At 70.8% G+C, this 395,671-nt stretch carries 335 protein-coding genes, 5 tRNA genes, 7 pseudogenes and 2 riboswitches; of the genes and pseudogenes, 224 read left to right on the top strand and 123 right to left on the bottom strand.

Features of this window, described 5'->3' with window-relative positions; all coding sequences use genetic code 11:
- Together AQI94_RS40330 and AQI94_RS40325 are read right to left on the bottom strand one after the other, a co-directional pair.
- Nucleotides 1–637, bottom strand: a 637-nt coding sequence (locus AQI94_RS40330; protein ID WP_159050652.1) for a maltotransferase domain-containing protein, incomplete at its 3' end; no start/stop codon positions are given.
- 216 nt (nt 638–853) lie between these two features.
- On the bottom strand, nt 854–2,056 hold the full coding sequence (locus AQI94_RS40325) for a S8 family peptidase (protein WP_031059122.1): 1,203 nt from the start codon (nt 2,054–2,056) through the stop codon (nt 854–856).
- A gap of 331 nt (nt 2,057–2,387) precedes the next feature.
- Here AQI94_RS40325 and AQI94_RS40320 point away from each other — a divergent pair, with 331 nt between their 5' ends.
- Entirely contained in the window at nt 2,388–5,006 is a 2,619-nt protein-coding gene (locus AQI94_RS40320) for a glycosyltransferase family 1 protein (RefSeq protein WP_031059120.1), read from the top strand.
- 31 nt (nt 5,007–5,037) lie between these two features.
- Here AQI94_RS40320 and AQI94_RS40315 read toward each other — a convergent pair whose 3' ends face one another.
- The 7 genes from AQI94_RS40315 to AQI94_RS40285 all read right to left on the bottom strand — a co-directional run bounded on the left by AQI94_RS40315 (nt 5,038) and on the right by AQI94_RS40285 (nt 17,011).
- Nucleotides 5,038–5,547, bottom strand: a complete 510-nt coding sequence (locus AQI94_RS40315) for a DUF1990 domain-containing protein (protein WP_031059119.1) — start codon at nt 5,545–5,547, stop codon at nt 5,038–5,040.
- A 71-nt stretch (nt 5,548–5,618) separates the two neighbouring features.
- Complete coding sequence (locus AQI94_RS40310; RefSeq protein WP_031059116.1) at nt 5,619–7,286, bottom strand: M4 family metallopeptidase; 1,668 nt, start codon at nt 7,284–7,286, stop codon at nt 5,619–5,621.
- 283 nt (nt 7,287–7,569) lie between these two features.
- A complete protein-coding gene (locus AQI94_RS40305) occupies nt 7,570–9,615 on the bottom strand; it encodes a M4 family metallopeptidase (protein WP_031059114.1) in 2,046 nt (681 codons plus the stop codon).
- A gap of 254 nt (nt 9,616–9,869) precedes the next feature.
- On the bottom strand, nt 9,870–11,624 hold the full coding sequence (locus tag AQI94_RS40300) for an ABC transporter ATP-binding protein (protein ID WP_031059111.1): 1,755 nt from the start codon (nt 11,622–11,624) through the stop codon (nt 9,870–9,872).
- Nucleotides 11,621–13,339, bottom strand: coding sequence for an ABC transporter transmembrane domain-containing protein (locus AQI94_RS40295; protein WP_062230299.1), 1,719 nt, complete (start codon nt 13,337–13,339; stop codon nt 11,621–11,623). The genes AQI94_RS40300 and AQI94_RS40295 overlap by 4 nt, the downstream gene beginning before the upstream one ends.
- Before the next feature lie 28 nt (nt 13,340–13,367).
- Nucleotides 13,368–15,230: an ABC transporter ATP-binding protein gene (locus AQI94_RS40290; protein WP_031059104.1), complete on the bottom strand. Its 1,863-nt coding sequence runs from the start codon at nt 15,228–15,230 to the stop codon at nt 13,368–13,370.
- A complete protein-coding gene (locus AQI94_RS40285) occupies nt 15,227–17,011 on the bottom strand; it encodes an ABC transporter ATP-binding protein (protein ID WP_031059100.1) in 1,785 nt (594 codons plus the stop codon). The genes AQI94_RS40290 and AQI94_RS40285 overlap by 4 nt, the downstream gene beginning before the upstream one ends.
- Nucleotides 17,012–17,216: 205 nt before the next feature.
- Here AQI94_RS40285 and AQI94_RS40280 point away from each other — a divergent pair, with 205 nt between their 5' ends.
- From AQI94_RS40280 to AQI94_RS40265, 4 genes are read left to right on the top strand one after another with little or no spacing between them, the layout of a single operon-like run.
- A complete protein-coding gene (locus tag AQI94_RS40280) occupies nt 17,217–18,122 on the top strand; it encodes an ABC transporter ATP-binding protein (RefSeq protein WP_031059098.1) in 906 nt (301 codons plus the stop codon).
- A complete protein-coding gene (locus AQI94_RS40275) occupies nt 18,119–18,853 on the top strand; it encodes an ABC transporter permease (RefSeq protein WP_031059095.1) in 735 nt (244 codons plus the stop codon). Before AQI94_RS40280 ends, AQI94_RS40275 begins: the two co-directional genes overlap by 4 nt.
- Before the next feature lie 26 nt (nt 18,854–18,879).
- Entirely contained in the window at nt 18,880–20,124 is a 1,245-nt protein-coding gene (locus tag AQI94_RS40270; RefSeq protein WP_031059093.1) for a sensor histidine kinase, read from the top strand.
- Nucleotides 20,114–20,752, top strand: coding sequence for a response regulator (locus AQI94_RS40265; protein WP_031059090.1), 639 nt, complete (start codon nt 20,114–20,116; stop codon nt 20,750–20,752). The genes AQI94_RS40270 and AQI94_RS40265 overlap by 11 nt, the downstream gene beginning before the upstream one ends.
- Before the next feature lie 26 nt (nt 20,753–20,778).
- Here AQI94_RS40265 and AQI94_RS40260 read toward each other — a convergent pair whose 3' ends face one another.
- Together AQI94_RS40260 and glgX are read right to left on the bottom strand one after the other, a co-directional pair.
- The gene (locus AQI94_RS40260) at nt 20,779–22,191 is read right to left on the bottom strand and encodes a sulfatase family protein (RefSeq protein ID WP_031059089.1); all 1,413 of its coding nucleotides are present in this window, start codon (nt 22,189–22,191) and stop codon (nt 20,779–20,781) included.
- Between the two features lie 75 nt (nt 22,192–22,266).
- Entirely contained in the window at nt 22,267–24,504 is a 2,238-nt protein-coding gene (glgX, locus tag AQI94_RS40255; protein WP_031059087.1) for a glycogen debranching protein GlgX, read from the bottom strand.
- Nucleotides 24,505–24,766: 262 nt separating this feature from the next.
- Here glgX and AQI94_RS40250 point away from each other — a divergent pair, with 262 nt between their 5' ends.
- The 6 genes from AQI94_RS40250 to AQI94_RS40225 all read left to right on the top strand — a co-directional run bounded on the left by AQI94_RS40250 (nt 24,767) and on the right by AQI94_RS40225 (nt 31,020).
- A complete protein-coding gene (locus tag AQI94_RS40250) occupies nt 24,767–25,999 on the top strand; it encodes a L,D-transpeptidase (protein ID WP_031059084.1) in 1,233 nt (410 codons plus the stop codon).
- Nucleotides 26,000–26,161: 162 nt separating this feature from the next.
- A complete protein-coding gene (locus AQI94_RS40245; protein WP_199814402.1) occupies nt 26,162–27,400 on the top strand; it encodes a L,D-transpeptidase in 1,239 nt (412 codons plus the stop codon).
- A gap of 77 nt (nt 27,401–27,477) precedes the next feature.
- Nucleotides 27,478–28,245, top strand: coding sequence for an enoyl-CoA hydratase/isomerase family protein (locus tag AQI94_RS40240; protein ID WP_031059079.1), 768 nt, complete (start codon nt 27,478–27,480; stop codon nt 28,243–28,245).
- A gap of 262 nt (nt 28,246–28,507) precedes the next feature.
- Nucleotides 28,508–29,011, top strand: coding sequence for an ATP-binding protein (locus AQI94_RS40235; RefSeq protein WP_031059076.1), 504 nt, complete (start codon nt 28,508–28,510; stop codon nt 29,009–29,011).
- Nucleotides 29,012–29,053: 42 nt separating this feature from the next.
- Nucleotides 29,054–29,803, top strand: coding sequence for a polysaccharide deacetylase family protein (locus AQI94_RS40230; RefSeq protein WP_031059074.1), 750 nt, complete (start codon nt 29,054–29,056; stop codon nt 29,801–29,803).
- Nucleotides 29,803–31,020: a YVTN family beta-propeller repeat protein gene (locus AQI94_RS40225; RefSeq protein WP_031059072.1), complete on the top strand. Its 1,218-nt coding sequence runs from the start codon at nt 29,803–29,805 to the stop codon at nt 31,018–31,020. Before AQI94_RS40230 ends, AQI94_RS40225 begins: the two co-directional genes overlap by 1 nt.
- Here AQI94_RS40225 and AQI94_RS40220 read toward each other — a convergent pair.
- A complete protein-coding gene (locus AQI94_RS40220) occupies nt 30,991–31,671 on the bottom strand; it encodes a GNAT family N-acetyltransferase (protein ID WP_037945299.1) in 681 nt (226 codons plus the stop codon). The two genes, AQI94_RS40225 and AQI94_RS40220, sit on opposite strands and share 30 nt — an antisense overlap.
- 174 nt (nt 31,672–31,845) lie before the next feature.
- On the opposite strand from AQI94_RS40220, the gene AQI94_RS40215 reads away from it, so the two are divergent.
- The gene (locus AQI94_RS40215; protein WP_020121116.1) at nt 31,846–32,064 is read left to right on the top strand and encodes an EF-hand domain-containing protein; all 219 of its coding nucleotides are present in this window, start codon (nt 31,846–31,848) and stop codon (nt 32,062–32,064) included.
- Nucleotides 32,065–32,105: 41 nt separating this feature from the next.
- Here the strand turns inward: AQI94_RS40215 and AQI94_RS40210 are convergent, their stop codons facing one another.
- The 11 genes from AQI94_RS40210 to AQI94_RS40160 form a co-directional block, all read right to left on the bottom strand.
- Nucleotides 32,106–32,714, bottom strand: a complete 609-nt coding sequence (locus AQI94_RS40210; protein WP_051832939.1) for an ABC transporter ATP-binding protein — start codon at nt 32,712–32,714, stop codon at nt 32,106–32,108.
- A gap of 25 nt (nt 32,715–32,739) precedes the next feature.
- On the bottom strand, nt 32,740–33,297 hold the full coding sequence (locus tag AQI94_RS40205; RefSeq protein WP_031059065.1) for a glycoside hydrolase family 25 protein: 558 nt from the start codon (nt 33,295–33,297) through the stop codon (nt 32,740–32,742).
- A 264-nt stretch (nt 33,298–33,561) separates the two neighbouring features.
- Nucleotides 33,562–34,680, bottom strand: a complete 1,119-nt coding sequence (gene paaE, locus AQI94_RS40200) for a 1,2-phenylacetyl-CoA epoxidase subunit PaaE (RefSeq protein ID WP_199814401.1) — start codon at nt 34,678–34,680, stop codon at nt 33,562–33,564.
- On the bottom strand, nt 34,680–35,186 hold the full coding sequence (gene paaD, locus AQI94_RS40195; protein WP_107119445.1) for a 1,2-phenylacetyl-CoA epoxidase subunit PaaD: 507 nt from the start codon (nt 35,184–35,186) through the stop codon (nt 34,680–34,682). The genes paaE and paaD overlap by 1 nt, the downstream gene beginning before the upstream one ends.
- An 11-nt stretch (nt 35,187–35,197) precedes the next feature.
- Nucleotides 35,198–36,031, bottom strand: a complete 834-nt coding sequence (gene paaC / locus AQI94_RS40190) for a 1,2-phenylacetyl-CoA epoxidase subunit PaaC (protein WP_031052837.1) — start codon at nt 36,029–36,031, stop codon at nt 35,198–35,200.
- 10 nt (nt 36,032–36,041) lie between these two features.
- Nucleotides 36,042–36,344, bottom strand: coding sequence for a 1,2-phenylacetyl-CoA epoxidase subunit PaaB (gene paaB / locus AQI94_RS40185; protein WP_031052834.1), 303 nt, complete (start codon nt 36,342–36,344; stop codon nt 36,042–36,044).
- Entirely contained in the window at nt 36,341–37,339 is a 999-nt protein-coding gene (paaA, locus tag AQI94_RS40180; RefSeq protein WP_031052831.1) for a 1,2-phenylacetyl-CoA epoxidase subunit PaaA, read from the bottom strand. Before paaA ends, paaB begins: the two co-directional genes overlap by 4 nt.
- A 178-nt stretch (nt 37,340–37,517) precedes the next feature.
- Nucleotides 37,518–38,372: a 3-hydroxyacyl-CoA dehydrogenase family protein gene (locus AQI94_RS40175; protein WP_031052827.1), complete on the bottom strand. Its 855-nt coding sequence runs from the start codon at nt 38,370–38,372 to the stop codon at nt 37,518–37,520.
- Nucleotides 38,369–39,121: an enoyl-CoA hydratase/isomerase family protein gene (locus tag AQI94_RS40170; RefSeq protein ID WP_062230295.1), complete on the bottom strand. Its 753-nt coding sequence runs from the start codon at nt 39,119–39,121 to the stop codon at nt 38,369–38,371. The genes AQI94_RS40175 and AQI94_RS40170 overlap by 4 nt, the downstream gene beginning before the upstream one ends.
- On the bottom strand, nt 39,118–40,299 hold the full coding sequence (locus tag AQI94_RS40165) for a thiolase family protein (RefSeq protein WP_031054038.1): 1,182 nt from the start codon (nt 40,297–40,299) through the stop codon (nt 39,118–39,120). The genes AQI94_RS40170 and AQI94_RS40165 overlap by 4 nt, the downstream gene beginning before the upstream one ends.
- Nucleotides 40,292–40,816 (bottom strand): aldehyde dehydrogenase family protein, encoded by a 525-nt coding sequence (locus AQI94_RS40160; RefSeq protein WP_062230293.1) that lies wholly within the window; start codon nt 40,814–40,816, stop codon nt 40,292–40,294. Before AQI94_RS40160 ends, AQI94_RS40165 begins: the two co-directional genes overlap by 8 nt.
- 95 nt (nt 40,817–40,911) lie before the next feature.
- On the opposite strand from AQI94_RS40160, the gene paaI reads away from it, so the two are divergent.
- From paaI to AQI94_RS40145, 3 genes are read left to right on the top strand one after another with little or no spacing between them, the layout of a single operon-like run.
- Complete coding sequence (gene paaI / locus AQI94_RS40155) at nt 40,912–41,340, top strand: hydroxyphenylacetyl-CoA thioesterase PaaI (RefSeq protein ID WP_037945264.1); 429 nt, start codon at nt 40,912–40,914, stop codon at nt 41,338–41,340.
- Nucleotides 41,340–42,686, top strand: a complete 1,347-nt coding sequence (paaK, locus tag AQI94_RS40150) for a phenylacetate--CoA ligase PaaK (RefSeq protein WP_031058821.1) — start codon at nt 41,340–41,342, stop codon at nt 42,684–42,686. The genes paaI and paaK overlap by 1 nt, the downstream gene beginning before the upstream one ends.
- Before the next feature lie 40 nt (nt 42,687–42,726).
- Complete coding sequence (locus AQI94_RS40145; RefSeq protein ID WP_404817950.1) at nt 42,727–43,347, top strand: TetR/AcrR family transcriptional regulator; 621 nt, start codon at nt 42,727–42,729, stop codon at nt 43,345–43,347.
- A 42-nt stretch (nt 43,348–43,389) separates the two neighbouring features.
- On the opposite strand, the gene AQI94_RS40140 is transcribed toward AQI94_RS40145, so the two are convergent.
- Complete coding sequence (locus AQI94_RS40140) at nt 43,390–44,037, bottom strand: hypothetical protein (protein WP_158806457.1); 648 nt, start codon at nt 44,035–44,037, stop codon at nt 43,390–43,392.
- A 337-nt stretch (nt 44,038–44,374) separates the two neighbouring features.
- Between AQI94_RS40140 and hisC the strand changes: the two genes are divergently transcribed.
- A complete protein-coding gene (gene hisC / locus AQI94_RS40135) occupies nt 44,375–45,421 on the top strand; it encodes a histidinol-phosphate transaminase (RefSeq protein WP_031058811.1) in 1,047 nt (348 codons plus the stop codon).
- 4 nt (nt 45,422–45,425) lie between these two features.
- Nucleotides 45,426–47,105, top strand: a complete 1,680-nt coding sequence (locus AQI94_RS40130; RefSeq protein WP_031058808.1) for an aldehyde dehydrogenase family protein — start codon at nt 45,426–45,428, stop codon at nt 47,103–47,105.
- Between the two features lie 25 nt (nt 47,106–47,130).
- Here AQI94_RS40130 and AQI94_RS40125 read toward each other — a convergent pair whose 3' ends face one another.
- The gene (locus tag AQI94_RS40125; protein WP_031058803.1) at nt 47,131–47,631 is read right to left on the bottom strand and encodes an Lrp/AsnC family transcriptional regulator; all 501 of its coding nucleotides are present in this window, start codon (nt 47,629–47,631) and stop codon (nt 47,131–47,133) included.
- A 233-nt stretch (nt 47,632–47,864) separates the two neighbouring features.
- Here AQI94_RS40125 and AQI94_RS40120 point away from each other — a divergent pair, with 233 nt between their 5' ends.
- Entirely contained in the window at nt 47,865–49,316 is a 1,452-nt protein-coding gene (locus tag AQI94_RS40120; protein ID WP_037945261.1) for an MFS transporter, read from the top strand.
- A 129-nt stretch (nt 49,317–49,445) separates the two neighbouring features.
- The gene (locus tag AQI94_RS40115; RefSeq protein WP_051832923.1) at nt 49,446–50,306 is read left to right on the top strand and encodes a helix-turn-helix transcriptional regulator; all 861 of its coding nucleotides are present in this window, start codon (nt 49,446–49,448) and stop codon (nt 50,304–50,306) included.
- A 63-nt stretch (nt 50,307–50,369) separates the two neighbouring features.
- Here AQI94_RS40115 and AQI94_RS40110 read toward each other — a convergent pair whose 3' ends face one another.
- The 10 genes from AQI94_RS40110 to AQI94_RS40065 are packed head-to-tail and all read right to left on the bottom strand — an operon-like array spanning nt 50,370 to nt 58,395.
- Complete coding sequence (locus AQI94_RS40110) at nt 50,370–51,317, bottom strand: 3-oxoacyl-ACP synthase III family protein (protein ID WP_031058797.1); 948 nt, start codon at nt 51,315–51,317, stop codon at nt 50,370–50,372.
- 22 nt (nt 51,318–51,339) lie between these two features.
- Nucleotides 51,340–52,320: an aldo/keto reductase gene (locus AQI94_RS40105; protein ID WP_031058795.1), complete on the bottom strand. Its 981-nt coding sequence runs from the start codon at nt 52,318–52,320 to the stop codon at nt 51,340–51,342.
- Between the two features lie 34 nt (nt 52,321–52,354).
- Entirely contained in the window at nt 52,355–52,915 is a 561-nt protein-coding gene (locus AQI94_RS40100; protein WP_031058792.1) for a carboxymuconolactone decarboxylase family protein, read from the bottom strand.
- A 35-nt stretch (nt 52,916–52,950) separates the two neighbouring features.
- Nucleotides 52,951–54,516: an FAD-dependent monooxygenase gene (locus AQI94_RS40095; protein ID WP_051832921.1), complete on the bottom strand. Its 1,566-nt coding sequence runs from the start codon at nt 54,514–54,516 to the stop codon at nt 52,951–52,953.
- A 15-nt stretch (nt 54,517–54,531) separates the two neighbouring features.
- The gene (locus AQI94_RS40090; RefSeq protein ID WP_051832919.1) at nt 54,532–54,825 is read right to left on the bottom strand and encodes a putative quinol monooxygenase; all 294 of its coding nucleotides are present in this window, start codon (nt 54,823–54,825) and stop codon (nt 54,532–54,534) included.
- Nucleotides 54,822–55,553 carry a histidine phosphatase family protein gene (locus AQI94_RS40085; protein WP_051832915.1) on the bottom strand — a complete coding sequence of 244 codons (732 nt, stop codon included), beginning with the start codon at nt 55,551–55,553 and terminating at the stop codon, nt 54,822–54,824. The genes AQI94_RS40090 and AQI94_RS40085 overlap by 4 nt, the downstream gene beginning before the upstream one ends.
- A 22-nt stretch (nt 55,554–55,575) precedes the next feature.
- Nucleotides 55,576–55,839, bottom strand: a complete 264-nt coding sequence (locus AQI94_RS40080) for an acyl carrier protein (protein ID WP_051832913.1) — start codon at nt 55,837–55,839, stop codon at nt 55,576–55,578.
- A 53-nt stretch (nt 55,840–55,892) separates the two neighbouring features.
- A complete protein-coding gene (locus AQI94_RS40075) occupies nt 55,893–56,894 on the bottom strand; it encodes a beta-ketoacyl-ACP synthase III (RefSeq protein ID WP_031058779.1) in 1,002 nt (333 codons plus the stop codon).
- Nucleotides 56,891–57,901: an AvrD family protein gene (locus AQI94_RS40070; RefSeq protein ID WP_031058777.1), complete on the bottom strand. Its 1,011-nt coding sequence runs from the start codon at nt 57,899–57,901 to the stop codon at nt 56,891–56,893. The genes AQI94_RS40075 and AQI94_RS40070 overlap by 4 nt, the downstream gene beginning before the upstream one ends.
- Nucleotides 57,898–58,395: a hotdog fold thioesterase gene (locus AQI94_RS40065; RefSeq protein ID WP_031058774.1), complete on the bottom strand. Its 498-nt coding sequence runs from the start codon at nt 58,393–58,395 to the stop codon at nt 57,898–57,900. Before AQI94_RS40065 ends, AQI94_RS40070 begins: the two co-directional genes overlap by 4 nt.
- A gap of 194 nt (nt 58,396–58,589) precedes the next feature.
- Here AQI94_RS40065 and AQI94_RS40060 point away from each other — a divergent pair, with 194 nt between their 5' ends.
- Nucleotides 58,590–59,567: an aldo/keto reductase gene (locus AQI94_RS40060; RefSeq protein WP_031058772.1), complete on the top strand. Its 978-nt coding sequence runs from the start codon at nt 58,590–58,592 to the stop codon at nt 59,565–59,567.
- 36 nt (nt 59,568–59,603) lie between these two features.
- On the opposite strand, the gene AQI94_RS40055 is transcribed toward AQI94_RS40060, so the two are convergent.
- A complete protein-coding gene (locus AQI94_RS40055; protein WP_051832911.1) occupies nt 59,604–60,272 on the bottom strand; it encodes a helix-turn-helix transcriptional regulator in 669 nt (222 codons plus the stop codon).
- Between the two features lie 248 nt (nt 60,273–60,520).
- A complete protein-coding gene (locus tag AQI94_RS40050; RefSeq protein ID WP_063760214.1) occupies nt 60,521–61,321 on the bottom strand; it encodes a helix-turn-helix domain-containing protein in 801 nt (266 codons plus the stop codon).
- A 165-nt stretch (nt 61,322–61,486) separates the two neighbouring features.
- Between AQI94_RS40050 and AQI94_RS40045 the strand changes: the two genes are divergently transcribed.
- Nucleotides 61,487–62,806: a beta-ketoacyl-[acyl-carrier-protein] synthase family protein gene (locus tag AQI94_RS40045; RefSeq protein WP_078902957.1), complete on the top strand. Its 1,320-nt coding sequence runs from the start codon at nt 61,487–61,489 to the stop codon at nt 62,804–62,806.
- A 76-nt stretch (nt 62,807–62,882) separates the two neighbouring features.
- Here AQI94_RS40045 and AQI94_RS40040 read toward each other — a convergent pair whose 3' ends face one another.
- From AQI94_RS40040 to gcvT, 4 genes are all read right to left on the bottom strand, one after another.
- On the bottom strand, nt 62,883–64,250 hold the full coding sequence (locus AQI94_RS40040; protein ID WP_031058761.1) for an L-serine ammonia-lyase: 1,368 nt from the start codon (nt 64,248–64,250) through the stop codon (nt 62,883–62,885).
- Nucleotides 64,251–64,306: 56 nt separating this feature from the next.
- Nucleotides 64,307–65,569 carry a serine hydroxymethyltransferase gene (gene glyA, locus AQI94_RS40035; protein ID WP_062230291.1) on the bottom strand — a complete coding sequence of 421 codons (1,263 nt, stop codon included), beginning with the start codon at nt 65,567–65,569 and terminating at the stop codon, nt 64,307–64,309.
- 14 nt (nt 65,570–65,583) lie between these two features.
- Nucleotides 65,584–65,961, bottom strand: a complete 378-nt coding sequence (gene gcvH / locus AQI94_RS40030) for a glycine cleavage system protein GcvH (protein WP_031058756.1) — start codon at nt 65,959–65,961, stop codon at nt 65,584–65,586.
- 98 nt (nt 65,962–66,059) lie between these two features.
- Nucleotides 66,060–67,178 (bottom strand): glycine cleavage system aminomethyltransferase GcvT, encoded by a 1,119-nt coding sequence (gcvT, locus tag AQI94_RS40025; RefSeq protein ID WP_031058755.1) that lies wholly within the window; start codon nt 67,176–67,178, stop codon nt 66,060–66,062.
- A 57-nt stretch (nt 67,179–67,235) separates the two neighbouring features.
- Nucleotides 67,236–67,339: riboswitch (glycine riboswitch) on the bottom strand.
- Nucleotides 67,340–67,436: riboswitch (glycine riboswitch) on the bottom strand.
- A 181-nt stretch (nt 67,437–67,617) separates the two neighbouring features.
- Between gcvT and AQI94_RS40020 the strand changes: the two genes are divergently transcribed.
- From AQI94_RS40020 to AQI94_RS39975, 10 genes are all read left to right on the top strand, one after another.
- The gene (locus AQI94_RS40020) at nt 67,618–68,286 is read left to right on the top strand and encodes an AAA family ATPase (protein WP_062230289.1); all 669 of its coding nucleotides are present in this window, start codon (nt 67,618–67,620) and stop codon (nt 68,284–68,286) included.
- Nucleotides 68,287–68,353: 67 nt separating this feature from the next.
- On the top strand, nt 68,354–69,145 hold the full coding sequence (locus AQI94_RS40015; RefSeq protein WP_031048021.1) for an enhanced serine sensitivity protein SseB: 792 nt from the start codon (nt 68,354–68,356) through the stop codon (nt 69,143–69,145).
- Nucleotides 69,146–69,284: 139 nt separating this feature from the next.
- Nucleotides 69,285–70,079 carry an enhanced serine sensitivity protein SseB C-terminal domain-containing protein gene (locus AQI94_RS40010; RefSeq protein WP_031048024.1) on the top strand — a complete coding sequence of 265 codons (795 nt, stop codon included), beginning with the start codon at nt 69,285–69,287 and terminating at the stop codon, nt 70,077–70,079.
- Between the two features lie 335 nt (nt 70,080–70,414).
- Nucleotides 70,415–71,413 carry an ABC transporter permease gene (locus tag AQI94_RS40005; RefSeq protein WP_031048027.1) on the top strand — a complete coding sequence of 333 codons (999 nt, stop codon included), beginning with the start codon at nt 70,415–70,417 and terminating at the stop codon, nt 71,411–71,413.
- A 60-nt stretch (nt 71,414–71,473) separates the two neighbouring features.
- A complete protein-coding gene (locus AQI94_RS40000; RefSeq protein WP_031048029.1) occupies nt 71,474–73,222 on the top strand; it encodes an ABC transporter substrate-binding protein in 1,749 nt (582 codons plus the stop codon).
- Between the two features lie 69 nt (nt 73,223–73,291).
- Complete coding sequence (locus AQI94_RS39995) at nt 73,292–74,299, top strand: ABC transporter permease (protein WP_031048032.1); 1,008 nt, start codon at nt 73,292–73,294, stop codon at nt 74,297–74,299.
- Nucleotides 74,296–75,387, top strand: coding sequence for an ABC transporter ATP-binding protein (locus AQI94_RS39990; RefSeq protein WP_031048036.1), 1,092 nt, complete (start codon nt 74,296–74,298; stop codon nt 75,385–75,387). The genes AQI94_RS39995 and AQI94_RS39990 overlap by 4 nt, the downstream gene beginning before the upstream one ends.
- Entirely contained in the window at nt 75,384–76,739 is a 1,356-nt protein-coding gene (locus AQI94_RS39985; RefSeq protein ID WP_037942804.1) for an ABC transporter ATP-binding protein, read from the top strand. The genes AQI94_RS39990 and AQI94_RS39985 overlap by 4 nt, the downstream gene beginning before the upstream one ends.
- Before the next feature lie 98 nt (nt 76,740–76,837).
- Nucleotides 76,838–78,229 (top strand): M1 family metallopeptidase, encoded by a 1,392-nt coding sequence (locus tag AQI94_RS39980; RefSeq protein ID WP_031048041.1) that lies wholly within the window; start codon nt 76,838–76,840, stop codon nt 78,227–78,229.
- A gap of 23 nt (nt 78,230–78,252) precedes the next feature.
- The gene (locus AQI94_RS39975) at nt 78,253–78,909 is read left to right on the top strand and encodes a trimeric intracellular cation channel family protein (RefSeq protein ID WP_031048044.1); all 657 of its coding nucleotides are present in this window, start codon (nt 78,253–78,255) and stop codon (nt 78,907–78,909) included.
- On the opposite strand, the gene AQI94_RS39970 is transcribed toward AQI94_RS39975, so the two are convergent.
- Nucleotides 78,818–80,038 (bottom strand): alpha/beta hydrolase, encoded by a 1,221-nt coding sequence (locus AQI94_RS39970; protein WP_031048047.1) that lies wholly within the window; start codon nt 80,036–80,038, stop codon nt 78,818–78,820. The two genes, AQI94_RS39975 and AQI94_RS39970, sit on opposite strands and share 92 nt — an antisense overlap.
- Before the next feature lie 133 nt (nt 80,039–80,171).
- Here AQI94_RS39970 and AQI94_RS39965 point away from each other — a divergent pair, with 133 nt between their 5' ends.
- From AQI94_RS39965 to AQI94_RS39955, 3 genes and pseudogenes are all read left to right on the top strand, one after another.
- The gene (locus AQI94_RS39965) at nt 80,172–81,023 is read left to right on the top strand and encodes a thioesterase family protein (protein WP_031048050.1); all 852 of its coding nucleotides are present in this window, start codon (nt 80,172–80,174) and stop codon (nt 81,021–81,023) included.
- A gap of 50 nt (nt 81,024–81,073) precedes the next feature.
- A pseudogene (locus AQI94_RS39960) lies at nt 81,074–82,009 on the top strand (helix-turn-helix transcriptional regulator).
- Nucleotides 82,010–82,123: 114 nt separating this feature from the next.
- A complete protein-coding gene (locus AQI94_RS39955) occupies nt 82,124–82,501 on the top strand; it encodes a hypothetical protein (protein WP_062230287.1) in 378 nt (125 codons plus the stop codon).
- A gap of 85 nt (nt 82,502–82,586) precedes the next feature.
- Here AQI94_RS39955 and AQI94_RS39950 read toward each other — a convergent pair whose 3' ends face one another.
- Nucleotides 82,587–83,213, bottom strand: a complete 627-nt coding sequence (locus AQI94_RS39950; RefSeq protein ID WP_031052277.1) for a TetR family transcriptional regulator — start codon at nt 83,211–83,213, stop codon at nt 82,587–82,589.
- A gap of 133 nt (nt 83,214–83,346) precedes the next feature.
- Here AQI94_RS39950 and AQI94_RS45240 point away from each other — a divergent pair, with 133 nt between their 5' ends.
- The 3 genes from AQI94_RS45240 (at nt 83,347) to AQI94_RS39940 (ending at nt 85,049) form a co-directional block, all read left to right on the top strand.
- Nucleotides 83,347–83,511, top strand: a complete 165-nt coding sequence (locus AQI94_RS45240) for a hypothetical protein (protein WP_031052279.1) — start codon at nt 83,347–83,349, stop codon at nt 83,509–83,511.
- A gap of 35 nt (nt 83,512–83,546) precedes the next feature.
- The gene (locus tag AQI94_RS39945) at nt 83,547–83,813 is read left to right on the top strand and encodes a hypothetical protein (RefSeq protein WP_031052281.1); all 267 of its coding nucleotides are present in this window, start codon (nt 83,547–83,549) and stop codon (nt 83,811–83,813) included.
- A 66-nt stretch (nt 83,814–83,879) separates the two neighbouring features.
- Nucleotides 83,880–85,049, top strand: coding sequence for a cysteine desulfurase family protein (locus AQI94_RS39940; protein ID WP_031052284.1), 1,170 nt, complete (start codon nt 83,880–83,882; stop codon nt 85,047–85,049).
- Between the two features lie 64 nt (nt 85,050–85,113).
- Here AQI94_RS39940 and AQI94_RS39935 read toward each other — a convergent pair whose 3' ends face one another.
- Nucleotides 85,114–86,661, bottom strand: coding sequence for a multicopper oxidase family protein (locus tag AQI94_RS39935; RefSeq protein ID WP_031052286.1), 1,548 nt, complete (start codon nt 86,659–86,661; stop codon nt 85,114–85,116).
- A 180-nt stretch (nt 86,662–86,841) separates the two neighbouring features.
- Entirely contained in the window at nt 86,842–87,507 is a 666-nt protein-coding gene (locus AQI94_RS39930) for an N-acetylmuramoyl-L-alanine amidase (protein ID WP_062230285.1), read from the bottom strand.
- A gap of 60 nt (nt 87,508–87,567) precedes the next feature.
- On the opposite strand from AQI94_RS39930, the gene mnmA reads away from it, so the two are divergent.
- Complete coding sequence (gene mnmA / locus AQI94_RS39925; protein WP_031054231.1) at nt 87,568–88,692, top strand: tRNA 2-thiouridine(34) synthase MnmA; 1,125 nt, start codon at nt 87,568–87,570, stop codon at nt 88,690–88,692.
- A gap of 138 nt (nt 88,693–88,830) precedes the next feature.
- Here the strand turns inward: mnmA and AQI94_RS39920 are convergent, their stop codons facing one another.
- Entirely contained in the window at nt 88,831–89,613 is a 783-nt protein-coding gene (locus AQI94_RS39920; protein WP_031061915.1) for an alpha/beta fold hydrolase, read from the bottom strand.
- 37 nt (nt 89,614–89,650) lie between these two features.
- Complete coding sequence (locus AQI94_RS39915) at nt 89,651–89,974, bottom strand: DUF427 domain-containing protein (RefSeq protein WP_031061911.1); 324 nt, start codon at nt 89,972–89,974, stop codon at nt 89,651–89,653.
- A gap of 50 nt (nt 89,975–90,024) precedes the next feature.
- On the opposite strand from AQI94_RS39915, the gene AQI94_RS39910 reads away from it, so the two are divergent.
- The 9 genes from AQI94_RS39910 to gatB all read left to right on the top strand — a co-directional run bounded on the left by AQI94_RS39910 (nt 90,025) and on the right by gatB (nt 100,927).
- Nucleotides 90,025–90,564: an LOG family protein gene (locus AQI94_RS39910; RefSeq protein WP_031061909.1), complete on the top strand. Its 540-nt coding sequence runs from the start codon at nt 90,025–90,027 to the stop codon at nt 90,562–90,564.
- Between the two features lie 23 nt (nt 90,565–90,587).
- Nucleotides 90,588–91,277, top strand: a complete 690-nt coding sequence (locus AQI94_RS39905) for an SDR family oxidoreductase (protein WP_031061906.1) — start codon at nt 90,588–90,590, stop codon at nt 91,275–91,277.
- A gap of 179 nt (nt 91,278–91,456) precedes the next feature.
- On the top strand, nt 91,457–92,458 hold the full coding sequence (locus AQI94_RS39900) for a methionine synthase (RefSeq protein WP_031061902.1): 1,002 nt from the start codon (nt 91,457–91,459) through the stop codon (nt 92,456–92,458).
- Between the two features lie 15 nt (nt 92,459–92,473).
- Nucleotides 92,474–94,666 carry an NAD-dependent DNA ligase LigA gene (gene ligA / locus AQI94_RS39895; RefSeq protein ID WP_031061901.1) on the top strand — a complete coding sequence of 731 codons (2,193 nt, stop codon included), beginning with the start codon at nt 92,474–92,476 and terminating at the stop codon, nt 94,664–94,666.
- 272 nt (nt 94,667–94,938) lie between these two features.
- Nucleotides 94,939–97,167, top strand: a complete 2,229-nt coding sequence (locus tag AQI94_RS39890; protein WP_062230283.1) for a putative bifunctional diguanylate cyclase/phosphodiesterase — start codon at nt 94,939–94,941, stop codon at nt 97,165–97,167.
- Nucleotides 97,168–97,356: 189 nt separating this feature from the next.
- On the top strand, nt 97,357–97,653 hold the full coding sequence (gene gatC, locus AQI94_RS39885) for an Asp-tRNA(Asn)/Glu-tRNA(Gln) amidotransferase subunit GatC (protein WP_007384860.1): 297 nt from the start codon (nt 97,357–97,359) through the stop codon (nt 97,651–97,653).
- A 5-nt stretch (nt 97,654–97,658) separates the two neighbouring features.
- Complete coding sequence (gene gatA / locus AQI94_RS39880; protein ID WP_031051294.1) at nt 97,659–99,161, top strand: Asp-tRNA(Asn)/Glu-tRNA(Gln) amidotransferase subunit GatA; 1,503 nt, start codon at nt 97,659–97,661, stop codon at nt 99,159–99,161.
- Nucleotides 99,158–99,397 (top strand): hypothetical protein, encoded by a 240-nt coding sequence (locus AQI94_RS39875; protein ID WP_031051298.1) that lies wholly within the window; start codon nt 99,158–99,160, stop codon nt 99,395–99,397. Before gatA ends, AQI94_RS39875 begins: the two co-directional genes overlap by 4 nt.
- Nucleotides 99,398–99,412: 15 nt before the next feature.
- Nucleotides 99,413–100,927 carry an Asp-tRNA(Asn)/Glu-tRNA(Gln) amidotransferase subunit GatB gene (gene gatB / locus AQI94_RS39870; protein ID WP_031051301.1) on the top strand — a complete coding sequence of 505 codons (1,515 nt, stop codon included), beginning with the start codon at nt 99,413–99,415 and terminating at the stop codon, nt 100,925–100,927.
- Nucleotides 100,928–100,982: 55 nt separating this feature from the next.
- Here the strand turns inward: gatB and AQI94_RS39865 are convergent, their stop codons facing one another.
- Entirely contained in the window at nt 100,983–101,798 is an 816-nt protein-coding gene (locus tag AQI94_RS39865; protein ID WP_031051303.1) for an SAM-dependent methyltransferase, read from the bottom strand.
- A gap of 140 nt (nt 101,799–101,938) precedes the next feature.
- On the opposite strand from AQI94_RS39865, the gene AQI94_RS39860 reads away from it, so the two are divergent.
- From AQI94_RS39860 to AQI94_RS39835, 7 genes and pseudogenes are all read left to right on the top strand, one after another.
- Nucleotides 101,939–102,244, top strand: a complete 306-nt coding sequence (locus AQI94_RS39860) for a hypothetical protein (RefSeq protein ID WP_062230281.1) — start codon at nt 101,939–101,941, stop codon at nt 102,242–102,244.
- A 194-nt stretch (nt 102,245–102,438) separates the two neighbouring features.
- Nucleotides 102,439–104,667, top strand: coding sequence for an MMPL family transporter (locus AQI94_RS39855; RefSeq protein WP_031051335.1), 2,229 nt, complete (start codon nt 102,439–102,441; stop codon nt 104,665–104,667).
- A gap of 44 nt (nt 104,668–104,711) precedes the next feature.
- Nucleotides 104,712–104,876, top strand: a pseudogene (locus AQI94_RS46150) (GNAT family N-acetyltransferase); the annotation flags it as partial.
- A 35-nt stretch (nt 104,877–104,911) separates the two neighbouring features.
- On the top strand, nt 104,912–105,508 hold the full coding sequence (locus AQI94_RS39850) for a hypothetical protein (protein ID WP_031051333.1): 597 nt from the start codon (nt 104,912–104,914) through the stop codon (nt 105,506–105,508).
- 196 nt (nt 105,509–105,704) lie between these two features.
- A complete protein-coding gene (locus AQI94_RS39845) occupies nt 105,705–105,923 on the top strand; it encodes a hypothetical protein (protein WP_031051331.1) in 219 nt (72 codons plus the stop codon).
- Between the two features lie 137 nt (nt 105,924–106,060).
- On the top strand, nt 106,061–109,120 hold the full coding sequence (locus tag AQI94_RS39840) for a helix-turn-helix transcriptional regulator (protein ID WP_062230279.1): 3,060 nt from the start codon (nt 106,061–106,063) through the stop codon (nt 109,118–109,120).
- A gap of 35 nt (nt 109,121–109,155) precedes the next feature.
- A complete protein-coding gene (locus AQI94_RS39835) occupies nt 109,156–109,386 on the top strand; it encodes a DUF6191 domain-containing protein (protein ID WP_031047093.1) in 231 nt (76 codons plus the stop codon).
- Here AQI94_RS39835 and AQI94_RS39830 read toward each other — a convergent pair.
- On the bottom strand, nt 109,379–110,560 hold the full coding sequence (locus AQI94_RS39830) for a PQQ-dependent sugar dehydrogenase (protein WP_031047095.1): 1,182 nt from the start codon (nt 110,558–110,560) through the stop codon (nt 109,379–109,381). The two genes, AQI94_RS39835 and AQI94_RS39830, sit on opposite strands and share 8 nt — an antisense overlap.
- A gap of 141 nt (nt 110,561–110,701) precedes the next feature.
- Nucleotides 110,702–111,700 carry an aldo/keto reductase gene (locus AQI94_RS39825; protein ID WP_031047097.1) on the bottom strand — a complete coding sequence of 333 codons (999 nt, stop codon included), beginning with the start codon at nt 111,698–111,700 and terminating at the stop codon, nt 110,702–110,704.
- A 74-nt stretch (nt 111,701–111,774) separates the two neighbouring features.
- On the opposite strand from AQI94_RS39825, the gene AQI94_RS39820 reads away from it, so the two are divergent.
- From AQI94_RS39820 to serA, 6 genes are all read left to right on the top strand, one after another.
- Nucleotides 111,775–112,737 carry a 2-hydroxyacid dehydrogenase gene (locus AQI94_RS39820; RefSeq protein ID WP_199814334.1) on the top strand — a complete coding sequence of 321 codons (963 nt, stop codon included), beginning with the start codon at nt 111,775–111,777 and terminating at the stop codon, nt 112,735–112,737.
- A gap of 430 nt (nt 112,738–113,167) precedes the next feature.
- On the top strand, nt 113,168–116,161 hold the full coding sequence (locus AQI94_RS39815; RefSeq protein ID WP_031047103.1) for a putative bifunctional diguanylate cyclase/phosphodiesterase: 2,994 nt from the start codon (nt 113,168–113,170) through the stop codon (nt 116,159–116,161).
- A 207-nt stretch (nt 116,162–116,368) separates the two neighbouring features.
- Nucleotides 116,369–118,213 carry an acetolactate synthase large subunit gene (locus AQI94_RS39810; RefSeq protein ID WP_031047106.1) on the top strand — a complete coding sequence of 615 codons (1,845 nt, stop codon included), beginning with the start codon at nt 116,369–116,371 and terminating at the stop codon, nt 118,211–118,213.
- A 21-nt stretch (nt 118,214–118,234) separates the two neighbouring features.
- Nucleotides 118,235–118,762: an acetolactate synthase small subunit gene (gene ilvN, locus AQI94_RS39805; protein ID WP_031047109.1), complete on the top strand. Its 528-nt coding sequence runs from the start codon at nt 118,235–118,237 to the stop codon at nt 118,760–118,762.
- 111 nt (nt 118,763–118,873) lie between these two features.
- Nucleotides 118,874–119,872 carry a ketol-acid reductoisomerase gene (ilvC, locus tag AQI94_RS39800; protein WP_031047112.1) on the top strand — a complete coding sequence of 333 codons (999 nt, stop codon included), beginning with the start codon at nt 118,874–118,876 and terminating at the stop codon, nt 119,870–119,872.
- A 234-nt stretch (nt 119,873–120,106) separates the two neighbouring features.
- Nucleotides 120,107–121,696, top strand: a complete 1,590-nt coding sequence (gene serA / locus AQI94_RS39795; protein ID WP_007384881.1) for a phosphoglycerate dehydrogenase — start codon at nt 120,107–120,109, stop codon at nt 121,694–121,696.
- 63 nt (nt 121,697–121,759) lie between these two features.
- On the opposite strand, the gene AQI94_RS39790 is transcribed toward serA, so the two are convergent.
- Nucleotides 121,760–123,277: an MFS transporter gene (locus AQI94_RS39790; RefSeq protein ID WP_031047117.1), complete on the bottom strand. Its 1,518-nt coding sequence runs from the start codon at nt 123,275–123,277 to the stop codon at nt 121,760–121,762.
- Nucleotides 123,278–123,353: 76 nt separating this feature from the next.
- Here AQI94_RS39790 and AQI94_RS39785 point away from each other — a divergent pair, with 76 nt between their 5' ends.
- Nucleotides 123,354–123,926 carry a TetR/AcrR family transcriptional regulator gene (locus AQI94_RS39785; protein WP_031047119.1) on the top strand — a complete coding sequence of 191 codons (573 nt, stop codon included), beginning with the start codon at nt 123,354–123,356 and terminating at the stop codon, nt 123,924–123,926.
- 213 nt (nt 123,927–124,139) lie between these two features.
- Here AQI94_RS39785 and AQI94_RS46485 read toward each other — a convergent pair.
- Both AQI94_RS46485 and AQI94_RS39780 read right to left on the bottom strand, forming a co-directional pair.
- Nucleotides 124,140–124,286, bottom strand: a pseudogene (locus tag AQI94_RS46485) (ATP-binding cassette domain-containing protein); the annotation flags it as partial.
- A gap of 336 nt (nt 124,287–124,622) precedes the next feature.
- Nucleotides 124,623–125,828, bottom strand: a complete 1,206-nt coding sequence (locus AQI94_RS39780; protein WP_062230277.1) for a PucR family transcriptional regulator — start codon at nt 125,826–125,828, stop codon at nt 124,623–124,625.
- A gap of 145 nt (nt 125,829–125,973) precedes the next feature.
- On the opposite strand from AQI94_RS39780, the gene AQI94_RS39775 reads away from it, so the two are divergent.
- From AQI94_RS39775 to AQI94_RS46355, 3 genes are all read left to right on the top strand, one after another.
- Nucleotides 125,974–126,900, top strand: a complete 927-nt coding sequence (locus AQI94_RS39775) for a proline dehydrogenase family protein (RefSeq protein ID WP_031050172.1) — start codon at nt 125,974–125,976, stop codon at nt 126,898–126,900.
- A 39-nt stretch (nt 126,901–126,939) separates the two neighbouring features.
- On the top strand, nt 126,940–128,571 hold the full coding sequence (pruA, locus tag AQI94_RS39770; RefSeq protein ID WP_031050175.1) for an L-glutamate gamma-semialdehyde dehydrogenase: 1,632 nt from the start codon (nt 126,940–126,942) through the stop codon (nt 128,569–128,571).
- 338 nt (nt 128,572–128,909) lie between these two features.
- Nucleotides 128,910–129,041, top strand: coding sequence for a hypothetical protein (locus AQI94_RS46355; protein WP_020121043.1), 132 nt, complete (start codon nt 128,910–128,912; stop codon nt 129,039–129,041).
- Nucleotides 129,042–129,093: 52 nt separating this feature from the next.
- Here the strand turns inward: AQI94_RS46355 and AQI94_RS39765 are convergent, their stop codons facing one another.
- Nucleotides 129,094–130,656, bottom strand: a complete 1,563-nt coding sequence (locus AQI94_RS39765; protein WP_031050178.1) for a purple acid phosphatase family protein — start codon at nt 130,654–130,656, stop codon at nt 129,094–129,096.
- Between the two features lie 141 nt (nt 130,657–130,797).
- Here AQI94_RS39765 and AQI94_RS39760 point away from each other — a divergent pair, with 141 nt between their 5' ends.
- From AQI94_RS39760 to cimA, 9 genes are all read left to right on the top strand, one after another.
- On the top strand, nt 130,798–131,841 hold the full coding sequence (locus tag AQI94_RS39760; RefSeq protein ID WP_031050182.1) for a 3-isopropylmalate dehydrogenase: 1,044 nt from the start codon (nt 130,798–130,800) through the stop codon (nt 131,839–131,841).
- A gap of 255 nt (nt 131,842–132,096) precedes the next feature.
- The gene (locus AQI94_RS39755) at nt 132,097–133,185 is read left to right on the top strand and encodes a branched-chain amino acid aminotransferase (RefSeq protein WP_031050185.1); all 1,089 of its coding nucleotides are present in this window, start codon (nt 132,097–132,099) and stop codon (nt 133,183–133,185) included.
- A gap of 165 nt (nt 133,186–133,350) precedes the next feature.
- Entirely contained in the window at nt 133,351–134,076 is a 726-nt protein-coding gene (gene ureA, locus AQI94_RS39750) for an urease subunit gamma (protein WP_062230275.1), read from the top strand.
- Nucleotides 134,073–135,782 carry an urease subunit alpha gene (locus AQI94_RS39745; RefSeq protein WP_031043888.1) on the top strand — a complete coding sequence of 570 codons (1,710 nt, stop codon included), beginning with the start codon at nt 134,073–134,075 and terminating at the stop codon, nt 135,780–135,782. The genes ureA and AQI94_RS39745 overlap by 4 nt, the downstream gene beginning before the upstream one ends.
- A 17-nt stretch (nt 135,783–135,799) precedes the next feature.
- A complete protein-coding gene (locus AQI94_RS39740; protein ID WP_031043889.1) occupies nt 135,800–136,816 on the top strand; it encodes an agmatine deiminase family protein in 1,017 nt (338 codons plus the stop codon).
- 15 nt (nt 136,817–136,831) lie between these two features.
- On the top strand, nt 136,832–137,431 hold the full coding sequence (locus AQI94_RS39735; protein WP_031043891.1) for a TetR/AcrR family transcriptional regulator: 600 nt from the start codon (nt 136,832–136,834) through the stop codon (nt 137,429–137,431).
- Between the two features lie 260 nt (nt 137,432–137,691).
- Nucleotides 137,692–139,743: a PD40 domain-containing protein gene (locus AQI94_RS39730; RefSeq protein ID WP_031043893.1), complete on the top strand. Its 2,052-nt coding sequence runs from the start codon at nt 137,692–137,694 to the stop codon at nt 139,741–139,743.
- Between the two features lie 34 nt (nt 139,744–139,777).
- On the top strand, nt 139,778–140,992 hold the full coding sequence (locus AQI94_RS39725) for a TolB-like translocation protein (protein WP_031043903.1): 1,215 nt from the start codon (nt 139,778–139,780) through the stop codon (nt 140,990–140,992).
- A gap of 309 nt (nt 140,993–141,301) precedes the next feature.
- Nucleotides 141,302–142,906: a citramalate synthase gene (gene cimA, locus AQI94_RS39720; protein WP_031043907.1), complete on the top strand. Its 1,605-nt coding sequence runs from the start codon at nt 141,302–141,304 to the stop codon at nt 142,904–142,906.
- Here the strand turns inward: cimA and AQI94_RS39715 are convergent.
- The 3 genes and pseudogenes from AQI94_RS39715 to AQI94_RS39705 all read right to left on the bottom strand — a co-directional run bounded on the left by AQI94_RS39715 (nt 142,867) and on the right by AQI94_RS39705 (nt 146,565).
- On the bottom strand, nt 142,867–145,722 hold the full coding sequence (locus AQI94_RS39715; protein ID WP_051832109.1) for a hypothetical protein: 2,856 nt from the start codon (nt 145,720–145,722) through the stop codon (nt 142,867–142,869). The two genes, cimA and AQI94_RS39715, sit on opposite strands and share 40 nt — an antisense overlap.
- 8 nt (nt 145,723–145,730) lie before the next feature.
- Nucleotides 145,731–145,919, bottom strand: a complete 189-nt coding sequence (locus AQI94_RS39710) for a DUF397 domain-containing protein (RefSeq protein WP_031043911.1) — start codon at nt 145,917–145,919, stop codon at nt 145,731–145,733.
- A pseudogene (locus AQI94_RS39705) lies at nt 145,916–146,565 on the bottom strand (helix-turn-helix domain-containing protein). The gene AQI94_RS39710 and the pseudogene AQI94_RS39705 overlap by 4 nt, the downstream one beginning before the upstream one ends.
- A 58-nt stretch (nt 146,566–146,623) precedes the next feature.
- On the opposite strand from AQI94_RS39705, the pseudogene AQI94_RS43690 reads away from it, so the two are divergent.
- Nucleotides 146,624–146,995, top strand: a pseudogene (locus tag AQI94_RS43690) (ATP-binding protein); the annotation flags it as partial.
- A gap of 72 nt (nt 146,996–147,067) precedes the next feature.
- On the opposite strand, the gene AQI94_RS39700 reads toward AQI94_RS43690, so the two are convergent.
- The gene (locus AQI94_RS39700; RefSeq protein ID WP_225890403.1) at nt 147,068–147,553 is read right to left on the bottom strand and encodes a hypothetical protein; all 486 of its coding nucleotides are present in this window, start codon (nt 147,551–147,553) and stop codon (nt 147,068–147,070) included.
- 200 nt (nt 147,554–147,753) lie between these two features.
- Between AQI94_RS39700 and AQI94_RS39695 the strand changes: the two genes are divergently transcribed.
- On the top strand, nt 147,754–150,765 hold the full coding sequence (locus tag AQI94_RS39695; protein ID WP_031043916.1) for a glycoside hydrolase family 3 protein: 3,012 nt from the start codon (nt 147,754–147,756) through the stop codon (nt 150,763–150,765).
- Between the two features lie 50 nt (nt 150,766–150,815).
- Nucleotides 150,816–152,201, top strand: coding sequence for a hypothetical protein (locus AQI94_RS39690; protein ID WP_031043919.1), 1,386 nt, complete (start codon nt 150,816–150,818; stop codon nt 152,199–152,201).
- A 92-nt stretch (nt 152,202–152,293) separates the two neighbouring features.
- Here the strand turns inward: AQI94_RS39690 and AQI94_RS39685 are convergent, their stop codons facing one another.
- The 3 genes and pseudogenes from AQI94_RS39685 to AQI94_RS39675 all read right to left on the bottom strand — a co-directional run bounded on the left by AQI94_RS39685 (nt 152,294) and on the right by AQI94_RS39675 (nt 155,807).
- Nucleotides 152,294–153,076: a serine protease gene (locus tag AQI94_RS39685; RefSeq protein WP_031043922.1), complete on the bottom strand. Its 783-nt coding sequence runs from the start codon at nt 153,074–153,076 to the stop codon at nt 152,294–152,296.
- A 145-nt stretch (nt 153,077–153,221) separates the two neighbouring features.
- A pseudogene (locus AQI94_RS39680) lies at nt 153,222–154,321 on the bottom strand (Cmx/CmrA family chloramphenicol efflux MFS transporter).
- 160 nt (nt 154,322–154,481) lie between these two features.
- Nucleotides 154,482–155,807 carry a glycosyltransferase 87 family protein gene (locus AQI94_RS39675; protein WP_062230273.1) on the bottom strand — a complete coding sequence of 442 codons (1,326 nt, stop codon included), beginning with the start codon at nt 155,805–155,807 and terminating at the stop codon, nt 154,482–154,484.
- Nucleotides 155,808–156,059: 252 nt separating this feature from the next.
- Here AQI94_RS39675 and AQI94_RS39670 point away from each other — a divergent pair, with 252 nt between their 5' ends.
- The gene (locus AQI94_RS39670; RefSeq protein ID WP_062230271.1) at nt 156,060–159,809 is read left to right on the top strand and encodes an nSTAND1 domain-containing NTPase; all 3,750 of its coding nucleotides are present in this window, start codon (nt 156,060–156,062) and stop codon (nt 159,807–159,809) included.
- Between the two features lie 15 nt (nt 159,810–159,824).
- Here the strand turns inward: AQI94_RS39670 and AQI94_RS39665 are convergent, their stop codons facing one another.
- Nucleotides 159,825–160,379 (bottom strand): YceI family protein, encoded by a 555-nt coding sequence (locus tag AQI94_RS39665; protein ID WP_031061288.1) that lies wholly within the window; start codon nt 160,377–160,379, stop codon nt 159,825–159,827.
- 134 nt (nt 160,380–160,513) lie between these two features.
- Here AQI94_RS39665 and AQI94_RS39660 point away from each other — a divergent pair, with 134 nt between their 5' ends.
- The 3 genes from AQI94_RS39660 (at nt 160,514) to AQI94_RS39650 (ending at nt 164,837) form a co-directional block, all read left to right on the top strand.
- Nucleotides 160,514–162,841 (top strand): polysaccharide lyase 8 family protein, encoded by a 2,328-nt coding sequence (locus AQI94_RS39660; protein WP_031061286.1) that lies wholly within the window; start codon nt 160,514–160,516, stop codon nt 162,839–162,841.
- A gap of 151 nt (nt 162,842–162,992) precedes the next feature.
- Nucleotides 162,993–164,588 carry an acyl-CoA carboxylase subunit beta gene (locus AQI94_RS39655; RefSeq protein ID WP_037945387.1) on the top strand — a complete coding sequence of 532 codons (1,596 nt, stop codon included), beginning with the start codon at nt 162,993–162,995 and terminating at the stop codon, nt 164,586–164,588.
- A gap of 57 nt (nt 164,589–164,645) precedes the next feature.
- Nucleotides 164,646–164,837, top strand: a complete 192-nt coding sequence (locus AQI94_RS39650) for an acyl-CoA carboxylase subunit epsilon (RefSeq protein WP_020121024.1) — start codon at nt 164,646–164,648, stop codon at nt 164,835–164,837.
- A 150-nt stretch (nt 164,838–164,987) separates the two neighbouring features.
- On the opposite strand, the gene AQI94_RS39645 is transcribed toward AQI94_RS39650, so the two are convergent.
- The 8 genes from AQI94_RS39645 to AQI94_RS39610 all read right to left on the bottom strand — a co-directional run bounded on the left by AQI94_RS39645 (nt 164,988) and on the right by AQI94_RS39610 (nt 175,643).
- Nucleotides 164,988–165,569, bottom strand: coding sequence for a GTP-binding protein (locus AQI94_RS39645; RefSeq protein ID WP_009314218.1), 582 nt, complete (start codon nt 165,567–165,569; stop codon nt 164,988–164,990).
- The gene (locus tag AQI94_RS39640) at nt 165,550–166,131 is read right to left on the bottom strand and encodes a DUF742 domain-containing protein (protein WP_031061276.1); all 582 of its coding nucleotides are present in this window, start codon (nt 166,129–166,131) and stop codon (nt 165,550–165,552) included. The genes AQI94_RS39645 and AQI94_RS39640 overlap by 20 nt, the downstream gene beginning before the upstream one ends.
- Before the next feature lie 100 nt (nt 166,132–166,231).
- A complete protein-coding gene (locus tag AQI94_RS39635; protein WP_007384910.1) occupies nt 166,232–166,645 on the bottom strand; it encodes a roadblock/LC7 domain-containing protein in 414 nt (137 codons plus the stop codon).
- A gap of 10 nt (nt 166,646–166,655) precedes the next feature.
- On the bottom strand, nt 166,656–169,943 hold the full coding sequence (locus AQI94_RS39630) for a sensor histidine kinase (protein WP_031061274.1): 3,288 nt from the start codon (nt 169,941–169,943) through the stop codon (nt 166,656–166,658).
- Nucleotides 169,944–170,344: 401 nt separating this feature from the next.
- Complete coding sequence (locus AQI94_RS39625) at nt 170,345–170,920, bottom strand: GTP-binding protein (RefSeq protein WP_007384912.1); 576 nt, start codon at nt 170,918–170,920, stop codon at nt 170,345–170,347.
- The gene (locus AQI94_RS39620; RefSeq protein ID WP_031054058.1) at nt 170,901–171,299 is read right to left on the bottom strand and encodes a DUF742 domain-containing protein; all 399 of its coding nucleotides are present in this window, start codon (nt 171,297–171,299) and stop codon (nt 170,901–170,903) included. Before AQI94_RS39620 ends, AQI94_RS39625 begins: the two co-directional genes overlap by 20 nt.
- Nucleotides 171,300–171,410: 111 nt before the next feature.
- Nucleotides 171,411–171,824, bottom strand: coding sequence for a roadblock/LC7 domain-containing protein (locus tag AQI94_RS39615; RefSeq protein ID WP_003993189.1), 414 nt, complete (start codon nt 171,822–171,824; stop codon nt 171,411–171,413).
- A gap of 9 nt (nt 171,825–171,833) precedes the next feature.
- The gene (locus AQI94_RS39610; protein WP_062230269.1) at nt 171,834–175,643 is read right to left on the bottom strand and encodes a sensor histidine kinase; all 3,810 of its coding nucleotides are present in this window, start codon (nt 175,641–175,643) and stop codon (nt 171,834–171,836) included.
- Between the two features lie 565 nt (nt 175,644–176,208).
- On the opposite strand from AQI94_RS39610, the gene AQI94_RS39605 reads away from it, so the two are divergent.
- From AQI94_RS39605 to AQI94_RS39555, 10 genes are all read left to right on the top strand, one after another.
- Nucleotides 176,209–176,388, top strand: coding sequence for a hypothetical protein (locus tag AQI94_RS39605; RefSeq protein ID WP_031060903.1), 180 nt, complete (start codon nt 176,209–176,211; stop codon nt 176,386–176,388).
- A 1,901-nt stretch (nt 176,389–178,289) separates the two neighbouring features.
- Entirely contained in the window at nt 178,290–179,075 is a 786-nt protein-coding gene (locus AQI94_RS39595; RefSeq protein WP_031060908.1) for a fumarylacetoacetate hydrolase family protein, read from the top strand.
- Complete coding sequence (gene gltX / locus AQI94_RS39590; protein ID WP_078903006.1) at nt 179,059–180,543, top strand: glutamate--tRNA ligase; 1,485 nt, start codon at nt 179,059–179,061, stop codon at nt 180,541–180,543. The genes AQI94_RS39595 and gltX overlap by 17 nt, the downstream gene beginning before the upstream one ends.
- A gap of 115 nt (nt 180,544–180,658) precedes the next feature.
- Entirely contained in the window at nt 180,659–181,321 is a 663-nt protein-coding gene (locus AQI94_RS39585) for a DUF4241 domain-containing protein (RefSeq protein WP_031060913.1), read from the top strand.
- Between the two features lie 50 nt (nt 181,322–181,371).
- Nucleotides 181,372–182,106 (top strand): HAD family hydrolase, encoded by a 735-nt coding sequence (locus AQI94_RS39580; RefSeq protein WP_031060916.1) that lies wholly within the window; start codon nt 181,372–181,374, stop codon nt 182,104–182,106.
- A 91-nt stretch (nt 182,107–182,197) separates the two neighbouring features.
- Nucleotides 182,198–182,269, top strand: a tRNA-Gln gene (locus AQI94_RS39575).
- Nucleotides 182,270–182,309: 40 nt separating this feature from the next.
- Nucleotides 182,310–182,382 (top strand) — tRNA-Glu (locus AQI94_RS39570).
- 62 nt (nt 182,383–182,444) lie between these two features.
- Nucleotides 182,445–182,517: transfer RNA gene (locus tag AQI94_RS39565), tRNA-Glu, on the top strand.
- Between the two features lie 20 nt (nt 182,518–182,537).
- Nucleotides 182,538–182,609: transfer RNA gene (locus AQI94_RS39560), tRNA-Gln, on the top strand.
- Between the two features lie 46 nt (nt 182,610–182,655).
- Nucleotides 182,656–182,728 (top strand) — tRNA-Glu (locus tag AQI94_RS39555).
- Between the two features lie 51 nt (nt 182,729–182,779).
- Here AQI94_RS39555 and AQI94_RS39550 read toward each other — a convergent pair.
- Entirely contained in the window at nt 182,780–183,424 is a 645-nt protein-coding gene (locus AQI94_RS39550; protein WP_031060919.1) for a MerR family transcriptional regulator, read from the bottom strand.
- Between the two features lie 80 nt (nt 183,425–183,504).
- Here AQI94_RS39550 and AQI94_RS39545 point away from each other — a divergent pair, with 80 nt between their 5' ends.
- Entirely contained in the window at nt 183,505–184,011 is a 507-nt protein-coding gene (locus tag AQI94_RS39545; protein ID WP_031060922.1) for a DUF4188 domain-containing protein, read from the top strand.
- Nucleotides 184,012–184,196: 185 nt separating this feature from the next.
- Here AQI94_RS39545 and ndgR read toward each other — a convergent pair whose 3' ends face one another.
- Complete coding sequence (gene ndgR, locus AQI94_RS39540; protein WP_007384919.1) at nt 184,197–184,913, bottom strand: IclR family transcriptional regulator NdgR; 717 nt, start codon at nt 184,911–184,913, stop codon at nt 184,197–184,199.
- 191 nt (nt 184,914–185,104) lie between these two features.
- Between ndgR and leuC the strand changes: the two genes are divergently transcribed.
- From leuC to AQI94_RS39520, 4 genes are all read left to right on the top strand, one after another.
- On the top strand, nt 185,105–186,529 hold the full coding sequence (gene leuC, locus AQI94_RS39535; RefSeq protein ID WP_031060926.1) for a 3-isopropylmalate dehydratase large subunit: 1,425 nt from the start codon (nt 185,105–185,107) through the stop codon (nt 186,527–186,529).
- Nucleotides 186,530–186,534: 5 nt separating this feature from the next.
- Nucleotides 186,535–187,128, top strand: a complete 594-nt coding sequence (gene leuD / locus AQI94_RS39530; RefSeq protein ID WP_031060928.1) for a 3-isopropylmalate dehydratase small subunit — start codon at nt 186,535–186,537, stop codon at nt 187,126–187,128.
- 277 nt (nt 187,129–187,405) lie between these two features.
- A complete protein-coding gene (locus AQI94_RS39525; protein WP_007384922.1) occupies nt 187,406–187,636 on the top strand; it encodes an SCO5555 family protein in 231 nt (76 codons plus the stop codon).
- 137 nt (nt 187,637–187,773) lie between these two features.
- Entirely contained in the window at nt 187,774–188,421 is a 648-nt protein-coding gene (locus AQI94_RS39520) for an HU family DNA-binding protein (RefSeq protein WP_031060931.1), read from the top strand.
- 71 nt (nt 188,422–188,492) lie between these two features.
- Here the strand turns inward: AQI94_RS39520 and AQI94_RS39515 are convergent, their stop codons facing one another.
- Both AQI94_RS39515 and cofC read right to left on the bottom strand, forming a co-directional pair.
- A complete protein-coding gene (locus AQI94_RS39515) occupies nt 188,493–188,684 on the bottom strand; it encodes a hypothetical protein (protein ID WP_031060934.1) in 192 nt (63 codons plus the stop codon).
- 9 nt (nt 188,685–188,693) lie between these two features.
- Nucleotides 188,694–189,332 (bottom strand): 2-phospho-L-lactate guanylyltransferase, encoded by a 639-nt coding sequence (cofC, locus tag AQI94_RS39510; RefSeq protein ID WP_031060937.1) that lies wholly within the window; start codon nt 189,330–189,332, stop codon nt 188,694–188,696.
- A 155-nt stretch (nt 189,333–189,487) separates the two neighbouring features.
- Here cofC and AQI94_RS39505 point away from each other — a divergent pair, with 155 nt between their 5' ends.
- The 3 genes from AQI94_RS39505 to AQI94_RS39495 all read left to right on the top strand — a co-directional run bounded on the left by AQI94_RS39505 (nt 189,488) and on the right by AQI94_RS39495 (nt 192,499).
- Nucleotides 189,488–190,252, top strand: coding sequence for a lysophospholipid acyltransferase family protein (locus AQI94_RS39505; protein ID WP_031060939.1), 765 nt, complete (start codon nt 189,488–189,490; stop codon nt 190,250–190,252).
- Nucleotides 190,249–191,259 (top strand): NAD(P)H-dependent glycerol-3-phosphate dehydrogenase, encoded by a 1,011-nt coding sequence (locus tag AQI94_RS39500; protein WP_031060941.1) that lies wholly within the window; start codon nt 190,249–190,251, stop codon nt 191,257–191,259. Before AQI94_RS39505 ends, AQI94_RS39500 begins: the two co-directional genes overlap by 4 nt.
- 82 nt (nt 191,260–191,341) lie before the next feature.
- Nucleotides 191,342–192,499 (top strand): D-alanine--D-alanine ligase family protein, encoded by a 1,158-nt coding sequence (locus tag AQI94_RS39495; RefSeq protein WP_031060946.1) that lies wholly within the window; start codon nt 191,342–191,344, stop codon nt 192,497–192,499.
- A gap of 79 nt (nt 192,500–192,578) precedes the next feature.
- On the opposite strand, the gene AQI94_RS39490 is transcribed toward AQI94_RS39495, so the two are convergent.
- Nucleotides 192,579–193,061, bottom strand: a complete 483-nt coding sequence (locus AQI94_RS39490) for a DUF3515 domain-containing protein (protein WP_031060951.1) — start codon at nt 193,059–193,061, stop codon at nt 192,579–192,581.
- 20 nt (nt 193,062–193,081) lie between these two features.
- Nucleotides 193,082–193,315: an Lrp/AsnC family transcriptional regulator gene (locus tag AQI94_RS39485; RefSeq protein WP_020121007.1), complete on the bottom strand. Its 234-nt coding sequence runs from the start codon at nt 193,313–193,315 to the stop codon at nt 193,082–193,084.
- 206 nt (nt 193,316–193,521) lie between these two features.
- On the opposite strand from AQI94_RS39485, the gene AQI94_RS39480 reads away from it, so the two are divergent.
- Both AQI94_RS39480 and thiD read left to right on the top strand, forming a co-directional pair.
- Entirely contained in the window at nt 193,522–194,490 is a 969-nt protein-coding gene (locus AQI94_RS39480; protein ID WP_062230265.1) for a thiamine-phosphate kinase, read from the top strand.
- Nucleotides 194,487–195,284 (top strand): bifunctional hydroxymethylpyrimidine kinase/phosphomethylpyrimidine kinase, encoded by a 798-nt coding sequence (gene thiD / locus AQI94_RS39475; protein WP_031053653.1) that lies wholly within the window; start codon nt 194,487–194,489, stop codon nt 195,282–195,284. Before AQI94_RS39480 ends, thiD begins: the two co-directional genes overlap by 4 nt.
- Before the next feature lie 87 nt (nt 195,285–195,371).
- Here thiD and rpmB read toward each other — a convergent pair whose 3' ends face one another.
- Nucleotides 195,372–195,557, bottom strand: coding sequence for a 50S ribosomal protein L28 (gene rpmB, locus AQI94_RS39470; RefSeq protein ID WP_003993230.1), 186 nt, complete (start codon nt 195,555–195,557; stop codon nt 195,372–195,374).
- 256 nt (nt 195,558–195,813) lie between these two features.
- Here rpmB and AQI94_RS39465 point away from each other — a divergent pair, with 256 nt between their 5' ends.
- Nucleotides 195,814–197,529 carry a DAK2 domain-containing protein gene (locus AQI94_RS39465; RefSeq protein WP_062230263.1) on the top strand — a complete coding sequence of 572 codons (1,716 nt, stop codon included), beginning with the start codon at nt 195,814–195,816 and terminating at the stop codon, nt 197,527–197,529.
- Nucleotides 197,530–197,549: 20 nt separating this feature from the next.
- On the opposite strand, the gene AQI94_RS39460 is transcribed toward AQI94_RS39465, so the two are convergent.
- Both AQI94_RS39460 and AQI94_RS39455 read right to left on the bottom strand, forming a co-directional pair.
- The gene (locus AQI94_RS39460) at nt 197,550–200,477 is read right to left on the bottom strand and encodes a hypothetical protein (RefSeq protein ID WP_062230262.1); all 2,928 of its coding nucleotides are present in this window, start codon (nt 200,475–200,477) and stop codon (nt 197,550–197,552) included.
- Nucleotides 200,477–202,309 carry an HSP90 family protein gene (locus AQI94_RS39455; RefSeq protein ID WP_031041197.1) on the bottom strand — a complete coding sequence of 611 codons (1,833 nt, stop codon included), beginning with the start codon at nt 202,307–202,309 and terminating at the stop codon, nt 200,477–200,479. The genes AQI94_RS39460 and AQI94_RS39455 overlap by 1 nt, the downstream gene beginning before the upstream one ends.
- Nucleotides 202,310–202,474: 165 nt before the next feature.
- Here AQI94_RS39455 and recG point away from each other — a divergent pair, with 165 nt between their 5' ends.
- From recG to mutM, 8 genes are all read left to right on the top strand, one after another.
- Nucleotides 202,475–204,691, top strand: a complete 2,217-nt coding sequence (gene recG / locus AQI94_RS39450; RefSeq protein WP_031041200.1) for an ATP-dependent DNA helicase RecG — start codon at nt 202,475–202,477, stop codon at nt 204,689–204,691.
- A 39-nt stretch (nt 204,692–204,730) separates the two neighbouring features.
- A complete protein-coding gene (rsmD, locus tag AQI94_RS39445; protein ID WP_031041203.1) occupies nt 204,731–205,318 on the top strand; it encodes a 16S rRNA (guanine(966)-N(2))-methyltransferase RsmD in 588 nt (195 codons plus the stop codon).
- A 26-nt stretch (nt 205,319–205,344) separates the two neighbouring features.
- The gene (coaD, locus tag AQI94_RS39440) at nt 205,345–205,824 is read left to right on the top strand and encodes a pantetheine-phosphate adenylyltransferase (RefSeq protein WP_007384940.1); all 480 of its coding nucleotides are present in this window, start codon (nt 205,345–205,347) and stop codon (nt 205,822–205,824) included.
- 57 nt (nt 205,825–205,881) lie between these two features.
- Entirely contained in the window at nt 205,882–206,949 is a 1,068-nt protein-coding gene (locus AQI94_RS39435; RefSeq protein ID WP_031041206.1) for an ATP synthase F0 subunit B, read from the top strand.
- Nucleotides 206,950–207,081: 132 nt separating this feature from the next.
- Nucleotides 207,082–207,735, top strand: a complete 654-nt coding sequence (locus AQI94_RS39430) for a YceD family protein (RefSeq protein WP_031041209.1) — start codon at nt 207,082–207,084, stop codon at nt 207,733–207,735.
- 2 nt (nt 207,736–207,737) lie between these two features.
- Nucleotides 207,738–207,911 carry a 50S ribosomal protein L32 gene (gene rpmF / locus AQI94_RS39425; RefSeq protein WP_006139588.1) on the top strand — a complete coding sequence of 58 codons (174 nt, stop codon included), beginning with the start codon at nt 207,738–207,740 and terminating at the stop codon, nt 207,909–207,911.
- Between the two features lie 19 nt (nt 207,912–207,930).
- Nucleotides 207,931–208,740, top strand: coding sequence for a ribonuclease III (gene rnc, locus AQI94_RS39420; RefSeq protein WP_031041213.1), 810 nt, complete (start codon nt 207,931–207,933; stop codon nt 208,738–208,740).
- A 106-nt stretch (nt 208,741–208,846) separates the two neighbouring features.
- A complete protein-coding gene (gene mutM, locus AQI94_RS39415; protein ID WP_031041217.1) occupies nt 208,847–209,707 on the top strand; it encodes a bifunctional DNA-formamidopyrimidine glycosylase/DNA-(apurinic or apyrimidinic site) lyase in 861 nt (286 codons plus the stop codon).
- Here the strand turns inward: mutM and AQI94_RS39410 are convergent.
- Both AQI94_RS39410 and AQI94_RS39405 read right to left on the bottom strand, forming a co-directional pair.
- A complete protein-coding gene (locus AQI94_RS39410; protein ID WP_031041219.1) occupies nt 209,680–210,081 on the bottom strand; it encodes a winged helix-turn-helix transcriptional regulator in 402 nt (133 codons plus the stop codon). The two genes, mutM and AQI94_RS39410, sit on opposite strands and share 28 nt — an antisense overlap.
- A gap of 82 nt (nt 210,082–210,163) precedes the next feature.
- A complete protein-coding gene (locus tag AQI94_RS39405; protein WP_031041222.1) occupies nt 210,164–211,246 on the bottom strand; it encodes a CAP domain-containing protein in 1,083 nt (360 codons plus the stop codon).
- 172 nt (nt 211,247–211,418) lie between these two features.
- Here AQI94_RS39405 and AQI94_RS39400 point away from each other — a divergent pair, with 172 nt between their 5' ends.
- From AQI94_RS39400 to AQI94_RS39385, 4 genes are all read left to right on the top strand, one after another.
- Nucleotides 211,419–211,700, top strand: coding sequence for an acylphosphatase (locus AQI94_RS39400; RefSeq protein WP_031041224.1), 282 nt, complete (start codon nt 211,419–211,421; stop codon nt 211,698–211,700).
- A 380-nt stretch (nt 211,701–212,080) separates the two neighbouring features.
- Nucleotides 212,081–212,284, top strand: a complete 204-nt coding sequence (locus AQI94_RS39395; protein WP_031041227.1) for a hypothetical protein — start codon at nt 212,081–212,083, stop codon at nt 212,282–212,284.
- A gap of 239 nt (nt 212,285–212,523) precedes the next feature.
- Nucleotides 212,524–216,111, top strand: coding sequence for a chromosome segregation protein SMC (gene smc, locus AQI94_RS39390; protein WP_031041230.1), 3,588 nt, complete (start codon nt 212,524–212,526; stop codon nt 216,109–216,111).
- Nucleotides 216,112–216,294: 183 nt separating this feature from the next.
- Nucleotides 216,295–217,713, top strand: coding sequence for a sugar porter family MFS transporter (locus AQI94_RS39385; RefSeq protein WP_031041234.1), 1,419 nt, complete (start codon nt 216,295–216,297; stop codon nt 217,711–217,713).
- Nucleotides 217,714–217,921: 208 nt separating this feature from the next.
- Here AQI94_RS39385 and AQI94_RS39380 read toward each other — a convergent pair whose 3' ends face one another.
- Both AQI94_RS39380 and AQI94_RS39375 read right to left on the bottom strand, forming a co-directional pair.
- Entirely contained in the window at nt 217,922–218,893 is a 972-nt protein-coding gene (locus AQI94_RS39380) for an LLM class flavin-dependent oxidoreductase (protein WP_031041237.1), read from the bottom strand.
- A 694-nt stretch (nt 218,894–219,587) separates the two neighbouring features.
- A pseudogene (locus AQI94_RS39375) lies at nt 219,588–221,003 on the bottom strand (cytosine permease); the annotation flags it as partial.
- Nucleotides 221,004–221,113: 110 nt separating this feature from the next.
- Between AQI94_RS39375 and ftsY the strand changes: the two are divergent.
- Complete coding sequence (gene ftsY, locus AQI94_RS39370; protein WP_031041242.1) at nt 221,114–222,307, top strand: signal recognition particle-docking protein FtsY; 1,194 nt, start codon at nt 221,114–221,116, stop codon at nt 222,305–222,307.
- A gap of 112 nt (nt 222,308–222,419) precedes the next feature.
- Here the strand turns inward: ftsY and AQI94_RS39365 are convergent, their stop codons facing one another.
- Nucleotides 222,420–223,076, bottom strand: a complete 657-nt coding sequence (locus AQI94_RS39365) for a bifunctional DNA primase/polymerase (RefSeq protein WP_031041245.1) — start codon at nt 223,074–223,076, stop codon at nt 222,420–222,422.
- 433 nt (nt 223,077–223,509) lie between these two features.
- Here AQI94_RS39365 and nsdA point away from each other — a divergent pair, with 433 nt between their 5' ends.
- The 5 genes from nsdA to ffh all read left to right on the top strand — a co-directional run bounded on the left by nsdA (nt 223,510) and on the right by ffh (nt 231,101).
- Nucleotides 223,510–225,015 carry a transcriptional repressor NsdA gene (gene nsdA / locus AQI94_RS39360; protein ID WP_031041248.1) on the top strand — a complete coding sequence of 502 codons (1,506 nt, stop codon included), beginning with the start codon at nt 223,510–223,512 and terminating at the stop codon, nt 225,013–225,015.
- Nucleotides 225,016–225,328: 313 nt separating this feature from the next.
- The gene (locus AQI94_RS39355; RefSeq protein ID WP_031041250.1) at nt 225,329–226,663 is read left to right on the top strand and encodes an ammonium transporter; all 1,335 of its coding nucleotides are present in this window, start codon (nt 225,329–225,331) and stop codon (nt 226,661–226,663) included.
- Nucleotides 226,660–226,998 (top strand): P-II family nitrogen regulator, encoded by a 339-nt coding sequence (locus tag AQI94_RS39350; protein WP_009190863.1) that lies wholly within the window; start codon nt 226,660–226,662, stop codon nt 226,996–226,998. Before AQI94_RS39355 ends, AQI94_RS39350 begins: the two co-directional genes overlap by 4 nt.
- Before the next feature lie 26 nt (nt 226,999–227,024).
- Complete coding sequence (locus tag AQI94_RS39345; RefSeq protein WP_062230260.1) at nt 227,025–229,472, top strand: [protein-PII] uridylyltransferase; 2,448 nt, start codon at nt 227,025–227,027, stop codon at nt 229,470–229,472.
- Nucleotides 229,473–229,556: 84 nt separating this feature from the next.
- Nucleotides 229,557–231,101 carry a signal recognition particle protein gene (gene ffh, locus AQI94_RS39340; RefSeq protein ID WP_031045072.1) on the top strand — a complete coding sequence of 515 codons (1,545 nt, stop codon included), beginning with the start codon at nt 229,557–229,559 and terminating at the stop codon, nt 231,099–231,101.
- Between the two features lie 102 nt (nt 231,102–231,203).
- On the opposite strand, the gene AQI94_RS39335 is transcribed toward ffh, so the two are convergent.
- Nucleotides 231,204–232,061: an SAM-dependent methyltransferase gene (locus AQI94_RS39335; RefSeq protein WP_078902726.1), complete on the bottom strand. Its 858-nt coding sequence runs from the start codon at nt 232,059–232,061 to the stop codon at nt 231,204–231,206.
- 200 nt (nt 232,062–232,261) lie between these two features.
- Between AQI94_RS39335 and proS the strand changes: the two genes are divergently transcribed.
- From proS to AQI94_RS39245, 18 genes are all read left to right on the top strand, one after another.
- Nucleotides 232,262–233,677 (top strand): proline--tRNA ligase, encoded by a 1,416-nt coding sequence (gene proS / locus AQI94_RS39330; RefSeq protein ID WP_031045079.1) that lies wholly within the window; start codon nt 232,262–232,264, stop codon nt 233,675–233,677.
- A gap of 261 nt (nt 233,678–233,938) precedes the next feature.
- Nucleotides 233,939–234,541 carry a hypothetical protein gene (locus AQI94_RS39325; protein ID WP_007384963.1) on the top strand — a complete coding sequence of 201 codons (603 nt, stop codon included), beginning with the start codon at nt 233,939–233,941 and terminating at the stop codon, nt 234,539–234,541.
- 251 nt (nt 234,542–234,792) lie between these two features.
- Nucleotides 234,793–235,221, top strand: a complete 429-nt coding sequence (rpsP, locus tag AQI94_RS39320) for a 30S ribosomal protein S16 (protein ID WP_031045081.1) — start codon at nt 234,793–234,795, stop codon at nt 235,219–235,221.
- A gap of 2 nt (nt 235,222–235,223) precedes the next feature.
- Nucleotides 235,224–235,463: an RNA-binding protein gene (locus AQI94_RS39315; protein WP_003973401.1), complete on the top strand. Its 240-nt coding sequence runs from the start codon at nt 235,224–235,226 to the stop codon at nt 235,461–235,463.
- Between the two features lie 101 nt (nt 235,464–235,564).
- Nucleotides 235,565–236,107, top strand: coding sequence for a ribosome maturation factor RimM (gene rimM, locus AQI94_RS39310; RefSeq protein ID WP_031045085.1), 543 nt, complete (start codon nt 235,565–235,567; stop codon nt 236,105–236,107).
- 3 nt (nt 236,108–236,110) lie between these two features.
- Nucleotides 236,111–236,944, top strand: coding sequence for a tRNA (guanosine(37)-N1)-methyltransferase TrmD (trmD, locus tag AQI94_RS39305; protein ID WP_031045087.1), 834 nt, complete (start codon nt 236,111–236,113; stop codon nt 236,942–236,944).
- Nucleotides 236,945–237,075: 131 nt separating this feature from the next.
- Nucleotides 237,076–237,426, top strand: coding sequence for a 50S ribosomal protein L19 (gene rplS / locus AQI94_RS39300; protein ID WP_007384968.1), 351 nt, complete (start codon nt 237,076–237,078; stop codon nt 237,424–237,426).
- A 45-nt stretch (nt 237,427–237,471) separates the two neighbouring features.
- Nucleotides 237,472–238,167, top strand: coding sequence for a signal peptidase I (gene lepB / locus AQI94_RS39295; RefSeq protein ID WP_031045091.1), 696 nt, complete (start codon nt 237,472–237,474; stop codon nt 238,165–238,167).
- Entirely contained in the window at nt 238,160–239,254 is a 1,095-nt protein-coding gene (lepB, locus tag AQI94_RS39290) for a signal peptidase I (protein ID WP_031045093.1), read from the top strand. The genes lepB (AQI94_RS39295) and lepB (AQI94_RS39290) overlap by 8 nt, the downstream gene beginning before the upstream one ends.
- Nucleotides 239,142–240,113 (top strand): signal peptidase I, encoded by a 972-nt coding sequence (gene lepB / locus AQI94_RS39285; RefSeq protein WP_078902727.1) that lies wholly within the window; start codon nt 239,142–239,144, stop codon nt 240,111–240,113. The genes lepB (AQI94_RS39290) and lepB (AQI94_RS39285) overlap by 113 nt, the downstream gene beginning before the upstream one ends.
- 124 nt (nt 240,114–240,237) lie before the next feature.
- Nucleotides 240,238–241,011, top strand: a complete 774-nt coding sequence (gene lepB / locus AQI94_RS39280) for a signal peptidase I (RefSeq protein WP_031045098.1) — start codon at nt 240,238–240,240, stop codon at nt 241,009–241,011.
- Nucleotides 241,001–241,519, top strand: a complete 519-nt coding sequence (locus AQI94_RS39275) for an NUDIX hydrolase (RefSeq protein ID WP_031045102.1) — start codon at nt 241,001–241,003, stop codon at nt 241,517–241,519. The genes lepB (AQI94_RS39280) and AQI94_RS39275 overlap by 11 nt, the downstream gene beginning before the upstream one ends.
- A 56-nt stretch (nt 241,520–241,575) precedes the next feature.
- Entirely contained in the window at nt 241,576–241,884 is a 309-nt protein-coding gene (locus tag AQI94_RS39270) for a DUF2469 domain-containing protein (RefSeq protein WP_005311352.1), read from the top strand.
- A gap of 127 nt (nt 241,885–242,011) precedes the next feature.
- Entirely contained in the window at nt 242,012–242,374 is a 363-nt protein-coding gene (locus tag AQI94_RS39265) for a YraN family protein (RefSeq protein ID WP_031045106.1), read from the top strand.
- A 1-nt stretch (nt 242,375) separates the two neighbouring features.
- Nucleotides 242,376–244,001, top strand: a complete 1,626-nt coding sequence (locus AQI94_RS39260) for a YifB family Mg chelatase-like AAA ATPase (protein ID WP_031045108.1) — start codon at nt 242,376–242,378, stop codon at nt 243,999–244,001.
- On the top strand, nt 243,998–245,155 hold the full coding sequence (gene dprA, locus AQI94_RS39255) for a DNA-processing protein DprA (RefSeq protein WP_031045111.1): 1,158 nt from the start codon (nt 243,998–244,000) through the stop codon (nt 245,153–245,155). The genes AQI94_RS39260 and dprA overlap by 4 nt, the downstream gene beginning before the upstream one ends.
- Nucleotides 245,156–245,398: 243 nt before the next feature.
- Nucleotides 245,399–246,241: an RNA polymerase sigma factor WhiG gene (gene whiG / locus AQI94_RS39250; protein WP_031045114.1), complete on the top strand. Its 843-nt coding sequence runs from the start codon at nt 245,399–245,401 to the stop codon at nt 246,239–246,241.
- Nucleotides 246,242–246,346: 105 nt separating this feature from the next.
- Complete coding sequence (locus tag AQI94_RS39245; protein WP_031045117.1) at nt 246,347–246,913, top strand: TetR/AcrR family transcriptional regulator; 567 nt, start codon at nt 246,347–246,349, stop codon at nt 246,911–246,913.
- Nucleotides 246,914–247,054: 141 nt separating this feature from the next.
- Here the strand turns inward: AQI94_RS39245 and AQI94_RS39240 are convergent, their stop codons facing one another.
- Nucleotides 247,055–247,636, bottom strand: coding sequence for a M23 family metallopeptidase (locus AQI94_RS39240; protein ID WP_062230303.1), 582 nt, complete (start codon nt 247,634–247,636; stop codon nt 247,055–247,057).
- Nucleotides 247,637–247,908: 272 nt separating this feature from the next.
- On the opposite strand from AQI94_RS39240, the gene rpsB reads away from it, so the two are divergent.
- The 13 genes from rpsB (at nt 247,909) to AQI94_RS39175 (ending at nt 259,870) form a co-directional block, all read left to right on the top strand.
- The gene (gene rpsB, locus AQI94_RS39235; protein WP_031046964.1) at nt 247,909–248,844 is read left to right on the top strand and encodes a 30S ribosomal protein S2; all 936 of its coding nucleotides are present in this window, start codon (nt 247,909–247,911) and stop codon (nt 248,842–248,844) included.
- Between the two features lie 158 nt (nt 248,845–249,002).
- Entirely contained in the window at nt 249,003–249,839 is an 837-nt protein-coding gene (gene tsf, locus AQI94_RS39230; RefSeq protein ID WP_020138769.1) for a translation elongation factor Ts, read from the top strand.
- 188 nt (nt 249,840–250,027) lie between these two features.
- The gene (pyrH, locus tag AQI94_RS39225; protein ID WP_020120963.1) at nt 250,028–250,786 is read left to right on the top strand and encodes a UMP kinase; all 759 of its coding nucleotides are present in this window, start codon (nt 250,028–250,030) and stop codon (nt 250,784–250,786) included.
- A gap of 148 nt (nt 250,787–250,934) precedes the next feature.
- A complete protein-coding gene (gene frr / locus AQI94_RS39220; RefSeq protein WP_020120962.1) occupies nt 250,935–251,492 on the top strand; it encodes a ribosome recycling factor in 558 nt (185 codons plus the stop codon).
- A complete protein-coding gene (locus tag AQI94_RS39215) occupies nt 251,492–252,646 on the top strand; it encodes a phosphatidate cytidylyltransferase (RefSeq protein WP_031046967.1) in 1,155 nt (384 codons plus the stop codon). The genes frr and AQI94_RS39215 overlap by 1 nt, the downstream gene beginning before the upstream one ends.
- A 204-nt stretch (nt 252,647–252,850) precedes the next feature.
- Nucleotides 252,851–253,180, top strand: a complete 330-nt coding sequence (locus AQI94_RS39210) for a WXG100 family type VII secretion target (RefSeq protein WP_225890402.1) — start codon at nt 252,851–252,853, stop codon at nt 253,178–253,180.
- A complete protein-coding gene (locus AQI94_RS39205) occupies nt 253,177–254,301 on the top strand; it encodes a WXG100 family type VII secretion target (RefSeq protein ID WP_031046974.1) in 1,125 nt (374 codons plus the stop codon). The genes AQI94_RS39210 and AQI94_RS39205 overlap by 4 nt, the downstream gene beginning before the upstream one ends.
- On the top strand, nt 254,298–254,546 hold the full coding sequence (locus tag AQI94_RS39200; RefSeq protein WP_031046977.1) for a hypothetical protein: 249 nt from the start codon (nt 254,298–254,300) through the stop codon (nt 254,544–254,546). The genes AQI94_RS39205 and AQI94_RS39200 overlap by 4 nt, the downstream gene beginning before the upstream one ends.
- 19 nt (nt 254,547–254,565) lie before the next feature.
- Nucleotides 254,566–254,814 carry a hypothetical protein gene (locus AQI94_RS39195; protein ID WP_031046978.1) on the top strand — a complete coding sequence of 83 codons (249 nt, stop codon included), beginning with the start codon at nt 254,566–254,568 and terminating at the stop codon, nt 254,812–254,814.
- A 37-nt stretch (nt 254,815–254,851) separates the two neighbouring features.
- Nucleotides 254,852–255,958 carry a 23S rRNA (adenine(2503)-C(2))-methyltransferase RlmN gene (rlmN, locus tag AQI94_RS39190; protein ID WP_031046981.1) on the top strand — a complete coding sequence of 369 codons (1,107 nt, stop codon included), beginning with the start codon at nt 254,852–254,854 and terminating at the stop codon, nt 255,956–255,958.
- Nucleotides 255,959–256,085: 127 nt separating this feature from the next.
- Nucleotides 256,086–257,198, top strand: coding sequence for a thiamine ABC transporter substrate-binding protein (locus tag AQI94_RS39185; protein WP_031046984.1), 1,113 nt, complete (start codon nt 256,086–256,088; stop codon nt 257,196–257,198).
- Complete coding sequence (locus tag AQI94_RS39180) at nt 257,174–258,844, top strand: ABC transporter permease (RefSeq protein WP_078902760.1); 1,671 nt, start codon at nt 257,174–257,176, stop codon at nt 258,842–258,844. Before AQI94_RS39185 ends, AQI94_RS39180 begins: the two co-directional genes overlap by 25 nt.
- The gene (locus AQI94_RS39175) at nt 258,845–259,870 is read left to right on the top strand and encodes an ABC transporter ATP-binding protein (protein WP_031046990.1); all 1,026 of its coding nucleotides are present in this window, start codon (nt 258,845–258,847) and stop codon (nt 259,868–259,870) included.
- A gap of 89 nt (nt 259,871–259,959) precedes the next feature.
- On the opposite strand, the gene AQI94_RS39170 is transcribed toward AQI94_RS39175, so the two are convergent.
- From AQI94_RS39170 to AQI94_RS39140, 7 genes are all read right to left on the bottom strand, one after another.
- On the bottom strand, nt 259,960–260,658 hold the full coding sequence (locus AQI94_RS39170; protein WP_051832277.1) for an LAETG motif-containing sortase-dependent surface protein: 699 nt from the start codon (nt 260,656–260,658) through the stop codon (nt 259,960–259,962).
- A 141-nt stretch (nt 260,659–260,799) separates the two neighbouring features.
- Nucleotides 260,800–261,921 carry an LOG family protein gene (locus AQI94_RS39165; RefSeq protein ID WP_031046994.1) on the bottom strand — a complete coding sequence of 374 codons (1,122 nt, stop codon included), beginning with the start codon at nt 261,919–261,921 and terminating at the stop codon, nt 260,800–260,802.
- 36 nt (nt 261,922–261,957) lie between these two features.
- Complete coding sequence (locus tag AQI94_RS39160; RefSeq protein WP_031046996.1) at nt 261,958–262,377, bottom strand: VOC family protein; 420 nt, start codon at nt 262,375–262,377, stop codon at nt 261,958–261,960.
- 86 nt (nt 262,378–262,463) lie between these two features.
- Complete coding sequence (locus AQI94_RS39155) at nt 262,464–263,852, bottom strand: hypothetical protein (RefSeq protein WP_062230258.1); 1,389 nt, start codon at nt 263,850–263,852, stop codon at nt 262,464–262,466.
- A complete protein-coding gene (locus tag AQI94_RS39150) occupies nt 263,834–264,574 on the bottom strand; it encodes an ABC transporter ATP-binding protein (protein ID WP_031049432.1) in 741 nt (246 codons plus the stop codon). The genes AQI94_RS39155 and AQI94_RS39150 overlap by 19 nt, the downstream gene beginning before the upstream one ends.
- A gap of 190 nt (nt 264,575–264,764) precedes the next feature.
- Nucleotides 264,765–266,129 carry an aspartate aminotransferase family protein gene (locus AQI94_RS39145; protein ID WP_031049430.1) on the bottom strand — a complete coding sequence of 455 codons (1,365 nt, stop codon included), beginning with the start codon at nt 266,127–266,129 and terminating at the stop codon, nt 264,765–264,767.
- Nucleotides 266,130–266,148: 19 nt separating this feature from the next.
- A complete protein-coding gene (locus tag AQI94_RS39140) occupies nt 266,149–266,703 on the bottom strand; it encodes an Lrp/AsnC family transcriptional regulator (protein ID WP_031049427.1) in 555 nt (184 codons plus the stop codon).
- Between the two features lie 170 nt (nt 266,704–266,873).
- Between AQI94_RS39140 and AQI94_RS39135 the strand changes: the two genes are divergently transcribed.
- From AQI94_RS39135 to AQI94_RS39120, 4 genes are all read left to right on the top strand, one after another.
- Nucleotides 266,874–268,313 carry a gamma-aminobutyraldehyde dehydrogenase gene (locus AQI94_RS39135; RefSeq protein WP_031049425.1) on the top strand — a complete coding sequence of 480 codons (1,440 nt, stop codon included), beginning with the start codon at nt 266,874–266,876 and terminating at the stop codon, nt 268,311–268,313.
- Between the two features lie 235 nt (nt 268,314–268,548).
- The gene (locus tag AQI94_RS39130) at nt 268,549–269,742 is read left to right on the top strand and encodes a polyamine ABC transporter substrate-binding protein (RefSeq protein ID WP_031049423.1); all 1,194 of its coding nucleotides are present in this window, start codon (nt 268,549–268,551) and stop codon (nt 269,740–269,742) included.
- Nucleotides 269,743–270,055: 313 nt separating this feature from the next.
- Nucleotides 270,056–270,481 carry an SRPBCC family protein gene (locus AQI94_RS39125; RefSeq protein ID WP_031049421.1) on the top strand — a complete coding sequence of 142 codons (426 nt, stop codon included), beginning with the start codon at nt 270,056–270,058 and terminating at the stop codon, nt 270,479–270,481.
- 60 nt (nt 270,482–270,541) lie between these two features.
- Nucleotides 270,542–271,057 (top strand): hypothetical protein, encoded by a 516-nt coding sequence (locus AQI94_RS39120; RefSeq protein WP_031049419.1) that lies wholly within the window; start codon nt 270,542–270,544, stop codon nt 271,055–271,057.
- Here the strand turns inward: AQI94_RS39120 and AQI94_RS39115 are convergent.
- On the bottom strand, nt 271,050–272,189 hold the full coding sequence (locus tag AQI94_RS39115; protein ID WP_031049418.1) for a serine hydrolase domain-containing protein: 1,140 nt from the start codon (nt 272,187–272,189) through the stop codon (nt 271,050–271,052). The genes AQI94_RS39120 and AQI94_RS39115 overlap by 8 nt on opposite strands.
- Nucleotides 272,190–272,389: 200 nt before the next feature.
- Here AQI94_RS39115 and AQI94_RS39110 point away from each other — a divergent pair, with 200 nt between their 5' ends.
- Nucleotides 272,390–274,090, top strand: a complete 1,701-nt coding sequence (locus AQI94_RS39110) for an RNA polymerase sigma factor (RefSeq protein ID WP_062230255.1) — start codon at nt 272,390–272,392, stop codon at nt 274,088–274,090.
- A 66-nt stretch (nt 274,091–274,156) separates the two neighbouring features.
- Here AQI94_RS39110 and AQI94_RS39105 read toward each other — a convergent pair whose 3' ends face one another.
- Nucleotides 274,157–274,852 (bottom strand): glycerophosphodiester phosphodiesterase, encoded by a 696-nt coding sequence (locus AQI94_RS39105; protein ID WP_031053489.1) that lies wholly within the window; start codon nt 274,850–274,852, stop codon nt 274,157–274,159.
- A gap of 55 nt (nt 274,853–274,907) precedes the next feature.
- Nucleotides 274,908–275,951, bottom strand: a complete 1,044-nt coding sequence (locus AQI94_RS39100; RefSeq protein ID WP_031053490.1) for an adenosine deaminase — start codon at nt 275,949–275,951, stop codon at nt 274,908–274,910.
- A 476-nt stretch (nt 275,952–276,427) separates the two neighbouring features.
- On the opposite strand from AQI94_RS39100, the gene AQI94_RS39095 reads away from it, so the two are divergent.
- Nucleotides 276,428–277,096, top strand: coding sequence for a DUF4190 domain-containing protein (locus AQI94_RS39095; protein ID WP_031047648.1), 669 nt, complete (start codon nt 276,428–276,430; stop codon nt 277,094–277,096).
- Between the two features lie 50 nt (nt 277,097–277,146).
- Here AQI94_RS39095 and AQI94_RS39090 read toward each other — a convergent pair whose 3' ends face one another.
- Nucleotides 277,147–277,716, bottom strand: coding sequence for an NADAR family protein (locus AQI94_RS39090; RefSeq protein WP_031047645.1), 570 nt, complete (start codon nt 277,714–277,716; stop codon nt 277,147–277,149).
- Nucleotides 277,717–277,927: 211 nt separating this feature from the next.
- Between AQI94_RS39090 and AQI94_RS39085 the strand changes: the two genes are divergently transcribed.
- The 7 genes from AQI94_RS39085 to AQI94_RS39055 all read left to right on the top strand — a co-directional run bounded on the left by AQI94_RS39085 (nt 277,928) and on the right by AQI94_RS39055 (nt 285,691).
- Nucleotides 277,928–279,463: a gamma-aminobutyraldehyde dehydrogenase gene (locus AQI94_RS39085; RefSeq protein ID WP_031047642.1), complete on the top strand. Its 1,536-nt coding sequence runs from the start codon at nt 277,928–277,930 to the stop codon at nt 279,461–279,463.
- A gap of 56 nt (nt 279,464–279,519) precedes the next feature.
- Nucleotides 279,520–280,767, top strand: coding sequence for an ABC transporter substrate-binding protein (locus AQI94_RS39080; RefSeq protein ID WP_031047639.1), 1,248 nt, complete (start codon nt 279,520–279,522; stop codon nt 280,765–280,767).
- Nucleotides 280,764–281,930, top strand: coding sequence for an ABC transporter ATP-binding protein (locus tag AQI94_RS39075; RefSeq protein ID WP_031047636.1), 1,167 nt, complete (start codon nt 280,764–280,766; stop codon nt 281,928–281,930). The genes AQI94_RS39080 and AQI94_RS39075 overlap by 4 nt, the downstream gene beginning before the upstream one ends.
- Complete coding sequence (locus tag AQI94_RS39070) at nt 281,930–282,859, top strand: ABC transporter permease (RefSeq protein ID WP_031047631.1); 930 nt, start codon at nt 281,930–281,932, stop codon at nt 282,857–282,859. Before AQI94_RS39075 ends, AQI94_RS39070 begins: the two co-directional genes overlap by 1 nt.
- Nucleotides 282,860–283,660: an ABC transporter permease gene (locus AQI94_RS39065; RefSeq protein WP_031047629.1), complete on the top strand. Its 801-nt coding sequence runs from the start codon at nt 282,860–282,862 to the stop codon at nt 283,658–283,660. It abuts the gene before it with no gap.
- Between the two features lie 36 nt (nt 283,661–283,696).
- Nucleotides 283,697–285,115, top strand: a complete 1,419-nt coding sequence (locus AQI94_RS39060; RefSeq protein ID WP_031047627.1) for an NAD(P)/FAD-dependent oxidoreductase — start codon at nt 283,697–283,699, stop codon at nt 285,113–285,115.
- 120 nt (nt 285,116–285,235) lie between these two features.
- Nucleotides 285,236–285,691, top strand: a complete 456-nt coding sequence (locus AQI94_RS39055; RefSeq protein WP_031047624.1) for a hypothetical protein — start codon at nt 285,236–285,238, stop codon at nt 285,689–285,691.
- Nucleotides 285,692–285,824: 133 nt separating this feature from the next.
- Here the strand turns inward: AQI94_RS39055 and AQI94_RS39050 are convergent, their stop codons facing one another.
- Together AQI94_RS39050 and gabT are read right to left on the bottom strand one after the other, a co-directional pair.
- Nucleotides 285,825–286,421, bottom strand: a complete 597-nt coding sequence (locus tag AQI94_RS39050) for a phosphatase PAP2 family protein (protein ID WP_062230301.1) — start codon at nt 286,419–286,421, stop codon at nt 285,825–285,827.
- 419 nt (nt 286,422–286,840) lie between these two features.
- Nucleotides 286,841–288,175 carry a 4-aminobutyrate--2-oxoglutarate transaminase gene (gene gabT, locus AQI94_RS39045; RefSeq protein ID WP_031047618.1) on the bottom strand — a complete coding sequence of 445 codons (1,335 nt, stop codon included), beginning with the start codon at nt 288,173–288,175 and terminating at the stop codon, nt 286,841–286,843.
- Nucleotides 288,176–288,425: 250 nt separating this feature from the next.
- Here gabT and AQI94_RS39040 point away from each other — a divergent pair, with 250 nt between their 5' ends.
- The 3 genes from AQI94_RS39040 (at nt 288,426) to AQI94_RS39030 (ending at nt 293,863) form a co-directional block, all read left to right on the top strand.
- A complete protein-coding gene (locus AQI94_RS39040) occupies nt 288,426–290,552 on the top strand; it encodes a hypothetical protein (protein WP_031047616.1) in 2,127 nt (708 codons plus the stop codon).
- A 117-nt stretch (nt 290,553–290,669) separates the two neighbouring features.
- On the top strand, nt 290,670–292,328 hold the full coding sequence (locus AQI94_RS39035) for a PucR family transcriptional regulator (protein ID WP_062230253.1): 1,659 nt from the start codon (nt 290,670–290,672) through the stop codon (nt 292,326–292,328).
- A gap of 89 nt (nt 292,329–292,417) precedes the next feature.
- Entirely contained in the window at nt 292,418–293,863 is a 1,446-nt protein-coding gene (locus AQI94_RS39030; RefSeq protein ID WP_031039059.1) for an aldehyde dehydrogenase family protein, read from the top strand.
- An 88-nt stretch (nt 293,864–293,951) separates the two neighbouring features.
- Here AQI94_RS39030 and AQI94_RS39025 read toward each other — a convergent pair whose 3' ends face one another.
- Nucleotides 293,952–296,807 (bottom strand): glycoside hydrolase family 3 C-terminal domain-containing protein, encoded by a 2,856-nt coding sequence (locus AQI94_RS39025; protein WP_031039062.1) that lies wholly within the window; start codon nt 296,805–296,807, stop codon nt 293,952–293,954.
- Nucleotides 296,808–297,133: 326 nt separating this feature from the next.
- On the opposite strand from AQI94_RS39025, the gene AQI94_RS39020 reads away from it, so the two are divergent.
- From AQI94_RS39020 to AQI94_RS38985, 8 genes are all read left to right on the top strand, one after another.
- On the top strand, nt 297,134–298,813 hold the full coding sequence (locus AQI94_RS39020) for an extracellular solute-binding protein (RefSeq protein ID WP_031039065.1): 1,680 nt from the start codon (nt 297,134–297,136) through the stop codon (nt 298,811–298,813).
- Complete coding sequence (locus AQI94_RS39015; RefSeq protein WP_031039068.1) at nt 298,813–299,874, top strand: ABC transporter permease; 1,062 nt, start codon at nt 298,813–298,815, stop codon at nt 299,872–299,874. Before AQI94_RS39020 ends, AQI94_RS39015 begins: the two co-directional genes overlap by 1 nt.
- Nucleotides 299,871–300,797, top strand: a complete 927-nt coding sequence (locus AQI94_RS39010) for a carbohydrate ABC transporter permease (RefSeq protein WP_031039072.1) — start codon at nt 299,871–299,873, stop codon at nt 300,795–300,797. Before AQI94_RS39015 ends, AQI94_RS39010 begins: the two co-directional genes overlap by 4 nt.
- A 124-nt stretch (nt 300,798–300,921) precedes the next feature.
- On the top strand, nt 300,922–303,132 hold the full coding sequence (locus AQI94_RS39005) for a WD40/YVTN/BNR-like repeat-containing protein (RefSeq protein ID WP_031039074.1): 2,211 nt from the start codon (nt 300,922–300,924) through the stop codon (nt 303,130–303,132).
- Entirely contained in the window at nt 303,129–305,123 is a 1,995-nt protein-coding gene (locus AQI94_RS39000; protein ID WP_031039076.1) for a beta-galactosidase, read from the top strand. The genes AQI94_RS39005 and AQI94_RS39000 overlap by 4 nt, the downstream gene beginning before the upstream one ends.
- On the top strand, nt 305,120–307,339 hold the full coding sequence (locus AQI94_RS38995; RefSeq protein WP_031039079.1) for a glycosyl hydrolase family 95 catalytic domain-containing protein: 2,220 nt from the start codon (nt 305,120–305,122) through the stop codon (nt 307,337–307,339). Before AQI94_RS39000 ends, AQI94_RS38995 begins: the two co-directional genes overlap by 4 nt.
- A 36-nt stretch (nt 307,340–307,375) precedes the next feature.
- Nucleotides 307,376–308,089 (top strand): glycoside hydrolase family 12 protein, encoded by a 714-nt coding sequence (locus AQI94_RS38990; RefSeq protein WP_031039083.1) that lies wholly within the window; start codon nt 307,376–307,378, stop codon nt 308,087–308,089.
- A 35-nt stretch (nt 308,090–308,124) separates the two neighbouring features.
- Nucleotides 308,125–308,739, top strand: coding sequence for a chorismate mutase (locus AQI94_RS38985; RefSeq protein ID WP_031039084.1), 615 nt, complete (start codon nt 308,125–308,127; stop codon nt 308,737–308,739).
- Nucleotides 308,740–308,814: 75 nt separating this feature from the next.
- Here the strand turns inward: AQI94_RS38985 and AQI94_RS38980 are convergent, their stop codons facing one another.
- Both AQI94_RS38980 and AQI94_RS38975 read right to left on the bottom strand, forming a co-directional pair.
- Nucleotides 308,815–310,863 carry a glycoside hydrolase family 31 protein gene (locus tag AQI94_RS38980; RefSeq protein ID WP_031039087.1) on the bottom strand — a complete coding sequence of 683 codons (2,049 nt, stop codon included), beginning with the start codon at nt 310,861–310,863 and terminating at the stop codon, nt 308,815–308,817.
- Between the two features lie 90 nt (nt 310,864–310,953).
- Nucleotides 310,954–311,967: a LacI family DNA-binding transcriptional regulator gene (locus AQI94_RS38975; protein WP_031039088.1), complete on the bottom strand. Its 1,014-nt coding sequence runs from the start codon at nt 311,965–311,967 to the stop codon at nt 310,954–310,956.
- Between the two features lie 1,191 nt (nt 311,968–313,158).
- On the opposite strand from AQI94_RS38975, the gene AQI94_RS38970 reads away from it, so the two are divergent.
- The 8 genes from AQI94_RS38970 (at nt 313,159) to AQI94_RS38935 (ending at nt 324,575) form a co-directional block, all read left to right on the top strand.
- On the top strand, nt 313,159–315,090 hold the full coding sequence (locus tag AQI94_RS38970; protein ID WP_031039091.1) for an acyl-CoA dehydrogenase family protein: 1,932 nt from the start codon (nt 313,159–313,161) through the stop codon (nt 315,088–315,090).
- Nucleotides 315,091–315,165: 75 nt separating this feature from the next.
- The gene (dxr, locus tag AQI94_RS38965) at nt 315,166–316,422 is read left to right on the top strand and encodes a 1-deoxy-D-xylulose-5-phosphate reductoisomerase (protein ID WP_031039094.1); all 1,257 of its coding nucleotides are present in this window, start codon (nt 315,166–315,168) and stop codon (nt 316,420–316,422) included.
- 8 nt (nt 316,423–316,430) lie between these two features.
- A complete protein-coding gene (locus tag AQI94_RS38960; RefSeq protein WP_107064212.1) occupies nt 316,431–317,723 on the top strand; it encodes a M50 family metallopeptidase in 1,293 nt (430 codons plus the stop codon).
- A 182-nt stretch (nt 317,724–317,905) separates the two neighbouring features.
- Nucleotides 317,906–319,858: a recombinase family protein gene (locus tag AQI94_RS38955; RefSeq protein WP_158806167.1), complete on the top strand. Its 1,953-nt coding sequence runs from the start codon at nt 317,906–317,908 to the stop codon at nt 319,856–319,858.
- Nucleotides 319,859–320,028: 170 nt separating this feature from the next.
- Nucleotides 320,029–321,186 carry a flavodoxin-dependent (E)-4-hydroxy-3-methylbut-2-enyl-diphosphate synthase gene (gene ispG / locus AQI94_RS38950; protein ID WP_031039102.1) on the top strand — a complete coding sequence of 386 codons (1,158 nt, stop codon included), beginning with the start codon at nt 320,029–320,031 and terminating at the stop codon, nt 321,184–321,186.
- A gap of 207 nt (nt 321,187–321,393) precedes the next feature.
- Nucleotides 321,394–322,242, top strand: a complete 849-nt coding sequence (locus tag AQI94_RS38945) for a GNAT family N-acetyltransferase (protein WP_031039105.1) — start codon at nt 321,394–321,396, stop codon at nt 322,240–322,242.
- Between the two features lie 25 nt (nt 322,243–322,267).
- Nucleotides 322,268–322,798, top strand: a complete 531-nt coding sequence (locus AQI94_RS38940) for a GNAT family N-acetyltransferase (protein WP_031039108.1) — start codon at nt 322,268–322,270, stop codon at nt 322,796–322,798.
- A gap of 73 nt (nt 322,799–322,871) precedes the next feature.
- Nucleotides 322,872–324,575: a proline--tRNA ligase gene (locus tag AQI94_RS38935; protein WP_031039111.1), complete on the top strand. Its 1,704-nt coding sequence runs from the start codon at nt 322,872–322,874 to the stop codon at nt 324,573–324,575.
- A 42-nt stretch (nt 324,576–324,617) separates the two neighbouring features.
- Here AQI94_RS38935 and AQI94_RS38930 read toward each other — a convergent pair whose 3' ends face one another.
- Genes AQI94_RS38930 through AQI94_RS38920 form a run of 3 tightly spaced genes read right to left on the bottom strand, consistent with a single transcriptional unit; the run spans nt 324,618 to nt 326,552 of the window.
- Complete coding sequence (locus AQI94_RS38930) at nt 324,618–325,508, bottom strand: aminoglycoside phosphotransferase family protein (protein WP_031039114.1); 891 nt, start codon at nt 325,506–325,508, stop codon at nt 324,618–324,620.
- 28 nt (nt 325,509–325,536) lie between these two features.
- Nucleotides 325,537–326,016 (bottom strand): ferritin-like domain-containing protein, encoded by a 480-nt coding sequence (locus AQI94_RS38925; protein WP_062230252.1) that lies wholly within the window; start codon nt 326,014–326,016, stop codon nt 325,537–325,539.
- On the bottom strand, nt 326,013–326,552 hold the full coding sequence (locus tag AQI94_RS38920; RefSeq protein WP_062230250.1) for a hypothetical protein: 540 nt from the start codon (nt 326,550–326,552) through the stop codon (nt 326,013–326,015). The genes AQI94_RS38925 and AQI94_RS38920 overlap by 4 nt, the downstream gene beginning before the upstream one ends.
- Before the next feature lie 176 nt (nt 326,553–326,728).
- Here AQI94_RS38920 and rimP point away from each other — a divergent pair, with 176 nt between their 5' ends.
- From rimP to AQI94_RS38870, 9 genes are all read left to right on the top strand, one after another.
- Nucleotides 326,729–327,229: a ribosome maturation factor RimP gene (gene rimP, locus AQI94_RS38915; RefSeq protein WP_031053431.1), complete on the top strand. Its 501-nt coding sequence runs from the start codon at nt 326,729–326,731 to the stop codon at nt 327,227–327,229.
- A gap of 2 nt (nt 327,230–327,231) precedes the next feature.
- Nucleotides 327,232–328,218 (top strand): transcription termination factor NusA, encoded by a 987-nt coding sequence (nusA, locus tag AQI94_RS38910; RefSeq protein ID WP_031053429.1) that lies wholly within the window; start codon nt 327,232–327,234, stop codon nt 328,216–328,218.
- 116 nt (nt 328,219–328,334) lie between these two features.
- Nucleotides 328,335–328,616: a YlxR family protein gene (locus AQI94_RS38905; protein WP_078902860.1), complete on the top strand. Its 282-nt coding sequence runs from the start codon at nt 328,335–328,337 to the stop codon at nt 328,614–328,616.
- A 163-nt stretch (nt 328,617–328,779) separates the two neighbouring features.
- Nucleotides 328,780–331,941, top strand: a complete 3,162-nt coding sequence (infB, locus tag AQI94_RS43680; RefSeq protein ID WP_079062581.1) for a translation initiation factor IF-2 — start codon at nt 328,780–328,782, stop codon at nt 331,939–331,941.
- Between the two features lie 134 nt (nt 331,942–332,075).
- The gene (locus tag AQI94_RS38890) at nt 332,076–332,369 is read left to right on the top strand and encodes a DUF503 domain-containing protein (protein ID WP_031052658.1); all 294 of its coding nucleotides are present in this window, start codon (nt 332,076–332,078) and stop codon (nt 332,367–332,369) included.
- Between the two features lie 32 nt (nt 332,370–332,401).
- Complete coding sequence (gene rbfA / locus AQI94_RS38885) at nt 332,402–332,854, top strand: 30S ribosome-binding factor RbfA (RefSeq protein ID WP_007385054.1); 453 nt, start codon at nt 332,402–332,404, stop codon at nt 332,852–332,854.
- A complete protein-coding gene (gene truB, locus AQI94_RS38880; protein ID WP_031052661.1) occupies nt 332,851–333,756 on the top strand; it encodes a tRNA pseudouridine(55) synthase TruB in 906 nt (301 codons plus the stop codon). Before rbfA ends, truB begins: the two co-directional genes overlap by 4 nt.
- Nucleotides 333,757–334,278: 522 nt before the next feature.
- Nucleotides 334,279–337,626 carry a trypsin-like peptidase domain-containing protein gene (locus AQI94_RS38875; protein ID WP_062230246.1) on the top strand — a complete coding sequence of 1,116 codons (3,348 nt, stop codon included), beginning with the start codon at nt 334,279–334,281 and terminating at the stop codon, nt 337,624–337,626.
- A 159-nt stretch (nt 337,627–337,785) separates the two neighbouring features.
- Complete coding sequence (locus AQI94_RS38870) at nt 337,786–338,736, top strand: bifunctional riboflavin kinase/FAD synthetase (protein WP_031053955.1); 951 nt, start codon at nt 337,786–337,788, stop codon at nt 338,734–338,736.
- Between the two features lie 56 nt (nt 338,737–338,792).
- On the opposite strand, the gene AQI94_RS38865 is transcribed toward AQI94_RS38870, so the two are convergent.
- The 4 genes from AQI94_RS38865 to eccE all read right to left on the bottom strand — a co-directional run bounded on the left by AQI94_RS38865 (nt 338,793) and on the right by eccE (nt 344,822).
- A complete protein-coding gene (locus tag AQI94_RS38865) occupies nt 338,793–341,870 on the bottom strand; it encodes an SCO5717 family growth-regulating ATPase (protein ID WP_062230243.1) in 3,078 nt (1,025 codons plus the stop codon).
- Between the two features lie 329 nt (nt 341,871–342,199).
- On the bottom strand, nt 342,200–342,526 hold the full coding sequence (locus tag AQI94_RS38860; RefSeq protein WP_031049996.1) for a DUF397 domain-containing protein: 327 nt from the start codon (nt 342,524–342,526) through the stop codon (nt 342,200–342,202).
- Between the two features lie 137 nt (nt 342,527–342,663).
- Nucleotides 342,664–343,491: a hypothetical protein gene (locus AQI94_RS38855; protein WP_031049994.1), complete on the bottom strand. Its 828-nt coding sequence runs from the start codon at nt 343,489–343,491 to the stop codon at nt 342,664–342,666.
- The gene (eccE, locus tag AQI94_RS38850) at nt 343,491–344,822 is read right to left on the bottom strand and encodes a type VII secretion protein EccE (protein ID WP_031049990.1); all 1,332 of its coding nucleotides are present in this window, start codon (nt 344,820–344,822) and stop codon (nt 343,491–343,493) included. The genes AQI94_RS38855 and eccE overlap by 1 nt, the downstream gene beginning before the upstream one ends.
- A 195-nt stretch (nt 344,823–345,017) precedes the next feature.
- Here eccE and eccB point away from each other — a divergent pair, with 195 nt between their 5' ends.
- From eccB to AQI94_RS38795, 12 genes are all read left to right on the top strand, one after another.
- Complete coding sequence (gene eccB, locus AQI94_RS38845; protein ID WP_031049988.1) at nt 345,018–346,586, top strand: type VII secretion protein EccB; 1,569 nt, start codon at nt 345,018–345,020, stop codon at nt 346,584–346,586.
- A 369-nt stretch (nt 346,587–346,955) separates the two neighbouring features.
- Nucleotides 346,956–347,276, top strand: a complete 321-nt coding sequence (locus tag AQI94_RS38840; protein WP_031049986.1) for a WXG100 family type VII secretion target — start codon at nt 346,956–346,958, stop codon at nt 347,274–347,276.
- Between the two features lie 67 nt (nt 347,277–347,343).
- Nucleotides 347,344–347,637, top strand: coding sequence for a WXG100 family type VII secretion target (locus AQI94_RS38835; protein WP_007385065.1), 294 nt, complete (start codon nt 347,344–347,346; stop codon nt 347,635–347,637).
- 187 nt (nt 347,638–347,824) lie between these two features.
- Nucleotides 347,825–349,069, top strand: coding sequence for a type VII secretion-associated serine protease mycosin (gene mycP, locus AQI94_RS38830; RefSeq protein ID WP_078902822.1), 1,245 nt, complete (start codon nt 347,825–347,827; stop codon nt 349,067–349,069).
- Between the two features lie 2 nt (nt 349,070–349,071).
- Entirely contained in the window at nt 349,072–349,395 is a 324-nt protein-coding gene (locus AQI94_RS38825) for a hypothetical protein (RefSeq protein WP_031049980.1), read from the top strand.
- A gap of 52 nt (nt 349,396–349,447) precedes the next feature.
- Nucleotides 349,448–350,854, top strand: a complete 1,407-nt coding sequence (locus AQI94_RS38820; RefSeq protein WP_062230241.1) for a PPE domain-containing protein — start codon at nt 349,448–349,450, stop codon at nt 350,852–350,854.
- 84 nt (nt 350,855–350,938) lie between these two features.
- Complete coding sequence (locus AQI94_RS43675) at nt 350,939–352,249, top strand: S8 family serine peptidase (RefSeq protein ID WP_078902609.1); 1,311 nt, start codon at nt 350,939–350,941, stop codon at nt 352,247–352,249.
- 290 nt (nt 352,250–352,539) lie between these two features.
- The gene (locus AQI94_RS38815; RefSeq protein ID WP_031038126.1) at nt 352,540–353,298 is read left to right on the top strand and encodes a hypothetical protein; all 759 of its coding nucleotides are present in this window, start codon (nt 352,540–352,542) and stop codon (nt 353,296–353,298) included.
- Nucleotides 353,295–354,380 (top strand): S8 family serine peptidase, encoded by a 1,086-nt coding sequence (locus tag AQI94_RS38810; protein ID WP_051831916.1) that lies wholly within the window; start codon nt 353,295–353,297, stop codon nt 354,378–354,380. Before AQI94_RS38815 ends, AQI94_RS38810 begins: the two co-directional genes overlap by 4 nt.
- A 661-nt stretch (nt 354,381–355,041) precedes the next feature.
- On the top strand, nt 355,042–355,371 hold the full coding sequence (locus AQI94_RS38805) for a hypothetical protein (RefSeq protein WP_225890400.1): 330 nt from the start codon (nt 355,042–355,044) through the stop codon (nt 355,369–355,371).
- A gap of 86 nt (nt 355,372–355,457) precedes the next feature.
- Complete coding sequence (locus tag AQI94_RS38800) at nt 355,458–357,653, top strand: DUF6571 family protein (RefSeq protein ID WP_031038117.1); 2,196 nt, start codon at nt 355,458–355,460, stop codon at nt 357,651–357,653.
- Nucleotides 357,650–358,363, top strand: coding sequence for a hypothetical protein (locus tag AQI94_RS38795; RefSeq protein WP_225890399.1), 714 nt, complete (start codon nt 357,650–357,652; stop codon nt 358,361–358,363). The genes AQI94_RS38800 and AQI94_RS38795 overlap by 4 nt, the downstream gene beginning before the upstream one ends.
- A 195-nt stretch (nt 358,364–358,558) precedes the next feature.
- On the opposite strand, the gene AQI94_RS38790 is transcribed toward AQI94_RS38795, so the two are convergent.
- The 5 genes from AQI94_RS38790 to AQI94_RS38770 form a co-directional block, all read right to left on the bottom strand.
- On the bottom strand, nt 358,559–359,122 hold the full coding sequence (locus AQI94_RS38790; protein ID WP_051831915.1) for a type VII secretion system-associated protein: 564 nt from the start codon (nt 359,120–359,122) through the stop codon (nt 358,559–358,561).
- A complete protein-coding gene (locus AQI94_RS38785) occupies nt 359,119–359,529 on the bottom strand; it encodes a hypothetical protein (protein ID WP_051831914.1) in 411 nt (136 codons plus the stop codon). Before AQI94_RS38785 ends, AQI94_RS38790 begins: the two co-directional genes overlap by 4 nt.
- Entirely contained in the window at nt 359,526–361,010 is a 1,485-nt protein-coding gene (locus AQI94_RS38780; RefSeq protein WP_051831913.1) for a WXG100 family type VII secretion target, read from the bottom strand. The genes AQI94_RS38785 and AQI94_RS38780 overlap by 4 nt, the downstream gene beginning before the upstream one ends.
- Nucleotides 361,007–361,378 carry a hypothetical protein gene (locus AQI94_RS38775; protein WP_158806158.1) on the bottom strand — a complete coding sequence of 124 codons (372 nt, stop codon included), beginning with the start codon at nt 361,376–361,378 and terminating at the stop codon, nt 361,007–361,009. The genes AQI94_RS38780 and AQI94_RS38775 overlap by 4 nt, the downstream gene beginning before the upstream one ends.
- 105 nt (nt 361,379–361,483) lie before the next feature.
- On the bottom strand, nt 361,484–361,879 hold the full coding sequence (locus AQI94_RS38770; protein ID WP_051831912.1) for an SseB family protein: 396 nt from the start codon (nt 361,877–361,879) through the stop codon (nt 361,484–361,486).
- A 180-nt stretch (nt 361,880–362,059) separates the two neighbouring features.
- Here AQI94_RS38770 and AQI94_RS38765 point away from each other — a divergent pair, with 180 nt between their 5' ends.
- The 6 genes from AQI94_RS38765 to AQI94_RS38740 all read left to right on the top strand — a co-directional run bounded on the left by AQI94_RS38765 (nt 362,060) and on the right by AQI94_RS38740 (nt 367,145).
- Nucleotides 362,060–362,389: a hypothetical protein gene (locus tag AQI94_RS38765; protein WP_031038092.1), complete on the top strand. Its 330-nt coding sequence runs from the start codon at nt 362,060–362,062 to the stop codon at nt 362,387–362,389.
- Nucleotides 362,386–363,516, top strand: coding sequence for a WXG100 family type VII secretion target (locus AQI94_RS38760; protein ID WP_031038089.1), 1,131 nt, complete (start codon nt 362,386–362,388; stop codon nt 363,514–363,516). Before AQI94_RS38765 ends, AQI94_RS38760 begins: the two co-directional genes overlap by 4 nt.
- Before the next feature lie 71 nt (nt 363,517–363,587).
- Nucleotides 363,588–364,958, top strand: a complete 1,371-nt coding sequence (locus AQI94_RS38755) for a hypothetical protein (RefSeq protein ID WP_225890398.1) — start codon at nt 363,588–363,590, stop codon at nt 364,956–364,958.
- A gap of 173 nt (nt 364,959–365,131) precedes the next feature.
- Nucleotides 365,132–365,521, top strand: coding sequence for a type VII secretion target (locus AQI94_RS44875; RefSeq protein ID WP_031038082.1), 390 nt, complete (start codon nt 365,132–365,134; stop codon nt 365,519–365,521).
- A 2-nt stretch (nt 365,522–365,523) separates the two neighbouring features.
- Nucleotides 365,524–366,783 (top strand): amidase domain-containing protein, encoded by a 1,260-nt coding sequence (locus AQI94_RS38745; protein ID WP_031038079.1) that lies wholly within the window; start codon nt 365,524–365,526, stop codon nt 366,781–366,783.
- Nucleotides 366,783–367,145 (top strand): hypothetical protein, encoded by a 363-nt coding sequence (locus tag AQI94_RS38740; RefSeq protein ID WP_031038076.1) that lies wholly within the window; start codon nt 366,783–366,785, stop codon nt 367,143–367,145. Before AQI94_RS38745 ends, AQI94_RS38740 begins: the two co-directional genes overlap by 1 nt.
- A 341-nt stretch (nt 367,146–367,486) precedes the next feature.
- Here the strand turns inward: AQI94_RS38740 and AQI94_RS38735 are convergent, their stop codons facing one another.
- The 5 genes from AQI94_RS38735 to AQI94_RS44870 are packed head-to-tail and all read right to left on the bottom strand — an operon-like array spanning nt 367,487 to nt 372,929.
- Nucleotides 367,487–369,286, bottom strand: coding sequence for a WD40 repeat domain-containing protein (locus AQI94_RS38735; protein WP_031038073.1), 1,800 nt, complete (start codon nt 369,284–369,286; stop codon nt 367,487–367,489).
- A gap of 17 nt (nt 369,287–369,303) precedes the next feature.
- Nucleotides 369,304–370,125 (bottom strand): nucleic acid/nucleotide deaminase domain-containing protein, encoded by an 822-nt coding sequence (locus tag AQI94_RS38730; RefSeq protein ID WP_031038070.1) that lies wholly within the window; start codon nt 370,123–370,125, stop codon nt 369,304–369,306.
- A gap of 5 nt (nt 370,126–370,130) precedes the next feature.
- Nucleotides 370,131–370,559 carry an SUKH-4 family immunity protein gene (locus AQI94_RS38725; RefSeq protein WP_063760147.1) on the bottom strand — a complete coding sequence of 143 codons (429 nt, stop codon included), beginning with the start codon at nt 370,557–370,559 and terminating at the stop codon, nt 370,131–370,133.
- Between the two features lie 12 nt (nt 370,560–370,571).
- Nucleotides 370,572–371,204: an SUKH-4 family immunity protein gene (locus tag AQI94_RS38720; RefSeq protein ID WP_031038066.1), complete on the bottom strand. Its 633-nt coding sequence runs from the start codon at nt 371,202–371,204 to the stop codon at nt 370,572–370,574.
- A gap of 9 nt (nt 371,205–371,213) precedes the next feature.
- A complete protein-coding gene (locus tag AQI94_RS44870; protein ID WP_063760146.1) occupies nt 371,214–372,929 on the bottom strand; it encodes a WXG100-like domain-containing protein in 1,716 nt (571 codons plus the stop codon).
- A 206-nt stretch (nt 372,930–373,135) separates the two neighbouring features.
- Here AQI94_RS44870 and AQI94_RS38710 point away from each other — a divergent pair, with 206 nt between their 5' ends.
- The 6 genes from AQI94_RS38710 to AQI94_RS38685 all read left to right on the top strand — a co-directional run bounded on the left by AQI94_RS38710 (nt 373,136) and on the right by AQI94_RS38685 (nt 378,454).
- Nucleotides 373,136–373,852, top strand: a complete 717-nt coding sequence (locus AQI94_RS38710) for a DinB family protein (RefSeq protein WP_031038060.1) — start codon at nt 373,136–373,138, stop codon at nt 373,850–373,852.
- Between the two features lie 155 nt (nt 373,853–374,007).
- Nucleotides 374,008–374,745 (top strand): hypothetical protein, encoded by a 738-nt coding sequence (locus AQI94_RS38705; RefSeq protein ID WP_031038058.1) that lies wholly within the window; start codon nt 374,008–374,010, stop codon nt 374,743–374,745.
- Nucleotides 374,746–374,855: 110 nt separating this feature from the next.
- Entirely contained in the window at nt 374,856–375,143 is a 288-nt protein-coding gene (locus AQI94_RS38700; protein ID WP_031038056.1) for a hypothetical protein, read from the top strand.
- Between the two features lie 53 nt (nt 375,144–375,196).
- A complete protein-coding gene (locus AQI94_RS38695; RefSeq protein ID WP_031038053.1) occupies nt 375,197–376,447 on the top strand; it encodes a putative T7SS-secreted protein in 1,251 nt (416 codons plus the stop codon).
- A 5-nt stretch (nt 376,448–376,452) separates the two neighbouring features.
- The gene (locus tag AQI94_RS38690; RefSeq protein WP_031038051.1) at nt 376,453–377,568 is read left to right on the top strand and encodes a hypothetical protein; all 1,116 of its coding nucleotides are present in this window, start codon (nt 376,453–376,455) and stop codon (nt 377,566–377,568) included.
- Nucleotides 377,569–377,584: 16 nt separating this feature from the next.
- Complete coding sequence (locus AQI94_RS38685; RefSeq protein ID WP_031038047.1) at nt 377,585–378,454, top strand: hypothetical protein; 870 nt, start codon at nt 377,585–377,587, stop codon at nt 378,452–378,454.
- Between the two features lie 75 nt (nt 378,455–378,529).
- On the opposite strand, the gene AQI94_RS38680 is transcribed toward AQI94_RS38685, so the two are convergent.
- Nucleotides 378,530–379,132, bottom strand: a complete 603-nt coding sequence (locus AQI94_RS38680) for a hypothetical protein (protein ID WP_031038044.1) — start codon at nt 379,130–379,132, stop codon at nt 378,530–378,532.
- A 92-nt stretch (nt 379,133–379,224) separates the two neighbouring features.
- Nucleotides 379,225–383,163: a type VII secretion protein EccC gene (locus AQI94_RS38675; RefSeq protein ID WP_031038040.1), complete on the bottom strand. Its 3,939-nt coding sequence runs from the start codon at nt 383,161–383,163 to the stop codon at nt 379,225–379,227.
- Nucleotides 383,164–383,423: 260 nt separating this feature from the next.
- On the opposite strand from AQI94_RS38675, the gene eccD reads away from it, so the two are divergent.
- The 6 genes from eccD to AQI94_RS38645 all read left to right on the top strand — a co-directional run bounded on the left by eccD (nt 383,424) and on the right by AQI94_RS38645 (nt 390,606).
- Nucleotides 383,424–384,887, top strand: coding sequence for a type VII secretion integral membrane protein EccD (gene eccD, locus AQI94_RS38670; protein ID WP_031038036.1), 1,464 nt, complete (start codon nt 383,424–383,426; stop codon nt 384,885–384,887).
- 257 nt (nt 384,888–385,144) lie between these two features.
- Nucleotides 385,145–385,432, top strand: coding sequence for a 30S ribosomal protein S15 (gene rpsO, locus AQI94_RS38665; protein WP_020138875.1), 288 nt, complete (start codon nt 385,145–385,147; stop codon nt 385,430–385,432).
- A 324-nt stretch (nt 385,433–385,756) separates the two neighbouring features.
- On the top strand, nt 385,757–387,979 hold the full coding sequence (locus AQI94_RS38660) for a polyribonucleotide nucleotidyltransferase (protein WP_031038031.1): 2,223 nt from the start codon (nt 385,757–385,759) through the stop codon (nt 387,977–387,979).
- Nucleotides 387,976–389,355: a M16 family metallopeptidase gene (locus AQI94_RS38655; protein ID WP_031038028.1), complete on the top strand. Its 1,380-nt coding sequence runs from the start codon at nt 387,976–387,978 to the stop codon at nt 389,353–389,355. The genes AQI94_RS38660 and AQI94_RS38655 overlap by 4 nt, the downstream gene beginning before the upstream one ends.
- Before the next feature lie 43 nt (nt 389,356–389,398).
- The gene (dapB, locus tag AQI94_RS38650; protein ID WP_062230237.1) at nt 389,399–390,151 is read left to right on the top strand and encodes a 4-hydroxy-tetrahydrodipicolinate reductase; all 753 of its coding nucleotides are present in this window, start codon (nt 389,399–389,401) and stop codon (nt 390,149–390,151) included.
- Nucleotides 390,151–390,606, top strand: a complete 456-nt coding sequence (locus tag AQI94_RS38645) for a tetratricopeptide repeat protein (RefSeq protein ID WP_031051870.1) — start codon at nt 390,151–390,153, stop codon at nt 390,604–390,606. Before dapB ends, AQI94_RS38645 begins: the two co-directional genes overlap by 1 nt.
- Nucleotides 390,607–390,707: 101 nt before the next feature.
- On the opposite strand, the gene AQI94_RS38640 is transcribed toward AQI94_RS38645, so the two are convergent.
- Complete coding sequence (locus AQI94_RS38640) at nt 390,708–391,262, bottom strand: hypothetical protein (protein WP_031051868.1); 555 nt, start codon at nt 391,260–391,262, stop codon at nt 390,708–390,710.
- A 121-nt stretch (nt 391,263–391,383) separates the two neighbouring features.
- Nucleotides 391,384–391,623: a hypothetical protein gene (locus AQI94_RS38635; protein ID WP_031051866.1), complete on the bottom strand. Its 240-nt coding sequence runs from the start codon at nt 391,621–391,623 to the stop codon at nt 391,384–391,386.
- A 178-nt stretch (nt 391,624–391,801) separates the two neighbouring features.
- On the opposite strand from AQI94_RS38635, the gene thyX reads away from it, so the two are divergent.
- The 3 genes from thyX (at nt 391,802) to AQI94_RS38620 (ending at nt 395,493) form a co-directional block, all read left to right on the top strand.
- Nucleotides 391,802–392,542, top strand: coding sequence for an FAD-dependent thymidylate synthase (thyX, locus tag AQI94_RS38630; RefSeq protein WP_031051864.1), 741 nt, complete (start codon nt 391,802–391,804; stop codon nt 392,540–392,542).
- Between the two features lie 212 nt (nt 392,543–392,754).
- Nucleotides 392,755–393,654, top strand: a complete 900-nt coding sequence (dapA, locus tag AQI94_RS38625) for a 4-hydroxy-tetrahydrodipicolinate synthase (protein ID WP_031051857.1) — start codon at nt 392,755–392,757, stop codon at nt 393,652–393,654.
- 153 nt (nt 393,655–393,807) lie between these two features.
- Nucleotides 393,808–395,493, top strand: a complete 1,686-nt coding sequence (locus AQI94_RS38620) for a ribonuclease J (RefSeq protein ID WP_031051855.1) — start codon at nt 393,808–393,810, stop codon at nt 395,491–395,493.
- Nucleotides 395,494–395,671 lie beyond the last annotated feature (178 nt).

The following is a 395,671-nucleotide window of genomic DNA, read 5'->3' as shown; positions in this document are numbered from 1 at the left end:
ACCGCGCGAGCACGGCGTCCACCTCCGGCGTCAGCGCGGCGGCGAGGCGGGCGGCGGCCGGCCGGGTCTCGTCCCGGAGGGCGCGGACCGCCGCGAGGATCACGCCGTTGCGCCCGTCGTCGGGCACTCCGGCCGCGGCCCGTTCGTGGAGCCGGGCGCCCTCCTCCAGGACCATCTCGGTGTCCATGCCGGCCGGGATCTTGATCTGGGCGTGGTGCCGCCAGGTGCTGACGGGGTCGCTCCAGGCCTCGACGGTGTAGGTCCACAGGCCTGGCGGTCCGGCGGTGACGGTGGCGCCCCAGCGGTCGGTGCCGGGGGCCAGCTCGCGCAGGGGTGTCCAGGGTCCGGCGCGGCCTTCCGGATCCTTCAGTACGACATTGGCGGCGACCGCGTCATGACCCTCACGGAACACGGTGGCCGAGATCTCGAACGTCTCACCGGTGACCGCCTTGGCGGGCCGGCGTCCGCACTGGACGACCGGGCGGACGTCGAGGACGGGTATGCGCCCGATGGCCGGAGCCGGGACCGCTGGGGTGGAGGGTCGCTCCTGGGGCGGTGGGCCGGGATCGACGGGGCGCTGGGTGGATGCGTCGGTGCTGGACGTCAGGGGTGCTGACGGTTGGTGCGTGGCGGGCATGACCGCTCCTGTCCGCGTCAACTTCGGGTGGGCGGATGGATGTGGGGAGGTGGTCCTGCGGGGCGTACCGGTGAACCTACCTGAGCCGTGTACCGGAGGAGCCTTCCCACCCTCTCCGGGTGGGCAATCCGGCACTTTGCTAACTACTCATGCGTATGTCTTTACACAAAACCGGCCCCGTTCTGGCCGAACGGGGCCGCTTTGCGGACACTTCCCCTAGGAACCGGGCACCTGGAGAAGCCTGTCCGGCGAACCGGCCCCGCGGCCGGACACCTTCCCGGAGGCCGCAGATTTCACCAGCGCTTTGCCGACCTGTGCCGGAGTGGCCCTCGGATGGTCGGCCAGGTACAGCGCGGCGGCGCCGGCCGCGTGCGGGGACGCCATCGAGGTGCCCGAGTAGGTCGCCCTGGCGGTGTCACCGGCGATGCCCGCCGAGGTGATCGAGACCCCTGGCGCGAAGAGGTCGAGGGCGGGGCCGTGGTTGGAGAAGCCCGCCCGCCTGTCCTTCGGGTCGGTCGCGCCGACCGTGATCGCCTGGCGCACGTCGGCGGGCGAATAGAGCCCGGCCGACGCCCCGTCGTTGCCCGCGGCGACCGTGTAGGTCACCCCGGACGCGATGGAGCCGCGTACGGCGGCGTCCAGCTGGGCGCTGTGGTAGCCGCCCAGGCTGAGATTGGCGACCGCCGGCTTCCGCGCGTGCTTCGTCACCCAGTCGATCCCGGCGATGACCTGGGCGGTCGTGCCGGATCCGGTGTTGTCGAGAACTCGTACGGCGACCACCTCGGCCTTTTTGGCGACGCCGTACCCGGTGCCGACGGCGGTGGCCGCCACATGGGTGCCGTGGCCGTTTCCGTCGCCCGCCGAGCCGTCGCCCCCGACGAAGTCCCAGCCGTAGGACGCCCGGCCCCCGAAGTCCTTGTGGGAGATCCGGATGCCGGTGTCGATCACGTAGACCGTCGCCCCGGCGCCCGCGGACCGTGGCCAGGTGTAGGACCTGTCCAGTGACGGCTTCGGCTGGTCGAGGCGGTCCAGGCCCCAGGACGGCGGGTTGTTCTGGGTGCCCTGCAGACTCACCCGGGTGTCCTGGACGACCGAGGCGACCCGTGGGTCCGCCGCGAGCCTCCGGGCCTGTCTCTCGTCGGCCCGGACGGCGTAGCCGTTGAGGACCGTGTCGTAGGTATGGCTGATTCTCGCCCCGTACTTCTCGGCGAGACCCTTTCCGGTCGCCGAGGGCGCCTCCGTTCCCCCCTTGAGCGTCACCAGGTAACTCCCGCTGACGGAACCGGGCTCTCCGGCGCCGGGTATCCGCCCCTCCGGTGCGGCGTGCGCGGGCAGGGTGATGGCCGAAAGTGCGGCTGCGCAGCTCGCCGCGGTCAGGCCCCCCACCCAGCGCAGACGCCGTTCTCGCGTCCGTGCCATGACTTGAGTTCCCCTCCTCAGCTCGGCGTACGCGGCCGCGGTCCGCCGGATGCGCCCGGCGTCGGCCGCTACGCCATGGGGAAGCCTCTCGTGCGGTGTGAAGTACCACAAGGACGCCTGTGGGGGTGTAATCGGCCATATCCGCTATCGGGTGACGCGCGGAGGTTGCGGTGATTTCCGGACTGTTCGATGCGGAACGGCTTGGGGGCGACACGGCCTTCTGCCGTGAACTGCGCCGTGGTGACGAGACCCCCCGCACGGATACGGTCGAGGCTGAAGACGGGACGCACACCGCCGTGTGTCCCACTCCGCTCGCGCGCCGAGGTGGAATGTGAAGGCGATCCGTCGATTCACCGTCCGACCCGTACTCCCCGATGCCCTGCGGCCCCTGAGTGATCTGGCGCGCAATCTGCGCTGGTCCTGGCACGCGGAGACCCGTGATCTCTTCCAGTCCGTCGACCCGGAGCACTGGGCCGCGTCGGGCGGTGATCCCGTACGGCTGCTCGGCAGCGTGCGACCCGCCCGGCTGGCCGAACTCGCCGAGGACCGCCACTTCCTGCGGCGGCTCACCGCGGTGGCCGACGATCTCCACGACTACGTCACCGGGGAGCGCTGGTACCAGGCCCATCCCGGTGAACTCCCGGCCGCCGTCGCCTACTTCTCACCCGAGTTCGGCGTCACCGCCGCCCTGCCGCAGTACTCCGGCGGACTGGGGATCCTGGCCGGCGACCATCTGAAGGCGGCCAGTGACCTGGGCGTACCGCTGATCGGTGTGGGCCTGCTGTACCGCCACGGCTACTTCCGCCAGTCCCTGTCCCGGGACGGCTGGCAGCAGGAGCACTATCCGGTCCTGGACCCCAACGAGCTGCCGGTGGCGCTGCTGAGGGAGGCCGACGGCACCCCGGCACAGGTGTCGCTGGCCCTGCCCGGCGGCAAGCAGCTGCACGCCCGGATCTGGCTCGCCCAGGTCGGCCGGGTGCCCCTGCTGATGCTGGACTCCGACGTCGAGGAGAACGACCTCGGCGAACGCGGGGTGACCGACCGGCTCTACGGCGGCGGCAGCGAACACCGGCTGCTCCAGGAGATGCTGCTGGGCATAGGGGGTGTCCGGGCCGTACGGACGTACTGCCGGCTGACCGGCCACGCCGACCCCGAGGTCTTCCACACCAACGAGGGGCACGCCGGGTTCCTCGGCCTGGAGCGGATCGCGGAACTCTGCGACCAGGGGCTCGACTTCGACGCCGGTCTGGAGGCGGTCCGGGCTGGGACCGTGTTCACCACGCACACCCCCGTCCCGGCCGGCATCGACCGCTTCGACCGGGAACTGGTCGCCCGGCACTTCGGCGCCGAGGCCGAGCTTCCGCGCATGGACGTGGGCCGCATCCTCGCCCTCGGCATGGAGACCTACCCGGGCGGCGAACCCAACCTCTTCAACATGGCCGTGATGGGCCTGCGCCTGGCCCAGCGGGCCAACGGGGTCTCGCTGCTGCACGGGCAGGTCAGCCGGGAGATGTTCTCCGGACTGTGGCCGGGATTCGACCCGGAGGAGGTGCCGATCACCTCCGTGACCAACGGGGTGCACGCCCCGACCTGGGTCGCGCCCGAGGTGTTCCGGCTCGGCGCCCGGCAGATCGGCGCCCAGCGCACCGAGGACGCGCTGACCGTCGGCGGCTCGGACCGCTGGGACGCCGTGGGGGACATCCCCGACCAGGACATCTGGGAACTGCGCCGTTCGCTGCGGGAGCAGCTGGTGACGGAGGTGCGTGAGCGGCTGCGGGCGTCCTGGCGTCAACGCGGCGCCGGGACCGCCGAGTTGGGCTGGATCGACGGCGTGCTTGACCCCGATGTGCTGACGATCGGATTCGCGCGCCGCGTCCCGTCGTACAAGCGGCTCACTCTCATGCTGCGGGACCGCGACCGTCTGATGGACTTGCTGCTGCACCCCGAGCACCCGATCCAGATCGTGGTGGCGGGCAAGGCGCACCCGGCGGACGACGGCGGGAAGCGGCTGGTCCAGGAGCTGGTCCGGTTCGCCGACGACCCGCGGGTCCGCCACCGGATCGTGTTCCTGCCCGACTACGGCATGGCGATGGCGCAGAAGCTCTACCCGGGCTGCGACATCTGGCTCAACAACCCGCTGCGGCCGCTGGAGGCCTGCGGGACGAGCGGGATGAAGGCGGCGCTGAACGGCTGCCTGAACCTCTCCGTCCTCGACGGCTGGTGGGACGAGTGGTTCCAGCCCGACTTCGGCTGGTCGATCCCGACGGCCGACGGCGTGGGGACCGATCCCGACCGGCGCGACGACATAGAGGCCGACGCCCTCTACGAACTGCTCGAACAGCGGGTGACCCCCCGCTTCTACGAGCGCGGCCAGGGCGGCCTGCCCGATCGCTGGATCGAGATGGTCCGCCAGACGCTCACCCTGCTGGGCCCGAAGGTCCTGGCGGGCCGCATGGTCCGCGAGTACGTCGAGCGGCTCTACGCCCCCGCGGCGCACGCCCACCGCGCGATGGTCCCGGACGCGGCGCGCGAACTGGCGGAGTGGAAGGCCAGGCTGCGGGCGCAGTGGCACGACGTGACGGTCGACCACGTGGAGACCACGGTCGCGACGACCACGGCCGAACTCGGCACCACCCTCGGACTCCGGGTCCGCGTCGGCCTCGGCACGCTCGGCCCCGACGACGTGGAGGTCCAGGCGGTCTCCGGCCGGGTGGACGAGGAGGACCGCATCGCGGACGCGTCGACGGTCCCGCTGAAGCCGGTGGGCGGCCCGGACACGGAGGGCCGGTGGGTCTACGAAGGCCCCCTGTCCCTGGACCGCACGGGCCCCTTCGGTTACACGGTCCGCATCCTGCCCGCGCATCGGCTGCTGGCGTCGGGCGCGGAGCTGGGGATGGTGGCGGTGCCCTCGCAGGACGCGGTGGAGGGGGCGGGCTTGCTGATGCGCTGAGCGGAGGGGGGCGCGGGCCGGGCCGCCTGCCTCAGCCCGCGTCCTCTCCGCCGCACAGTCTGCGCAGTACGGCCCCGCACCGCCGGGCGTAGGCGTGCTGGAGTCCGCGGGTCGCCGGGCCGCCCGCCCGGGAGTACCACTTCGCGGCCCTGCTGAACGCCGACACCGTCAGCCACACCGTGCCGTCGCCCGTGCGGTCGACGACGAAGGACTCCTCGCCGCATTCGGGGTGGCCGCTCAGGGTGCCGTAGGCCCAGCCCGCGCGGCGGTGTTCCTCGACCGTCCACACCACCCGGCAGGGGGCCTTGATGACGCCGGCGAGGGTGACCGTCACGTCCACGTCGGGGGCCGCGCGGTCCGCGGTGGTGTCCATGCCCACACCGAGGGCGCGGTGCATCTCCCAGGTCAGGACCGCCTCGGAGGCCTTCTCGAAGACGTCGTGGCCCTCGCCTATGCGGGTGCGGACATGCAGGGGGTGGAAGCCGGGCGGGCAGAAGCCGCTCCGCCGGGTCGCGCCGACGTCGTCGTACGTGAAGGACATGGGACCCAAGAGTAGGGCGGCACCCGGACCTGCCTTCGGTCCGGGTGCCGCCCGTCGGGCCTCTCGGGGTACTAGCTCACGTTGACCGCGGACCAGGCCGCCGCCACCGCCTTGTACTCGGTGCTGGTGGAGCCGTACAGGGCGGACGCCGCGGAGAGCGTGCCGGTGCGCGCCGACTTGTAGTTGGTCGTCGACGTGAAGTACGTCGTCAGCGCCTTGTACCAGATCTGCAGCGCCTTGGCGCGGCCGATGCCGGTGACTGTGGAGCCGTTGGACGTGGGCGAGTTGTAGGACACGCCGTTGATCGTCTTCGCGCCGCTGCCCTCGGACAGCAGGTAGAAGAAGTGGTTCGCGACGCCGGACGAGTAGTGCACGTCCTTGTTGCCGACGGTGGAGGACCAGGAGTCCGCCGAGCCGCCGTCCTTGCTGGGCTTGTCCATGTAGCGCAGCGGGGTGCCGTCGCCGTTGATGTCGATCTCCTCGCCGATGAGGTAGTCACCGACGTCGTTGGAGTTGTTGGCGTAGAACTCGACACCCGTGCCGAAGATGTCCGAGGTCGCCTCGTTGAGGCCGCCGGACTCGCCCGAGTAGTTCAGGCCCGCCGTGTTCGAGGTGACGCCGTGGCTCATCTCGTGGCCGGCCACGTCCAGCGAGGTGAGCGGGTTGACGTTGCCCTCGCCGTCGCCGTACGTCATGCAGAAGCAGCTGTCGTCCCAGAACGCGTTGACGTACGCGTTGCCGTAGTGGACGCGGCTGTAGGCGCCGACACCGTTGTTCTTGATGCCGCTGCGGCCGAAGGTGGACTTGTAGAAGTCCCAGGTCTCCTGGGCGCCGTAGGTGGCGTCCACGGCCGCGGTCTGGTCGGTGGTGGAGCTGGAGGCCGCGCCGGTGCCCCACACGTTGTCGGCGTCCGTGAACAGGGTGCCCGCGGAGGAGCTGGTCCCGTGGGACTTGTTGTACGTCTTGTGGCTGCCGCGGGTGGCGTCGGTGAGGTTGTACGTCGAGCCGGACAGCGTGGTCTCCAGGCTGACCGTGCCCGAGTACAGGCTCTTGCCGGTGCCGGTGGCGTTCTCGATGCCCTGGTACTCGTAGAGCTTCTTGCCGGTGGCGGCGTCGGTGATGACGTGCAGCTGGTTCGGGGTGCCGTCGTCCTGGAAGCCGCCGACGATCGTCTCGTAGGCGAGGACGGGAGTGCCCGAGCCGGCCCAGACGACCTTGCGCGCGCCGTCGGCCGCGGTCTTGTCCGAGCCCGCGGCCTTGGCCGCGCTCAGCGCCTGCGTCTCGGCCTTGGCGGCCGTGACCTTCGGCGTCAGGGAGGCGACCTTGATGGTGGCCTTGGTCGCTCTGGAGACGCCCTCGGTCGCGCCGGACTTCGACTCGTGGACGACCAGGTCGCCGCCGAGGACGGGCAGACCTTCGTAGGTGCGCTCGTAGCGGGTGTGGACCGTGCCGTCGGCGTCCTTCACGACGTCCTTGACGACCAGCTTCTCCTTGGCGCCGAGGCCTATCTTCTGGGCCGTGGTCGACGCGTCGGCCTGCTGCTCCTTGATGAGGGAGGTGCGGGCGGCCGTGGTCAGCTGGACCGGGGCGCCCGCGAGGGTGGCCTTTGCGGTGCCTTCGGCCGGGGTCACGGCGGCGGCACTGCCGGTGGTCAGACCGGTGGTGAGCAGGGCCCCGGCCGCGACGGCGGTGGCGATGGCCAGGGTGGTGCGCTTGTGACGCGCGTAGAGGGGGGTCACACAAGCTCCTTCGTGGGGGAGCCCGGAGGGCGTGGGGTTGCCTTCCGGGGTGGTTGTGAAGTTGTGCGGCGGTTGTGAGGAAGCGTGGCATCAAGGCGCGTACATGTCATGACCCCCAAGTGATGTTGGCTGAAAGTCGACGGCTGGATGAACATTGCAGGCATGTAAAACGAGTTGACCTGGGTAAAGCGCCAACAGGTCGTCGGTCATGGGACGGCAAAAAGAGGGCGCCGCCCCGGGGAGTTGAACCACCGGGGCGGCGCCCTGTCCGTGCGGGAGCGACCTACGGGAAGGTCAGCTTCCAGCTGTTGATGTAGCCGGTGTCCTGGGCCGCGTTGTCCTGGACCCGCAACTGCCAGGTCCCGTTGGCGACCTCGGACGAGGCGTTCACGGTGTACGTGGTGTTGAGGTTGTCGGTGCTGCCACCGGTGCCGTACGCCTTCAGCGTGTACGCCGTGCCGTCGGGGGCGATCAGCTGCACCCGGAGGTCACCGATGTAGGTGTGCACGATGTCGACCGAGACCGCGAGGTTCGAGGGCGCGTTGCCGGTACGCCCTGTCACGGTGATCGGCGAGTTGACCGCCGCCCCGTTGTCCGGAATCGATACGTCGGTGGTGGACTCGAACGAGGTGCCGCCACCGCCACCGCCGGGACGCGAGCCGACCGCCACGCCCGCCCAGGCGTTCGCCACGGCCGTGTACTCGGCGCTCGTCGTGCCGTACAACTCACCGGCCGCCGCGAGGGTGCCGGTGCGGGCGGCCGCGTAGTTCGTCGTCGAGGTGAACTTCGTGGTCAGCGCGCGGAACCAGATCTTCTCCGCCTTGTCCCGGCCGATGCCGGTGACCGGAAGGCCGTCCGACGTCGAGGAGTTGTAGGTGACACCGTTGATGGTCTTGGTGCCGCTGCCCTCCGACAGGAGGTAGAAGAAGTGGTTCGCCGGGCCGGACGAGTAGTGGACGTCCACCGATCCGATCCCGGAGTACCAACTGTCCTTGGACGCGCCGTCCTTGCTCGGCTTGTCCATGTAACGCAGCGGCGTGCCGTCGCCGTTGATGTTGATCTCCTCGCCGATGAGGTAGTCACCGACGTCGTTGGAGTTGTTCGCGTAGAACTCGACGGCCGTGCCGAAGATGTCGGAGGTCGCCTCGTTCAGACCGCCGGACTCGCCCGAGTAGTTGAGTCCCGCGGTGTTGGACGTGACGCCGTGGGTCATCTCGTGACCGGCCACGTCGATCGACGTCAGCGGGTGGGTGTTGCCCGAGCCGTCGCCGTACGTCATGCAGAAGCAGCTGTCGTCCCAGAACGCGTTGACGTACGCGTTGCCGTAGTGCACCCGGGAGTACGCCCCGACCCCGTCACCGCGGATACCCGAACGCCCCTGCACGTTCTTGTAGTAGTCCCAGGTGAGCGCGGCACCGTAGTGGGCGTCCGCGCCGGCCGTCTCGGTGTTGGAGGCGCTGCCGTTGCCCCAGACGTCGTCGGGCCCCGAGAAGAGGGTGCCGGTGCCGGAGGTGCCGCGGTTGAGGTTGTACGTCTTGTGGCCGCCGCGCGCCGAGTCGGTCAGGTTGTACGTCGACCCGGACTGCGTGGTGCCGAGGGTGACCGTGCCGCTGTACATGGTGTTGCCGGTGCCGGTCTCGATGCCCTGGTACTCGTAGAGCTTCGCGCCGGTCGCCGCGTCCGTGACGACGTGCAGCTCGTTCGGTGTGCCGTCCTCCTGGAGGCCGCCGACGACCGTCTCGTACGCCAGGGTCGGCGTGCCGTTGCCGGCCCAGATCACCTTGCGCGGGGCGCGGTCGGTGGCGGCCTTGTCGGCGCCGGCGGCCTGCGCGGCCTTCAGCGCCTGCGCGGACGCCTTGGCCGCGGTCACCTTCGGCGTCACGGAGGCGACCTTGATGGTCTTGTTCGTCGCCTTGACGACGCCCTCGGTCGCACCGGCCTTCGTGGTCTCCACCACGAGGTCGCCGCCGAGGACGGGCAGGCCGTCGTAGGTGCGCTCGTAGCGGGTGTGCAGCGTGCCGTTGCCGTCCTTGACGACGTCACGGACGACCAGCTTCTCCTTGGCGCCGAGGCCGAGGTCCTTGGCGGTGTCCGCCTTGGTGGCGTTCGCCTCGCGGATCAGCGCGGCGCGCTGGGCGGGGGTGAGCTTGAGGGACTCGGCGCCCGGGAGCACCTTGCCCGCGGCCGACGGCGCCTTCGCCGGGGCTGCGGTGGCGGCGCCCGACTGGACGGCCGCGGCGATCAGGGCGGAGACACCGACCAGGGCCACGGCGGCGGCCTTGCGGTGCAGGGTGTGGGGGGCGCGTCTGTGGGAGGAACTGTCTCTCAACACTGACTCCTTCTGCGCGGCCGCGGATCGCGCGGCCAGGGGAGACCGGACGGTGGGTCGACCGTCCGGGCGGTACGCGGAACGAGGTGCAGGCGGCCGAGGATCGGATCACAGCGAGAGATCTGTGAGGTTGCTGTGAGGCGGCCGTGGGAAGAGTGGCACCGGAAAGCCCGTACTGTCAGGAGCGCGTCAGAAACTTGGCCGGAAACAGTTCGTTGTCCGGTAGTTCATGTTCGATATACGGTCCTGTGCGGTCAGTTGCCGCCCGGACCCCCGTGCCACGACCCCCACAGCGCCGCGTACGCCCCGTCCGCCGCCACCAGCTCCTCGTGCGTGCCCAGCTCGGTCAGCAGGCCGTTCTCCATCACCGCCACCCGGTCCGCGTCGTGCGCGGTGTGCAGCCGGTGCGCGATCGCGATGACCGTGCGCCCTTCGAGCACGGCGGCCAGGGCGCGCTCGGTGTGCCGCGCGGTCGTGGGATCGAGGAGCGCGGTCGCCTCGTCGAGGATCAGGGTGTGCGGATCCGCCAGCACCACCCGGGCCAGCGCGAGTTGCTGCGCCTGTGAGCCGTCCGTGCGGCAACCGTCCTCGCCGAGCCCGGTGTCGAGCCCCTCGGGCAGCTCCCGCACCCACCCGTCCGCTCCCACGGCGGCCAGTGCGGCCCACAACTCCTCGTCCCCGGCGCCCGGTTCGGCGATGAGGAGGTTGTCGCGGACCGTGCCCAGGAAGACATGGTGCTCCTGGGTGACCAGGACGACCTGGCGGCGCAGCTGCTCGGGGTCCAGGCCCACGACCGGGACCCCGCCCACGGTCACCGATCCGCAGGTCGGTGCGTCGACGCCCGCGAGCAGCCTGCTCAGGGTGGTCTTCCCGGCGCCGGACGGGCCGACCACCGCGAGCCGTTCGCCGGGGCGCACGGTCAGGTCGACGCCGTGCAGGACCTCGATCCCGCGGCCGTAGGAGTAGCGCACGTCGGTGACGTCGATACGGTCGCCGTCCGGTGTGGGCGAGTCCCCGGAATCGGCTCGCGGTGCCCCGGCGAGGCCCTCCACCCGCGCGAACGAGGCGCCGCTCGACTGGAGTTGCTCGACCCGTACGAGAATCTGGTCGAGCGGGTTGACCAGCTGCTGCAGATACAGGGCGGCCGCCACCACCGCGCCCAGGCTCAGCACGCCGCGCGCGTGCAGCATCCCGCCGATCAGGAGCACGCCCGCCACGGGCAGGATGTACGCCACCTCCACCACGGGGAAGAACACGCTGCGCAGGTAGAGGGTGTGGAGCCGGGTGCGGCGAGCCGTGTCGAGGGCCTCCCGGCTCGCCCTGACCCGGCGCTCCTCAAGCCGCAGCGCCTCGACGGTGCGGGCGCCGGACGCGGTGGCCGCCAGGATCTCGGCGACGTCGGAGGTGGCCGCGCCCTCGGCCAGATAGCCGTCCCGCGCCCTGCGCAGATACCAGCGCAGGACGAACCAGATGGGCAGCAGTCCGAACACGCCGACCGCGCCGAGCAGCGGGTCCAGGACGAACACCGCGGCGAGCAGGAACAGGAACTGCACGCAGTTGATGAGCAGTTCGGGGCCCGCGTCGCGGAGCGTGGTGCCGACGGTGGCGACATCGGCGGTACCGCGGGCCGTGAGGTCGCCGGTGCCCGCGCGTTCCACGACGGAGGCGGGCAGGGCCAGCGCGCGCTCCACGAACTCCTCGCGGACGCGCGCCAGGGTGCGTTCGCCGAAGCGGTGGCCGACATAGCGGGCCCAGCGGGCGAGGAGGAGCTGGGTGCTCGCGCACACCACGAGGACGGCCGCGAGCCGGTCCACCGCGGAGACGCCCTCGCCGGCGCGCACGTCGTCGATGATCCGGCCCAGCAGCCAGGGGCCGGCGAGGCCGGTCAGGGCGGCGGCCGCGTTCAGGGCGAGGACGGCGGTGAAGGCGCGGCCGTCCTCGCGGATCAGCCGTACGGCGGCCCGCCGGACGGTGACCTGGTCGGCGACGGGGAGGTGGCCCTTGCTCACTTCATGACCTCCGCGTCTCTTGCGACCAGGGCGCGGTATCCGGGTTCTGTGGTGAGGAGTTGCTGGTGGGTGCCGGATGCCGCGAGTTTGCCGTCGACCAGGTAGAGGACCGTGTCGGCATGGTCCAGGACGAGGGGGGAGGTGGTGGTGACGGCGGTGGTACGGCCGTCCCGGGCCTCGCGCAGCCGTTCGGTCACCAGGGCTTCCGTGTGCGCGTCCAGGGCGGAGGTGGGTTCCACGGCGAGGAGGATCTCCGGGTCGGCGAGGAGGGCCCTGACCAGACGGATGCGTTGGCGCTGGCCGCCGGAGAGGTTGCGGGCCTGGGCGTCCATTGCCGAGTCCAGGCCGTCGGGGAGCCCTTGGACGATGTCGTCTGCCACAGCTGCGTGTATCGCGGCTGCGGCTGAGTGGGGGCTGGTCGCGCAGTTCCCCGCGCCCCTGAAGGGCGCGATCACCTCACGCAGAGTTCCCGCGAACAGGTCTGCCTCGTGGTCCGCCAGCAGGATGTGCTGTCTGATCCGGGGCAACCTGATCTCGTCCAGCGGTACTCCGCCCCAAGTCGCCCGGGACGGGGTGTAGCGGGCCACGCGGTCCAGGACCGCCGCCGAGTCCGCCGGGTGCGCCGAGGCCAGGGCGGTCAGACGGCCCGGGAGGATGCTCACGCCCGACTCCGGGTCGTGCAGGGTCGACGGTTCCGCCGGAGCGTCCCGCGTGCCCGTGTCCTCCAGTGGCTCCAGGCGCAGGAACCGCACGACCCTCCTCGCCGCCACCACGCCCCGGCTCAGCTGGTACCCGCACTCCACCCAGAACGCCACCGGCCCCACCAGGACCGCGACATAGCCGTACACCGCCACCAACTCGCCCACGGTGATGTCCCCCTCGGCGGCCAGGCGGGCCGCGAGCCAGGTGACGACGGCGAGGAACAGGGTGGGCAGGCCGACGCCGAGGGCCTGCACCCAGCTGGTGACCGCGCCCACCCGGTAGCCCTGGGACCGCAGGCGCTGGGAGTCGCGGTGGAAGGCGTCGGCGATCAGGGACTTGCCGCCGAGGCCGTTGAGGACGCGCAGCCCGCCCGCGAGGTCGGCGATACGGGAGGTGAGGACGCCCTGGCGGTTGCGGTACTCCGTCTCGGTGCCCTGCAGTCGGGACAGGAACGGCCCCACCAGGACGACGATCGCCGGGATGCCGAGGAGGACCACGGCCGCGAGGACCGGGGAGACCGAGACCAGCAGGGCGGCGACCGTCAGATAGGCGACGCAGGCACCGACACCCGGGCCGACGACGGTCAGGGACTGGGCGATCGTCTGCACGTCGCCCACACCGATCGTGACGACCTCCCCGGCCCCGGTCCGGCGCGAGAGCGCGGCGCCGAGACGGACCGCCTGCGCGACGACCACCTTGACCGTGCGGAAGTTGGCGTCCATCCGCACCCGGGTCATCGTGCGGTGCCGCATGATGCTCAGCCAGGCGTTGAACGACCCGACCGCGAACAGCGCGAAGCTCCAGCCGGCCAGCGCCGCCCAGTCGCCCGGCTCAAGGCCTTCGTCGATCGCCTTCGCCATCAGGTACGGCGTCGCCGCCAGCAGCACCATCCAGGAACTGCCCAGCAGCGCCCCGGCCACGGACCTTCCCGGCTGACAGCGCACCAGCCACCACAGATACCGCCAGCCGCCCCGGACGTCGGGCGTGCCGGGATCCTCGTACGCGTCGATCACACATCCCCCTGGTCGCCCCTGCGGCGGCTCACGCCAGACTGTCCCGCCACGCCCGGTGCAGATCGGCGAACCGGCCGGTGCCCGCGACGAGTTCGGCCGGTGTGCCGTCCTCGACGATCCTGCCGTGCTCCATGACCAGGACCCGGTCGGCGATCTCCACGGTCGACAGCCGGTGCGCGATCACCACGGCCGTACGGCCCCTCAGGACCGTCGCCATCGCGCGCTGCACGGCCCGCTCGCCCGGTACGTCGAGCGAGCTGGTCGCCTCGTCCAGGATCAGCACCGCCGGATCGGCGAGCAACGCCCGTGCGAACGCGACGAGTTGGCGCTGACCCGCCGAGATGCGGCCGCCCCGCTTGCGGACGTCCGTGTCGTACCCGTCGGGCAGCGCGCTGATGAAGTCGTGCGCCCCGATCGCCTTCGCGGCCCGCTCGATCTCCTCGCGGCCGGCGTCCGGGCGGCCGATCGCGATGTTCTCGGCGACCGTGCCGGAGAACAGGAACGCCTCCTGCGTCACCATGACCACCCCGCGCCGCAGTTCGGGCATCGCCAGCTCGCGCAGGTCGACGCCGTCGAGCAGGATCCGCCCCCCGGAGGGGTCGTAGAAGCGGGCGAGCAGCTTGGCCAGGGTCGACTTCCCGGCGCCGGTCGAGCCGACCACGGCGACCGTCTGACCCGCGGGCAGGGTGAGGTCGAAACGGGGGAGCACCTCGCCGCCGGTGCGGTAGCCGAACGAGACACCCTCGAAGACGACCTCACGGCCAGGACGGTCCGAGGACCCGAGCGCCGGGAGCTGCCGCGGAACCGACGGCTCCGGCACGGTCGGGGTCTGGGCGAGCAGGCCCGCGATCTTCTCCAGGGAGGCGGCCGCCGACTGGTAGGAGTTCAGGAACATCCCGAGCCGGTCGATCGGGTCGTACAGCCGCCGCAGATACAGCACCGCCGCGGCCAGCACACCCAGCTCCAGCGAGTCCTGCGCCACCCGGTAGGCACCCCACAGCACGATCCCTGCGACCGCCGCGTTGGCCACCAGCCGGGAGCCGACGACATAGCGGGCCATCTCCAGCAGCGCGTCGCCGTTGACCCGCTCGTGCCGCTTGTTCAGGACGGCGAAGTCGGCGTCGTTGGCGGCCTCGCGGCGGAACGCGCGCACCGGCCGGATGCCGTTCATCGTCTCCACGAACTTCACGATCACGGCCGCGATCGCGGTCGACCGCTTCTGGTACACCCGGCCCGCGCGCTGCCGGTAGACCCGCACGAGCAGGTAGAGCGGCACGAAGGACGCCACCGCGACCGCGCCCAGGCCGAGGTCCAGCCAGAGCAGCAGGGCGGAGATGTAGAGGAAGGACAGGATGACGGTGACGAGTTCCTGAAGACCCTCGCTGAGCAGTTCGCGCAGCGACTCCACGTCCGTCGTCGAACGGGAGATCAGCCGGCCCGAGGTGTAGCGCTCGTGGAAGTCGATGCTCAGCGCCTGCGCGTGCCGGAAGATCCGGCCGCGCAGGTCGAGCAGCACGTCCTGGTTGACGCGCGCGGAGGCCAGGATGAACGCGTACTGGAGCCCGCCGGAGGCCAGCGCGCACAGCAGATAGCCGGCGCCCACCGCGATCAGCGGGCCGTTGTCGTGGTCCCGGAACGCGGGCACGGCCCGGTCGATCGCGTACGCCACCAGCAGCGGACCCGCCTGCACGGCCGCCTGCTGGAGCAGCAGCAGAAGGGTCGTCACGGTCACCCGCGCCCTCATGGGCGCGAGCAGTGAGCGCAGCAGGAGGGCGGTGGCGCCCGGGGGAGTGGGCAGGCGGTCGTGGTCGAAGGCGTCGTCGGTGTCCTTCGGCCCGGGCCGGCCGGGCTCCTGGTCCGCGGTGGGCGCGGACGTCGTGGGGGCCGTCATCGGGTGTCCTCCCCTTCTCCGGAATCCCCGGACCCGGACATCAGATGGGCGTACTCGGCGTTGGTGCGCAGGAGTTCGTGATGGGTGCCCACGGCCGTGATGCGGCCGCCCGACAGCAGGGCGACCCGGTCGGCGAGCTGCACGGTGGAGGGGCGGTGGGCGACGATCAGGGCGGTGGTGTCGGCCAGGACGTCCCGCAGGGCCGCCTCCACCGCCGCCTCGGTGTGGACGTCCAGGGCGGACAGCGGGTCGTCCAGGACGAGGAAGCGCGGGGTGCCGACGACGGCCCGCGCGAGGGCGAGGCGTTGGCGCTGGCCGCCGGAGAGGCTGAGGCCCTGCTCGCCGACCTGGGTGTCGGTGCCCTGGGGCAGCGCGTGCACGAAGTCGGCCTGGGCCACGGACAGGGCACGGTCCAGTTCTCGCTCGTCGGCGCCCATCAGGACGTTGTCGCCGACGCTGACGGAGAAGAGGGTGGGGTCCTCGAAGGCGACGGCCACTCTGGAGCGCAGCTCCTGTCTGGGCATGGCGGTGATGTCCTCGCCGTCCAGGGTGATGCGGCCGGAGGTGAGCTCGTGGAGGCGGGGCACGAGCGCGGTGAGGGTGGTCTTGCCGCTGCCCGTCGCGCCGACCAGGGCCATGGACTCGCCGGGGCGGATGTGGAGGTCGATCAGGTCGAGGACGGGCGGCGAGTCCTCGGGGGCGTCCGGGTAGCGGAAACGGACGTCGTGGAACCGGAGGCCGTCCGCCGGCCGGTGCGGGCCTGCCGCGCGACTTGAGCAGGTCTCCTGTTCCGGTACTTCGTCCATCGCCTCGAAATAGCGCTCCGTCGCCGTGGCCGCCTCCTGGCTCATCGCCAGCAGGAAGCCGATCGAGTCGACCGGCCACCGCAGTGCCAGCGCGGTGGAGAGGAACGCCACCAAGGTCCCCGCCGACAGCTCCCCGTCCGCCACCTGCACGCAGCCCAGCACCAGCGCCGCCCCGATCGCCACCTCGGGCAGCGTCACGATGACGCCCCAGATCGTGGCCAGGAGGCCCGCCTTGCGCAGTTCCGTGCCGCGCAGGGTGCCGGACAGCTCCCGGAACGCCCGCGCCTGCGACCGGTGCCGCCCGAACCCCTTGATGATGCGGATGCCGAGCACGCTCTCCTCGACGACCGTCGTGAGGTCGCCGACCTGGTCCTGGGCGAGGCGGGCCACACCGGCGTACCGCTTCTCGAAGATCACGCAGGTGACGACGACGGGGATGGCGGGGCCGAGGATCACCAGGCCGAGAGCCCAGTCCTGGAGCAGCATGATGATCACGCCGACGAGGATCGTCACGCTGTTGACCAGCAGGAAGGTCAGCGGGAAGGCGAGGAACATGCGCAGCAGCATGAGGTCCGTGGTGGCCCGGGACAGCAACTGGCCCGAGGCCCAGCGGTCGTGGAAGGCCACCGGGAGCCGCTGGAGGTGCCGGTACAGGCCCGCCCGCATCTCGGCCTCGACATGGGAGAGCGGCCGGGCGACCAGCCACCGCCGCAGCCCGAACAGCAGTGCCTCCGCGAACCCGAGCAGCAGCAGGTACAGCGCCCCGAGCCATACGCCCGCCGTGTCCCCGTCGGCGACCGGGCCGTCCACCATCCACTTCAGGACGAGCGGGATCACCAGCCCGGTACAGGAGGCGAGGACCGCCACGAACGCGGCCGTGAACAGCCGCGCGCGGGCCGGCCGGACATACGGCCACAGCCGCAGCAGGGTCTTCACGGCCGATCGGTCCTTGGTGGTTGCACGTGTCGTGGACATCAGCTGCGAGCCTACGGATCGGCACTGACAACGCCCACCGAGTTTTGGCCGGACCCGAATCGGCCGCTGGACCTACGACCTGCGTGTTCGAGGGGCCGTACAGGGTGAGCCGTGGGGTCGTACCGCCGTATCCACCGATCGGTTGATGCCGGGTCGAGCGCGACGGGCGATGCGGCGGCGGGGCCCGGACCGGGACGCTGAGGCCATGTCCGTCATCGAAGTCAGCGAACTGCGCAAGTCCTACGGCGGCCGGGCCGTCGTCGACGGTGTCTCCTTCGCCGTCGAGGAGGGCGAGATCTTCGGAATCCTCGGCCCGAACGGCGCCGGCAAGACGACCACCGTCGAGTGCGTCGAGGGTCTGCGGGTCCCGGACGCGGGCCGGGTCCGGGTCACCGGCCTCGACCCCGTCGCCGACCACGCGCGCGTGGCCCGGGTCCTGGGCGCCCAGCTCCAGGAGAGCGAACTCCAGGCCAAGCTCACCGTCCGCGAGGCCCTGGAGCTCTACTCGACGTTCTACGAACGGCCCCTCGACTGGCGGCCGCTCGCCGAGCGCCTCGGCCTCGCCCAGAGGCTCACCACCCGGTTCGGCAAGCTCTCCGGTGGCCAGAAACAGCGCCTGTTCATCGCGCTCGCCCTCGTCGGCAACCCCCGCGTGGTCGTCCTGGACGAGCTCACCACCGGGCTCGACCCGCGCGCCCGCCGCGACACCTGGGAGCTCATCGAGGACGTCCGCGCGAACGGCGTCACCGTCCTGCTCGTCACCCACTTCATGGAGGAGGCGCAGCGGCTCTGCGACCGGATCGCCGTGATCGACAAGGGCCGGGTCGCCGCCCTGGACACCCCGGCCGGGCTGATCCAGCGCACGGCCGGCGCCACCGTCATCAGCTTCACGCCGTCCGCCCCGCTCGACGCGCACGAGCTGAACGCGCTGCCGGCCCTCGCCTCGATCGACGACCGGGACGGCCGCCTCACCCTCTCCGGCACCGACGAGACCGTGAACGCCGTGATCACCCTGCTCGCCCGCCGGCGCGTCACCGCCCACCAGCTCCGTGTGGTCGACGCCACCCTCGACGACGCGTTCCTCGACCTGACCCAGGAGGCCACGGCATGAACACCGCCGTACTGCGGACCGAGGTCCGGCTCTTCCGCCGCGAACCCGGCGCCCTGTTCTGGATCCTGCTGTTCCCGACCCTGCTCCTGGTGATCCTCGGCTCCATCCCGTCCTTCCGGAACCACGACGCCGACCTCGGCGGCCTCAGGACCATCGACGTCTACGTCCCCGTGGCCGTGCTGCTCGGCCTGATCGTCGGCGGCCTCCAGTCCATGCCGCAGACCCTCACCGGCTACCGCGAGCGCGGCATCCTGCGCCGCATGTCCACCACCCCGGTCCGCCCCGCCGCCCTGCTCACCGCGCAGATGACCGTCTACGGCGGCGCCGCCCTGGCCTCCGCGCTGCTCGCCCTCCTCGTCGGCCGGTTCGCCTTCGCCGTACGGCTGCCCGAGCAGCTCCCGGGATACCTGCTGGCCCTGGTCCTGGCCGTGTTGGCCGCCCTCGCGCTGGGCGCGGTGGTCTCCGCGCTGTCCCGGACCACGAAGATCGCCGGCGCGATCGGGTCCGCCGTGTTCTTCCCGGCGATGTTCTGCGCGGGCGTGTGGGCGCCGGTGCAGACCATGCCGGACGTGCTCGCCCGGATCGTCGGGTACACCCCGTTCGGCGCGGCCGCGGAGGCACTGAACCGGGCCGCGGCCGGCGACTGGCCGGGCTGGAACCACCTGGGCGTGCTCGTCGCCTGGACGGTGCTGCTCACGGCCGCCGCGTCGCGCTGGTTCCGCTGGGAGTAGGGGAACAGGCCGTGCAGACTGAGGACATGACCGTGGCGGACACACAGATCGAGCGGCGCCTGGAACAGCTGCACCTCTGGGGGCCGTACGCGCTGCTCGGCGTCAGCGCCGTCCTCACGTTCGTCTCCGCGGACCTGATGGACGGCCCCGCCGAGTGGTACACCGCCGGGTCCCTGGTCGCCGCCGCGGTCGTCCTCCAGACGTGGTGGCACGGCACCCGGTACCGCCGCGCCGACCGCGGCCGCAGCCCCTCCCGGGCCGGGACGGCGTACTACGCCGTCCGCTGGGCGATCGCCTTCGTCCTCACCTGGATCAACCCGTTCTTCGCGTTCTACGCCGCCACCGGCTACATGGACGCCGACGAGCTGATCCCCGGCATGTGGCGGCGGCTCGGACTGTTCGCGAGCGCGGTCATCGTGGCGGGCGCGCAGGTCGGCGGGCTGCCGGTGACCAGCACCGCCCAGTGGCTCGGGTTCGCCGGGCTCCTGTTCGTCAACTTCGGCCTCCAGGCGTTCGTCGCCCACATCACCGAGCAGGAGGAACAGCGCTCCCGGGAGCGCGCCTCGACCATCGAGGCCCTCCAGCAGGCGCTCGACGAGAACGCCGCCCTTCACGCCCAACTCCTCGTCCAGGCACGGGAGGCGGGCGTCGCCGACGAGCGCCGGCGGCTCGCCGCAGAGATCCACGACACCATCGCGCAGGGCCTGACCGGGATCATCGCCCAGCTCCAGGTCGTCGCGAACACGCCCGACGAGGGCCAGGCCCGCGAGCACGTCCACCGGGCCATGGACCTCGCCCGCCACAGCCTGGGCGAGGCCCGCCGCTCGGTGCACAACCTCGCCCCGGTCGCCCTGGACGGGGCCGGACTTCCCGAAGCGCTGAAGCAGACGGTCGCCGAATGGGGCGAACGCACCGGGGTGCGCGCCGAGTTCACGCTCACCGGCACCGCCGAGCAGCTCCACGACGAGGTCTCCGCGACCTTGCTCAGGATCGCCCAGGAGGCCCTGTCCAACGCCGCCCGGCACGCGCACGCCACCCGCCTCGGCGTCACCCTGAGCTTCCTGACCGACGAGGTGATCCTCGACATCCGCGACGACGGACGCGGCTTCGACCCGCTCGCCCTCCCTGCCCGCACCCGCGCCGGCGGCTTCGGCCTCGACGGCATGCGGGCCCGCGCCGAACGCATCGCGGGCTCCCTCACCGTGGAGACCGAACCGGGCCGCGGCACCGCGCTGTCGGCTCGCGTACCGTTGGTCCGCCATGACCAGTGACATCTCGGTGCTGATCGTCGACGACCATCCCGTCGTACGGGACGGGCTGCGCGGCATGTTCGAGTCCGCGCCCGGCTTCACCGTCCTCGGCGAGGCGTCCAACGGCGTCGAGGCCGTCGAGCGGGCCGCCGCGCTCGACCCCGACGTGATCCTGATGGACCTGCGGATGCCGGGCGGGGGCGGGGTGGACGCCATCCGTGAGCTGACCCGCGTCGAGGCCCGCGCCAAGGTCCTCGTCCTGACGACGTACGACACCGACTCCGACACGCTGCCCGCCATCGAGGCGGGGGCCACCGGCTACCTCCTCAAGGACGCCCCGCGCGACGAGCTGTGCACGGCGGTCAGGGCGGCCGCCGAGGGCCGGACCGTCCTGTCCCCGGCGGTGGCGTCCCGCCTGGTCTCCGCCGTCCGCTCGCCCAGGGCGCCGGCGAACGAGCCCCTCTCCGCCCGCGAGCGCGAGGTCCTCGCCCTGGTCGCCCAAGGCACGTCCAACCGCGAGATCGCCCGCGAGCTGTTCATCAGCGAGGCGACCGTGAAGACCCATCTCACCCATCTGTACGCCAAGTTGGGCGTCAACGACCGCGCGGCGGCGGTCGCGACGGCGTACCGGCGGGGGATCCTCGGCTAGTCCCTGCTGGTCCCGGCTGGTCCCGGTTACTTCGGGTAGGGCAGCAGGGTCGCGTCGACCTTCTCCCACGCGGACCTCAGCTCGGCCAGCAACTCCGGCCGGTCCGGGGCCAGATCGGCCTGCTCGCGCAGGTCGGCGCCGAGGTCGTAGAGGTGGTCCTTGCCCGCGGAGTCCTGGTAGTACTTCCAGTTCCCGCGCCGCAGGGCCCGGTTGGCCCGCACCCGCCAGAACAGGTCCCGCTCCGGGAGGTTCTCGCCCCGCAGCAGGTACCCGGCCAGGCTCGTCCCGTCCAGCGGGTACGCCGGGTCCGGGCGGGCCCCCGCGACCTCCAGGAAGGTCGCCGTCCAGTCGGGGGAGAAGTTCGGCTCGTGGCTGACCTGGCCGCCGTCGAGGCGGTGCGGCCAGCGCACGATCGTCGGCACCCGGATGCCGCCCTCCTGGAGGACGAACTTCTCGCCGCTGAGCGGCCACAGGTACGACCAGCGCTCGCCGCCGTTGTCGCTGGCGAAGTACACCAGCGTGTGCTCCTCCTGCCCCGAGCGGCGCAGCGCGGTGAGCACCTCGCCGACGGCCGCGTCGAGACTCTCCACCATCTGCGTGTACTTGGCGACCGAGCCGCCGTCGTAGTGGTTGAGCGCGGCCGACACCTCCGCCTGGCTCTTCGCGGCGCGGATCTTCGCGGCGATCTCCGCGCCGGTCTCCTCGTCGCCCTCCGCGAGCCAGGGCCAGTGCGGGGTCGTGAAGTTGAGGTTCAGCAGCCAGGGCGCGGTGTGGTCGCGGCTCACGTACTCCACGGCCCGCTCGGTGAGGACCTCCGTGTAGTAGCGCAGGTCCTGGTGGGTGGCGTCGCCCTCGTAGAGGTCGTGCTCGCCGAGCTGGCCGAGCTTGGAGAAGTACTCCAGCACTCCGCCCCGGTTGCCGAAGAACTCGTCCCAGCCGGACTTGGTGGGGCTGTAGTCGGGAAGCCAGCCGCAGTGCCACTTGCCGATGAGGGCGGTCGAGTAGCCCGCCTTCTTCAGCAGGGAGGCGAGGGTGGGGTGGTTCGGGTCGAGGCCCTGCGTCCGGTTCGCGATCGGCTCGGCGAGCCCGCCCGGGGTACGCCCCGGATACCGGCCGGTGTAGAGGCTGAACCGGGTCGGCGAGCAGGTCGAGGACCCCGAGTACGCGTCGGTGAACCGCACGCCCTGCCGGGCCAGCCGGTCCAGGTTCGGGGTCCTGATGTGCGGGGCGCCGTACGACGACAGGTCGGCCCAGCCGAGGTCGTCGCCGAGGATGACCAGGAGGTTGGGGCGTCTGCCGGAGGAGCCCCCGGTCCGGGCCCGGAAGGGACGTTCGGCGGGAGCTTGAGCGGCCTCGGCGGTGGTCGTCGTACCGGCGACGGCGGTCACGGCACCGCCGCCGACGAGACCACCGAAGGCACGGCGGGAGATCTCGGGCATGCGAGCGAGTCTGGTCAGCGGATCGATGCCATGGCCAGCGATCACATGCGCTGTTCACGGACCTGCAACAACCCCTCAGCCGGCCACCCGCAGCAGCAGCACCGCGCGCGCCGGAACCGTGATCGACGCCCCCGCCCGGTGCACCACCCGCGGCGCCTCCCCCTGCTCCTCCCTCGACGTGTCGACGACCACCTCGTACCGCTCCGCCCACGGCGGCCCCGGCAGCAGGAAGGCCGCCGGCCGGTCCCCGGCGTGCAGGACCGCGAGGAAGCTGTCGTCGACGATCGGCGCGCCGCGCTCGTCCCGGCCGGGGATGTCCCGCCCCGACAGATACATGCCGAGCGAGGAGGCCGGCGCGTACCAGTCCCGTTCGGTCATCTCCGTGCCGCGGGCCGTGAACCAGGCCAGGTCCCGCAGCCCGTCCGCCGAGTGCGCCCGCCCCGAGAAGAACGCCCGGCGCCTGAGCACCGGGTGTCGGTGACGCAGGTCGATCAGCCGGGCGGTGAGGTCGAACAGGGCCTTCCAGCCGGGGTCCTCCAGCAGCCCCCAGTCCACCCAGCTGATCTCGTTGTCCTGGCAGTAGGCGTTGTTGTTGCCGCGCTGGGTGCGGCCCAGTTCGTCGCCCGCGACCAGCATCGGCACCCCCGTCGACAGCAGCAGCGTGGTGAGCAGGTTCCGCAACTGCCGCCGCCTGAGCGCCCGGACGCGCTCGTCGTCCGTCTCCCCCTCCGCCCCGCAGTTCCACGCCCGGTTGTCGTCCGTGCCGTCCCGGTTGCCCTCGCCGTTGGCCTCGTTGTGCTTCCGCTCGTACGACACCAGGTCGCGCAGGGTGAAACCGTCGTGCGCGGTGATGAAGTTGACCGAGGCGTACGGGCGCCGTCCGCCCCACGCGTACAGGTCGCTGGAGCCGGAGAGGCGGTAGCCGAGGTCCCGCACGTCCGGGAGCGCACCCCGCCAGAAGTCGCGGACGGCGTTGCGATAGCGGTCGTTCCACTCCGTCCACAGGGGTGGGAAGGCGCCCACCTGGTAGCCCCCGGAGCCCACGTCCCACGGCTCGGCGATCAGCTTCACCCGCCGGAGCACCGGGTCCTGGGCGATGACCGCGAGAAACGGGGACAGCATGTCGACGTCGTGCATGGAACGGGCCAGCGCGGCGGCCAGGTCGAAGCGGAAGCCGTCCACGCCCATCTCGGTCACCCAGTAGCGCAGGGAGTCGGTGATGAGCCGCAGGACGTGCGGCTGGACCACGTGCAGGGTGTTGCCGCAGCCGGTGTAGTCCGCGTACCGGCGAGCGTCCGACTGGAGGCGGTAGTAGCCCCGGTTGTCGATGCCCTTCAGCGACAGCGTCGGGCCCAGCTCGCCCGCCTCCGCCGTGTGGTTGTAGACCACGTCGAGGATGACCTCGATCCCGGCGGCGTGCAGCGCGCGCACCATGCGCTTGAACTCGCCGACCTGCTGGCCCGTCGTACCGGAGGCGGCGTAGGCCGCGTGCGGCGCGAAGTAGCCGATGGAGTTGTAGCCCCAGTAGTTCTTGAGACCGCGCCGCAGCAGATGGTCCTCGTGCGCGAACTGGTGCACGGGCAGCAGCTCCACGGCCGTGACACCCAGTTTCACGAGGTGCTCGATCGCGGCGGGGTGCGCCAGCCCGGCGTACGTCCCGCGCAGCTCCTCGGGGATGCCGGGGTGCAGCGCGGTGAACCCCCGCACATGGACCTCGTAGATCACCGAGTCCGCCCACGGTGTCTTCGGCCTGCGGTCCTCCGCCCAGTCGTCGTCGTCATGGACGACCACGCCCTTGGGGACGTGCGGCGCCGAGTCGCGGTCGTCCCGTACGGTGTCCGCGACCTGCTGCTGGGGCCAGTCGCGGACATGGCCGTACACCTCGGGCGGCAGGCTGAAGTCGCCGTCGACCGCGCGGGCGTACGGGTCCAGGAGCAGCTTCGCCGGGTTCCAGCGGCCGCCGGTCCACGGGTCCCAGCGGCCGTGCACCCGGAAGCCGTAGCGCTGGCCGGGCATGACGCCGGGCACGAAGCCGTGCCAGATCTCGTGCGTGAGCTCGGTGAGCCGGGCCCGGGTCTCCCTGCCGCCCGCGTCGAACAGACACAGCTCGACCGCTTCGGCACCGCCCGCCCACAGGGCGAAGTTGGTCCCCGCCACCCCGTCCGGGCCGACCCGGAACCGGGCACCCAGCGGCGTCGGCGCACCGGGCCACACCGGCACGGCCGGTACCGCCCGCCGCTCGCCGTTCACCAGCGCGGCGGGGCGCTCCTCGGCGGCTTCCGTCACCGCCTCCTGCTCGGCTGCGCTGGACACCGGTCGGCCTCCCACGGCTCGTGGAACGAGGTGGAAAAGAGCGCACGGCGTCCCGGCTGCGGCACCCTCTCACGTCGTTCTCCCCACTGTTCTGCCCAGCGCTTGCCTCGCATTCACGTCTCCTTGTGTGATGCGCGGTACGGGGAGGGTGGTGGGTCCGCCGCACCTCGATACCGCCCCGCGCCCCCGCGGGGGCGCGTCCCCGCGGCCGCAGGGCCCAAAGGTCACGTTTCTCCCGGGCGGGCAGCGTCGTTGGGTGGGCGTGAGGCATCGACATGGGCGCGCTCGGCGCGTGGGGGCCGCATTGGCCGCCGTAGTGACATGGGCAGGACTGCTGGCCGGAGCCGCCGGCTGCACGGCGGACGGAGGTGGCGGGATCGGGGGCGTCGGCGGGTTCGGGAAGCCTCCCGCGCCCGAGGACGTCATCCGGATCGCCCCCGACGACGGCACCAAGGGCGTGCCGCCCGAGGACAGACTCCGGGTCCGGGTGCCCGGCGGGCGCCTGGAGTCGGTCACCGTCGTCAAGTCCCAGGACGCGCAGGATTTCCCGGTGCCCGGACACATCTCCGACGACGGCCTGCGCTGGGAACCCGACGAGGCACAGCTGGCGCTGGCCGCCAAGTACACGGTCGACGCGGTCGCGCTCGACGCCCACGGCCGCCGCTCGGCCCGGCACACCACCTTCACCACCTACGTCCCCGAGAAACGCTTCATCGGGTACGTCAGCCCCGAGAACCGTTCCACCGTCGGCACCGGAATGATCGTCTCCCTGGAGTTCAACCGGGAGATCGACAACCGCGCCGCCGTCGAACGCGCCGTGCACGTCACCGCGCAGCCGCCCGTCGAGATCCGCCCGCACTGGTTCGGCAAGGGCCGCCTCGACTTCCGCCCCGAGCACTACTGGACGCCGGGCACGCGCGTGACGGTCGCGCTCCGGCTCCGCGACGTGGAGGGCGCGTCCGGCGTCTACGGCCTGCAGTACCGGACCTTCTCCTTCACCGTCGGCCGCAGCCAGGTCTCCCTCGTCGACGCGGCCGCGCACACCATGCAGGTCAGACGGGACGGCGCGCTGCTCGCCACCGTGCCGATCACCGCCGGCGCCCCGAAGACGACCACCTACAACGGCAAGATGGTCGTCACCGAGATGCTCGAAGTGACCCGTATGAACAGCCGCACGGTCGGCTTCGGCGGCGAGTACGACATCCCGGACGTCCCGCACGCCCTGCGGCTGACCGACTCCGGCACCTTCCTGCACGGCAACTACTGGTCGCCCACCGCCCCCGGCAGGGTCAATGTCAGCCACGGCTGTGTGGGCCTCAGGGACGTGAAGGGCGGCAGCTCGGACACGCCCGCGGGCTGGTTCTTCGACCGCAGCCTCGTCGGGGACGTCGTCGAGGTCGTCCACAGCAATGACAAAAAGGTCGCTCCCGACAATGGACTCGGGGGATGGAATATGGGCTGGAAGGAGTGGAAGGCGGGCAGCGCGGTGAAGTAACCCGACAGAGGGGCGGCTTGGCCCAGCTTTCCGCCGAAGTTGGGACGGAATGGTGACCTTGGACTTACACGATGCTCAAAAGTCTGCGGTTAATATTCGCCAACGCGTACGGAGAAAGCGCGGGGGAGCGGGCCTGACCTGGCCCTTCGAGGGGAGAAAGACTTGAACGTGCGACCGATATCGGGGGCGTCGGTTGACGCGAGGGGGCGCGGCGCCAGGGGACTGCTGGCGTTGATACTCGGTGTTCTGCTGCTGGCCGTCACCGCGTGCGGCGGAGGAGATTCCGGTTCCGGTGACGCCAAGGCGGAGAAGGGCGACTCGTCCGCCACCGAGACCAAGCAGTCCGAGGCGGTCGTCGCCATCAGCCCCAAGAACGGGGCCAAGTCCGTGGACACCAGCGGCGCCCTCAAGGTCGGTGCGACCAAGGGCAAGCTGACCGAGGTCCAGGTCAAGGACGCCAAGGGCACCGCGATAGCCGGGAAGATAGCCGCGGACGGCGCCTCCTGGACGCCGTCCACCCACCTCGCCTCCGGCACCGCCTACACCGTGCACGCGGTCGCGAAGGACGCCGAGGGCCGCACGGCCGCCGAGGACTCCAGCTTCACCACCCTGACCCCGAAGAACACCTTCATCGGCACGTTCACGCCCGAGGACGGCTCGACGGTCGGCGTCGGAATGCCGTTCTCCATCCGCTTCACCCGGGGCATCACCAGCCCCGCGGATGTCGAGAAGGCCATCACGATCAAGACCACGCCGGCCGTCGACGTCGAGGGCCACTGGTTCGGCAACGACCGCCTGGACTTCCGTCCCGAGCAGTACTGGAAGGAAGGCACCAAGGTCACCGTCGACCTCAACCTGAACGGGGTCGAGGGCCGCGACGGCGTCTACGGCAAGCAGAACAAGACCGTCTCCTTCACCATCGGCCGCAACCAGGTCTCCGTCGTGGACGCCAAGAAGCACACGATGAAGATCACCCAGGACGGCAGGACCGTCAAGACCCTGAAGGTCACCACCGGCAAGCCCGGTTACGACACCTGGAACGGCCAGATGGTCATCAGCGAGAAGCTCGCGGTGACCCGGATGAACGGCGAAACGGTCGGCTACGGCGGCGAGTACGACATCAAGGACGTCCCGCACGCCGCCCGCCTCACCGACTCCGGCACCTTCATCCACGGCAACTACTGGGGCGGCGACGCCTTCGGCAACTACAACGCCAGCCACGGCTGCGTGGGCCTGCGTGACGTCAAGGGCGGCTACGACAGCGGGGTGCCGGCCGCCTGGTTCTTCAACCACTCGATGATCGGCGACGTGGTCGTGGTCAAGCACTCCGACGACGCGACGGTCGCCCCGGAGAACGGCCTCAACGGCTGGAACATGTCCTGGGAGAAGTGGAAGGCGTAAGTACGGACGACGGCCAGGGCCCCGGTGTGAGGTACGGCACCGGGGCCCTGGCCGTTAGTCGCCGTTAACCTGCTGGCATGACCGTGAATCTCGAAGTCGCCGAAGGTGTCGGCACCATCCGTCTCGACCGCCCGCCCATGAACGCGCTGGACGTGGCCACCCAGGACCGGCTGAAGGAACTCGCCGAGGAGGCGACCCGGCGCGAGGACGTGCGCGCCGTGATCGTGTACGGCGGGGAGAAGGTGTTCGCGGCCGGCGCGGACATCAAGGAGATGCAGGCCATGGACCACACCGCGATGGTCCTGCGCGCCCGCGCCCTCCAGGACTCGTTCACGGCCGTGGCCCGCATCCCCAAGCCGGTCGTCGCGGCCGTCACCGGCTACGCCCTGGGCGGCGGCTGCGAGCTCGCGCTGTGCGCGGACTTCCGGATCGCCGCGGACAACGCCAAGCTGGGGCAGCCCGAGATCCTGCTCGGTCTGATCCCCGGCGCGGGCGGCACCCAGCGCCTCGCCCGGCTGGTCGGCCCGTCCAGGGCGAAGGACCTGATCTTCACGGGGCGCATGGTCAAGGCCGACGAGGCGCTGACGCTCGGCCTCGTGGACCGGGTCGTGCCCGCCGACGAGGTGTACGCCGAGGCGCACGCGTGGGCGGCGAAGCTCGCGCAGGGCCCGGCGATCGCACTGCGCGCGGCGAAGGAGTCGATCGACACCGGGCTGGAGACCGACATCGAGACCGGCCTCGCGGTGGAACGGAACTGGTTCGCAGGCCTGTTCGCCACGGAGGACCGCGAGCGGGGGATGAAGAGCTTCGTCGAGGAGGGCCCCGGCAAGGCGAAATTCCTCTGAACCCCTTGCAATTGACACGATGTCTGATCCGGGTCCCTCGATGGGGCGCATTATGGGAGCCTTAACGCAACCTTAAGTCTGCCTTGTCGAGGGAGTCCGTCGATTGCCTCCCAGTGAGCCTCCGCCGCAGGTCGGAAGGGCTGCTGACGCCACCGAAGTGCCTGCGGCATATGCCGATCGACCCCATCGGAACGATGTATTCCGGGGGGCGTATTCGTCGGGAACGGCCCCGGGGAACGCCGTGGGCGGCCATGATGGGGGCATGGCGGGGCTGGAGGGTTTCGAACAGCCGCGGGGAGACGGCCGTCTGACGGCGGCGCGCTGGTCTCCGGCGGTCGAGGACGAGCACGCACTGAAGGCGCTCGAACTGTTCGGAAACCCCACGGAGGCCGAGGTCCCGCTGCCGTCCCGGCCGGAGTCCGCGGCCACCGCCCGGCGCCTGACCCAGGTGATCGTGCTCCGGCACTGGGGGCTCTCCCCGAAGATGACCGAGGACGCGGTGTTACTCGTGTCCGAGCTGGTCGGCAACGCGGTGCGGCACACGGGGGCGCGGGTGTTCGGCCTGCGGATGCGGCGTCGGCGGGGGTGGATCCGGATAGAGGTCCGTGACCCCTCCCGCGGACTGCCCTGTCTGATGCCGGTGCAGGAGACGGATGTCAGCGGGCGGGGACTGTTCCTGGTGGACAAGCTGTCCGACCGATGGGGCGTCGACCTGCTCCCTCGCGGCAAGACGACGTGGTTCGAGATGCGGGTGGCCGACAGGTAGCCGGTGGGTCGGTCAGCGGCAATCTCCGACACAACGCCTTAAATGGGGCGGGTGACCGCTACCGAACGTCGAGCCGTGCTTCTCGCCGGCGCCGGGCTGGCGTTGGCCGCCGGGTGCGCGAACAGGAATGCCGTCGCCCATCCCGGCCACTCCTCCGGCAGTGCCCCGGCCCGGCCCGCCCTGTCCGGAAACCTGCCCGCCCAGCTCACCCACGGTCCCCGGGACCGCCCCCGGGTCGCCCTCACCTTCCACGGCGGCGGCGATCCCGGCACCGCCCGCGCCGTCCTCGCCGAGGCCGAGAAGCACGGGGCGCGCCTCACCGTGCTGGCCGTGGGGACCTGGCTCGACGCACACCCCGACCTCGCTCGCCGGATCCGCGACGGCGGCCACGACCTCGGCAACCACACCCTTCGCCACCTCGACATCAACGCGATGTCCGAGGCCGAGGCCAGAGCGGAGATCGCCGGGTGCGCGGAGCGCCTGGAGCGGCTCACCGGGTCGGTGGGCTCCTGGTTCCGCCCCTCCCGTTCGCCCACCGCCTCACCCCTCGTCACCCGGCTGGCCCAGGAGGCCGGCTACCCCCATGTCCTCTCCTACGACGTCGACTCCCTCGACTTCACCTCGCCCGGCGCCGCCGCCGTCGCCCGCAAGGTCCTCGCCGAGATCCGCGAAGGATCCGTGGTGAGCCTGCACTTCGGGTACGACGACACGGTCGCCGCCCTCCCCGTCGTACTGGAAGAACTCGACCGGCGCGGCCTGGCCGCGGTGACCACCACGGAGCTGTTCAGCTGATGTCTCCCACCCCACTGCAGCGCACCCTCGTGAAGAGCACCCTGATCGCGGGCGCCGCGTTCGTCGCCCTCGCCGCCTGCGGCTCCGGGGCCAAGGACGGGGCGGACCAGGCCCGTGGCACCAGGGCGGCCGTCCCGGCCCCGGTGAAACCGGCGAGACCGGTGAGGCCGGTGACGAACCCGGTCCACGGGCTGCCCGGGATGCCCCCCGTCCTGGACCCGCGGGACGTCTACGCGGCCGACCGGCCGAACAAGCTGTCACCGGTGGTCAAGGACTTCCCGCCGCGGGTCTACGTGCCCAACACCGAGTCCGACACCGTCTCCGTGATCGACCCGAAGTCGTACGAGATCATCGACACGATCCGGGTCGGGCGGCAGCCCCAGCACGTCGTGCCCTCCTGGGACATGAAGACCCTCTGGGTCAACAACGACCGCGGGAACACCCTGACGCCGATCGACCCGGAAACCGGCGAGGCGGGCAAGCCCGTCGAGGTGCACGACCCGTACAACCTCTACTTCACGCCGAACGGCAGGTACGCCGTCGTGATGGCCTCCCTCGACCGGGAACTCGTCTTCCGCGACCCGCACACCATGGAGCGGAGGAAGACGGTCCCGGTCAGCTGCTACGGCGTCAACCACGCCGACTTCTCCCTGGACGGGAGGTACTTCATCGTGTCCTGCGAGTTCAGCGGAGAGCTGCTGAAGGTCGACACCGAGAAGATGAAGGTGATCGGGCAGCAGAAGCTCCCCTTCGACGGGGCCATGCCGCAGGACGTCAAGGTCTCGCCGGACGGGAAGCGGTTCTACGTCGCGGACATGATGGCCGACGGGATGTGGGTCCTGGACGGCGACACCTTCGGCAAGCCGACGCTGCTGCCCACCGGCAAGGGCACCCACGGCCTCTACATCAGCCGCGACTCCCGCGAGATGTACGTGTCCAACCGGGGCGAAGGGACCGTCTCCGTCTTCGACTTCGCCGAGAACAGGGTCACGAAGAAGTGGCGCCTGCCGGACGGCGGCAGCCCGGACATGGGCGGCGTCTCCGCCGACGGCAAGGTCCTGTGGCTGTCCGGCCGCTACAACTCCGAGGTCTACGCCATCGACACCCGCACCGGTGCCCAGCTCGCCCGCGTCAAGGTCGGCAGCGGACCGCACGGGCTCGCCGTGTACCCCCAGCCGGGGCGGTACTCACTCGGCCACACCGGCATCTTCCGCTGAGCCGTCGACGCCCCCTGGGGCCGGTGCCAGCAGCACCGCCTCCGCGCCCACCGGACGGTAACCGGCCGCCTGGAACGCCCGCACGCTGCGGGCGTTCCCCGGGGAGACCTGGGCCCACAGGGGCTCCGTGACCAGATGCCTGGCCGCGGTCACCAGCGCCCGCCCCAGGCCCCGGTGCCGTACGTCCTCGTCCACCTCGACCGAGACCTCCAGGCGGCCGCCGACGCCCCGCCCCGTCACCAGCACCCCGCCCTCCGCGGCCCAGGCCCGGACACCGTCCCGTCGCCTGCGGGCGTACACGATGCGGGGATGGTGCGCGTCCTCGATCTCCCGCAGCGCGAGCGGCGGCCCGCCCGGGAGCGGGTCGCCGACCAGCATCGCGTCGACGGTCTCGGACCTGCGCCCGGTCCGGTCCAGGAGGGCGGTCAGGAACCTGGGGTTCAGGGTCGCGGCCAGCGCGTCGCAGTCCAGGCCGCGCAGGGTGGTGTGGACCCACTCCGGGTCCTCGTCGGTGAACACGACCGAGTGCGCCGTGAAGGACAGCACCCCCGCGTCCCGGTGACAGGCCTGCGGTACGACCGTCGTGCCGCCGTCCGCGGGCGGGAACACCCCGCGGGCCGCCGCGTCGAGAATGTCCCGCAAGGTCTCCATCACACCGCTCCCCGAGTCCGTGCCCATGGCCGGGTCCACACTCCCAGACATGATCGGGCACGGCACCGCCGTTTCCCCGGGTGGGCGCCGCACGGCAGGCCGGACCGGGCCGCTAATCTGACGTGCGGCAGAAAGCCAGCAGGACACGACAAAGGCAAGAAAAGGGGCGGACCGGTGGCGCACATCGACATCGAGGAAGCACGCAAGCAGTTCGAGCGGATCGATGCGGACGGTGACGGCACCATCACCGCCGCCGAGTTCAAGTCCGCCCTGGCCCAGGGCGGCGACTGGAACGTGACCGAGTCGGTCGCCGAGGCGATCATCAAGAGCCGCGACCTGAACGGCGACAAGCTCCTGTCGTTCGACGAGTTCTGGGCCTTCCTGAACAAGTAGAGCCGACGGTGAAGGGGGCGCCCCGACGGGCGCCCCCTTCGTCATGCCCGGCCCCGGATCCGTACCGTCCAGCGGCCGTCGTGGCGCTCCAGGACCAGCGGCAGGTCGAAGCACTTGCCGACCTGGTCGCCGGTGAGCACGCGCGGCGCCGGGCCCTGCGCGAGGACCCGGCCCTCGCGCAGCAGCATCGCGTGGCTTGTGCCGTCGAGCAGCAGCCGCGGCGCGGGCATCAGCGCGCGGGCGATGAGCGTACGGCCGCGCTGCCCCTGCGAGAGGGTCGGCCAGCGGGCGTCGGCCAGGTCCCCGAGGCCGAGAATGCCGATGAGCCGGAAGGCCCTGTCCCGCTGTTCCTGGGTCGGCCGCCAACGGGGCAGCGGGGCAACGGAGTTGGTGAGCCCGGTCAGCACCACGTCCCGGACCCGCAGGGGCGCGGTGAGCGGATGCCGCGGGTCGACGTGCCCGACCTGGGCGCGCAGCTCCCGCAGATCGACCCGGCCGAGCCGGCGGCCAAGCACCTCGACCGTGCCGCGGGTGGGGTGCACCAGGGCGCCCAGCAGGCGGAGCAGCGTGGACTTGCCCGCGCCGTTGGCGCCCAGCAGCGCCCAGTGCTCGCCCGCCCGGCGGGCATTCTGCGGGGGGAGCTGGAGGATCCGTTCGCGAGCTGACCCTCCCGTGTCAGGCGTCGGTCGCCCACTCGCGCAGGGCCGCCTTGCTCGCGAAGTCGGCGACGTTCTTGTCCACCGGGTCGTCGGTGTACTGGTGGAAGCGCCACTTCGCCTTGATGCGGGGCTTGCCGGCCGTGACGTAGTCGGCGATCCAGAGCCCGTCGCCGGCGTACGACGTGGTGTCGACGTTCAGCCAGTAGTGCCGGTTGGTGTAGAGGACGACCCGGTTGTTCGGGCGCAGTTGTCTCACCTTGCGGATGAAGGAGTCCTTCTCCGCGTTGCTCGCGTGGGTGCCGTCGCCGGTGGTCTCCCAGTCGACCGCGAGGATGTCGCCGCCCTTCTCGGGGGCGTGTTTGACGAAGTACTCGGCCTGCGCGGTGAGGTTGCCGGGCCACAGGAAGTGGTAGAAGCCGACGACCAGCCCGGCGTCACGGGCATGCTTGGTCTGGGCGGAGAGTTTCGGGTTGGTGTAGGAGCGGCCCTCCGTCGCCTTGATGAAGACGAAGGAGAGGCCCTCCGTGCTGAAGGTGGAGGACTGGTAGGCGCTGACATCGATGCCGCGGAGCATGTGGGGGCTCCCCTGAAGTGTGGGTGGGGGGACGGGAATTGATGATGCCCCACATGTCCGGCGCGGGAACCTCGGCGCCCTGCCGGCACCGCCCGCCGCTTCGCCGACCGGTGCGGGGGCGAAGGCGCGCGCACGGTCCGCCGCCAGCGGTGACGGCCGTACCGCGGCCTTCGTGTCCGCGGGGGCGGTGCGGTGATTGAGGGGGACACGCCGTAGGTGTCCCGCACGCTGCGGATGCGGTGGTTTGTCGCGCCGGGCTCCCGCTCAGCTGTCGTAGTCGACGGTCAGCGTCTCGGAGACCGGGAAGGTCTGGCAGGTCAGTACGTAGCCGGCGTCGACCTCGGCGGGTTCGAGGGCGTAGTTGCGGCGCATGTCGGCCTCGCCGTCGCGGACCAGCGCGCGGCAGGTGCCGCACACGCCGCCCTTGCAGGCGAACGGCAGGTCCGGGCGGACGCGTGCTGCCGAGTCGAGGAGCGTGGTGTCCCGGGGGAGGGCGGACGTGGTGGAGCGGCCGTCGAGGACGACGGTGACCTCGCTGACCGGACCGTCGGCCCGCGCCTCGATGTGACGCACCGGGCGGATCGGCTCGTCGTCGGCGTAGAACAGCTCCTGGTGGATCCGGTCGACGGGCACGCCCAGCCCGGCCAGCACCTTCTGGGCGTCGCGGACCATGCCGTGCGGGCCGCACAGCCACCAGTGGTCCGCGCCGGGCACGTCGACGAGGCCGTCGACGAGCGCGCCGAGCCGCTCGCCGTCCAGCCGGCCGGTGAGCAGTTCGGCCTCGCGCGGCTCGCGGGACAGGACGTGCGCGAGCTGGAAGCGGGTGGGGAACAGGTCCTTCAGATCGGCGAGTTCGTCGGCGAACATCACGGAGTCGGTGCGCCGGTTGCCGTAGAAGAGGGTGACCCGGGAGCGGTCGTCGGCGGCGAGGACCGACTCGGCGATGGAGATCATCGGTGTGATGCCCGACCCGGCGGCGATCAGGACGTGGTGGCCGGGCGTGGTGACGTCGGGGGTGAAGGCGCCGGTGGGGGCCATCACCTCGACGGTGTCGCCGGGCCGGACCTCGTGCACGAGCCAGGAGGAGAACAGGCCGCCGGGCACCTCGCGCACGCCGATGCGCGGGTTCGTGCCGACGGGGGAGCAGATCGAGTACGAGCGCCGCTCGTCCCGTCCGTCGACCTCGCGGCGCAGGGTGAGCGACTGCCCGGGCGCGAAGGAGAACTCCCCGGCCAGGTCGTCGGGGATCGCGAAACCGACGGCGACCGCGTCCGCGCACAGCCGCTGCACCGAGGCGACGCGCAGGGGGTGGAAGGCGGGGCGCCGACGCGCGCGCGGCGCTCCCGCGGGGGCACCGCCGGCCGGGGCCATCAGGTCTTCCATCAGATCTCCTTGACGTACTCGAACGGCTCTCGGCAGGCCCGGCAGCGCCACAGGGCCTTGCAGGAGGTGGCGGCGAAGCGGGAGGTCTCCTCGGTGTCCGCCGAGCCGCAGCGCGGGCAGGCCACCGTGCGCCGGGTGGCGGCCAGGACCAGGGGCACCGGGCCGGGCGCGGGCCGGGGCGCCGGGCCGGGGGGCGCGATGCCGTGCTCGGCGAGCTTGCGGCGGCCCGCCGCGGTGATCCAGTCCGTCGTCCACGGCGGATCCAGCACCGTGCGGATCTCCACCCGCTCGAACCCGGCCGCCCGCAGCCGCCCGGCGACGTCGGCGCGCATCTCCGCCATCGCCGGACAGCCCGAGTAGGTCGGGGTGAGGCTCGCGACAACCCTTCCGTCCCCCGTGATCTCGACGCCGCGCAGGACGCCGAGGTCGGCCAGGGTCAGCATGGGCAGTTCGGGGTCCGGCACCTGCTCGGCGACGTGCCGGGCGCGCAGGACATCCGTCGGCATGGTCGGCACGGTCACCACACAGCCCCCGGGTGCGCGCGGGCCACGCCCTGCAACTCGGCCAGCAGTGGGGCGAGATGCTCGGTGTGCCCGCCCTCGCGACCCGCCCCCGGCGTCGGCCGCCAGGCCGGCATCGGCAGCCCCGCCGCCTCCGTGACCTGCGCCAGGACGGCGACGACCTCGTCCCGTACGTCGTACGCCGTGAACAACTCGCCCAGGTACGGCCCGACCTGGTGCAGGGCCGCCCGCATGCGCCGGTGCGACTCCGGCGTGCCGTCCCCGAGCCGTACGGCCCAGTCGGCGGCGTACTGCCGGTGGTAGGTCAGTTCCTTGACGCCCTTGGCGGCGACGGCGGACAGCACCGGGTCCGGGGAGGCCGCGAGCCTCTCGAAGTGGGCGAGCCGCCAGCTGGACAGCACCAGCAGCCGCACGATGGAGAACGCGAAGTCGCCGCCCGGGAGTTCGGCCAGGCGGACGTTGCGGAAGTCGTCCGCGTCGCGGAGGTAGGCGTACGCGTCCTCGCCGCGGCCGGAGCCGTCGACCTGGCCGCAGCGCGCGTACAGCAGCCGGGCCTGGCCGAGCAGGTCGAGGCCGATGTTGGCGAGCGCCACCTCCTCCTCCAGCTCCGGGGCGCGGGTGGTCCACTCGGCCAGGCGCTGGGCCGAGACCAGGGCGTCGTCGCCGAGCGCCAGGCAGGTCGCGGCGAGCTCGGTGGCGTCCACGCCCGCGGGCACGGCGGTGTCGACCCCGTGCAGCGGGTCCTCGAACCCGGTGCCGAACGCCCAGCGCGCGTCGCCGCCCTCGTCGTGCCCCTCGGCCAGGGACAGGTAGACGTGATCGTCACTCATGTCCTGCTCCTCAGATGTGGGGGACGTCGTCGGGGATGTCGTAGAACGTCGGGTGGCGGTAGACCTTGTCGGCGCTCGGGGCGAAGAAGGGGTCCTTCTCGTCGCGGGTGGAGGCGGCGATGTGCTCCGAACGCACCACCCAGATGCTCACGCCCTCGTTGCGCCGCGTGTACAGGTCGCGGGCGTGGGTGAGCGCCATCCGGTCGTCGGCGGCGTGCAGCGAGCCCACGTGCACGTGGTTCAGCCCGCGCTTGCCGCGCACGAACACCTCGTACAGCGGCCAGTTGCCCTTCGTGCCCTCGGTGTCGCTCATGCCGCCGAACCTTCCTCGCGCCGCTTGTCCTGTTTGGCCGCGTGCGCGGCCGCCGCCTCCCGCACCCAGGCGCCCTCCTCGTGGGCGGTCCTGCGCCGCTCCATCCGCTGGGCGTTGCAGGGGCCGTCGCCGGAGATCACCCGCTTGAGCTCGGACCAGTCGGGGGTGCCGAAGTCGTGGTGACCGCGCTCCTCGTTCCAGCGCAGCTCCGGGTCGGGCAGGGTCACGCCGAGCTTCTCGGCCTGCGGGACGGTCATGTCGACGAAGCGCTGGCGCAGTTCGTCGTTGGTGTGCCGCTTGATCTTCCAGGCCATCGACTGGGCGGAGTTCGGGGAGTCGTCGTCGGGCGGGCCGAACATCATCAGGGACGGCCACCACCAGCGGTCCACCGCGTCCTGGACCATGGCCCGCTGCTCGTCGGTGCCGCGCATCATCGTCAGCAGCAGTTCGTAGCCCTGTCGCTGGTGGAACGACTCCTCCTTGCAGACCCGCACCATGGCGCGGGCGTACGGCCCGTACGAACTGCGGCACAGCGGCACCTGGTTGCAGATCGCCGCGCCGTCCACGAACCAGCCGATCACGCCGACGTCCGCGAAGGTCGGCGTCGGGTAGTTGAAGATCGACGAGTACTTCTGGCGCCCCTCGATGAGCCGCTCGGTGAGGTCGGCGCGGTCGGCGCCCAGGGTCTCGGCCGCCGAGTACAGGTACAGCCCGTGCCCCGCCTCGTCCTGGACCTTCGCGAACAGGATGGCCTTGCGGCGCAGCGACGGCGCGCGGGTGATCCACTCGCCCTCGGGCTGCATGCCGATGATCTCCGAGTGCGCGTGCTGCGCGATCTGCCGGATCAGCGTCCTGCGGTATCCCTCGGGCATCCAGTCGCGCGGCTCGATCCGCTGGTTGTGCGCGATCGTGTCGTCGAAGTGCCGCTGGAGCTCCGGCTCGGCGCGGTCCGCGGGCGGTGCCGAGGACGACGTACCGGACTGTGGTGAGGTCATCGAATCCCACTTCCCAACCGACCGTTCGTTCGGCCCATGGTATGACGAACCGAGTCCCTTGGGGAAGTGCCGCCCCATGATCGGTCTCCCGTGGCGGCGGCAGAGCCCTGCGGTCGCGCTCACAGGCGTCCTGGCCGCCGTGCCCGCGTCACGGCCGTCCCGGCTGCCGTGCCCGCGCTCACGGCCACGGATAGAACCCCTGCCCCGTCTTGCGCCCCAGCTCGCCGCGGGCGACCTTGGCCCGCAGCAGGGCCGGCGGTGCGAAGCGCTCCCCGAGGGTGGCGTGCAGGTGTTCGGCGATGGCCAGGCGCACGTCGAGCCCGACCAGGTCCGTCAGGCGCAGCGGGCCCATCGGGTGCCGGTAGCCGAGGCGCATGGCGTCGTCGATGGCCGCCGGCTCGGCGACCCCCTCCTCGACCATGCGGATCGCCTCCAGGCCCAGGGCCAGGCCGAGGCGGCTGCTGGCGAACCCGGGGGAGTCCTTGACGACCACGTCCGTCTTCCCGAGGGCCTGCGTCCAGCCCAGGGCGGCCCGCACGACCTCGTCGCGGGTGTCCGGCGCGACCACCACCTCGACCAGCTCGGACGCGGGCACGGGGTTGAAGAAGTGCATCCCGAGGAAACGGCCGGGTTCGGTGAGGGCGCAGGCGAGCTCGGTCACCGACAGCGAGCTGGTATTGGTGGCGAGCACGGTCGCCGGTCCCACGGCCCGCTCGGCGGCGGCGAGCAGCCGGGCCTTGAGCGCGGCGTCCTCGGGGACGGCCTCCACGACGAGACCGGCGTCCGCGGGCAGCCGCTCCACCGCGGTCACGGTGGTGACGCGGTCGAGCACCCGCTCGGCGGGTTCGTCGAGAACGCCCCGTTCGGCCGCCCGCCGCAGACCGGTGGCGACCCGGTCCCGTGCCGCGGCCGCGGCCTGCTCGTCGCCCTCCACGAGCGTCACGGACGAACCGGCCGTCGCGAAGGACTGCGCGATACCGGCGCCCATACGGCCACCGCCGATCACTCCGACCAGAGCGGGTGTCGAGGTCATGCGCGGTTCCTCTCCAGGAAGCGGGTCATGCGTTCCTTCTTGTCCTCGCCCTCGAACAGCACGGCCTGCGCCAGGTCGTCGGCGACCGGGTGCGCTCCCGGCGAGTCGACGACGAGCTTGGTCAGGCGCAGCGCGGTGGGGGAGAGCCGCGCCATGCGGTCGAGCAGGGCATGCGCCTCGGCCAGCAGTTCGTCCGCCGGTACGACGTCGATGACCAGCCCGGCCGCCAGCGCCGCCCGCGCGTCGAGGTTCCGGCCGGCGAGCAGCACCTGCTTGGCGACCGACTCGCCGACCAGCTGGGGCAGCCGCCAGCAGGCACCGGCGGCGGCGAGGATGCCGAGCCCCGGCTCCGGATTGCCGAACACGGCGTCCGGTCCGGCGATGCGCAGGTCGCAGGCGTACGACAGTTCCGCGCCGCCGCCCAGGGCCCAGCCGTCGACCGCGGCCAGCGTCGGCATCGGCAGCCGCCGCACCCGCTCGAACAGGCGGCTGTTGATGCCCTGGAGCGCCTCCTCGCGGCCCCGGCGGCGCAGTTCCGCGATGTCGGCCCCGCCGGCGAAGACGCCGCCGTGCCCGGTGAGCAGCAGCAGCCTGGGTTCGCGCTCCAGCAGCGCGCACACCTCGTGCAGTTCGGCGATCATGCCGCCGCTGATGGCGTTGCGCGCCTCGGGGCGGTGCAGGGTGACGACCACCCGGTCCTCGCGCTCCTCGACCAGCAGCGTCTCGTACGTACCGAGGCCGCCGCTCATACCCGCTCCACCAGCATCGCCACGCCCTGCCCGACGCCGACACACAGGGTCGCGAGGCCGCGGCGGGCGTCCTCGCGCTCCAGACGGCCGAGCAGGGTGAGCAGGATGCGGGCGCCGGAGCAGCCCAGGGGGTGTCCGAGGGCGATGCCGCCGCCGTCGGCGTTGACCCGTTCCTCGTCGAGCTTCAGCCGCCGCACGACCGCCAGGGCCTGGGCGGCGAAGGCCTCGTTCAGCTCCACCGCGCCCAGGTCGCCGGTCTGCCAGCCGGCCCGGCCCAGCGCCTTTTCCGTGGCCGGCACGGGCCCGAGCCCCATCAGGCGCGGCTCGACCCCCGCCGAGGCGGTGGTGACGACCCGCGCCCGGGGCGTGAGGCCGTACCGCTCGACCGCCTCGCCGCTCGCGACGACCAGGGCCGCGGCGCCGTCGGAGAGCGGCGAGGAGTTGCCCGCGGTGACGATTCCGCCGGCCCGGAAGGAGGTGCGCAGCCGGGCCAGTTTCTCCGGGGAGGTGTCCGGACGCGGTCCCTCGTCATGGGTCACCTCGCCGTCCTTCACCGGCACCGGCACGATCTCGCGGTCGAAGCGGCCCGCCTGCCGGGCGGCCACCGCCCGCCGGTGGCTGCGCAGGGCGAAGGCGTCGGCCTCGGCACGGGTGATCCCGTCGAGGGCGGCCACCTCCTCGGCGGTCTCGCCCATGGACAGGGTCCGGTCGGCGGTGAAGCGCGGGTTGGTGAAGCGCCAGCCGAGCGCCGAGTCGTGGACCTCGCCCGGCTTGGCCCAGGGCGTGCCGGGCTTGGCCATCACCCAGGGGGCGCGGGTCATGGACTCCACACCGCCCGCGACGACCAGGTCGGCCTCGCCTGCCCGGATCGCCTGGGCGGCCGAGGCCACCGCGGTCAGGCCCGAGGCGCACAGCCGGTTGACGGTGTAGCCGGGCACGGTGTCCGGCAGCCCGGCCAGCAGGACGGCCATCCGGGCCACGTCCCGGTTGTCCTCGCCGGCCTGGTTGGCCGCGCCGAGGATCACCTCGTCCACGGCCTCACCCGGTATCCCCGAGCGGCGGACGGCCTCGCCGACCACCAGGGCGGCCAGGTCGTCGGGGCGTACGGACGCCAGCGCGCCGCCGTATCGGCCCTGCGGGGTACGGGCCCCGTCGATCAGGTAGATCTCGTCAGACATGTGCGGGCTCCTCGGAGGTGACCGGCCGGCGGGACCGAAGCGTGGTGCGGCGGCCGGGGACGAAGGCGGGGGCGGACGCGGTGGCGCCGGCCGCGGGGTCGGCGGCGCTGCCGTGGACGTCGCTGAACGTGGCGGAGCGGTTGACGGACCCGCCACGGGTGCGGTTCTCCGACGCGTGCCCGCCGGCCGCCGGGGAGGCGCGCGGGCCGTACTCGGTGGAGTCGGTGCCGATGGCGCGGGAGACGGGCCCGAACCACTCCTGGGTGCGGGTCTCCCGGTCGGTCTCCGCGTCCGGCCGGGCCGTCGAAGGCGTCCGGACGGCCGCCTCGGGTCGCCCGGGATCCTCGACGGACGCCGACTCGACGGACGCCGACGCCCGTGCCGTACGGCCCGGGGCCGAGGCCCGCTCCCGTCGTCCGCACCCCCCGGCGCCGACGATCGCCCCGCGCTGGGGGCCGGTTTCTCCGGACGTCAGCGCACGCTGCCGGACCAGGCGCTCAGGGATCGCGTCGGGCATGGGGCCACCTCTTGACAGGCAGTGGTGATGCTGGATTACTAGGCCGTGCCGCACGCTAACCGAATGTTCGGTCGGTTCACAAGGTGGTGGAAACAGTGACACAGGCCACTGGCGCGACGCCGGGCCCCGCGGAGGCGATGTTCGCCGCGGACCAGGCGTCCAAGGGCCTCGGGATCGAGTTGCTGGAGCACGGCGAGGGGACCGCCGAGCTCCGGATGACCGTGACGCCGGAGATGGTCAACGGCCACGGGATCGCCCACGGCGGGTATGTCTTCCTCCTCGCCGACACCGCCTTCGCCTGTGCCTGCAACAGTCATGGCCCCATGACCGTCGCCGCCGCGGCCGACATCGACTTCGTCGCACCCGCCCGCGCGGGCGACGTCCTGGTCGCCACCGCGTGCGAGCGCACCAGGTTCGGCCGCAGCGGCATCTACGACGTGAGCGTCCGGCGTGGCGAGGAGGTGATCGCGGAGTTCCGCGGTCGCAGCCGCAGTGTCCGGAGTACGAGGACGAAGGAGCCCTGATGAGCAGCGAACCGATGGCCCCGGCGGTGGCGGGAGCACGCCGGGGTGCGCCGCTTCCCCAGGAACTGCTGGACGACGGCGAGCGGATGACCCGCGAGCAGCTCAGGGAGCTCCAGCTCGACCGGCTGCGGGCGACCTTGCGGCATGCGTACGAGCATGTCGAGCTGTACCGGAGGAAGTTCGACGAGGCCGGGCTCAAGCCCGACGACTGCCGTGCGCCGGAGGACCTGTCCCGGTTCCCCTTCACCACGAAGGCCGATCTGCGCGACACGTATCCCTTCGGCATGTTCGCCGTGCCCATGGACCAGGTCCGCCGCGTCCACGCCTCCAGCGGCACCACCGGCCGCCCCACCGTGGTCGGCTACACCGAGAACGACCTGTCGATGTGGGCCGACGTGGTCGCCCGCTCGATCCGGGCCGCGGGCGGCCGCCCCGGCCACAAGGTGCACATCTCCTACGGCTACGGCCTGTTCACCGGCGGCCTGGGCGCCCACTACGGCGCCGAGCGGGCCGGCTGCACCGTGATCCCCGCCTCGGGCGGCATGACCGCCCGCCAGGTGCAGATCATCCAGGACTTCCGGCCCGAGATCATCATGGTCACCCCCTCGTACATGCTGACGCTCCTCGACGAGTTCGAGCGCCAGGGCGTCGACCCGCGCTCCACCTCCCTGAAGGTCGGCATCTTCGGCGCCGAACCGTGGACCGAGGAGATGCGCCGCGAGATCGAGGAGCGCCTGGACATCCACGCCGTCGACATATACGGCCTGTCCGAGGTCATCGGTCCCGGCGTGGCACAGGAATGCGTGGAGACCAAGGACGGTCTCCACGTGTGGGAGGACCACTTCTACCCCGAGGTCGTCGACCCGATCACGGGCGAGGCGCTGCCGGACGGCGAGGAGGGCGAGCTGGTCTTCACCTCCCTCACCAAGGAGGCGCTGCCGATCATCCGTTACCGCACCCGCGACCTGACCCGGCTGCTGCCCGGCACCGCCCGGCCCGCCTTCCGCCGCATCGAGAAGATCACCGGCCGCTGCGACGACATGATCATCCTGCGTGGGGTGAACGTCTTCCCCAGCCAGATCGAGGAGATCGTGCTGCGTGTCCCCGGTGTGGCCCCGCACTTCCAGGTCCAGCTGACCCGGAGCGGACGGATGGACCACATGACCGTCCGGGTCGAGGCCCGCCCGGGTGCCGGCCCCGACCAGCGCGAAGCAGCGGCCAAGGCCATCGCGAAGGGCGTCAAGGACGGCGTCGGCGTCAGTGTCGAGGTCGCCGTCGTCGACCCGGAGACCCTGGAGCGGTCGCTCGGCAAGCTCCGCCGGGTCAAGGACCTGCGGCAGGAGTGACACCGGCCCTCCCGTCAGCGCCGCTTGTCACAATGGCCTCGTGACCAGAACACCTGTGCAGAACCCCGTCGGCCGCCGCGACCGTCCCGCCTACGACCGTGCCTCCCTGCTTGAGGTCGCGGTCGTGGTCTTCAACGAGCGCGGCTACGACGGCACCGGCATGGAAGAGCTGGCCAGACGCCTCGGCCTGAGCAAGTCGAGCATCTACCACCACGTGTCCGGCAAGGAGGAACTCCTCGGCCTCGCCGTCGGGCGCGCCCTGGACGCCCTCTTCGCCGTACTGGACGAGGTTCCGGACCCCGCGGCCACGGCGACCGAGAGGCTGGCGCACGTGGTGCACGGCAGCGTCGAGGTGCTGGCCGCCGAGCTGCCGTACGTCACCCTGCTGCTGCGGGTCCGCGGCAACAGCGCGGTCGAACAGCAGGCGCTGGACCGGCGCCGCGAGTTCGACCACCGGGTCGCCGAGCTGGTGTCCCGCGCGGCGGCCGAGGGCGGCGTACGCGACGACATCGACCCGCACCTGATCAGCCGGCTGCTGTTCGGCACGGTCAACTCCCTCATCGAGTGGTACCGGACCGACGGCGGACTCCCCGTCGCCACCCTGGCCGACGCCCTCACCGCGGTCCTCTTCGACGGTCTGCGCGCCGGGCCCGGGAGCTGACACGGCACGGCCGTGCGGCCGGCACCCCTCCCGGGGCGGCGCTCACGGGTGGTCGAGGCCCCACGGGTTGGCCGTGGCGGGAGGGGCGGACGGAGTGGGCGTGGGCCGCCCGGCCGTGCGGCACGGTCGCGGGTGCGCCGGCGGGAGCAGTCGGTAGGCGCCGATCCGGTCGGTCCTGAACCTCACCCGCGCGGTGCCGGACCCGAGGCGGCCGGTGTCCTCGGGCAGTTCGCCCCAGGTCAGGGGCGCGCCCGTGTACGCCGCCATGAGGACGCCGGTGCAGCCGTCGCGTTCCCCCGCGGCGAGCCCCGCGGGGAAGCCGACGGTCCGGTCCTCGCTTCCCAGGGTGGCCAGCCGGACGCGCAGCGCGGACGTCATGTCCGTCCCCGCCGCCGTGGCGGTGAGCCTCCAGAACTGCACCTGCACGGCGATCGGTTCGCACAGCGGCCCGCCGTCGGCCAGGGAGCGCGGGCGGATCACGACGGCCGCGTCGGCGTCCCCGGGGAACGACACCGCGGGGCGCAGCCACCGCGCCCGCTGCGCGGGCGACCAGGTGTCGTCCGCGCGGCAGCCACCGGCGTGCGCGCTGCCGGTGAGTCCCGCGCAGCCCGCGGTCAGCAGGGCGGCGGCCACCGACACCGCCACCGTCAGCGGCATCGACGACCGGCGGGCGCGATCGGTCCTGGACATGGTCTCCCTCGGTCGGAGCGGGCGGGACGCGAAGAACCCCGCGACATGGGGAGCAGTCTTGGCGGGCCGTTCCGGTCGCCCGGGCACCGAAAGGGGGTATGTGGCCGACTTGTGATCAGCGGGCGCTGTCCAGGTCCGGGGGCACTCCGGCCGTCCGTCTCGTGGGAGCGGTCCTGAGGGGCCTGGCTTCGGACTACTTGCTGGTAGAGGCGGGGTGAACCGGCTGTCTGTCGCCCGATTTCCCATATGGTTGAACGTTTGTCATCCGTTGTCCACGCTTCTCCTGTCAAGTGCCCGGAGGCACGGCTTCGGGTCCCGCTGAAGAAGCGAGTCGAGCATGGTGCGTGTCCGTTCGTCCCTGGCGCAGCTGCCCGCCTATGTGCCGGGCCGCAAACTGCCCGGCACGGCAGCCCTGGCCGGCAACGAGTCCCCGTACGGGATGCTGCCCGGCGTGGTGGCGAGGCTCGCGGAGCTGGCCGGTGGGGTGTCGCGGTATCCCGACATGAGCGCCGCCTGCCTGGTGGACGCCCTGGCCCGGCATCACGGCGTCGAACCGGAGCGGATCGCGGTGGGCGCCGGTTCCTCGGAGGTCTGCGGACAGCTGCTGCACTCGGTCGTGCACCCGGGTGACGAGGTCGTCTTCGGCTGGCGGTCCTTCGAGGCGTATCCGATCCTCACGGCGGTGGCGGGCGGCACGGCGGTGCGGGTCCCGCTGCGCGAGCACGGACTGGACCTCGACGCCATGGCGGCGGCGGTCACCGGCCGGACCCGGCTGGTCTTCGTCTGCAACCCCAACAACCCCACCTCCACCGCGGTCGGGGAACGGGCCCTGCGCGACTTCGCGGACCGGGTGCCGGACGACGTACTGATCGTCGTGGACGAGGCATACCGGGAGTACGCCGATCCGGCGCGGGTCCCCGACGCGCTCGGCCTGCTCGGCGACCGGCCGAACGTGGTGGTGCTGCGGACCTTCTCCAAGGCGTACGGCCTGGCGGGCCTCCGGGTCGGCTACTGCGTGGCGCCGGCGGAGATCGCCGCCACCGTACGCAAGACACAGGTGCCGTTCAGCGTCAGCGCACTCGCCCAGGAGGCCGCCGTGCTCGCGCTCGGCGAGGGTGCGGAGGTCGCCCGCCGTGCCGCCCTCACGGTCGCCGAGCGGGGGCGGGTGACCGAGCGGCTGCGGGCGCTCGGCCTCGAAGTGCCCGCCTCCCAGGCCAACTTCGTCTGGCTGCCGCTCGCCGGCGACAGCGCGGAATTCACCCGGCACTGCCTCGACGGCAACGTGGTCGTCCGCCCCTTCGCCGGCCAAGGCGTCCGGGTGACGATCGGCCTGCCCGAGGAGAACGACACGTTCCTCGCGCTCGCCGCGTCCTGGAGAGGCTGAGGCCGTGCGCCCCGGCCCCTACGAGCGCCACCGCGAACTGCTCCACCACGCGGTGCAGGCCGTCGCCGCCGGTGAACGCTGTGCGCCCTTCACGGAGACCACCTGGCGCGGCGCCGCGGACGCCGGCATGCGGTCGACCCGGACGGCGGCGAAGGTCTTCGGTTCCCTGCTGGGCCGCGCCTTCGACCTCGACCAGCCCGGTGAGCTCGGCCGGGTGGCCACCGAGACCTCCCCGTACGGCACGGCCATGGCCATCGGCTACCCGCGCTGCGACCCCGCGGTCCTGTTGGCGGCGGCGGGGCGGGCGACTGCCGGGTGGCGGGTCGCCGGGCTCCACCACCGCACGGGGCTGGTGCTGGAGATGCTCCGACGGCTGAACACCCGCAGCCACGAGCTGGCCCTGGCCGTGCACCACACCACCGGTCAGCCGCTTCCGGTGGCGTTCCGGGCCGCCGGACCACGCGCCCAGGACCGCGCTCTGGAGGCGGTCGCCCAGGCCTTCGCCGAGTCGGAGCGCGTCCCGGCCGGCCTGCGCCGGGAGGAGACCCGCCGCCGTGGGCAGCCGCTGCCGGTGTGCGGCACCAGCACCCTGGTGCCGCGGGGAGTGTCGCTGCTCATCGGCTGTCCCGACTACCCCCTGTGGAACGGGTATCCGGGCCTGTTCACCAGCCTGGTGACCGGGAACCCCGTGGTCGTGGCGCCGCATCCACGCTCGGTGCTGCCCCTGGCGATCACCGTGCGCATCGCCCGCGAGGTGCTGGCGGAGGCCGGCCAGGACCCCGACGTCGTGACCCTGGCGGTCGCGGAACCCGGGGAGCGCCTGCACCAACGGCTGGCCACGGACCCCGCGGTGCGGATCGTCGACTTCACCGGGTCCGGGCGCTTCGCCGACTGGCTGCGGCAACACGCCTGCCAGGCCGCCGTGTTCGCGACCCGGACCGGTCTGAACACCGTCATCGTGGACTCCACCGACGACTACCGGGGACTGCTCGGCGGGCTCGCGCTCGCCCTGTGCCGGTGCAGCGGCACGGCCCGGACCACGCCGCAGAACATCCTCGTACCGGCGTCGGGCTTCGACACGGACGAGGGCCCCAAGAGCCTCCGGGAGTTCGGCGCCGACCTCGCCGAGGCCGTGGACCGGCTGCTCGCCCATCCGGCGCGGGTGGCACGGCTGGTGGGCGCGCTCCCGGGCGACGAGGTGCGGGCGGCGCTGGAGGAGGCCGGGCGGTACGGCTCGGTGGTGCACGCCTCACAGCCGCTGAGCCTTCCGGGCCGTCCCGTCGTCGATGTGCGCAGCCCGCTCGTCGTCCGGCTCGGGGCGCGGCACGAACGCGTCTACACCCGGGAGTGGCCGGGGCCGGTCGCGTTCCTGGTGGGCACCGAGTCGACCGCGCACAGCCTCGACCTGTTCCGCCGTACCGTCGGCCGCCACGGCGCGCTGTTCGCCGCGGTGCACTCCACCGATCCCCTGGTGCTGGCGGCCGTCGAGACGGCCGCCCTCGACGCCGGGGTCCATCTGGTCGAGAACGTCGCCGACGATCTCCCCGCCGACCCGTCCTCGGCCATCGCCGACCTCCCCGGCACGGGCGCCCACTTCGTCACCGGGCGGTTCCGGGTGCTGCGGTCCCGGCACGCGTCCGCGCCCGCGGCCCGGGAGTCCGCCGATGCGCTGCTCGACGTCTGACCGGGGTGGCCGGCGCGGTTCCGGGTCAGGTGGTCCAGTCGGCGCCGGGGCCGCGCACCTCGTCGAAGACCAGCCAGGTCCGGCTGGAGCGCACTCCGGCGATCGCCTGGACGCGCTCCAGCACCACGTGGCGCAGCGCCTCGTTGTCCGGTGTCCGCACCAGCACCAGCACGTCGAAGTCGCCCCCGACCAGGGCGACATGCTCGACGTACGGGATGTCGCGCAGCTCGCGCGAGATGTCCCGCCAGGCGTTCTGCTCGATGGTCACCGTGATGTACGCGCTCGTGCCGAGGCCCGCCCGCTTCGGGTTCAGGCGGGCGGTGAAGCCGCTGATGACGTCCTCGGCGACCAGCCGGCCGATCCGCGTGTAGGCGTTGGCACGCGAGATGTGCACCTGCTCGGCCAGGGCACGGACCGACACCCGGCCGTCCTTGAGGAGCAGGCCCACGATCTGCCGGTCGACGTCGTCGAGCGAGGCGGCCGTACGTCCGGACGCGGGGCCCGGCGGCGAGTCCTTCTCAGCCATAGTGCGCTCCCATGCCAGCCGGTTCGGCAGTTCATCGCCGGTTCGGCGGAAGTATTGAACACATATTCCGCGGCCAAGGCCATTCTCCTGTCAAGTGTCCAGGACGGGTGAGCGGCCTCGCGTGCCCCGGCGGGCGCCGCGGCGCGAGGGTGGCACTGCCAGTGACAGTCTCCGCAGGAGTGCCGTCAAGAGGGATCTGGCTGGGTGGCGGCGGGCGGCCGAGGCTGGGACGCATGACTACCGCTGATACCGCCACGACCACCGCGGCCGCGCCGCCGACCCGTGTCCGCATGACAGGCCGCCAGGTCGCCGCCCTGGTGGTGCTGCTGGCGTCGCAGTTCATGATGGCCGCCGACTTCTCGGTGCTGAACGTCGCGCTGCCCGAGGTCGGCACGTCCCTGGGGTTCTCGACGGGGAGCCTGCAGTGGATCACCACGACCTTCGCGCTGTGCGCCGCCGGGTGCACCCTGGTCTTCGGACGGGTCGGTGACTACCTGGGGCGTCGGCGCATCTTCACCGCCGGGATGGTCGTTCTGACCCTCTCCTCGCTGGTCGGCGGCCTCGCCGACTCCCCCGCCATGCTGCTGGTCGCCCGTACGTTGCAGGGCCTGGCCACAGCCGCCGTCACACCCGCCGCGCTCGCCCTGCTGACCACCGCCTTCACCGAACCCGGCCTGCGCACCCGGGCGCTAGGCCTGAACAGCGTGATGATGAGCTCCGGCTTCAGTGTCGGCGCGATCCTGGGCGGTGTCCTCACGGACGTGTTCTCCTGGCGCTGGGCCTTCTTCATCAACATCCCCGTGGCCATCGCCGCGATCGTCGTGGTGCCGATCGTCGTCGACGAGAGCCGCGCGGAGCAGCGCAGCCGCATCGACCTGCCCGGCGCGCTCCTGATCACCCTGGGCCTGTTCGCCGGGATCTACGGTGTCACCCGCGTCGGCGAGGAGGGCCTCGACCCGGTTGCGGGCGGCTCGCTGATCGCAGCCGCGGTTCTGCTCGGCGTCTTCTGGGCGGTGGAGGGCCGCACCACCGACGCCCTGGTCCCGGTGAAGATCCTCAAGAAGCCCGACATCGCCTTCGGCAACCTGGCCGCCCTGTTCATCTTCGGCGGCGAGACCGCGCTGATCTTCTTCACCGGCCTCTACGTCCAGAACGTGCTCGGCCTGTCGTCCATGGTCGCCGGCCTGGTGCTGCTCGGCATCGGTGTGGGCCAGATCGTCGCCGGCACCGTCGGTCCGCGCATCCTCCAGAAGGTCTCGCCGCGCACGATGCTCGGCGTCTCCCTGCTCCTGCAGGGCGCGTTCATGCTGCCGGCGCTGTGGGCCACCTCGGACTCGTACTGGTTGGTCCCGCTGATCGCCACCCAGTTCGTGAACGCCTTCTTCTCCATGCTGGCCGCCCTGTGCTTCATGGTCATCGCCACCTCGTCCGTCGACTCCGACGCGCAGGGCATGGCCACCGGCATGGCCACCCAGAGCCAGCAGGTCGGCATCGCCATCGGCATCCCGCTGGTGAGCGCGGTCTTCGCCGCCGTCATCGGCCAGGGCACCGTCACCGCCGCCGAGGAGCTCACCGGCATCCACGTGGCGATCGGCGTGGCCGGCTTCTCCCAGGTCGCCGTCGGCCTTCTCCTGTGGCTGGTGCTGCGCGGGAAGTCCCGGCAGGCGGCATCCGTCACCGCGTGAATCCCCCGGCGCGGTGGCCCGCACGGCCGGGTGGGCGGAGCAGTGACCGCCCGCCCGGCCGTCGTGGCCTCGGTCACCGCGAGCCGGGGCGATATTGCCGATGCGGTACGGCACTTCATAATGAGAAGGGTGGAACAGATCGTGAACACCGACCTCGGCAGCTACCTGCGGCAGATGCGTGAGCGCGTCCGGCCGGAGCAGCGTGGGCTGCGCACCAGCGGCTCGCGGCGCGTTCCCGGACTGCGCCGGGAGGAGGTGGCCGCGCTAGCGGGAGTGAGCCAGACCTACTACACCCGGCTGGAACAGGCACAGACCGCGCACGCCTCCCCGCAGGTCCTGCTCTCCATCGCCCGCGCGCTGGATCTGAGCCTCGACGAACAGGACTACCTGCTCAAGATCGGGTCCGCGGTGCAGAACCCCCAGCTGCAGACGCCTCAAGACGATCAGCTGAGCCCCAGTACCAAGATGCTGATGGCGTCCCTGGGCAACGTGGCGGCGGCCGTGCTGAACTACCGGTGCGACATCCTCGCCTGGAACTCGCTGTACCACCGGCTGTTCGCGCCGCATCTCGACTTCGACGTCACCGATGACGCCGAACTGCGCCCCAACATCATCAAGATGAACTTCCTCGACGAGGACGTGCAGAGCCTGTACGCGGACTGGGCCACGGAGTCCGAGTCGAACGTGACCTATCTGCGGTTCATTTCCGGAAACCACCGCCACGACCCACGACTGGCCGAGCTCATCGGTGAACTGACCATTCAGAGCGAGGAGTTCGCCGCACTGTGGTGCCGGCAGCGGGTGGCCAACTGCATCGAGGGCACCAAGCTCTTCAGCCATCCGGTCGTCGGCGAGCTGGAGTTGATGTACCAGTCCGCCGACCTCCAGGACGGCAACATCCTGAAGTTCTACCACGCGGAACCCGACTCACCGCACGAGGCGGCGCTGCAGCTCCTGACGGTGGATCTGAACTCCGTTCACCATCGCTGAACACGGCAAGCCGAAGGCCCCCGGTACGTGAGCACCGGGGGCCTTCGGCTTGCCGTACGCCGCTCACGTCCGGCGGATCGCCGTCACACCCCAGGTGAAACCCGATCCCGCGGTCGCCACGACCACCAGGTCGCCGGAGGCGATCCGGCCCTCCCGCTCCAGCTCCTCCAGGGCGAGGAACGGGTCCGCACCGCCGAGGTGGCCGTCGCGGTCGTACTGGAAGACACTGCGAGAGGCGTCCACCCCCAGCGCGGCGAGGTACTTGCGATGGGTGTCCTGGTTGCCATGCGTGACCAGGAAGTACGACACGTCGGCCACCCCCCGCCCGAGGCCGGCGAGGACCTTGTGGGTCAGGGCCGTGAAGTTGTCGAGGAACGCCTTGCCGAGCCCGTCGAGCTTCACGCCCCGCTCGACCTTGACCCTGTCCTCCTTGATCTCGCCGTAGTACGAGTCCACCCATTGCGGGTCGGTGTGGTGAGCGGCGCCCAGCACCTCGTACTCGGCGTCGGCCGAGATCAGGACGGCGGCGGCGCCGTCCGCGAAGTTGAACAGCTCGATGTAGCCGGTGCCGTACTCGACGAGCTGGCTGAGCCGGTCCGAGATGATCACCAGCGCGTGCTTGTGGGTGCCCGCGCGCACCTGGTCGTCCGCCAGTTTCACGGCGACCATGCCCGCGTTGCAGAAGTTGGACACCTCGAAGCAGTGCGCGTCCGCGATCCCCAGCTCCTGGGCGATCTTCGCGGCGGGCGACCAGAAGGGCGTGCCCCATTCGCTGGAGCCCGCGTACAGCACGAGTCCGATCTCATCGAGCGGTACCGGGTTGCGGGCCAGGAGCCTTGCCGCGGCGTCCCGGCCGAGCCCCCAGGAGGTCTCGCCCTCGGCCAGCACCGAGAACTTCCCGGACGGAAGGATCTGGCCGAGCTTCTCGACGGTGTACCCCGACTCCCGGCTGACGTCGTCGACGCTCAGCTTCCCGCTCGGCATCGCCAGGGCGTAGTCGGCTATTCCCATGGTTCCTCCACCTGCCTGTCGGTCAGACGTATTCCACGACGGCGTGCGGCACATAGGGCGCCTCAAGCCGGGCGAGTTCGGTGTCGTCGAGCCTCACGTCGAGGGACGCCACGGCGTCCTCGAGGTGGTGCGGCCGGGTCGCGCCGACGACGGGCGCGGTGACCCCCTGCTGATGCAGGAGCCAGGCGAGAGCCACCTGGGCCATGGGGATGCCGCGTTCGGCGGCGATCTCTGCGACCACGCGGACGACCGCGCGGTCCGCACGCTCGGTGGGGCCGTAGAAGCGGTCCTGGATCGGGTCGCCCCCGGTGCGGGGCGACTCGGCGTCCCAGTCGCGCGTGAGCTTTCCGCGGGCCAGCGGGCTCCACGGCGTGACGCCGACGCCCTCCGCGAGGCAGTACGGCAGCATCTCGCGCTCTTCCTCGCGGTTGACGAGGTTGTAGTGGTTCTGCATGCTCACGAACCGCGTCCAGCCGTGGACATCGGCGATGTACTGCGCCTTCACGAACTGCCAGGTGTGCATGGAGGAGGCGCCGATGTAGCGGACCTTGCCCGCGCGCACCACGTCGTGCAGCGCCTCCATGGTCTCCTCGACCGGGGTCTCGGGGTCCCAGCGATGGATGATGTAGAGGTCGATGTAGTCGGTGTCCAACCGCCTCAGGCTCGCGTCGAGTTCGCGCATGATCGCCGAGCGGGACAGCCCGCCCGAGAGCGGGTCGTCCCTGAGCCTCTCGTAGACCTTGGTGGCGATGACGACGTCTTCGCGCCGGGTCAGCTTGCGCACCGCGCGGCCCAGGAACTCCTCGCTGGTGCCCAGCGAGTAGATGTTCGCGGTGTCGAAGAAGTTGATGCCCAGTTCGAGTGCCTGGGCGAGAAACGGGAGGCTCTCCTCCTCGGGCAGCGACCAGGGATGGGTGCCGAGTCGGGGCTCGCCGTAACTCATGCATCCCAGTGCCAGTCGCGACACCTTCAGGCCGGACGAGCCCAGCCGGACGTACTGCAACGTTCTTCCTCTCGGATCGGGCGGGCGGCCGGGATCAGCTCCTGACCTCGTCCTGTACCTCGGTGAGCCGGCCCCAGGAGGCGATGCCCTCGTCGAGCGGGATGTCCAGGCTGGCCAGGTACATGGCGGTCATGGCGCTGTGCCCGGCGAGATGCGTGATCTCGGCGATCTCGTTCTGCGAGTAGTGCTCGCGCAGCGCGAAGAAGGCATCCTCGCTCGCCCTGTGGTCGACCATGCAGTCGGTGACGTAGCGGACCAGGGCGGCGCGGGCGGGCGGCAGCTGCTCGTAGAGGCCTTCCTCGATCGCCTTGATCTCGATGTCCTCCAGACCGGCCTTCTTCGCGAGCGGGTAGTGCAGCAGGCGCTCGAACTCGCTGTCACGCAGCCTGGCCACCCGCAGCACGACCACCTCGCGGTCCAGCAGGCTCAGCAGGCCGACCGTGAAGGTGCCGCCGAGCGCGAGGTGGGCGGCCGCGGAGTTCTTGGTGAGCAGCAGCGCGCGGGTCAGGTTGGACTGGAACTTCTCGTACACCGCGAGCTGGTCGGGCGTCATGTCGGCGACTTCGGTGAGGGTGACGCGGGGGGTGGTGCTCATGGCGGGCTCCTTCGGGTTGTGCCGGGGACAGGGCGTCAGGCCGGCTGAACGGCGAGCTGCGGGGTGGTGGTGTGGGGCAGTGCGTGCCGGGCGAGTGCCTGGCCGACCAGGTGGACGGCGGAGGTGGGAGCGCGGTCGTCCAGCGGGACGATCACGTCGAGGTGGCCGTCGGGGCGGACCAGCAGGGCATGGGCCTCGCGCGGAAGCTTGCCCAGCAGCGGGCCGGGTGGGCGGCCGCCCAGGTCGCAGACGGACACGGCGGTCAGCTGCTCCCGCAGTCTGTCGACGAGCCCGGTCCAGCGCTCGTACCGGTACTGGAGGCCGGGCCACAGCAGCACGGTGTAGCGGTCCACGGCGAGGACGGGCGCTGCCGGCGACTCACGCCAGCCGAGGGGCAGACGTTCCCCCGTCACCAGGGAGCGCCGTTTCGGCCGGGGGCCGTAGTGGGTGTCCAGCTGGGCCAGCTTGGGCGCGAGCACTCTTTCGAGAGTCTGCGTGGTGGTGCCCAACCGGTAGACGGCATCCCGGGCGAGGGTCCGGTGCCGGGCCGAGTACAGGCCGATCCGGGCCAGGCGGGTGGAGAGTCCGGCGACCGCGCCGACGGCCGGCCTGCGCTCGGTGTCGTAGCTGTCCAGCAGGTCTGCGCGGTAGTCGCCACGCACCACACCGGCCAGTTTCCAGCCGAGGTTGACGGCGTCCTGGATACCGGTGTTCAGCCCCTGCGCGCCCGACGGGCTCATCGCGTGCGCCGAGTCGCCGGCCAGGAAGACCCGGCCGCTGCCGTACGTGCCCGCCGAGCGGACGTGAGCCGTGAAGACGCCGCTGAACTTCATCTCGCCGAGCCTGCGCGCCCCGGGGACGCGCTCGGCGAGCAGCCTCTCGAAGAAGGCGCGGTCCGGTGTGTCGCCCGTGTAGTGGTCGGGCACACTGGCGCCGACCCGGAAGATCCCGTCGCCGAGCGGCGCCAGCACCATGTTCCCGGTCCGGGTCAGGTAGTACGCCGCTTCGCTGCTGGTGGTCTCGCCCAGGATCTCGGCGTCGGTGATGGCGAGCCGGGTGCGCAGGGTCCGGCCGGTGAACCGGAAGCCGAACGCCTCACGGACGGCGCTGTGGTAACCGTCGGCCCCGACCACGTAGTCGTACGTACGGGTCTGCGCCCGGCCGTCGGCGAGCTGGACGCGGCACTGGACCCCGTCAGGGTCCTGGGTGCCGTCGACGAAGCTGGTGTCGTACTCGATGGTGCCGCCCAGCGCGGTGAGGTGCTCCTCGAGGATCGCCTCGGTGCGCCACTGCGGGATGGTGATGGCGAAGGGATAACCGACGCCTCGCAGCCGGTCGAACCGGATCAGGCCGATCAGCTTCTTCTGTGAGTAGTAGTTCATCTGGTCGAAGTAGTGGCCACCGTCGACCAGTTTCCGTCCCACGCCCACCCGGTCCAGGAGTTCCAGGACGCGGGGCCAGAGGATCGTGGCGCGAGAGTGCGGGCTCTGCCTGCGGAGCTTGGAGATGACGTCGGCCCGAACACCGTGCGCCAGCAGTTCGCAGGCCAGGACCATCCCGACGGGACCGGCGCCGACCACGAGAACGCGCGGCTGCTGCATGTCGCTCACCATGGATCAGGCGGCGAGGGGGCGCAGGCGGTGGACGTACGGAGGCCGCACATAGGCGCCCTCGACCTTCGCGAGGAAGTCCGCGACATACGGCTCCTTCATGTGCAGGTCGATAGCAGCCTGGTCGGCCCACTCCTCGACCAGCACGATCAGGTTCTCGTGCTCCTCGGACCGCCAGGCGTCGAAGCGCAACGCGCCCTCCTCCTGCCGGGTCGCGGCGCACAGTTCCTCGAAGGCGCCCGCGGTGTCCGCCAGACGGTCCGGTACGACGTCGAAAAGTACGGTGATCTCGATGCTCATGTACGGGTCACTTCCTTGGAGTTGAGCTCGTCGAGGACGAGGGAGTCGAGGTCGACGAAGGACGGAGGCACAGGGGGAGCGGGCGCTTCCTCGCACTCGTGCGGAGCCACGTTCCACCGGCGCAGGGCGGCACGCGGACGGCCGGCGGGTGACCACCCGACATCCACGCAGACGGCTGCACCGGTGCCGACCAGGACCTCGGGCGTTGCGCCGGCGCCGGCCAGGGCACGCGTCAGCAGGTTCAGCACACCGCCGTGGGTGACGGCCAGGACCGCGGGCAGCGTCCGGCCGGCCTTGTCCGCCTCTGCCTCTGTCTCTGCCTCCGCGATGGTGCGCAGGGCGGCGGCCGAGCGGGAGAGCACGGCCCTGCCGGTCTCGCCGCCGGGTGGGGCGTAGTCGGGGTCGGTGAGCAGCCGCCGCATGGTCCCCGGGTGCTGCCGGGCGAACTCGGCGCGGCCCTGGCCGTCGAGTGTGCCCAGGTCGCGCTCGCGCAGTCCGTCGAGGCGCCGATGAGGGACGCCGAGCCGGCCCGCGGCGTACGCGGCGGTCTGGGCGGCACGCGCCAGACAAGAGGAGTAGACCGCCGACCAGCCGTCCGGACTCAACGACCGGGCGATCACCTGCGCCTGCCGTACCCCCGTGTCGTTCAGCGGGATGTCGGCCTGCCCCTGGAATCGGTCGGTGGCGTTGCGGTCGGTCTCTCCGTGGCGGAGCAGGACGATGCGCATGAAGGGAGCCGCTGCCGGCCGCTCAGGCGGCAGCCGACCCGGTGGCCGCCGGGGCACCGAGGCCCTCGACGACCTGGGCGGCCTCGTCGATGGTCTGCTGCGAGTGCAGCACACCCTCCTCGATGGAGACACCGAGCCGCTTCTCCAGGATCAGCGACATCTCCAGCAGGGCCAGGGAGTCCACCGCGAGGTCGTCGAAGACGGTGCCCCGGGACACCTCCTCCGCGGGTATCTCGAACTTGCCGGTGAGTATCTCGATGATCATCGTCGTGACGGAACCGGTCATGGGTCACCTCAAATGGTCTTGGGGAAAAGGGGGGTGGTGATGTCTGGTGGGTCTCAGCCGACTGGCAGGTCGGGCCAGGTCAGGGTGGCCGAGCCCCAGGTGGCGCCGCCTCCGAAGGCAGTCAGGAGCACCCGGTCGCCCGCTCTCAGCAGTCCGTCCGCCATGGCGTCGGCGAGGGCGAGAGGGATGGAGGCGGCGGAGGTGTTGCCGACGCGGTCGATATTGAGCACCGCGCGCTCCGGCGGCAGGCCGAGCTGCTCGGCGACGGCGTGCAGGATGCGTGTGTTGGCCTGGTGGCCGACCAGCCGGTCGACATCGGCGACGTCCCAGCCGGTACGGGTCAGCACCGTGCGCGAGGACTCGGCCATGCGGCGCACCGCGGCGAAGAAGACGGACTTGCCGTCCATGCGGAAGTACCGGTCCTCCTCGCGCGGCACCCCGCCTCGGGACCGCTCCTCGGCACCGCCGCCGCGGACCGTGATCAGGTCGGCCATCGCACCGTCGCTGCCCAGATGGACCTCCTGTACCGCGCCGGGCTCGTCGTGTTCGCCGGCCCGCAGCAGCACCGCGCCCGCCCCGTCGCCGAAGATGACGGAGGTGGTGCGGTCGGAGGGATCCAGCAGGGTGCTGAAGGACTCCGCGCCGATCACCAGGACCCGCTCGGCGAATCCCGAGGTCACGGCGGCCGCGCCGGCCTGAAGGGCGTACACGAAACCGGAGCACACCGCCGCCACGTCGTAGGCCGGTACATCCGTCAGCCCGATGCGGGTGGCGACGGTCGGCGCGGTGGCCGGGCAGGGGCGGTCCGGGGTGGTGGTGGCGACGATCACCAGGTCGGCGCCGTCCTCACCGGCGTTCTTCAGAGCCCGCCGACCGGCCTCGGCGGCAAGGTCACTGGTGGTGGTGCCGGGCTCGACGACATGGCGCTGTGCGATGCCGGTCCGGCTGCGGATCCAGGTGTCGGAGGTGTCGAGGCGCTGGGCGAGTTCGTCGTTCGTCACCACGCGCGGGGGCACGTAGCCACCCACCCCGGCGATCACTGCCGTTGGGGTCACGACGTCGGGTGTCCTTCCGGAAGCTGATGGGCCACCGCGGACCGCACCTGGATACCGGCGAGTTCGGCCACGACGTCGAGCGTGCGCCAGGTGCCGTCTCTCATCCGCAGCAGTCCGGGATCGGCCAGCCGGGTGCGCACCGGCACGCCCTCGGCCGGGCGGTCCGGGCGGGAGGCGGTCAGTGTGGTCTGCCGCATCCACAGGGTGTTGCTGTCCTGGCGGCGCATGTCGTCGAGGTCGTAGAGCATGATCTGGGCGAGCTGCAGGGCCGTCACGAACGCGTCGATCACCGATACCGACGGCTGGTACGCGCCCTCGATGCCCGCACTGGGCACCGCCGCCCCGTCCTCGTGGTCGAGGGTGAGCGTGGCGTCGGCGCACAACTCCCGGTGGTCAACCTCCACATCACGGACGTACTGGCGGCGCGCGGTGAAGCCGACGCCGAAGTAGCGGTCCGCCGCGGGACCGAGGAGCGCGTCCAGTCCGGACCATGTGCGTTCCTCCTTCGTGGGCCGCGCGGGGGAGTGTTCCACCTCGCACCGCACCCGCATGGTGCCGACCGCGCAGTCGACGACGGAGACCACGCGCGCCGGGTGCCCGGCCACCGGGTCGGTGCGGCGCAGCATCGCCTCGGCCGACAGACCGGTGAGCTCCTCCTGCGGGCTGGACCCGGCCGTCAACCGCACCTTGCGCAACCACGCGTCGCGCAGGTCCGCGCCCGGGCCGCTCAGGCACGCCTCGGCCAGCTGGGCGGCCACGACGATCCCGTCGACGGTGCTGAAGTGCGGGCGCAGATCCGTGCCGGCCGCCTTCTTCGACCAGTCGGCCGGGTAGCGGACGCCGACCACGGAGCGTGCCCGTACGGCGCCGTCCTCGCTGCGGGCGAGGTGCACCTCGCCGATGTCGTAGGCGACCCGGCGGAAGCCGCGGCCGAAGAAGCGCTGCTCGGCCGGCCCCAGCTGGTCGTCCACGGACGACAGCACGGTCCGTGCTGAGATCGGGGTCATCGGTGCTCCGTTCGTATGGATCGTTCCGTTGCCGTCGTCATCGGCGCGGATGGCCTGCGTGGACCCGGCCTGCGACGGCCGCCGGCGCGGCGCACGGCGCAGGTGAGCCGTGCGGTGCAGACGCGGTTCCCGGAGCCGTCGGTGACGACGATCTCGTAGGAGGCCGTCGCCGTTCGCTCGTCGAGCGGCCTGCAGACGCCGGTGAGAGTCCCGGAGGACACCCAGCGGTGGTGCGTACAGGACAGGTCGACGCCCACCGCGTTCCCGCCGGGGCCCGCGTGGAGGAAAGCGGCGACCGAACCCAGCGTCTCGGCGAACGCGGCGTTCGCGCCGCCGTGCAGAATTCCCAAGGGCTGACGATTTCCGGCGACGGGCATCGTGCCCACCACAAGTCCCGGTTCGCAGATGGTGATTTCCATTCCCATGCGGCGGGTGAGTTGTTCGTTTTCGCAGGCGCCGTCGACATTCATCGGTCCGAGCATCATGTTCGGCATTTACGGTCTCCGTCTTTTTCGTGGCCCACACCGGCGGGCCAATTCGAGTCAAGCACGGTGCGGCGGCGGTCGACAGGTGCATGTCCTCTTGCTGCCATGGCGAGCTTCAATTCACCCGACCAGCGTGAGTTCTCGTAGAGTTGAGGCCGGACCGGATACTTGCTGGAGACGTAACAACGAGGGAGCGGGTCGTAGTGCAGCGTGTTTCGCTCGGCGGGCTCGATGTGTCACGCATCGGCCTGGGCGCCATGACGATGTCCGACTACTACACGGGGGCGGGCAGTGACGAGGAGGAGGCCGTCCGCACCGTTCGGCGAGCGCTGGACCTCGGCGTGAATTTCCTCGACACCGCCGAGATCTACGGCCCGTTCGTCAACGAGGAACTCGTCGGCCGTGCCGTCGCCGGGCGCCGCGACGACGTGGTGATCGCCACGAAGTTCGGTCTCGTCTCGCACGCCGGCGCGGGGCCCAACATGCTCGACAGCTCACCGGCCAACGTGCGCACGGCGGTCGAGGGTTCGCTCCGGCGGTTGGGCACGGACCACATCGACCTCTGCTACCAGCACCGCGTCGACCCGGACACGCCGATCGAGGACACCGTCGGTGCGCTGGCCGAGCTCGTGCGGGAGGGCAAGATCCGGCACATCGGCCTCTCCGAGGCCGGCGTGGACACCGTCCGGCGGGCCCACGCCGTCCATCCCGTGACCGCGGTGCAGACGGAGTACTCGCTGTGGTCGCGACAGCCGGCCGAGTCGCTCCTGCCCCTCTTCCGTGAACTCGGCATCGGTCTCGTCGCCTACTCGCCGCTCGGCCGGGGATTCCTCACCGGGGCGATCCGTTCACCGCGGGAACTCGCCGCGGACGACTTCCGGCTGACCACACCCCGGTTCGCCGAAGCCAACTTCGAACGGAATCTGAGGATCGTCAACGAGGTGGCGGCCGTCGCGGCCGACGCCGGCGCCACGCCCGCCCAGGTCGCTCTCGCCTGGCTGCTCGCCCAGGGCCACGACGTCGTCCCCATCCCCGGTACCAAGCGCGTGACCCGCGTCGAAGAGAATGCCGCCGCCGACGCGGTCGTCCTCACCGTCGACCAACTCGCCCGCCTCGACGCGCTCACACCGCCGAGCGGTGAGCGGTACGCAGAAGGAGACCTGGCCCGGACGGGGCTGTAGCCGGCGGGCCCGCCAGGGCCCGCTCGCAACCCGGTCTCAGATCCACTGCCGACGAGCCGCTTCCACACCCGCCTGGAAGCGGCTCCGCGCTCCCATCCTGGTCATCACGCCTGCGACGGTCCGGCGGATCGTGCGGACCGACAGGCCGGTGCGCCGCGAGATGCCTTCGTCGGTCAGTCCTTCGGCGAGGAGCACCAGGGCCTCCCGCTCCCGCTCGTCGAGTCCGTCGCTCCCGGGACCCGCCGGGCCGGCCGGCCCGGCGGAACGCGCCCACACCTGGTCGAAGAGCTCCTGGTAGGCGCCCACCACGGTCCGCCCGCGCACCAGCGTCGCGCAGGCGTCCTCAAGGCCTGGGTCCGAGGGGACGATGGCGAAGTCCCGGTCGGCGACGGCCATCCACACCGGCAGGTGCGGCACGGCCCGCATCCAGGCCCCCGACGCGGCGATTCGCCGGGTGTCGTCGGCGTAGGCGGGATCACGGCTGACGTCCTCCAGGTGCAGGACGCGCACCTGCGCCCCACGCCGCACCAGTTCCGCGCTCAACAGAGCCGCCTGCTCGCGCACCCGCCGCTCGTACGGTCGTCTGGGGAGCGCGAGCCGCAACTCCCGCACCGAATGGTGGCGCAGTGTGTCCAGCAGCCCTACGAGAGCTTCGGAGTCGGGCAGCGGTTGCGTGGCCGGCCGAGCGGTGTCCGGTCCCGGCATCAATCGACTTACCAAGTCAACTCTCCGTACCGAAAAGAAATGCGGATTTAGCGCGGGCGCCTCTCGCACGTAACACAGGTAAATCTCCCCCGTCTGTCAGGGGTTGCCGATGAAGGCCCCTGCGGCCGACCGCTCGCCCTGACTCGCTGACTGAGATTGCAGGGGCCGTCGAAGAGCTGTCAAGCGGTAAAAATTTGCCGGTTCGAACCAACGCTTTCGTGTGTAGAGTGCAGTTGGGCGGCGCCGAGCTATACCGGAATCAGTGCGACGAAGCGGGCGCCCGGGTAGTAAGCGGGGAGGAGGACCTGAGAGGTGACCACCAGCTCGGTCTGCGAAACATGCGGGAGTGTCAGGCGGAATTTACCGCCCTGCCGGAATGCGATGATGCGTGGCCCGGCGTCCCACAATTCCCGGCAGGCGGGATCGAGCAGTGCGCTGGTCAGTAAACCCTTGAGCGTCGGATCGTCCGGGCGCCGGACGAGAGTGAACCGCAACTGGGCCAGATACAGGGAGGCCTGCTGCCTCCAGTCAATGATCTGTTCGCGTGAGTCGGGGGTTTCCAGCACCCAGCGCATGAGATTGGCCCGCGGCTCGCGGACCCAGGGAAACCAGTTCGCCATGAGCGTGTTGTAGGCCAGAATATTCCACGCGTGGTCGATGAGATAGACAGGAAAGGCCGTCTGCGCGTCCACGAAGTCTTTGAGCCGGGCGACCCTGCCATCCTCTCCCTTCGATTGGTCCTCGTCCGTCACATCGGCCAACCGGTACCAGTACAGAGCCGTACGTTCATCCGGTCCGAGGTCCAGGGCGTCGGCGAGACCCATGAGGGTATCCAGGGTGAGCGGGACCTGAGCCCCGCTCTCCAGCGCGCGGTACCAGCGTTCGCTGACGCCCATGCGATGCGCGACTTCCTTTTGCGGCAACGGCTTTGCGCGCCCGAGTTTGGCGCCCGCCTCGGCGCGCCATGCCCGCAAAAGAGCGGGTAGGTCTGCGAATTCAAGCTGGAAATCTGCAAAATCAGCTATGTCCGGTTCATTGGAATCGGCCATGACTGCCCCCGTTCGTGCCGTTTATCTCGAAGTTCAACCCTAGTCGGAGGCGTCGTCGGCTCCAAAGCGGTGAGCACGCCAGAAGTTTCACCCGTCGACCTGGCATCCAACCATGCAGAAGGGAAAGCGTTTGCCATGGGATGCAAAGACAGCACATGCACGGAGATGACGCAGAGCCGGGGGCGCAGCAGGGCGGCCGTGGGCGGACGGGGTCAACTCCGTTCCACCGCCCGGCGCGTAGTGGTCACCGGACTCGGCGCGGTGACCCCGCTGGGGCTGGGTGGCGACGCTCTCTGGACGGGCTTACTCGTCGGCCGCAGCGGCATCAGGTCGTTGGACGCCCCGGAGTTCGCCGAGCATCCGGTCCGCATCGCGGGGACGGTTCCCGTCGACCCCACCGAGGTGCTGCCCAAAACACAGGCCCGGCGCATGAACCGGGCCGCCCAGTTCGCGGTGCTCGCGGCTCGCGAAGCCTGGCAGGACGCCGGGTTCGCCGCGGGCGGTACCCGGGACAGCTGCCTGGACCCGGAGCGGGTCGGCATCAGTCTGGGCACCATCATCGGCGGTGCCTCCGTCCTCGTCGCCGGCGACCGGCGGCTGCGGGACCGGGGCGTGCGGGGGGTCGCGCCGCTCACCGCCCCCATGACGGTCCCCTCCCAGGCGGCTTCCCAGGTCTCACTCGACCTGCACGTCACCGGAGAGGCCCGCACGGTCGTCAGTGCCTGTGCGTCCGGCACCGAGGCCATCGGACAGGCCGTCGACCGCATTCGGTACGGCCATCTCGACCTCGTGCTCGCCGGCGGAGCGGAGGCCGCCGTGACGCCCGAGGTCATGGCCGCGTTCAGCGCGATGCGTGCCCTGTCGGCACGCAACGACACCCCGGAGGCCGCCTCCCGCCCGTTCGCCAAGGACCGGTCGGGCTTCGTGAACGGTGAGGGCGCGGGCGTCCTGCTGCTGGAGTCGGAAGAGCACGCGCTGGCCCGTGGCGCCCGGATCTACTGCGAGGCCGCGGGGTGGGGGCTGTCGGCCGACGCCCATCACCTGGCTGCCCCGGATCCGACCGGCAACGGTGTCGCGAGCGCCCTGCGGCGTGCCGTCGCCGACGCGGGCGCGAACCTCGCCGACGTGGTGCACATCAACGCACACGCCACCGCGACCGTGGACGGTGACCTGGCGGAGGCGGCCGCGCTGAGCACCGTCTTCGGCGCAACGGACGGCGCCGTCCCTGTTCCGGTCACGGCGCTCAAGGGGAGTCTGGGGCACCTCCAGGGAGCGGCGGGGGGTGTGGAGGCCGTGGCCACGGCCCTCACCCTCCATCACGGTGTCATCCCGCCGACCATCGGCTGCGACGACCTGGACGACGCCGTCCCGCTCGACCTGGTCAGGAACATCGCCCGGCCCTTGCCCGGGCACGGCGACCTCGCGCTGAGCAACTCGTTCGGTTTCGGTGGCCACAACGCGGTCCTGGCGCTGCGCCGGCGCTGACCGTGTCCGCGTCGGCCGCCGGCCGTGTTCTCGGCGGTCGACGCGGCACTCTTTTGACGCGAACGCGAGTGCTGTCTCAGCACTCGATGATGTTCACCGCCAGCCCGCCCCGGGCCGTCTCCTTGTACTTCACGCTCATGTCCGCCCCGGTGTCCTTCATCGTCTTGATGACCTTGTCCAGGGACACCTTGTGCGAGCCGTCCCCGCGCAGCGCCATCTTCGCCGCCGTGACCGCCTTGACCGCGGCCATGCCGTTGCGCTCGATGCAGGGGATCTGGACCAGTCCGCCGACCGGGTCGCAGGTCAGGCCCAGGTTGTGCTCCATGCCGATCTCGGCGGCGTTCTCCACCTGCTCGGGGGAGCCGCCGAGGACCTCGGCGAGGGCGCCCGCGGCCATCGAGCAGGCCGAGCCGACCTCGCCCTGGCAGCCGACCTCGGCGCCGGAGATGGAGGCGTTCTCCTTGAAGAGCATGCCGATGGCGCCGGCGGCCAGCATGAACCGGACGACGCCCTCGTCATCGGCGCCGGGCACGAAGTTCATGTAGTAGTGGAGCACCGCGGGGATGATGCCCGCGGCCCCGTTGGTCGGGGCGGTCACCACCCGGCCGCCCGCCGCGTTCTCCTCGTTCACCGCCATCGCGTAGAGCGTGATCCACTCCATGGAGTGCGCCAACGGATCGCCCTCGGCGCGCAGTTGACGGGCGGTCACGGCCGCGCGCCGACGCACGCGCAGGCCGCCCGGCAGGATGCCCTCGCGCGTCATGCCACGCTGCACGCAGGCCCGCATGACCTCCCAGATCTCCAGCAGCCCGGCCCGGATCTCGTCCTCGGTGCGCCAGGCCCGCTCGTTCTCCAGCATCAGCGAGGAGATCGACAGCCCTGTCTCCTTCGCCAGGCGCAGCAGCTCGTCGCCGGTGCGGAAGGGGTACTTCAGCACCGTGTCGTCCAGCTTGATCCGGTCCGCGCCCACCGCGTCCTCGTCGACGACGAAACCGCCGCCCACCGAGTAGTACGTCTTCGACATGAGCTCGGCGCCCGAGGCGTCGTACGCCCATACCGTCATGCCGTTCGCGTGGTACGGAAGCGCCTTGCGGCGGTGCAGCACCAGGTCGTCGTCGAAGGAGAAGGGGATCTCCCGCTCGCCGAGCAGGTTCAGGACCCCCGCGGCCTTGATCTCCGCCACCCGGTCGTCCGCGTTCTCCACGTCCACCGTGCGCGGGGACGCCCCCTCCAGGCCGAGCAGCACCGCCTTCGGGGTGCCGTGGCCGTGGCCGGTCGCGCCCAGGGAGCCGTAGAGCTCGCAGCGGACGGAGGCCACCGCCGGCAGCAACTCCTCGTTGCGCAGGCGGCGGGCGAACATGCGGGCCGCACGCATCGGGCCGACCGTGTGGGAGCTCGACGGGCCGATGCCGATCGAGAACAGGTCGAAGACCGAGATGGCCACGGGAACTCCTTCACGAAAGGCGGGGGCACACGCCGTCGGGTGCCCCCGCCGCGGAACTACTTGTTCAGACCGGCGTACAGCGGGTGCTTGTCGGCGAGGGCCTTGACCCGGGCCTTCAGGGACTCCACGTCGTACGACGGCTTCAGTGCCGAAGCGATCACGTCCGCGACCTCGGCGAAGTCCTCGGCCGTGAAGCCGCGGGTCGCCAGGGCGGGCGTGCCGATCCGCAGCCCCGACGTCACCATCGGCGGGCGCGGGTCGTTCGGGACGGCGTTGCGGTTGACCGTGATGCCGACCTCGTGGAGACGGTCCTCGGCCTGCCTGCCGTCCAGCTCGGACTCGCGCAGGTCGACGAGGATGAGGTGCACGTCGGTGCCGCCGGAGAGCACGTTGACCCCGGCCTCCCGGGCGTCGTCGGCCGTCAGGCGCTCGGCGAGGATGCGCGCACCGTCCACCGTACGCCGCTGGCGCTCCTTGAACTCCTCGGAGGCGGCGACCTTGAAGGACACCGCCTTCGCCGCGATCACATGCTCCAGGGGACCGCCCTGGAAGCCCGGGAAGACGGAGGAGTTCAGCTTCTTCGCGAACTCCTGCTTGGCGAGGATGATCCCGCCGCGCGGTCCGCCCAGCGTCTTGTGGGTGGTGGAGGTGACCACGTCCGCGTGCTCGACGGGGTTCGGGTGCAGCCCCGCGGCCACGAGACCGGCGAAGTGCGCCATGTCGACCCACAGGTACGCCTCGACCTCGTCGGCGATCCGGCGGAACTCCGCGAAGTCCAGCTGCCGCGGGTACGCCGACCACCCGGCGATGATCACCTTCGGCCGGTGTTCGCGCGCGAGCTTCTCCAGCTCGGCCATGTCGACGAGACCCGACTCGTCCACGTGATAGGCGACGACATTGAACTGCTTGCCGGAGAAGTTCAGCCGCATCCCGTGGGTCAGGTGACCGCCGTGGGCGAGGTCCAGGCCGAGGATGGTGTCGCCGGGCTGGGCCAGCGCGAACAGGGCGGCCTGGTTCGCGGAGGCGCCGGAGTGGGGCTGCACGTTGGCGTACTCGGCGCCGAACAGGTCCTTGACCCGGTCGATCGCGATCTGCTCGGCCACGTCGACGTGCTCGCAGCCGCCGTAGTAGCGGCGGCCCGGGTAGCCCTCGGCGTACTTGTTGGTCAGGACCGAGCCCTGGGCCTCCATGACCGCGAGCGGAGCGAAGTTCTCCGAGGCGATCATCTCGAGGGTGGACTGCTGACGGTCCAGCTCGGCGTCGACCGCGGCGGCGATCTCCGGGTCGAGCTCGTGCAGGGGCGTGTTCAGTGCGGACATCAGGTGCGGACTCCTCAGCCGGCGGAAAAGGCGGTGTACTCGTCGGCGGAGAGCAGGTCGGCCGGCTCCTCCGAGACGCGTACCTTGAACAGCCAGCCACCCTCGAAGGGGGCGGAGTTCACCAGCGCCGGGTCGCTGACGACGTCCTCGTTGACCTCGGTGACCTCACCGGAGACGGGGGAGTACAGGTCGGACACCGACTTGGTCGACTCCAGCTCGCCGCAGGTCTCGCCCGCGGTCACGGTGTCACCGACCTCGGGGAGCTGGACGAAGACGACATCGCCGAGCGCGTTGGCCGCGTGCTCCGTGATGCCGACCGTCGAGACGCCGTCCTCGGCGCCCGACAGCCACTCGTGCTCCTTGCTGTAGCGCAGCTGCTGGGGGTTGCTCATGGCCTGAATTCTCCTGTACGCGGGGGAGTGCTGGTGAATGGGGGACTGCGGAAGGCGTGCGTGAGCAGCGACTCCGTGCTCAGCATCACCTACGGCGACTACTTCTGGCGCTTGTAGAACGGCAGCGCCACGACCTCGTACGGCTCGTGGCTGCCCCGGATGTCCACCGCGACACCCGCCGTGCCCGGCGCCGCGTGCGCGGCGTCGACGTACGCCATGGCGATCGGCTTGCCCAGCGTGGGGGAGGGGGCGCCGGAGGTGACCTCGCCGATCACCTCGCCGCCCGCGACGACCGCGTAGCCGGCGCGCGGGACGCGACGCCCCTCGGCGATCAGACCGACGAGGACGCGCGGCGGTGCCTGGTGCGCGTTGTCCGCGGCCTCCCGCAGGGCCGCGCGGCCCACGAAGTCGCCCTCCTTCTCGAACTTCACCACCCGGCCGAGGCCCGCGTCGAAGGGGGTGAGGGAGGTCGACAGCTCGTGCCCGTACAGCGGCATGCCCGCCTCCAGGCGCAGCGTGTCCCGGCAGGACAGCCCGCACGGGACGAGCCCGACGCCCTCGCCCGCCTTGGTCAGCGCCTGCCACAGCTCGACGGCGTGCTCCGGCCGCACGAACAGCTCGAAGCCGTCCTCGCCGGTGTACCCGGTGCGCGCGATCAGCGCCGGCACCCCGGCGACTGTGCCCGGCAGACCGGCGTAGTACTTCAGGCCGTCGAGGTCGGCGTCGGTCACGGACGCGAGGATCCCGGGGGACTCCGGCCCCTGTACGGCGATCAGGGCGTAGGCGTCCCGGTCGTCGCGCACCTCGGCGTCGAAGCCGGCCGCGCGCTCGGTCAGCGCGTCCAGGACGACCTGTGCGTTGGAGGCGTTGGCGACCACCATGTACTCGGTCTCGCCGAGCCGGTAGACGATCAGGTCGTCCAGGATGCCGCCGTCGGCGCGGCAGATCATGGTGTAGCGGGCGCGGCCGACGCCGACGGAGGCGATGTTGCCGACCAGGGCGAAGTTCAGCAGCTGCGCGGCCTGTGGTCCGGTCACGGTGATCTCGCCCATGTGGGAGAGGTCGAAGAGGCCGGCTTTCGTGCGTACCGCGGTGTGCTCGTCGCGCTCCGAGCCGTACCGCAGGGGCATGTCCCAGCCGGCGAAGTCGGTCATCGTCGCACCGAGCGAGCGGTGCAGGGCGTCGAGTGCGGTGAGACGGGGTTCAGAACTGCTCATCGGACGGTCGTCTCCAAGGGTCCCAGGACATGACATGGGTGTGACGGGCGAGGTGATTCCTCCCCATCTGTCATCGGAACCTGAGAGGTTCGCCATGAAGAACATGGCTTGCACCGTGGGTGGGGCCGCCTTCGGGTGGGCGGCCCGCTTTTCAGATGTGCCTCGCCCGCGCGGTAACGGGGCCTGAGAGATTCAAGGGAGGGACTTGCTCCTTCGGCGCCCGGGTACACGTACCCGGGACTCTCCCGCGCGGATTCAAGCGGCCGGTATGCAGTTGGCGCGGACATCATTGCATGCCTCGGACGCCGGGGGCAGGGCCGCATCCGCTCCTGCCTCTGTAACTGCCTTGTGGCGGTACGCGTACAGAAACGCGAGAGATCGTCCATTACCTTCTCTTTACGCTCGGTGGGGAGGGGAACCCCGATCCCGGAGGAGGACGATGACGGTGAACAGGACCACGGCGTACGCGACGACCACCGGTCTCGCGCTGCCCGAGCAGCCCGCGGCCCCGGCCGCCGAGGCCTGGGGCGCGCGTCCGGTCGTCCGTGACCTGCGCGACCGCGCCGGCCACGGCCCGCACGCCCTGCTCTTCGGCCCCGGAGACCTCGTCGTCATCACCGGCCTGCCCGGCAGCGGCAAGTCCACGCTGATGAGGCGCGCGGTCAACGGCATCCGGATCGACTCCCAGGACACCCGTGACCGCTGGGACGGCCGGCTGTCCCGGTTACTGCCGTACGCCGTCTACCGCCCCCTGGTCCGGCTCGCGCACTACGCCGGACTGCGCCGCGCCCTGCGCTCCGGCGAGGGAGTCGTGGTGCACGACTGCGGGACGCAGGCCTGGGTGCGGGGCTGGCTGGCCCGCGAGGCCCGGCGCCGGGGCGGCACCCTGCACCTGCTGCTGCTCGACGTCGCGGCGGACACCGCGCTGGAGGGCCAGCGCGAGCGCGGCCGGGGCGTCTCGCGGTACGCCTTCCTGCGCCACCGGCAGGCGGCCGCCCGGCTGATCCGCTCCGTGGAGCGCGGCGATCTGCCCCAGGGCTGCGGGTCGGCGGTGCTGATCGACCGGGACGCGGCGGCCGTGCTGCGGCGGATCGGGTTCACGGGCTGAGTCGTACACCGTCCGCACCCGCTAGCCTTTCAGCCACATCAGTGGTTCACAGCAGGCGGTCAGACAGATGGACTTCCCAGCGGATCTTCCCGCGGACTTCCCGGCGCACTCGGCACACACCCATCCGCACGGCGGATGGCCCGGCAACGAGCTGGAGGAGGTGCTCTCGGCCTCCCTCGGCATGCCCTCGGCGGGCGGCCGGATCATCGAGGTGCTCGGCCGCAGCTTCGTCTGGATCCCGCTGCCGAACGGCGGCGGCCCGCACAGCGGCCCCCTCGACCTGCCCACCCTGGAGATCGGGGGCCAGGCGTTCGTCCCGGTCTTCAGCTCCGAGGAGCAGTTCCGCCAGGTCGTCGGCAGCCATCTGTCGTACACCATCGCCCCGGCGGTCGAGTTCGCCCGCGGTCTGCCCCCGCACGTGGGCATCGCGGTGAACCCGGACGGTGTGGTCGGCGTCCCGCTGCCGCCCGCCGCCGTCGCCGACCTGTGCCGGGTGGGCCGCACCCCGCTGGACGGGCCCAACACCGGCGGCCGGGTCAAGCTGTACGAGCCGGACTGGCAGGACGACCCGGTCGACTTCCTGGCGGCCGCGTCCGCCGAGTTCGCGGCCACCGGCGTGGTCCGCACGGCCCGCCGCTGCCTGGCCGCCATCGAAACCGCCGACCCGGTCATGTTCGTGGGCGTGGAACTCTCCCAGTGGGAGGGCGACCTGCGCACCCTGCCGATGGACGCCCTCGGCCGGGCCCTGGGGCAGACCCCGGTGCGGTGGCCGGTCAACCTGGTCCTGCTGGACGTGGCGGACGACCCGGTGGGCCACTGGATGCGGGGACAGGTACGCCCCTTCTACACGCGGGGCTAGCCCAACCTGCCCAGGGGCGCGGGGAACTGCGCCACGAGCCACAGGCGACCCGCACTCGCCGACGACGCACAGGTCCCGAGCTCGTGGGCGCTTAAGCTGGTTTCATACTCGGGGAACTTTCAAGAAGGGGCGATACGACGTGAGCGCCAGCGGCACCGCGACCGGCACGGTCGAGCACATGCTGCGCCAGGTGACCCCCGGGCGCTACGACGCCTACGAGGCGCTGCTGCGCGCTCTCGCGACCCCGAACAACGGCCAGATCTGGATGCTCCTGTGGCACGGCCAGTCCGGCTCCCCGGACGCCCAGTACGGAAACATGGAGGTCGGCGGCTACGGCTACGCCCCCTGTGTGACCTCGGCCCAGGAGCTGAGCGCCAGCGGCTGGAACCGCTCGTACGAAGTGGTCGACGGCCTCGACGTGGCCCGCACGCTGTATCCCGACCACTACGGCCTCTGGCTCAACCCGCACGCCCCCGGCGGCGGGGTCGGCATCCCCTGGCTCGACCTGCGCCGCATCGCGACCGGCCTGGAGCGCCAGCCCGCGGGACCGCTCAGGCTGTCGGAACCCGGCATCGAGATCCCCCAGTTCTACGCCCTGCTCGTGCAGAACGCGCACCGCACCCCGGCGGTCCGCTCGCTGCGCCGCGCCTGGGTGCAGCCGGCGCTCGGGGCGCCGTATCTCGCCATCGGCCTGGACGTGTACGACACCAGTCCCTCGGCGGTGGACTCGGTGCGCGCGATGATGCAGCAGTCCATCGGCGCCGTGCCGGACGGGCTGCCGGTGTCGACCGTGGCGATGTCCGACGAGTACGACCCGGTCGCGCTGTGGATGCGCGCCGGCGCCCGTCCTTTCTACGACCGTGAGGCCCACGGATCCCCCGCCCAGGCACCGGCGGCCGGGTACGGCTACCCGCCGGCCCGTGGCGGTTACTGAGAGCGATGGCAACCCGTTCGCCTCGTTTACGTAACAGCCACATTTCTTCGCGCGTAGATAGCGGTGGATCATCGCGAACATGCCCTATTGTGCCGTTCTGTCCCAACTGGCATACGTCCGAGGGGCGTTACCCGCTGTTCGGATAACGGAATCCCTCGTACTGCATCACGGTTACGCATACTTTCGTCGCCAGACCTGGCGGGTGATCGCAGCCAAGCTGAAGACTCCCCAGGCAGACGCAGGATCAGTAGTCCCTGCGAGCTGAGCAAGTCGACAAAGCCGTAATCCACGGCAGGTGTAGGCCGGTCACCACCGGCGAGAGGGGTCGGGTCACTGTGACCGCACCGATCGAGACCACCGGGGCGCAGGCCGAGGCGCAGCCGGAGGCTGTCCTCGTCGGCGTCGACAAGGGGCAGATCGAGGGCCGTTCCCTGGGGCAGATCGCCTGGTCCCGGTTCAAGAAGGACAAGGTGGCGGTCGCCGGCGGCGTGATCGTCATCCTGCTGATCCTGCTCGCGGTGCTCTCCCGGCCCATCCAGGCCATGTTCGGTCTGGACCCGAACGCCCTGCACCAGGATCTGATCGACCCCAACACCTCGCTGCCCAAGGGCGACTTCGGCGGCATGAGCTGGTCGCACCCGCTCGGTGTGGAGCCGAAGTTCGGCCGCGACATCGCCACCCGCATCCTCGAGGGCTCCTGGGTCTCGCTGGTCGTCGCCTTCGGCGCGACGATCCTGTCCAACACCATCGGTGCCGTGCTCGGCGTGGTCGCCGGCTACTACGGCGGACGGGTCGACACGATCATCAGCCGGCTGATGGACACCTTCCTGGCGTTCCCGCTCCTGCTGTTCGCCATCGCCATCTCGGCCACGCTGCAGGGCGGCGCCTTCGGCCTGGAGGGTCTGCCGCTGCACATCAGCGTGCTGATCTTCGTCATCGGCTTCTTCAACTGGCCCTACCTGGGCCGCATCGTGCGCGGTCAGACGCTGGCCCTGCGCGAGCGGGAGTTCGTCGACGCCTCGCGCGGGATGGGGGCCAAGGGCCCGTACATCCTCTTCCGGGAGCTGCTGCCGAACCTCGTCGGCCCGATCATCGTCTACTCGACGCTGCTCATTCCGACCAACATCCTCTTCGAGGCGTCGCTGAGCTTCCTCGGCGTCGGCATCCAGCCTCCCCAGGCCTCCTGGGGCGGCATGCTCAACCAGGCCGTCGACTTCTACCAGGTCGACCCGCAGTTCATGATCGTGCCTGGTCTGGCCATCTTCGTGACCGTCCTGGCGTTCAACCTGCTCGGCGACGGTCTCCGAGACGCTCTCGACCCGCGCAGCCGCTGACCCGCGACCCGCGGTGAGAGTCCACAAGATTTCCGACAATTGAAGGGGAAGCAGACCATCATGCGAAGGTCAGCGCTGGCCGCAGTGGCGGCCATCGGCAGTGCGAGCCTGTTGCTCTCGGCTTGCAGCAAGGCCGATGACAACGGTGGAGACGGGAACAAGTCGGCTGGGGCCAACGCAGCGACCAAGGGCGTCGTCAATGCCTCCACCCAGAAGGGTGGGACGGTCACGTACGAGTACTCCGACGTCCCGGACTCCTTCGATCCCGGCAACACGTACTACGCCTACATGTACAACCTCAGCCGGCTGTACGCCCGCCCGCTGATGACCTTCAAGCCCGGTCCGGGCGAGGAGGGCAACACGCTGGTCCCGGACCTCGCCGAGAAGGCGGGCGAGCCGAGCGACGGCGGCAAGACGTGGACGTACAAGATCCGCTCCGGTCTGAAGTACCAGGACGGCACCGCGATCACCTCGAAGGACGTCAAGTACGCCGTCGAGCGCTCCAACTTCGCGCGTGACGTGCTCTCCCTCGGCCCGAACTACTTCCAGCAGTTCATGGAGGGCGGTAAGGCGTACAAGGGTCCCTACAAGGACAAGAGCCCCGAGGGCCTGAAGTCCATCGAGACGCCGGACGACACCACGATCGTCTTCAAGCTCAACCGTCCGTTCCAGGAGTTCGACTACCTGGTCGCGACGCCGCAGACGGCTCCGGTGCCGCAGGCCAAGGACACCGGCATCGACTACGTCAAGAGCATCGTGTCCTCGGGCTCGTACAAGTTCCAGAGCTACGACGAGGGCAAGCAGGCCGTCCTCGTCAAGAACGAGAACTGGGACCCGAAGACCGACCCGCTGCGCAAGCAGTACCCGGACAAGATCGTCGTCAAGCTGAAGGTCAACGCCGAGACGATCGACCAGGACGTCCAGGCCGGCGACGCGATCGACCTCGGTGGTACCGGTGTCCAGGCCGCGACCCAGGCGAAGGTCGTCAACGACGCCAGCCTGAAGGCCAACACGGACAACACCTACGGTGGCCGTCTGGTCTACATGGCGATCAACAACCAGGTCGCGCCGTTCGACAAGGTCGAGTGCCGCAAGGCCGTCGAGTACGCCGTCGACAAGGTCTCGGTGCAGACCGCCGAGGGCGGCCCGATCCGCGGTGACGTCGCCACCACGGTCCTGCCCCCGGACATCAAGGGCTACGCGAAGGCCGACGTCTACGCGACCACCGGCAACAAGGGTGACGTCGCCAAGGCCAAGGAGCAGCTGAAGGCCTGCGGCAAGACGACGATCAACACCAACCTCTCGGCGCGCAGCGACCGCCCGCAGGAGATCGACGCGGCCACCGCGATCATCGCCTCGCTGAAGAAGGTCGGCATCAACGCCAGCCTGAAGCAGTACCCGTCGGGCAAGTACTTCACCGACTACGCGGGTGTGCCGACGTTCGACAAGAAGCAGAACATCGGCCTGCACATGATGCAGTGGGGTGCCGACTGGAACTCCGGTTACGGCTTCCTGCAGCAGATCCTGCACGGTGACGCGATCGGCGCGTCCGGCAACACCAACCTCTCGTATCTGAACGACAAGCAGATCAACGAGATGCTGGAGAAGGCCATCGCCACCGAGGACGACGCCACCCGCAACGGCCTGTACGCGGAGATCGACAAGCGCGCCATGGACCTGGCGGCTCTCGTCCCGCTGACCTACTTCAAGGTCCTGCTGTACCGTCCGGCGGGCTACACCAACCTGGTGTCCACGGCGGCCTTCAGCGGTCAGTACGACTACCTCAACATCGGCACGACCAAGAAGTAGCCCCGGAAGGCAGGTGAAGGCATTGGTGCCCGTGGGCCTCGCGGCCCGCGGGCACCAGCGCCGGTCCCCGTGATCTCGTACATCCTCCGTCGGACGTTCGCGGCAGTGATCCTGCTGCTGGTCGTCACCGCGGTCACCTTCGCGATCTTCTTCCTGCTGCCGCGGATGGCCGGCCAGACCGCCGACCAGCTCGCGCAGCAGTACATCGGAAAGAGTCCGACGAAGGCCGACATCGCCGCGGTCAAGCAGAACCTCGGTCTGGACGAGCCCCTGTATGCCCAGTACTGGCACTTCATCAAGGGGATCGTGTCCGGCGCCACCTACAACCTGGGCCCCACGACGGCGCACTGTGACGCGCCGTGCTTCGGCTACTCCTTCAAGAACCACGTGGCGGTCTGGCCGCAGCTCACCTCGCGTCTGCCGGTGACCGTGTCGCTGGCCGCCGGTGCCGCCGTGATGTGGCTGGTCTCCGGTGTCGTGATCGGTGTGATCTCGGCCCTCAAGCCCCGCAGCTTCTTCGACCGCACCTTCATGGGCGTCGCGCTCGCCGGTGTCTCGCTGCCCATGTTCTTCACGGGCAACCTGGCGCTGCTGCTCTTCACCTACCAGTGGCCGATCTTCGGACGGACCTATGTGCCGTTCACCGAGAACCCGGCCCAGTGGGCCAACACGCTCTTCCCGGCCTGGTGTTCGCTCGCGCTGCTGTACTCCGCCATCTACGCGCGGCTGACCCGCTCGGGCATGCTGGAGACGATGAACGAGGACTTCATCCGCACGGCCCGCGCCAAGGGCCTGCGGGAGCGCAACGTCGTGGCCCGGCACGGGCTGCGGGCCGCGCTGACCCCGATCATCACCGTCTTCGGCATGGACCTGGGCCTGCTGCTCGGCGGCGCCGTGATCACCGAGACGGTGTTCTCGCTGCCCGGCATCGGCCAGTACGCGGTGCAGGGCATCACCGACAACGACCTGCCCCCGATCCTCGGCGTCACCCTGCTCGCCGCTTTCTTCGTCGTGATCGCAAATCTCCTGGTGGACCTGTTGTACGCCGCCGCCGACCCGCGGGTGAGGCTCTCGTGACCGAACTCTCCAAGACCGGTGCCGCCCTGGGCGAGCCGGCTCCGGGGAACGCCCCCGACGCCTTCCTCGCGGTCCGCGACCTCAAGGTGCACTTCCCGACCGACGACGGCCTGGTCAAGTCCGTGGACGGGCTCAGCTTCCAGGTGGAGAAGGGCAAGACGCTCTGCATAGTCGGCGAGTCGGGCTCCGGCAAGTCCGTCACCTCGCTGGCGATCATGGGCCTGCACCGGCTCGGGGCACAGGGCAAGCACGTGCAGATGTCCGGCGAGATCTGGCTGGACGGCAAGGAGCTGGTCTCCGCCGACCCGGACGAGGTGCGCCGGCTGCGCGGCCGCGAGATGGCGATGATCTTCCAGGACCCGCTGTCCGCGATGCACCCGTACTACACGATCGGCAACCAGATCGTGGAGGCACACCGGGTCCACAACGACGTCAGCAAGAAGGTCGCCCGCAAGCGGGCGATCGAGATGCTCGACCGGGTCGGCATCCCCGAGCCGGACAAGCGCGTGGACGGCTACCCGCACGAGTTCTCCGGCGGTATGCGCCAGCGCGCGATGATCGCCATGGCGCTCGTCAACAACCCCGAGCTGCTGATCGCGGACGAGCCGACGACCGCCCTCGACGTCACCGTCCAGGCGCAGATCCTCGACCTGATCCGGGACCTGCAGAAGGAGTTCGGCTCCGCGGTCGTCCTCATCACCCACGACCTGGGTGTGGTCGCCGAGATCGCCGACGACGTGCTGGTGATGTACGGCGGCCGGTGCGTGGAGCGGGGCAGCGTAGACGACGTCTTCGAGCGGCCGCAGCACCCGTACACCTGGGGCCTGCTCGGTTCGATGCCGCGCATCGACCGGGAGACCTCCGAGCGGCTCATCCCCGTCAAGGGTCAGCCGCCGAGCCTCATCAACGTCCCCTCGGGCTGCGCCTTCCACCCCCGCTGCCCGTACGCGGACATCCCCAAGGGCGATGTCACCCGTACCGTGCGCCCGGAGCTCCAGCAGGTCGGCGGCGGGCACTTCTCCGCGTGCCACCTCTCGCCGGAGGACCGCACGCGGATCTGGACCGAAGAGATTGCGCCGAAGCTGTGAGTGAGACGAAGAAGACGGACGCGGACGTGACGGCCGCCCCCGACGAGCGCGAGATACTGCTCAGGGTCGAGGGCCTCCAGAAGCACTTCCCGATCCGCAAGGGCGTCCTCCAGCGCCAGGTCGGCGCGGTCAAGGCGGTCGACGGCATCGACTTCGAGGTGCGCAAGGGCGAGACCCTCGGTGTGGTCGGCGAGTCGGGCTGCGGCAAGTCGACCATGGGCCGGGTCATCACCCGCCTCCAGGAGCCGACCGGCGGTTCGATCCATTTCGAGGGCCAGGACATCACGCGGCTGAACGCGGCCGGGATGCGTCCGCTGCGGCGGGACATCCAGATGATCTTCCAGGACCCGTACGGCTCCCTGAACCCCCGGCACACCATCGGCGGCATCGTCTCGGCGCCGTTCCGGCTCCAGGGAGTGGAGCCGGAGGGCGGGGTGAAGAAGGAGGTCCAGCGCCTGCTGGAGCTGGTGGGCCTCAGCCCCGAGCACTACAACCGCTACCCGCACGAGTTCTCCGGCGGTCAGCGCCAGCGCATCGGCATCGCGCGGGCCCTGGCCCTGAAGCCGAAGCTGGTGGTGGCGGACGAGCCGGTCTCGGCCCTCGACGTGTCGATCCAGGCGCAGGTCGTGAACCTGATGGACGACCTCCAGGAGGAGCTCGGCCTCACGTACGTGATCATCGCGCACGACCTGTCCGTCGTGCGGCACGTCTCGGACCGTATCGCGGTGATGTACCTCGGCAAGATCGTCGAACTCGCCGACCGCACCTCGCTGTACGAGGCGCCGATGCACCCGTACACCAAGGCCCTGATGTCGGCGGTGCCGGTGCCGGACCCCAAGCGCCGGGGTGCCAAGTCCGAGCGCATCCTGCTGCGCGGCGACGTCCCGTCCCCGATCTCCCCGCCCTCCGGCTGCCGCTTCCACACGCGGTGCTGGAAGGCGACGGAGATCTGCAGGACGACGGAGCCGCAGCTGGTCGAGCTGCGTCCCGGCCAGCGCGTGGCCTGCCACCACCCGGAGAACTTCGCGGACCAGGCCCCGCAGGACACCGTGCTCCTGTCGGTCGCCAGGGAGGCGGCCGAGCTGGTCGCCGAGGAGGTGCTCGCCGAGTCGGCGGCCACGTCGGCGGCGGTCGCGGCCGTGGCGGCGGGGACCGCAGGGGACACCGACGCCGAGGCTGCCGGGGAAGCGGCGGACACGGCGACGCAGCCGGAGGCGGAGGTCGCGGCGGACGTCGAGGCCACGGCCGCGAAGACGGGCCCCGGCGCCAGGACCGCCCCCGCGGCGCCCTTGCGGACCGGCGAGGCGACCACGGAAGCGGAAGCCGACCGTCAGGACCCAACCGACAAGTAGCGCATGACGAGTTGGCAAAGTCATGTACATGCCCGAACGGGAGAGTGAACAGTCGTCCGTGTCCGACTTATCGGCACACGCTCGAAAGGGACGACACCATGGCACTCTCCCGTTCGGCACGTTTAGGAGCCGTCGCGACCGCGGCGGCTTCCTTCTTTGTCATCGCGGCGGCCCCGGGCCCGAAACCCGGCGCCCCCGGCATCGGCGACTCCTACTTCCCGAACCTCGGCAACGGCGGCTTCGACGCCCGGCACTACGCCCTCGACGTGGCGTACGCCCCGGACACCGACCGCCTGGACGGCCGTACGACACTCACGGCCCGCGCCACCGGGAACCTCTCGTCCTTCGACCTGGATCTCCAGAAGCTGGAGGTCACCGCGGTCGAGGTGAACGGCAGACCCGCCCGATTCACCAGGGACGGCGACGAGATACGCATCACTCCGCGCCAATCCCTGCGCAAGGGGCAGGAGTTCACGGTCGCCGTCACCTACGGCGGGATCCCCGTACCCCTCAACGGCCCCATCGTCTTCGGCTCCGACTACGGCTGGATGAAGACCCCCGACGGCGTCTTCGTCGCCTGTGAACCCAACGCCGCCTCCACCTGGTTCCCGTCCAGCGACCACCCCGCCGACAAGGCCACGTACGACATCCGCATCAAGACCCCCAAGGGCCTGACCGCGGTCTCCAACGGCCGGCTCGTGTCGACGTACGACAAGGGCGCCTCGACGTACACCCACTGGCGCGAGAAGAAGCCGATGGCGACCTACCTCGCGACCGCCACCATCGGGAAGTTCGACGTCCGCACCGGCAGGACCCCCGGCGGCATCCCCATCTACACGGCCATCGACCCGGTGCTGGCGAACAGCAACAGCGTCGACGTGTACGGCGTCACCGCCGAGGCCACCGACTACTGGTCGCAGGTCTTCGGGCCGTACCCCTTCGAGGAGACCGGCGCGATCGTCGACGACATGCCGCAGGCCGGGTTCTCGCTGGAGGTGCAGACCAAGCCGGCCTACTCGGCGGTGCGCAGCGAGACGACGATCGTGCACGAGCTGGCCCACCAGTGGTTCGGGGACAGCGTCTCGGTCGCGCACTGGAAGGACATCTGGCTCAACGAGGGCTTCGCCACCTACGCCCAGTGGCTGTGGGCCGAGCACAAGGGCACCCGCAGCGCCCACGACTCCTTCGTCGCCGCCTACGACGCCCGCCCGGCCGACAGCGCCTTCTGGCAGATCACCGTCGGCGACCCGCAGCGCGACACGATGTTCGCGTCCGCGGTCTACCAGCGCGGCGCGATGACCCTGCAGAAGCTGCGCGAACGCATCGGCGACCAGGCGTTCTTCCGGCTGCTGCCGGCCTGGACGGCACTGCACCGCTACGGCAACGCCGGTACCGCCGACTTCGTCCGCCTCGCGGAGAAGGTCAGCGGGCAGCAGCTGGACGACCTGTTCCGCACCTGGCTCTTCACGACGGGCAAACCCGCCCTGTAGGAGCCGCTGCGCAAGAATGCGGTGTGCTCCAGCAACTGTTCAGTCCCTCCGTCCAGCACACGCTCGACCTCGTCGGCATCTTCGTGTTCGCCATCTCCGGCGCGCTGCTGGCCGTCCGCAAGAACTTCGACGTCTTCGGCATCGCCGTGCTCGCCGAGGTCACCGCGCTGGGCGGAGGGCTGTTCCGGGACCTGATCATCGGCGCGGTGCCGCCCGCCGCCTTCACGGATCTCGGCTACTTCCTCACCCCGCTGCTCGCCGCCCTCCTGGTCTTCTTCCTGCATCCGCACGTGGAGCGCATCCAGGTCGGCGTGAACGTCTTCGACGCGGCGGGCCTCGGCCTGTTCTGCGTCGCCGGGACGACCAAGGCGTACGAGTACGGGCTCGGCCTCACCCAGTCCGCCACCCTCGGCCTCGCCACCGCGGTCGGCGGCGGTGTGCTCAGGGACGTGCTCGCCAACGAGGTGCCCTCCCTGCTGAGATGGGACCGCGACCTGTACGCGGTCCCGGCGATCGTCGGCGCCACCATGGTCGTCCTGTGCATCCGCTACGACGTCCTCAGTTCGTTCACCAGCGGGCTGGCGGCCCTCACCGCCTTCGTACTGCGCCTGCTCGCGATGCGGTTCCACTGGCGAGCTCCGCGGGCCTGGAACCGCCGGTCGACCGTGCGTGAGGAGTAGCGCCCGCCCGGCCGTGCAGCAGCCCCATCTCCTCGGTCAGCCAGCGGAAGGCCGGTACCACCTGCGGCAGCCACAGCTTCATGTTGTGGCCGCCCGCGCTCTTCGGGATGTAGACGACGTGCACGGTCGTCGGTGCCTTCGCGATCTGTGCGAGGCCCGTGGCCGCCTCGTAGCCGTCGCCCGGCTGACCGGACTGGTAGAGCGCGATCGCGGGCGGGGTGCGGGCCTCGCGCAGCAGCACGTACGGATTGTTGGCGCGGCGCAGGGCGGGGGTCTCGGCGGCCAGTGAGTTGCGTTCGCCGATCGGGTCGTTGTAGCCGGACATGCTCACCGCGGCCCGGTAGCGGTCGGGGTGGGCGACGGCGAGCTTCGTCGCGCAGTGCCCGCCCGCCGAGTACCCGGCCGCGGCCCAGCCCGCCGGCCCGGACCGGGCGCGGAAGTTGTCCGTGACCATCTTCGGCACGTCGACGCTGAGCCAGGTGTCGGCGTTGACGGTGCCCGTGATGTTGGCGCAGCCGGTGTCCACCCCCGCCAGCAGGTTCATGCGCGGGGCGACCAGGATGAACGGCGCCACCCGGCCCGTCCGCATCAGCGGCTCCAGCTGCCTCACCGCGTGCAGCGACCCGAACCAGGCCTTCGCCGAGCCCGGATAGCCCGACAGCAGCTCCACCACGGGGAACGTGTGGTGCCGGTAGGCGGGTGCGCCGTACTGCGGCGGCAGCCAGACGTAGACCTCGGCGTTCACCCCCGAGACCCGGCCCTTGAGCTGGGTCACCCGCACGCCTTTCATGCCGGGGCCGGAGGCATCGGTGAAGTGCTGCTTCACCTTGGGCAAGCGTTTCAGCGAGATGCCGCCGGTGCCGTCGGCGCCCAGGTTGGCGGCCTGCTGGACGTGGTTGCCGGTGCCGAGCAGGTCGGCCCAGTTGTCGTACAGACTGTTCTGGTTGTTGACCAGCACGAAGACGAGGGCGACGGCCGTGCCCTGGGCGAACAGCACCATCAGTACGCGGGCGGCGGCGCGTGCGATCCGGGGCCCCCGCAGCCGCGACCACAGGGCCAGCGGCAGCACGACGGCGAGGACGGACAGCACGATCAGCGTGTAGAGGAACGCGGTCCCGGTGAGGCTCATGTCCCGGTAGAGGGCGAAGTCCGGGCAACGGTTTACGGACGAGTACGGACACTTACCGAGAAATTGTGCGGCTCTCACTCGGCCCCTGGAGGAAAAGCTACCGCTTAGTAGTTTGTTGTTGTACCGTTCAGGCATGCCAGAAGCAGCCTCCGCCACGCGTGCGACGATCGGCGACAGCGAGTTCGACCGGGACACCGCGGTCACCCGCCGCGCCCCCGGCGTCTACGACATCGACCTCTCCGCGGGCTGGACGATCATCAGCGCCGTCAACGGCGGCTACCTCCTGGCCGTCCTGGGCCGCGCCCTCGCGGACGCCCTGCCGCACGCCGACCCGTTCACGATCTCCGCGCACTACCTGACCGCGTCCCAGCCCGGACCCGCGGTGATCCGCACGGACGTGGTGCGCACCGGCCGCACCCTCTCCACCGGCCAGGCCTCGCTCCTCCAGTACGACGAGCAGGGCAGGGAGGTCGAGCGCATCCGTGTCCTCGCCTCCTACGGCGACCTCGACTCCCTCCCCGACGACGTCCGCACGTCGGCCGAGCCGCCCGTCCTCCCGCCGATGGACCAGTGCTTCGGCCCCGAGGACGGGCCCACCCCCGTCGACGGCAGCTCCGCCATCACCGACCGGCTGATGCTCAAGCTGGACCCCTCGACGCTCGGCTGGGCCCTCGGTGCCCCGTCCGGCAAGGGCGAGATGCGGTCCTGGTTCGGACTCGCCGACGGCCGCGACGCCGACCCCTTGTCCCTGCTCCTCGCGGTGGACGCGCTCCCGCCCACGGCCTTCGAGATCGGCCTCAAGGGCTGGGTGCCCACGGTCGAGCTGACCGTGCACGTGCGGTGCCGTCCGGCCCCGGGCCCCCTCCGCGTCTCCATCACCACCCGCAACCTCGCCGGCGGCTTCCTGGAGGAGGACGCCGAGGTCTGGGACGCCGCGGACAGGCTGGTGGCACAGTCGCGTCAGCTCGCCAGGGTCAGGCTGTAGTCCGCGCGCGACCCGTGGTTCCACGGCGATCGGTCAGGGATCCTTGACCCGTGAAGTCCGATCGCCTCCTGTCGATCCTCCTGCTCCTCCAGAGCCGTGGCCGCACCTCCGCCCCCGAACTCGCCGAGCGGCTGGAGGTCTGCGTCCGCACGATCTACCGGGACATCGAAGCCCTCTCCGCCTCAGGCGTCCCGGTCCACGACGAGCGCGGGCGGCACGGCGGCAACTCCTCGCCGGCTTCCGCACGGACGTCACCGGCCTGACCGCCGACGAGTCCCGCGCCCTGTTCATCCTGGCCGCCGGGGGCGCCCATACGGCCCTCGGTCCGGACTCCGCCCTCGGCTCGGCGCTGCGCAAGGTGATGGCCGCGCTGCCCGCCCCGCACCGCCCGGCCGCCGAGGCCACCCCCCGCCGCACCCTGGTCGACGCCATCCGCTGGAAGGGTGGACCGCAGCGGTCCGTGGACCTGGCGGGCGTTCGGGACGCCGTCTCGCCTGCCGCCGGCCGCCGGCTGCGGCCGCGGTACCGGCACGGCGGGCAGCGCCGGACCCGGACGTACACCATGGACCCGTACGGTCTCGTCGCCAAGGCGGGTGTCTGGTACGTGGTCGCCGACCGGCGGGGCGGGCCGCGGCTGTTCCGGGCCGACCGGGTGCAGTCGGCTGCCGTGCTGGGCGACCTCGTCAGGCGTCGGCACGGTGTCGAACTCCCGCAGGTCTGGGAGGTGTTGCGGCGCCAGGTCGAGGAGCGCCCGGGCGGCATCGAGGTCGGAGGGCGACGCGGAGAGCGCGTGGGTGGCGGCCCGGCTCCGCCTCGGTGTGGTCGGCGCGGCCCGTCAACTCCTGCCGTTCTCCGGCCGCGTGGAGGTTCTCTCGCCGCCCGAGGTGCGTGCGGAGGTGGCTTGCGCGGCCGCTTCTGTCACGGGCCTGTACCAGCGGGTGGGTGAGCGGTCCGGGCGGAACCCCAGCTCGCGAGGGTTGCTTTAGCCGTGCTTTGCCTGCCGCACAGGCGGGGGACAGGCCGGCCCCAACAAAAGCTCAGGGGCTGTTGCGAGAGTTCCCGGCCTCAGGACTTCCTCATCCTCCCCGGAGCTGTCTCTCATGAAGCGTGTGCGTCTCCTCCCCGCCGTGGCCCTGCTGGCGCTCTCGCCCCTCGCCCTGGCGGCCTGCGGCTCGGGCGACTCGTCGTCGACCTCGAACAGCGGCACCTCGGGCGGCCAGAACTGCCAGGCCCCCACCGGCAACGCGTCCGGCATGCCCAGCGGTGCCCCCTCGGGTGCTCCCACCGGCAACGCGAGCACCCGGCCGTCGGGCGCGCCCAGCGGCAACCCCTCCGGCATGCCGAGCGGGATGCCGAGCGGTGGCCCCGGCGGACAGGGCGGCCCCGGCGGCGGCATGGGCGGCTGCGGCGGCCCCGGCGGTGGCGCGGGCGGCGCGGCCCCGAGCGGTGCGCCGAGCGCGGCGGCGACGAAGAGCTGACCCGGCGCGGGACGCCGTACGACAGGGGCGGCACCCCCGGTGAACGGGGGTGCCGCCCCCGGCCGTTGCCTCGCCTCGGCCCGATCTAGTCCAGCCAGTGCTCGCGGCCGATGCTGATCAGTCGCATCTGACGCTCCGCCACCTGGCAGACCCGGTCCCGTTCCTCCGCGGGCGCGTCCAGGGCCTCCAGGAACAGGGAGGCCGTGATCAGCATCTGGTCGACGTAGAGATTGGCCAGCATCAGCAGGTCGTCCTCGCTCCACCCCACGGACACCCGGTCCTTGGCCAGCTCGTCCTTCACCTCCTGCCCGAACCGGGCCAGTTGGTCCCGGATGGCCTCCCGGACCGGCTGGACACCGCCATGTCGTTCTCGGGCGATAAAACGGACGTGTGCGGGGTACGCGTCCACATGGCCGGCGATCAACTCGATGGCGCGCTTGATGCGTTGGCCGTGGTCGTCGGCCGTGGACACCGTGGTCCGGATCATCGGGTGCAGGCTGCCCAACGCCTCCTCGACGAGGGCCGTGCCGAGATCCGCGATGGAGCGGAAGTGCCGGTAGAAGGCCGTCGGCGCGACACCGACGGCACGCGTGACCTCGCGCAGACCCAGGCTGCTCAGGCTCTGCTCCTCCAGCAGCCCCAGGGCCGCGTCCAGGAGCGCCTGCCGGGTCTTCTGCTTCTGTGCCTGCCGGAGGCCGAGGGTGTGACTCATGTCATCCAGTTAACAACTGTTCTCTGTAATTGGAAAGCCGTGGAGCACGATAGACTCTGGAGTCAGTGAACAACTGTAACTACAACTGTTCACCCAAACGTAACGACAGCCGAACCGGAGGGGGATCCGTCCCATGCTGTTCCTCGTCGCCGCACTCATGCTCCTCGGCGTCGTCCTGGGCACCGTCGCCCACGCGCCGCTCACCTTCACCGCCGTCGCCGCCGCCGTGATCGCCGCCTGGCTGGGCGTCTTCGCGCTCCGCGAGCGCCACGCCCGCCGCCGCACCTCGGCCCACTGACCCCCGCCCCGTCGTCCCCAGGAGCACTGATCACCATGCAGCTCACCGCGCAGGCCACCCAGCAGACCGGCGCCCGCGACGCCGACGGCATGGCCGTGGCCTCCTTCATCCTCGGCCTCGTCGGCCTTCTCGTCCTCAACGTGTTCCTCGGCCCGGTCGCCATCGTCCTGGCGTCGGTCGCCCTGTGGCGCGGCACCGCCCGCCGCGGCCGCGCCTACCTGGGCCTCGGCCTCGGAGTGGCCGACCTCCTGGTCCTGGTGGCCTTCATGCAGCTGGACAGCACGCCGTCCTGGAACTTCTGAGACCGCCGGCGGCGGCCGGTCCTGGCCTGAGGGTGCTCACCCGCGACCCGTAGAATCGGCGTCACCATGGCATACCTCGACCACGCCGCGACCACCCCGATGCTTCCCGAGGCGGTCGAGGCACTTACCGCGCACCTCGGCGCCACCGGCAACGCCTCTTCCCTCCACGCATCCGGCCGCAGAGCCCGTCGCACGGTCGAGGAATCCCGCGAGACCCTCGCGGAGGCGCTCGGCGCCCGCCCCAGTGAGATCGTCCTCACCTCCGGCGGCACGGAGGCCGACAACCTCGCCGTGAAGGGCCTGTACTGGTCCCGGCGCGACGCGGACCCCGCAAGGACGCGGGTCCTCGCCAGCCCGGTCGAACACCACGCCGTCCTCGACGCCGTCGACTGGCTCGGCGAGCACGAGGGCGCCACCGTCGAGTACCTCCCCGTCGACCAGCACGGCCGCGTCCACCCCGACGCCCTGCGCGAGGCCATCGCCCGCAACCCCGACGACGTCGCCCTGGCCACCGTCATGTGGGCCAACAACGAGATCGGCACCGTCCTGCCGGTCCGCGAACTCGCCGAGGCCGCCGCCGAGTTCGGCGTACCGCTGCACGCCGACGCGGTCCAGGCCTTCGGCCAGGTCCCCGTCGACTTCGCCGCCTCCGGCCTCGCCGCGATGACGGTGTCGGGCCACAAGATCGGCGGCCCGTACGGCATCGGCGCGCTCGTCCTCGGCAGGGAGTGGACGCCCGTCCCCGTCCTGCACGGCGGCGGCCAGGAGCGCCACGTCCGCTCCGGCACCCTCGACGTCCCCGCCATCGCCGCCTTCGCGGTGGCCGGCCGCCTCGCCGCCGAACAGCGCGAGTGGTTCGCCGCGGAGATCGGCGCCCTGCGCGACGCCCTGGTCGAGGCGGTCCGTACGGCGGTCCCGGACGCGATCCTCGGCGGCGACCCGGCACCGGGAGGACGGCTTCCGGCCAACGCCCACTTCACGTTCCCCGGCTGCGAGGGCGACTCCCTGCTCCTGCTGCTGGACGCGCAGGGCATCGAGTGCTCCACCGGTTCCGCCTGCACCGCGGGCGTCGCCCAGCCCAGCCACGTCCTGCTGGCCACCGGTACCGACCCGGACCTGGCCCGCGGCACCCTGCGCTTCTCCCTCGGCCACACCTCCACCGAGGCGGACGTCGAGGCGGTCGCGAAGGCCATCGGCCCGGTCGTGGAACGCGCCCGCGCGGCCGGGCTGACGTAGGACGCGCCCCAGGCCAGTGGCTGCCGCCGACGCCGGCGCTGCCGGCGGCAGCCGTTCTCCGCTCTCAGCTCTCCGTGACCATGAGGGAGGCCATCATCCCCTCGTCCTCGTGCTGCAGCAGATGGCAGTGGAGCATGTACATGTAGGTGTCGTCGGCGAAGTCGGTGAACTCCATCGCGATCACGATCTCGCCGCCGCCGACGACCTCGTACGTGTCGTACCAGCCGAGGCCGACCCCCGTGGGCTCCTCGCCGTTGACGGAGATGAGCTGGTACGGCACGTCGTGCAGATGGAACGAGTGCTCCAGCTGACTGGCGTTGGTGATGGTCCAGATCTCCTTCGCGCCCAGCGTGGTGCTGATCATCGTCATGCCGGCCATGGTGAGTCCGGCGGAGCCGTTGATCTTCATGGTCGCGCCGGTGTTGCTGAGGGTGATGGTGCGCGCCGTGAAGTCGGAGGTGTCGTACCGCTCGATGGTGTTGAGGGTGCTCGGCAGGTCGTCCGGGGTGTCGGTGCCGCCGGCCGTGACGGTGAGGAAGTCGTAGGTGCCGGAGCCGCCGCGGATCCAGCCGGTCGTGATGACCGCCTGGAGGGTGACGTCCTCGGTGACGTCCATGACGAACTCGGCGCGCGCTCCGGCCACCAGGCGGATGGTGGTCACTTCGGCCGCCTCCGCCAGATAGCCCTGGTCGGTGGCGATCTGGGTCAGTGTGCCCCCGTCGCTGCGCTGGAGGGTGATGATGTCGGAGGGGGAGGCGTTGAGCGCCCGGAAGCGGTTGCGGGTCTTGGTGGCGGCGAAGGCGAGGGTGGTGTCGTCGACGTTCTCGCCGTTGACCAGCACCGGGAAGCTGAGGCCGGAGCTGAGGTAGCCGCTCTGGTCGTACTTGATGTCACCGGCGCTGTCCACGGCCAGGCACTGGAAGATCAGCGGGATGTCGTCCACGCCGTAGTCGCCGGGCAGCGCGGCGGAGGTGTCGGAGTCGTCCTCCACGATGATCATCCCGGCCAGGCCGTGGGTGGCCTGCTCGGCCGTGGTGCCCAGGGCGTGCGGGTGGTACCAGAGGGTCTTCGCCTCGTCGAGGACGGTGAAGGTGGGGGACCAGGTCGTCCCGGCGGCGAAGGCGCTCTGCGGTCCGCCGTCCATCTCGGCCGGGACGTGGGCGCCGTGGAAGTGGACGGTGGTGTCCTCGTCGAGGCCGTTGGTGATGTTCAGCAGCACGGTGTCGCCGTTGGTCCACTTCAGAGTGGGGCCGAGGAACGACTGGTTGTACCCCGCGGTGGTGCTGGTGACGCCGCTGAGCACCTCGGCGGTGCCGGTCTGGGCCGCCAGCGTGAAGGTGGTCGTGCCGTCGGAGGTGGTGCCCTCCAGCAGGTCCGGGATGGTGAGGGTGCCGTCCGTCGCGGCGGCCGCCTTGCTGCGGGTGCCCTCGGTCAGCAGGGAGAAGGCGGCCCCCGCCGCTCCCACGGCCCCGAGGCCCACCCCCGCCATCCCGCCGAGGAACTTCCTGCGGTGCAGCCCCTTGCGGCCCCCGCTCTCCTTGGTGTGCTCGCCCTTGGTCTTCCGGCCGTCTCGCGCGTGCGCGCCTCTGTCCGGCCCTGTGGTGTGTGTCATGGCCAGGGAGCCTCGGGCCACGGTCTGTGGGAGAACTGAGGTGAAGTTGGGTGCGAGCCCGCAACGCTGTGAAGCCGGAGCCCCGTCAACTCTCTTGAAGAAAAGCCAAGTCGACGGCCCGCAGGTCATGATCGGGGCGCGGGACATGTCGGGCGCGCGAGCGTGGCCGGAAGTTCATACCTACGCGGAGGCACTCCGCGCCCGCCGCACCAGCCCCATGTATCGGTCCCAGTCCCAGTGTTCGCCCGGGTCGGTGTGGTCCGTCCCCGGCACCTCGACATGGCCGATGATGTGCTCGCGGTCGACGGGGACGGCGTACCGCGCGCATATCCGGGCCGTGAGCCGCGCCGAGGCCGCGTACATCGCGTCCGTGAAGTCCTCGGGCCGGTCGACGAAGCCCTCGTGCTCGATGCCCACACTGCGTTCGTTGTAGGCGCGGTTGCCCGCGTGGTACGCCACGTCCAGCTCGCGGATCATCTGCGTGATGTGCCCGTCCCTGCGCACGATGTAGTGCGCCGCCGCCCCGTGTCCCGGGTCCTGGAACACCTTCACCGCGCTGGCGAAACTGCCCTGGGTGACATGGATGACCACCATGTCTATGCCGTAGTCGTCGGGCCGGTCCGCGCGCCGCCAGTTCGCGTCGGAGGCCGCCACCCACTGCGCGCCGCGGAAGTCGACCGCGCCCTCGACCCGGGGCTTCTCCACTCCCGGCGCCCGCCACCACAGCCGCGCCAGCTCGTCGCGGGCCAGCACCGCCGTGCCCACGGCGGCCGCCGTCCCGCCGATGAGCAGCGCCCGCCGGCCGATGCGGCGGTCGGTGTCCCCGGAACCCTCTGTCGCCCCCATGTGGTCGTCAACGGATACCCGGGCGCCCCGGTTCCCGCGTCCCCGTACTCTTGAAGGGTTATGACTGACACCACGCAGCGCCCTCTTCGCGTTCTCGCCGCCATGTCCGGAGGAGTGGACTCCGCCGTCGCCGCCGCCCGTGCCGCCGAGGCCGGCCATGACGTGACCGGCGTCCACCTCGCCCTCTCCGCGAACCCTCAATCGTTCCGCACGGGCGCGCGTGGCTGTTGCACCATCGAGGACTCGCGCGACGCCCGCCGCGCCGCCGACGTCATCGGCATCCCGTTCTACGTCTGGGACCTCGCAGACCGCTTCCGCGAGGACGTCGTCGAGGACTTCGTCGCCGAGTACGAGGCCGGCCGCACCCCCAACCCCTGCCTGCGCTGCAACGAGAAGATCAAGTTCGCCGCGCTGCTCGACAAGGCGCTCGCGCTGGGCTTCGACGCGGTGTGCACGGGCCACTACGCGAAGGTCCTGGTGGGCGAGGACGGCTCCCGCGAGCTGCACCGCGCCTCCGACATGGCGAAGGACCAGTCCTACGTCCTCGGCGTCCTGGACGAGAAGCAGCTGGCGCACGCCCTGTTCCCGCTCGGCGACACCGTCACCACCAAGGACGAGATCCGCGCCGAGGCCGAGCGCCGGGGCCTGGCGGTCGCCAAGAAGCCCGACTCGCACGACATCTGCTTCATCGCCGACGGCGACACCCAGGGCTTCCTCGCCCATCGGCTGGGGAAGGCGGAGGGCGACATCGTCGACGAGTCGGGCGCGAAGGTCGGCACCCACGAGGGCGCGTACGGCTTCACGATCGGCCAGCGCAAGGGGCTGCGCATCGGCACCCCGGCCGCCGACGGCAAGCCGCGCTATGTCCTCGACATCTCGCCGGTGAACAACACGGTGACGGTGGGCCCGGCCGCGGCCCTGGACGTGACCGCCCTGAGCGCGATCAAGCCCCGGTGGTGCGGTACCGCTCCGGTCGGCCCCGGTACCTACACCGCTCAGCTCCGCGCCCACGGCGGCGAGACCGAGGTCACCGCCGAACTCGTCGACGGCGCCCTGGAGGTCAGCTTCACGGAGCCGGTCCGCGGGGTGGCCCCGGGCCAGGCGATCGTGCTGTACGACGACACGCGGGTGGTGGGCTCGGCGACGATCGCGTCCACGGTGCGCGTACGGGCGGGCGTGGCCTGACGGCCCGGGCGCCGGGCGCGGGGGCGTCGAGCGCGGGGGTGGTGCCGCACGCGAGGCACGCCGACGTGGGCGGGACGCGCGCGTCGAACGCTCCGTGCCCGCGCGCCCAAGCCCCGCCCGCGACTCGTCGCCGGCCCGTCAGTCCGTGAAGAACTCCGCGAGGACCGGGGCCACGGCGGCCGGGTCGACCATGTGGGTCTGGCCCTCCAGGACGCGGTACGAGCCCTTCGGGGCCGCCTCCGCGACCGCCCTGGTGCCCTCGCGCATCCACTCGGGGCTCGCGCCGCCCGCGACGGCCAGCACCGGGACCGTGATCGAGGCCAGCCGGTCCCGGGGGACCAGACCGCCGGCCATGACCGCGTTGTCGTAGGCGAGGGTCGGGGCGACCGCCTCCATGCCGGGCCACATGGGGGACTGGCGGGCGCCCTGGATCATCTCCTCGCCCATGCCGGTGAGCCGCAGGAACAGCTCCACCGCGTCCCCGCGGCGCCCCTCGGCGAGCGCCGCGTCCAGGTTTCGGGTGTACGCGGCGTTCCCCTCGGCGCCGCCGTCGAGGAAGTCGGCGAACGGCGTCTCGTACACGGCGACCCGCCGGACCGGCAGCCCGCTCGCCGCGGCCTCCAGGACCAGCGCACCGCCGGACGAGATGCCGCACAGGCTCGCCTCGCCGCCCGCCGTCTCGATGAGCGCGGCGAGGTCCTCGACCTCACGGGCCACCGCGTAGGGGGCCGTGTCGCCGCTCGCGCCGCGCCCCCGGCGGTCGTAGACGAGGACGTCGAACCGCTCGGACAGCGGCACGGCCAGGGGCGCGACCGTGCCGCCCGTGGACATCGCGCCGCTGACGAGGATGACCGCCGGCCCCTGTCCGGTGCGTTCGTACGCGATCGGAGTGCCGTCGCGGGAGAGAGTCTTCTTGTCCATGCCTGTGGAGACTGCCGTACGGCGGCGGAGTCATCGGTCAGGACACGTCGACCTCGTAGAAACAGAGGTGGTCCTTGATCTCGGCGACGGCGGGCTTCGGCTCGGGATAGGACCACACCAGGTCGGGCGCGTCCGGCAGCGACCAGTAGGACGCGGTGCCCTTGAACGGGCAGTAGGTGTGGGTGTCGGAGGGGGTCAGCAGGTCGAGTCGTACGTCCTCGGCGGGGAGGTAGTAGCGCGCGGGACAGCCCGTCTCGCGCAGTACGAGGGCTCGTTCGCTCTCCGCGAGGACCTGGTCGCCGTGCACCACGCGCACGTGCTGGTCGACTTGCTCGATGGTGATCGTGTGTCCTTCGGCCATACCGGAAAAGCACGCGCGGGCCCCGGGTTCTTCCCGCGTACGGTGATCTCATGCGAATCTGCGTCTTCCTCTCCGCCGCCGACCTCGACGACCGCTACACGCGCCCCGCGCGGGAGTTCGCGAAGCTGCTGGGCAAGGGCGGGCACACCCTTGTGTGGGGCGGCTCGGACGTGGGCCTGATGAAGGTCGTCGCGGACGGGGTGCAGGAGGCGGGCGGCCGGCTCGTCGGGGTCTCGGTCCAGTTTCTGGCCGCCAAGGTCCGTCCCGGCGTGGACGAGATGGTGATCACGAAGGACCTCGCCGAGCGCAAGAGGCTGCTCCTGGAGAAGGCCGACGCCGTGGTGATCATGGTGGGCGGCACGGGCACCCTCGACGAGGCGACCGAGATCCTGGAGCTGAAGAAGCACGGGCACACCGAGAAGCCGGTCGTGCTGCTGAACACGGCGGGCTTCTACGACGGGCTGAAGGAGCAGTTCCGGCGCATGGAGGACGAGGGCTTCCTGCCGCGCCCGCTCACCGACCTGGTGTTCTTCGCGGAGGAGCCGGTGGGGGCGCTGGCGTACCTGGAGGAGTCGCTCGGTAAGGGCTGACCCCGTGATGCGAGCATGGCGGCATGGCTACACATGTGATCACCGGAGCGGGCTCAGGCATCGGCGCGGCGGTGGCCCGGCGGCTGCACGCGCGCGGGGACGAACTCGTGCTGCACGCGCGTGACGCTGGCCGCGCGAAGGAACTGGCGGCACAGTTCCCAGGGGCGCGGACCCTGGTCGGGGACCTGGCCGACCCCGACAAGCTGAGCTGGGCCTTCTCGCACCAGACGCTGCCGGACCGGGTGGACTCCCTGCTGCACATCGCCGGCGTGGTCGACCTCGGCCCGGTCGCCGAGCTGACCCCCAAGTCCTGGCGTCACCAGCTGAACGTCAACCTGATCGCCCCGGCCGAGCTGACCCGCCACTTCCTGCCCCAACTCCGGCTGGCCCGGGGCCATGTGGTGTTCGTGAACTCCGGCGCGGGTCTGAACGCGCACGCCGACTGGTCCGCCTACGCCGCCTCCAAGCACGGCCTGAAGGCCCTCGCGGACTCGCTGCGCCACGAGGAGCACACGAACGGCGTCCGCGTCACCTCGGTCTACCCCGGTCGCACCGCGAGTCCCATGCAGGCCAAGGTCCATCAGCAGGAGGGCAAGGAGTACGACCCCGCGCGGTGGATCGACCCGGAGTCGGTGGCAACGACGATCCTCACGGCGATCGATCTGCCGAGGGACGCGGAGATCAACGACCTGACGGTGCGTCCCGGGCGCTGAGGACTTTCCTTCTACCCTGCTCCTCAAACGCCGGAGGGGCTGAAATCAGCCCGTCCGGCGTTTGAGGACGAGGCCCGTTCAGGGCCGATGGGGGTCTGGGGGCGCAGCCCCCAGGGATGGGACGGGCAGGGGCGGCGGGGGCGAGAACGCCCTCGCCGCGACCTACGTAGGCTTCGCACGTGACCGCAGACATCCGCTTCGCCCCCGCCACCGGCATCGGCTCCCTCCCCGGCGGCGACGCCCGTGAGGCCGCCAGGACCGCCACCGGCTCCTTCGAGGACTTCCCGTTCCTGCCCGAACTGCCCGCCCGCGGCCCCGGCGCCGACATGATCGGCCGTACCGCGGGCATGCTCGTCGAGCTGTACGCGCGCGTGGAGCCCAGCGGGTGGCGGATCGGGGACCGGCCCGGCCGGGACACCAAGCGGGCCCGGTCCTGGCTGGGGGAGGACCTCGACGCCCTGGAGGAGTTCACCCAGGGGTACGAGGGGCAGCTCAAGGTGCAGGCCGTCGGGCCCTGGACGCTCGCCGCCGCGCTGGAGCTGAGGAACGGCGAGGTGGCCCTCTCGGACCCCGGCGCCTGCCGGGACCTCGCCGCCTCGCTCGCGGAGGGGCTGCGGCTGCACCTGGAGGACGTCCGGGCCCGGGTGCCCGGCGCGCAGATCGTGCTCCAGCTCGACGAGCCCTCCCTCATCGCCGTGCTGCGCGGACACGTGAGGTCGGCCAGCGGATACCGGACCCACCGGGCCGTGGACCGGCAGGTCGTGGAGGCCGGCCTGCGCGATGTCGTCGGGGTTCACGCGGACGGGCCCGTCGTGGTCCACTCGTGCGCACCGGACGTCCCCTTCGCCCTGCTGCGGAGGGCGGGTGCGGCGGCGGTCTCCTTCGACCTCTCGCTCCTCACCGAGCGTGACGACGACGCGATCGGTGAGGCGGTGGAAGGGGGCACGAGGCTCTTCGCCGGTGTCGTGCCGGGCACGGACACCGCATTGTCAGACCCTGCCGGTAGCGTCATGGGTGTCAGGACGCTGTGGCGCAGGCTGGGGCTGCATCCGGGACTTCTCGCGGAGGCGGTCACGGTCACTCCGTCGTGCGGACTCGCGGGGGCCTCCCCGGAGTACGCGCGCAAGGCTCTCGCCCACTGCGCCCAGGCGGCGAGATCCCTCGCGGACAACCCAGAGTAACGGGAGGACAACACGGTGGCCGGCGACAAGCAAGCGGAGACGACGGTGCCCGCGGAGGCACGGGAGAAGCACGCGCAGCTCGCTGAGCAGATCGAGGAGCACCGCTTCCGGTACTACGTGAACGACGCGCCGGTCGTCAGCGACGCCGACTTCGACAAGCTCCTGCGCTCCCTCGAAGCCCTGGAGGAGGAGTACCCCGAGCTGCGCACCCCCGACTCGCCGACCCAGAAGGTCGCGGGCGCGTACGAGACCGAGTTCACGTCCGTCCAGCACCGCTCCCGGATGCTCTCCCTGGACAACGCGTTCAGCGACGAGGAGCTGGCGGCCTGGGCGGAGCGGGTGGCCAAGGACGTCGGCACCACCGACTACCACCTGCTGTGCGAGCTCAAGGTGGACGGGCTCGCCGTCAACCTCACCTACGAGCACGGCCGCCTCACCCGCGCGGCCACCCGCGGCGACGGCCGCACCGGCGAGGACATCACGCCCAACGTCCGCACCATCGCCGAGATCCCGGACCGTCTCACCGGCGACAAGGTCCCCGACCTCGTGGAGGTCCGCGGCGAGGTCTACTTCCCGATGGAGAAGTTCGAGGAGCTCAACGCCCGTCTGGTCGAGGCCGGCGACAAGCCCTTCGCCAACCCGCGCAACGCGGCGGCCGGTTCACTGCGCCAGAAGGACCCGCGCGTCACCGCCACCCGCCCCCTCCACATGGTCGTGCACGGCATCGGCGCCCTGGAGGGCTTCACCGGCATGACCCGCCTCTCCCAGGGCTACGACCTCCTCAAGTCCTGGGGCCTGCCCACCGCGAAGCACAACAAGGTGGTCGACGGTCTCGACGGTGTGCGGGAGTTCATCGCCTACTTCGGCGAGAACCGCCACTCCGTGGAGCACGAGATCGACGGGGCCGTCGTCAAGCTCGACGAGATCCCGCTCCAGGGCCGTCTCGGCTCGACCTCCCGCGCCCCGCGCTGGGCGATCGCGTACAAGTACGCGCCCGAGGAGGTCAACACCAAGCTCATCAACATCCGGGTGGGCGTGGGCCGTACGGGCCGGGTCACGCCGTACGCCCAGGTCGAGCCGGTGACGGTGGCCGGCTCCGAGGTCGAGTTCGCCACCCTGCACAACCAGGACGTCGTCAAGCTCAAGGGCGTCCTCATCGGCGACACCGTGGTGCTGCGCAAGGCCGGTGACGTGATCCCCGAGATCCTCGGCCCGGTCGTCGACCTGCGCGACGGCAGCGAGCGCGAGTTCGTGATGCCGGCCGAGTGCCCCGAGTGCGGCACCGCGCTGCGGCCCATGAAGGAGGGCGACGTCGACCTGCGCTGCCCCAACGCCCGCACCTGCCCCGCCCAGTTGCGCGAACGCCTGTTCTATCTCGCGGGCCGCAAGTCGCTGGACATCGAGCACTTCGGTTACGTCGCCGCGGCAGCGCTCACCAAGCCGCTGGAGCCCTCGGATCCGCCGCTGACCGACGAGGGCGACCTGTTCGACCTCACCATCGAGCAGCTGCTGCCCATCAAGGCGTACGTCCTCGACCAGGACAGCGGGCTGCCCAAGCGCGACCCGAAGACCGGCGAGGAGAAGGTCGCCACGGTCTTCGCCAACCAGCAGGGCGAGCCGAAGAAGAACGCCGTCGCCATGCTGGAGAACATCGCCGCCGCCAAGGAGCGTCCGCTCGCCCGCGTCCTGACCGGTCTGTCGATCCGCCATGTCGGCCCGGTCGCCGCCGAGGCGCTGGCGCGCAACTTCCGCTCGATCGACCGCATCGAGCAGGCGAGCGAGGAGGAGCTGGCGAACACCGACGGTGTCGGCCCGATCATCGCCAGATCCCTCAAGGAGTGGTTCGCGGAGGACTGGCACCAGGAGATCCTGCGCAAGTGGAAGGCCGCGGGCGTGCGCACGGAGGAGGAGGGCTCGGGGGAGGACGAGGGCCCGCGTCCCCTCGAAGGGCTCACCGTCGTGGTCACCGGCACCCTGGAGCGCTTCACCCGGGACGGGGCCAAAGAGGCGCTGCAATCCAGGGGGGCGAAAGTGACCGGGTCGGTTTCGAAGAAGACGTCTTTCGTCGTCGTGGGTGACAATCCGGGCTCCAAGTACGACAAAGCGATGCAACTCAAGGTCCCTGTCCTGAACGAGGACGGCTTCGACGTCCTGTTGGAGCAGGGCCCCGAGGCGGCCACCGATGTGGCGCTTCCCACGGAGGAGTAGCGCGGAGCGGCGGTTGAAGGCCACCCGATCGGCGCATACCAGATGCATACGGGTGGCCGGGGCGCATTCGGGCAACCGTCGACGACCGCTGCCCGTGGAAGCCTTCTGCGGCCTACTGTTGAGATGTGCGCCTGCCGTGCCCAGCTGCGGTCGGGGCATCCCCCTGCTCCTGATGAGCCGGGGGAAGGGTTTTCCAACGCGGCGCCGTCGAGGGTTTTGTCGGGCGAACGAGCCGCGTGGCGTGGGCACCGCCGGCTGTGAGAGGGACGGGAATGGAACCGACCGAGAGCGCCGCCCCGGACTCACGGCTGCGCCGGCTCACCGGCGCCCTGCGGGCGAGCCGGTGGGCCGGGCGGCCTTCGGAGCATCCGGGCGCGGAGGGCCGGGCCGCCGGACAGTACACCGCGGCCGCGAGCGCCGCCCAGCTCACCGCCGAGCGCGCCCCCGGTGTGCCGGACCCCGACACCGACCGGCACCTGTCCTGGCCCGCACTGCCCACGTCGGTCGTCGCGGCGGCCGGCTTCGTGCTGGGCGCGGGCTTCTACCGGGCGTTCACCGGCGGTCACGCGCTCTTCCCGTCCGGCACCGTCGGCTGGTCGCTGGCCGTGCTGACCGGAGTCATCGTCGGCCACCTGGTCGCCCTCGGCAGGGCCCGCTGGTGGGGCGGCACCGGCTCGGGCGCCGCCCTGACCCTCGCCGTCCTGCTGCTGTACGGCTGGGTGTCCGCCGGCCTGGTCAGCCTCACCGTGGTGCTGCTGGTCGGCATAGCCAGGCGCCACCGCTGGCGGCAGGGCATCCTGCACGGCGCGGTGGACATCCTCGGCATAGCCGCCGGCGCCCTGGTCCTCGCCGCGTTCGGCCAGTCGCCGTCCGTCGAGACCCCCTGGAACCCCGACACCTGGACCTTCTACACCGGACCCGAGGTGGTCCTGGTCGCCGTGGCCTATCTCGCGGTCACCCGGGCCCTGGGCTGGTATCTGCACTCCTCCGGCCACGCGGGTCTGCCCACCGTGGCCCGCACCGCCCTGGTCAGACAGGGACTGGTCGCGGTCGCGCTGCTCGGCATCGCCCCGCTGGTCTGTGTGGTCGCCGCCGCCAAGCCGGTGCTGCTGCCGCTGTTCTCGATCCCCCTCATCGCCCTCGACTCCACCCTGTGGATGGCCCGGGCCCGCGCCGAGGAGCAGCTGCGCGACCCGCTGACCGGACTGCCCAACCGACAGTGGCTCCTGGAGCGCATCTGGAGCGCCCTGGACGACGCCGAGCGCATCGACGCCCGGTCCGCGCTGATGCTCATCGACCTCGACCGTTTCCGCTCGGTCAACGACACCCTGGGCCATCTCGCCGGTGACCGGCTGCTCCTCCAGATCGCCGACCGGCTGCGGATCGCGCTGCCGCGCGGGGCGGAGGCGGCGCGGCTCGGCGGCGACGAGTTCGCCGTCTTACTGCCGGTCGCCGACTCCACGACCTCCGCGACCCGGGTCGCCCGCAACCTGGTCGCCGCCCTCAGCTCCCCGCTCGACCTCGACGGGCTCACCCTCGTCCTGGAGGCCAGCGCCGGGGTCGCCGTCTTCCCCGACCACGCCGTGGACGCCGAGGGGCTGCTGCGGCGGGCGGACGTGGCGATGTACCAGGCCAAGCGGGACCGTACCGGCGTAGAGGTCTACGAGTCCAAGCGGGACTCCAACACCCCCGACCGGCTCGGCCTCCTCGGCGATCTGCGCCGGGCCCTGGACGCGCACGAGGTGCAGCTGCACTACCAGCCCAAGGTGCGCTTCGACGGACAGGTCGCCGGTCTGGAGGCCCTGGTGCGCTGGGTGCACCCGGAGCGCGGGCGGGTACCACCGGACGAGTTCATCGCGATCGCCGAGTCGTCCGGGCTGATGCCCCACCTGACCGAGTACGTCCTCGACACGGCCCTCGCCCAGGTCGCCGAGTGGCGGGCGCAGGGTCTGTACGTCCCGGTGGCGGTCAATGTCTCCCCGCGTGACGTGCACACCCCGGGCTTCGCCGGCTCGGTGGCCGCGCGCCTCGCCCGGCACGGCGTCCCCGCGGGCGCCCTCCAGCTGGAGATCACCGAACACGTCCTCCTCGAAGACCCCTCACGGGCCGCGGACACCCTCGCCGCCCTGACCGGGCACGGCGTGAAGATGTCCCTGGACGACTTCGGCACCGGCTACTCCTCCCTGGTCCACCTGCGCCGCCTGCCCGTCAGCGAACTGAAGATCGACCGTTCCTTCGTGGCCAAGCTGGCCGTCGACACCGAGGACGCGGAGATCGTCCGCTGCACCGTCGACCTCGCCCACTCGCTGGGCCTGCTGGTGGTGGCGGAGGGCGTGGAGGACGACGAGACCTGGGAGCGACTGCGCGACATGGGCTGCGACGCCGTACAGGGCTGGCTGGTGGCGGCGGCGATGCCCCCGGAGGAGACGACGGCGTGGCTGCTGGCGCGGGGGTCGCGGGGCTGGCAGCGACCGAGGGCAGCGCTGCCTGCGGCGGAGTGAACATTCCGGCCGACCTGTGCGGCTTTTGTCTTCAGGGGCGCGGGGAACTGCGCGACAAGCCACGACGTACCCGCGGCCGCTCCACGACGGACTCGGGCACCCCCCTTGCGAATCCGTTTAACAGCCAGAGGTCACCGCGCCATAGGATTGGGCCCCGAACCACACACACTCACCCCAGAGGATCGCTGCATGCCTGGCATCACGCGCGAGGAGGTCGCCCACCTCGCACGGCTGGCGCGTCTGGAGCTGAAGCCCGAAGAGCTAGAGCACTTCGCGGGACAGCTGGACGACATCATCGGCGCGGTCGCACGCGTCAGTGAGGTCGCCGATCAAGACGTACCGCCGACGTCGCACCCGCTCCCGCTGACGAACGTCATGCGGGCGGACGAGGTCCGTCCGTCGCTCACCCCCGAGCAGGCGCTCTCCGGCGCCCCGGCCCAGGAGCAGCAGCGTTTCAAGGTGCCGCAGATCCTGGGGGAGGACTAACCGCCATGACGGACAACGTCACCATCATCAAGCTGACCGCCGCCGAGACCGCCGCGAAGATCGCTTCCGGTGAGCTCACGGCCGTGCAGGTCACCGAGGCCCACCTGGCCCGGATCGAGGCCGTCGACGAGAAGGTGCACGCCTTCCTGCACGTCGACCGCGAGGGCGCGCTCGCGCAGGCCCGCGCCGTCGACGAGAAGCGGGAGCGGGGCGAGAAGCTCGGCCCGCTCGCCGGCGTCCCGCTCGCGCTGAAGGACATCTTCACCACCGAGGGCATCCCGACGACCGTCGGCTCGAAGATCCTGGAGGGGTGGATCCCGCCGTACGACGCCACCCTCACCAAGCGTCTCAAGGCCGCCGACGTCGTCATCCTCGGCAAGACCAACATGGACGAGTTCGCCATGGGGTCCTCCACCGAGAACAGCGCCTACGGGCCGACCGGCAACCCCTGGGACCTCACCCGGATCCCCGGCGGCTCCGGCGGCGGCTCCTCCGCCGCGCTGGCCGCGCACATGGCCCCCCTCGCCATCGGCACCGACACCGGCGGCTCCATCCGCCAGCCGGCCGCCGTCACCGGCACGGTCGGCGTCAAGCCCACGTACGGAGCGGTCTCCCGCTACGGCATGGTCGCCTTCTCCAGCTCCCTCGACCAGGGCGGCCCCTGCGCCCGTACGGTCCTGGACGCGGCGCTGCTGCACGAGGTCATCGCCGGGCACGACCCGCTGGACTCCACGTCGATCGACGCGCCCGTCCCGCCGGTCGTCGAGGCCGCCCGCAACGGCAGCGTCGCCGGTCTGCGCGTCGGTGTCGTCAAGCAGTTCCGCGGCGAGGGCTACCAGGCCGGTGTCATCCAGCGCTTCGACGAGTCGGTCGCCCTCCTCAAGGAGCTGGGCGCCGAGATCGTCGAGCTGGACTGCCCGTCCTTCGACCTGGCGCTCTCCGCGTACTACCTGATCGCGCCCTCCGAGTGCTCCTCCAACCTCGCCCGCTTCGACGGCCTGCGCTACGGCCGGCGGACCGGCGACGACGGCACGCACTCCGCCGAGGAGGTCACCTCGCTGACCCGCGCGGAGGGCTTCGGCCCCGAGGTCAAGCGCCGGATCATGCTCGGCACGTACGCCCTGTCGAGCGGCTACTACGACGCCTACTACGGCAGCGCCCAGAAGGTCCGCACGCTCATCACGCGCGACTTCGAGAAGGCGTTCGAGCAGGTCGATGTGATCGTCTCCCCGACGACCCCGACCACCGCCTTCCCGATCGGCGAGCGCGCCGACGACCCGATGGCGATGTACCTGGCCGACCTGTGCACCATCCCGACCAACCTGGCGGGCAACGCGGCCATGTCGCTGCCGTGCGGTCTCGCCCCGGAGGACAACCTCCCGGTCGGGCTGCAGATCATCGCCCCGGCCCTGAAGGACGACCGGCTCTACAAGGTCGGCGCCGCCGTCGAGGCAGCCTTCGTGGAAAGGTGGGGGCACCCGCTCCTGGAGGAGGCACCGTCGCTGTGAGCAAGCTGACCAAGGCGAAGGACTTCAAGAAGTCCAAGTCCGGCACGTATCTGTCCATCGCCACCACGGCCTTCGGCGCCATCGGTGTCGCCAAGCGGCTCAAGAAGGCGCGCGCCGAGAGCGACACGCTGGTCCTGATCGACGCGACCGTGGCCGCCGTCGCCGTCGTCACCGGCCTCGCCGTCCTGTACCGCGAGCTGAAGCGGCTGGGCGACGACGACGTCCTGCTGGGCTGAGAGGGAAGTTACACCGTGACCATCACGACCGACCTGGTGTCGTACGAGGACGCACTCGCGTCGTACGACCCCGTCATGGGCCTTGAGGTCCATGTCGAACTCGGCACCAAGACCAAGATGTTCTGCGGCTGCTCGACCGAGCTCGGCCAGGACGCCAACACGCAGACCTGCCCCACCTGCCTCGGCCTGCCCGGCGCGCTCCCGGTCGTCAACGCGATCGGCATCGAGTCGGCCATCAAGATCGGCCTCGCGCTGAACTGCGAGATCGCCGAGTGGTGCCGATTCGCCCGGAAGAACTACTTCTATCCGGACATGCCGAAGAACTTCCAGACCTCCCAGTACGACGAGCCGATCGCCTTCAACGGCTACCTCGACGTGCAGCTGGAGGACGGCGAGACCTTCCGTGTGGAGATCGAGCGCGCCCACATGGAGGAGGACACCGGCAAGTCGACCCACGTGGGCGGCGCGACGGGCCGTATCCACGGCGCCTCGCACTCGCTCCTGGACTACAACCGCGCCGGTATCCCGCTCATCGAGATCGTCACCAAGCCGATCGAGGGCGCGGGCGAGCGGGCCCCCGAGGTCGCGCGGGCCTACGTCCGCGAGCTGCGCGAGGTCATCAAGGCGCTCGGTGTCTCGGAAGCCCGCATGGAGATGGGGCAGATGCGCTGCGACGTGAACCTGTCGCTGCGCCCGCACGGCCGCGAGAAGTTCGGCACGCGGTCCGAGACGAAGAACGTCAACTCGCTCAGGTCCGTGGAGCGCGCGGCCCGCTTCGAGATCCAGCGGCACGCCGCGGTCCTCTCCTCCGGCGGGACGATCGTCCAGGAGACCCGGCACTTCCACGAGGACACGGGGTCCACGACCTCGGGCCGCGTGAAGGAGGAGGCCGAGGACTACCGGTACTTCCCCGAGCCGGACCTCGTTCCGGTGGCCCCCTCGCGCGAGTGGGTCGAGGAGATCCGGGCCGCGCTGCCCGAGCTGCCGCTGGTGCGCCGCAACCGGCTCGTCGCGGAGTGGGGCATCACGGCCCTGGACATGCAGGCGATCCTCAACGCCGGCGCCCTGGACCTGATCGTCGCCACGATCGACGCGGGCGCCGACGCGGCCTCCGCCCGCAAGTGGTGGATGGGCGAACTCGCCCGCAGCGCCAACGAGTCCGGCAAGGCGCTCGACGAACTGGCCATCACCCCGGCGCAGGTCGCCCGGGTCACCGAGCTGGTCTCGAAGGGTGACCTGAACGACAAGCTGGCCCGCCAGGTCATCGAAGGCGTCCTCGCGGGCGAAGGCACCCCGGACGAGGTCGTCGACAAGCGCGGTCTGAAGGTCGTCTCCGACGAGGGTGCCCTCGGCACCGCTGTCGACGAGGCCATCGCCGGCAACCCGGGCATCGCCGACAAGATCCGCTCCGGGAAGGTCGCCGCGGCCGGCGCCCTGGTCGGCGCGGTCATGAAGGCCACCCGCGGTCAGGCCGACGCGGCCCGCGTCAAGGAACTGATCCTGGAGAAGCTGGGCGTCAGCGAGGGCTGAGCCGGAGCACCGCGTACGGCCCCGGAGGACTTCTCCTCCGGGGCCGTACGGCTACCTACTTACGGCGTCCTGCAAGCCGTACGAAACCCAGCGAGCGGCCCTCGTCGACCCGGACCATCTCGCCGACCTCGCGGGCCATCGTGCGATGGAACTCCTGAGGGCTCTCCTCGGCGATCACCTCGCACCACAGCAGCCAGTCCCGCCAGCCGTCCGGCTGCCAGTCGGCCGTCTCCACCTCGACGGCTCCGCTGCGGGTCCAGTGCCGCCGCCACCAGTCGGCGGTGTGGAAGCACCAGAAGTCGGGCTCCCACCACTGCTTGAGGTGCTCCGGCGGCTCGATGCCGTCCGGCTCCTCCCGCAGCGCCGGCACCACGACACCGATCCGCCCGCCCGGCTTCAACAGCCGGGTCAGCGTGGGCAGATAGAGGTCGTTCGTGCCGAAGTACTGGTAGGCGTCGATGCTCACGATCGCGTCGAAGCTGCCCTCGGCGAACGGCAGGTCGTGCGCCTCGGCGTGCACGGGCAGCACCCGGTCGGCGAAACCTGCCTCGGCGATGCGCTTCGCGTTGTCGTCCGGCTTGACCCACAGGTCGGCCGCGGTGACCTGGACGTCGTACTCCCTGGCCAGGAAGACCGAGGTCATCGCCCGGCCGCAGCCCAGGTCGAGCACCCGGGCGCAGGGGCGCAGGGTGTCCAGGCCCAGGGCGGGCGCGAGCCACTCCAGCAGCCACAGCGCGTTCGGGCCCATCTGGTTCTCGATGACCCAGCGGACGTCGTAGCTGTTGCTGCGGGGGTAGCGGTCCTGTGTCAGCCGCCGGATGAGGTCCTCATTCGAGGTCTGCGAGGTCCTCGGGGTGATGTCGTCTGGCATCGGTGAACGGGCTCCTTGAGTCCTGAGAGACGGAAAGGGATACGGCGGAGCTCGGTCGGACGCTCAAACAACGCACCTGCTTCAGTCGGGGGCCGTCGGAGGCCCGGCATTCTCAGCGGAACACGCTACGCTCGCCCGCCATGAACGGTCCTGCGAATTTCGAACCGTCCGACATACGGGAGGACTACGACGACCAGGCCCTGGACGCCCGGCGGGCCCGCTGGACGGCCTCCGGCACCGGCGCCCTGCTGACCCTGGCCGGTCTGGCCGCGGCGGCGCTCCGCGCGGCCGGCTCCGCCCCCGCGCTCGTGCCGGCCGCCTACGCCTTCGGTGCCGCGGTGTGCGTGCTCGCGACGGTCCTGGGCTCCCGGGGGCGCACCCGCAGAGCGCTGTGGCTGCTGATCGTCGGGGTCATGGTGATGGCGCTGGGCGACCAGTTCGACTGAGGTGACAGAGAGGCCGTTACTGTCCTGTGATCTGTCTCCCACTCTTGTGAATAAGCGCACGATCGCGGTAAACGATCACTTTTGCCTGCAAGAGTGGGCCACGCATTGCTCATGCGTTCTTTGCGGGCCGTTCACCTCATGAACGACTGTTCCCGGTCAAAGATCCACAATTCACCATTCCTGGGAGCACGTTCGTGGCAGCCCTCGCACGCTGGTGTGTCCGACGACGCCTGGTCGTCGTCCTCCTGTGGCTCCTCGCCCTCGGCGGAGTGAGCGCGGGCGCCGCCGTCGCCGGGTCCGCCTACTCGAACGACTACGAGGTCCCCGGCACCGAGTCGGGCCGCGCCACCCAGCTGCTCCAGGACGGCTTCCCGCGACTCGGCGGCGACAGCGACACCGTCGTCTGGCACGTCACCTCCGGCTCGGTCCGGGACGCCGACGTCGAGCAGACGATGACCGCCACCTTGGACAAAGTCGCCGACCTGCCCGGCGTGGCCACCGTGGTCGGCCCGTACGACGACTCGGGCACCGGGCGGATCAGCGCCGACGGACACACCGCGTACGCCACCGTGACCTTCGACCACTCCGCCGAGGAGATCGACGCCGCCGAGGCGAAGGCCCTGGTGGACACCGCCAAGGACGCCGAGGCCGACGGGCTCCAGGTGGAGCTGGGCGGCAGTGCCGTCGCCCTCACCGAGTCCTCCGGCAGCCATGTCGCCGAGATCGTCGGCGTGCTCGTGGCCGCCGTCGTGCTGTTCCTGGCCTTCGGCTCGCTCGCCGCCTCCCTGCTGCCCATCGCGACCGCCCTGGTGAGCGTCGGCACCGCGTACGCCGGGATCGTGCTGCTCGGGCACGCCATGACCGTCGCCGACTTCGCGCCCATGCTCGGCATGCTGATCGGGCTCGGCGTCGGCATCGACTACGCGCTCTTCATCGTCACCAGACACCGGCGCGGCCTGAAACGCGGGCTGAGCGTCGCCGAGTCCGTCGAGAACGCCGTCAGCACCACGGGGCGTGCCGTCGTCTTCGCGGGTGCCACGGTTTGCATCGCCCTGCTAGGGATGCTGATCCTCAGGCTCGGCTTCCTCAACGGCGTCGCGATCGCCGCCTCGCTGACCGTCGTCCTCACCGTCGCCGCGTCCGTGACCCTGCTGCCCGCCCTGCTCTCCCTCATCGGCATGCGCGCCCTGAGCCGGCGCGAGCGGCGCCGGCTCACCGAGCACGGGCCCCAGCCCGAACTGCCGACCGGGTTCGCCCACCGCTGGTCCGCGTTCGTCGAACGGCACCCCAAACTGCTCGGCGCGATCGCCCTGCTGGTCATCACCGTCCTCGCCCTGCCCACCCTGGGCCTGCGCCTGGGCACCTCCGACCAGGGCAACGACCCGCGGTCCTCGACCACCCGGCAGGCCTACGACCTGCTCGCGGAGGGCTTCGGCCCCGGCGTCAACGGCCCGCTGACGCTGGTGACCCCCGTCGACGGCGCCGAGGACAAGCTCCTCCTCGACAACCTCGACGCCACCCTGCGCACCACCGAGGGCATCGCCTCCACCACCCCGGTGACCTACGACACCGTCGGCGACCTCGCCTACTTCACGATCGTCCCCGAGTCCGCCCCGCAGTCCCAGCAGACCAGTGACCTGGTGGACCGGCTGCGCACCGAGGTGCTGCCGCGCGCCGAGACCGGCACCACGCTCGACATCCACGTGGGCGGGATGACCGCCTCCTACGACGATTTCGCGGACGTCATCGTCGGCAAGCTGCCCCTGTTCGTCGGCGTCGTCATCGGCCTGGGCTGTCTGCTGCTCCTGCTCGCCTTCCGCTCCGTAGGCATCCCGCTGAAGGCCGCCGCGATGAACGTGGCCGCCGTCGCCGCCGCCTTCGGAGTGGTCGTGGCGATCTTCCAGTGGGGCTGGGGGAGCGAGCTGCTGGGGCTGGGCCGCGCCGGCCCCATCGAACCCTTCCTGCCCGTGATCATGGTCTCGGTCCTCTTCGGGCTCTCCATGGACTACCAGGTCTTCCTGGTCAGCCGGATGTACGAGGAATGGCTGGAGACCGGCGACAACCGCCGGGCCGTCCGCGTCGGACTCGCCGAGACCAGCCGGGTGATCAACTCCGCGGCGGTCATCATGATCTCCGTCTTCCTCGCCTTCGTCCTCAGCGGCGACCGCGTGATCGCCATGTTCGGCATCGCCCTCGCCGCCGCCGTGGCCCTCGACGCCTTCGTCCTGCGCACGCTCCTCGTTCCCGCCCTCATGCACCTCCTGGGCGGCGCCAACTGGTGGCTGCCGGGCTGGCTGGACCGCCGGATGCCCCGCATCAGCATCGAGCCGCCGGAGTGCCGCGCCGCCCATGAAGGGCTGGACGAGGTCGTGGCGGAGCTGGAGAAGGAGCGGGACGGGGACGTACGCGACATCACCGGGTGACGACGGGGCGCGACTCCCCGGATCGAAGGGGGCGCCGCCACCGAAACACGGCCGGCACCGACGTCGCCCGTCGCCCGGGAACGACCCGCGACGGAGCCCGCCGTGCGGCGCACCCCTATGGTGGCGTACGGCACGACCTCGAGGTGTGGTCGATTCTCGCCCCCGAGTGGCGTGAGGCACACGCGCGTGCAGCCCGGAACGATCATTAAGAAACCTCTCAGACAGGATCCGTACGGTGCCCGACATGGGAACGAAGACAGCTGACGAAACCGGTGCCGAGACGGGCGCCGAGGCCACGACCGACGAGCAGAAGGTGAGCGTCGCCAAGACCGACGAGGTGACGGAGGCCGAGGACACCACGGCCGAGGACACCACCGCGGACGAGACCGCCGCCGACGACATCGACGACGAGGACGAGCTGCCCGAGGCCGCCCGGGAGGAGGGCCCCACCGGCGTCGGCCAGGGCGCGGGCGCCGTCGTCTCCGCCGCGCTCGGCCTGGTCTCGCTCACCGGCAGCTGGGTCGGCACCGTGGCCGCCGCCCGCGAGACCCTCGTCGGCCAGCTGCAGACCTCGTCCACCGCGAGCGTCGCCAAGCAGGTCAAGGAGGTCTACGGCGACGCCTGGCAGACCACCGCGCTGTGGGGCGGCGTCTTCGCGCTGTTCGCCCTGGTCGTCGGGGTCGGTGTGCTGGCCCGGCCCGCCTTCGGTGCCCCCGGCAAGCCGCAGGCCGTGTGGATCAAGTCCGTCGCCTGGGGCGGTGTCGCACTCGGGGTCGTCGGCCTGCTCCTGGCCGTCCTCAAGTACACCGGCGTCCTGCTGGACCTGCCCTCCACGAGCTGAACAACCGCAGGTCATGAGGGGTCTTAGGGCATCCGTAGGTACCTTACGGAGCTCCTGAGGCCCCTCCCTCGCGTCTAAGGCCCCAGCGGCCCCCGAAGATGCGGAACTCTCCCGATGTGGCCGACCCCCCTCGGAGACGAAGGTGGAGGCATCGCAGAAAGCGAAGCCCGAAACCGACTCCGACAAGGACGACGCCATGTATGCCGAGTACGAGATCTCCCGGTACCGCTCCGCCGAACTCCTCCGCCAGGCCGAGCACGAGCGGCTCGTCCGCGAGACCCTGCGCGGCCGCCGCGCCGCCCGTCGCGAAGCCGCCGCACGCATCGCGGAGGGGGACACCTCCCAGGCTCTGGACCCCGAGGGTGAGGCACATACCGGCCGCCCCCGGCGGCACCGGTTCCTCCGCCCGGCGTGAGCGCCGGCAGGGAGGACGGCCGTACGGCCCGGCCCGTCCCCGCGGTCACCACCGCGGCCGTCCTCCCGGCAACCAGGGGCAGTTGGGGAACCCGCCCCGCCCCGAAAACGAGTGCCGCGCTGTCGGACCCGCGTGCCATGCTCGGCCCTGTGGAGACCAGGTCCGTCAGTCCCGTGTTCGTCGGCCGCGCCGAAGAGCTGAACAGCCTGAACGAAGCGCTCGCCCGCGCCGCCGCGGGCGAGCCGCAGGCGTTGCTGCTCGGCGGCGAGGCCGGGGTCGGCAAGACCCGGCTCGTCGAGGAGTTCGCCACCGCCGCCTGCCGGCAGGGCGCGGTCGTCGCCCTCGGCGGCTGCGTGGAGATCGGCGCCGACGGACTGCCCTTCGCACCCTTCTCCACCGCCCTGCGCGCCCTGCGCCGCGCCCTGCCCGACGAACTGGCCGCCGCGGCCGCGGGCCAGGAGGAGGAACTGGCCAGGCTGCTGCCCGAGGTCGGCGAGACGATCCCCGCCCGCGGCACCGGACGCCACGACGAGGAGAGCCTGGCCCGCCTGTTCGAACTCACCGCCCGCCTCCTGGAACGCGTCGCCGCCGAGCGCACCGTCGTCGTCGCCCTGGAGGACCTCCACTGGGCCGACGCCTCCACCCGCCACCTCCTGGCCTACCTCTTCCGCACCCTGCGCACCGGCCGCCTGGTCGTCCTCGCGACCTACCGCGCCGACGACATCCACCGCCGCCACCCCTTGCGCCCCCTGCTCGCCGAACTCGACCGCCTGCGCACGGTCCGCCGCATCGAACTCGGCCGCTTCAACCGGGACGAGGTCAGCCGCCAGATAGCCGGGATCCTCGCCAGCGAACCGAACCCCGCCCAGGTCGACGAGATCTTCGAACGCTCCGACGGCAACGCCTTCTTCGTCGAGGAACTCGCGGTCTGCGCCACCGAGGGCTGCGGCACCGGCCTCACCGACTCGCTGCGCGACTTGCTCCTGGTCCGCGTCGAGGGGCTGCCCGAGAGCACCCAGCGGGTCGCCCGGGTCGCTGCCGAGGGCGGTTCCACCGTGGAGTACCGGCTGCTCGCCGCCGTCACCCGGCTCGCCGAGGACGACCTCATCGAGGCGCTGCGGGTCGCGGTGAACGCCAACATCCTCCTTCCGGCACCCGACGGGGACGGCTACCGCTTCCGGCACTCCCTGGTCCGCGAGGCCGTAGCCGACGACCTGCTGCCCGGCGAACGCTCCCGCCTCAACCGGCGCTACGCCGAAGCCCTGGAGGCCGACCCCACGCTCGTCCCCGCCGACGAACGGGTCATGCGCCTGGCCAGCTACTGGTACCACGCCCACGACGCCGCGAAGGCGCTGCCCGCCGTCCTGGACGCCTCCGTCACCGCCCGCCGCCGGCACGCCTACGCCGAACAACTCCGGCTCCTGGAACGCGCGATGGAGCTGTGGGACACCACCCCCGAGGACGTCAGGGACGCCCTGCGCCCCGTCGACTACACCGAGGTCTACCCGCCCTGCGGCTGCGACCCGGCGACCACCCCGCTGCGCTACCTCGACCTGATGGCCGAGGCCGCCGTCGCCGGTCGCCTGGGCGGCGAACGCGAGCGCGCCCTGAAGATCACCAAGCGGGCGCTGCACCTCCTGGAGGACGACGGGGACCCCCTGCGCGCGGCCTGGTTCTGGGTCCAGCGCTCCCATCTCGTCCAGGGGCTGGCCCGCGGCGACGGCTGGGCCGAACTGGCCACCGCCGAGGACCTGGTCCGCGGCCTGCCGCCGTCCGAGGTGCACGCCGAGGTGCTGTCCACCGTCGCCAACTGGTCCCATGTGCACGTCCCCGGTCCCGAGGCCTTCTCGGCCGCCGAACGCGCGGTGGAGTACGCCCGCATGGTCGGCGCCAGCGAGATCGAGATGAACGCCCGGCTCACCCTCGCCGGTCTGGTGGTGGAGTCCGGCAGCGTCCAGGCCGGCCTCGACGAGATGTTCGACGTCCTGCGGCGGACCCTCGACGACGGCATCCCCAGCGTCGCCAGCCGCGCCTACGTCAACCTGCCCTCCTCCCTCGAAAGCATCGGCCGTTCCCGCGAAGCGGTGGAGGTCCTGCAGGAAGGGCTGACCCACGCACGACGCCACGGCCTGTCCGACAAGGAGGCCTGGATCTGGGGGAACCTCGCCGAGTCCCTCTACTCCCTGGGCCACTGGGACCGGGCCGCGGAAGCCGCCTCCCAGGCCGAGCGGGTCGGCCAGAGCGCCAAGCCCCGCGGCTTCCACGCCGTGAACCGGGCCGCCCTCTCGCTCGCCCGCGGCGAGCTGACCGAAGCCGCACGTCAAGTGTCCGCCGCGCGCGGCTACTTCGGCTCCCACGACCAGGCCCCCCAACATGAACTGCCCCTCGCCGACATCACCATCGGAGTCGCCGCCGGCGAAGGCCGCCTCCTGGACGCCCGCGCCGAACTCGAACGCGTCCTGGACTCCGGCTTCCCACCCGGCACCCAGCGCTACGCCTGGCCCCTGCTGCTCACCGCCGCCACCATGGAGGCCGACAGCCTCGGCCTGCCCGTCGCCGAACAGGGCCGCACGAAGATCCTCGACCGCATCCGGGAGGCCGCCAGGCCCCTCGCCACCAACGCGCCCGTCTGGCTGGCCCACGAACGCCGGCTGCGCGCCGAACTGCTGCGCGCCGAGCGCGCCGACACCTCGGACCACTGGTACGAGGCCCTCACCGCCTTCGAGCCCCTGGAACGCCCCTACGACCTCGCTCGCGTCCGCCACCGGCTCGCCCAGGCCCTGCTGTCCGCACCCGGCGGCGCCGAACAGCCCGAGCGCGACCGGGCCACCGAGCTCCTGCGCCTCGCCCATGCCGCCGCCGCGCACCTGGGCGCCCGGCCACTTGCCGACGCGGTCACGCTGCTCGCCCAGCGCGCCCGTCTGTCCCTGACCGCGGTCCCGGCGCTGGACCGGGCCGACCCGGTCCGCTCCCTCGGCCTCACCGGCCGCGAACGCGACGTCCTGCGCCTGGTCACCCTCGGCCGCACCAACCGCCAGATCGCGGAGGAGCTCTTCATCTCCCCGAAGACGGCGAGCGTCCATGTGTCCAACATCCTCGCCAAGCTGGGCGTCTCCGGACGGGGAGAAGCGGCGGCGGTGGCGCACCGGCTGGCACTGTTCCCGGTGGAGGCTCTCCACGTGCCGATCACAGAGTGAGGCGTACGGTGTAGGAGACCGGCAGGGGAGGCTGCATGTTCAACATGTTCGAGGAACTGTTCGCACCCGGCCGCAAGCACACCCACGACGAGCAGAAGCGGCTGGAGCTGACGCGCGAGGACGTCGGCGACGGCGACCCCGGACGCGGACCGATAGATCTCACGTCCGGGAAGGTCGTCGTCCGCCGCCCCAAGCCGGACGAGGACTCGCACGACGGCCCGGGCGAGGACGTGGACGTGGACGTGGACGAGCGTCCGGCTAGCTGACCTGTATCTCCAGGATCTTGTCGTCCCCCGCCTTGGGGCTGCCGCGGCCGTCGGTGTTGCTGGTGACGAGCCACAGCTTGTCCCCGACGGCGGAGACGACCGTGCGCAGCCGGCCGTACTCACCCTTCAGGAACGACTGCGGGTCGGCCGAGGCCGCCGTGCCCTTCAACGGGATGCGCCACAGGCGCTGGCCCTTCAGACCGGCCATCCAGACGGAGCCCTCGGCGTAGGCGACACCGCTGGGGGAGGCGTCGTCGGTGTGCCACTGCGCTATCGGGTTGTGGAACTGCTTGTCGTCGGACCTGCCCTCGGCCGTGGGCCAGCCGTAGTTGTCGCCCGGCTTGATCGCGTTCAGCTCGTCCCAGGTGTTCTGGCCGAACTCCGAGGCGAACAGCCGCTGTTTGGCGTCCCAGGCGAGGCCCTGCACATTGCGGTGGCCGTACGAATACACGGGGGAGCCGGGGAACGGGTTGCCCGGGGCCGGGTCGCCCTCCGGGGTCAGGCGCAGGATCTTGCCGCCGAGCGACTTGCGGTCCTGGGACAGGCCGGTGTTGCCGCTCTCACCCGTGCCCGCGTACAGCATGCCGTCCGGGCCGAACGCGATCCGGCCGCCGTTGTGGATGAAGCCCTTCGGGATGCCCTTGAAGACGGTGTCGGGGGCGCCCAGCTGCTCGCCGGACGCCTTCTGCTCGTCGTAGACCATCCTGACGAGGCGGTTGTCCGAGTCGGAGGTGAAGTAGGCGTAGACCATGTGGTCCGAGGCGTAGTCCGGGGACAGGGCGATGCCGAGGAGGCCGCCCTCGCCGGCCGCGGAGACCCCGGACACCCGGCCGAGCTCCGTCTTCTTGCCCGACTGTCCGTCGACCCGGGTGATCGTGCCCTCGTCCCGGGACGAGACGAGCAGGTCGCCGTCCGGGAGCGGGGCGAGGCCCCACGGGGTCTTGAGTCCCTCGGCGACCGTGCGCACCACTTTCACCGAGCCCTTCGCCGGCGGGGTCGCCTCCGCGGCCTGCTCGGTGGGCGAGGACCCCGAGCCCGAACCGCTCGACGCGGCGCTGTTCGCGCCGTCCGGCGAGCCGCCGCCCCCTCCTCCGCCGTCGGAGGAGCAGCCGGCCGTCAGCAGGAGCGTGGTCGCGGCCAGCACGGCCGTCACAACTCGACGATGCACGATCATGGTCCCTTCGAAGCGGCGAGTCCTACCTGTCATACACCGCTCGCCCCTCCCAGGTTCCCGATCTCCCTGACCCGATGCGCCCACCGGTTCCCGCGAGCGGTGGGAGGGGGATGCGGGTGGTGGGTGCGGTGGCCGGGTCCGCTAGTCCCACGATCCCTGCGCCGGTGGCAGTGTCGCCACCTCCGTGAGGTCCCGGTCGGTCAGGCGCAGGGTCGCCGCCCCCGCGTTCTCCGTTGCCCAGCGCTCCTGCTTGGTGCCCGGCACGGGGACCACGTGACCGCCCTGGGCCAGGACCCACGCCAGTGCCACCTGGGCCGGGGTGACCGACTCTCCGTGGCGGGCCGCTATGCGGCGCAGACCGGAGACGATCGGCTGGTTCGCGGCCATCATCTCGGCGGTGAAGCGGGGGTGGCGGGCGCGGACGTCGTCCGGTTCGAAGCCCTCGCCCGGGGTCAGGGTGCCGGTCAGGAAGCCGTTGCCGAGGGGCATCGCCGCGAGGAAGCCGATCCCGCGCGCCGCGCACCACGGCACCAGCGTCTCCAGGGCCTCCGGCGACCACACCGACAGCTCCGCCTCCACCGCGCTCACCGGGAAGACCTGCTGGACCCGTCGCAACTGGCGGACCGTCGCGTCGTACAGCCTGGTTCCGGAGCGGCGACCGCCCCGCACCCCCATCGCGCACAGCCCCAACGACCGTACTTTTCCCGCCTGTACGAGCTCCGCCATCGCGCCCCAGGTCTCCTCGACCGGGACCTCGGGGTCCTCGCGGTGCAGCTGGTAGAGGTCGATCACATCCGTCTGGAGCCGCCGCAGCGACGCGTCGCAGGCTCTTCTCACGTAGCCGGGGCGGCCGTTGGCCACGATGTGCTGCTCGCCCACCAGCAGGCCGACCTTGGTGGACACGAACGCTTCCTGGCGCCGCTCCTTCAACACCCGCCCCAGCAGCAGCTCGTTGGTGAACGGGCCGTACATGTCGGCCGTGTCCAGCAGCGTCGAGCCCAGATCGAGTGCTCGGTGCACGGCCCTGACCGACTCGTCACCCCGCTGCCGCGAACCGCTGTAGGCCCAGCTCATCGGCATGCATCCGAGTCCGACGGCTCCCACCGCGAGCGCCGCCGCGCCGATCGTCCTGCGCTCCACCTGCTCGTGACCCTCCCTCTTCCGGCCCCCAACCTAACCTCTGGGCCGCGGGACGCCTGACATAGCCTCCTGGCATGACTGCTGACGTGTGGCTCCCCATCCCGCCGGACGAGATCGCAGGGCTCCCCGAAGGGCCCCACTACCTCTTCTGGGACGGGGGTGACGACGGTGAGCAGGACTTCCCGGGAGATCCCGCGAACTGCGCCGTCTACGTCGTGCCCTACATGAAGCGGCAGCCGGTGAAGGTCCGGCCCCTGCCGTACATGACCAACCTCCGGCTCGTGCAGACGCTCACGGCCGGTGTCGACGACGTACTGGCCCGGCTGTCCGACATCGTGCCGGGCGTGCCGCTGTGCAACGCGCGCGGTGTGCACGAGGCCAGCACCGCCGAGCTGGCGCTCACCCTGACCCTCGCCTCGCTGCGCGGCATCCCCGAGTTCGTCCGCGCCCAGCAACAGCAGTCCTGGCAGGGCGCGTTCCGGCCCGCGCTCGCCGACAAGAACGTCCTCGTCGTCGGCTACGGCTCGATCGGCACCGCCATCGAGGACCGGCTCGTGCCGTTCGAGGTGGCGCGGGTGGCGCGCGTCGCGCGCTCCGCGCGCACCACGGAGCGCGGCCCCGTGCATCCGCTCGCCGAACTGCCCGCCCTGCTCCCCGAGGCGGACGTCGTCATCCTGTCCACGCCCCTCGACGACACCACCCGTCACCTGGTCGACGCCCAGTTCCTTGCCCGTATGAAGGACGGCGCGCTCCTCGTGAATGTGGCCCGCGGCGGCGTCGTCGACACCAAGGCGCTGCTCGCCGAGCTGGAGACCGGCCGCATCACCGCGGCCCTCGACGTCACCGACCCCGAGCCGCTGCCCCAGGGGCACCCCTTGTGGCAGGCGCCGGGCGTACTCATCAGTCCCCATGTCGGAGGACCCACGTCCGCGTTCCTGCCGCGCGCCAAGCGCCTGTTGGTGGATCAGTTGAACCGTTATGTGAACCGGGAGCCCTTGCGCAACGTGATCCTTACGACGGGATCAGGCGGCGCGTGACGCGTACGGAACGCGCTGTCGGGGCGGGCGCGCAACAGGCGTGTAATCCGCTTCCGGTACCCTCCGCAACCCTTCGGACGCGGTCCGTGCTCGCATCGCCGCTGGTCGTCACGGAGCGTAGAGGAACTATGTCCCTGAGTGACGAGACTGGTGTATCGTCCCGACAGGGGCTGCGCCGCGCACCGTTCGGCGCCGGGGATGGACATTGCAGACTGTGAGGGGGGCGACGGGCGATGCACGGCCTATGGACCAACGATCCGACGCGGCGGGGCCGCCGGCTCCGACCCTGGCACACAGCCGCGCGCAGACGCGGCCACCACGCCGGTCACGGCGGTCATCACCACCGCAGGCACAGCAGCCGCAGGAGGCATGCGCACCCGGCGCACCCGGACCCCCGGGACCCCGGAGCGGCGCGGACCGGGAGGGCCCGGTGAGCTCGCCCCCGTCTCCCACGACCACCCTCGACGGAGCGCTGCGCGCCCGGCCCGTGAGGGGGGCGCTGCCCTCGCGGCCGCCGACCGCCCGTGGCGGGTCGAGCCTGGTCCACCAACTCCTTCTCGCCCTGGTGTGCGCGGGCTACGCCATCGGTTCCGCGCTCGACTGGGGGTCGCCTGAAGTGGCCCTGGTCATGGGCGACTTCGGGCTGAGTGCCGCGGCGGGCACCGCCGCCGTGTCGTGCTTCGTCCACGCCCGCAACCGTCGGGTCCGCTTTCGACCCGCCTGGCTGCTCTTCGGTATCTCCTCCACGATGGCCTCGCTCGGCAATCTCATCTGGGGGTGGTACGAGGTCGTCCTGGGCCGGGACGTGCCCGATCCCAGCTGCGCCGACCTGTTCTTCCTCTGCTTCGCGCCGCCCGCGATCGTGGGCCTGCTGGTCCTCGCCAAGCGGCCGGTGACGAAGGCGGGCTGGGTCTGCCTCGGCCTGGACGCCTGGCTGATCGGCGGCTCGCTGCTCACGCTCTCGTGGAGCCTCGCCCTCGCCCAGGCGGCGAAGTCCGAGGGGCCGAGCGTCGCGCACACCGCGCTGTCCCTGGCGTACCCGCTGCTGGACATCGCCCTCGTCAGCATGGTCCTGGCACTGCACTTCCGGCGCTCGGCGGTCAACCGCACCGCGGTGAACACCGCGATCGGCGCGCTCGCCCTGACCGTGATGTGCGACGCCCTGTTCACCTCGCCGCTGCTGCACAACAGCTACCGCTCCGGTCAGTTGCTGGACGCCGGCTGGTTCGCCGGCTCCCTGCTCCTCGCCTACGCCCCCTGGGCCGCGCCCCGGAGCGACGGCGACCGGCAGCGCCCCACCGGGCACACGCGCGTGGTGCACGAACACCTGCCCAGGCAGCGGTTCGGGATCCAGCACCACCCGTCCGCGCAGGGAGCGCAGGGCGGTGACCAGGGCCGGTATCCGGCCACCCGGCCCATCACCGGGTCGCTGGCCGCCCTCACCCCGTATCTCGCCGCCGCCGTCTGCACGCTGGGGATCCTCTACAACGTCCTCAACGGCCGCAGCGTGGACCGCGTGGTGCTGCTCACCGGCGGCACCGTCGTGCTCGCCCTCGTGGTGCGCCAGGGCATCATGCTGCTCGACAACATCACCCTCACCCAGGAACTCGCGCAGAAGGAGAACCACTTCCGCTCCCTGGTGCAGGGCTCCAGCGACGTCATCATGATCGCCGCGCCCAACGGCATCCTCCGGTACGTCTCCCCGGCCGCGGCCGGGGTCTACGGCCGCCCCGCCGAGGACCTCGTGGGCACGGAACTGGCCGGGCTCATCCACCCGGAGGACCTGGGCTGCGTGGTGCACGAGGTGCGCCGCTTCCTCGCGGCCAACCCGCTCGAAGAGGCCACCACCCGTATCGAGTGCCGCTTCCGGTCCGGCGACGGCGGCTGGCTCAACGTCGAGTCCACCGTCAACCGTCACCACGGCGGCCTCATCTTCAACAGCCGGGACGTGACCGAAAGAGTGCGCCTCCAGGCGCAGCTCCAGCACAACGCCGAGCACGACCCGCTGACCGACCTGCCCAACCGCGCCCTGTTCACCCGGCGCGTCCACCAGGCCCTGTCCGGCCGCCGTTCCTCCGACCGCGGCACGGCCGTCCTCTTCATCGACCTGGACGGCTTCAAGGCCGTCAACGACACCATCGGGCACCAGGCCGGGGACGAACTGCTCGTCCAGGCCGCCCGCAGACTGCAGGACGCGGTCCGGTACGGCGACACCGCCGCCCGGCTCGGCGGGGACGAGTTCGCCGCGCTGATCGTCGGGGACGGCACCCGCGACCGCACCGCCCGCGAGGGCAACATCCTGGAGCTCGCCGACCGCCTCAGGGTCACGCTGTCGCAGCCGTACCTCATCGACGGCAACGATGTCCGGGTCGCCGCCTCCATCGGCGTCGCCTTCGCCGAGCCCGGCCTCGGAGCGGGCGAGATCCTGCGCAACGCCGACCTCGCGATGTACCGCGCCAAGGCGGGCGGCAAGGGCCGCGTCGAGCTGTACGCGCCCCAGATGCAGCAGGACGTCGTACGCAAGGCGGAGCTGGCCACGCGCCTGCGTGCCGCGCTGCACGACGGCGAGTTCGCCCTGCTGCACCAGCCCGTCGTCTGTCTGGAGGACGGCCGGATCACGTCGGTCTCCGCCCAGGCGCGCTGGCGCTCCTCCCAGGGGGTGCTGTTCACGCCGGCCGAGTTCCTGCGGGTGGCCGAGGACAGCGACAAGACGCAGGAGCTGGGCCGCTGGATCCTGGAGGAGGCCGTGGAGAAGGCCGCCGAGCGGGCCGCGGCCGGGCTCACCGTGCCCGTGGCGGTCCGGATGAGCGCCCAGCGGCTGCTGGACCGCTCGCTGCCCCTGGGCTCCGTCGAGGCGCTGCTCACCCGGCACGGGCTGCCGTCCGGCTCCCTGGTCATCGAGCTCTCCGACGCCGACCCCCGGGTCTCGCTGGACGAGCTGGAGCGCCGGCTGACCGCGATCCGGCGCGTCGGTGTCCGGATCGCCCTGGACGGCTTCGGCAGTGGCTACGCGGCGATCACCGCGCTGCGCAGACTCCCCGTGGACGTGCTCAAGCTCGACCGCAGCCTGGTCGAGGGCGTCGTGGAGTCCGCCAGACTGCACAAGATCACCAGTGGGCTGCTCAGAATCGCCGGAGACCTCGGGCTGCAGTCCGTGGCCGACGGCGTGGACCTTCCCGAACAGGTCGTCGCCCTGCGCGCGATGGGCTGCACCCACGGGCAGGGCATGGCGTTCTCCGGTCCGCTGGACGAGTACCGGCTGCGCAGGGCGCTGGCCTCGGGCCACTATCCGGTGCCGCACGGCCCCGCGGAGCCCGCGTTCGCCGGAGGCGGTACGGGCGTGTACAGCGGAAGCATCACCGCCGTACTCGGTGGTGGGACGACCCTCCGTTCACATAATGAGACTCCCGTCCCACCCACTTGACAGTGAGTGCGTGCCGGGGGGAGGGTCAGTCTCATGCGCACCCGAATTCTCGTACTTGGAAAGCGCGTCGGCTGACGCTGAGCCACAGACCGCTCAGCGATCCCCACCCGGCGCGCTCCCCTCGCTTGCCTTCTGGCACGAGGGGTTTTTTGTTGCCCAGCCTCCCCACCTCAGCTTCACACCCTCAGCATCGAGAAGAGAATGACGATGACCGAGCAGGCCACCGGGGCCCATCCGCAGCCGCGGCCCCGATCCGGAGGACAGCAGTCCGCCCCCGAGCACGTCACGGGCGCGCAGTCCCTCATCCGCTCTCTCGAGGAGGTCGGCGCCGAGACCGTATTCGGTATCCCCGGCGGTGCCATCCTTCCGGCGTACGACCCGCTGATGGACTCCACCCGGGTGCGCCACGTCCTGGTCCGTCATGAGCAGGGCGCCGGTCACGCGGCCACCGGTTACGCGCAGGCCACCGGCAAGGTCGGCGTCTGCATGGCGACCTCGGGCCCCGGCGCCACCAACCTGGTCACCCCGATCGCGGACGCCCACATGGACTCGGTGCCGCTCGTGGCGATCACCGGGCAGGTGGCCTCCAAGGCGATCGGCACCGACGCCTTCCAGGAGGCGGACATCGTCGGCATCACCATGCCGATCACCAAGCACAACTTCCTGGTCACCAAGGCCGAGGACATCCCGCGGGTCATCGCGCAGGCGTTCCACATCGCCTCCACCGGCCGTCCGGGCCCGGTCCTGGTCGACATCGCCAAGGACGCGCTCCAGGCGAAGACGACGTTCTCCTGGCCGCCCGTCATGGACCTGCCCGGCTACCGCCCGGTGACCAAGCCGCACGCCAAGCAGATCCGCGAGGGCGCCAAGCTGATCACCCAGGCCAAGCGGCCCGTCCTCTACGTCGGCGGCGGTGTCATCAAGTCCGGCGCCACCGCCGAGCTGAAGGTCCTCGCCGAACTCACCGGAGCCCCCGTCACCACCACCCTGATGGGGCTCGGCGCATTCCCCGACAGCCACCCGCTGCACGTGGGAATGCCGGGCATGCACGGTGCGGTCACCGCCGTCACCGCGCTGCAGAAGGCCGACCTGATCGTCGCCCTCGGTACCCGCTTCGACGACCGCGTCACCGGCAAGCTGGACAGCTTCGCCCCGCACGCCAAGATCGTCCACGCCGACATCGACCCGGCCGAGATCGGCAAGAACCGCGCCGCCGACGTGCCGATCGTCGGGGACGCCCGCGAGGTCATCGCCGACCTGGTCCAGGCCGTCCAGAAGGAGCACAGCGAGGGCCACAAGGGCGACTACAGCGCCTGGTGGAAGGACCTGTCCCGCTGGCGCGAGACCTACCCGCTCGGCTACGACCTGCCCGCCGACGGCTCGCTGTCCCCGCAGCAGGTCATCGAGCGGATCGGGCAGCTCGCCCCCGAGGACACGATCTTCGCCGCGGGCGTCGGCCAGCACCAGATGTGGTCCGCGCACTTCATCCAGTACGAGAAGCCGGCCACCTGGCTGAACTCCGGCGGCGCCGGAACCATGGGCTACGCGGTCCCGGCCGCGATGGGCGCCAAGGCCGGCATGCCGGGCAACACGGTCTGGGCGATCGACGGCGACGGCTGCTTCCAGATGACCAACCAGGAACTGACCACCTGCGCCCTGAACAACATCCCGATCAAGGTCGCCATCATCAACAACGGCGCCCTCGGGATGGTCCGCCAGTGGCAGACCCTCTTCTACAACCAGCGCTACTCCAACACCGTGCTGCACAGCGGCCCCGAGGACATCAACCCGGACGCCAAGGGCACGCGCGTGCCGGACTTCGTGAAGCTGTCCGAGGCGATGGGCTGCGTGGGCCTGCGCTGCGAGCGCCCGGAGGACCTGGACAAGGTCATCGCGGAGGCCAACTCCATCAACGACCGTCCCGTCGTCGTGGACTTCATCGTCCACGAGGACGCGATGGTGTGGCCGATGGTCGCCGCCGGCACCTCCAACGACGAGATCATGGCCGCCCGGGACGTCCGCCCCGACTTCGGCGACAACGAAGACGACTGAGCGAGAGAGACGTAAAAGATCATGTCCAAGCACACGCTCTCCGTCCTGGTGGAGAACACCCCCGGCATCCTGGCCCGGATCGCCGCCCTGTTCTCCCGCCGCGGCTTCAACATCGACTCGCTCGCGGTCGGTGTGACCGAGCACCCCGAGATCTCCCGGATCACCATCGTGGTCAACGTGATCGAGGAACTGCCGCTGGAGCAGGTGACCAAGCAGCTCAACAAGCTCGTCAACGTGCTGAAGATCGTCGAGCTGGAGGCCGGTTCCGCCGTTCAGCGCGAACTCGTTCTGGTGAAGGTGCGCGCCGACAACGAGACGCGCTCCCAGATCGTCGAGATCGTCCAGCTGTTCCGCGCCAAGACCGTCGACGTCTCCCCGGAGGCCGTCACGATCGAGGCCACCGGCAGCAGCGACAAGCTGTCCGCGATGCTGAAGATGCTGGAGCCGTTCGGCATCAAGGAACTGGTCCAGTCCGGCACGATCGCGATCGGCCGCGGCTCGCGCTCGATCACGGACCGTTCGCTGCGCGCACTCGACCGCAGCGCGTAAGGCGGTGCGCGGGCGGCCCCGGCCGCCCGTATGCCGAGACCCCGAAACTTCATCCCAGTCCGCCGTCATACGGTGGGGCGCAACACCTGCACACCAAGGAGAGAACCCAAAGTGGCCGAGCTGTTCTACGACGCCGACGCCGACCTGTCCATCATCCAGGGCCGCAAGGTCGCGGTCATCGGTTACGGCAGCCAGGGCCACGCCCACGCGCTGTCGCTCCGTGACTCGGGTGTCGACGTGCGTGTCGGTCTGCACGAGGGCTCCAAGTCCAAGGCCAAGGCCGAGGAGCAGGGCCTGCGCGTGGTGACGCCCTCCGAGGCCGCCGCCGAGGCCGACGTCATCATGATCCTGGTCCCGGACCCGATCCAGGCCCAGGTCTACGAGGAGTCCATCAAGGACAACCTGAACGACGGCGACGCGCTGTTCTTCGGCCACGGCCTGAACATCCGCTTCGACTTCATCAAGCCCCCGGCGAACGTCGACGTCTGCATGGTCGCCCCCAAGGGCCCGGGTCACCTGGTCCGCCGGCAGTACGAGGAGGGCCGCGGCGTTCCGTGCATCGCGGCCGTCGAGCAGGACGCGTCGGGCAACGCCTTCGCGCTCGCGCTGTCGTACGCCAAGGGCATCGGCGGCACCCGCGCCGGCGTCATCAAGACGACCTTCACCGAGGAGACCGAGACCGACCTGTTCGGTGAGCAGGCCGTTCTCTGCGGTGGTACGGCCGCGCTGGTCAAGGCCGGTTTCGAGACGCTGACCGAAGCCGGCTACCAGCCGGAGATCGCGTACTTCGAGTGCCTGCACGAGCTGAAGCTCATCGTCGACCTCATGTACGAGGGCGGCCTGGAGAAGATGCGCTGGTCGATCTCCGAGACCGCCGAGTGGGGCGACTACGTCACCGGCCCGCGGATCATCACCGACTCCACCAAGGCCGAGATGAAGAAGATCCTCGCCGAGATCCAGGACGGCACCTTCGCCCGTGAGTGGATGGCCGAGTACCACGGCGGTCTGAAGAAGTACAACGAGTACAAGCAGCAGGACTCCGAGCACCTGCTGGAGACCACCGGCAAGCAGCTGCGCAAGCTGATGAGCTGGGTCGACGAGGAGGCGTAAGCCTCGCGTGACGGGCCGGAGCGAGTCCGCTCCGGCCCCGTTGTCCAACCCGTCGCATCACGGACGGGTGATCCTTCCGCAGAGGCGCAAGACGACCTCCGCCGCGCCACTACACTGGCGCACAACATACGCGTCAGGCCCACAGCGTCGTGCGTCTTCCACGCGGCCAGTACCCTCCACCGCCTGCGGCCGTCGGGACGGCCGTCCGCACGCAATGGACTTGTGAGGACTCACGTGAGCTCGAAACCCGTCGTACTCATCGCTGAAGAGCTGTCGCCCGCGACTGTGGACGCGCTCGGCCCGGACTTCGAGATCCGGCACTGCAACGGAGCGGATCGAGCCGAACTGCTCCCGGCCATCGCCGACGTCGACGCGATCCTGATCCGCTCCGCCACCAAGGTGGACGCCGAGGCCATCGCGGCCGCGCACAAGCTGAAGGTCGTCGCACGAGCCGGCGTCGGCCTGGACAACGTCGACGTCTCCGCCGCCACCAAGGCCGGCGTGATGGTCGTCAACGCCCCCACCTCCAACATCGTGACCGCCGCCGAGCTCGCCTGCGGTCTCCTCGTCGCCACCGCCCGCCACATCCCGCAGGCCAACGCCGCGCTGAAGAACGGCGAGTGGAAGCGCAGCAAGTACACGGGCGTGGAGCTCGCCGAGAAGACCCTCGGTGTCGTCGGTCTCGGCCGCATCGGCGCGCTCGTCGCCCAGCGCATGTCCGGGTTCGGCATGAAGGTCGTCGCCTACGACCCCTACATCCAGCCCGCCCGCGCCGCCCAGATGGGCGTCAAGGTGCTGTCGCTGGACGAGCTGCTCGAGGTCTCCGACTTCATCACCGTGCACCTGCCCAAGACCCCCGAGACCGTCGGCCTCATCGGCGACGAGGCGCTGCGCAAGGTCAAGCCGAGCGTGCGGATCGTCAACGCCGCGCGCGGCGGGATCGTCGACGAGGAGGCGCTGTACTCCGCCCTCAAGGAGGGCCGGGTCGCCGGTGCCGGTCTCGACGTGTACGCGAAGGAGCCCTGCACGGACTCCCCGCTGTTCGAGTTCGACCAGGTCGTCGCCACCCCGCACCTCGGCGCCTCCACCGACGAAGCCCAGGAGAAGGCCGGTATCGCCGTCGCCCGCTCGGTGCGCCTTGCGCTCGCCGGCGAGCTCGTGCCGGACGCGGTGAACGTCCAGGGCGGTGTCATCGCCGAGGACGTCAAGCCGGGCCTGCCGCTCGCCGAGCGCCTCGGCCGTATCTTCACCGCGCTCGCCGGTGAGGTCGCGGTCCGCCTCGACGTCGAGGTGTACGGCGAGATCACCCAGCACGATGTGAAGGTGCTGGAGCTCAGCGCCCTCAAGGGTGTCTTCGAGGACGTCGTCGCCGAGACCGTCTCGTACGTCAACGCCCCGCTGTTCGCGCAGGAGCGCGGTGTCGAGGTGCGGCTGACGACCAGCTCGGAGTCGGCCGACCACCGCAACGTCGTCACCGTGCGCGGCACGCTCGGCAGCGGCGAGGAGGTGTCGGTCTCCGGCACGCTGGCCGGTCCGAAGCACCTCCAGAAGATCGTCGCCGTCGGGGAGTACGACGTCGACCTGGCCCTCGCCGACCACATGGTCGTCCTCAAGTACGAGGACCGTCCCGGTGTCGTCGGCACGGTGGGCCGGATCTTCGGCGAGGCCGGGATCAACATCGCCGGTATGCAGGTCTCGCGTGCGATCGCCGGTGGCGAGGCGCTGGCCGTCCTCACCGTCGACGACACCGTGCCCGCGGGTGTGCTGACCGAGGTCGCCGAGGAGATCGGCGCGACGTCCGCTCGCGCGGTGAACCTGGTCTGACCTTTCACGACAGGAGGCTGGGCGGACCGAGAACCCTCGGTCCGCCCAGCCTTTTCTCATGCCTCAGGCGTGTGACCTCTCCGGTTCCGGCGCCTCCGTCCGTACCTCGACTCCCCGCAGCGTTATCGCCGCCAGTACCGCCGCTCCCGCCAGCAGCACCGCCCCCGCGATCGCAGCCCCCTGCATGCCGTGCGTGAACGCCTCCCGGGCCGCCGTGGCCAGGCCCGGTACCCGGTCCGCGATCGCCAGCGCCCCGCCCAGCGTCTCGCGGGCCGGGTCCGGCGCGGAGGACGGGATCTCGTGACGGTAGATCGCCGTACCGATGGAGCCGAGGACCGCCATCCCGAGGGCGCCGCCGAACTCCGCGGCCGTCTCCATCAGCGAGGACGCCGAGCCCGCCCGCTCCACGGGGGCGCTGCTCAGGGCCAGGTCCGTGATCAGGGAGATGACCACGACGACCCCGCAGGCCAGGACACCGCACGCGACCAGGACCAGCCACAGGGAGTCCGTGCCCGCGAGTGCCAGCAGGGCATAGCCGGCCGCGCCGATCGCGAAGCCCGCGGTGACGACGTAGGCGCGGTTGACGCCCTTCTGGACCAGCGCGGTCGCGGTCGGGGCGGCCGCGCCGATGGGCACGGAGGGCAGCAGCGCCCACAGGGCCGCCTCCAGCGCGCTCTTGCCGAGCACCGACTGCAGGTACTGCGTGGTGAAGAACGCCGAGCCCATCATGGCGAACGACGAGATCAGGTTGAGCGCCACGGAGGGGGCGAAGCCGTGGCCACGGAACAGCGCGGGGTCGATCATCGGTGAGGCCGTGGTGCGCTGGCGGTGCACGAAGAGGGCGACGAAGAGCAGACCCACGGTGATCGAGACGACGTACCCGACGTGCCAGCCCTCGGACGGGATCTCTTTCAGGCCGTAGACGACGGGCAGGACGGCGGCCATCGACAGCGGGACGCTCGGCCAGTCGAAGCGGCCGGGTGCGGGGTCCCTCGACTCGGGGAGCAGGAACGGGCCGAGGAGCAGCAGCAGGGCCATCGCGGGCAGGTTGACCAGGAAGATCGAGCCCCACCAGAAGTACTCGACCAGCACTCCGCTCATCACCGAGCCGAGGGCGATGCCGGCCGTCATCATGCCGGACCAGATGCCGATCGCCTTCGCGCGCTGGCCGGAGTCGGTGAACATCGTGCGGATCAGGGCCATCGTCGACGGCATCAGGGTCGCGCCGCCGAGGCCGAGCAGCGCGCGGGCCGCGATCAGCATCTCGGCGCTGTGGGCGTACGCCGCGGCGAGGGAGGCCGCGCTGAAGGCGACCGCGCCGATCAGCAGCAGCCTGCGGCGGCCGATGCGGTCGCCCAGGGAGCCCATCGTCATCAGCAGGCCGGCCAGGACGAAGCCGTAGATGTCGAAGATCCACAGCTGTTGGGTGCCGCTCGGTTCCAGGTCCGCGCTGATCGCCGGGATGGCGAAGTAGAGGACGGAGACGTCCATCGAGACCAGGAGCAGCGGGAGCATCAGGACGCCGAGTGCGGTCCATTCGCGGCGGCCGGCCAGGGAACCGGCGGGAGTCGGGTTCGTCATGCCAGCGACTATACGAGCGTCTTAAACGCTTGTCTATGACGTTTGTATAAATCGCTCGTCTAGATAGGCTGGGCCCATGGGACATCGCGAGGATCTGCTCGAAGGCGCCAAGCGCTGCCTGCTGGAGAAGGGGTTCCTGCGGACGACCGCGCGGGACATCGTCAAGGAGTCGGGGACGAACCTGGCGTCCATCGGCTATCACTACGGGTCGAAGGACGCGCTGCTGGGGCAGGCCTACATCGCGCTGGTGGACGAGATGTCCTTCGAGGGGGGTGAGGGATTCGCCGCCGCACCCGGCTCGCTGGAGCGCTTCCGGGAGGTGTGGGCCAACATCGTCGACACCATGCGCGGGCCCGGCTCGATGTGGCGGCTCAGCCTGGAGATCATGGGCATGGGCGACCAACTGCCCGAAGTGCGCGACCAGTTGGTCCGTGCGCAGCGCGAGGGCGGGCGCGGCCTGGTCTCCATGCTCATGGGCATGCCGGAGGAGGAGGTCACGGACGAGACCGCCGACACCCTCGGCCGGTTCTATCTGGCGCTGATGACCGGACTCATCGGCCAGTGGGCCTTCGACCCCAAGAGCGCGCCCGACGCGGACACCCTCACCGAGGGCCTGCGCCAGGTCATCGAGGCCGCCACGCGCACGTGACGCGCCCTTCCCGCGTGTCCGGCCCCCGGCCCGCGAAGTGCCGTACGGCCGGGCGGTCGTGGCGGATGGACAGGTACCCGGGGCGCAGTCCGTCCCGAAGGTCGGCGGAAGAGTGAGGAGGCCGGCCCGCGCAGAGGTGTCCAGCGCCGACACCGACTCGTCCAGGACCAGAAGTCGGGGCTCGCACGCCAACGCCCGTGCGGTGCAGACGCGTTGGCGCTGGCCGCGGAAGAGCTCGTGCGGCAGCCGGTGGCCGTACGACGGGTCCAGGTCGACCTGGTCGAGGAGGTCGGCGATCGCGGTGGCCGTGGGCTTGTGCCCCCTGAGCGAGCCGTAGGGGTCCTGGAGGGCCGGCTGCATCGGGGGCCAGGGCCGGTGCGGGGCTCGCGGGCCGGCGGACCGGCGGTGCGGGGCGGAGGTGCGGCCCGGCGGGGGAGGTGCGAGGAGGCGGGTCCAGCGCGGCCGCGGCGAGGGTGTGTGTCTCGCGACGGGCCCATGCGGCTTACCGACCTTGCGGCGGCGGCGAGTTGGGTGCCGACCGGGTGGACGGGGGACAGGGCGCAGAGGGCGTCCTGCGGGACCGGGCGAGGGTGTTGTCGGGGTCGGTCATCAGCAGGGGTGCGGGGCCGGTCACCCGCCGAACGTGGTGGTCACGGTGGTGCTATCCGACCGGTCGGAGACTGTGGCCGACAGCCCTTACAGCCGCGCCCCCTTGAGCGCCATGTGCAGCAACAGCCGGTCCTCCCCCTCGTCCAGGTCCAGGCCCGTGAGCTGTTCCACGCGGGAGAGGCGGTAGTAGAGGGTCTGGCGGTGGATGCCCAGTTCCGCCGCGGTGCGGGCGGCCTGGCCCGCGCAGTCGAGGTAGGTCTCCGCGGTGCGGGCCAGTTCGCGGTGGGCGGGGGAGAGGAGGGGGCTCACGGCGGGGTCGTGGGCCGCCTCCGGGGGGAGGGCGGTCAGCAGGCGGTACGGGCCGATGCGGGACCACTGCGCGACCGGGCCGAGCCGGGGTTCCGCAAGCGCGGCCCGCGCAGCGGCCGACGCCTCCTGCCAGGCGGGGGCCAGTTCCGCCAGGCCCACCCGCGCGGCGGCCACCCCGGCGGCGACCGGGGCCGGCCCGCCCTCCTCCGGTCCGCCGCCGCCCATGCCCCGCGCCCGCTCCAGCAACCGGGCCGCCGCGGAGTTCGCCGGGGTCGGCGTGTCCGTCGCCCGCAGCCGTACCAGCAGCGCCAGCGACTGGGCCGAGACACCCCACGGCACCGTGCACGAGGCCGTCGTATGCGGGACCGTTCGGGCCGACGGGGAGTCCTCCGGGTCGGCGGACGGCCACGGGGCGACGCACACCACGGCGTACGGGCCGTCACCGCGGGACCCCAGTGCCGTGCGCAGGGCCGCCACCGCCATGTCGGCCTGCCAGCCGCGCTCGGCGGTCAGCACCGCCCGCAGCTCCCGGCTCAGGTCGGCCCCGTGCTGCGCCTCGTCCGCGAGCAGGGCCCCGATCCGGGCGGTCACCCGCATGGCCGCGTCCAGCTGCGGGCCGGTCGGCCCGGGGTCGGATTCCAGGAGCCAGACGTAACCGAGGACGACCCCGCGATGGCGTACGGGCAGACAGATACGCCCCCGGTAGACCCCCGCCTCCGGGGTCGGCGGAATCCGCACCGGGCCGGAGGCCCGCGTGATGCCGAAGCCCTCGAACCACGTCCGGACCGCGGCCGTGGAACGCCGGGTCAGGATCGAGCGGGTGCGCACCGGGTCCAGCGCCGACGGGTCGAGGTCGCCCTCACTGTCGTACGCGCCGAAGGCGATCAGCTCGAAGTCGCGGTTCTCCAGGGTCGCCGGGACGCCCAGGAGCTCCGAGATCTCGTCGACCAGCTCCTGGTAGTCACCTTTGTAGTCCCCAGTCACTCGGGCATTCTCGCGCAAAAACACCGCCCTTCATACATCTGTCTGAGATCTGCGGCACGGATGCGTGACAGCTGTCGATGGCCGACGATCGGAGGGATCCTTAGGTTTCACGGTGGTTCTATCTGCTGGTTTGTGGAGGTGCCCCGTGCTGGGTCCCGTGATTCTTGCCGCGTCGCGCAGCGACCGGATGCGACGCCTGATCTCGGCGGCCCCGGTCACCAAGCAGGTGGTCGACCGCTTCATCCCCGGTGAGACCGTCGACGAGATCGTCCCGATCATCCAGGAGCTCACCGCGCGGGGCCTGGAGCTGACCATGGACGTGGTCGGCGAGGACATCACCACACCCGAGCAGGCGGAGGCCGCGCGGGACGCCTACCTCGCGCTCGTCGAGCGGCTCAGGACACTCGACCTGGGTACCAGGGCCGAGATGTCCGTGAAGCTGTCGATGTTCGGGCAGGCCCTGGACGGCGGCCACGAGCTCGCGCTCGCCAACGTCCGGCCCGTCGTCGAGGCCGCCGCCGCCATCGGTACGACCGTCACGCTCGACGCCGAGGACCACACCACCCTCGACTCGATGTTCGCCATCCACGAGGAACTGCGCAGGGACTTCCCGCAGACCGGCTGCGTCATCCAGGCCTACCTCTTCCGCACCGAGGCCGACGCCCGCCGGCTCGCCGAGGCGGGCAGCCGGGTGCGACTCGTGAAGGGCGCGTACAAGGAGCCCGCCGAGGTCGCCTACCAGCAGAAACACGAGATCGACAAGGCGTACGTCCGGGTCCTGCGCATCCTCATGGAGGGCGAGGGGTACCCGATGGTCGGCTCCCACGACCCGCGCCTGATCTCCATCGCCCAGGAACTCGCCCGGCAGGCGGGCCGCAAGCCCGACGAGTACGAGTTCCAGATGCTCTACGGCATCCGCGGCGACGAACACCTGCGCCTGGCCGCCGAAGGCCACCGCATGCGCGTCTACACCGCCTACGGCACCGACTGGTACGGCTACTTCATGCGGCGGCTCGCGGAGAAGCCGGCGAACCTGCGTTTCTTCGTCCGCAGCATGATCAGCAAGGGCTGAGCCCGAACACCCGCTCAAGTTCAAGGAGTTACGGATCTCATGGACGCTGTGACCCAGGTCCCCACCCCCGTCAACGAGCCGGTGCACGGCTACGCCCCCGGCTCGCCCGAGCGGGCCCGGCTGGAGGTGAAGCTCAAGGAGCTGGCCGAGAACCCGGTCGACCTGCCGATGACCATCGGCGGTGAGAAGCGGCTGGGCGGCGGCGAGCCCTTCCAGGTCGTGCAGCCGCACAACCACAAGGCCGTCCTCGGCACCCTGCGCAACGCCACCCAGCAGGACGCCCGGGACGCCATCGACGCGGCGCTCGCCGCCGCCCCCGCCTGGCGCGCGATGTCCTTCGACGACCGTGCCGCGATCATCCTGCGCGCCGCCGAACTGCTCGCGGGACCCTGGCGCGAGACGCTGGCCGCCTCCACCATGCTCGGCCAGTCCAAGACCGCCCAGCAGGCCGAGATCGACACGCCCTGCGAGCTGGTCGACTTCTGGCGCTTCAACGTCAAGTACGCCCGTGACCTGCTCGCCGAGCAGCCCCCGGCCAACGCCCCGGGTGTCTGGAACCGCCTCGACCACCGTCCGCTAGAAGGCTTCGTCTACGCGATCACGCCGTTCAACTTCACGGCGATCGCGGGCAACCTGCCCACCGCGCCCGCGCTCATGGGCAACGTCGTGGTGTGGAAGCCGTCCCCGACGCAGACCCACGCCGCCGTGCTGCTGATGCAGCTCCTGGAGGAGGCGGGTCTGCCCAAGGGCGTCATCAACCTCGTCACCGGCGACGGCATCGCGGTCTCCGAGGTCGCCCTGGAGCACCGGGACCTCGCGGGCATCCACTTCACCGGCTCCACCAAGACCTTCCAGCACCTGTGGAAGACGGTCGGCGCCAACATCGAGAAGTACCGCACCTACCCGCGCCTGGTCGGTGAGACCGGCGGCAAGGACTTCGTCGTCGCCCACCCGAGCGCCGACCGCGCGATCCTCAAGACCGCGCTGACCCGCGGTGCCTTCGAGTACCAGGGCCAGAAGTGCTCGGCGACCTCCCGGGCCTACGTCCCGGCGTCGATCTGGAACAGCGGTTTCCGCGAGGAGTTCGCCGCCGAGGTCGACGGCATCACCATGGGTGATGTCACCGACCTCTCGAACTTCATCGGCGCGGTCATCGACGAGCGCGCCTTCGCCAAGAACAAGGCCGCCATCGACCGCGCGAAGTCGGACCCGACCTGCACGATCGTGGCGGGCGGCTCCTACGACGACTCGGTCGGCTATTTCGTCCGCCCGACCGTCGTCGAGTGCACGGACCCGGAGAACGAGGTCTTCACGACCGAGTACTTCGGCCCGTTCCTCGCGGTCCACGTCTACGAGGACGAGAAGTACGAGGAGATGCTGACCCAGATGGAGTCGGCGTCCGACTACGCCCTGACCGGCTCGGTGATCTCGGGCGACCGCGCGGCGACCGCGTACACGATGGAGAAGCTGCGCTACGCGGCCGGCAACTTCTACGTCAACGACAAGTCGACCGGTGCCGTCGTCGGCCAGCAGCCCTTCGGCGGCGGCCGTGCCTCGGGCACCAACGACAAGGCCGGCGCCCCGCAGAACCTCCAGCGCTGGACCCTGACCCGTGCCATCAAGGAGACCCTGGTCCCGCCGACCGACTACCCGTACCCGCACATGGGCTGACGGGACACCAGTCACAGGAAGGGGCCGGGCTGCTGCCCGGCCCCTTCGTCACGTCCCGCCACGGCTCCGAAGGACCGCGCGCCTCAGCGAAACCGCAGGTCAGCGCAGTGTGACCCACTCCACCGTCTCAGATAGTAGGAAGTCCGAGTAATTGTGGAGACAGACCGGCTGTCCTCCCTTAGCTTTGTAGGAGCCGAACGTCTCGCTCGATCAAGCGAATGGCGGTCGTGAGCCGGGCCCCGCGCAGGCAACCCCTGCGGCCCGACGCTCCCCGCCCCTTCCGGCGTCTCGTAGTCCCCTTTCCCGGATCTTCCGGAATACGAAGGAGTCGATTTCTCATGGCCGAGACGACCGCCCGCCGTCGAGTCCGTCACACCTCCCGTACCAGCGAGTCCGACCGCAAGAACGCGGCCGCAGCACTGCAGCGCGCCCTCGACCGCCGTGACAACGGCGGCTCGACCGGTCACTGACCGGTCCCCCGATGCCGGGAGCCGCACCCGTGAGAGGTGTGGCGCGGGCCCGTCAGGCCCCGCGCCGCACCTCGAAACGGTCGATGCGCTCCCCGCTCTGCGCGAGCGCCGACACCGTCAGCCGCGGCCTGGACCCGCTCTCCACCTCCACCGAGAGCAGCGAGAACCCGCGGTAGCGCACCCGTGACCACTCCACGGTCTCCTGGTGGGGCTGCTTCGACTTCGTCCACCGGAAGGTCTCGACGGACTCGTGGTCGTGCACGCGGCCCTCGTAGCTCTCCTTCACACCGGAGGGGAAGCCGTACAGGTCGCGGCCGCCCCCGCCGGCCGTGACGTACACGATCCCGTCCCGCGTCGGGTCGGTGGCCCCGCCGACCGGCACCGACCGGCCGACCTCGCCGCCGCGGATCGCGTCCGTGCGCTCGTACACATGGTTGTGTCCGTTGATCACCAGGTCCACCTGGTGCTTCTCGAACAGCGGCAGCCACTCCGCACGCACCCCGCCGTCGGAGGCGTGCGAGGACGTCGAGTACGCGCAGTGGTGGAAGTAGACGACGACGAAGTCGATACCCCGGGCCGCCCGCAGTTCCCCCAGCCTCCGGTCCAGCCAGGCCGTCTGCTTCCCGTCCGTGTAGCCGAAGTTGGCGGGGATCTCGTACGACACGTCGTTCGCGTCCAGGGCCACGACGCCGAGGTTGCCGTACGTGAAGGAGTACACGCCCGGCGCCGCACGCGGGTCGAAGCCGCTCTCCGGGAGGGACCAGCGGGCGAGCTGGCCGCCGTAGCCGTCGGGGGAGTACCAGGCCTCCATGTCGTGGTTGCCGGTGGTGACCATCCAGGGCACGCTCCGCGCGACCTGTTCGTTCTGCTTGAGGAACAGGTCCCAGAAGGCCGGGTCGTACCCGTCGGACTTCGCCCCCTGGCCGTTGGCGTCGGCGTAGCAGATGTCGCCCGCGTGCAGGTGGAAGGCGGGCTTCTGGCGCAGCAGGAGGTTGTCGTTGGCGGCCGCGGCGGTGCCGACCCCCTGGTCGCCGAAGGCCGTGAAGACGAACCTCTCCGGGCTCGCCGGCGCGGTGCGGAAGCTGCTGATGGTCGAGCGGCGGCCCGCGTCCGCCGGGTCGAAGCCGTCGTGACCGACGCCGTAGTAGTACGTGGTGCCGGGGCGCAGCCCGTCCAGGGCCGCGTGCAGGTAGTACTGGTCGAGAGCGAGACGTACGCCGGTCTGCCCCGGGGTGTGCAGGTCGCGGAGCTCGGCCCCGATCCTGCGGCTCAGGTCGTCGGGCCGGAGGCCGACGCGGACGTAGGGCCTTCGCACCGCGAGCGGGACCTGCCACGAGATCCGCATCTGGGTCCTCGGATCGGCGCCGAAGGCGAGATGGCGGCCGAAGGGGGAGACGGCGGAACCGTGCACCGCGGTCGTGGGCGAGGCGGGGGCGGCCGGACCGGCGGTGGACGTCCCCTCGGCGGAGCAGCCGGTGAGCAGCCCGCCGGCGACCGCGCCCGCCGTCACCAGCGTGCGGCGCCGGGACAGCCTGGTCCGCAGGTACTCGTGCTGCTCGGCCATGCTCATCCGGCGCGCGAGCCGGGGCGGAATGCCGAAGTCGGGGAGGTCCATGCCGGTGAAGTTCCCAGCGGATCCCAACGGCCGCCATACCTAAGGGTGAACGGGAGTCGAAGGGCTGACACCCACCCGGCCGACATGTCCGCATCGCGGACGGTCGATGTCATCCCATGGGACGAGGAGTAGGGTTCCCGCATGTCTCGCAGCATCAATCTCGCAGTGATTCCCGGTGACGGCATCGGCCAGGAGGTCGTGGCCGAAGGTCTCAAGGTCCTCTCCGCCGTCCTTCCGCAGGATGTGAAGCTGGAGACCAAGGACTTCGACTTCGGTGCCCGGCGCTACCACGCCACCGGTGAGACCCTCACCGACGCCGACCTCGACGCGCTGAAGCAGCACGACGCGATCCTGCTGGGCGCCATCGGCGACCCGTCGGTCCCCTCCGGGGTGCTGGAGCGCGGCTTCCTCCTCAAGCTCCGCTTCGCCTTCGACCACCACGTGAACCTGCGCCCGTCGAAGCTGCTCCCCGGTGTCGACACGCCCCTCAAGGGCGAGCCGGCCATCGACTTCGTGGTCGTCCGCGAGGGCACCGAGGGCCCCTACACCGGCAACGGCGGCACCATCCGCAAGGGCACCGAGCACGAGGTCGCCACCGAGGTCTCCGTGAACACGGCCTTCGGTGTCGAGCGCGTGGTCCGCGACGCCTTCGCCCGCGCCCAGGCCCGCCCCCGCAAGAAGCTCACGCTGGTCCACAAGAACAACGTGCTGACCTTCGCCGGACACCTCTGGACGAACATCTTCACCAAGGTGGCCGCGGAGTTCCCCGAGGTCACCACCGACTACATCCACGTGGACGCGGCGACCATCTACCTGGTCACCGACCCGGCCCGGTTCGACGTGATCGTCACCGACAACCTCTTCGGCGACATCATCACCGACCTCGCCGCGGCCGTCTCCGGCGGCATCGGCGTCGCCGCCTCCGGGAACATCAACCCGAGCGGCGAGTTCCCGTCCATGTTCGAGCCCGTCCACGGCTCGGCCCCGGACATCGCCGGCCAGGGCAAGGCCGACCCCACCGCCACGGTCCTGTCCGTCGCCCTGCTCCTGCGCCACCTCGGCTACGAGAGCGAGGCCGCCCGGATCGAGGAGGCGGTCTCCGCCGACCTCGCCGAGCGCACCGGCAAGCCCGCCCGCAGCACCGCCGAGATCGGCGACGCGCTGGCCGTACGAGTAGCCGGCTGACCGGGCGGATCACTCGAATAGCATTCGAAGCCGCCGGGTCACTCGCACCCGGCGGCTTTCGCATGTCCCCCGCCGGGTGTCACCATCATCCCCTGGGTCGCATTTCACGCCGTTTCTTCCCCGGCTCCCCGCTTGCGATAATCGAACGTGGAGCCGCGGAATGAGGGAATGCTCGGACGTCCTAGCACTGGTCACTGACAGTACAAGGGCGTGAGCGCGGCCCGTCACTACACAACCGGTGAAGGACAACCACTCATGACGACGCCCACGATCGAGCTCAAGCCCTCCGCCAGCCCGCTCTCCGCCGCCGAGCGCGAGGCGATCCTGGCCAACCCCGGGTTCGGCCGCCACTTCACCGACCACATGGTGACGATCAAGTGGACCGAGGGGCGCGGCTGGCACGACGCGCAGCTCGTCCCGTACGGCCCGATCTCCCTCGACCCCTCCACCCACGTCCTGCACTACGGACAGGAGATCTTCGAGGGTCTCAAGGCGTTCCGCCAGGCCGACGGCTCGGTCGCCGTGTTCCGCCCCGAGGCCAACGCGCGCCGCTTCCGCAACTCCGCCCGCCGGATGGCGATGGCCGAGCTGCCCGAGGAGCTGTTCATCGAGGCCCTGGACGCGCTGATCGGCCAGGACGCGGACTGGGTCCCGCCGCACGGCGGCGAGGAGTCCCTGTACCTGCGCCCGTTCATGTTCGCCACGGAGGCCGCGCTCGGCGTCCACCCGGCCAACGAGTACCTCTTCATGCTGATCGCCTCCCCGTCGGGCGCCTACTTCGCCGGGGGCGTCAAGCCGGTCACCATCTGGGTCTCCGAGGACTACGTCCGCGCGGTCCCCGGCGGCACGGGTGACGCCAAGACCGGCGGCAACTACGCGGCCTCCCTCCTCCCGCAGGCCGAGGCGGCCGCCAACGGCTGCGACCAGGTCGTCTATCTCGACGCGGTGACCCGCACCAAGGTCGAGGAGTCCGGCAGCATGAACATCGCCTTCGTCTACGGCGACCGGATCGTCACCCCGTCGCTCACGGGCTCCATCCTTGAGGGCATCACCCGCGACTCCCTCCTCCAGGTCGCCCGGGACCTCGGCTACACCGCCGAGGAGGGTGTCATCACCCTGGACCAGTGGCGCGCCGACGCGGCCTCCGGGGCCCTCACCGAGGTCTTCGCCTGCGGCACCGCGGCGGTCGTCACGCCGATCGGCCACGTCAAGACGAAGAAGGACGCCTGGACCCACGGCGACGGCACGCCCGGCGAGGTCACCCTGAAGCTGCGCGAGGCCCTGCTCGGCCTCCAGCGCGGGCTCAGGGAGGACAAGCACGGCTGGATGCACAAGCTGGGCTGACCTCCGCGGACGTCTCACGGGCCCGCTCGGACATGTTCCGGGCGGGCCCGTTCTGCGTTCGCGCGCCTTGTTTGAGCGCCGCTCGATGTGATCCGGTCCACTGACGCCGACCTGTTGCTGAATCTGCTCCCTCGTTTAGAGTGCTGCTCTAAAGGAGGGAACGACATGCGGCTGACACCCACCGAACGCGACCGGCTGCTGCTCTTCGGGGCCGCCGAGCTGGCCCGGGCGCGCAGAGCCCGCGGGCTGCGGCTGAACGTCCCGGAGGCGACCGCGCTCGTCGCGGACACCGTGTGCGAGGCGGCCCGGGACGGGGTCCGGCTGGCCGAGGCCGTCGAGCGCGCCCGGTCGGTGCTCGGCCCCGACGACGTCCTGCCCGGGGTCGCGGACGTCGTCACCGAGGTGCATGTCGAGGCGGTCTTCGAGGACGGTTCGCGGCTCGCGGTCGTCACCGACCCGATCGGCGGCGGGCTCGGCGAGCGGGCCCCCGGCGCGCTGCTGCCGGGCCCCGCACACGCCGAGCCCGAGGCGGCCGTACGGCTGACGGTCACCAACACCGCCGGCGTGCCCGTCTCCGTCACCTCCCACTTCCACTTCTTCGAGGCCAACCCGCGCCTCGACTTCCCCCGAGCGAAGGCCTACGGCATGCGGCTCGCGGTGCCCGCCGGCTCGTCGGTGCGGTTCGGGCCGGGGGAGTCGGGCGAGGTCGGCCTGGTACCGATCGGCGGGGCCCGGGTGGCCGTGGGATTCGCCGGCCTGGTCGACGGGCCGCTGGACGCGCCCGGGGCCCGCGAGGAAGCGCTGCGGCGGGCTGCGGCCTGCGGCTATCTGGGCGCGGGGGACGGCCGGACCGACGTGCCCGGAACATCCGGCGAGGAGGCCGTCCGATGAGCCGCCCCGGAGCCCACCCCGCCGAGGCCCGGCGCCTCACGCCCCATGAGTACGCCGCCACCCACGGCCCCCGCGCCGGCGACCGCGTGCGCCTCGGTGACTCCGGGCTGGTGATCCGGGTCGAGCAGGACTCCCAGCGCTACGGCGACGAGTTCCTCGCGGGGTTCGGCAAGACCGCCCGTGACGGGCTGCACCTGAAGGCCGCCGCCGTGCGGGAGACCTGTGACGTCGTCGTCAGCAACGTCGTCGTGATCGACGCCGTGCAGGGCATCCGGAAGGTCTCGATCGGCATCCGCGAAGGGCGGATCTGCTCGATCGGACGGGCCGGGAACCCCGACACCCTCGACGGGGTGGACGTCGTCGTCGGCACTGGCACCTCCATCGTGTCCGGCGAGGGGCTGATCGCCACCGCCGGGGCCGTCGACACCCACGTCCATCTGTTGTCCCCGCGGATCATGGAGGCCTCGCTGGCGTCCGGGGTGACCACGATCATCGGGCAGGAGTTCGGGCCGGTGTGGGGGGTCGGGGTCAACTCGCCCTGGGCGCTGGGACACGCCTTCGGCGCGTTCGACGCCTGGCCGGTCAACATCGGCTTCCTGGGCCGAGGTTCCTCCTCGGCCCAGACCCCCCTGGTCGAGGCGCTGGCCGAAGGCGGGGCGAGCGGATTCAAGGTGCACGAGGACATGGGCGCCCACACCCGCGCGCTGGACACCGCGCTTCGGGTGGCCGAGGAGCACGACGTCCAAGTCGCCCTGCACAGCGACGGGTTGAACGAGTGCCTGTCCGTCGAGGACACCCTGAGCGTGCTGGAGGGCCGCACGATCCACGCCTTCCACATCGAGGGCTGCGGCGGCGGACACGTGCCGAACGTGCTGAAGATGGCCGGAGTCCCGCACGTCATCGGCTCCTCCACCAACCCCACCCTGCCCTTCGGCCGGGACGCCGTCGCCGAGCACTACGGCATGATCGTCTCCGTCCACGACCTCAAGACCGACCTGCCCGGCGACGCGGCCATGGCCCGCGACCGTATCCGCGCCGGGACCATGGGTGCCGAGGACGTGCTGCACGACCTCGGAGCGATCGGCATCACCTCCTCCGACGCGCAGGGCATGGGACGGGCCGGGGAGACGGTCCGCCGTACCTTCGCGATGGCCGGGAAGATGAAGGCCGAGTTCGGAGCGCCCGAGGAGCACGACAACGAGCGCGTGCTGCGCTACATCGCCAAGCTGACCATCAACCCGGCCGTGGCCCACGGACTTGCGCACGAGGTCGGCTCCATCGAGGTCGGCAAGCTGGCCGACCTCGTGCTGTGGCGGCCGGAGTACTTCGGCGCCAAGCCGCAACTCGTCCTGAAGTCCGGCTTCCCGGCCTACGGCGTGGTCGGCGACCCCGGTGCGGCCACCGACACCTGTGAACCCCTCGTCCTGGGACCGCAGTTCGGCGCGCACGGCGCCACCCCCGCCGAGATCTCCGTCGCCTTCGTCGCCCAGGCGGCCCTCGACCAGGGCAACGACCGGCTGCCGAGCCGCAGGAGAAGGGTCGCCGTGCGCGGCACCCGCGGCATTGGACCGGCCGACCTGCGCCTCAACTCCCGTACCGGAGCGGTGGACGTGGACCCGCGCACCGGCCTGGTGACGCTGGACGGAGAGCCCCTCGCCTCCGCACCCGCCGACTCGGTCGCCCTCAACCGTCTGTACTTCCTCTAGGACCCGCAGGATTCCCGATGACCTACCGCATGCCGCCCGAATGGGCCCCGCACGAACGCACCTGGATGGCCTGGCCCGGCCCCAACCCGACCTTCACCGACGACGGGGAACTGGCCGCGGCCCGGGCCGCCTGGGCGTCCGTGGCCCGCGCGGTGCGCCGCTTCGAGCCGGTGACGATGGTGCACGGGCCCGGCCACGCCGAGTCCGCGCGCGAACTGCTCGGCCCGGACGTCGAGTTGGTGGAGCGCGAGCTGGACGACGCCTGGATGCGCGACATCGGCCCGACGTTCGTCAAGGACAAGAACGGCCGACTGGCCGCCGTGGACTGGGTGTTCAACGGCTGGGGCGGCCAGGACTGGGCCCGCTGGGAGCACGACGCGAAGATCGCCCGCCAGGTCGCCGACCTCGCCGGGGTCCCGGTGCTGAGCAGCCCGCTGGTCAACGAGGGCGGCGCGATCCATGTCGACGGCGAGGGCACCGTCCTGCTCACCGACACCGTCCAGCTCGGCACCGGGCGCAACCCCGGCTGGACCCGTGAGCAGGTCGAGGCGGAGATCCACGCCAGGCTCGGCACCACCCGGGCCATCTGGCTCCCGCGCGGCCTGACCGGCGACTACGGCCCGTACGGCACCCAGGGCCACGTCGACATCGTCGCCGCCTTCGCCCGCCCGGGGGTCGTCCTGGCCCACGTCCAGCCGGACCCGGCGCACCCGGACCACGAGGTGACCCGGGAGGTCGTCGGCCTGCTGAAGGCGGCGACCGACGCGCGGGGCCGCCGCCTGGAGGTCGTCGAGGTGCCCGCGCCGACCGTCCTGGAGGCCGACGGGCACTGGGTCGACTACTCGTACATCAACCACTACCTGTGCAACGGCGGCGTCGTGCTCTGCGGCTTCGACGACCCGCGTGACGAGCTCGCGGCCGGCATCTTCCGGCGGCTGTTCCCCGAGCGCACGGTCACGCTGGTGGACGCCCGTACGATCTTTGCGGGCGGTGGCGGCATCCACTGCATCACCCAGCAGCAGCCGAGGATCTAGGACGAGGAGCAGCGCATGGCCGGTGGGCGCAGACAGGCCCCGCCCCGTGAGGAGGTCCTCGCCGCGGCCATGGAGATGATCGCCGAACGCGGCCTGGAGAAGCTCACCATGGCCGCGCTCGGCCGCGAGGTCGGCATGAGCAGCGGCCATCTCCTCTACTACTTCCGCTCCAAGGACGAACTGCTGCTCCAGACCCTGGAGTGGAGCGAGGGGCGGCTCGGCGCCGAGCGCGCCCGGCTCCTCACCCGCACGGCGACCGCCCGTGCACGGCTCGACGCGTACGTCGACCTGTACGTGCCCGACGGCCACCGCGACCCGCACTGGACCCTGTGGCTGGAGGTCTGGAACCGCTCGCAGAACGCCGACGACGAGGCCCGCGCACGCCAGGCCGCGATCGAGGGCGCCTGGCACCGCGACCTGGTCGCGCTGCTCGCGGAGGGGGTCTCGCGGGGGGAGTTCCGGGCCGTGGACCCGGACCGCTTCGCGACCCGGCTGCGGGCCCTCCTGGACGGCTTCTCCATCCACGTGGCGATCGGGCTGCGCGGCACGGACCGGGGGACGATTCTCGGCCACGTACGGGAGTTCCTCGACGACGGCCTCCTCGCGGACGCGTGACCTTCCGCCCGGGTTGTACGCAATAAGGCCGATTGACCCTGTGGCCGGCGGTGCGTTTGCCTCGTGAGGAGCCCTCGGCGCGGGGCCGGGGGCAATGCGTCCACGGGGATCACAGGGGGGAACATGTCCAGAGCCGCAGTGTGCCTATTAGGCGCGGGCCCGCTCGCCGCGTTCACCGGAACCACCGTCACCACCGCGACCCGGCTCGTCCCCGGTGACACCCACGGTGTGCACGACGTCTTCCAGTGGAGGTCCCGCTGATGTCGCGCACCTCAAGAGCCCTGCTGGGGGCGGCAGTCGTCCTCATGCTGGCCGGTACGACAGCCCAGGCCCAGGCCCAGACCCGGACCGAGACCCAGGCCGCCCCCGGGAAACCCCGCACCGAGCGGGTGAGCACGGCGGCCGACGGCAGCCAGGCCGACGGGCCGTCGGGCGACTCCGCGATCAGCGCCGACGGCCTTACCGTCGCGTTCGTGTCCAGCGCGGCGAGCTTCGGCTGCGGGCACTTCACCCCGTGCCTGCTGGTCAAGGACGTGACCGGGGGCGGGGTCACCAGGATCGACCTCGGCGAGGGCTACACCTACGGCTCACCGGCGCCGAGCGCCGACGGCGGCCGGATCGCCTTCACGGCGGGCACCCGCTTCCTCGCCCCCTACCTGTACGACCGCGCCACCGGCCGCGCGGAGAAGCTGTGGCCCCAGGACCCGCCCGGGCGCAACGAGTTGGGCCGCGCGCAGTCCGTCAGCCCCGACGGCGCGCACGTCGCGTACACCATCGGCAACCGCAACGGCGACGCGAACGCCCGTCTGCTGTACGTCCGTGACACGGCCACCGGCACCGACGCCCTGATCTCGCCGGCCGAGGAGGGCGACAAGAACGGGGCCTCGGTGAGCGGCGACGGCACCCGGGTCGCGTACGGCCTGCGCGCCGACAGCGAGCAGGATCCCGCCGACATCTACGTCAGGGACCGGACGACCGGCGAGCGGACCCAGGTCGACACCGGCCTCGGAGCCGCCTACCTGGTCCGCATCACCGCGGACGGCCGCCGGGTCCTCTTCCACGCCGAGGGCGGACTGTACGTCCACGACCTGCGCACGGGCACGTCTCGGCGGGTGGCCGACGGGATCCCCGGCCCGGTCACGGCGGACGGCCGGTACGCCGTCGTCGCCGGCGAGGACGGCACGCGCGTGCGTGACCTGCGCACCGGGGCCCGCGGGGCCGCCCTGCCGCGGGACGCGCAGGTGCTGGACGACGGGCTGGCCGCCAAGGGCCGTGCGGTGGCGTTCAGTTCGTCGGCCTCCCACCTGGTGCCCGGCGACACCAACGCGGAGTCCGACGTGTTCGTCTTCTCGGGCGCCCTGCGGAGGAACCCGGCACCGATGCCGTCCGTCACCGAGCGCATCGCCAGGCCCGCCGGGGCGTCCCACGACCCGGTGATGGGGGAGAACAAGGTGGTCTCCTTCACGTCGGGGGGCGATGTGTTCGTGAGCACCCCCGGCTGGTTCTCGCAGGTCAACAACGACACCCAGAAACCCTCGTCCGAGGGCACGCCCTGCTACAGCGGCCGCATGGTCGGCTACGCGGCCCCCCTGGCCGACGGCGGCCCGGGCGTCCACGTCCGCAACCGCGCGGTCGGCAAGCTCACCAGTCTGGGCTCCTACCAGGGCGTCCGCTTCACCTGGATGGGGCAGCCCGTGGTGAACCCCACCTGCCAGTGGCTCACCTACGCGGCGACCCTGCCCGCCACCGACACCGACCCGGATCCGCAACCGCGCGTGTACCGCTTCAAGTTCAACGGCGGCGACACCGACGTGGTCAGCGCGCCCTCCGGCGAGGCCGCGGGCCATCCGTCCATCGACTACTCCGGCCGGTACGTCGCCTTCGAGCAGGGCGGTGCCGTGTACGTCCGTGACCTGGACACCGGCGCCCTGGAGAAGGCCGCGGCGCACGCGACGGCCCCCTCGCTCGGCGCGGACGGCCGCAAGCTCGCCTACCAGCAGGGCCGCACGTCCGCCGTCCGCGACCTCGACACCGGCACCACGACCCGGGTCGGGGGCACCGAGCCCTCGCTGTCGGGAGACGGCACCCGGGTGGCGTACACCTCGGGCCGGTCCGTGTACGCGATCGAACTCGCCACGGGGAAGCGTCAGTTGGTCAGCGTCGACCGCTGGGGCGGCCGCAACGACCGGCCGGCCGGGCATCCGTCGGTGAACGCCGACGGCACGGTCGTCGCGTTCGAGTCGGCGTCACCCGATCTGGTGGAGGGGGACACCAACGGGGTCGCGGACGTGTTCCTGCGGACAGTGCAATGACAACAACCGGACTACCGGGCACGGGGGAACATCCATGCACGGCAAGAAGCTCCTGACAGCCGCGGTCCTGGCCGCCCTCACCGCCGGGGCCCTCACGGGTCCCGCGGCGGGCGCCGCCCCCAGGGCCGCGTACACCGAGCCGGTCAGCGTCACCCCGGAGGGAAAGGCGGGCAACGGCGTCACGCGCACCGCGGTCATCAGCCGCAACGGCCGTCACCTCGCCCTGACTTCGGACGCCGAGGACCTGGACCCCCAGGTGGCGCACGCCAGCATGTACCTGCGCGACCCGCACACCGGCAAGCTCCGCTTCGCGGGCTTCGGGGGGCTGGTGGCGGTCCTGAACGACGGCCGCTACGTCTACGCCGAGTACGGCCCGCAGTCCGCGGAGCTGTGGATCGCCGCCCTCGACTCGGGCCGGCGGATCGGGTTCGGCATCGAGGTCCCCGAGGGCTTCACCGGGCAGCCCGCCGAGATCTCCGTCAGCCCCAACGGCCGCTACGCCGTCTACACCCTCCAGGACACCGCCGAGCACACCGGAGTCGTCTTCCTGCGCGACCGCGTCAAGGGCACCACCGAGCGGATCAGCCACCCCAGGCCGACCTGGGAGCCGCGCAACGCCTCCCAGCCGACGGTCAGCGACGACGGGCGCCGGATCGTCTACCAGTACACCTACGCGAACGGCCCGCGCGGCGACGACTGGGGCGACGTCTGGATGTACGACCGCTCGACGCGCGAGCACACCCAGGTCGACCGCTCCTACGACGGCTCGCCGACCGAGAAGGAGTCGCTGACCCCGTCCATCAGCGGCGACGGCCGTACGGTCGTCTTCGAGTCCCGGGACACCCACCTGGTCCCCGGCGACACCGACGGAAGCCGGAACGTGTTCGTGCACACCCTGCGCACCGGCACCAACCAGCGCATCCACGGCACCCAGGGCGGCCCCGGCGAGGTGTACACGCTGGGCCCGGCGATCAGCGCCGACGGCCGCTATGTCACCTTCACCTCGGAGGTGACCGAGCCCGGCAGCCGGTACGGCAAGGAGTACCCCGTCTACCTGCGGGACCTGAGGAAGGGCACGACCGCGCTCGTCACCCCCGACACCAGCGGTGGCACCGCGACGGCCGACGTCCTGCCGGGCCGGATCGCCGACGGAGCCCGCCGGATCCTCTTCCGGTCCTCCGACCCGGCACTGATCCCGGCCGGCGACGACAACGACGGGCCCGACGCCTTCGTACGGCACCTGCGATGAGCAGCACAGTGCTCGCATCCTGAGACGGAGGGTGAGCACGGGGGCGGTCTGTGCCAGACTGCCCCCGTGCTCTCGTTCGCCACGATTATTGGCAGCAGGCGCGCCGGTCCGCAGTGACCACCACGTACGACCAGGTACGGGTGGACACCGTCGTCCTCGACCCGCGCGCAGACCTCTCGCACCCGCGAGGGGTTTTTCGCTTTTCTGGCCCACCCGCAGCCGGAGGCGAGAGCGCGAGGGAGTATGTGGGGGCGGTGGAGCCGGTCATTCCGGTACGACCGAGATCCAATCCTCAGGAGCCTTGAGACCATGACCGCAACCAGCGAGCTCGACGATCAGTTCCACGTCTTCGACACCACCCTGCGCGACGGCGCACAGCGGGAGGGCATCAACCTCACCGTCGCGGACAAGCTGGCCATCGCACGGCACCTGGACGACTTCGGCGTGGGCTTCATCGAGGGCGGCTGGCCCGGCGCCAACCCGCGGGACACCGAGTTCTTCGCCCGCGCCCGTCAGGAGATCGACTTCAAGCACGCCCAGCTCGTCGCCTTCGGCGCGACCCGCCGCGCGGGCGCCAAGGCCTCGGAGGACCCGCAGGTCAAGGCCCTGCTGGACTCCGGTGCCGAGGTGATCACCCTGGTCGCCAAGTCGCACGACCGCCATGTCGAACTGGCGCTCCGGACGACCTTGGACGAGAACCTGGAGATGGTCCGCGACACGGTCTCCTTCCTGACGGACCAGGGCCGCCGGGTCTTCGTCGACTGCGAGCACTTCTTCGACGGCTACCGCGCGAACCCGGAGTACGCGAAGGCCGTCGTACGGGCGGCCTCGGAGGCCGGCGCCTCCGTCGTCATCCTCTGCGACACCAACGGCGGCATGCTCCCGGCGCAGATCCAGGCGGTCGTCGCGACCGTCCTCGCCGACACCGGCGCCCGCCTCGGCATCCACGCCCAGGACGACACGGGCTGCGCGGTCGCCAACACCCTCGCCGCCGTGGACGCGGGCGCCACCCACGTCCAGTGCACGGCCAACGGCTACGGCGAGCGTGTCGGCAACGCGAACCTGTTCCCGGTCGTCGCCGCCCTGGAGCTCAAGTACGGCAAGAAGGTGCTGCCGGACGGCAAGCTGCGCGAGATGACGCGGATCTCGCACGCCATCGCCGAGGTCGTCAACCTGACCCCCTCCACCCACCAGCCCTACGTCGGCGTCTCGGCCTTCGCCCACAAGGCAGGCCTGCACGCCTCCGCCATCAAGGTCGACCCGGACCTCTACCAGCACATCGACCCCGAGCAGGTAGGCAACACCATGCGGATGCTGGTCTCCGACATGGCGGGCCGCGCCTCGATCGAGCTCAAGGGCAAGGAACTCGGCGTCGACCTCGGCGGCGACCGCGAGCTGGTCGGCCGGGTCGTCGAGCGGGTCAAGGAGCGCGAGCTCAAGGGCTACACGTACGAGGCCGCCGACGCCTCCTTCGAACTCCTGCTGCGCGCCGAGGTCCAGGGCAGGCCCCTGAAGTACTTCGGGGTCGAGTCCTGGCGCGCGATCGTCGAGGACCGCCCCGACGGCAGCCACGCCAACGAGGCCACGGTCAAGCTCTTCGCCAAGGGCGAGCGCATCGTCGCCACCGCGGAGGGCAACGGCCCGGTCAACGCCCTCGACCGCGCCCTGCGCGTGGCCCTGGAGAAGATCTACCCCCAGCTCGCCAAGCTCGACCTCGTCGACTACAAGGTCCGCATCCTCGAAGGCGTCCACGGCACCCAGTCCACCACCCGCGTCCTGATCTCCACCTCGGACGGCACGGGCGAGTGGTCGACGGTGGGCGTCGCGGAGAACGTGATCGCGGCGTCCTGGCAGGCACTGGAGGACGCGTACACCTACGGTCTGCTGCGGGCGGGCGTGGAGCCGGCCGAGTAGGTCCTGACCACTCCCCGCGCGACCGGGCGGATCACCCGGTGGCGCTCGCACTCAGGGCGGCGCGGCGGTGGTACGACGGCCGCCGCGTCCAGCGGTTCCGGTGCGACCGGCGACAGCCCCCAGGCCCGCCGGATCCCGTCGATGACGTGCCGGGCGGTGTAAGGCGACAGCGACAGCTCCTGGCGGGCCTCGGCGAGCAGGTCCGGGGCCCCGCCGGGCGAGCCCTCGGCCTGCTCCCGGCGCGGGTTGAAGTCGGGCAGCGCGAACACCTCCAGCAGGGTCAGGGAGAGACAGACGTAGGCGGCGGCCTCGTCCACCAGCCGACCCGCCGCCTCGTCCAGCCCGGCCGTGTCGGGCGCCGCCAGCCGCGCCAGCGCCCGCTTCAGTTCCTCCATCGGCTCCTGGCAGGGGCAGACGGCCCGCAGATGAGCGCTGACGCTGCGGAACAGCCCCAGCACGTCGGGGTCGCCCGCCCGCCACGGCTGCTTGGCCAGCAGAGTTCTGAAGCCCGCCAGCGTCTCCGACAGCTCCTCCACGATCAACAGGGCCGCCACGTCCGGTAGTTCGGCCTGCCGGGTTGCCGACTTGATCTCGTGCAGGCGGCGCGCGTAACGGATCAGGTCCCGCGGCAGGCCCCCGGACAGGGCGTGCGCGAGCAGCACGTACGGCTCCCCGATGCCCGGTGCGCGCCGCGCGAGGATCCGGCCCGCCTCGGCCGCCCCGCACGGCCGCACGTGCAGGACATCGTCCAGCGAGCTGTCCGTCACGTCCCGGTGCGGCAGCCCACGCCGTACGAACGCCGCACCCACGTCCTCCGCGACGGACACCAGGTAGTGCACGTGCGCAACCCCGAGGATCGCCTTGATCTCCCCCAGGAACGCCAGGGCCTGCACATCGGTGCCGAGCCGGTCCAGCTCGTCCACGGCGATCACGACCCGGTGCCCCCTGAGGCACTCGTCGAACGCGATCCGCGTCAGCAGTTCCCGGAACTCACCCACCAGAGCGGGGTAGTTGGGAGGGACTGACGTCAGGGTGCTGGTGTGCGAGGAACCCAGGGTGAGCAACTGGGCGGCGGCACCGGAGGTCAGCGCGGCACTCGAACTCTGCACGGTCTGGAGCCGGTAGAGGTGATCACGGCACTCGACGACCAGGCGGGGGGCGGGTCGCAGGAACGACCAGGGCCCCCTGCCGAGCCTGTGCAGCAGCGCCCCGAGCAGGAACACCAGGATCCGCACCGAGTGATCGGGGTCGGTGAGCAGGGGCCGGGTGTCCTCGTCCACCGCGGCGAGGACCAGCGCCACCAGCGGGATCAGCTTGGCGGGCGGCCCGTAGAACCGGGCCCGGTCCACCCGCCACCACAGCACCCGGGAGATGGAGCCGGCGTCGGTGTTGAGGTACTGGAAGCCGCACCCGACCCAGAGGAAGAACAGCGCCACCGACCACCACGTGACCATGGCCGGCACCCACTGCCGCAACTGGTCGTCCAGGTAGAGCGAGACGACCGGGCCGGCCATCAACCCGATCGTGACCACGCTGAAGACCGTGCCGGTGATCCCCCGCACCCAGCGGGAGAAGGCCTGGGAGTCCCGCAGCACCCACAGTGCGATCCCGGCTACGGCGAGGCCGAGCGCCGCCTCGGGCCTCCGGCCGTCCAAGACGTCCCGGACGAAGCCGGTGACCGCCTCCCACAGCTCCTCGCCGTGCCCCTGGGCCCAGGGCCGGTGATTCGCCTCCAGGGTGCGTTCCGTGGCGTACAGACCGGCCACCACCAGGGCCGCGGCGGGCACGGCGAAGGCCAGCCGGCGCAGCACGCGGCCCAGGGGACGGGACAGCGCGCGGACGGCTCTGCGCACGTAGGACAGTCGCACGAACTCGGGCGGGTCGTAGCCCGCCCGGCTCATGTAGGTCCGGCAGACCGTGACGAACAGTGAGGTCAGGAAGTCGTGCGGGGCGTAGGTGGCGGGGGCGTGCGCGAACACGGCGAAGTCGTCGGAGCGTACGCAGTTCTCCATGAGCGTCGTCTTGCCGACCCCACGGGGCCCGCTCACGGCGATCACCCCGCCGTCCAACTGGTCCATCTTGCGGTTCAGTTCGGACGCGGAGCCGTTGTAGACGAAGTAGTGCCCGCGGGGTGAGCGCAGCCCCTCGTGGCTGCTGGTGACGAGCAGGGTGCCGCGGTCGTCGCCGAGCAGTTCCTCGACGACCCGGTCCACCGTGCGCGGCAGTTGCCCCCGCCGCAGATCCCGGATCCAGAGAGCGGCGGTCAGCTGCTCCAGCAGCCAGAGGAAGAAGATGAGCGGGACCAGCGGGGCGGCCACGAAAGCCGCCTGCCACACGGACGGCGGGTCGGTGTCCGGCAGGCTGCGCAGGACCGCCCGCCGGGCCTGGACGAACGTCAGGACGGTGAGGATGGGCAGCAGGGCGAGCGGAGCGGCGAGCAGCTTGGAGGCTCCCCAGGAGGTGAGCAGCCCCAGAAGGAAGAGGAAGGCACAGCCGCCACCGCAGGCGAAGGTCGCGCAGTCGTCCGTCCCGCCGAGCGCGGAGAGCGTGGGCGACTGGGGAGTGGCCCAGCGATGGCTGTCGGTCAGCCGCCCCGCGCGCAGGTGCAGCCGATGTGTGAACGTCCGGGCGGACGTGCCCACAACGCGCGGGACGACGGACTCCGCGCACATCGCCGCCACGACGGCGTCCTGGGTGACCGTGGGCCGTCGCTCCAGCAGTTCACGCAGCCGCTGGTCCTTCAGCCTGGCCCTGACGGCTCGTTCATAGGCGGCGCGCTCCCCACTGCCGCGCCACGCATACCCCCCGCTGGACATGCCCCGCTCTACTTGATCTCGTCTCGCCGCGCCAGCCCGAGAAAGGCGGCCCAAGTCGCGGGCGCCACAGTGAGGTTGGGGCCGGTGTTCTTGGAGTCGCGGATGTGCACGGCGGACGGCTGGGTGGCGACCTCGATGCAGTTGCCGCCTTCGCTGCTGCTGTAGCTGGACTTGATCCACTGAAGTGCGGTGCTCATCGTTCTCCTAGCAATCCATGCACGAGGCGTACGCTCTCGCGCGGCGAGAGGGCCTCTGACCGCAGCATTCCATACTTCAGTTCATAGTCACTGACCTCGTCGGGATCCTCAACGAGGAAGCCGGCACTCTGTACTTCCAGGTAGACCAGCCGCTCGTGCCCCGGCGACACCCGCTACGGCGGAACTGCTCCCGCATCACCTCCGGACCACCGACGGGCCGCTGGAGGATGCTCTCCTCCAGGACAAAGTGGCACACAGGAGGCCGCTCCCGTTGCAGTACCAACTGCCTTTCCATGCGGGCGTTCACCCATTGCTCGGCCGTTACGGCGCGGCAGTAGTCCTGAGTCTGGAGCGGTCCAGGAATCGCGAGACTCTCGTAGGACAGGACGCTCATTGCCTCCTGCTCATGATCCACCAACGACTGCGCGAACTGCAACGCCCCCTTGGTGGCGAGTAGTTGGTCGAACTGTTCCGCCCGGTCCGGCTGGAGGGCCAGTCTTCCCTGTTCGATCGACCGCACTGTGTCGACATGGATGCTCGCCGTCTCGGCGGACTGTTCCTGCGTCAGGCGGGCCTGTTTCCGAAAGTGCGCCAGGAGTGCGCCGACCGCCTCACACCCCAGGCCCTCGTAGTGAGGTCGTAGCAATGGGAACTACGACCTCACTCACTGCCCCACGGCAGTCACTTGCTGTGACAGTCGCCCCGTGAGCCCCCAAGCCCAGCTCCTGCACTCCCGCACCGCCCTCTACCCCCGCGACCGCAGGTCAGTGGCGGTGGCCAGGGACCTGACGCGTATCACGCTGACCGACTGGGGCGTGTCCGGGCGGAGCGACGACATCCTCCTCTGTGTCAGCGAACTCACCACCAACGCTCTCCTCCACGGCGTTCCGCCCCACCGCTGCTTCCGCCTCGACCTCGCCCTGCTCGCCGACGGAGTGTTCCGTGTGGAGGTCCACGACAGCGGCCCGGGCGAGATCCGGACCCCGGACACGGCGCCGGAGTCGGAACACGGCCGCGGACTGCTGCTTGTGGCGGCGCCGGCCGATGACTGGGGTGTGCGGGAGCGGGACCCGGGCAAGGTCGTGCGGTGCGACTTCGTGATCAGGTCACCGGCGGGCTTGACGAGGGACCGCCCTCGGCGCGCGTCCTCAGCACGAGTCCTCGGCGAGCTTCTCGAAGTCGTGACGGCTCATCGCCCGGCTGTCGGCCCAGACCTGGCCCGGCGTGAGTGCGTCGAGGTCCGCGGTGGTGAAGGTGACGATGCCGTTGTAGGAGTCGCCGGTCACGTAGTGGCCGAAGCCCAGCGTGTAGTGGTGCTGCGGCAGCAGTCGCCGGGCGCCCCGGTGGCGGGCGTCCCAGGCGGCCGGAGGCGAGAACAGCGGGAAGTCGGCGTCTCCGCTCAGCCTCGTCCTCTTCACGGACCACCCGGTGGTGACGGGGCCGTCGTCCCCGACCGACCCGTCGAGCCCGGGCGTGCGGTAGCTGTCGTCCCCGCACGGCCTGAGGAGCGCGTACGGCATCCCGTCCGCCCCGACCCGGACCCCGGCCAGGGGCAGATCGACGGCCGTACACCCGCTCAGCAGCCCCACGGCCGCGGCCACCAGAGCCACCCCGCTGACGCATCGTCGTCTCACGGCCCCACCCCCGTCCTCCGCCGACGATGCCACCGCTCGACGCCCCGTGCGACCACCGTTGTGCACCGGTCGCGTTGCGGTCGTACAACTCGCGCGGGACGCGATGGCCGGACGCGACGTCTTGACGGATATGCGGGGCCTGAGTTCACTCACGCCGTGAGGTAAGTCCTGTGTGACCCCTGAGAGCCGAGGGAAGGTCCATGCGAAGAACCGCCCTGCTCGTCTCCGCCGCCCTGCTCACCTCCCTGCTGCCGCTGGCCGTCGCCCGCGCGGCCGACGATCCGCCCCCGGTCCCCGTCGACCGCTTCGAGGGCGAAGTCCCCTTCGCGAACCCGCCGGCAGGCGGCCTCTTCACCTGGGGCAGTGACACCGACGACCCGCCAACTCTGCGGCTGAGCAGCCGGGATGACGCTCCCGAGGGCGACCAGGTCCTCTCCGGCACCTACGACATCAGCGGCTACGGCGGCTTCACGCACGACTTCGCCTTCGCCGAACCCGCCCACGACTGGTCCGCCCACCGGGGCATCCGCCTGTGGTGGGAGGGACAGGACAACGGCAAGAAGGTCGCCCTCGAACTCAAGGACGGCGGTGCCAACGGCGAGGCCTCCGAGCTGTGGACGACGTCCTTCACCGACGACTTCACCGGCTGGAAGCAGATCGAGATCCCCTTCACGGACTTCGCGTACCGCACCGACTACCAGCCCGTCGGAGGCATCGACCACGTCCTGGGACTGACGCAGATGTGGGGGTACGCCGTCACCCTCCCCGTCGGCGCACCAGGTCAATTCGCCATGGACGGCGTCGAGTTGTACGGCAGAGCCGACCAGTCGCTGCGTGCCTCGGTGCTCACCGACTCCGCCGTGTACCCGGTGAAGGAGGGCGGCACGGCCACCGTGAAGGTCACCCTCGCCACCACCGGCTCCGCGCCGATCGACGAGCCCGTGACCGTCGCCTACGAGACCACCGGCGGCTCCGCGTCGACCTCCGACTACACCCCCCTCAAGGGCGAGTTCACCTTCCCCGCGGGCACCGCCTCCGGCACCACCCGGACCGTGCGGGTGCACACCCTCAAGGACAAGACGGCCGCCGAGGCCGCCGAGACCGTCCCCCTCAAGCTCACCGTCACCGGCGCCAAGGCCCCCGCCGAGACCCCGCAGGTCGTCATCGACGCGCACGGGCTGCCGTATCTGAACAGCAAGCTCCCCGTGCGCAAACGGGTCGCCGACCTCCTGTCCCGCATGTCCCTCGCGGAGAAGACCGGCCAGATGACGCAGGCCGAGCGCGGCGCCGTCGGGACCGGTGCCGACATCACCGCCGACGACCTCGGCTCGCTGCTCTCCGGCGGCGGCTCCACACCCACGCCCAACACCCCCGCGGCCTGGGCGAAGATGATCGACTCCTTCCAGCTCCGGGCGCGGGCCACCCGGTTCCAGATCCCGCTCGTCTACGGCGTCGACGCCGTCCACGGCCACAACAACCTGGTCGGCGCCACCGTCATGCCGCACAACATCGGCATCGGCGCGACCCGCGATCCCGCACTGGCCCAGCGGACAGGGGCCGTGACCGCCGCCGAGGTCCGTGCCACCGGCATCCCCTGGGACTTCGCGCCCTGCCTCTGCGTCACCCGGGACGAACGCTGGGGCCGTTCCTACGAGTCCTTCGGCGAGGACCCGGCCCTCGTCGAGTCCATGGAGACGGTCGTCCAGGGCCTCCAGGGCGCCCGCGACGGACGGGACCTGAAGGACGACGACAAGGTCCTCGCCACCGCCAAGCACTTCGTCGGCGACGGCGGCACCGCGTACGGCTCCTCCACCACCGGCACCTACACCATCGACCAGGGCGTCACCACGGTCACCCGACAGCAGCTGGAGGCGATCCACCTCGCCCCCTACCGGACGGCCGTGGACCGGGGCGTCGGCACGGTCATGCCGTCGTACTCCTCGCTCGACATCGTCGGTGACGGCCGGGGCCCGGTGAAGATGCACGCCCGCGCCGACATGATCAACGGGGTCCTGAAGGACAAGCTCGGCTTCGACGGCTTCGTCATCAGCGACTGGAACGGCATCGACCAGATCCCCGGCGACTACGCCTCGGACGTCCGGACCTCCGTCAACGCCGGCGTCGACATGGTCATGGCCCCCTACGCCTACAAGGACTTCCACACCGCGCTCGTGGCGGAGGTGCGGGCCGGGCGGGTCAGCGAGAAGAGGATCGACGACGCCGTGTCGCGCATCCTCACCCAGAAGTTCAAGCTCGGGCTCTTCGAGAAGCCGTACGCCGACACGAGCGGCGCCTCGAAGATCGGTTCCGCCGGACACCGGGCCGTGGCCCGACAGGCGGCCGCCGAGTCGCAGGTGCTGCTGAAGAACTCCGGGGGCGTGCTGCCGCTGAAGAAGTCGCAGAAGGTGTACGTCGCCGGGTCGAACGCCGACGACATCGGCAACCAGAGCGGCGGCTGGACCGTCACCTGGCAGGGCGCCTCCGGCGACATCACCCCCGGCACGACGATCCTGGAGGCGATACGCAGGAACTCCGCGCAGCTGACGTACTCCAAGGACGCCTCCGCCCCGACCGCCGGCCACGACGTCGGTGTGGTCGTCGTCGGCGAGGCCCCGTACGCCGAGGGCGTCGGAGACGTCGGCAACGGCAACGACCTGGAGCTGTCCGCGGCCGACCGGGCCGCCGTGGACAAGGTGTGCGCGGCCATGAAGTGCGCGGTGCTGATCGTCTCCGGGCGGCCGCAGCTCATCGGCGACCGGCTCGGCGGCATCGACGCCCTGGTCGCCTCCTGGCTGCCGGGCACGGAGGGCGACGGTGTCGCGGACGTCCTCTACGGCAGGCGGGCCTTCACCGGCCGGCTGCCCGTCACCTGGCCCAGGTCCGAGGCCCAGCTGCCGATCAACGTGGGCGACCCGACGTACGACCCGCAGTTCCCCTACGGCTGGGGCCTGACCACCCTCACCAAGGTCCCGGAGGGCGGGGTGGCCACGCTCACGGCGCTCGGGGCCGCGGCCGGGGCGGCCGAGCGGGCCGGTGCCGACGACAGGGGCCGCGCGCTCGTCGAGAAGGCCCGGCTGATCGTCCAGCAGAAGGCGGGCCCGCGCATGACGGCCGCCGTCGCGGCGCCCTTCGCCGACGCCGAGCACCTCCTGCTGACCGGGCGCTACGGAGAGGCGGTGCGGAAGCTGACGCAGGCGTACCGGGCGGCCTGACGGGGCGGCCGGAGAGGTCGCTTTCGGGGGGCTTCGGGTAGCGTCGAGGTATGAAGGCCATCGCGCAGGCCGTCGTACGGACCCGAAGCCTTCCGGGGCTGCTGCTCGCCCTGGTGCTCGCGGCCCTGGCCGCCCTGGCGACGACCGCCCCGCCCGCGTCGGCGCAGAGCACCACGAGCGTCTCGGAGATCGGCCAGGCCCTGCGCAGGAGTCCGGTCTACGTCGATCCGGCCGCCGCGGCCCAGCTGTCCGCCAAGGACGCGGACGCGCTGGCGGACCGGATCACGAAGGCCGACAAGCCGCTGTTCGTCGCGGTGCTGCCCGCCGACTACCCGAAGCAGGACCTGTTCACCAAGCTGCGCACGGCGACCGGCATCACCGGCGTCTACGCGGTCCGCCTCGGTGACGCCTTCGACGCCCGCGCCGACTCCTCGGTCCTGCCGAAGGCGGCCGTACGGAACCTGGTCACGACCGTCCGGGGCGAGGACACCCGCGCCCAGCTGACCGACTTCACCGCCGCCGCGGTCACCAACATGGGTGGCTCGGCCCCGTCCACCTGGCACTCCGCGGACGACGGCGGCGGGGTGTCGAGCACGGCACTGATCACGGTCGGCGCGGTGCTCGTGGCGGGCGGCGCGGGCGCGTACACGCTGGTGCGCCGCAACCGGCGCCGGCACGCGGAAGAGCAGCGGGCCGCGCTGGAGAAGCTGCGGGTGGTGGTCGACGAGGACATCACGGCCTTCGGCGAGGAGCTGGACCGGCTGGACTTCCATCCGGCCGAGGCGGGCGCCGACGACACGATGCGCGCGGACTACGAGCGGGCGCTGGACGCGTACGAGCAGGCGAAGACACTCATGGGGGCGGCCACCCGACCTGAGGACGTGCGGGCGGTCACCCAGGCCCTGGAGGACGGCCGGTTCTCCCTGGCCCAGCTCGCGGCGCGCCGCGAGGGCCGGCCGCTTCCCGAGCGCCGGGCCCCCTGCTTCTTCGACCCCCGCCACGGCCCCTCCGTCACCGACGCCGCATGGACACCGCCGGGCGGCGCCCCGCGCGAGGTCCCGGTCTGCGCCGCGGACGCCACCCGCCTCGCCGACGGCCGCGACCCGGTCATGCGCGAGGTCGACACCGACCAGGGCCGCCGCCCCTACTGGGACGCGGGCCCGGCCTACGGCCCCTGGGCCGGCGGCTACTTCGGCGGCGGCCTGCTGCCCGGCCTGCTGGTCGGCACGGTCCTCGGCAGCATGATGGCCACACCCGCCTACGCGGCCGACTACGGCTCCGGCTACGGCGACTTCGGCGGCGGCTACGGGGGCGGCGACCTGTCCGGCTCGGACTTCGACTCCGGGGACTTCGGCGACTTCGGAGGCGGCGGGGACTTCGGGGGCGGGGGCGATTTCGGCGGCGGGGGAGGGGACTTCGGGGGCGGCGGCTTCTGAGCGGAGGTCCGCGTGATCCGGCCCGGGGGCGAACACCGCGGGCCCGATGCGCGGACGCACCGGGCCCGCGGCCAGGAAAGTCCTGCCTCACCTCACAGCGAAGCGGCCGCCGAGGCGATCGCCGAGGCGAACGTGGACACCTCGGTGTACACACCGGGCGCGTTGGGCCGGGCGCAGCCTATGCCCCAGCTGACGATGCCCACCTGCACCCACGCGTTCGCCGAGTCCCGCCGGAACATCGGCCCGCCGGAGTCCCCCTGACAGGTGTCGACCCCGCCCGAGGCGTAGCCCGCGCAGATCTCCTCGTTGGCGATGAGCCCGCTGTACCCGCTGTATCCCCGGCAGGCGGCGTCGCTCACGAACGGCACGGTGGCCTTCAGCAGATACCGCTGCTGGGCCCCGCCTTCGGTGGCCGCGCCCCATCCGGCGACCGTGAAGGTGCCGGTGTTGTACTGCGTGGTCGTCGCGATCTTCAGCGTAGGAAGGTTGATCGGCGAGGCGAGCTTGATGAGCGCCCAGTCCTTGCCGTCGCCGTTGTACCCGGGCGCCCGGTAGACGTACGTCGACCGCACCTGCACCCGGCCGGTGCCGGACTGGAGGTCCACGACACCCGCGGTCGCGGTGATGCCGGTGTTCGCCCCGGTCCCGTTCACGCAGTGCGCGGCGGTGAGCACGATCTGCTGGGTGTACAGCGCTCCGCCGCACCCCATGGACAGCCGCACCATGAACGGGAACTCGCCCTGCGCGGCACGGCTGCCGCCGACGACGGGCGAGGGCGCGGCCTGTGCGGCCGACACGGGCTGGAGGCTGGCGATCGCGAGCGCGGCGGCTCCGACCGCCAGACATCTCTTGAGGGCCGTGAGGAGTTTCTGCAAGGTGATGCCTCTTCCAGGTGGGGGGTGGCTTGACGAGCTCATGCCAAGTCTGGGCATCAAAGATTCGCCCAATTTCTGACATGGGCCGGTCAAATCTGTCGATGGATTATGGGAATCCTGTGAACGCGCGCACAAGGGGTGCGATTCAGCCGCCGGTCGCGGTGTCGTTCAGGACACCGGCCACCGCGACCGCCAGTGCCACCGCGACCAGCCCCGGGCTCACCCACACCGCCGACCGGTACCCGCCCCCGGTGTCGATCACCGTGCCGCCGAGCCAAGGGCCGCACGCGGCACCGATGTTGAAGGCCGCGGTGGCGAGGCCGCCCGCCAGGGTGGGGGTGCCGGGGGCCGCGTAGAGCGCCTGGGAGGTCAGGGTGGAGCCGACACCGAAGGACAGCGTCCCTGCACGAGAACGAGTCCGCACGCGAGGACTGGCTCCCCGGCACCGAGCGCGAGCGCACCCCACCCGAGGCACAGGGCGCCGCCGCCCGCCCCCACGACCAGCCGCGGACACCGGTCGGCGTACCGCCCGCCGGTCCGCACCCCCACGAACGCCCCGAGACCGAACAGCGCGAGCACCACCGGCACCCAACGGTCGCCCAGCCCCGTGACCTCGGTGACGAGAGGCGCGAGACAGGTGGAAGGCGCAGAAGGTCGCGCGTTCACCGGGGCACCCGGCAGCAGCACCGGCAGAAGACGTGGCCCGCGCAGCGACCGCAGCTCACCCCGCAGGGAGGGGGCGGGCACGCCGCGCTCGGCGGCCCCGGCCGGAACCGAGCGGGCCACCGCCACCAGCGCCGGCACGGACACCGCGGCCACCGCCCAGAACGCCGCCCGCCGGCCCGGGAGCTGCCCCAGCAGCGCGCCCACGGGCACCCCGACGACACAGGCGAGGGTGACCCCGCCCAGCAGCATGGACGTGGCCCGCCCCTTGGCGTCCTGCGCGACCATGGCCACGGCGGCCGTCAGCGCGACGGCGAGGAAACCGGCGTCGGCGAGCGCCGCCACCACCCGGGTGACCAGCAGCACCTCGAAGCTGTCGGTCAGCGCACCGACGGCATGAACGCCGACGAAGGCGACCAGGAACGCCGGCAGCGCACCCCGCCGCGACCAGCGCCGGGCGAGCGCGACCATCGACGGTGCCCCGACCACCATCCCCACGGCGAAGGCGGAGGTCAGCAATCCGGCGTCCCCCACGGAGACGCCCAACTCGGCGGCGATGTCCGGCGTCAGCCCGGACAGCATGAACTCGGACGTCCCCTGTGCGAACACGGCGACACCCAGCAGAGACAAGCGAACGGCATGAGGAAACCCCGCGACCCGAAGTCGTGAACGTCGCGGACAGCGACACGGCAGGCCGAACCGGCCGTTCGGGCAGCGGGGATGACGAGTCGTCAGACAGAGGTCACCGTCGGCCACCGGAAAGCCGGTGGCCGGATTCTGGACGCCTCGGGACTGGACACGGAGGCAGGCTGACCGGGCCCGCGGAGGCAGAGCCACCGGTTTTCGACGTGTACCGGAACCAGCCCGCGAGGACCAGCGGCAGGACGAGATAGCCGAAGCGGGTCGCCGGGATCAGGCAGATGGCGAGCCCCAGACCGACCGCCAGCCGGTCCGCCGCCGCACGGACGGTACGGGGCGGCCGTATCAGCAGCGAGAGCGTCACCCCCAGCGCTGCGGTCACCAGCGCGGCCGTCGCGAGGGCGGCGCCGCCCGGGACGTGCACGGCGAGCAGACGGCCCGGGAGCGGGCTGGCCGCCGGCGAGCGGACACCGCCCGCACCGAGCGGGAAGAGCACCACGTGCTCGACGAAGGCGCGCGGGCCGGCGAGCGCGACGGGCACGACGGCCGAGGCCGCCACCGACAGCGCGACCAGAGCCGCCCGCAGCGCCGTGCGGCGGCCCGCCGTGACCGCGAGCAGGACCAGCCCCACCGGCAGCAGCGGCCACGCCGTCCACTTCAGCGCGGCCGCCGCGCCCATCGCCACGCCGGCCGCCGTTCCCGAGCCGCCCCGGCCCGCCAGCGCCAGGCTCAGGCACATCAGCCCCACCACCGGCAGGTCCACCCCGCCGACGGCCAGCGGCAGCGCCACCGCGGGGAAGGCGGCGAGCAGCGCCACCGCGCTCACCGGTGTCGGCCCAGGGCCCCCGGCCGGTCGCCGCCCGGCGAAGAACATGCAGACCACGAAGGTGAGGCAGAACCAGACGCGGGCGTCGGTGAGCGGACCGTCACCGAAGAGAGCGCGAGGGACGCCGAAGAGCGCCATCCCGGGCAGATACGGGTCGTAGTCCACGGTGTGGGCCGGATGCGGCAGATAGGGGCTGCCCGTGTGCAGCAACAGCGCGCCCGAACGCTCGACGACACCGACCTCCGACTGGGCCGCCCCCGAGACGACGAGCACCACCAGCGGCACCACGACCGCCCCGAGGAGCGCGGCCGTCAGTGCGGCACGTCTGCAGGTGCGCGAGTCGCGCGTGGCGAGCAGCGCCGCCGTACCGTATCCGGCCGCCGCGCAGGCACCCCAGACCCGGTGCGGGCCCAGCTCCGTCGTCGTCGCCAGGAGCAGCGCGAACCCCGCGCACCCGAGCCAGTGGGCCCAGGCCCGGCGCGCGAGGCAGAAGCGCCGCCCGGGCGGTGCGAACGGGGAGGCCTGCCCGAGGTGTCCCACCCCCGTGAGGACACCTCGGGCAGTGCGCGGGGGCGAGGTCGCCGCCCCCTTCGTGAGGGTCATGTCGTCTCTCGTGGCGTCGGTGCGCGGGGACCGCGCGCTGCGGTACCGGCCCCCGGAACGAGGCCCGTGACCACGAGTCCAGCGCCCGGCGCGTTGTTCAGCAGCCACCGCACGCCACTGTGAACAAAACAAAGTGCCTGGTGGCGGGGCTGCGGAACCTTGCGGCCGGTCCGGGGCGTTCCTTAGGGTGGCGGCGGCGAACACGCGTCCACGGCACGGGGCGCGGGCGGACACGGGGGAGTCGGAGCGCACATGGGCCGTCGGGAGACCCCGGTCGATCCGGCCGCCGGACCGGTCCCGAGGTTCGCGTACGCCCTCCGCAAGCTCCGCCAAGAGGCCGGCGGCCCCACCTATCGCGAACTCGCCCGCCGGGCGCACTTCTCCGTGACCGCGCTCTCCCAGGCCGCGGCCGGCGAGCACCTGCCCTCGCTCCAGGTGGCCCTGGCCTACGCCACGGCCTGCGGGGGCGACCCGGGGGAGTGGGAGCGCCGCTGGCAGGAGGCCGACCGGGAGGTCCGCGAGGCGGCCGCCGGCCAGGACGACGACACCGAGTCGCCCTACCAGGGCCTCGCCCGCTTCGAACCCGACGACCACGACCGGTACTTCGGCCGCGACCGGCTCGTCACGGCCCTGCGGCACCGGGTCCGCGAGCGGCGTTTCACCGCGGTCTTCGGCCCCTCCGGGAGCGGCAAGTCCTCGCTCCTGCGCGCCGGACTGATCCCGGCCCTGCGCGCCGAGCGCGAGCTGGCCGCGATCCGCGTCCTCACTCCGGGCCCGCACCCGGCCCGCACCCACGACGACGCGCTGCGACCGGCGGGGACCGGCGACACCCTGGTCGTCGTCGACCAGTTCGAGGAGGTCTTCACCCTCTGCCGGGACCCGGACGAACGCCGCGCGTTCCTCGACCGGCTGCTCGGTGCCCGGGAGCCGGACAGCGGGCTGCGGGTCGTCATCGCCGTACGGGCGGACTTCTACGGCCGCTGCGCCGAACACCGGGCGTTGGCAGACGCGTTGGGGGAGGCGGGCCTGCTGGTCGGCCCGATGGACCCGGCCGAGCTGCGCGAGGTGATCGTCAGGCCCGCCCAGAGCGCCGGACACATCGTCGAACGGACCCTGACCGCCCGCCTGGTCGACGAGATCGCCGACGAGCCCGGCGCACTCCCGCTGCTCTCGCACGTCCTGCGCGAGACCTGGCGCCGCCGCCGCGGCCGGGCCCTCACCGAGGAGGCGTACGAGGCCGCGGGCGGCGTCCACGGGGCCATCGCCCAGAGCGCCGAGAAGGTCTGGGCGGACCTGTCCCCCGAACACGCGGACCTCGCCCGCCTCGTCCTGCTGCGGCTCATCACGCCGGGCGAGGGCTCCCAGGACACCCGCCGGCCGGTCGACCGCGCCGAACTCGACTTCACCGGTCCGGCGGCCGGCCCGACACCCGCCGCCGACGTCTCCCTCGTCCTGGACCGCCTCGCACGTGCCCGGCTGGTGACCCTCGATCACGGCACCGTGGACCTCGCCCACGAGGCGCTGATCACCGCCTGGCCCCGGCTGTCCGGCTGGATCGACGAGGAACGCGAGCAGTTGCGGGTGCACCGCCGGCTCACCGAGGCGGCCCGCACCTGGGAGGACCTCGGCCGCGACCCGGGCGCCCTGTACCGCGGCACCCGGCTGGCCGCGGCGCGGGAACAACTGGCCGGGGCGACGCTCACCCCGCACGAGGAGGCGTTCCTGACGGCGAGCGGCGCCGCGCACCGGGGCGAGCGCCGCAGGCGCCGCGGACTCGTCGGCGCCCTCGCCACGCTGCTGGTGCTCGCGCTGGTCGCGGGGGCCGCCGCCTGGCAGCAGAACCGCACCAGCGACCGCCGCCGGGTGGAGGCCGAGGCCCGTCGGGTCGCCGCCGTCGCGGACGGCATGCGGTTCTCCGATCCGCGTACGGCGATGCGGCTCAGCGTCGCCGCCGCGCGGCTGGCCGACACGACGGAGACCCGGTCGACGCTGATCGGGGCGATGGCCCAGCGGGACGAGGACGTGTTCGCGGTGCCGGGCGCGGACGCCGGTTTCGAGGGCTCGGGAAACGACGTGCACCGGCTGACGGCGGACGGCAGGTCCGTGGTGTCCGTGACGGCGGACCGGGTCCGGATCTGGGACCTGCGCACGCGACGGCTCACGCTGTCCGCGAAGGGCCCCGGCAAGCTGATGGACGGTGTCCCGGCCGCCGTGGGCCCGGACGGCCTCACCCTCGCGCTGCTGGCGGAAGACCGTGTCGAGCTGTGGGACGTACGGTCCGGGCGGGTCACGCGGACGCTCCCCGGGGTGGACGCGATGCAGACCCCGTTCGCCTTCACCGCACGCGCCCTCGTCGCCGTCGACTGGGACGACGGCGGTGTGCGCGCCTACGACCCGCGCGGCGGCCGCCCGGCCCTGCGGATACCCGAACCGGACGGGGGAGTCGACGGTCTCGCCGCCAGCCCCGACGGTCGGTGGCTCGCCCTGTGCACGGGCGGCCACGCGCTGGAGCTGTGGGATCTCACGCACCGGCGGAAGGTCTCGGCGCCGTGGACGGCGACGGCACGGGCCGCCCAATGCCGCGACCACGCCCTGGAGTTCACCCCCGACAGCCGCACGCTCACCGTCGCGAGCGCCGACGGGATCCACGGCTGGGATCTGCGCACCGGCCGCGCGAGCCCGTCCTTCAAGGGCGACGGGCTGACCCAGGTGTGGCCGGGCGGCGACGGCACCTTCCTGGTGGGCACCGGACCCCACCGGCTCGTGGTGGTGCGGGCGGATCGTCCCCAGGTGCCCGTGCTGAGCCGCCGGATCGTCGCCGACACCTGGGAGGACGTCGCCTACGACCGGTCCGCGGGGGTGGTGCGCTATCTCGGCGGCTCCACGACCGTCGTGCGCTCACTGGCCCTCGGCGCCGCCGCGACGACCCGCCCGCAGCGGCCCGTGGCGTACCGCGCGCAACTCTCCGACGACGGCCGCGTCCTGGCCCGCTCCGTGGGGACGGGCGGCGAACGGCGCGTGCAGGTGCTCGACACCCGCGAGGCGAGGGTGGTCTTCGAGCCGCCGACGCCGCCGTGTTCCGGCACGCAGCTCTGCGCCGACCTCATGGCGCTCAGCGGCGACGGCAGGTATCTGGCGATCGGCCGGAACCCGTACCACCCCGAGGCGAGGACACGGCCGGCCGGGTCCCGGATCACGGTGTGGGACCTGCGGGCCCGTCGCGTACGCGCCACCGTGGTCATCGGTGCCGCCGCCGACGGCTCCCTCGCGGCGGACGGTCTCGCCCTCGACACCCACGGCCGCACCCTGCTGGTGTACCGGTCCCTGGAGCGGCCCACCGTGGAGCTGTGGGACGTGGGCCGCCACCAGCGGGTGAGGACCGTGCGCAGCGTCCGTCCCGGCGATGTCGTCACCAGTGCCTCGGAGGGGGTGGGCCTGGCCCTGCGGTCCGACGGGGCCGCCCTGGTCACCCAGGAGGGCCTGGTCGCCGACCTGCGCGCCGGGCGCATGGAACCGCGGGTGCTGGGCGAGGACCTGACCACCACCGCGGCCTTCGCTCCGGACGGCTCCCGGCTGGCCGTGGGAGACGTCCTGGGCCGGGTCACTCTCTGGGACGGGACCGCGCGGGCGCGCCTCGGTGTGCTCGACGGCACCACGTCCGACCCGACGACGGACGCCACCGGCGCGGTGACCGCGCTCGCCTTCTCCCGGGACGGACGAACCCTCGCCGTCGCCGGTTCGGCGGGCCGTCTGCAGCTGTGGGACCTGGCGTCCCAACGGCTCCTGGGGACCACCCTGCCCACTGCGGGCGACGAGACGCACGCCCTCACGTTCGGCGCCGACGGCACCCTCTACGCCTCCGGCGCCCACATCCCGCTGCTGCGGTACGACGTGAACCCGCGGCAGCTGATCACCGAGGTCTGCGAGCGCGCCGGCTCCGGACTGTCCGAGGCCGTCTGGAAGAGGTATCTCCCGGATGTCCCGTACCGGCGCACCTGCTGAGCCGCGGCGCCCGGGTCACGCGTTCTTGATCGCGGAGATGTCGAAGTTCAGCTTGATCTTGTCGGAGATCAGCACGCCACCGGTCTCCAGGGCCGCGTTCCAGGTCAGGCCCCACTCGGAGCGCTTGATCTCGGCCTTGCCCTCGAAGCCCACGCGCTCGTTGCCGAACGGGTCCTTCGCGGAGCCGTTGAACTCGAGGTCGATCGTGAGCGGCTTCGTGGTACCGAGGATCGTCAGGTCGCCGGTGATCCGGTAGTCCTCGTCGCCGAGCGCCTCCGCCTTGGTGGAGCGGAAGGTCATCGTCGGGAACTCCTCGATCTTGAAGAAGTCCGCGCTCTTGAGGTGCCCGTCACGGTCCTCGGACCCGGTGTCGATGCTGTCCATCTTGACGTCGATGGAGGCCGTCGACGCGGACGGGTCGCTCCCGTCCAGGTGCAGCGAGCCGCTGAAGTCGTCGAACTTGCCCTTGACGTTGGTGACCATGGCGTGCCGGACGGTGAAGCCGATCGTGGAGTGGGCGGTGTCGATCGTGTAGTCGCCGGTCACTGCGGTCAGGTCGGTGCTCGTCATGACGTAGCTCCTTCAGATGAGGATGTTGAACGTTGAACCACTCAACGCGAACGACCGTAGACCTATTCCGTACAGGTTTCAACGTCATCCGCGAAGTGTTGGCGTGATCGCCCCACGGTGGTAGACGGCCCTTTATGAACCCGCAGCGCAGAGCCCCCCTGCGACCCACCCGCAGAGCCGTCTTACTCGCGGCGGCGCTCCTGGCCACCGCCACCCCGCCCGCCCGGGCCGGCGCGGCCGATCCCTACGACACCCTCCGCCGGCGCTGGCTCGACATCGCCCTCGGCACCGGCTACGACCCCGCCGCGGAGCCCTACGCCTCCCGCCTCGCCGAGACCGGCGCACTCGCCCGGGGCTTCCGCGCCACCATGGCCCCGACGCCCACGTCCCTGTGGCCCGGATTCCCCTACGACCCCCCGGCCGGCATCACCCAGAGCTACAGCCGCCTGTGGACCATGACCCAGGCCTACGTCCAGCAGGGCACCGGCTCCACCGGCGACGAGAGCCTGCTCGCGGACGTCCTCCGCGGCCTCGACCACCTCTCCGCCACCGTCTACCACCCCGCCACCACCCGCTACGGCAACTGGTGGGAGTGGCAGATCGGCAGCCCCCGCCTCCTCATGGATGTCACGGCCGCGCTCCACGACCACCTCACGGACACCCAGCGGGCCGCGGCCTGCGCCGCCGTCGACCACTTCATCCCCGACGCGATGCTCACCGACTACTCCGGCACCTCCACCGGCGCCAACCGGGTCGACCTGTGCCGCTCCGTCGCGCTGCGCGGCATCCTCGGCAGGGCCCCCGACCGGATCGCCCTCGCCCGCGACGCCCTCTCGGCGGTCTTCCCGTACGTCACGAAGGGCGACGGCCTCTACGCCGACGGCTCCTTCGTCCAGCACACCTGGGTCGCCTACTCCGGCACCTACGGCCAGGTCATGCTCGACGGACTCGGCCGCCTCTTCGCCCTCCTCGCGGGCTCCGAGTGGGAGGTGACCGACCCGCTGCGGCAGAACGTCCTCGACGGCGTGGAGCACGCCTACGCCCCGCTGATCCACGACGGACTCGTGATGGACAGCGTCAACGGCCGTGCCATCAGCCGCGGTTACCTCAAGAGCGACGAGCGCCACGTCCTGCGCGGCGACCACTTCCACGGCCAGGGGATCATCGCCGCCGTCGCGCTCCTCGCGGACGCGGCGAGCGAACAGGAGCGGACCCGCTGGCACGGGCTGGTGAAAGGCTGGATCGAACGGGACACCGTCACACCGATCCTGACGGCACGTCAGTTCGGCGTTGCCGACCTCGCCCGGCTGCACGCGGTGGCCGCCTCCCCCGTCCCGGCCGCCCCCGAACCCGTCGGGCACACGCTCTTCGCCGCCATGGACCGGGCCGTCCACCGCCGCCCCGGATTCGTCGCGAACATCGCCATGGCCAGCGACCGGATCGCCGCCTACGAATGCGGCAACGGCGAGAACCCGCGCGGCTGGCACACCGGCGCCGGAATGCTCTCCTGGTGGGCCGAGGGCCGCAGCGACCAGTACACGGACTGGTACTGGCCCACCGTCGACTGGTACCGCCTCCCGGGCACGACAGTCTCCACCAGGCGCCTCGCCGACCGGGCAGGCGGCGAGTGGGGCGAGCCCAAGCCGGACGTCCGCTGGGTCGGCGGCACGACCGACGGCGAGTACGCGGCGATCGGCCAGCACGTGAAGGGGCTCGGGTCGACCCTCCAGGCCCGCAAGTCGTGGTTCTGCGTCGCGGACGCGGTGATCTGCCTCGGCGCGGGCATCACCTGCGCCGACGGCGTCCCGGTCGAGACGGTCGTCGACAACCGCAACCTGGGGGAGGGCGGCACGCAGTCCTTCGTACGGGGGCCGGGCTGGGCGCATCTGGAGGGGCACGGCGGCTGGCTCGTCCCCGAGGGCCTGCGCGCCCTGCGAGAGGACCGCACCGGCGCCTGGTCCGACATCAACACCTCCGGCACGACGGAGCGGCGCACCCGTCGCTGGCAGACCCTCTGGCTCGACCACGGCACCGACCCTGTGGACGCCTCGTACGCCTATGTCCTGATGCCCGGCGCCTCCCGCCGCACGGTCGCGGCCCGCGCCGCCGACCGTCACTGGCTGTCGGTTGTCGCCAACGACAGCGCGTGCCAGGCGATCCGCGTCGACCGCCTGGGCCTGACGGCCGCGAACTTCTGGCGGGCCGGCACCGCGGGTCCGCTCACCGTGTCGGCGGGGGCGAGCGTGCTGGTCCGGCGCAGCGGCCGTACCGCTACCCTCTGGGTCGGCGAGCCACCCCGTTCGGGCGAACCGCTGGAGATCGTCTGGAACCGGCCCGTTCGCTCGGTCGTGCGGGCCGACGACACCGTCGAGGTGCGGGCCACCGGCCGCCTGCTGCACCTGCGTGTCACTCCGGGGACGGCATGTGCCGCACACGGATGTGAGGTGGCTCTCACGCCCTGACTTTGTTCGACCCCTACAAGCGTCAGGCCCTCTGAGCAGTCGGAACGCCTGCATGCTTCCAGGGTTCTGTTCGGTCGCACCAGGAAAACGGGCCGGAGACTGTGAGGAGTCGACGGCTCGCTTTCCTCGCGGGTCTTCGTAAGGTCACTACATGACCGTTTTGGATGAGGCGCCGAGTGAGTCGACGGGCGAGCCGACGGACGCGCGCGGACGGGTGGCCGAGCTGCACGAGATCCGTGCGGCGGCCCTGGCCGGCCCCAGCGAGAAGGCGACCGAGGCGCAGCACGCCAAGGGCAAGCTGACCGCACGGGAGCGCATCGAGCTGCTTCTGGACGCGGGCTCCTTCCAGGAGGTCGAGCAGCTGCGCCGGCACCGGGCGACGGGCTTCGGCCTGGAGGCCAAGAAGCCGTACACCGACGGTGTCATCACCGGCTGGGGCACGGTGGAGGGCCGTACGGTCTTCGTCTACGCCCACGACTTCCGCATCTTCGGCGGCGCGCTGGGCGAGGCCCACGCCACGAAGATCCACAAGATCATGGACATGGCCATCGCGGCCGGGGCGCCCCTGGTGTCGCTGAACGACGGCGCGGGCGCCCGTATCCAGGAGGGTGTGAGTGCCCTCGCGGGCTACGGCGGCATCTTCCAGCGCAACACCAGGGCCTCGGGCGTCATCCCGCAGATCTCGGTGATGCTCGGCCCGTGTGCCGGCGGCGCGGCCTACAGCCCCGCCCTGACCGACTTCGTGTTCATGGTCCGCGAGACCTCGCAGATGTTCATCACCGGTCCGGACGTCGTGAAGGCGGTCACCGGCGAGGAGATCACCCAGAACGGCCTCGGCGGCGCGGACGTGCACGCCGAGACGTCGGGCGTCTGCCACTTCGCCTACGACGACGAGGAGACGTGCCTCGCCGAGGTGCGCTACCTGCTGTCGATGCTCCCCCAGAACAACCGGGAGAACCCGCCGCGGGTGGAGTCCTCCGACACGGCCGACCGGCGCGGCGAGGTGCTCCTGGACCTGGTGCCGGCGGACGGCAACCGGCCGTACGACATGACCAAGGTCATCGAGGAGATCGTCGACGACGGCGACTACCTCGAGGTCCACGAGCGCTGGGCCCGCAACATCATCTGCGCGCTGGCGCGGCTCGACGGCCAGGTCGTCGGCATCGTGGCCAACCAGCCCTCGACGCTCGCCGGCGTCCTGGACATCGAGGCATCGGAAAAAGCTGCGCGCTTTGTCCAGATGTGTGACGCTTTTAACATCCCGATCGTCACTTTCCTGGACGTCCCCGGGTTCCTTCCGGGTGTCGACCAGGAGCACGGCGGAATCATCCGCCACGGCGCCAAGCTGCTGTACGCCTACTGCAACGCCACCGTGCCCCGGATCTCCCTGATCCTGCGCAAGGCGTACGGAGGGGCCTACATCGTCATGGACAGCCAGTCCATCGGCGCCGACCTCACCTACGCCTGGCCGACGAACGAGATCGCGGTGATGGGTGCCGAAGGTGCCGCAGGCGTCATCTTCCGGCGCCAGATCGCCGAGGCCGAGGACCCCGAGGCCATGCGGGCCCGCATGGTCAAGGAGTACAAGTCCGAGCTCATGCACCCGTACTACGCGGCGGAGCGTGGCCTGGTGGACGACGTCATCGACCCGGTGGAAACCCGCGAGGTCCTCATCCGGTCCCTGGCGATGCTCCAGTCGAAGCACGCCGACCTGCCCTCCCGCAAGCACGGCAACCCTCCGCAGTAACCCCGCGGACCCTCCGCGACACCCTCGCGGAAACCTCTCTCACGGAGACTGTGACCTATGAGCACCCCTGACATCCGCGTCGAGAAGGGCCACGCCGAGCCCGAGGAAGTCGCCGCCATCACGGCGATCCTGCTGGCTCGCGCAGCGGCCCAGCCCTCCGAGACCCCGGCGCACCGAGGCCGCCCCAAGGCCGGCTGGCGCCGCCTGGAGCGCGAGGGCGGCTTCCGCGCCCCGCACAGCTGGCACTGAGCCTGTACGACGCCTGAGGGCCCCCTCTCGAAAGAGAGGGGGCCCTCAGGCTTTTTGCTTTTAGGGGCGCGGGGAACTGCGCGACAAGCCACCGGGCTGCCGCAGACGGCACACAACCGTCCGAGGCAGCCCAGTAGCCGCAAGAACCACCTACCGCAGTCGAGCCATCAACGCGTGCTCGACCAAGGTGATGAGCGCAGACTTCGCATCGGCCCGGTGCCGCGCGTCCGTCGTGATGATCGGCGTGTCAGGACCGATCTGCAGCGCTTCCCGGACTTCGTCCGGGTTGTACGGCTGCTGGCCGTCGAAGCCGTTCAGGGCGATCACGAAAGGAAGCCCGGAGTTCTCGAAGTAGTCGACCGCCGGGAAGCAGTCGGCAAGGCGCCTCGTGTCGACGAGGACGATCGCGCCGATGGCGCCGCGGACCAGGTCGTCCCACATGAACCAGAAGCGGTCCTGTCCGGGTGTACCGAAGAGGTACAGGATCAGGTCCTGGTCCAGGGTGATGCGGCCGAAGTCCATGGCGACCGTGGTGGTCGTCTTGTCCCCGGTGTGGGTGAGGTCGTCGATGCCGGCCGACGCGGACGTCATCACGGCCTCGGTGCGCAGCGGGTTGATCTCCGAAACGGCCCCGACGAACGTGGTCTTGCCCACGCCGAAGCCACCCGCCACCACGATCTTCGCCGAGGTGGTGGAGCGGGAAGGACCGCCGCTAGAGCTTGCGAAGTCCACTGAGCACCCTTTCGAGCAGTGTCACGTCTGGCTGGCCGCCGGCGTTCTCGTCGCCGCCGGGCTGATGGATGGCGACCAGGCCCGCCTCCGCCAAGTCGGCGACGAGGATCCTGGCCACGCCGAGAGGGATCGTCAGGAGCGCGGAGATTTCCGCCACCGACTTGATTTCCCGGCAGAGGTTGCAGATCCGCTGATGCTCGGGCAACTGGCCCTGCATCTGGTGCGGCTGCGCGGTGGTGTGCACCAGCGCCTCGATGGCGAGCTGGTACCGCGGCCTGGTACGGCCGCCGGTCATGGCGTACGGGCGCACCAGGGGGTTGCTGGCGCCTCCCGCGGGGGAAGGCTCAGAGGAGCGTCGCTGCGGCTGCACGGGCTGGATGCGCGGGGCCGCCGGCTGGTCGTACGGCGACGGGCCGGGGCCCTGGGGCGCGTACGGCTGCTGGCGCCGATGGCTCGGTGCGGAGGGGAAGTTGTAGCGGTTCGGGTTCTGGGAACCGTCGTTCTGACCCTGGCCAGGGCCGTACGACCAATTGCCAGATGAACCACCTGGGGGTGTTGCCACTTTCTCTCCTCCTCCGACTGTGCCGGGCACCCATCACGCTGTGTGGAGCCGCGTCCCGAAACCTTACGGCCCCGGGACGCCAAAACGCACCGTCTGTCTGTCAGTTGAGCAGGCTGCCCTGGAGCTCGGCACGCAGATCGGGCGTCAGGACCGAACCGGCACGGTCCACCAGAAGAGCCATCTCGTACCCGATGAGACCGATGTCCGCCTCCGGATGTGCAAGAACCGCGAGGGACGAACCGTCGGATACGGACATGATGAAGAGGAATCCCCGCTCCATCTCCACAACGGTCTGGTTCACCGCGCCGCCCTCGAAGATGCGCGAGGCACCCGCGGTCAGCGAGGTCAGACCGGAGGCGACGGCCGCAAGCTGGTCGGCTCGGTCGCGCGGAAAGCCTTCGGACATCGCCAGAAGGAGTCCGTCGGCGGAGACCACCACCGTGTGGGACACCCCCGGGGTGTTGTCCACGAAGTTGGTGATCAACCAGTTCAGGTTCTGCGCCGCCTGGCTCATCGGGCTCACACTAACGCTCCTGGTTGTAGGTGCTGTCAGGACCGAAGCCCTGGCCGTTCGTTTCACTGCCTGCATTGCGGCCCCGCTGGACACCGCGGCGCAGGTTGCTCAGCCTGCCCCGGACGTCCTCGGGGGCACGGGAGACCTGTGGGCCTCCCTGGTTGGTGGCTTCGGCGGCTCCCTCGATCAGGTTGGCCTTGGGTACCCGCCGCGGCAGACCGGAGGAGGTGACCCCGCCCGCCTTGGGCTTCCGGAGCTGGGAGGCCTGCTGCCACCGCGCGTCGTTGGCCGACTGCCAGACATCGCCGCCGTTGCTCTCCGGCGCTGAGGCCGGCGGCTCCTGGTTCGCGTTCCGCGTGCCGTTCGAGCCGTTCGCGCCGCTCCCGGGGGAGCCACGGCGGGGGAGCCCGGCGTCGGTCAGCTCGTGACCCACGGAGGCGGGGGCCGGCCCCGGACGGTCGAAGCCTACGCGGTCCCGCTCACTCACGTCAGCGGCCTGCACGGATTCCGTTTCCGGAGCGTACTGGTCCGGGTAGCCGTTGCGGTACCCGTCCTGCTGCGGCCAGTCGTCCTGGTAGCGGCGCTCCTCGAAGCCCGAGAAGGTCTCCGGCGCAGTGGCGTGCACCGCGGCGGGCTCCTCCTGGACCGGCTCCGCATAGGAGGGCTCCGGGTAGCCGCCGCCGGGGGAGAAGGTGTCGTTCTGCGGCAGGCCGCCGTTCTGCGCGTAGTACGGCTCTTCGTACGACTGACGGTTCGGCTCCTCGTACGCCGTCTGCCGCTGCTCCTCGTACGGCGCCTGCTGCGCCTCCTCGTACGACGTCTGCTGGTCGTACGAGGCCGGCTGCTGCTCGGCGTAGCCGCCCCGGTTGTTGTCGTAGCCGTTCTGCCGGCCGTTGTGGGAGGCGTCGAAGCCGTCGCCGTACGACGAGTCCGGACCCTGCAGGGCGGGCGGCTGGTCCTGGTTCTGGGCCTCCAGGGCCGCGCGGCGCTCCTCACGCATGAGGGAGCGGCCGACCGGGTCCAGCTCGCGTATGTCGTCCGGGACCTCGGAGTAGCGGCTGTCGTCGAAGCCGAGCTCCGCGGCCGTACGCATGGGCAGACCGTTGTTGAAGTCCTCGCCCTGGTACTGCTGCTGCTCCGGCATGATCTGGGAGACCGTGAACTCGTCGCCGGCCGGCTGGTGCTCGCCGCCGCCACCATGGGTGATCGCGTCCGGCAGCATGACCAGCGAGGTCGTGCCGGCCTGCTCGCCCGAGGGCCGCAGCTGGACGCGGATGCCGTGCCGGTCGGACAGCCGGCCGACCACGAACAGACCCATGCGCTGGGAGATCGCGGCGTCCACGGTCGGCGGGTTGGCCAGCTTGTGGTTGATGTCCGCGAAGTCCTCGGCGGTCAGGCCGATGCCCTTGTCGTGGATCTCGATCATGATGCGGCCGTCGGGCAGCCTGGTCGCGGTGACGCGGACCTTGGTCTGCGGCGAGGAGAACGTGGTGGCGTTCTCCAGAAGCTCGGCCAGCAGGTGCACGAGGTCGGTGACCGCGCGGCCGTGGATCTCGGCCTCCGGGACACCGGACAGCTCGACGCGCTCGTACTGCTCCACCTCGGAGGAGGCGGCGCGCAGCACGTCGACCAGCGGGACCGGCTGGTCCCAGCGGCGGCCGGGCTCCTCGCCGGCGAGGACCAGGAGGTTCTCGCCGTTGCGGCGCATACGGGTCGCGAGGTGGTCCAGGCGGAAGAGGTTCTCCAGCTGGTCCGGGTCGGCCTCGTTGTTCTCCAGGTCGGTGATCAGGGTCAGCTGGCCCTCGATCAGCGACTGGTTGCGCCGGGACAGGTTGGTGAAGATCGCGTTGATGTTGCCCCGCAGCAGGGCCTGCTCGGAGGCGAGTCGTACGGCCTCGCGGTGGACCTGGTCGAAGGCGCGGGCGACCTCGCCGATCTCGTCCTTGGTGGTGATCGGGATCGGGGCGACCCGGGTGTCGACCCGGCCGGGGTCGGTGCGCGAGAGCTGGTCGACCAGCATCGGCAGACGCTGCTCGGCGATGCCGAAGGCGGCGTTGCGCAGCTGGCGCATCGCGCGGGACATCTGCCGGGCGACCGCGCCGGCCAGGATGAACGCGAGGAGCAGGGCGACCACGACGGCGGCACCCACGATGAACGCGTCGCGCTTGGCGTTGTCGGCGATGCTCGCGGCCTCGTTCACCGCGGTGTCGGCCAGGTCGGTCTCGATCTGGCGGTACGCGTTGTACTTGAGGGTGTTGACCGCCCACCAGTTCTCGGCGGTGATGCCGTCCTTGCCGAGGGCCGCACGGGCGCTCTCGTCCATCGACTGCAGCTGGGCGATGCCGGAGACCATGTCCGTCGGGTTGGACGGCGGCGGGACGTAGTTCGGGTTCTTGGCGGCGGCCTCCTTGGCCAGCGCCGCGCCCTCCGTCTGGATCTGCTTCTTCGCGGTGTCGAGCTTCGCCGCGTCGGCCGCGGTGCCGCCGCCGACGTACTCCTCGACGGCGATGCCCTCCAGGTACGCGTACGAGGACAGGGCGACCTTCTGGCTGGCGAAGCTGCTCAGGCCGGGGCCGGGCTTGATCAGCAGGTGCATGCCGATGGAGCGCTGCAGCGACAGGGCCGCCTTGGTGAGCTCGATGGCGTAGACCGTACGGCCGTAGCTGGTGATGTTGCCGGTGCCGAGGCCGAGCTCGTTGGCGAACTCGGTCAGCGGGTGCGCGACCTGGGTGTAGCCCTCCTCGGTCTTCACACCGGTGAGCTTGGAGGAGGTGTAGGCGCCCGCGCGCAGGGTCTGGAGCCCGCCCTCGCCGTCCCGGAACAGCTTGAGGCGGCGTTCGAGGCCCGCCTTCTGCGGCATGTTCTGGGCGGCCTCGTCGAAGGCGTCAGCGGCCTCGTCGGTCTTCTTGCGGGCGGCGACGACCGTGGCGTTGTCCTGGCCCTGGCCGCTCAGCAGCGGGAGAGCGGTGCTGTCGCGCTCGTTGTACAGGGCGTCGGCGTAGCTCAGAGAGGCCCGCACCAGGCGGGCGGTGTTCTCCGCGTCCTCGGCCTCGCGCCAGGTGTCGATCGAGCTCTTTACCTGGAAGCCGCCCATGACAAGGCCGACGATCACGGGTATGAGCAGGATCGCGTTCAGCCGGGTGGGCACCCGCCAGTTGCGCGGGGAGAACCGGCCGCCGCCGGACGTCGGCGGGGCCGTCGGCTCCGGACCGGGCACAGGGGCGGGCGCCGCTCCGCGCGGCGGCGGGGTGAAGTTGCCCCGGGCCGACGGCTCGGGACCGTTCTTGCTTCGCCTCACTCGACCAACAACCTCTCGGAGGGGTCGGCACCTACGTTGTGCCGCAGTCTCTCAGAGCCCAGTACGTCATCGACTAGTGAGTACGTCTTTGACTATTGGGCAGTTCAGGCATTCCAGCACGACGGCCTGCGCACCTCCAAACAGTGGTACGCGCCGATTCCGCGTGATGTAAGCCCCAGATAAAACGGTCATAAAGAGCGAGCCCCGTCAAATGACGGGGCTGTTGTGAGCGCAGCGAGACCGGTTGGCAACCACGCGTGGCCGTACCACCCGATTCCTCTGCCGAAACGTTATGAACACCGGGGCCGACCGTGTCTAAGACCACAGCCGGCTCCGGGACATCTACGACAACTGCCGTATGACGATGTTGTTTTGAAGCGGGTCGACACGCCCTGAGGGCGTTACCGCAGACGCGCCATGAGGGCATGTTCGACCAGGGTGATCAGGGCACTCTTGGCGTCCGACCGGTGCCGGGCGTCCGTCGTGATGATCGGCGCGTCCGGCCCGATCTGCAGGGCCTCGCGCACCTCCTCGGGGGCGTAGGGCTGGTGCCCGTCGAAGCCGTTCAGCGCCACCACGAAGGGCAGACCGCTGTTCTCGAAGTAGTCCACCGCGGGGAAGCAGTCGGCCAGCCGCCGGGTGTCGACCAGGACGACGGCGCCGATGGCGCCGCGGACCAGGTCGTCCCACATGAACCAGAAGCGGTCCTGTCCGGGCGTACCGAAGAGGTACAGGATCAGGTCCTGGTCCAGGGTGATGCGGCCGAAGTCCATGGCGACCGTGGTGGTCGTCTTGTCCCCGGTGTGGGTGAGGTCGTCGATGCCCGCGCTCGCGGACGTCATGACGGCCTCTGTGCGCAGCGGGTTGATCTCGGAGACGGCGCCGACGAACGTGGTCTTGCCCACGCCGAAGCCACCCGCCACCACGATCTTCGCGGAGGTGGTGGCCCGCCCCGCGTCAGAGCTTGCGAAGTCCACTGAGCACCCTTTCGAGCAGCGTCACATCGGGAGCGCCGCCGTTGTTCTCGTCGCCGCCCGGCTGGTGGATGGCCACCAGGCCGGCCTCGGCGAGGTCCGCGACGAGGATCCTGGCCACCCCGAGCGGCATGGCGAGCAGCGCCGAGACCTCGGCGACCGACTTCACCTCACGGCACAGGTGGCAGATGCGCTGGTGCTCGGGGAGGAGCCCCATCATTGCCGCCGGGTCGGCCGTGGTGCTGATCAGGGCCTCGATGGCGAGCTGGTAGCGCGGCCGGGTCCGGCCGCCGGTCATCGCGTACGGACGTACCAGCGGCTGGTCGCCCTCATCCTCGTACGGCTCCGCGTACGGATCATGAGAGGCGGTGGGCGGGGTCATGAATCCTCCGGGCGGGACAGCAAGTCGGTCTGGCTAGCCGTCTGGTGAGGCCGGTGGGGGGATTGTGGCGGCCGGACGGTGATTTGGTGAGACGGGTGGATCCGGTTCGGGTCAGTGGAGCAGACTGCCTTGCAGCTCGGCTCGCAGATCCGGCGTGAGCACTGCGCCCGCGCGGTCGACGAGCAGTGCCATCTCATAGCCGACGAGGCCGATGTCGCATTCCGGGTGCGCGAGGACCGCCAGCGAGGAGCCGTCAGAGACGGACATCAGGAAGAGGAATCCCCGCTCCATCTCCACGACGGTCTGGGCCACGCTGCCGCCCTCGAAGATCCGGGAGGCGCCCGCCGTGAGCGAGGTCAGCCCGGACGCGACGGCCGCCAGCTGGTCGGCACGGTCGCGCGGGAAGCCCTCGGACATCGCCAGCAGAAGGCCGTCGGCGGACACGACGACGGTGTGGGACACCCCTGGGGTGTTGTCCACGAAGTTGGTGATCAACCAGTTGAGGTTCTGTGCCGCCTGGCTCATCGGGCTCAACTAACGCTCCTGCTGGTGAGTGGGGTTCGGGAAGCTGCCCGTCTGGCCGTTGCCGCCGACCTGACGACCTTGCGCGATACCCCGACGGAGATTGGTCAGCCGGCCGCGCACGTCGTCAGGCGCACGCGAGACAGCCGGACCGCTTTGGTGCTGTTGCTGCTGAGCCGTACCCGGGACGAGGTTCGCCCTGGGCACCCGGCGCGGCAGACCGGAGGTGGTGACACCGCCCGCGGCCGGTTGCCGGACACGCTCCGCCTGCCGGACGAGGTCGTCGTTGGGCGAACTGCGCCAGGCCGCGGAGGCCGCGGGACGCTGGGGGGCCGCCGGAGCCTGCTGCTGCCGCGGGGCCTGAGCCGGGGAGGAGTCGTTGCCGTTGGCCGGCTGCCCCTGTCCCTGCTGCTGGCTGCCGTGGAACCAGTTGGTCTCCAACGTGTCGTACAGCGGCGTACGGCCGTCACCGGGGCCCGCGGGCGGCAGCGCCTCGGGCTCCTGGCGGGCCGGCCGCTGCTGGGGCCGCGGCGGCACGGGCGGCCGCGGGGCACCGAAGTCGGCGCCGTTGGTCTGGGGGCGCTCGAACTGGCCCGTGGACGCGGGGTCCTGGCGGCCCGGCAGGGAGTGCTGCCCGGTGGAGCCGGCGTCGTAGCCCGGCATCGCGAACTGGCCCGTCGAGCCGTTGTCGTACGCCTGCGGAGTCGCGAACTGACCGGTCTGCGAGCCGCTGTTCTGCCCCGGCGGGGTGCCGAAGACGTCCGAGCGGACGTAGTCACCCGTCTCCTGGGGACCGTTGGACCCCGGTCGCGGGAACTGGCCGCTGTTCTGCGGGGCGACCGTACCCGGACGGGGGAAGTCGCCCTGCGGACCGTTCGCACCCGGCCGCGGGAACTGGCCGGTGTTCTGCGGGGCGTCGAAGTCCGGGCGGGGGAACTCGGAGGTGCTCGCCGGACCCTGCCGGTCCTCGATCCGCGGCATGCGCGACGTGGCGGCGGGGTCCTGCTCGTCGTGGCCGCGCGGAACGTCGAGCGAGGCGCGCGGCACCGGCGGCTGCGCGTTCTCGTCGCTCCAGCTCGGCGTGCGGGGCTGGTTGCCGCCCGGCAGCTCGGCCCGCGGACCACCGCGGCCCGGCAGCTGCGGCCGACGGCGCCGGCTGCCCGGCTCGGGAGCCTGGCCGGCGTTCGGGGCCTGCGCCTGCGGGGGTACGGGACCCCGGGAGCCGAAGGCGTCCTGGCCGCCGCCGAAAGCGTCCTGACCGTTGAAGGCGTCCTGGCCCGGACCGCCCGTGCCCGCGGCCTGGAGGCCCTGCGGGGCACCCGGCGCCTGGCCGCCGAAACCGGCGCCGGCGCCTGCCGGAGCGGGCCGGCCCTGCGGAGGCGTACCCGGACCCTGCGGTCCACGCGGTCCGCCCGGCGCACCGGGGCGACCGCCCTGGCCACTGCCGGGCAGCGCGGCCCGCGGGCCCTGACCGGCGCTCAGCCGTCCGCCCGAGGGGGCGCCGGCGCCGAGAGCGCCGCCGCCGGGGCCACCGGGCGCACCGCCGAGGGCGCCGCCGCCCTGGCCGTTGCCGCCGCCACGACGGGCCGCGGCCACACCGGCGGCGGCCTGCGCCGCAGCGGGAGCACCGGGGGCGCCCTGACCGGGCTTGGCCTGGGGCTTCTTGCCGCCCTGGGCGACATCGACGGGCAGCATGACCAGCGCGGTCGTACCACCGGAGTCGGAGGGCCGCAGCTGAATGCGGATGCCGTGCCGCTGGGACAGCCGGCCGACCACGAACAGACCCATGCGGCGGGAGACCGAGACGTCCACGGTGGGCGGCGAGGCGAGCCGCTCGTTGATCGCCGCGAGGTCCTCGGGGGAGAGGCCGATACCGGTGTCGTGGATCTCGATCAGGACGCGGCCGTCGGGCAGCGCGTGACCGGTGACCTTGACCTTGGTCTGCGGCGAGGAGAACGAGGTGGCGTTCTCGAGCAGCTCGGCGAGCAGGTGCACGAGGTCGTTGACCACGCGGCCGGCCACTTCGGTGGTCGGCACGGCGGCCAGCTCGATGCGCTCGTACTGCTCCACCTCGGAGGCCGCGGCGCGGAGCACGTCGACCAGCGGGACCGGACGGGTCCACCGGCGGCCGGGCTCCTCACCGGCGAGGACGAGGAGGTTCTCACCGTTACGGCGCATACGCGTCGCGAGGTGGTCGAGCTTGAAGAGCGAGGACAGCTGGTCCGGGTCGGCCTCGCGGGACTCCAGTTCGGAGATGAGCGAGAGCTGACGCTGGATGAGGCCCTGGGAGCGGCGCGAGAGGTTGGTGAACATCGCGTTGACGTTGCCCCGCAGCAGGGCCTGCTCGGCGGCGAGGCGGACCGCCTCGCGGTGCACGTCGTCGAAGGCCGCGGCCACGCGGCCGATCTCGTCCCGGGAGTGCACACCGACCGACTCCACGGACGTGTCGACGTCCTGCGGGTCGGACTCGGACAGCTGCTTGACCAGCTCGGGCAGGCGGTCCTGGGCGACCTTGGTGGCGGTCTCCTGGAGGCGGCGCAGCGAGCGGATCATGGACCGGGCGACGACGAAGGCGCCGACCAGGGAGACACCGAGGACGAGCAGGATGAGCGCACCGGCGATGATCGCGTCGCGCTCGGTGGCGCTGCGCAGCTCGCGGGCCTTCTGCTCCATGTCCTCGAGCAGGGTGTGCTCGATGCGCCCCATCTCCTGGATCTTGGTCGAGCTGTCGTCGACCCAGTCCTTGTAGGAGCGCCGGTCCAGGTCGGCAAGGCCCTCGGGCCGGCCGAAGGCACGGCCGGCGTACTGGTCCGAGGCCTCGATGGTGGAGCTGCCGTCCTCGATGGGCTTCAGCAGCTCCTCGGCGCCGTCGTCGCCGTAGATGCTCCGGAAGCTGCTGAGGTCGGACTCCTCGCTCTCCAGGGCGCCCTGGGCGTAGAGCCGGTCGTTCTCGCTGAGGTCGCCGAGGGTCGTGTTGTTGGCCGGCAGGGCCGCGGCGAGGATCGCGCGCTGGACGGAGGCGTATTCCTTGGCGGAGGAGAAGGCCGCCAGGGCGCGCGTGCGCTGGATCATGTCCGGGTTGCTGGTGGCCTCGGCCATGTCCTGGGAGAGGTCCAGCAGGTGGGTGATCAGGCGGTGGTAGGACTCCACCGTCTGGGTCGCGTTGCCCTTGGTGTCGTAGGCGTCGCTGCGGACCTTGCTGAGGGTGTCCAGGTCGCGGACCAGGCCGACGAGGCTGTCGCGGACGCCCTGGAGGTTGCCGTCCTTGCTGGAGGTGTCGATGTCCTCGGCGGCGGCGATGAAGTTGGTCGCGGCGCGGTCCGTCTTGGTCCGGAAGCCCTTGACCGTGAGGCTGCTTGCCGTGGAATCGTGCGCCAGCGGTCCCGCCGACTGGTCGCGCTCCTCCTGGAGGGCGGCGGCCAGCTCGGTGGCCTGCTTGGTCATCTCCGTCAGCAGCTTCATGTTGTCGAGCTGCTGGATGTCGTCCATGGAGTCGTTGATGCGCAGCGCGCCCAGCGAGGTGGCCGCCACCACGGGGAGCGCGAGCAGCGACACCAGGCGCGTGGAGATGCGCCAGTTGCGCAGGGCTATGCGCGACCCGGGGCCGCTGGGGCCCTTCGGGGGCTTCACCGTCGGTGTGGCCGCCGGGCCCGAGGACGCCGACGTGCCGAGGCGCCCGGTGCCGGAACCGCCGTCTGCCGACGGTCCCGTGCCCGGGTTCTGGGCGTGCTGGGGGGAGGAACTGCCGACATTGGGGCCAGTCCCGCCGTGCCGCTCCGGCTCGGCCGAAGCGCTGCCATCCCTCTTGAAACGTCCCTGCACTAGCGTCGCAACCTCTGGACCAGGCGCTCCTCCGCAGGACGGCGGAGCACGGTGTCGGCGTTGTGGGGAGCGCCCTGAATACGCACCCCGGGTGATCGTGATGACCGGCGCTGGCTCCCCCTTCTCACCGCCGCTCGGCGCTTCTGCGCGCCCCCTGTGCGCCGGATCGATCCCGCGGCGGTCCGTGGAATTCCAGCACAGTGCAGGATCTCCAACAAGGTCCGTGGGTCAGACCGTGACCTACGTGACACCTCGTGAGGGCCGTGTCACCGGGTGTGGAAAGCGTTCCCGTCGATATCGGACATAGGTCCGCGAGTCCCCCTGCGAGGGTGAGTGTCCCAGTCGCCATGATCAGGAGCGGAATGATGGCTTCAGGGAGTCAATGTCCGTTTCGTAGGGGTGGGTTGCGGCCGTGAATTGTCCGGTTTGCCCCTAGGTCAGTGAGCAAACTCACATGCCGATCATGGGGTCTTCGCGAGTTCGGAGGGGAATGGCATGTTTAGCCTGACGCTTTACAAGAAGGCCCCATCTGCCCAACACACCACTGCCGAGGTCGAGTACAACCGTGAAGACGACGATGATGTTCCGCAACATTGCCAACCCGCGGCGCACGACGCTGGCGCACCTCGAGGACGCCGACGCCCTGCAGATCCCGGAGCAGCCGGAGCACCCGCTCGACCTCCCCGCCCAGACCGCCAACCCCCGGCGTACGGTCCTGATGGAGATCCCGGTCTCCAACGCATAGGGCGCGACGTCCGGCTCCACCTGTTCGAAGCCTCCGTCGGCCTGGCAGGCGAGCGGGCAATCCGTCTGCCTTGAGTCGTTCATTCTTCTCCGTGCTCGCGGAGCGGTCAACCTTTCCGGTCGTGCTGCCACTCGCGGCTTCAGCTTCTAGTGCTGGAAAATTTCGGAATTTCCAGCCTTGATGTTGGAAGCCCCGCGTGGGAGAGTTTTTCACATTCTTCACCGGAGGGGGTCATGAGAATGACAGCAAAGGTCCTGGGGCGTGTGTCGGGTGCTACTGCTGCGGCAGCAATATTGCTCATCGGAGCCGCAGCGTCTGCTAGCGCCGGCGAGAACTCGGGTTCGTCGTGGGCGAGCAACGGTGATGGCTACGTGTCATTCATAGCCAATGGCGACGATTTTCATGTGGCAGACACGAAATGTGACGGCGACACCGTCTGGGGACAAGTGTCGTACTACAAGTCCGGATATGGATGGAATTTCCGGACGATCCATAACACTTCGGGGTGTGGCACCATCGACACGAAGCACCCGTGGAGCGATATTCCCGAGGGGGCCGATGTGTACGTGAGGGCCTGCGGCACTGTAGACAGCGGTTACAGCAACTCTGGTACTGGCCAGTTCAGTACGGGTCACGACTGCGGCGACACTGTATCTGGCGTCGCCTGAGACGTCTGGCGATCCTGCTCTGCGTGGTGGCATGTACAGCAGGATTCGCCGGCCACTTCCTTTGAAGCCGGGAATGGGCCTGGTCGTGATCGCCGTTTCTGGAACTGGCCATCATTCTGCGACGCGAACCATTGTCTAATACTCCGGCTGCGATTCGTCTCCTGAGATGCGTTTTCGGCAGTGGCAGGGGGCGGCGATGTTTGGCGGTGTCTTCGCCAGGCCAACCAGTTCAGTCTGCGTGACGGGATTCCGATCGAATCGTGGACGGGCAGGAGAGCGTCCAGAAGTCGCCGGTTCTCCGTCAGGTAAGTCGGACGGGGCTGATCCGTTTCTGCAGCCCCCCATGTCTCGCCGTCGGCCTGCGCTCCGGGTGCGGTCAGGATGGCATGGGGGACTATGGACAGGGTGCTGTGCCGGTGCGAGCCGATGCAGCGGCGGACCTCCTGTTCTCCGAACCGCACTCGTTTTTCGCGGCCTGGAAGCACTCCTCGACTTCCCCGAGGGAGCTAGCGATACGGACGACTCCGGCAAACTCGATCCCGACGAGCGAGCAGGCGAGGTGGTGGGCGATGTCGCCGGGGTCGGAGAGGCTGCGGCGGGCCATCACTCAGCGGTGATGGGTTGGCGGATCATGAACGAAGATCAGACAGTCGAAGACCCATGGCCCCTTCACCGCATGACAGTCGCTGCCAGGCATCGTCAAGAGGTGCTTCCCCGATGAGGCGTCGATGCGCCAGATTCCAGTCACAGCGGTCTGGTCGGTTGGGCCAACCACAGTTGCTGCCACTCCCACTCCGCTCTTGCGGAGATGTGGGCTGCCCGTCACCTGGATCTCGGCTGACTTCAGGGCCGACGGCTGGCAGATCTTGGCCGCGTTGATCGACAAGGAACACGACCTGGCAGCTTCTCGGCCAGTGCCGCTCGTCCTGGCCCGCAGGGGCTGCATCGCCGCCGAACTCGGCCGCTTCTTCGCCGCCCGGGTGGCTTGTTCGCAACACTGGCGCGCCCATCGACAGATCACTGACCGCCTGCGACCCCTGAATCCACTTGGGGATTCGTCCAGCCCCTGCTGATCTGCGATCGCTGTAGGCCGTCACCGCATCTGTAGGCATGGCGGCCCCGCCGCTCGATGATCAAGAGCGGGTACCGGTTAGCCTGGAGTGTCCAGAGTCGGCTTGGAACCCAACAGTCGACTGAACACGCACACTTCTCACTGAGGGGCGCCCAGATCCCGTGCGCATCGCCAGATTCTCCATCGACGGGAACGTCGCCTTCGGCGCGGTCGAGGGCGACAGGCCGGACGAGCTCGTCCTCGACATCATCAAGGGCATCCCCTTCGCGGACTTCGAGCTCTCCGGCACGAAGGTCCCGCTGAGCAAGGTCAGGCTGCTGCCGCCGGTGCTCCCCAACAAGGTCGTGGCGTACGGCCGCAACTACGCCGACCACGCCAGGGAGCTGGGCAACGACGTCCCCGACGTCCCGTTCGCCTTCTTCAAGCCCTCCACCTCGGTGATCGGCCCCGGCGACGAGATCCAGTACCCGTCCTTCTCCGCGGACGTCCACCACGAGGCCGAACTGGCCGTGGTCATCGGCCGCATGTGCCGCGAGGTGCCGCGTGAGCGCGTCAAGGACGTGATCTTCGGTTACACCTGCGCGAACGACATCACCGCCCGGGACGTCCAGAAGCGCGAGAAGCAGTGGGCCCGGGCCAAGGGCTTCGACACCTCCTGCCCGCTGGGCCCCTGGGTGGAGACCGGCCTGGACCTGGAGACGGCCTCCGACCTGACGGTCCAGCTCACCGTCAACGGCGAACAACGCCAGCTCGGCCGCACCAGCGAGATGATCCACTCCATCGAGGATCTGATCGTCAACATCTCCGAGGCCATGACGCTGCTCCCCGGCGACGTGATCCTCACGGGCACCCCGGCAGGCGTCGGGCCGCTCACCGTCGGCGACGAGGTCGCCGTCACCATCGAAGGCATCGGCACTCTCACCAACAAGGTTGTCAAGCGTGGCTAGCGCACCCGTCCGCGTACGTTTCTGCCCCTCGCCCACCGGTAACCCCCACGTGGGCCTGGTCCGCACCGCCCTGTTCAACTGGGCCTTCGCCCGGCACCACCAGGGCACCCTTGTCTTCCGCATCGAGGACACCGACGCGGCCCGCGACTCCGAGGAGTCGTACCAGCAGCTGCTCGACTCGATGCGCTGGCTGGGCTTCGACTGGGACGAGGGCCCCGAGGTCGGCGGCCCGCACGCGCCGTACCGCCAGTCGCAGCGCATGGACCTGTACAAGGACGTCGCCGCCAAGCTCCTGGACGCCGGTCACGCGTACCACTGCTACTGCTCCCAGGAGGAGCTGGACACCCGCCGCGAGGCGGCTCGCGCCGCCGGCAGGCCGTCCGGCTACGACGGCCACTGCCGCGACCTGAGCGCCGAGCAGGTCGAGGAGTACCAGGCCCAGGGCCGCACCCCCATCGTCCGCTTCCGCATGCCCGACGAGACGATCACCTTCACGGACCTGGTCCGCGGCGAGCTGACCTTCACCCCGGAGAACGTGCCGGACTACGGGATCGTACGAGCCAACGGGGCGCCCCTGTACACGCTCGTGAACCCGGTCGACGACGCGCTGATGGAGATCACGCACGTCCTGCGCGGCGAGGACCTGCTGTCCTCCACCCCGCGCCAGATCGCCCTGTACAAGGCGCTGATCGAGCTGGGCGTCGCCAAGACCGTGCCCGCCTTCGGTCACCTGCCGTACGTGATGGGCGAGGGCAACAAGAAGCTCTCCAAGCGCGACCCGCAGGCCTCGCTCAACCTGTACCGGGAGCGCGGCTTCCTGCCCGAGGGCCTGCTCAACTACCTGTCCCTGCTGGGCTGGTCGCTCTCCGCGGACAAGGACATCTTCACCACCGGCGAGCTGATCGCGGCCTTCGACATCGCGGACGTGAACCCCAACCCGGCCCGCTTCGACCTGAAGAAGTGCGAGGCGATCAACGCCGACCACATCCGCCTGCTCGACGTGAAGGACTTCACGGAGCGCTGCGCCCCCTGGCTGCAGGCTCCCTTCGCCCCCTGGGCGCCGGAGGACTTCGACGAGACGAAGTGGCAGGCCATCGCCCCGCACGCCCAGACCCGGCTGAAGGTGCTCTCCGAGATCACCGACAACGTCGACTTCCTGTTCCTCGCGGAGCCGGTCTTCGACGAGCCCTCCTGGACGAAGGCGATGAAGGAGGGCTCGGACGCCCTGCTGCGCACGGCCCGCGAGAAGCTGGAGTCGGCCGACTGGACCTCGCCGGAGTCCCTCAAGGAGGCCGTCCTGGCCGCCGGCGAGACCCACGGCCTCAAGCTCGGCAAGGCCCAGGCCCCGGTCCGCGTCGCGGTGACTGGCCGCACGGTCGGCCTGCCCCTCTTCGAGTCCCTGGAGATCCTGGGCAAGGAGACGACGCTGGCCAGGATCGACGCGGCGCTGGAGAAGCTGGCCGCGTAGGCACGCGTACGTGAGGGGCGGCACCCGGACCCCGGGTGCCGCCCCTCACGCGTCACTGTCAGTGCCGCGCACTACTGTTCCGGCTCGTCCGCACAAGATCCGGAAAGGCGCTCCCATGCCGATGTCCCCTCGCGACTACACCTGGCTGTTCACACCGGGCAGCACCTTCACCCACGAGTCCGGAACCACCGGCGTGATCCACGTGGCCGGGGGAGGGGAGCTCGACCTGCCCACCGGACGGGTCGTCGCCTGTGATCCGTTCGTCTACCTCGGCTCCGGCGACATCGAGCCGTTCACGGTCTCCGTGCCCCCCGGCCGCTACCGCGTGGAGGCCGCCGTCGCGACCCTCGGCCGGCCCGGCGAACCCCCGGCCGACAAGCCCCACCTGCGCGTGGCGGCCGCCCGCCTGGTCATACGCGACGAGCCCACCGCGACCTGGGAGTTGGCGCTGCGCCCCGAGCAGGACCCCGAGGAGCTCAAGGACGACGAGTTCTTCGGCTACGGCGTGGACGCCGGCACCGGCTGCTTCTACGACGCCGCGGCGGAGGAGGCCTTTCCGGAGGCGCAGGAGGACGAGGGCCCGCTGTGGGACGCCTTCGAGGACAGCGACTGGTCGGGCGGCCCGCACCTGGTCACCTCCCCCTCCACCGGGCACACCCTGGCCGCCTTCACCTCCGGCTGGGGAGACGGCTTCTACCCCACCTGGATCGGGCGGTCGGCGTCCGGTGAGGTCACCTGCTTCCTCACGGACTTCTTCGTCGCGCCCGACCCCTCCTGAGGCACCGCAATCGCGGGACGGGCCCCCGCTCGCCGAGTTACCGTCGGATCATGAGCATTCGGGCCGTGGTCTGGGACGTCGACGACACCCTCTTCGACTACAAGGGGGCCGACCGCATCGGGATGGGCCTGCATCTGGCGGCCGAGGGGCTGCTGGAGGGGTACGCGAGCGTCGAGGAGGCCATCGCCCGGTGGCGGGCGATCACCGACGCCCAGTGGGCGCGGTTCTCGGCGGGGGAGGTCGACTTCCAGGGGCAGCGGCGGGACCGGGTGCGGGTGTTCCTGGGCGAGGAGCTGACCGACGCGGCGGCCGACGCCTGGTTCCAGCGGTACGTCGCGCACTACGAGACCGCCTGGGCCCTGTTCCCCGACGTCCTGCCCGCGCTGGACGCCCTCGCCGCCAGCCACCGGCACGCGGTGCTGTCCAACTCCAGCATCCACGTCCAGGACCACAAACTGCGCGTCCTCGGTGTCCACGACCGCTTCGAGGTCATCCTGTGCGCGGCCGAGCTGGGCGTCTCCAAGCCCGAGGCCGGCGCCTTCCTCGCGGCCTGCGACGCCCTGGAGCTGGCCCCGCACCAGGTGGCGTACGTCGGCGACCATCCGGAGATCGACGGCCGGGGCGCCGCCGAGGCCGGACTGCTGTCGGTCTGGATCGACCGGGACGGCGGTGTGCACGCCCAGGTCCCCGCGCCCGCGGGACCGCGCCGCATCGCCTCGCTCGCCGAACTCCCCGCGATCCTCGGCGCGGATACCCGTTTTGGAGCCCCGTCCACCTTCGGGTAATGTTCTTCCTGCGCCGCCGGGGAGCGGGCCGAAAGGCCGGGAACCGGAGGAGCGAACTAGAACAAGATCCCCTCCGGGGCTTGCGTTCCAGTGGCCTATGGTGTAATTGGCAGCACGACTGATTCTGGTTCAGTTAGTCTTGGTTCGAGTCCAGGTAGGCCAGCTCGCAGAGCTCATCTGCAGGCGGAGATCAACTCCGCGAAGCCCCCGTTGTGTAGCGGCCTAGCACGCTGCCCTCTCAAGGCAGTAGCGCCGGTTCGAATCCGGTCGGGGGTACAGATCCTTCCCGGAGGGTCAGTCAGGGTCGCACCCGCTGACGCTCATGCAGGATCGCTAGGGCCCCCGTTGTGTAGCGGCCTAGCACGCCGCCCTCTCAAGGCGGTAGCGCCGGTTCGAATCCGGTCGGGGGTACGCAGTACCTTGAATTGCATTGGTCTATGGTGTAATTGGCAACACTACGGTTTCTGGTACCGTCATTCTTGGTTCGAGTCCAGGTAGACCAGCTCGGACCTGCGGCGTTGTACATTCAACGCATGCAGGATCGCTAGGGCCCCCGTTGTGTAGCGGCCTAGCACGCCGCCCTCTCAAGGCGGTAGCGCCGGTTCGAATCCGGTCGGGGGTACACAGAGCAAGGCCCTCCACCTCGGTGGGGGGCCTTCGTCGTGTGCCCGGTTCACTCGAAGCCGTAGCGCCGCGTCGACTCCTCCTCCTGGGCCAGTCGGTGCAGTGCCCGGAGCATCGGCTCGACGAGCACCACGCCCAGCACCGCGACCTCGGCCTTCTCGGCCTCCGACACCTGCGACTCCATGAAGGCCATGTCCAGCTCGGCCACCTGACGCATCAACCGCGCGTAGGGCACGAGCATTTCGGGGCTCCAGTCGTAGCCGAGACGGCGCAGTGCGGCCGCCGCCACCACCAGGGAGCGGAAGGAGGGGGAGGTGCTCGTCATGGCCTGGGCGTTGGACCACCCCAGTGTCCTGAGCAGCTCCTCCATCGCCGTCCGGGCGCCCCGTACGAACTCGTCGTCCGCGTCCGGCTCCGGCACCTGCGGCAGCGCCCAGACCGCCGCGCCCAGGCGCATCGCGCGGGGCAGCGAGTCGTCGTCGACGTGCCCCAGCACCTCCCTGACCGTGGCCACCGGCACCTTGCCGACCTGGATCATCGCGCGCACCAGCCGCAGCCGGCGCAGATGCTCCTCGTCGTACTCGGCCGTGGTGGCGTTGAGCTGGCGGCCCGGCGGCAACAGCCCTTCGCGCAGGTAGTACTTGATCGTCGCGGTGGACACACCGCTGTGCGCGCTCAGTTCGGCCAGCCGCATCTCTTGCGCCCCTTCTCGGATACCGGCACTATCCAAGCATGCGGCGCTCGGATAGCGCTGCTCACCAACAAGGGGGCTCCATGGTCGGGAAGAAGGTCGCCGCAGGCCGCACCACCGCGTCCACGGAGGGGGAGGTGGTCGTCCTGCTGATCGGGATGCGCATCAACCACTTCTGGGCCGTGCACCACTGGCTCCCGGTACTCCTGGCCATGCCGCGGATGCTGCGGGAGCTGAAGCGGGCGCCGGAGCGGGGGCTGCTCTCCCACGTCCTGCTGACGGCCTCGCCGCGGACGTACTACGTCGTCCAGTACTGGGAGTCGAAGGAGAAGCTGTACGCCTACGCGCACTCACCGGAGATGTTCCACCACCGCGCGTGGTCGATCATCAACCGCAAGGAGAAGGCGGGGAAGGCGCGTCAGCACGTGGGGCTGTGGCACGAGACGTACGTGGTGCCGGAGGGGTCCTACGAGTCGATCTACGCGGACATGCCGGCGTTCGGCCTGGCGTCGGCGCACGGGCAGGTGCCGGTCGCTGCGCGCGGGCGGTACGCGAAGGAGAGGTTCGCTCATCGGGCCGGAAGCAGCTGACCCGCTCAGGGGCGCGGGGAACTGCGCGACCAGCCCCCATCGGCCGTCAGTCGTCGAACCCGCCGCCGTTGCCTGTCGCGCAGTTCCCCGCGCCCCCAGGTGGGTCGGCTGCCCGTCGGTCCAGAGCCTGCCGCGGCGTTGAGGCCGGCTCTTTTTCCGGTGGGTGTACGACGAACCTGTGGGCCTCAACCTGTGCGGCGCAGGGCCTCGGAGAGGCGGGCGGCGGCGTCGATGACCGCCTGGGCGTGCATCCGGCCCGGGTGGCGGGTCAGGCGCTCGATGGGGCCGGAGACCGAGACGGCGGCCACCACGCGGTTGGAGGGACCGCGCACGGGCGCGGAGACGGAGGCGACGCCCGGCTCGCGCTCGCCGATCGACTGGGCCCAGCCGCGGCGCCGTACGCCCGACAGGGCCGTGGCCGTGAAGCGGGCGCCCTGGAGGCCGCGGTGCAGACGCTCCGGCTCCTCCCAGGCCATCAGGATCTGCGCCGAGGAGCCCGCCTTCATGGTGAGCGTCGAGCCGACCGGGACGGTGTCCCTGAGGCCCGACAGGCGCTCCGCCGCGGCGACGCAGATGCGCATGTCGCCCTGGCGGCGGTAGAGCTGGGCGCTCTCGCCGGTGATGTCCCGCAGATGCGTGAGCACCGGGCCGGCCGTCGCGAGGAGGCGGTCCTCGCCGGCGGCCGCGGCCAGCTCGGCGAGGCGCGGGCCCAGAATGAAACGGCCCTGCATGTCGCGTGCCACCATGCGGTGGTGTTCCAGAGCCACGGCGAGCCGGTGGGCCGTGGGTCGTGCCAGTCCGGTGGCCGCGACCAGTCCTGCGAGGGTGGCGGGTCCGGACTCCAGAGCGCTCAGAACAAGGGCTGCCTTGTCCAGAACGCCGACGCCGCTACTGTTGTCCATGAAACGATACTCACGTCTCACTCTGTGAAACGCAAGTTCCTTTTTTCGTGAGACGCGCAACCCTTGTAGGCACAGCGGCCCGCAGACCAACGGGCCTGGCGGCGGGTGCCCGGGAACAGGGGCCACGGGCGTCGCCTCCACAAGATCTTCTAGTTGGGTCGGCGCGGCTCTGGCCGACCGGAGGGAAAGCGATGGGTAGGACACTCGCGGAGAAGGTCTGGGACGACCATGTCGTCCGGCGCGCCGAGGGCGAGCCCGACCTCCTCTTCATCGATCTGCACCTGCTGCACGAGGTGACCAGCCCGCAGGCCTTCGACGGTCTGCGCAAGAGCGGTCGCCCGGTGCGCAGGCTCGACCTGACCATCGCCACCGAGGACCACAACACCCCGACCCTCGACATCGACAAGCCGATCGCCGACCCGGTCTCCCGGATCCAGCTGGAGACGCTGCGCAAGAACGCCGCCGACTTCGGTGTGCGGCTGCACCCGCTGGGCGACGTCGAGCAGGGTGTCGTGCACGTCGTAGGCCCGCAGCTGGGTCTGACCCAGCCCGGTATGACGGTCGTCTGCGGCGACTCCCACACCTCTACGCACGGCGCCTTCGGCGGTCTGGCCTTCGGCATCGGCACCTCCCAGGTCGAGCACGTGCTGGCCACCCAGACGCTGCCGCTGGTCCGCCCGAAGACCATGGCCATCACGGTCAACGGCGAACTGCCCGACGGCGTCACCGCCAAGGACCTGATCCTGGCGATCATCGCCAGGATCGGCACGGGTGGCGGCCAGGGCTATGTCCTGGAGTACCGCGGCTCCGCCATCGAGAAGCTCTCGATGGAAGCCCGCATGACCATCTGCAACATGTCGATCGAGGCCGGTGCCCGCGCGGGCATGATCGCCCCCGATCAGACCACCTTCGACTACCTCGAGGGCCGCCCGCACGCGCCCAAGGGCGAGGACTGGGACGCGGCCGTCGCGTACTGGAAGACCCTGAAGACGGACGAGGACGCCGAGTTCGACGCCGAGGTCGTCATCGAGGCCGCCGAACTGTCGCCGTTCGTCACCTGGGGCACCAACCCGGGCCAGGGTGCGCCGCTTTCGGCGAACGTCCCCGATCCCGCTTCGTACGAAGACGCTTCGGAGCGCGTCGCCGCCGAAAAGGCCCTGGAGTACATGGGGTTGGAGGCCGGCCAGCCGCTGAGCTCCATCAAGGTGGACACCGTCTTCGTAGGTTCGTGCACCAACGGCCGCATCGAGGACCTGCGCGCTGCCGCCGAGCTCGTCAAGGGCCGCAAAGTCGCCGACGGCGTACGGATGCTGGTCGTCCCCGGCTCCGCGCGGGTGGGCCTGCAGGCCGTCTCCGAGGGCCTGGACGTCGTCTTCAAGGAGGCCGGCGCCGAATGGCGGCACGCGGGCTGCTCGATGTGTCTGGGCATGAACCCGGACCAGCTGGCCCCCGGTGAGCGCTCCGCGTCCACCTCCAACCGCAACTTCGAGGGCCGGCAGGGCAAGGGCGGTCGTACGCACCTGGTGTCGCCGCAGGTCGCGGCCGCCACCGCCGTGCTGGGCCACCTGGCCTCGCCCGCCGACCTGTCCGACGCCCCTGTCGCCGCTGGAGTCTGAGAGTCATGGAAGCATTCACCACGCACACCGGCCGGGCCGTCCCGCTGCGCCGCTCGAACGTCGACACCGACCAGATCATCCCTGCTCACTGGCTCAAGAAGGTGACCCGGGACGGTTTCGAGGACGGGCTGTTCGAGGCCTGGCGCAAGGACGGGAAATTCATCCTCAACCAGCCCGAGCGCAAGGGCGCCACGGTCCTGGTCGCCGGCCCCGACTTCGGCACCGGTTCCTCCCGTGAGCACGCGGTGTGGGCACTGCAGAACTACGGCTTCAAGACCGTGATCTCCTCCCGCTTCGCCGACATCTTCCGCGGCAACTCGCTCAAGAACGGCCTGCTCACGGTGGTTCTCGACCAGAAGATCGTGGACGCGCTCCAGGACCTCACGGAGAAGGACCCGGAGGCCGAGATCACGGTGGACCTCCAGGCCCGCGAGGTGCGCGCCGAAGGCATCACGGCGAGCTTCGAGCTGGACGAGAACTCCCGCTGGCGGCTGCTGAACGGCCTGGACGACATCTCCATCACCCTCCAGAACGAGGCCGACATCGCCGCCTACGAGGCCAAGCGGCCCTCGTACAAGCCGAGGACGCTGCAGGGCTGACCCCGCCCCTCCTTCGGAGCAACTGAACAGGTCGAGTTTCGGCCACCTCAACACCCCGGCCGTACCCCCGATCAGCCCGATCGGGGGTACGGCCGTGTCTGCGTCCGAACGGCCCCGCGCCGTGCGACTCGCCCGCTCAACTTCCCACGTTACGGCGGGTGTTGTCGGGGTACGCGTCCCTTGTAGCCGTGACTCCCGGATGTGCCCGGAAGGCCGTTTGAGGCGGCAGTTGCACCCCTAGCAGGCGACAACTCGCCCCAGATGGCACAATCTGTGCATGGAACACGACGGCCAACTCGAGCTCTATGCGGCGGTCGCGGACCAACTCAAGGAAGCGCACGCAAGAGTGCGCGCACTGCAAGTCCCGGAGGGCGTACGGATGGCGCTGACCCGGAAGCTGCTGGTCATTACGGCCGCGGCCAAGCACGACGTCGTCGAAGCGACAAGGCGTCTGGAGGGGTTCATGGCCGACCTCGACGCGGGGCGAATCCCGGAAGAGGAACGCTGAACAAGTCCAGAGCAGCCGAGTTCGTTGCGGCACAAGGGTGATAAGCCCGTTTCGTGTTTGATTTGCGGTATATATCTGCCTAACGTGCGAAAAAGCTTGAACACTTTCGTTCTGGCAATGTCTCCGAAGGGGAAGACGTGAACAAGGCGCAGCTCGTAGAAGCGATTGCCGACAAGGTGGGCGGCCGCCAGCAGGCCGCCGACGCGGTCGACGCGGTCCTGGACGCCATCGTCCGCGCGACGGTCGCGGGCGACCGGGTCTCGGTCACCGGCTTCGGTTCGTTCGAGAAGGTCGACCGGCCGGCCCGTTACGCCCGCAACCCCCAGACGGGCGAGCGGGTTCGGGTCAAGAAGACCTCCGTCCCCCGCTTCCGCGCGGGCCAGGGCTTCAAGGACCTGGTGAGCGGCACGAAGAAGCTCCCGAAGAACGACGTCGCGGTCAAGAAGGCGCCCAAGGGCAGCCTGACCGGCGGGGCTTCGGCCACGGTCAAGAAGGCGGCCGCCAAGAAGGCCACCGCCAAGACCGCCGCGGCCAAGAAGACCACCGCGAAGAAGGCGACGGCCAAGAAGACCACGGCCACCGCCAAGAAGACGACGGCGAAGAAGGCCCCCGCCAAGAAGGCGACCGGCACCGCCGCCAAGACCACCGCCGCCAGCAAGACCACGGCGAAGAAGACGGCGGCCAAGAAGGCTCCGGCGAAGAAGGCCACCGCCAAGAAGGCGCCCGCCAAGAAGTCGGCGGCCCGCACCACCACCGCCAAGAAGACCACGGCCCGCAAGAGGTAAGGGCACAGGGGTACTCACGCGCCGGGCCGGACTCCGCATCGGAGTCCGGCCCGCGGCGTGTGCAAGGGGGTTCAGAAGGTCTGCAGTGTCACCAGGGTGACCTTGTCCCCGGTCATCTCGACGCGCACGCGCTGTCCGGGACGCAGCAGCCGCAGACCGCCCGCGTCGAACGCCGCCGCGTCGAAGGGCACGGGGGTGCCGTCGTCCAGGAGTACCTGCCCGCTGCGGCTTTCGGAGTCGTACGTGTACGCGGTCGCCTGCATGGCCGCAGCCTACTGCCCGGGGATCAGCAACCGCGCAGCGGCGGCGGCCGTCCGGGGACCCACCCCGAGCGCGAGCGCGGCCCGCAGGTCCTCGCCGGTGTCCACGTCCTGGCGTACGGAATCCACCGCGGTGAGAGGGAGTTCCGTCGCTCCCGAGGCGCGATGACGAGCGCGCGAATCCGGGCCGAAGGCGGGGTTCAATTCCGCGTCCTTCCGGGCCGCCAGCAGAGTGGTGCCGATTGCCGCCGAGTCCGCGAGAAATGCGCGCGGGAATTCCGCGGCGGCGTCGAGGACCCGGGCCAATTCCAGCGGCCGCAGTGCCGGGAGATCGGCGTTCAGGGCCGCGAGGGAACTGTCGGGACGAGTCGACCGTACGACGGCCGCCGCGTGTGCCAGAGCCGCGTTCAGGCCCCCTCGGGGCTCGTCGGGAACGATGTGGGCGCCCAGGGCCGCGAGCTCACGTCCCGCCAGGGGATCGTCCGTGACGACCGCCACATCCCCGACCGCCGGGCAGGCCAGCGCGGCCGCCACGGTGTCCTGGGCGAAGGCGAGGGCCAGACCCGGGCGGACCCCGTCGCCGGCGGTGTCCGAGAGCCTGCTCTTGGCGCGCGCCAAGGGCTTCAGCGGGATGACCAACGTCCACTGCACCGGCGTTCCGTCCTTCTCTTCTCACGGCCATTGTCACTCAGTCGTCACGCGCCCCATCTGGCGGTGTCGGTGGCGGGGCGTACGGTGTTCTCGACAGACAGACGGCCTGGGGCGACACTTGTGCGGCCCCCCAGGCCCAAGAGGAAGGTGTCCGCGTGCCCCGCCGCAGAATCGGCTTCTGGTACCGCCTTGCAGCGGTGATCGCCAAACCGCCGCTCGTGGTTCTGCTCAAGCGGGACTGGCGTGGAATGGAGCACATTCCGGCTGACGGCGGATTTATCACCGCGGTCAACCACAATTCGCACATCGATCCCTTCGCGTACGCGCACTTCCAGTACAACACCGGCCGCGTTCCGCGATTCCTCGCGAAGAGCGGTCTTTTCAACAAGGGATTCGTCGGCGTCATGATGCGCGGCACGGGCCAGATTCCCGTCTACCGCGAGACCACGGACGCGCTCAGCGCGTTCAGGGCCGCCATCGAGGCCGTGGAGCGCGGCGAATGCGTCGCGTTCTACCCCGAGGGCACCATCACCCGGGACCCCCGCCAGTGGCCCATGATCGGCAAGACCGGCGCCGCGCGCGTGGCCCTGCAGACCAAGTGCCCGGTCGTCCCGGTCGCGCAGTGGGGCGCCAACGAACTGCTGCCGCCGTACGCCAAGAAGCTCCACGTCCTGCCGCGCAAGACCTCGCACGTCCTCGCGGGACCGCCCGTGGACCTGTCGCCGTTCTACGACAAGGAGATGACCCCGGACCTCCTGAAGGAGGCCACCGAGGTCATCATGGCCGCCGTCACCGCCCAGCTGGAGGTGCTCCGCGGCGAGAAGGCGCCGGAGTCGGCGTACGACCCGCGCCGCGAGCGGATCGAGCAGCGGCGCCGCACCCGCGCGCAGAACGGTCACGAGGGGGAGAAGAGCAAGTGAGCAAGCCCGTCAAGGCGGCGGTTCTCAGCGCCGGTTCATGGGGTACGGCCTTCGGTGTCGTGCTCGCCGACGCAGGCTGCGAGGTCACCCTCTGGGCGCGTCGTCCGGAGGTCGCCGAGGCCGTCAACTCCACGCGGACGAACCCCGACTACCTCCCCGGCGTGGAGCTCCCGCAGGGGGTCAGGGCGACCACGGATCCCGCCGAGGCCGCCGCGGGCGCCGACTTCACGATCCTGTCGATCCCCTCGCAGACCCTGCGCGCCAACCTCGCCGAGTGGACCCCGCTGCTCGCTCCCGACACCGTCCTGGTCTCCCTCATGAAGGGCGTCGAGCTCGGCTCCGCCATGCGGATGAGTGAGGTGATCGAGGACGTCGCGAAGGTCGGCGCCGACCGCATCGCCGTGGTCACCGGTCCCAACCTCGCGCGGGAGATCGCCGCCCGGATGCCGGCCGCCGCCGTGGTCGCCTGCACCGACGAGGCGGTGGCCCAGCGGCTCCAGGCCGTCTGCCACACGCCCTACTTCCGCCCGTACACCAACACGGACGTGGTGGGCTGCGAACTGGGCGGTGCCGTGAAGAACGTCATCGGTCTCGCCGTCGGCATCGCGGACGGCATGGGACTCGGCGACAACGCCAAGGGCTCGCTGATCACGCGGGGCCTCGCGGAGACGACCCGGCTCGGCCTCGCCATGGGCGCCGACCCGCTGACCTTCTCCGGCCTCGCCGGTCTCGGCGACCTGGTGGCGACCTGCTCCTCGCCGCTGTCGCGCAACCACACCTTCGGCACCAACCTCGGCAAGGGCATGACCCTGCAGGAGACCATCGCGGTCACCAAGCAGACCGCGGAGGGCGTCAAGTCCTGTGAGTCGGTGCTGGATCTGGCCCGCAGGCACGGCGTCGACATGCCGATCACCGAGACGGTCGTCGGCATCGTGCACGAGGGCAAGTCCCCGGTGGTCGCCGTCAAGGAGCTGATGTCGCGCAGCGCGAAGCCCGAGCGACGCTGAGCCACGAGGCCGGTTTTTGCCTCGTTCGCCGCAGGGGTGGACGCTGTCTCAGGGCACTACCAACGGGTACTCTCAACGCGATATGAGCACCGAGAACCTCCCCCAGAACCCTGAGCAGCCGCCTCGCAAGCCGCGCGTGGCCGTCGTGTTCGGCGGACGCAGCTCCGAACACGGGATCTCCGTGGTCACGGCCGGCGCCGTACTGCGGGCCATCGACCGGACCAAGTACGACGTGCTGCCGATCGGTATCACCCGTGACGGCCGCTGGGCGCTCACCGCCGACGAACCGGAACGCATGGCGATCACCGAGCGCCGCACGCCGAGCGTCGAGGAGCTCGCCGAGTCCAGCGAGGGCGGCGTGGTGCTCCCCGTGGACCCCGCGAACCGCGAAGTCGTCTACAGCGAGCCCGGGTCGGTGCCCAAGGCGCTCGGTGAGGTCGACGTCGTCTTCCCCGTCCTGCACGGCCCCTACGGCGAGGACGGCACCCTCCAGGGCCTCCTGGAGCTCTCCGGTGTCCCGTACGTCGGCGCGGGTGTGCTCGCCTCGGCCGTCGGCCAGGACAAGGAGTACATGAAGCGGGTGTTCACCTCCTTCGGGCTCAAGGTCGGCCCGTACGTGGTGATCAGGCCGCGCGAGTGGCAGCGGGACGAGTCCGCGGCCCGCAAGAAGATCGTCGACTTCGCGGGTGAGCACGGCTGGCCGCTCTTCGTGAAGCCCGCGCGCGCGGGTTCGTCGATCGGCATCACCAAGGTCGACGACCTCTCCGGGCTCGACGAGGCGATCGCCGAGGCGCAGAGCCACGACCCGAAGATCCTCGTGGAGGCGGCGCTTCGGGGCCGTGAGATCGAGTGCGGTGTCCTGGAGTTCGAGGACGGCCCGCGCGCGTCGGTCCCGGCCGAGATCCCCCCGCCGCAGGAGCACGCGTACTACGACTTCGAGGCCAAGTACATCGACTCGACCCCCGGCATCGTGCCGGCGCCGCTCACGCCCGAGGAGACGGCCGAGGTCCAGAAGCTCGCGGTCGACGCGTTCGAGGCGGCCTCCTGCGAGGGCCTGGTCCGCGCGGACTTCTTCCTCACCGAGGACGGCGAGTTCGTGATCAACGAGATCAACACGCTCCCGGGCTTCACGCCGATCTCGATGTACCCGCAGATGTGGGAGGCGAGCGGCATCAGCTACCCGGAGCTGGTGAGCAGGCTGATCGATGCGGCACTGCGCAGGTCGACGGGCTTGCGGTGACCCACCCAGGGACGCGGGGAACTGCGCGACAGGCCACGGACGGCGCGCGGCCGAACGATGTGGCGCGGTCCCGCGGCGCCTAGTCGGCGATCCCCTCCGGCACCGCTTTCCTGATGGCAGGCGCCAGGTCCACCAACGGCGCCATGCCATCCCCCGTCCGCCCCGCAGGGATCGTCACCTCGACATACGCCTTCCTGAGCGTCGTCGTGAAGCGGAACGACCCGTCGTCCTGCTTCTCCAGCAGCCACCCGACCCCGTCGACCTCGACCCCGTCGGCCTCCGGATCGTCCATCTTCGAGGGCCGCGCGACACCGCACCGCAGTATGATCGCCGGGTCACCCCAGCCCGCGGTCAGCGCGGACGCGGGCTCGGGATCCCGACGGTCCTGGTCGTCGACCTTGGACGGCAGTACCCGGTCCAGTTCCCGGCACAGCTTCGTGACGCCCGCCCCCGGCGAGGGAACCTCCGCCGACGCGCTGTCGTCTGCGGAGGAGCAGCCCGCGACCGTGATCAGCAGGGCGAGCGCGGACAGACCGAGAGGCCGGTGACGGAAGAAGTTCACCGGCCAAGGGTAGACGGGGGCTACAGATGGACGACCGGGCAGGTCAGGGTGCGGGTGATGCCGTCCACCTGCTGGACCTTGGCGACCACCAACCGGCCGAGGTCGTCCACGGTGTCGGCCTGGGCGCGGACGATCACGTCATACGGTCCTGTCACGTCCTCGGCCTGGATGACTCCAGGGATCTTGCTGATCGTCTCGGCGACGGTCGACGCCTTGCCGACCTCCGTCTGGATCAGGATGTACGCCTGTACCACGGAACCTCCAGGGCGGCCACGAGGATCATGTGGGGAAAAGGAACGCCACGGTATCGCGTCGCCGCTCCCCGCGGGGAGACCCGCGGGGACGCGGACACCCGTGCCGGGGTGCGGACACGACAGAAGTTCACGGTCCCCTCGACCGTATCGAGGACACTGATGACGCGCGACCGGGCACGGCACGGCACAGAAGGGGCGTAAGGGCAATGAAGGGCACTGTTGGTGAGCTCGGCGAGTTCGGGCTCATCAGGGAGCTCACCTCCCGTCTCACCACCACGCCGGCGGTCCGGGTGGGCCCCGGCGACGACGCCGCGGTGGTCGCCGCACCCGACCGCAGGGTGGTGGCGAGCACCGACATCCTTCTGGAGGGCCGGCACTTCCGCCGCGACTGGTCCACGGCCTACGACGTCGGGCGCAAGGCGGCCGCGCAGAACCTCGCGGACATCGCCGCCATGGGTGCCGTGCCGACCGCCCTGCTGCTGGGCCTGGTCGTGCCCGCCGAACTCCCCGTCACCTGGCCCTCGGAGCTCATGGACGGCCTGCGCGACGAGTGCCAGGTCGCGGGCGCCTCAGTGGTCGGCGGGGACGTCGTGCGCGGGGACACGATCATGGTCTCCATCACCGCCCTCGGTGATCTGCGGGGCCAGGAGCCGGTGACCCGGGGCGGGGCCCAGCCCGGCGACCTCGTGGCGGTGACCGGCTGGCTGGGCTGGTCGGCGGCCGGGTACGCGGTGCTCGCCCGCGGCTTCCGCTCGCCGCGCGCGTTCGTCGAGGCGCACCGGCGCCCCGAGCCCCCCTACCACGCGGGCCCGGCCGCCGCCGCGCTCGGCGCGACCGCCATGTGCGACGTGAGCGACGGGCTGATCGCCGACCTCGGGCACATCGCCGAGGCCAGCAAGGTCAGGATCGACATCAGCTCCGGTGCGATCGACATCCCGACCCAGATGAACGACATCGGGCAGGCCGTCGGTGTCGACCCCCTCCAGTGGGTGCTGACCGGGGGCGAGGACCACGCGATCGTGGCGACCTTCCCGCCGGACGTGAAGCTCCCGGCCCGCTGGAAGGTGATCGGCGAGGTCCTCAACCCCTCGGCGCTGCCCCAGGTGACGGTCGACGGGGCGCCCTGGACCAGCAAGGGCGGCTGGGACCACTTCGGCGGGGACATCGAGTCGTGAAGCCCCTGGTGCTCACGGTCGCGGGCTCGGACTCCGGCGGAGGCGCCGGAATCCAGGCCGACCTGAAGACCATGCTCGCGCTCGGCGCGCACGGCATGAGTGTCATAACCGCCGTCACCGCGCAGAACTCCCTCGGCGTGCAGGGCGCCTGGGAGCTGCCGGTGGAGGCGGTACGGGCCCAGTACCGCAGCGTCGTGGACGACATCGGCGTCCAGGCCGTCAAGACCGGCATGCTCGCCTCGGCCGAACTCGTCGAGGCGGTCGCCGAGTTGATCGGCGCCACGGACGCCCCGGCCGTGATCGACCCGGTCGGTGTCTCCAAGCACGGCGACCCGCTGCTGGCCGCCTCCGCCCTGGACTCCGTCCGACGACGGCTGCTCCCGGTGGCCACCGTCGCCACCCCGAACCTCGACGAGGTGGCCCAGCTCACCGGTGTCCGGGTCGAGTCGGAGGAGCAGCTGCGGGAGGCCGCCGCGGCCGTCCTGTCGTACGGACCGCGGTGGGTGCTCGTCAAGGGCGGCCATCTTCCGGGTGACGCCGTCGACCTGCTCACCGACGGATCCGAGGAGCACTGGCTGCGCGCGCCCCGCCACGACAACCGGCACACGCACGGCACGGGCTGCACCCTCGCCTCCGCGATCGCCTCGCAGCTCGCGAAGGGCCATCGCGTACCGGAGGCGGTGACGGCCGCGAAGGAGTACGTCACCGGGGCGATCGCCGCCGGATTCGCGCTCGGCGGCGGGATCGGCCCCGTGGACCACGGATGGCGGTTCCGTCGGCGGACGGGCGCCTAGGACGTGGGCACGGCAAAAAGCCGGCCCACCTCTCGGTGGACCGGCTCAGTGCAGCGAACCAGCAGTGGCCGCGCGCTTAGCTGTGCGTCAGCGCGAGACCTTGCCGGCCTTGATGCACGAGGTGCAAGCGTTCACGCGCTTCGGCGTCCCGCCGACCACGGTACGGACGCGCTGGATGTTCGGGTTCCAGCGACGGGACGTACGGCGGTGCGAGTGCGAGATGTTGTTGCCGAAGCCCGGCCCCTTGCCGCAGACGTCGCAGTTGGCAGCCACGGGTCACTCCAAAGACTTCAGATGCACTTACGGTCGGATCCCGGCAAGCCGAGGATCGAGATCGTAGGATCAGAGATCTGAGTGGCACTGCCAGGGGAATGGCCCGATCAGATCGGGCAACCGGAGCAGCATACAACGACCGCGCCAGTAGAACGAAACTACCATGGCTGATCAGGCACTCGCTCCCGGCCCACTTCCGGCGGACACCCGTCCGGGGTCTACGCTGCGTCCAGTCCAGCAGCCCGAGGAGGCGCAGGTGGCGCAGGTGCCGCAGACATTCTTCGATGCTCTCGCGGTGCGCACCTGGTGCGGTCTCGCGCTGCGGGCGCTGGGCCGGGCCCGCGAGGAGATCGACGCGATCAACGTCTACCCGGTCGCCGACGGGGACACCGGCACCAACCTGTATCTGACGGCGGAGTCGGCGGCCGCGGCCGTGGAGGCCGTCTTCGAGGCCCACGACGCCCACGGCTCGGGGAAACCCGCACTGGCCGACGCCGCGCGCGCGATGGCGCACGGAGCCCTCATAGGCGCCCGCGGCAACTCGGGCACGATCCTCGCCCAGCTGCTGCGCGGCATGGCCCAGGTGCTCGCCGCCGACGGTGAGACGACTCACACGGACGGCGAAGGGCTCCGGCTCGCCCTGCGGCACGCCGCCGACTCCGCCCGCGAGGCCGTGGCCCACCCCGTGGAGGGCACGGTCCTCACGGTCGCCTCGGCCGCCGCCGACGCGGCCGGGGGAGCGGAGGGCGACTGCGGGACGGTCGCCCGGGCCGCCTACGAAGGGGCGCGCGCCGCCCTCGCCGCGACACCCGGCCAGCTGGCCGTCCTGGAGCGGGCGGGGGTGGTGGACGCCGGCGGGCGGGGGCTGGTGGCGGTGCTCGGGGCCCTGGTGGAGACGTTCACGGGGGAGGTGCCCAGGGCGGTGCCGGTGGTGAGCGACCCGGAGCACGCGCGCGCGGCAGGCGTGGTGGACACGACCTCCCCCGCGAACGCCGCCGTGGGCCTCGCGGCCTCCCCCGACGAGTGCGCCGACGCCCCGGGCACCGGCGGTCCCGCCTTCGAGGTGATCTACCTCCTGGAGGCCGAGGACACGGCCGTCGCGCGGCTGCGGCAGCGGCTCGACGGACTCGGGGACTCCCTCGTGGTGGTCGGCGGCGACGGGCTGTGGAACGTCCATGTGCACGTCGACGACGCGGGCGCCGCCGTGGAGGCGGGCGTCGAGGCCGGGCGGCCGTACCGGATCCGCATCACGCACTTCGGTACCGAGGACGTGCACACCACCGGCGCCGAACGGCCGCCCCGCGAGCCCGCCCAGCGCGCCGTCGTCGCCGTCGTGCCCGGTGAGGGCCTGGCCGGGCTGTACGCCGAGGCCGGGGCGACCACCGTGCTCGCGCGCCCCGGGGAGCCGCCCGCGAGCGGGGAGCTGGTGCAGGCCGTACGGCGGGCCCACGCGCGCGAGGTCGTGCTGCTGCCCAACGACGCCGACCTGCGCCACACCGCGGCCGCCGCGGCCGAGCAGGCCCGCACCGAGGGCATCCGGGTCGCGCTGATCCCGACCCGCTCCGCGGTCCAGGGCATCGCGGCGCTCGCCGTGCACGAGCCGGAGCGCCGGTTCGACGAGGACGTCGTCCAGATGACCTCGGCGGCCGGCGCGACCCGCTACGCCGAGGTCACCGTCGCCGAACGCCAGTCCTGGACCATGGCCGGCATCTGCCAGGCCGGGGACGTCCTCGGGCTCATCGACGGGGACGTGGCGGTGATCGGCTCGGATGTCGCCGTCACCGCCGAGGCCGTCCTCGACCGCATGCTCTCGGCCGGCGGCGAGCTGGTCACCCTGGTCCTCGGCGACCAGGCCCCCGAGATCGTCGCCGAACGCCTGGAGGTGCGCGTACGGGAGTCGTACCTCGCCGTGGACACGGTGGTGTACCGGGGCGGACGGCAGGGAGCCGTGCTGCTCATCGGCGTCGAATAGACCCCGGGAGACCCCGGCCGTCAGGCACCCTGTCCCTCCATGAGGCCCAGCAACTGCTCCGCCTCGGCCCGCCGGGCCTGTGCCGTGTCGTCGCTGCCGTCCGTGTCCCGGTACGCGTCGAGCACCGCACGCGCGCGTGCCGCCGCCTGAGCCGGCCGGCTCAGGTCGGCCGCCAGCCAGCCCGCCGCGAGTTCGGCTGCGGTCCGGGCGTCCAGGGCGTCGTCCCCGAGCGAGGCGAACACGACGATCGCCTCCACGACCTGGGCCAGCGCCGCCTCCAGCACCGCCCGGATCACGTCGTCCTCGGCCTCCTCGGGCACGGAACGGGCGATCAGGTCCCCGAACTGCCGGTGGGTGTGCCCGAGTTCACCGACGAGCCGCTGCCGCTGCTCCTCGTCGTCCGCTGCCCCACTCAGCGCGGCCTCGCACTCCCGGACCGCGTCCGCCATCAACTCCCTTGCCGCGTCCGCCCCGTCCTCGGCGCGCAGCGCGAGCCAGGCGCGGGCCCGCAGGGAGCGGACGAGGCCGTGCACGTTGCCGAGCTCCCGCCACAGAGCGCCCGCGCGCGCGTACGCCCGGTCCGCCTCGGCGGGCAGCCCCGCGGCCCCGAGGGACTCGGCGGCGAGGTGGGCGAGCGTCGCGTGGTCGTGCTGCTCGGGCCAGTGCCGGGCGATGTCGGCGGCCCGCAGACGCCGTTCGGCCGCCTCCCAGTGCTCGCCCAGCTCGCTCAGACAGTCGCCGAGCCACCACAGCGCCTGTACGACCGCCCCGTCGCCGTGCCGTTCGGCGCTCAGGTCGAGCAGCGCCGACTCCAGCACCTCCGCGGCCTCGGCCCACCGCCCGAGGCCCAGCAGGGACCCGCCCAGCTGGTGCCGGGCCAGGGCACCCAGCGTCGGCCCCTCCCCGGCCTCGTCGGCCCAGTGAGCCGCCTCCAGGGCGTGCTCGGCGGCCTCCTCGGCGAGCCCCCGGCCGCCGAGGACCTCCGCGAGCTGCAGATGCAGCTGGGCCCGTCCGATCGCCTCCAGGTGCTGCCCGCCGTGCTCCAGGGCGGCCCGCAGGGCCCGTTCCGTCCCGGCCGGATCGCCCAGGTGGTGCAGGAGCCCGGCCAGCCGGGCCTCGTACTCCACCGCGAACCACGGCAGACCCGCCTCCACGAACCCCGTCGCGGCCCACGTGAACAGCTCGGCCGCCGCCGGCAGGTCCCCGGTCCGGGAGGCCAGCTCCGCCAGCATCGCCTGCGCCTCGGCGACCCGCGCGGCGAGCCGCACGTCGTCCCCGGTCCGCCCCTCGACAAGGGCGAGCACCTCCCGTACGGCGGACTCGGCCTCGGACAGGAACGCCTCGTCGTCGCCCTCGTGCACCCGCCGCATCAGGATCCGGGCCCGGGACATCAGCACCGACGCGGTCTGCCGTACGCCCGTGTCGTCCACGGAGTAGAGCGCGAGGACCTCGTCGTAGAGTCCGGCGACCGCGGCGAGCGCCTCCTCCACCTCGCCCGCCAGCGCGCGCACGTACGCCGCACGCGCGCGTGCGGCCAGCGCCTCGCCGGGGTCGCCCGCCGCCGTGTACAACTCGGCGGCCCTCTCGAACAGTTCGAGGCCCTCGGGGCCCTGGTCCATCGCCTCGTGGTCGGCGATCTCCGCCCGGTCGCGCGGGTCCAGCCCGACGCCCTCGGCGGCCCGTGCGACCGCCGCCCACGCCTCCACGGCGTTCGGCCGGAGGGTGTCCGACAGCCGTCGTGCCTCGGCGACCAGCGCCGGCAGATCGGGTTCCCGGGTGGTCGCCGGGGCGGCCGCGGACGCCACCACGGGAGCGGCGACCGTCCGGGCCGCCCGTACGCCCAGGGGCAGCCGCTCCACCAGCGGCCGCTGTGCCATCCGCGCGCGGGTCTGCTCGCCGACGTGGGCCGTGCCGTTGCGCTCGTCGAAGCGGGCGGCCAGTGCGAGGGCCTCCTCGCGCGCGTGGGCGGCGAGTCCGGCCGCCGTCCAGGACCGGCCCGCCGGCCCCGGCACCGGCTGCTCGCCCAGGCCCAGCCCGGTCAGCCGGTCCATCAGCAGGGCCACCACGGCCGTGAAGTCCAGCCTGCTGCGCGGATGGCCGTCGTCCGTGAAGTACGCGGGGCGCTCCGCGAGCAGTTCCAGAGCGCGGGCCTCGTTGCCGCTGAGCGCGCAGAACTCGACATGGTCCGCGTAGGCACCGCGCATGCTCTCCATGGACCGCACGAGCCTGAAGCCCCGCAGGTGGTTGGCGCGCGCCTCGTCGAGGCGGCCCAGGCGCAGCAGCGGCGCGAGAGAGGAGGCGAGGGCCGCGTGCGGCTCGTGGGCGCAGCTGAACTCGCCCTCCAGGACCGGCGCCCACAGCTCCAGCGCCTCCTCGTCCCGCCCGCACTGCGCCTGCCACCAGCCCTGCTCGTGCAGCTCGCAGGCGTGGCAGTCGGACATGACGTCCCGGTCGGCGGCCAGCCACGCGGCGTACGCGCGCTCGGCCCGCTCCAGGTCCCCGACATGCGCGGCCACGCTGTGTTCGGCGCCGCGCACGGCCCGCTCGGAGTGCCCGGCCAGCCGGTAGCGGTGCTCCATCTCGCCGAGCCACTTCTCCATGGCCGCGAGCGGGATGTGCGGCTGGTCGAGCATGCCGGTCGTCATCCACTTGAAGACCCAGTGCAGCGCATGCGTCTCGTACTCGTCGAAGTCCTCGGGATGCTCGTCCCACATGCGCAGCAGCCGCGCGAAGGGGACGAACATCTTGGCCTTCTCGGAGCTGTAGTTGTAGACCTTCAGCTGGTGTCCGAGCGCCTCGATGACCGCGAGCGGGATGTTCAGCTTCTCGGCCTCGGCGAGCAGCTGTTCCGCGCGCGCGTTGCGGGCGGGCCCCTCCGGTTCCTCGGCGTTCTCCGCCATCGCCCGGCGCAGTGCGTCGAAGGCCGCGTTCTCGTCGACCCCGCTCATCAGCGGCCCTCCTCGCCGTTCGTGGCCCACTCCAGCAGGCCTATGAAGGCCCGGTTCAGCAGTGCCGAGTCCGCGGGCCGCAGGGGCCGCTGGGCCATCAGCAGCGCCTGCCCGTACAGGGACTCGGTGGCCGTGCCCATCAGCTCCGGGTCGCCCAGCGAACCGATCCGCCGTATCAGCGGGTTGAGATGGTTCAGCACGAGACGCGCGCGTGGGGCGTTTCCGCGCAGAGAGCCGAGGATGCCCGCCCACAGGTCGTCCGCCCCTTGCTCGGCCTCCGCCCGGGCCTGCTCGTGCCGGGCGTCCCGGTCGTCCAGGTGCAGCGCGGGCACGGACAGCGGCCGGAAGGCGCGCAGAACCACGTCACAGCCCAGCGGGTCGAGCCTTTCCCGCGCGGCCGCCAGGAAGCCGGACAGCGCCAGCTCCTCGGCCGGGTCGACCAGGTCCATGTGGGCGGTGACGGTGTCCGCGTCCAGTTCGGCGACGACCGTGCCCGGCCGCACCGAGGGCAGCGCCTCGACCAGGTCGCTGTCGTAGGTGTAGCCGCCGTTGACCACCCCGACGCCCTGCGCCGACGCGATCGCCGCGACCTGCCGGTACTCCTCGACGGTCCGCGTGAAGTGCACCACCGCGTGCCGCTGCGCGAACTCCTCCAGGGACAGCCGCCCGTCGGTCGTCTCGAACGGCAGCCAGGGCAGCATCGTGCGCAGCATGTCCTTGTCGTGCCGCGCGAGCGACTTCACGCCCAGGTGGTGCACGGACAGGAAGGCCGCGAGCCGCTCCGGGTCCCCGGCGGCGAGACCTGTCAGCCAGGACCGGATCCGCTCCCCGAGGGCCTCCCGCACGGCCGCCAGCGTCTCGTCCTCGTACAGCGACTCGCGCGAGGCCGTGGGCCGCAGGCTGTCGGTGTCCAGGACGCAGCGCACGAAGAACGCCCAGTCCGGCAGCAGCTGTTCGGCGCGCTCGGTCAGCAGCATGCCCTTCAGGTGCACCCGGTGGGTGGCCCGCTGGGCGGGACTGACCGCCGCGGGAAGGACGTACGCCATGCCCCGGATCCCGGCCAGCGGCACGTTCAGCTCGATCGAGTCCAGTGGGGTGAAGCCGAACAGCTCGTGGCAGTGCCGGGCCAGGGCGACCCGGCGGGTGGCGGGGGAGGGGTAGGGCCGGTCCCAGGGCGCGGGCAGGTCGGTGACCGCCTCGTCGCCGACCCGCACGTCGTACGGCAGCAGCGAGCCGAAGTCCCGGGCGAGCTGGAGGACCCGCTCGGGCGCCAGCCACTCGCCGGCACCCGCCCGAGCCACCAGATGCACCGTGGTCCCCGGCTCCGGACGGGCGTCCTGGGGCAGCGTCCGCACCCGGTACGACCCGTCGTCGCTCGCCGTCCACTCCACGGGTGGCGCGTCCGGCGTACGGGCACTGCGGCTGACCACCCGGATCCGCTCGGCGACCACGAAACAGGCGAGCAGACCGATGCCGAACTGCCCGAGGAAGTCGGAGCGCACCTCCTGAAGTCCCTCGGCCCGCTTGGAGCTGCGCCCGATGGTGGCCAGCAGGTTGTGCACGTCCGCCTCGGTCAGCCCGACCCCGGAGTCCTCGACCCGCAGGGTGCCGTTCCCGGCGTGCAACCGCACACGGGCAGGGGCGTCCGGCTGCTCGGCCCGCCGGGCCGTGATCGCGTCCACCGCGTTCTGCAGCAGTTCGCGCAGATAGACCTTGGGGCTGGAGTAGAGGTGATGGGAGAGGAGGTCCACCAGACCGCGCAGGTCGACCTGGAACGTATGAGGTTGCTGAGGTACCTGGGGTGTCTGTGACTGTGAGGTCTGGGAATCCATCGTCGCAGCGCCGGAGGGGGGAGGTTCGCTCGGCGCGGGGTAGGGCGGTCCCGGATGGGGCGGGGATCCGCGGATGGCCGGAGCGCGCCATCCTAATTCCCCAACCAGCCGTCTGACCAGGTGTTTCCCGGTATGTATACGGCAATGTCAGTGGGGTGGTGTGCAATGGATCTCGTGCCCGCACTGGAAGAACCGCTGAAGAAGGTGCTCGGCCCCGCCACCGCGAAGGTGATGGCCGAGCATCTCGGCCTGCACTCCGTAGGCGACCTCCTGCACCACTACCCGCGTCGCTACGAGGAGCGGGGGCAGCTGACCCACCTCGCCGACCTGCCCATGGACGAACACGTCACCGTGGTCGCCCAGGTCGCCGACGCCCGTCTGCACACCTTCGCCTCCGCCAAGGCGCCACGCGGCAAGGGGCAGCGGCTGGAGGTCACCATCACGGACGGCAACGGCCGCCTCCAACTGGTCTTCTTCGGCAACGGCGTCCACAAGCCCCACAAGGAACTCCTGCCGGGCACCCGCGCGCTGTTCGCCGGCAAGGTCTCCCTCTTCAACCGCCGCCTCCAACTGGCCCACCCGGCCTACGAGTTGCTGCGCGGTGCCGACGACGAGGCAGCGGAGACGGTGGAGGCCTGGGCGGGCGCCCTGATCCCCCTCTACCCCGCCACCGCCAAACTGGAGTCCTGGAAGATCGGCAAGGCCGTCCAGACGGTCCTGCCGAGCGCCCAGGAGGCGATCGACCCCCTCCCGGAGTCGCTGCGCGAGGGTCGTCGCCTGCTCCCCCTCCCCGAGGCCCTCCTCAAGATCCATCGCCCGCACACCAAGGCCGACATCGCCGACGCCCACGCCCGCCTCAAGTGGGACGAGGCCTTCGTGCTCCAGGTGGCCCTCGCCCGCCGCCGCCACGCGGACGCCCAACTCCCCGCGGTGCCGAGGAAACCCGCTCCCGACGGCCTCCTCACGGCCTTCGACGACCGCCTCCCCTTCACCCTCACGGAAGGCCAGCAGAAGGTCTCGAAGGAGATCTTCGACGACCTGGCCACGGACCATCCGATGCACCGGCTGCTGCAGGGGGAGGTGGGCTCGGGAAAGACCCTGGTGGCCCTGCGCGCCATGCTCGCCGTCGTGGACGCGGGCGGACAGGCCGCCATGCTGGCCCCCACCGAAGTGCTCGCACAGCAGCACCACCGCTCGATCGTCGAGATGATGGGCGCGCTCGCCGAGGGCGGGATGCTGGGCGGGTCCGAGCACGCCACCAAGGTCGTGCTGCTCACCGGGTCGATGGGGACGGCCGCGCGCCGGCAGGCGATGCTGGACCTGGTCACCGGTGAGGCCGGGATCGTGATCGGCACGCACGCGCTGATCGAGGACAAGGTGCAGTTCCACGACCTGGGCCTGGTCGTGGTCGACGAACAGCACCGGTTCGGGGTCGAGCAGCGGGACGCCCTGCGCGGCAAGGGGAAGCAGCCGCCCCACCTCCTCGTCATGACGGCCACCCCCATCCCGCGCACGGTCGCCATGACGGTCTTCGGCGATCTGGAGACCTCCGTCCTCGACCAGCTCCCGGCCGGCCGCTCCCCGATCGCCAGCCATGTGGTGCCCGCCGCGGACAAGCCCCACTTCCTCACCCGGGCCTGGGAACGCGTCCGCGAGGAGGTGGAGAACGGCCACCAGGCGTACGTCGTCTGCCCCCGCATCGGCGACGAGGAGGACGACTCCAAGAAGTCGGCCAAGAAGAAGTCCCCGGAGGACGAGGCGGAGAAGCGCCCACCGCTCGCGGTGCTCGACGTGGCGGACCAGCTCACCAAGGGCCCGCTGCACGGCCTGCGCGTCGAGGTGCTGCACGGCCGTATGCACCCCGACGACAAGGACGCGGTCATGCGCCGCTTCGCCGCGGGCGAGACCCACGTCCTGGTCGCCACCACGGTCATCGAGGTCGGCGTCAACGTCCCGAACGCCACGGCGATGGTCATCATGGACGCCGACCGCTTCGGCGTCTCCCAGCTCCACCAGCTGCGCGGCCGGGTGGGCCGGGGCTCGGCGCCCGGGCTGTGCCTGCTGGTCTCGGAGATGCCCGAGGCGAGCCCGGCCCGCCAGCGGCTGAACGCGGTGGCGGCGACCCTGGACGGCTTCGAGCTGTCCCGCATCGACCTGGAACAGCGCCGCGAGGGCGATGTCCTCGGCCAGGCCCAGTCCGGCGCCCGGACCTCGCTGCGGGTCCTCGCCGTGATCGAGGACGAGGAGATCATCGCGGAGGCGCGGGAAGAGGCGACGGCGGTCGTGGAGGCGGACCCGGAGCTGACCGCACTTCCCGGCCTGCGCACCGCCCTGGAGGCGCTTCTGGACGCCGAGCGGGAGCAGTACCTGGAAAAGGGCTGAGAAACTGAATCCGCAACCACCCCCGAACAAGGACCGAAGATGACGCGCGTGATCGCGGGCAGATCCGGCGGACGCCGCCTGGCCGTCCCGCCAGGGAACGGCACCCGTCCCACCTCCGACCGCGCCCGCGAAGGTCTCTTCTCCACCTGGCAGTCCCTGCTCGGCGGCCCCCTCCAGGGTGAGCGCGTCCTCGACCTGTACGCCGGCTCGGGAGCCGTCGGCCTCGAAGCGCTCTCCCGGGGCGCGAGCCACACCCTCCTCGTGGAGGCCGACGCCCGAGCCGCCCGCACCATCCGCGAGAACGTCAAGAGCATCGGCCTGCCAGGCGCCGAGGTCCGCGCGGGCAAGGCCGAACAGATCATCCGCACCGGGGCGCCGGCCGAGCCGTACGACCTCGTCTTCCTGGACCCTCCGTACCGAGTCACAGATCACGATCTTCGCGAGATCCTGCTCACACTCCGCACGGAACACTGGCTCACACCGGACGCCCTCGTCACCGTGGAGCGCAGCACCAGAGGTGGAGAATTCGAGTGGCCGCCCGGTTTCGAGGCGGTCAAGGCCCGTCGCTACGGCGAGGGAACGTTTTGGTACGGTCGCGCCGCCTCTACGTGCGAAGACGCACGATGACCGGACCGGAGAGCGAGGGATCTCAAGTGCGCCGCGCCGTCTGTCCCGGGTCGTTCGACCCGATCACCAACGGACACCTCGACATCATCTCCCGCGCCTCCAGACTGTACGACGAGGTCTATGTCGCGGTGATGATCAACAAGTCCAAGAAGGGCCTGTTCGAGATCGACGAGCGGATCGACCTGATCCGCGAGGTCACGGCCGAGTACGGCAACGTGATCGTGGAGGCCTTCCACGGCCTGCTCGTCGACTACTGCAAGGAGCGCGACATCCCGGCCATCGTCAAGGGCCTGCGCGCGGTCAGCGACTTCGACTACGAGCTGCAGATGGCCCAGATGAACAACGGCCTCAGCGGTGTCGAGACCCTTTTCGTGCCGACCAACCCCACCTACAGCTTCCTGTCCTCCTCGCTCGTCAAGGAGGTCGCGACCTGGGGCGGAGACGTCTCCCACCTCGTGCCCCCGAGGGTTCTCGAAGCCCTGAACGAGCGCCTCCACAAGGGCTGATGGGACTACAGTCGTCCCGTCCGTCTCCAACACAGCTGTAGAGAGTGGCGAGCACAGGTGGACGTGCAGAAGAAGCTCGACGAGATCGTCGCCGCGGTCTCCGGCGCCCGTTCGATGCCCATGTCGGCCTCGGTGATGGTCAACCGCGCCGATCTGCTCGCGATGCTCGAAGAGCTGCGCCAGGCCCTGCCCGGCTCCCTGGCGCAGGCCCAGGAGCTGATCGGCGACCGTGAGCAGATGGTCGAGCAGGCCCGCCAGGAGGCCGAGCGGATCATCGGGCAGGCACACGCCGAGCGCGGCTCGCTGATCTCCGACACCGAGGTCGCCCGCCGCTCGCAGGCCGAGGCCGACCGGATCCTGAACGAGGCCCGCCAGGAGGCCGAGGAGGTCCGCGCCGAGGCCGACGACTACGTCGACTCCAAGCTCGCCAACTTCGAGGTCGTCCTCACCAAGACCCTCGGCTCGGTCGGCCGCGGCCGCGAGAAGCTCCTCGGCACGGGTCCCGGCCTCGACGAGAACGGCTACGAGGACGAGGACGCCCCCGAGCGCAGCCACGACCCCGAGACCCTGCGCAAGGACGCCGACACCTACGTCGACGCCAAGCTCGGCGCCTTCGAGGCGGTCCTCGCCAAGACCCTGGAGGCCGTCGGCCGCGGCCGGCAGAAGCTGCACGGCCGTATCGCCTCCGACGACCTCGGCGCCCTCGCCGACGACACCTCCACCGTCCAGCACTCCAGCGACGCCGACTACCTGGCCGACCTCACCGCCCTCGCGGAGCAGGACGCCCGGGCCCAGGCCCGGAACCAGTCCGGGCAGCCGGACTACGCCCAGCAGCCGGCGTACGGCTACCAGCAGCAGACCGACGCCTATGCCGGGTACCAGCAGCAGCCCGATCCGTACGCGCAGCAGCAGGACCCGTACGGCTACCAGCAGGCCGACCCCTACGCCTACCAGGGCTACGACCCGCAGCAGGCCGCCTACGGCCAGCAGCAGGCCCAGCAGCCGCAGCAGCACCAGCCCCAGCAGCACCAGCAGGACTACGCCCTCGACGAGACCAGCCTCTTCGACACCGGCATGATCACGCCGGAGCAGTTGAGGGCGTACGAGCAGGGTCGCGGACAGTAGGAGACCACCGGATTGGGCCGTGAGCGAAAGGTCCAGTATCCTGGCTCTTCGGTCGCGTGTACGTCCGCGATCAACGCTGCCCGGGAACACCGAAGGGCAGCGTCCCTCTGAGCTCGAAGATCGAAAGCAGGAATGGCCCTGAACGCCCGCCTCGACCACCGCAACCCTCTCGTGTTCGACACACACGAGCTGGGGCGGCGTCCTGGCGCGCTGCAGCGCCTGACCCGTGAGATCGACGCTCCCAAGGACCTCGGTATCCAGGGAGTGATCGGAGTGCCGGAAGGCGCCCCGGTCGTGCTCGAACTCCGCCTTGAGTCGGTCATGGAAGGGGTGCTTGTCACAGGCACCGCCCGTGCACAGGCCGAGGGGGAGTGCGTAAGGTGTCTGGAGCCGCTTGAGCTGGCGCTCGAAGCGGACTTCCAGGAGATGTTCTCGTACCCTGACGCCGACGACCGTGGCCGCGTGAAAGCGGAACCGGCCGACGACGCCGAGGAAGACGAGGACAGGCTCTTCATCGAGGACGGCCTGTTCGACCTCGAACCCGTGCTGCGCGATGCGGTGGTGCTCGCACTGCCGATGCAGCCGGTGTGCCAGGACGACTGCCTGGGCCTGTGCTCCGAGTGCGGAGAGCGGCTCACGGACGACCCGGACCACCACCACGACGCCGTCGACATCCGTTGGGCGGCACTGCAGGGACTCGCCGGTTCACTCGAAGACGGCGAGAAGGACGAGATGAGTGGCGAAGCGCCTCGATCGGCGCCCGCCAACGAGAAGCAGGAGAAGTAGCCGTGGCTGTTCCGAAGCGGAAGATGTCGCGCAGCAACACGCGCCACCGCCGGTCGCAGTGGAAGGCTGCGGTCCCCACCCTGGTTGCGTGCGAGCGCTGCCACGAGCCCAAGCTGCAGCACATCGCGTGCCCCGCTTGTGGCACCTACAACAAGCGCCAGGTCCTCGAGGTCTGAGCGGCTGGTGAGAGGCACTGTGTCCACGCCGAAGAAGAACTCGGGCGACAACCAGGCCTCGTCCCACACGCTGTTGGAAGGGCGGCTCGGGTACAAGCTCGAGTCCGCCCTTCTGGTGCGTGCACTGACCCACCGCTCCTACGCGTACGAGAACGGCGGTCTGCCGACCAACGAGCGTCTGGAGTTCCTAGGGGACTCCGTGCTCGGCCTCGTGGTCACGGACACGCTGTACACCACCCACCCCGACCTGCCCGAAGGCCAACTGGCCAAGTTGCGGGCCGCGGTGGTCAACTCGCGTGCGCTGGCGGAGGTCGGTCGCGGCCTGGAACTGGGCTCCTTCATCCGGCTCGGCCGTGGTGAAGAGGGCACAGGAGGCCGGGACAAGGCGTCCATCCTTGCCGACACCCTGGAAGCGGTGATCGGCGCGGTCTATCTCGACCAGGGCCTGGAGGCGGCGAGCGAACTCGTTCACCGGCTCTTCGACCCGTTGATCGAGAAGTCCTCCAACCTCGGTGCCGGCCTGGACTGGAAGACCAGTCTCCAGGAGCTCACCGCGACCGAAGGACTCGGCGTGCCCGAGTACCTGGTCACGGAGACCGGCCCCGATCACGAGAAGACCTTCACTGCTGCCGCCCGCGTCGGAGGCGTCTCGTACGGCACCGGCACCGGCCGCAGCAAGAAGGAGGCGGAGCAGCAGGCCGCGGAGTCCGCCTGGAGGTCCATCCGGGCCGCCGCGGACGAGCGTGCCAAGGCGGCGGCCGAAGCGGCTGTCGAAGCCGTCCAAGCCGCCGAGGACGACGACGAAGGTCCGTCGTCCGTCTCCGCCTGACGCCTGGAAGCCCAGCGCGTCCGGAAGAACAGCGCAGCCGAGCGCCTGCCCCTGAACACCGGGGCGGGCGCTCGGCTCATGCACCGGTCCCTGACGGGGGAGTCCCATGCCCGAGTTGCCCGAGGTCGAGGTCGTACGGCGTGGCCTTGAGCGGTGGGTCGCCCACCGCACGGTCGCCGAGGCCGAGGTGCTGCACCCGCGCGCGGTCCGCCGTCATCTCGCCGGTGCCGACGACTTCGCGCACCGTCTGAGGGGCCACCGCGTCGGCACCCCGAGCCGCCGCGGGAAGTACCTCTGGCTGCCCCTGGAGGACACGGACCAGTCGGTCCTGGCCCACCTCGGGATGAGCGGCCAGCTGCTGGTGCAGCCGCATGCCGCGCCCGACGAGAAGCACCTCAGGATCCGGGTGCGGTTCGCCGACGAGGTCGACACCGAACTCCGCTTCGTCGACCAACGCACCTTCGGCGGGCTGTCGTTGCACGACAACACCCCCGACGGACTGCCCGACGTCATCGCGCACATCGCGCGCGATCCCCTCGACCCGCTCTTCGACGACGACGCCTTCCACCAGGCCCTTCGCCGCAAGCGCTCCACCATCAAACGGGCCCTGCTGGACCAGTCGTTGATCAGCGGAGTGGGCAACATCTACGCGGACGAGGCCCTTTGGCGCTCCCGCCTTCACTACGAGCGCCCCACCGCCGGCTTCACCCGCCCGCGCACGGCCGAACTCCTGGGCCACGTCCGGGACGTGATGAACGCGGCCCTCGCGGTCGGCGGCACCAGCTTCGACAGCCTGTACGTCAACGTCAACGGCGAGTCGGGGTACTTCGACCGGTCCCTGGACGCGTACGGCCGCGAAGGGCTGCCGTGCAAGCGGTGCGGTACGCCGATGCGCCGGCGGCCCTGGATGAACCGGTCCAGCTACTTCTGCCCGAGGTGTCAGCGGGCGCCGCGCGTCACGTCGTAGCGCTCGCGGGCGGCCAGGACGTCGTCCATGCGGCCCTCCACGAAGCGGATGAGGCCCAGCAGGCGCTCGGCGACCTCATGGCCCAGCGGGGTCAGCTCGTAGTCGACCCGGGGCGGGTTGGTGGGCTGGGCCTCGCGGTGCACCAGGCCGTCGCGCTCCAGGCTCTGGAGCGTCTGGGAGAGCATCTTCTCGCTCACGCCGTCGACCCGGCGGCGCAGCTCGTTGAAGCGCAGCGAGCCCTCGTGCAGCGCGCCGAGGGTGAGGGCGCCCCAGCGGCCCGTCAGGTGCTCCAGGGTGCCGCGCGAGGGGCAGGCCTTGGCGAACACGTCGTACGGGAGGTCCCGCGCCTCCGGGGGCTGCTGCGTGGTGTCCATAGCGCGAGGGTACTGGAAGACAGCACTAACCGACAGGTCGCACTAACCAAAAGTTAGTGCGACACCTTGTCGTCGGCAGTTTCTAGTACCCGAAGTCCTGGGTCCACCAGGGGCCGCCCGCACCGAACTGCACGCCCACGCCCAGCGTCTTGAAGTCGCAGTTCAGGATGTTGGCCTTGTGGCCGGGGCTGTTCATCCAGGCTTCCATGACCGAGGCCGCGTCGGCCTGGCCCCGGGCGATGTTCTCGCCGCCGAGGCTGGTGATCCCGGCCTTCGCGGCACGGTCCCAGGGGGTGGCGCCGCTCGGGTCGGTGTGGTCGAAGAAGCCCTGGTCGGCCATGGCCTTGCTGAAGGACTCGGCGAGGTCGCTCAGCGCGCTGTTGGCGGCGACGGGACTGCAGCCGACATTCGCCCGCTCGACGTTGACGAGCCTGAGCACCTCGGCCGCGGCGGCGGCCTCCGTGGAGACCTCCACCGGCGCGGTGGTCTCCTTCTTGGCCGGCTCCCGCTCCTTCTGCGAGGGCGTGGTCTCCGGCTTCTTGCTCGGCGGCGTGGCGGCCGGCTTCTTCGTCGGCTTCTCCGCCGGGGCGGCCGTCGAGGTGGAGGTCGAGGGGGCCGGCGAGGGCGAGGAGGCGCGGTCGGCGTCCCGGCTCGTCGACGAGCCGTCCTCGCGGCTGTCGGCGCTGCCGGAGGTGCCGCCCTGCTCGGCGGGCGAGTTGGTCGGCGAGCTCGCCGCCTGCACGTCACCGCCGGTGGAGCTGCCGCCGCCGAGCTTGTAGTTGTCGAGGCCGGGCACGACGCCCGTGGCGACCGCGACCGTGCCGATGGCGACGGCGGCCGAGACGCCGAGCAGACCGGTCTTGACCGGCGTCACGAGGTTCCTCTTGCGGCGGCGGTGCGAGCCGCTCCGGCGCTGACCGTCGGCGGGCGTGTAGCCCTCGCCCCGGTACAGCGCGTACTCCTCCTCCGACGCGAACAGGTAGGCGTCACTGCGCGCATAGGGGTCGGCGTCCTCGTGGCTCGGGCGGGTCGAGGTGCCCACCGAGGCGAAGTTGTACGAGTCCTGCGGGTCGGATCCGCTCCCGTAGGAGCTGTACGTCTGTGTGACCCCCGTGGCGCGGCCCGTGGCGGCGCGGCCGGCGGCGGAGCGTCGGTGGCGTCCCATGTCCTTGCCTTCCTCGTCTGTTCGTGAGGTCGACGCGTCCCCCCGGTCAACCAGAGTCACAAAACCCACACGATCGAGTGAGTTTCGTATGAGATTCATTGGCAGCGGACAGTACCGCATGCCGCCAGAGGAAGGAGTGTCGGGAGAGACATTGCCCGGTTAGGTTGCAGCCATGAGCGAGGATGTACGACTGGTCGCCTGGGTGCGCGGACGCGTCCAAGGTGTGGGTTTCCGCTGGTTCACGCGGGCCAAGGCCCTGGAGATCGGCGGCCTGAGTGGTTTTGCTCTCAATCTGGACGACGGACGCGTGCAAGTGGTCGCCGAAGGACCGCGCAAGGGCTGTCAGGGACTCCTGGAGTGGCTCCTGGGTGACGACACGCCCGGCCGCGTCGACGGTGTCACCGAGATCTGGGACACACCCCGCGGGGGTTACGACGGCTTCGCCATCCGATGAGCCGGTTCCGCGAAGCGGCCCGGACAGGGCGGCGGAACATGTCGCGGGCGGCTGCCCGGAAGGGAAAGGCGCTGGTGGTTGCCAACACGGCCCGCGCCGTGGCAGGCTCCGCAGCTAAGAATGATCGTCACGCCCCCGGGTCCCGAGGGAGCCGCAGCGCCGCCGTTCCGGGCCGCGCCGGCACGGGTTGCCGCCAATACGGGGCGTGATCGTGTTGACCGTCAAACTTTTTGGTGAGACGCTGAAAGCACCCCGCGCACCTTAGCTGTTTGGCATGGAAGAACGGCAGCAAGAACTCAAAAGTGTCAAGCACCGCGGGTGCGAATCCCTCACGACCCACACCGCATCGGTCGGTCACTCATTGTGGAGGACCATCCATCATGGCAAAGGCGCTTCTCGGTTACGTCGGCGGCTCGGACCCTCGACTCCTCGCCGAGATGCGACGGCTCCAGCAGCGCGTCCAGGACCTGGAATCCGAGCTCGGACGAATCCAGGCGGAGAACGACGCGCTCGCGGCTGCCGCTTCTCACGACAGGATCATGGAGAGCATCGACGCACACCAGGCGGAGCCTGCGCTCACCTGATCGCTGCATCGCTCCACGACAGCTCACGCAGTGGTCGGGCGGCCTGAATCAACCGCTAACCCGTATCAGCCGCTAAGTTGTCAGAGTTTGCAAGGGACGCTTCGGCGTCCCTTCTTTCTTGCCCCCGTGCACCCTTTCACTCTCTTAACGTTTGGTGTGCCCTGCACGTTCAACGGTGAAACCGCGGGGGACAGCGCGTTCATGGAGCGAGACACCCCCGGAAGGTAGAGTCCAGCGCCGTGCACCTCAAGGCCCTGACCCTCCGAGGGTTCAAGTCGTTCGCCTCGGCCACCACGCTCCGGTTCGAGCCGGGGATCACGTGCGTCGTCGGCCCGAACGGCTCCGGCAAGTCCAATGTGGTGGACGCCCTCAGCTGGGTCATGGGCGAGCAGGGTGCCAAGTCGCTGCGCGGCGGCAAGATGGAGGACGTCATCTTCGCCGGCACCACCGGCCGCCCGCCGCTGGGCCGCGCCGAGGTGTCCCTGACCATCGACAACTCCGACGGGGCCCTGCCCATCGAGTACGCCGAGGTCACCATCACGCGGATCATGTTCCGCAACGGCGGCAGCGAGTACCAGATCAACGGCGACACCTGCCGCCTCCTGGACATCCAGGAACTCCTGTCCGACTCCGGAATCGGCCGCGAGATGCATGTGATCGTCGGCCAGGGCCAGCTCGACTCCGTCCTGCACGCGGACCCGACCGGCCGCCGCGCCTTCATCGAGGAGGCGGCCGGCGTCCTCAAGCACCGCAAGCGCAAGGAGAAGGCGCTGCGCAAGCTGGACGCGATGCAGGCCAACCTCGCGCGCGTGCAGGACCTCACCGACGAACTCCGGCGCCAGCTCAAGCCGCTCGGTCGGCAGGCCGCGGTCGCCCGGCGGGCCGCCGTCATCCAGGCCGACCTGCGCGACGCCCGCCTCCGGCTGCTCGCCGACGATCTCGTACGACTGCGCCAGGCGCTCCAGGCCGAGGTCGCGGACGAGGCCGCGCTGAAGGAGCGCAAGGAGGCCGCCGAGCAGGAACTGAAGAAGGCCCTCCAGCGCGAGGCACTGCTGGAGGACGAGGTCCGGCAGCTGACCCCGCGGCTCCAGCGCGCCCAGCAGACCTGGTACGAGATCTCCCAGCTCGCCGAGCGGGTGCGCGGCACGATCTCGCTGGCCGACGCGCGGGTGAAGAGCGCGACCTCGGCGCCGCCCGAGGAGCGGCGGGGCCGTGACCCCGAGGACATGGAACGCGAGGCCGCGCGGATCCGCGAGCAGGAGGCCGAGCTGGAGGCCGCTCTGGAGGCGGCTGAGCACGCTCTGGAGGACACGGTCGCGCACCGCGCCGAGCTGGAGCGGGCGCTTACCCAGGAGGAACGGCGGCTCAAGGACGTGGCCCGGGCCATCGCCGACCGCCGCGAGGGCCTGGCCCGGCTCAGCGGCCAGGTCAACGCGGCCCGGTCCCGCGCCGCCTCCGCCCAGGCCGAGATCGACCGTCTCGCCGCCGCGCGGGACGAGGCCCAGGAGCGGGCGTTCGCCGCACAGGAGGAGTACGAGGGGCTGAAGGCCGAGGTCGACGGCCTCGACGCGGGCGACGCGGAGCTGGCGGAGCAGCACGACGCGGCCAAGCGGCAGCTCGCGGAGGCCGAGTCCGCCCTGACGGCCGCCCGGGAGGCGGTCACGGCGGCGGAACGCAGACGCGCGGCGACGCAGGCCCGCCATGAGGCGTTGGCGATGGGACTGCGGAGAAAGGACGGGACGGGCGTACTGCTCGGAGCGAAGGACCGTCTCACCGGCCTGCTGGGTCCGGCAGCGGAACTCCTGACGGTGACTGCGGGCCACGAGGTGGCGTTGGCGGCCGCGTTCGGCGTGGCGGCGGACGCCCTCGCGGTGACGTCCCCGTCAGCAGCGGCAGAAGCGATCCGCCTGCTGCGCAAGCAGGACGGTGGCAGGGCGTCACTGATTCTGGCGGGGGCCCCCGAGGACGCGCCCTTCAGGGGCGCGGGGAACTGCGCGACCAGCCACGACGGACCCGCGGACGCCACCCATCAGCACGCGGCAGATCTCGTCCGCGCCCCCTCCGACCTGATGCCCGCAGTAAGACGCCTCCTCCACGGAATCGTCGTCGTCGGCACCCTCGAAGACGCTGAGGACCTCGTCTACGCCAACCCCCACCTCACCGCCGTCACCGCCGAAGGCGATCTCCTGGGAGCGCACTTCGCCCACGGCGGCTCCGCGGGCGCCCCGAGCCTCCTCGAAGTACAGGCCTCCGTGGACGAGGCCGCGGCCGAACTCGAAGAGCTGGCGATCCGCTGCGAGGAACTCACCGAGGCCCAGCACATCGCCGTGGAGCACCGCACAGCGGCGGCCGCCCGGGTCGAGGAACTCGGGGAGCGTCGTAGAGCCGCGGATCGCGAGAAGTCGGCCGTGGCCCAGCAGCTCGGCCGGCTCGCCGGCCAGGCGAAGGGCGCCGCCGGTGAGGCCGAGCGCTCCACCGCGGCGGCCGCCCGGGCGCAGGACGCCCTGGAGAAGGCCCTCGAAGAGGCCGAGGAACTCGCCGAACGCCTCACCGTGGCCGAGGAGATGCCGGTCGAGGAGGAGCCCGACACCTCGGTACGGGACCGGCTCGCCGCCGACGGGGCCAACGCCCGCCAGACCGAGATGGAGGCCCGCCTCCAGGTCCGTACGCACGAGGAGCGGGTCAAGGGACTCGCCGGCCGTGCCGACTCCCTCGACCGCGCCGCCCGCGCCGAGCGGGACGCACGCGCGCGTGCCGAACAGCGGCGGGCCCGGCTGCGGCACGAGGCCGCCGTGGCCGGGGCCGTCGCCTCCGGTGCGCGGCAGCTGCTCGCGCACGTCGAGGTGTCCCTCGCGCGCGCGGACGCGGAACGCACCGCCGCCGACGCCGCGAAGGCGTTCAGGGAGCGGGAGCTGACCGCAGCCCGCACCACCGGCCGCGACCTCAAGGCCGAGCTCGACAAGCTGACCGACTTCGTCCACCGGGGCGAGGTGCTCGGCGCCGAGAAGCGGATGCGGATCGAGCAGCTGGAGACCAAGGCGCTGGAGGAGCTGGGTGTCGAGCCGGCGGGCCTGGTCGAGGAGTACGGCCCGCACCAGCTCGTACCGCCCTCTCCGCCGGCCGAGGGCGAGGAACTGCCCGAGGACCCGGAGCATCCGCGCAACCGGCCGAAGCAGTTCCACCGGGCCGAGCAGGAGAAGCGGCTCAAGTCGGCCGAGCGGGCGTACCAGCAGCTCGGCAAGGTCAATCCGCTCGCGCTGGAGGAGTTCGCGGCGCTGGAGGAGCGGCACAAGTTCCTCAGTGAGCAGCTGGAGGACCTGAAGAAGACCCGCGCCGACCTGCTTCAGGTGGTGAAGGAGGTCGACGAGCGTGTCGAGCAGGTGTTCACCGAGGCCTACCGGGACACCGCCCGGCAGTTCGAGGGCGTCTTCAGCCGGCTCTTCCCGGGTGGCGAGGGACGGCTGATCCTGACCGACCCCGACAACATGCTCACCACCGGCGTGGACGTCGAGGCGCGGCCGCCGGGCAAGAAGGTCAAGCGGCTCAGCCTGCTCTCGGGTGGCGAGCGGTCCCTGACGGCCGTAGCGTTGCTGGTGTCGATCTTCAAGGCGCGGCCCAGCCCGTTCTACGTCATGGACGAGGTCGAGGCCGCCCTCGACGACACCAACCTCCAGCGGCTGATCCGCATCATGCAGGAGCTGCAGGAGGCCTCGCAGCTGATCGTGATCACGCACCAGAAGCGGACGATGGAGGTCGCCGACGCGCTGTACGGCGTCTCCATGCAGGGCGACGGGGTGTCGAAGGTCATCAGCCAGCGGCTGCGCTGACCTCCTCTTACTTCAAGAAGTGAACGTATGTGGCGGTCATCTGTCTAAGTTCTCACAATTCACCGCGTTTGAATTTGAGACTTGAAGGCATAAGGTCAGCAACGTTGGATTTACCTTCAGGTACCACCTACCTGGGGACGACTGACCACACCGACAGCGTTGCCGGTGGCCCGAGGAGCAAACGTGACCAGCACAGCACAGGCGTCCGAGCCAGGAGCCCGTACGGCTCACCCCGATCATCTCGGGCATGTCATCTTCATCGCGGCGGCGGCCGCGATGGGCGGATTCCTCTTCGGTTACGACAGCTCCGTGATCAACGGTGCCGTCGAGGCCATCCGGGGCCGTTACGACATCGGCTCCGCGGCCCTGGCGCAGGTCATCGCCATCGCCCTGATCGGCTGTGCGATCGGCGCGGCGACCGCCGGGCGCATCGCGGACCGCATCGGCCGTATCCGCTGCATGCAGATCTCGGCCGCCCTCTTCACGATCAGCGCCGTCGGGTCCGCGCTGCCCTTCGCGCTGTACGACCTGGCGTTCTGGCGGATCGTCGGCGGCTTCGCCATCGGCATGGCCTCGGTCATCGGCCCCGCCTACATCGCCGAGGTCGCCCCGCCCGCCTACCGTGGCCGGCTCGGGTCCTTCCAGCAGGCCGCGATCGTCATCGGCATCGCCATCTCGCAGCTGGTCAACTGGGGTCTGCTCAACGCCGCCGGCGGCGACCAGCGCGGCGAGCTGATGGGCCTGGAGGCCTGGCAGGTCATGCTCGGCGTCATGGTGATCCCGGCCGTCCTCTACGGGCTGCTCTCCTTCGCCATCCCCGAGTCCCCGCGTTTCCTGATCTCCGTCGGCAAGCACGAGCGGGCCAAGGAGATCCTCGCCGAGGTCGAGGGCGACAAGATCGACCTCGACGCGCGCGTGGCCGAGATCGAGCACGCCATGAAGAGCGAGCACAAGTCGACCTTCAAGGACCTGCTCGGCGGCTCCTTCTTCTTCAAGCCGATCGTCTGGGTCGGCATCGGCCTGTCGGTCTTCCAGCAGTTCGTCGGCATCAACGTCGCGTTCTACTACTCCTCGACGCTGTGGCAGTCGGTCGGCGTCGACCCGACGGACTCGTTCTTCTACTCCTTCACGACGTCGATCATCAACATCGTCGGCACCGTGATCGCCATGATCTTCGTGGACCGCATCGGCCGCCGGCCGCTCGCCCTGATCGGCTCGGTCGGCATGGTGATCGGTCTCGCGCTGGAGGCCTGGGCGTTCTCCTTCGACCTGGTCGACGGCAAGCTGCCGGCCGCGCAGGGCTGGACCGCGCTGATCGCCGCCCACGTCTTCGTCCTCTTCTTCGCCCTGTCCTGGGGTGTGGTCGTCTGGGTCTTCCTCGGCGAGATGTTCCCGAACCGGATCCGCGCCGCCGCGCTCGGTGTGGCCGCGTCCGCGCAGTGGATCGCCAACTGGGCCATCACCGCGAGCTTCCCGTCGCTGGCCGACTGGAACCTCTCCGCGACCTACGTGATCTACACCGTCTTCGCTGCGCTCTCCATCCCGTTCGTCCTCAAGTACGTCAAGGAGACGAAGGGCAAGGCGCTGGAGGAGATGGGCTGACGGCCCCCGCGAACCCGGGGGGAGGGGCCAACACCCCGCCGCCCTTCTCCCCGAACCCTCCGCTGCCCCCGGTCCGGCAACCGCCTGGACCGGGGGCAGCGGTGTTCCTCGGCCCTGCGGGCAGGAAGCGCGCACCCGAGCGAGCCTGCGAACTCCGAGCCCCCGCAACCGTCGTCGCGCGCCGGTACTCGAAGCCGCCGGCGCCGGCTCAGCCGTGCAGTTCCGGAAGCACGCGGTCCGCGAACAACCGCAGACTCCGCCAGCCCTCCTCCACCGGCATTCCGCCGGCCAGCGGATGCAGGACGAGGTTGTCGAGGTCCAGTTCCACGCATTCCTCGGGCGTGAGGATCCGGTACACGCCCTCCGCGCGCAGTTCGTCCACCGACGTGGCCGCGGAGCGGACCGCCGAGCGGATGTCGCCGGACTGCCAGGAGGCGTACGTCCGGGCCTCGTGCAGGAAGTGCTTCCCGTGCCGGTCCCACACCTCGTCCGGGTCCTCGGCGATGTGCAGCAACGGCGTCTCGGCCGTCGGCATCATGGTCCAGCCCTCGGTGCCGTACTCGACGAGCCGCTCCTTGTAGTACGCCTCCAGCTCCGGCAGGTGCGCGCTGGGGAAGAAGGGGAGGCCGAGGCGTGCGGCCCGGCGGGCGGCGGCCTTGGAGGAGCCGCCGACCAGGAGGAGGGGGTGCGGGTCGGTGAAGGGACGCGGGGTGACCCGTACGGTACGGCCGCGGTACTCGAACTCCTCGCCGGTCCAGGCCTTCAGTAAGGTCTCCAGCAGCTCGTCCTGCAGGCGGCCGCGCCGCCTCCACTCCACGTCGAACAGGGCGTACTCCTCGGGCCGGTACCCGATCCCGGCGACCGTCACCAGCCGGCCGCCGCTCAGCAGGTCCAGCACGGCGATCTCCTCGGCCAGGCGGAGCGGGTCGTGCAGCGGGCCGATCACGGCGGAGACGGTGACCGCGATCCTGCGCGTCGCGCCGAACACCGCGCCCGCGAAGGCGAACGGCGACGGCAGCCAGTTGTTGTCGACGCCGTGGTGCTCCTCGGTCTGCACGGTGGTGATGCCGTGCTCGTCGGCGTACGCGGCCATGTCCAGGGCGGCCCGGTAGCGGGCGCTGAGGGAGGCGGGCGTCGCGCCGGGCTCGACGAGGTTGAAACGCACGACCGTGACGGGCATGGGGGTCCCCCTTCACCGGGCGGGTGGTGCGGGGACGGTAGCTGACGAGACGTCAGATTGCCATGGGGGCGGCACGCACGCGCCGGGGTCGGGGTGTGACGTGGTCACGCTGCAGCGGCCGCGTCGCCGCTGTGGCCGGCTGCGGTGCCGGGTGCGGCTCCGCGCGGGCGTCGCACCGCGGGCGGGCGGCAGGTCGCCTAGCGGTGGGCGGGTGGGCTTTCGGGTGGAGCGTCGCGTTGTGTGCGGGTGGGGGGCGTCGAGTTGTGGGTCTGGTGCTGCGGCGGGTGCGTGGGCGGGTGTGGTTCCGGGTGAGTGCCGCAGTGCGTGGGAGCGGTCGAGTCGCTGAGTGGGCATGGCGTCCGGTGGGGCGTGCCGCTGAGTGTGGGTGGTGTCGAGTTGCGGCTCTCGTGCTGCGCCCGAGGTCGTGCGCGGGTGTGGTTCCGGGGGAGTGGTCGGGCGCGCTGTCGAGTAGGGCGCCGCGCTGCGTGCGTGGGCGCCGGGGCGCGGATTGGTGATGCACTGCGGTGATGGTCGGGTGCGCTGCCCAGTGGGCCGTGCGGGCCGGCGGTCGCGTCGTGGGGGGTGCCACCCGGTGGGGCGTCCGCGGTGGGGGCGCACTTGCCGCTCCAGTGATGCACCGCGGTCATGGCCGGGTAGGGCCAGGTCTGCGTGCGGGTGGCCGGCGGGGTGTGTTTCAGGCGGGCGTGTCGACTCGGCCCGGTGTGTGGTCGGTCGGGGTCGTGACCGGTGGCTTCGGCAGTGCCGCGTACAGGAGCCCCGAGACCGTGATCGTCGCCGCCCAGCCGCAGCCGTACGCGCCGATCGGGTTGTTCGAGGCGAGGGGGCCGGTGAACCAGTCGGACCTGGTGAAGAGGAGGCCCGCGCCGAGGCCGGCCGCCCACGCGGTGACCGCCGCCGGGCTGAAGCCGTGCCGGTACCAGTAGGCGCTGGCCGGGGTCGTGTCGAGCAGGGCCTCGCCGTCGTACGACGTCCTGCGCAGCATGTCCGTGCCGAAGACGCCGGCCCAGGCCGAGAAGGCCACCGCGAGCAGGGAGAGGAAGGCGACGAAGGTGCCCAGGAAGCTCGTCGCGGCCAGCATGAGGACGCCGGCGAGGACCAGCGAGATCATCGCGTTGACCGAGACGGCCCAGTGCCGCGGGACGCGGAAGCCGAGCGTCTGCGCGGTGAAGCCCGCCGAGTACATGGACATCGAGTTGATCAACAGGGTGCCGACCAGGGCGATCAGAAGGTAGGGGACCGCGAGCCAGCGCGGGAGGACCTCGCCGAGGAAGGAGACCGGATCCGGGGCGGAGGCCAGGTCCGGGGTCGCGGACGCCATGACCACGCCCATGAGGACCAGGGGCAGGACGACGACGCCCGCACCGCCCACCGTGTTGCGTACGATCGCCGCCGAGGACGCCGTAGCCGGCAGATAGCGCGTGAAGTCGGGGGACGAGGGCACCCAGCTGATCCCGCCGGCCGCGACCAGACCGATGCCCGTGATCATCGCCGAGGTCGGCCCCGCGTCCTGTCCGAGGACCGCGCCCCAGTCCGTCCTGACGGCCAGCCGGGCGAGCACCAGCACGGAGAACGCGCCGAAGAGCCAGGACGCCCACCTGGTGCACCTCTGTACGGCGTTGATGCCCAGGCCGGAGATCGCGAAGGTCGCGGCCACGAAGAGCAGCAACGTCACGACGATCAGCGCGGTGCCGCCGTGGACGCCGAAGACGATGTCCAGGACGGTGAGCAGCGCGTAGGCGCCCGTCACCGCGTTGATCGTCTCCCAGCCCCAGCGGGCGACCCAGATCAGCACCCCCGGCAGCAGATTGCCCCGCTGTCCGAACACCGCCCGGGACAGCGCCATGCCCGGGGCCCCGCCGCGCCTGCCCGCGAGCGAGACCAGCCCCACCAGGCCGTACGACACGACCGGTGCGGTGACGCCGACGGCGAGGGCCTGCCAGAAGTTCAGGCCGTACGACACCGCCAGGCCCGCTCCCACGGTCAGCAGCAGCACGCTGATGTTGGCGGCGACCCAGGTGGGGAACAGGTCCCCGGTCCGTGCGGTGCGCTCCCGCTCGGGGACCGGTTCGAGGCCGTGGGTTTCGAGGGCACTTACAAGTAATCACCCTATATGGGATGAAAAGCCGCCGAATCCGCTCGCTTTCCTGAGCGAAGCGGCGCGGTGGCCCCGGCGAGGGCGGGATGGATACTGGACGGGTTATGGAAACCGTCATCCTTGCTGTAGTCATCGCCGTGGTCGTGCTCGGTGTGCTCGGCGGGCTCGTCGTCGGCAGCCGACGCAAGAAGTCGCTGCCCCCGCCACCTCCCGCCGCGCCCGACATCACCGCCCCTCCGGCCGAGCCGCACGTCGGCGACGAGGCCGAGACGCCGCGCGACGAACCGCGCCGGACCATTGAGGAGGTGGATCTCCCGGACGGCTCGGCGCCGCCCGCCACCGTAGAGCTCCCGCCGACCGAGATCGAAGTCCCGGAGCCCACCGCCGGACGCCTGGTCCGGCTGCGCACCCGGCTCTCCCGCTCGCAGAACGCGCTCGGCAAGGGGCTGCTCACGCTCCTGTCGCGCGAACACCTCGACGACGACACCTGGGAGGAGATCGAGGACATCCTCCTCACCGCCGACGTCGGCGTGGCTCCCACCCAGGAACTGGTCGACGGACTGCGCGCGCGCGTGAAGGTGCTCGGCACCCGGACCCCCGACGAACTGCGTGCACTGCTCCGCGAGGAGCTGCTCAAGCTGGTCGGCACCGAGGTCGACCGCACGGTGCGCACCGAGCCCGACGAGCGCAAGCCGGGCATCGTGATGGTCGTCGGGGTCAACGGCACCGGCAAGACCACCACCACCGGCAAGCTGGCACGCGTGCTCGTGGCCGACGGGCGGAGCGTCGTCCTGGGCGCCGCGGACACCTTCCGGGCCGCCGCCGCCGACCAGCTCCAGACCTGGGGCGAGCGGGTGGGCGCCCACACCGTGCGCGGGCCCGAGGGCGGCGACCCCGCCTCCGTCGCCTTCGACGCGGTGAAGGAGGGCAAGGAGATGGGGGTCGACGTGGTCCTCATCGACACCGCCGGCCGCCTGCACACCAAGACCGGTCTCATGGACGAGCTCGGCAAGGTCAAGCGGGTCGTCGAGAAGCACGCCCCGCTCGACGAGGTGCTGCTGGTGCTGGACGCCACGACGGGCCAGAACGGCCTGGTGCAGGCCCGCGTCTTCGCCGAGGTCGTGGACATCACCGGCATCGTCCTGACCAAGCTCGACGGCACCGCCAAGGGTGGCATCGTGGTCGCGGTCCAGCGTGAACTGGGCGTGCCGGTCAAGCTGATCGGCCTCGGAGAGGGCGCGGACGACCTGGCGCCGTTCGAGCCGGAGGCGTTCGTGGACGCGCTGATCGGCGACTGAGACGTCGTACGCGCGACCGAGTCGCAGACCGTGGACGCGAAGAAGCGCCCGCCCCCGAGGTGCAGTCGGGGACGGGCGCTTCGCTGTGTACGGCAGGGGCGCGGCCGTACGGCTATGCGCGTGACCGGTGTGCCACGTACGCCAGCGTCCCCAGCAGCAGGCGGGCCGCAGGCGGCTTCGTCGCCGTGTCCAGGGAAGGCGGCCGCAGCCACTGCACCGGCCCCAGGCCGCCCCGGTCCGACGGCGGAGCCGTGATGTGCGCACCGGGGCCCAGGCCGCTCAGGTCGAGGGAGTCGGTGTCGTCCCAGCCCATGCGGTAGAGGAGTTCGTCCAGGTCGGCCGCGGCACCGGGGGCGACGAAGAACTGGACGCGGCCCTCGGGGGTGGCGGTCACCGGGCCGAGCGGCAGGCCCATGCGCTCCAGGCGGACCAGGGCGCGGCGCCCGGCCGGCTCGGCGACCTCGATGATGTCGAAGGCGCCGCCGACCGGCAGCATCACGGAGGCGCCGGGGAACTCGGACCAGGCCTTGGTCACCTCGTCCAGGGTGGCCCCGGCGGGGACCGGGGGAGCGAAGTCGAGGGGGTGGGCGCCGGGGTGAGGACAGTCCGCGCGGCCGCAGGAGCACGCACCGGCCGAGGCCCGTGCGCCCGGCACGACGTCCCAGCCCCAGAGTCCGGTGAACTCGGCGACGGCGGTGCACTCCGAGGAGCGGCCGCGCCTGCGCGTACCGGAACGAATCTCCCGAATTCCGCCGATCGTGAAGCCCATGCCCCCTCCAACGGGTCCAGCGCGCCGGTGGTTACGAGGCGGACGCAAACGGTCACTCTCCGTCGCCACTTCCGGGCGACGGCGGCGCCCGGATGCGCCCAGGGTGGTGCGCCGGGACATGCGCGCCCCTGAGTGCACCGCTCCGCCCACCTCGCTCGGTCTATGTCAAGTGAATCGTGCGGAGGCGACCGTGAGTTCATTCGAAGGGGTGGCGAATGGTGGCGTTTCCGGGATCGCCATGGCTGGACGCGTGATCGTAGGATTACTTTGAGTGCACGAGTCCTGGGGGCACATGCGCTTGTGGGTATGCCGGAGGCAAGTCGGTTCCCCGTTCGAAGGCTGACAACCGCCGGACGAACGGCTGTATTTACCGGCATTCTGATAAGGCTTGGCGCACTCGGCGACAAGTGGTCTCAGGGATGGGGGCGTTCCAGTGGGCGGCAACAGCGGAAGCGGGACGGGCGCCGGGAGCGCCGCGCAGAGCTCTTCCCCGGCTGACAAGCGCCCCAACGAGCTGCTCACCTCCTGGTTCGTGCGCAGCGGCTGGTCGAAGGGCGAGCTCGCCCGCCAGGTCAACCGCAGGGCCCGCCAGTTGGGGGCCAACCACATCTCCACCGACACCTCGCGGGTGCGCCGCTGGCTGGACGGCGAGAACCCCCGCGAACCCATCCCCAGGATCCTGTCCGAGCTGTTCTCCGAGCGGTTCGGATGCGTCGTCTCCGTCGAGGACCTCGGACTGCGCGCCGCCCGCCAGTCACCGTCCACGACCGGGGTCGACCTGCCCTGGACGGGTCCGCAGACCGTGGCCCTGCTCAGCGAGTTCTCGCGCAGCGACCTCATGCTGGCGCGGCGCGGCTTCCTCGGGAGCTCGCTGGCCCTGTCCGCGGGCCCGTCCCTCATCGAGCCCATGCAGCGCTGGCTGGTCCCCGGCCCCGCCGCCGGACCGCACCGCGAGCCCGACCCGGCCGCGTCCCGCCGCGTGGGCCGGCTCTCCAGGCCCGAGCTCGACCTGCTGGAGTCGACGACCGCGATGTTCCGCCAGTGGGACGCCCAGTGCGGCGGCGGCCTGCGCCGCAAGGCCGTCGTCGGCCAGCTGCACGAGGTGACGGACCTCCTCCAGGAACCCCAGCCGGAGACCACCACCCGCAAGCTGTTCAAGGTCGCCGCCGAACTGGCCGAGCTCGCGGGCTGGATGTCGTACGACGTGGGGCTCCAGCCCAGCGCGCAGAAGTACTTCGTGCTCGCGCTGCACGCCGCCAAGGAGGCCGGCGACAAGCCGCTCGGCTCCTATGTCCTGTCCAGCATGAGCCGCCAGATGATCCACCTCGGGCGGCCCGAGGACGCCCTGGAGCTGATCCACCTCGCGCAGTACGGCAGCCGGGACTGCGCGAGCCCGCGGACCCTGTCGATGCTGTATGCGATGGAGGCCCGCGCCTACGCCAACATGGGCCAGCCCGGCAAGTGCAAGCGGGCGGTCCGGATGGCCGAGGACACCTTCGCCGAGGCCGACGAGTGGGACGAGCCGGACCCCGACTGGATCCGCTTCTTCTCCGAGGCGGAGCTGTACGGCGAGAACTCCCACTCCTACCGAGACCTGGCCTACGTCGCCGGTCGCAGCCCGACCTACGCCTCCCTGGCCGAGCCCCTCATGCAGCGGGCGGTGGAGCTCTTCTCCGAGGACGGCGAGCACCAGCGGTCGTACGCACTCAATCTCGTCGGCATGGCCACCGTGCACCTGCTGCGGCGTGAGCCCGAGCAGAGCACCGTACTGGTGGAACAGGCCATGCACATCGCCAAGAAGGTCCGCTCCGAGCGGGTCAACACTCGTATTCGAAAGACGGTCGACACGGCCGTACGCGATTTCGGTGATCTCGCCGAGGTCGTGCACCTCACCGACAAGCTCGCCGTGGAACTCCCGGAGACCGCGGAAGCCGTCTGAATCCCCGGAACCCCGGCCGCGGCCGGCCCTCCCGAACTGCCCGACTCGGCTCCCCCATGCCAGGTCATCGGAAGGCCGACCGCGGCCGGTTTCTCACCTTCTCCGAAGGTTGCGCCACGATAACGATCGCCGCGGCCCATATCCGGCAGTTCATCGACGCGTAACACGCAAGGCGTCTTCGTCACGGCGGCGAAACAACGAGGGGCTCCCACCGAAACCGCGCTGCGCCAATCTCATGGCGCATAACCGGCCCACCCCTCATTCCGCTCTGGCTTCGCCCGCACGGGGCCGTACCTACGACGAGGAGACGCCGATGGCACCAACCGCCATCACGCTCGCCGCAGACAAGCTGTCTGTGGCCAACACAGGCTTCATGTTGATCTGTTCCGCCCTGGTGCTGATCATGACGCCGGGACTCGCCTTCTTCTACGGAGGCATGGTCCGCGTCAAGAGCACCCTCAACATGCTGATGATGAGCTTCATCAGCATGGGTATCGTCACGATCCTGTGGGTGCTGTACGGCTTCTCCATGGCGTTCGGTACGGACCACGGCTCGCTCATCGGCTGGGAATCCGACTTCTTCGGATGGACCGGCATCGACAAGGGCGACATCTGGTCCGGGTACACGATCCCGGTCCTCGCCTTCGCCGTCTTCCAGATGATGTTCGCGATCATCACGCCCGCCCTGATAAGCGGCGCGATCGCCGACCGCGTGAAGTTCTCCGCCTGGGCGCTCTTCGTCGCGCTGTGGGCGACGGTCGTGTACTTCCCGGTCGCCCACTGGGTCTGGGGCACCGGCGGCTGGGCCTTCGAGCTCGGGGTGATCGACTTCGCCGGTGGTACCGCGGTCCACATCAACGCGGGTGCCGCGGCACTCGGTGTGATCCTGGTCATCGGCAAGCGCGTCGGCTTCAAGCGCGACCCCATGCGCCCGCACAGCCTCCCGCTGGTCATGCTCGGCGCGGGCCTGCTGTGGTTCGGCTGGTTCGGCTTCAACGCCGGCTCGTGGCTCGGCAACGACGACGGCGTCGGCTCGCTGATGTTCGTCAACACGCAGATCGCCACCGCGGCCGCCATGCTCGCCTGGCTCGTCTACGAGAAGATCCGCCACGGCGCGTTCACCACGCTGGGCGCCGCCTCCGGCGCGGTCGCCGGTCTGGTCGCCATCACCCCCTCCGGTGGTGCGGTCACCCCGATCGGCGCGATCTGCGTCGGCGCCATCGCCGGTGTCGCCTGCGCCGCGGCCGTCGGCCTGAAGTACCGGTTCAACTACGACGACTCCCTGGACGTCGTCGGCGTCCACATGGTCGGCGGAATCATCGGCTCCCTGCTGATCGGCTTCTTCGCCAGCGGCACCGGCCAGTCCGACGTCAAGGGCCTCTTCTACGGCGGCGGCATGGACCAGTTCTGGAAGCAGTGCGCCGGTGTCTTCGCGGTCCTCGCCTACTCCCTGATCGCCTCCGCGATCCTGGCCTTCCTGCTCGACAAGACGATCGGCATGCGGGTCAGTGAGGACGAGGAGGTCTCGGGCATCGACCAGGCCGAGCACGCCGAGACCGCATACGACTTCAGCGGTGCCGGTGGCGGCGCCGCCCGGACCTCCGTCACGGCCCCGGCCGGCGACGCGGGCAAGAAGGTGGACGCATGAAGCTCATCACCGCAGTCGTCAAGCCCCACCGGCTCGACGAGATCAAGGAAGCCCTCCAGGCCTTCGGGGTCCACGGTCTGACGGTCACCGAGGCCAGCGGCTACGGTCGTCAGCGGGGCCACACCGAGGTCTACCGCGGTGCCGAGTACACCGTGGACCTGGTGCCGAAGATCCGCATCGAGGTCCTCGCCGAGGACGACGACGCCGAGCAGCTGATCGACGTAGTCGTCAAGGCGGCCCGCACGGGCAAGATCGGTGACGGCAAGGTCTGGTCCCTGCCGGTCGAGACCGCGGTACGGGTCCGGACGGGCGAGCGCGGCCCGGACGCGCTCTGACCGAGGAACAGAACAGGAGCTGCTGGGTGACGAGCACGAACGTGCGCAAGGATGCAGAGGACTCGGGACCCAGCGGCTACGCGGCGGCCCGGCTGCGCCTCCTCCAGGAGGAGGCGCGGTCCGGGCCGCCGCGCCGTTCCGCCCTCGCCGAACTGACCGACGACTGGCTCTCGGGGCTGTTCACCGCGGGCAACGAGCAGGTGCGCGGGGTCTCCCTGATCGCCGTCGGCGGCTACGGCCGCGGCGAGCTGTCGCCCCGCAGCGACCTGGACCTGGTCCTGCTGCACGACGGCAGCGACCCGGGCGCGGTCGCCACCCTGGCCGACCGCATCTGGTACCCCGTGTGGGACCTCGGCCTCGCCCTCGACCACTCCGTGCGCACGTCCGCGGAGGCCCGCAAGACGGCCGCGGAGGATCTCAAGGTCCAGCTCGGCCTCCTGGACGCCCGCCACATCGCCGGTGACCTGGGACTGACCGCGGGCCTGCGGACGGCGGTCCTGGCCGACTGGCGCAACCAGGCGCCCAAGCGCCTTCCCGAGCTCCAGGAGCTGTGCGCCGAGCGCGCCGAACGCCAGGGCGAGCTCCAGTACCTGCTCGAACCCGATCTGAAGGAGGCCCGTGGCGGCCTCCGTGACGCCACCGCCCTGCGCGCCGTCGCCGCCTCCTGGCTGGCCGACGCCCCGCGCGAGGGCCTCGACGACGCCCGGCGCCGGCTGCTCGACGTCCGGGACGCCCTGCACCTGACGACGGGCCGCGCGACCGACCGGCTCGCGCTCCAGGAACAGGACCAGGTCGCCGCCGAACTCGGCCTGCTCGACGCCGACACCCTGCTGCGGCAGGTCTACGAGGCCGCCCGGGTCATCTCGTACGCCAGCGACGTCACCTGGCGCGAGGTGGGACGCGTGCTCAGGTCGCGTGCCGTGCGGCCACGGCTGCGCGCCATGCTCGGGGGCGGCAAGCAGGCAGCCGAGAGGTCGCCGCTGGCCGAGGGCGTCGTCGAGCAGGACGGCGAGGTGGTGCTCGCCCGCGCCGCGCGCCCGGACCGGGACCCCGTGCTCCCGCTGCGCGCCGCGGCCGCCGCCGCCCAGGCCGGACTCCCGCTGTCCCTGCACGCCGTGCGGCGCATGGCGGCCGGAGTGCGCCCGCTGCCCACGCCCTGGCCCGCCGAGGCCCGCGAACAGCTCGTGACCCTGCTCGGCTCCGGCCAGCCCACCATCGAGGTCTGGGAGGCACTGGAGGCCGAGGGGCTGATCACTCAGATGCTGCCCGACTGGGAGCGGGTGCGCTGCCGCCCGCAGCGCAACGCCGTGCACATCTGGACCGTCGACCGGCACCTCATCGAGACGGCCGTGCGCGCCTCCGAGTTCACCCGCCGCGTCCACCGCCCCGACCTGCTGCTCGTCGCCGCGCTGCTGCACGACATCGGCAAGGGCTGGCCCGGCGACCACTCGGTGGCCGGCGAGATCATCGCGAAGGACGTCGCCACACGCATCGGCTTCGACCGCGACGACGTCGCCGTACTCGCCGCTCTGGTACGGCACCACCTGCTGCTCGTGGACACCGCGACCCGGCGTGACCTGGAGGACCCGGCCACCCTGCGCTCGGTCGCCGAGGCGGTCGGATCGCAGGGCACGCTGGAGCTGCTGCACGCGCTGACCGAGGCCGACGCCCTGGCCACCGGGCCGGCCGCCTGGTCGTCCTGGCGGGGCTCGCTAGTCGCCGACCTGGTCAAGCGGGTGTCCGCGGTGCTCGCCGGGGACGCCCCCGACGAGCCCGAGGCCGCAGCGCCCACCGCCGAGCAGGAGCGGCTCGCCATCGAGGCGCTCGCGACGGGCGGCCCGGTGCTGTCCCTGCGCGCGCAGACCGAGCCGCCCGCGGACGCCCAGCCCTCGGGCGACCCGGAACCGCTCGGTGTGGAACTGGTGATCGCCGTACCCGACCAGCCGGGGGTGCTGCCCGCGGTGGCCGGAGTGCTGGCCGTGCACCGGCTGACCGTCCGCACCGCCGAACTGAGCACCCAGGACCTGCCCGACGGCGTCGAGGGTGCCGTGCTCCTGCTGAACTGGCGGGTCGCCGCCCAGTACGGCTCGCTGCCCCAGGCGGCCCGGCTGCGCGCCGATCTCGTACGGGTCCTGGACGGCTCGCTGGACGTCGCCGGGCGCCTCGCCGAGCGGGACGCCGCCTATCCCAGGCGCCGGGGTGTCGTCGCGCCCGCCGCGCGCGTGACGGTCGCCGCGGCGGCCTCCCGGCACGCCACGGTGATCGAGGTGCGCGCCCAGGACGCCCCCGGACTGCTGTTCCGCATCGGACGCGCGCTGGAGGACGCCGGGGTGCGGATGCGCAGCGCGCACGTGTCGACGCTGGGCGCCAACGCGGTGGACGCCTTCTACGTCACCGACGCCAAGGGCGTCCCGCTCGGGGCCGGCGAAGCGGCTTCCGTGGCCCGGAAGCTGGAGGAGACCCTGCGGGGCTGACCGGGGGATCCCGGCTACGTGTGTCGCCGGGATACCCTGGAGGGCGATTCCCAGCTGCCACCGACCCCGAGGACCGCGAGCGCCGTGTTCGATACTCTTTCCGATCGCCTCTCAGCGACTTTCAAGAACCTGCGCGGCAAGGGACGGCTCTCCGAGGCGGACATCGACGCCACCGCGCGCGAGATCCGGATCGCGCTGCTGGAAGCGGACGTGGCGCTCCCGGTCGTCCGGACGTTCATCAAGAACGTCAAGGAGCGTGCCCTCGGCGCCGACGTCTCCCGGGCGCTGAACCCCGCCCAGCAGGTCCTGAAGATCGTGAACGAGGAGCTCGTCACGATCCTCGGCGGCGAGACCCGGCGCCTCAGGTTCGCCAAGAACCCGCCCACCGTGATCATGCTTGCGGGTCTCCAGGGTGCCGGTAAGACCACCCTCGCGGGCAAGCTCGGCCACTGGCTGAAGGAGCAGGGCCACTCGCCGCTGCTCGTCGCCGCCGACCTCCAGCGCCCCAACGCCGTCAACCAGCTGAGCGTGGTCGCCGAGCGTGCCGGGGTCGCGGTCTACGCCCCCGAGCCGGGCAACGGCGTCGGTGACCCGGTCAAGGTCGCCAAGGACTCCATCGAGCACGCCAAGGCGAAGGTCCACGACATCGTGATCGTGGACACCGCCGGCCGTCTCGGTATCGACCAGGAGCTGATGCAGCAGGCCGCGGACATCCGCGACGCCGTCAGCCCCGACGAGATCCTCTTCGTCGTCGACGCGATGATCGGTCAGGACGCGGTCAACACCGCCGAGTCCTTCCGCGACGGCGTCGGCTTCGACGGCGTGGTGCTCTCCAAGCTCGACGGTGACGCCCGCGGTGGCGCGGCCCTGTCGATCCGGCAGATCACCGGCAAGCCGATCATGTTCGCCTCCAACGGCGAGAAGCTGGAGGACTTCGACGCCTTCCACCCCGACCGGATGGCCTCCCGCATCCTCGACATGGGTGACCTGCTCACCCTGATCGAGCAGGCGGAGAAGACGTTCAGTCAGGAAGAGGCCGAGAAGATGGCCTCCAAGCTGGCGTCCAAGAAGGGCCAGGACTTCACCCTGGACGACTTCCTGGCCCAGATGGAACAGGTCCGCAAGATGGGCAGCATCTCCAAGCTGCTCGGCATGCTCCCGGGCATGGGCCAGATCAAGGACCAGATCAACAACCTGGACGAGCGGGACGTCGACCGCACGGCCGCCATCATCAAGTCGATGACCCCGGCCGAGCGCGCCGACGCCACGATCATCAACGGCTCGCGCCGCGCCCGTATCGCCAAGGGTTCCGGTGTCGAGGTCAGCGCGGTCAAGAACCTCGTCGAGCGGTTCTTCGAGGCCCGCAAGATGATGTCCCGCATGGCTCAGGGCGGCGGCATGCCGGGTATGCCCGGGATGCCGGGCATGGGTGGCGGCCCCGGCCGCGCCAAGAAGCAGCCCAAGAAGGCCAAGGGCAAGCAGCGCTCCGGCAACCCGATGAAGCGCAAGCAGCAGGAGCAGGAGGAGGCCGCACGCAAGGCCGCCCAGGGTGGCGCCTTCGGCGTGCCCGGCCAGCAGGCCCCGCAGGACTTCGAGCTGCCGGACGAGTTCAAGAAGTTCATGGGCTGAGGCCGGCCCCGCGTGTGGCGGGGGCGGGTGTTCGTCGGGTCGCCGGATCCGACCAACCCCGCCCCACCGCGCACGTTTACCGAGGAACCGCCGAAGCGACGGCTAGGGCACGCGAGCGACCAGGTACCGGAAGACGTTCGGCATCCACACCGTGCCGTCCCGGCGCTGGTACGGATGCAGGGCCTCCGTCACCTCCTTGTCCACCTGCGCCTGGTCGGTCGCCTCGATGGCCGCGTCGAAGAGGCCGGTCGACAGCAGGCCCTTGAGCGCGCTGTCGAGATCGGCGTACCCGAAGGGGCAGGAGACCCGGCCCGAGCCGTCGGGCCGCAGGCCGGCCCGCTGGGCGACCTCCTCCAGGTCGTCGCGCAGGGCGGGGCGCCAACCGGCCGCGCCGCGCAGCGGATCCGCCAGCCTGGTGGCCACCCGCAGCACCGACGACGTGGCGCACCGCTCCGGCGGACCCCAGCCGACGAGCGCCACGGGCGCCCCCCGCTCGGCGAGCGGGGTGGCCGAGGCGAGAAGCTCACCGAGCCCCTCCGAGTCGCCCGCGAGACACCCGATCGGCTCGAAGGCGGTCACGAGGGTGTACGGGGCGGTCCCGGCGTCCGAGGCGTCCTCGGGCGCTCCCTCGACGAGCCTGGTGCCGGCACGCGCGCGTGTGCCCCATGCCTCCGGCTGCAGCCGCTCCCTGGCGAGTGCCAGCCGTTCGGGGGAGTCGGGCTCGACGCCGGCGACCGCGGCGCCTCTGGAGGCCGCCATCAGCAGGGCGAGCCCGCTGCCGCAGCCGAGGCCCAACAGCCGTGTCGCGGGGCCCACTTCCAGTCGCTCGTAGACGGCCTCGTACAGCGGTACCAGCATCCGCTCCTGGATCTCGGACCAGTCACGCGCGCGTGCACCGAGGTCCCGACGGGATGTCTCCCCTGTCGAAGGCAGGTGCTGCCGCACGAGCGTAGGTGTCATGGATAAGCGCCCCAATCCGCCGAGAGTTGACTCTGTGCCCGATTCCGTAGCCCCCGTGACGTGCGCTCGCAGTTCCCCCGTATGCCAGGTAACTCCGCACTCGACCGCGCGTCCAGAGGCAGAAGGGCCCTGCTTGCGGGTTGGCATGTGCCGGGGAAAAGAATTCACATCCCGGCAATCTGCGCCCGTAACATCGCGCCATGGCAAAGGCACCTGTTCTCACACCCCGGGCGGACGACTTCCCGCGCTGGTACCAGGATCTGGTCAGCAAGGCCGAACTGGCCGACAACGGTCCGGTGCGCGGCACCATGGTCATCCGACCGTACGGGTACGGGCTGTGGGAGCGGATGCAGGCCGAGATGGACGCCCGGATCAAGGCGACGGGCACGCAGAACGCGTACTTCCCGCTGCTCATCCCGCAGTCGTACCTCACCCGCGAGGCCGACCACGTCGAGGGTTTCGCGCCCGAACTCGCGGTGGTCACCCACGGCGGCGGCAAGCAGCTGGAGGAGCCCGCGGTCGTCCGCCCCACCTCCGAGATGATCATCAACGCCTCCTTCTCGAAGTGGGTGCAGAGCTACCGCGACCTGCCCCTGCTGATCAACCAGTGGGCGAACGTGGTGCGTTGGGAGCTCAGGCCCCGGCTGTTCCTGCGGACCACGGAGTTCCTGTGGCAGGAGGGGCACACCGCGCACGCCACCGAGGAGGACGCGCGCGCGTTCGCCTCGCACATCCACCGGCAGGTCTACGAGGACTTCATGACCGAGGTCCTCGCCATGGACGTCGTCCCCGGCCGCAAGACGGTCAAGGAGCGTTTCGCGGGCGCGATCAACACCCTCACGCTCGAAGGGATGATGGGCGACGGCAAGGCCCTCCAGATGGCCACCAGCCACGAGCTGGGCCAGAACTTCTCCAAGGCCTTCAACACCTCGTACCTGTCGAAGGACGGCACCCAGGAACTCGTCTGGCAGACCTCCTGGGGCTCCACCACCCGCATGATCGGCGCCCTGGTGATGATGCACGGCGACGACAACGGCCTGCGCGTGCCGCCCCGGCTGGCCCAGACCCAGGTCGTCGTCCTCGCGATCAAGGGGGACGAACCGGTTCTGGCCAAGGTCCGCGAGCTCGGCGACCGGCTGAGGGCGGCGGGCCTGCGCGTCCACGTCGACGACCGCACCGACACCCCCTTCGGCCGCCGCGCGGTCGACTGGGAGCTCAAGGGCGTGCCGGTCCGCGTCGAGATCGGACCCCGTGACCTGGAGAACGGCACCGCGATGGTGGCCCGCCGCATCCCCGGGGGCAAGGAGGCGGTCGCCGTCGACGATCTCGTACGACTGCTCCCGGCGGTTCTGGAGGAGGACCAGGCGCTGCTGCTGGCCCAGTCCCGTGAGCGCCGCGAGTCCCGGACGGTCGAGGTGTCGACGTTCGACGAGGCCGTCGAGGCCGCCGTCGCCGGCGGCTGGGCCCGGATCCCGTGGGCCGCTCTGGGCGAAGAAGGCGAGGCCAGACTGGCCGAGCACGCGGTGACCGTACGGTGTCTGGTCGCGGAGGACGGGTCGGTGCCGGGAACCGACGACGCCCCCGGTAACGTCGCAGTAGTCGCGCGCGCCTACTGAGACAGCGCCCTTCCGGGGCGAGAGCGACCGAAACGCCTCTTGCGCACCTGCGGATCACAACCGCACCGGCGCGTGGACACGATCTACGCGCCGGGGCGTACCTCACACTACGTACCGGCTTGGTATGAGCTGTGAGGCTTCTCCGCAGATCAGCGCACCCGCCCTCGTCTCCACGCATCAGCGGCAACTGACGGGTACGTGCAAATTATTTGGGATGCCCCGGAATAGGAACACCGGGGCACTCTGGCTCGTTGTCATTACGTGAGCACGACACAGACACCACCTGTTCTCGCCGCAGAGCTGGCAGAGGCGTGGGCCGACATTCAGCGGTACCACCCCGAGCTGCCTGACCTTGCCGCGCCAGAGTCCCTGATCGGGGAGTCGTCGTCCGCGTGCGGTCACGAGCTCTCCTTCGAGCGACTGCTTCACGAGGCAGTCCACGGCATCGCCGCCGCGCGAGGCATCCGCGACACCTCCCGCGCCGGCCGCTACCACAACCGCAGATTCCTCGCGATCGCCGAGGAGATGGGCCTGGACCACCCCGAGGAGCCGCACCCGAGCAGTGGCTTCTCGCTGGTCTCGCTCACCCCCGAGGCGAAGCGCCGTTACCGCCCGACCATCGAGCGGCTGCAGCGCGCACTCAAGGCCCACACGGCGGCGACCTCCGCCGACACCGCCCGCTCCTTCCGGGGTCCGGCGGCGCGGCACGGCTCCTCCGGAGGCGGGGTCCGGGTCAAGGCGGTCTGCGACTGCGGCCGCAATGTGAGGGTCGTCCCTTCCGTCCTGGCCCAGGCGCCGATCGTCTGCGGGGGCTGCGGGAAGCCGTTCCGCATCCCCGAGATCGTGGGCGCGGCGGCGAGCTGAGACCCGGCTGCTCGTGGCAGCCGGGTCCCGCCCCGGGGCACCCGGAGTGCCGGGTGCCCCTCAGGCATGCTCGTGCGCAGCCCAGGTCGGAGGGGAGCCCTGGGGTGTGGCACAATGGCTAGCTGTACTCGACAGCCGCACAGGAACCCTCTCGCCTCCGGCTGACGCGTCCATCGGGCACTCGGGTACCGCAACCCCACGCGGCAGTCTCGCCGTGCCCAACCACGTCAAATCCAGGAGAACCAACTCCCGTGGCAGTCAAGATCAAGCTGAAGCGTCTGGGCAAGATCCGTGCGCCTCACTACCGCATCGTCGTCGCCGACTCCCGCACCCGTCGTGACGGTCGTGCGATCGAGGAGATCGGTCTGTACCACCCGGTGCAGAACCCCTCGCGCATCGAGGTCGACTCGGAGCGCGCGCAGTACTGGCTGGGTGTCGGCGCGCAGCCGACCGAGCCCGTGCTCGCCATCCTGAAGAAGACCGGCGACTGGCAGAAGTTCAAGGGCGAGCCCGCCCCGGCTCCGCTGCTCCAGCCGGCCGAGAAGGCCGCGCGTCCCTCGTTCGAGGCCCTCGGTGGCGACGACGCGGGCAAGGGTGAGGCCATCACCCAGAAGAAGAAGTCTGAGAAGAAGGACGAGGCTGCCGCTGAGTCGTCTTCGTCTGAGTCGACCGAGGCCTGAGCATGCTCGAGGAGGCTCTCGAGCACCTCGTGAAGGGCATCGTCGACAACCCTGACGATGTGCAGGTCGCCTCGCGCAACCTGCGCCGCGGGCGAGTGCTGGAGGTCCGGGTCCACCCCGACGACCTCGGCAAGGTGATCGGCCGCAACGGCCGCACGGCTCGCGCCCTGCGCACCGTCGTGGGTGCCATCGGCGGTCGCGGTGTCCGCGTCGACCTCGTCGACGTCGACCACGTCCGCTGACGTCCAACGCAGCACCGGCTCGGGCCGGGGAAGGCCATCGGGCCGTCCCCGGCCCGTAGTCGTTACGGTCCTTCGGGTCCCATGACAGGAGATCTTCGGAAGTGCAGCTCGTAGTCGCACGGATCGGCCGCGCCCACGGCATCAAGGGCGAGGTCACCGTCGAGGTCCGTACCGACGAGCCGGAACTCCGGCTCGCCCCCGGCGCCGTACTGGCGACCGACCCGGCCGCCACCGGCCCGCTCACCATCGAGACGGGCCGCGTCCACAGCGGCCGCCTCCTGCTGCGTTTCGAGGGCGTCCGGGACCGGACCGCCGCCGAGGCGCTGCGCAACACCCTCCTGATCGCCGAGATCGACCCGGAGGAGCTGCCCGAGGAGGAGGACGAGTACTACGACCACCAGCTCATGGACCTCGACGTCGTGACCAAGGACGGCGTGGAGGTGGGCCGGATCACGGAGATCTCGCACCTGCCCTCCCAGGACCTCTTCATCGTGGAGCGGCCCGACGGCAGCGAGGTGATGGTCCCGTTCGTCGAGGAGATCGTCATCGAGATCGACCTCGCCGAGCAGAAGGCGGTCATCGACCCGCCCCCCGGGCTGATCGACGACCGGGCCGAGATCGCCTCCTCGCGGGAAGAGTCGTAGAAGATGCGCCTCGACGTCGTCACGATCTTCCCCGAGTACCTCGACCCCCTGAACGTCTCCCTGGTCGGCAAGGCACGCGCGCGTGGACAGCTGAACGTGCACGTCCACGATCTGCGGGCGTGGACCCACGACCGCCACAACACCGTCGACGACACCCCCTACGGCGGCGGCCCGGGCATGGTCATGAAGACCGACCCCTGGGGGGACGCGCTGGACTCCGTGCTGGCGGACGGCTACGAGACGGGCTCCGGTGCGCCCACGCTCATCGTCCCCACCCCGAGCGGCCGCCCCTTCACCCAGGCGCTCGCCGTGGAGCTCTCCGAGCGCCCCTGGCTGATCTTCACGCCCGCGCGCTACGAGGGCATCGACCGCCGGGTCATCGACGAGTACGCCACCAGGATGCCGGTCCACGAGGTGTCCATCGGCGACTACGTCCTGGCCGGCGGCGAAGCGGCCGTACTGGTGGTCACCGAGGCGGTGGCCCGGCTCCTGCCCGGTGTCCTCGGCAACGCCGAGTCGCACCGGGACGACTCCTTCGCGCCCGGCGCCATGGCGAACCTGCTCGAAGGCCCCGTCTACACCAAGCCGCCCGAGTGGCGCGGCCGCGGCATCCCGGACGTCCTGCTCAGCGGACACCACGGCAAGATCGCCCGCTGGCGCCGCGACGAGGCGCTCCGGCGTACGGCGGCCAACCGGCCCGACCTCATCGAGCGCTGCGACCCCAAGGCCTTCGACAAGAAGGACCGCGAGATGCTCTCCATCCTGGGCTGGGCGCCCGACCCGGCGGGGGAGCCGTACGGCCGATTTTGGCGCAGGCCAGAAGGCATGGAACAATAGGCCGCTGTTGTGCGTCGTCCGGCGTGCGCCCCTGCCACAGGGGGACACGACGCCCGCCCCGACACGGACAGCCTCCTCACGAACCTATCTACCGCCGATGACCTGTGGCATGGGCGAAGAAAGCAGACGAAATGTCTCACCTGCTCGACACCGTCGACTCCGCGTCGCTGCGCACCGACATCCCGGCCTTCCGCCCGGGTGACACCGTCAACGTCCACGTGCGCGTCATCGAGGGCAACCGCTCCCGTGTGCAGCAGTTCAAGGGCGTGGTCATCCGCCGCCAGGGCGCCGGCGTCCGCGAGACCTTCACGGTCCGCAAGGTCTCCTTCTCCGTCGGCGTCGAGCGCACCTTCCCGGTGCACACCCCGATCGTCGAGAAGATCGAGCTCGTCACCCGCGGTGACGTGCGTCGCGCGAAGCTGTACTACCTGCGCGAGCTCCGCGGCAAGGCCGCGAAGATCAAGGAGAAGCGCGACAACTGACCGCTTTTCGGAGGTCACAGCGCGGGCGGATAACATCTGGCCCCGATGGACACCGAAGCACAGCCGACGGAGCGCGACCGCTCCTCCCGCCCCGGCACAGGGGCCGCGGAGGGACGGTCGCGTTTCGCGTTGGTGTCGAGAATCACCCAGTGGCTGCCCGGCGGCCGGATCTCCCTGACCCTGCTGCTCTGCCTGGTCCTTCTTCTGTTGATCAGTACGTTCGTGGTCAGACCTTTCCAGATTCCCAGCGGATCCATGGAAAACGGATTGAGGATCGGGGACCGCGTTCTCGTAAATAGGTTGGCGTACCGTTTCGGTGCCGAGCCGCAGCGGGGAGATGTGGTCGTGTTCGACGGAACCGGGTATTTCGGGGACGGGGACTACATCAAGCGCGTTGTGGGCGTGGGGGGAGACCACGTGGTGTGCTGCGACAAGAAGGGGAGGGTCGAGGTGAACGGCCGGTCGGTCGACGAGTCGGGCTTCCTGTACCCCGGCGACAGCCCGTCCTCGGTGTCCTTCGACGTCGAGGTGCCCGACGGCACCCTGTTCGTCCTCGGCGACCACCGCAGCGTCTCCAGCGACTCCCGGGACCATCTGGGCTCACCCGGCGGCGGCATGATCCCCGTGGGCGAGGTCCTCGGACGGGCCGACTGGATCATCTCGCCCGCGGACCACGCCGCCCGCCTGCACCGTTCCGCCGCCTACGCGCGCGTGCCCGCAGCGGAGGGCGCGCATGGGTAACCGTGGCAAACCACGCGGCGTGTCGAGCAGCGCGGCCGAGAACCTGCTGCCCACCGGCGTACGGCGCTCCGCCAGCCCCTCGGGCGGCCGCTCACGCGCGGAGCGGCGCAAGCTCCAGCGCAAGGTGAAACGGCGCAGGAGGCGCGGCGCGGTCAAGGAGATACCCCTCCTGGTCGGCGTGGCCGTCCTGATAGCCCTGGTCCTGAAGACCTTTCTGGTCCAGGCGTTCGTGATCCCGTCCGGCTCGATGGAACAGACGATCCGGATCGGTGACCGTGTCCTGGTCGACAAGTTCACCCCGTGGTTCGGCTCCGAGCCCAACCGCGGGGACGTCGTCGTCTTCAAGGACCCCGGCGGCTGGCTCCAGGACGAGCAGACCACGACGAAGAAGGACGACCCGGTCGTCGTCAAGCAGGTCAAGGAGGGGCTCACCTTCATCGGCCTGCTGCCGTCCGACAACGAGAAAGACCTGATCAAGCGGGTCGTCGGCGTCGGCGGCGACCGCGTCAAGTGCTGTGACACCGAGGGGCGGGTCACCGTCAACGGCGTCCCCCTGAGCGAGACGGACTACCTGTATCCCGGGAACGCCCCGTCCACCCAGCAGTTCGACATCACCGTCCCCAAGGGGCGGCTGTGGGTGATGGGTGACCATCGCGCCAACTCCGCGGACTCCCGCTCGCACCAGGACACCGACTACGGCGGCACCGTGTCCCTGGACTCGGTGGTGGGGCGGGCCAGGGTCATCGCATGGCCTTTCGGCCACGCGACCATGCTCGACGAACCGAAAACTTACTCTTCCGTTGCCGACTCGGTGTCCGGGACGACCGCAGCTTCCCGGGCGTCGCTTAGGGTTGCTCACGACGATCCGAACGAAGCGATCCAACTCCCGAGCCCTGCGGAACTCCCGCTCGTTATGGGAGTGGTGGGCCTGCGCCGTACTTGGGGCAGGCGGCGGCACAGAGTAAGGAGTTGGCGTGGGGGATGTGGCGGTTGGCGCACGATCCGGGCACGACGGCGAGGAGCACCGCGGACGCCCCGTGGAAGCAGCCGACCCGGCATCGGACAGCGCCGTGACCTCCGGGAGTGACTCCGGGGCGACCGAGGACGGTACGGCGACGGAGGTACGGGGAGGGGGGTCCGGCGATTCGGCCCCCGGGGTGAAGAAGCAGCGCTCCTTCTGGAAGGAGCTGCCCATTCTGATCGGCATCGCGCTCGTGCTGGCGCTGCTGATCAAGACGTTCCTGGTGCAGGCCTTCTCGATCCCGTCCGACTCGATGCAGAACACCCTCCAGCAGGGTGACCGGGTGCTGGTCGACAAGCTCACCCCGTGGTTCGGCTCCGAGCCGGAGCGCGGCGAGGTCGTCGTCTTCCACGACCCCGACAACTGGCTGGCGGGCGAGCCGACGGCGGACCCGAACGCCGTACAGACGTTCCTGTCCTGGATCGGCCTGATGCCCTCCGCCGAGGAGAAGGACCTCATCAAGCGCGTCGTCGGCGTGGGCGGTGACACCGTCTCCTGCGAGGGCACCGGCCCGCTGAAGGTCAACGGCAAGGCACTGAGCGAGTCGTCGTACGTCTACGCCGGCAACACCCCGTGCAGCCAGGACGACCAGGGCGGCCAGTTCACCGTGAAGGTCCCCAAGGGCTACATCTGGGTCATGGGCGACCACCGGCAGAACTCCCGTGACTCGCGCTACAACCAGTCCGACAAGCACCACGGCATGGTCCCGGTCGACGACGTCGTGGGCCGCGCCATCGTGAAGGCCTGGCCGATCAACCGCTGGGGCACGCTGCCCAAGCCGGACACCTTCGACCAGGCCGGCATCAACGACAAGTCGTCGGCCTCCGCCGCCCTGACGGTCGCGCCGCAGGGCATCGCCCTCGTCGGTGTGGTGCCGGTGGCGCTGTGGCGGCGTCGGAAGGCCGCCGTCGAGCGGACCCGCTGAGCACCGTCCCCCGGCCGGACCGCCCGGGCGGTCACGAGCCTGGTGAAAGCTTTGCGGAGCTTGTCCCTCCGGCCGGGCGGGAGGGGCTGACCCGCTCAGGTACCGCCGGGTAGGGTGCGGGTCCATGGGTGGCGAGAGCACTACACGTACGGCCCCGCACAGCGGTGGCACCAGCACGGGCCCGGTGGGCGGCCGGACCGGACAGCGACTGTCCGGACTGGCCGTCGCGCTGGGCCTGGTGCTGTTTCTCGGGGGATTCGCCTGGGGAGCGGTGCTCTACCGGCCGTACACCGTGCCCACCGGTTCGATGACACCCACGATCGACGTCGGCGACCGGGTGCTGGCGCAGCGCGTCGACGGCGACGAGATACGCCGGGGTGACGTCGTCGTCTTCACCGACAAGAACTGGCTCTCCAACGGGCCCGTGGTCAAGCGGGTCGTCGCGGTCGGTGGCGACACGGTCTCCTGCTGCACGGACGGGAAGCTGACCGTCAACGGCAAGACGATCGACGAGACCTACCTCAAGGGCGGCCCGGTCGAGGACAAGTCCATTCCGACCGTGAAGGTTCCCGAGGACCGGCTGTTCCTGCTCGGCGACGAGCGCCAGGGCTCGCTGGACTCCTCGGCCCACCTCACCGACGCGGCCCAGGGGACCGTCGCCCGCTCGGCCGTGAACGCGCGCGTGGACGCCGTCGTCTGGCCCATGAAGGGCATGCTGGAGCGCCCCACCCCCTTCGAGCCGCTCGGCGCGCTCTCCTCACCGGGCCCGCTGCGCACGATCCTCGTCCTGATCGTGGTCGGCGCGGTGCTGGTCCTGGGCGGCGGGGCCTACGGGCCCGTGGCCAAGCTTTTCGCCAGGGGCTCGCGGCCCCGGACGGAGCCCGTCGGTGCCCGCTGAGGCACCGGCCGCGGACTCGTCCTCAGGCGGGCTGCGCAAGGTCGCGCGGGTGGTGCTGCTCGATCCCGAGGACCGCATCCTGCTGCTGCACGGCCACGAGCCGGACGATCCGTCCGACGACTGGTGGTTCACGCCCGGCGGCGGACTGGAGGGCGACGAGACCCGTGAAGAGGCCGCGCTGCGGGAACTCGTCGAGGAGACCGGCATCACCGAGGTGGAGCTCGGGCCGGTGCTCTGGCGGCGGAGGTGTTCGTTCCCGTTCGCGGGCCGTCGCTGGGACCAGGACGAGTGGTACTTCCTGGCCCGTACGACGGTGACGGACACCCGGGCCACGGCCCTGACCGAGCTGGAGCGACGCAGTGTCGCCGGAGCGCGCTGGTGGACGTGTCAGGAACTGACCCGGGCACATGAGACGGTGTATCCGACCAGACTCGCCGAGCTGCTGCGCAGGCTGCTCGACGAAGGTCCCCCGGCCGGACCCGTGACCCTCGACACCGAAATCGTCTAGGTGCCGACGGGACTGGCGCACAATGGTGGGATCGCACGGCTGAAGGGGAACATGCCATGAGCGCCGAGGACCTCGAGAAGTACGAGACCGAGATGGAGCTCAAGCTCTACCGGGAGTACCGCGATGTCGTCGGTCTGTTCAAATACGTGATCGAGACCGAACGGCGCTTCTACCTGACCAACGACTACGAGATGCAGGTGCACTCGGTCCAGGGTGAGGTGTTCTTCGAGGTGTCCATGGCGGATGCGTGGGTGTGGGACATGTATCGGCCGGCCCGCTTCGTGAAGCAGGTCCGTGTGTTGACGTTCAAGGACGTGAACATCGAGGAGCTGAACAAGAGTGATCTGGAGCTGCCGGGCAGCTGAAGGTGGCTTCGCCCTGGTGGCTTTCGCCCGTGTGAGTGACGGGATTTTCCACAACCGCTGAGTAGTCCACCAAGATCAACTCGGTGGGCGGGGTTGCGTGATCGTTGGCGCCGGAGGTGGTGCCGACATGAACGCACGCAGTGCACTCGGCAGGTACGGCGAGAGTCTGGCCGCGCGGCGGCTGACCGAGGCCGGGATGACGGTCCTGCAGCGCAACTGGCGCTGTGGCAGGACGGGCGAGATCGACATCGTGGCGCGGGACGGCGAGGTCCTCGTCGTCTGCGAGGTCAAGACACGGCGGGCCGGTGCCTTCGAGCACCCGATGGCCGCGGTGACTCCCGACAAGGCGGAGCGCCTGCGAAGCCTCGCCGCATGCTGGATCCACGCCCACGGAGGGGCGCCACCGGGAGGCGTCCGCATCGACCTGGTGGGCATCGTCCTGCCACAGCGCGGCGCACCCGTGGTCGAGCATGCGCGGGGGGTGGCCTGAGATGGGTTTCGCTCGTACCTGCTCGGTGGCGCTGGTCGGCGTCGAAGGAGTCGTGGTCGAGGTCCAGGCCGACCTGGAGCCCGGCGTCGCGGCCTTCACACTGGTGGGGCTGCCGGACAAGAGCCTGACGGAGAGCCGGGACCGGGTCAGGGCGGCCGTCGTCAACTCCGGCGGCGACTGGCCCCAGAAGAAACTCACGGTGGGGCTCAGCCCGGCCTCGGTGCCCAAGGCGGGCTCGGGGTTCGACCTCGCCGTCGCGTGTGCCGTACTGGGGGCCGCCGAGCGGATCGACCCGCGCGTCCTCGCCGACATCGTGATGATCGGCGAGCTGGGCCTGGACGGGCGGGTGCGTCCGGTCCGGGGCATCCTGCCCGCGGTCCTGGCAGCCGCGGACGCAGGCTACGTACAGGTCGTCGTGCCGGAGTGCGCCGCGGCCGAGGCCTCGCTGGTGCCCGGGGTCTCCGTCCTCGGTGTCCGCAGTCTGCGGCAGCTGATCGCGGTCCTCGCGGACGAACCGGTGCCCGACGAGGAACCGCACGAGCCCGGCCGTCCCGACCCGCTGCTGGCCGGCCTGCGCGTGCCGGGCACGGGCGCCGCCACCGGCATGCACAGTGCCGGAGCCGCTCAGCACGACCACGGACACGACCTGGCCGACGTCGTCGGTCAGACCTCGGCGCGCACGGCCGTGGAGGTCGCGGCGGCCGGTAGCCATCACGTCTTCCTGGAGGGGCCGCCGGGAGCCGGCAAGACGATGCTCGCCGAGCGGCTGCCCGCGGTGCTGCCGCCGCTGGCCCGGGAGGAGTCGCTGGAGGTGACGGCGGTGCACTCGGTGGCCGGTCTGCTGCCACCGGGCAAGCCTCTGATCGACGTCGCCCCCTACTGCGCCCCGCACCACTCGGCCACCATGCAGGCCCTCGTCGGCGGCGGACCCGGCATCGCCCGCCCCGGGGCGGTGTCCCTGTCTCATCGAGGCGTCCTTTTTCTGGACGAGACACCCGAGTTCAACACCCGGGCGCTCGACGCGCTCCGGCAGCCGCTGGAGGCGGGACACGTCGTGATCGCGCGCAGCGCGGGTGTCGTACGGTTCCCGGCGAAGTTCCTCATGGTGCTCGCGGCGAACCCCTGCCCGTGCGGCCGCTTCTCGCTGACCGACGACTTCTGCGAATGCGCGCCCTCGGCCGTCCGCCGCTATCAGGCCCGGCTCTCCGGGCCGCTGCTCGACCGGGTCGACCTGCGGGTGCAGGTGGACCGCGTCACGCGTGACCAGCTCGCCGGCCGCGGTGCCCGGGGCGAGTCGACCGCCGTGGTCGCGGACCGGGTGCGGGCCGCCAGGGAACGCGCGGCGACGCGCTTCGCCGGCACCCCGTGGCGGACCAACAGCGAGGTGCCCGGACGCGAGCTGCGCAGCCGCTGGCACGCCGTGGCCGGGGCCATGGACGAGGCCGAGCGCCATCTGGAGCGGGGCGTCCTGACCGCCCGAGGGCTGGACCGCGTCCTGCGCGTCGCCTGGACCGTCGCGGACCTCGTCGGACACGACCGCCCGGACGCCACGGACGTCGCCCTGGCCCTGCAACTGCGCACCGGGGTGCCCCGGGGCGTGCCCATGGCCATCGGGGCCCTGACATGACCGGCGACGAACCCGACGACGAGCTGCTCGACCGCGTCCTTCTCGCCCGGGTCGTGGAGCCCGGTGACGAGGTCGGGGGCCGGTGGATCCGGGAGTGGGGCCTGAGAGAGGTGGCCGCGCGGTTGCGCGGGTGCGGAGAGCCGCTGCCCGGGGTGAGCGAGAAGCGCTGGGGTGGGATGCGGGCCCGGGCCGGGGTGGCGCAGCCGCGCCGGGATCTCGCGGTCGCGTACGAGGCCGGGGCACGGTTCGTCGTTCCCGGGGGAGCCGAGTGGCCGGGACAGCTCGACGACCTCGGGGACGCCCGGCCGATCGGGGTGTGGGTGCGGGGGCGGCCCAGCCTGCGGATGTGGGCGCTCCGGTCCGTCGCGCTCGTCGGGGCGCGCGCCTGCACCGAGTACGGGGCGCACATGGCGGCCGTCCTCGGCACCGGGCTCGCCGAGCTGGGGTGGGTCGTCGTGTCCGGCGGGGCCTACGGGGTCGACGGTGCCGCCCACCGCGGTGCCCTCGGCGCCGGCGGTGCCACCGTCGCCGTCCTGGCCTGCGGGGTCGACCGGCCCTATCCACGCGGACACGTCCAGTTGATCACGAGGATCGCGGAACAGGGCCTGGTGATCGGGGAGTTGCCGCCCGGCGAGCACCCGACGCCCAGCAGATTCGTGCTGCGCAACAGGGTGATCGCCGCCCTCACCCGGGGCACCGTGGTCGTCGAGGCCGCCCACCGCAGCGGCTCACTGGTCACCGCGCGTGCGGCACAGCGGTTGGGCCGTCACACGATGGGGGTCCCCGGACCGGCCACCAGCAGCCTGTCCGGCGGGGTGCACGAGCTGCTGCGCGGGGGCGCCACGCTGGTCACGGACGCCGCGGAAGTCGTGGAGCTGGTCGGCGACATGGGAGAGCTGGCCCCCGACCGGCGCGGCCCGGTGCTGCCGCGCGATCTGCTGGCCCCGGAGGCACGGAGAGTCCTGTCCGCGCTGCCCGGCCGTCGGGAGGCCGGCGCGGACGAGATCGCGCGCGGTGCGCAGACGACACGGGACGACGCCGTCGCGAGACTGTACGAACTCCGTTCACTTGGTTACGTCGAACGACACGGCGACGGCTGGAAGTTGACACGCCAGGCGATGATCTCCGTCCGGGGTGACCGAGGCCCGTCCTGACGGAGCGTGTTCGGCCGTCCGGGGGACCCTCGAAGCCCTTGGGAATTACCGCAGTTGGGGTGTTCCGTTGATCACACAGGGCGACGGCCGCGCCGCGCGGAAGGGGCCCGCGGAACGCTTCGGAGGGTGAACCCCGGCCCGCTGTTTGCGCACTGCGACTCCTCAGTCACGCTACGCTCACGGGGATTCCGACGCACATCACGTACATCGCGTACTTCACGGCAGAACGGCACAAGGCTACGCATGCCCCAGCACACTTCCGGGTCCGACCGGGCGGCCATCCCCCCAGCCGCCCGTGACGGTGGCAGCGTGCGGCCGCCCGCTCCCTCGACGCTCGACGAACTGTGGCGGTCGTACAAGGCGACGGGGGACGAGCGGCTGCGCGAGCAGCTGATCCTGCACTACTCACCGCTGGTGAAGTACGTCGCCGGACGGGTGAGTGTCGGCCTGCCGCCCAACGTCGAGCAGGCGGACTTCGTGTCCTCGGGGGTCTTCGGGCTCATCGACGCGATCGAGAAGTTCGACGTCGACCGGGAGATCAAGTTCGAGACGTATGCGATCACCCGGATCCGCGGCGCGATGATCGACGAACTGCGGGCCCTGGACTGGATCCCGCGGTCCGTGCGGCAGAAGGCGCGCAATGTCGAGCGGGCGTACGCGACGCTGGAGGCGCGGCTGCGACGGACACCCACGGAGGGAGAGGTCGCCGGCGAGCTGGGGATCGCCGTCGACGATCTGCATGCCGTCTTCAGCCAGTTGTCGCTGGCCAACGTGGTGGCACTGGAGGAGCTGCTGCACGTCGGGGGCGAGGGCGGTGACCGGCTGAGCCTCATGGACACGCTGGAGGACACCGCCGCGGACAACCCCGTGGAGGTCGCCGAGGACCGGGAGCTCAGACGGTTCCTCGCGCGGGCCATCAACACGCTGCCCGAGCGGGAGAAGACCGTGGTGACCCTCTACTACTACGAGGGGCTCACGCTCGCCGAGATCGGGAACGTGCTGGGCGTGACCGAGAGCAGGGTCAGCCAGATCCACACCAAGTCCGTGCTGCAACTGCGGGCGAAGCTGGCCAGTTTCGGTCGCTGACCCGGCCGTGCGGCCTCTCGTCGATGCCTGCTCGGGCGGAGTGACTCCCGTCCGCGGTGGCGCGTCCGTACAGTGGTTGACGTGCCAAGGATTCGAGCGGCCTCCGTGGCCGAGCACCGGTCGATGCAGCGAGCCGCCCTGCTGGACGCGGCTCGTTCTCTGCTGTCCGAGGGTGGGACGGAGGCGCTGACCTTCCCGGCCCTCGCCGAGCGCACGGGGCTCGCACGGTCGTCCGTGTACGAGTACTTCCGGTCGCGGGCCGCCGTGGTCGAGGAGCTGTGCGAGGTCGACTTCCCGGTGTGGACCGCGGAGGTCTCGGCGGCGATGGAGCGGGCTTCGACGGCCGAGGGCAAGGTCGAGGCGTATGTGCGGCAGCAGTTGGCGCTGGTCGGGGACCGGCGGCACCGGGCCGTGGTGGCCATCTCCGCGAGCGAGCTGGACGCGGGAGCCCGCGAGAAGATCCGTGCGGCGCACGGCGGACTGGTCGCGATGATCGTCGAGGCGCTCGGGCAGATGGGGCACGAGCAGCCCCGGCTGGCGGCGATGCTGGTGCAGGGGGTCGTGGACGCGGCCGTACGGCGGATCGAGCTGGGGGCGGCGGAGGAGCCGACCGTGATCACCGAGGCCGCGGTCTCCATGGCGCTGCGGGGTGTGCGGGGCTCAGGGGGCTGAGAGGGGGCTGCCGGGCGCCGGGTCCGTCCTGGTCGCGTGGCAGGGGCGCTGTCGGGTGCCGGTCCGTCGTGGCTGGGCGCGCAGTTCCCCGCGCCCCTTGGGTGGGTGCAGTCGAGCGGCTCTTGAGGGGTGGCCGGAACGCTATGTCGGCAGGGGCACCCCCAGGACGGGGAGCAGTCTGGACGGGCCTGTGCGCAACAGCCACGGGGGCAGCAGGGACAGCGGGTCCAGGTAGGTCTCGCCTCTCCGCAGACCCCAGTGCACGCACGCGGCCGGGCAGTGGGAGCCCGTTGGTTCCACCGCGCCCACCACCTCGCCCGCCGTCACCATGGCGCCCTTCTCCACTGATGCCGTCACCGGTTCGTAGGTCGTCCGAAGGTCTGTGCCCGTCAGTTCCACCGAGACGACCGGCTTGCCCGCCACCCGGCCCGCGAAGGACACCCGGCCCGCCGCCACCGCCCGTACCGGGGTGCCGGCCGGTGCCGCCAGGTCCACGCCCCGGTGGCCGCGGCCGTACACCGTCGCCGGTGGTTCCCAGCCGCGCAGGACCGTCGGCCGGGCGCCCACCGGCCAGGTGCGCCCGAGCGCCGGTACCGGGGCGTCCGCGGTGGTGGCCGTCGGCGTGAGGGCGGCCCGCTCCGGAGCGGGTGCCGGCGCCGTCAGGAACAGCAGGAATCCCAGCACCAGCCATGTACCGCGTCGTCCGCATCGCTTCGCTCGCATGCGGAAACCGTCCCGCACCCGCCCCGGTCATGGCCGGAGCCTGTGGACTACTCCCGGGTTGTGGACAGCGGCGTCACCCGGTGCTCCGCCGGTCCCGTACACTTCTTCTGGCGATCCGGGTCACCGGGTCGACTTCGCACGCCCCGACACCACGCCGTCACACGGTCGGTGTCAGCGCCTCTCGGTCCTTTGCGGCAAGGCGCGTCGCGGGCGTCAGGCGCGGGTGCCCTCCGGTACCCGCGGTACAACCGAGAACACCAAGGAGAACGGCCATGGCCGTCGTCACGATGCGGGAGCTGCTGGAAAGCGGCGTCCACTTCGGTCACCAGACCCGTCGTTGGAACCCGAAGATGAAGCGCTTCATCTTCACGGAGCGCAACGGCATCTACATCATCGACCTGCTCCAGTCGCTGTCGTACATCGACCGCGCCTACGAGTTCGTCAAGGAGACCGTCGCCCACGGCGGCACGGTCATGTTCGTCGGCACGAAGAAGCAGGCGCAGGAGGCCATCGCCGAGCAGGCCACCCGCGTCGGCATGCCCTACGTCAACCAGCGCTGGCTGGGCGGCATGCTCACCAACTTCTCGACCGTCTACAAGCGTCTGCAGCGCCTCAAGGAGCTTGAGCAGATCGACTTCGAGGACGTCGCCGCCTCGGGTCTGACCAAGAAGGAGCTCCTGGTCCTCTCGCGCGAGAAGGCCAAGCTCGAGAAGACCCTCGGTGGTATCCGCGAGATGCAGAAGGTGCCCAGCGCCGTCTGGATCGTGGACACCAAGAAGGAGCACATCGCGGTCGGCGAGGCCCGGAAGCTCAACATCCCGGTCGTCGCGATCCTCGACACCAACTGCGACCCCGACGAGGTCGACTACAAGATCCCGGGCAACGACGACGCGATCCGCTCCGTCACCCTGCTCACCCGTGTGATCGCCGACGCCGTCGCCGAGGGCCTCATCAGCCGCTCGCGCGTCGCCACCGGTGACAAGGGCGAGAAGGCCGCCGGCGAGCCGCTCGCCGAGTGGGAGCGCGACCTGCTCGAGGGTGGCGAGAAGAAGGCCGAGGAGACCCCGGCTGCTGAGGCTCCCGCCGCGGAGGCCGCTGAGGCTCCCGCCGCTGAGGCCCCGGCCGCCGAGGAGGCCCCCGCGGCCGAGGCTCCGGCCGCCGAGGCTCCCGCCGAGGCCGCTCCGGCCGCGGACGCCGAGCAGGCCTGACCCGTCAGCGTCAGGGGTGACGGCGGGAGCGGGGGCACTGACTCCGCTCCCGCCGTTCACCCGTAGGTCAGCGGAGAGTCGGCGGCCCCGGGCTAGATGGGGGCCGTAGACCCCGTAGATCTTCGATCTTCCAGACTTCGAGAAAGATTCACAGACTCATGGCGAACTACACCGCCGCCGACGTCAAGAAGCTCCGTGAGCTCACGGGCGCCGGCATGATGGACTGCAAGAAGGCGCTGGACGAGGCCGAGGGCGACGTCGAGAAGGCTGTCGAGGCGCTCCGGATCAAGGGCCAGAAGGGCGTCGCCAAGCGCGAGGGCCGCTCCGCCGAGAACGGCGCCGTGGTCTCGATCATCGCCGACGACAACTCCTCCGGCGTCCTGGTCGAGCTGAAGTGCGAGACGGACTTCGTCGCCAAGGGCGAGAAGTTCCAGGCCGTCGCCAACCAGATCGCCGAGCACGTCGCCGCGACCTCCCCGGCCGACCTGGAGGCCCTGCTCGCCTCCGAGATCGAGGCCGGCAAGACCGTCCAGGCGTTCGTGGACGAGGCCAACGCCAACCTCGGCGAGAAGATCGTCCTGGACCGCTTCGCGCAGTTCGCCGACGGCTTCGTGACCGCGTACATGCACCGCACGATGCCCGACCTGCCCCCGCAGATCGGTGTCCTCGTCGAGCTGGACAAGCCGAACGCCGAGGTCGCCCGCGGTGTCGCGCAGCACATCGCCGCCTTCGCGCCGAAGTACCTCTCCAAGGAAGACGTGCCGGCCGAGGTCGTCGAGTCCGAGCGTCGCGTCGCCGAGGAGACCACCCGCGCCGAGGGCAAGCCCGAGGCCGCCCTGCCGAAGATCGTCGAGGGTCGCCTCAACGGCTTCTTCAAGGACGCCACGCTGCTCGGTCAGCCGTACGCGCTCGACAACAAGAAGTCCGTCCAGAAGGTCCTGGACGAGGCCGGTGTCACCCTGAAGCGCTTCACGCGTATCAAGGTCGGCATCTGAGTCCGTACCGCGAGCGACGCGCGGGCCCGATAGGGTCGTCAGCAGTCGTCCGGTACGCCGCCACGCACGCGTGTGGCGGACGACAGCAGATCTGACGAGGAGGCCATTGCCGCGCATGGGATGCGAACCAGTTCCCACCGGCAGTGGCCTTCTTCGTATGTGCAACAGGTGAAAGAGGCGGGATCCCCATGACCACCAAGGCCCAGAAGAGCGACGACGGCAAAGTGCGCGGCCGGTTTCTGCTGAAGCTGTCCGGAGAGGCGTTCGCCGGTGGCGGGGGCCTGGGTGTGGACCCCGACGTGGTGCACAAGATCGCTCGTGAGATCGCCGCCGTCGTCCGGGACGGCGCCGAGATCGCCGTCGTCATCGGCGGCGGCAACTTCTTCCGAGGTGCCGAGCTCCAGCAGCGCGGCATGGACCGCGCCCGCTCGGACTACATGGGCATGCTGGGCACCGTGATGAACTGCCTGGCCCTCCAGGACTTCCTGGAGAAGGAGGGCATCGACAGCCGGGTGCAGACCGCCATCACCATGGGCCAGGTCGCCGAGCCGTACATCCCGCTGCGTGCCGTGCGCCACCTGGAGAAGGGCCGCGTGGTCATCTTCGGCGCCGGTATGGGCATGCCGTACTTCTCCACCGACACCACCGCCGCGCAGCGCGCCCTGGAGATCGACGCCGAGGCGCTGCTGATGGGCAAGAACGGCGTGGACGGGGTCTACGACTCCGACCCGAAGACCAACCCCGACGCGGTCAAGTTCGACTCCCTCGGATACGGCGAGGTCATCACCCGTGACCTGAAGGTCGCCGACGCCACGGCGGTCACGCTCTGCCGCGACAACAAGCTCCCGATCCTGGTGTTCGAACTCCTGGCGGAGGGAAACATCGCACGAGCCGTCAAGGGTGAGAAGATCGGCACGCTTGTGGGTGAGCAGGGCAGCCGGGACTGACCCGGGGACAGACCCGGTCCCTGACCGGGGGATGGACAATGTCCTGCCGGTCGGGAACCGTGCAGGAAGAAGACGCGACGCAGCCGGCCGCCGCCCCCAGGCACATGGAACAGCAGCCGGGCCTACTCAAGACACGCAGGAGCAAGTGGTGATCGAAGAGACCCTCCTCGAGGCCGAGGAGAAGATGGAGAAGGCCGTCGTGGTCGCCAAGGAGGACTTCGCCGCGATCCGCACCGGTCGTGCGCACCCGGCGATGTTCAACAAGATCGTGGCCGACTACTACGGCGCGCCGACGCCGATCAACCAGCTGGCTTCGTTCTCCGTGCCGGAGCCGCGCATGGCCGTGGTGACCCCGTTCGACAAGACCGCCCTGCGCAACATCGAACAGGCGATCCGCGACTCCGACCTGGGCGTCAACCCGAGCAACGACGGCAACATCATTCGCGTGGTGTTCCCCGAGCTCACCGAGGAGCGCCGCCGCGACTACATCAAGGTCGCCAAGGCCAAGGCCGAGGACTCCCGGGTGTCCATCCGCTCCGTCCGCCGCAAGGCCAAGGACTCGATCGACAAGCTCGTCAAGGACGGCGAGGTCGGCGAGGACGAGGGCCGCCGTGCGGAGAAGGAGCTCGACGACGCGACGCACAAGTACGTCGCCCAGGTGGACGAGCTCCTGAAGCACAAGGAAGCGGAGCTGCTCGAGGTCTGATGAACGACTCTTCCTGGGCGACTCCGCCACACGCCGGGTACTGGGGGCCGTCCGACCAGGGGCCTGTCCAGGGGGCTGCCCCGGCGGGTCCCGCGTACGATGCGCATGACGCGCAGCACACTCGCCCCATGCCCATCGTGCCCGACGGACCCGCTGTACCCCGGTACGGCGACGACCAGGATGACGACCGGGGGACCGCTCGGCTGAGCGGTCCCTTGTTCCGGGACGACACGTTCCGTGAAGAGACCGCACCGGCGCAGCCCTACCCGGCGGCACCGCAGAAGCAGAATCCGGAGCCCATGCCCGACTCCTCGCAGCCGGCGCCCGCGCCGCAGAAGAAGAGCGCGGGGCGGGACCTGGGTGCGGCCATAGGGGTCGGGGTCGGACTCGGTGCGGTGATCATCGCGTCGCTGTTCTTCGTCAAGGCCGCGTTCGTCGGCGTGATAACGGTCGCCGTCGTCGTCGGGCTGTGGGAGCTGACGAAGCGGCTGGAGGAGCGCAAGGGCATCAAGGCGCCGCTCGTGCCACTGGCGCTCGGCGGAGCCGCGATGGTCGTCTCGGGGTACGTCCGGGGCGCGGAGGGCGCCTGGGTCGCCATGGCGCTCACGGCACTCGCGGTCCTCGTCTGGCGGATGACGGAACCGCCGGAGGGCTACCTCAAGGACGTCACGGCGGGCGTCTTCGCGGCGTTCTACGTCCCGTTCCTGGCCACGTTCGTCGCGATGATGCTCGCGGCCGAGGACGGGGCGTCCCGCGTCCTGACCTTCCTGCTCCTGACCGTCGTCAGCGACACCGGCGCGTACGCGGTCGGCTGGCGCTTCGGCACCCACAAGCTCGCGCCGCGCATCAGCCCCGGCAAGACCCGCGAGGGCCTGGTCGGAGCGGTGGCGTTCGCGATGGCGGCGGGCGCGCTGTGCATGGAGTTCCTGATCGACGACGGCACCTGGTGGCAGGGCCTGCTCCTGGGCCTCGCGGTCGCGGCCAGCGCGACCCTGGGCGACCTCGGCGAGTCGATGATCAAACGGGACCTCGGCATCAAGGACATGGGCACGCTGCTGCCGGGCCACGGCGGCATCATGGACCGCTTGGACTCCCTGCTGCCCACGGCTCCCGTGGTATGGCTGCTGCTGGTGCTGTTCGTGGGCAGCGGCTGACGTACGACCGTGGTGGAGGGGCGGCAGCGACGGCTGTCGCCCCTTTGCATGTCCCTTTTGCATTTCCCCAGGTTCGGCATAGCGCAGGCCGGGACGACGCAAATTGTGGGTCAGACCTTGCTTCGCCCACGTAAAAGGAGCCGTTTTCGCGGGATCTCGTCCGGGATGCTGACCGTCGCGTCGGTTTTCGAACGGGGGAGCGGGATGAGCGAGCAGTTCGGGGTGGACCCCGAGACGCTGACGGAGCTTGCGGGGCGGTTCGACCGGGAGGCGACGGGCCTCGCCGGGCCGATCGCGGCGTTCTCGGGAAGTGCCGCGGAGATCGGGCAGGCGTTCGGGCTGCTGGGGATCTGCGACGGGGCGTCGGAGAAGTACCGGCAACTGCTGGAGAACACCGTCAAGGCGATCGGACATCTTCCGGACGTGCTCAGGAGCGACGGCGACCGGCTGCGGCTGAACGTCACCCACTACACGGACTCGGACCGGACGGCCCTCGGCTATCTGCACTCCGCGGCCTCGGGCGGCCGCCCGTGAGCGTCAACAGCTGGATCGACGGAAAGGTCCTGGAGATCCTCCAGGCCGCGGGTGTGGAACTCCCCGGCGGCGACGGCGACACCCTCCGGGCCATCGCCCGTTCCTGGGACGCCACGGGCACCGAACTGACGGATGTCGTACGGGCCGTGGACGCGGCGATCGCCGGGGTCGACCGGCAGGGCTGGCACGGGGCCGCCCGGGACGCCTTCGAGAGGCACTGGGGCGAGCAGAAGAAGGTCGTCCAGGACGTCGCCGCCAACTTCCACCGTGTCGCCGACGGCCTGCGGTCCTACGCGGACGAGATCGACGGGATCAACAAGGAGATCATCGACATCTGCGTCGAGATCGCCGAGATGGAGATCGCCGGGGTCGCGCTGTCGTTCTTCACCGGTTTCGTCTCCGACCTCGTCGCGAACACTGCGGTGGCGGCGCGGGTCGCCAAGATCGTGGACCTGGTCGGGCTGTTCACCTCGGCCGCGGAGCGAGTGGCCGGGCTGTTGGAGCGCTGCGACGCGCTGAGCGCGGAGAAGGCGGCGAACCTGGTGAAACTGCTCTCCGGGCTCGGGCGCTTCACCGCCAGGTTCACGGGGACCTTCGCCACCAACTTCGTCGCCGACTCGGGAAGCATGATGTTGAACCAGGCGGCCCACGGGCAGCCGGTGACCGTCGGGGACGACCTCACCTACGGCAGCCGGGCCGCGGCCGGCACAGCCGCGTTCGGCGGGGTCGCCGGCGCCGTCGGAGCGCGTCTCACGGGAACGGCGGGCGACATCCTGCGCGGGGAGGGGCTCCTCGGCACCACCCTCAACGGTGCGGCCGGCAACGTGGCGGGCGGTTACACGGCCGACGCCGTCGGCGGCGCGAGTGGCGCGGCGACCGCCCAGGACGCCCTGACCAACGCGGCCACGGGGGCCTTCGGTAACGCCCAGAACCACGGCGTCAACCATGCTCTGGAGCAACACGGCAGCCTGGGCGGCGAGCACCTCAGTGACCGGGGCAAGCTCGCCGACGGCGCGTTCACGACCACGGTCGGCACCACCCTGAACACCACTGTGTACGCCGCCGGCTCCGGCATCGAGGCGGATCTTCAACAACTGGCGAAGGACGAGAAGGACCAGTGAGGGCTCTGAGCGACGTGACGCTTGCCGCGGTGTGGACCCCGAACCCGCACCATCCCTACACCTGGGTCATGTTCCTCGGGTTCCTCCTGCTCGTGTTCGGGGGCGCGATCACGGTCACCGGCGCCTACGCGACCGTGACGCTGCTGCGCGGACCCGGTGAGAGGAAATGGGGTTCGTTCGTGATCGGACCGTTCATCCTCGCCGTCGGGCTCGCCATCGGGTACGCCGGTGTCGCGCTGGTCTAGGACAGCGAGGGAAGGGCCGATGATCCTCCTCGCGGCCGTGTTCACTCCCAGCCCGCACCATCCCCTCACGTGGGTCGACTTCTTCGGGTACCTGCTGTTGCTGTGCGGTTCGGCCGCCGCCCTGATCGGCGGGTACGCGGCGATCAGCACCTACCGGGGCCTGGAACCCTCCCGCCGACGCGGACAGATCCTGCCGGTCACCCTCACCGGCGGCTGCTTCGTGATCGTCGGCCTGGCGGCCGCCGCCTTCGGCGTGTGGATCTTCTGAACGCGACTCCGGAATGATCTGCGACACTGGTTGGGCTATGCCTAAGCCCGGAGAACTCACTTTCGTCGCCCCCCGCGGAGCCCAGAAGCCGCCGCGGCATCTCGCCGACCTCACGCCCGCCGAGCGCAAGGAGGTCGTGGCGGGGATCGGGGAGAAGCCGTTTCGTGCCAAGCAGCTCTCGCAGCACTACTTCGCGCGGTACGCGCACGACCCGGCGGAGTGGACGGACATCCCGGCCGGGTCGCGAGGGAAGCTGCAGGAGGCGCTGCTTCCCGAGCTGATGACCGTCGTACGGCATCTGTCGACCGACCAGGGGACCACGCGCAAGACGCTGTGGCGGCTGTTCGACGGGACGCTCGTGGAGTCGGTGCTGATGCGGTACCCGGACCGGGTGACCATGTGCATCAGCTCGCAGGCCGGGTGTGGGATGAACTGCCCCTTCTGTGCCACCGGGCAGGCGGGTCTTGACCGGAATCTGTCGACCGCCGAGATCGTGCATCAGATCGTGGACGGGATGCGGGCGCTCCGGGACGGAGAGGTGCCGGGCGGGCCCGCGCGGCTCTCCAACATCGTCTTCATGGGCATGGGCGAGCCGCTCGCCAACTACAAGCGGGTGACGCAGTCCATCCGCGCGCTCACCGATCCCGCTCCCGACGGCCTCGGGCTCTCGCAGCGGGGCATCACCGTGTCGACCGTCGGGCTCGTGCCGGCCATTCACCGGTTCTCCGACGAGGGCTTCAAGTGCCGGCTCGCGATCTCGCTCCACGCTCCCGACGACGAGCTGCGCGACACCCTCGTCCCCGTGAACACGCGGTGGAAGGTGCGCGAGGTGCTCGACGCAGGGTTCGAGTACGTCGAGAAGAGCGGGCGCCGGCTGTCGATCGAGTACGCGCTCATCCGGGACATCAACGACCAGGCCTGGCGGGGGGACCGGCTCGGACGGCTGCTCAAGGGCAAGCCCGTGCACGTCAACCTCATCCCGCTGAACCCGACCCCCGGGTCCAAGTGGACCGCCTCCCGGCCCGAGGACGAGAAGGCGTTCGTCGAGGCCATCGCCGCCCATGGAGTACCGGTGACGATCCGGGACACCCGTGGACAGGAGATCGACGGGGCCTGTGGTCAGCTGGCGGCCACCGAGCGGTAGTCTGACGACTGTACGTACATCTTCATATCCGACAGGGGAGCGCCACAGCGCTGAGAGTGCGGCAATCGGGCCGCAGACCCTCTGAACCTCGCCCAGGTCATTCTGGGTAGGAAGTTCGGTCATCACCGTGAACAACAAGAAGCTTTTCGCTGCCGTCGTCGGCCTCGGCCTGGTCACGCTGTCCGCGTGCGGATCCTCGTCCGACGAGGGCAGCGGGGCCGGGTCCAAGACCGTCACCCTCGTCAGCCACGACTCCTGGGCCGTCTCCAAGAACGTCCTCGCCGACTTCGAGAAGAAGTCCGGCTACAAGGTCAAGGTCCTGGAGGACGGAGACGCGGGGCAGGCCGTCAACAAGGCCATTCTCACCAAGGACAACCCGCAGGGCGACGTGTTCTTCGGCGTCGACAACACCCTGCTCTCCCGCGCGCTCGACAACGGGCTCTTCCAGTCGTACGAGGCGAAGGGCGCCGACGGGATCAAGGCCGAGTACCGCGTCGACCAGGACAAGCACCGGGTCACGCCCATCGACACCGGCGACATCTGCGTCAACTACGACAAGGCCTACTTCAGCGCACACAAGCTGGCCCCGCCGACGTCGTACGACGATCTGATCAAGCCCGCCTACAAGGACCTCCTCGTCACCGAGAACGCCTCCACCTCCTCGCCGGGCCTCGGATTCCTCCTCGGGAGCGCCGCGAAGTACGGGGATGGGGGCACCTCCCGCTCGAGCGGAGCCGAGAGTGGGGGAGGCTGGCAGGGCTACTGGAAGAAGCTCAAGGCCAACGGGGTCAAGGTCGTCGACGGCTGGGAGCAGGCCTACAACGAGGAGTTCTCCGGGTCGGCCGGGGGCAAGAAGGCCAAGGCCGACCGGCCGCTCGTCGTGTCGTACGCCTCCTCGCCGCCCGCCGAGGTGATCTACGCCGATCCGAAGCCGAAGACCGCGCCCACCGGGGTCGCCGACGGCACCTGCTTCCGGCAGACCGAGTACGCCGGACTGCTGAGCAACGCGAAGAACACCAAGGGCGGCAAGGCGTTCCTGGACTTCCTCCTCACCAAGGAGTTCCAGGACGACATGCCGCTCAACATGTTCGTGTACCCGGTCGTCGAGGGCGCCCAGGTGCCCGCCGAGTTCACCGAGTACGGTCCGCAGGCCGAGGATCCCGAGACCATGGACCCCGCGAAGATCGCCGACCACCGTGACGACTGGGTCAAGTCGTGGACCTCGCTCGTACTGAAGTAAGGCCCCGCAAGCCTCTCCACCACGCGGCGGCGCGGTTCGGACTCATGGCCGTGCCCGTCGCGTTCTTCGCGGTCTTCTTCGCCTATCCCGTCGCCGCGATCGTCAAGCGCGGACTCGAGACCGACGGGACCTGGCAGCTCGGCAGGATCACCGACGTCCTCACCCAGCCGGACATCCGCCACGTCCTGTGGTTCACCACCTGGCAGGCGCTCGTCTCCACCGCGCTCACGCTCCTGGTCGCACTCCCCGGCGCGTATGTCTTCGCGCGCTTCGACTTCCCCGGCAAGCAGGTCCTGCGGGCCGTGGTCACCGTGCCCTTCGTGCTGCCGACCGTCGTCGTCGGTACGGCCTTCCTGGCGCTGGTCGGCCGGGGCGGGCTGCTGGACGAGTGGTGGGGCGTACGGCTGGACACCACCGTGTGGGCGATCCTGCTCGCGCACGTCTTCTTCAACTACGCGGTCGTCGTACGGACCGTCGGCGGACTGTGGGCCCAGCTGGATCCGCGTCAGGAGGAGGCCGCGCGGATGCTGGGCGCGTCCCGGCTCCGGGCCTGGCGGACGGTGACGCTGCCCGCGCTCGGGCCCGCCGTGGCCGCGGCCGCGCTGATGGTCTTCCTCTTCACCTTCACCTCCTTCGGGGTGGTGCAGATCCTCGGCGGGCCGACCTTCTCGACCCTGGAGGTGGAGATCTACCGGCAGACCTCCGAGATCTTCGACCTGTCCACGGCCGCCGTGCTGACGCTGATCCAGTTCGCCGCGGTGGGCGCGGTCCTCGCCCTGCACGCGTGGACCGTACGCCGGCGGGAGACCGCGCTGCGGCTCGTGGACGCGTCCGTGACCGCCCGGCGGCCGCGCGGTGCCGGGGAGTGGGGGCTGCTGGCCGGGGTCGTCGGCAGCGTCGCCGTGCTGCTGTTCCTCCCGCTCGCCGTGCTGGTGCAGCGTTCCCTGGACGCTCCCGACTTCGGCTACTACCGGGCGCTGACCCGCGGCGACGGCGGGGTCTTCCTCGTGGCGCCGATCGAGGCGGTCGGGAACTCGCTGGAGTACGCCCTCGCCGCGACCGGCATCGCGGTGGTCGTCGGAGGGCTCGCGGCGACCGCTCTGACCCGGCGGGACGCGGGACGCTTCGTCCGGGGCTTCGACGCGCTGCTGATGCTGCCGCTCGGGGTGTCCGCGGTGACCGTGGGCTTCGGGTTCCTGATCTCCCTCGACGAGCCGCCCCTGGACCTGCGGCAGTCGTGGATCCTGGTGCCGCTCGCGCAGGCGCTGGTCGGGGTGCCCTTCGTCGTCCGGACCATGCTGCCCGTGCTGCGGGCCGTGGACCACCGGCTGCGGGAGGCCGCGGCCGTCCTCGGCGCCTCTCCGTGGCGGGCGTGGCGGGAGGTCGATCTGCCCATGGTGCGGCGGGCGTTGCTGATCGCGGCGGGCTTCGCCTTCGCCGTGTCGCTGGGCGAGTTCGGGGCGACCGTGTTCATCGCACGGCCCGACAACCCGACCCTGCCGGTCGCCGTGGCCCGGCTGCTCGGGCGCGCCGGAGACCTCAACTACGGCCAGGCGATGGCCCTTTCGACGATCCTGATGGTGGTGTGCGCGGTGGCGCTGCTGGTCCTCGAACGGCTGCGGACCGACCGGACGGGGGAGTTCTAGATGCTGCTGAGCCTTCAGGACGCGACCGTACGGTTCGGTGGGCGAGCCGTGCTCGACGGCGTGGGGCTCGATGTCGCCGAGCACGAGATCGTGTGCGTGCTCGGGCCCAGCGGCAGTGGGAAGTCGACACTGCTGCGAGCGGTGGCCGGGCTCCAACCCCTCGACTCCGGGAGGGTGTTGCTCGACGGCCGGGACCAGGGTGCGGTGCCCGCGCACAAGCGCGGGGTCGGGCTGATGTTCCAGGACCACCAGCTGTTCCCGCAGCGGGACGTGGGCGCCAACGTGGCCTTCGGGCTGCGGATGCACGGGGTCGGCAAGGGCCGGCAGGACGAGCGCGTACGGGAGTTGCTCGACCTCGTCGGCCTTCCGGGTGCCGGCCGCCGGGCCGTGGCCGCGCTCTCGGGAGGTGAGCAGCAGCGGGTCGCGCTGGCCCGGGCGCTCGCCCCCCGGCCCCGGCTGCTGATGCTCGACGAGCCGCTCGGGCAGCTTGACCGGTCACTGCGGGAGCGGCTGGTCGTCGAACTGCGGGAACTGTTCGGGCGGTTGGGCACCACCGTGCTCGCGGTCACCCACGACCAGGGCGAGGCCTTCGCGCTCGCCGACCGGGTCGTGGTGATGCGCGACGGACGGATCGCCCAGTCCGGCACGCCTCTTGAGGTGTGGCAGCGCCCGGCGGACGAGTTCGTGGCCCGCTTCCTCGGCTTCGAGAACGTGGTCCGGGGGACGGTGACGGGCGAGGCGGCGGACACCGCGTGGGGCAAGGTGCCGGTGCCTCCGGGAGCCGCCCAGGGGGCCCGGAGCGTGCTGGTGCGGCCCGCGGGAGTACGGCTCGTGGCGGCCGACGAGGGGCTGCGCTGCACGGTCGCCGCGCGCACCTTCAAGGGCACGCATGTCGCCGTACAGCTGCACCCGACGGAAGGTGACGGGCCGCGGCTGGAGGCCGCGTGCGCGCTGCGCGAGGCGCCGGAGGTAGGGGACGCGGTCGGGGTGGAGTTCGACGCGGCCGAGACGGTCGTGCTGGGCTGACCGGCCGGACGCCCCCGCACCGGGTGATGTCGTGGCTGTGGCCCGCCCCCGCACCGGGGACGGGCCACAGCGGTCGTTCAGGTACGGCGTCAGCGGCTGCCGGCGCCACGACGGCGCAGGCCGAAGAACACCGCGCCGCCGCCGAGGGCGACCAGGGCGATGGCGATGCCGGCGATCATGCCGGTGTTGGAGTTCGCACCGGTCTCGGCGAGGTTGGAGTCACCGGCCGCGGGCGAGGGGGCGTTGCTCTCGACGGTCGCCGGAGCGGTGGTGCCCTCGGAGGCCGACGGGGTCGGGGTCGGGGACTCCTCGGCCGGGGTGCTGGCGGAGTCCGACGGGGTGGGCGTGGGCGTCGGGGTCGGCGTGTCCTCGGTCTTGCAGGCGGTCGCCGGGGTGATCAGGTTGGGCTTGATGTCCTCGCCCTTGATGTAGGGCAGGGCTTCCACGTGGATGCGGTACTCGGCGTTGGGCGCCCAGTCCTCCTGGAAGGTGACGGTGGTGCCGGCCTTGGAGCCCTTCACCGTCTGCTCGCCGACCTTCTTGGCGTCGGCGCCGTTGTTCTGCAGGTACACCGAGACGGTGGCCTCGACACCGGACTTGTCCACGTCAGTGACGGTGATGACGCCCTTGTCGCCGTCGCACTTGGCTTCGGCCGAGAACTCCTTGATGTTGCAGGCAAGGGCGTTGCCGGAGGTGCCGAGCACGATCGCGGTCGAGGCGGCGGCGACGCCGAGGAAGCGCGCGGCGCGGGAGGTGCGGCGGGATATGGGCGTGAATGCCACGTTCATCCTTCACGGGGTGCGCAAATGCGGGGGGTTGAAGGGACGGTGATGTGTCATCACCGTCCCCAGGAGTCTCACAGGTCTATAAGCGCTGCATAAGAAGTGTCAACGTGTAGGCGCCTTACAACCGTTGGCTTTACCTGCTTATTACACAGTGAGACGTTTCAGCGCCGCCGGAGCCTCCTCGATCCGGTCAACCAGGGCGATTCGGGCCTCCATCGACCGCTCCCGCGCGAGCGCCTGGAGCAGCGGCCAGGTGGGCAGCTTCTCGGTCCAGTGGACGCGGTCCACGAGGACCATCGGCGTGGGTTCGCCGCGCGACTCGTAGTAGTTGGGCGTCGCGTTGTCGAAGATCTCCTGCACGGTGCCGGCGGCGCCCGGCAGGAAGACCAACCCCGCGTTCGAGCGGGCGAGCAGGCCGTCCTCGCGGGTGGCGTTGGCGAAGTACTTGGCGATGTGCGACGCGAAGGCGTTGGGCGGCTCGTGGCCGTAGAACCAGGTGGGGATGCCGACCGAACCGCCGCCGCGGGGCCAGCGGGCGCGGACCTCGAAGGCGGCGCGCGCCCAGTCCGTGATCGACGGCGTGAACGACGGTGCCCCGGCGAGGAGTTCGCAGGCCTCGTCGAGCATGGAGTCCTCGAAGGGGGCCGCGTAGGCACCGAGGTTGGCCGCCTCCATCGCGCCCGGTCCGCCGCCGGTGGCCACGGTGAGCCCCGCGCGGGCCAGTTCACGGCCGAGGCGGGCGGCACCGGCGTACTCCTCGGTGCCGCGGGCCATCGCGTGACCGCCCATGACCCCCACGACCCTTGTGCCGGGCAGCAGTTCGTCCAGGGCGTCGGAGACGGCGTCGTCGTGGACGGCGCGCAGTGTGGAGGCGTATATGTCGCGGTCGGCCTTGGTGCGCTGGAACCAGGCGTAGGCGAGGGCGTCCGGGGTCTGTTCGTAGCCCTTCTCCAGCCCGTCGAACAGCTCGTCGGGGGAGTAGAGGAGACCGCGGTACGGGTCGAAGGGGAGGCCCGGGACGGGCGGGAAGACCAGGGCGCCGTCGGAGCGGATCTTCGCCGCCGCGTTCTCCCGCATGGGACAGCCGAGGAAGACGGCGCCCGCGGTGTCGGCGGCGAGCAACTCCCTTGTCCGGTCGGTCAGATCGACTGCCTGGACACGGAATCCGGTGAGGGCGCCGCGGGCCGAGACCACCGCGTCGAACTCCTCCAGCGTCTCGATCTCACGGTCGTCGTGGTGTGCCGCGTGGGCGGGGCTCGTCTGCACCCGCCCATGCTCGCACGCCGGTTTCCGGCCCGGGGATCAGCCCTGGATCGCCGCCGGGTCCATCCACACGACCTCCCAGCCGTGGCCGTCCAGGTCGTTGAAGGAACGGCCGTACATGAAGCCCTGGTCCTGGACGTCGTCGTTGGCCGTGCCGCCCGCGGCGACCGCCTTCTCGACCAGCTCGTCCACCTTGGCGCGGCTCTCGGCGCTCAGACAGAGCAGCACCTGGCTGGTCTTGGTCGCGTCCGCGATCTCCTTCTTGGTGAAGGTCGCGTAGAACGGCTTCGTGAGCAGCATCGCGACGATGGTCTCGCTGATCACGACGGAGGCCGCCTTGTCGTCGCTGAACTGTTCGTTGAGCGTGTAACCGAGCTCCGTGTAGAACTTCTTCGAGGCGTCGAGGTCGTTCACGGGCAGGTTGACGAAGATCATCTGCTGGTAGGCCGGTGCGGTCATCGGAGTCTCTCCCATCGGGTGCGTGCGGTACGTGGGGGTAGACAGGCGGGGACGGCGGAACTCATCGGTGGCGGCGGGCTTTTTCTTCAGCCGGTCAGGGGGAGGGCCGCCAACTCGGCCACGACCAGGGTCAGCGGGCCGAAGAGGGCCAGCAGGGCGCCGGCCCGCAGGGCTGCCGCGCTGCGGAGCATCGCCGCGGGGGCGCCGAGGCGGACGAGCGCGGCCGTGGTGTCCGACCTCGCGTGCTTCGCCTCCACGGCCGCCGTGAGAAGGGTGGCGATCGTGCAGCTCGTGACGAGGGCCAGGCCCAGGCCGGTGAGGGGGCCCACCTCGGGTCCGGTGCGGTCGTACAGGGTCGCCATGGCCCAGGCGCCGGAGGCCACCGCGCAGACGATGCCCAACGGGCGTCCGATACGGGCGGCTTCCGCCATGAGGACTCTTCCGGCGAGAAGGCGCAGGGCGCCGGGCCGGGTGGACTGGAGGAGCCGGCCGCAGAGGTGGGTGAGGCCGGGGCCGGCGACCGCGAGGCCCACGGCGGTGAGGAGCCAGCCGACGAGGACGGAGGGGGTGCCCGCGAGGCCGCCGGGCAGGGGGGCGGCGGGAACGGTGCCCTGACGGTTGGCGTAGGCCTCCACCGCCAGACCCGCGGCGAGGACCGCGACGCCCCAGGGGAGACCCTTGGGCGCTTCTCGGGGGGCGGGAAGGACCGCCGGGTCGAGATCCTCGGTCCGGCGGTCCTCGGCAGGGGACGCCGCGGGGATGTCCTCGGCCGCCCGAGCCGGCGGGGCAGGGGCCCGCTCCGGCTCGGGAGCCGCCTCGGCGGTACCGTCCGCGGCGGGCTCACCCGCCGTGCGGCGCGCGCGGAAGCGGCCGTACGCCCCGAAGGGCTCCCTGGCCCCGGTCCTGCCGTACGCCCCGAAGCGGCCGTACGAGCGCGCCTCCCGCTTCGCCGCCGCCGGCCTGTCGTCCCGTGGCCGCAGGACGAGTCCCACCGTCACCGAGGCGATCACCGGGACCAGGCCCAGCAGGGTCAGGGCCGCCGGCAACGGGAGGGGGGCGTCCGCCGCCAGGAAGTCCGCCGCCGCTCCGTCGAAGGGCATGCCCGTCAGATCGCCGCGCAGATGGAGGAAGAAGAGCAGCGCCAGCATCGAGCCGAGGGTGCAGGACAGGGCCGTCGTCGCGGCCGTGACGGCCATCAGGCGGGCCGGGCCGAGGCCGATCGCCGCGAGACCGGGGCGGGGGCGGGTGCCCGGGTCGGTGCGGGCGACCGCCAGGGCGAAGTGGACCGTCGCCGCCAGCGGGGTCAGGCACCACGCCAGGCGCAGGACGGCCCCCGACGCGTCCTCGGGGTGGCTGATCGCGTGGCCGAGGGTGCACAGGAGGAGGAAGCCCGTGCCCGCCGAGGCCAGGGCCACCAGGAGGCGGCGCACCTGCACGGCGGGCCGGGCGCCCCGGGTCAGACGGAGAGCGAGCACGCGGTACGGCCTTCCGAGTCGGCCATCGGGGGCAGGTGCACGGTGTTCACCCGGCGTCCGTCCAGGAGGGTGAGCGTGCGGTCCGCCAGGGCTGCGGTGTCCGGGTCGTGCGTCGCCAGGACCACGGTGATGCCGTGGGAGCGGGCGGCCGTGGTGAGCGTGCGCAGGACGTGCGCGCGGTCCGCCCGGTGCAGGGGAGCCGTCGGTTCGTCCGCGAACAGGACCGAGGGGGCCGGGGCCAGGGCGCGGGCGACGCAGACGCGCTGGCGTTCGGACTGGGTGAGCTCGTGGGGGCGGCAGCGGGTCCGGTCGCCGATGTCGAGGCGCTCCAGCCACTCCAGCGCGGCCCCCTTGGCGCGCCGGCGACCGGTGCCGCGCAGCATGAGCGGGAGGGCGGCGTTCTCCCAGGCGTTGAGCTCCGGGACGAGCACCGGGGCCGGGTCGATCCAGCCGAAGCGGTCACGGCGCAGGCGCTCCCGGGTCATCGGGCCCATGGTGTGCACGGGCACGCTGTTGAACCAGACCTCGCCGCGCTGGGCCGGGGTGAGTCCCGACAGACATCTGAGCAGTGCGGTCTTGCCGCTGCCGCGCGGCCCGCTGACGGCGAGGATCTCGCCCTCGCGCACTCCGAGGGAGACACCCTGGAGCGCCGGTGAGCCGTCGCGGTGGGTGAAGTGCAGGGAGCGTGCCCAGAGCACATCGTTGTCCGGCGGGGCCTCCATGGGCGTACACCTCGTTCTGGTCCGTAGTGCCTTGCAATCCCCCGAGCGGGGGAACGAAAGCAGGGCCGATCGGTTACCAGGCACGCTAAGGAAGCGGGGGCGGGACGCCGTACAGCACACGGCCCGGGGTGCGCCCCTGTCACTCGGACGGGCGCACTCCGGGCCGTACAATCCGCTGAATCGCCGGGGGCTAGAGCTTGGTCCAGGCCTCGGTGAGGGTCGCGCGCAGGATCTGCTCGATCTCGTCGAAGGTCCCCTGGTCGGAGATCAGCGGCGGGGCGAGCTGGACGACCGGGTCGCCGCGGTCGTCGGCACGGCAGTACAGGCCGTTGTCGTACAGCGCCTTGGAGAGGAAGCCGTACAGGACGCGCTCGGTCTCCTCGTCGTTGAAGGACTCCTTGGTCGCCTTGTCCTTGACCAGCTCGATGCCGTAGAAGAAGCCGTTGCCGCGGACGTCGCCGACGATCGGCAGGTCGTGCAGCTTCTCCAGGGTGGCGCGGAAGGCGCCCTCGTTGTCGAGGACGTGCTGGGTGAGGTTCTCGCGCTCGAACAGGTCGAGGTTGGCGAGGCCCACCGCGGCCGACACGGGGTGGCCGCCGAAGGTGTAGCCGTGCAGGAAGGTGTTGTCGCCCTTGTAGAACGGCTCGGCCAGGCGGTCGGAGATGATGCAGGCGCCGATCGGGGAGTAGCCCGAGGTCATGCCCTTGGCGCAGGTGATCATGTCCGGGACGTAGTCGAACTTGTCGCAGGCGAACATGGTGCCGAGGCGGCCGAACGCGCAGATGACCTCGTCGGAGACCAGCAGTACGTCGTACTGGTCGCAGATCTCGCGCACCCGCCGGAAGTAGCCGGGCGGGGGCGGGAAGCAGCCGCCCGCGTTCTGCACCGGCTCCAGGAAGACCGCGGCGACGGTGTCCGGGCCCTCGAACAGGATCTGCTGCTCGATCTGGTCGGCGGCCCAGCGGCCGTACGCCTCGGGGTCGTCGCCGTGGATCGGGGCGCGGTAGATGTTGGTGTTCGGGACCTTGTGGGCGCCCGGGACCAGCGGCTCGAACGGGGCCTTCAGGGCCGGCAGGCCGGTGATGGACAGGGCGCCCTGCGGGGTGCCGTGGTAGGCGACCGCGCGGGAGATGACCTTGTACTTGGTCGGCTTGCCGGTGAGCTTGAAGTACTGCTTGGCGAGCTTCCAGGCGGTCTCGACCGCCTCGCCGCCGCCGGTGGTGAAGAAGACCTTGTTCAGGTCGCCGGGCGCGTGCTGCGCGAGGCGCTCCGCGAGTTCGACGGCCTTCGGGTGGGCGTAGGACCACACCGGGAAGAACGCGAGCTCCTGGGCCTGCTTGAAGGCGGCCTCGGCGAGCTCGACGCGGCCGTGGCCGGCCTGGACCACGAACAGGCCCGCGAGACCGTCGAGGTAGCGCTTGCCCTTGTCGTCGTAGATGTAGGTGCCCTCGCCCCGGACGATGGTCGGGACCGGGGAGTTCTCGTACGAGGACATGCGGGTGAAGTGCATCCACAGGTGGTCGTACGCGGTCTGGCTGAGGTCCTTGGAGCTCACGGTTATCGGGTCCTCACGGTTATCGGGTTCCCCACATGTAGGTCTGCTTCTTGAGCTTCAGGTAGACGAAGCTCTCGGTCGAGCGCACTCCGGGGATGGCTCGGATGCGGCGGTTGATGACCTCCAGGAGGTGGTCGTCGTCCTCGCAGACGATCTCCACCATCAGGTCGAAGGAGCCGGCGGTCATCACCACGTACTCGCATTCGGACATGCCGGTCAGCGCGTCGGCCACGGACTCGACATCGCCCTCGACGTGGATGCCGACCATCGCCTGGCGCCGGAATCCCACGGTGAGCGGGTCCGTGACGGCGACGATCTGCATCACGCCCTGGTCGAGCAGCTTCTGGACGCGCTGGCGCACGGCCGCCTCGGACAGGCCGACGGCCTTGCCGATCGCCGCGTACGGACGGCGGCCGTCCTCCTGGAGCTGCTCGATGATGGCGAGGGAGACGGCGTCCAGGTTCGGGCTGCTGCCGTTCCTGGACTCGCCCCTGGACTCGCTCCGGGACCCGCTCCGGGACTCGCGGGAGTCCCTGGGGTCTGCGCTTCGACTGGACACGACCTCACTGTGCACGACGTCTCGTCGGTTTCGCAAGGTTGAGGCGATGAAATTCGTTGTTTACGTGACGGAGGCCTGCGGATTTCGCAGCATTGGCGGGATCGGGGGTGTTGAAAACGTGGGCCTGGCGATTAGGGTGGGTGTCTCAGTCAGTGGACAGTTCCAAACCCTCCAGGAGGCCGGCAGTGAGCACCGAGCTGCGTCGTCTGCGCAACTACATCGACGGTGAGTTCCGGGACGCCGCCGACGGACGGACCACCGAGGTGGTCAACCCCGCGACCGGTGAGGCCTACGCGACCGCCCCGCTGTCCGGACAGGCCGACGTGGACGCGGCGATGGCCGCCGCTGCCGCCGCCTTCCCCGGCTGGCGCGACACCACGCCCGCCGAGCGGCAGAAGGCGCTGCTGAAGATCGCGGACGCGTTCGAGGAGCGGGCCGAGGAGCTCATCGCGGCCGAGGTGGAGAACACCGGCAAGCCGATCGGGCTCACGCGGTCCGAGGAGATCCCCCCGATGGTCGACCAGATCCGCTTCTTCGCGGGTGCGGCCCGGATGCTGGAGGGGCGCTCGGCCGGCGAGTACATGGAGGGCCTGACCTCCATCGTGCGGCGCGAGCCGGTCGGGGTCTGCGCGCAGGTCGCGCCGTGGAACTACCCGATGATGATGGCCGTGTGGAAGTTCGCCCCGGCGATCGCGGCGGGCAACACGGTGGTGCTGAAGCCCTCGGACACGACACCGGCGTCGACCGTGCTGATCGCCGAGATCATCGGCGGGATCCTGCCGAAGGGCGTCTTCAACGTCGTCACCGGCGACCGCGACACCGGCCGGCTGATGGTCGAGCACCCGACGCCGGCGATGGCGTCCATCACCGGCTCGGTGCGGGCCGGCATGTCGGTCGCCGAGTCCGCGTCCAGGGACCTGAAGCGGGTGCACCTGGAGCTGGGCGGCAAGGCCCCGGTCGTCGTCTTCGAGGACACCGACATCCCGAAGGCCGTCGAGGACATCTCCGTGGCGGGCTTCTTCAACGCCGGGCAGGACTGTACGGCGGCCACCCGCGTGCTGGTGCAGTCCTCGATCCACGACGAGTTCGTCGCGGCGCTGGCCAAGGCCGCCGCCGACACCAAGACCGGGCAGCCGGACGACGAGGACGTGCTCTTCGGCCCCCTGAACAACCCGAACCAGCTCAAGCAGGTCTCCGGGTTCATCGAGCGGCTGCCCGCGCACGCCAAGGTCGAGGCGGGCGGTCACCAGGTCGGTGAGAAGGGGTACTTCTACGCCCCGACCGTCGTGTCCGGGCTCAAGCAGGACGACGAGATCATCCAGAACGAGGTGTTCGGACCGGTCATCACCGTGCAGTCCTTCTCCGACGAGGAGCAGGCCGTGTCCTGGGCCAACGGCGTCGAGTACGCCCTCGCGTCCTCGGTGTGGACCAAGGACCACGGCCGCGCGATGCGGATGTCCAAGAAGCTGGACTTCGGCTGTGTGTGGATCAACACGCACATCCCGCTGGTCGCCGAGATGCCGCACGGCGGGTTCAAGAAGTCGGGGTACGGCAAGGACCTCTCGGGTTACGGCTTCGAGGACTACACGCGGATCAAGCACGTGATGACGTCGCTGGACGCGTAGCTCTTCTCCTCGCGTTCGGGAGCGCGGGTTCTTCGGCCGCGGGTTCTGCGGCCGTGGGTGCGCGGGGGCTGGTCGCGCAGATCCCCGCGCCCCTGGGGGAGTTGGGGCGCGGGGGTCGAGGCGTCGCGGTGGGATTCCGGCGTCCTGATCCGGTCGACAGGGTGTCTGTCGCGTTCCGGTCCGCTTGACGCTGCGTCGATTGTGGGGGTGTGGCGCGGGGCGACATGCTGCGGCCATGCCACTCACACCGAGGACGTCGTCCCCGCTCTCCCGCAGGACCCTGTTGCGCGCGCTCGGCGGCGGGGCGGTGCTGGGCGGTCTCGCCGGGTGCGGGGTGCCCGCCGCCTACGTGGCCGCCGGTGACCGGGCCGTCGCCGATCGCTCCGCCACCGACAAGCGGCTGACCTGGGCGAACTGGCCGCTCTACATCGACACGGACGACGACGACTCGACCCGGCGGCCCACGCTCGACGCCTTCCGGAAGCGGACCGGTATAGCCGTCGACTACGTCGAGGAGATCAACGACAACGACGAGTTCTTCGGCAGGATCAGCCCCGCCCTGATGAACCACCAGCAGACCGGCCGCGACCTCGTCGTCATGAGCGACTGGATGTGCGCGCGGTTCGTACGGCTCGGCTGGGTCCAGGAGATGGACCGCGCGAACCAGCCGAACGTCACCGAGCACCTGGACCCGCTGCTGTGTTCACCGGCCTTCGACCCGGGCCGCGCGTACACCGTGCCGTGGCAGTCGGGGATCACCGGGATCGCGTACAACCGCAGGAAGCTCGGCCGTGAGATCCGGCAGGTGAAGGACCTCTGGGCGAGCGACCTCAAGGGCCGGGTCACCCTGCTCTCCGGACTCGACGAGGCCTTCGCGCTGCTGATGCAGGGCAACGGCGTCGACATCACCCGGTGGACGGCCCGCGACTTCGACGAGGTCTGCGACCAGGTCGAGAGGAACGTCAGGGACGGCCGGATCCGCCGTTTCACCGGCAACGACTACACCAAGGACCTCGTGACCGGCGATGTCCTGGCCTGTCAGGCCTATTCCGGGGACGTGATCCAGCTCCAGGCCGACAACCCGGACATCCGCTTCGTCGTCCCCGAGGAGGGCGCGGAGCTCTGGTCGGACTCCCTGATGATCCCCGACCGCGCCCCGCACAAGACCAACGCGGAGCGGCTCGTCGACCACTACTACGCCCCCGAGGTGGCCGCCGAACTCGCCGCCTGGGTCAACTACGTCTGCCCCGTCCCCGCCGCCCGGGACGTCCTGGCCGCGTCGAAGGACCCGGACACCGCGGCCCTCGCCGAGAACCCCCTGATCTTCCCGGACGCGCGGATGCGCGGGCGACTGGCGATCGCCCGGGACATCACGTCGACGGAGCGGGTGGAGTACGCGAAGCGGTGGAACGTGATCGTGGGGTTGTGACCGCGGGCGGCGAGGTGGTTGCTGGAAGGGAAATCACGGCTGGTTGTTGTGGCCGTGACGCACAGGCGTCTCGTTCCGGCCTGCGCGGTCTCCGTCGTGATGCGGGGCGGGAGCCGCGGGGACGCGGGACGGTCGTCCTCCTCGCGCTCGCCGGGTACGGAACGTTGCGCGGGACGGGACGGGCCAGGACCGGGACCCGTGCGACGCGGTGTCCCGGCCGTCGGCCGAACCGTGTGTGCCGCCCCGGCGGGGGTATCCGCTTCGCACCGCACCCGTCGGGCCGGCCCCCGGCCAACTTGAGGAGAGACACCGCATGTCCGCGTCCCTTGTGGAAACCGTCGATATCGAGGCTCCCGTCGCCGTCGCCTGGTCGCTGTGGAGCGATGTGACCCGGTGGCCGGCCTTTCTGAGCCATGTACGCCTGGTGGAGCCGCTGGGCGAGCGCCGTTTCGCCTGGCAGCTCCAACTGCCCGGCGCCTACAAGAACTTCGTCGCCGAGCTCACCGAGGTCGTGCCGGAGGAACGCATCGCCTGGCACACGGTGGAGGGGGTCCATCACGCGGGCGTGGTCACCTTCCACCGGCTCGGGGACTCCACGAGCCGGGTGACGCTGCAGATCGAGTACGACCCGAAGGGGTTCGTCGAGCACCTCGGCGCCCTGACCAACCTGGACTCGGCGCTCGCCAACTACGACCTCGGCGAGTTCCAGAAGCTGGCCGAGACGGCGGCGGCCTCCTGACCGAGGAGCCCGCGCCCGGAATGTTTTGAACATGTTCAATTACAGGCGTACGCTGCCGCCATGAGCGAACGAGCCGCCCATCTCAGGGGTATCCGCGCATGGTTGGTCCTGTTCGTCGTCTGCCTGGTGCTCAGCGGCGTCACGGCCTTCCCGCTGGTCCACGAACTGCGCTGGACCGAGGAGGCGCTGCGGCACCTTCCCGCGCCGGACGCCCTGACGGACTGGATCACGCGCGTGCGGCGCGGGCTCGACACCGCCGACTCCGACTACCCCTTCCTCCTCTACGGCACGGACTGGCTGGCCTTCGCCCACCTGGTCATAGCGGTCGCCTTCTACGGCCCCTACCGCGATCCGGTCCGCAACATCTGGGTCGTCGAGTTCGGGATGATCGCCTGTGCGGGCATCGTCCCGCTGGCCCTGATCTGCGGCCCGATCCGGGGCATCCCCTTGTGGTGGACCGTGATCGACATGGCGTTCGGGGCCTTCGGCGTGCTCCCGCTGCACGTCGTACGGAGGAAGATCAAGCGGCTTGAGGCGCTCACGCCGCCGAACCTCCGCGCGCTGCCCGCTACTTGAGCGCGGCCGTGATGAGCCGGACGATGACCGGGTTCGCGTCCTCGCTCTTGGCGTCGGTGGAGTTGACCGAGTACACGAGTGTGCGGCTCAGGTCGCGGGTGGCGGCGATCGCCGAGTTGTAGCCGTACCGGCCGCCGGACTTGACCCAGTAGACCTTCCCGCCGGACTCGAAGCGCTGGAGGCCGCCCGCGCTGTAACTCGCGCCGGTGATGCCCGACGGGACCGAGAACACCTGCCTCAGCTGCGGCCGCGGGACGATCCGGCCCCGGAAGAGGCCGGTGAGCAGCCGCTCCAGATCCGCGGTCGTGGAGATCATGTCCCCGGCCGCGAACCGGTCCGCCTGGTTCCACTCCGTGACGTCCAGGAACTCGGTCGTTCCGTCGGCCCCGCGCACCGCCTGGTAACCCCGGTTGTGCGGACCGAGGATGCGGGGGTCGGTGCCCGGGAAGTACGTGTCCCGCATCCCGGCCGGCATCAGCACCAGCCGGGCGGCCTCGCAGGCGTAAGGGCGTCCGGTCACTCTCTCGACCAGCAGGCCGAGGAAGGTGTAGTTGATGTTGAGGTAGTGCTGCCGTGCACCCGGGCGGAACTCCGGTTCCTTCGCGCCCGCGGAGGCGGCGACCCGCTGGGGGGTGAGCGTGTCGAAGCGGTGGGCGTAGACCTCCTCGAAGGTGGTGCCGAGACCGTCGCCCGCCGGGATCCCGCTGGTGTGATCGAGCAGCTGCCGCACGGCGACCGGCCGGAACCGCCCGCCGAGGAGGCCGGGCAGATAGTGCTGGACCGGGGTGTCCAGGTCGATCCGCCCCTCGTGCGCCAGCCGCAGCACGGTCGCCGCCGTGACCACCTTCGTCGTCGAACCGGCCCGGAACCGCGCGTCCGGATCGGCGGGCCGTCCGCTCTCCAGATCGTGCACGCCCGAGCTGCCGTGCCAGCGGCCGTCGGTGCCGCCGACCCTGACCAGGGCCGCGGTGGCGTTCGCGTCGGGGAGCCCGGCGATCGCCGTGCGCAGCGCCTCGGCGTCCGGCGCGGACTTACTGTGCGCGGTCGCGGACGCGAGACCGGTGGGCAGACCGGCGGTCAGGGGCACGGCGAGGGCGCCGCCGAGGATGCTTCTGCGACGAATGTCACGCATGAGTCGGCTCCTGGGGATGTGGGATGTGTGTGATCATCCTGCGGGGCTGCCGAGGTGGCGGGATCGTCGGCGGGGAGGGGGCGGACCCTGGCAGAACCCTGAGCAACTCCGGCTGTCTTCAAGGGAGTTGTGGGGGAGGTCCCGTAAGGGGCGAAAAAACTGTTATCGAGGATCCCTTCACTCCGTCTCCACGCACGACCATGCGCGAAGGGGCACCGGCCGGAAAGGATGACGTGGACACGCGGCAGTGGCGCGACACCATCGCGGCGGCGCAGGACGGCGACCGGCGGGCACTGGACGAGCTCGTCGAGGGCTGGCTGCCGCTGGTGTACAACATCGTGGGCCGCGCCCTGAACGGTCACGCCGACGTCGACGACGTCGTCCAGGAGACCATGCTGCGGGCCGTCGACAACCTCGGCAGCCTCCGCGACCCGGACAGTTTCCGGTCCTGGCTGGTCGCCATCGCCATGCGTCAGATACGCGACCGGGCCCGCCGCAGGACCGCCGCCCCGCTGGACGAGTCGGCCGCCCGCGGAGCCGCCGACTTCGCCGAACTGACCGTCCTGCGACTGCAGTTGGAGGGACAGCGGCGCGAGGTCGCGGAGGCCGTGCGCTGGCTCGACGACGAGGACCGGCAACTGCTGTCGCTGTGGTGGCTGGAGGTCGCGGGCGAACTCTCCCGGCGGGACCTGGCCGCCGCCGTCGGCATCAGCCGGCAGCACGCCGCCGTGCGCGTCCAGCGGATGAAGGAGCGCCTGGAGACCTCCCGGGGCATCGTCCGCGCCCTCGACGGCGCGTGCCCCGGCCTGCGCGAAGTGACCGCCCGCTGGGACGGCCGCCCCGACTCGGTCTGGCGCAAGCGCCTCGCCCGGCACATCCGCGGCTGCGGCTACTGCGCGGGCACCCACGAGTCCGTCGTACCGGCGGAGCGGCTGCTCGTCGGGATCGCGCTGGTGCCGGTCCCGGTCGGGTTCACCCTCTCGCTGGCCCTCGGCGGCAAGACGGCCGCGGCCGCCACCGCCACGGCCGCGTCCGTCGGCTGGTCCGCCAAGGTGCTGGGCGCGCTCACCCAGCCCGTCGTCGCGGTCACCGCGGGGGCGACGATCGTCGCGGGCGGCGCGTACGTCGTCACGAGCACCCCGGACGCCCCGCCGCCGCGCGTGGCGGTCTCGCCGACGTCGGCGAGCACGTACCGGCCGCCGCCCGTGGTGCACACTCCGTCGGTTTCCCCGTCGCAGTCCCCTTCCCCGTCGGCGACGCCCACGAAGACCCTTCTCTACGGCAGCGTCGTCGACGCCGTCGACCGGGCGCCGGACCCCGACACCCCGCCCGCCGCCCTGCCGCACCGGCCCGAGACCGGGATCACCAGCACCGGCGGCGCGCACGCCGTCATGAACCACCGGGGGGACAGCGTCACGCTCACCGGCCGGGGCTATGTCCTCGTCCGCTGGCAGATCTCCCCGCAGTACCGGGCCGGCAGCCTGGTCATGCCCGCCTGGACCGGCCTCAAGGGCGAGCTCTTCCATGTCGCCTCGGGCGGCGGCCGCCGCATGGACGACCCCGTCAGCGCCACGGACCCCACCGCCACCGGTATGGGCAACTCCACCGTCGGCTACGCCGTCCCGCCCGCCGGCACCCAGCAGATGTGGCAGAACGAGTACTTCTACGTGGACGGCAGCGTCACCCTCACCGTCAACGAAAGCGGCGCCGACTACGGCCTCAGCGTCTTCCCGTCCAGCTGGGACGCGGCGGAGAAGGACATCACCACCGGCCCCGACCAGGGCGCCACGCGCTACGGCCTGGTCCGCGACACCGGCAGGGACGACACCCCCGTGCCGCAGTACGCCACCCGGTCGACTCCCGCCGACGCGGCGACGGTGGCTCAGCGCTCCCGGGTGTAGCTCTGCGCGGCCAGGGGCCGATTCCGCTCCGCTCACCTCGGGCCAGCCCCCCGGCCTGGGGGCGGGCTAACTCCCGTCCGTGTGCGTCCTCAGCGCGCAGAGCATGTCCACCCGGTTCGTGGTGATCGAGTCGACGCCCGCGGCGGCCAGGCGGCGCATCGAGCGGCGGGTGTCGGGGGTCCACACGGAGATCAGGTAGCCGTCGGCGTGGATACGGTCCGCGAGGTCCCGGTCCATCAGGCCGAAACGGTAGTTGAGCCAGCGGGGCTTCACCGCGTTCAGCAGCGCGGGGCGCGGGGGTGCCAGACTCGTCCAGGTGAGCGCGATCTCCGCGGACGGGTCCGCCTCGCGGACGGCGAGCATGGCGGTGGCGTCGGCGCAGTAGTAGACCCGGTCCCGGGCACCGCACTCGCGCACCACGTCGACCACGCGGCGGGCCACGCGTACCTCCCTCGTGCCGGGCAGATCCAGCATCAGGCGGTGGCCGTCGGTGGCTTCGAGGGCCTGGGCGAGCGTCGGGATCCCGCCGTCCGTCAGCCCCCGCACCTCGTCCGCCGACAGGGACAGCAGCGGCCGGTCGTGCGCCCACAGCCGCTTCAGCGTGTGGTCGTGGAGCAGCACCGGCACGCCGTCCCTGGTGAGCCGTACGTCGACCTCCACCGCGTCCGCGCCCCGGTCGAGCGCGGAACGCAGGGAGTCGAGCGTGTTCTCACGGACGCGGTAGGGGTCGCCGCGGTGTGCCACGGCCGTCAGCTTCTGCATGCGCCCATTGTGGTGGGGGCAGCGCGCGAGGCGTGACGCGGTGCGGGGTGCGGGGTCAGGGGGCGAGCCAGGTGCTGGTGTAGGTGTCGATCTCGTTCTTGATCCTTGTCCTGCCGGGCTCGTCGAGGAACGACGCGTCGACCGCGTTCTTCGCGAGCTCGGCAAGACCCTGCTCGTCGAGGTTCAGCAGCCGTGCCGCCACCGCGTACTCGCTGTTGAGGTCCGTGCCGAACATCGGGGGGTCGTCGGAGTTGACCGTGACGACGATCCCCGCCTCCACGAACTCCTTGATCGGGTGCTCGTCGAGGGTGCGGACGGCTCGGGTGGCGATGTTGGAGGTGGGGCACACCTCCAGCGGGATGCGGTGTTCCGCGAGGTGCGCGAGGAGCTTCGGGTCCCGGAAGGAACTCGTTCCGTGACCGATGCGCTCGGCGCGCAGGTGGGTGAGGGCGTCCCAGACGGTCTCCGGGCCGGTCGTCTCGCCGGCGTGCGGCACCGAGTGCAGGCCGGCGGCGATCGCCCTGTCGAAGTACGGCTTGAACTGGGGGCGGGGGACGCCGATCTCGGGGCCGCCGAGGCCGAAACTGACCAGGCCCTCCGGGCGGACGCGGTCGTCGGTGGCGAGGCGGGTCGTCTCCTCGGCGGCCTCCAGGCCGGCCTCGCCGGGGATGTCGAAGCACCAGCGCAGTACCGTGCCGAACTCCGACTCCGCGGCCTTGCGGGCGTCCTCCACGGCCTCCATGAACGCGCGCTCGTCGATGCCGCGGCGGGTGGAGGAGAACGGGGTGATGGTGAGTTCGGCGTAGCGGACCTGCTGGCGCGCGAGGTCCCTCGCGACCTCGTAGGTGAGCAGCCGTACGTCCTCGGGGGTGCGGATCAGGTCCACGACGCTGAGGTAGACGTCGATGAAGTGGGCGAAGTCGGTGAAGGTGAAGTAGTCGACGAGCGCCTCGGGGTCCGTGGGGACCTTGGAGTCGGGGTGGCGGGCGGCCAGTTCGGAGACGATGCGGGGGGAGGCCGAGCCGACGTGGTGGACGTGGAGTTCGGCCTTGGGCAGGTCGGCGATGAAGGCGTGCAGGTGGTCGGGCGTCGTCGTCATGGGGCCTTCCCTTGCTGGGCGCCTGGCACGGTGGGGTGTTGTGCGGCGCGGTGATCGGCTGATCGATGCGGAACATGTTAGGCGGGTGCGGGTTCGGTGGGGGCGGGCGTTTTTGCGCAGTTCCCCGCGCCCCTGGAGGGGCGGGTGGGTGGTGGGGTCGGGGCCGGGGTGGGGGGTGTCCGTCCTCGGTCCGGCGGCTCGGTCCCTCCAAAAGGGCCCTGTAACGGACGCCGGCCGCTGCGGGCGGACACCCCCCACCCCGGCCCCTTCTCGCCGTACCCGGCCAACGGTTCCGTCGTGGTGCCGGTGACTGCACCCCCCTCAGGGGCGCGGGGAACTGCGCGACCAGCTACGACGGACGCGCAGTCGCCCGACTGCCTGACCCGGCACCCCCTGCGCGCCGCACGAGACGGCCTGCTCCGGTCGCATACGGCTCCCGTAACATGGCCGCACGAACGACCTAGGGGGACGTGAGCATGACGGACGGAACGCAGTCGAGCGGGGACAGCCGGGACCCGTGGGCGCCACCGGAGAGTGGGCCCTCGTTGGAGAAGAGCCCGTCGCCCGGGGACGCCCGGCCGCCGTCGCCGTCCGTGCATGATCAGGCCACCGTGACCTCCGTGCCGAACGAGGGATACGGCTTCCCGCCTCCCGGCGCCGCGGGGTACGGCTACCCCGCGCCCGGCATACCCGGCGGACCCGCCTCCGTGCCGCCGCCGCCCATCGGGCCCGAGGGCCCCGGTGCCCCCGCCGGCTATGGCTACCCGGGGTATCCGCAGAGCCCGCAGGGGTACGGCGGCTGGGCCCCGCCCATGCCTCCGCAGAACGGCATGGGCGTCGCCGCGATGGTGCTGGGCATCCTGTCCTGCGCCCTGTTCTGCATGTACGGCATCCTCTCGCTGGTGCTCGGGGTGCTGGCCATCGTGTTCGGGATCAAGGGGCGCAAGCGGGCCGAGCGGGGTGAGGCCACCAACCGCGGGCAGGCGCAGGCCGGGTTCATCATGGGGATCATCGGGACGATCCTCGGCGTCGTCGTGATCGTCCTGCTCGTCATCGGCATCACGGCCGCCATCAACTCGGACGACGACCCCGACTACTACGACGGGTCCCTGGCCGTCGTGGCGACGGCCGCCTCGGTGGCGTAGTACCGGACGGGGAAGGACGAAGGGGATCCACCGCGATGCGGGGGTCCCCTTCAGGCGTTTCTGAGGCGGTCCCGCGCCGCCATGAGCGCGAAGCCCAGGAGGTTGGGGCCGCGCCAGCGCTCGGGGTCGCTCGCCGCCTCGTCGTCCGCCGCGAGTCCGATGCCCCACACCCGGTCCACCGGACTGGCCTCCACCAGGACCCGGTCGCCGGTGGCCAGGAGGTACTCCCGCAGGTCCTCGTGGGCGGCGAACTTGTGGACACTGCCCTCGACGACCAGCCCGAAGCGTTCGCGCCGCCAGGTCTCCTCGTCGAAGCCGCGGACCAGACGGCCCGCGTTCTTGGCCTGGGAGGGGTGCCCGGCGGCCAACACGCGCCGCTCGGCCTCCTGGTCTTCGAAAAGTCGCGCCTTGCACGCCATCATCCAGTGCTCGGCGGTCGCATAGACCACTCCGTCCACCACGAACGGTGACGGCCACCACTGGCTCAGACAGCTCGCGCCGACCCGGCCGTCCGCGCGCGGGCGATGGCCCCAGAAGTGCAGATACTTCGGCCTCGCTCCGGCCCGTACCTGCTTGACCAGGGCATCCTGTGAATCGATCTTCCCCGTGACCTTCCCCATGCACGCGAGTCTGGCAGGAACCACTGACAGTCCGTCCTTCCTTTTCGCGGGCGACTCGACACCTGGTCGACAGATTCCGTCGCGTAACCGAAAGGCAACAACGGAATCACTTGTAGGAGTGCCATTGCTCTGTCAGGATCGGCACTCAAATCGAGCTGGAGCTACGCCACCCGCCCGCGGCCACCGCGGGGTGACGGCGGAGGAGAGCGACATGCACAACCCGGGCAGTGCCATCCCGGAACGGTTCGCGGCGCAGGAGCGGTTCGCCGAAGGCGCGCAGTTCATCGGAGGGCGTCTCACCAAGGGGACCTCCGGTCGTACGCACGCGGTCGTGGATCCCGCGAGCGGTGAGGAGGTCTTCACGTACGAGCTGGCGGGCGTCGAGGACGTGGACGCCGCCGTCGCCGCGGCCCACGCCGCCTTCCCCGGCTGGTCGTCCGCCACTCCGGGGGACCGGTCCGACGCCCTGCACCGGTTCGCCGCCGTGCTCGCCGAGCGCGCCGAGGACTTCGCCCGTGCGGAGTCGCTCCAGTGCGGGAAGCCGCTGAAGCTGACCCGGGAGTTCGACGTCCCCGGGACCATCGACAACACCGCCTTCTTCGCGGGGGCGGCCCGGCATCTTCAGGGGCAGTCCGCCGGGGAGTACTCCGGTGATCACACCTCGTACGTACGGCGTGAGCCCATCGGGGTAGTCGGGTCCATCGCGCCCTGGAACTATCCGCTCCAGATGGCCGCCTGGAAAATCCTTCCTGCGATCGCCGCCGGTAACACCATCGTGCTGAAGCCTGCCGAGATCACGCCTCTGACCTCGCTGCTCTTCGCCCAGGCCGCCACCGATGCCGGGATTCCCGACGGTGTCATCAACATCGTCACCGGGACCGGCAAGGAGGCGGGGGAGTGCCTGGTCGGGCATCCGGACGTGGTCATGACCTCCTTCACCGGGTCGACCGCGGTCGGGAAGCGCGTCGCCGAGGTCGCCACCGCCACCGTCAAGCGGCTCCATCTGGAACTCGGCGGCAAGGCTCCCTTCGTCGTCTTCGACGACGCCGACCTGGAGGCCGCCGTCAACGGGGCGGTCGCGGGCGCGCTCATCAATACCGGGCAGGACTGCACGGCCGCCACGCGCGCGTACGTGCAGCGGCCGCTGTACGAGGCGTTCGTGGAGCGGACCGCCGCCCTGATGGAGACCGTCCGGCTCGGGGACCCGTTCGCCGCCGGTACCGATCTCGGGCCGCTCATCTCGCACGCCCAGCGGGACCGGGTCGCCGGGTTCGTCGACCGTGCGCGGGGCTACGCGCGCGTGGTGGCCGGCGGAGAGGCGCCCGGCGGGGAGCTCGCAAAGGGCGCCTACTACAAGCCCACGCTCGTCGCCGACGCCGCCCAGGACAGCGAGATCGTCCAGTCCGAGATCTTCGGGCCTGTTCTCGTCGTGCTGCCGTTCGACAGTGACGACGAGGGCATCCGGCTCGCCAACGACACTCCTTACGGGCTCGCCGCCTCCGCCTGGAGCCGGGACGTCTACCGGGCGAACCGGGCCACGCGGGAGATCAAGGCCGGGTGCGTGTGGATCAACGACCACATCCCGATCATCAGCGAGATGCCGCACGGCGGGTACAAGGCGTCCGGCTTCGGCAAGGACATGTCCTCGTACTCGTTCGAGGAGTACACCCAGATCAAGCACGTTATGTTCGACAATACGGCGGTTGTCAGGAAGGACTGGCACCGCACGATCTTCGGGGACCGATAGCCGTACACAGGCCGCCCGACCCGCGGCCGCCCACTTTCCCGAAAGGGCACCAGCGCATGGAGCAGTACGAGCCCGACCGCCTGTCGCCGGCCCAAGTGGCCGCCATGCGGCGCAGCTTCCGAAGCGGCCGGGCCGCCATGACCCGGCGGTCCCTGTTGCGCGCCTCCGCGGGCGGCGCGTTCGCGGTCGGCGGCCTCGGCGCGCTGAGCGCCTGCGGCATCCCCGCGGCCGGCAACACCCAGGGCGGCGTCTCCGCGGAGGACCACTCGGCCAAGGAGAAGACCGTCAACTTCTCCAACTGGACCGAGTACATCGACGTGGACGAGAGCGAGAAGCACCATCCCACGCTCGACCAGTTCAAGAAGCAGACCGGTATCTCGGTCAAGTACACCGAGGACATCAACGACAACGTCGAGTTCTTCGGCAAGATCAAGCCGCAGCTCGCGGCGGGGCAGGACACCGGGCGCGACATCATCGTGCTGACGGACTGGCTCGCCGCGCGGCTCATCCGGCTCGGGTGGGTCCAGAAACTGGACGCGTCCAACCTGCCGCACGCGTACGCCAACCTGTCCCAGCAGTTCCGCGAACCCGACTGGGACCCGGGGCGGGCGTACTCCTACGTGTGGCAGGGCATCTCGACCGTCATCGCCTACAACAAGAAGGCGCTCGACGGCCAGGAGGTGAAGTCCATCTCCGACCTGCTCGACAACACCAAGCTCAAGGGCCGGGTCGGCTTCCTGTCGGAGATGCGCGACAGCATCGGGATGACCCTGCTCGACATGGGCAAGGACCCCGCGCACTTCACCGCGGACGACTACGACGCGGCCATCGCGCGCCTCCAGAAGGCCGTCGACAAGGGACAGATCCGCCGCTTCACCGGCAACGACTACACCTCGGACCTGACCAGCGGCGACTTCGCGGCCTGTGTCGCCTGGGCCGGTGACGTCGTCCAGCTGAAGGCCGACAGCCCGGACATCGACTTCATCATTCCCGAGAGCGGATACATGACGTCGACCGACAACATGCTGATCCCCAACAAGGCGCGTCACAAGACGAACGCCGAGCGGCTCATCGACTTCTACTACCAGCCGAAGCCGGCCGCCGAACTCGCCGCGTACATCAACTACGTGTCGCCCGTCGACGGTGTGAAGCCCGAGCTGGCGAAGCTCGACCCGGATGCGGCGAACAACCCGCTGATCATCCCCGACAAGGCCATGGCCGCGAAGTCCCACGCCTTCCGCTCCCTGAGCGCGAAGGAAGAGACGGCCTTTGAAGAGAAGTTCGCGAAGCTGACTGGGGCGTGATCACCGTGACGAACAAGAACACCGAGACCGGCGGCGACGTCCGACTGTCCGGCATCAGCAAGACGTACGACAACGGCTTCACGGCCGTACAGCCGCTGGACCTGACCGTGCCCCAGGGCTCCTTCTTCGCTCTGCTCGGCGCCTCCGGCTGCGGCAAGACGACCACCTTGCGCATGATCGCCGGTCTGGAGGAGCCCACGACGGGCACCGTGCACCTCGGCGACCAGGAGGTCACCCGGCTGCCGCCCTACAAGCGGCCGGTGAACACCGTCTTCCAGTCCTACGCCCTCTTCCCGCACCTCGACATCTTCGAGAACGTCGCCTTCGGCCTGCGCCGACGGGGCATCAAGTCGGTGAAGAAGCAGGTCGAGGACATGCTGGAACTCGTGCAGCTGGGGGAGCAGGCCCGTAAGAAGCCGCACCAGTTGTCGGGTGGTCAGCAGCAGCGGGTCGCGGTGGCGCGGGCGCTGATCAACACGCCCAAGGTGCTGCTCCTGGACGAGCCGCTCGGCGCCCTCGACCTCAAGCTGCGCCGCCAGATGCAGCTGGAGCTCAAGCGCATCCAGACCGAGGTCGGCATCACCTTCGTGCACGTCACGCACGACCAGGAGGAGGCCATGACCATGGCCGACACGGTCGCCGTGATGAACGCGGGCCGCGTCGAGCAGCTGGGCTCGCCGACCGACCTGTACGAGAACCCGAACACCACCTTCGTCGCCAACTTCCTCGGCACCTCCAACCTCATCGAGGCCGAGGTCGACTCCAGGAGCGGCGGCGAGATCGTGCTGAAGGCGGGCGGCGGCAAGCTGGTGCTGCCCGAGGCGCGGTACGCCGGACCGACCACGACCGGCGGCAAGGTGCTGGTCGGCGTCCGGCCCGAGAAGATCGCCCTCACCCACGCCGACGAGGCCGGCGAGATCCCCGTGGGCCGCAACCGGATCACCGGGAAGATCGCCGACTCGAGTTTCATCGGCGTCTCCACGCAGTACGTCATCGACAGCCCCGTCTGCCCCGAGTTCGAGGTCTACGCCCAGAACATCGACCGCGACGACCGGCTCGTGCCCGGCGCCGAGGTCGTCCTGCACTGGAACCCGGCGCACACCTTCGGCCTGGACGCCGACCAGGACATCGACGCGGGCATCCAGGAAGAGGCGACGGTCTGATGGCGACGCTCACCGAGGCGCCCCCGCCGCTCTCCCCGACCGCGCCCGAGAAGAAGCCCCCGCGCAGAAGGGGCCGCTTCACGCCGTACTGGCTGCTGCTGCCCGGCATCCTGTGGCTGCTGGTCTTCTTCGCGCTGCCGATGATCTACCAGGCCTCCACGTCGGTGCAGACCGGCTCCCTGGAGACGGGCTACAAGGTCACCTGGCACTTCGCGACCTACTGGGACGCGCTGGCCGACTACTGGCCGCAGTTCCTGCGCTCCATCCTGTACGCCGGTGCCGCGACGATCCTCTGTCTGGTGCTGGGGTATCCGCTGGCGTATCTGATCGCCTTCCGTGCGGGACGCTGGCGGAACCTGATCATGGTCCTGGTGATCGCGCCGTTCTTCACCAGCTTCCTGATCCGCACCCTCGCCTGGAAGACGATCCTCGCGGACGGCGGCCCGGTCGTCGGCGCCCTCAACAGCCTGCACGTCCTCGACGTCACCAGCTGGCTCGGCTGGACCACCGGCGACCGCGTCCTGGCCACCCCGCTCGCGGTGGTGTGCGGTCTGACGTACAACTTCCTGCCCTTCATGATCCTGCCGCTGTACACCTCCCTGGAGCGCATCGACGGGCGGCTGCACGAGGCGGCGGGCGATCTGTACGCCAAGCCGGTCACCACCTTCCGCAAGGTGACCTTCCCGCTGTCGATGCCGGGCGTGGTCTCCGGGACCCTGCTGACCTTCATCCCGGCGGCCGGCGACTACGTGAACGCCGAACTCCTCGGCTCGACCGACACGCGCATGATCGGAAACGTCATCCAGACCCAGTTCCTGCGGATTCTGGACTATCCGACGGCGGCAGCCCTCTCCTTCATCCTCATGGCCGCGATTCTCCTCATGGTCACCTTCTACATCCGCAAGTCCGGGACGGAGGATCTGGTTTAAATGGCCCTCGTCAACTGGCTCAAGCGTCATTTCGTCGTCATCGCGGGACTGCTGACTCTCGGATATCTGCTGCTGCCGAACGTCGTCGTCACGGTGTTCTCGTTCAACAAACCGAAGGGCCGTTTCAACTACGAGTGGCAGCAGTTCTCCACGGACGCCTGGAAGGACCCCTGCGGCGTCGCCGACATGTGCGGCTCGCTGTCGATCAGCCTCCAGATCGCCTTCTGGGCGACGGTCGGCGCGACCGTCCTCGGCAGCATGATCGCCTTCGCGCTGGTCCGTTACCGGTTCCGCGCGCGGGGCACCGTGAACTCGCTGATCTTCCTGCCGATGGCGATGCCCGAGGTCGTCATGGCGGCCTCGCTGCTCACCCTGTTCCTCAACCTGGGTGCTCAGCTGGGTTTCTGGACGATCCTGATCGCCCACATCATGTTCTGCCTCAGCTTTGTCGTCGTCGCCGTCAAGGCGCGCGTGATGTCGATGGACCCGCGCCTGGAGGAGGCGGCCCGGGATCTGTACGCGAGTCCCGTCCAGACCTTCCTCCGGGTGACCCTGCCCATCGCGGCCCCCGGAATCGCCGCGGGCGCGTTGCTGTCCTTCGCGCTCTCCTTCGACGATTTCATCATCACCAACTTCAACGCGGGATCGACCGTCACCTTCCCCATGTTCGTCTGGGGTTCGGCACAACGCGGAACGCCCGTGCAGATCAATGTCATCGGCACGACCATGTTCCTCGTCGCCGTGCTTCTGGTGCTGACCTCCATGGTCATCAGCAACCGTCGCAACAAGCAAAAGGCATAGGCCTTTTCGCAGAGCCTTCCGTAGGGAGTTGACATCATGGCCCCGAGCGCCATGAGCCGTTGGACCAAGGCACTGTCCGAAGCCCGGCCGGTCCCGTACTGGCTGGACGACCCCGGCAGGCCCCACCCCGAGCCCGCCCTCACCGGCGCCGAGACCTGCGACCTGCTGGTCGTCGGCGGTGGATACAGCGGACTGTGGACCGCGCTCAACGCGAAAGAGCGCGATCCCGGGCGGGATGTCGTCCTGCTGGAGGGCCGTGAGGTGGGCTGGGCCGCCTCCGGCCGCAACGGCGGCTTCTGTGCCGCCTCCCTCACCCACGGTCTGCCCAACGGGCTGACCCGCTGGCCGGACGAGATCCACACGCTCCAGGAGCTGGGCGCCCGCAACCTCGACGAGATCGAGAAGGCGGTCGCCCGGCACGACCTCGACTGCGAGTTCGAGCGCACCGGCGAGATCGACGTGGCGACCGAGACGTACCAGGCCAGGGAACTGCGTGACTGGTACGCGGAGCTCCAGGAGAAGGGCCTCGCCGACGGCGTCGAGTTCCTGGACGCCGACGCGGTGCGCGACCAGGTCGCCTCACCGACCTTCGAGGCCGGGCTGTGGGACCACCGGGGCGTGGCCATGCTCAACCCGGCCAAGCTCGTCTGGGGTTTGAAGCGGGCGTGCCTGAGGCTGGGCGTGCGGGTCTACGAGCACACTCCCGCGCTCGGTCTGAAGCCGTACGGCGCCGGCATGGCCGTACGCACTCCGTACGGTTCCGTCCGGGCCCGGAAGGTCGCGCTCGGCACGAACATCTTCCCGAACCTGGTCAGGCGGGTCCGGGCATACACCGTGCCGGTCTACGACTACGCCCTGATGACCGAACCGCTGAGCGAGGAACAGCTCGCGGCGGTCGGCTGGAAGAACCGCCAGGGGCTCGGGGACTCGGCCAACCAGTTCCACTACTTCCGGCTCTCCGCCGACAACCGGATCCTGTGGGGCGGTTACGACGCGGTCTACCCGTACGGCGGCCGGGTGCGGGCCGAGTACGACGACCGGCCGGAGACCTACGCCAAGCTCGCCGGGCACTTCTTCACCTGCTTCCCGCAGCTGGAGGGTCTCCGCTTCACGCACGCGTGGGGCGGCGCGATCGACACCTGCTCGCGGTTCTCCGCGTTCTACGGCATCGCCCACCACGGCAAGGTGGCGTACGCGGCCGGTTACACGGGGCTCGGCGTCGGGGCGACCCGGTTCGGGGCGGACGTGATGCTGGACCTGCTGGCGGGGGAGACCACCGAGCGGACCTCGCTGGAGATGGTCCGCAAGAAGCCCCTGCCGTTCCCGCCGGAACCCTTCGCCTGGACCGGTATCGCTCTCACCAAGTGGTCCCTGGCCCGGGCCGACGAACACGGCGGGCGGCGCAACCTGTGGCTGCGGACCATGGACAGGTTCGGTCTGGGATTCGACAGCTGAACGATCGTATGTGATCTGGTTCACCCCAACGGGTGGTCAGAACCCGCGTAATGCTCACCGGGAGACCTTCCTCTCCCTCGTGACGCGAACAGCGTCGACGAGAGAAAGGGAGGTCTTCTCATGACTGGGGCGAAGACGGCGGTCGAGTGGCTGGCATCCGTCGCACCGGATCCCGAGGCCTGCCGCTGGGAGTGGGAGCGCAACCCCCTCGGGGTGGCGCTGCTTCCGGCGGGCAGGGCCTGGGACGTACTGATTCTGCCGGGCGAGCTCGGCTATCCGACGCTCGACGTCCTGACCCGCATCCTGGACCGGCTCGGCCCGGTGCTCGTCGACTTCGGCGACGCGCGCATGGGGTTCTTCGTGCCGCCGGGCACCGCGGCCCGCTGGCTGGGCACCGGTATCCGTACGGCCGGCGCCGGCACCTGGATCGTCGTGCCGTACCCGGGCCGGGTGGCCGGGGGAGGGGTGCGCTGGCTGGTCCCGCCGGACGGCTCCGGCATCCTCGTCGATCCGGCGCTGCTGGAACTCGCGATGCACGAGGCGGCGGCGGGCCTGGCGACGGAGGGTGACGGCTGAGCCGACGGTCGCAGTACGGCCCGGTCGGCCGCCCGTGCGGCCGACGCGGACCCGAGGACTCCTGTGCACAGTGGGAGTGCGGCGCTGCGGGCGTCCCCCGCCGACAGCGGCCACGCCCAGTGTGCCCAGGAGTTCAGCGGCGGCTGTGCCGTGCCGGCAGGAGCCGGAACCCGACCAGCAGGACCGTGCACAGACACCAGCTGCCCACCACGTCCAGGGGCCAGTGCCAGCCGCGGCGGACCAGGCCGAAGGAGACGCCGAGGACGACAAGGCCGTAGCCGAGGACGAGCGCGCGACGGGTCCGGGTGGACCGGAGCCAGGGCAGGACCAGGAGGGTGGCGGCGCCGTACGCGACGGCGGCGGTGGCGGTGTGGCCCGAGGGGTAGTAGCCGGTCCCGGGCGACACGGCCGTGCCCGGGCGGTCGGTGAGTTCCTTCAGGGGGACCACCAGGACCGGGACCAGGGCCATCAGTACGGCCGCCGCGGCGGACGGCAGCCACCAGCGGTCCGTACCACTGCGACGGGCCTGCCGGGCCGACCAGAGGAGGGCCACCACCAGGACCGGGACCGCGATCTCGATGTTGCCCAGGTCGGACAGGGCCGCCGAGACGCGGTCCGGATGGATCAGCGCGCGGCTGACCCGCTCGTCGACACGCAGAAGCGGCCCGTCCTCGACGACCTGCCAGGTGATCAGGGCGAAGAGGAGGGCCGGAATTCCGAGAAGGAGGATGAGGAAGGCCGGCCGCCCCGGAACAGGGGGGGGTGGTTCCGAGGCGGCCGATCGGATCGGATGGTCGGCCGCCCCGGGGGGTTTGGGGCGGGCGACTGTCCGATCGGTGAGGAGATCCAGAGCCAGAAGCTCCAGTTGTGTGCGCGAGGGCACGACCAGGTCGAAGCTGGGGAGGCCCCGTCCTGATGTCACCCACAGTCCCCTGTGGGCGGGGTGTATCTCTCATCTGGGTAGAACCTACGGCAGCGCGAGGGCGTACGACAGGCAGAATCCCAACCTCACCACCACCTCGCACACCTTCTTCACACCCTCTGCCGCTCGCCACCGCAGCCCCGGAATCCCAAGGGACGTCAGGGCTGTGACGGCCCGCGTCGGAAGGTGTGAGTCCGCTTCCGACCTGCTGCGTTGTCCCTGTGACGTCAGATGCGGGTGAAGGCCTGCTCGATGATGTCGAGGCCCTCGTTCAGCAGGTCCTCGCCGATGACGAGCGGCGGCAGGAAGCGCAGCACGTTGCCGTAGGTGCCACAGGTCAGGACCAGCAGGCCCTCCTGGTGGCAGGCCTTGGCGAGGGCGGCGGTCGCCTCCGGGTTCGGCTCCTTGGTCGTACGGTCCTTGACGAGCTCGATGGCGATCATGGCGCCGCGGCCCCGGATGTCGCCGATGATGTCGAACTTGTCCTGCATGGCGGTCAGCCGGGCCTTCATGGTGGCCTCGATCGCCTTCGCCCGCGTGTTGAGGTCGAGCTCCTTCATGGTCTCGATGGCGCCGAGCGCGCCGGCGCAGGCGACCGGGTTGCCGCCGTACGTGCCGCCGAGGCCGCCGGCGTGCGCGGCGTCCATGATCTCGGCGCGGCCGGTGACGGCGGCGAGCGGAAGACCGCCGGCGATGCCCTTGGCGGTGGTGATCAGGTCCGGGACGATGCCCTCGTCCTCGCAGGCGAACCACTGGCCGGTACGGCAGAAGCCGGACTGGATCTCGTCGGCGACGAAGACGATGCCGTTGTCCGCGGCGAACCTGCTGATCGCCGGCAGGAAGCCCTTCGCCGGCTCGATGAAGCCGCCCTCGCCGAGGACGGGCTCGATGATGATCGCGGCGACGTTCTCCGCGCCGACCTGCTTGGTGATCTGGTCGATGGCCTGGGCGGCGGCCTCGGGACCGGCGTTCTCGGGGCCGGTGGGCCAGCGGTAGCCGTAGGCGACGGGGACGCGGTAGACCTCGGGGGCGAAGGGACCGAAGCCGTGCTTGTACGGCATGTTCTTCGCGGTCAGCGCCATGGTGAGGTTGGTCCGGCCGTGGTAGCCGTGGTCGAACACGACGACGGCCTGCCGCTTGGTGTACGCCCGCGCGATCTTGACGGCGTTCTCCACGGCCTCGGCGCCGCTGTTGAACAGGGCCGACTTCTTGGCGTGGTCACCCGGGGTGAGCTCGGCGAGGGCCTCGGCGACCTCCACGTAGCCCTCGTACGGGGTGACCATGAAACAGGTGTGGGTGAAGTCGGCGAGCTGGGCGGAGGCCCTGCGCACGACGGCCTCGGCGGAGGCGCCGACGGAGGTCACGGCGATGCCCGAACCGAAGTCGATCAGCCGGTTCCCGTCGACGTCCTCGATGATCCCGCCGCCCGCGCGCGCCGTGAAGACGGGCAGTACGGACCCCACACCCTGCGCCACCGCGGCGAGCCGGCGGGCCTGCAGCTCCTGCGACTTGGGTCCGGGGATGGCGGTGACGACGCGGCGCTCCTGCGGAAGTGCGGTCATGAGGGGCTCCTGGGATGTTGCGGGCGGAGATTTCGCGGACTCTGTCCAGTCTTTCTCGCAGGCTAGGACCGGGGACGGGGGGTGGGCATGCTCCATGTGGGCGTTGTCGCGGGAGCGCGTTGTCCGTGGTGGACATAGCCGGTTTCCGGGACGGTGTGACGGCTCGGCCCCGCAATCGGTGAACTCCCTTTGCGGGCGCGTTAGATTGGCCGCTGACGGTGGACGGAACGGCTGGTCGGGAGCAGGGGCGATGGACAGCGACGGGACGCAGGACGCGCGGGGTACGCATGCGAATCCTGTGCCGCGGGCACGGTCGGGGATGCCGCCGATGCCTTCGGAAGCGCCCTCGGTGCCGCCGCACCCGGACAGCTCGGCGTTCCTGACATGGCTGCGGACGCCGCGGCCCGAGACCCTGCCCGGCGTGTGGCGGTTCGGGCACCGGCCCCGGCCGGAGGCGGAACCGGAACTCATCCCCGGCCGCCAGCTGATCAGTGGCGCGCTGATCGCGTTCCTTGTGGGCTGGCTTGTCTGGTCGCTGCTGCAGAACGGATATGTCGGCGACTGGTGGCTCGTGCCGTTCAAGCTGCTCATCCCCGATGCCTGGCGCGGCGGCGGCAGCGACGTCGGCAACTACCTCCTCTACGAGGGGTACGAGCTGATCGTCGCTCTGGCCATCATGATCGTCGTGGGCCGCCTCGGCCGCTGGGGTGAGGTGTGGCGCCGCTTCGTCCTGCCGCACCTGCGCCGGAAGCCGCCGCGGCAGCAGCCCGTCGCGGTGCCGGCCGAGGACCCCGCTGAATGGCCCCAGCTCCGGGCCGCCGGTGCCGCCGACGCCGCTGAGCGGCTGGCCGCCGAGGCCAGGGCCGGGGTGATGCGGGACGTGGACCATGCCCGGATCGCGCGGGCCTGGCAGGGCGTGCGCAGCGGCCGGTTCAGCCTCGCCACGTTCACCGGTGCCGTGCTCCAGGAGGGCGCCGCCGCCTGTCTGCACCCCTCCGGGGAGCGGGACCTGCCCGCCCGGCTCGCCCGGCACGATCTCCTCACCGGCCAGGTGCGGCTGGGGACCACCGCCGACGACGCCCGCAATCCGTACGCCTACCGCGGGGCCGGGCTCGGGCTCGGGCCCGAGCTGCTGGGGACCTCGCTGCTGGCCGTCGGGCCGGCCGGGTCCGGGAAGACCGGGACCGTCATCAGGCCGATCGCCGAGTCGCTGTGTCTGCACGCGCTCGCCGGGCGGGCCGCCGTCGTGGTGGTCGGTGCCGCGGGCGCGGGGCTCGGACCGGCCGACGCCTACGACGTCGTCGTACAGATCGGGAATCCGGAGTCGGTGTACGACCTCGACCTGTACGGGGGCACGACCGATCCGGACGAGGCCGCGGCCGTGCTCGCCGAGGCGCTCGTCGGGGACCTCGCCGAGCCGCACCAGGGGGGCGACACCCGGCGGTCCACCACCGTGCTGGCCCAGCTCCTCGGGCCGTTCCGGGCGGTCCATGGCCGCTTCCCCTCCGTACCGGAGCTGCGGCAGCTGCTCGACGGGGCGCCCGGGCCGATGGCCGCGTTGCGGAAGGGGCTCGAGGACTCCCGGCAGGAGTCGCTGCTGCGGGAACTCGACGCGCGGGAGCGGCAGATGGGGAACCCGGGGGATGTCGGGGGCATCCTCGCGGACCGGATCGCGCTGCTCGACCGGCCCGCGTTCGCCGCGTTCTTCCAGAGCGCGGGCTCCGACGCGGCCGGGCAGTCGCGGCCGTTCTCGCTGAAGGCCCTCGACCACCCCGTCCGGGTCCGGATCGACCTGCCCCAGCGCGGGCACGCCGACGCCTCCCGGATCCTGGCGCGGCTGGTGCTCGCCCAGTTCACGGCGAGCGTCGCGGTGCGCGAGGACCGGTCGCTGTTCGCCTGTCTGGTGGTCGACGACGCCACGGGGATCGTGACGCCCGAAGCCGTACGGGGCGTGCAGCGGCTGCGGTCCGGAAACGCGGGAGTGGTGCTGACGCTGCGGACGCTGGACGACGTACCGCGGCCGCTGCGCGGGCCCCTGCTCGGTGCCATCGGATGCCGGATGGCGCTGTCCGGGCTCACCCCGTGGGACGGGCAGGACTTCGCCGAGGTGTGGGGCAAGGAGTGGATCGAGGCGCGGGACGTCACCGACCGGCAGATCATCGCCGAGACCCCGGCCGGCAAGGTGCTGCACGCGGTGCGCCAGGTCATCACCGGCAAGGCGCCGACCGCGCGGGCGGTGACCGTACGGCAGGTCGAGCGGGAGCGGTGGTCCGCGTCCGAACTGGCGCACGGGGTTCCGCCCGGGCACGCGGTGCTGTCGTTGACCACGGTCACGGGTGAGCACGCGCCGCCGCTGCTGGTCGATCTGCGGGGATGACGCGACCCGATGACCGTACCCCGATGACCGTACGGTGAGGCAGAATCGTCACAGGCCGTTCATACACGGCGGCCAAAAGATCGCAGCGATCACTGCTCCTGACGCTCTGAAGGCCCCATGCCACCCACCCTCGCCTCGCTCGTCCACCACTCCGCGCTCAAGCTGACCGTGCGCGCGGGTGAGGACCGGCTGGACGTCCCCGTCCGCTGGGCGCACGTGAGCGAGCTCGCCGATCCCGTCCCCTACATGGAGGGCGGCGAGCTCCTGCTGATCACCGCGCTGAAGCTGGACGCGGAGGATCCGGAGGCGATGCGGCGGTATGTGAAGCGGCTGGCCGGAGCGGGGGTGGTGGGACTCGGGTTCGCCGTCGGGGTCAACTACGACGAGATCCCCGGGGCCCTGGTCGAGGCGGCCCGCGACGAGGGGCTCCCGCTGCTCGAAGTGCCGCGCCGCACCCCCTTCCTCGCCATCAGCAAGGCCGTGTCCGCGGCGATCGCGGCCGACCAGTACCGTTCCGTCACCGCGGGCTTCGCCGCCCAGCGCGAACTGACCAGGCAGGCGCTGACCGACGGCCCGGAGGGGCTGCTCGCCGCGCTCGCCTCCCAGGTGGACGGCTGGGCGGCGCTCTACGACGCCTCGGGCGCCGTCGTCGCCGCCGCTCCGGAGTGGGCGGGCCGCCGGGCCGCGCGCATCACCGCCGACGTGGAACGCCTGCGGGAGCGGCCCGCGCCCGCCTCCTCCGTGGTCGGCGGGGCCGGCCCGCCCGACAACGACGACCGCGTGGAACTGCACTCCCTGGGCACCGGGCGGCGGCCGCGCGCCGCGCTGGCGGTGGGGACGGCCGCCGCGCTCGGGACGGCGGAGCGGTACGCGGTGCACTCGGCGATCGCGCTGCTGACGCTCACGACCGAGCGCTCCCGCTCGCTGCAGGCCGCCGAGCAACGGATCGGGACGGCCGTACTGCGCATGCTGCTCGCGGGGGAGCCGGAGCACGCGCGCACCGTCGCGGGCGACCTGTACGGCGCGCTCCTGGACGCGCCCTTCCGGCTGGTCGTGGCGGAGACGGTGGTCGTGTCGTCGGTGCGGATCGTGCCCGACACCCCCGCCCGGGTCCCGTCCGCCGCCGCGCTCGCCGCGGCCGCCGACGCGATGGGCGATCCGCTCGGGGCGCTCACCGAGATCGTGGAGTCCGCCGCGGCCCGTTCGGGGGAGAGCGTGCTCGTGGTGCCCGAGGGGGAGCGGCTGGTGGTGCTGGCCTCGGACGGCGGGGCCGCCGCCACCGCGTGCGGGGAGTACGCGGTGGCCCTGGAGGCGGCGCGCACAAGCGAGCAGGCGGTCGCCGGGGACGAGGGCGAACTCGTCGTCGGTGTCTCGGCGCCGGCCGGACCGATCGCTGCCGCGGCCGCCTACAAGCAGGCCGAACAGGCACTCTCGGTGGCCCGGCGGCGGGGCCGGGTGTACGTCGAGCACGAACAGCTGGCCTCCGGCTCCGTGCTGCCGCTGCTCGCCGACGAGGCGGTGCGGGCCTTCGCGGACGGGCTGCTGCGGCCGCTCCACGAGCACGACGCGACCGGCCGGGGCGACCTGGTCGCCTCGCTGCGGGCCTGGCTCTCCCGGCACGGCCAGTGGGACGCGGCCGCCGCCGACCTGGGCGTCCACCGGCACACCCTGCGGTACCGGATGCGCAGGGTCGAGGAGATCCTGGGCCGCTCCCTGGACGATCCGGACGTCCGCATGGAGCTGTGGCTGGCGCTGAAGACGACGGCCGCGCAGTAGCGGCGATTGGCCGGGCCGGAGTGCTGGTCCGCCCCACTGCTACACCCCGGACAAATTCCCTCGCGACCTCACGGCCCTACCGTGGGGGCATGACTTCCACCACCGCCTTCTGGCTCGCCGGCCGCCAGGTCACCGGCGAGGACACCTTCGATGTCACCTCTCCGTGGGACGGCCGGCTGGTCGGCACGGTGAGTGTGCCGAGCGACGCGCAGACCGAGGAGGCCGTGGCCGCCGCGTACGCCGTCCGCGAGGACTTCGCCGCCACTCCCGCCCACGTCCGCGCCGCCGCCCTCGACCACGTCAGCCGCCGGCTCGTCGAGCGCACCGAGGAGATCGCCCAGCTGATCTCCGCCGAGAACGGCAAGCCGATCAAGTGGGCCCGGGGGGAGGTCGGCCGTGCCGTCTCGGTGTTCCGGTTCGCCGCTGAGGAGGCCCGCCGGTTCAACGGCGGTGAGGCCCAGCGCCTCGACACCGACCCCGGCGGCCAGGGCCGTCTCGCGCTGACCCGGCGCTTCCCGAAGGGGGTCGTGCTCGGGATCGCGCCCTTCAACTTCCCGCTCAACCTCTGCGCCCACAAGATCGCCCCGGCGATCGCGGCCGGCGCCCCGATCATCCTGAAGCCCGCCCCGGCGACCCCGCTCTCCGGGCTGGTCATCGGCGAACTCCTCGCCGAGACCGAGCTGCCCGCAGGCGCGTGGAGCATCCTGCCCGTCCCGAACGACCGGATGCCCGCCCTCGTCCAGGACGAGCGGCTGCCCGTGATCTCCTTCACCGGTTCCGAGAAGGTCGGTTACGCGATCATGGACTCGGTGCCCCGCAAGCACTGCACCCTGGAGCTGGGCGGCAACGGCGCCGCGGTCGTCCTCGGCGACTGGGCGAGCGACGAGGACCTCGACTGGGCCGCGACCCGCATCGCGACCTTCTCCAACTACCAGGGCGGCCAGTCCTGCATCTCCGTGCAGCGGGTGATCGCCGACGCGTCGGTCTACGACCGGCTGCTCCCGCGGATCGTCGCCGCCGTCGAGGCCCAGGTCACCGGCGACCCGGGTGACGACAAGACCGACGTCGGCCCGCTGGTCAGCGAGGACGCGGCGGTGCGCGTCGAGGCGTGGGTGAAGGAGGCCGTCGAGGCGGGCGCCACCCTGCTCACCGGCGGCGACCGCGACGGCGCCTCCTACGCGCCGACCGTCCTCGCCGACGTCCCGGCGGACACGACGATCTCCTGCGAGGAGGTCTTCGGGCCGGTCCTCACCGTGCAGAAGGTGGACGGAGAGACGGCCGCCTTCGACGCGGTCAACTCCTCCAAGTACGGCCTCCAGGCAGGCGTGTTCACCCACGACCTCCAGGCCGCCTTCCGCGCCCACCGCGCCCTGGAGGTCGGCGGCGTGGTCGTCGGTGACGTGCCCTCCTACCGCGCCGACCAGATGCCGTACGGCGGGGTCAAGCAGTCCGGTGTGGGCCGCGAGGGCGTGCGGTACGCGATGGACGACTACACCTACGAGCGGGTGCTGGTGCTGACCGGCCTCGCTCTCTAGGGAAACCCTCTGGGGGAACCCCGAAGGGGCCCGGCACCGATGCCTTCCGGTGCCGGGCCCCTTCCTGTGTGCCGGCCGCCCCGGTCCCTCAACCGGAGAAACCGACGTGCGCGAGCCGCAGCGGGCCGCGCAGCCTGAGGTGCACGTCGTGCACGCCCTCGGCGACGACCCCGGCGCCGAGGGTGGTGTAGTCGTACGGTCCGGAGCCGGACTCCGCCACCTGCCAGGTGGCCAGCACCGCGCCCCCGTCCAGTGACAGCTCGACCGAGCCCTCGCCGGACACCGTCACCGTCGCCTCCGTGACGCCGTCGCCGAAGTCGCAGTCCCGGTAGAGCAGTTCACCGGCACGGCCCTCAGTGGCCGTGACCGCGTCACCCGCGACCCTCGTCCGGTCGACGATCTCCACACCGCTCTGTTCGTCGAAGTCCGCGCCCTCCAGGCCCCGTTGGCGCACCGGCCGCGGTGCGCCGGGCTCGCCGTCGAGCGGCACTGCCGTGCGCAGCCGGATGTCCTCGCTTGAGGCACCGGCCAGGAGTTCGTAGGGACCCGGCTCCAGACGCCACCGGCCCTGCGCCACATCCCAGAACTCGAAGGCGCGCAGCGGGACTTCGAAGGACAGCTCCTCCTGGGCGCCCGGGGCGAGCGTGACCCGCCGGTGGGCCACCAGCTCCCGGCGCGGGCGGGGGAGTGCCGGATCGATCGCTCGGGTGTAGAGCTGGGCGACCTCGTCGGCGATGACGTCACCGGTGTTCGTGATCGTGAACGAGACGTGCAGCGCCTCTTCTGTCACGCGGGTCGTGAGGTCGCCGTACGAGAAGGAGGTGTACGACAGCCCGTGCCCGAACGGGAACAGGGGGGTGCCCTCGAAGTACAGGTAGGTCTGGCGGCTGCCGATGACGTCGTAGTCGAGGAGGCCGGGCAGGTCCGCGTCGCTCTCGTACCAGGTCTGCGGGAGGCGGCCGGCGGGGGAGACGTCCCCGGCCAGGACGCGGGCCAGGGCGGTGCCGGCGGCCTGGCCCCCGTGGGCCGTCCAGAGCGCCGCTGCCAGGCCGGACGTGTCGACCGCGTACGGGTAGGCGGAGACCAGCGCCAGCACGGTCCGGGGGTTCGCGGCGCGCGCCGCCCGCAGCAGGCGTTCCTGGTGCGCGGGGAGCCGCAGCGAGGCGCGGTCCTCGGTCTCCCGGCCGTTGAGGTGCGGATCGTTGCCCGCGACGACCAGGACGACGTCGGCCTCGGACGTGATCCGGGTCACTGCGTCCTCGCCGCGTTCGGCGATGATCAGCTCGAAGGTTTCCGGCTTCGCCCCGGCTTCCGGATTCTCGTCGGCAACCTTCACTCCGTCCGCGGCGACACAGACGTGGCGGCCCGTGCCGATGTGCCTGAGGAGGTGACCGCTGCCGTGCGGTTCCAGGCGGAAGGTCTCCTGGACGACCCAGCCTCCGGGCTGGTCGGCGGAGGCGCGCAGGTAGCCGTCCTCGGCGACGGAGAGATAGCGGCCGTCGGGAGCGCGCAGCGTGAGGACCCCCTCGTCCCAGTCGATCAGCGCGAACTCGGTGCCGGTCGCGTCGGTCGTCAGCGGGGGCAGGTCCGTGCGGCCCGCGAGCAGCGCCGGGTCCAGAGCGCCCTCGGCGCCGCGCACCTCGTCCTCGCCGCTCGCGGAGGCCAGGACGTGCAGAAACGTCCCGGCGGAGGTCTTGAGCCGGACCCGGTCCACACCCTCCGCGAACTCCACCCGCTCGGCGCCGAACCGCTCGTACAGCCCTTCCAGCGGGGTGGAGCGGTGCAGGAGCGTGCCGCTGTACCAGTCGAGCTTGCACTCGTCGGCGAGCAGACCGACCACCGCGAGCCGGGTGTCGGCGGCGAGGGGGAGCACGCCGTCGTTCCTGAGCAGCACGATCGCCTGCTCGGCGGCCTCCTGGGCGAGCGCGCGGTGCGCCGGGGTGTCGAAGTCCGTGACGTCGGCGTGCGGGTCGTGCCGCGGGTCGAACTCGCCGAGCCGGAAGCGCACCGAGAGCTGCCGGCGGACCGCGGTGTCGATCTCGGCCTCGGTCAACAGGCCCTGGTCGAGGGCCCCCTGGATGCGCGCGATCATCTGCGAGCTGTCCGTGCCGTGGTCGGTGAAGCTGTCGACGCCGGCCCTGAGGGAGGCCGCGGTGGCCTCCTCGTGGGTGTCGAAGTAGTGCTCGTGATCGACCAGGTTGGAGGGCGCGCCCGCGTCCGAGCAGACCAGCAGCTCCTCGTCCGTCCAGGTGCGCAGGTGCTCGCGCAGATACGGGGAGACGTGGTTGGGGCGGCCGTTGACCAGGTTGTACGCGGGCATCACCCCGGCCACCGCGCCCGCCTCGACCGCCTCACGGAAGGCGCGCAGGTCGTACTCGTGCAGCACGCGCGGACGCACCGAACTCGACGAGATGGCCCGGTCCGTCTCGTTGTTGTGGGCCAGCCAGTGCTTGAGGACCGGGGCCGTGCGCCAGTACGTGGGGTGGTCGCCGCGCAGTCCGCGGGTGTAGGCGGTGGCGATGGCCGAGGTGAGCTTCGGGTCCTCCGAGTAGCCCTCCTCGTTGCGGCCCCACAGCGGGTGCCGGAGCAGATTGACCGTCGGTGCCCAGATGTTGAGGCCGACCCGGTCGTCGCGGGCGCGCATCGCCCGGACCTCCTGGGACACCGCCTCGCCGATCCGCCGGACGAGATCGGTGTTCCAGGTCGCGCCCAGCCCCACGGCCTGCGGAAAGACCGTCGCCGGGCCCATCCACGCGACGCCGTGCAGTGCCTCCTGGCCGGTGCGGAACGCCTGGATGCCGAGCCGTTCGACGGCGGGGGCGAACTGGTGCAGGAATCCGATCTTCTCGTCGAGGGTCAGCCGTGTCAGCAGATCGTCGATGCGCTTCGCGAACGGCAGGTGCGCATCGCGAAAAGGCGGTGTGTGCGGCGGGTGTGCGGTCACGTGGGGATCCCCTTGCGATGGATCGATTCGATGCTTTCGAAGCGCTTCGATGCTCATTCGGCACGAGGGCGGGTGTCAAGAGATCAACACCGTCACTTCAGGCGGTGCATAAGAAAAGGTCACCTCTCCCACCGCGCAGGAATCTTGGGAACGACCCTTGTGCACCCCTGGGTGTTCACTTAACCTCACAGCAACATCGAAGCGCTTCGACTACGGATTCCGCCACACGGTCGAAGTATCGCTTCAGCTCAGCCAGATCCACTCAAGACACCGCAGCCGACGGCTCCACCGCCGGGTGTCCTGGTGCGCCATGAAGGGTTGACGCAATGACGCCGAACGCCGCTTCCGCCTCCTCCGGGCCGAGCCGGAGAAGCTTCCTCGCCTCCACCGCGGTCGCCACCGCAGCGGTGGCGGGCGGGATGCCGCTGCTTGCCGCCTGCGGCGGCTCGGACAGCGGCGAGCGCGAAGGGACCACGTCGGGCAAGGCCGCGGACAAACTGCTCCCGGCATTCGTCGCCAGCACGGTCGCGAACCCGGACCTGCCGTCCAAGAACGGCTCGGCCTCCGGCTACACCGGCAAGGTCGACCTCGCCGCCCTCAAGACCTCGGTCCCGGAGAAGCTCGGCACCGGCGCCCCCATCAAGATCATGTCCCCGTTCTGGGGTTCCCCGCCGAAGGCCGGCTGCGCCTACTACAAGGCGCTGGACGCCGCCGCGGGCACCAAGATCACCTGGCAGAACCAGGACGGCAACACCTACGGCCAGAAGCTCGGGGCCGTCCTCGCCTCCAGCTCCATACCCGACATGGTGGTCGTGCCCAGCTGGGAACTGGTCGGCAAGATCTCGAACGCCGTCACCGCGAAGTTCATGGACCTCGGTCCGTACCTGGCGGGCGACAAGGTCAAGAAGTACCCGAACCTGGCCGCGATCCCCTCCGACGCCTGGCGCATGGGCATCTTCGGCGGCGCCCTGCGCGGCATCCCGATGCCCGCCGCCACGGCGAACTGGATCGCGCCCCTGTACCGCAAGGACGTCTTCGACAAGAAGGGCTACTCGGTACCCAAGTCGGCCGACGAGTTCATGAGCTGGGCCAAGGAGGCCACCAGCGCCAAGGCCAAGGTGTGGGCCTGCGGTGACATGACCTGGTCGGCGTGGAGCTTCTTCGGTGTCCGTGGCTCCGGGTCGATCGGCTGGGACATCGGGTCCGACGGCAAGCTGACGTACCGCATCGAGCAGCCCGAGTACCTCGAAGCGCTGGAGTGGGTCCGCAAGCTGTACGACGCGGGTGTGGTCCACCCCGACGACAAGGCGCGCTCGGGCGACCCGGGTCAGCGGTTCACCGCCGGGCAGACCCTGGTCTGGTGCACCAACATCGCCGACTGGTACGGGAAGGTCTCCGAACAGGCCCAGTCCAACCCGGACCTCGTGATCGACGCCATGGACCTGTTCGGCGCGGACGGCGGCAACCCGAAGCTGTACGCCTCCTCGCCCGCCACCATCTGGTCGCTGATCCGCAAGGGCGCCTCGAAGACGACGGTCGAGAACGCGCTGGCCGCCGCCGACTTCTCGGCCGCGCCCTACGGCACCAAGGAGCGGATGCTCGTCGACTACGGCGTCGAGGGCACCCACTACACGGTCAAGGACGGCGTCCCGGTCAAGAACGACCTGGGCAACTCCGAGGTGCTCAACGCCTGGGTGATGCTGGCCGCACCGGCCGCCTACTACGCCCACCCCGACTTCCCCGAGGTCGCCCGCAAGCAGGTCGAATGGCAGCAGCGGATGGGGGCGTTCATGAAGAAGACGTCCACCTTCGGCATGAACATCGTCGAGCCGACCCGCTGGGCCAACCTCTCCAGCCAGTTCGAGCAGCTGGAGATCGACTACGTGCGCGGCAACCGCAAGCTGTCCGACGTGCAGGCCGCCATCTCCACCTGGAAGTCCTCCGGCGGCGACAAGCTGCGCGACTGGTACAAGGAGCTCATCGACAAGAACGGCAGCGCCAACTGATGTCTCTCACGGCCGGGAGCAGGCCCGACGGGACTCGTCCTCCCGCGGCCGTCGAGGAACCGACGGCCGCGGTCGGCGCGGCGGTGGCGAAGGCGCGGGTGCCGCGCAAGACAAGCAAGGTGAGCAAGGCCGGCAAGGTCCCCTTCCGGGTCCGGCTGCGCCGCGACCGCGCGCTCATCCTGATGACACTGCCCGTCATCCTCCTGCTCCTGCTCTTCAACTACGTTCCGCTGCTGGGCAACGTCGTCGCCTTCCAGGACTACGACCCGTACATCTCCAGCAACGGCGTCACCGCGATCTTCCACAGCCCCTGGGTCGGCGTGGAGCAGTTCTCGCGGATGGTCGACGACCCGCTGTTCTGGGGCGCCGCGAAGAACACCGTCCTGCTGTTCGCGCTCCAGCTGGTGCTGTTCTTCCCGATCCCCATCGCGCTCGCGCTGCTCATCAACAGCGTGATCCGGCCGAGGGTGCGGGCCGTGGCGCAGGCGATCATGTATCTGCCGCACTTCTTCTCGTGGGTCCTCGTCGTCACCGTGTTCCAGCAGATCTTCGGCGGCGCGGGCATCATCGCCCAGACCCTGGAGGACCACGGCTGGACCGGCTTCGACCTGATGACCAACGCGAGCCTGTTCAAGTACCTGGTCACCGCGCAGGCCGTGTGGAAGGACGCAGGCTGGGGGATCATCGTCTTCCTCGCCGCGCTGGCGGCCGTCAGCACCGACCTGTACGAGGCCGCCGCCATGGACGGCGCCGGGCGCTGGCGCCGGATGTGGCACGTGACGCTGCCCGCGCTGCGCCCGGTGATCGCGCTGCTGCTGGTGCTGCGGGTGGGCGACGCGCTGAGCGTCGGGTTCGAGCAGTTCCTGCTCCAGCGGGACGCGGTCGGCGTGGGGGCCAGCGAGGTCCTCGACACCTACGTGTGGAACATGGGTATCCAGAACGGCGACTTCAGCTACGCGGCCGCGGTCGGCCTCGTCAAGGGAGCCATAGGAATCTGCCTCGTGCTGGGTGCGAACAAGTTCGCGCACCTGCTCGGCGAGCAGGGGGTGTATCAGAAGTGAGCCTCAACACGCAGCTCGTCCGCAGTCTCAAGGCCCCCGCCCGCCCGGTGTGGGAGGAGCCGCCCAGCAAGGCCGGCATCACCGCCAAGAGCGGCTTCCTCGCGCTGTGCTGCCTGGGGGTGCTCGGCCCGCTGTGGATCGTGATCGTCACCAGCCTGTCCCCGAAACCGGTGATCGACCGGGTCGGCGGCCTGGTCGTGATCCCGCAGGGCATCACCTTCGTCAACTACACCGAACTGCTCAGCGGCGGCCAGGTCAGCCGGGCCATCATGGTCTCGGTCGGCGTCACGCTCACCGGCACGGTGTTCTCCATGGCGGTGTCGGTGCTGGCGGCCTACGGTCTGTCGCGGCCGGGGAGTCTGGGACACCGGCTCTTCCTGGTCATCATGATGGCGACGATGTTCTTCGGCGCCGGGCTCATCCCGACCTACCTGCTCGTGCAGTCGCTGGGGCTGACCGACACCTATCTGTCGCTGATCCTGCCGAGCGCGGTCAGCGTCTTCAACATCCTGGTGCTGCGTGCCTTCTTCATGGGCATCTCGCCCGAGCTCACCGAGTCCGCGCGCATCGACGGGGCCGGTGACCTGCGGATCCTGCTGACCATCATCATGCCGCTGTCGCGGGCCGTGCTGGCCGTGATCTCGCTGTTCTACGCGGTCGGGTACTGGAGTGCCTGGTTCAACGCGTCCATCTATCTCAGCGACCAGGACATGATGCCGTTGCAGAACGTGCTCATCCAGCTGGTCCAGAAGAACACGGCGAACCCCACGGGGCTTCAGCAGGCGGTGCGTACGGGGCAGTTGTCCGCGCTGGGGTTGCAGATGGCGGTCATGGTGCTGGCGCTGATTCCTGTCGCGGTCGCATCTCCGTTCGTCCAGCGGCACTTCAAGAAGGGCATGTTGACGGGTGCGGTGAAGGGCTGACCGGGGGCGCCCGTTCAGCGGGGGCTTCTCAGTGTCGGCGGCCGCGGGTTCGTCATGGCGGGTCGCGCAGTTCCCCGCGCCTCTTGGTGGGTTCACTTCCCCTTAGTTCAGAGCGAGGTTTGTCATGCTTACGTCCAGGCTTAGCCGGCGCGCTGTTCTGGCCGGGACCGCGGCTGCCGCCGCGCTCACCACGGTTCCTTCCTTCCCGGGGCGTGCGGAAGCCGCCTCGGTCGGCCCCGCCTACCGCTGGCGCCAAGTCGCCATCGGCGGCACCGGGTTCGTCACCGGAGTTCTCTTCCACCCCTCCGTGCGGGGGCTGGCCTACGCCCGTACCGACATCGGCGGCGCCTACCGGTGGGACGACCGGAGCGCGCGCTGGATCCCGCTCAACGACGACCTCGGCTGGGACGACTGGAACCTCCTCGGCGTCGAGGCCATGGCCGTCGACCCCGCCCACCCCGACCGGGTCTACCTCGCGCTCGGCACCTACGCCCAGTCCTGGGCCGGCAACGGAGCCGTGCTGCGGTCCGAGAACCGCGGTGCCACCTGGGCCCGTACCGACCTCTCCGTGAAGCTCGGCGGCAACGAGGACGGCCGGGGCGCAGGGGAGCGGCTGCTCGTCGACCCCCGGGACAGCGACACCCTGTGGCTCGGGACCAGACACGACGGGCTGCTCAAGTCCACCGACCGGGGCGCCACCTGGGCCGCCGTGACCGGTTTCCCCGGGACTCCCACCAGCGGCGGCCAGGGCGTCACCCTGCTCGTGGCCGCCGGGCGGGTCCTCTACGCCGGCTGGGGCGACTCCGACGGCACCGCCGCCAACCTGTACCGCACCGCCGACGGCACCACCTGGGAAACCGTCCCGGGACAGCCCTCCGGCACCAACGCCAAGGTGCCGATCCGGGCCGCCTACGACTGCCACACCCGCGAGCTGTACGTCACCTACGCCGACGCGCCCGGCCCCAACGGGCAGTCCGACGGCAGCGTGCACAGGCTGGCCACGACGAGCGGCACGTGGACGGACGTCACACCGGTGCGGCCCGGTGGCACGACGAGCGACGGCTCCGCCGACACCTTCGGCTACGGCGGCGTCGCCGTGGACGCCCGCCGGCCCGGCACGGTCGTCGTCTCCACCAACAACCGCTGGGCGGCCGTCGACACCCTGTACCGGACCACGAACGGCGGCCGTACCTGGACGTCCCTGAAGGACTCGGCCGTCCTCGACGTCTCCGAGACCCCGTTCCTCACCTTCGGCGCCGACAAGCCCAAGTTCGGCTGGTGGATCCAGGCCCTCGCCGTCGACCCGTACGACTCGAAGCACATCGTCTACGGCACCGGCGCCACCCTCTACGGCACCCGGGACCTGAGGCACTGGGCCCCGCAGATCCGCGGCCTGGAGGAGACCTCCGTACGCCAGCTGATCTCGCCGCCCAGCGGTGAGGCGCACCTGCTCAGCGGCCTCGGGGACATCGGCGTGATGTACCACGAGCGGCTGACGTCCTCGCCGTCGCGCGGCATGGCCTCGAACCCTGTGTTCGGGTCGGCGACCGGACTCGCGCAGGCCGCCGCCAAACCGTCGTACGTGGTCCGCACGGGCTTCGGCGATCACGGGAACGGCGCCTTCTCGAACGACGGCGGCAGGACCTGGGCGCCCTTCGCGGCCCAGCCCGCGATCGCCAAGGACGCGCCGGGGCCGATCGCCGTGAACCGCGACGGCAGCGTGCTGCTGTGGACCTTCGTGCACTGGGACGGCACCAAGTACCCCGCCCGGCGCTCCACGGACAACGGGGCGACCTGGTCCGAGGTCGCCACCTGTCCCAAGGGCGCCACTCCGCTCGCCGACCCGGCCGACCCGGCGCGCTTCTACGCGTACGACACCGACACCGGGACCCTGTTCGCCAGCACGGACGGCGGTCTCACCTTCACCGGGCGCGCGAGCGGACTGCCCTCCGGTGACAGCCAGTTCCAGCTGACCGCGGCCCCGGGGCGCTCCGGCGACCTGTGGCTGAGCACCAAGGCCAACGGCCTGTACCGGTCCACCGACGGCGGAGCGACCTTCACCAGGCTCACCAGCTGCCGGGCCTCGCACACCCTCGCCTTCGGCAAGGCCGCCCCCGGCGCCGACCGTCCGGCGATCTACATGGTCGGCGCCACGGAGACGATCACCGCCGTGTACCGCTCCGACGACGACGCGAAGAGCTGGGTGCGCGTCAACGACGACCGGCACCAGTGGGGCTGGATCGGCGCGACCATCGCCGCCGACCCGCGTCTGTACGGCCGCGTCTACATCGCCACCAACGGCCGGGGCATCCAGTACGGGGATCCCGTCCGATGACCGAGCAGAAGAGGCCGTCGCTGGCCGACGCCACCCGCGGCCGCATCCTCTACGGCGGCGACTACAACCCCGAGCAGTGGCCCGAGGAGACCTGGCCGGAGGACGTCCGGCTGATGAAGGCCGCAGGCGTCAACTCCGTCACCCTCGGAGTCTTCTCCTGGGCCAAGCTCGAACCCCGGCCGGGGGAGCGGGACTTCGGCTGGCTGGACCGGCTGATGGACCTCATGCACGAGAACGGCATCGGAGTCGTCCTCGCCACCCCGACCTCCTCCCCGCCGCCGTGGATGGGCCACCTCCACCCCGACACCCTGCCCGTCACCGAGGACGGCCGCACCGAGTACTGGGGCGGACGCCAGCACTTCTCGCACTCCAGCGCCACCTACCGCCGCTACGCCGCCGCCATCACCGAGGACCTCGCCGTCCGCTACGGCGGCCACCCGGCCCTCACCCTGTGGCACATCAACAACGAGTACTGCACCTACGACTGGAGCGACGAGGCCGCCGCCCGCTTCCGCAGCTGGCTCCAGCACCGCTACGGCTCCCTCGACGCCCTCAACTCCGCCTGGGGCACGGCCTTCTGGAGCCAGGGCTACGGCGACTGGGCCGAGATCCACACGCCCCGCCAGGCCCACTACATGAAGAACCCCACCCAGGTGCTGGACTTCAAACGCTTCACCTCCGACATGCTCCTGGAGTGTTACGCGGCAGAGCGGGACATCGTCCGCCGGGTCACCCCGCACACCCCGGTGACCACCAACTTCATGCCGCTGTGGGTCGGTCAGGACGCCTGGCGCTGGGCCGAGGAGGAGGACGTCGTCTCCGTCGACCTCTACCCCGACCCGCGTGATCCCCTCGGTGCCCAACAAGGCGCCCTGGTCCAGGACATGACCCGCTCGCAGGCACGCGGCCCCTGGATGCTCATGGAACAGGCCGCCGGCCCGGTCAACTGGCGGGGCGTGAACCACCCCAAACCCCGTGGGCTGAACCGCCTCTGGTCCCTCCAGGCCGTCGCCCGGGGCGCCGACGCCGTCTGCTACTTCCAGTGGCGCCAGTCCCGGCAGGGCGCGGAGAAGTTCCACTCCGGGATGGTCAGCCACGCCGGGGAGGAGGGGCGCACCTACCGGGAGGTCAAGCAGCTCGGCGCCGAACTCGCCGCCCTCTCACCACAGGTGACAGGCCGTCATACCGTCAACGACATCGCCGTCCTGCACGACTGGCACGCCTGGTGGGCCGGCGCCCAGGACGGCCGGCTCTCCCACGAGGCCGACTACCCGGACGTGCTCCGGGCCTGGCACCGCGCCCTGTGGGAGGCCCACCTCACCACCGACTTCGCCCGTCCCGACCACGACCTCACCGCCTACAAACTGGTCGTCGTCCCCCAGCTCTACGCCCTCACCGACACGGCCGTCGACAACCTCCTCGCCTACGTCCGCCAGGGCGGCACCCTCGTCTCCGGCTTCCTCACCGGCGTCGCCGACGAGGACGACCGGGTACGCCCCGGCGGCATGGACGCCCGGCTGCGCGAGCTCTTCGGCATCCGCACCCTGCACGAGTGGTGGCCGCTGGACGCGGGGGAGCAGGCCGCGTGCGAGGGCACGCCGGGTGCGTTCCGCGGCACGCTGTGGTCGGAGGAGATCGAGAAGGCCCCGGACGGGACGACGGAGGCCGCCTACAAGGGCGGGGAGCTCGACGGACTGCCCGCCGTGCTGCGCAGGGACCGCGCCTGGTACCTCTCCACCCTCCCCGAACCCGACGCGCTGCGCGGCCTGCTCACCCGGATCGCCGCCGACGCGGGTGTCCGTCCGGTCCTGGACGGCCTGCCCGACCAGGTCGAGGCGGTCCGCCGCGACGACCTGCTGTTCCTCCTCCACCACGGGCGCGAGTCGGTGACCGTCAGCGTGCCGGGCACCCACCGCGACCTGCTGACCGGGAGGACCGTCACGGACGAGGTCGTGCTGGGACGCTACGGAGTGGCGGTGCTCAAGCCATGACCGACAGCCCCGTCCACGGCACCTGGGAACCCCGGCCGGCCACCCGCTGGGAGGACGGCTTCCTCAGCGGCAACGGCCACCACGGCGCCCTCCTGTTCGGCGAACCGGACGACGAGCGGGTCGTGGTCACCCATCACACCCTGGTCCGCCCCAACGGCTCCGAACACGCCCGCCCGCCGCGCCTGGCCGCCGAACTCCCGGCGCTCCAGGACCGGTTGCTCGCCGGTGAGCTCGACGCCGCCGAGCGCTTCACGGACGGCCGGCCGCTCCAGTGGGTACAGCCCTTCCACCCCGCCTTCCAGATCCGGCTGCGCCGTCCGCGCGCGACCGCCTCCGGCTACCGCCGGTCCGTCGACTTCACCACCGGCGTCCTGCACACCGCGTGCGAGGACGGACGCGGCCAGGTCTTCGTCTCCCGCGCGGACGACGTCATCGTCCAGCATGTCGAGGCGGCGGACCTGGTCGTCTCGCTGGACCACCGGCTCCCGGGCGCCCCGCACGCCCTCATGGTCGGCCAGAGCATCGTCCGCGCCGCCGACGGGGCCCTGCTCACCCTCCGCGTCCGCTACCCCGGCAGTGAGCGCCGCTACACCGGCATCACCCTGGTCGTCCCCACCGGCGGCCGCACCGCGCTCATCCCGCCCGGCGCCCGTGTCACCGGCGCCGAGTCGGTCCTGCTGCTGACCCGCGTCGTACGCCACACCGGCGAACTGGACACGGCACCGCATGTCGAGGCCCTGCGCGAGCTGGTCCCCGAGCCCGAGTCCGCCGCCGAGGCCGAGTCCGCGTCCGACGCGTACGCCCGGCTCCTCGACCGGCACACCCGCCTCCACCGCGCCGCCTACGAACGCGTCACCCTCGACCTCGGCGGAGACCGGGCCGAACGCGCCCTGGCAGGATCGGAGTTGCTGGAGCGGCCCGACAGCCCCGCCCTCCTGGAGCGCCTCTTCGCCGCCGGCCGCTACCACCTGCTCTCCTCCGGCGGTCTCCTCCCGCCCCGCCTCACCGGTCTGTGGACCGGCGACTGGGACACGGCATGGTCGGGCGCGTTCACCAACGACGCCAACGTCAACCTCCAGACCGCGTCGGCCGTGTACGCCGCGCTCCCCGAAGTCACCGAGGCCCTCGCCTCCCTGATCGAGCGGCAGCTGCCCGACTGGCAGGACAACGCCCGCGAGATCTTCGGCGCCCGGGGAGCCGTGGCCCCGCCGCACTCCGACGGCGAGTCCGGGCTGACGTACCACTTCAGCCGCGAGTACCCGCTGCACCTGTGGACGGCCGGCGCCGACTGGCTGCTCAAGCCCCTCGTCGACCACGACGAGACCCGGGGCGCACGGGACCCGCGCACCGCCCGCGCCCTCGCCGAAGTCGCCCTGTTCTACGAGGACTTCCTCACCCGCACCGACGCCGACGGCCGGCTTGTCGTCGTCCCCTCCTACTCGCCCGAGAACCGCCCCGCGAACGCCAGTTGGGGCGCGATCAACGCGGCCATGGACCTCTCGGCCGCCCGGCACGCCCTGCTCACGGCGGCCGCGTACCACCCCGAGAAGGCGGCCGCCTGGCGCGCCCTCGCCGACCGCCTCCCACCGCACCGGATCAACGCCGACGGAGCTCTCGCCGAATGGGCCCGGCCCGGCCTCGACGACACCTACGACCACCGCCACCTCAGCCACCTCTACGGCGTCTGGCCCCTCGACGAGATCACCCCCTACGACACCCCCGACCTCGCCAGAGCCGCCCACCGCGCCCTCGAACTCCGCGGCTCCGAGAACGACTCGGCCCACGGACACCTGCACCACGCCCTCGTCGCGGCCCGGCTGCGCGACGGCGAACGGGTCGCCCACGCCCTCGCCCAGGTCCTCAAGGGGGACTTCTTCCACGCCTCGCTGATGAGCGCGCACTACCCGAACCGGAACGTCTACAACGCGGACGCCGCCCACACCCTGCCCGCCGTGCTCGTCGAGATGCTCGTGCAGTCGACACCGGACCGGCTGGTGCTGCTTCCGGCGGTTCCCGCCGGCTGCCCCCGAGGCGTACTGCGGGGCGTCCGTACCAGGTTCGGGGCCGAACTCGACCTCACCTGGAGCCCCACCGAAGCGACCGCGGTGCTGCGCCCCACCCGCAGCCACCGTGTCGAACTCCGGACTTCCTCCGGCGCCGAGCCCCTCGAACTCGTCGCAGGAGAAGACCACGTCCTCCGCCTGGAGGCGTGGTAACCCCCGCATTTCCCCCCACCCATGGAAAGGGACACCATGGCAAAGAGCACCCTCCACAAGATCACCACGGCGGTGCTGGCCCCGGCGATGGCCGTCGGCGCCCTCGTCGGTCTCGCCTCCGCCCCCGCGTCCGCAGCCGTCTGGAGCTCCTGCGACCAGTGGGCCAACACGAGCCTGAACGGCTACACCCTCTACAACAACATCTGGGGCTCCGGCGCCGGCAGCCAGTGCATCTGGGCCAACTCCGGCACCAACTGGGGCGTCAACGCCAACCACCCCAACACCGGCGGCATCAAGTCCTACCCGAACTCCAAGAAGGTGGTCAACAAGTCGATCACCTCGCTGGGTTCGCTCTCCAGCAACTACAACGTCTCGGTCCCCTCGTCGGGCGCGTACAACACGTCGTACGACATCTGGGACACCAACTACAGGTACGAGATCATGCTCTGGGTCAACAAGACCGGAGCCGTCGGCCCGCTCGGCAGCTCGCAGGGCAACGTGACGCTCGGCGGCCACACCTGGACCGTGTACAAGGGCACCAACGGGTCGAACCAGGTGTTCTCCTTCGTACGCACCTCGAACTCGACCTCGGGCACGGTCAACGTCCTCCCGATCCTCAAGTGGATCAAGGACACCAAGGGCTGGTTCGGCAACGAGACCATCGGGGACGTGCAGTTCGGCTTCGAGATCACCAGCTCGTCCGGCGGACTGAACTTCACCACCAACAACCTGACCGTGAGCAGCAGTTGACCTGATCGTGGGGCAGCGTCGGGTTTGATGGGGACATGCGTACCACCACCCCCCTCCGACGCGCCCTGATCACCGTGACCGCGACCGCGGCCGTCGCTCTCACCGCGACGGGTACCGCGGTCGCGGTTCCCGTCTCCGGGACGGCCGCGGCACCCCACGCCGCCGCCCCCGCCGCCCTGCATCCCGTCGTCGAACTCGCCTCCGAACGCCTGGCCACCGCCGACCTGGTCGCCGCCGCCAAGTGGGGCACCGACAGCCCCATCGACGACCCCGCCCGTGAACAGCAGGTCCTCGACAACGTGGCCGCCCAGGCCCAGCAGCTCGGCGCCGACCCGGACGAGATCCGGGTGATCTTCCGCGACCAGATCGAGGCCAACAAGACCGTCCAGCGCGGGCTGTTCCAGCGCTGGACCGACCACCCCGACCAGGCGCCGACGACCAAGCCGGACCTGAGTGTCGTACGGCAGGAGATCAACCGGATCACCAGCGCGCTGGTCCAGTCCCTGGCCGACACCTCCGAGGACCGCGGCACCTTCGCGTGCCGCCCCGAACTGGCCCTGGCGGCCTTCCAGGTCCGCTACGAGAACCACCTTGACGGACTGCACACCCGCGCCCTGATCAGAGCCCTGCCCTCGATCTGCCGCAACTGACGGAGCAACAGCACGCTTTCAGGGGCGCGGGGAACTGCGCGACAAGCCACGACGGAGCCGCATCCGACGAACGACCTACCGCGGCACTTCCTGAATCGGCAACCGCGCCCCGCCCCGCAGGAACAGCGGAATCCGGTCCAGCGGTGCGTCGACAGTCACCGTGGTCCCACCGGCGTAGGTCTCCCCGGTCCACGCGTCGGTCCACTCGGCCCCCGCCGGAAGATACGCGGTACGGGCCGTCGCGCCGGCCGTGAGCACCGGCGCGACCAGGACATCCGCCCCGAAGAGGTACGCGTCGTCGACCCCCCAGGCCGCCTGGTCCTCCGGAAACTCCAGGAACAGCGGACGCATCGGAGTCAGCCCCTCCTCGTGGGCCTCCCGCATCACCCGGAGCACATAGGGCTTCAGCCGCTCGCGCAGCCGCAGGTACTTCTCCATGATCGCGCCGGCCTCCTCGCCGTACGACCACACCTCGTTCGGGCCCCCGGTCATGTCCGGGCCCAGCGGCATCCCCGGGTCGCGGAAGCCGTGCAGCCGCATCAGCGGGGACAGCGCGCCGAACTGGAACCAGCGGACCATCACCTCGCGGTACGCCGGGTCGTCCGGGTCGCCGCCGTGGAAGCCGCCGATGTCGGTGTTCCACCAGGGGATGCCGGACATCGCGGTGTTGAGACCGGCCGCGATCTGGTCGCGCAGGGTCGGGAAGTCGGTGCCGATGTCACCGGACCACAGGGCGGCGCCGTAGCGCTGACTGCCCGCCCAGGCCGAGCGGTTGAGGGTGATGACCTCCTCGCCCGCGGCACTCAGGCCCTCGTGGAAGGTGCGGGAGTTCTCGGCCGGGTACATGTTGCCGACCTCCAGACCGGGACCCGCCCAGTAGCGCAGGTTCTCCTGGAAGCCCGGCTTGAGCTCCGGCTCGCAGGCGTCCAGCCAGAAGGCCGTGATGCCGTACGGGGCGAGGTAGTTGTCGCGGGCCTTCGACCACATGAACGCGCGGGCCTCGGGGTTCGTGGCGTCGTAGAAGGCGACCTGGACGGTCGAGGCGACCCCCTTGTCCGGCCAGTCGGCGTGCGCCATCGGGCCGTACTGGGTGCCGATGAAGTACCCGCGCTGCTCCATCAGGGAGTGGTTCTCGCTGAGCGGAGACACCGACGGCCAGACGCTGACCACCAACTTGATGCCCAGCTCCTCCAGTTCACGCACCATCGCCGCCGGGTCGGGCCACTCGGCCGGGTCGAACTTCCACTCGCCCAGATGCGTCCAGTGGAAGAAGTCGCAGACGATCGCGGAGATGGGCAGCCCGCGCCGCTTGTACTCCCTTGCCACGGCGAGGAGTTCGTCCTGGGTGCGGTAGCGCAGCTTGCACTGCCAGAAGCCCGCCGCCCACTCCGGCAGCATCGGCGTACGGCCGGTCACCGCGCTGTAGCGGCGCTGGCCGTCGGCCGGGGTGCCCGCGGTGATCCAGTAGTCGATCTGGCGGGCCGAGTCGGCCACCCAGCGGGTGCCGTTGCGGGCGAGTTCCACGCGGCCGATCGCCGGGTTGTTCCACAGCAGGGTGTAGCCGCGGCTGGAGGCGAGGACCGGGATGGACACCTCGGCATTGCGCTGCACCAGGTCCAGGACCAGGCCCTTCTGGTCCAGCTTGCCGTGCTGGTGCTGGCCGAGCCCGTACAGCTTCTCGTCGTCGTAGGCGGCGAAGCGCTGCTCAAGGCGGTGGTGGCCGTTGCCGACCGCGGTGTACAGGCGCGAGCCGGGCCACCAGAAGTGGGCGCGGGCCTCCGCGAGGAGCTCGGCGGAGTCCTGGGTGCGCAGGAACCGGAGCTGTCCCTCGGCGTCGACGTGGACGGTCAGCGCGCCCACCGTCAACTGGGCCTCCCCGTCACCGATCTTGACCGTGCTCTCGGTGGCGGGCGGCTCGTCGAGCAGGGCGCCCGGCAGTCCCTCCAGGACCGGCCCGCCGAGCCGAGCCCGCACCCGCACCGCGTCCGGGCCCCACGGCTCGACGCGTACGGTCTCCTGACGGCCGCTCCACTCCAGCGCGCCGTCCCGCTCCCGGAACGTGCCGACGGTGGGCGACGACTGCGCGAGACTGACCTTGGGCTGGATTTCGGCAGACTGATTCACGAGGGGTGCTCCTGAAGGAATGCAGACAGGGGCGCGCCGCGCGGGCACGGAACGCGTGGTGTGAGGTGCGGGGATCCGGTGGATGACGTGTCAGGACACCGAAGGTGCCGGGCCAGTGCTCGCCCGGACCGTCAACTCGGGCTCGATCAGGACCACTTCGTCCTCACCGCGGCCCTCCAGCTTGGCGACCAGCCGCTCCAGGGCGTGCCGGCCCATCTCCTGGGCGGGGATGGCCACCGACGTGAGCCGCACCGAGGCCTGCACGGCGACCTGTTCGGGGCAGATCGCCACCACGGAGACGTCCTCGGGGATGGCCCGGCCCTGCTGGCGCAGCAGCGCTAGCAGGGGTTCGACGGCCTGTTCGTTCTGCACGACGAAGCCCGTGGTGGACGGACGCTCGTCGAGGACGCGGGCGAGCGTCACGGCCATCGCGTCGTACCCGCCGTCGCACGGCCGGTGCAGCAGTCGTACGCCCAACTCCTGGGCGCGCGACCGGAGTCCGTCCAGCGTGCGCTCGGCGAAACCGGTGTGCCGTTCGTAGACCGCGGGGGCCTCGCCGATGACAGCGATGTCGCGGTGGCCGAGCTTCGCGAGGTGCTCGACGCACAGTGCGCCGGTGGCCCGGAAGTCGAGGTCGACGCAGGTGAGCCCGGAGGTGTCGGCGGGCAGGCCGATGAGCACGGACGGCTGGTCGGTGCCGCGCAGCAACGGCAGCCGCTCGTCGTCGAGTTCGACGTCCATCAGGATCATCGCGTCGGCGAGCCCGCTGCCGGTGACACGGCGTACGGCGTCGGGGCCCTCTTCGCCGGTGAGCAGCAGGACGTCGTACCCGTGCGTCCGTGCGGTGGTGGCCACCGCGATGGCGATCTCCATCATCACCGGCACGTACATGTCGGTGCGGAGCGGGATCATCAGCGCGATGATGTTCGACCTGCTGCTGGCGAGGGCGCGGGCGCCCGCGTTCGGGTGGTAGCCGAGTTCGCGGATGCTCTCCTCGACCCGCTGCCGGGTGCCCGTCGAGATGGACCGCTTGCCACTGAGGACATAGCTCACCGTGCTCGCCGAGACTCCGGCGTGCTGGGCGACCTCGGCGAGGGTGACCATCCAGCTCTCCAAGCTTTGTGAAGCGCTTCGACAGTGCGCAGTGCGAACAGGTGCGGGTGGGGGTGGTTCGACAGTAGCTCCCCCGGGAGTGGGTGTCCATAGGTTGTCGAAGCGCTTCGACACGGACTCGGGGGCCTCTGCCGCCCAGGGGCGGGACCGACCCCGGCGAACCCGGCCCGGCCTGCCCGTTACCCGCCGCGCCGAGGTGCGGCCTCCTGCCTACCACGACCGCCCCCGAGGAGCCATGGAACGAACGTGCCGCCCTTCGGGACGGGTGGTGGGGGTGGGGGTCGTGAGGCCGGCGCGGGGCGGCAAGGGTAGGTGCCGTCAGGCCGGCGTGCGTGGGGCCCGTGGGCGGCTGGGACAGGTGACGCCAGGTCGACGTTCGTGGGTGCTCGCCGCGCGGGGGCCGGTGACTGTCAGGTTGGCAGTGGTGGGGCGCTTGGGGCGGTACGGGTCGGTGGCCGCGAGGGGTTGGCGTGCGTGGGGCTCTCGGGGCGGCAGGGGTGGGTGCCGCCAGGACGCCGTTCGTGGGTGCTCGCTGAGCGGAGGCCGGTGACTGTCGGGCTGGCGACGGTGAGGGCCTGGGGCGGCAGAGAGCGGCGGGCTGTGAGGTCGGCAGGCGTCGGGGTGAGGTTGGCAGAGGTGGGGGGTTTGGGGCGGCAGAGGCCGGTGGCTGGGAGGTTGGCACGCGTCGCGCCCTCGGGGCGGCAGAGGCGGGTGCCGCCAGGCCGGCGTTCGTGGGTGCGCGCCGAGCGGGGGCCGGTGGCTGTCAGGTCGCTGGTGGTGGGGAGGGGCGGCGCAGGCCAGTCGCCGTGAGGCCTGCGCGCGTCGGGCCCCCGGCGCGGCAGAAGCCGGTGCCGTCAGGTCGGCAGAGGGCGGCGGACGTGGAGCGGCCGAGGCCGGTGGCTCTCAGTGCGGCGTCGGCCGGGCGGACGCCGGGGCGCCTCCGTCAGGGCGGCAGCGGTGGGGCCCTCGGAGCGGCAGCAGAGGGGGCTCGCGGGACGGCGGAGGCCGGTGAGCATCAGGGTGGCGCCCCCGGGCCGGATGCCGTGTCGCGTTCCGTCGACATGGGCCGAACGGCCGCGCGAGGGGTGGTGGCCTCGCCCCGGATCAGGTACATACGATCGGGTAGCACCCGTCGGTAACCATACGACCCCCAAGATCCCCTTTCACGACGAGGTGAGCCTGATGTCCGCACCGTCCACCAAGCCCGTCGTCACCGAGCGCGAGGCCCGCGAGGTGGCGGAGGCCGCCCGGGAGCAGGACTGGCGCAAGCCCAGCTTCGCCAAGGAACTGTTCCTCGGCCGGTTCCGGCTCGACCTCATCCACCCCCACCCGATGCCCCCCGAGGAGGACGCCCGGCGCGGCGAGGAGTTCCTCGCCGAACTCCGCGACTTCTGCGAGACCAAGGTCGACGGCGCCCTCATCGAGCGCGAGGCCCGCATCCCCGACGAGGTCGTGGGCGGCCTCAAGGAACTCGGCGCCTTCGGCATGAAGATCGACACCAAGTACGGCGGCCTCGGCCTCACCCAGGTGTACTACAACAAGGCGCTGGCCCTCGCGGGCTCCGCGAGCCCCGCGATCGGCGTGCTGCTCTCCGCCCACCAGTCGATCGGCGTACCGCAGCCGCTGAAGCTCTTCGGCACCCAGGAACAGAAGGAGAAGTTCCTGCCCCGGTGCGCCCGCACCGACATCAGCGCCTTCCTCCTGACCGAACCGGACGTCGGCTCCGACCCGGCCCGCCTCGCCACGACGGCCGTGCCCGACGGGGACGACTACGTCCTCGACGGAGTGAAGCTGTGGACCACCAACGGCGTGGTCGCCGACCTCCTCGTCGTCATGGCCCGGGTCCCGAAGTCCGAGGGCCACAAGGGCGGCATCACCGCCTTCGTCGTGGAGACCGACTCACCCGGCATCACCGTCGAGAACCGCAACGCCTTCATGGGCCTGCGCGGCATCGAGAACGGCGTCACCCGCTTCCACCAGGTCCGGGTCCCGGCGGCCCACCGCATCGGCCCCGAGGGCGCCGGCCTCAAGATCGCCCTGACCACCCTCAACACCGGCCGCCTCTCCCTGCCCGCCTCCTGCGTGGCCGCCGGCAAGTGGTGTCTGAAGATCGCCCGCGAGTGGTCCACGGCCCGTGAACAGTGGGGCAAGCCGATCGCCCACCACGAGGCCGTCGGCTCCAAGATCTCCTTCATCGCGGCGACGACCTTCGCCCTGGAGGCCGTACTGGACCTGTCCTCCCAGATGGCCGACGAGAACCGCAACGACATCCGCATCGAGGGCGCCCTCGCCAAGCTCTACGCCTCCGAGATGGGCTGGCTCATCGCCGACGAACTCGTCCAGATCCGCGGCGGCCGGGGCTTCGAGACCGCCGAGTCCCTCAAGGCCCGCGGCGAGAAGGCGGTCCCCGCCGAACAGGTCCTGCGCGACCTGCGCATCAACCGCATCTTCGAGGGCTCCACGGAGATCATGCACCTGCTGATCGCCCGCGAGGCCGTCGACGCCCACCTCTCGGTCGCCGGCGACCTCATCGCCCCGGACAAGTCCCTCGGCGACAAGGCGAAAGCCGGCGCGAACGCGGGAGTCTTCTACGCCAAGTGGCTCCCCAAACTGGTCGCCGGACCAGGCCAACTTCCGAACTCCTACAGCGAGTTCAAGCGCGAGGTCGACCTCTCGACGCACCTGCGCTACGTCGAACGCACGGCCCGCAAACTCGCCCGCTCCACCTTCTACGCCATGTCCCGCTGGCAGGGCCGCATGGAGACCAAGCAGGGCTTCCTCGGCCGGATCGTCGACATCGGCGCCGAACTCTTCGCGATGAGCGCGGCCTGCGTCCGTGCCGAACTGCTCTACACCACCGAGCCGCACGGCCGTGAGGCCTACCAGCTCGCCGACGCCTTCTGCCGCCAGTCCCGGCTCCGCGTCGAGGAACTCTTCGGCCGCCTGTGGAACAACACCGACGACCAGGACCGCAAGGTCGTCAAGGGCGTGCTCTCCGGCACCTACACCTGGCTGGAGGACGGTGTCGTCGACCCCTCCGGCGAAGGCGTCTGGATCGCCGACGCGACCCCCGGCCCCTCCGAGAAGGAGAACGTCCACCGGCCCGTCCGCTGACCCCGCACGACAGCGCGCCCCCCGAGAGGGGGACGCGCTGTCCCCACACACCGTCCTTACGGCAACAATGGAGGGATGAGCGACAGTCCAGCCCCCCTCGCCGACCCGCACCTCGTCTACGACCCCGTGGCGGGCGACGGACCCAAGGACGTGGTGATCCTCGGTTCCACCGGCTCGATCGGCACCCAGGCCATCGACCTCGTGCTGCGCAACCCCGACCGGTTCCGGGTGACCGGCCTGTCCGCCAATGGCGGGCGCGTGGCGCTCCTCGCCGAGCAGGCGTACCGGCTGAGGGCGCGGACCGTCGCGGTCGCCCGCGAGGACGTCGTACCACAGCTGCGCGAGGCCCTCAGCGGCCTCTACGGCACCGCCGAGCCCCTCCCCGAGATCCTCGCGGGACCGAACGCGGCCACGCAGCTCGCCGCCTCCGACGCGCACACCGTGCTCAACGGCATCACCGGCTCCATCGGACTCGCCCCGACCCTCGCCGCCCTGGAGGCGGGCCGCACCCTCGCGCTCGCCAACAAGGAGTCGCTCATCGTGGGCGGCCCGCTGGTCAAGGCCCTCGCCAAGCCGGGGCAGATCATCCCCGTCGACTCCGAGCACGCGGCCCTCTTCCAGGCGCTCGCCTCCGGAACCCGGGCCGATGTGCGCAAGCTGGTCGTCACCGCGTCCGGCGGCCCCTTCCGCGGCCGTACGAAGGCCGACCTCGCCCAGGTGACCGTCGAGGACGCCCTCGCCCACCCCACCTGGGCCATGGGTCCGGTCATCACGATCAACTCCGCGACCCTCGTCAACAAGGGGCTGGAGGTCATCGAGGCGCACCTCCTCTACGACATTCCCTTCGACCGCATTGAGGTGGTCGTGCATCCCCAGTCGTATGTCCACTCGATGGTTGAGTTCACGGACGGATCCACGATCGCCCAGGCGACGCCCCCCGACATGCGCGGGCCGATCGCCATCGGTCTCGGCTGGCCCGAGCGCGTCCCCGACGCGGCGCCCGCCTTCGACTGGAGCAAGGCGTCGACGTGGGAGTTCTTCCCGCTCGACAACGACGCGTTTCCTTCGGTCGGCCTTGCGAGACACGTGGGACAGCTCGCGGGCACGGCCCCGGCGGTGTTCAATGCCGCCAACGAGGAGTGCGTCGAGGCCTTCCGGGCCGGCGCACTGCCGTTCAACGGGATCATGGAGACCGTGACCCGGGTGGTGGACGAGCACGGCACCCCGCGCGGGGGCACCTCGCTCACCGTCGCGGACGTCCTCGAAGCGGAGACCTGGGCGCGGACCCGGGCCCGGGAACTGACGGCACAGACGGCGGAGGCCCGTGCATGACGACCCTGATGTTCATCCTCGGCATAGTGCTCTTCGCCTTCGGCCTGCTGGTGTCGATCGCGTGGCACGAGCTGGGGCACCTGTCCTTCGCCAAGCTGTTCGGCATCCGCGTGCCGCAGTACATGGTCGGCTTCGGACCGACCGTCTTCTCGCGCAAGAAGGGCGAGACGGAGTACGGCATCAAGGCCGTCCCCTTCGGCGGCTACATCCGCATGATCGGCATGTTCCCGCCCGGCGACGACGGCCGCATAAGCGCCCGCTCCACCTCGCCCTGGCGCGGCATGATCGAGGACGCCCGCTCGGCCGCCTTCGAGGAGCTCCAGCCCGGCGACGAGAAGCGCCTCTTCTACACCCGTAAGCCCTGGAAGCGCGTCATCGTCATGTTCGCGGGCCCCTTCGCGAACCTGATCCTCGCCGTCGCCCTGTTCCTCACGGTCCTCATGGGCTTCGGCATCTCCCAGCAGACCAACACGGTCAGCTCGGTCTCCAAGTGCGTGATCGCCCAGAGCCAGAACCGCGAGGACTGCAAGGCCTCCGACCCGGCCTCCCCGGCCGCGGCGGCCGGCCTCAAGGCGGGCGACAAGATCATCTCGTTCAACGGCGTGCGGACCGACGACTGGAACAAGCTCTCCGACCTCATCCGCGCCAACCCCGACAAGACGGTCCCGATCGTCGTCGAGCGCGACGGCAAGGACGTCACGCTCACCGCGAAGATCGCCTCCAACCAGGTCGCCAAGAAGGACTCCAGCGGGCAGTACGTCCAGGGCGAGTACGTCACCGCCGGCTTCCTGGGCTTCAGCGCCGCCACCGGCATCGTCAAGCAGGACTTCGGCGACTCGGTGGTGTGGATGGGCGACCGGGTCGGCGAGGCCGTCGACTCCCTGGCCGCCCTCCCCGGTAAGATCCCGGCCCTGTGGAACGCGGCCTTCGGCGACGCCCCGCGCGAGCCGGACTCCCCGATGGGCGTGGTCGGCGCGGCGCGGGTCGGCGGCGAGATCTTCACCCTCGACATCCCGCCGACCCAGCAGCTGGCGATGGCGTTGATGCTGGTGGCGGGCTTCAACCTCTCGCTCTTCCTCTTCAACATGCTCCCGCTGCTCCCCCTGGACGGCGGCCACATCGCGGGCGCCCTGTGGGAGTCCCTGCGCCGCAACCTGGCCAAGGTCCTCAAGCGCCCGGACCCGGGCCCGTTCGACGTGGCGAAGCTGATGCCGGTGGCCTATGTGGTGGCAGGGATTTTCATCTGCTTTACAATCCTCGTTTTGATCGCGGATGTAGTTAATCCGGTTCGCCTCAGCTGAGAATCGGTCATCTTCTGTCGCTTGGGATAATGTCGCGTCTTTCACTCGTCTGACTCGGACGAGTGAAAGACGAGGCTTGTCGCTACGACGTAGACGCGGACTTCGTACGTTTGTTGCTGTTCATGGGTGACCCCAGCGGTGCGCCAACACCCTGGGGTCTGGCCAGTCTCGAAGGGACTGACATGCAGCAAGGTACTGCGCCGTGCGCAGAAGGCAAGGGCAGGGACTCCAAGTCGATCGCTGTCGCCGCGTACATGCGGGTCTCAACAGCGGAACAGAGAGGCAAGTACGGAATTCCGGCTCAGGCCGACGCCATTGGGGCGTTCCTGGAGAAGCGGCCGACGTGGAGACTCGTAGGTTCCTGGGAAGATCCCGGTGAATCAGGTTCCACAGATTCCAGGCCTGGGCTCGATAAGTTGCTCACGGAGATCTCCGCAGGTCGGGCAGACGTCGTCGTCGTGCACAGCCTCGACCGTCTGGGGCGGACCGGAGCCGCCATCTGGCGTTGCATCTGGCAGGTGCAAGATGCCGGGGCAGAGGTCGAGTGCTGCAACCAGGTCCTGGGGGAACGGGGCCTGGACAGATGGCTCACGATCGACCGCCTCGCGCAGACTGTGGAAGCTGACTACCAGCGCATCGTCGCGCGTACGCAGGCGGGTCGACAGCTCAAAGCGGTCGATGGAGGCTGGCCCGGTGGTCCGGCTCCCTACGGATACAGGATCAGCGGGAAGGGCGCCTTCGGCTCGGCTCTCGAAGTCGATCCGGCGGAGGCGGCTGTGGTGAAGCTTCTGGCCGATCTCGTGATCGAGGGCGGTCGCACCGTCAGGGACATCGCCGAGGAGCTGAACCGGCGTGGGATTCTCACCCGCAGCGGAAAAAGCTGGACAACGACGAACCTTCATCGGCGGCTGAAGAGCGCAGCCTTTCTCGGACAAGCCGTCTTTCGCCGCTCCGATCAGCAATGGGGTGGCCATTGCACCAGGCTTGACGGCTCCGGACGACCCCTGCACGGCGAGAGCGTAGTGATCCCGCTGCCTCCGATCCTCCCGGCGGACCGGATCCGTGCGGTTCAACAAGCCCTGGCAGAGTTCGCCCGCCCGCGCAGGATTCCTGTGGGGGAGTACCCGCTCACCGGGCGAATTCATGGGCCGTGCGGACTGCCCTACGTCGGGTGCTTTCGCGGCGACGGCGTGCGTACCTACCGCTGTTCGGGATGGCAGGCAACCGAGCCCTGTGGCTGTGTCTTCCTGCGCGCCGACCATGTCGAGGAACTGGTGGCGCGGCATGTGAACGCCCTGCTGGCCTCCACGCCTCTTCGTGATCGGCCGATGCTGCCGGCTTCCCCCCAGGCGCAGAGGCGGCTGCTCCTGCACGCCGAGCGGGTGAGGTCCCTGAAGCGGCTTGTCGCGCAGTGTGATGGGGAACTGGACGGACTGAGGCGCCAGGCACGGCACAGCCGTGTCATCGCCGCTGCGGTGCGGCAGCTCGAAGCTGACAAGGGAGCGTTGGAGCGAGTCTTGGCTCATGCACAGGACTGGCTGGAGGAGCTGGAGACCAGAGTCAGCAGGGATGATCGAGTCGCGGCAGTCGTGGGGGCAGCCGCTCCGGACAGCCAGGCTCTCTTGCCCTCGGAACAGCGGTGCCTGCTCGAGTCGCTCAAGGTGCGAGTCGACATCGCGGACCCGGAGTTCCGGTACCGCGAGGGGACGAAATGCATGACGATGCAGTGGCACGAGGGCTCTGGCACACCTGTTCCTCCCGACCCCACAGACAGCCTGTGGCCCCGCGTCGAGGAGTTGCTCCGCTCCAGGTACCGGCCCCACCATTTCCGTTCGCCGCTAGATCTGCGGGCGGCCCTTTCGGGGATGCTTCATCGACTGCGCACGGGCATCCTGTGGCGTGATCTTCCGGAGCGTTTCGGCGACCCTGGGAAAGTCCGGTTCCGGCAGCGAACCTGGTTGGCGGACGGTGTGTGGGCGGAGATCGTGGAGATCCTCAGCGAGGTGGGAGAGGGCGCTCCTGTACTGAGCCACGCAACCGCTCCGCCCCTGTCCATCAGCTCGGGTCCCATCGCTGTGCGGCAGCCGAATGTCTCGCTGGGTACCCGCGCTGTTGACCCGGCGGGAATCTCCTAGTCATACGGCGTTCGAGGCGGCCCGGTGTGTTGCATGCCGGGTCGCCTTCCAATGAGTGGGTTTGACGCCTGTGATGTGCTCGCGCCCGGGTCGGTGCCGTAATCTCGAAGCCTGGAGCCCGCCGCTGACGGGACCTGGGCCTTGATCCACGACTTGGGGTTGCACAGCAGATGACTGCGATTTCTCTCGGCATGCCGTCCGTTCCGACCAGGGTTGCCGAGCGCCGCAAGAGCCGGCAGATCCAGGTCGGGTCTGTGGCGGTCGGCGGCGACGCCCCCGTCTCCGTGCAGTCGATGACCACGACGCGTACGTCCGACATCGGCGCCACCCTCCAGCAGATCGCCGAGCTCACCGCCTCCGGCTGTCAGATCGTGCGGGTGGCCTGCCCCACGCAGGACGACGCGGACGCCCTGTCCACGATCGCCCGCAAGTCGCAGATCCCGGTGATCGCGGACATCCACTTCCAGCCCAAGTACGTCTTCGCGGCCATCGAGGCGGGCTGCGCCGCGGTTCGGGTGAACCCCGGCAACATCAAGCAGTTCGACGACAAGGTCAAGGAGATCGCGAAGGCCGCGCGCGACCACGGCACCCCGATCCGCATCGGCGTGAACGCGGGCTCCCTGGACCGCCGGCTGCTCCAGAAGTACGGCAAGGCGACGCCCGAGGCGCTCGTCGAGTCGGCCCTGTGGGAGGCGTCCCTCTTCGAGGAGCACGACTTCCGCGACATCAAGATCTCGGTCAAGCACAACGACCCGGTCGTCATGATCGAGGCGTACAAGCAGCTGGCCGCGCAGTGCGACTACCCGCTCCACCTCGGCGTCACGGAGGCGGGCCCGGCGTTCCAGGGCACGATCAAGAGCGCGGTGGCGTTCGGCGCCCTCCTCTCGCAGGGCATCGGCGACACCATCCGGGTGTCCCTGAGCGCTCCGCCGGTCGAGGAGGTCAAGGTCGGCAACCAGATCCTGGAGTCCCTGAACCTCAAGCAGCGCGGTCTGGAGATCGTCTCCTGCCCCTCCTGCGGCCGTGCCCAGGTCGACGTGTACAAGCTGGCCGAGGAGGTCACGGCGGGCCTGACCGGCATGGAGGTCCCGCTGCGCGTCGCGGTCATGGGCTGCGTGGTGAACGGCCCGGGCGAGGCCCGCGAGGCCGACCTCGGCGTCGCCTCCGGCAACGGCAAGGGCCAGATCTTCGTGAAGGGCGAGGTCATCAAGACCGTCCCCGAGTCGAAGATCGTGGAGACCCTCATCGAGGAGGCCATGAAGATCGCCGAGCAGATGCAGGACGCGGGCGTCGAGTCGGGCGAGCCGTCGGTGTCGGTCGCGGGCTGACGAGGGGCCTTCCAAACGCCGGTCCGGGCAATCCCAGCCCGTCCGGCGTTTGAGGACGAGGCCCTTCGGGCCGAAGCGGGGTCTGGGGCGCAGCCCCCAGGACACCGGGCACCTCACAGGCAACCGGCACCTGAACACGGCTCGGCACGGCTCAGCTTCCGCAGGTACAGTGCGGAGATCAGCAGACCCCAGTGTGAGGCCCCGCCCGTGTTGACCCAGACGACCTCCCGGGTCCTCGAACCGAGCGACCTGGACGCCGCGCTCGCCATACTCGACCGCGATCCGGTCGCGAACGCCTTCGTGACCTCGCGGGTGCAGGTCGCCGGCCTCGACCCGTGGCGGCTCGGCGGCGAGATGTGGGGCTGGTACGAGGACGGCATGCTCACGTCCCTCTGCTACGCCGGCGCCAACCTGGTCCCGATCTGCGCGACGCAGCGAGCCGTCCGAGCCTTCGCCGACCGGGCGAGAAGGGCCGGCCGCCGCTGCTCCTCCATCGTCGGCCCGGCCGAACCCACCGCGCTGCTCTGGCGTCTGCTGGAACCCAGCTGGGGCCCGGCCCGGGACGTCCGCTCCCACCAGCCCCTCATGGTCACCGACCGCATGCCCGCCGACATCGCCCCGGATCCGTACGTCCGCCGCATCCGCAAGGACGAGATGGAGACGATCATGCCGGCCTGCGTGGCGATGTTCACGGAGGAGGTCGGCGTCTCCCCGCTGGCCGGCGACGGCGGCCTGCTCTACCAGGCCCGCGTCGCCGAACTGGTCGGTTCCGGCCGCTCCTTCGCCCGCCTCGACGAGCACGGCAAGGTCGTCTTCAAGGCGGAGATCGGCGCGGCGACCGACCGGGCCTGCCAGATCCAGGGCGTGTGGGTGGCCCCGGAATACCGGGGCAGGGGAGTGGCCGCGCCAGGGATGGCCGCGGTCCTGCGCTACGCCCTCGCGGACGTGGCCCCGGTGGTCAGCCTCTACGTCAACGACTTCAACACGGCGGCGAGAAGGACGTACACGAGGGTGGGCTTCCAAGAGGTGGGCGCGTTCATGAGCGTCCTCTTCTGAACCCGCCTGCCTGTACGCTCCCGGCATGGACCTCGTCATCGGCCCCCTAGACCTGTCGGCCCACGTAGACGAGGCGCTAGCCGTCCAAGCCGTCGCCTTCGGCCTCGGCGCCGACGAGGTGGCGGTCCGCCGTCAGATCGTCCTGCGCCACATGACCTACCCCGGCGCGAGAGCCCTCGGCGCGACCGTCGGCGGTTCCCTGGTCGGCTTCGTGTACGGCATGCCCAACGACCGTACCCACTGGTGGTCCACCGTCGTGGAGCCCTACCTGCGCGCCCGGCACAACGAGCTCTGGCTCGACAACTCCTTCGTGATCACCGAGCTCCACGTCCACCCGCACCACCAGAACCGCGGTATCGGCCGCACCCTGATCACCACCATCACCGACAGCGCCGCCGAGCCCCGTTCGATCCTCTCCGCGATCGACACCGACAGCCCGGCCCGCGGCCTGTACCACTCGCTCGGCTACCAGGACCTCGCCCGCCAGGTCCTCTTCCCGAGCGCCCCGAAGCCGTACGCCGTGATGGGCGCCCCGCTGCCGCTGCGCCGCCGGTAACGGATTTCCACCGGCCCAGTGCCCCCGGCTAACCTCCTAGCCATCACCCTTTCCCGGCAGGAGTACGAGAACCATGGCGAACGCACCGGTCCAGCGCATGTCCCAGTTGATGGCGAAGACGCTGCGCGACGACCCGGCGGACGCCGAGGTCCTCAGCCACAAGCTGCTGGTGCGCGCGGGGTACGTCCGCCGTACCGCCGCGGGCATCTGGAGCTGGCTGCCGCTCGGCAAGAAGGTGCTGGCCAACGTCGAGCGCATCGTCCGTGAGGAGATGGACGCGATCGGCGCCCAGGAGGTGCTGCTCCCCGCCCTGCTGCCGCGCGAGCCGTACGAGGCCACGGGCCGCTGGGAGGAGTACGGCGCCGAGCTGTTCCGGCTCCAGGACCGCAGGGGCGGCGACTACCTCCTCGGCCCGACCCACGAGGAGATCTTCACCCTGCTGGTGAAGGACCAGGCGTCCTCCTACAAGGACCTGCCGGTCATCCTGTACCAGATCCAGAACAAGTACCGGGACGAGGCCCGCCCGCGGGCCGGCGTCCTGCGCGGCCGTGAGTTCCTGATGAAGGACTCCTACTCCTTCGACACCGAGGACGAGGGCCTGGCCCAGTCCTACGCCCTGCACCGCCAGGCCTACCAGAGGGTCTTCGAGCGCCTGGGCCTCGACTACCGCATCTGCGCCGCCACCGCCGGTGCGATGGGCGGCTCCAAGTCGGAGGAGTTCCTGGCCCCCGCGGAGGCCGGCGAGGACACCTTCGCCGACTGCCCCAACTGCGACTTCGCGGCCAACACCGAAGCGATCACGTACGAGTTGAAGCCGGTGGACGGCACCTCGGTCCCCGCGCTCGAAGAGATCCCCACCCCGGACACCCCGACCATCGAGACCCTCGCCGCCCACCTCGGCGTCGAGGCCGCCGACACCCTCAAGAACCTGCTCGTGAAGGTCGACGGCGAGATCGTGGCCGTCGGCGTGCCCGGCGACCGCGAGGTCGACCTGGGCAAGGTCGAGGCGCACTTCGCGCCCGCCGCCGTGGAGCTGGTGACGGCGGAGGACTTCGTCGGCCGCCCCGACCTCGTCCGCGGGTACGTCGGTCCGCAGGGGCGGGGCGAGAAGGTGAGGTACATCGCCGACCCGCGGGTGGCGCCCGGCACCTCCTGGATCACCGGCGCCAACAAGGAGCACACGCACGCGAAGAACGTCGTCGCCGGCCGGGACTTCGAGGTCGACGAGTACGTCGACGTCGTGGTCGTCCAGGAGGGCGACCCGTGCCCGAAGTGCGGCACCGGCCTCAAGCTGGACCGCGCCATCGAGATCGGCCACATCTTCCAGCTGGGCCGCAAGTACGCCGACGCCCTCAAGCTCGACGTCCTCGGCCAGCACGGCAAGCCGGTCCGTGTGACCATGGGCTCCTACGGCATCGGCGTCTCCCGCGCGGTCGCCGCCCTCGCCGAGCAGTCCGCAGACGACAAGGGCCTGTGCTGGCCCGCCGAGGTCGCCCCGGCCGACGTGCACGTCGTCGCCGCCGGCAAGGCCCTGCAGATCGAACTGGCCCTCGACGTCTCCGAGAAGCTGCGCGCGGCGGGCCTGCGGGTCCTCGTCGACGACCGCGCCGGTGTCTCCCCGGGCGTGAAGTTCACGGACTCCGAGCTCATCGGCGTACCGAAGATCCTGGTCGCGGGCCGGCGTTCCGCCGAGGGTGTCCTGGAGCTCAAGGACCGTCGCACCGGTGAGCGCGAGGAGCTGACGGTGGACGAGGCGATCGCCCGTCTGACCGCCTGAGGGAAACCGGCACAGGGTGAGGCGGCGTACGCGAGCGCCGCCTCACAGCCACCCGGCGAACTCCAGCAGCAACTCGGCGTCCCGGGGCCGTCCCACCCGCAGGGCCCGGACCCCGGACTCCACGGCCCGGAACAGCGTCCAGCCCCGCAGCCGTTCCTGGTCCACCTCCAGCGACTCCGCGAGCCGCTTGATCCGTCGCCGGGTCGTGGCCGCTCCCGACGATGAGGCGATCAGGTCCTCCACCCGGTCCCGCACCAGCCGGGCCAGGTCGAACGCGCACTCGCCGACGACCGGGTCGGGCCCGACGGCGAGCCAGGGAGCGCGCGCCCCGGAGAGCACCTTGCTCTGCCGGAACGTGCCGTGCAGCAGCCGCCTCTCCGGGGGCGCGGCCAGCAGCGACTCCCGTGCGTCGAGGGCCGCGCTCACCAGTGCGGCCACCTCCGCGGAAGCACCCCGCATCGCCTCGGCCTGCCGTCCGGTCCGCTCGGCCACCGTCTCGAAGACATGGTCACCGGGCGGCTCCACCCACAGCCGCCGCAGGGTCCCGGCCGCCTCCAGCAACGCCTTCGCCTCCGGCAGCGACCGCACGGAGACATCGGGATGCAGCCGTTCGAGCAGCAGCACCCCCTCGGCGGCGAAGGGCTCCAGCAGCTGTACGGCCCCCCGGCCGTCCCAGTGCGCGAGAGCCGCCCGCTCGCTCTCGGGCCGGGCGCGGGGCGGCGCGAGCTTGAGCACGGCGGGTGTCCCGTCGGACCGCCGCACGAGCACGACGAGGCTGCTGCGCCCGCCGGGCACCTGGACCCGCTCCACGCTCAACTCGCGCTGCGCGACGGCCTGTCCGGCGGTGTCGGGCAGCTTGTCCACCCAGTCGTCGGCGTCCGGCACGCTCTCGTCGAGCGCCCGCACCAGCCGCTGTGGTGGTTCGAAAGCCATGCGCGAGTCGTTCCCTTCCAGTACCGCGTTACGCCGTGGGGCCCGCCTGGGAAAGCGAGGCCGAGGAGGAGGGCGAGGCCGTGGTCGCCCGCTCGGCGAGCCCAGGGAAGGCTACGCTCTCGCCGCGCCAGCGCACCGCCCGCACCGCGGCCTCCCGCAGCGCCTCGGCGGCCGTGCCCCGCCGCTCGCCCCCGGTTGCCCGCACCACGTCGGAGTACACCCCGGCCACCCGGTCCTCCAGGTCGGCGGCGAGCCGTACCGCCGCTGCCGGGTCCGGCACCGGGAAGGGCAGCGCGTACGCCGCCGCTGCGGGCGCCGGCCTCTCGCCCAGATCCCGTACCGCGCGCGCCAGGGCGTCCCGGCGGGCCCGGTGGGCGTCATAGGCGGCCTTGGCCTCGGCGCGGCGGGCCTCGCCGATCCGGCCGCCGACGACGCCGTAGCCGTAGACGGCCGCGTGCTCGGCGGCCAGCGCCTTCTGGAGCGCCGCCAGCTCCTGCTTCTCGCTCATCGGGCACCCTCCGTCAGCAGATAGGCGTGCGCCGCGCCGGCCGCCGCGACCGAGGCCAGCAGCCGGGCCAGCTCGCCGGGCACGTCCAGCAGTGCCTCGGCGCGGCGGTCGGCGAGGGCCCGCTCGGCGGCGGCGAGCTGGGCGAGGGCGTCCTTCTCGGTCGCGGGAACCGTGGGCGGGGCGGACGCCGGGGGAGTGGCCGTGGGCGAAGGGGACGCCGTGGCGGTGGGCGAGGTCGTCCCGGCTCCCCCGAAGGCCGCCGCGTGCCGCACCGCCTCCGAGCGCAACGGGCCCAGCAGTGCCGTCAGCGTCGGATACGCGGCCAGGACGGCGTCGTACCGCTCGACGATCCCCCGACTGTCCCGAGCCGCCCGCACGCGGACCCGCTCGACGACGGAGGGACTGCCGGCGGTGCCCTCCTCGCCGTCTCCGGTCCCGTCGGAGCACCCCACGAGAAGGGCGCCCCCGGCGACCGAGGCGAGCAGGGATCTTCTGCGCGGCCCCGAGGGGACGCGCGGCGGAGGCGGGTACGGCACGGCAAACGTCCTCAGGAAGCTCGTACGAACATACGGGCGGGAGGTCGGGCCCGCCGGCGATCACGGTACCCGCGCATCCGATGTCACCTGGACGGCAACACCCTCCGCGACCGGATACCCTTTGACCAGACACGCGACCTACCCACAACAGCACACGCGGCCGAGGAGTCACCCGGATGAGCACCACCCAGAGCGAGAGGCTGCGAGAGCTCCTGGAACCGCTCGTCACCTCTCAGGGCCTGGATCTCGAAGAGATCGCAGTGGACTCCGTAGGGCGAAAGCGAGTGCTGCGCGTCGTCGTCGACTCGGACACCGGTGCCGACCTGGACCAGATCGCCGATGTGAGCCGCGCGCTCTCGGCGAAGCTCGACGAGAACGACGCGATGGGCGCGGGGGAGTACACCCTCGAGGTCGGCACCCCGGGCGCCGAGCGCCTCCTCAAGGAGCACCGCCACTACGTGCGCGCCGTGGACCGGCTGGTGAAGTTCCAGCTGACCGAGGGCGGCGGGGAACTGGTCGCCCGGATCCTGAAGGTCGACGACGAGGGCCTGGACCTGGAGGTGCCCGGTGTGAAGGGCCGCAAGGCCACCGCACGCCGGCTCGCCTTCTCCGACGTCGACAGGGCGCGCGTGCAGGTCGAGTTCAGCCGCAAGGACAAGAACGAAGAGGAGGCGTAGCCGTGGACATCGACATGAGTGCCCTGCGGGGCTTGGTGCGGGAGAAGGAGATCTCCTTCGACCTGTTGGTCGAGGCGATCGAGTCGGCCCTCCTCATCGCCTACCACCGCACCGAGGGAAGCCACCGCCACGCGCGCGTGAAACTCGACCGGGACTCCGGGCACGTGGTCGTGTGGGCGAAGGAGGACCCCGAGGACCTCGAAGAGGGCCAGGAGCCCCGGGAGTTCGACGACACCCCGTCCGACTTCGGCCGTATCGCCGCCACCACCGCCAAGCAGGTCATCCTGCAGCGGCTGCGCGACGCCGAGGACGACGCGACGCTCGGCGAGTACGCGGGGCGCGAGGGCGACATCGTCATGGGTGTGGTCCAGCAGGGCCGCGACCCGAAGAACGTGCTCGTGGACATCGGCAAGCTGGAGGCCATCCTGCCGGTGCAGGAGCAGGTGCCCGGCGAGACCTACCCGCACGGCATGCGGCTCCGGTCGTACGTCGTCCGGGTGGCGAGGGGGGTCCGCGGTCCGTCCGTCACCCTGTCCCGCACGCACCCCAATCTGGTGAAGAAGCTCTTCGCCCTGGAGGTGCCGGAGATCGCCGACGGGTCCGTCGAGATCGCCGCGATCGCCCGCGAGGCCGGTCACCGCACCAAGATCGCCGTACGGTCCACCCGTTCGGGCCTGAACGCCAAGGGCGCGTGCATCGGACCCATGGGCGGCCGTGTGCGCAATGTCATGGGCGAGCTGAACGGTGAGAAGATCGACATCGTCGACTGGTCGGACGACCCGGCCGAGATGGTGGCGAACGCCCTCTCACCGGCCCGCGTCTCCAAGGTCGAGGTCGTGGACATGGCCGCCCGCTCCGCGCGGGTGACCGTCCCCGACTACCAGCTTTCCCTGGCCATCGGCAAGGAGGGCCAGAACGCCCGCCTCGCGGCCCGGCTCACCGGCTGGCGGATCGACATCCGCCCGGACACCGAACAGGCCGGCGAATGACCTCGGTGAACTGCGCCGAGGAATAGATCCAAGCCGTCGGTGGCTTAGATCACGACAACAACCGTTCGATCCCTGCCCCCAAGGGGTGAGGTCGGTACGGGGAGGTAGACTTAAGAGTGTCTGGCCGGACGCACGCCCGCGCATGCCCTGAACGAACCTGTGTGGGATGCAGGCAGCGAGCGGCCAAGACCGATCTGCTGCGCATCGTGGCGATCGAGGACGCATGCGTCCCTGATCTTCGCGGTACGCTGCCCGGCCGGGGTGCGTACATCCACCCCGCCCTGGTCTGTCTCGACCAGGCGGTACGCCGCCGGGTGTTTCCGCGGGCGTTGCGCGCCCCGGGAGCGCTCGACACAAAGGCGTTGCGCCAGTACGTCGAGCAGACAGACAGTTGCTGAGCAGGCAACACCGTAAGAAGCGTCGCGCGGAACCCCCGTGCGGCCCAGGTACCCCGCGAGTTGGAAGTAGGTCGAGATTGCGATGAGCACTCGATGAGCACGCGATGAGTACGCCCATGAAGTAGCGACGGTCCGGCCGCAACCCGGACCTAAAAGGAGCGAAGTGGCTAAGGTCCGGGTATACGAACTCGCCAAGGAGTTCGGGGTGGAGAGCAAGGTCGTCATGGCCAAGCTCCAAGAACTCGGTGAATTTGTTCGTTCGGCTTCCTCGACGATCGAGGCGCCCGTCGTACGCAAGCTGACAGACGCCCTCCAGCAGGGCAACGGAGGCGGCAAGCCCGCCCCCGCACGCAAGGCTGCCCCGGCTCGTCCGGCAGCCCCCTCTCCCGCGCAGGCCGCCCGTCCGGCCGCCCCGCGCCCGCCGGCCCCCAAGCCGGCCGCCGCCGAGCAGCCCGCGGCTCCCGCCGCGCCGGCCGCCTCCGGCCCCCGTCCCACTCCGGGCCCGAAGCCCGCGCCGCGGCCCGCCCCGGCGTCCCCGGCTCCGACCACGCCCGAGTTCACGGCGCCGCCGTCGGCTCCCGCCGCGCCGGCTGCCTCCCAGGGCCAGACGGCCCCCCAGAGCCAGAGCCAGGGTTCCACCGCGCGTCCGGGTGCTCCTCGTCCGGCCGGCCAGCAGGCCCCGCGTCCGGGCGCCCCGCGTCCGGCCGGCGGTCCCGGCCAGGGCGGTCAGGGTCGCGGTGACCGCGGCGACCGTCCCGGCGCTCCGCGTCCGGGTGGCCAGGGCGCACGTCCCGGTGCTCGTCCGGCCGGTCCCCGTCCGGGCAACAACCCCTTCACCTCTGGTGGCTCCACCGGCATGGCGCGCCCGCAGGCGCCCCGTCCGGGCGGCGCCCCGCGTCCCGGCGGCCAGGGTGGCCCCGGTGCTCCCGGCGGCGCTCCGCGTCCGCAGGGTCAGGGCCAGGGCGGTCCCCGTCCCCAGGGCGCTGCGGGCGGTCCCCGTCCGCAGGCTCCGGGCGGCTCCCGTCCCAGCCCGGGCGGCATGCCCCGTCCGCAGGGCGGCGGTCCTCGTCCCGGCGGTGGCCCCGGCGGCGCGCGTCCCAACCCCGGCATGATGCCGCAGCGTCCTGCTGCCGGTCCGCGTCCCGGCGGCGGTGGCCCCGGTGGCCGCGGTCCCGGTGGCGGCGGTCGTCCCGGTGGCGGCGGCGGTCGTCCGGGTGGCGGCGGCTTCGCCGGTCGTCCGGCCGGTCCCGGTGGCGGCGGTGGCGGTTTCGCCGGTCGTCCCGGCGGTCCCGGTGGCGGCGGTGGCGGTTTCGCCGGTCGTCCCGGCGGTCCCGGCGGTGGCGGCGGCGGTCGTCCCGGCTTCGGTGGTCGTCCCGGTGGTCCGGGTGGTCGTGGTGGCACGCAGGGCGCCTTCGGTCGTCCCGGCGGTCCCGCGCGTCGCGGTCGCAAGTCGAAGCGGCAGAGGCGCCAGGAGTACGAGGCCATGCAGGCCCCGTCGGTCGGCGGCGTGATGCTGCCTCGCGGCAACGGACAGTCCGTCCGCCTGTCGCGTGGTGCCTCCCTCACCGACTTCGCGGAGAAGATCGGCGCCAACCCGGCGTCGCTCGTCGGCGTGATGATGAACCTCGGCGAGATGGTCACTGCCACGCAGTCCGTCTCCGACGAGACGCTGAAGCTCCTCGCGGACGAGATGAACTTCGTCCTCGAGATCGTCAGCCCCGAGGAGGAGGACCGCGAGCTGCTCGAGTCCTTCGACATCGAGTTCGGCGAGGACGAGGGCGGCGAGGAGTTCCTCGTCGCGCGTCCGCCGGTCGTGACCGTCATGGGTCACGTCGACCACGGCAAGACCCGCCTCCTCGACACCATCCGCAAGACGAACGTCGTCGCGGGCGAGGCCGGCGGTATCACGCAGCACATCGGTGCGTACCAGGTCACGACCCAGGTCAACGACGAAGAGCGCAAGATCACCTTCATCGACACCCCGGGTCACGAGGCGTTCACCGCCATGCGTGCCCGTGGTGCCAAGTCGACCGACATCGCGATCCTCGTGGTGGCGGCCAACGACGGTGTGATGCCCCAGACGATCGAGGCGCTGAACCACGCCAAGGCGGCCGACGTGCCGATCGTGGTCGCGGTCAACAAGATCGACGTCGAGGGTGCCGACCCGACCAAGGTGCGCGGTCAGCTGACGGAGTACGGCCTCGTGGCCGAGGAGTACGGCGGCGACACCATGTTCGTCGACATCTCCGCCAAGCAGGGCCTCAACATCGAGAGCCTGCTGGAGGCCGTGGTCCTCACCGCGGACGCCTCGCTCGACCTGCGGGCCAACCCGGAGCAGGACGCGCAGGGTATTGCGATCGAGTCCCGTCTCGACCGCGGCCGCGGTGCCGTCGCGACCGTCCTGGTCCAGCGAGGCACCCTGCGGGTCGGCGACACCATGGTGGTCGGCGACGCGTACGGCCGAGTCCGCGCGATGCTCGACGACAAGGGAGACAACCTGGAAGAGGCGGGTCCGTCGACTCCGGTCCTCGTCCTCGGTCTCACCAACGTCCCGGGCGCCGGCGACAACTTCCTCGTCGTCGACGAGGACCGTACGGCCCGTCAGATCGCCGAGAAGCGCGCCGCTCGTGAGCGGAACGCCAACTTCGCCCGCCGGGGTGTCCGGTTCTCCCTGGAGAACCTGGACGAGGCCCTCAAGGCCGGTCTGGTGCAGGAACTCAACCTCATCATCAAGGGCGACGCGTCCGGTTCGGTGGAGGCTCTCGAGTCCTCCCTGCTCCAGCTCGACGTCGGCGAAGAGGTCGACATCCGCATCCTGCACCGCGGTGTCGGTGCGGTCACGGAGTCGGACGTCGACCTGGCGATGGGCTCGGACGCCATCGTGATCGGCTTCAACGTGCGCGCCGCAGGGCGTGCCGCGCAGATGGCCGAGCGCGAAGGCGTGGACGTCCGCTACTACTCGGTCATCTACCAGGCGATCGAGGAGATCGAGGCGGCCCTCAAGGGCATGCTCAAGCCGGAGTACGAAGAGGTCGAGCTCGGCACGGCGGAGATCCGCGAGGTCTTCAAGTCGTCCAAGCTGGGCAACATCGCCGGTGTCCTGGTCCGGTCGGGCGAGGTCAAGCGCAACACCAAGGCGCGCCTCATCCGCGACGGCAAGGTGGTCGCGGAGAGCCTCACCATCTCCGGTCTGCGTCGCTTCAAGGACGACGTCACCGAGATCCGCGAAGGCTTCGAGGGCGGTATCAACCTCGGAAACTTCAACGACATCAAGGTCGACGACGTCATCGCGACGTACGAGATGCGCGAGAAGCCGCGCGGCTGATCCGCACAGCACGCGATCGGGGCCGGTCGGCGGACGTAATATCCGTCGATCGGCCCCGGCCGTTGCGTGTACGGTTCCCGTATCGGCGTCGACGCGGCGCCCGTACCCCGAACCGGCGGGACATCCGGACACACATGTATGTGGGGACTCTGTCCTTCGACCTGCTCCTCGGTGACGTGCACTCGCTGAAGGAGAAACGCTCTCTCGTCCGTCCGATCGTGGCCGAGCTCCAGCGCAAGTACGCGGTGAGCGCGGCGGAGACGGGGAACCAGAACCTCCACCGCAGGGCCGAGATCGGACTCGCGGTGGTCTCCGGGGACACGGGACACCTCACCGACGTACTGGACCGCTGCGAGCGGCTGGTCGCCGCGCGGCCCGAGGTGGAGCTGCTCTCGGTTCGACGCAGGCTCCACAGCGACGAAGACTGAAGCAACAAGTAAGTACTTAAGGAGACGGACCAGTGGCCGACAACGCGCGCGCCAAGAGGCTGGCGGACCTCATCCGAGAGGTGGTGGCCCAGAAGCTGCTGCGCGGGATCAAGGACCCGCGGCTCGGCTCACACGTCACCATCACGGACACCCGGGTGACGGGTGACCTGCGGGAGGCGACCGTCTTCTACACGGTGTACGGCGGCGACGAGGAGCGGGCGGCCGCGGCGGCCGGACTGGAGAGCGCCAAGGGCGTGCTCCGTTCCGCGGTCGGGGCGGCGGCGGGCGTGAAGTTCACGCCGACGCTGACCTTCGTGGCCGACGCCCTGCCCGACACCGCCAAGACCATCGACGACCTGCTCGACAAGGCCCGCCAGTCCGACGAGAAGGTGCGCGAGGTCTCGGCGGGTGCCGCCTATGCCGGTGACGCCGACCCGTACCGTAAGCCGGGCGACGAGGACGAGACGGACGACGCCGCCGAATGACCGAGAAGAACCGGACGCCCGACGGCCTTGTCATCGTCGACAAGCCGTCGGGCTTCACCTCGCACGACGTGGTCGCCAAGATGCGCGGGATCGCCAGGACCCGCCGCGTCGGACACGCCGGCACCCTCGACCCCATGGCGACGGGCGTGCTCGTCCTCGGCGTCGAGAAGGCGACCAAGCTGCTCGGGCACCTCGCGCTGACCGAGAAGGAGTACCTGGGCACGGTCCGGCTCGGCCAGACGACCCTGACCGACGACGCCGAGGGCGAGATCACGGGGGCGGTCGACGCCTCGAAGGTCACCCGCGACGCCGTCGACGCCGGGATCGCCAAGCTGACCGGCGCCATCATGCAGGTGCCGTCCAAGGTCAGCGCCATCAAGATCGACGGGGTGCGCTCGTACAAGCGGGCACGGGAGGGCGAGGAGTTCGAGATCCCGGCCCGCCCCGTCACCGTCTCGTCGTTCGCGGTCCACGACGTCCGGGACGCGGTCGCCGAGGACGGCACGGCCGTCCTTGACCTGGTCGTGTCGGTGGTCTGCTCGTCCGGCACCTACATCCGGGCGCTCGCCCGTGACCTGGGCGCGGACCTGGGCGTCGGCGGCCATCTGACCGCTCTGCGGCGCACCCGCGTGGGCCCGTACAAGCTGGACTCGGCGAGGACCCTCGACCAGCTCCAGCAGGAGCTGACGGTGATGCCGATCGCCGAGGCCGCGGCAGCCGCCTTCCCCCGCTGGGACGTCGACGACCGCCGGGCCAAGCTCCTCACCAACGGCGTACGGCTCGACATGCCCGACGAGTACACGGGCGCCGGCACGGTGGCCGTCTTCGGTCCCGAGGGTCACTTCCTGGCGCTGGTCGAGGAACAGAAGGGCAAGGCCAAGAGCCTGGCCGTCTTCGGCTGACCCCCGAACGCGGGGGCACCGGGGCTGTCTGCCCGTGGAGCGGCGATCACGGGGTTGTGCCGCCGCTCCACGGTCCCCCCTCGGTTCCCCCACCCCTAGGGTGTATCCGCCGTCCCCCTTCCATTCACCCGCGCGGGCAGGCGCTCGGAGTGAACCGGGGGAGTGGAAGGGGGCGCGTTCACCACGCGATCTGTCCCGCTGATCACCGCACGCCTACCGTCGAAAACAGGAACGTGCGTACGGCGGGGAGGTTCGGCGATGACGGCAGGGGGTGACTCCGTCGGCACAGCGGCATCTCTCGCCGCCGGCACCGACGCGTCGGACCCGGGACCGGGGGACGGGGCCGCGGGCGGGACCGGCCGGGCGGCCCAGAAGGGACCGCGCGACGCCGGGAGCCCGGCCGGACCGGTCCACGGGGGCGAAGGGGTGCGGTCGGCGGGCCGGGGCCGTCGGTCGCGGCATGCGCGCGGAGGACCACCAGGTCCCGGGGCCGGTCCCTGGGCCGGGCGGGACGAGGATCTCGTGCGGGTCCATGACCTGGCCGGGCGGCTGCGCGGGATCGGCTTCGCGGCCGACCACCACGGCACCGTCGTCACCAGTCACGAGGCCGTCGACGGGTCGGCGCGGCTCGTTCTGCGCGCCGGTGACCGCAGTTGCGTGGTCACCTCCGGTGCCGTGACCCCGCTGCCCGAGCTGGATCTGGCGCTCGTCCGTACCGAGGGACTCGGCGTGCACCCGCTGCCCGTCTCCGTGCGGGACACCGTCGAGACCGGCACCTACGTCCGGCTCTTCGCCGGCTGCCGGCGCGAGGCCAGGGTGCTCGGTCCCGCGGCCGTGACCTACACCGCCACCGACCGCAGCCATCTCCTCGAAGGCGCACTGGAGTTGGCGATCGGCACCGCGGGACGGGACGCGCTGCGGCGGGGTGGCGGCGCCGCCGGAGGCCCCGTGCTCGACGTCGCCACCGGAGCGGTCGTCGCCGTCCTCGGCACCGCCCTGCACAGCGGCCACCGTGACAGCGGCTACGCGGTCCCGCTCGGCTCCGTCCGCACCGGCCCCCTCGCCGACCTGCTCGCGGAGAACGCCGCGACGGTCCCGGCGTACGGCGCCGACCTCAACCTCGCCGGGGTGCTGGAGCTGACGGCCACCTCGGTGGCGCAGGACGGCCCGCCGGGCGCACCGGGCGGTCACCCGGGCCGGGGAGACACCCCGGAGCCGGTCGAACGGGAGGCGGTCACCGGCGAGTTCACCGCCTTCACCGAGGGCCAGGCCCCCGTCCTCGGCCTCGTCGGACCGCCCGGCAGCGGCCGTACCACCCAACTCGCGCTCCTCGCCGCCCGCCGCCACCGCGGCCCCGACCCGGCTCCCACGCTGTGGCTGCGCGGCGCCGACCTGGCGGAGACCGACACCTCGGTGGCCGACGCGGTCCGCCGCGCCCTGGCCAGGGCGGCCCGGATCGTGGCGACCTCGGGCACCGTCCCCACCGACCTCGGCGAGCTCACCCCCGAGCGGCTGGCCCGGCTGTCCGGGGCCGCCGGCCGCCCCCTGTTCCTCCTCCTCGACGGCCCCGAGGAGATGCCCCCGGTCCTGGCACACCGCCTCGCCGAGTGGACGCAGGGCACGGCACGGTGGCTGGCGGAGACGGGAGCGCGGCTGGTGGTGGCATGCCGGGCGGAGCACTGGGAGCAAGCGGCCTTCCCGGAGGAGCTGCTGCACGGCGACCCGCAGGCGCACTTCCCGCCCTGCGTGCACCTGGGCGACCTCACCGAGGACGAGGCCCGCCGCGCCCGGGCCCGCTACGCCCTCCCCGACGGCGCGCTCGCCGCCTCCGACGCCCGCCACCCCCTCACCCTCGGCCTCCTCTCCGAGGTCCGGGCCGCCCTCCCGGACGCGATGCACGCCCCCGCGGACCGCGACCAGGTCTTCGAGGCCTACCTCGACCTCATGTGCCTGCGCATCGCGGTGCGGCTGGCCGGCCCGAGCGGTCTGCGCGGTGCCGCCGTGCGCCGGCTCGCCGCGAAGGTCTCCGGCCAGGTCCACGAGGCCGCCCGCCGCAGCCTCGGCCCCGGGCAGGGCGAACTGGACCGGGCCACGTTCGAGGCGGTGTTCCCCTGGGGCCGGGCCCCCAAGCGGCTCGGCGGCACCGGCTGGGCCTCCGCCGTCCTCGCCGAGGGCCTCCTGGTCCCGGCCGGCAGCGGCTACCGCTTCGGGCACGAGGAGCTCGCCGACTGGATCCAGGGCATGCACCTGGACCTGGACGAGGCCCTGCGCGCCCTGGTCCACCGCCGCCGCACCGGCCCGCAGTACCCCCTCCCCGTCCCGCACCACCGCGTCGGGCCCGTCGTACAGGCCCTGCTCCTCGTCGCCCGCCAGCAGGGCACAGCGCAACTGGCCTACCGGCTGGAGGAGTTGCTGCACGCGCTCGACGCCGACCCGCACTCCTGGTGGGCGGCCCGGCTGCTCACCGAGACCCTGCGAAGGGTGCCCGACGCGACGCCGTACACCGATGTCCTGCGGCAGCTCGCCGACCGTCTCGTGGCCCTGCGCCACCTGCGGGAGCCGGTCCCGAGCGCCTTCGGCCCCGCCTTCTGGACCGCCCTCCGGCTGTCGCCGGGCACCCGCTTCGACCTGCTCCGCCGTCTCGTTCTCGCCGACGGGCCGCCGCACGAGCCCGGCCCCCGGTTCCTGGACACCGTCGCGGAGCTGCTCGCCGCCGACCCCACCGCCGTACAGCCGCAGCTCACCCGCTGGTTCGACGACGAGCGGCCGCTGCCCGCGACCCCGCACGCGACCGTGGCGAAGGCCGCGCAGGCGCTGCTGCACACACACCGGACCCGGGCCCTGGACGACCTCACCGAGGAACTCGTCGGATGCGCGCACCGGCGGGCCGACGAGCTGCTCGCCGTGCTGGCCGAGGAGGAGCCGTCGGCGGTGTGCCGGGGCGTGGACCGGTGGGCGCACGACGCGCGGCCGGCGCGGCGGGTGGCGGCGGTGGCGTACGGACTGCGCGCGGCCCCGCACGTGCGCACCGACGCCGACCGCGAACTCCTGCGCTACGCGGCCCTCGCCCTGCTGGCCCGCCCCGAGGACTGCACCCTGCACGCAGGCGCGCTCGCCCTGCTGGTCCGCGATCCCCGCACACGTGCCCGTCATCTCCCGCAGGCGCTAGGGCACTTCGCGGCCGGCGACCCGCAGTTCCCGCCGAGCGCGCTGGTCCCCGCGCTCGCCACCGACCCCGAACCGGTCCTGGACGCCTTCCGGGAGCGGCTGCGGCGACCTGACGCCGGGGAGGCGCTGCGCGCGCTCGCCGACGTCACCACGCCCGCCCTCGCCCGCCGGGTGGCCGACCTGGTGCGCGAGGCGGTGGAGCGGCGCCCGGAGACCGCCGGGGACGTGGCCGCGTACGTCGACCGGCGCCTCGACCAGGGCCCCGCCGCCCGCGCTGTGCTCCTGCCGCTGGTCACCGGCCTGCTCGACGGCGGCCCGGAAGGCGTACGGGCGGCGCTGGCCACCGTGCTGGCCGGACCGGGCGCCCCCGTCTCCCGCCCGCTGCGCGAGGAACTCCTCGACCGCCTCCTGGACCACGAACGCGAGCCCGCGGTGCTGGGCGCCCTGCTGCCCGCGGCCGCCGCCCGTGCCGACGCCGACATGCGCGAGCTCGTCCACCGCATCGGTCTTCTCCTCGTCCGCACCCCGGACGGCGCGACCCGCTTCGACCGCGGCCTCGTCGACCTCGGCCGGCATGTCCCCGGGTTCGCCGCGCTGGTGGCCGGCTGGCTCACCGATCGCCCGCAGGAGTGGGCCGCGGTGGTCGGCCCCGGCACCCGGCGGATGATCGAGAACCTGGCGGGGGCGCGAGTCCCCGCCTGACACCGTGGAATCCGGCGGGTGCGGGGAACACCCGTGCCCGCGTGCGTCGGGTCACAGCCCCCATGCCGATGCGAGCGACGGGCACGCGGCATGGCACCCTTAGACCTGCATAAGTCTTGAGAGTCAATACGGACACGGGTTCGACGAGGAGCGGTCACAGTGCAGCGCTGGCGTGGCTTGGAGGACATCCCCGAGGACTGGGGGCGCAGCGTCGTCACCATCGGTTCCTACGACGGGGTCCACCGCGGGCACCAGCTGATCATCCGGCATGCCGTGGACCGGGCGCGCGAGCTGGGCGTGCCCTCCGTCGTCGTCACCTTCGACCCGCACCCCAGCGAGGTCGTCCGCCCCGGCAGCCACCCGCCGCTGCTCGCCCCGCACCACCGCCGCGCCGAGCTGATGGCCGAGCTGGGCGTGGACGCGCTGCTGATCCTCCCCTTCACCACGGAGTTCTCGAAGCTCTCGCCCGCCGAGTTCGTCGTCAAGGTCCTCGTCGACAAGCTGCACGCCAAGGCGGTCGTCGAGGGCCCCAACTTCCGCTTCGGCCACAAGGCCGCGGGCAACGTCGACTTCCTCGTCGAGCAGGGCAAGACGTACGACTTCGAGGTCGAGGTCGTCGACCTGTACGTGTCGGGCACGGCGGGCGGCGGCGAGCCGTTCTCCTCCACCCTGACCCGGCGTCTGGTCGCCGAGGGCGACGTGGAGGGCGCCGGGGAGATCCTGGGCCGCCCGCACCGGGTCGAGGGCGTGGTCGTCCGCGGTGCCCAGCGCGGGCGGGAACTCGGCTTCCCGACCGCCAACGTCGAGACCCTCCCGCACACCGCCATCCCCGCCGACGGCGTGTACGCCGGCTGGCTGCACACGCAGGGCGAGGCGATGCCGGCCGCGATCTCCGTCGGCACCAACCCGCAGTTCGACGGCACCGAGCGCACGGTGGAGGCGTACGCCATCGACCGCGTCGGGCTCGACCTGTACGGGCTGCACGTGGCCGTGGACTTCCTCGCGTACGTGCGCGGCCAGCAGAAGTTCGAGTCGCTGGACGCGCTGCTCAAGGCGATGGCCGTCGATGTGCAGCGGTGCCGTGAGCTGATCGCGGGCGCGGACGTCTGATCAAGGGCATGGAAAGGGGGCCGGCACCGTGAAGGTGCCGGCCCCCTTTCCATGGGCTACTGCTGCGGCGGCCGGCCCGCGTTCGGGTCGTACGGCGGCTGCGGGAACCCGGGCTGCGGCTGCTGACCGGGCTGACCGGTCTGCCACGGCTGGCCGGGCTGGGCGCCGGGGAAGCCCTGGAACGGCGGCTGGGCGGCCGGCGGCTGCTGGGCCTGCTGCTGGCCCGGCATCGGAGGAGCCATGGTCGGCGGCTGGTGGCCGCCCTGCCCCGTCCACAGTCCCTGCTCCTGCTGGGCCCGCACGAAGTCCTCGGCCACCATCGCGGCGAGGTCGAAGTACGCCTCCCGGACCTTGGGCCGCATCATGTCGAGGTCGACCTCGGCCCCGGCCGCCAGGTGCTCGTCGAACGGTACGACGATGACGCCGCGGCAGCGCTGCTCGAAGTGGGTGACGATGTCCTCCACCTTGATCATCTTGCCGGTCTCGCGGACCCCGGAGATCACGGTGATGGACCGCGAGACCAGGGACGCGTACCCGTGCGCCGACAGCCAGTCGAGGGTCGTGCTGGCGCTGCTCGCGCCGTCCACCGACGGCGTCGAGATGATGATCAGCTGGTCGGCGAGGTCCAGGACCCCGCGCATGGCGCTGTAGAGCAGACCCGTACCGGAGTCCGTGAGGATGATCGGGTACTGGCGGCCCAGCACGTCGATCGCACGCCGGTAGTCCTCGTCGTTGAACGTCGTGGACACGGCCGGGTCGACGTCGTTGGCGATGATCTCCAGGCCCGAGGCGGCCTGGGACGTGAACCGCCGGATGTCCATGTACGAGTTGAGGTACGGGATCGCCTGGACCAGGTCGCGGATGGTCGCGCCGGTCTCGCGCCGCACCCGGCGGCCGAGCGTGCCGGCGTCCGGGTTGGCGTCGATGGCGAGGATCTTGTCCTGCCGCTCGGTGGCGAGGGTGGAGCCGAGGGCGGTGGTCGTGGTCGTCTTGCCCACGCCGCCCTTGAGGCTGATCACCGCGATCCGGTAGCAGGACAGTACCGGGGTGCGGATGAGGTCCAGCTTGCGCTGCCTCTCCTGCTCCTCCTTCTTGCCGCCGAGCTTGAACTTCGACCCACCGGGAGTGGGACGGCTGCTCTTCGCCTTCTGCTTCTTGCTGTTGACCAGCCGGTCCGAGGTCAGCTCCACCGCGGCGTTGTAGCCGAGCGGCGCGCCCGCGCCGGCGACCTGCTGCCGCTGGTCGTGCTGGACGGCCGCGGGCCAGGCGGCACCGGTACGGGGGTCCACGCCCGGCTGGCCGGGAGCGCCCGCGTACGGGTTGGGGTGCGGCGCCTGCGGCTGCTGTCCCGGCTGGGCCGGGGGCATGGGCTGACCGGGCTGCGCCGGAGCCTGCTGCTGGGGCTGGTCCGGGGCGGGCGGCTGCGGATAGCCGTATCCGCCCGGGGCGGGCTGGGGCGCCTGCGGGAAGCCGTAGCCGCTCTGCGGGTTCTGCGGCGCGGGAGGCTGCGGGAACCCGTACCCGGCCTGCGGGTTGGGGGGAGCGGGCGGCTGCGGATAGCCGTAACCGCTCTGCGGGGGCTGCGGCGCCGGAGGCTGGGGGGCCTGTGGAAAGCCGTAGCCGCTGTGCGGGTTCGGGGGAACGGGGGGCTGCGGGTAGCCGTAACCACCCTGACCCGGCTGGCCGTCGGGCTGCGGCGGGGTGGCCGGCCAGCCGGAGGGCGCGGGCTGCGGTGCCTGCGGCGGGGCAGCGGCGACCGCCGACTGGGCGGGCGGGGGCGGGGTGCCGGGCTGCGCGGCGGGCGGCTGCGGCTGGCCGCCCGTCGTCCACTCCGGGGCAGCGGGCGGGGCCGTGCCGGAGTCCGCCGAGGCGAACTGCGGCGGGAGCGGCGGGACGGCACCCTGCGGCGGCGCCGGGGGCCGCCAGCCCTCCTGCTGGGCGTCGGGCTGCTCGGGTGCGGCAGGCTGTGCCGCCTCGGGCTGTTCCGGAGCGGCGCTCGGGGCGGCCGGGGCCTGCTCCGGTACGGCCGGCTGCGCCACCGGGGCGTCCGGCGCGGCGGCCTGCGGCTCCGCGCCTGTCTCGGCGGCACCGGCGGAGGACTGGGCCGGGGCTTCCGGTTCGGCGGTCTCGGCGCCGGCCGGGGGCTGCGGGGTGTCCGCGCCCTCGTCCTCGGAGCCGGACGCGGATGCCGCCTCGCTCGGGGCGGGGGCAGCCACGGGGGCGGCCGGTGCGGGGGTGTCACCCGTCTCCTGGGACGCCTGCGCAGCCTCGCCGGTAGCCGACGGCTCGGGCGCGGTGGGCGCGTCCGGCGACGGGGCAGCGGGGGGCTGCGGGGCGCTCGGCGTCGTAGCGGCGGCGACTGGGGTGTCGCCCTGGCCTGCCGTGTCCTCGCCGGTCGACGGCGCGACGGCGTCGGAGCTGTGCTGGGCGGCGGGCGGTCCCGGGGGCGCGGGGGCGGGGGCCACCGGGGCGGCGGGCGGCGTGGGAGCGGTCGGCGGAGCGGGCACCGTCGACGCCGCGGGAGGCGCGGCAGCCACCGGGGGAGCGGGCGGCGTGGGAGCGGTCGGCGGAGCGGGCACCGTCGACGCCGCGGGAGGCGCGGCAGCCACCGGGGGAGCGGGCGGCGGAGCCACCGGCGGCACCGGCGCGGGAGGAGCGGGCTGCTGCGGGTAGCCGTAGCCGCTCTGGGGGTTCGGGGGCCCGGGCGGCTGGGGGTAGCCGTAGCCGCTCTGCGGGTGCGGAGGTGCGGGCGGTTGCGGATAGCCGTATCCGCTCTGCGGGTGCGGGGGAGCCGGCGGCTGCGGGGCCGTGGGGTTTCCCGCCCACGGCGGCGGAGGCGGCGGAGTCGCACCGGGCGCACCCGCGGACGGGTCGAACTGCGGGCCGGGCACGGGGGCCGACGGTGCGGAACCGGACGTATCGGGGTAACCGGGGTGCGGTGCGGGCGCGGCGGGGGCAGGGGTGGGCGCGGGAGGCTCCGGCTCGGCCTCCGGCGCCGCGCTCTGCGTGTACCAGGCAGGAGCGGCGTAGTCGATGGTGAACTCGCCCGTCATCTCGGTGGCGGACTCCGCGTCGGACTGGTCGTCGCTGGGCGTGGTCCAGCCCGCGCGCAGCCCGTCCCGATCGCTCTGCACAATTCCTCCTGGTTGGTCGAGCACCCTCGTGCCGTGTGGGCACTCATGTGCCGGGCTGGGGGCGACCGTTCCTGTGGTCCGATCCGACTGAAGTCCCCTGGACGCGAACAACCCACCCGTGGGTTCTTGGGTCGCACCCGCATCAAGCGTAAACGCCACAGGCCTCGGCGGGGCAGGCCCGTCCGCTGTGCGCTCGCGCGCGACGGAGCGGTGCCTGCCGTGATGTCGCCCTTGTGACGGTTGTCTGTCTCTCGAAGCCCGGGGCGGTCGACTCGGTCACGGCCGGGACGGGGCCCTCGCGCGCATTGCGGCCGGCGCGCTCGCTCCGCCTACTCCGCCTGCTCCGTGGTGAGTCCGCCGTCGCGCGGTGCGGACTCCAGGTCGAACTCGCCGTCGCGCGCGCCCAGTACGAAGGCCTGCCACTCCGCCTCCGTGTAGCGCAGCACGGTCTGCGGGTCCAGGGAGGACCGCATGGCCACCGCGCCCTCGGGGAGGTACGCGATCTCCACGCGCTCCTCGTGCTCCTCGGTACCGGGTGCGCTGTGCCACTCGACACCGGAGATGTCCAGGCTGTACAGCTCGTCCCGTTCCCGCGCCTTTCGCGCCCTGACGTCCTCGTCCGGTGTCTTTGCGGCGATGTCGTCCGCGTCAGTCATGGTCGGCGGGCCCTTTCTCATGAGCGAACCTCGTGCAGGAGCACCCTACTTGGCCTGGGCCCCCTCACACGGCGCAACGGTTCGGTCACGAACTCGTGTGAGGGGCCGGGGCCTTGGCCGCGCCACGGGCCCGCCCGTCAGTCCATGCGGCGGGGCGCCCCGAGGAGCCCGGTCTCCGCGTCGGTGGGCTGGGTCATCACGTACTGCCGGTGCTTCTGCGTGCACCACAGGGCGACGTTGTCGGAGAGGGACGACAGGGAGGCGGCGTCGCCCTGGGGCAGGCGCATCGACCTGCCCACGACCTCGGACTCCTGCGGGGAGATCCGCTGGACGCCGACGATGTCCGCGTTGGCCAGCAGCCGCGGCGCGGTGGGGCCGAGGTAGGGGAGCAGGGTCAGCACCGACTGCCAGGGCGCGGTGGTGAGCCGGCTGCGGGGCGGGCGGATACCGAGGTCGCGGATGATGAGCACCGGGCTGGCCGGGGACGGGCCCTGCGGGGCGATCCGCCCCACCTGGTGCACCGTCACGCACTGCTGGCCGCCGCCGGCCGCCTGCGCCATCGGCGCCCACAGCTGCGGACGGGCCGTCTCGACGGCCACCCGGGCGCCGATCGCCGCCGCGCGCAGGGCGATGACCTGGGCCAGCCAGGTGCCGCCGACCAGCACCATGTCCAGCCGGGTGGGGCGGCACAGGCCCAGCACGGCGGGCTGGTTGTCCGGGTCGATGCCGAGGATCAGGCCGTCGTCACCGACCGGCAGGGTCAGCTGCGCCAGCACGTCGGCGTCGACGAGGTGACGCTCACGCCGGGGGCCGAGCAGACCGAAGGCCGCCCGCAGTCGCCGTTCGGGACCGATCCGGGCGGGCTCGGGGGAACGCGGCAGATGCCCGGGACGCTGTCCTGGGAAGCCCGGGGTGGACGATCCGAAACCGGAGCGGCCCGAGGGACGCATGGTGGGCGTGGACATCAGCGGGTACCTCCCAGCGGCAGGGTGGCCAGAACTCCGGGCAGCTGCTCACGGTCGAGCCGTACGAGACCGACCTTGAACGCGGACGCCGCCCGCTCCAAGTGCTCGGCGGCCTCTCCCAGTTCGTTCTCACCGCGGCCGGTGAGGCGGACGTGCCCGGACAGGGCCAGGACGCTGCCCCGCCGCCTGCTGATGGTGAGTGAGAAGGTGCTCGCCAGGGTGGGCGCGGAGGTCAGCGCACCGACCAGCCGGGGGAACGCCGGTCCGCCGCCACCGAACTGCGGCCACTTGGAGACCCAGTACGTGGTGTGCAGCCGGTCGTCGCAGCGCCAGGTACGGGTGGTCTCGGCCGTACGGCGGCCCGAGCGGCTGCCGTCGAGGGCGGCACCGCCGGTGGTGGCCATCGGGTTGACGCAGGCGGAGGTCGCGATGGCGCCGCAGATGTCCGACTCGCTGAGCACCTTGGCCTGCATGCCGGCGCCCATGAGCCGGCTGGCCAGCTGGTCGGCGACCCGCAGCAGCGCCCGCCGGGCACCCTGCATACCGCCGCCGCGCGCCTCCACGGCCTCCGGGCACAGCTCCGGGTCGAGCTTGAGCGCGACCCAGGTGATGCGCAGCCCCGGCGTCATGCTCTGGGCCTGCAACGGCCCGTACGAGCGGACCGCCATGGCCTGCGGGGGCAGGTGCGGGGCGGGCGCGGGCTGGGTGTGCTGGACGATCTGGACCGAGGCGAGCCGGATGTCGTCCACCTCCAGCAGGCCCTGCAGCAGATCGAGGGGGATGTCCCCGGTGCCGTAGGAAGGACGCAGCGGGGTGTCCGCGGCCTGCACCTGGACCAGCGCGGTCAGGAAGGTGCCGTCACCGAGCATGCCGATCTCGCGCTGCTCGCGGTCCTGGAAGCTGTAGGTGCGCAGCGCCGGGTCGCACTCGACGGCCGGGGCGAAACCGGGGTCGGTACCGGGCGGCACCGGCTCGGCGTTGCGCTTGCGGCGGTCGCGGAGCGCGCGGGCGGTGCTGAACCACTCGGGCAGCGGGCGACCGCGCCGGCGCAGCAGTCCGGCGAGGACCAGCGGAACGGCCAGCACGATGCCGACGGTGAGACCGATGGGGCGCAGCAGCCAGCCGATCAGCAGGACCGCGGCGGCCAGCTCGAAGCCGATCAGCTGCTGGACCCGGATGGGGCCGATGCTGCCGGGGCGCCGGGCGAGCGACGGCGAGGCCGGACTCGGGGGTGTGGACGGCTGTGCCGGTTCCGGCACCTGCCCCGGCCCCTGGTTCTCCTGGGTACGACGGCTGCCGTTACGGCGCCGGGACCTGGTCGCAGTGCTCATCCCCCGGTACAACCCCTTTGCATTGTCTGGCCGCGACTCGAGCTGGCGGCGGATCACCGTACCCCGTACCGTACGGTGCGATCGTCACACGGCATAGTAGAGGCCCCTGCAGGAGCAAACGCCACGGAGTACCGGGCGGCCCTGGGGAGTTCCGCATTCGGCAACAAAGCGAAATAACGGGGAGTTGACCCATCGATGGCGACACGTCGGGATGAGCTGAACGCTTACTCCTTCGCGCGCAGGCGCACGGTGGCGGCGTTTCTTCAGCCGTCTCCGCACGGTTCGGAAGAGGCCGCGCCGCGCCCCCTCAAGACGGTCCTGCCGAGTCTCGGTGTGGCGGCGCTGGTGCTCATCGGGTTCGGCGCCTGGGGCATGCTCAGCCCGACCGCGCCGAAGGGCTGGGACAGCCAGGGCAAGAACATCCTCGTCGGCAGCGAGTCGACGACGCGCTATGTGCTGGTGAAGACCAAGGGCGAGAACAAGCTCAGCCTGCACCCGGTCCTCAACCTCGCCTCCGCCAGGCTCCTGCTGAGCGGCGAGAACCCCCAGGTCATGAAGATCAAGGAGTCGGTGCTCGACAACAGCAAGTACCCGATGGGCGCGACCGTGGGTATTCCGTTCGCTCCGGACCGGCTGCCGTCCGCGTCGGACGCGGAGACGGTCAAGACCTGGGCGCTGTGCCAGTCCCCGGGCCAGGACGGACAGCCCATCAGCGCGACGTACGTGCTGGACAAGAGCGACTACGGCAAGCTGCTGCACACCAAGAGCGAGCTCAACCAGCGCCAGGTGCTGTACATCGAGGGCCCGAAGGACCCCAGCTCGCTCAGCGGGAACGGTCCGCGCTACATGGTCACCGCGGACGGGAGCGCCTATCTGATCGGCGGCAAGGCCTGGCGGCTCGCCAGCAAGAACTCGCTCCAGGACATCGAGCGGGCCGTGTTCGGCGACGGCAAGCAGCCGCAGAGCGTCAGCCCGGACTTCCTCAAGACGCTGAACATCGCGGGAGACCTCGTGTTCCCCAACATGGCGGACCAGGCCGGGGCGGACGCGAATGTCGAGGGACTCGCTCCCGAACTGTCCAAGGTGGGCATGATTCTCGAGGCCGGTTCCGGCGCCGGGAAGCAGAAGTACATCGTGCTCAAGGGCAAGGTCCAGCCCGTGTCCGAGTTCGCGGCGCAGATGTGGATGCGCAGTCCTTTCATCAGCTCCGTGTACGGGGGCCGGACGCCGGCGGCGGTGGAGGTCGGCTTCAACGACATCCATCCGGAGACCGGCGAGTGGATGGACGAGATGCGCTGGCCCGACCAGCCGGTGGTGCAGGCCAACACGTACTGGGAGCCGGGCGGCAACAAGATCTCGTGCAACGTCTGGCACGGCGGCCAGAAGAACGAGCGGACCGGCTTGCCGATGATGACGGTGTGGTCCGGCCAGGACTACCCGAAGGACCTCTCCCAGAGCGGTTCCCGTACGTACGTCTCGCCCGGCAGCGGCCTGCTGTTCAAGCGCCTGACGGGTGCCGACGCGGGTGGCGGCAGCACCTTCCTCGTCACCGACACCGGTCTGCGCTACTCGGTCCCCGCCACCAACGACAGCCAGGTCACCGGCGGCGAGAAGGTCGAGGGCCAGCAGAACACCAACACCGCCCAGGTCAGGCTCGGTTACGGCAAGATCAAGCCGGTGCCGGTACCGGCCGCGTGGGCTGACCTGCTGGCCGCGGGACCGGAGCTCAGCAGCGGCAACGCGGAGCAGGCGCAGGGGTCTTAGAGGGTCGTAGACGGGTGTCCACCCGCAACGAGGGCTCTGCTCCAGGCCGGTCGGCCCGGGGGAGGGCCCTCGTGGTGTCTCCGGGTGCATTCCGGGCGGTTTGCGAGCGGTTCGCGCGGTGGGTTCGGGTGTCCTGCCGGAGTGCGGCGGGCCTTACATCACGCGCGTCGCGCGCGCGTAGCAAACATCTTGTGAAAAAGGTGAGTTGAGTTCATCGCGATCTTGCTACAGAACCCTTCGGATGTTCGTTCTGTCGGCGGATGCGTCTAGAGTGGTGCCGGACCAGACTGGGTACGCCTGCCGCCTCTCGGCGGCGGTGGTCCGAGTGCGGGTCTACTCAGAACTCCTACGTCTCATGGGGGACACAACATGGCTGGACAGCAGTTCACCATGACCGAGGAGGAGATGGTCGCGTTCAGCGGCAAGATCTCCTCGGTCAACTCCTCGATCCAGGGCGAAATCTCCCGCCTGCAGACCGTGATCGACACGATCACGGGCGGCTGGAAGGGCTCGGCGGCCACCGCGTACAACAACCTGCAGTCGCAGGTGAACCAGGATGCCAACAAGATCAACCAGATCTTGAACGACATCAAGGAAGCGATCGACCAGAGCACCAAGTCCTACGCCGCCTCGGAAGAGGAGCAGCGCGCGTCCATCCAGAACATCGCGGCCTCGTCCCCCTTCGGATGATCGGACCCGTGCGCCGCTGCGCACGGCCGTGACCGACCATCCACACATCCGAGGAGACATAGAAGAGATGTCCGGGCAGATTCTTGTAAATTTCGCCACGATCTCCCAGGCCGCGCAGGACGTCCGCAGCACTGCGGGCAAGATCCGTACGCAGCTTGACGAGCTGGAGAGCGGCGTCAAGCGCATCTCCGCCAGCTGGGAAGGCTCGGCGCAGGAGTCCTACCGCGCCAAGCAGGCCGAGTGGGACCAGCGTGCCGCCTCCATGCAGCAGACGCTGGAGGCCATCGCCAAGGCGCTCGACAGCGCCGCCCAGAACTACCAGGCGACCGAGTCGAAGAACGCCCAGATCTGGGGCGGCTGACGTGATCGCTTGATGGGGGCGGGTGTGCGTTCGCGCATCCGCCCCCATCGGCGGTTCACGGGGCGTATGGACTTTTCGGCTCATAGCAGGTTCATGCGTCCCGTACAGAAACAAAACGGGAGGACGTAAGACAGTGGGATCCGGGGCATCGCGCGTCGCGCGTCGGAGCGCCGCAGGCACCGCCGCCGTGGCGGTTCTGGCCTGTGGGCTGCCCTTGGCGGGGGCCACACCGATCGCCGCCGCCGAGCGCGTGCGGACCACCTTGACCGACGACGACGTGCGCTTCCAGGTCGACGACACCAGCTGCTCGTTCCCGTCCGACATCATCAAGGGAACGCCCTGGTCGCTGCAGCGCGTGGTCCTCGACCAGCTGTGGCAGGACACCAAGGGCAAGGGCGTCAAGGTCGCCGTCATCGACACCGGTGTCGACACCGTCAACGCCCAGCTCAAGGGCGCCGTCGCCAACGGCACGGACTACCTGCACAAGGGCGGCACCGGCAAGACCGATCCCACGGTGGGCCACGGCACCAAGGTCGCGGGGATCATCGCCGCCCGCAAGCTCGACGGCACGGGCTTCATCGGCCTCGCTCCGGAAGCGACGATCATTCCGATCCGTCAGAACGACGACCAGGGCAGCGGCAACGTCGGCACGATGATCAAGGCGATCAAGTACGCGGCCGACGCCGGCGCCAAGGTCATCAACATCTCGCAGGACACCGCCTCGAAGATGGACCCGGTCGTCGACACCGCCTTCCGGCAGGCCATCAAGTACGCGCAGGACGAGAAGGATGCCCTGATCGTCGCGGCGGCCGGCAACGACGGCGCGGACGGCAAGGTCAAGGAGACGTACCCGGCGGCCTATCCGGGCGTGCTGGCGGTCGCGGCTTCCGACCGCAACAACGCCCGTGCCCCCTTCTCCCAGTCCGGCCCGTTCGTGGGTGTCGCGGCACCGGGCATCGACATGGTCTCGACGGTCCCGGTGGGTGGCAACTGCGTCGACCAGGGCACGAGTTTCGCGGCGCCGTACGTCTCGGGTGTCGCGGCCCTGATCCGCGCCAAGCACCCGGACTGGAACTACAAGCAGGTCATCACCCAGATCGAGCAGACGGCGGACCGGACCAAGGCGGGCCGCGACGACTTCGTGGGCTGGGGCGTCATCGACCCGGCGGCCGCGGTCAACGACGACACGACGACGCCCTCGGCCGACGGCCCGAAGCCGGACTCGGCAGGCCCCGCGGGCGACTCCGCCGACGTCCAGGCCGCGACACTGGTCCTCGGCGAGTCCGAGCAGCAACGGACGGAGCGGTACGCGCTGTACGTGGTCGCCGCGGGGTTCGCCTTGGTGCTGCTGCTGTTCGGGGGCGGCCGGGTCCTGAGCGACTGGCGACGCAAGCAGGGTGTGGGTAACAACGTGGAGTCAACGGGGAGCTGAGCATGGCTGAAGAAGTAAGGGTCGATCTCGACGAGCTCGAGAAGACTGTCACTGCACTGAACCGAGTCCTCGGTGATCTCGGCAAGGCGGACACCGACTCGAAGACCAACACCTACCTTCCGGCAGGTGCCCTGGGAACGGGCTTCGACGAGGCGGAAAAGCTCGCCAGCGCTCACAACGAGATCAAGACGTATATCGAGGATGCTGTGAAGTACCTCAATTCCGTCATGGACGAGTTCGGCCAGAAGACGAAGTATGCCCACGGGGCTTACCAGGATTCTGACTACGACGCCCAGGCGAGTTTCCCCAACGCGGGAAAGCAGTGATCCATGAACATGGTGATGGCTGAGGTGCGAATCAACGAGGGGGCACAGGGGCATGGCTGAGAGCGACGGTCAGATCGACTACGACTACACCGAGATGAACATGTGCTTCAACGAGAAGCACACCACGCCCTTCGCCGGCGGCAAGGACATGGACGAGATGAAGGCCATGGTTCAGCATGCCAAGCCTGAACTCGTCTCAGGCGTGGCCAAGGGCTGGATGGGACTGTCGACACAGCTGGCGAGCATCCAGTCGGAGTTCGAGAAAGAAGTGGCCCGCATCCAGGAACACTGGAAGGGGGCCGCAGCCGACAGGTTTGCTGCCAAGGCCAAGCAGGTCAGCAAGAGCATCAGCGACACCGCTAAGTACGCCAGTCACACCTCGACGGCGATGGCGAACGCGGGCCACACTCTGGGCCTCATCAAGCCCGAAGTCATGGCGATGGAGAAGCCGAGCAAGCTTTCCAGCGCGATGAACAGCCTGGGAGACGGCTTCACTCGCAGCGACGATGGCCTCAAGAAGGACCTGGCTGCTGGAAAGGGTGCCCAGGACGCCCTCAACGCGAACGAGGACGACCTTTCGGCGGGCCGGGAAGCGCAGCTGAAGATGGCTGCGAAGATGGAGACGTTGGGGGCTTCTTACAACTCTCAGGCCAAGGCTATCGGGTCGTGGCAGAAGAGGCCTGGCGTGGGTGACGAGTCCGACTACCCGGGTGATCCCGGTGGAATCGCTCCTACGCCGGTAATCATGCCGACGGCACGCTCACCCCGCAGCCCCCAGAATGTGTCATCAGGTACAGCTCGGACCGCCGGGACGAGCACCATCAGTACATCGAAGCCTGTGACTCCGCCTTCAGGTGTCACTGGCGGGGCGCACAAGCCGACTGTGCCGACCGGCAACGTCGGTACAGCGATTGACGGTATTGCAGGCGGTCGCACCGGAGGGCCCACGGTTGGTGGCGTCGGTGCGGTTGGCGGCGGAACTGCTGGTGGCGGCGGCTTCGGAGGGGGTGCTGGCTTTGTTGGCGGCGCGGTCGGTGGAGCGGCTGGCGCCAGCGCAGCTCGCGGCGGCATGATCGGCCGTGCCGCCGCAGGCGCTGGCACCGGCGGTATGGCAGGCCGAGCCGGCGCTGGTGGTGTTGGCGGCGCGGGTGCCGCCAAGGGCGCGGCCGGGCGGGTCGGAGGCACGGCTCGAGGTGGCGTAGTCGGTGGCACGCCCAAGTCCGGTGCAGGCGCTGGTAGGGGCACTGCCGGAGGCTCGGGGCTGCACAGCAGTCGCGGCGCCGCGGGGAAGGGCGCGAGCGCTGTCCGCAAGGGCGGCATCGCAGGCGCTCCCGGCTCGCGTACTGGGCGACGCAAGGAAGACGAGCAGCGCGAGGGCGAGCGTCCCGACTACCTCGTCGAGGACGAGGAGACCTGGACCCCCCAGACCAACGTGGCGCCCCGCGTCATCGAGGAGTAAGTCACGCGGCTAGCCGCAGCTGGTAGGAAGGTGCGGGGACGTGCACGGCAGCGTCCCCGCACTGACCTTGGAGAGGACACACGGATGGGCTTCACTGCGGTACTTCGCTCGGTGACTTGCGGTGCAACGGTCAGTGCGCTGCTTTTTGCTGCTGCTCCGCTTGCGGCGGCGGATCAGATTAGGGAAGACCAGTGGGCGCTGAAAGCACTCAATGCCGAATCCGCCTGGAAGATTTCCAAAGGCGGTGGCGTAACGGTTGCCCTTATCGATGATGGCGTCAACGCTAGTCATATCGACCTTCAAGGAAACGTCCTCGCGGGAAAAGACTTTATGGACGGGGGGAGCCCCACCCCAGCTGTTGGTGATGATCACGGCACAGCGATGGCAGCAATCATTGCTGCGCATGGCCATGGCGCAAACGATGGCGTGATCGGGTTGGCGCCCGAGGCGAAGATTCTACCCATTCGAGAGTTCGGTACGGGCGGGCCCGGTATGGATGTATCCATTCGATATGCAGTCGATCACGGTGCCTCTGTAGTCAACGTTTCGCAATGCTTTGACTCGAGCTCTCAAGAAGATGTGGATAAAGTCTCTGAGGCGGTAGCTTATGCGTTGAGCCATGATGTGCTGGTTATCGGTGGCGCGGGGAACGATGGCAACTCAAGCAAGTGTTATCCAGCGTCGGCTCCGGGCGCGCTGGGCGTGGGTGCCGTAAAGAACGATGGGCAGATCTGGGAGAAGTCAAACTCTGGTTCCCAAGTTTCCCTGGTGGCTCCCGGTACCAACATTGTCTCGGCAAAAGGGACCGGCAGTACGTATGTCAGCGGGAATGGCACGTCCGACGCAACTGCCTTCACCTCGGCTGCTGCTGCACTCTTGCGTTCAAAGTTTCCTGACTTGACAGCAGGCCAGATTGCCAATCGTCTTGTAAAGACGGCAGTTCTGCCCGACGTCGAGAAGGGGTTGTCTCTTCCGGACAAGAGCTACGGCTATGGCATTATTCAGCCCGTCGCCGCACTGAAGGATGACATTCCTGTTGGCTCAAAGTACGGTCCGCTTGTCGTTCCGGAGTCGTTGAAGGGCAAGCCGGCCGCTTCTAGCCCCAACGCCGCCGACGCAGAACAAGAAAAGGCTGACAACAAAGCCATGCTCATCTGGGCTGCCATCGGTGCCGTGGGCCTTGCTGTTGTCGGTCTGATTGTTTTCCTGGTCGTCAGGGCGTCCAAGCGGAACAAGAACAACAGGGGCGGCCCTGGTGGCCCCGCGAGTCACCCTCAATACGGCCAGCAGCCCGCCGCACCGCACGAGAACCCGTACCAGCAACCCGCCCCGCCACAGCCGAACCCGTACCAGCAGCCCTCGCCGCCCCACAGTCAGTGGCCGCCGCAGCAGTAGCCGGGAACGGCCTGGATCGTTAAAACGGGCGGGGCGCCGGTGAGCGCCGCGCCCGTACTGCAATGGGCGGCCGAGGAATCGCTCGGCCGCCCGCTGGGGCCATGGGATTACATGGCAATCGACGCCGACCGTAGTCACATCGCGCGCGCAATGATGGCACATACGGTTGCATTCGGTTGTGCTAACGCAAAGGGAAGTCAGTGCAATCCAGTCAGCCGCCTCCAGGGCACATCCATCCCGATTCTCCCCACTACGGTAATTCTTCTCACGGGATGCCGTATCCTGCATCGGTGTACCAGCCGACTCCCCAGGCTAAATCGAAAGGTGGGACCCGCAGAGTATTCGGGATCCTGCTGATCCTGTTCGGCATTATTCCGCTCCTGGGTACGGCCCTGACCGTCTACAAGACCATTCAGAGTTCCAGCGAGCGCAACTCGAACGACGCTTTCATCCCCAAAGCGTGGCACAATTTGCAAAGCGATGAGATTTTTCCCGCTCGCCTCACCAGCGAGACCGTCGGCAACGATGCCAGCGTTTGGGCACGCCAGGGGATTTCCAAAAATACTTCCTGCGGGGCGGCGTTCACCGCTGATCTCGCGAGGGATGTGACGGCCAACGGATGCAAGGTCGTACTCCGAGCGACCTACACTGACCTGAGCGGCGAAATGGCCGCGACCGTCGGACTTGTCGTAGCGGATTCGCCCGCGGCCGCAAACGCCGTGGATTCCAAGATCGAGAGAATCCAGAGCGACGCCGTGGGTTCGGGTCGAGCGCCGACGGTCCGCCCCTTTACCGTTCCTGGCACACAGGCTGCCGGCTGGAGCGAGAAGATGGGCATCGGGGGCGCTTCGACACAGGTCTTCATGCCTGATTCGCCTTATGCCGTGACCATCACCACCGGACCCACCGACCCCGCACGTCCGGTCGGTCAGCTGCCTGAACCCTGGACTTTCATCGGCTGGGAGGAACGGCAGCCCTACAGGAAGACCGCACAGGCGCTCGCGACCATCTATGCCGAGGACCTGCGGAGGACGGTGTTGGGGAAGTGATCAAGCACATCGTTACGGGCACCCTTCTGACGGCGACCCTCACCTTGAGCGCCGCGCCCACCGCGTCCGCCGCTCCACCACATGGCTGGGAACTCTCCACCATGTCCGTGCCGGCCGCCCACGCGATCAGCCAGGGGGAGGGTGTCACCGTGGCGGTCATTGACACCGGCATCCGCACCGACCATCCAGTGCTGAAAGGCCGTGCCACCGAGGGGCCGGATTTCCTCAAGGCGAATGACAAGTCCCAGCCGTGGTACGGCGAGCACGGGACGGCGATGGCTTCCAGTGTCCTCGACGTCGCTCCCCAAGCGAAGATCCTCGGCCTGCGGGTGATCCGAGATGAGGACGACCCCAACTACCAGGGTGGCCGCCTGAGCAACCCTGACGCGGTTTCGCAGGCGATCACCTACGCAACGGACCACGGAGCCGATGTCATCTCCATGTCCATCGGATCCAGGACGCTCTTTGACAGTTACGAAGTGAAGGATCTGAAAGCCATCGATTACGCCCTGTCGAAGGGCGTCACGCTTCTCGGAGCAGTCGGCAACCTGGGGGACAAGCAGGCAGGGCATGACAACGGCATTTCGTACCCCTCCGCCTACCCGGGCCTCATCACAGTCGCCGCTTCGACCCAGGACGGTTCGCGCGCGTCGTTCTCGTCCGTGCATTCCTACATCGACATCGCGGCTCCGGGCGTTGCGATCAACGAAGCGGATTCCCGCTCCAGCGGCCGTACGTCCGGTGAGGGAACATCGGCAGCCTGCGCCCTGGCTGCGGGCGTGAGCGCGCTGATCGTCTCGAAGTACCCAGATCTCACGCCGCGCCAGGTGGAAGCCGTCCTTGAGCGGACTGCTTCACATGCCGCCCGTGGATACAGTGCGGAGACCGGATACGGGGTGATCAATGCCGAGGCGGCACTGCAGGCTGCGGCGAAGCTCACTCCGGAAAAGAAGGTGGTAGTCGGTGAGACGGGGACTTCGGACCCGGAGACGACGGCACACCCAAGACGTATTCGCAGGGGGTGGACTCCTTCAAGGTCGGCGTTTCGGCCGTCGGAGCTCTCATCACCCTCATCCTCATGATCGGCGGCTTCTGGCTGTTCAAGAGCGGTCGTCGAGTGCAGGCGCAAGGGTCCTGGGGTGTCGAGCCCCTCGGTCCTGCCGCCTATGCGCAATCCCTCCAGCCGTCTGCTCTGCCCCAGCAGAACCCGTACCAGCAGCCCGCTCCGCCGCAGCAGAATCCATACCAGCAGCCCACTCCACCGCCTGGCCAGTGGCCGCCTCGGCAGTAGCGCCGCGGTTCAAGCAATTCGGTGGAATCCTCACTCGGTTGCGTGCGAGTAGCCATTCGAGCGTGAAGGCGCCTTCCGAGGGGTGTCAGCGGTCGATCGACGGCTCATGGCTTGGCGGGCATGCCCGCCAAGCCATTTTGCGTCTCACGGTCCGGTGACCGGTGGTCCACGCAATGGAAGATCCGGTATCTTCGCCCTGCTTGATTGGCATGTCCTTGCCTACGGAGCCGAGCGCACGACCCGGCCGAAGTGGGCACCTCACGTCGTACGGATGCAACGCACCCCGCGGTGGAGTGAGCGAACCGGGCATGCCCACCACTTTCACCACGGGGATGGGACAAGGGATGAGTACTCCCTTCGATGCGCCGCAGCACAGCGGATCCACTCAGATGCGGCTGAACTCCGTGCCGGCGGACGGAGGTGGAGGGGGCGGCGGTGGCGGTGGAACCAATGTGGACACCCAGCGCCTCGACGAGGCCGCCAACGCGCTCGTCGAGCTGCGAGGGGACACCGAGAACGTCGACAACGGTGCCGACGACGACTGCCTGAGCGCATCCCGCGGGCTGAACAAGCACAGCGCCGGGGGTATGGCCGAGGCGGGCTCCTGGGCCACCGCCGGCTCCCTGGTGACGATGGACGTCCGCTGGGGGTCGCAGGTGATCAACCTCAAGAACCTGCTCCAGGAGATCAGCGACAAGCTGCACACCACCACCGGTCACTACACCCGCACCGAGCAGGAGGAACAGGCCCGACAGCACTCGATCAGCACCCCCTTCGGGTGAGTCGGGCCGCCCGGGCCGCCGTAGTGGTGCCGCCCGGGTGAGCCCGTCGAGTCGGACCTGAACCCCCTCACAAGGAGCAGTCGCACATGGTGTCCATCCCCTACCTCGACAAGGCCGACCTCGGCCCGCTGGCCGATGCCGCCGCCTCCTGGAAGGCGTTGCCGGCCAAGTACGAGGCGTTGCAGCGGGAGTTCGAGCAGCGGGTCGTCAACCACCTCAAGGGCCACTGGGACGGGGACGCGGCCGACGCCGCCTTCGTCACCATGGGCAAGGCCCGTACGGAGTACGAGAACGCCGCCACCGAGGCGGAGCGCATCGCCAAGCTGCTGCTGGACGCGCACGGCGAATTCGCCGCCTCCCAGAAGCAGTTGCACGCCCTCCTCGACGAGGCCCGCAACGACCACTACAAGGTCTCCGACGACGGCCGCGTCGAGGACGTCGACCCCCGGCAGGACAGCCCGACCGCCTCCGCCTCGCCCGGCTTCGCCGAGGAGCGCAAGAAGAAGCTGGACTCGATCGTCTCCCGGCTGACGCGGGTCCTGGAAGTGGCCACCGCCGCCGACGAGGCGGCCAGTTCGGCCCTGGAGCGGGACGCCAACGGCGACAGCCAGTCCTTCAACACCAGCGTCTACACCACCCTCGACTCCGTCGAGGCCGACCAGGCGTCCGCCCTGATGAACAAGAAGGGCCGGCTCTCCGACGCCGAGATCACCAAGCTCAACCTGCTGCTCTCCGCCAACAAGAACGACCCCGAGTTCTCACGGGAGTTCGCGGTCAAGACCGGCGGCGAGAACATGCTGAGCAAGTACAACGAACTCATGAGCCCGCCGGCCGGAACCACGCTCTCCAAGGAGCAGCTGGCCCAACTCAAGCAGCTCAAGGCGAACCTGGGCACCACCATCGGTACGGCGACCACGTCGGACGACCACCGCAAGGGCGGTCCCGACCCCGAGATCACCAAGTTCCAGAACGACCTCCTCAAGGCCGGCCAGCGCGACTTCAACGCCAACCCCACCGAGTCGCCGTACGGCCTCAGCGGCTACCAGCTCACCAGCAGCCTGATGGGCGAGGGCAAGTGGGACAAGGACTTCCTGCAGGACTACGGCGACGCGCTCATCACCGCGGAGAAGAACGGCGCCAACGCCGGACAGAACCCGGACGCCTACTGGGGATACCCGCGGACGCTGGGGTCGACCAACATCGGGGCGCTCGACCCGATGACCGGCTTCATGGACGCGCTGGGGCACAACCCGGACGCCTCCACGGAGTTCCTCACGTCCGACGCCACGATTGACGGCGAGAAGGTCGATCATCTCGACTACCTGCTCAAGGACCGGCACTGGCCTGAAGGCCCGGGCTACACGGGCGATCCCGCCAACCCCAGCGGATACAACAACCTCGGCCACGCCATGGAGTCCGCGACCTCGGGTCGGCCGTTCGACGACGACGGCGCTCCGGTCAAGCACACCGCCGAGCGCGCGGCCCTCATGAGTCACGTGGTCGACACGGTCGGCGGTGATCCCGGGCTGGCCAGTGGGTCTCCTCGGGAAGAACTGCGCGACAGCCTCGGCAACATGACGGCCGAGTACATGGCGGACGTCCAGGCCTCCATCGGCAATGAGCAGGGCACGATCAAGTCCTTCGGGGCGGAGGCCAACCTGGACACGGGCAAGCTCCAGCCGTTCCTCGCGACGGTCGGTCGGGACCCGGACGCCTATGTCGCGATCACCGAGGCCTCGCAGGCCAACACCGCGATCTGGATGCAGCAGGTGGCCGAGAGCAACCCTTCGGACATGGCCACCGCGATGGAAAACGTCGCCCACCCGGGCGGCGTCGTCGCCGGCATCCTCAGCGATGCACGGGACCAGGCGATCTTCGAGGAGCATTCGGCGTCGGACAAGGAGTTCAACGACGCCGTGGCCCTGGGCGACAAATGGGCGGGCCGGGGCCTGGGGATGGCCGTCGGCGCGGCGACCAACACCGCGGCGCCGATCGTGGGAACGATCGCGGGATGGGCCGTTGAGGACATCCAGGCACTCGTCGTGGAGCAGGTGCAGCAGGACACCGTGGACGAGGCGAAGCACGAGGCGAGCGAGCGCTACGCCGAGGGCAGGGAAGCAGTCAGGGCTTCGAGCGCGGAATCGCTGCGGCAAGCCATAGCGCACTCCGGTGCGCAGATGTCCGACAAGGACATCAACGTGTATGCCGAAGCCGCGGCGCGGGCGTCGGAGGACGGGTACGCGGCCGGAACCACCTGGAACTCCTCCACCAGCGGACGGTGATCAAGACAGTGCCCACCCTTCCCGAACCACGCACCCTTCCCGAACCACGCACCCCTTCCGAACCACGGCGCAAGCTCTGGCCGTTCGTCGTCGCAGCCGTCACGGCGACGCTGGTCGTAGCCGGATGCAGCAGCGGAGGCGACGACAAGACGGAGGCCCGCAGTACGTCCGTGTGCGACGGCAAGCTCCGCGGCGACGCCTTCCCGACCCTCGCGGGAGAGGGCGGTGTGACCTCCGAGGAGGTTCACGACTTCAGCCCCAAGAAGTGGACCGCGGGCGGCAGATGCTACGTCTACGGCGCGAAGCACTCTGTGGAGATCGACTACCTCTGGCACCTGGACAGCATCGACGACCTCGACAAGTACAGGTCTCCGGGCCCGTCCACCGTCAAGACCTTCAAGGTCGGTTCGACCACCGGATACCTGGAGACCCCCAAGGTGCAGGTGGCCAAGGGCAACGTGAACCAGAACCGGGCGTGGCTGGCCCTGCCCTGTGCCGTTCCGGGTGACGAGTCGAGCGATCAGGCCCTGCTCGAGATCGAGGTGAAGGAGCCGCCCCCGGCGCGGACCCTCGACGACTCCCTGACCAAGGCATTCGTCTCTGCCCTGACGATCGCCACGAACTACCTCGGTGACGATGTCTTCAAGTGCTCGGCATCCCCCTCGGCGGCAGCAACGGGGTCGCCGTCCCCTGGCGCTTCGGGCGGCTGAGAGCGACATGGGCCTCACCGAGCGGGTTCTCCGGCGCCTCCGAGGTGAGAACAGCAGACGCCGCCTGATGTTCACCTCGGACCCGCTCACCAAGCAGGAGCATGCGGATCTGGCCCACTTCGCGGAGCGGTCGGCTGCGCGGCACGGCTGCTCCGCACCGGCCAGGACCTGACCCGTGGCCTCAGACAGCCGGGGTCACCGGTCGCCCAGCTGCCGCAGTGCCTCGACCGGGATCGTCAGGCTGATGCGGTGGCCGGGATTGAGGCGTACCGGGACGCCTGCGACCGCGAGTTGCCGCCCAGTGGTGTGGTGCCACTGGTGCCAGGACTCGGGGGCGTGGGCGGGGTGCGTGAAGGCGGGGACGTATCGGCTGCCGTCGTTCTCGGTGACCGTGTACAAGCCCTGCTGCCCCTCCTGCGCGAAGAGCATGAGCGTGGCCTCGCCAAAGGCGGAGAGCAGCTCCTCCTCGCCCGCATAGCCGGTGACGGCCTTCTGCATGGCGGCGTCCAGGGCGCTGGGCGGGGCGGGGAACTCCAACGCCACCGGGGAGGGGCGGTAGTTGGGGTTGTGGCTGAAGGCGACGAGCTGACCGGCCTCGTCGACGGACCAGCCGCCCACGATGCCGTACGGCGGGACAGCGCCGTCCGCGTCGAAGTACGGGTCGATCGCGTAGACGTAGCCGCCGCGTTGCCGGGCCGCCTGGGCGCGCAGGGCCTCCGTGACCGGGGGGACGGCGGGGCTGGGGGACGGCGTGGTCACAGGGACGTTCTCCATTGCTCTTCGAAGTGGATCTGCTCGGCAACGGTGGCCAGCGTTTCCCGGGGTGCCTCGTGGAAGGTCTGGATGAGGTCCTCGCGCCTGGGCAGGACGCCCGGGGTGAGATGGCAGACGAGGAATCCGCCGGCGCCACGGCAGGAGCCGGAGGGCCAGGTGTCGCGGCGGGCGCCGTTGACGCCCAGGAACCACCCTGCGGGTTCCAGTTGCTCGCGAATCCTGCTCAGCGCGTCGAAGCAGTCGGCGCCTTTGCCGCTCACCTGCCCCCAAGGACCGTCGGCGGTCATGGTGAAGTCGTGGTTCTCACCCACCCAGCGCAGGATCGCGGACGCCTGATGGTCGGCGTTGTAGGCGATGACATCGAAACGGTCGGGGACCAGGTAGCCGCTCATCGGGTCCATCCATGGGGCAGGGAAGAGGTGGGTGGGGGACTGGGAGGCGTTTTCGGAGTGGACGCTTCGTAGTGGGGGTTGGGCATCCATTCTCCCTTCGAACCGTCGGGCAGGATCTCCCAGGCCCCCTTGATGTGCTTGCGGTCGATTCCGCCGGGGAAGGCGACTTCCTGGTCGATATGGCGGTACGGGTTGTCCGGCATGGTCTTGTTGACGTCGAGACCGCCGGGGGCGTCGACCTCGTACCGGTAACGGGACACCCAGTTGGCATCCGGGTTCGTGGTGGTTCCCACGAAGGCCGATGGATGGTTGCCGTGCACATAGCCATGGAGGTCGGTGTTCGAGGAGTCACGGGGGTGGAAGCCCGTCTCGTAGATCTCGGAGGGGTGCCGGTTGTCGTTGCGGTAGAGCGGCTCGTGGCCCTCGCGCCACACCGGGTTCTTGATGCTGTCGACGTCGACGTTCTTGTCGGCGGCGGCCGGCAGACTGCGCGGGTCGTCCGGGTCCAGCTTCCTGGCCGCGTCCGCCGCGTCATCGACCCGTCTGGCCGCGATCGACGCGTGCTGAGCCGCCTCGGCGCCCTCCTCCAGCGCGTGGGTGCTGCGCCGCGCGGCAGCCGACGCCTTGGTCGCGACCCCGCCCACTCCACCGGTGAGCAACTCGACCACGGCGTCCGGGCCCAGATGCCCCAGCGCTCGCGCCGGATCGGTCTTCCAGGTGTTCCAGTCCGTGGCCGCCTTCGCGAACTCCCTCGGGTTCTGAGCGCCCCAGACCAGCCCGTCGAGCGTGGTGGTCGTCTGCTTGAGGAAGCCCTCCGGGTCGACCAGGGCGTAGAACGGGTCGGTTTTGACGGCCGTTTTCAGCAGGTCGAGACCGGCTTCGCCGAAGCCGTCGGCGAAGCTCTTTCCCCAGCCCATGAGCCGGTCCAGGGCCCCGGGCTTGTCCGGGGCGGCCTCGGCGGCCGTGCGCAGGGTGCGGTCCGCCCGGTCGGCAGCCTCGTCGACCTGTGCCCGGGCCCGGTTCAGTCGTGCCGTCGCAGCCGCCATGGCCGCTTCGCCCGGGTCCGTACCGGGCGGCGGTACGGCCGTCTCGTCGCCGCGGGCCCGCGCCTGCTCGAAGTCGTCCACCGCGTAACGGTGTTTGCGCGAGGCCAGTCGAGCCTCCGCGGCGTCGTCGATGACGGCCGCGGCTTCCTTCTGAGCCCGGCGGAGTACGTCGGCGTAGTGATCGACGGCCTGCCGCGCCGAGGCGAACGCCTCCTGGGCCCTTTCCAGACCGGCCGGGAGCTTGCCGACCGCGTTGCGGAAGCCCTCGGCCGCGTCCCCGGACCAGCTGGAGGTGTCCAGTGCGCGCAAGCGCTGCGCGGAGTCGGCGAACGCCCGGCTGTACTGGGAGAGTTCGGCGGCCAGCTGATCCAGCTCCGCGGGCGCACCAGGGACCAGATCGGGAACGGTCGCATCGGCCGCGATCGTTCCGCTCATCCGAACACCGACTTCCACGTGTCATCGATGTCGCGGGAGAGGTCGTCGATGCCGGTCGGCTCGATGACATGCGCCTGTACCCAGGCGGTCACCGGGCCCTGGGACGCGCTGCTGCCGCCGGTCGCGGTCCCGCCGCGCATCGAGTCGGCGACCTGCTCGTCCGTACCGGCGTAACCGTCCGCGGTCTGCTGCAGCCTGTCCGCGATGAGGTCGGCGTCCTTGACCAGTCTGTCCATGCCGTAGCCCCATGACGAGATGAAGTGCTCGGCGGCCTCGGTGAACTTCTCCGACCCGGTGTTGCCCAAGTGTGCCGTCAGGCGACCGGGATGGTCACTCACCTGCCGGCCGGCGGCCATCGATTCACGCAAAGGCGTGATGATGGAGCACAGATACGCCACCTCGACGGAGAACTGGCCGCCCCCGGAAGACGCATTGCTGCCCTGGGGATCAAAAGGTGAGGACTTCACCACCGCTTACGAATCTCCGTTCCCGCTCAGGGTGTTCAGGCGCAGGGTCGGCGTGGCCCGCAGCGCGCCAGGGCTCAGACGCAGAGGATGGGGCCCGGCCGGATCCAGGACGATGTCCACCCCGGGTGGCAGCTGCGACAGAAGGTCCGCCCCGGTCGTGGAGAACCAGTCGCCTGCCCCCGCGAACCGTGCCAGCGCCTCCAACGACGTGCACACCCCCACCACTTGGCCGCCGTCGATCTCGGCGACCAGGACACCGGGGCGCTGCGGACGTGAGCAGAACACCGTCGCGGTCAGCCATGCGTCGAGCAGTTCCTGTGGCGAGGCGTCCCCCTGCGCGACGGCCTCCACCACGGCGGGCAGGTTGCCGGCGGAGGTGCTGCCGGATGCACCGATGATCACTTGGCGATTCAATCATGGGCGGTGGCCCGGCCCGCACCGTGGACATGGGCGGACAGGCTCTCACGGCCGCGGAGTTGACGCCGTCCCTCCATCGTGTGCGGATACGTGACTCTTCGGCCGACGCGCGGTTGCGGAAGTGCACGTCCAAGGTCGTCGAGGGATGAGTGTACGGAGCGGCGCATGTCTGGTGATTTCTTCTTGGATCCGCAGGAAATGGCGCAACTGGGGGGCGCGTTCGAGACGCGGGCCCATGACCTGGCGAGTGCCGTCAGGGCGTTTGAGCGGGCCACGGGGGCAGAGCGGATCCATGACGGGTTCGGCCTGCTGACGGAGTCCGAAGAGGTCACGTCGGCCTACGTCGAGTTGGCCGCCGGGATGGCCGAATCCCTGGGGAATCTGGCCCGGAACTTCGACGAGTTGAGCCGGGCCGTCAAGGACAACGCGAGGAACTCCGCCGCGGCGGACGACGCTCTCGCGGAGCTGTTCACGTTCAAGGGTGGGAAGAGTTGAGCGAGGAGAGCTTCGCCGAGAAGGTCTACGAAGCCGGGATCGAGGTGGTGAATCCCGGCGGCCGTCCCGATGTGCTGCGTGCGGCGGCCAAGGGGTGGCGCACGATGGGGGAGGAGCTTGAGGAGGCGTACGGAGCGCTCGACCGGAGGGTGCGGGGCGTTCTCGGTGAGCATTGGCGGGGGGAATCCGCGGAGGCCTTCCATGAGTACTGGGAGAAGGTCGGCCGAGCGGTAGAGGAGACCGCGCCGCTTTTCCCGCAGGCGGCCAAGGGGCTTGAGGAGGCCGCCGCCAACATCGAGGAGATCAACGAGGAGATTCATCAGATCTACCTCGAGATCGGAGTCTCGATCGCTGCGTCCGTCGCGCTCTCCTTCGTCACAGTCGGGTTCTCGGCGGCGGCCGGAGCGGCGAATGCGGTGCGGTTGGGGACGCAGGCTGCGGAGGCGGCCACGAGGTTGGGGCGGTTGCTGGCGGCCGCGGCCCGGATGTTCCAGACCATTCGTACGGCGGTGAGGCAGGGAAAGCTCCTGGGGCCGGCTGTCGAGTTGGGCGTCCAATGGGCTGCGGGCACCGGGTCCGGTGTCGTGACGAACTTGGTCACCGGCGATGACGCCGACTTCAACGGCAACGCGGTGAACGGCGTTCTGGGAGCCGTCGGCGGCATGTTCGTCGCAGGTCGGTTGGCTTCGCAGCTCGGCGGAGGTGCGGTCGCCAACGCTGTCGACGGCGTGGCTCTGGGCGCCCTGTCCTCAGTTGCCGGTGACGCCGCCAACAACCTGAGAAGCGGGGATCGGTACGACGGCTCACAGATGGCGTTCGGAGCGCTCGCCGGAGGACTGGCCGGCGGAGCGGGGAGCGCAGCCGTCCACCGGGCCACGGACGGGCGGACTCTCTCGGCGGCGCGAAACCTGGCAGGTGATGTGGCCACCAACGTTCCCGTCGGCTTCGCCATCGGCGCGGGCGCCAACCTGTCCAAGCACGGTGACGCGGCGGTCAGCGGGGACCCCAACGCGGACGAGAAGGAGGACCGGCCCGGTGCGGCTGCCGACACGCGCTGGGAAGCGCGTGGAGACGCAAGGGCTTTGCGGGATCGGCCTGATCCGCAGCGGTTCGGAGCGTTCGGATGAGCCGCAAGTGGACCTTGGACAAAGTCGCGCAAGATGTCCGTGCCTACCCGCGCTGCGGGAGGTTCGTCACCGTGGCCGTCCCGCTCGCCCTCGTGGCGCTGACCGCCACCTGGCTGTTCCTGGGCACTTCGCCGGTGCGCACGGCCATCCTGTGGTGCTCGCCGGCCCTGCTCGCTGCGTCTCTGGTCATCTGGGCGGTCGCGGTGCTGCGGGACGGTGATCGGACCCGCTGTGAGTCCTACGGGTGGGCAGTGCGGACAGCCTCGGTGTCGCCAGGAGGCGGCTCGGAAACCGTACCGCTCCGGACGAACGGCACGCGCTGGCTGACGATCCGTTACGGCGCAGCGCTGGTCACATGCCTCACGCTGATGGCCCTGTGGGTGACGCTCGCCGCATCGGACGCGCGAGGAACAGGCACGAGTGCGGTGCTTGCCCGGGAGGGTGCGGTGATCGAGCGGCGGCCCATCGTGAGAATCGAGAACCAGGACGCGGGCAGTAACCCCCGCTCCTCCGCCACGGCCGACTACACGGTTCTTCTTTCCCCGTCGGCTGGAGGGGGCAGAGTGCCCGTGACCTTCCGGGCAGCCACCAACCGGCGTCAGGGAGTCGGCAGCGAGCTGTACGTGGCCTCCGTACCGGGGCGGCCCGAACTCGGGGCCATCGGCGACGATCGGCTCGCCGAGGTGCAACGTCAGCTCGACGGGCGCGCGGTGGAGACCGGGACTGTGTGGGTGATCGGGCCCCTGTGGCTCCTGGCGACGCTCGCCGCGACCATGTGCTGGTACCTGGCCGAAAGCATCCGGCGCCCCGCCCGCACGGTCACCCCCGACTGGCGCACCCTACGAGTCACCGTCACGGGAACCGGACAGCACACCGAAGCGCCCTTGCCCGGGAACTCCGAGGCGGCCGACGGGAAGAGGCGCCGGGAGAACACCCGCCGGTTGCAGTGTCTTGTGCTGGAGGGCGCTGGTCCAAAGATCCCCTTCCACTCCCAGATGGGTATCGATGCAGCCGGAACGGTCCTGTCCGGCGCCCATGGCCGGCTGATCTGGCATCCTGCTCACCGCCGAGGCAGTGACGTCCTCGCCGAGTTGGTAGGTGACGACGGCTGGCAACTGCCGGGCGCGGTTCCGGGCCGGGTGGCCGAGCAGGTCGTAGCGGAGGGGCACACCGAACCCGCGCGACCGGACCCCGAGCGGCGGGTCAGGCTGCTGGACCTCGGGGCGGGCTGGATGGTGACCGCGTCGCTGCCGGGAGTCGCCGGGTTCGCGGTGGCGCTCGGATGCCTCGCCACCCTTCTGCTCGTCCCGGACAGCGGTGCCTGGCGCTGGTGGGCCGCCGTGGCAGGCGTGCTCGCTCCGGGCGTCGGCTTCACCGTGCAGGCGATGGCGAGGACGGCCCCCGAGGCGGCCGCTCAGCAGCAGCTTCAGGGCCGCCGCTGAACAGGCCTCGCCCGGCCCAGAGCCACCTGCGCACCAACTGCGGTCCTGACGGGTGCGGCGAGCCGCGCTCCGGGGTTCCCGGCGAGACCCGGCAGTGGGAGAACGCCCCGCAAGACAGGCAGGAACGTACCAGCGGGATCAAGAGGAGCCCGTGGGAAGAGGGGGCGGGTCGTGTGAAGGGCCCCGGGGACGGCCGTACGATGATCGTCGACAGCCAGTTCATATCGGGGGAGTTGTCCATGGCCGACATCGACATCGACGCTGTGCGCGTACGCGCCGCGGCCGATGACACCGAGTCCTTGTCGCAGCAGACGATGAAGCGTCTCAGTCATTCGCTCGACACCAGCGACGAGGTGTACGGCGCCCACTACGGCAACGGCTGGGAAAGCCCCGTGCACCTCAAGGTCTGTGCCGAGAAGTGGGAGGAGCACATGGTCTCCCTCGCCCGGCGGATGGGCGAACTCAGCCAGAAACTGCGGGAGTCCGCCGACGGCTACGACCGCGCGGACGCCGAGGCCGAGTCGCGGCTGCGGGCCGGGCTGAACGATCTCGGGAGGGCCTGACCATGGTGTCGTACGAAGGAATCAACAACGCCCGCCCCAAGACCTGGGCGACGGCAGCCGACGAGTGGCACGCCCTCGCCAAGTACTCCCTGGACGCGGCGAAGGACCTGCGGGAGTACGGCGCGAAGCCGCTGAAGGACAACTGGACCGACGAGGTCGGTGCTGCAGCGGCCGCCGATTTCGAGCTGCTCGCCAACCAGTTGGAGGCGGGCTACGACATCCTCCTGTCCGTCAACATGGTCGCCGACGGAATGACGACGACCATCGAGACCGCGCACAGCACCATGCGGGCCGCCGTGGATCTCGCCGCCCGGTACGGCCTCGAGATAGGCGCCGACGGGACGGTCACGGGCCCGCCGCCACGCAACCGCACCGAGGCCGAGGAGATGGGGCCGTACAAGGCCCAGGTGCAGGACCTCGTCGACCAGGCCGTCGAACAGGTCACCACCGCCGACAAGCTCGCCGCCGAGGAGTTCGCGAAGCTCGGCGGCCAGACCGGACTCACCGATCCGGGCAAGGCGCTCAACGACCTCCAGACGCACGCCTCGCACGTCCAGATGCAGATGCTCGCGAGTGACATCCCGGTCGGCGAGGACCCGACCACTGTCCGGCAGTGGTGGAACGGGCTGAGCGAACAGCAGCGCAAGGACATGATGCTCGCCCAGCCGGTCGCCATCGCCAACCTCGACGGCATTCCGGTCGACGTACGGCAGGAACTGCGCGGCAACGGCAAGTACGACCGGGTGAAGCTGGTCGAGTACGCCCTCGACAACTGGGACAAGGACGACCCGACCGACTTCGGCAACAACTGCACCAACTTCGTCTCCAACGCCCTGCTGCACGCGGGGATGAAGGAGAAGACCAGCATCTGGGGGACGTCGGACGACGACTCCTGGATGATCGGCAACCGCACCGGCGCCGACGGCGTCGACAAGCGCCTTGCCTACTCGGACAGTTGGGCCGCCGCCGAGAACAACCAGAACTTCATGCTGGAGCACGGCGGCAGCGAGATCCCGCGCTCCGACGTGAAGCCCGGCGACATCATCTACTACGAGCAGTCCGGGCCCAACGACTCCATCGAGAAGGGCAACACGCACCACGCGGCGATCGTCACCGCGGTGATGCCGGACGGCGAGATCAAGTACACCCAGCACAGCGACTCGTACCAGAACGTCAGCCTGGAGGGCCGGCTCCCCGCCACCGAGCAGCACGAAGGGCAGCAGAACATCCGGATCGTCCGCCCCAACCCGGACTGGTACTGATGAGCGCACCCACCCGACGATGGTCCTGGGCGGTCCTCGTCCTGGTCCTCGCCTCGGCGGGCCTTCTCGCCGCCCACTTCTCCTTCGACGGCGACACCTTCCAGAACTGCCGGTACCTGGGCCCCTCCACCCGCATGTACGTCACCGCCTGGGCCGCTCCCGCATGCGCCCTCGCCGCCCTGATCCCGCTGGTGCTGCTGCGCCGGCGCGGGCAGCGGCCGGGAGGACTCGCCCTGGCCGCCGCCCCTCTCGTCCCCGTCCTGCTGCTGGCCCAACTCGCCGCCCTGTACTGGGTGTACGAGCCGGATCCTTCCGGAGGGCAGGACTGCTCGGGGATGACGCGGATCGCCGCACCACATTGATGTAAGAACAGCTTCCGTCACAACTGACGTAGTGACGGGAGCCTTTTCCCGTGCTGCGGCCCGGGCTCAGGCGGTGGTGGGCAGGGCCACCAGGGTGTCGAAGTCGTTGCGACCCGGGGTTTCCGTCGCCGAGGCCGAAGCCATCGCCGGCGGCGAGGGATTCACCCGGCAGACCCACGGCACCAAAGGAATCCCAGTCCACTGAGGTCTTCGAGGCGGAGGAGCGGTCCCTGGAACTGGCCACACCGGTGGCCGCCGGCACCTCCTTCACGGCCCGACACCGACCCGCGAACCGAGGACGGCCGTGGCCTCCAGCCCCTTCGGCTAGCCGGCAGGCCGCCTCACTGCTCCCAGAGCACATCCAACCGCAGCCGTACGGCACTCAGCCCCGCCATATCCCCGACGACCAGCACCCCCTCGGGCGTCAGCGCGAGCGCGTCGCAGTCCCGTAGCCACGGCAGCACCCGCACCCTGCCGGTGAACACGTGCCACAGATGCACTTCGCCGTCGCTACAGGCCACGGCGAGCACCGGACCGGCAGGCGTGTCCGCCGCGGCAAGCCCTGTGGTCCGGTAGGGGCGTTCCTGCACAGGCACCGGCATGGGCTCGGCCGAGGCCTCCCACAGCCGTACCGAGCCGTCCGCCCCGGCGCTGAAGGTGAGCGTCAGCCCGTCGGCGGTGTCGACGCAGGTGACGGCCGTGACCGGCTGTTCGTGCACACGGTGGGAGCGCGGGACGTCCTGGTACTCGCCCAGAGACCACACGTGCACCGAGCCGCCCCGGTCGCCGACGACCGCGTACGGACTCCGGGTGCCGCCGCTGCCGAGCGCGGTGACCAGCGACTCCTCCCCGGCGAGCGCGGCCGAACCGTGGTACTCGGCGATCCGCTCAAGTGCGAACGCGGTGGTCGGGTCGTCCTCGGTCACGAGCGGCAGCAGTGCGTCGGACCGGTCCAGCAGCAGCGCCGAGCGGGCGTCACGAGGGGCCAGGGAGCGCGGTCGTACGGAGGCGGGGTGGACGGCGGGAGCCGCGGCCGCGTCGGCCGCGTCGAGTGCCGTACCGCTCTCCACGTCGTACGTCCGCAGCCGCCCCGTCGGGTCCGCGGCCAGCAGTCCTCGCTCCACGCCCGGCACCAGGGCCAGCGCGTTCACCGGGAGGGCCCGCCGGGCCCATACCGCGGACCACCAGTGCTGGCCGGCGAGCGGCCGCAGGTACTCGGTGAGGTCCGGGTCCGTGTCGACCGCGGCGGCGTGCAGCAGGGCGGCCCGTTCGGCGCTGTCGGTGTGATACGCCGTCAGCTCCGGTGCGGCATGCCTCCACACCTCGCGCAGCCGCCCCGGCACGGGCACGCGCTCGTCGGCGAGGACGGCGGTCAGCGCGGTGGCCGAGCCGTGCACCAGGAAGCCGGGATCGGCCAACAGGCCGAGAACGGCGCCTCCTTGGTCGTACGGTCCGTCGGTGCGCAGCGCCGCGTCGAGGACGCGCCGGAGGACCGCGTCAGGGGCCTGGGCCCAGTCGGGGCGGCCGTCGGCCGTGCGCGGGACCGCGGCGACGAGCTCGGCGTACGGGGCCGGCTCGGCGCCCTCGCCGTCCCCGGCACCCAGATCGACGACCTCGACGACCTCGACCGCCTCGACGCCGTCCGCGGCCAGCAGCCCCGACGTCCCGACCTCAACGGCCGCGCGCAGATGGGGAAGTGTCAGCAACGGCTCCAGCAGCTCGGCGACCAGCGTCTCCGGAGTCGCCGACGGGAGATCCGCGGGGCCCGCCCCGGCCCGGTGCAGATCGGGTACGAGCAGCAGCAACGGCCGCTCGTCCGCGGCGACTTGGTCGAGCAGGCGGCCGGGGGAGAGGGGGCCGTAACCGAGCTGGCGGCCCAACTCCCATGCGAAGGTCTCGGTTGTCAGCCCCTCGGACGGCACCGTGGCATGGACGACGAGCCCCGGACGGCCGACGGTCCCGGCCAGCAGCCAGGCGAGCAGTGCGCTCTTGCCGCTGCCCTCCGCGCCCCGCACCAGACACAGCCGGGACCCGGCTCCGTCGGCGGCCCAGTCGAGCAACTGCCGACCCGGCGCCCGCTTGTCCTCGTCCAGCGGTGGCCAGGCGGCGATGTCCGGCGTGACGGTCGTACCGACGGTCATGATGTGCTGAATCCCCTCTACTGCTGCTGCTGGGCCGCTGCCTCACGCAGTTGCCGGATGCCCTCGGCGCGGGACTCGGCCGTCTCCCCGTAGGGGAAGTTGTGGGTCAGCTGCGCCTCTGGGAAGACCTGCCCGAGCCACAGTGAGCAGTAGTGCCCCGGCATGAAGCAGGCCTCCAACTCGGTGTGGACCCGCAGCACTTGCTCGGGCTGCACACCGGCGGCCCGCAGCCGGGCCCACAGCCGCTCCTCCGGGTGGACGCCGATGTCACCGGCCTGCGTGACGATCTGCTTCTCGCCCTGGTCGTTGACGATCTCGAAGGCGGTGAACCACTCCGCGCTCGCGGTGTCCCGGATGTCGTCGAGGACGAGGGGCCACCAGTGCTCCCGCCCCTCGAACGCCCGTGGGTCGAGCGTCCGCAGCCGCTGCTCCAGCTCCGCGAAAGCGGCGGCCGCCTCCTGCGGCTCGTCGGTACCGAGGATCCCGGCGAGCCCCTGATCGAGCGCGGCGAGCGACCGGGCGAAGGCCTCCGCGGTCGCGTTCACGAACCGCGTCCCCTCGGTCCAGTCGAGGAGCGCGGCCCGTACGACGCCTTCCTGGTCGGCACAGATCTCGAACCCGCGGTCGGACCCGAACCGTGTCCACTCCCGGCACTCCTCCAGCACGACCGTACGCCCGACGGACTCGGCGAACTGCCGCAGCGGAACGGGGTCTGACGCGTCCGTCGTGAAATACGGGCCGACGCTCAGGGGGACGGCGATCTCCCCGACGCGCCGCATATCGCTGTCGTTCCTGGCGTTGTCATTCATGGCGCTGTCGTTCATGGTGCTGTCATTCATCGCCCTTACCTCGCCTCGGGTTCGGCGACATACTCCAGGATGTCGTGCCAGCGGGAATTGCTCACGTCAAGGGCGGCCGGTTCGATGTTCTCGTTTTCCGACTCGAAGTCGTGGTTCGGGCGCTCCTTCTCCAGCAGATGGAGAAAGTGGGCGATGTCGTCATAGGGCACCGTGCCCAGCAGGAGCCGGTCCTCGGCGCCTTCGGGCAGGTCCGTCCACCGCTCGTGGAGGTCGGCGTATGCGTCGCCGAGCGCCCTGGTCTGCTCAGGGGAGCCGTCCACGAGGTCGAACCAGGGATTCGGGCGGGCCGGGATGCCGACATCGCGAAGAAAGTCCGCACTCGGTTCGTGCCGGATGCCCGCCACCGCCGCCGCGGAAAAGATGGTGCGCTCCTGCGGATCGGCACGCCGGACGTCACCTGAGGGGACTGTCATGGGTGATTCCGCCTAGTCGATGGACTCGTACACGTTCGACAGCACAGCATCCCACGGGGGCAGACGGGGGGCGTCCTCGTCCTCCCAGTCGAACTCCTCAGACCAGGCGGGTTCCACGTTCTCGAAGGGAAGCGGATCGGCCTCGATCATCCGGTTCCGCAGGGAGATCGCGACGTCCTCGCAATCGTCGACGTCCTCGGACACCGAGTAGTCGTACTTCGGGCGCTCCAGCTGGAGCAGGTACGTGAAATAGGCGAAGGATTCGAGGCTGCGGTTCAGCGGGAGGGCCCGGTACTCGCCGTCCGGGAGGCCGTACACCGTTCCGGACTCGGGATCCAGTACGACGACGTCGTAGAAGATCTCACCGATGACGAGCCAGTTCTCCCAGCCCTTCGGCATGTCCTCGTAGTCGGAGAAACGGTCCAGTTCCGCGCAGCGGCGGAACGCGGCCGGGGTGTCCTCGCCCTCGAAGAGCGCGCCGTCCAGCTGGAAGAAGGAGCTGCGGTCGTGCGGCAGTCCGACCTCGGTCAGGACCGTCCGGACCGAGGCGTGCAGTCGGGCGGGGAGTTTCTCCTCCTCCCACGTCTCGATCTCCTCGGCGGGAAAGACCGATTCCATCATCGCGTGGTCGACGAGCGGGGGCATGTGCTGTTGCTACCTCTTCTTCGGGTTCATGCCGTTCAGGTACTTCTCCATCGCGTCATTGCCCTTCTGCTTCGAATCCGGTGTGTCGCCGTATTCGACGGTATGGGAGACGCGTACGTCCTTCGGGAGGTACTCCGACATCCAGGCGCTGCAGTTCTGTGCGCCTTTTCCGGTCGTGCACGGTTCTCGTTCGGTGTAGAGCTCGGTCAGCCTGTCCTTGGTCCCTGCGTTGAGGAACGGTATGCCCACCTGACGCTCCGAATGCGAGGCGGGCCATTTGCTGCGGCCGACGATGATGAACTCGTCATCGGCGCCCGGCTTTCCGTGCCTGCCCGCGGCGTAGTTCCGGCTGGAGAACTTCCCCTTCGTCGTCCTTCCGTAGTCACCGTTCGCCTGCCGGGCCGTCTTGGTGGCCTGCGAGAGGTCGGTGCTACCGAAGGCTACCTGTTGCGACTGTTTGCTCTCCCGCTTGCCCTTGGGCAGCGGGAAATTGCCCGCCTTCCGCTCGGGGACGGTGTCGCCCTGGAGGTTCAGCGAGGTCAGGCGGGTCCGGTCGTCGGGGGTGAGGTCGTGGTGGCCGTCCGAGGTGATCCGGGTGACCTTGCCCTTGTCGTCGAGGTGGTAGACGGGGATGTCGCGGCCCGGCGACTTGGTGAGGCCCTGGAGTTCGGTCGCGATGCCGTCGTCGTTGTCCTTGTGCCGCTTGGCCATCTGCTTCAGGCCACCGGTCATGCTCTCGTCGAGGTGGTCGGCGGAGCGCTTGACGCCCCGCCCGATGCCCTCCATGACCTCGTCCACCATGGGGTCGAGGAGATTGGTCAGCGGATCCTTGCCCCGCGCGCGGCCGTGCGAGGACTTGGCGCGGGACAGCTTGGTGCCGGCCCCGTCCCGGATCTTGCCGCCCGCGCCCTTGAGTCCGTTGCTCGCGCGGTCGTAGGAGTCGAGGTCCATGCTGAACTGACCGCCGCCCCCGCCCCCGCCGCCCGAGCTGCTGGACCCGCCGTCGGCACCGGCCAGTTGCATCGACCCGCCCGCGCCCCCGCCCGCGCTGGCCAGCTGCATACCGCCCGACTTGAGGGTGTCGACGCCCTCGCCCAGACCCTTCTCGCCGGCCTTCGCGGTCTGGCCGAGGTCGACGCCGTTCTGCGTGCCGAGGGCGTTGCCGCCGATCTGTACGACCAGATCGCCGGCCATCGCGCCGATGGCCTGGAAGACCGGGCCCATCGCGACCTCCATGATCCGCCCGGCGATCTCCTCGCACACCTCCTCGAAGATGCGCTTCACCGCGATCCGGGTGACCTGCGTCCCCGCGATACCGCCCAGGGTGGAGAGCCCGAAGGTGAGCGGGGCGGCCGCGATGGCGGCCGCTATCTCCGCCGCGAGGATGCCGAGTTGGGCGATCGCGGCGATCTTCGCGCCCTCGATCAGCACGGCGACCGCGTCCAGCGCGGTCGCCGCCACCCGGCCCGCTTCGGCGAGGTTGGTCAGATGCTTGCCCTTGACGAGATCCCAGTGCTTCTCGAGCGCCTGGATCGCGAGGCCTTCGTTGCCGCCGACGAGATCGGTGATCGCCCGGTGCGCGTCCGCGGCGCCGTCGTCGATGTCGTCGGCGAACTCCCGCATGGCCTGGGCCATGTCGCGGTAGTCGTCCTCGTCGACGTTGGGCCAGCTGATGCCGATCAGGTCCAGGGCCGCATCCAGCTCGCTCGGCAGGACTACACCCACAGGGACCCCCGTTCGAAAGTTTCTCCGGGCAACGTAACTTCGATCGGATCATGCGAACAAGTTCACTCGGCGTCACATGACTTGATTCGAGGCCCAGTTGGCGCAGACCTTTCCGAACGGAACCCGCAGGCACGGAAATGCGTCGCGCCCCGCGCGGACGGCCGGTTAGCCTCCGGCTGGACGTGATCGCGAGGGGGGAGCCGGGCATGGAGACGGGACGCATACGGACCGACCGACTGGGCGTACTGCTGGACCAGTTCGACTGCGTCAGGGAGCGGGCGCAGATACGGCTCGAAGGGCTCGGCGACGAGGAGTACCTGTGGGAGCCGGTGCCGGGCTCCTGGTCGATCCGGCGCCGGAGCGAGGCGGTGACGCCCCGGGCGTACGGTCCCGGCGAGTGGGTCATCGACAAGGGCGCCCCGGACATCCCGTCCGGCGAGTACGCCGAGGTCGCCCGGCAGGCCGCCGACGGGATGACCGTCGCCAAGATCGCCGAGGACTGGAGCGTGAGCGTCGCACGCGTCGAGGAGGTCCTCGCCCACACCGGCCCGGTGGAACCCGACGTCTCCCCGGTCACCACCATCGCGTGGCGACTCGGCCACCTCCACTCCTGCTTCGCCGGCGAATGGGAGTGGACCTTCGGCGAACGCCGCACGGATCCCCACGAGTTGGTCGACTTCACCCCGTCCGCGGCCCTGGCTCAGGAACGCTTCTGGTCCCTGCTCGACCGCTGGCGGGAGGCCGTGGGCGGGGTGACGGAGGAACAGCTCGACACGATCGGCTTCTCCCAGTACCCCTACGGCTCCGCACCGGACGAGCCGTACATCTCCGTGCTGTGGGGGGCCAACCTCGAACTGATCCATCACATGGCGGAGATCGCGTTGTTGCGGGATCTGTGGCAGGCCCGCCGCGCCGAGGGCTGAGCCGGCACGGCCGTAAGGCCTCGGGGGCATGGTGTGGAGGTTCTGTGGACAAGTCCCCCGTGGCCCCGCCGACGCCGACCACCCCGCGACATCGCCGACCCACTTTTGAGAGTCTGTCGACCGTCATCGTCAACCGGACCGACAGTTGGGCGGCCATGAACCACAGCAGTCAGGAATGGGCCCCGCAGGCTCAGCAGCCGGGGCCGTACGGTCGGCCGGCCGCTCCTGCGGAGACCGTGATTCACGTCCCCAACAAGAGACTGCGCAGGTACGACAAAGTCGTACCGGGTGAGCCGACCGCCACCGTCCAGCAGGCCGGCCCCGGCACGCAGGGCCAACCGCTCGCGTACGTCCACGTCCCTCAGGACGCCCCGAAGGGCAACCGCCGGGAGCGCCCGGCGTTCACCGTCACCGGCCCGAACGGCGAACCGCTCAGCTCGGTACGGCCCGTCGGCAGCGGTGTCTACGAGGTGTACGGCGGTGACGGCGTCCCTCTCGGCCGCATCACCCGGCGAGGCGGCCGGACCCTGCCGTGGCCGCGCCGCGTGCGCTGGAGCGTGCAGCCCACCCAGGGCGGCGCACCGCTGGTCGGCGAGGTGGGGACCGGCAAGGCGTGGACGGTGTTCGTCCTGATCTCCCCGATCTACTTCCTGTGCTGGGCGGTCATGGCCGCGCAGGGAGCGCTCTGGCTGCTGCTCGGCGAGAAGGGCGAGGCGAAGAAGGAAGCCGCCTGGGAGATGGAGCCGCCGACGTGGACGCGGTGGCGGTCGGCCGATGCGCCCGAGGTGGCCATCGAGTACCAGACAGGCCGCAAGTACCGTCTTGCCTCACCCAGGCTGGACCACCGGCTGGCCTACGCGCAGGCCGTGCTGCACGTATGGGACCGCGCGTAGCATGCGCATGCCACAAATTGGCGACAGCGAACATCGCCAGGTAGGCCTGAAGTTGCTGCTCCGATAGTCTGACCGGCGATCACTGATCACGCTACGGGGAGGCAATGGCGATGGCGGACTTCCAGATCGATGTCGATCGCATGAAGACCCTGATCAACCGGTTGGATCAGGTGGACGACCGGATGCGCGGCGCCCAGGAGCGGCTGAACAAGGTCGGTCCCAAGGGTCTGGGCACGGACGGTCTCGACAACGCCTGCGACGGTTTCCAGGACGACTGGGGCGACGGCATCAAGCGGATCGCCGACGGCGCCAAGCAGCTGCACGAGGGTCTGCAGAAGACGCTTGAGGCGTACCAGACGACCGACCAGGATTTGCAGAAGGGCTTCAGTCAGAAGTAGCCCGCACCACAGCTGAGACACCACGCACACGCACACACAACGGGGAGAAGACGATGGGGATGTTCGACGATCCCAACTGGCCCGGACTGACGTTCAATCCGGCCAAGGGTGACCTGCACACGATCGAGTCGCTGGCGTACGACGTCAAGACGGTCGGTGACGAGCTCGACGAGATGCGCGAGATGCTGGTGGGCATCGGCAAGACGGACGGGATCTGGGACGGCGAGGCCGCCAAGAAGTTCCAGGACAAGGTCGGCGAGCTGCCCAAGTACCTTCAGCAGGGCCACGAGTCGATGGCCGCCTGCTCCAGGGCGCTGCGCGGCTGGCACGACGAGCTGGAGACCATGCAGCGCCAGGCCAAGAACCTGGAGGAGCGCGCGGTCGAGGCCCGCAAGAGGCTCGACCAGAAGAACGCCGACGTCGACAAGGTCAACGTCAAGATCGAGGGCGCCCAGTTCCAGCAGCTCACCGAGCAGCAGGCCAAGGCCCTCTCGGAGGAGGCGGACTCCGCCTCGCGGGCCGCCCAGGACGCCGCGACCGATCTCAAACTCCTCATCCAGGACGCCGAGGCGCTGCGCAAGTACTGGGAGGAACAGGCCGCGAAGGCCGAGAACGCCATTCGCGAGGCCGCGAAGAACCGGCCGCCGGACATCAGCGTCTGGGACAAGATCACGGACGGTCTCAAGGGCGCCTGGGACGGCTTCAAGAACTTCCTGATCGACAACGCGGACCTGTTCTCCACGATCTCCGCCGCGCTCGCCGCCGCCGCCATCGTCGTCAACGTCATCCCGATCGGCGGGCAGGTCGCCTCGGCCATCCTGGGTGCCGGCTCGGTCGCCTTCGCGGGTGCGGCGATGGCCGGTCACTGGATGGGCGGCGCCCCGATGTGGAAGGTCGGCCTCGACGCGCTCGGTGTGATCCCCGGTGTCGGCGGCGCCGGCAAGGCGCTCATCTCCGGCGGCAAGGCGCTGTTCACCGGAGCCCGCGAGGCGGGAGCACTCGCGTCCGGCGCCAAGGTCATGATGAACCAGATCAAGAACCCCATGAGCACCAAGATGATCAACTGGGGCCTCGGCAAGTTCGGCAAGGCCGTCGACCCGTCGCTCATCACCGGCGCCGTCAAGGGCTTCTCCACCGGCTTCGGCATCGGCCACCTGATCTCCGGCGGAAACGAGGGCGGCAGCGCGCCCGCGGTCTCGACCCAGCCGGCCCCGGCGACCGGTCAGCCGCAGCCCGCCCCGCCGGTCACGACGATGCCCTGGCCTGCCTCGGGTGACAAGTTCCACCAGACCCTGGCGGCCTGAGCGGCATGAGCGAACTCACCACTGCCGCTCCGGCCACGGAGCCGTTCGCGCTGCATGTCGGCTGGGTGGTCCCGCCGTTCTTCCATGAACTCCCCCTGGGCACGGACGACGCCGACGAGGCGGCCGAGCAGCTCTACGAGACGGTCCACAAGGTCATGCCGGGCGGCACCGACCAGGACCGGTTCCGCATGTTCGTCACCTACGCCGGCATCATCGACGACCTGCGGAACGCCGGAGCGGTGTACGCGGGATTCTGCAACCTCGACTTCGACGGCCGCCCCAGCACGGCCACCGTCGCCGTGTACCGCATGCCGCTGCACGACATCACCGCCGAGGACGTCCTGTCGGAGGCCCTCACCGGCCTCCGGCGGGCCTACCCCGAGGACGACGTCCGGATCAGCACCCTGCCCTCCGGCAAGGGCGACTCGGAGGCGGTCGTGCGGATAGGCCAGGCCCCCTTCACGCTCACCGCCGAGGCCTCGCCGACCGGGGAACCCCTGGAGGTGCCCCGGGGACAGATCCAGGTCTACATCCCGCTGCCCAACAACGCGGACCTGCTGGCGTTCGAGCTCTCCACGCCCTGCATGGAGGACTGGGACTTCTACTCGGAGCTCTTCGCGACCATCGTCCGGACGCTGGACTGGGCGACGGAGGAGCAGGCCGAGATGGAGGCCGCCCTCTCGCAGGCGCAGCCGGTCCCGGACGTGGCACCCCAACCGGCCGTGGTCCAGGAGCTCTACGCGCTCTCCAGCCGGGTCCTGGACGGCCTCGGTGTGCGCGGCAGGATGGACGAGGGCAACGAGGTGTCCTCGGTGACCTGCGGCGACTGCTGGTCCAAGGGGCTGACGACGGTGTGCACGGCCCGCCATCTGTGGCGGATCGACGGCGTTCCGGACGAGCAACTCGGCGCCGCCGTCGGCCGATTGGACACGGCGTTCCAGAGTCAGGGTTGGCTGAAGCTGGCGGGGACGCCGGGCGAGAGCGTGTCCCTGGCCGCGGACAGCGGAGCCGGACACCGCGTCAACGTCACGGTGATGCCCGGCCGGCAGCGGCTCGTCGTCGAGGTCGTCGCACCCTGCACCCGCACAGTGCGGGGGCCGGGCGACTCCGTGTTCGGATAGGGGAGACGGCCTCGACATGATCGAAACCACCGGCGCCCTTCTGCCGATCGGCGCCCGCTCACTGTCCGCGGACGCCCGACTCGCCACCGCGGTACGGGAGTTCGGTCGCACATACGGTTACGACTACTTCGACGACGAGACGGTCGGGCGGACTCTCGCCGAGCACGAGACCGCCCTGCGCCGCCTCGCACGCGGTCGGCTCGTCTGGGCCGGCTCCCTGGCGACCGCCGTCGGAATCGTCTGGCTCGTGTGGGCCGCCTCCGGCAATCCGGAGAACATGGTCGTCGCGGTCGCGCCCCCGTCCGCCGTACTGGTCCTGGCGCTCGCCGCCTTCGTCCAGGTCAACCTCCAGGGCAGGCGCAAGCTACGGCACCCCTTCCTGGAGGGGTACCGGCACGTGCTCGCGGCGGCGCTCGCGCACGGTGCCCCCGTGTCGTTCGTGCCCGCCTGGCTGACCGGCCGGGGCGGCGGGTCACTGGACGTGGCTCCGCTGCCGTCCTACGCCGCACCGGCAGGGGGCCCGGCCACCGGCGTACGAGCCGCCTCCGTGGCCCCGCCGCCCAAGCCCGCCGAGGTCGAGGAGTACGAGCGGATCGCCGAGCACGGCGGCTGGCACGACGAGGCGGGGTGGATCCTCGTCGTCGCGGGAGGCGTCGGCGTGGGCTACGCCGTGGTCAAGGACCTGCCCGCGGCGTACGCCTCGGTCCTGCTCATCGCCCTCGGCATCTGGACCTGGATCGCCGGGCACCGCCTCGGCAGACGACAGCAGCAGCTGTCCGGCGAGGCCCGCCGTTACCTCGACGAGCTGACCAGGTCCCAGGCCGCAGGCGCACCCGTGCACGAGCTCTCCCCGCCCCTGCGCAAGCTCCTGGACACACGGCTCTGACCCACGGCACGCATACGGCGATGGCGGCACCCTCTCCGGGCGCCGCCATCGCCGTATCCGCGACTGCTCGGTCCGTCAGCCGACCCGCGCACCCGCGGCCTTGGCGCGCTCCCGTGCCTCGGGGCTGACTCCGCGGGTGCGGGCCGACATCCGGTCGTCCACCGCCGTACGCTGCGCGACGCCGAACAGTCGGCGCGGGCCCGGTACGGCGACGACGCCCAGGAAGCGGGGGTCGCCGGCGAACCAGACCTCGCCGACCTCGCCGGACCTGACCTTGCGGACCCAGAACGTGCGACCGCTGCCCGGGAAGCTGCCGTAACCGAGGGAGACGGTCCGGTCCGGGCGCTCGGGGTCCGTGAAGGAGAAGCGGGTGGTGCCGTTCTTCGCGATCGAGGCGGCTCCCGGGACCGACTGCCAGGGGTAGATCTTCAGGACCCGGCGCAGCGAACGGATTCCCATGACCCTCGCCGTGCTGAGCATGGCCAGGTAGATGAGCACGAACAGGGCCGGAAAGAGGATCCAGAGCGTCCACACCGGTGTCAGGAGCACCGCGTACAGCCAGGCCACGAAGGACGCGAGCGAGAACACGAAGGCACTGAGCCGGAACGTGGCCGTGCGGCGCCAGGCGCGCCGCGTGGCCGGGTCCTCGTAGGCCGTCCTCGTCAGGGGAACGTCCACCGCGTCGCACTCCGTCGAGGTCAGGCATTCCGTCACAGGGACAAAGAGAGGGGCGGGCCGCAGACACGGCCCGCCCCTTCGCCGAAGCAGGCTCAGCTCTCCGGCAGGTACCCCGTCTGCACCAGCTGACCGCTCGACCGGCGCGAGATGAACTGGCCGCGGCCCTGCGGCTGCGGAGTGGCCTTGATGTTGTTGAACACCGGGCCCTCCGACGGGTCGCCGGACAGCACGATGCCCTGTGCGCCGAGCTCCTTGATCCGGGTGAGCACCGGCTCGAAGGACGAGCGCGAGGCGCCCGAGGTGGAGCGGGCCAGGATGATGCGCAGACCCAGGTCACGCGCGAACGGCAGGTACTCCAGGAGCACCGACATCGGGTTGCCCATCGATGTGGCGACGAGGTCGTAGTCGTCGATGAAGATGAACGCGTCGGGCTCGTTGTACCAGGAGCGGTTGCGCAGCTGGTCCGGCGTCACGTCCGGGCCCGGCATACGGCGGCTCATCGAGCCGGCCAGCGACTCCATGACCTCCTGGAGCTGCGGACCCGAGGCGCAGTACTTGTACATGTGGCTCTCGGGCACCTGGCCGAGCAGCGCGCGCCGGAAGTCCGAGACCACGAACAGCGCCTTGTTGGGGGCGTACCGCTCGGAGATCTGCTTGGCCATGAACCGCAGCAGCGAGGACTTGCCGGACTCGCTCTCGCCGTAGATGACGAACAGCGGGTCGGTCTCGAAGTCCACGAAGACCGGCGAGAGGGTGAGCTCGTCGACGCCGACCGCGATACCGCGGTTGCCGAAGTCCCCGCCGCCGGGCAGCTCGGACGCGTGCAGCATCGTCGGCAGCATCCGCACCTTGGGTGCCGTGGGGCCCTGCCAGGCGTTGTTGACGCTCTGGACGAGGTGAGCCATGCCGTCGGCGAGGTCCTCCACCGCGGTTGACCCGTCGATGCGGGGCGTGGCGGCGAGGTAGTCCAGCTTGTCCGGGGACAGACCGCGGCCGGGCTTGCCCATCGGCACGTTCTCCGCGCGCTTGCGGTCGAACTCCGACTCCATCGCGTCACCGAGCCGCAGTTCGAGCCGGCTCAGGATCTGGTCGCGCAGCGCGGGACGCATCTCGGTGTACCGGGTCGCGGTGATGATCAGGTGGACACCGAAACCGAGACCACGGGTCGCGATGTCGGCGATGACCGGGTCGAGCATCTCGTAGTCGTTCTTGAACGTCGCCCAGCCGTCGATGATGAGGAAGACGTCGCCCCACTGCTGGTCGGGGTAGTGCCCCTGCGCCCGGCGGTTGCGGAAGGTGCCCATGGAGTCGATGCTCTTGGAGCGGAAGAACTCCTCACGGGCGTTGAGGATGCCGTGCACCTCCGCGACCGTACGACGCACCTTCTCCTGGTCCAGCCGGGAGGCCGCGCCGCCCACATGGGCCAGGTTCTCCAGCGCGAGCATGCCGCCGCCGCCGAAGTCGAGGGCGTAGAACTGCACTTCGGCCGGGGTGTGGGTGAGCGCGAACGACGTGATCATCGTGCGCACCAGCGTCGACTTGCCGGACTGCGGGCCGCCCACGATCAGCGCGTGACCGGCGGAACCCGACAGGTCCGCGTACATCACGTCACGGCGCTGCTCGAAGGGCTTGTCGACCAGGCCGACCGGGACGGTCAGCTTGCTCTGCAGGTGGTAGCCCTCGGCGTGCAGACCGCGCTCCGGGCTGATGCCCAGCGCCGGCAGCACCTGGTCGAGGCTGAACGGCTCGTCCAACGGCGGCAGCCACACCTGGTGGGCGGGCGGACCCTGCCCGTCCAGACGGCTGACGATGACGTCGAGGACGGTGTCGGCGAGCGCGTCGTCGACCTGGTGGGTCCGCGTCTCCGGCTCCGGCTCGGTGAGGATGCGCACCGGCACCGGCGAGGCGGTGAACAGCACGGGGGAGCGGTCGATCCGGCCGCCGCCCTGCGCCATCGGCCCGTTCGGCCGGTAGGTGCCCGACACGTACGCGGCCTTGAACTGCACCATCGTCTCGGTGTCGTACTTGAGGATGCCCGCGCCGGGGACGTTCGGCAGGTGGTAGGCGTCGGGCACACCGATCGCGGTACGGGACTCGGCCGCCGAGAAGGTGCGCAGACCGATGCGGTACGACAGGAACGTGTCCAGGCCGCGCAGCTTGCCCTCCTCAAGGCGCTGCGAGGCGAGCAGCATGTGCACACCCAGCGAACGGCCGATCCGGCCGATCTGGATGAACATCTCGATGAAGTCCGGCTTGGCGGCGAGGAGTTCGCTGAACTCGTCGATGATCAGGACGAGCGAGGGCAGCGGGTCGAGGGCGGCACCGGCCGCGCGCGCCTTCTCGTAGTCGGTGATGTTGGCGTAGTTGCCGGCCGTGCGCAGCAGCTCCTGGCGGCGGGTCAGCTCACCCGTGATGGAGTCGCGCATGCGGTCGACGAGGGTGAGCTCGTCGGCCAGGTTGGTGATGACCGCGGACACGTGCGGCATGGAGCCCATGCCGGTGAAGGTGGCACCACCCTTGAAGTCCGCGAGGACGAAGTTGAGCGTCTCGGAGGAGTGCGTCACCGCGAGGCCGAGCACCAGCGTGCGCAGCAGCTCCGACTTTCCGGAACCGGTGGCGCCGACGCACAGTCCGTGCGGGCCCATGCCCTCCTGCGAGGCCTCCTTGAGGTCCAGCATGACCGGCTCGCCGCTCTCGCCGAGACCGATCGGCACCCGCAGCCGCTCGTGCAGCGTGCGCGGCCGCCAGGTGCGCGAGACGTCCACGCTCGCCGCGTCGCCGATCTGCATGAGATCCGTGAAGTCCAGGTTCGCCAGCAGCGGTTCGTCCGCGTCGGCGGCACCGAGACGCAGCGGCGCGAGCTGCCGCCCCAGCGACTCGGCCTGCGCCTGCGACAGCACGTCGGGGACACCGGTGAAGACACCCGTGCCAGCCTCCAGCTCCATGGCGTCCGGCCACACCCGCACCGACAACGAGCCACGCGCCTCGTCGAGTTCACCGGGCACCACTTCGAGGATGGTCACGCCCTGCAGGCCCTCCGCCGAGGCGAGGACCGAGTCCGCGGGGACCCCGCCGCCGTCGAGGACGACGACCACGTGCGGCTGGTCGAGCACCGGCGAGCCGTCCCGGCTCCAGCGGGGGCGGCCCTCCAGCTGGTGGGCGATCATCTCCTCCAGCTCGCCGAGGTCGTAGCAGAGCAGACGCCGGGTGCCGGCACCGTCGGACTCCTTGTGCTGCATGTGCGGCAGCCACTTGGTCCACTCCCAGTCCACCGCCGCGCCCGGCGAGGCCACGACCGCGATCACCACGTCCTCGGGGGAGTGCAGCGAGGCCAACTGCCCGACCACGGACCGGGTCTGGCCGTAGACCGTCTCGGCGTCACCGGAGATCGTCACGTGGTAGAAGGAGCGCAGCCCGATGGCCAGCGGGAGTTCACCGAGGGTGCCGTAACTCGCGATGAACTGCTGCATCGCGTGGGCGGTCAGCGGCTCCAGCTCGTCCACCGGCGCGGTGTCGGGCGCGACCAGGGGAGTCGCCAGCTGCTGCGGGCCCAGGCCGATGCGGACCTGCACGAAGTCCGGGTCCATGGAACGCCGTTCCCACAGCCGCGACCCCTCGGCGACCAGCGCCCACAGCTGCTCCGGCGCCGGGTGCAGGTAGTACTGGGCGTCGCGCTGCTTGTGCACCGTGCGCCTGACCTCGCGGCGCTTCTGCGCCAGGTACTTGAGGTAGTCGCGCCGGGCCTCGGCCATCTGACCGGACGGCCCCTTGCGGGCCCGCACGATCTGGGCGACCAGCATGGCGACCGTGGACACCATCATGAGCCCGCCCATGATCTTCATGAAGCCCTGGGCGCCCGGCATGAAGAAGAACGCCGCCGACGAACCCATGCCCAGCATGGGCAGCAGGTTCATCAGCAAGCTGTCGTCCTCGGTGCGAGGGAGTTCGGGAGGGGACTCGAGCTTGACCTCCTCACTCGGCACCTCCGGCGGGAAAACCCGCGGCGGGCGCTTGACGATGACAACGCTCACCGATCCACCAGTCCTTCACGCAATCGCAATGTCGAACCGCCCCCGTCGTGACGGCCCCCGTATGTTCGTCGACCCATGGGGCTTTGCCAACGCATGAGTCGGGCGTTGATCCTACTGTTCTGCGGGGCCGTTGAGCCGGGAGGGGATGGGGAGATGCCGCAAGAGGACGGTAGGGTGACGCTCCAAACGAAGCGCGGAGCGGGTTTCGCCCTGGCAAACCGCGACGAATCACCGAGTACTGGACTAGGGGGAACCGTCAGGTGAGTACGGTTTCAGCAACCGGATTCTGCCGGGTCACGGTGGCGGCACCGAACAGCCGGATCGATGTGGCACTTCCCGAGGACGTGCCGCTCTCTGACGTATACCCGGAGATCCTGCGGCTGTCGGGGCAGACTCCCGAGGAGGCCGCGCCCACCGGGTACAACCTCGTGCGCAGGGACGGTTCCGTCCTCGACGACGGCCGTTCGCTCTCCGAACAGCAGATACGCGATGGCGAATTGCTGCTCCTGCGGCCGTTCGCGGACTCGCTGCCGCCCGCCGTCTTCGACGACGTCGTCGACGCCGTGGCCGCCGCCGTCGAGGCGGACCGGCGCAGTTGGAACGACGGCATGATGCGGGTCGTCGGCCTCACCGCCGGCGCACTGCTGCTGACCATGATGGCGCTGGCGCTGTGGTTCTCGGAGCCGCTGCGGCACGACATGCACGGCCTGCCCGGCGTCATCGCCGGTGTCACCGGCGTCGTCCTCGTCGCGCTCGCCTCCGTACGCGCGCGGGTGTACGACGACGACCACGCGGCCGTCGCCCTCGGCCTCGCCTCGCTGCCGCACCTGATGGTCGGCGGCTCGGGCGTGATGGGCCTCGACGCCGGTGAGGGCCCGGGCCGGCTGAACCTCCTCGTCGGCTTCGCCGTCGTCCTGGTCGCCGCGGTGCTGCTCGTCCTGTTGCTGCCGCAGAAGGACGCTCCCTTCATCGCGGCCGCGTTCGGCGCCGGTGTCGGCGTCCTCGCCACCTTCGCCGCGATCGTCTCCGAGGCCGAGCCGCGCGAGACGGCCGCCGTCACCGCCGTCGTCATGATCGCCGTCATCGGCTTCCTGCCCGGCTGGTCCGCCCGCTTCTCCCGGCTGCCCATCGGCTTCCGCTCGCCCGACCAGATCGCCAAGCGCGGCCGTTCCGAGGACCAGCAGGAGCAGGAGCCGGTCGACTACCGGCTCATCACCGACCAGGCCCGCCGCGGCCACGAACTGCTGCTCGGCCTCGTCGGCGGCTGCGCCGTCACCGGCGTCGCCTCCGCCGGTGTCGTCCTCGGCTTCTCCAGCAGCGGCTGGGCCCAGCTGCTGTCGCTGGCGGCCGGCCTCGCCATGCTGATGCGCGCCCGGCTCTTCCTGTACACGTCCCAGGTCGTGACCCTGATGATCTCGGGCATCATCACCGTCAGCCTGCTGGTCCTCGGCCTCGCCCTGAACCCGCCGGCCGACATCATCAAGGAACTGGTCTACGACCACAACAGCGCCCCGCTCGACATCCGCACCGTCTGGCTCTCCGCCGCGGTCGCCCTGGGCGCCACCCTCCTCGTGGCCATCGCCCTGATCGTGCCGCGCAAGGGCGTCACCCCGTTCTGGGGCCGGATGCTCGACCTGAGCGAGGGCGCGGTGCTCCTCTCCCTCGTCCCGCTGTGCCTCGCGGTCCTCGACCTGTACGCGGCGGCCCGCGGCATGACCAGCTGACGCCCCGCCCGAGCGGTTGACGGCGGCTGTCACCCACACGGGTGGCAGCCGCCGCGTCGTCCGTACGGTGCGGGCGTGGGCCGGGGCACTGCCGCCGGGCTGATACCCTGGCTGACGGCCGTTTGTGTACGCACCCCCGGAGCTGATCGCCCTGGAGGCCGCGCCCAGCGGATCCCCGCCTCCCGAGTAACGGAAGCTCCCCTGAGAAGTGGACCAGGGGCACTCGGTGGCTACCCAAGAGACTACGAGGAGTACGCGTGTCGCTCGACGCCGCTACGAAGAAGCAGATCATCACCGAGTTCGGTACCAAGGAGGGCGACACCGGCTCCCCCGAGGTCCAGGTCGCGATGCTCTCGCGCCGTATCTCGGACCTGACCGAGCACCTCAAGACCCACAAGCACGACCACCACTCCCGTCGTGGTCTGCTGATCCTGGTCGGTCAGCGCCGTCGCCTTCTCCAGTACCTGGCGAAGAAGGACATCCAGCGCTTCCGTACGCTGGTCGACCGCCTCGGCATCCGCCGCGGTGCGGCGGGCGCCAAGTAGGACGCCGTGAGGGAGCGGTTCCCGAAGCGATCGGGGACCGCTCCCTTTGCCGTATGTGCTCATCGGCGCACGCACCGCACGCACGGAAACGTGCGCGGTGTCACACCCACTTTGTAGTGTGGTAGCACAACGCAGTATCACGAGGAGAAGTGCACCTCGCCGCCGCCGGTCCTCGGTAGTGGCCCCCGGGCCTTGCGAACCCGGGTGCTTCGATCGAAGACCGGCCCGCACCAGATGGAGCGCTTCTCCGCGCACGTCCCCCCGCCACACGGGCGGATCGGGACAAAGACGAAACGCAGACGAAAAGTAACGGAGAACACGCTAGTGGAGAACGAGACCCACTACGCCGAGGCCGTCATCGACAACGGCTCCTTCGGCACCCGCACCATCCGCTTCGAGACGGGCCGCCTCGCCAAGCAGGCCGCCGGCTCCGCCGTGGCGTACCTGGACGACGACACCATGGTGCTGTCGGCCACCACCGCCTCCAAGAACCCCAAGGACCAGCTCGACTTCTTCCCCCTGACGGTGGACGTCGAGGAGCGGATGTACGCCGCCGGCAAGATCCCCGGCAGCTTCTTCCGCCGTGAGGGCCGCCCCTCCGAGGACGCGATCCTCACCTGCCGCCTGATCGACCGCCCGCTGCGCCCCTCCTTCAAGAAGGGCCTGCGCAACGAGATCCAGGTCGTCGCCACGATCATGGCCCTCAACCCCGACCACCTGTACGACGTCGTCGCGATCAACGCGGCCTCCGCGTCCACGCAGCTGGCCGGCCTGCCCTTCTCCGGCCCGATCGGCGGCGTCCGCGTCGCGCTGATCAACGGCCAGTGGGTGGCCTTCCCGACGCACTCCGAGCTCGAGGACGCCGTCTTCGACATGGTCGTCGCGGGCCGCACCCTGGAGGACGGCGACGTCGCGATCATGATGGTCGAGGCCGAGGCCACCGAGAAGACCATCCAGCTGGTCAAGGGCGGCGCCGAGGCTCCGACCGAGGAGGTCGTCGCCGCCGGTCTGGAAGCCGCGAAGCCCTTCATCAAGGTGCTCTGCCGTGCCCAGGCCGACCTCGCCTCGAAGGCCGCCAAGCCCACCGGCGAGTTCCCGATCTTCCTCGACTACCAGGACGACATCCTGGAGGCGCTCTCCGCCGCCGTCCGCCCGGAGCTCGCCTCCGCGCTGACCATCGCTGGCAAGCAGGAGCGCGAGGCCGAGCTGGACCGCGTCAAGGCGCTCGCCGCCGAGAAGCTCCTCCCGGAGTTCGAGGGCCGCGAGAAGGAGATCTCCGCCGCGTACCGCTCCCTGACCAAGCAGCTCGTCCGCGAGCGCGTGATCAAGGAGAAGAAGCGCATCGACGGCCGTGGCGTCACGGACATCCGTACGCTCGCCGCCGAGGTCGAGGCCATCCCGCGCGTGCACGGCTCCGCGGTGTTCGAGCGTGGCGAGACCCAGATCCTGGGCGTCACCACCCTCAACATGCTCCGCATGGAGCAGCAGCTGGACACCCTCTCCCCGGTGACCCGCAAGCGCTACATGCACAACTACAACTTCCCGCCGTACTCCACCGGCGAGACCGGCCGCGTCGGCTCCCCCAAGCGCCGCGAGATCGGCCACGGCGCCCTCGCCGAGCGCGCCCTGGTCCCGGTCCTGCCGACCCGCGAGGAGTTCCCCTACGCGATCCGCCAGGTCTCCGAGGCGCTGAGCTCCAACGGCTCGACGTCCATGGGCTCGGTCTGCGCCTCCACCATGTCGCTGCTAAACGCCGGTGTGCCGCTCAAGGCCCCCGTCGCCGGTATCGCCATGGGCCTGATCTCCCAGGACATCGAGGGCGAGACGCACTACGTCACGCTCACCGACATCCTCGGTGCGGAGGACGCCTTCGGCGACATGGACTTCAAGGTCGCCGGCACCAAGGAGTTCGTCACCGCCCTCCAGCTCGACACCAAGCTGGACGGCATCCCGGCCTCCGTCCTGGCCGCCGCTCTCAAGCAGGCCCGTGACGCCCGCCTCCACATCCTCGACGTGATGATGGAAGCGATCGACACGCCGGACGAGATGTCCCCGAACGCCCCGCGGATCATCACCGTCAAGATCCCCGTGGACAAGATCGGTGAGGTCATCGGCCCCAAGGGCAAGATGATCAACCAGATCCAGGAGGACACCGGCGCCGACATCACGATCGAGGACGACGGCACCATCTACATCGGTGCGGTCGACGGCCCCTCCGCCGAGGCGGCCCGCACCACGATCAACTCGATCGCCAACCCGACCATGCCGGAGGTCGGCGAGCGCTACCTGGGCACGGTCGTCAAGACCACCACCTTCGGTGCGTTCGTGTCCCTGCTCCCGGGCAAGGACGGTCTGCTGCACATCTCGCAGATCCGCAAGCTGGCCGGCGGCAAGCGCGTCGAGAACGTCGAGGACGTGCTCGGCGTGGGCGCCAAGGTCCAGGTCGAGATCGCCGAGATCGACTCCCGCGGCAAGCTCTCCCTGATCCCCGTGATCGAGGGCGAGGAAGGCTCCTCCGACGAGAAGAAGGACGACGCCGACCAGTGACGTCCCGTAGCTCCAAGGCGACGGCCCGCACCTCCTCGGAGGCGCGGGCCGTCGCCCGTACCCAAACCCTGATCAAGGGCGAGAACGGCATCGGCACCGTCCGCAAGACCACCCTCCCCGGTGGCCTGCGCATCGTCACCGAGACCCTCCCCTCGGTCCGCTCCGCGACCTTCGGCATCTGGGCGCACGTCGGCTCCCGCGACGAGACCCCGTCTCTGAACGGCGCCACCCACTACCTGGAGCACCTCCTCTTCAAGGGCACACAGAAGAGGAGCGCGCTGGACATCTCCTCCGCCATCGACGCGGTCGGCGGCGAGATGAACGCGTTCACGGCGAAGGAGTACACCTGCTACTACGCGCGGGTGCTCGACGCCGACCTGCCGCTCGCCATCGACGTGGTCTGCGACATGCTGACGGGCTCCCTCATCCTCGAAGAGGACGTCAACGTCGAGCGCGGCGCGATCCTCGAAGAGATCGCGATGACCGAGGACGACCCGGGCGACTGCGTGCACGACCTGTTCGCGCACACCATGTTCGGCGACAACCCGCTCGGCCGCCCGGTCCTCGGCACGGTCGACACCGTCAACGCCCTCACCGCCGACCGCATCCGCCGCTTCTACAAGAAGCACTACGACCCGACGCATCTCGTCGTCGCGGCCGCGGGCAACGTCGACCACGACAAGGTCGTACGACAGGTCCGCGCCGCCTTCGAGAAGGCCGGCGCCCTCAAGAGCCGCGACGCCGCGCCCATCGCCCCGCGCGACGGCAGGCGCGCCCTGCGCACCGCGGGCCGCGTCGAGCTGATCGGCCGCAAGACCGAACAGGCCCACGTCGTCCTCGGCATGCCCGGCCTCGCCCGTACCGACGACCGCCGCTGGGCCCTCGGCGTGCTGAACACCGCGCTCGGCGGCGGCATGTCGTCCCGCCTCTTCCAGGAGGTCAGGGAGAAGCGCGGACTGGCGTACAGCGTCTACTCGTACACCTCCGGCTTCGCCGACTGCGGTCTGTTCGGCGTGTACGCCGGCTGCCGGCCCTCGCAGGTCCACGACGTGCTGAAGATCTGCCGCGACGAGCTCGACCAGGTCGCCGAACACGGTCTGACGGACGACGAGATCGGCCGTGCCATCGGCCAGCTGCGGGGCTCCACGGTCCTGGGCCTGGAGGACACCGGCGCGCTGATGAACCGCATCGGCAAGAGCGAGCTGTGCTGGGGCGAGCAGATGTCCGTCGACGACATGCTGACCCGCATCGCGTCGGTCACCCCGGACGACGTCCGCGCGGTCGCCCGCGAGATCCTGGGACGGCGCCCGTCGCTGTCGGTCATCGGCCCGCTGAAGGACAAGCAGGCGGCCCGACTGCACGAGGCCGTGGCCTAATCAACCCGGCCAAGCCGGTCAAGTCGGTTAAGGAAGCAAGACAATGAGCAAGCTGCGCGTGGCCGTCCTCGGAGCCAAGGGCCGGATCGGTGCCGAGGCGGTCAAGGCCGTCGAAGCCGCCGAGGACATGGAGCTGGTGGCCGCCCTCGGCCGGGGCGACAAGCTGGAGACCCTGGCCGAGACCGGCGCCCAGGTCGCCGTCGAACTGACCACGCCCGCCTCGGTGATGGACAACCTCGAGTACTGCGTCGGCCACGGCATCCACGCCGTCGTCGGTACGACGGGCTGGACCGACGAGCGCCTCGCCCAGCTGAACGGCTGGCTGGCCGGGTCCCCCCGGACGGGCGTGCTCATCGCGCCCAACTTCTCCATCGGGGCCGTCCTCACCATGAAGTTCGCGCAGATCGCCGCGCCCTACTTCGAGTCCGTCGAGGTCGTCGAGCTGCACCACCCGAAGAAGGTCGACGCCCCGTCCGGCACCGCCACGCGCACCGCCCAACTCATCGCCGAGGCCCGGCGCGCGGCGGGCACGGCACCCGCGCCGGACGCCACGGAGACGGCCCTCGCCGGGGCGCGCGGCGCGGACGTCGACGGGATCCCCGTCCACGCCGTCCGCCTGCGCGGTCTGCTCGCCCACCAGGAGGTCCTGCTCGGCGGCGAGGGCGAGACCCTGACGGTCCGGCACGACTCACTGCACCACAGCAGCTTCATGCCGGGCATCCTGCTCGGCGCCCGCCGCGTGGTCACGACCCCGGGCCTGACCTTCGGCCTGGAGAACTTCCTGGACCTGGGCTGATGCGCGCCAAGCTGTCCTACGCCGTCACGGCCGCCGTCCTGGTCTTCTACTTCGTCCTGGTCGGCAGCCGCGGCGTCATGCTGATCCAGTCCGGCACGCTCATCACCGTCACCTTCGGCGTCGCGGTGCTGATCCTGCCGGTGATCGGCCTGTGGTTCCTGTGGAAGAACACCCAGTTCGTCCGCCGGGCCAACGCGCTGGCCGCCGAACTCGACGCCGAGGGCGGCCTGCCCGTCGACGAGCTCAAGCGCACGCCCGGCGGCCGGATCGACCGCGACTCCGCCGACGAGGTCTTCGCCCGGCGCAAGGCCGAGACGGAGACGGCCCCCGACGACTGGCGCAGCTGGTTCCGGCTCGCGGTGGCCTATCACGACGCCCGCGACACCCCCCGTGCCCGCAAGGCCATGCAGCGCGCGATAGCGCTGCACGACGGCAGACCCGTCCAGCACCTCTGAGGTCCCGGCACGTCGAAGTCCCGGCACGTCGAAGTCCCGGCATGTCGAAGGGGGCCGGTCCTGATGCGGACCGGCCCCCTTCTTCGTCTGTCCCCGGCGGGTCAGCCCCGCGCGTACTCCGAGGCCCAGGCCTCCACCGCGTCCGCGGCCCGGTCGAAGGCCGGGCCACGCCCGAGGAAGTCCGCGTTGTGCGTGGTCAGCAGCGGCTGCGGGTCCTCCGGTGCTCGCCCCTGCCGTACGAGGGTCAGGGCCTGGCCCTGCACCGTGCGCGGCAGTCCGAGCCAGCGCACCGGCTGCTGTGCCGTCCGCACGGCGACGACCTGCTCCCAGGAGACCGTACGGGTGATCAGGAAGCCCACCCGTCGCACCCCTCGGCCGCACACCCACACACCCATGCGCAGCAGCCGCAGCGCGCCCAGGATGACGAGCACCGCGATGCCGAACACCACCGCGGCCTCGGACGGCGAGCCGGTCAGCGCGATGATCACCGCGGCGAACAGCACGTACGAGGCGAGCAGGAGAAGGATCGCCGCCACGCCCACCCGCCACGGACCGGGCCGGTAGGGGCGCCGCCAGTGGTCGCGGTTGTCGAACGGCAGCGCGACGTCGTCCGTCGTCTCGAATGCGCGGTCGGCCGTCAGGAAGGGCAGGGGCACGGCGGGTCCTCACTCGATCCATGCGTGGGCTGTGCCGGTGAGGCTATCCGCCGCTGTCCCCGCGAGCCACCTTCGGGGGCCGACGGGGGTCCCTCTCACGCCATTCGGCGGTGGGGGAGTGTCAGTGTCCCTGAGAAGCCTGGGACTGCTGTGTCTGCGAGGGCGCCTGATCCTGCGACAGGGCCGGCATCCCGAGGACCAGGGAGCCCACGAGCCCGGCGACGATGGTGAGCCCCACCAGCCAGCGCCCGGCCGTCTCACCGGCGGACGCCCGCTCACGGGGCGGAGGAGTGACATTGCTGCGGAACCTGTCGGCTTCGGCGACAAAGGCGAACGGAACGGGTTCGCGCCGACGCAACAGCATGGGGGTACGTCTCCCTTCGGGGATCGAACGAATCACTGCTGTCTGTACAGACGAGCGGTTGCCGCAAAAGGTGCCCGGTTTCGGCGACTTAACTCGGTCACGACACTGAAAGTCCCGTTTGGCGGGCCGTAGAGTGGCGTCGCCACCGAACGACCTGGGAAGGACCCCCCGAACCGTGACCCCCACCCCCGACGACGATTTCAAGATCGAGCTGCGCGACGACGTCACCGTCGAACTGGTCAAGCACAGCGCGGCCGACTCCGACGTGCTGTTCGCCGCCCGGGTGTCGACCGTCGGAGAGCAGTCCCTGGACGAGCTGAACAAGGACCCCGAGCGCTCCAAGGGCCTGATCAACTACCTCATGCGGGACCGGCACGGCAGCCCGTTCGAGCACAACTCCATGACCTTCTTCATCAGCGCCCCGATCCTCGTCTTCCGCGAGTTCATGCGGCACCGCGTGGGCTGGTCGTACAACGAGGAGTCCGGCCGCTACCGGGAGCTGCAGCCCGTCTTCTACGTCCCCGGAACCGACCGCAAGCTCGTCCAGCAGGGCCGTCCGGGCAAGTACGTCTTCGTCGAGGGCACCCCGGAGCAGCACGAGTCCGTCGCGCACGCCATGGAGGAGTCGTACCGCCAGGCGTACCGGGCCTACCAGGAGATGCTCGCGCAGGGCGTGGCCCGCGAGGTCGCCCGTTCGGTCCTGCCCGTCGGACTGTTCTCCTCGATGTACGCCACCTGCAACGCCCGCTCGCTCATGCACTTCCTCGGACTGCGCACCCAGCACGAGCAGGCGAAGGTGCCGTCCTTCCCGCAGCGGGAGATCGAGATGGTCGGCGAGAAGATGGAGGCGGAGTGGGCCAGGCTCATGCCGCTCACCTACGCGGCCTTCAACGCGAACGGCCGTGTGGCGCCGTAACGGACGCCTGTTTCCCCGCGGGGCACAGATGTGCGGGTCCACCTCGCGAAGTGTCCGTATTGCGGCATTTGGAGAAGTTCATCTAGCCTGATCAAACGGACCCGGCACTGCTTGAACCCCCGAGCAGGCAGTGCCGGGCTCCGCATTTGTCCTGACTTTTCCCGGTCCCCCTAGGGCAGACCCTGCCCTGCGCAACGAGTAGCGTGTTACCCATGGCTCCGACCTCCACTCCGCAGACCCCCTTCGGGCGGGTCCTCACCGCCATGGTCACGCCCTTCACGGCGGACGGCGCACTCGACCTCGACGGCGCACAGCGGCTCGCCACCCACCTGGTGGACGCAGGCAACGACGGCCTGATCATCAACGGCACCACCGGCGAGTCGCCCACCACCGGTGACACGGAGAAATCGGACCTCGTACGAGCCGTACTGGAGGCGGTCGGCGACCGCGCCCACGTCATCGCCGGCGTCGGCACCAACGACACCCGCCACAGCATCGAGCTGGCCCGGGCCGCCGAGCAGGTCGGCGCCCACGGCCTCCTGATCGTGACGCCGTACTACAACAAGCCCCCACAGGAGGGCCTGTACCGGCACTTCAAGGCCGTCGCCGACGCCGCCGAGCTGCCCGTCATGCTCTACGACATCCCGGGCCGCAGCGGCGTCCCGATCAGCACCGAGACGCTGGTCCGGCTCGCCGAGCACCCGCGGATCGTCGCCAACAAGGACGCCAAGGGCGACCTCGGCCGCGCCAGCTGGGCCATCGCCCGCTCCGGCCTCGCCTGGTACTCCGGCGACGACATGCTGAACCTTCCGCTGCTCTCCGTGGGCGCGGTCGGTTTCGTCTCGGTCGTCGGCCACGTGGTCACCCCGGACCTGCGCGCCCTGGTCGAGGCGTTCATCTCGGGTGACGTACAGAAGGCCACCGAGATCCACCAGAAGCTCCTCCCCGTCTACACGGGCATGTTCCGCACCCAGGGCGTGATGACCACCAAGGCGGCGCTCACCCTCCAGGGCCTCCCCGCGGGGCCCCTGCGCGCCCCCATGGTGGAGCTCTCGCCCGAAGAGATCGGGCAGCTCAAGATCGATCTTGCCGCCGGCGGGGTACAGCTCTAGCACCAGACTTCGCGCGCCCGGCGCGCAACCAGACTCAACAACTGAATAGGCGGGCCACCGGTGCCCGCACCACAACGACAACTGCTACACGCACGAACGTCACGCGCGCCACGTGCCCCACCGGTACGTGGCGTGCGTGGTGAGGAGAGTCTTTTGAGTCATCCGCATCCCGAACTGGCCCCGCCCCCGCCGCTTCCCGAGGGCGGCCTGCGGGTCACCCCACTCGGCGGTCTCGGCGAGATCGGCCGAAACATGACGGTCTTCGAATACGGCGGCCGCCTGCTGATCGTCGACTGCGGCGTGCTGTTCCCCGAAGAGGAACAGCCCGGAATCGACCTGATCCTGCCGGACTTCTCGTCCGTCAGGGACCGCCTCGACGACATCGAGGGCATCGTCCTCACCCATGGTCACGAGGACCACATCGGTGGTGTCCCCTACCTCCTCCGCGAGAAGCCGGACATCCCGCTCATCGGCTCCAAGCTGACCCTCGCACTCATCGAGGCGAAGCTCCAGGAGCACCGCATCCGCCCGTACACCCTTGAGGTGGCGGAGGGACACCGCGAGCGCATCGGCCCCTTCGACTGCGAGTTCGTGGCGGTCAACCACTCCATCCCCGACGCCCTCGCGGTCGCCATCCGCACGCCCGCCGGCATGGTGGTCCACACGGGCGACTTCAAGATGGACCAGCTCCCGCTGGACGGCCGTCTCACGGACCTGCACGCGTTCGCGCGGCTGAGCGAGGAGGGCATCGACCTTCTCCTCTCCGACTCGACGAACGCCGAGGTCCCGGGCTTCGTCCCGCCCGAGAAGGACATCTCGAACGTCCTGCGGCAGGTCTTCGGCAACGCCCGCAAGCGGATCATCGTGGCGAGCTTCGCCAGCCACATCCACCGCATCCAGCAGATCCTGGACGCGGCCCACGAATACGGCCGCCGGGTCGCCTTCGTCGGCCGCTCGATGGTCCGCAACATGGGCATCGCGCGCGACCTCGGCTATCTGAAGGTCCCCCCGGGCCTGGTGGTCGACGTCAAGACGCTCGACGACCTCCCGGACCACGAGGTGGTGCTGGTCTGCACGGGCTCGCAGGGCGAACCGATGGCCGCCCTGTCCCGCATGGCCAACCGCGACCACCAGATCCGGATCGTCCAGGGCGACACCGTCATCCTCGCGTCCTCGCTGATCCCGGGGAACGAGAACGCGGTCTACCGCGTGATCAACGGCCTGACCCGCTGGGGCGCCAACGTCGTCCACAAGGGCAACGCCAAGGTGCACGTCTCGGGCCACGCGTCCGCGGGCGAGCTCCTGTACTTCTACAACATCTGCCGGCCGAAGAACCTGATGCCGGTCCACGGTGAATGGCGCCACCTGCGCGCCAACGCCGAGCTCGGCGCCCTGACCGGTGTCCCGCACGACCGCATCGTCATCGCGGAGGACGGCGTGGTCGTCGACCTCGTCGAGGGCAAGGCGAAGATCGCGGGCAAGGTCCAGGCGGGGTACGTCTACGTCGACGGCCTCTCGGTCGGCGATGTCGGTGAGCCGGCCCTCAAGGACCGCAAGATCCTCGGCGACGAGGGCATCATCTCGGTCTTCCTGGTCGTCGACTCGTCCACCGGCAAGATCACGGGTGGCCCGCACATCCAGGCACGCGGCTCCGGCATCGAGGACTCGGCCTTCGCCGACGTGATCCCGAGGGTCACCGAGGTACTCGAGCGCTCGGCGCAGGACGGTGTGGTCGAGCCCCACCAGCTGCAACAGCTGGTGCGGCGGACCCTGGGCAAGTGGGTCTCCGACACGTATCGCCGCAGGCCGATGATCCTCCCTGTGGTCGTGGAGGTCTGACGGACCGTCGGACAACCGTCCGAGTGAACCTGGAGCGGGGCGCCTCGATTTGCATCGAGGCGCCCCGCTCCAGTACGTTTACGGCTCCGCCTGAGGGGGAACCCGGCAGCTTCGTGCTCCGGGGGCAGCCTCCAGGGGGCGGGAATTCCGACTCAGAACTTCTGATAAAGTCGGAGCC

Source organism: Streptomyces pseudovenezuelae, from assembly GCF_001513955.1.
Lineage (GTDB): Bacteria > Actinomycetota > Actinomycetes > Streptomycetales > Streptomycetaceae > Streptomyces > Streptomyces pseudovenezuelae.
The sequence above is the reverse complement of the archived record's forward strand: the minus strand, read 5'-3'. Positions and strand labels throughout refer to the sequence as shown.

What these genes read in the sequence shown, in the direction of transcription:
- AQI94_RS40325 (WP_031059122.1), bottom strand. Translation starts at nt 2,056, where the DNA reads ATGGCACGGACGCGAGAACGGCGTCTGCGCTGGGTGGGGGGCCTGACC.
- AQI94_RS40315 (WP_031059119.1), bottom strand. Translation starts at nt 5,547, where the DNA reads ATGTCCTTCACGTACGACGACGTCGGCGCGACCCGGCGGAGCGGCTTC.
- AQI94_RS40290 (WP_031059104.1), bottom strand. Translation starts at nt 15,230, where the DNA reads ATGACGGCCCCCACGACGTCCGCGCCCACCGCGGACCAGGAGCCCGGC.
- AQI94_RS40285 (WP_031059100.1), bottom strand. Translation starts at nt 17,011, where the DNA reads ATGTCCACGACACGTGCAACCACCAAGGACCGATCGGCCGTGAAGACC.
- AQI94_RS40280 (WP_031059098.1), top strand. Translation starts at nt 17,217, where the DNA reads ATGTCCGTCATCGAAGTCAGCGAACTGCGCAAGTCCTACGGCGGCCGG.
- AQI94_RS40275 (WP_031059095.1), top strand. Translation starts at nt 18,119, where the DNA reads ATGAACACCGCCGTACTGCGGACCGAGGTCCGGCTCTTCCGCCGCGAA.
- AQI94_RS40270 (WP_031059093.1), top strand. Translation starts at nt 18,880, where the DNA reads ATGACCGTGGCGGACACACAGATCGAGCGGCGCCTGGAACAGCTGCAC.
- AQI94_RS40265 (WP_031059090.1), top strand. Translation starts at nt 20,114, where the DNA reads ATGACCAGTGACATCTCGGTGCTGATCGTCGACGACCATCCCGTCGTA.
- AQI94_RS40260 (WP_031059089.1), bottom strand. Translation starts at nt 22,191, where the DNA reads ATGCCCGAGATCTCCCGCCGTGCCTTCGGTGGTCTCGTCGGCGGCGGT.
- AQI94_RS40240 (WP_031059079.1), top strand. Translation starts at nt 27,478, where the DNA reads ATGACCGTGAATCTCGAAGTCGCCGAAGGTGTCGGCACCATCCGTCTC.
- AQI94_RS40235 (WP_031059076.1), top strand. Translation starts at nt 28,508, where the DNA reads ATGGCGGGGCTGGAGGGTTTCGAACAGCCGCGGGGAGACGGCCGTCTG.
- AQI94_RS40230 (WP_031059074.1), top strand. Translation starts at nt 29,054, where the DNA reads ATGGGGCGGGTGACCGCTACCGAACGTCGAGCCGTGCTTCTCGCCGGC.
- AQI94_RS40225 (WP_031059072.1), top strand. Translation starts at nt 29,803, where the DNA reads ATGTCTCCCACCCCACTGCAGCGCACCCTCGTGAAGAGCACCCTGATC.
- AQI94_RS40220 (WP_037945299.1), bottom strand. Translation starts at nt 31,671, where the DNA reads ATGGAGACCTTGCGGGACATTCTCGACGCGGCGGCCCGCGGGGTGTTC.
- AQI94_RS40205 (WP_031059065.1), bottom strand. Translation starts at nt 33,297, where the DNA reads ATGCTCCGCGGCATCGATGTCAGCGCCTACCAGTCCTCCACCTTCAGC.
- paaE (WP_199814401.1), bottom strand. Translation starts at nt 34,680, where the DNA reads ATGGAAGACCTGATGGCCCCGGCCGGCGGTGCCCCCGCGGGAGCGCCG.
- paaD (WP_107119445.1), bottom strand. Translation starts at nt 35,186, where the DNA reads ATGCCGACGGATGTCCTGCGCGCCCGGCACGTCGCCGAGCAGGTGCCG.
- paaC (WP_031052837.1), bottom strand. Translation starts at nt 36,031, where the DNA reads ATGAGTGACGATCACGTCTACCTGTCCCTGGCCGAGGGGCACGACGAG.
- paaB (WP_031052834.1), bottom strand. Translation starts at nt 36,344, where the DNA reads ATGAGCGACACCGAGGGCACGAAGGGCAACTGGCCGCTGTACGAGGTG.
- paaA (WP_031052831.1), bottom strand. Translation starts at nt 37,339, where the DNA reads ATGACCTCACCACAGTCCGGTACGTCGTCCTCGGCACCGCCCGCGGAC.
- AQI94_RS40175 (WP_031052827.1), bottom strand. Translation starts at nt 38,372, where the DNA reads ATGACCTCGACACCCGCTCTGGTCGGAGTGATCGGCGGTGGCCGTATG.
- AQI94_RS40170 (WP_062230295.1), bottom strand. Translation starts at nt 39,121, where the DNA reads ATGAGCGGCGGCCTCGGTACGTACGAGACGCTGCTGGTCGAGGAGCGC.
- AQI94_RS40165 (WP_031054038.1), bottom strand. Translation starts at nt 40,299, where the DNA reads ATGTCTGACGAGATCTACCTGATCGACGGGGCCCGTACCCCGCAGGGC.
- AQI94_RS40160 (WP_062230293.1), bottom strand. Translation starts at nt 40,816, where the DNA reads ATGCCCGACGCGATCCCTGAGCGCCTGGTCCGGCAGCGTGCGCTGACG.
- paaK (WP_031058821.1), top strand. Translation starts at nt 41,340, where the DNA reads ATGAGCAGCGAACCGATGGCCCCGGCGGTGGCGGGAGCACGCCGGGGT.
- AQI94_RS40140 (WP_158806457.1), bottom strand. Translation starts at nt 44,037, where the DNA reads ATGTCCAGGACCGATCGCGCCCGCCGGTCGTCGATGCCGCTGACGGTG.
- hisC (WP_031058811.1), top strand. Translation starts at nt 44,375, where the DNA reads ATGGTGCGTGTCCGTTCGTCCCTGGCGCAGCTGCCCGCCTATGTGCCG.
- AQI94_RS40125 (WP_031058803.1), bottom strand. Translation starts at nt 47,631, where the DNA reads ATGGCTGAGAAGGACTCGCCGCCGGGCCCCGCGTCCGGACGTACGGCC.
- AQI94_RS40120 (WP_037945261.1), top strand. Translation starts at nt 47,865, where the DNA reads ATGACTACCGCTGATACCGCCACGACCACCGCGGCCGCGCCGCCGACC.
- AQI94_RS40110 (WP_031058797.1), bottom strand. Translation starts at nt 51,317, where the DNA reads ATGGGAATAGCCGACTACGCCCTGGCGATGCCGAGCGGGAAGCTGAGC.
- AQI94_RS40100 (WP_031058792.1), bottom strand. Translation starts at nt 52,915, where the DNA reads ATGAGCACCACCCCCCGCGTCACCCTCACCGAAGTCGCCGACATGACG.
- AQI94_RS40095 (WP_051832921.1), bottom strand. Translation starts at nt 54,516, where the DNA reads ATGCAGCAGCCGCGCGTTCTCGTGGTCGGCGCCGGTCCCGTCGGGATG.
- AQI94_RS40090 (WP_051832919.1), bottom strand. Translation starts at nt 54,825, where the DNA reads ATGAGCATCGAGATCACCGTACTTTTCGACGTCGTACCGGACCGTCTG.
- AQI94_RS40085 (WP_051832915.1), bottom strand. Translation starts at nt 55,553, where the DNA reads ATGCGCATCGTCCTGCTCCGCCACGGAGAGACCGACCGCAACGCCACC.
- AQI94_RS40080 (WP_051832913.1), bottom strand. Translation starts at nt 55,839, where the DNA reads ATGACCGGTTCCGTCACGACGATGATCATCGAGATACTCACCGGCAAG.
- AQI94_RS40070 (WP_031058777.1), bottom strand. Translation starts at nt 57,901, where the DNA reads ATGACCCCGATCTCAGCACGGACCGTGCTGTCGTCCGTGGACGACCAG.
- AQI94_RS40065 (WP_031058774.1), bottom strand. Translation starts at nt 58,395, where the DNA reads ATGCCGAACATGATGCTCGGACCGATGAATGTCGACGGCGCCTGCGAA.
- AQI94_RS40055 (WP_051832911.1), bottom strand. Translation starts at nt 60,272, where the DNA reads ATGCCGGGACCGGACACCGCTCGGCCGGCCACGCAACCGCTGCCCGAC.
- AQI94_RS40050 (WP_063760214.1), bottom strand. Translation starts at nt 61,321, where the DNA reads ATGGCCGATTCCAATGAACCGGACATAGCTGATTTTGCAGATTTCCAG.
- AQI94_RS40045 (WP_078902957.1), top strand. Translation starts at nt 61,487, where the DNA reads ATGACGCAGAGCCGGGGGCGCAGCAGGGCGGCCGTGGGCGGACGGGGT.
- glyA (WP_062230291.1), bottom strand. Translation starts at nt 65,569, where the DNA reads ATGTCCGCACTGAACACGCCCCTGCACGAGCTCGACCCGGAGATCGCC.
- gcvH (WP_031058756.1), bottom strand. Translation starts at nt 65,961, where the DNA reads ATGAGCAACCCCCAGCAGCTGCGCTACAGCAAGGAGCACGAGTGGCTG.
- gcvT (WP_031058755.1), bottom strand. Translation starts at nt 67,178, where the DNA reads ATGAGCAGTTCTGAACCCCGTCTCACCGCACTCGACGCCCTGCACCGC.
- AQI94_RS40020 (WP_062230289.1), top strand. Translation starts at nt 67,618, where the DNA reads ATGACGGTGAACAGGACCACGGCGTACGCGACGACCACCGGTCTCGCG.
- AQI94_RS40015 (WP_031048021.1), top strand. Translation starts at nt 68,354, where the DNA reads ATGGACTTCCCAGCGGATCTTCCCGCGGACTTCCCGGCGCACTCGGCA.
- AQI94_RS40000 (WP_031048029.1), top strand. Translation starts at nt 71,474, where the DNA reads ATGCGAAGGTCAGCGCTGGCCGCAGTGGCGGCCATCGGCAGTGCGAGC.
- AQI94_RS39980 (WP_031048041.1), top strand. Translation starts at nt 76,838, where the DNA reads ATGGCACTCTCCCGTTCGGCACGTTTAGGAGCCGTCGCGACCGCGGCG.
- AQI94_RS39970 (WP_031048047.1), bottom strand. Translation starts at nt 80,038, where the DNA reads ATGAGCCTCACCGGGACCGCGTTCCTCTACACGCTGATCGTGCTGTCC.
- AQI94_RS39965 (WP_031048050.1), top strand. Translation starts at nt 80,172, where the DNA reads ATGCCAGAAGCAGCCTCCGCCACGCGTGCGACGATCGGCGACAGCGAG.
- AQI94_RS39955 (WP_062230287.1), top strand. Translation starts at nt 82,124, where the DNA reads ATGAAGCGTGTGCGTCTCCTCCCCGCCGTGGCCCTGCTGGCGCTCTCG.
- AQI94_RS39950 (WP_031052277.1), bottom strand. Translation starts at nt 83,213, where the DNA reads ATGAGTCACACCCTCGGCCTCCGGCAGGCACAGAAGCAGAAGACCCGG.
- AQI94_RS45240 (WP_031052279.1), top strand. Translation starts at nt 83,347, where the DNA reads ATGCTGTTCCTCGTCGCCGCACTCATGCTCCTCGGCGTCGTCCTGGGC.
- AQI94_RS39945 (WP_031052281.1), top strand. Translation starts at nt 83,547, where the DNA reads ATGCAGCTCACCGCGCAGGCCACCCAGCAGACCGGCGCCCGCGACGCC.
- AQI94_RS39940 (WP_031052284.1), top strand. Translation starts at nt 83,880, where the DNA reads ATGGCATACCTCGACCACGCCGCGACCACCCCGATGCTTCCCGAGGCG.
- AQI94_RS39935 (WP_031052286.1), bottom strand. Translation starts at nt 86,661, where the DNA reads ATGACACACACCACAGGGCCGGACAGAGGCGCGCACGCGCGAGACGGC.
- AQI94_RS39930 (WP_062230285.1), bottom strand. Translation starts at nt 87,507, where the DNA reads ATGGGGGCGACAGAGGGTTCCGGGGACACCGACCGCCGCATCGGCCGG.
- mnmA (WP_031054231.1), top strand. Translation starts at nt 87,568, where the DNA reads ATGACTGACACCACGCAGCGCCCTCTTCGCGTTCTCGCCGCCATGTCC.
- AQI94_RS39920 (WP_031061915.1), bottom strand. Translation starts at nt 89,613, where the DNA reads ATGGACAAGAAGACTCTCTCCCGCGACGGCACTCCGATCGCGTACGAA.
- AQI94_RS39915 (WP_031061911.1), bottom strand. Translation starts at nt 89,974, where the DNA reads ATGGCCGAAGGACACACGATCACCATCGAGCAAGTCGACCAGCACGTG.
- AQI94_RS39910 (WP_031061909.1), top strand. Translation starts at nt 90,025, where the DNA reads ATGCGAATCTGCGTCTTCCTCTCCGCCGCCGACCTCGACGACCGCTAC.
- AQI94_RS39905 (WP_031061906.1), top strand. Translation starts at nt 90,588, where the DNA reads ATGGCTACACATGTGATCACCGGAGCGGGCTCAGGCATCGGCGCGGCG.
- AQI94_RS39890 (WP_062230283.1), top strand. Translation starts at nt 94,939, where the DNA reads ATGGAACCGACCGAGAGCGCCGCCCCGGACTCACGGCTGCGCCGGCTC.
- gatC (WP_007384860.1), top strand. Translation starts at nt 97,357, where the DNA reads ATGCCTGGCATCACGCGCGAGGAGGTCGCCCACCTCGCACGGCTGGCG.
- gatA (WP_031051294.1), top strand. Translation starts at nt 97,659, where the DNA reads ATGACGGACAACGTCACCATCATCAAGCTGACCGCCGCCGAGACCGCC.
- AQI94_RS39865 (WP_031051303.1), bottom strand. Translation starts at nt 101,798, where the DNA reads ATGCCAGACGACATCACCCCGAGGACCTCGCAGACCTCGAATGAGGAC.
- AQI94_RS39860 (WP_062230281.1), top strand. Translation starts at nt 101,939, where the DNA reads ATGAACGGTCCTGCGAATTTCGAACCGTCCGACATACGGGAGGACTAC.
- AQI94_RS39850 (WP_031051333.1), top strand. Translation starts at nt 104,912, where the DNA reads ATGGGAACGAAGACAGCTGACGAAACCGGTGCCGAGACGGGCGCCGAG.
- AQI94_RS39845 (WP_031051331.1), top strand. Translation starts at nt 105,705, where the DNA reads ATGTATGCCGAGTACGAGATCTCCCGGTACCGCTCCGCCGAACTCCTC.
- AQI94_RS39840 (WP_062230279.1), top strand. Translation starts at nt 106,061, where the DNA reads ATGCTCGGCCCTGTGGAGACCAGGTCCGTCAGTCCCGTGTTCGTCGGC.
- AQI94_RS39835 (WP_031047093.1), top strand. Translation starts at nt 109,156, where the DNA reads ATGTTCAACATGTTCGAGGAACTGTTCGCACCCGGCCGCAAGCACACC.
- AQI94_RS39830 (WP_031047095.1), bottom strand. Translation starts at nt 110,560, where the DNA reads ATGATCGTGCATCGTCGAGTTGTGACGGCCGTGCTGGCCGCGACCACG.
- AQI94_RS39820 (WP_199814334.1), top strand. Translation starts at nt 111,775, where the DNA reads ATGACTGCTGACGTGTGGCTCCCCATCCCGCCGGACGAGATCGCAGGG.
- AQI94_RS39810 (WP_031047106.1), top strand. Translation starts at nt 116,369, where the DNA reads ATGACCGAGCAGGCCACCGGGGCCCATCCGCAGCCGCGGCCCCGATCC.
- ilvN (WP_031047109.1), top strand. Translation starts at nt 118,235, where the DNA reads ATGTCCAAGCACACGCTCTCCGTCCTGGTGGAGAACACCCCCGGCATC.
- AQI94_RS39790 (WP_031047117.1), bottom strand. Translation starts at nt 123,277, where the DNA reads ATGACGAACCCGACTCCCGCCGGTTCCCTGGCCGGCCGCCGCGAATGG.
- AQI94_RS39785 (WP_031047119.1), top strand. Translation starts at nt 123,354, where the DNA reads ATGGGACATCGCGAGGATCTGCTCGAAGGCGCCAAGCGCTGCCTGCTG.
- pruA (WP_031050175.1), top strand. Translation starts at nt 126,940, where the DNA reads ATGGACGCTGTGACCCAGGTCCCCACCCCCGTCAACGAGCCGGTGCAC.
- AQI94_RS46355 (WP_020121043.1), top strand. Translation starts at nt 128,910, where the DNA reads ATGGCCGAGACGACCGCCCGCCGTCGAGTCCGTCACACCTCCCGTACC.
- AQI94_RS39765 (WP_031050178.1), bottom strand. Translation starts at nt 130,656, where the DNA reads ATGGACCTCCCCGACTTCGGCATTCCGCCCCGGCTCGCGCGCCGGATG.
- AQI94_RS39760 (WP_031050182.1), top strand. Translation starts at nt 130,798, where the DNA reads ATGTCTCGCAGCATCAATCTCGCAGTGATTCCCGGTGACGGCATCGGC.
- AQI94_RS39755 (WP_031050185.1), top strand. Translation starts at nt 132,097, where the DNA reads ATGACGACGCCCACGATCGAGCTCAAGCCCTCCGCCAGCCCGCTCTCC.
- ureA (WP_062230275.1), top strand. Translation starts at nt 133,351, where the DNA reads ATGCGGCTGACACCCACCGAACGCGACCGGCTGCTGCTCTTCGGGGCC.
- AQI94_RS39745 (WP_031043888.1), top strand. Translation starts at nt 134,073, where the DNA reads ATGAGCCGCCCCGGAGCCCACCCCGCCGAGGCCCGGCGCCTCACGCCC.
- AQI94_RS39740 (WP_031043889.1), top strand. Translation starts at nt 135,800, where the DNA reads ATGACCTACCGCATGCCGCCCGAATGGGCCCCGCACGAACGCACCTGG.
- AQI94_RS39735 (WP_031043891.1), top strand. Translation starts at nt 136,832, where the DNA reads ATGGCCGGTGGGCGCAGACAGGCCCCGCCCCGTGAGGAGGTCCTCGCC.
- AQI94_RS39730 (WP_031043893.1), top strand. Translation starts at nt 137,692, where the DNA reads ATGTCGCGCACCTCAAGAGCCCTGCTGGGGGCGGCAGTCGTCCTCATG.
- AQI94_RS39725 (WP_031043903.1), top strand. Translation starts at nt 139,778, where the DNA reads ATGCACGGCAAGAAGCTCCTGACAGCCGCGGTCCTGGCCGCCCTCACC.
- cimA (WP_031043907.1), top strand. Translation starts at nt 141,302, where the DNA reads ATGACCGCAACCAGCGAGCTCGACGATCAGTTCCACGTCTTCGACACC.
- AQI94_RS39715 (WP_051832109.1), bottom strand. Translation starts at nt 145,722, where the DNA reads ATGTCCAGCGGGGGGTATGCGTGGCGCGGCAGTGGGGAGCGCGCCGCC.
- AQI94_RS39710 (WP_031043911.1), bottom strand. Translation starts at nt 145,919, where the DNA reads ATGAGCACCGCACTTCAGTGGATCAAGTCCAGCTACAGCAGCAGCGAA.
- AQI94_RS39695 (WP_031043916.1), top strand. Translation starts at nt 147,754, where the DNA reads ATGCGAAGAACCGCCCTGCTCGTCTCCGCCGCCCTGCTCACCTCCCTG.
- AQI94_RS39690 (WP_031043919.1), top strand. Translation starts at nt 150,816, where the DNA reads ATGAAGGCCATCGCGCAGGCCGTCGTACGGACCCGAAGCCTTCCGGGG.
- AQI94_RS39675 (WP_062230273.1), bottom strand. Translation starts at nt 155,807, where the DNA reads ATGACCCTCACGAAGGGGGCGGCGACCTCGCCCCCGCGCACTGCCCGA.
- AQI94_RS39670 (WP_062230271.1), top strand. Translation starts at nt 156,060, where the DNA reads ATGGGCCGTCGGGAGACCCCGGTCGATCCGGCCGCCGGACCGGTCCCG.
- AQI94_RS39665 (WP_031061288.1), bottom strand. Translation starts at nt 160,379, where the DNA reads ATGACGAGCACCGACCTGACCGCAGTGACCGGCGACTACACGATCGAC.
- AQI94_RS39660 (WP_031061286.1), top strand. Translation starts at nt 160,514, where the DNA reads ATGAACCCGCAGCGCAGAGCCCCCCTGCGACCCACCCGCAGAGCCGTC.
- AQI94_RS39655 (WP_037945387.1), top strand. Translation starts at nt 162,993, where the DNA reads ATGACCGTTTTGGATGAGGCGCCGAGTGAGTCGACGGGCGAGCCGACG.
- AQI94_RS39650 (WP_020121024.1), top strand. Translation starts at nt 164,646, where the DNA reads ATGAGCACCCCTGACATCCGCGTCGAGAAGGGCCACGCCGAGCCCGAG.
- AQI94_RS39635 (WP_007384910.1), bottom strand. Translation starts at nt 166,645, where the DNA reads ATGAGCCAGGCGGCGCAGAACCTGAACTGGTTGATCACCAACTTCGTG.
- AQI94_RS39620 (WP_031054058.1), bottom strand. Translation starts at nt 171,299, where the DNA reads ATGACCCCGCCCACCGCCTCTCATGATCCGTACGCGGAGCCGTACGAG.
- AQI94_RS39615 (WP_003993189.1), bottom strand. Translation starts at nt 171,824, where the DNA reads ATGAGCCAGGCGGCACAGAACCTCAACTGGTTGATCACCAACTTCGTG.
- AQI94_RS39585 (WP_031060913.1), top strand. Translation starts at nt 180,659, where the DNA reads ATGCCGATGTCCCCTCGCGACTACACCTGGCTGTTCACACCGGGCAGC.
- AQI94_RS39580 (WP_031060916.1), top strand. Translation starts at nt 181,372, where the DNA reads ATGAGCATTCGGGCCGTGGTCTGGGACGTCGACGACACCCTCTTCGAC.
- AQI94_RS39550 (WP_031060919.1), bottom strand. Translation starts at nt 183,424, where the DNA reads ATGCGGCTGGCCGAACTGAGCGCGCACAGCGGTGTGTCCACCGCGACG.
- AQI94_RS39545 (WP_031060922.1), top strand. Translation starts at nt 183,505, where the DNA reads ATGGTCGGGAAGAAGGTCGCCGCAGGCCGCACCACCGCGTCCACGGAG.
- ndgR (WP_007384919.1), bottom strand. Translation starts at nt 184,913, where the DNA reads ATGGACAACAGTAGCGGCGTCGGCGTTCTGGACAAGGCAGCCCTTGTT.
- leuC (WP_031060926.1), top strand. Translation starts at nt 185,105, where the DNA reads ATGGGTAGGACACTCGCGGAGAAGGTCTGGGACGACCATGTCGTCCGG.
- leuD (WP_031060928.1), top strand. Translation starts at nt 186,535, where the DNA reads ATGGAAGCATTCACCACGCACACCGGCCGGGCCGTCCCGCTGCGCCGC.
- AQI94_RS39525 (WP_007384922.1), top strand. Translation starts at nt 187,406, where the DNA reads ATGGAACACGACGGCCAACTCGAGCTCTATGCGGCGGTCGCGGACCAA.
- AQI94_RS39515 (WP_031060934.1), bottom strand. Translation starts at nt 188,684, where the DNA reads ATGCAGGCGACCGCGTACACGTACGACTCCGAAAGCCGCAGCGGGCAG.
- AQI94_RS39495 (WP_031060946.1), top strand. Translation starts at nt 191,342, where the DNA reads ATGAGCACCGAGAACCTCCCCCAGAACCCTGAGCAGCCGCCTCGCAAG.
- AQI94_RS39480 (WP_062230265.1), top strand. Translation starts at nt 193,522, where the DNA reads ATGAAGGGCACTGTTGGTGAGCTCGGCGAGTTCGGGCTCATCAGGGAG.
- AQI94_RS39460 (WP_062230262.1), bottom strand. Translation starts at nt 200,477, where the DNA reads ATGAGCGGGGTCGACGAGAACGCGGCCTTCGACGCACTGCGCCGGGCG.
- AQI94_RS39455 (WP_031041197.1), bottom strand. Translation starts at nt 202,309, where the DNA reads ATGGATTCCCAGACCTCACAGTCACAGACACCCCAGGTACCTCAGCAA.
- recG (WP_031041200.1), top strand. Translation starts at nt 202,475, where the DNA reads ATGGATCTCGTGCCCGCACTGGAAGAACCGCTGAAGAAGGTGCTCGGC.
- rsmD (WP_031041203.1), top strand. Translation starts at nt 204,731, where the DNA reads ATGACGCGCGTGATCGCGGGCAGATCCGGCGGACGCCGCCTGGCCGTC.
- AQI94_RS39430 (WP_031041209.1), top strand. Translation starts at nt 207,082, where the DNA reads ATGGCCCTGAACGCCCGCCTCGACCACCGCAACCCTCTCGTGTTCGAC.
- mutM (WP_031041217.1), top strand. Translation starts at nt 208,847, where the DNA reads ATGCCCGAGTTGCCCGAGGTCGAGGTCGTACGGCGTGGCCTTGAGCGG.
- AQI94_RS39410 (WP_031041219.1), bottom strand. Translation starts at nt 210,081, where the DNA reads ATGGACACCACGCAGCAGCCCCCGGAGGCGCGGGACCTCCCGTACGAC.
- AQI94_RS39405 (WP_031041222.1), bottom strand. Translation starts at nt 211,246, where the DNA reads ATGGGACGCCACCGACGCTCCGCCGCCGGCCGCGCCGCCACGGGCCGC.
- AQI94_RS39400 (WP_031041224.1), top strand. Translation starts at nt 211,419, where the DNA reads ATGAGCGAGGATGTACGACTGGTCGCCTGGGTGCGCGGACGCGTCCAA.
- AQI94_RS39395 (WP_031041227.1), top strand. Translation starts at nt 212,081, where the DNA reads ATGGCAAAGGCGCTTCTCGGTTACGTCGGCGGCTCGGACCCTCGACTC.
- AQI94_RS39380 (WP_031041237.1), bottom strand. Translation starts at nt 218,893, where the DNA reads ATGCCCGTCACGGTCGTGCGTTTCAACCTCGTCGAGCCCGGCGCGACG.
- ftsY (WP_031041242.1), top strand. Translation starts at nt 221,114, where the DNA reads ATGGAAACCGTCATCCTTGCTGTAGTCATCGCCGTGGTCGTGCTCGGT.
- AQI94_RS39365 (WP_031041245.1), bottom strand. Translation starts at nt 223,076, where the DNA reads ATGGGCTTCACGATCGGCGGAATTCGGGAGATTCGTTCCGGTACGCGC.
- AQI94_RS39355 (WP_031041250.1), top strand. Translation starts at nt 225,329, where the DNA reads ATGGCACCAACCGCCATCACGCTCGCCGCAGACAAGCTGTCTGTGGCC.
- AQI94_RS39350 (WP_009190863.1), top strand. Translation starts at nt 226,660, where the DNA reads ATGAAGCTCATCACCGCAGTCGTCAAGCCCCACCGGCTCGACGAGATC.
- AQI94_RS39335 (WP_078902726.1), bottom strand. Translation starts at nt 232,061, where the DNA reads ATGACACCTACGCTCGTGCGGCAGCACCTGCCTTCGACAGGGGAGACA.
- proS (WP_031045079.1), top strand. Translation starts at nt 232,262, where the DNA reads ATGGCAAAGGCACCTGTTCTCACACCCCGGGCGGACGACTTCCCGCGC.
- AQI94_RS39315 (WP_003973401.1), top strand. Translation starts at nt 235,224, where the DNA reads ATGCTCGAGGAGGCTCTCGAGCACCTCGTGAAGGGCATCGTCGACAAC.
- trmD (WP_031045087.1), top strand. Translation starts at nt 236,111, where the DNA reads ATGCGCCTCGACGTCGTCACGATCTTCCCCGAGTACCTCGACCCCCTG.
- rplS (WP_007384968.1), top strand. Translation starts at nt 237,076, where the DNA reads ATGTCTCACCTGCTCGACACCGTCGACTCCGCGTCGCTGCGCACCGAC.
- lepB (WP_031045091.1), top strand. Translation starts at nt 237,472, where the DNA reads ATGGACACCGAAGCACAGCCGACGGAGCGCGACCGCTCCTCCCGCCCC.
- lepB (WP_031045093.1), top strand. Translation starts at nt 238,160, where the DNA reads ATGGGTAACCGTGGCAAACCACGCGGCGTGTCGAGCAGCGCGGCCGAG.
- lepB (WP_031045098.1), top strand. Translation starts at nt 240,238, where the DNA reads ATGGGTGGCGAGAGCACTACACGTACGGCCCCGCACAGCGGTGGCACC.
- AQI94_RS39270 (WP_005311352.1), top strand. Translation starts at nt 241,576, where the DNA reads ATGAGCGCCGAGGACCTCGAGAAGTACGAGACCGAGATGGAGCTCAAG.
- AQI94_RS39265 (WP_031045106.1), top strand. Translation starts at nt 242,012, where the DNA reads ATGAACGCACGCAGTGCACTCGGCAGGTACGGCGAGAGTCTGGCCGCG.
- AQI94_RS39260 (WP_031045108.1), top strand. Translation starts at nt 242,376, where the DNA reads ATGGGTTTCGCTCGTACCTGCTCGGTGGCGCTGGTCGGCGTCGAAGGA.
- dprA (WP_031045111.1), top strand. Translation starts at nt 243,998, where the DNA reads ATGACCGGCGACGAACCCGACGACGAGCTGCTCGACCGCGTCCTTCTC.
- whiG (WP_031045114.1), top strand. Translation starts at nt 245,399, where the DNA reads ATGCCCCAGCACACTTCCGGGTCCGACCGGGCGGCCATCCCCCCAGCC.
- AQI94_RS39240 (WP_062230303.1), bottom strand. Translation starts at nt 247,636, where the DNA reads ATGCGAGCGAAGCGATGCGGACGACGCGGTACATGGCTGGTGCTGGGA.
- rpsB (WP_031046964.1), top strand. Translation starts at nt 247,909, where the DNA reads ATGGCCGTCGTCACGATGCGGGAGCTGCTGGAAAGCGGCGTCCACTTC.
- tsf (WP_020138769.1), top strand. Translation starts at nt 249,003, where the DNA reads ATGGCGAACTACACCGCCGCCGACGTCAAGAAGCTCCGTGAGCTCACG.
- pyrH (WP_020120963.1), top strand. Translation starts at nt 250,028, where the DNA reads ATGACCACCAAGGCCCAGAAGAGCGACGACGGCAAAGTGCGCGGCCGG.
- AQI94_RS39215 (WP_031046967.1), top strand. Translation starts at nt 251,492, where the DNA reads ATGAACGACTCTTCCTGGGCGACTCCGCCACACGCCGGGTACTGGGGG.
- AQI94_RS39210 (WP_225890402.1), top strand. Translation starts at nt 252,851, where the DNA reads ATGAGCGAGCAGTTCGGGGTGGACCCCGAGACGCTGACGGAGCTTGCG.
- AQI94_RS39195 (WP_031046978.1), top strand. Translation starts at nt 254,566, where the DNA reads ATGATCCTCCTCGCGGCCGTGTTCACTCCCAGCCCGCACCATCCCCTC.
- rlmN (WP_031046981.1), top strand. Translation starts at nt 254,852, where the DNA reads ATGCCTAAGCCCGGAGAACTCACTTTCGTCGCCCCCCGCGGAGCCCAG.
- AQI94_RS39175 (WP_031046990.1), top strand. Translation starts at nt 258,845, where the DNA reads ATGCTGCTGAGCCTTCAGGACGCGACCGTACGGTTCGGTGGGCGAGCC.
- AQI94_RS39170 (WP_051832277.1), bottom strand. Translation starts at nt 260,658, where the DNA reads ATGAACGTGGCATTCACGCCCATATCCCGCCGCACCTCCCGCGCCGCG.
- AQI94_RS39160 (WP_031046996.1), bottom strand. Translation starts at nt 262,377, where the DNA reads ATGACCGCACCGGCCTACCAGCAGATGATCTTCGTCAACCTGCCCGTG.
- AQI94_RS39150 (WP_031049432.1), bottom strand. Translation starts at nt 264,574, where the DNA reads ATGGAGGCCCCGCCGGACAACGATGTGCTCTGGGCACGCTCCCTGCAC.
- AQI94_RS39130 (WP_031049423.1), top strand. Translation starts at nt 268,549, where the DNA reads ATGCCACTCACACCGAGGACGTCGTCCCCGCTCTCCCGCAGGACCCTG.
- AQI94_RS39125 (WP_031049421.1), top strand. Translation starts at nt 270,056, where the DNA reads ATGTCCGCGTCCCTTGTGGAAACCGTCGATATCGAGGCTCCCGTCGCC.
- AQI94_RS39120 (WP_031049419.1), top strand. Translation starts at nt 270,542, where the DNA reads ATGAGCGAACGAGCCGCCCATCTCAGGGGTATCCGCGCATGGTTGGTC.
- AQI94_RS39115 (WP_031049418.1), bottom strand. Translation starts at nt 272,189, where the DNA reads ATGCGTGACATTCGTCGCAGAAGCATCCTCGGCGGCGCCCTCGCCGTG.
- AQI94_RS39110 (WP_062230255.1), top strand. Translation starts at nt 272,390, where the DNA reads ATGCGCGAAGGGGCACCGGCCGGAAAGGATGACGTGGACACGCGGCAG.
- AQI94_RS39105 (WP_031053489.1), bottom strand. Translation starts at nt 274,852, where the DNA reads ATGCAGAAGCTGACGGCCGTGGCACACCGCGGCGACCCCTACCGCGTC.
- AQI94_RS39100 (WP_031053490.1), bottom strand. Translation starts at nt 275,951, where the DNA reads ATGACGACGACGCCCGACCACCTGCACGCCTTCATCGCCGACCTGCCC.
- AQI94_RS39095 (WP_031047648.1), top strand. Translation starts at nt 276,428, where the DNA reads ATGACGGACGGAACGCAGTCGAGCGGGGACAGCCGGGACCCGTGGGCG.
- AQI94_RS39090 (WP_031047645.1), bottom strand. Translation starts at nt 277,716, where the DNA reads ATGGGGAAGGTCACGGGGAAGATCGATTCACAGGATGCCCTGGTCAAG.
- AQI94_RS39085 (WP_031047642.1), top strand. Translation starts at nt 277,928, where the DNA reads ATGCACAACCCGGGCAGTGCCATCCCGGAACGGTTCGCGGCGCAGGAG.
- AQI94_RS39080 (WP_031047639.1), top strand. Translation starts at nt 279,520, where the DNA reads ATGGAGCAGTACGAGCCCGACCGCCTGTCGCCGGCCCAAGTGGCCGCC.
- AQI94_RS39070 (WP_031047631.1), top strand. Translation starts at nt 281,930, where the DNA reads ATGGCGACGCTCACCGAGGCGCCCCCGCCGCTCTCCCCGACCGCGCCC.
- AQI94_RS39065 (WP_031047629.1), top strand. Translation starts at nt 282,860, where the DNA reads ATGGCCCTCGTCAACTGGCTCAAGCGTCATTTCGTCGTCATCGCGGGA.
- AQI94_RS39060 (WP_031047627.1), top strand. Translation starts at nt 283,697, where the DNA reads ATGGCCCCGAGCGCCATGAGCCGTTGGACCAAGGCACTGTCCGAAGCC.
- AQI94_RS39055 (WP_031047624.1), top strand. Translation starts at nt 285,236, where the DNA reads ATGACTGGGGCGAAGACGGCGGTCGAGTGGCTGGCATCCGTCGCACCG.
- gabT (WP_031047618.1), bottom strand. Translation starts at nt 288,175, where the DNA reads ATGACCGCACTTCCGCAGGAGCGCCGCGTCGTCACCGCCATCCCCGGA.
- AQI94_RS39040 (WP_031047616.1), top strand. Translation starts at nt 288,426, where the DNA reads ATGGACAGCGACGGGACGCAGGACGCGCGGGGTACGCATGCGAATCCT.
- AQI94_RS39035 (WP_062230253.1), top strand. Translation starts at nt 290,670, where the DNA reads ATGCCACCCACCCTCGCCTCGCTCGTCCACCACTCCGCGCTCAAGCTG.
- AQI94_RS39030 (WP_031039059.1), top strand. Translation starts at nt 292,418, where the DNA reads ATGACTTCCACCACCGCCTTCTGGCTCGCCGGCCGCCAGGTCACCGGC.
- AQI94_RS39020 (WP_031039065.1), top strand. Translation starts at nt 297,134, where the DNA reads ATGACGCCGAACGCCGCTTCCGCCTCCTCCGGGCCGAGCCGGAGAAGC.
- AQI94_RS39015 (WP_031039068.1), top strand. Translation starts at nt 298,813, where the DNA reads ATGTCTCTCACGGCCGGGAGCAGGCCCGACGGGACTCGTCCTCCCGCG.
- AQI94_RS39005 (WP_031039074.1), top strand. Translation starts at nt 300,922, where the DNA reads ATGCTTACGTCCAGGCTTAGCCGGCGCGCTGTTCTGGCCGGGACCGCG.
- AQI94_RS39000 (WP_031039076.1), top strand. Translation starts at nt 303,129, where the DNA reads ATGACCGAGCAGAAGAGGCCGTCGCTGGCCGACGCCACCCGCGGCCGC.
- AQI94_RS38995 (WP_031039079.1), top strand. Translation starts at nt 305,120, where the DNA reads ATGACCGACAGCCCCGTCCACGGCACCTGGGAACCCCGGCCGGCCACC.
- AQI94_RS38990 (WP_031039083.1), top strand. Translation starts at nt 307,376, where the DNA reads ATGGCAAAGAGCACCCTCCACAAGATCACCACGGCGGTGCTGGCCCCG.
- AQI94_RS38985 (WP_031039084.1), top strand. Translation starts at nt 308,125, where the DNA reads ATGCGTACCACCACCCCCCTCCGACGCGCCCTGATCACCGTGACCGCG.
- AQI94_RS38975 (WP_031039088.1), bottom strand. Translation starts at nt 311,967, where the DNA reads ATGGTCACCCTCGCCGAGGTCGCCCAGCACGCCGGAGTCTCGGCGAGC.
- AQI94_RS38970 (WP_031039091.1), top strand. Translation starts at nt 313,159, where the DNA reads ATGTCCGCACCGTCCACCAAGCCCGTCGTCACCGAGCGCGAGGCCCGC.
- dxr (WP_031039094.1), top strand. Translation starts at nt 315,166, where the DNA reads ATGAGCGACAGTCCAGCCCCCCTCGCCGACCCGCACCTCGTCTACGAC.
- AQI94_RS38960 (WP_107064212.1), top strand. Translation starts at nt 316,431, where the DNA reads ATGTTCATCCTCGGCATAGTGCTCTTCGCCTTCGGCCTGCTGGTGTCG.
- AQI94_RS38955 (WP_158806167.1), top strand. Translation starts at nt 317,906, where the DNA reads ATGCAGCAAGGTACTGCGCCGTGCGCAGAAGGCAAGGGCAGGGACTCC.
- ispG (WP_031039102.1), top strand. Translation starts at nt 320,029, where the DNA reads ATGACTGCGATTTCTCTCGGCATGCCGTCCGTTCCGACCAGGGTTGCC.
- AQI94_RS38940 (WP_031039108.1), top strand. Translation starts at nt 322,268, where the DNA reads ATGGACCTCGTCATCGGCCCCCTAGACCTGTCGGCCCACGTAGACGAG.
- AQI94_RS38935 (WP_031039111.1), top strand. Translation starts at nt 322,872, where the DNA reads ATGGCGAACGCACCGGTCCAGCGCATGTCCCAGTTGATGGCGAAGACG.
- AQI94_RS38930 (WP_031039114.1), bottom strand. Translation starts at nt 325,508, where the DNA reads ATGGCTTTCGAACCACCACAGCGGCTGGTGCGGGCGCTCGACGAGAGC.
- AQI94_RS38925 (WP_062230252.1), bottom strand. Translation starts at nt 326,016, where the DNA reads ATGAGCGAGAAGCAGGAGCTGGCGGCGCTCCAGAAGGCGCTGGCCGCC.
- rimP (WP_031053431.1), top strand. Translation starts at nt 326,729, where the DNA reads ATGAGCACCACCCAGAGCGAGAGGCTGCGAGAGCTCCTGGAACCGCTC.
- AQI94_RS38890 (WP_031052658.1), top strand. Translation starts at nt 332,076, where the DNA reads ATGTATGTGGGGACTCTGTCCTTCGACCTGCTCCTCGGTGACGTGCAC.
- truB (WP_031052661.1), top strand. Translation starts at nt 332,851, where the DNA reads ATGACCGAGAAGAACCGGACGCCCGACGGCCTTGTCATCGTCGACAAG.
- AQI94_RS38860 (WP_031049996.1), bottom strand. Translation starts at nt 342,526, where the DNA reads ATGACTGACGCGGACGACATCGCCGCAAAGACACCGGACGAGGACGTC.
- AQI94_RS38855 (WP_031049994.1), bottom strand. Translation starts at nt 343,491, where the DNA reads ATGTCCACGCCCACCATGCGTCCCTCGGGCCGCTCCGGTTTCGGATCG.
- eccE (WP_031049990.1), bottom strand. Translation starts at nt 344,822, where the DNA reads ATGAGCACTGCGACCAGGTCCCGGCGCCGTAACGGCAGCCGTCGTACC.
- eccB (WP_031049988.1), top strand. Translation starts at nt 345,018, where the DNA reads ATGGCGACACGTCGGGATGAGCTGAACGCTTACTCCTTCGCGCGCAGG.
- AQI94_RS38840 (WP_031049986.1), top strand. Translation starts at nt 346,956, where the DNA reads ATGGCTGGACAGCAGTTCACCATGACCGAGGAGGAGATGGTCGCGTTC.
- AQI94_RS38835 (WP_007385065.1), top strand. Translation starts at nt 347,344, where the DNA reads ATGTCCGGGCAGATTCTTGTAAATTTCGCCACGATCTCCCAGGCCGCG.
- AQI94_RS38825 (WP_031049980.1), top strand. Translation starts at nt 349,072, where the DNA reads ATGGCTGAAGAAGTAAGGGTCGATCTCGACGAGCTCGAGAAGACTGTC.
- AQI94_RS38820 (WP_062230241.1), top strand. Translation starts at nt 349,448, where the DNA reads ATGGCTGAGAGCGACGGTCAGATCGACTACGACTACACCGAGATGAAC.
- AQI94_RS43675 (WP_078902609.1), top strand. Translation starts at nt 350,939, where the DNA reads ATGGGCTTCACTGCGGTACTTCGCTCGGTGACTTGCGGTGCAACGGTC.
- AQI94_RS38800 (WP_031038117.1), top strand. Translation starts at nt 355,458, where the DNA reads ATGGTGTCCATCCCCTACCTCGACAAGGCCGACCTCGGCCCGCTGGCC.
- AQI94_RS38785 (WP_051831914.1), bottom strand. Translation starts at nt 359,529, where the DNA reads ATGAGCGGCTACCTGGTCCCCGACCGTTTCGATGTCATCGCCTACAAC.
- AQI94_RS38780 (WP_051831913.1), bottom strand. Translation starts at nt 361,010, where the DNA reads ATGAGCGGAACGATCGCGGCCGATGCGACCGTTCCCGATCTGGTCCCT.
- AQI94_RS38765 (WP_031038092.1), top strand. Translation starts at nt 362,060, where the DNA reads ATGTCTGGTGATTTCTTCTTGGATCCGCAGGAAATGGCGCAACTGGGG.
- AQI94_RS38745 (WP_031038079.1), top strand. Translation starts at nt 365,524, where the DNA reads ATGGTGTCGTACGAAGGAATCAACAACGCCCGCCCCAAGACCTGGGCG.
- AQI94_RS38740 (WP_031038076.1), top strand. Translation starts at nt 366,783, where the DNA reads ATGAGCGCACCCACCCGACGATGGTCCTGGGCGGTCCTCGTCCTGGTC.
- AQI94_RS38735 (WP_031038073.1), bottom strand. Translation starts at nt 369,286, where the DNA reads ATGACCGTCGGTACGACCGTCACGCCGGACATCGCCGCCTGGCCACCG.
- AQI94_RS38730 (WP_031038070.1), bottom strand. Translation starts at nt 370,125, where the DNA reads ATGAATGACAGCACCATGAACGACAGCGCCATGAATGACAACGCCAGG.
- AQI94_RS38725 (WP_063760147.1), bottom strand. Translation starts at nt 370,559, where the DNA reads ATGACAGTCCCCTCAGGTGACGTCCGGCGTGCCGATCCGCAGGAGCGC.
- AQI94_RS38720 (WP_031038066.1), bottom strand. Translation starts at nt 371,204, where the DNA reads ATGCCCCCGCTCGTCGACCACGCGATGATGGAATCGGTCTTTCCCGCC.
- AQI94_RS38710 (WP_031038060.1), top strand. Translation starts at nt 373,136, where the DNA reads ATGGAGACGGGACGCATACGGACCGACCGACTGGGCGTACTGCTGGAC.
- AQI94_RS38705 (WP_031038058.1), top strand. Translation starts at nt 374,008, where the DNA reads ATGAACCACAGCAGTCAGGAATGGGCCCCGCAGGCTCAGCAGCCGGGG.
- AQI94_RS38700 (WP_031038056.1), top strand. Translation starts at nt 374,856, where the DNA reads ATGGCGGACTTCCAGATCGATGTCGATCGCATGAAGACCCTGATCAAC.
- AQI94_RS38695 (WP_031038053.1), top strand. Translation starts at nt 375,197, where the DNA reads ATGGGGATGTTCGACGATCCCAACTGGCCCGGACTGACGTTCAATCCG.
- AQI94_RS38690 (WP_031038051.1), top strand. Translation starts at nt 376,453, where the DNA reads ATGAGCGAACTCACCACTGCCGCTCCGGCCACGGAGCCGTTCGCGCTG.
- AQI94_RS38685 (WP_031038047.1), top strand. Translation starts at nt 377,585, where the DNA reads ATGATCGAAACCACCGGCGCCCTTCTGCCGATCGGCGCCCGCTCACTG.
- dapB (WP_062230237.1), top strand. Translation starts at nt 389,399, where the DNA reads ATGAGCAAGCTGCGCGTGGCCGTCCTCGGAGCCAAGGGCCGGATCGGT.
- AQI94_RS38645 (WP_031051870.1), top strand. Translation starts at nt 390,151, where the DNA reads ATGCGCGCCAAGCTGTCCTACGCCGTCACGGCCGCCGTCCTGGTCTTC.
- dapA (WP_031051857.1), top strand. Translation starts at nt 392,755, where the DNA reads ATGGCTCCGACCTCCACTCCGCAGACCCCCTTCGGGCGGGTCCTCACC.